Here is a 461373-nt window from a genome sequence, read left to right as displayed (position 1 = left end):
GCGTGGTGTGATGCTCAGGCTGGGCCACGCCCAGATAGGCCTCGATCACGGCGGCATCCTGGCGCACCTCGGCCGGTGCGCCATCGGCAATCTTGCTGCCATGCTGCAGCACCACCACGCGGTCGGAGAGTCCGAAGACCAGGCCGATGTCATGTTCGATCAGCAGAATGGCAGTCCCGAACTGATCGCGCGCGGCGCGCACGAAATGCGTCATCTCGCTTTTTTCGGTGACGGTCATGCCGGCCATCGGCTCATCCAGCAACAGCACCCGGGGTTGCGCCACCAGCGCGCGCGCCAGTTCCACGCGCTTCTGCAGGCCATAGGGCAAGCCACCCACCGGACGCTCCGCATGCGCGCGCAGGTCGAGGAAGTCCATCATCTGCGCGGCCAGTGCACGGGCCTCGTTGCGCTCGCGGCGGGCGCGGCCGAGACCGGCGATCTGTTCCACGAAACTGGACCGCATCGCATCGACGCGGCCCAGCACGATGTTGTCGCGCACGCTCAGGCCCTTGAACAGGGCCAGGTTCTGGAAGGTACGCGCCACGCCCAGCCGCGCCAGGCGTGCCGTGGGCACCTGCCGGAAACGCTTGCCGGCCAGGCTGACCGTGCCCTGCGTGGGCCGGTACAGTCCGCTCATGACGTTGACCAGCGAACTCTTGCCCGCGCCGTTGGGACCGATCACGGCCAGGATCTCGCGTTCATGCAGGGCCAGGTCGACATGACGCAAGGCCTGCACGCCACCGAAGGACAGGCTGATGCCCTCCAGTTGCAGGACCGGCGCGACGCTGGCCTGCACCGAGCGCTGCGCCGAAGTGCCGGCGTCAGCGTCCGCATGGGCGGGCAGCGCGAGCTCAAGCGTGCCGCTCATGCTCATGCCACCGCTTCCAGTGTCTGCGCCTGATGCGGGGCTGCCGTGGCCGTGGCCTGACGCGCTTCCAGTTCACGCACCAGCGGCAACACTTTCTGGCCGAAGTATTCGACTTCCTCGATGAAGTGCAGGAAGCCGGTCAACACCAGATCCACGCCGATGGCCTTGAGCGCGACGATGCGTTCGGCGATCTGTTGCGGTGTGCCGATCAGGTTGGTCTTGAAGCCGTCGTTGTATTGCACCAGGTCGTCGAAGGTGGACTTGGCCCAGTTGCCCTCGCCTTCGGGCGAAGCCTTGCCCGCCTGCTTGACCGCGTCGCCGAAGGCATGCACCGCCTCCACGTGGGCGTGGTCGATGATGTCCTGCAGGACGGCTTGCGCTTCTTCTTCGGTATCGCGGGCGATCACGAAGGCGTTCACGCCGATGCGCACCTTGTGGCCGTTCTGCGCGGCCTTGGCCTGGATGTCATCGATCTGTGCCTTGAGCCCCTCGACCGTATTGCCGTTGGTGAAGTACCAGTCCGAGACGCTGGCCGCGTTGTCGCGCGCGGCACGGGAGCTGCCGCCCTGGAAGATTTCCGGGTGCGGCTTCTGTACCGGCTTGGGACTGAGCGTGTAATTGTTGAAACGATAGAAATCGCCCTTGAAGGTGAAGTCATCCTGGGTCCAGATGCCCTTGAGTGCGCGGATGAATTCATTGGAGCGGCGATAGCGTTCGTCATGTTCCAGCCAGGGTTCGCCGATGGCCTGGAACTCGCCCTTGAACCAGCCGCTGACCACGTTGATGGCGATGCGGCCCTGCGAGATGTGGTCGATGGTGGCGATCTGCTTGGCCACCACGGCCGGATGCCACGGACCGGGCAGGATCGCGGCCAGCACCTTGAGCTTGGTGGTGGCGTGCAGCAGGGCCTGGCTGAAGGAGACCGACTCGTGCTGGTATTCGGCACCATAGCCGGCGGTGAAACGGATCTGGCTCAAGGCGTATTCGAAGCCGGCCTTTTCAGCGGCCACCGCCAGGCGCTGGTTGTACTCCAGGCTCCAGTCGGTGCGTTGCGGGATCGTGCTCACCACCAGGCCGCCGCTGACGTTGGGGACCCAATAGGCGAACTTGACGGCATCGGTGCGCGGGGTGGTGGAGGTCGTGGTAGCGGGGGCTTGGCTCATGAAAAAACTCCTGTGAAAAAGAGGATGATCGGGTGATCGAAAATGAAATGGCGCGCGGTGATCAGCGGGCGGCGCGGGACGGTGCCGCCGATGCGGCAAGGCCTTGCAAGACCGGCAGCGCCCGCTGCACGGTCAGGACAATGCGTTCCTGCAGGGCCGGGCTGATGATGGTTTCGTTGTCGAACTCCTGGGCATTGGCATACACACCCAGCGGCAGCGTGAGCGCCTGGAAGAAGGCGAACAGCGGACGCAACTGGTGATCGATGGCCAGCGCATGGCGATCGCTGCCGCCGGTGGCGGCCAGCAGCACGGGCTTGCCGAACAGCGACTCCTGCGGCACCAGGTCGAACAGATGCTTGAACAACCCCGAATAGGAGCCGCGATAGACGGGGCTGCCCGCCAGCAGTACATCGGCGTTTTCAATGGCGGCGATCTTCTGGCGCACGGCGTCGGGCAACTGCGCCAGTTCAGTGGCACTGAGCAACTGGCCGCTCAGGTCGGAAAGCGCCACCACTTCCGTCTGGATGGCGATGTGCTGGCCCAGCTGCGCTGCAATGGCATTGAGCAGGCCCAGCGTACGGGAGGGACGGCGGCCGCTTCCGGCGACGATGACGACTTGCAGGGGACGGCTCATGAAGAAGGCTCTCCTTGGATGACTGAAGGAAGGAAGGACGCAATCGCATCCGCCCTCCTCATTCAGCGAAGAACGTGCCACCCTGCGAAACCTTTCAAATCAAGGACTTGCAAAAATGCGGGCTACTGCTGCAGCAGCAATCTGCTCCCGCGCTGCTGCTGGAGCAGCAAGAATGCTGCGCCAGGCTTGCTCCGATGTGCCTCCTTATTTACTAAGTTTTCGAAGCTGTATGACAGCTTTGCATTCTCCTGCCGAAGCTGTCGCCAGACGGCGACGGATGATCGTCAGTTCCTTGTCAGACAAGCTTTTGCGGGCGATGACCCAACGTATACCGAGCATGCTTATGCTGAATTGGTCGTTAATGCGCTCTTTGCATATTGTTAGAATCAATTCACCTTCCCTTCCTGTCTCTCCCCCCGGAGCAGGAGATTCCACAAGCCCGGAGCCTGACATGCATGCCAGCCCTCGCTCTGCCCATCTGTATGCGCTGCCCTCTTCGCCGGAGGGTGATGGCGACCTTGCCGCGCGCACCGCATCGCCGCTGCTGACCTTGCCGCATGCGCGCAAGCTGGGCACGTCCATTCGCGCCACGGCGCAGGTGTTCCATGATCCGGTCTCGGTGGCCCTGCTGGAACGCGTACAGCGTGTGGCACCGAGCGATGCCAATGTGGTCATCATCGGTGCCACCGGTACCGGCAAGGAACTGATCGCGCGTCACGTGCATGCGTTGAGCCATCGCCGTGATGCGCCCTTCGTGGCCGTGAATTGCGGTGCGTTTTCGGAGAGCCTGGCCGAGAGCGAATTGTTCGGCCATGAGAAAGGCGCCTTCACCGGTGCCATCGCGCACAAGGTCGGCTGGTTCGAGGCGGCCAACGGCGGCACGCTGTTCCTCGATGAAATCGGCGACCTGCCGCTGGCCATCCAGGTCAAGCTGTTGCGGGTGCTGCAGGAACGCGAAGTGGTGCGGCTGGGATCACGGCGCAGCATTCCCATCGACGTGCGCGTCATTGCCGCCACCAACGTGCGCTTGCAAGATGCGGTGGCGGCCGGCCATTTCCGCCAGGATCTGTATTACCGGCTGCAGGTGGTGCAACTGGCCATTCCGCGTTTGCGCGAGCGGCCTGCGGATATCCTGCCGCTGGCCTATCACTTCCTCCATGAATATCGCCAGCGGCTGGGCTATGGCGCGCCCCGCATCGATGCCGAAGGCGAACGCAAACTGCGCGAGCACGACTGGCCGGGCAATATCCGCGAACTGGAAAACGCCATCCACCATGCGCTGCTGATCTGCCAGGAAGACAGCCTGCGCGCCGAGCACTTCCATCTCTCCCATGTGGAGCGGCGCCCGGTGTACGCCGCGCATGGCGGCATCGATTGCAGCAACGATCCCCTGCAAGCGCTGGAACAGGCCTTGCAGAACCTGTTCAATCAATCGCAGGCGGGCCTGTTTGAAAAAATCGAAGACACGGTATTTCGTACCGCCTTCGAGTTTTGCGAACGCAATCAGGTACAGGCCGCGCGCCTGCTCGACATCAGCCGCAACGTGCTGCGGGCGCGGCTGATCCGCAATGGGCAGATCTCGGCGTTGAAATGACGCTCATTGCAAAATAACAACTTGAACAGACTTTTCTTCACAACAAACTTACAATTTCCCAACAATTGTTAACGATTATCATTTATATTCATCGGCCCGATTATTTGCCTGGCTGTTTGAATACCGATGATGATGCACCGAGGATTTGCGACTTCCCTTCCCTGCCGCTGCGCCACCAGCGCCGCGTGGCTGCTGACCAGTCTGCTGGCGGTGGCGCCCCTGGCCTGGGCCGACGATGCGGCCACGGCCGCAGGCAGCAATGCAGCGGCCCTGCCCGAGATCAGCGTCTCTGCTGGCCGCGACAAGGCCAGCAGCAGTTACAACGCCACCAGCACCAGCGGTGCCACGCGCACTGATACGCCGTTGATGGAGCTGCCGCAGTCGGTACGCGTGATGACTACCCAGCAGATTGAGGACCTGGGTGCGGTGCGTCTGGCCGATACGGTCGATTACGTCAGCGGCATCAGCCGCCTCAACGACTTCGGCGGTACCTGGGACAACTTCGCCATTCGCGGCTTCAGCAGTACCGACATGGGTTTCCTGGTCAATGGCTTCCCCGGTTCGCGCGGCTACAATCCGCGCCGCGATACGGCCACCATCGAACGCATCGAATTCCTCAAGGGCCCGGCCGCAGCGCTCTATGGCAGCAGCGAGCCGGGCGGCACCATCAACATCGTCACCAAGAAGCCGCAATTCACGCGCAAGAACAGCGCCGAACTCAGTGCCGGCACCGGCGGCCTGCGCCGTGCCACGGTGGACAGCACCGGTCCCTTGAGCCAGAACCTGGCCTATCGCCTGATCGCCATGACCGAGGAAGGCGACAGCCGTTCCAGCCTGCTCAACAACCGCCGCTCGCTGGTGGCCCCGTCGCTGGCCTGGGTGATCGACAAGGACACCCTGCTGAACTACGAGGCCGAATTCCTGCAGGCCAGCACGCCGCTGGACCGCGGCCTCATCAACGTGCGCGGCGTGCTGGGCACGCTGCCGCGTGACCGCGTCCTGAACGAACCCTCGGATGGCAACATGGCCATGCGCAGCAATACGCATCAGCTGACGCTGGAGCGCACGCTGTCCGAGCAGTGGCGTGCCAGGCTTGGTGCCAGCTACAAGGAAAGCAGCTTCGATGGCTATTACACCGAAGCGGCCCTCTCCAATCCGCTGGCCGCTGACAACCGCACGCTCAACCGCACCCGCACCTGGCGGCAGCTTCCCTCGCGCGATACCTCCTTCCAGGCGGAGCTGCAGGGCAACTTCAACACCGGTGCCATCGGCCACACCCTCCTGATCGGTGCAGAAGCATCGACGCTGTGGATGAATACGGAAATCCTGCGCTCGGCCAATACCCCCATCGATATCTACAATCCGGTCTACGGCAGCCCGTTGCTGCCGCTGACCAACCGCACCAGCAGTTCGGACGAAAGACAGCGCGTGAAGGGCGTGTTCGTGCAGGACCAGATGAGCCTGTCGCCGCAATGGAAATTGCTGGCGGGTGTGCGCTGGGATCAATACAAGCAGAGCATCGAGAACCGCGTGGGCGGCGTCACCACCACCTCGCAACAACAGAGCGCCGTGTCGCCGCGCGCGGGCATCACCTATCTGCCGACGGCCTGGAGTTCGGTGTATGTGACGGCAGGCAAATCCTTCCGTGCCAACAGCGGCGTGGATGCCAGCGGCCGCGCCTTCGATCCGCAGCATTCGACCGCCTATGAAGCCGGCCTCAAGCTGCAGACCACGGATGAACGCCTGGGCGCCAACTTCGCGGTCTACGACATCACCAAGACCAATGTCCTTACCGCCAGCGATACGCCCGGCTTCCAGGTGGCGGCCGGCGAAGCCAAGAGCACCGGCTTCGAGGCCGATGCCTATGGCCAGATCGATGCGCACTGGCGTCTTTCGGCCAATTTCGCCTGGGACAATGCGCGCGTGACCAAGGACAAGACCCTGGCCGCCGGCACGCGCCTGGCCAACATTCCGGCCTACAGCGCAGGTCTTCTGGTCATGCGTGAGGATGCGACGGCCAACGGCGCGCGCTATGGACTGGGGGGCGGCGTGAACTACGTGGGCAACCGTTCGGGCAATACCGCCGACACCTATTCGTTGCCGGCGTATGCGACAGTCAAGCTCCTGAGCTACTGGCAGGTGAGCAAGAATGTGCGGCTGTCGCTGGACGTGCATAACCTCTTCAACCGCAACTACTATCCCGGTTCGTGGAACAACCTCTACGTGATGCCGGGGGCGGAACGCACTGTCGTGGCGCGCATGAAGATCGACCTGTAAATCGTTTCCACGACGCCGCAATGACAACGCCCCGATCCGCACTGCGCATCGGGGCGTTTTTCATGCATGAAGAAAAGTCATGCTTGCACGTGCATCCATTCCTCGTGTGCCTGCTTCAGGCGAGCCACGCCATCGATGATCTCCTGCGGCTGGGCATTGGCGAAAGAAAGTCGCCAATGGCCCGGATCGGATTGCGTGGCATAGAAGGCGCTGCCCGGCACGTACATCACGTTGTGGCGCACCGCGCTCTGCAACAGCGCCGTGGCATCGGTGCCATCCTTCCAGCTGGCCCAGATGAACATGCCGCCTTCCGGCGCAATCAGAGAGAGACGATCACCGAAGGCATCACGCAAGGACGACAGCATGATCGCGCAACGTTCGCGATAGGTGGCGATGATGTGCGGCAGATGGGCCTCCAGAAGCCCGGCCTGCAGATACTGCGCCGCCACCATCTGCATCCACGGCGCAGTGCACAGGTCGCCGGTCTGCTTGGCGATGACCGCACGGCGCTGGATTTCCGGTGGGCCGCACATCCAGCCGATGCGCAAACCCGGTGCCACGATCTTGGACAGACTCGACAGGTACACCAGCCAGTCACGCGCCCCCTCGATCTCCTGTGCCACCTGCAGCAGCGGCGGCTCGGCCTGCCCGGAAAAACGCAGCTGGCCGTAGGGATCATCCTCGATCACGATGAACTGGTAACGCACCGCCAGCGTGAGCAAATGACGGCGGCGTGCCAGCGGCAAGGTGGCGCCGGTCGGATTGGCGAAGCTCGGCACCAGGTACAGCAGCTTGGGCCGGGCACCCGCCAGCAGCAAGGCTTCCAGGGCATCGGTATCCATGCCTTGGGCGTCACCGGGAATTTCCAGCAGTTCGGCATGCGCCAGGCGCAAGGCCTGGATCGCCGCCGGATAGCAGGGCCGCTCGATGACAACGCCATCACCCGGCTCCAGCAGGATGCGCAACAGCAGTTCAAACCCCTGCTGTGAACCGGTGGTGACGATCAGCTCGCCCGGATCGGCACCACCGATGCGCGCACGCGTGACCTGCTTGAGCACTTGCGCAAGTTGCGCCGCGCCTTCGGTCGCCCCGTATTGCAGGCAGGCCGCCGCTGCACTGTCGAGCAGGGTGGCGGCGCTCTTTGCCAGCCCTTGCGTATCGAACAGCGCAGGCGCCGGATAGCCGCCGGCAAAGGAAATCATGCCGGGTTGCTGCGTGTACTTGAACAGCTCCCGGATGGGCGACCCCTGGGGCGACTGGAAGGCCGGATTGAAACGATAAGCTGCGGTCATGATCGATACAGGCTTATTGCTCGATCATGCGGTTCCAGCGGTTGTTCCACTCGGAGCGCTTCTCGTTGACGGTATCCCAGTCGACGGTGTTGAGGTTCTTGGTCAGCACTTCGCTCTTGCCCAGCTTGGCCTGCGCGGCATCCGACAGCGGCACGTTGCGGTTGACCGGAATCGAATTGGCCAGCGCCATGCTCTTGGCCTGCACCGCCGGGGTCAGCAGGAATTCCAGCAGCTTCTGCGCCAATTCCGGTTCGCTGTTGCCCTTGATGGGGCAAGCGCCGGTCATGAGCAGCACGCCGCCTTCCTTGGGGGTGGCGAATTCAGCGGGGATGCCCTTGTCCTTCAGGTTGGCGATGCCGGTCACGGTCAGCGGGAAGATGGCCGCTTCATTGGTCTGCACCATCTCGGAAATCTTGGCCGAGCTGGAGAGATATTCGACCACGTTGGGGCCGATGGTGCTGCCCCACTTCTTGAAGCCGGGGTCGACGTTCTTGTCGGTACCGCCCACCAGGCGGTTGAACATCATGAAGCCATACAGGCCGAAAGTACTGGCCGAGATCGACTGGAACACCACCTTCTGCTTGTACTTGGGATCAGCGAAATCCATCCACGAGGTCGGTGCCGGCCAGCCCTTCTCGGCGAACAGCTTCTTGTTGTAGCCGATGCCGAGCACGCCCATCTCGATGGCCACGGCCTGGTCGTTGGCCAGGCGCGCGAAGGGATAGACATCCTTGAGCACGGCGGCGTCCTTGACCTTTTCGCACAGGCTCATGTTGATGGCGCGGTACATGATGCCGTCATCGAGGAAGGCCACGTGCATCTGCGGCTTGTCGCGCTGGGCCTGCATCTTGGCGATGATGTCGGAGGAGGTGCCGGGCACCACCACCACCTTGACGTTGTTGGCCTTCTCGAAGTCGGGGAAGATCGAAGCGGTGTAGTTTTTCTCCATCGTGCCGCCGTTCATGCCGACGTAAATGGTCTTGGTCTGCGCCTGCGCGCCAGAGGCGATCAGGGTCGCAGCGATTGCACAGGTCACTGCCAGGGTCTTCATCTTCATTACTGCACTCCTTGCCGGTTTGCCGTTGTGGGTCCCGCTTGCGCGGGCGTGGGTCGTGGGATGCCATGCCGGATTCCCAGGTGGAGCAGGAATCCGGCAGCGGTGCTGCATTTTTGCTTGGGGTACTGCAGGTGGACGTGGCCGTCGCTCAGTCGATATCGAACTTCACCCCCTGCGCCAGCGGCAGGGTCTTGCTGTAGTTGATGGTGTTGGTGGCGCGGCGCATGTAGTTCTTCCAGGCGTCCGAACCGGATTCGCGGCCCCCGCCGGTTTCCTTTTCGCCGCCGAAGGCACCGCCGATTTCTGCCCCGCTGGTGCCGATGTTGACGTTGGCCAGGCCGCAGTCGCTGCCCACGGCCGAGACGAACAGCTCGGCTTCGCGCATGTCATTGGTGAAGATGGCCGAGGACAAGCCTTGCGGCACGGCGTTGTTCATGGCGATGGCATCGCCCAGTTCATCGTACTTGACGATGTAGAGGATGGGCGCGAAGGTCTCGTGATGCATGATCGCGGTCTGGCCGGGCATGGTCACCAGTGCCGGGCGCACGTACCAGGATTGCTGGCCCATCACGTCCACCCGTTCGCCGCCGGTGACTTCACCGCCCTGCGCACGCGCTTGCTTGAGTGCCGCCTGCATGGCATCGAAAGCAGCCTGGTCGATCAGCGGGCCGACCAGGGTATCGCCCTGCAGCGGATCACCGACCTTCACGCTGGCGTAGATGCGCTTGATCTGCGCCACTACCTGGTCATGAATGCTGCTGTGGACGAACAGGCGGCGCAGGCTGGTGCAGCGCTGGCCGGCGGTGCCCACGGCGGAGAAGGTGATGGCGCGCAGCGCCAGGTTCAGGTCGGCCGAGGGCGCGACGATCATGGCATTGTTGCCGCCCAGTTCCAGCAGGCTGCGGCCCAGGCGTTCGGCCACCACGGTGGCAACCTTGCGGCCCATACGCACGCTGCCGGTGGCGCTCACCAGCGGCACGGTGGCCGAACGCGAGAGGGTCTCGCCCAGGTCGGCACCGCCGATCAGCAGGCCGCACAGTTGCGCCGGCACCAGGTTCGGACGCTGTGCCGAGAAACGCGCCACGGCCTTGGCGAACAGGGCTTGCACGGCCAGTGCCGTGACCGGCGTTTTTTCGGAAGGCTTCCACACCACGGCATTGCCGCACACCAGCGCCAGCGCGGCGTTCCACGCCCACACGGCGACCGGGAAATTGAAGGCGGTGATCACGCCGACCACGCCCAGCGGATGCCAGGTTTCCATCATGCGGTGGCCGGGGCGCTCGGAGGCGATGGTCAGGCCATGCAGCTGGCGCGACAGGCCCACGGCGAAGTCGCAGATATCGATCATTTCCTGCACCTCGCCCAAACCTTCGGAGAGGATCTTGCCGGCTTCCTGGGTGACCAGGGCACCGAGTTCGTCGCGATGCTCGCGCAGCACTTCGCCCAGCACGCGCACCAGTTCGCCGCGCACCGGCGCCGGCACTTCGCGCCAGGCCAGGAAGGCCTGTTGCGCGCCGGCGATGGCCGCTTCGGCGTCGGCCGGCGACTGCGCCTTGAGTTGCGCGATGACCTCGCCATCACGCGGCGAACGGATCACCAGATCGTTGCCGGCGTAGGCCGAGAAGTCGGCACCCAGGGTGGAGAAGATGCGTGGAGAAGACATGGGGTTCCCTTGAAAAGTGGAGTGGGATGGGTCTGGAACGATGGAGTATAAGGACAGCCGCCCCACTTCTTAAAACCAAAAAATTTCACCACATCATGAGTTTTTGGAATGCACTGGCCTGGCGCGCGAGAATGCGCGAGGATGGGCGAGGATGGTGCAGCGCATCACTTCATATCGGCCGCAAGCCCCCGTGCCGTGGCGCTTCCAGCCGCGGTGCCGGGGCCGCGCCGGTGGCGGCTTGCAGCGCCCTCATGGCATGACACGAGATGCATCTGCACGCAGGAGAAAAATGCGCGGCCATGAGTTTTAGTCAGCCTGGAAAATCGCTGCACCGAATCGATGCAGCGCGATGGAAGCCCTCAGCCGCCCTGCGCTTCGCTCAGGATCCACTCGCGGAACTTGAGGATGGCCGCCTTGCCGGCGTTCTTTTCGGGATAGACGAGGTAATAGGATTGCGGGCTCTTGACCGCCAGCGGAAAGGGCACATGCAACTGCCCCAGGCTGATCTCGGTCTCGACCATGAACTTGGGCATGAGCGCCACGCCCATGCCGGCGACGGCGGCCTGGATGACCATGGCCAGTTGCTCGAAGCGCGGGCCCGACAAGGCATTGGGGCAATCCACGCCGACATGGCGGAACCAGTCCTGCCAGGCCTGCGGGCGCGTGGTGTGCTGGAGCAGCGTGACGTTGGCCAGGTCCTCCACCGAGCCCAGGCCTTCGGCCAATGCCTTGCTGCAGACCGGCACCACTTCCTCGCCCATCAACCGCACCATCACGGTATCGGGCCAGTCGGGTTCGCCGAAGTGGATGGCGGCATCGACCTGGCGCGTATTGAAATCGAAGGGCAGCACTTCCGTGCTCAGGTTCAGCAGCACATCGGGATAGGCGGCAGCGAACTTGGCCAGGCGCGGGATCAGCCACTTCACGCCGAAGGTCGGCAGGATCGCCAGGTTGAGCACGCTGGCCAGGCTGTTGTAGGTCATGACCTGGAAGGTCGCCATCTCGATCTGCTTCAGGATGGTGGAGACCTGGGCCGCATAATCGCGGCCGGCTTCGGTGAGGATCAGGCGGCGGTTGATGCGCTCGAACAGCTTGACGTTGAGGTACTCCTCCAGGATCGCCACCTGGCGGCTCACCGCACCCTGCGTCATGTGCAATTCATTGGCCGCCTTGGTGAACGACATGTGCCGGGCCGACGTATCGAAGGCGATCAGGCAGGACGTTGACGGGATGAAACGGCGCATGGGACGAAGACCGCTGGCTGAAGGCGGGGCAGAAGGTGAAGGAGCCCGCACTATAGCAAATGGCGTGCCCTCCCCTCCAGAGCGTCCCTGCACGCTGCCCGTCATGTGAAGCGCGTATTGCCCAGCAGGCAGTGCGGATCAAACACGTCTTGCACGCGGCCGGCCAGCGCGCGTTGTTCGGGCTGCGTGTAGCGCTGGTAGTAATGCTGGTTGAAGGGACCGATGCCGTGCTCGGCGCTGAAACTGCCTTGGTAACTTTTTGCAACCAAGTCGTACAGCGCGGTGCGCAGGGCCTCGATGCGCTCCGGCGGGAACTGCGGCTGCTGCGCCGGCGGGATGGCCAGGTTGAAATGCACGCCGCCATCGCCCCAATGGCCGAAGTCGAACACCTCGGCACCGGCGAAGTCCCGTTCCACCAGGGCCAGTGCCTCGGCGCGGAAGGCTGGCATGCGCGAGCGCGAGACGGAGATGTCGAAGGCGACGATCTTGCCCTCCTGCTTGACGCTGTCGCTGATGGCATGGCGCAGGCGCCACAGGGTCTCGGGCTTGTCGACCACGGCATCGACGATGGCATCGTCGAAATGACGTTCCAGCCAGGCCATGAAGAGCTGGTCGAGATCGAAGTGCTCGCTGGCCGCCGACGACGAACTCAGCTCCACCAGCAAGGCATAGTCCGGTAATGGATCAAAGGGGGCGCTCACCTGCGGCAGGTGGCGCAAGACCGATGCCAGCGCATTGCGCGAGATGCCTTCGAAGGCCGTGAGGAAATCGGCGAACTGCACCTGGGCATCCTGCAGCAGGCGCAAACCCGCTTCCAGCGAGGACGGCACGATCAAGGCGGTGGCGCGCTGGCGCGGCAGCGGATGCGCGCGCAGCACCGCTTGCGTGACGATGCCGTAGCTGCCGGCGGTACCGATGAAGAGCTGTTTCCAGTCCGGGCCGGTATTGTTCTTGTGCAGGCGGTTGCCCATCTCCAGCAGTTCGCCGGGCGGCTGCATCAGCAGCGCCTGCAGACCCAGCGTGTTGTGGCGCACGTCGCCATAGCGGATCAGGCGCGCGCCGCCGGTATTGGCGGCCAGCATGCCGCCTACCGAGGGATCGGCCCCCAGGTCGATGGGAAAGCACAGCCCATGCGGGGCCAGCGCCTGGTTCAGGTCCGACAGGCGGGTGCCGGCCCAGGCCTGGATCACGCCATCGACCGGATCGATATCGATCACGCCCTTGATGCGCTCCATGCTGAGGATAAGTTGCAAACCCGAACTATCAGGCGAAGCCGCACCGACCAGGCCGGTGTTGGCCCCCTGCGGGATCAGCCGGATATTTTCGGCGGCGCACAGGCGCATGAGCTCGGCGGCTTCGGCCACATTGGCCGGACGCGCCACGCACAGCGCCTGTCCGGCCCCATAGCGCGGGCCGTGCTCGTAGGGCTGGCGCTCGGGCGCGGAGGTAATCAGGCCGGCGCTGCCCAGCAGGTCCTGCAGACGCGCCAGCGTGGCCTCAGCAGACACTGGCCGCCTCGCCGCCGGCTGCGCCGGACGCCACCGCCTCGGTCATCTTGAAGATGCCTTGCGCGTTGCCGCTGTCGAAGGTCAGGTCCAGCTTGCGCTGGCCGGCCTCGTCGGCGAAGTAATCGCGCGAGATGAATTCGTAGAAGGAACCCGGCACGGTGACGGCGACCGGCTGGCCATCCTCGCCCTGCAGCTGGTAATCGACCTTGACGGCGCGGAAGGCGGTCTGGCGCACGCGGCCATTGCGTGAGACTTCGACCTGGTCCTTGATGGGACGTCCCAGCTGGCGCTGGCGTTCGGCGGTGGCGACCACGTCGGAGACCCGGTCGGTGGCGTGATTGAAGGCATTGCCTTCGGTGGAGATCCAGGCCATCTCGGCGGACTCGGCCTTGAGCGTTTCGTACTGCGCCAGGGTAGGCAGGTCGTGATGGCGGGCGAAGCACTTGAGCATGGCGGGCAGCAGGCGCTTGGCCTCGTCCATGTCCAGCTTGCCTTGTGCGGACAGCTTGGCCAGCAGGGTCAGCACCTCATCGGAGAGCGGATTGCGCGACGTGGCCAGCACGGCATCCACGGTCTGCTGGAATTGCGGCGAGAACTGTTCCGGATGCAGTTCGCTCACGAAGAACTGGGCGATCTGCTCGGCGTCGTCGATGTGGGTATAGACGCGGCCGGTCATCTTGATGCGCGCCAGCGGATAGGTACCGGTCTGCTGGTAGCCCAGCGGCAACAGCACGCTGGTGAAGAGGGTTTCGCCATCAGGGAAGCCGCTGTCGCGACCCAGGCGCACGGTGCGCACGGCGCCGTGGTCGAAGCAGATCTTGACGCCCTCGCGCTCGGCATCGGCCACGTAGTCACGGCCGGTGGCGACCTGTTGCAGCAGGCCTTCGAAGAGCAGCATGTTCAGGGCCTGCGCCAGTTCCAGGCGCGAGACCTCGGACGCGGCGGGGCGCAGGGTCGAGGCGGGGACTTCCAGGCGCGCGAACTGGCGCTGCACCAGGGCCTCGTCGCCGTAGTGGGAAAGCAGGAGTTGATGGAGATTGCTGTGCTGCGCGGAGATCGTCATTTGCGTGCCTTTGACCGGGTGACTATGAGATAGCCTCATGGTAAGGGCAGCGCGGGGGGCAAATAAAACGATAAATTCTGGGGCTTCGATGCCTTTTACTCATGCAAGGGCGGGAGCGGGGGGTGGAGCGCACAAGCCGGCTGACGGGGCAGGGGCAGCCCATGCGGTTGATATGCCAATGTCGATCACGATGCCGAGCAGATGCTGATCTGTCCATTGACGGTCGTCCCAGAGAGGAAAGGCGGGTGCATCCTGCGCTTGTCGGCATCGCCCTCTTCCCTCTACCGTGTTGCGCCACCGAAAACCCCCTCCGCGGTAACGCAACGCCGGCGCGAGCTTGCAGCCCGCAGTGCCCCCCGACACATGACCGGCAGGGAACGACAGGGGAACTGTATTACAAGCGCAGCGATTTGATTAGCCGTCGTTTTGCGAACGTACTCGTTAATCAAATTGAACAATGCAAGCGCCGCAACGCTTTACCGCGCAGCCGTTTCCTCGTCTTCAGGCGGATGACGGCGCGCGAAATAATCCTGGATCTGGGCGATGCAGGCCAGGATCTTGGCGGGCACGGCGTCGCGATGGCGGGTGGTGATGAAGGCGCAATAGCCCTCCAGCGACCAGTCCGGCAAGACTTCCACCAGGCGTCCCGACTTAAGATCATCTTGCACCTTACTGCGCAGGAAGCGGCCTATGCCATGTCCCTGCACGGCCAGCTGCCGGATCGAGCGGGCGTGGTTGGCGGTGATGCGCGGACCGAGGCGCAGTTGCGCGCATTGCCCGGCGCGATTGGTCAGGGTGAGATCGACCACGGCATCCGGACCATGCGGAGTGAAGAACAACATCTGATGCTGAAGCAGATCCTCGGGACGGCGGATGGCGGCCCTGGCCTGCAGGTAATCGGGGGACGCGCACAGCACGGCGCCCATGCGGGCCAGCGGGATATCGCCGGGGCCGGGAGTCTTGCCTACCCGCAAGGCCAGGTCGACGCTGTGGTCCATGAGGTCGACGTTGTGATCGCTGACGTGGATGCTGATGCGCAGCTGGGGATGGCTGCGGATGAAGTGGTCGAGGGCGGGCACCAGGTATTCGGGGGCCATGAAGCTGGAGGAGGCGATGCGCAGTTCGCCGACCAGTTCCTTGTGCAGGCTTTCGGTGGCATCGCGCGCTTCATTGGCCAGCGCGACGATGCGGGCGCAGTGGGCATAGAAGCCCTGGCCGGCTTCGGTCAGGCTGAGCTTGCGGGTGGTCCGGTGCAGCAGGGTCGTACCGAGGATGGCTTCGAGCGCACTGATGTGCTGGCTGACCGACGACGAGGTCAGCCCCAGTTCGCGAGCGGCCTTGGAAAAGGCTCCCAGCTCGACAACGCGGGAGAAGATCACCATGCGGGGCAGGTAATCCATGGCTTGGTTTTTCATCGTGGCATGCAGGAGGTCGATGGGGTCAGCGTCGACTATAGCGCGGGATGTTGTGTGATGAGCAGACGAGGTGAGGTGGAGATTGGGGCTTGTTTCCTGTTTGGTGGGAAGTGGCTGGGGACGGGTGAGATAGTCACATACGTTACTATTTCCGGGGAGAACTGTTGGGCTTGCTGTCGCTGGCTGGCATCTCGCACGCCTTGGCAGCCATGGATGCCCTATCCTGCAGCAGGCTGGAAGATGGGGTCGATCAACGACAAGAGACACGGCGGCGAGCCCTTCCAGAGTGCATCATAGAGATTACATTAAGTAGAATAAAGCAATATCTATGAGGCATTGAATTGCAAAAATCAGAACATAGATAATGCATTAAACCCTATAATGTCACATCTATGAACGGAGAAACGCATGCCCAAGAAACTCTCCACAGCCCAGGACTGGCCGACACTGGTACAAGAGCGCCTGACGACCTGGGGCAAATGTATTGCCACCCAGCGCCTGCGTCAGCGCATCACTGCCATTGATTTGTCTGCCCGGCTGGGAATCTCGCGGGTGACGCTGGCCAGATTGGAAAAGGGAGATCCTGGTGCCGGCGTGGGTGCTTATCTGACCGCGCTTCTGGCGCTGGGCATCTTCGACCACGCCGTACCGGCATTGCCTGCCGAACTTTGGCAAGGCGACTATGGCCAGCGTGTCAGACTCAATCGGGAGCAGAAGGGAGCTGGCGACGATGACTATTTCTAAACCGGTCTATGTCTATCTGCAGCGTCCTGACAATGGCGAGTGGCTCACCGTGGGCCGGTACAAGGCAGGCGATTCCGGAGAGGGATTTTTCAGGTATGCCCCGTCTTACATCGAGGCCGGGCATACCTGGGCCATTGATCCGCAGAACTTGAAATTTTTGCCCGAGACGGATTTCCGGGCACAACGATATCAAGGTCTGCATGACGTATTGCGGGATGCCTGCCCGGATGCCTGGGGACAAGCGCTGCTGCGTCGCGAACACAATCTTTCGGAAGATGCTCCGCCGCTGCAATATCTGCTCAAGGCCAGCAATCTGGACCGCTGGGGGGCGCTGGCCGTAGGAACAAGTGCGAAGCCGCCCGCTGCGCAAATGAACACACCTGGCCTGCCTCAACTCGATGAAGTGATTGAGGAACTGGCGGCGCTCGCGGAGCATCGTCCTGCTATCCGGGCCGGCATTCGCAAACGGCTGGTCCAGACCGCCAGCGTGGGCGGTGCGCGGCCCAAAGCGACGGTACGGGGCGACCACGGTCAGTTCTGGCTGATCAAGCCGGAGATTGCTACAGACGCCGGCCCTGTTCCGCTGCTTGAGCACGTGGGCCAGCAATGGGGGCTGGCCAGTGGATTGAATTTTGCTCAAACCGTTTATCACGCTGACGCAGGTGGCAGAAAGTCGGTACGCGTTCTCAGGTTTGACCGCACCGGACAACAACGCCACCTGTGTGTGAGCGCCGCATCCTTGCTGCAGGCTGAATATCCCGGGCGTCATGAGACGGACCGCTGGAGCTATCCACGTCTGGCCGAAGAACTCAGGCTGGCGGGCGCACCAAGTACTGACCGTATCGAACTTTTCGGTCGCATGGTCTTCAATGCCGTTTGCGGCAACGATGATGACCATGTACGCAATCATGCGATCGTCTATGCGGAGGAGGAACGCCGCTGGCGTCTCGCACCAGCGTTTGACGTGGTTCCGAATCCGGTGGACACGCCCGCTCGCCTGCACATGCAGCTATCACAGGGGCGCTTCGACATTTCGCGCGACGCAGTTTTGGCTGACGCACATCGTTTCGGATTTGCCAGTCAAGAGGAGGCGGCGGGGTGGCTCGACGCGCTGCTGGCGCGTATTACGGGCAGCTTTGATGCGGTGGCAAATTGCCTGGATCAGGAATGGCAAGCCATGTTGAGCGAACGCTTGTCTCACAACGTTGCGATCCTGCGCCGAGGGCGAGAGCGCGACAATAGTTAGTTGCGGTGCCTTCCATCTCCTCCCTGATGAGCCGGCGCATCATAAAAAACTCACTTATCCGGGCGCTACAAAATTCGTCTCAGGTCAGACCTTGATGACACGTTACGCCGTTTAAAAGCCTACGCTGATGCCGGGGCGGACTGCCTATATGCTCCAGGCATCAAAACAGCCGACCAAATAAAGGCAGTTGTCGAAGCAGTGGCGCCGAAGCCAGTTAATGTTCTCATTGGCTGGCCATCGGACCTGACGCTGCAAGATCTGGAGAATCTAGGGGTGCGACGTGTCAGTCTAGGCGGGGCGCTTGCTCGTGCAGCATGGGGATCTGCTCTACACGCTGCCCGTACCATATTGCAAGATGGAAAATTCAGTGAATTCGCAGGAGCACCATCTGGCTTGGAGCTTAATACCCTGTTGGGGCAGCAACATCCACGGGAATAAAAGCGCAAACAACATGGCGATGCCACTGGGTAGTCGCCGACTCTCGAGCGGCATGTTTTTAACACAGAATCAAGTGCCCGAAGTATTCAGAATACCTGGTACCACAACCGCAGGCTCCAAGTCGTTCTCGTATTGAATTGGGAAACCAGTCACCCCGGCTGAAGGGCATTAATTTGCACAACGATCTGCGACGTTGTCTATTTCCGTCAAGTTGATTGCCCCTCAGAAGCAAGCTGCAATGAACCGTCGTCGCTACATTGGACACAGCAAGCTTGTTCGTTGAATTCACGTGCAACGTCATCACTTGCGAATGCCCCGACTGCGTATGGAAAAGATCTTCCTCCCCGCCGGAATACCAGGAATCACATCAACATGGAGAAGCGATAACATGACTGACAGCCAAGCATCCGAGCCTCAAAAGCCTTCCCTCTACGAACGTCTGGGAGGCTACGACGCGATCTACAAGTTTGCAGGAGAAGTGCTGCGGACCTGTATGAAACACCCCGCCATAGGTCATATCTGGAGCCACATGTCGGAATCCACCTTCCAGAAGGAGCACATCAATTTTGTCGATTTCCTGTCAGTTCACTGGGGCGGAAATGCTCAATACAGAGGGCGTGACATGGTGACCGCACACCGTGGCATGGGCCTAACTGAAGTTCATTGGCAAGCAGTGATGGAATGCATGGACGAATGCTACGACAACTTCGCAGTGCCTGCAGATATACGGGAAGAAGTGACGGCCTTTCTGACAAAGTTCAAGCCCGCTGTCATCGGCAGCCCATCCTACCGCGACGTCGTGCTGGCCCATCCGGAAATGGATGTGGCCAAAGGAATGAAAAGCGTAGGCATCACTTGGCCAAAACCTTGAGCCTCGGAGTAGTACGGATCTTGATAAATTGGTGATCAATCCCCCCTTGATCACCAATTCTGGGCATGGATTTTTTCAGAATTGACCGATAGTGCGCGCCGGTGCAATCGATCGACAAGATGGGATCCTCAAAAGAGCATTTGCTCTACCGGAATTCCCCCATCTTCCCCCCTGCTGGACAAAACAGGGCACAAATTACACCGGTAGGTCAGCCGCCAACTTGAAGGTGGCAACGGCCTGCACGAGCTGCAGCGCCTGCTCCTTGAGGTTCTGTGCTGCAGCTGCACTCTCCTCGACCAGGGCAGCATTCTGCTGGGTGGCTCGGTCCATCATACCCACCGCATTGCCTACCTGAGATATTCCACTGGTCTGTTCGACGCTGGCCGAGGTAATCTCCGCCACGATACCGCTGACATGCCCGATCGAGGCTACGATCTCATCCATGGTCTTGCCAGCCTGATTAACTAACACAGTTCCCTGCTCGACCTGCTCTACGCTACGACTGATCAAGGCCTTTATCTCCTTGGCCGCTCCCGCGCTACGTTGCGCAAGATTGCGCACCTCGCTGGCCACCACCGCGAAGCCCCGTCCCCCTTCGCCGGCGCGAGCGGCTTCCACTGCCGCATTGAGAGCCAGGATATTGGTCTGGAAAGCGATGCCATCAATGACACCGATGATGTCACCGATCTTGCGACTGCTGTCGCTGATGCCCTGCATGGTACTAACTACCCGTCCCACGACTTCACCGCCTTGAGCCGCGACTGCCGAAGCGCCCTGAGCCAACTGATTAGCCTGTTCGGCACTGTCAGTATTGTTCCTTACCGTCGTGTTGAGTTGCTCCATCGTGGCGGCGGTCTGCTGCAATGCACTGGCCTGCTGTTCCGTGCGCCTGCTCAGGTCCTGATTACCCTGTGCGATTTCGGCTGAGGCAGTCGCCACGCTTTCCGACCCCTTGCGAACCGAAGACACAACACGCCCAAGCGATCTCTGCATATCGGACAAAGCCTGGAACAAGGGGCTGAACTCATCACGATCGTCGTCCCGAGCACTGACCATGAGATCTCCATCACGGATATGCTCTACTACTCGCTGTGCCTGTTCTGATCGACGACGCAGCACTCTCGCGCAATACCACGAAAACGCGACCAGGCCAGCAATTACGATAGCGGTCAGCCCTACCAGCAGATTACGCAAGGATTTGCTGCTTTCCTGGATTAGTGCGATTTGCTCCAGCAGGAGATCCGACTGCACCTTCTTTTCCCCTATCAAACCGTTGAGCCAGGTATTGAGCGCGGGCAGGGTCTTCTCATTAAGAAACGCAAAGGCCTCATCCTGACTGCCGGAAGCGATGCCTGCCTCAATGAGCTTGATATTGAATTCGGCAGCGTCCCAGAATCCAGTCTTGTAGGTGACAGCTCTGGCGAAAAATTCTTCTCCCTCCTTGGTATGGATTTCCTTTTTATACTCGACAAAAATTTCGCCCAGTTTCTTTTCGTCACTGCGCATGGCTGCCTGAATCTCGGCTATCGCCTGCGGCTGCCGGGCATTGAGCATGGTATGACGCAACTGTGCAGAGATACGCGTGATCATCAATTCCACATCTGCAATACGCTCCAGCTGCCTTACCCGCACACTGGCAGTGCGCTCGGCGATGGCAGAGACGTTGTTCAGTGAAATCCAGGCCATGCTACTGACACCCAGCAATCCCAGTGCCAACACAAAACTCACCAGATTCAAGCGAGACACGATACTCAGCTTCATAGTGATCCTTCAAGGTAGATTCAGACAGCATGGCTTGTTCGCCCCGCAGCTCGGCAGCCAAGCCGCGAACCATCGGAGCGATCAAGCATGCACAACGATGGATCCCCGCTCAATCAGAAAATCTGCAGCAGTCGCAGGTTCAGACGGAAGTTTTCTTTAAACCCATTGTCGACCGACAAGTCGCGACCGATACTGCCCATGATCTGCGTCTTGGCCGCCACGAAGGTACTGCCACCGAAGGAAATCTTCAACTGATTGGGTTGGTCGTGGCTGTCCACGCCATTGACGCTGGTTTCTCCGCCCCAGGTCCGCGACAGCCCCGCAGTGGCGTTGGTGGTGGCAGAAAACTGATAGCGCAGATAGGACTGCAATTGATAAAGCGGTGCTTGGCGCATACTGCCGCGACCGCTTCCATAATCGTTGTTCTTGCCATAGACCATCACATCCCCGGTCAGGTCGAGATACAAGGGACCGGATATCCGCTGAACCAGACCCGCTTGCAGGTCGAACTTCCATCGGTTCTCGCCAACGTTGAGCGCGCGACTGTCGGAATACGATCCAGTGGGCAGGTAGAGATAAGGGGCCACCGCAAAGAAGGTCGATTTTGAAGGATCGTTGACCAGCCACACAGGCGCGGCCAGGATCAGGTCACCCAGGGCGTTCTCACTGCCCAGCGCCTTGATGTCGCGGCCACTGCGCAGACTGGCGAAGGGCAGCAGCACCTGGGGACCCACCGTATAGCCGCCGATGTTCATGTAATGCACCAGGCGCAGGATGGTCACATCAGTGGTCAGCAAAGGATTGCCAGCACTGCGGGTACCACCGCTGTAGCTGGCGTCGCGTTCGGCATGCTGCTGATACAGCAGACCGGCGGTGGTCCCCGCAGGGGCCGGCACATAATCTGCCGGATCGACATCGATGGCGCAAGCGTCGGCCATCACGCCCATCGCCAGGGCAACGGCAATGGAGAATAAGACCGTTCGCAACGAGGCGAAACGGCGTCCTGCTTTCAAGTGCATGTTCATCTTGTCCTCTCTTTTCATATGGATGGAATCGCCGTGTTCCGAACAGGCGTCGTCACATGCCTGCACCGATCCGACGGTGATGAAAAGATAAAGAGGCAAGGCCCGCCTGACTCGTCAAATCAGGCCAAGGTACTTGCCATAACAAGACATTCTGAAAACTGATACTTTCCACGCCCGCCTTGACGTGGATTGCATGCCTGTCGTGCCTCTCCTGGTGTGCAGAACGCAAAGACGGAAATACGTAAACGATTTCCCATTTTTCCTCACGACACTGGCTGGCTTGTCCGCAAATGACAAACGAATGACCTGCACGGACAAGCATCGACAGTAATGCTCGCCAATGATAGCGATGCACGGTGGCCGCGACGAGCTTGCTGACCGCCGCTGCTGACCTTCCCATTGCAGTGCAATGCCCCATCACGGGGCATTCGAAATACAGGAGCGCGAATTTCATGCCTATCGTCCGACCCACCCCAGAGCAACTCAAGGAGCTCGCCAGTTCCCTGCACATCCAGCTCACCACGGAGCAGGCCAGTCAATACCTGGACTTGATGCAGGCAAGCTTCGATGCCTACGATGTCATCGATGGCTTGCCCGATGAAATTCCCGCCGTCAAGTATCCGCGCGCGGCTGCCGCCCGGCCGGCAACCAAGGACAATCCCCTCAATGCCTGGGCGTGCAAAAGCACCGTCAAGGGCGCCCCCCAGGGCAAGTTGGCGGGCCGCACCGTGGTGCTCAAAGACAATGTGGCCCTGGCAGGCGTGCCGATGATGAACGGCTCTTCCACACTGGAAGGTTTCGTGCCGAGCTACGACGCTACCATCGTGACCCGCCTGCTCGATGCCGGCGCCACCATTCTTGGCAAGGCCACCTGCGAGCATTTCTGCCTGTCGGGCGGCAGCCATACCTCCGACCCGGCTCCGGTTCACAATCCCCGCCGCCACGGCTATGGTTCGGGCGGCTCCTCGTCGGGCAGTGCGGCGCTGGTGGCGGCAGGCGAAGCGGAGATGGCCATCGGTGGCGACCAGGGCGGCTCGATCCGCATTCCCTCGGCCTTCTGCGGCACTTATGGCATGAAGGCCACGCATGGCCTGGTTCCTTATACCGGCGTCATGCCCATTGAAGCGACGGTCGATCATGTGGGGCCGATCACCGCCAACGTGCGCGACAACGCGCTGATGCTGGAAGTCATCGCCGGCGCCGACGGCCTCGATCCACGTCAATACGCGCCTCAGGTGCAGCCTTATACTGCAGCGCTTGACCGGGGCGTGCGTGGCCTGAAGATCGGCATCCTCACCGAAGGTTTTGCCCTGGGCAATATGGATCAGCGGGTGGCAGATAAGGTGCAGGATGCGATTGCCCAACTGGAAAAACTGGGAGCATCCGTAGCCCCCGTATCGGTCGAGGAACATGTGCTCGCCGGTGCGCTCTGGCAGCCCATCGGCTGCGAAGGCCTGACCATGCAGATGATGCATGGCAACGGCATGGGCTTCAACTGGAAGGGGCTCTACGACCTTGGCCTGCTGCAGCACCACGCCCATTGGCGTGAACATGCCGACGATCTGTCGGCCACGCTCAAGCTGTGCATGTTCGTCGGCCAATACGGGCTGACCCGGTATCAGGGCCGCTTCTACGCCAAGGCCCAGAACATCGCCCGCCGTGCGCGCGTCGGCTACGACAAGGCGCTGGCCGATTTCGATCTGCTGGTCATGCCCACCGTCCCCATCATCGCGCAGCCATTGCCGGCCGCAGGCTGCCCCCTGGCCGAGTACGTCGCGCGCGCCTTCGAGATGATTGGCAATACCGCACCGCTGGACATCACAGGTCACCCGGCCATGTCCATTCCCTGTGGCACGGTCGATGGCTTGCCCGTGGGATTGATGGTGGTCGGCAAACACTACGCCGAAGCCACGCTCTATCAGGCAGCGGCAGCCTTCGAGGCCAGCATGGATTGGCAGCAGCACTGATGTTTCTTTCGTGAAGTTCTTAGCGGCATTTTTTACCACCCCGCATTTTCAAGCCAGGAGTCAAAAAATCATGAGCAATCCATCCTCTTCCGCACAAACTTCCACCCCGGGTGAACGGGCGTGGGCGCTCTTCAAGGTTCTCAACGACAAAAAGCTGATTCCGGAAGGCTATATCGAAGGCCTGACCGATCTGCTGGCCAACAAATTCTCCCCGGCCAACGGTGCCCGCGTGGTGGCCAAGGCCTGGAGCGATCCGCAATACCGCGAACTGCTGCTGCGTGACGGCACGGCCGCCTGCGAAGAGTTCGGCTATACCGGCCCGCAGGGCGAATACATCGTGGCGCTGGAAGACACGCCCACACTCAAGAACGTCATCGTCTGCAGCCTCTGCTCCTGCACCAACTGGCCAGTACTGGGCCTGCCGCCGGAGTGGTACAAGGGCTTCGAATTCCGCGCCCGCCTGGTGCGCGAGGGACGCACGGTGCTCGCCGAACTCGGCACCGAACTGCCTAAGGACATGACGGTGAAAGTCTGGGACACCAGCGCCGAGACCCGTTACCTGGTGCTGCCGATGCGTCCGGCCGGCACCGAAGGATGGAGCGAAGAGGCGCTCAGCAAGCTCCTCACAAAGGACGTGCTCATCGGCGTGGCCCTGCCAAAGGTGGGTTGAGCGCCGGTCTGCTCCACCGCAGCTTGGCTTTTATTTCATATTCAATCACTGGAGATTCAAACATGGATGGCTTTCACGACCTCGGCGGTGTTCAGGGCTTCGGCCGGATTCCGCATACCATCAACAGCCTCGATTACAAGAAGGTCTTCAAGCAGGACTGGGAACACCTGGCCTATACCCTGATGTTCCTGGGTGCCGATCACATGAAGCTCTACAGCGTGGACGAAGTCCGTCACGCGGTGGAACGCATCGAGTTCCGCCAGCAGGCCAACACCCAGTACTACGAGCGCTATGTGATCGCCACCGCATCGCTGCTCGTGGAGCTAGGCGTGCTCACCCAGCAGGAGCTCGACGAGGCGCTGGGTTCCCACTTCCAGCTGGCCCGCCCCGCACAATCCCAGGGCCGCCCCGCCATCACCGGCCGCCCGCCCTTCGAAGTGGGCGACCGCGTCCTGGTACGCGACGAGCGTGTCACTGGCCACATCCGCTGCCCAGGCTATGTACGCGGCAAAGAGGGCGTGGTGCTGCACCGTACCACCGAACAATGGCCCTTCCCTGACACCATCGGCCACGGCGACAAGAGCGCCGTGATGCAGCCGACCTATCACGTCCAGTTCAGCAACCGCGATGTGTGGGGCGATGCCTGCGACGACGGCTTCGTGGTGGTCGACCTGTTCGAAGGCTATCTGGACAAAGTACCGCAACAAGGTGGACGCGCATGAACGAACCCGCGCCCGAGGTATTGCTGAATGCTCAGGCGCAGAGGATCCCGGTGACGGTGTTATCGGGATTTCTCGGATCTGGCAAGACCACCTTGCTCAACCATATCCTGCGCAACCGGGCGGGGATGAAAGTGGCGGTCATCGTCAATGACATGAGCGAAGTCAACATGGATGGCGACGATGTAAGGCGCAATACCGAACTCTACCGCGGCAATGATGAGCTGGTGGAGATGAGCAATGGCTGCATCTGCTGCACCTTGCGCGCTGATTTACTGGAGCAGGTCAGCGCATTGGCAAGGTCGGGCCGTTTCGATTATCTGCTGATCGAATCGACCGGCATTTCCGAGCCCATCCCGGTGGCGGAAACCTTTGCATTTCTCGACAGCGATGGTTTCAGCCTGAGCGAGCTGGCGCGACTGGACACGCTGGTCACGGTGGTCAACGGCGAAACGTTCCAACAGCAATTGGCTGACCACGTCACCATTGCCCAAGCCGATGGCGCCAGCACGCGCCCGCTTTCCGACCTGCTCATCGAGCAAGTCGAGTATGCCAACGTGATCCTGGTCAGCCGCATCGACCTGATCGACGCCAGCGCCTTCGCCGCGCTCAAGGCAGTGCTGCAGAAGCTCAATCCGACTGCACGGATTCTGCCGATGGCGCACGGCAAGGTCGATCTGGATCAGGTACTCGACACCAGACTGTTCGATCTGCCCAGCCTGGCCCGCATGCCAGGATGGATGCAGACCATGGATGGCGCCCACCCACCTTCGGAGGCCGACACCTACGGCATCTCTTCCAGCGTCTATCGCGCACGACTGCCCTTTCATCCCGGCCGGCTGCTGGATTGGCTCGGACGTCCTTGGCGCAACGGCCGCCTGCTGCGCTGCAAAGGCTATCTGTGGATGGCCAGCAGATATTCCGACATTGCCATGCTGGTCCAGACTGGCGGCCAGTTTCAGTGGGGCTTTGTGGGCCGCTGGTGGCGTTTCATCGAGCAGACCCAATGGCCGCAGGACAGCTATCGCCGGCAAGGCATCCAGGAAAAGTGGGACGCACTGGCGGGCGACTGCCGACAGGAACTGGTCTTCATTGGCCAAGGTATCGATTGGGACTTGCTGACCGAGGAGCTCGACGCCTGCCTGCTTACCACCACCGAAATCGAAGCCGGTCCGGACGCCTGGGCACAGCTATACGGTGCTGCCGCGTTCGACGAGCGCGCCAGTACCACTTTGCATTGATATTTTTCCCAGAAGGAGATCCCGCATGGAATCCGCAATCGACCAGCATCTCAAATGTCCTCGCACGCTCTCACGCCGGGTGGGCGACGATTACCAGCCGCCCTTCCCGATGTGGGTCGGCCGCGCTGACGAAAACCTGACGCAGGTAACGATGGCCTACCTGGGCATCCAGTTCAAGGAAGAAAAGCGGGCAGACGCGCTGCAGGCCATGCGCCACATCGTCTCCAGCTTCGCTCTGCCCGATGGCCCAGGCAACCATGACATGAGCTATCACCTCGACAACCAGGGCTATGGCAACTTCATCGTCGTCGGCTACTGGCGTGATGCGGGCCGCTATTGCCGCTGGATGCGCTCCCCCGACGTCGCCGGATGGTGGGACAGCGATGCCCGGCTCGCCGATGGCGTCGGCTACTTCAAGGAAGTCTTCTCGCCACGCGCCGAGCAGTTCGAGACCCTGTATGCCTTCAAGGAAGAGCTGCCAGGGGTGGGCGCTGTCATGGACCGCATCAGCGACGACATAGAAGAGCACGGATACTGGGGGTCGATGCGTGACCGTATTCCCGCTTCACAAGTGGACCGGATGCGCCCTTCAGGTCAGCTGGAAGTGATCTACGGCGAGCCCGCCAAAGGCGGCCGGGTGCGGCTCAAGGGGCATGACAACATCGCCCTGATCCGCTCCGGCCAGGATTGGGTCGATGCCGACCTGGAGGAGCGCGCGCTCTATTTCAACGAGATGCTGCCACCTCTGCAGGATGGCATGGACTTCCTGCGGGATCAGGGAAAGGAGATCGGCTGCTACAGCAACCGCTTCGTGCGCAATGTGGACCTGGAGGGCAATCTGCTCGACATTGCCTACGACATCGGCCACTGGCGCTCGCTGGATCTGCTGGAACGCTGGGCCGAATCACATCCCACCCACCTGCGCATCTTCACCACCTTCTTCAAGGTCGTCACCGGTTTGAAAAAACTCAGGCTTTATCACGAGGTATCAGTTTCCGATGGTGCTACGCAATGGCTGGAATACATCAACTGCCATCCGCAAACCGGCATGTTGCGCGACGCCAAGACTTCCTGAGCAGAAACGCCCGAGCCAGTCACCCGACAGGTCATCGGCAAGACCACTGGGCAATCCACCCAGTGGTTTTTTTTCGCCCTGAGCAACATCCTGGGCCCTGCCTGGAACGACGCCGCCTCACCAGCCAGCATTTGCTGCGCTGCGCTGAAAACGCTTTCCCCTGGCCGTTTTCCGGGCAATCGAGGGTCGTGAACTGCACGCAATCCATCAATCAAATTCCTCCTTCAGCGCAGCTTGTCCAGATATCCGAAGGCAGGCATAAATTTTGCACAAAATATGTAGCGCCATTGGCAGCGATGCATGAAATTCTATTGCCCTTGCGCGTTCATCTGGCGGATACTTTGCTACCGGGGATCGGTCCTCCAGCAGCCACAACGCTGCACGAAACCAGCCAGCCAAGCCCATTCGCCAGGCCGGTCATCAGCCAGCATATCTGCATCGACTCGATACATCAGGAGTGCCCCTTATGAAGGCTCAATACACCACTGAGATCGTCGAAGCGCCACGGCGCTTCGAGTATTGGAATGATGTCGTTTGTCGCCATTGCCTTCAGGCCGACAGCAAGCTGTTGGGCGCGCCAGTCTTCAACGGCGCCATGTCAGTGAGTTCCATCGGGATGCTCGATATGGCCATCATGAGCTCGCCCCTGCACCATTGGCGACGTGATGCGCACCATATTCGCTCAAATCCCGACGACGACCTGTGGCTTGCCTTCATGGTCTGCGGCGAAGCCTATCTGGCGCAGGACGGTCGCCAGACCCGTCTGCAATCGGGTGACATGGCCTTGTACGACGGCGCTCGGCCTTTCGAGTTCGCACTGGGTCCCGAGAAGATCTATCTGACCCGCTTGCCCCGCAAGTCATTGTTGAGCCGCTGTCCCGAAGCCGAACACCTGACCGCGCAGTTGATCGATGTCCGCCGGCCCGGTGTGATGGCGCTGCGCTCGATGCTGGAAGAAGCAGGCACTTGCGAATTCAACGACGCCGAGTCGGCGGTGCGCTACAGCGCTGCCTTGCTGGACGTGCTCGCCTTGAGCCTGGCCGCGCCCGGTTCCAGGGCAACTGCGGCAGAAAAGAATGATCTCTACAAACGTGTCCTCGCCTATCTGCGCGAGAACTATACCGACCCGCAACTCAACCTCCACGTCCTAGCCGCCGCTCACCACGTCTCTGAACGAACGCTGACACGCGCCTTTGCCCAGCACAACCAGACTCCCATGGACGTGCTGCGCCGGGTGCGACTGCAAGCCAGTTATCGCGCCCTCACCGAAGGCAATGCCGGCAATGTCACCACGGCGGCGCTGGACGCCGGGTTCTCCGATCTGTCCCACTTCAGCCGGGTATTCCGGGCCGCTTTTGGCTGTACCCCGCAGAGCCTGTTGTCGCACTAGGTCCCTGCTCCATAAAGAACAAAGAATAAAGGCTGCCGATTGGCAGCCTTTATTCTTTCGTTCGACCTACGTCACGTTTCACGAATGCGCTTGATCGCTGGTGATGGCTCGACCGATGACCAGGCGCTGGATATCATTGGCCCCTTCATAGATCTGGCAGATGCGCACGTCACGGTAAATGCGCTCGACCGGAAAGTCGCTGGTATAGCCGACGCCCCCATGGATCTGGATCGCATCGGAGGCAATTTTCTCGGCGGCCTCGGAAGCAAACATCTTGGCCATCGACGCCTCCTTGAGGCAAGGTCGTCCCTGATCCTTCAACTGGGCGGCGCGCCACACCATGAGCCTGGCGGCGTCCAGCAAGGTGTTCATGTCGGCCAGGCGGAAATTGACGGCCTGGTGCTCGATGATGGGGACTCCGAACGATTCCCGCTGCCGGGCATAGCTGACGGCGGCCTCGAAGGCGGCGCGCGCCATGCCCACGCTCTGCGCGGCAATGCCGATCCTGCCAGCTTCGAGATTGGACAAGGCGATGCGATATCCATCCCCTTCCTTGCCGAGCAAGGCTGCGACGGGAACACGGCAGTTGTCGAGCATGATCTGCACCGTATCGGAAGCATGCTGTCCCATCTTTTCTTCGCTGCGTCCGACCACGAAACCTGGGGTATCGCACGGCACCAGGAAGCAGGAGATGCCCTTCTTGCCTGCTGACCTGTCGGTGACGGCAAATACGATGGCCACCCCGGCGTGCTTGCCGCTGGTGATGAATTGCTTGGTCCCGTTGAGGATGAAATCGTCACCGTCTCGCTCGGCCTTGGTCTTGATGGCTGCCGCGTCCGATCCGGTGTGCGGCTCCGTCAGGCAGAAGCAGCCCAACATCTCGCCGCGTGCCAACGGCTTGAGCCACTGCTCTTTCTGGGCCGGGCTCCCGTACTTCTCGGTAATGCCACAGGCCAGGGAATTCTGGACCGAGACGATGGTTGAAGTCGCCCCGTCGCCTGCGGCAATCTCTTCCAGCGCCAGCACCAGGCTCATGTAATCCATTCCGGCGCCGCCCCACTGCTCCGGCACGCACATACCCATGGCGCCCAACTCGGCCAGTTCCTTCAGGGCCTCGGCGGGAAAGGTATGATTTCTGTCCCAGTCTGCGGCAAAAGGTAACAGGCGTTCTTGTGCAAACTGACGCATGGCGTCGCGAATCATCTCGTGCTCAGGGCTCAGCAACATCTCCATCTCTTTCTCCGTTTAAACGGCGTGCGACCGTCACGCCAGTGCCAGGGCGATGGCCGTCGCTTCGCCGCCGCCGATACACAGGCTTGCGATGCCGGTCTTGAGGCCGCGTGCCTTGAGTGCCCCCAACAAGCTCACAATGATGCGCGCACCGGAAGCACCGATAGGATGTCCCAATGCACAGGCCCCGCCATGGACATTGATCTTCTCCATGTCGATGTCCAGTTCCCGGCTGGCCGCCATGGGCACCACCGCAAACGCCTCGTTGATTTCAAACAGGTCGGTGCTGGCGGCATCCAACCCGGTCTTGGCGAAGATCTTGCGCAGCACGCCGATTGGCGCGGTGGGGAATTTCTCGGGCGCGCCGGCATACGAGGCATGACCCAGTATCCTGGCCAGGGGCGTCAAGCCCTGCTTCACTGCCTGCGATTCGCGCATCAGTACCAGGGCCGCCGCGCCGTCCGAGATGGAAGAGGAATTGGCCGCAGTGACGGTGCCATCGCTACGGAAGGCTGGCTTGAGGGTAGCGATGCGCTCCAGGTTCACCGCCATCGGTCCCTCATCGTGACGGATCACGAGGCTGCCCTTTTTGCCCGTCACATCGACGGGAACCACTTCCCAGTCGAAGCCGCCGTTGCTGATCGCCTCGCGCGCGCGCAAGGTGGACTGGACCGCGTAGGCGTCCTGCTGGTCGCGAGTGAAACCGAACTCACTGGCGCAATCCTCGGCGAAGCTTCCCATGAGTCGACCGCGATGCTGGTCCGAATACGCGTCTTCCAGTCCATCGAGGAACATGTGATCCAGCACCCTGTCGTGTCCCAGACGGTAACCCCGCCTCGCCTTGGGCAGCAGATAGGGCGCATTGGACATCGACTCCATGCCGCCTGCCACCACCATCGACGCGGAACCGGCCAGTATGCTGTCATGCGCCAGCATGACCGCTTGCATGGCCGAGCCGCAGACCTTGTTCAAGGTGGCACAGGCTACCGACTGCGGTAAGCCGGCGCGCAAGGCGGCCTGGCGTGCGGGGGACTGTCCCAGGCCTGCCTGCAGCACACAGCCCATCCATACCTGTCCGATCTGCGCAATCTGCTGCGCGGACAGGCGGGCACGTTGCAGGGCAGCCGACATCGCCACTGCCCCCAGTTGCGGGGCCGGCAGATCCGCCAGCGCGCCTTGGAAACTGCCCATCACCGTACGGGCAGCCGACACGATCACCACCGGGTCTGCGGACATGCTGGCTCCTTTTGCTTTTTCATTCATCTGTCTTTCTCTCGCTTGCTGACGTATCGGGCCTGGTGCCGCTACTTGGCGCTCATGCGAAGCGCACCATCCATCCGGATGACCTCGCCGTTCAGGTAGCGGTTTTCCAGGATGTACATGACCAGGCCGGCGAATTCGGAAGGTTTTCCGAGGCGAGGTGGAAAAGGTACGTTGCGGCTCAAGGATTCCAGCACCTCTTCCGGCATCCCCAGCATCATGGGCGTCTCGATGATGCCGGGCGCAATCGTCATGACCCGGATGCCATGACGCGCCAGCTCGCGTGCCATCGGCAAGGTCATCGATACCACCCCGCCCTTGGAGGCGGCATAGGCCACCTGCCCCATCTGTCCGTCGAAGGCGGCAATCGAGGCCGTATTGATGATGACGCCACGCTCGCCCTCTGCGTCAGCCTGGCCGCCGCTGATGTGCTGTGCCGCCAGCCGTGCCATGTTGAACGAGCCGACCAGGTTGATGTTCAGCGCGCGCATGAAGCTGTCCAATCGATGCACGCCGCTCTTGCCCAGCAGTTTTTCCCCCGGTGCAATGCCGGCGCAGTTGACCAGGCCGACCACCGGGCCCATGGTGGCGGCGACCGCAAAGACCTCTTGCGCACTGGACTCACTGGTGACGTCCGTCAACACGAATCGGGCATTGGCACCGAGTGTGGCCTGCATCTTTTCACCGGCCACCGGGTTGACGTCCGCCAGCACCACCTTCGCACCGGCCTTGATGAGCTGCTCGGCGGTCGCCGCACCCAGTCCGGAAGCTGCGCCGGTGACGACATAGACACCTTGTTTAATGGCCATGGTTATCCTCGATTATTCTTGATTGCATCAAACTCGATCATCATGCTTCAGGAATGGTCAGTCCGCCGATCCGCTTCCATCTGGCGCAGCATGAAGCGCTGCAGCTTGCCGCTGGGCGTCTTGGGCAGCGCCTCGAGAAACTCGATGGCACGCGGATAGGCATGGGCGGAGAGTCGCCGTTTGACGTGTTGTGCCAACTCCTCCGCCAATTTGTCATGGGCCTTGAACTTGTCCGACAGGACCACGAAGGCCTTGACGATCTCGGTGCGCTCCGGGTCGGGCAAGCCGATGACGGCCACATCGGCCACCGCAGGATGCTCCAGCAGCGCGCTTTCGACATCGAATGGCCCGATCCGGTAACCGGCTGAGGTAATCACGTCGTCGGAGCGACCAATGAAGCTGATGCTGCCGTTTTTCTCCAGCTCGACGTTGTCGCCGGTGGCGTAATAGCCGCCGGCAATGGCCGGGGTTTCCTGCTTCCAGTAACCGGAAAACCAGAACAGGGGCGAGCGCGCAATATCGATGGCCAGTTCGCCTGGCTGGTTCGCACCGAGCTCCTGCAGATTCTCGTCAAGCACCACCACGCGATACCCTGGCATGGCAAAACCGGCCGACCCGGGCACGGCCTCGTGCTGCAAGGCGTGATGGTTGTTGACCACCATCCCCAGCTCGGTCTGCCCGTAATGGTCATGGATGGGGACATCCAGAGCGCTGGCGAACCAGCGCACCACCTCGGCATTCAATGGTTCGCCGGCACTGCTGACGGTGCGTAGCTGGCCCTTGACGCTGGCTGCCGCTTCCTCGCCGGCGGCCATCATCATGCGATAGGCGGTGGGGGCGCCGGCCAGGCTGGTGATGCCCAGGCGGCGGATGATCTCGTAGGTTCCCTGGACGGTGAATGCGGCCTCATTGAAGGTAATGCCCTGACCGAGGGCCAAGGGACCGATGATGGCGTAATAGAGGCCATAGGCCCAACCCGGATCGGCCATATTCCAGAATCTGTCCTCCGGCAACAAGCCCACTGCCTGGCGCATGTAGAGCGCGAACGCCGGCAGGGCAGACAGCGGCACCGGTACCCCCTTGGCAGCGCCCGTGGTGCCCGAGGTGGACATCATGAGCATCAGGTCGCTGCCGGTTCGCATGACGGGGGCAAAGTCGTCGGACTGGGCGTCCACGGCCGCACGGAAATCGAGATCACCCGCGCGCACGGGCTCGCTGCTCTCCCTGATCGTGCAGACTTGCGGACAATTGGCGACCTCATCCAGCTTGGCCCGGTTGGCCGTATTGGTGACGATCAGGCTGGCACCGCTCAGTGCCAGCCGATGTTCTATGGCCTTGGGTCCGAAGGCCGTAAACAGAGGTTGATAGACCGCACCGGCGCGCAGCGTGCCGAGCACGGTGGCCAACAGTTCCGGCGTGCGCGGCAGCATGCCGGCCACGATCTGGCCCGGCTGTATCCCTTGCTGCCTGAGCAGATTGGCCACCCGCGCTGCCATCGAACGCAACTGGGCAAAACTGTACTGGCGATGCTCGCCTTGTGCGGACACAAAATCCAGGGCGATCTTGTCCCCGTCGACATGACGATCACAGCATTCGACACAGGCGTTGATGCCCGTCTCGAAATCTCCTTGGAACTGCTCTCGCAGCGCTTCGATGCGAAATGCCGCATAGGCGTCTGCATAGTCCGGCTTGCGCGGCTCGGGGGTAGGGTCAGGCATGGTGTCGTCTCCACTTTGTATTTTTGCGCTTACACTATGACTTCGATGTGTATGGCAATAGATACTAGGCGGGCAGAACATTGCAAGCAATGACAAATACCTGCTGATTCCTTGATCGGATTTACCATGTTGAAAAAGGTCAGCGAGACGCCTTCCATCCAGTTCTCGTTTGTTGAAGACGCCTTGCGCTGCCTGGTCAGGCAGGGATACGAGACTGCCCCGCTGCTAAAGGAGGCGGGACTGGACATGACGCAGGCGGGGCCTGTCACTGCAGAGCAATATGGGGCATTGTGGCTGGCGATTGCGCGGACTACGGACGATGAATTCTTCGGCCTTTCTGCGCGGCCGATGCGCCACGGAAGCTTCACCTTGCTGTGCCATGCCGTGCTGCATGCACAGTCGCTTGGGCAGGCCTTGCGGCGCGCGTTGCGTTTTCTGCGCATCGTGCTTGATGAGCCGTATGGAGAATTGCAGATTGATGGCGGCAAGGCCCACATCATCCTGATCAAGAACAGATCGCCCTATCCTGCCTTTGCCTATCGCACATTTTTGCTACTGGTGCTGGGACTGGCCTGCTGGCTGGTCGGCCGGCGCATTCCTTTGCAGTGCATCGACTTTTCTTGCTCGATTCCGGAAGGGCGGCCTGATTACCTGGAATTCTTCGGGGTGCCCGTCAACTTCAACAAAGCGCGCTGCGCCCTGAGCTTCGACGCCGTCTATCTCGACCTTCCGGTGATCCGCTCGGACATCGCCTTGAAGCCCTTCCTGCGCGATGTCCCCGCCAACCTGCTGGTGCGTTACCGTCACGATACCGGTTGGGTCACCAAGCTGCGAGCCCATCTGAAGCAATCCTCCCCCAGCGACTGGGCAGACTTCGATGCCATTGCAGAGCGCCTCGGCGTCTCGCCTGCGACCCTGCGACGTCGCCTGCGCGAAGAAGGACAAAGTTATGCATCGCTCAAGGACGAGATACGCAGCGGCATCGCCCAGACATTGCTCGCAGAAAATGAATTGAGCGTGGCTGCCATTGCTGTGCATCTTGGCTTTACTGAAGCCAGTGCGTTTCACCGGGCCTTCCGCAAGTGGACAGGGAAAAGCCCTGGGGCTTATCGGCGGGACTTGTTGCAGATCAGGGTGATGGATTCTCAGCGCTGAGGTTGAGGTCGCGTGCGAAGGTAGAGGGCGGGTTAAATCATGTCGGGAGCGGGGTGCTTCACGGATGGTGATTTGCTCGCGAGAGCTGACTGACCCTCGCGAATTGACCTGTTTTCCACTGCCTGCCAAAGGCAGCCACGCGGTCTTAGGGCTCGTCATAGCCTGTTCTTCAAACTCCGGCGGCAGGTCGGGCAAACGTCGGAAGTCAAAAAAAAAAAGGGCTTACGTTTTACCGTAAGCCCTTCTATATGGTGGCCCCCCCGTGAGTCGAACACGGCACCAACGGATTATGAGTCCGCTGCTCTAACCAAGCATGAGCTAGGGGGCCAAAAAATCAGCCGGCGATTTTAACATCTCGCCGGCCAATCCTGACTCACCCTTAAGATCAATTCCCTTCCAGGAAGCTCTTGAGCTTGTCCGAACGCGAAGGATGACGCAGCTTGCGCAATGCCTTGGCTTCGATCTGACGAATACGCTCGCGGGTCACGTCGAACTGCTTGCCCACTTCTTCCAGCGTATGGTCGGTCGACATCTCGATACCGAAACGCATGCGCAGCACCTTCGCTTCGCGCGGGGTCAGCGAATCCAGGATGTCCTTGACCACGTTGCGCATCGAGGCATGCAAGGCCGCATCGGCCGGCGCCAGCGTGTTGTTGTCTTCGATGAAGTCGCCCAGATGGGAGTCGTCGTCGTCACCGATCGGCGTTTCCATGGAGATCGGTTCCTTGGCGATCTTCATGATCTTGCGGATCTTGTCTTCCGGCATTTCCATCTTGATCGCCAGGGTCGCGGGATCCGGCTCGGCACCGGTTTCCTGCAGGATCTGACGCGAGATGCGGTTCATCTTGTTGATCGTTTCGATCATGTGCACCGGAATACGAATGGTGCGCGCCTGGTCAGCGATCGAGCGGGTGATGGCCTGACGGATCCACCAGGTCGCATAGGTCGAGAACTTGTAGCCGCGACGATATTCGAACTTGTCCACCGCCTTCATCAGACCGATGTTGCCTTCCTGGATCAGGTCCAGGAACTGCAGGCCACGGTTGGTGTACTTCTTGGCGATCGAGATCACCAGACGCAGGTTGGCCTCGGTCATCTCACGCTTGGCCATGCGCGCCTTCTTCTCGCCGGCGCCCATCTTCTTGTTGATCGCACGCAGGTCCGGCAGCGGCAGTACCACGCGCGCCTGCAGGTCGATCAGCTTCTGCTGCAGTTCCTTGATGGCCGGCACATTGCGGCTCAACACGGCGCTGTAGTCATGGTTGGCGGCGACTTCGCCATCCACCCAGTCCAGGTTCACTTCATTGCCCGGGAACACCTTGATGAAGTGCGCGCGCGGCATGTTGCACTTGTTGACGGCCACGTCCAGGATCTGGCGTTCCACGGTACGCACTTCGTCCACCTGCGCACGCAGGGTGTCGCACAGCTTCTCGACGATCTTGGCGGTGAAGCGGATGCCCAGCAGCTCGTTGGAAATGATTTCCTGTGCCTTGACGTAAGGCTTGGAGTTGTAGCCTTCCTTCTCGAAAGCCTTGCGCATGTTCTCGAACTGGGTGCCGATGACGGCGAACTTGCCCAGCGCGTCGCGCTTCAACTGTTCCAGCTGTTCGGCGGAGAAGCCGGCGGCACCAGAGCCGCTGCTCTCGTTTTCCTCTTCTTCTTCGTCTTCTTCCTCTTCTTCCTCTTCCTCGTCGTCCTCATCGGAGTCGGAAGAGGCCGCCTCGACCTGCTGTTCGCTCTCGTTGGGATCGACCAGGCCGTCGACAATTTCGTCGACCTTGATCTCATCCTTGGAGATGCGGTCAGCCGCAGCCAGGATCTCGGCGATCGTGGTCGGGCAGGCGGAGATGGCCTGGATCATGTCCTTCAGGCCATCTTCGATGCGCTTTGCGATTTCGATTTCGCCTTCGCGGGTCAGCAGTTCGACCGAACCCATTTCACGCATGTACATGCGCACCGGGTCGGTGGTACGGCCGAAATCGGAATCGACGGTCGACAGTGCAGCTTCGGCTGCGGCTTCGGCGTCATCATCGCTGGCCACGTTGGCCACGTTGTCCGACAGCAGCAGGGTTTCCGCATCAGGAGCGTGCTCGTAGACCGAGATGCCCATGTCGCTGAAGGTACCGATGATGCCTTCGATGGCTTCTGGATCGACGATGTTTTCCGGCAGGTGGTCGTTGATTTCCGAGAAGGTCAGGAAACCACGTTCCTTGCCCAGCTTGATCAGGGTCTTGAGCTTCTGGCGACGGCGCTCCAGCTCTTCTTCGCTGGCTTCGGTGTCGGAAGAGAAAGCGTCCTTCAGCAAGGCCTTTTCCTTGGCCTTGCGGTCCTTGGCCTTGGCCTTGTCGGCGGCCTTCAGTTCGGTACGCTCGATGGTGTTCAGTGCGGCAACTTCATCGCTCTCGGGCTGGAATTCCTTGGGCTTGCGGCCACGGCGGCCCGGCACCTTGACGCTCGGCAGCACATAGCCGGACGTGTCGATGGCTGCCAGGGCAGCGGCATCAGTGGTTTGGCTTACGCTCGACGCAGCAGTCGCGCTGACATCTTTGCCTTCCACCTGTGCGGCTTTGGTGGTCTTGGCGGTCTTGGTTTCGGGTTTCTTGGTGGTCACGGAAGTCTTCGTCGCTTTCACAGAAACCGCTTGTTCGGCGGCTTGAGGTAACTTGTTGGCTGGCGTTGCAGTCGCTTTGGGCGATGCGGCGCGGGCCGGCTTGGCGGCAGTTGTCTGGGCTGCCGTCTTTTTCGGCGTCGCTGCTGCTGCAGTCTTGGCCGTGGGTTTTACGGTAACAGCAGCCTTCGCCGTCCCCTTGACTGGCGATTTGGCGGCTACCGCCTGGGTGGTCTTGGCCGCAGCGGTCGATTTTACCGCCGCTGCCGTCTTGCTGCTCTTTGCCGACGCTGCTGGAGTTTTCGCGGGTTTCTTCATTGCATTTGCCATAGAATCAACTGCCAATTGAGAATTCACTCATTGCGCCAATCAAGTCATGCTAATGATGCAACTCCGGTACCGGTTGCCCGGTAGACTCCGGCTGCACGCGCAACGTTCCTTTTACCGGCGGGCCATCGATCGCGCGCAGCAGGCAGTCATGCCGCTTGCAATCCGGCAGCGATACCGCTGTCTGCCGTCCTCCCTCCCGATGCGCCGGGGTGAAGGCATGTCGCCGCAGGGTGGGGATGCAAGAGCCATCCGGCGGAACTAAAGCCCTCTATTATAGCACAGATGGGGCTCTTTTCCCTGGGATCAAGCCGCGATATTCGGCCATCCGCCAGCGATCCGGTGCGTAAAACACGACAATTTGCAGTGCTTTACCGCGTTTTCCACACCAGGCCGATTTCTGCTTCCCTAATCCTGCTCACTCTTCAGATCGGGTCACGCAAACATCACGCAAGACCCTCCCTGCCGATTCTTCCTTCAGCCCCCTCCCCGCTTCCACGGGAAAGCCGCCCGTCAACCTGCTGCGACCGCACCGCCGGTCTGGCGCTTGAGCCATTCCTTGCGCTGCATCAGCTCACGATAGCGATTGCGCTCTTCCTCGGTGCGCAGGTTGGAGGCCACCAGCATCTGCATCTCGTCATCGAGCGCGCGGATCCTGGCCTGGCGGATGGCACCGGCCATCTCGGCCCGCACCACATCAAATTCGGATTCCGACTCGGCCGCGATTTCCGCGATCATCGAGTCAAACTCGGGGCCGCCCTCGCGCAGGTGCTCGACCAGCGCGGCGAAATTGGCCTGCTCGCCCATGCCCTGGGCCACACCGACCAGATGCGCCAGTAGCTCGGCCTGGTCGGGCGCGATGCGGGCGATGGCTTCCAGCGCGGCGGCATCGAGGTCGGCCGAGAGTTGCGGATGCGCCACCAGCAGCCGCATGATCTGGCGCTCCAGCCCGACCGGGGCGGTGCGCTTGGTGCGCGGCGGGGCGCTGCGTACGCGCGCCACCGGCTTTTCCAGTTCAAACAGCACTTCCAGCTCGGCCGGCGTGGTCTGCGTGGCCTGGGCCACGCTGCGCACGATCTGCAGGCGCAGACCGGATGCCGGCAAGGCCTGCAGCAGCGGCTTGGCGGCAAACTGCGCATGAGCGCGGCCTTCGGGCGTACGCAAGTCGTTCTCGCCGATGATTTCCTTCAACAGGAACTGCGACAGCGGCATGGCTTCGCGGATCTGCTCTTCAAAGGCCGGCGCGCCCATCTCGCGCACATAACTGTCAGGGTCGTGTTCCTTGGGCAGGAACAGGAACTTGATGGTCTTGTTGTCCGAAGCATGCGGCAGGCAGGCCTCCAGCGCGCGGCGCGCGGCGCGGCGGCCGGCGTTGTCGCCGTCGAAGCTGAAGATCACTTCATCGGTCTGGCGCACCAGCTTTTGCACGTGGATGGGCGTACACGCCGTTCCCAATGTGGCCACGGCCTGCGGGAAACCCAGCTGGGCCAGCGCCACCACATCCATGTAGCCTTCGGTGACCAGCACATAACCCGCCTCGCGGATCGCCTGGCGCGCCTCGAACAGGCCATACAGCTCGCTGCCCTTCTGGAACAGCGGCGTTTCGGGCGAGTTCAGGTACTTCGGTTCACCACCGTCCATCACCCGGCCACCAAAGCCGATCACCTGGCCCTTGGTATTGCGGATGGGGAACATGATCCGGCCACGGAAGCGGTCATACCGCTTGCGATGGCCACCACCCTCTTCGCTCTTGTCGATGACGAGGCCGGACTCGACCAGCACTTCGTTCTCGTAGTCAGGGAAGACCTGGCGCAGGCTGTCCCACTCGTCCGGCGAATAGCCCAAGCCAAAGCGGGCAGCGACTTCGCCGGTCAGTCCGCGGCCCTTGAGATAGGCAATCGCGGGCTGGGCACTGCGCAGCTGATGACGATAAAAATCGTTGGCGCGCGTCATCACGTCCGACAGGGCCATGCTCTTGGCCTGCTTTTCCTGGCGCTGCGCCAGGGGGATGTTGTCTTCGCGCTCGGGCACCACCATGCCCACGTTCTGGGCCAGATCCTTCACCGCTTCCACGAATCCCATCCCCGAATACTCGATCAGGAAACTGATCGCCGTACCATGCGCGCCGCAGCCGAAGCAGTGATAGAACTGCTTGGTCGGGCTGACGGTGAAGCTGGGGGATTTCTCGTTGTGGAAGGGGCACAGGCCCATGAAGTTGGCGCCGCCCTTCTTCAGTTGCACATAACGACCGACCACGTCGACGATGTCGACGCGGTTGAGCAGGTCCTGGATGAACGACTGAGGAATCACCTGGGCAGCGGGGCGTTAGGCAACGAGGCGAAGGGGCTGCTTACGCAGCCAGCGCGGCCTTGACCAGGGCGGACACGGCCGTCATGTCGGCACGTCCGGCCAGCTTGGGCTTCAACACGCCCATGACCTTGCCCATGTCCTGGGGACCGGCAGCACCGGTGGCAGCCACGGCGGCCTGGACTTCAGCCTTGATCTCGTCATCCGACAGGCTGGCCGGCATGTAGGTGGCCAGCACGGCCAGTTCGGCCTTTTCAACGTCAGCCAGGTCCTGGCGACCGCCGGCTTCGAACTGGGAGATGGAATCCTTGCGCTGCTTGACCATCTTGTCGATGATGGCCAGCACGTGGGCGTCGGTCAGTTCGACGCGCTCATCGACTTCCTTCTGCTTCATCGCGGCGGTCAAGAGGCGGATAGTGCCCAGCTTGCCCATGTCCTTGGCGCGCATGGCGGCCTTCATGTCTTCCGTGATCTGCTCTTTCAAACCCATGGGGTACTCCGAAGATGAGGTGGATGAGTATTCTGCGATCTGGCGCCATCCCGCATCCAGTATTCCGGGCAGCAACAAAGCAAGGCCCGGTCTTGGCATCGTAGAACATGGATGGGCTTATCGCCAGCCCGAATTGGTGCTTTCCTTCCTATTTGGGGCTGCCAACAGGAAAAACCAGGCCAGCCAGGCACCCGGAGAAAACACCTCGACAAATCGGGAATAAATGCGAAAACCCGCTGCGGACCAACACCGGAGCGGGTTTACACATCGGCCGCACGAGTGCGCGGCGAGAAATTCTTAGTACAGCTTCTTCGGCAGCTGTTGGCTGCGGATACGCTTATAGTGACGCTTCACGGCAGCAGCCAGCTTGCGCTTGCGCTCAGCGGTCGGCTTTTCGTAGAACTCGCGTGCGCGCAGTTCGGTCAGCAGACCGGTCTTCTCGATGGTGCGCTTGAAGCGACGCATTGCAACTTCGAACGGCTCGTTCTCTTTAACGCGAATAGTGGTCATGTAAATTCAAACCAGAAAGGTTAGGTTGGATTAGCAAAGAAAGCGATTGTAGCAGCACTGGCACCCGATTGGAAGGCCAAACGTGGCATTTTTTCCACCACCGTGGTAAAAAACGGATAAGAATCAGGCACTTATCACAGTCAAGATGATCCTTCACCTGAAGTCAAGGGCGAATGAAGGAAAAAGTCCAACACCTGCCTTCCAGGCCGCCCTCACACCGCGGAACCCGCCGCCACGCCTGAGGCCCACGCCCACTGGAAATTGTAGCCGCCGAGCCAGCCGGTCACGTCCGTCGCTTCGCCGATGAAATGCAGTCCCGGCACCTTGTTGGCCATCATGGTCTGCTGCGACAACTCACGCGTATCCACGCCGCCCAGCGTGACCTCGGCCTTGCGATAACCTTCCGAGCCACTGGGCAGGATCACCCAGTGATTGAGCGAGTCACCCAGCTTCTTGAGCGACTTGTCGGGCATGTCGGCAATGCGCGCGTTGGCATCGAAGCCATTGATCTTGAGCCAGCCTTCGGCCAGGCGGTTGGGCAGCCACTGTGCCAGCAGATTGCCGAGATTCTTCTTCAGCGTGCCCTTGCCGTGGATCAGCAACTGCGCCACATCCAGTTCCGGCAAGAGATTGAGCCGCAGCGGCGTGCCCGGCCGCCAGAAACTGGAAATCTGCAGGATGGCCGGCCCGGACAGCCCGCGATGGGTGAACAGCAGGTCTTCAAGGAAATGTCCGCGCTCCTTCTTCTCGCCGGTCTCCACCGACACCTCCAGCGCGATGCCGGCCAGTTCGGTGAGCGACTGCCAGGCCTTGCCGTCGAAGGTCAGCGGCACCAGGCCGGGACGCGTCTCCACCAGCTTCAGGTCGAACTGGCGCGCGATGCGATAGGCGAAATCGGTGGCCCCGATCTTGGGAATGGACAAGCCGCCGGTCGCAATCACCAGACTGCTGGCCTGGATCTCGCCGGCACTGGTAGCGATGCGGAACTGTTCACCGCTCTTGCCGACCTCCTGCACCGTACAGGGCATGCGCCAGCTGACGTTGCCCGCCTCGCACTCGGCCTTGAGCATGGCGATGATGTCTTCGGCAGAGTCATCGCAGAAGAGCTGCCCCTTGTGCTTCTCATGAAAACCGATGCGATGGCGCTTGACCAGCCCGATGAAATCCTGCGGCGTATAACGCGACAAGGCGCTGCGGCAGAAATGCGGATTCTGCGAGAGATAGTGCTGCGGACCCGCCCCCACATTGGTGAAATTGCAGCGGCCACCGCCGGAGATGCGGATCTTCTCGGCCAGCTTGCCGGCATGGTCGATGAGCACCACGCGGCGGCCGCGCTGGCCGGCCACGGCGGCACACATCATGCCGGCCGCACCGGCGCCGATGATGGCGACATCAAATTGATTGGGATTGTTCTTGCTCATGCTTCCTCCGGCACGCATCTCGGTGCAGCCCGAGGCCGCTTCAAAGCCGTGATTGTCCGCGATCCCGCCCCGAAAACACAAGAGCCAGGAAACAACGTGCGCTCGGGAAGCCACAAAGACCAAGGGCCGGCATCTTGCGATACCGGCCCTTCGCCTTCTTCCTCCCATCATCCCGCGTGCTCTGCAAACACGCGGAATGCCAGGTGCCTCAACTTTGGTGCAACTTTATCCTAACCAGCAATTTAAATCATTTATATCGTTTACTGAAAATACGGCGGCGGCTCCACGCCCATCCACAATTCCGAGGACAAGCGCATCATGTCATTGAGCGAGCCCCGCTGCGCAAACATCTGGCGCAGCCAGCTGGCATCGGACAAGCGATCATGCGCGATGCGGCGCAGGCGCGTGATGGTCTGCTGCTCGGCCTCGTTGGCCACATAGGGTTCCAGCAACTGCAATTGCTGCAGCAGGTGTTCATAGATGGGCAGCTTGCGCGATTGCGAAGGCGTCGCGCCGTGCAGGGCCAGCTGGCCGTTGAGCCCGAAGCGGCTGGCCTCGAAGCGGTTGAACTGGTACAGCAGATAGAAATCATCGCCGACCACGAAAGGCCGCTCAGTGAGGATCCAGCGCGCCAGCAATTGCGCATAGGCACCCAGGTGCGCCGCATGCTCGATGGTCAGCGGCGTATCGCAGACGCGGATTTCCACGGTGCCGTATTCCGGCTTGGGACGGATATCCCAATAGAAATCCTTCATGCTGGCGATGATGCCCATTTGGTGCAGTTCATCGTAATACGTCTCGAACTCGGCCCACTTGGTATGCACCGGTGCCGTTCCCGACAGCGGAAACGCCCGCACCACGTTGCTGCGCGAGGAATCGAACTTGGTGTCCGCGCCCTGGTAGAAGGGCGACGCCGCCGACAGCGCGATGAAGTGCGGCACGTAACGCGAGAAGCCGTGCGTGAGATACAGCGCATCATCGCCGTTCTCCACACCGATGTGGATGTGCTGGCCGAAGACGGTAAAGGTCTTGGCCAGGTAGCCGTATTTCTCGTGCAGATAATGGAAGCGCTCGCTGGGCGTGATGCGCTGCTCGTTCCAGTGCTGGAAGGGATGCGCGCCACCGCCGGAGACATCGATGTTGAGATATTGCGCGCCACGGTTCAAGGCGCCGCGCAAGCCCTTCAGTTCTTCGATCAGTTCATCCACGCGGGTGTGGATGCCCGAGTTGAGCTCGATCATCCCCTGCGTCATTTCCAGCTTGATCTGTTTTTGCAGGTCACGCGGCTCAATCCAGTTCAGCAGATCGACCGCATCGCTGGCCAGGTTGTAGTTGCGGCGGTTGACCAGTTGCAGTTCCAGCTCGATGCCCATGGTGAAGGGCGTGGAGGAACCGAACGGCAGGATGCCGGCGCTGCCCTGCGGACCGGCCACATGGGCCTGGGTACCGGGGGCATCGTGTTCGTTGCGGATCAGTGTCTCGGTATTCATTCGCGTCCACTCTCTCCAGATTTGATCAGGGCAAACTGGGTTGCCACCGGCCCCAGGAATTCCAGGACCACCATGCTGCCCGCCAGCAGCGGCAAGACATTGGCCGTGGTGTGCGGATACAGCGACGAAACGGTTTGCATCAGGCCCACGCCGACTTCGGTCATGGGCAAGGTGCCCAGCGTGAGCAGGCCGGCCTGCCGCCAGTTCATGCGGGCAAAGCGGGCAAACAGGAACACGCCCAAGCCCATCGCCAGGAAACGCGCCGCGATCAGGATCAGCACCGAGAAGCCCAGCAGGCTCAAGTCCGACAGCTTCATCGATGCGCCCACGGTGACGAAGAGCATCACCACGAACAACTCGTTGGCGACACCAAACTCCAGCTCCATCAGATCGAACTGGCGATCCAGATTCTTGGAGAGGATGGCGAAGATCAGCATGGTCAGCATCACCGGCAGATGCAGCGCATGCGCCACGCCGATGGCCAGTGCAATCACCGAGATCACCAGCACGAACTGCGAGCTGTTCTCGCGGCCCAGCAGGCGCGCCAGCGGCATCATCAGCCAGTAGGTCAGATAGGCCAGGATGGCCGAGCCGACCAGCGAATACAGGGTGTGCTGGATCAGCGTCCAGACGGGCGTGCCGGCCTCATGCGCGATCACCGGCAAGAGCGCATAGGCGGCCAGTACGGCCACGAAGTTGTTGAGCGCGGTCATGGCCGCCAGGCGGCGCGTGACCTGGCCTTCCGCCTTGAGGTCGCGCAGCACCACCAGCACCACGGCCGGTGCGGTGGCAATGGCCATCACGCCACCCAAGAGCGCCATGACCGAATCGGTACCGAACCAGGTCAGGGCGATGCTGACGAAACCGAAGCACAGCACGGCCGAGACGGCCACCGTGATCATCAGCCATTTTTCGCGGCGCAGCCAGCCGATGTCGACGTAGCGTCCCAACTGGTACACCACCAGCGCCACGGCAATGTCGGCAAAGATGTTGGTGACCTTGAGGACTTCACCGGAAAGCAGATTGAACCCGCCGGCACCCAAGAGGAAACCGACCAGCAGATAACCCGTGATGCGAGGCACCCATGGGGACTTGGAAACTACGTAGCCCGCGATCAGCCCGAAGAGCAGCAGGCCGCCGAATACCAGCAGGGCATTCCATTGCAGCGTCTGTGCGAGGGTGAACGACGGAAGAGCCCACTCCATATCTCCTCCTGTAACGATGTGGTGTTGAACCGCAGCAGCACACTATCATTCGACGATGACATGCATGTTGCGGATCGCGTAAGCAACATGCCGGGCATGTGCGGCACGAGCAGCCCGACGAGATCGGGCCCGATTTTTCCAGGAAGATTTTTGAAGAAAAAATCTCTCATCAAAAAACCGGAGCACAGAAGATATCACTCTTGCTCTACGCGATGATCTTTTTTTTACCTACAACGGAAATCTGAATTTCCTGATTTGATATTTATTGAATTTCTGGAAGTTATCCGAAGCGCATTGAGAAGATGAATGTAGTTAGGGGAGCCTCAATGCTCCGTCAGGATGCCGTCAGCGGTAATCAGAGCAGACCTGATTCGTTTGTCAGAAAAGACTGACACGAGCGCACTACGATAGCGGGCCAGCTGCGCTGCGTAATCGGCACGCTCGCTGTCGAGCAGACGGCGCTTGTAATCGATGACCCAGACTTCGTCGTCGAACATGACCACGCGGTCCAGCCGCATGACGCCAGACGGGGCGACGATCTCCATTTCATTGCGCGCCCAGCGATGCAACGACGGATTGAAGAAGCGCTCCAGTTCCGGCTGTGCCAGCACCACGCGCGCCTGCGCATGCACTACCTGTGCCATCTCCGCAGAGATGCCCAGCCAGCGCACCAGAGCAGGCGGCGATGGCAAGTGCAACGGCCATGCGTTGCCGTGCGTGAGCCGCTCCAGCAGCGCGTGCAGGGCTACGCCTTCATCGATGGCTTCGGTGCTGACCAGCGTGCCATCGGCATCGACCTCGGGCAGCGCATCTTCCTCCTCCTGCGCTGCGCCGAAGAGCGACATCGGTACCGGCTTGGGATCGAACAGCGCCAGCGAGAATTGCTCCTCGATGGCGGCAACATCGGCACCGTGTACCGCTTCCTCGCTGATCTCGCGCACCGGAGCATCGCTGGCGAAGAGACGCTGATACCAGCTGCCATGCACCACCCCGCCCTCGCCCGCCCCGCGATTACCGGCCACGCCCGAGACCAGCAGCAACTGCTTGGCACGCGTGACGGCGACGTACAGCAGGTTCCAGTCTTCCTGGGTCTTCAGGCTTTCTTCTTCCTCGAACAGATCATCCCGCGCACAGCCGCGTTCGCTGCGCCGGCCAAAGGCCGAGAAGTGCGTGGGCGCATCCTGATCCTGCGGCCAGGCGCAGAGGATGCCGAGATTGTCTTCCACCGAATCGCTGTGATTGGCATCGAGGATGGCCACCACCGGGGCTTCCAGTCCCTTGGCACTGTGCACGGTGAGGATGCGCACGGCATCGGCGCTGGCATCCACGCTCGCCTCATCGGGGGCATCGCCGCCGGAGGTGCGTTGCAGAACACGCAGCGCGTCAATGAACTTGGGCAAGCTCGGATAACGCCCGGCATCCATGTTCAGCGACAACTCCACGAAGGCCGCAATGTTGCCCAAGGTCTGGCTGCGCGTGAGCGGCGAGGCATGCTGCGCATAGCGCGCCACCAGTTCGCCCTGATGCAGGATCATGTCCAGCAGGTCATGCACCGGCAGATGCGGTGCCGCCTGCAGCCAGCGCTGCAGCAGGGTCACGGCACGCACCAGAGCGGCCGAAGCACTGCCCTCCTCCTGCATGCCCTGCAGATGCTGCCACCAGTGTCCGCCCTCGGCTTGCGCCACGCGGCGCGCGATCTGCACCAGGTCCTCATCGGCCGCGCCGATGATCGGGCTCTTGAGGACGTGGGCCAGCGCACGTGTGTCGTTGGGCGTGATGAGGAAAGTCAGCAGCGCAATCAGGTCGGCGATTTCCAGCGATTCGAGCAGGCCGCCGCGCTTGTCGGAAATGAAGGGAATCCCTGCGGCGCGCAAGGCACTCTCATAGGCCGCCAGGTGCGTGCGCTTGCGGACCAGCAGCATGATGTCTCCCCAGCGCATGGGGCGCGTTCCCTTGCCGTCGGCTACCGGCACTTCGCGACAGGCTTTGAGCAAAGCCTGCGCCAGTGCCTGCCCTTCCAGCAGGCGGCGCGCATCATCTTCCTCGCCGCGCGGCGAGGTCAGGGGGTTGCGCCAGGGGATGATGTCCTCGGCGTTTTCCGTGGACTCGGGGGAAGCCGGTTCTTCGGGGGTTTCAGGCGAAATGACGTTTTCTGCATCCTCGTCCTGCCGCGCCAGCGGAAGCCGCCAGACCTCGCCACCAGCAAGGCCCAGCGTGGTCTGCTGCGCGAACAGCGGATTGCCGCCCATGACGAATGAACGATTCAGTACATCGACCACGGCCGAAGCATTGCGGCGCGTCTGGTTGGCGCGCAGGATGGCGGCCCCCTGCACGCGCAGCATCTCGCGCGCGGCCACGAACACGCGCGGCTCGGCGCGGCGGAAGCGATAGATGGATTGCTTGGGATCGCCCACCACGAAGACGCTGGGCTGGGCCGCATCGCCGCCATAGGCATCGAGCCAGCAGCGCACGATGCACCATTGCAGCGGGTTGGTGTCCTGGAATTCGTCCAGCAGGATGTGCTTGTAACGCGCATCCAGCCGGGTCTGCAGATAGGCGGCGCTGGCCTCGTTGCGCAGCAGGCGGTAAGCCTGCCATTCGAGGTCGGCGAAGTCCAGCACGCGCTGTTCGGATTTGACTTCCTGATAGCAGGCCAGGTAGGTGCGGCCAGCGGTGAAGAGGGCGCGGTTGAGTTGCAGGACCGCCTTTTCCTTGCTACGTCCCTGCAGCTTGCGCAGTGCGTTGCCGATGGCATTGAACTCTTCTTCAAAGGCCGTCAGCGCGGCTTCCTCGCTGCTGCCGAAGTGCTGCACCAGGGCGGCCAGCAGCGACTTGACCTTGCCGTTCTTGCGCGGCTTGTCCTTGTCATCGAAGAACTGGCTGTAGAGGGCGTCGAAATTCTCCAGCGCGGAACCCGCCGTCAAGGCCGACTCGATGGCCACCGCGCGCGTCTTGTTGGCGCTACCCCCCTGGCCCAGCAGGACCGCGATCTGGCTGGCACGCGCGACCAGTGCCGCATCGTCCCACAGCGACAGGCGCGCATCGCGCTGCGCATCCGGGCCGCACAGGTCTTCCAGCCAGCGCAGGGGCGATGGCATGTCGGCTGTCTCTTCGTCTTCCTCGCCATCGTCGTCCTGCGTGGCCGCCCACCATTCGGCGCGCTTGTCGATGAAGGCATCGAGCAACTGGCGCGCATTGAAGTCGCCTGCCAGTTCATAGAGTTCCAGCAGCGCCGCCTTGACGGGCGCGCCCTCGGGCTCGCGCAGTTTCTGCATGAAGCGGCGGTAGGCTTCATCGATCAGCTCGCCGTTCTTTTCGGTCAGGGTATAGCCGTGCGGCACGCCTGAGGCCAAAGGTGCAATCTGCAACAAACGCGCGAACCAGCTGTGGAAGGTGTCGATGGACAGGCTCTGTTCAGACGAGAGGATGCGCTCGTACAGTGCGCGCGCCACCGGCAGCAAGCGGGGCAGGTCGGGCTCGGCCACACCGCGTTCGCGCAACAGCGTGGCGGCCTGGGCATCGTCGGCCAGGGCCAGTTCGTGCAGCAGTTCGAGCAGGCGCTCGCGCATTTCCTGCGCGGCCTTGCGGGTGAAGGTGATGGCCAGCAGTTCCGGTGCCTGCGCCCCGGCCAGCAGCAAGCGCAACATGCGCGCCACCAGCAGCCAGGTCTTGCCGCTGCCAGCGCAGGCCTCGACCACCACCGAATGGCGCGGATCGCAGGCGGCACGCGTGAAGACGGCCGCCTCGACCGATTCGCCATTGACCTCATAAGCCGCCGGTTGCTTGTCGGCGGCGCTCACAGCCAGGCTCCCTTGCGGCACAGGCCGCGCATCTCGCAATACTGGCAGACGGATTCGATGCCGTTGGCCGGCAGCGCCGCGCCGTGGGCGACGGCTTGCATGGTGGTGGTGATCTGTTGCTGGAGCATCTTCTGTTGGCGTGCGAAATCGGGGGCGGCGGCGTCGCCGGTCTTCTTGTCAGGGCCCAGTTCGAGGGCGACGTAATGCGCGTGTTCCACCGCGCCACCGGCCAGCAGGCCATAGAAGGCCAGCTGGTGGTCATCCGCTTCCTTGACCTTCTTTCTGAGGTCGCCGGCGGTCCGGGTCTTGTAGTCGAGCACGGCGCGCTCGCCGTCGGCATTGCGGTCGACCCGGTCGAGGCGTCCATACAATTCGATGCCGCCATCCTGCCATTGCAGGGCGTGTGATTGCGACTCTTCGCCGAACGCGAATTGCCAGCCCTCGGCTTCGCGCTCGTTGGCCCACAGCAGATAGGCCGGCATCACCTTCTGCCAGCGCGCATGGAAGGCCAGCGCGGCCGGATGGCGCTGCATCTCGCGCTGGAACACTTCCTCGGAAAGCTGCGCCAGCAAGGGCGCGCGGGCTGGCAGCGGGGTGTCGTTGTCGCGCAGATGGGCATGATAGCGGTAAAGAATTTCGTGCAGCCAGCTGCCGTAGTCGCGCTTCTCGGGCATGTCCGACAATTCATCCATCACCGCCACGCGCAGCATGCGTTGCGCAAAGAACTGATATGGGCAGGCCAGGAAACTGCCGAAGCCGCTGGCCGACAGCGAGGCCGGCAAGAGATCCGGTGCGCTCGGCATCGGCATGGTGGAGAGCACCGCACGCAGTGGTTTCAGCGGCGGCGGCAGCGTCACGCGTTCCAGTGGCGCGGCACCCTGCTGCGCCAGCTTCAGTTCAAGGCGCTGGATCCACGGGCTCACGGGATTGGGCTCGCCATCCTGATGGGTCTGCCAGCACAGCACCACGTCCGGATTCACGCACAGCAATTCGGTGAGGTCGCGCAGCTGCTGGCGCTGACGCGTGGCGCGCGTGGCCAGGTTCAGTTCACGCCGCACGGCATTGGAGAAGAACAGGGTTTCCTGCGGCGGTGAAGGCAAGTGCGCCGCATCCGCACCAATCACCAGCACCGCCTCGAAACGCCGCAGCCGCGCGCCGTTCAGGGGCAGCATCACGACACGACGGTCCTTGATGGGCGGCATGAAGGAAGTGGCATCCAGACGCAAATTGAGCAGCGCGCGCCATTCCGCAAAACTGAAAGTATCGCTCAGCCCGCCCTGCTCGGCGGCGATCTCGTCGAGCATCAGCAGGCATTGCTCGCCCGCGCCATCGGCGCGCAGCGCAGCTTCCATGCCCAGCGCCTGGCACAGGCCGCGCTGCGTCTCGCACCATTGCGCCAGCGTCTTGCGGCCGCCGAAGCGTGCAGCCTGCTTGGCCAGCGTGATGATGCAAGCGAGATCATCGGCCTGCCCGGCTTCGGCGAAAGCCGATTGCAGTGCCTGCCAGTCGCCGGCGATATTGGTACGGCGCAGGCGGGCTTCGATGCGCATGACGCGGTCGCTGCGGTCGGCATCATCGGGGAAAACGAAGGGCGACTTCAGCAGGTCGAGCAGCGCATTGGTTTCACCGCGGGCCGAGACCAGGTCATTCCACGCGGCCAGCGCAGCGGCGGCGCGGGTGGTGGAGAGCTTCCAGCCGGTCTCATCGGCCACGGCCACTTCGGCGCGTTCCAGCAAGGCGCGCAGGCGACGTGCGGTGACGCGGTCCTGGGCCACGATGGCGATGTCGGTCTTGCCCTGCTGCAGCCAGCGCAGCACAATCTGCGCGCTTTGGATGGCGGCGTTTTCGAGGTCGCCGGCCGGACACAGGCGCGGCAGCGCGATGGGATGCGAGGGGGAGACCGCAGCCTGGTCCGCTTCCATCGGCAGACCATCATCGTCGCGCACCAGCTCTTCCCAAGCCGAGAGATACAGCGGATGCAGCGGTGCGATGACCGCGCGGCTCCAGTCCAGCGTGACGATGCGCACCGGCTGGCGCTGGGCGTAGGCCGACAGGAAGGCCGCGTCCAGCGGTTCCGGTTCGGTCGGGCTCACCCACACCAGCGGCAGGCTGGCTTGGTCCGCCAGCGCCAGCATCGCGTCGAAACGTTGCACGATGCGGTCATGGGCATCGAGCTGCGTCTTCCACACCTGCCACACCAGCGCCGCTTCGTCGGAGAGCATGCCGTGCGCAGAAGGTGCCAGCGGCTCCAGCAATTGCGCCAGGGCCTGGGTCCAGCGGCCAACGGCAGCCTCTTCTCCATCCGCATTGGCGCGGATCTCGGGCAGCAGCGCCAGGGTCAGCTCATCGGACAGGGACAGCAGCGTCTGCGCCAGCGGCAGCAGGTCGGCATTGCGGCGGGCGGAAAACATTTTCTTGAGCCAGCCATGTTCGCGCAGTTGCGCATAGAGCTGCATGAGCCGCTCGCTCTCGGAGGGCGGCTCACTCTCGCCCGGCGGCTGCATCGCCAGCAGGCCGGACAGCGTATTGATGCGCGGGGCGATGTAGGGCCGGCGCAGTTCGCGCGACAGCGCCGCCTTGAAATTCTGGGCGTGGGAAAACGCCGGCACCATCAATTGCACGCCCGAGAAATCCAGCGCCCCTTGCTGTTGCGCCTGCAGCGCCTGCCCCAGCGGCTGGCCCTCGCGCAGCAGCGCGCGCACGGCCTGTTGCCAGAAATCTGGAGTGGGCGGGATCGGTACGGTGGCAAGCAGCATGCGTTCTCTGGATTCAATGAGGGCTGGTGAGGATAGCGCGTATGGACACGGCCGAGGCGGCACAAGAGCGTCAGCGGACCGTGCAGCCATTGTATTTTTCTCTTGCTCCGACAGATTTTTTCAATCGCGCCGGAGCAGACGATGCTGCGCATTGTATGCCAGACGGCCCCCTGCCGGCCTTGCGGGCGCAACGGGCAAAGCCGCGCCGGTGCTCGCGCAGCGCTGCAATGAACAGGATGAGGACGGGTGACAACAGGCCACGGAGCGAGCGTCCACACTTTCCCTCAAAATGGGTTATGATTGCCCCTGTACCCCGCCGCTTACCTCTGCCGCGCTTCAATTACAACTTGAATCGGCGCGCAACGACTCCACGTAGACCTAGCAACTCCGGAAGCGTTGATGGCTCACGCCAGGCCTGATGGTATTTGTCCACGGCGCTGATTGACTAATTACACCACTGCCTCATACCGAGGAAATGCCATGAGCGAACATATCAAACATATTACTGACGCCTCTTTCGAAGCCGATGTGCTGAAGTCCGACAAGCCCGTGCTGGTTGATTTCTGGGCGGAATGGTGCGGTCCCTGCAAGGCCATCGCCCCAATCCTGGAAGAAGTCGCCAAGGAATACGACGGCAAGCTGCAGATCGCCAAGCTGGACGTGGATTCCAACCAGGCCATCCCGGCCAAGTTCGGCATCCGCGGCATCCCGACCCTGATCCTGTTCAAGAACGGCGCAGCCGCTGCCCAGAAGGTCGGCGCACTGGCCAAGGGCCAACTGGTCTCGTTCATCGACAGCAACATCTGATTCTGATGTAACATCCGACGGCGGCGCGCTCGCGCTGCCGTCCGCCCGGCACACGGTGCCCGGCTTTATCCTAGATCCACACCACGCAATTCCCTCCCCCACCTTTACTTATCCCGTCCCGGGACACTCATATGCACTTATCAGAACTAAAAGCGATGCACGTCTCTGCCTTGCTGGAAATGGCCATCAGCCTGGACATCGAGAATGCTGCGCGCCTGCGCAAACAGGAGCTGATGTTTGCCATCCTGAAGAAGCGCGCAAAATCAGGAGAACAGATTTTTGGCGATGGCGCCCTCGAAGTGTTGCCTGACGGCTTCGGCTTCCTGCGCTCGCCCGACGCCAGCTACATGGCGTCCACCGACGACATCTACATCTCGCCTTCGCAGATCCGCCGTTTCAACCTGCACACCGGCGACTCCATCGAAGGTGAAGTGCGCACGCCCAAGGACGGCGAGCGCTATTTCGCCCTGGTCAAGGTCGACAAGGTCAACGGCGAACCGCCGGAAGCCTCCAAGCACCGCATCCTGTTCGAAAACCTCACGCCGCTGCACCCCAACAAGCTCTTGCAGCTGGAGCGCGACATGCGCGGCGAGGAAAACATCACCGGCCGCATCATCGACCTGATCGCCCCGGTCGGACGCGGCCAGCGCGGCCTGCTGGTGGCCTCGCCCAAGTCGGGCAAGTCGGTGATGCTGCAACACATCGCCCACGCCATCACCACCAATCATCCGGACACCGTGATGATCGTGCTGCTGATCGACGAACGCCCGGAAGAAGTGACCGAAATGCAGCGCTCGGTGCGCGGCGAAGTGGTCGCCTCGACCTTCGACGAACCGGCCACGCGTCACGTGCAGGTCGCCGAAATGGTGCTGGAAAAGGCCAAGCGCCTGGTCGAAATGAAGAAGGACGTGGTCATCCTGCTGGACTCGATCACCCGTCTGGCACGCGCCTACAACACCGTGATCCCGGCCTCCGGCAAGGTGCTGACCGGCGGTGTGGACGCCAACGCGCTGCAACGCCCGAAGCGTTTCTTCGGTGCCGCCCGCAACGTCGAAGAAGGCGGTTCGCTGACCATCATCGCCACCGCCCTGATCGAAACCGGCTCGCGCATGGATGACGTGATCTACGAAGAATTCAAGGGTACCGGCAACATGGAAGTGCACCTCGAGCGCCGCCTGGCCGAGAAGCGCGTCTACCCCGCCATCAATCTCTCCAAGTCCGGCACCCGCCGCGAGGAGCTGCTGATCAAGCCGGACCAGCTGCAAAAGATCTGGGTACTGCGCAAGCTCATGTACGACATGGATGAAATCGAGGCGATGGAATTCATCCTCGACAAGATGAAGTCCACCAAGAACAACGCCGAGTTCTTCGACATGATGCGCCGGGGCAACTAAGTTCGCAAAAGCAACTAAGTCCGTCGCAGGTTCGGAAAACGGCATGTCCCTCAGCGGGCGTGCCGTTTTTTATTGCCCCCTGGGAAACAAGGGATGAGCATTTTCATCTGAAATACCACGCCGCGCCGGCCCGGCCGGTCGGCCGCCTTGACCCAAGCCCCTGATTCCACTGTATAATTTCGGACTTTTCCAAACCGGCAAGTGATCATCAATCGGGTCAAGAAGCAGGGCGACCGACGAAGTGGCGATTGGCTACCAAACTACTCTTGAGGCAATCATGAAAGAAGGCATCCACCCGGATTACCGCGAAGTCCTGTTCCACGACATGTCGAACGACTTCAAGTTCATCACCCGCTCCACCATCGGCACCCGCGAAACCGGCGAGTTCGAAGGCAAGCAATATCCCCTGGTGAAGATCGAAGTTTCCTCCGAATCGCACCCGTTCTACACCGGCAAGCACAAGATCGTCGACACCGCTGGCCGCGTCGAGAAGTTCCGCCAGAAGTTCGGTTCCGTCGGTTCGAAGACTGCTGTCTCGAAGGCGTAATCAGTACTTCCTCCAAAAAAGGCAGCTCCGGCTGCCTTTTTTGTTGGGCTCACCGGTGGGGCAGCATCAGGGGCTGCACCATCATGTAGCAGACAGAAACAACTATTTACCGGGTTTTCCTGCACAATAGGGCCTGCTAAAAAAACACCAGCCAAAAACACCAGCCGCCGACAACGGCGACCGCGCGGCCCAGGCCACCCCAGCCCGCGCATCACCCAACACGCAGCACAGAACAAGAGCAACAAGATCTTGATGAAGCCAGTCCGTCTTCCCGCCGCCGCGACCAATGCGCTTCCGCGCCTGGCCGTGCTTGCGCTCGCCCTCCTCTACATCCTGCCCGGCCTGATCGGCCGCGATCCATGGAAGAACGAGGATGCCACCAGCTTCGGCATCATGTGGACCATGGCCCATGGCAACCTGGCCGACTGGCTCACCCCCAACGTGGCCGGCCTGCCGCTGCCGGCGGAAAGTCCGCTGGCCTACTGGTTTGGTGCAATCTGCATCAAACTGTTCGGCTGGCTGCTGGGCGACCCGCTGGCGGCCCGCGTTTCCATCATCGGCTGCTTCCTGGTCGGCTCGCTGTCGATCTGGTACACCACCTACCTGCTGGGCCGCCGCGCCGAAGCGCAGCCGTTGAAGCTGGCCTTCGGCGGCCAGCCCGAACCCAAGGACTTCGGCCGCACCCTGGCCGATGGTGCCTTCCTGATCTATCTCGGTTTCCTCGGCCTGCTGCTGCACAGCCACGAGACCAGCCCCAAGACCCTGCAGATCGCCCTGGTGGCCTATGCCATGTTCGGCGCGGCGCGCGTGTTCGATGCCGGCAAGCTGCGCCATGGCATCTGGCTGGGCCTGGCGCTGGGCATGCTGGTGCTGACCTATGGCTGGCTGCTGCCGGTCGGCGTGATGATCGCGCTGGTCCTGCTGGCCGCCCTGCGCAAGGATGGCCGCGCCCTCGGCCTGCTGCTGTTGCTGGCACTGCCGATGGCGCTGTTGATCAGCGCCGCCTGGGTGGCCGCGCTGCACCGCCTGATCCCGGCTGAAGCGGCCAGCCAGTTCGAGCTGTGGATGAGCTGGAACATCTATCAGCTCAACCGCCCGACGCTGGCCACCCTGGCCTTCCTCGGCAAATACGGCGTGTGGTTCGCCTGGCCCGCCTGGCCCTTCGCCGGCTGGGCACTGTACGCCTGGCGCCGCCAGCTGGGCTCGCTGCACATCGCCTTGCCGCTGGCCTTCCTGATTCCCATCACGCTGCTGATCCTGGTCAACGTGCATCGCGAAGAAGGCATGCTGCTGCCGCTGCTGCCGGCGCTGGCGATCCTGGCCGCGTTCGGCCTGCCGACCATGAAGCGCGGTGCCATCAATGCGGTGGACTGGTTCTCGGTGATGACGCTGACCACCTCGGCGGCCTTCATCTGGATCGGCTGGATCGCCAAGGAAACCGGCTGGCCGGCCAAGATCGCACGCAATGCCTACAAGCTCGCGCCCGGCTTCAAGCCCGGCTTCGAATGGATCTCGCTGGCCATTGCGGTGGCCGCCACCATCGCCTGGATCCTGGTGGTGCACTGGCGCATCTCGCGCCGTCCCTCGGTGCTGTGGCGGGCCGTGGTGCTGTCGTCGGGTGGCGTGATCCTGTGCTGGGTGCTGCTGATGACGCTGTGGCTGCCCTGGGTCAACTACGGCAAGAGCTATGCCGGCGTGGCCGAACAGATAGAATCGAAACTGACTTCGGTCAAGCAGTGCGTGCAGAGCAATGTGGGACCGGCGCAGCGCGCCTCCTTCGCCTATTTCGGCAACGTGCGCTTTGCCGACGAGCGCGACCAGAGCTGCGACTACCTGCTGCTGCAGGATGACGTCAGCAATCAGGATGCCTCCATCATGCTGCGCCAGTACCCCGGCAACTGGCGCATGGTCTGGGAAGGCCGCCGCCCCTCCGACCGCGACGAGCGCTTCCGCCTGTACCGCCGTGCCGGTCGCTGATGCAAGGTTGGCTGCCGCGTGACGACTGAACTGCCTGCCCTCTCCTCCCGCCATCACGTCGGCCGCATCACGCGGCTGGCGTGGCCGCTGCTGATCGGGCAGCTGGCCATCATCGCCAATGGCGTCATCGATACCGCCATGGTCTCGCGCTTCTCGGCGCTGGACCTGGGCGCGCTGGCGCTGGGCGTGTCGATCTACGTGAGCGTGTTCGTCGGCCTGTCGGGTGTGCTGCAGGCACTGCAGCCGACCATCGGCCAGTTGTACGGTGCAGGCCGCGTGGGCGAGATCGGCAACGAGGTCAAGCAAGGCATGTGGCTGGCAGTGCTGCTGTCCATCGTGGGCTCGCTGATCCTGATGTTTTCACCGCTGTTCCTGGCGGTGGCCAAGGCCTCGCCGGAACTGGTGGAGAAGGCCACGCTGTACCTGCGCATCGAAGCGCTGGCGCTGCCGGCCACGCTGTTCTTCCGCGTCTATTCCTCGCTCAACACCGCCCTGGCACGGCCCAAGATGGTGATGGCGCTGCAGCTGGGCGGCCTGTTGCTGAAGCTGCCGCTGAACGCCCTGCTCATCTTCGGCGGGCTCGGCCTGCCGGCCTTCGGCGGCCCCGGCTGCGCCATTGCCACCACGCTGATCGCCTGGCTGACGATGATCGCCGCCTGGCTGCTGGTGGCGCGCCTGCCGCTGTATCGTCCGCTCAAGCTGTTCGGCAGCGGCTTCGTCGCGCCCTCGTGGAAGAGCCAGCGCACGCTGCTGCTGCTGGGTATTCCGATCGGCATGTCCTACTTCATCGAAGTGACCGCCTTCACGCTGATGGCCGTGTTCATCGCACGCCTCGGCGCGGTCCCGGTGGCAGGCCACCAGATCGCGGCCAACGTCGGCACGGTGCTGTACATGCTGCCGCTGTCCATTGCCAGCGCCACCAGCACCCTGGTCGCGCAAGCCATCGGCGGCGGCAACATGGCGGAGGCCAAGAAGATCGGCCGTGCCGGCATCCGCCTGGCCGTGTCGCTGTCGGTGGTGATCGGGGTAATCGTGTGGTTCCTGCGCGAACACATCATTCGCGCCTACACGCCCGATCCGGTGATCGTCGGTGCGGCGCTGCCGCTGTTCCTCTACATCGCCTTCTACCAGCTGTTCGATTCCATGCAGGTGACCACTGCCTTCGTGCTGCGCGCCTACAAGGTGGCGGTGGTGCCCACCGTCATCTACGCGGTCACGCTGTGGGGAGTGGGATTGGGCGGCGGCTATCTGCTGGGACTCGATCCGCTGGGCGTGGCACCGCCGGCGCTGCGCGGCCCGTCCGGGTTCTGGCTGGCCAACAGCCTGAGTCTGGGCTTGGTGGCCCTCGGCCTGCTGGCCTATCTGCGCGTGATCCAGCGCCGCGCGCAGCGCGGCGAACTCAGCGTTTGATCACGCCGCCGGCGGCAAACAGATCGTCATTGCTGGCGTCGACCAGACCGGGCACGCTGACCGCGTCGTCCGGCCGCCCCAGCAGGAAGCCCTGCACCTGATCACAATGCAGCAGCTGCAGTTCGCGCAGCTGCCCTTCGGTCTCCACGCCTTCGGCCACCACTTCCATCTGAAGGGCATGTGCCAGCGCAATGATGGCGGCCACGATGGCGCGTCCGGAGTGATCATCCAGATCCAGGCGCGAGGTGAAGAAACGGTCGATCTTGACCTGCCGGCAGTGGAACTGCGCCAGGTAGGCCAGGCTGGAATAGCCGGTGCCAAAGTCGTCGATGGCAATGTCGAAGCCCAGCGACTGCAGTTCGCGCACCACGCGCGTGGTGCGTTCCACATCCTTCATGGCGGCGGTCTCCGTAATCTCGAACATGAGCCGCTGCGGCGCGATGCCGGACGCACTGACCACCTTGATGATGCGCTCCACCAGATCGCTGCGCATCTGCAGCGGCGACAGGTTCAGCGCCACCTTGACCGGCTTCACGCCGGCCGCATCCCAGCACACGATCTGCCGGCACACCGCGTGCAATACCCAGTCGCCGATGCAGAGGATCTGCCCCGAGCGCTCGGCAATGGGAATGAATTCGGACGGAGCCATCTCGCCCAGCTCCGGATGATGCCAGCGCAGCAGCGCTTCCAGCCCGGTCAGTTCCTTGCCGGCACCGCGATACTTGGGCTGGAAATGCAGGCGGAACTGCTGCTGGTCAATCGCCTGCTGCAGCGCCTGCCGCACCTGCAGATGACGCATGGCGCTGGCATGCATGGCCGGCTCGAAGAAGCGATAGGTATTGCGTCCGCTCTGCTTGGCTTCGTACATGGCGGCATCGGCATTTTTCATCAGGGCATCGACCGACTCGCCGCTGTTGGGATAGACCGCGATGCCGATGCTGGAGGTCACGCGCAAGGTCGCATCCTCGATCTGGAAATCCAGGCGCAGTTCGGCCAGGATGTTCTCCGACAATTGCTCCACCACCTCGGGCGTGGACAGATTGCTCATCACCACCACGAACTCGTCGCCACCGATGCGCGCCACCATGTCCTCGCCACGGATGCAGGCGCGGATGCGCTGCGCCACCGCCACCAGCAAGCCATCGCCGACGGCGTGGCCGAGCGAATCATTGATGGCCTTGAAGCCATCGAGATCCATGAACAGCACCGCGAACGGTTTGCCGTTGCGACGCGCCACTTCCACCGCATGCTGGATGCGGTCCGCCAGCAAGGCGCGATTGGGCAGGCCGGTGAGCACATCATGGGTGGCGAAGTGCAGCAGCTTGTCATTGGTGCGGCCAACGATCTTCTTCAAGACCTGATTGCGCTGCACGCCGCTGACCACCCGCGCCATGGCCATCGCCAGAAACGCCAGGAACACCAGGCCATTGACCAGGTGTTCGCGCGTGATGCCTTCCCCGGCCAGGCTTTGCGCCTGCGGGTCGATCAGCAGTGCGCGCAGTCCGGCGGCCGCCGATGACACCAGCCCGGCCCCTACCAGCAGCGCCGCCAGCACGCGCCGCGCCTGCTGGGAATTGAGCGAACCGGTCATGGGCTTGCGTCCGTTGCTGGCGGAAAACAGCGTGACGATGAAGACCGCCACCACTTCCGACACCACCAGGGCCACGATCAGCAAGGGCGTGTGATACACCAGCGGCGGCACCAGCGTCATCGACTTGAGCGCGATATGGAAGGCGGCATTGAAGGCGGCACCGATGGCCAGCCCGCCAATGACCAGCCGGGCCGGTTGCGGACGCCGCATGCCCGTCAGATGCATCAGGTAGAAAGCGCTGGACAGGCACAGCAGCAGGGTGAGCACCACCATGCGCGCATCGAAGGCGATCGCCATGGGCGCGTCCAGCGACGCCACCGTCAGCAGCATCGCGCCCCACACGCCGAGACCGAATACCACCGCGCCGATGGCCAGCCACAAGCGCCGGTGCTGTGACTCCTGCAGCACGATGCGCTCGGAGACCTCCAGCGCCGCGTAGGCCGAGAGGCTGGCGACCAGCAAGGCAAAGGCCAACAGCAGGAAATGAAAGGAAGCTGACATTGTCGAACCTGGGCTCGGGTGCGCACCTTCCACGCGGGCGATCGCTGGGAGCCCGCAGGACAGGACGCCTGCTCGGTATCGCGGCCGTTCCGTCCTGGCGACGAGCGCGCTGGCAGCATGGCGCAGCGGGCCGCAGGACGTCAGTCGATCGCCGTTGCCGGGCAACGGGTCGCCGCGTTCCATCCCGGAAAGCGCCCGCACACCTCGTGCGCGGCAGGAAACCATGCCGCTGCCACGACGCGCGCCGACGTCATTCCGGGAACCTCAAAAAGTTACGTAACCAAAACGTACCACAGGGATGCTGCTGACTTCTTTGATTTATTCGATTCGTTGCAACCAGCGTGCTGCTTGTGTGACTCCCCGGCAAGACGCCGGACGGTGTCGCCCCCCAAAAGCTCGGGCCGGATTATCTAACAAAAACTCCATCCCGTGGAATGGGAAAGATATCGGCTATTCATTCACCGGATGCCCGGTGCGCTTTTCGATCTCCCGCTATTCTAGCGCGCTTCGGCCGCAAGATGCCGCGTCGCATCAGATCTGGAACGCCGTGTCTCGCTCCTTGCGGCGTGTCTCGCGGCGGACACAAACCTTAAAAAATTGCGCCCTGCCGATGCACAGGCAGGAGAGTTGGACCGACAATGCCTGCATCACAAGACCGGCATCGTCCCTCCTGCGTCAAGCATGCGATGCACCAGGCCAGTCCCTGCCATGCGCTCCGCGCGACGTACTTGCAGTGGCCTGATGACCTGACATCTGTGCACGGTGACCCGTGCCAAATGCGGCTGCTCGTTGCACCAAAGACTCTTTTGGAGACTTGCACATGGACGCTTTCCCATCGGCCGGAAATGCCTGTCGGCACTGCTTCGGCGCGATCACGCGCGGACCGCTGCAGGAGCGATGGCGCCCGTTTTCCGACCAGTGAGTATAAATCACGTTTGCGGCGTAACTCACCTCGGAAGCAAACGTACCCCGGAAAGCGCTACCTCAAAGTACCTTCGAAATCATGGAAACCGCCAATCAAAAATTCGCAAAGCGCCTGCGCGCAGCGATGGAAAAAGCAGGATACGAACCCAAGCCCGCCGTTCTGGAACGGGAATTCAATCTACGTTACTGGGGCAAGCCGATGACGCTGCACGGCGTACGCCGCTGGCTGCTGGGCGAGTCGATGCCCAAGCAGGACAAGCTGGAAACGCTGGCCGAATGGCTGATCGTGACGCCACAGCATCTGCGCTTCGGCGAGGAGATCAGCAAGCGCATCGACAAGCGCCGCGCGCGCTGGGAAGAAGCCATCGGCTACCGCGAGCGCGAAGCTTTCGAAGCCTTCATCAATCTGCCTGCGCCCCAGCGCAAGATCGTCAAGGAAGTGATCTTCGCCTTCTCGCAAGTCGCCATCCAGGCGTCAGAAAAAGCCGCTGCACCGACCAAGACCGCCACCACCCGCCGCCGCACCCGCACCTGAAGACGCGCTCCCGCAGCGTTCGCTGCGTGCTCCTCTCGTGTCGTTTCCCGAGATTTCTCCCCCTCCCGAATCACGATCCCGCTCCCCCCTGGGATCTTGCTTCCTTCCTTTCTTGTTCTTGTTCCGCCCGCGTGCGATCCGCCACCGGCATGTGCTGCTGCGCGCGTCCCGCCTGTCAATCTGTCAGCTTCCCGCGTGACGGGAGTGGCTGTGGCGAATCACCCACGCAGCAGTGCATCAATTTCCCACGCGTGCCGCCACGTCGACGCAGTGATCGACCTGCTCGGCGATGGCTTGCGGTACCGGGCGCTGCCCCGCCAATACCTCGTTGATCCAGGCGGCAGTGGCGGCGGCGTCCTGGCCTTCGGGCAGGTCGGGCGATTCCTCCGCCACGCTCTGCTTTTCCACCAGCACGGTGCGGGTGCCGCGGCTGAACCAGTCGATGCGCTGGGCGCGCCGCGCATTGGCCACGGTCTCGCCTTCGGTGCCGCGCATGAGGAAGGCGTCGCCGCGATCATGCGGGGCGGCGTGACTGAAGTAGTCGGTCAGCATCTTCAGGTATTCCGGATGGGTATACGACGTCAGACGCAAGGCGGGCTGCGCAAACGGTTGCATGATCTTGACCAGCGTATGCGTGGAGTTGCGCACGCCGAGGATGCGGCGCAGATCGAGCAGGCGCGACACGGCCGGGGCCAGCGCAGCAATCGGGATGAAGGCCGGCAGGCCGGCGGCCATGCGCGCTTCGGCCTCGGCGGCGGAGGCCGCATGCGGTACCCCCAGCGCAGTGAAAATCTCGGCGCTGGTCACGCGCTGCGGATCGTGGGTGACGCCGTGCATCAGCACGGGGACTCCGCGCCGCACCAGCAACAGGCACAGCAGCGGCGTCAGGTTGGCCATCTTGCGCGAGCCGTTGTAGCTGGGCAGCACCACCGGCGCATAGGGACCGGCCGGCGCATGCAGGGGCGTGAAGGAGGCCTCGGCGGCCGCCAGGAAACCGGCGATCTCCTCGACCGACTCGCCCTTGATGCGCATGGACAGCAGGATGCCGCCAAGTTCGAGATCACTCACGCGGCCATCGAGCATGGCGGCATACATCAGTTGCGCATCCTCGCGCGAAAGACTGCGGGCACCGTCCTTGCCGCGTCCGATTTCCTTGATGAAACGGGCGGCTGCGAACGGGGCCGGTGACGAGGCAGCGGCACTGGCGACAGGCTCGACGGCGGCAGCCGGAGCAGGAATGTGGGCATCGTTTTGCATGGCCGAAGGGTACACCAAAACCGCCGCCTGCCGCAGCCGGGGCGCTTGCCCGGTGGCTTTCCATTACAATAGCGCCTTTGCCGCATGGCCCCCACCGGGCTCTTTTTGCGGCGGCTTCATTGAGTCCATCCCCATGTTAGTTCTCGGCGTCGAATCTTCCTGTGACGAAACCGGCCTTGCTCTGTACGACACCGAGCGCGGCCTGCTGGCGCATGCCCTGCATTCGCAGATTGCCATGCACCAGGAATATGGCGGCGTAGTCCCCGAGCTGGCCTCGCGCGACCACATCCGCCGCGCCATTCCCCTGCTGCAGCAAACTCTGGCCGATGCGCAGGTGCAAGCCGCCGACATCGACGCCATCGCCTACACGCAAGGACCGGGACTGGCTGGGGCGCTGCTGGTCGGCGCATCGGTGGCCTGCGGACTGGGTCTGGCGCTGGACAAGCCGGTACTGGGCATCCATCACCTGGAAGGCCACCTGCTCTCGCCGCTGCTGGCGAGCAAGCCGCCGCGCTTTCCCTTCATCGCGCTGCTGGTCTCGGGCGGGCATACGCAACTGATGCGGGTCGATGGCGTGGGCCGCTATGAACTGCTGGGCGAGACGCTGGATGATGCCGCCGGGGAAGCTTTTGACAAGTCGGCCAAGTTGCTGGGACTGGGATATCCGGGCGGACCAGCGATCTCGCGCCTGGCCGAGTTCGGCGATCCAGGCGCATACCAGTTGCCGCGTCCGATGCTGCATTCCAAGAATCTGGATTTCAGTTTCTCGGGCTTGAAGACGGCAGTGCTGACCGTGGTCAAGCAGCACAGCGCCAACATCTGCGAACAGGACAAGGCCAACATCGCGCGTGGCTTCGTCGATGCGATCGTGGATGTACTGGTGGCCAAGTGCATGACGGCCCTGAAACAGACCAACCTGAAGCGTCTGGTCATCGCCGGCGGCGTCGGCGCCAATGCGCAGCTGCGCGCGGCCCTCAATGCGGCAGCGGCCAAGCGGCGTTATGAAGTGTTTTACCCGGAGCTGCAATTCTGCACCGACAACGGCGCCATGATCGCCTTCGCCGGTGCCATGCGCCTGCGCGAGGAGCCGGGTGCGGCGCGCAAGGAATACGGTTTTGGCGTGCGTCCGCGCTGGCCGCTGGATGAGTTGCGGCCGCCGCAGGCCGGGCAGTAGTCAATCGAAGGCCAACTCTCAGATTGACTGTGAACAAGCCCTAGTCTGAACCCAAGGTAAATCTGCCGATGGCATTGGACATTCCATCAATCTCATGTTTGAGCAATCCAGCCGACGCGCTTGCCTGCTCAACCAGATCAGCATTGCGCTGGGTGATGCCATCAAGCTGCACAATTGCCTGCGCGATCTGATCAATGCCAGCCGTCTGGCTGTCGCCGGCTTGCACGATCTCGCTCATCAAGTCGTTGACCCGGTTGGCTGCATCCACCATTTCCTTCATGGCATCGCCCGTCCCGGCGGCCAACTCATTGCTGGAGGCGATCTGACCGGTCGAGCTTTCAATGAGCTGCTTGATCTCGCGGGCAGCCGCCCCTGAGCGTTGCGCCAGTGAGCGCACCTCGGAAGCCACCACGGCGAACCCCCTTCCCTGTTCGCCTGCCCGCGCCGCCTCCACCGCTGCGTTGAGCGCAAGGATGTTGGTCTGGAAGGCGATGCCATCGATCACGCCAATGATGTCATTGATCTTGCCGGAGGATGTCTTGATGGCAGCGATGGCCATTACCACCTGTTGCACCATCGCGCCTCCCCGCTGCGCCAGTGCGCAGGCGCGGTCGGCAGCCAAGCGTGCCTCCTGCGCTGCTTCATAGTTGGATCGCACGGTGTGTGCCATGTCCTGCATCGAGGCAGCGGTCTGTTCCAGCGATGCCGCCTGCTCCTCGGTTCTCGCCGAAAGCGCCGAGTTGCCGGTGCTCAACTGTTCTATTCCTGCCGCGATCTGTTTCCCGTGAACCGTGACCTCCCTGATCATCTGCGACAAGCTGCGATTCATGGCGGACAGGGCCGCCATCATCCTGCCCGTTTCGTCGCGTGAGGCCACATGGATCCTGCTGGCCAGATCGCCTCGCGCCACCGCACTGGCGATTCCCACGGCTTCATTGAGCGGCTTGCTGACGCGGCGTGCGATCAACCAGGACAAGCCCAATCCGCACACCAGGGCCACTGCGAGCAAGGCAGCCACTCCCACACGGGCCTGGCCGAAGGTCGCATCGGCTTCCTGGCCGCTTGCATGGCTACCTTGCTCGACCGCAGCAAGGAGAGTGGACAAGGATTTCCCTACGGATTGGTCCAGGGCCGCACCCTGCTCCTGCGCCAGGGCCTTGGCTTCCTCGGTGCGCCCCTGATCCGACAGGCTCAACAGCTTTTCGTGCAGGACCAGGTAGCGCTTGATGGATTCCCCATACCCGCGCCAGACCTTTCGTTCATCCTCGGTCAGGGGCAACGCCTGGAATTGCTGCTCCAGCGCTTCCCGCCGACGCATGATCTGCTGCATCACCGTCTCGGCGGCCCGTGCCTCGCTGTTGCGCGTGGCCAGCATGTGGCGAAATTCTTCTATCCGAAACCGCGCAAACTCGCTGCGCAGATCCAGCAGAATATGCTGGGCAGGTGTCCAACGCACGATCAGATCGCCCGTCGCATCGTGCACCCGGCCGATCTGCATCAGCGAAAAGCCACCGAGAACAGCGGTGAGGGCCAATACAACAAGGAATGAGGCCATCAGTTTGACGGCCAAGGTGGGGTTGCGCAGCAATCTCATCGACATCGTCTCGCTCCCAATTTCAGAACGCGAGTTGTACCTTCATCTGGCTGCTACGGTCCCCTGCCACATTGAACGCATCTACCGCCTGGGTATAAGGGAAGCTCGCCGTGATAAGGGGTGCCACGTCGACCAGCCGCCGATTCATCATCTCCACCGCCATGGCGAATTCTTCATGGAAGCGGAAGGCACCGCGCCATTCCAGCTCCTTCGCCACCAGCAGATTGGCCGGGAAATTGACATCACCGCCCAATCCGACCTGCACGACTACACCGCCAGGACGCATCGTTTCCAGGCCAGCACGCAGTGCACGTTCGGTACCGCTGACCTCGAACAGCACATCGAAGCTGCCCTTTCCTTGCGCATAGGATTGCAGCACCTCGGCCTCGGTCGCCACGTTGATGATACGGTCGGCCCCGACGACACGGGCGGCTTCCAGTGCCTTGGGCGCAATGTCGGTAGCGACGATTTCCGCGGCCCCGGCACGCCGCGCAGCGATGATGACCAGTGCACCGATCGGCCCGCATCCCGTGACCAGGACCCGCTTGCCCACCAGTAAACCTGCCCGGCGCACGGCGTGCAGGGCCACCGAAAGTGGCTCGGCCATGGCCGCCACGCCATCGCTGACATGATCGGCCACCGGGTGTGCCTGATGGCGCTCGATCACGATCTCTTGGCGGAACGCGCCCTGAACATGGGGCATGCGCATGGCACTGCCGTAGAAACGCATGTCCAGGCAATGGTTCTGCTTGCCTTCCTGGCAGTAGCGGCACACGCCACACGGATGGCTCGGGCTCACCGCAATACGCGTGCCCGCAGCGATATCCTGCACCGCCTCGCCCACGGCACGAACGACGCCGGAGACTTCATGGCCCAGCACCATGGGCTGCTTGATGCGCACCGTCCCGAAGCCGCCGTGATGGTAGTAATGCAGGTCCGAGCCGCAAATGCCACCGGCCTTGATCTGTACCTTCAGTTGATGGGGGGCCAGTTCGGCCGTGGGAATTTCTTCGATGCGCAAATCATGGGGAGCATGAACGATGATGGCCTGCATGATGGTTCTCCTGAATGAGGTCGGGATTCAAAGGGTGGCGGTGACGCCGCCATCGACGTAGAGAATGTGACCGTTGACAAAATCAGAGGCTGGACTGGACAAGAAGACGGCCGCCCCCACCAGGTCTTCGACATCTCCCCAGCGTCGCGAGGGGGTGCGGTTGACCAGCCAGTCCGTGAACACCTGATCGCGCACCAGCGGTGCCGTCAGTTCGGTCTTGAAGTAGCCAGGCCCCAGGCCGTTGGCCTGGATGCCGTACTTGCCCCAATCGATCGCCATGCCCTTGGTCAGCATCTTCACCGCCCCTTTGGTAGCGGTGTAGGGCGCGATACCCGGACGGCCCAGTTCACTCTGGACCGAGCAGATGTTGATGATCTTGCCGTGACCTCGCTCGATCATGGCGCGCGCGACCGTCTGACCCACCAGGAACACGGAGTCGAGGTTGGTGCGGATCAGCGCATGCCAGTCCTCTTCGGAAAACTGTTCCAGTGGCGAGCGGCGCTGTATGCCCGCATTGTTGACCAGGATCTCGATGGGACCGACATCTTCCTCGATGCGCCGCACAGCCGCATTGACGGAAGCCGCCTCGGTGACATCGAAGGGCATCCCGGTGACGCGCCCCCCCTCTGTTGACAGCCGCTCCACGGCGACTGCAAGTTTTTCCATGTCTCGCCCATTGAGTACCACATGGGCACCAGCATGCGCGAGACCGCGCGCCAGGGCAAATCCGATGCCACTGGTAGAGCCGGTGATGAGCGCAATGCGGCCGGTGAGATTGAAGGCTGCTACGCCAGCAGGGAGGCTCGATCCAGTTTGCAAAGTCTTCTGGTCCATGATGTCTGCTCTCATCCTTCTGTCGCCTTGACCATATCTTCGATGACCTTCTTGGCATCGCCAAAGACCATCATGGTCTTGTCCATGTAGAACAGTTCATTGTCCAGACCTGCATAACCCGCTGCCATGGAGCGCTTGTTCACGATCACGGTCTTGGCCTTGTAGGCTTCCAGGATCGGCATGCCGGCAATGGGCGACTTGGGATCCTTGGCCGCCGGGTTGACCACGTCATTGGCCCCCAGCACCAGCACCACATCGGCCTGGGCGAATTCGCTGTTGATGTCTTCCATCTCGAACACCTGGTCATAGGGCACCTCGGCCTCAGCCAACAGCACGTTCATGTGGCCCGGCATGCGGCCTGCCACCGGGTGGATTGCGTATTTCACGGTCACGCCGTTGTGGGTCAGCTTTTCGGTCAGTTCCTTCAGTGCGTGCTGCGCGCGTGCGACGGCAAGCCCGTAACCCGGCACGATGATGACGGTTTCTGCATTTCCCATCAGGAACGCCGCATCGTCGGCCGATCCCGACTTGACGTTGCGCTGCTGCTGCGCCCCGCCACCGGCGGCCGCCGCTTCACCGCCAAAGCCGCCCAGGATCACGTTGAAGAAGGACCGGTTCATCGCCTTGCACATGATGTAGGAGAGGATCGCACCGGACGAACCGACCAGCGAACCCGCGATGATGAGCATGGAGTTGTTCAGCGAAAAACCGATGCCCGCCGCCGCCCAGCCGGAATAGCTGTTGAGCATCGAGACCACCACCGGCATGTCCGCCCCGCCAATCGGGATGATGATGAGCACGCCCAGCGCAAAGGCGATGGCGGCCATGATGATGAAGGGCAGCCAGTTTTGCGTCAGCACGAAGATGATGCCGAAGCCGATCATGGCCACCGCCAGCAGCAGGTTCAGGAAATGCTGGCCGGCGAAGTTGACCGGCGCACCCTGGAACAGGCGGAACTTGTACTTGCCCGATAGCTTGCCGAAGGCGATCACCGAACCCGAGAAGGTGATGGCCCCCACGAAGGTACCGATGAACAGTTCCACCCGGTTGCCCACCGGAATCAGTTGCCCGTGCGCCGAAATGCCCAGCGCCCACGGCTCGGCCACCGCCGCCACCGCGATACAGACCGCCGCCAGACCAATGAGCGAGTGCATCGCCGCCACCAGTTCGGGCATCTTGGTCATCTCGACGCTGCGCGCCAGATAAGCGCCGATGCCGCCACCGACGATCACGCCGCCAGCCACCAGCAGGTAGCCGATATCACCGGAAGGATTGGTACCCTCCCCCTTGATCTTGACGATCAGCGCCAGCGTGGTCAGCACGGCGATGACCATGCCGGCAATTCCGAAGCTGTTGCCACGGCGCGCCGTGGCCGGGTGCGAGAGACCCTTCAGGGCCTGGATGAAACAGATCGATGCGATCAGGTACAGCAGGGTCACCAGGTTCATGCTCATGCTCGTTCTCCCGACTTGGCCTTGGGCTCTTTCTTCTTGAACATTTCCAGCATGCGCTGGGTCACCATGAAGCCGCCGAACACGTTCACCGCCGCCAGCGCCACGGCCAGCGTGCCGGCAATGCGGCCGACCGTGCCTTCGGTGAGGCCCGCGGCCAGCATGGCGCCGATGATGATGATGGCCGAGATGGCATTGGTCACCGCCATCAGGGGCGTGTGCAAGGCCGGGGTCACCGTCCAGACCACGTGGTAGCCAACGTAGATGGCCAGCACGAAGATGATCAGGTTAATGATGGTGTGGCTGACTTCCATTACTTGTCTCCTTGTTTGCGCAGCACTTCACCACCTGAACAAAGCAGCGTGGCCGCGACAATATCGTCTTCCTTGTTGATGACCAGCTTGCCTTCGGCATCGATGATCAGTTTCAGGAAGTCGAGCACGTTGCGCGCGTACAGGGCCGAGGCATCGGCCGCCACCAGGGCCGCCAGGTTGCCTTCGCCGATGATGTGCACGCCGTGCTTGATGACGGTCTTGCCGGGTTCCGACAAGGGACAGTTGCCGCCCTGGTCGACCGCCATGTCCAGGATCACCGAACCGGGCTTCATGGCCTTGACGGTCTCCTCGCTGATCAGCACGGGGGCCTTGCGGCCGGGGATCAGGGCGGTGGTGATGATGATGTCGGCCTGTTTGGCGCGTTCGTGGACCAGTTCGGCCTGGCGCTTCATCCAGTCCGGCGGCATCGGGCGGGCATAGCCGCCCACACCCTGGGCGATTTCCTTTTCCTCCTCGGTCAGGAAGGGCACATCCAGGAATTTGGCCCCCAGCGATTCGATCTGCTCCTTGACCGCCGGACGCACGTCGGAGGCCTCAATCACCGCCCCCAGCCGCTTGGCCGTAGCAATAGCCTGCAGGCCGGCCACGCCGGCCCCCATGATGAGCATGCGCGCGGCCTTGACGGTACCGGCGGCGGTCATCAGCATGGGCATGAAGCGTTGACAGGTATTGGCGGCCATCAGCACGGCCTTGTAACCGGCGATGTTGGCCTGCGAGGACAGCACGTCCAGCGACTGCGCGCGGGTGGTGCGGGGCGCGGCTTCGAGGCCGAAGGCGGTGAGGCCGGCGGCGGCCATGGCGGCGATGTTGTCGGCATCGAAGGGGTTCAACATGCCGATGACCACGGTACCCGGTTGCAGGCGAGCGCGTTCGGCCTCATTGGGGGCGCGCACCTTGAGCAGGATCTCGGCGGTATAGACCGCTTCGGCGCTGCCGATGCTGGCGCCGACGGCCACATAGGCGTAGTCAGGAATGCTGGACCTGACGCCTGCACCGGACTGCACCCTGACTTCATGCCCGGCCGCGATGAATTTCTTGACTGTCTCCGGCGTGGCGGCCACGCGGGTTTCTCCATCCCGTGTCTCGACGGGGATGCCTATGATCATGAATTGCTCCTGCTGTTATCGTTCTTGTGACGCGGTCATGCGACGCGCAGGGGGACATCGCCGAGGATGTCCCCGGTACTGCATCAGAACTGGTGGCGAATGCCGGTGGTCACGCCCAGACGATTGCCGAACAGCGTGCCGGAGGTGGAGCCCAAGGTCTTCCATGCGTCGGTGAGCTTGGTGTAGTCCACCGTGAGATAGACATCGGTGCGCTTGCTGAAGGCATAGAGTACGGTCGGTGCGATGGTCAGGCGGTTGCCGCTGGTGCCGGCGTGCTTGAGGCGGTCGAAGTAGACCGCGTTCCACAAGCTCCACGGTCCGCTGATGTTCCATTTGAAACCGGCAGAGTAGGAACTGTTGCGATAGTCGGCGATATCGAGCTTGTTGTTGATGTAGCCTGCGTACCACTTCACCGGACCTGCGGTGTAGGTAGCGCCCAGTGACCAGGCCGTCTGCTTGCTGTTGGCGCTGATGGCCGAGCTGAAATAGGTAGTCGAATTATTCAACACCTGCCACGCACCGCCGATGTGCAGCGGACCGTCATCATAGGCCAGGCCGATGGCCCTGGATTCACCATTGTGGATGTCACCCGCCACTTCGCCGGCACTGTAGCCCAATGAGGCCGTCACACCCTTGTAGGTGCCGGCATAGCGCAAGCTGTTGTCCAGTCGCGCGCCCATGGTGTAGTTGCCGCCCTGGAAGCCGATGGTCTGGGTCACGTTGGAGAGAGCATAGACGTCATAGCTCACGACCATGTCATGGATCAGTGCATACTGACGCCCCACGGTCAGCTTGCCGAAGCCGCCTTGCAGCCCGACCAGAGACTCCCGGCCAAACAGCCGGGTGCCGGAAGCCGGTTGCTGTTGCAGCGCGCCGGTGTCGGTCCCGAATCCGGTCTCCAGCGAGAACAGCGCCGACAAGCCGCCGCCGAGATCCTCCGTCCCCTTGAAACCGATACGGCTGCCGGACAGCGGACCGCCGGCCAGTTGCACCTTGCTCCCGCCCGCGGCGTTCTCATTGGTGCTGTAGCGAACCGACGAATCGACGATACCGTAGATCGTGACACTGCTCTGCGCCTGGGCGCCACAGCTGATGATCCCCAGCGCTGCGGCCGACATGGCTATTTTTTTCATTGACGACTCCCTTTAGTGGTTGAATTGAATTGCACCCTCTACCTCAGACTCTTCGGGAGCCGGCGTGGCGCCGCCTCCCGGCAATGGCCGCCAGGATGTCAGTCATAACGGCCGTTGTTCTTGGGATCAGCGCAGTGCCGCGACCGCGCCGGCCATACGGCGGCAACCTTCTTCAATGGTTTCCACCGAAGTGGCGATGGACATGCGCATATAAGGCGAGAGGCCGTAGGCCGTCCCGGCCACCAGGGCGACGCCAGTGCTTTCGAGGAAATACATCACCACATCGATGTCGCTCTCGATCACCTTGCCTTCCGGCGTCTGGCGGCCCAGCAGGCCACTGCAGTTGATGAACAGGTAGAAGGCCCCCTCGGGCTTGCGGCAGCTCAGGCCATCAATGGCGTTGATCAGTTCAAGCCCGCGATCACGGCGGCGGCGGTAGGTATCGGCAAACTCGGCCACGAAACCCTGGTCGCCGGTCAGTGCGGCAAGAGCCGCCGCCTGGCTGACGGAACTGGGATTGCTGGTCGACTGCGATTGCAGGATATCCAGTGCGCCAATCAGATCGCTCGGACCGGCCGCATAGCCGATACGCCAACCGGTCATGGCATAGGTCTTGGAGACGCCATTGATGAGCAGGGTACGCTCGCGCAGATCGGGCGCTGCATTGAGCAGATGCGGCGTAGGCTGTCCATCGAATCGGATATGTTCGTAGATGTCGTCAGTCATCACCAGCACCTGCGGATGACGGCGCAGCACCTCGGCCAGTGCCTGCAGTTCTTCCAGGGTATAGGCTGCTCCGGTCGGGTTGCTGGGGGAATTGATGATGAGCCACTTGGTGCGTGCCGTGATGGCCGCATCGAGGACAGCAGGCGTCAGCTTGAAGCCGTCTTCCTCCACGCAGGGCACGACGACCGGTGTGCCATCACAAGCCAATACCATATCGGGATAGGACACCCAGTAAGGTGCCGGCACCAGTACTTCATCTCCGCTCTGCACCGTGATGGCCAAGGCATTGAAGATGGCGTGTTTGGCCCCGCAGGTAGCGATGATCTCTCGCGGCGCATAGGCCAGCTGGTTTTCGCGCGCCAGTTTTTCTGAAATGGCTTGGCGCAATGCAGGCGTACCCGCGGTTGGCGTATAGCGCGTCTGGCCGGACTCGATGGCCTCGGCGGCAGCGCGGCGGATGTGCGCGGGCGTATCGAAATCGGGCTCACCCACGACCAGGTTGACGATGTCCTTGCCCTGGCGGCGCAATTCGGCCGCACGCTCGGCAGCGGCACTGCTGGGGGACTGTTTGATACGACGGACGCGGTCAGCGATACGGGGGGAAGTCACACGGCTCTCCAAAAAACGATCAAGAGCGCTAACGGTAAGCGGCTGCCCATTTTTCCGATAAGACGACTTTCGTCTGGCAAAATAACCTCGCCTTATGGCTGCCCCGCAAACTGCTTTTAGCTTGGCTCTCGACGTTTCATGGAGCCATCCCGGACTCTGCTCGCAACCCCTGCAAACTCGGGCTTTCCGCCTGGCCAGCGGCATTTTTTAAGCGACTCGGCCAGTAAATAATTTCCATGCGACAGTGTGTTGATACCGCAACGCGAGCATCCATATAAAATTCTTCTGCCGTGATAGCGTTATCATTGGAGCCCTACCGATATCAACAAGCAGAAGACAAACTGCGCGCCGTATGTGGAGACAGTGGCGTGATTCTTGCATCACGGCTCGCAGCATGGGAGGAAAAGAATCGTGAATCTGCGTCGCCTTAAATATTTCGTCAAAATTGTCGACATCGGCAGCCTCACTCAGGCAGCCGAAATCCTGCACATCGCGCAACCCGCCTTGAGCCAGCAACTGGCCACGCTGGAAGGCGAGTGCCGGCAGCAGCTACTGGTACGGACCAAGCGTGGCGTGACGCCTACGGAAGCGGGCACGACCCTGTATCGCCATGCACAGATCATCCTGCGCCAGGTGGAGCAGGCCCAGAATGACGTCAAGAAATCGGGACAGGCGCTGTCGGGCCAGGTCTCGGTCGGTCTCTCGCCAGGGACGGCCGCCTCGGCATTGTCTCTGCCGCTGCTGCAGACGGTACGGGCGCGCCATCCTGGCGTACTGCTCTACATCAACGAGAACTTTGGCACGACGTTGAGTGAACTGATCATGAACGGGCGCATGGACATGGCCGTCCTGTATGGCGAGAAGTCCTTTCCCGGCCTGTCGTACAAGCCCTTGCTCAAGGAAGATCTTTATCTGGTCGCCCCCGCCTGTCTGCACTTCCCCGAACGCGAGATCAGCTTGCGCGAGCTGCGCGATGTGGAATTGCTGCTGCCACGGCCGTACAACTATGTGCGCAAGTACGTCAACGAGGCCTTCATGGGCGCACAGATGGTACCGCGCGTGGTGGCCGAAATCGAGTCGGCCGCCACCTTGTCGTCGGCTATCGGTGCCGGGCTGGGCGCGACCATCCTGCCGGTGTCAGCCGCGCGCGTGATCGCGTCCTCCGGCAACGCCACGCTCTCGCGTATTGTCGATCCGGTGATACTGGCTCCGTTGTCCCTCTGCGAGTCAGATCACCTTCCCCTGTCCGAACCCGCAAACGCGGTGCGCGAGATCCTGCTGGAGCTGGTGGATGACCTTGCCCGTGACAGCGGGCAGCCTCTCGTTCAGGAGCCGTGAACCAGCCTGGATGGGCGGCGGCAGTACCGCGCACCAATCCATAAGGTCGCCTTATCCCTTCAAAGCCAATCCGTCTTATCCCATTGCGAGCGGTCCGCGTATATTGAATTCCTGAATATCGATAGCGCCGCACAGGCAAGGAAAGCGATGGATCTCCCCAAGATAAAAGCACTGATCGACCTGCTCAACAGCTCCGGGCTGAGTGCACTTGAATTGGCCGAGGGCGAACACAGCGTGCGCCTGGAACGGCACGCAAATGCAACTGCGCATACGGTGGTGCCGGTGCCGACCGCTGCTCCCCTCTCTGCGCCTCCCCTGTTTTCTCCCGCCCCTGCTCCTGCTGAAGCAGCGTCCAGCACAGGGCGTGTGATCGCCGCCCCCATGCAAGGCATCTTCCATCTCACACCTGCTCCGGGCGAATCTCCGTTCGTGCAGATCGGCGACGAAGTGCAGTTGGAACAGGTGGTCTGCGTGATCGAAGCCATGAAGATGTTCAACACGGTCGAGTCCGACCAGTCCGGCCGCATTGCAGAGGTACTGGTGAGTTCGGGCAGCGAGGTCAAGGTCGGCCAGGCCCTGTTCCGCCTCGCCTGACCCCGGCCAGGATCGCCCTCGCTCATTCACCCCACACATTCATGCTCAAGAAAGTTCTCATCGCCAATCGTGGCGAAATCGCCCTGCGCATCCAGCGCGCCTGCCGCGAGCTGGGCATCGCTACCGTAGCGGTCTACTCCGAGGCCGACGCCGGTGCCCGTCACGTGCGCCTGGCCGATCAGGCACTGTGCATCGGACGTGCCCACCCCACCCACAGCTATCTCAACAAGCACGCCATCGTCCAGGCCGCACGCCTGTGCGGTGCCGATGCCGTCCATCCCGGTTACGGTTTCTTGTCCGAGAACGCCGAATTCGCGCAGTTGCTGGAGGATGCCGGGATTGTCTTCATCGGTCCGCTGGCAAAGTCCATCCGCGTCATGGGCGACAAGATCGCGGCCAAGCAGGCGATGCTCGCCGCGGGTGTGCCGTGCGTACCGGGCTCCGATGGCGCATTGCCCGCCGATATCGAGGCACTGAAGCAAATGGCCCGCGATATCGGTTATCCGGTCATCGTGAAGGCAGCGGGTGGAGGCGGTGGCAAGGGCATGCGCGTGGTCCAGCAGGAGAGCGAGCTGGCCGAGGCCGTTGCGTTGACGTGTGAAGAAGCGCGCCGCGCCTTCGGCAATCCGGAGCTGTACATGGAGAAATTCCTGCAGCATCCCCGCCACGTGGAAATCCAGGTCCTGTGCGACAACCACGGCAATGCCTTCTGGCTGGGCGCGCGTGATTGCTCGATGCAGCGCCGTCACCAGAAAGTCATGGAAGAAGCGCCAGCGCCCGGTATCGCCTCCGCATTGCTGGAGCAGGTGGGTCAGCGCTGCGTCGAAGCCTGCCGGCAGATCGACTACCGCGGTGCCGGCACATTTGAATTCCTCTTCGAAGATGGACGCTTCTACTTCATCGAAATGAACACGCGCTTGCAGGTCGAACACCCGGTCACCGAAATGACCAGCGGCATCGATATCGTGCAGGCCCAACTACGGGTGGCCAGCGGCGAGGTATTGCCCCTGCGGCAGCAGGATATCCAGTGCCATGGCCATGCCATCGAGTGCCGCATCAACGCAGAGGATCCCTATACCTTCGCGCCCTCGCCCGGCACCATCAGCACGTGGGAACTGCCCGGCGGCCACGGAGTACGAGTCGATTCCCATGCAGGCGTCGGTTATACGGTACCGCCCTACTATGACTCCATGATCGCCAAGCTGATCGTGCATGCGCCCACCCGCGAGGAGGCGCTGGCCCGCATGCGCGGTGCGCTGGCAGAGATGCGGGTGAGCGGTGTGAGCACCAACCTGGCGCTGCATGGCGACCTGATGACTGAACCCGGCTTTGCTGCAGGGGGCGTCAACATCCATCACCTTGAACACTGGCTCAAGCATCGGAACGCACCGTGAAACCATCGACCAAGCTCAGAGAAATCCCGCCGCCAACGCAACCGGGCAGCGATGCCCATGCCCTGAAGATCAGCCTGCTGGGCGCCAAGGCCGTCCTGTTCGAGGCGCCGGGCGCGATGGACCTGCCGCAGCAGCGCCGTATCTGGGACCTGGCCCAGCGCCTCGCAGACTGGCCCGAGGTGGCCGAAGTCGTCCCCGGCATGGCCAACCTGATGCTGGTACTGCGCCAGCCGCCGTCCGACATCGCCAGCGTGGAAGGCGCATTGCGCCAGGCATGGGAAGAATCGGTCGAATTGCACATCGAGGGCCGGCACATGGCGCTCGATGTGATCTATGGCGGGGAGGGTGGCCCGCACCTGGCCGACGTCGTGGCCCATACCGGGCTGTCCGTGGATGACATCGTGCAGATGCATGCGGCACCGCTGTACACCGTCTATGCCTTGGGCAGCCATCCTGGCTACTGTTACCTGGGCGGCATGGACCCTCGTATTGCTACCCCCCGGCGCAAGGTGCCGGTGGTACGACTGCCCGGCGGCTCAGTCTCCATCGGCGGCGAACAGACCGGCGTGTCGGCCTCGGATGGCCCCAGCGGCTGGAACACCATTGGCCACACGCAAATGCGTTTCTTCGATCCGCACCGGGAACCGCCAGCCATCCTGGCACCGGGCGATACGATCCGCTTCAACATTGCAAAGGTAATCAAATGATCGAGATCATGGCCACCGGTGCACTGAGCACCGTGCAAGACCTCGGCCGGTTCGGCGTATTGCGCTATGGCGTCGGCACCTCGGGAGCCATGGACGACCTAGCACTGGCCATCGGCAATATCCTGCTGGGCAATGACAGCAATGCTGCCGGGATCGAGGTCCCGATTCTGCCGTTTCGCGTTCGCTTCACCACCGATGCCGATTTTGCGCTGACCGGTGCCGACTGCGAAGCCACGCTGGATGGCCAGCCCGTTCCACCCTGGTGGTGCCGGCAGGCTCGCCAGGGGCAGGTATTGGCGCTGGGCGTACCGCGCAGCGGTGCGCGCGCTTACCTGAGCGTGGCCGGGGGAATCGATGTCGAGCCGGTACTGGGGTCGCGCAGCACGCAGATGCGCGGCAACTTCGGTGGTTTCGAAGGCCGCCCGCTGAAGAAGGGAGATGCCCTCAAGACAGCCTTCCGCCAAGGTGAGTTGACGCCGGTATCGGGCATTTCTTCCAGCGGCTTCGGCGTGCGTCCACCGCAACTGGGATTGCCGCTGACACTGTCGGGAAGCCAGGAGCAGATCCCCGTGCGCGTACTTCCGGCGGGCGAATATGAGGGCTATACGGCGCAATCGCTGGAGGCGTTCTGGCAGCAGCCTTGGCAGGTCACCCCGCAAAGCGATCGTTATGGCTACCGTCTCGAAGGACCGGGACTGCAGGCGGCGCGTCCCATGGAAATGCGCTCGCACGGGATCGTGCCCGGCGTGATCCAGGTCCCCCACAGCGGGCAGCCCATCATTCAGTTGCGCGATGCCCAGCCTTCGGGCGGCTACCCCAAGGTGGGCACCGTCATCGAAGCCGACCTGTGGCGTCTGGGGCAGGCGCGCATTGGCCAGTCACTGCGTTTCATTCGGGTGGACCATGCGCAGGCCAGCGCCGCGCTGGAAGAAAAGGCGCTCTATCTCGCGCAATTGCAACAAGCGGTGCAGATGCAACGCAAGATCTGGAACAGCTGAGGTGGCCATGGACATTGAAGAATTACAGGCGCTGGTCACACTGACGGAGCAGGGCCGGCTGGCGGTACTGGAACTGCGCCGCCCGGGAGAGCGCGTACGCCTGGAGGGACCGGCTCACCTGGATAGCCGGGTTGAGGCAGCGCTGCCGACAGTCTCGCAGGGCGACAAGACAACCCAGGTCATGGCACCTGGTTTCGGTCATCTCGTCACGCAACATCCGCTGCGCTCCGCTCCTTTCGTGACCAACGGCAGTGTGGTGAAACCGGGTGACATCCTCGCACTGATCCAGGCCGATGAACTGTACCTGCCGGTCACCAGCCAGGACGCTGGCTCGGTACGCAGCCTCACGGCAGCGCAAGGCCTGGTCGGCTACGGTACGCCGCTTTTTGAAATTGACGCCTGAGCGACAATCGCGTTGCATTCGGGAAACCAAGGATACACATGAAGATCGATCTCAATGCCGACATCGGCGAAGGCTACGGCCACTACCGCATGGGTGATGACGAAGCACTCATGGACATCATCACCTCGGCCAATATTGCTTGTGGCTTCCACGCTGGCGACCCGGTGATCATGGACCGCACCTTGCGCCAGGCTGCCGCTCGCGGCATCGATATCGGTGCCCACGTCGGGTTTCCCGACATGCTTGGCTTCGGCCGGCGAGTGATCCAAGCCGATCCGCAGGAACTGGCCAAATACGTGCTCTACCAGCTGGGCGCGCTCTCCGGCCTGGCACGGGCAGCCGGTTGCCGGGTAGGACACATGAGCTTCCACGGTGCACTGGGCAATATGGCGGCCGCCGATGATGCGCTGGCCGAACCGCTGCTCAGCGCGATCGCGCAATTCGACCCCGAGATCGTCATCAGCGTCTCGACCAATACGGCCATCGAACGCGCAGCCGTACGCCACGGCCTGCCGTGCGCCACGGCCTTCCTGGCCGACCGTGCCTACGACGACCAGGGGGCCCTGGTTTCGCGCAAGCTGCCCGGTGCCGTCATCGAGGACAAGCAAGCCGTACTGCAGCGTGTGGTGGAGCTCCTGCGTACCGGCAGCGTCGCCTCCATTACCGGGACGCCGCTGCCCATGCCGGTAAAGCAAATCCTGGTGCACGGCGATACGCCGGGTGCCGTGGCCCTGGCGCGCGCCATTCGCGGTGCCATCGAAGAGGCCGGGGGCAGCGTCACGCCGGTGAGCCAGCTACTGTAACGTATTGGCCTGGCTGGACATAAGCAGTGCTTATCCCCTCAAAGCCAATCCGTCTTAGTCCGAAGCGCGCCTGCGCGCTATATTCAACTCAGCGGGCCGCCCAAGTGGCGGCTCTCATACTGGAGATCTTCACATGCCTTTTTCTGATTACAAGACCGCACTGGTGACGGGTGCCTCCACCGGCATGGGCGCAGCCATCGTCGAACGTTTCTGCAAGGAAGGACTGGAGGTGCACGCACTGGCCCGCAGCGAAGGGGCACTCAAGGAACTTGCGGCACGTACCGGTTGCATCCCGCATGTGGCCGACGTCCGTGACCTGCCCGCATTGACTCGTCTGGCACAGCAATACCAGTTCGACGTCCTGGTCAACAATGCCGGCATTTCAACACCGGGTTCGATCCTCAATGCCAGCGAGAGTGACGTCGACGCGCAGGTCGAAATCAACCTGCAAGCGGTCCTGCACCTGGTCCGCCTGATCATGCCCGGCATGGTCGAACGTGATCGGGGCCACATCGTCAACATCAGCTCGATTGCCGCCATCTACAACTTCAACGGCAACTCCATCTATCACGCCACCAAGGCCGGCATCCACGCCCTCTCACGCCAGCTGCGGGTCGATGCCACCGGCAAGCGGGTGCGCGTCACCGAGATCTGCCCCGGCCGCGTGGCCACCGATATCTTCGGACATGTGCATGGCGATATCGAGGCCGCACGCAAACAATTCATCGACGGCTTCGAGCTTCCGCAGGCCTCGGACATTGCGGATGCCATCGCCTTTGCCGTCTCGGCCCCCATCGCCGTCAACATCAGCAACATCGAAATCCTCCCGACGCTGCAGGTACCGGGCGGCCTGACCACCATCAAGCCGCAGGACTGAGTCCGGCGGCCTTCATTTCCACCAGAGAGAGAATCCATATCATGGAACATATCGGCGCACGCAAGAATCCGTCTTCGCCGCAGGCCCCTGCGGCCATCATCGAGCAGCTCAAGAGCATCCCGTCGGCACTCATCAGCGATAACATGCGCCGCCTGGCGGGCACCTCCAACCTGCGTCCCATGTATCAGGGCGAGCAACTGGTCGGTACCGCCGTGACGGTACGCGTGCGCCCCGGGGATAATCTCGCCATCCATCGCGCTTTCGACTACTGCCGCCCGGGTGACGTGATGGTCATCGACGGTGGCGGTGATACGACCCAGGCGCTGATGGGCGAAATCATGACCACCTACGCCCGCACCATCGGCATTGCGGGACTCGTGATCGACGGTGCCATTCGCGACGTGGCAGGGATTCGTGAGATGGGCTATCCGGTATTTGCCCGTGGAGCGACGCATAAAGGTCCGTACAAATGCGGCCCCGGCGAAATCAATGTCCCGGTCAGCATCGACGGCCTGGTCATCAATCCGGGCGATATCATCGTGGCCGACGAAGACGGTATCGTCGCATTCGCCCAGTCCGAAGCCTCGTACCTGATCGAAAAGGCGCTGCAACAGATCCAGCGCGAACAAGACACCATGACCGCCATCCGCGAAGGCCGCTACGACCGTTCCTGGATTGACGCGCTCGAAGCCAACAGCGCCGGCTGACGTCATTTCTGCACGTGTAACACCACCTGCGCCAAATGGCGTTTGCGCGCAGGTGTCAATAAATAAAACGATATCGGAGACACACCAGATGAAAGCAGCCATCGCCGTTACCCGGGCGACCTTCCCGGACATCCTGGAGCGCCTGCAGACACGCTTCGACGTACTCGACAATCAACAGGACGTATTGTGGAGCCAGCCTGAGCTCATCGCACGCCTTCAAGGCAAGGTCTGCGCGGTGACCCATGGCAGCGACCGCATCGATGCCACATTGCTGGATGCCTGTCCGCAATTGCGCGCAGTGTGCAACGTCGGCGTGGGCTACAACAACATTGATGTAGAGGCCTGCAACCAGCGCGGCGTACTGGTCACCAATACCCCGGACGTGCTCACCGAGACCACGGCGGATTTCGGCTTCGCCTTGCTGATGGCCACCGCGCGCAGAATCGCCGAATCCGATCGCTACGTGCGCGCGCGGCAATGGAACAAGACGGGGATCTACGACATGCTGCTGGGAGCCGACGTCCACGGCAGTACCCTGGGCATCTTCGGCATGGGCCGCATCGGCCAGGCCATTGCACGGCGCGGCGCGCATGGTTTCGGCATGCGTGTGATTTATCACAACCGCAGTCGCCTGGATCCCTTGGTCGAACAATCCTGCAATGCGGCCTATGTGGATCGCCAGACGTTGCTGTCGCAAGCAGATCACCTGATCGTGGTGGTCCCCTACTCTGCCTCGTCCCATCATGCGATAGGTGCTGCGGAACTGGCGCTGATGAAGCCTACCGCCACCCTGGTCAATATCGCACGCGGCGGCGTCATCGACGATGCCGCCCTGGCCCAGGCGCTGCGCGCCGGCACGATCGCTGCAGCCGGACTGGATGTTTTCGAGGGTGAGCCCAATGTGCGGCCGGACCTGCTGGACATTCCCAATGTGGTCCTGACCCCGCACATCGGCAGTGCCTCCATTCAGACGCGACGCGCCATGGCACTGCTGGCAGTACGCAACCTGGAAGCCGTCTGTGCCGCACCGGTACCGGCGGTACCGACCCCGGTCAATCCGGAACTGCTCTCCAGTCCCTCTCGTTTGCGTCGCTGACGCGTTTGCTGATGCCGGTTGCCGCCATGCGCGTGATTCTTGCAATACGCCATGGCCGCGTACTTGCACGCGCCAGATCGTGACCGGCCGCGAGCTCGGACAGCCCCAAAATGGGGCTTGCTGCACCACCAGAGACGAAGGATGCACCACCATTTCAGAAACTTATCGGATCAGATGAAAAGCGTCTTTTCTTATCGTTTTTGAACCGCGTATTCTCTCTGCAAACGAGTTGTCATTGCCAACACGCATACCGTGGGCGCATCAGTAAAGGAGAAACGCCATTAACCTCAACCTCAATTTTGCAGCCGTCCTGCAAGGGCAATATGCCGACTTGCTGGTCAAGGGCCTGCTGCTTACCCTGGAGCTGACGGTTGCGTCCTGGCTCGTGGCGATGCTGCTGGGGACCTTGCTGGCCACCATGCGCATGAGCGGTCACCGGCTTGCCACGGGCATCGTATCGTGCTTCGTGGCCTACCACCGCAATGTACCGATGCTGGTGCAGATCATGATGTGGTATTTCGCGCTGCCCTCGTTGCTGCCTGACGAGGCCCAGATGTGGATCAACCAGTTCAACGGTGAATTCCTCTACTCCGTCATTGCCATCGGCTTGTGCATGGCCGCCTATGTATCGGAAGACATCCGCAGCGGCCTGCGGGCGATTCCGGCTGGCCAGTTCGAAGCCTCGCGGGCACTGGGTCTGAGCTATCTGCGCACCATGCGTTTCGTGATCCTGCCGCAGGCACTGCGCATTGCGGTGCCGCCCCTGATCAACCATACCGTGCTGCTGTTCAAGAACACCAGTCTGGCCATGGCCATTGGTGTGGCCGAGCTGACCTACGCCACGCGACAACTGGAGAACTACACGTTCCGCACCTTTGAAGCCTATCTCATCGCCAGTGTCGGCTACCTGGCCTTGTCCCTGGCACTGATGGCAGCAGGCGAGGCAATCTCGCGTCACTACAAGATTCCAGGAAGCCGCTAAATCATGTTCGATATCCTGCACAACTACTGGGAACTGCTGCTGCTCGGGCAATATCCGCACGGTGCGCTGGGCGGACTGGCCATCACCCTGATCCTTTCATTGCTGGGTCTGGGCCTTGCCTTTCCGGTCAGTATCCTGCTGGCCCTGGCCCGCATCAGTCCGATGGCCGTATTCCGTGTTCCGGCAACCATGCTGGTCTACACCATCCGCGGCATTCCACTGATCATGGTGATCTTCTGGGTGTATTTCTTCCTGCCCTTGCTGATCGGCCGGACCATCACCGGTTTCACCACCATGCTGTGTACCCTGGTGATCTACCAGAGCGCCTACCTCTGCGAGGTCATCCGCGCCGGTATCGAAGCGCTGCCCAAAGGACAGCTCGAAGCTTCGCGTGCACTGGGGCTGGGGTATTTCCGCACGCTGCGCTTCGTGATCCTGCCGCAGGCCTTGTACAACATGATGCCCAGCATGATCAGCCAGTTCGTCTCGACCATCAAGGAAACCTCGCTGGGTTACGTGATCAACGTGCCCGAGGTGACCTTCGCAGCCAATCAGGTCAACAACCAGTTGCTGACCAAACCGCTGGCGGTCTTTTCACTACTGGCCCTGATCTATTTCGTCCTGTGTTTCTCCTTTACGGAGCTGGCGGATTACATCGAGCGCCGCATTACCAACAAGCGCGCCGGCAAGGCACGCAAGAACAAGCCGGATGTTGGCAGCAAGCTGTCCATGACCGCGCTTCCCGCAGCAGCAAGCAAGGAGAATTCATGATTATCTTCACTGACGTCAACAAGTGGTACGGCAATTACCATGCCCTGGTCAACGTCAATGCCCAGGTCAAGCGTGGCGAGGTCGTGGTTGTCTGCGGCCCCTCGGGCTCCGGCAAGTCCACCCTGATCCGGACGGTCAACCGTCTCGAGGACATCCAGCAAGGACAGATTGCCTTCGATGGCCAGGACGTCAATGCCGCCGGACTTGACCTGAACAAGTTCCGTACCCGCGTGGGTTTCGTGTTCCAGCAATTCAACCTGTTTCCGCACCTGTCGGTGATGGACAACATCATCCTTTCGCCGACCCGGGTCAACGGTCTCAAGCGCCAGGCAGCGCGCGAAAAGGCAATGAGCTTGCTGGAGCGCGTGGGCCTGTCATCCAAGGCCGACTCCTTCCCGGGCCAGCTCTCCGGCGGCCAGCAGCAGCGTGTGGCCATCGCCCGAGCATTGGCCATGGACCCGCCGGCCATGCTCTTCGATGAACCCACCTCGGCGCTGGACCCCGAAATGGTGGGCGAAGTGCTCAACGTCATGAAGAGTCTGGCGCGCGATGGCATGACCATGATGTGCGTCACGCATGAAATGGGATTTGCCCGGGAAGTGGCCGACCAAGTCTGGTTCATGGATGCAGGGACCATCCTCGAGCGAGCTTCGCCCGAGAAGTTCTTCACCAGCCCGGAACATCCGCGCGCGCAGCGTTTCCTTTCCGACCTGCGCTCGCACTGAGCCGCGCGGTGCGACACCGACAACAAGTTGCAGTCCACGGAATTCGTCCTGATCAAGCGGATTCGACCCAAGGTCTCCTGCCGGCAGGCAGGGGCAATCATTCATCAAGACCTGTTCCAAGAAAAACTGAGGAGCCTTACATCATGAAATTGAATCGCATCGCTGGTGCCTTCCTGTTCTGTAGCGCGATCGGCATCATCCCGCAGGCCAACGCGGACCAGTTGCAAGAGGTCCAGGCACGCAAGGAGTTGATCTGCGGCGTCTATGCGGATGTCGTTCCGTTCTCGTATCCCGACCCCAAGACGCGCGCGCTGGTGGGGATGGATGTGGACCTGTGCAACGCACTGGCCAAGGAAATGGGCCTCAAGCCCACGCTCAAGCCCTTGTCGGTCGAGGCGCGCATTTCGGAAGTGAAGATGGGACGCGTCGATCTGGTCATCGCCAACCTGGCCTACACCAAGACCCGCGGCGAACAGATCGAGTTCAGCAATGCCTACTACATCACCAAGGAGGTATTGCTGGTCAAGAAGGCCGACGCCGGCAAGACTCTGGCTGATTTCGAAGGCAAGCGCATCAGTGCAGCCAAGGGATCGACCTCGGAACAGTCGATCTACATGTCGGTCAAGAATGGCCAGGCCGTGACCTTCCAGGATTCCGGATCGGCCTATCTGGCCCTGCAGCAGAACAAGGTGAACGGCTTCGTCACCAACATGATGACGGCCATCCAGTATGCCCAGGAGACCAAGGGCAGTCCTAACGAACTGGCGATCCTGCGCGAACCGATGGCGCTGGAACCGATCGGAGCCGGCATGCGCAAGGGCGAGCCTGCCTTTGCGGCGGCGGTCAACAAGGGCCTGATGGCATTGGAGAGTTCGGGTGAATTCAAGAAGATCTGGGACAAGTGGCTCGGTCCGGATACCCGCTATGGCATCACCCGTACTGAAAAAATCGCACCGCTGAGCGAATTGAAGTTCCAGCCCATGCCCTGAATGTTGTCTTTGCATCCCCTGGAAGTTGCTTGAGGCAGTGTCACCTGAGTGTGGTGACTTTTCGGGGATTGGCGGCAGTTGCCAATCCCCTTTTTCTTTCCGGTCTTCGCAGGTTGCCGTTGTCACGGTGGTCTATAGCCCCCCGTCTCGCTTTATTTCCCATCTCATGTCTCCCAAGGATCTTTTTGCTGTCCTCATCGCCATCGCGGTGTGGGCGGGCAACATCATCGCCGTCAAAGCCGGTGTCGCTGAACTGCCGCCCCTGTTGATGACGGCCATGCGGCTGGCCATGGTCGGTATCGTGTTGCTGCCCTTCGCGCCGCCGTGGCGCATCGCGCGGACACAATGGAAGTGGATCGTGATGCTGTCGGCCACGTTCTCGACCTTGCATTTTTCTCTGATGTTCATCGGGCTGGGCATGGCGGAGGCGGGCACCGGTGCCATCCTGCTGCAGATGGGAACGCCACTGGCGATCGTTCTGGGCGTGCTGCTGTTCGACGAAACGATGGCACGTCGTCATTGGGTCGGTCTGGCCGTCTCGCTGTTGGGCGTGGCCATCCTTACCTTCAGCCCCTCGATGCCCGGAGCACTCGCCTCATTTCTGCTGCTGGGCAGTGCACTCGCCTGGGCGGCCTCGAACATCATCGTCAAGCACGCCCGTATCCCCGATCTGATGGCGATGATGTGCTGGTCTTCCTTGCTGGGCGTACCGCAGGTACTGCTGGCATCGTGGATGTTTGAACACGGACAGGCTCATGCCGTCATGGAGGCCAGTTGGCATGCATGGCTGGCCACGGCCTATTGTGCGTTGGGTTCATCCGTACTCGGCTACTGGATCTGGTACCGCCAGCTGGAACGCTATCCGGTGAGCAAGCTGGCGCCCTTTTCGCTGCTGACGCCTGTATTGTCCACACTTCTTGGGGTATGGCTGCTCAAAGACAGCGCCAATCTCATCAAGATCATTGGTATCTCTACGGCAGTATTGGGTGTGGGCGTATTAAACAGCACGCGGGTTGAAGGGAAACAATAGGGTTGGCCGTGCTTGGCAAACATTGATTCTTGACATGCACGCAGAATTGCTCCTCTCCGTCTGCCCCACCTTCCCTTGCCGTCCGGAGGCTGCCACACGGTCGTACCACCCTCAGTATCCCGGTTCGTTCAGCTCCGCAAAGCTTATCCCTTATCCGGTCAACGGCCTGGTGCCGATCAATCGTGAGGACGAGAACGCGCCATCAACAAAAAGGGCCGCAATGCAAATTGCGGCCCTTCTTCTCATCCCGGTCGGCAGTCTTACTTGGCCGCCTTCTTCTTGTCGCCAATGCGGCTTTCCTTGCCCGCCAGCAGATTGCCGATGTTCTTGCGATGGCGATAGATCAGCAGTGCCGCCATGGCGACCACGGCCAGCAGGATGCCATCGGTAGTGCCGAACAGCAGGCCGTAATAGAACGGTGCAAACAGCGCTGCCACCAGCGCTGCCAGCGAGGAATAACGGAAAGCGAAGGCCACCACCAGCCAGGTCGCCAGCGTGGCCAGACCGAGCCACGGGTTCAGCGCCAGCAGGATGCCCAGTGCAGTAGCCACGCCCTTGCCGCCGACGAAGCGGAAGAACACCGGCCACAGGTGACCGAGGAAGACAGCCAGTGTCACCAGCGCGATGCCGGTATCGTCCACACCATAGTGCGGACCGAATTTCTGCGCCAGCCACACCGCCAGCCAGCCCTTGAAACCGTCGCCCAGCAAGGTGAGCACAGCCGCCTTCTTGTTGCCGCTGCGCAGGACATTGGTCGCGCCCGGATTCTTTGATCCATAGGTGCGCGGATCGGACAGGCCGAACAGCTTGGACACCAGCACCGCAAAGGACAGTGAACCGATCAGGTAGGCCGCGATGGCAAAGAGGATGTTGTACATGAGGTGGGGCTTTCTGCTTTTGCTTTCTGTTGTCTCTGTTATCGGGGAGCGGCGTCAGCGCGCGTCAAGTGTCGTCAAGTTTGAGCGTGACAGTTCACGCCGCATCGGCCAGCGCACACTGCACCGCCTTGGCCGGCAACACCTTCAGGATCACCGCCGGATCGATGCCGATCAGGAAACCGCGCCGTCCGCCGTTGATGTAAATCTTGTCCAGTTCGAGGATGGTCGACTCCACATAGACCGGCATGGTCTTGCGCGTGCCGAAGGGCGAAGTACCGCCGATCAGGAAGCCCGAGTGGCGGTTGGCTACCTCCGGCTTGCACGGCTCGACCGACTTGCAGCCTATCTGGCGCGCCAGGTTCTTGGTGGAGACCTTGCAGTCGCCATGCATGAGCACCAGCAGCGGCTTGGCGGCTTCGTCCTGCATCACCAGGGTCTTGATGACCGCATGCTCATCCACGCCCAGTTCGCGCGAGGACACCGAGGTGCCGCCGTGCTCCTCGTAGGCGTAGGGATGCTCGGTAAACGCCACGCCCTGCTTGCGCAGGAATTGCGTGGCGGGAGTTTCGGAGATGTGTTCTTTCTTGGCGCTCATCGGTCTCTTCCTGACGGTACACTGACCGGCCGCACAGGCCGGCCGGGCCGTCATGGGCGCACATTATGCCGCAAGATCAGCCGCGGGGGTGATGTGCGGCATGCAGTTGCTTGAGGCGTTCGCGTGCGACGTGGGTGTAAATCTGCGTCGTGGAAATATCGGCATGGCCCAGCAGCAGCTGCACCACGCGCAGGTCGGCCCCATGGTTGAGCAGGTGCGTTGCGAAGGCATGGCGCAGCGTGTGCGGCGACAGGCGCACCGTAATACCGGCCTGCAGCGCGTATTTCTTGATGAGGGTCCAGAACATCTGGCGCGTCATCGGCCCGCCGCGTGCGGTGACGAAGAGCGCATCATCGATCTGTCCCTGCAGGATCTGGCTGCGCGCCTCGGCCAGGTAGCGCGCCATCCACGCACCGGCTTCCTCGCCGAAGGGCACCAGGCGCGTCTTGCTGCCCTTGCCGGTCACGCGCAGCACGCCTTCGTTCATGCCGACCTCGATGCTCTTCAAGGTCACCAGTTCCGAGACCCGCAAGCCGCTGGCATACATCAGCTCGATCATGGCGCGATCACGCAGGCCCAGCGGCGTGGACACATCGGGCGCGGCCAGCAGCGCTTCCACCTGCCCCTCCGACATGGTCTTGGGCAGGCGCTGCGGCTGGCGCGCCGAGCGCAGCTTCAGGCAGGGATCGGCGGTGACGTGATGTTGGCGCAGGGCCAGCTGGAAGAAGCGTTTCAATACCGCCAGGCGGCGATTGGAGGAACTGGGCTTGGTCTCATCGTGGCGCGCCGCGAAATAGGCGTTGAGATCTTCGGCCTGCGTATCGTAAAGGGCCTTGGCGCGCTCCTGATACAGCCAGTGCGCGTACAGAGTCATGTCGCGCCGATAGGCTTCCAGCGTATTTTTGGACAGGCCATCTTCCAGCCACAGGCTGTCGCAGAATTCGTCGATGGCCTCGCGGCTCACGGACGGCGCTTCGATCTTTGGTGTGGTGCGTCCCATGCGTTTTCTTCAGTATCCCGCCACGCCTTCGTGGCGCAGCAGCCAGCGCTTGACCTCCAGGTGGAAGCCATCCTCATCGTCATGATGCGAGAAGCCGCCCAGGCCGCCCGCCGCCGTCACCCGATGACAGGGAATCACCAGCGGATACCAGTTGGCCCCGCAAGCCTGACCGACCGCGCGCGGTGCGGACTGGATGCGCTTGGCGACCTGGCCATAGGTCAGCACCTGACCACAGGGAATCTCGGCAATGGCATGCCAGACGCGCTGCTGGAAGGCGCTGCCCACGTTCAGCAGCGGCAGTTCGAAACGAAAAGCGGGGTCAGCCAGGTAACGCGTGATCTGCTGCACTGCCTGCGCGGCCACGGCATCGGTGGCGTCCTTCTCGGCGTAATGCGGCGGCAGGTAAACCATCTCGACCACGGCCCCGGCCTGGGTGCGCACCCCCATGCCGCCGAAGGGCGTATGCACTACGGCGGAGAACAGGGCGGTCAGTGGAGAATCTGCTGGGGTCATCGGGAGCCGTGGCGTGGACCTGGGGCAGCTATTGTAAGCAATTCACGCGCGGGCTTGATACCATCAGGCAAAACTTGATGGAGACCGCATGAGCACCGCCCCCTTGCATACCGATCCGGACCACCTGGTCATCACCGCCCCCACGCTCAAATCCGGCATGGCCTGGGTGGAACAGTGCCTGGGCGTGTCCATGGTGCCGCGCATCGGCGGCCAGCATGTGCGGCTGGGAACGCACAATGCACTGCTGTCGCTGGGCGAAGGCTTCTACCTCGAAGTCATCACCATCGACCCCAACGCCGATGCGCCCGAGCGGCCGCGCTGGTTCGGCATGGATCATCTGGGCAAGGACGCTGCGCCCCGCCTGGCGCACTGGGTGGCCCGCACCAGCGATATCGCGGCGGCCGTGGCGGCCAGCCCCGTTTCACCGGGCGTGATCGAACCCATGAGCCGCGGTGCACTGGACTGGCTCATCACCATCGCCGCCGATGGAACATTGGCCTGCGAGGGCGTGATGCCGTCGCTGATCCAGTGGCTTAGCCAGCCGCACCCGGCCAGCGCCCTGCCCGACCGCGGATGCCGTTTGCAGCAACTGGTTCTGGAACATCCCGCCGCGCAGGATCTGCAGGCCGCATGCCGGGCCATCGGACTGGACGATGCGCGTATCGTGTTGCAGGAAGGAAAGCAGGCCAGCCTGCGTGCTGTGGTGTCAACGCCACACGGGGAGCGGGTACTGGGCTGACGGCGGCGTGCGGGAGGTAAAACATATAAACCGTATAAACGATTTATACACATCATCAGCACCACGCGACACAAAGAAAAAAGGCGCATCCGCGGATGCGCCTTCAAAATACTCCAGATGCATTCCCGACCGTTTGAACGGTTTCAATCGAATGCACGTCTCCTCAGTTTCCCGGTATTGATACCGTTTGTTATGCACCACCCGCTTTGTATTCGGTGCTGCCTCGCCACGCCCGGACCGATGTGTCGGAGGGGTCGCCGCCAAGGCAAGTACATCAACAACTCACTAGAAAAACCTAAAACAAAACTCGATTGCCAGGGCGGCAAATACAAGGTGCCGATTCAGCAAAGCACGCACTTTAGCAGCACTTTGTGCCGTCTCAAAGCACTTTTTCAGGGCAAAACCAACATACTTTTCAGCAACTTGACAGACATCTGACGAAATCGGCACCGGCCTGGTGCAAGCCAGGTAACGGCGCCGATTTCATCGTCTCATGGCGTGGTTGCGGATCAGTTGTAGATCAGGTTCGGCAGCCACAGCGACAGGCCCGGCCAGTAGGTCACCAGCGCCAGGAAACCGAGCATGGTCAGCAGCCACGGCATGACCGCAATGGTCAGTTCGGTGATGCCCATCTTGGTAATGCCCGAGGCCACGTACAGGTTCAGCCCCACCGGCGGATGGCACATCCCCACTTCCATGTTGACCACGATGAGGATGCCGAAGTGCACCGGATCGATGCCCAGCTTCATCGCCACCGGGAACAGGATCGGTGCCAGGATCAGCACGATGGACGAAGGCTCCATCACGTTACCGGCCAGCAGCAGCAGGATGTTGACCACCAGCAGGAAGGTGATCGGTCCCAGTCCCGAATCGGTGATCCATGCCGCCATCGTCTGCGGAATGTTTTCACTGGTCACCAGGAAGGAGAACAGCACCGCATTGGTGATGATGTAGAGCAGCATGGCCGACATCGACGCCGAATCCAGCAGCACCTTGGGCACCTGCTTCAGGCTCAGGTCCTTGTAGACGAAGACCGCGATGAAGAAGGCGTACACCGCCGCCATGGCCGCTGCTTCCGTAGGCGTGAAGACACCGGTGTAGATGCCGCCCATGACGATGACGATCAGGAACAGACCCCAGCCGCTCTTGCGGAACGCGGCCAGGCGTTCGGCCCAGGTCGCCTTCTTCAGACGCGGATAATTGTTCTTGCGCGCCAGGAACCAGGTGGTCAGCCCCAGCAGGAAGGCCAGCAGCAAACCCGGCACCACGCCCGCCATGAACAGTTTGCCCACAGAGGTATTGGTGGAGACCGAATACATCACCATCACGATGGAAGGCGGGATCAGGATGCCCAATGCGCCGGAGGTCGTAATCACGCCTGCACCGAAACGATTCGGGAAACCCTGCTTGACCATCGCCGGCAGGATGATGGACCCGATCGCCACCACGGTCGCGGGCGACGACCCCGACACCGCTGCGAACAGCGCGCAGGCCAGCACCCCGGCCAGCGCCAGGCCGCCATGCCAGTGGCCGACCATGGAGGTGGCGAAGTTGATCATGCGCCGCGCCACACCGCCGTGAGTGAGGAAATTGCCAGCCAGGATGAAGAACGGGATGGCCATGATCTCGAACTTCTCGATGCCCGTGAACAGCTTCAGCGCCACCGACTGGATCGGCACGTCGGTCATCGTGAACAGGAAAGTCAGGACCGTCAGGCCGAGCGAGATCGAGATGGGCATCCCGGTCAGCATCAGCCCGAACAGCAAGACGAAAATGATCAGTGCATTCATGCTTTACCTCCGCTGGTTTCTTCGTCCAGACCTTCCACGTGGGCATGGTCATGCTTGGGCAATTCGCCGGTCCGATAAAAATTCCACGCGACCTGAAGGAAACGGAAGCACATCAGGTACGACCCCAGCGGCACGGCCAGGTAGACGATCCACATCGGCAGTTCCAGCACTTCAGAAGTACTGTCGTGCTGCGCGATGTCGTAGACGAACTCGGCACCGAAGGTCCCGACGATGCCGGTAAAGAGCGCGCCGGCAAAAAGACCGAAGAGCACGAACTTGTTGCGCCACGGGGTGTTCATGCGGTTGATGAGCACATCGACGCCGACGTGGATGCCGGTGCGCACGCCATAAGCGGCGCCGAACTTGGCCATCCACACGAACATGAAGATGCACAGCTCCTGGGCCCAGCTCATGTTGATCTGGATGAGCTGGTCCTGCAGCCAGGGAATATCCAGGCCCGAGGCGTAGCGGTGTACCACCGCCACGAAAATGATGAAGGTGGCCGCGGCCATGAGGAACGCGATCAGCCACTCTTCCAGGTGGTCGAGTAACTTCATGAAGTCTCCTTGCGCCAGCAGGCCGATACCACAGCGGTATCAGCCCATGACATTGCTTGTTCGGATTGTTCTTCTCTGCAATGCGCCCGCTTCATTGCGAAGGCGGGCGCCCGTTGGAGCCAACGGATTTACTTCTGGCCCAGCGCGGCCGATTCCTTGTTGACGGCGTCGATCAGGTCCTTGCCGATGCGGCTGGCCATCTGCTGCTGTACCGGCAGCAGCGCCTTGCGCCACTCCGCTTTCTGCGCGTCGGTCAGACGGTAGACGGTGGTCTTGCCGGTCTTTTCGACGGCGGCCAGAGCAGCATCGTTTTCCTGCTGGGCGATGGCATTGGCGTACTTGGTCGCATCCTTCATGGCGCCTTCGAGCTGGGTGCGCACGTCGGAGGGCAGGCCATCCCAGAACTTCTTGTTGACGATCACCGCATAGCCGAGGTAGCCGTGATTGGAGACGGTGACGTGCTTCTGCACTTCATGCATCTTCTGGGTGTACAGGTTCGAGGGCGGGTTCTCGGTGCCATCGACCACGCCGGTCTGCAGCGCCTGGTAGACCTCGGAGAAGGCCAGCACCTGCGGGTTGGCACCCAGTGCGCGCATCTGGGCATCAAGCACCTTGGAGGACTGGATGCGCATCTTCAGGCCACGGAAGTCCGAGGGCTGATGCAGCGGCTTGTTGGCCGACATCACCTTGAAACCGTTGTCCCAATAGGCCAGGCCGGTGATGCCCTTGGGCTCCAGCTTCTTGAACAGATCCTTGCCGATCGGACCTTCGGTCACGCGGTACAGCACGTCCTTGCTGGGGAAAATGTAAGGCAGGTCGAAGACTTCGAACTCCTTCACGCCCAGCGGCCCGAACTTGGCCAGCGACGGCGCCAGCATCTGCACGGCCCCCAGTTGCAGGGCTTCCAGTTCTTCCTTGTCCTTGTACAGGGTGCTGTTGGGATAGACCTCGACCTTCACGCGGCCCTTGGTGGCTTTCTCGGCCAGTTCCTTGAAACGCTCGGCCGCCTTGCCTTTGGGCGTGTCGTTGGCCACCACGTGACTGAACTTGATGATGATGGGCTGTTGCGCGAAGGCGCTGGCCACCAGGCCGGCATTGACGACAGTCGCCGCAGCCAGCGCAAAGACGATGGACTTCAGTTTCATGCTTGTCTCCCCAATGAGATGGAAATGATTTAGTTAGTAATTTTTATGGACTAAGGCCGGTCTTGGCGGGGACCGGATTGTGCTGGCGAATTTTGCGCGGCCTCACCAAAACGGAGCAAGTGTGGTTAACCACAATGTCCCTGCCGCCCACTTCCCGCCGCGCAGGAAGCTGGCGCAAGCTTTTGGGCGCGGCTACACTGGCGGCGTCATGAAAACCGTCCCGCCGCCCCCCATCGCTCCCCAGCCCGATGCCGCCTCGCAGCTGCAGGCCTCCGGCCGCAAGACCACCATGCGCTGGCTGATCCCTTTCCTGCTGGTGTGCCTGTTCCTGGCCACGCTGATCTGGCTGCCGCGCCAGGCGCAGCAGATGGAAGCCAGCGAACGGCTGGAGCAACTGATCGCCGATTCGCTGTGGGTGGAACAGGCGATCCGCTTCCAGCTCAGCCGCGATGACGAGAGCATGCGCATCATCGGCCGCGAGATCAGCAACGGCCGCCTGCATCAGGATCATTTCCGCAGCCGCCTGAACGCCCTGCTGCGCAACAACCGCGAGTTCTATCGCGTGACCTGGTTCAACGCCGAAGGCCATCCGGTTGCTTCAACCGATGATCTTCCGATCAGCCGCAAGGACCTCTCGCAACCCTCGCTGATGACGGCTGACCGCGCGCGCCAGATGCGCCGTCCGCTCTACAGCCCGCCGGCCATCCCGCCCGGCATCGCCGAACCGATGCTGATGGACTATCACGTGCCGCTGTTCCATGACAATCACTACATCGGCAGCCTGGTGGCCAGCTATGCGGTGGCACGCATCCTCAACGAGATGGTGCCGTGGTGGTTCGCCCAGGACAATGAAATCTCGCTCACCGATACCGATGACAACGTGGTGGCGCGCCGCACCTCGGGCGGACCGGGCCTGAACGTCTACACCCATCGGCGTGAACTGGAGCTGCCGGGCTTGACGCTGGTGCTGCATACCAACAGCACCAAGAGCGCGCCCAAGCTGCTGCCCAACCTGCTGGTGGGTTCGGTGATCGTGCTCTCGCTGGGTCTGCTGTGGAGCCTGTGGGCGCTGTGGCGCGACATCAACCGGCGCACCAAGGCCGAGAAGGCCCTGCTCAACGAAGCCGTGTTCCGTGCCGCGATGGAAAATTCACTGGTCACCGGCATGCGCGCCCGCGACCTGCAGGGCCGCATCACCTACGTCAATCCGGCCTTCTGCAAGATGGTCGGCTTCGCGGCCGAAGAACTGGTCGGCAAGATCCCCCCCATGCCTTACTGGGCGCCGGAAGCGATGGATGAATACCAGGAGCGTTTCTCCAACGTGCTGGCCGGGCGCGCCACGCCGCAATTCGAGACCATCTTCCAGCGCCGCGACGGCGAGCGCTTCCCGGTGCTGATCTTCGAATCGCCGCTGGTGGACCAGGATGGGAAGCAGACTGGCTGGATGGGTTCCATCCTCGACATTTCCGAACGCAAGCGCGCCGAAGACCTCAACCGCACCCAGGAAGAAAAGCTGCAGGCCAGCGCCCGCCTGGCCAGCATGGGCGAGATCGCCTCGACCCTGGCGCACGAACTGAACCAGCCGCTGGCGGCCATCTCCAGCTATACCACCGGGGCGCTGAACATGATGCAGCAGGGCCAGGCCGATCCCAAGGCGCTGCAGCCGGCGCTGGAAAAGATCCACACCCAGGCCCAGCGCGCCGGCCACGTGATCCGCAGCGTGCACCAGTTCGTCAAGAAGCGCGAACCGGCGCGCCAGCGTCTGCAGATCCGACAGTTGGTGGACAACGTGGCCCCGCTCATCGAATTGCAGGCCCAGCAGTTCTTCGTGGTGCTGCAATGGCAGGTGCCCAAGTCGCTGCCGCCGGTGCTGGGCGACCAGGTGCTGCTGGAGCAGGTGATCCTGAACCTGACCCGCAACGGCATCCAGGCCATGGCCGCCGTGCCCTCGGCGCGCCGCATCCTGCGCGTGACCGCCGAGCTGACCCGCAATGACGATGGTGCAGAATCGGTCACGGTCTCGGTGATCGACCAGGGGCACGGGATTGCCGAGGAAGTGGCGGCGCGCCTGTTTTCTCCCTTCTTCTCGACCAAGGCCGAGGGCATGGGCATGGGCTTGAACATCTGCCGCACCACCATCGAATTCCACGGCGGCACGCTCACTTACACCGATAACCCGGCAGGCGGTACAATCTTCCGGTTTTCGCTGCCCGCCCAAAGCGGGCAGCCACAATAACGAGACGCCCCTCCCACACTGGATTCCCGCCCCGCATACCGATGCTGCACATAGTCGACGACGAAGAAATCATCCGCGATTCGCTGACCTGGCTGGCGCGCTCGCGCAATATCGCCGCCATCGGCTATGAAAGCGGTGCCGCCGTGCTGGGTGCACTGGCCCATGCCAGCGGCATCGACGCCGAGGGCGAATGCCTGCTGCTGGACGTGCGCATGCCCGGCACCAGCGGCGTGGCGCTGTTCAATGAACTCAAGACCAAGGGCCTGCTGCACCGGCGTCCGGTGATCTTCCTCACCGGCCACGGCGATGTGCCGATGGCGGTGGACATGCTCAAGAACGGTGCCTTCGATTTCTTCGAAAAGCCCTTCAACGACAACCAGTTGATGGACCGCGTGCTGGAAGCGCTGGAAAGTTCGCGCGCCGGCGGTGCCGAGGATGCCGTGCAGAGCCGCCTGGCCGCGCTGTCCGCGCGCGAGCGCGAAGTGCTGGACCTGATCCTGGCCGGCAAGATGAACAAGGTCATTGCCGATGAACTGGGCATCAGCATGCGCACCGTGGAAGTTCATCGCGCCCACATCTTCGACAAGATGAACGTCAAGACTGCCGTCGAGCTGGCACGCCTGCTGAAGTAAGCACGTGGAGATCCTCAACCTCCTGCTGCCGGACTTCAGCCTCATTGCACTGGGCCTGCTGATCCATCGCATTTCCAACTGGGGCGAAGAATTCTGGGCCGGCATGGAGAAGCTGGTCTATTTCATCCTCTTCCCTGCGCTGCTGTTTTATTCGACGGCGCGCCTGAAGGTTGATCTCTCGGTCACCGGCGGCATGGTGCAGACGGGCGTTGCGGCGCTGCTGGTGGGCATCGCGCTGACCTGGCTGGGCAAACCCTTCCTGCGCGCCACGCCCATGACCTACGAGTCGGGCATGCAATGCGCCTTTCGCTTCAATTCCTATATCGCGCTGGCACTGGCCACCCGCATGGCGGGCGAAGAAGGCGCGGGCCTGATGGCCATCCTTCTTGGTTTTGGCGTGCCCCTCTGCAATATCGCAGCCGTCCATGCGCTGGCGGCAAAAAACAGCAACCTGCTGCGCGAGCTGGCCCGCAATCCCTTGCTGGTGGCGACTGCTGGCGGGTTGACGTTTTCTGCACTAGGGCTGCATTTGCCGGAAGTGGCCAGTGTGGTGCTCTCGCGGCTGGGCGCGGCTTCCATTGCGTTGGGCCTGCTGATGGTCGGGGCCGGACTGCGGCTGTCGGGCTTGAAAGAAAGCAAGCCGGTAGTGGCCTGGTTCATCGTCATCAAGCTGGTTGCGGTGCCGCTGGCCGCTTACCTGATCGGCATGCTGCTGCAGCTGCCACCGCTGCAGTGGCGCATCGTGGTGCTGTTCTGCAGCCTGCCCACCGCCTCCAGCGCCTACATCCTCGCCGCGCGCATGGGCGGCAACGGGCCCTTCACGGCCTTCCTCATTTCGTTCGGGACGCTGCTCTCGGCATTGAGCATTCCGGTCTGGCTGGCGCTGGTGCATTGATCCTGCCGCACCAGGCCAGCCCTGCTGTCTAGCGCACCGGCTGCACCACGATGCGGTGCTCGGTGACTTTCTCGATGGCCCCGCGTGAATACAGCAGCGGGAAATACTCGCCCTTCAACCACTTGTCTGCCAGATCGCGATAGTGCGGGCTGTCGGGGTCGCCCGACTGGCCCGGCGCATTGACGGCCCAGGAATTGTCCCAGCGGCCTACATCCACCACCACGCGGAAGGAAGGCCCGTTGGTCTGGCGAAAATCATTGACGCGATAAGTCGACTGATTGGGCGAATAGGCCCCGCCATGCTTGGGCATGGGTCCGACGTTGAGCTTCTTGCGGGTCGCCTCATCCACCACATCGGCCAGCGGATGCGCCATCAGGTTGTGGTGCAGCTTGCCCCATTGCCATTGCGACGGATCCGCGCCTTGCAGCTTGGCCAGTTCGGCCCAGGCAGCACCGAGGCTGGCGAGCAGCACCTGATCGCGCCGGACGCGCGCCTGCGCAGCATCGGCGCCGAAGGCGGGTACCGGGTTTTCCAGCGTATCGAGCAGCACTGCCGTATCCGGCGCCCCCATCGCATCGGCGGCCGCCTTGGGCAGCACGGCTTCCTTGAAGGCCTTGCCCAGATGGCGCGAGAGCCAGACTTCGTACAGCGCCGGCTGCGCGGATTCGCTGCGTTCGACGTAATCCCACTGGCCCAGCATGGCCAGCGCAGCGCGGGTGTTGGCGTCACCGGAGGACAAGGGCTTGAGCAAGGCGGCCAGGCGGCGTGCGGGGATGGCCAGGTCATCGTTCTGCAGCCGCATGGAATCCTGCAGCGAGACCTTGGGCAGGCTGGCCAGCACTTCGCTGATGCGGGTAAAGCGCGAATTGTTGGTCCACTCGAATCCGAGCTTGCGCTCGCGGTAGGGATAATCGGCAGGAAGATTCATCTGGTTGGCCGAGGCAAACCAGCCCTGCGCCGGATTGTAGGACGAGGGCAACTGGTCGCCGCGCCAGAAGCCGGACCATTCATATCGCCCGTCACCCGGCACCGGTAGCAGCCCGTCCCAGTTGGGCCGCTTCGGTGCCAGCCCGCCCGGCACCCAGCCGATGTTGCCTTTGGTGTCGGCATACACCTGGTTCTCGGTCGGCGCGCCCCAGTTCAGCATGGATTGCTTGAAGTCCTTGAAATTGCGCGTGCGCATGTAGGCGATGCTGCCGAAGTAAGGCGACATGCCCGGCTCCAGCCAGCCCGACCGTACCGCGTAGGCCAGGTGTTTGGCCTGATCGACGTAGATCACCGGACCATGGCGCGTGAAACTCAGATCGGCCACGGCGGGTGCGCCGTTCTTGATGCGCACCGGTTCATGCAATACGCGCATCGATTCCCACTGCCCCTGATAGCGGTATTGCTGCGGATTGTCGGGATTGAGCTGGTAGACGTAGAGGTCTTCCTGGTCGATGTTGAAGATGGTCAACCCGAAGGCGATGCTGCCGTTGTGGCCGATGGAGATGCCCGGCAAGGCCGGTTCGCCGGCCCCGATCACGTTCATGTCCGGTGCGCTCAGGTGGGCGATGTAGCGCAGCGACGGGGCCGAATAGGCGCGATGCGGATCGTTGGCCATGATGGCGCGGCCGGTGGCCGATTTCGACGGGGCGATGACCCAGTTGTTGCTGCCCTCCATGGTCTCTTCCGGATTGACGGCCGGCTCGATGCGCACCAGCTGGGGGTCGCCTGCAGTGGTGGCGGCGTTCAGGCTCTCCCTGGTAATCCGCACGCCCTGCGTGGCCAGCGTGAAGACCTGCAGCAGGTCCTTGGGCAGGCAAGGGTCCAGGCCCTCGGGCATCCCGGCGGTCCAGGGCGGAGTCAGGCCGGAGCGGATTTCATCGGATTTCAGATCGGCCGCGCACGCCACCTTGGCGCGCGCCACTTCGCTTTGCAGGTTGCGCGTGAGGCCGTGGCTGCGGATGCGCACCACATCCTCTGCCTGCCACTTGGCCGGCAGATAGCCCAGCTGGCGGAATTCGTAAGGCAGTTTTTCCTGATGCAGGGAGACGTAATCGATATACGCATTGATGCCTTCCACGAACGCCTCCGCCACGCTTTCCGCACCGGGACCATAGGCGGCCCATTCACGCCGCATGTCGCCACGGTAGAGGAACAGCCGGGTCGCACGGTCCTGAGGCAGATAAGCGGGACCGAACACTTCGGAAAGCTGGCCCAGCCCGCGCCGACGCCACAGGTCGATCTGGAACAGGCGGTCACGCGCGGCATTGAAACCCTGCATGAAGAAGGCATCGCGCTCGCTGGCGGCATAGATGTGGGGCACGCCCCAGCGGTCGATGAGGATCTCGGCGCGTTGCTGCAGGCCGGGGATGGCGATCTTTTCGGTCGATGCGGGCTGGGCACTGGCCGCCAGCGGCAGGCTCGCAGCCAGCGCGCTGGCCAGCAGGACGGCACGATTCAGTCTGGGCATGGGGTGTCTCCTCCTTATTGGGAGGGGTCACTCTACTCCATCTGCTCCTGCGACTCCATGGACTCCATGACGGGCCAGCGCCCAGGCTACATGCTCGGCTACCAGCGCTGACGGATGATCCAGGCGCGCCCGCAAAGCCGCCACGATCTCCGCATCGCCACGGTGCGAGGGTGCATCGGCCGCATTGCCCAGCCCGACGGCCAGGTTGCGCAGCCAGCGTTCGTGGCCGATGCGGCGGATCGCGCTGCCTTCGGTGTTCTTCAGGAAGACCTCTTCACTCCAGCCGAACAGCTCGACCAGGCTCGCCCGGTCGAGGCCATGGCGCGGATCGAAGTCCGGCAGGCTGGCACGCTGGGCGAACTTGTTCCATGGGCAGTAAAGCTGGCAATCGTCGCAGCCATAGATACGGTTGCCGATCAGCGGGCGCAGGTCTTCGGGGATGCTGCCCTTGAGTTCGATGGTGAGATAGGAAATGCAGCGCCGCGCATCCAGTTCATAGGGGGCCACGATGGCCCCAGTCGGGCAGGCCGTGATGCAGGCGCTGCACTGGCCGCAGTGCGAGGTGACCGGTTCATCCACCGGCAGCGGCAGGTCGGTCAGCATCTCGCCCAGGAAGAACATCGAGCCGGCCTCCCGATGCAGCAGCAGCGTATGCTTGCCGCGCCAGCCCAATCCGGCCTTCTCGGCCAGGGCCACTTCCATGACCGGGGCCGAATCGGTGAAGACGCGGTAGCCGAAGGAACCGATGCGGCCCTCGATGCGGGTGGCCAGCTGCTGCAGGCGGGCGCGCAGGACCTTGTGGTAATCGCGGCCGCGTGCGTAGATCGAGACCTGGGCGGCCGCCGGATCGGCGCTGCGCGCCTCTTCGCGGGCACGCCAGTCAGGTTGCTCGGGCTGATCCGGATCGGCGGCGGGCGGCAGGTAGGGCATGCGCACGCTCACCACGCGCACCGTGCCCGGCACCAGTTCGGCCGGCCGTGCCCGTTTCAGGCCGTGGCTTGCCATATAATCCATCTCGCCGTGATAACCCTTGTCCAGCCAGGCCTGGAAGCCCGCCTCGCGGTGCGACAGGTCGACATCGGCGATGCGCACCTCGGCAAACCCCAGCTCCCGGCCCCAGGCCTTGATGGCGGCCGCCAGCGCCGCCAGGCCGGCGGGATCGGCGATGGCAGTGCTCCCGATCGGATCGGCGGGCGTGGGGTGAATGGACATGAGCGCTTGAACCTTCAGACTAGAACCTTGTAACGAACCATCCCGGATGACCCAGAACAGCATGAGCATGCAGCGACTCCACCTCCACCTGCCCGACGAAGCGGCCACCGCCCGCCTCGGGGCCGACCTGGCCCAGGTGCTGGCGCCGGGCCTGGCGATCTACCTGCACGGCGACCTCGGGGCCGGCAAGACCGCGCTCACGCGCGCCCTGCTGCACGCGGCGGGCTACCAGGGGCGGGTCAAGAGCCCGACCTACACGCTGGCGGAGCCTTATGAAGTTTCCTTCGCAGGCCGCATGGTAACAGTCATCCACTTCGATCTGTACCGCATGGCCAGCCCGGAAGAATTTCTCGATGCCGGTTTTCGTGAACATTTCAACGAAAACTCCGTCTGTATCGTCGAATGGCCTGAAAAGGGCGATCCGGTGTTGCCGCCACCGGACATACACGTCAACCTGTCGCTTGCAGGGGACGGTCGTGATGTAGAATTGCGTGCGTTGTCCGACAAGGGTCATCAATGCCTCGCTCGACTGAAATTCGCTCCCAACCTGTGAAGTCCAAAACCCGCCGCACCATCCTCAAAGCCGGCGGCGCCCTGTTCGTCTCCGTCGTCACTCCCCTGCCCGCTCTGGCTTCGCAGATCCTGGCCGTGCGTGTCTGGCCGTCCGAGGACTACACCCGCGTCACGCTGGAAAACGACAGCGACCTCAAGGTCACCCACTTCGTGGTCAAGAACCCGGAGCGCCTGGTGGTGGACATCGAGGGCATCGACCTCAACAGCACCCTGAAGGACCTGGTCGCCAAGATCCAGCCCAACGACCCCTACATCAAGCAGGTACGCGTGGGCCAGAACCGGCCCAGCGTGGTGCGCCTGGTGTTCGACCTGAAGGACGAGATCAAGCCGCAGGTCTTCACCCTGGCCCCGGTGGGCGAATACAAATACCGCTTCGTCATCGACCTGTACCCGGCCGCGCCGCCCGATCCGATCGCCGCCCTCATCCAGAAGGGCGAGTGGAACAAGGAAAGCCCGGCCACCCCGCCGCTGGCGCAGGCACCGACCGCACCGCCCAAACCCGATCCGGCCCCGCTGGCCGAGATCAAGCCGCAGCCGGAAGACAAGTCCGAGCGCAACCCCAAGGTGGTGCCGGACGAGCCGCGCATGCAGCTGACCCGCATGATCACCATCGCGCTGGATCCCGGCCACGGTGGCGAAGACCCGGGTGCTACCGGCGCGCGCGGCAACCGCGAGAAGGACGTGGTGCTGTCCATCGCCAAGCGCCTCAAACGCAAGATCGAGCAATACCCCAACATGCGCGTCATGCTGACTCGCGACGCCGATTTCTTCGTGCCCCTGGGCCAGCGCGTGGTCAAGGCGCGCAAGGTGCAGGCCGACCTGTTCGTGTCGATCCATGCGGATGCCTTCGTGCAGCCGACGGCGCGCGGCTCTTCCGTGTTCGCCCTGTCGGAAAAGGGCGCCAGCTCCACCGCCGCACGCTGGCTGGCCAACAAGGAAAACTCGGCCGACCTGATCGGCGGGGTCAACATCAAGACCCATGACCGCCAGCTGGCCAGCGTGCTGCTGGACCTGTCGACCACGGCGCAGATCAACGACAGCCTGCGCGTGGGCAATGCGGTGCTGAAGGAAATCGGCGGCATCAACAAGCTGCACAAGGGCGCGGTGGAACAGGCCGGCTTTGCCGTGCTGAAGGCACCGGACATTCCCAGCATCCTGATCGAGACCGCCTTCATCTCCAACCCGGAAGAAGAAGCCAAGCTCACCGACGAGCGCTATCAGGAGCAAATGGCCGATGCCATCCTCACCGGCATCCGCAACTACTTCGCCAAGAACCCGCCGCTGGCCAAGAACCGGCTGACCTGAAGTAGCGTTTCAGGCGGCAGACAACAAAAAACCCGGTCCTGCTCTGGCAGACCGGGTTTTTTGTCGGGTGCGGCGTCGGTGCACCGGGGACGCGGCGCTCAGGCGTTGCTGACCTTGCGCTTGCCGCGCAATTTGCGCCACAGCTGCCACAGCGCCCCCAGCACGATGGGGATGACGGCACCGACCAGGCCGATCAGGACCAGGGTATTGAGGTTCTCCCGCACCACCGGAATATTGCCGAACAGGTAGCCCAGCACCACCAGGCTGACCACCCACAGGAAGGCACCCAGCACGTTGAACAGCTGGAAGCGCGCAAAGCTCATGGCCGAGACGCCGGCGATGAAGGGCGCAAAGGTGCGCACGATGGGGGTAAAACGGGCGATCACGATGGTCTTGCCACCGTGTTTCTCGTAGAAGCTGTGGGTCTTGCGCAGGGCGTCGGGGTTGAGCCAGCGGTAGTTGTGGGTATAGACGCGTTGCCCGACCCAGCCGCCGATCCAGTAATTGAGCGTGTTACCGGCCACCGCGGCGGCGATCAGCAGGCCCATCAGCAGCCAGATGTCCATGGCCCCCAGCGCACAGAAGGTACCGGCGATGAACAGCAGCGAATCCCCCGGCAGGAAGGGCAGGACCACCAGCCCGGTTTCACAGAAGACAATCAGGAACAACACCGCATAAATGAGCGGGCCGTACTGCTCGATCAGGACGCCCAGATATTTGTCCACGTGCACCAGCACGTCCAGCCACTGCAGATAATCCATAAAGCCCAATCTTTGGTGATTCATCAAGGCCGGGGCTCCCCATCGCCGCGCGGCCGGATATTTCCCTTCTGCAACTCCGTCGGGACCTATCGCACAGGCAAAGCGATCTCGCGCACCTGCGCAGGCATCATACAACACTCACCCCGCCGCAACTCAAGAAGCCCCGATACCGGCCGATAAAATCCTTGAGGAAACTTGCCGCAAGAAGATCCTCACACAAGCTCGCAGAGCGTTGTGTGGCGGCCCGGCGAGGCCGCTGCCCGCACGCACAACCGGAAGGATTTGGCATATGATCAAAGTCAGATTCGTTCAGTTTTGATGTGCCGAATATGCATCATCGAGCATGTTCTGCGCCTTTCCGCGGCGCGGTCGCTGGCGGTGAGGCAGACGGGACGGCGCTGACGGACGGGCAAATGGAAGCCACCGGGGGAAAACGGGGAACCCGGGCAATCGCAACTCCGCACTGCATGAGGCAAGACGCACGGGCGTCAATACCGGCCAGAGGGGGCGCTGTATGGGGAGCCAGGAGTCATTCGTGGGCCAGTTCGATCATCCGTCGCAGCCGCAGGGGGATCATCAGCGCCTGCGCGAGGAGGAACGCGAGGCGCTGCTGGGCGCGCTCTGGCGTTCCATGGCCATTCTCGAATTCGCTGCCGATGGCAGCATCCTCGATGCCAATGACAAATTCCTCGGCATGCTGGGCTACCAGCGGCATGAAGTGGTGGGCCAGCATCACCGCATGCTGTGTGACCCGCTCTCTGTCGAGACCGAGGATTACCAACGCTTCTGGCAACACCTGCGCCAGGGCGAGGTGATCGCCGGTACGCTGCAGCGGCGCAGAATCGACGGCACCATCGTCTGGCTGGAAGCCCTGTGCAGCCCGATCCTGGATGGCAGCGGCCAGCTGCGCAAGGTGATCTCGGTGGCGGCCGACATCAGTTCGCACATCGACGATTCGCATCACGGCAACAATGTGCTGAGCGCCCTGAACCGCTCGCTGGGCGTGGTCGAACTCTCGCCCCAGGGCGTGATCCTGGCGGCCAACCGCAACTACCTCAAAACCATGGAATACCTGGCCGACGACCTGATCGGCCAGCCGCACAGCGTGCTGTGTCCGCCCGGCTATGCCGACAGCGAGGAATACGCGATCTTCTGGCGCGACGTCTGCAGTGGCCGCTTCTTCTCCGGCCGCTTCCCGCGCCGCACGCGCAGTGGCCGCACGATCTGGTGGGAAGCCACCTACTCGCCCCTGCTCGATCCGCAAGGCCGGGCCGAGCGCGTGATCTGCATCGGCAACGACGTCACCTACCGCGTCACCCGCGAAAAGAGCGACCGCGAACACCTGCACCTGCTCTCGCTGGGCATCAACGAAACCGACAATGCCGTGCTCATCACCGACGAGCAGAACCGCATCGTCTTCCACAACACCGGGTTCACCCGCATGCTGGGCTTCCAGAGCCAGCAGACCATCGGCAAGCTGCCGCGCGAGCTGTTTGCCAATCACCCGAGTTTCGTCAAGTCGATCGAGCGCTGCCATGGCGAGCTGCTGCAGGGACACAGCTTCCACACCGAGGAACTGATCCACGACCTGCACGAACAGCCGGTCTGGATCTCGGCGGTGGTCAATCCCATCCTCGACGTGCAGGGCAAGCTCATCAATGCGGTTTGCGTGATGACCGACATCACCAATACCAAGGTCCATGAAGTCCTGCAGTACCGCGTCCTCAACGCCATGGCCCGCGATTCCTCGCTGGCCGAGCAGATGAACCTGCTGTGCGAGGAAGTCGAGCGCGTCGCGCCCGAGGTGATCGCCTCGGTGCTGCGCGTGGATGAACAGGGCCGCCTGCATACCCTGGCCGCGCCCAGCCTGCCGGAAGCCTACACACGCGCCATCGAGGGCATCCAGATCGGTCCGCTGGTGGGCTCCTGCGGCAGCGCCGCCTATACCGGCGAGAGCGTGATCTCGGAAGAGATCGCCACCGATCCGCATTGGGCCGACTACAAGGAAATCGCCTTGAGCCACGGCCTGCAGGCCTGCTGGTCGACCCCGATCAAGTCGGCCGATGGCAAGGTCATCGGCACTTTCGGTTTCTACTATCGCCAGCCGCGCGCGCCGAGCGCCTTCCACCACCTGCTGGTGGATGCCGGCCTGCATCTGTGCGCGCTGGCCATCGAACGCGAAGCTTCGCGGGCGCGCATCCACCAGCTGGCGTTCTATGATTCGCTGACCGGGCTGCCCAACCGCAGCCTGCTGCTGGTACAGGCCGGGCAGGCGATCGCGGCAGCCGAGCGCAACCGCAGTATGGTGGCGGTGATGTTCATCGACCTTGATCGCTTCAAGCAGGTCAACGATTCGCTGGGCCACCAGGCCGGCGATGAACTGCTGCGCACGGTGGCCACGCGGCTGCAATCACAGGCGCGCCGCTCGGACATCGTCGGCCGTCTTTCCGGCGACGAGTTCGTGGTGGTGCTGACCCAATACGACACCGACCACCTGACCGAAGTGGTCAAGCGCATCCAGGAACGGCTGGCCATGCCCTGCCACATCAACGGCACGCCGCTCAACCCCTCGGCCAGCATCGGCGTGGCGATCTTCCCCGACAACGGCCACGACATCGAGACCCTGCTGCATCGCGCCGACATCGCCATGTACCAGGCCAAGGCCGTGAACCGGGGACGTTTCAGCTTCTTCAGCGAGGAGATGAACAGCCTCGCCCAGGAACGCCTGGTGCTGGAAGGCGCGCTGCGGGATGCCTTGCGCGGCGGCAGCTTCGAGCTGCACTTCCAGCCGCAGATCAACCTGCACGACCTCAGCCTGCACGGCGTGGAAGCGCTGGCCCGCTGGCACGATCCGCAACTGGGGCAGATCTCGCCGGGCCGCTTCATCCCGATTGCCGAGGAATGCGGCCTGATCGGCGAACTGGGCAAGTGGGCGCTGGAAGAGGCCTGCTTCCAGCTGGCTGACTGGCGGCGGCGCGGGATCCAGGTGCCGTCGGTTTCGGTGAACCTGTCGGCCACCAATTTCCACGATCTCGACCTGCCGCAATTTCTCACTGGCCTGCTGCGCCGCTACAGCCTGGCACCGACCGACCTCACGCTGGAAATTACCGAGACCGTGCTGATGGATACCAACCCCAGCACCAACCAGACCATCGCCGCCGTGCATGCACTGGGCATTCCGCTGGCCATGGATGACTTCGGCACCGGTTATTCCAGCCTCGGCTACCTGCGCAAGCTGCCAGTCTCCGAACTCAAGCTGGACCAGAGCTTCGTGCGCGACATGGCCAAGGACGCGGCGGTGAGCGCCCTGACCAATGCGGTCATCCGCATCGGCGAAAGCCTCAAATTGACCGTGGTGGCCGAAGGTGTGGAAGATGCCGACCAGTACCGGCTGCTGATCAGCCAGGGCTGTGACGTGGCGCAGGGCTATTATTTTTCGCGGCCGATGTCGGCCGATCAGCTCGAAAGCTGGGTGCGGGATTACCGTGGCGAGAATGCCGCTCCGCCGGGGGCGACAGGACCGCGCGGCTGAACTTGGAGAGAAGTAAATACAAGCAGGCAAGAACAATCGAAAGTTCCATGCAAAAAAGGCACTTTCTCGCCGGAAAAACAACAGCACAGTTACATGTGGGCGCAAACATTCGAAGTATTTTGATGCAGCGCAAAATGCTGACGATATACTGACTCGCTTCCCCGCAAGTACCGTGATTTCAGCATGAACGTTGGGCCTCCCTGCAAGGAAGGCCCCTGACGTGAGTGACCGCGTTGCATTGCCGTTTCGGCAATCTGATGCAGCATGCCGCTCCTCCGGCCAAGCTGTCATCGGTGCGCAGGCACTGTGTTGCAGGACCTTCCGGAAGACGGAAAGAAGGAGGGCAAACGATGGCGAGATGAGCGCGTAGTCAGCGATCGCCATCGGTCCTCGGATGGTTTTGGTTCGGTATTTGTTTTTCCACACCCTTTGACTTCAAGAACAACAACAGCCATGGCTAATGCAATGTCTGATGCGCGCGGCGCATCTCTGTTTCATCGCTCGGTCGGTGCAAAACTGACTGCCATGACGGTAGCCCTGGTGGGCATCGTCTTCGTGATCGCACTGATGCTGATCACTTACTCCGCTTCACGCATGGTGGAATCGCGCTCCATCGAACAGATGGGCAACGACGCGCGCGGCGTGGCCAACATGGTGGGCATCTTCGACCGCTCGGTGAACAGCCAGGTGGACCGCTTCTCCACCATGTTCGACAAGGAATTCGGCAAGCTCACCCTGGACGAAAGCCGCACCGTGCAGATTGGCGACCGCGCCACGCCGGTGCTGTCCAATGATGGCCGCGAACTGAACCTGGATTTCTCCATCCCCGACCGCTTCACTGCCCACACCGGCGTGACCGCCACCATCTTCGCCAAGACCGGCGATGACTTCGTGCGCGTGTCAACTTCCGTCAAGAAAGAAAACGGCGAACGCGCCGTCGGCACCCTGCTTGACCGCGCCCATCCCGGCTATGCCGCCCTGAAGTCCGACAAGAGCTACAGCGGCCTGGCCACTCTGTTCGGCAAGCAGTACATCACCAAGTATGTGCCCTTCAAGAATGACGCTGGCCAGATCATCGCGGCGCTCTACGTGGGCATCGACATCTCGGCCGACGTGAAGGCGCTGAAGGACCAGATCAAGTCGCTCAAGATCGCCGAGACCGGCAACTTCTACGCGCTCAATGGCCGCGAAGGCAAGGACCAGGGCGTGATGATTGCCGGTGCCCCGCGCGAAGGCAAGGAAGAAGGCGGCAACCTGATCGAGGCCAAGGATGCCGGCGGCGACACCTACATCAAGACCCTGGTGCAGCAGAAGGAAGGCCAGCTGCGCTACACCGGCAGCGATGGCCGCCAGAAAATCGCGGTCTTCACTCACTATGCCCCGTGGAACTGGGTCATCGTCGGTGAAGCAGCAGTCGATGAGATCACGCGCGAAGTCAATTCCATGCGCAATCTCTACATCGGCCTGGGCCTGCTGTTCCTGGCGGTGCTCGGCGCGATCCTGACGGTGATGATCAACCGCATGATCACCCGTCCGCTCGATGCGGTGTGCAATGCCGCCGACCGCATCGCCGGCGGCGACCTCACCACCCGCCTGCACGTGCACAGCAGCGACGAGATCGGCCGCCTGATGGGCGCCTTCAACGGTATCAGCATGGGCCTGTCGGAAGTGGTCTCCAGCGTGCGTGCCGGGACTGAGGAAATCAACACCGCCGCCAGCGAGATCGCCGCCGGCAACCTCAATCTGTCCTCGCGTACCGAGCAGCAAGCGGGTGCCCTGGAAGAAACCGCCTCGGCCATGGAAGAGCTGACCTCGACCGTGAAGCAGAATGCCGCCAACGCGGTTCAAGCCGATGAACTGGCCGGTTCCGCTTCGGAAGTGGCCAGCCACGGCGGCGACGTCGTGGGTCAGGTGGTGCAGACCATGGATGCCATCAACAGCTCCTCGCAACGCATCGTCGACATCATCAGCGTGATCGATGGCATCGCCTTCCAGACCAACATCCTGGCCCTGAACGCGGCGGTGGAAGCGGCCCGCGCCGGTGAGCAGGGACGCGGCTTCGCCGTGGTCGCCACCGAAGTGCGCACGCTGGCCCAGCGCAGCGCCTCGGCCGCCAAGGAAATCAAGGAACTGATCGACGCCTCGGTGCAGACCGTGGCCGGTGGCGGCCAGCTGGTCTCCCAGGCCGGCAACACCATGAATGACGTGGTGGCCAGCGTGCAGCGCGTCTCCACCGTCATCAGCGAGATCACCACCGCCAGCCGCGAGCAGAGCGAAGGCATCGACCAGATCAACCGTGCCATCGCGCAAATGGATGAGAGCACCCAGCAGAATGCAGCGCTGGTGGAGCAGGCCGCAGCCGCCGCGCAATCGCTGCAGCAGCAGGCCGAGCGCCTGGCTGCCGCAGTGAGCACCTTCCGTGTGTAAATCGTTTATATCGTTTGCATGATTTTCTGCGCGGCGATCCGCGGATTGCCCTGCAGAAAACCCTGATCGCATCAGCTCCCAAGAAGCCGCCCCCGGGCGGCTTCGTCACATCCGGCCCCTGGCGTCGGCAGGTATAATCCCGCCATGAACGCACCGCACTCCTCCCCCGCTTCCGAACCGGCTGCCGCCCCGTCTCACCGCCCCATCCAGGCCCTGCCCGATCAGCTGATCTCGCAGATTGCTGCTGGCGAGGTGATCGAACGTCCTTCCGCCGTGGTCAAGGAATTGCTGGAGAACGCGCTCGATGCCGGCTCCACGCAAATCACCGTGCGCCTGGAGCAAGGCGGCGTCAAGCGCATCGCCATCACCGACAACGGACGCGGCATTCCACCGGAGCAATTGCCGCTGGCACTGGCGCGCCATGCCACCTCCAAGATTGCGTCGCTGACCGATCTGGAGAATGTCTCCACGCTCGGCTTCCGGGGCGAGGCGCTGGCCTCGATTGCCTCGGTGGCGCAGCTCACGGTAACCAGCCGCACCGCCGATGCCCCGCATGCATGGGAAATCACTGGCTCCCAATTTGGTACCGTGGCCCCGGCCTCAGGCGCACAGGGCACGACCATCGACGTGCAGGACCTGTATTTCAACACCCCGGCGCGACGCAAATTCCTCAAGTCCGAACAGACCGAATACGGCCACTGCGCCGAGGTCGTGCGGCGTATTGCGCTGGCGCGTCCGGATGTGAGTTTTTCGCTGTCGCATAACGGCAAGACGGTCGATCACTGGAACGTCGGTGAATTCGCCAAGCGCAGCGCCCACATCCTCGGCGACGAATTCGCCAACGCGCGCCTGCCGCTCGACGAGAGCGCGGGCCCCTTGCGCCTGCATGGATTCGTCGGCCTGCCGACGGCCTCGAAGGCACGCGCCGATGGCCAGTATTTCTACGTCAACGGCCGCTTCGTCCGTGACAAGCTGCTCACCCACGCCGTGCGCGCCGCCTACCAAGATGTGCTGCATGGCGACCGTTACCCGGCCTATGCGCTGTCGCTGACGCTGGACCCGGCGCTGGTGGATGTGAACGTGCACCCGTCCAAGATCGAAGTGCGTTTCCGCGACAGCCGTGCGGTGCACCAGTTCGTATTCCACGCGGTCTCGCGCGCGCTGGCGCAGACCTCGGCCGTATCCTTCGGCAATCTGCCGCAGCAACAGACCGAGAGCGCCGAGGGCGCGCCCGCTCCCGCCAGTGGCCCGAATGCCCCGCTGCCCTGGATGCGCGAACAGAAACAGCAGAGCTTCTCCGCCCAGTTCGCCGAACAACCGCGCCCGTTCTCCTTTGCCGGCAACGGCGGACCGGGCAGCGGCGGCTTCGGCGTACGCCAGGACCGCGCGGCCTACGGCAACATGTTCCGCAGCGAGCCTGCCGGGCAGAGCGACAGCGGCAATGCGGCGGCAGGCTTCAACAGCGCAGCCTTCCAGTCCGCTGCACAGCCCGCCGCCCCCCTGCCGGACGGCGACTTCCCGCTCGGCTTCGCGCTGGCGCAACTGCATGGCATCTACGTGCTGGCGCAGAACCAGGCCGGCCTGGTGGTGGTGGACATGCATGCCGCACATGAACGCATCCTTTACGAACAACTGAAGACCGCGCTCGATGGCAACGAGATGTTCGTGCAGCCGCTGCTGATTCCGGTCACCTTCTATGCCGATCCGGTGGAAGTGGGCACGGTGGAAGAACATCAGGAAACGCTGTCGGCCCTGGGCTTCGACATTGCCGTGATGTCCCCGACCACGCTGGCCGTGCGTGCCGTCCCGGCGCTGCTGAAGAACGCTGACGCCCAGACGCTGGCACGCGACGTCCTGCGCGATGTACGCGAGTACGGCGGTTCGCGTGTCTTGCTGGAGCGCCGCAACGAACTGCTCGGTACGCTGGCCTGCCATACGGCGGTGCGTGCCAATCGCAGCCTGACGCTGCCGGAGATGAATGCGCTGCTGCGCCAGATGGAAGCCACCGAACGTTCCGACCAGTGCAACCACGGCCGTCCGACCTGGACGCAGATGGGCCTGTCGGATCTGGACAAGCTCTTCCTGCGTGGCCAGTAAGGATCGTGCGATGACCCAGCAACTGCCTCTGGCGCTGGCCATCATGGGCCCCACTGCGTCCGGCAAGACTGCCGCTGCGCTGGAGATTGCCCGCCACCTGCCCTGCGAAATCATTTCCGTCGATTCGGCCCTGGTCTATCGCGAGATGGATATCGGCACCGCCAAGCCCAGCCCGGAAGAGCTGGCGGCCGTGCCGCACCACCTGATCGACATCATCGACCCGACCGAAGCTTACTCGGCCATGCAGTTCCGCCAGGATGCGCTGCGGCTCACGCTGGAGATTGCATCGCGCGGCAAGCTGCCTTTGCTGGTGGGCGGCACGATGCTGTATTTCAAGGTGCTGCGCGACGGGCTGGATGAGCTGCCGCAGGCCGATCCGGCATTGCGTGCGCAACTGGATGAGGAGGCGGCACGGATCGGCATGCCGGCCATGCATGCGCGCCTGGCGACGCTGGACCCGGTCACGGCTGCGCGACTGAAGCCGACTGACAGCCAGCGCATCCAGCGTGCGCTGGAGATCAGCTTGCTGACGGGGCAGCCGATGTCGTCCTTGCTGTCGCAGAAGCCGCCTGAGCCGCTGCCGTTCGAGATGCTGCCGCTGGCGCTGGAACCGGCGGATCGTGCGGTGCTGCATGAGCGCATTGCGCTGCGTTTTGATTTGATGCTGCGAGGTGGCGCGCTGGAACGTGAAGTCGCCGCTTTGCGTGCGCGGGGCGACCTGCATCTGGGGCTGCCGTCGATGCGTTGTGTGGGGTATCGCCAGATGTGGGAGTACCTGGACGGCAGCATCGATGCCACGGCCCTGCGCGAGAAAGGCATTGCCGCCACGCGCCAGCTGGCCAAGCGCCAGCTGACCTGGCTGCGTTCGATGCCGGAGCGCATCAGCATCGACTGCAACCGCCCGGAGGCCACCGCCGAGGTGCTGGCGCGGGTGCAGCAAGCCTTGGCGGAACGCCGCGCCGGATGAGCTGCCGGCGCCTGTGGATAAAATTAAGAGGGAAATGCGGAAAAAGTATTGACAGAAGGCGATTGGACCTCTATAGTCTCGGGCTTGCCTCCTGGTGATATAGCTCAGCTGGTTAGAGCACAGCACTCATAATGCTGGGGTCGGTGGTTCAAGTCCACCTATCACCACCAGATACCCGTCGCTGCATGTGCAATCATGCGTATGCGGCGCCGTCCGAAAAACCCGCCTCTTCGAAAGAAGGGCGGGTTTTTTGTTTGCACAACTTTAGACTCAGCTAAGGACCCGCCTTTGTCCGGCGGCTCGATGCAGGGAACAAACCTCTCCATCCCGGTTTCGCAGTTTAATGAATGCGTCGCCAGGTTTTTGTCAGTTTTATCCGCACCACTTCGCCGCAGCCATGTTCCACGAAGATGTCTGGGGATCGAACAACGCGTATCGAATATTCGCTTCGCCCAGCGCTGCGTGATATCTCAAACGTGTCATTCTCACGCGCCCTCATTTCCCTAAAGTACTTTGTCATATAGGTAATGCGATATTCGTTTCGCGTGCCCTTAGGGTCATGGAGCTTATTGTTGTAATAGACAAAGCGAAATTTTCTCTTCTCTCCGGCCTCGTCTACGCAATAAATCCATGCGTCGGGATTTTTAGTACCAGGGTCAAGATACGGTAAAAACTCCAGCAATTCAGCTTCGGATTTTGGTATCAGAATCCCGCCTTGATGCCCACCTGTTGCTCCAACGTCGTTGGCACTTAAAATTTTACTGAATGATTTCTTTGTCATATTTTTTGGGGTGAAATATCAAGAGCTCGTTTAGTGTCAACTTTATCCCTTATCGAAATAGGGATACTTTCATTTGCAAGATCATTCTTCCACATTGATCGTTCAACCATAACAGACTCCACTGTGTCCACGTAGAAGAGGCGATAAACAGTCACAGGTTGGGTCTGCCCCCTTCTATGAGCCCTAGCACTCGCTTGAGATTCAAGAGCAGGATTCCACACAGGAGTAAAGTGTATTACCACGGTTGCAGCCGTAATATTCAGACCAGCGCCCGCCGCCTTAGGATTTAAAACAAGACATCCCGGTCCGTCATATGCAGCAAACTCATCAATTATTTCTTGCCGACGTGACTGCGCAGTTGAACCGTTAATCGCGCCCCAATAAGCGAGGCCGCTTTTACAAGCCTCAAAAAGTAAGTCCCCTATCTTGTTGAACAGAGAAAATACAATAACTTTTTTCCCGTTTACAAACGCTTCACGGATAAGTTGTACTGCGCGCTCCATCTTTGAATTCATCAAAGGAAATTCTTTCAGAGGAGAAATCTCAGCATCCTCCCCTTCGGGATCACTTTGTACCGATGTGCGAAGCCAAGGATGCGCGCACACCAGTTGTAATTGAAGCGTCGCAACCAACGCACCAGCAACGGGATAACGAGCCATAGTTTCGGCCCTTACCTGCATGTAGTGCTCTACGAGTGCATTATCGAGCTCCAAAGGCACATCAACATCAATGCGATCCGGGAGATCTCCCGCAACATCAACCACCCTACGTTTAAGTATTATCGGATCACAAAGTTGGCCAATGATCCGAGCTGATTCCATGCTATCCGGATAATTCAACTCAAACTCCTGCCGGCTCCCCAGAAGACCGGGAATAGCAAAATCGACCAGAGACCATAAATCAAGGAGGCCGTTCTCAACAGGAGTGCCTGTCATGGGAATGGTACGGAGACGGGGTATACATGCAACAGCTTTGCGTCGACCTGAGTCAGGGTTCTTGATTGCTTGAGCCTCGTCGCAAATTACCCAAGACCATTCAAACGAAGAAAATATCGCGATATCGTTAACCATCGTGTCGTATGTTGTGACTACTACGCTCGAAGTCTGCAACCCACGATAAGTCCCCGTCCTTTCCGATCCACGATGGACAGCAACTGTCAAATCAGGAGCGAATCGGAGAAGCTCTCTCTGCCAATTTGCTATTAAACTGGTCGGGCAAATTATCAACGCCGGCGAAGCGCTTTCAGGCGGCTCCATCATTAACAACGCTATGATCTGAAGAGTTTTCCCAAGCCCCATTTCGTCAGCAAGAACCAAGCCGCCGGTGTGTGAAATTGTCTCCCACATCCAACGAACTCCTCGAGCCTGATATGGAAAAAGCTTCGCTTTTAGATTTGGTATATCACTCGTATCACTAAAGTCATCAGCCGCAACCTTTCCTGCTTTACGAAAATTCTCGCTTCCTAAAACCTCGATCTCCACCGGGGCCTGCCGCATCAATCGCACGGCGTCCGGATAACGCAAACTTTGCGGATCTAATCCATCGAAGATATCAGCAAAAATGGAAGTTGCATCACGTGGCAGAGGACGAATAGTCGTTCCGTCGAGAACCCATGAGTGGCGATTACTTGGCGCAAAATAAACTTGCCGCTCTCCCCTCAGCAGACGGGTGCCAGCAATCTTCGCGACGATATTTCTTCCGTCTTTGTCGAGAATAATTATCGGATCAACAATACGGGCTGAGATGGAAAATCCTGTCGGTACGCTCTTACATAGCTCGTCGAAATCTTCCGGGAAGCTAATGGAATCAAACATCGCAGGACCCCATGATCTCTGCCAGCTCTTCAAGACTGTATGGGATCGGCTTGCGAGTATGCACCGCACGATGACAAGCCGGACAAAGTGGAACCAGATCGATACGGGGATCGTATGGGCGCGGCTCAAGCAAATTCGACAGAGGTTCAAGATGATGGACCTCGATTATTGCACCTGCCTCGCGATACTTCCTCCGCGGCTCCAATCCGCAAGCGATGCATTTCTCACCATGTATCCGGAGACAGAGAAGGCGATTACGAGGATTCCTCTCTCGCCGTCTTACCACCGTTTTGAGGACCGCTCCCTCAAAAGCAGCCGCATCTGCATTGTCACGATCCTCAATGACGTCATATCCAATCAATTCAGCCATCGCAGCCATTAGGGGAACAATTACCTCATGACACGTCGACACCAGAGCTGCGTCATCGTGTGGCTGCTCCCGATCGCGTATGGTGGCCCGGATCCGAAATGAACCGTCAGAAACACTCCATTGCTCGAAGGACTGTCCCGGAATCTCAATGGCGATGTCGGCACGAATAGACGAAACCAACGCGCGTGCCAGCTGCACGTCTTCCGGCGCAGCTTTCAGAATCTGCGCAATAACGTCACCAGAGAAATTCCCGAAGAATAAGTTTATTTGATGCCCCTTCAAGCCGTACGGACGCAACTCAGCCACTGGCCCATGCCGCTCGTCCAAGTCTGCAAACCAGACTCGCAGCCCTCTTCGAAGCCCCCCATCGACTTCGGCTGCAGCGAACTCTGCTCCCGTCCCTTCTAAGAGCTCTTTGAGAATTAAATCGCGGCGATCCGCGATCAAATTACGCTTCGTCATCATCAGAAATTTCGCCAGGCTCCACGTCTGGAATATTCCGTAAAAGCTTTCTGAGGTTATTAGATATTTCGGACCGAATATCTTCGAAAATCGGCTCTAGTTCAGCGTTGGTATTATTTTGCTCGGCGACCGCAAAGGCCCATAACAGTATGTCCATTCCATCAACAGCATAACCATTTGCTGCGGCACGCTTGTATATCTTAAGATAAAAATCGTGATGCTTATTAAGCAGGACGCCCGGAACATATCCACTATCACCAGCGCTTCGCAAAGCCGGCTGCCAAAGCTCCCCCGTCCGAATGCTATCGACCGCTTCGACATAGACTGTCTCCTCGCTGACATTACTCTGAACAGGGGTCTTAATCTTAATTTTTGCCCCGAGATTATTGGATACCACTGCCGACTGTGTCTTCGGATCAACCGAATCTATCCGGGGAGCATCAGCACCACTAGTGTCTGCGATATTTTTGTTCGCACTAGTATGATCAATAGACTTCGTATTGACCTGCTCGCGGTTTTTCCTGCGGTAACGATGCCCGGCTTCCCGATAAATGGGCTGCAGCAACTCGTTTAGTACATCAGCGAGTTCCGGATGGAATAGAATCCTCGACTTCTTCACATCAATCCGAAATGCATCATCCAGCTTGTGCCCAAAATCGAATTCGATACGCAGCAGAGAGTAGTGGGGCTCCGGAACCCCAAACACGTCCATCCAACCACCGTCTTGAATCAATCGCCCCTCACGATAGACGTAAAAGCCCTGTGCTCGATTTGAGATACGTGCGTAGGCCTTCTCCTCATCCTTGGTCATGTCGCTACGGTGCGGAAGTATCCAAGCCTTTATTCGAGCCAGATCCGTCGATCCATCTGGCAGCTCGATTTCTAAGACTTGCTTTTGCTCTGCCAAAACTTGCTCCGAACGAGCCGGATAAAAAGGGTTCCATGGCTCAACAGGCACCCCATTTATAAAAATGCTGATATCTGACTCACGTTTATCGCCTTTATCCAAAAACCGATGAAACACAAGCGAGAAGTGCTTCGCCAAATTTTCGGCGAGCCTGTTGATCGCTGCCTTCTCTTGAGCGCCGCCAGGCTCATAATCCTTAGTCAAAATACGATCGCAGTTTTCCCATATAACCAAAGTACCTTTCGCTCCGCACAACTCGTCAAACGTTTCACGCTCATCTTCTGTGACAGGCTCATGAAGCATTTCCCAGCGCTCTTTGGTAGCAACGTGTTCCAAGTCCCAAGCGAGCTTGGCAAGCTCATCGCCTTCGTTTTTTCTTGAAACAAGTGTGTACTTGAGACATACCGAGCTGGAAGCTGTTTTTAGTCCAAGACCGAATTTCCCTAAGCTTTCTGGATTGTCTCGTTCTGGTGCTCCGTACCTCATAGCGCGCCATACACCGTCAGCATCCATCCCCCGGCCATTGTCACCAAAATAGACAATTTTTCGCCCATCAGGTCGCAATACAATATCCAGATTTATCTGGTCAGCCCCAGCCGCGATTGAGTTATCGACAATATCTGCCGCGGCTGTTCTAACGTTATAACCGGTATCGCGCAGACCAAAAATCAGCCGCTTAGCATCAGGTTCATTGACAAGATCATCGTTCATTCAACAGGTCCCCCGGGATGATAAAAGGAAGGAGGCAATACGTTGCCCCATAAAACTCCTATTATCTTATTGTCACGTAAATTAGTGAACTTGTCTGAGAGTGAAACTCTTTAAAAAAAGAAATTCGGCAGCAATACAAAGCTACATCCCTACTCTGGAAAGAATCTAGCCCCGCATATTCTTCGGATATCCACCACATCCGCCGACGTTGAATAAGATCGTTATAGGGGGCAAGAAATCATTTTCCATAGCGAATGTCATCTTCTAAGCTCCAATTCGCTTCTTTCACTAAGCAACCATTCTTCAAGCAGATCTACAGCTGTTTGGGCATTGCTCCCTCTTCCTTTGAGGGCACATTCCCAAACTACCGCGACCCTCCACCCACCTCCAAGTAATTCGGCCATAAATTTCAAGTCGTTAGCCTTATTACGCTCAATTTTACTAATCCAGAAATCTGTATTAGTGGCAGGAGTTTTGAACATTGGGCAGTTGTGTCCATGCCAAAAACAGCCGTGAATGAAAATTACTGAGCGATATTTCGGAAGAACTAAGTCGGGAGAGCCTGGCAGGTCACGAGCGTGCAACCGATAACGAAATCCGCGCGCATGGATGGCACGACGAACAATTAATTCCGGTCTTGTATCTTTAGGTCTGACAGCCCGCATGTTCTTCGAACGTATCTCGGGCTTATGAACGTCAACCATTTCTACGCCACTTTTTGGCTCGGCATAACAGCCTTACATTTTCCTTCGACGATTCTAGATCTCATCATCTTAGCTACCGCAGCAAAAACGGGAACAACCACGGAATTTCCGAATTGCCGATATGCTTGGGTATCCGAAACAGGGATGCGAAATGCAGCACCGTTTGGCTTGTCGTATCCCATCAAACGGGCACACTCTCTCGGCGTTAAGCGGCGCGGACGGTTCTTTTGATTTTCGGGCGCGCTTAAAGGCAACCTGGGATCAAACCCTCTATCTACAAGTATTTCCGATCCGTCTTTATGATATCTGGCAGAAAGAGTCCGTGTGATTGAAGACTTGTTGACGAGACCGTATCCAAAACCATTTCCCTTTTCCTTATGCTTAATGGAATAATTAAACAGATATTCCCAAAGCTTCGGAGTAAGAATATATTTTTCATCGACTTCAGGCTCGAGAATATCGCCGAGCGCTGTGCTCTTCTTCGGATAAAACTTCGAGATATCAGCAAGGCTAAACCCGTCATGTACTCCGAGATCTTTACGGAAGCCAACTAAAACAATGCGCTCTCTGTGTTGAGGAACGAAATATTTGCCATCAATAATCTTAGGGTCACTTGTACCCGAATGAGCAACATCTGAGATCCAATAGCCAAGCTCTTCCAAGGTTTCAATAATGACCTTAAACGTTCTACCCCGGTCGTGACTCTTCAAATTTTTGACGTTCTCAAGCACAAAAGCTACTGGCTTTTTCACTGCAATGATCCGAGCAACGTCAAAGAACAAAGTGCCTTGCGTTTTACACTCGAACCCATGTTTCAAACCTAACGAATTTTTCTTCGAAACACCGGCAATTGAGAAGGGCTGGCAAGGAAAACCGGCGAGCAGAACATCATGATCCGGAACTACCTTATCGATGTGTTTGTATGCGATCTCCTCCGAAACGTTCTCATGGTGGCTCAGAGTCAATTCCCGGATGTCTTCGTTAAAAACGTGCGTCTCCGGATCAGCGTAGTGATTAGCCTTATATGTCTGAACCGAGTATTTGTTCCATTCGCTCGTAAGTACACAACGGCCACCGATTTCGTCAAAGCCGCGCCTTATACCTCCGATTCCGGCAAAAAGATCGATGAAATCAAACTCATAATTCGAATCGACTGAGGGCGGCTTAGGGAGCAGCTTCTCGAGTTCATTAAATTCGTGATGGCTTAATTTCGGCGACGCTTTGCCTTTCAGCCAGCGATTAACTGTTTCCCGGCACCAAGCCTTTGGTGAAATGTGATTGAGGTACTCGGCAACATATTTCTGATCGTAAATTTCAAGAACTTTGCGGAGTAATAGCAGGTCTTCAGCGCGAGCATCCATGTGAGATCTTAAAAAAGGAATAATCTAGTGACATAATATCACTCAAATGACCCAGCGAAAGCTACTAGTATGCCAGGAGAGTTTGAATGAAATGCATCCGTTCAACTAAGAACGAGTTGAAAAGAGCAAACGTGGCTTTTCACAAGAAATAGAAAAACTGCCTTATTCAGCTGTTCCAACCATTAAGGTCATAGTAATCATCTTTGCCAAGTGCCCACCGCTACGTGGACGCTTCATGCGTATGCGGATCCCTACGAAAAGCCCGCCGCTGAACTGCACCCCAAAGTTGGACACAAATCTGACCTTGGGAGTCTTTTTTTCATCGCGCAGCGTGTCCGCCACGGATCCACACTACGGAGAACTTCCCCCGACCAAGCACGAGAAGTGGAGCGCCCACCTTGCCACAACACCGACGGAGGTCCACTTCGCGCTTACTCGAATCCCCAAGAAGCTAATGCGAAATCGTTTGTTGGGCCGCTGAAGGTGCCTGCCTATACTGGGCTCCCGCTTCTCACCCCTCTGACCTTTCTTGCAAACGGGCCCTCCATGACTGCTTTCCCCTCGATCACCAAACGCTGGATACCCAAACTCACCGCATTGCTGGCAGGCCTGACCGTCGCCAGCACCGTGCTGGCCGCACCGCTGAAGATCGGCGTAGTCCCCGGCGTCTTCGCCGACTCCGTGGAAGTCGCCGCCAAGGAAGCCAGAAAACAAGGCCTGGATGTGCAAGTCATCGAATTCAGCGACTGGGCCACACCCAACATCGCGCTGGATGCCGGCGACATCGACCTGAACTACTACCAGAACAGCAATTACCTGGCCAATGCCGTGCGCAGCAAGGGATTCAAGCTGACCAGCGTGCAGGCTGGCATCCTCTCCTACCTGGGCCTGTACTCCAGCAAATACAACTCCCTGGCCGATCTGCCCAACGGCGCCAAGGTGGCCATCGCCAGCGATCCCGTCAACGTCGGCCGCGGCCTGCGCCTGCTGCAGCACGCCGGCCTGATCACGCTACGCCCTGACACCGGGCTGCTCGGCACCCAGGCCGACATCGTCTCCAATCCCAAGAAGCTGCAGTTCGTCGAGGTCGAGGGACCGCAACTGGTCCGCGTGACGCCCGATGTGGATCTGGCGCAGGGCTTCCCCTATTTCATCATCGCCTCCAAAGCCTTCGATGCGCACAAGGGACTGGCCTATACCAGCTACGAGGATGATTCCTGGGCCATCCAGTTCGTGGCCCGCAGCGACAAGACAAACGATCCGCGCATTGCCCAGTTCCTCACCATCTACAAAAATTCGGAAGCAGTGCGCAGCAGTATCCAGGCGTTCTATCTCAACGACCAGAAACTCTATCGCCTGGCCTGGCTGAAGAAGTAAGCCATCCTACGCAGTATCGTTACCTTTCATGGAAACGAGCGCGCGGTTGATATTCATCCTGGCAGTTGCAACTCAAGTACGCGCGCAAGCCCGGCAAGCCGAACAGTCGTCATCACGGTGACGGCTGTTCATTTCCAGCGTACCCTGCGCCGCACAGTCAGCGCATCAAACCTGCGAAGGATCTCCGCTCATGCCGCAGGGCAACGGCGAGCGCACAATCCTCACCAACACTCCTGCCTTGGCGGCAATGATGCGAAGGAGATGGACAATTTGCTTACATTCAAGCAGCTTTCACCAACATCTCAGCAATACCTGACGTTAGAATTTACCCCGCACGTGACCAGCAATTAAGCGGCCCGCTAACGGCCCTCATCACATCCGCGGGAGGAGATTCAATGCGGCAGTTCCACGCCATGCCAAAGCAGCGCATCCGTAATAATGCGCGCTGGCCCATCGTGGCTACAACCATCGCCGCATTGCCTGCACACCACGCCATGACGCCACGCAGCGTCTCGCCATCGGTCGCCCGCACCCCTCGCGCTGGCACGATGTCTGCATACCGCATCTGCATTGCGTTGCACGCACGCGCGAACTCCTGAGCAAGGCAACCCGCCACGCAAGAACATGAATTTGCTCTCCAAGAATTCCCTGGCAGTCCATCTGCTGCGCATCATCTTCGGCAGTTACTTTCTGGTGACGCTGATCGTGACCTGCCTGCAACTTGGCGCTGAATATGAGCACACGCAATCCGGTGTGGACAACGAATTGCGGGCCATGGACCTGACCTTCGGTGCCAGCCTGGCCAGCTCCACCTGGCGCTTCCAGGGGGACGTGCAAAAGGCCACCCTGCGCGGCATCAGCAACCTGCCCGTGGTCACCGGCGTGAAGATCGAAGACCCGCAAGGCAAGCTGGTGATGGCCCTGGGCAATATCATCGATCACGATGGCAAACAGATCCACGTCGACGCCGACGGCGCGCGCAGTGCCGTCAAGCCGGGCTTCTTCAATGCCGCCACCAGCCATCGCTTCCCGATTCTCTATCGCGATGAACACGGCGTCACCCACGACATCGGTGCCTGGACCGTCTATTCCAGCCGCCAGGTGGTGATCCGCAAGGTGGCCTACGGCTTTACGCTGATCCTCATCAACTCGGTCATCAAGACGCTGGTGCTGTGGTTCATCTTCCTCTACGTCTTCCACCGCTGGCTCGGACGGCCCATCACCCGGCTGTCGGACTTCGTGCGCGGGCAGGATCTGAACCAGCCCGATCACCCCGACAATCCGCAACGCATCCGGCTGCGAGGACGCACGCGCCATGAGCTGCACTTCCTGGCCGATGCCATCAACGCGATGCTGTCCAGCCTGCGCAAGCAGTCAGGCCAGAACCGCGCGCTCTACGCGCAACTGGAACAGGAAAAGGAATCCCTGCGCGCCCTCAACAAATCGCTGGAGCTGCGCATCGCCGAACGCACGCGTGATCTGGCGCAGGCCAACGAACGTCTGCGTTCACTCAGCCTCACCGATGGCCTCACCGGCATCGCCAACCGCCGCAGCTTCGACGAGACACTGGATCACGAATGGCGACGCAGCCTGCGCCACGCCAAGCCGCTGACGGTGGCCTTCATCGACGTCGACTGGTTCAAGCCCTACAACGATCATTACGGCCACGTGGCCGGGGATGCGGTCTTGCGCCAGGTAGCGCAGACACTGCAGCACACCATCGGCCGCGCCGGTGAAACCGTAGCGCGCTATGGCGGCGAAGAATTCGCGGTGATCCTCGCCGAGACCGATGGCCTCCAGGGCCAGCACATCCTGCAGCGCATGTGCGATGCCATCCATGCGCTGAACCTGCCGCATGCCGGATCCGCTCTGGGCCGCATTACCATCAGCGCCGGGGTGGCCTGGTGCATTCCGGCCCATCCCGACGCGCGGCTGGAATCCTTGCTGCAAGCGGCCGACCGGGCGCTCTATCAAGCCAAGACCGATGGCCGCAATCGTGTGTTGCTGGCACCGGCGTTGCCGCCATCGTCTTCCGCTGCCCCCATCTGAAAAGGAAGTCGCGCATGCCCCATCGTCATTGGCTCAAACCCCTCGCCCACTTGGTGTGCTGCGCGTGCATGGCGGCCATGCTGCCCATCGCGATGGCAGCCGACCAGATCACCTGGGGCAAATACAATGTGCCGCCCTACATGATTCGCAGCGGCGAATTCGCGCATCAGGGCATCTTCGATCTCACCCTCAACGTGCTGAAAAAGGAAATGCCCGGCTACGAGCACGTCGAACTGGAGGCCCCCTTCCCGCGCATCAACAGCGAGATCCGCAAGGGCAGTCACTGGTGCTTCAACGGCATGCTCAAGACCCCGGAGCGCGAACATTACGGCTACCTCTCGCTGCCGATGTCGATCTTCCTGCCACTGCGCATCATCGTGCGGCGTGATCGCGTGGAGGAATTCAGGCACCGGACCTCGCTGACGGGCTTGCTGCAAGACCCACGACTGACTACATCGGTGATGCGTGACCGCTCCTACAGCCCGACGGTGGACAAGCTGCTGGCCACCTATCCGCCGCGTGAAAATTATTCCGAACAGATGGAAGCGATCGGCATGCTGCTGGCCGGCCGCCTTGACTACATGGTTGAGCTACCGCTGCTGGCCTTCGACCAGGCGCGCGCCATGGGCCATGCCGGCGAACTGGTGGCGCTGCCGATGCAGGAGGCCAATGAAGTCGTCTTCAATCGCGTGATGTGCCCCCATAACGAATGGGGCCGGCAAGTGGTGGCGCAGGTCAACAAGGTCCTGCTGGCCGAACGCGCCAAGCCATCGTATCGCGCCATCGTCGAGAAATGGCACGATCCGGAGTCGGTGGCGGAAATCCGCAAGATCTATGACAAGGTGTTCCTGAAGATTCCCTGAGCGTCTTGCTCACTCGCGCAGGCCGCCCGCTTCCATCACATCCCAGCACGCGCCCATGGTGTGATAGTCGACCTTGCCGGCGGGCGACTTGGTGTCTTCCAGCTTGCTGCCATCGGCGGCCAGAATGCGGAACCAGGCCCCGTGATGATGATCGACCAGATGCGCCCAGCTCCACGCCCAGATGGCGTGATACTGCTGGCGGAAACGTTCTTCCCCGGTCACGCGCCACAAACGCCATGCACTGGCGAAGGATTCGGCCTGGACCCAGAAATATTTGTCGGTGTCATACGGCCGCAGGTCCGGATCGAAGCCGTAGATCAAACCGCCATACAGGGCATCCCAGCCATGCTGCCACGCCGCGTCCTGCAATTCGGCAGCACGCGTCACGTAGGCCGGGCGCGGCTCCTGTGCATGAGCGATCAGCAGCAGCTTGGCCCACTCGGTCTGGTGGCCGGTCTGGAAGCCCCAGGGCTTGAAGATGTTGTCGCGGTTGCCGCGGTTGTAGTCGTGATCCAGGGACCAGTCCTGACGATAATGCTCCCACACCAGATCCTGTGATTGCCGTGCCAATCCAAACACGAAGCGCTCGATCAGCAACTGCGCACGTTCCAGGTAGACCGCGCGCCCGGTGGCGACATGCGCAGCCAGGCAGGCTTCGCACATGTGCATGTTGGCGTTCTGGCCGCGATACGGAATCAACTCGCCGGAGGGCGTGATCTCGTCCGCATACGCTTCATGCGCAGGCTCAAAGAAAGCGCTCTCCATGCGTTCATACGCCTGCGCCACCTGCTGCGCATCACACAGGCCGACGCGGTGTGCCTGCGCGAATGCCAGCAGCACGAAGGCCTGGCCATAGGCCATCACGGTGCCGTCCTCGATCTGGCCATCGCGCAGGGTCCAGGCATACAGGCCGGCCAACGGCCCCTCCGCATGACGGAAGCGCTGCAGATGCGCCAGTGCATGGCGCGTCTGTTCCAGATAGCGTGATTGCCCGGTATGCAGATACGCCATGGACTGCGTGAAGACCAGCCGCGTCGCGCTGACCAGATGCCGATGGCTGCGCTCATAGACGCTGCCATCGTCCTTCAGGTAGTGAAAGAATCCGCCCTCGGGATCGATGGCATGGCGGTCGTAAAAGGCCAGCGTATCGGCCACATGCGCCTGCAGGAAGGCGCGGCTTTCGAGATCGGGAAGGGACATGCCGGCTCCGGATGGGGAAGAGAGTGTCATTGCGCGGCATCCTTCTGACGCCATTTGTCGAGGATCACGGCCAGCACGATGACCGCGCCCTTGGCCACATATTGCCAGAACGAGGACAGGCCGAGGATGGTCAGCCCGTTGTTCATCACGCCGATGATCAGTGCCCCTACCACCGTCCCCCAGATCGTGCCCACGCCCCCCATGAGGCTGGTACCGCCCAGCACCACGGCGGCAATCGCGTCCAGTTCATAGCCGCTGCCCCAGTTGCCGTTGGCGCCATACAGGCGGCTGGCCGACATGGCGCCGGCCAGGCCGGCGAACAGGCCGCTGATCGAATACACGAACAGCAGCACCAGTCCCACGCGGATGCCGGTCAGGCGCGCCGCCTGCAGGTTGCCGCCGATGGCGTAGATGTGCATGCCCAGCACCGTCTTGCGCAGGATCACCCAGGACAGCAGCACCACCGCGACCGCCACCCAGATCAGCCAGGGGACGTGCAGGAAATCGCCATTGCCTATCCATTCGAAACTGGGAATGTCATTGTTCAGCACCGTAGTGCCATCGGCCAGCAGATAGGCCGCCCCGCGGAAGGCCGTCATCGTGCCCAGCGTCACCACGAAGGCATTGATGTTGAGGAAGGCCACCATGGCCCCGTTGACCATGCCCATCAACAGCCCCGACACGATGAACATGGGAATCGACCAGCCCGGCGCGGCACTGAGCGATATCTGCATGCCCAGCACCGCCGACACTGCCAGCACGGAGCCGACCGACAGGTCGATGCCGGCGGTAAGGATGACGAAGGTCATGCCGGCCGCCAGTACCAGGTTGATGGCGACCTGGCGCAGGATGTTCATGGTGTTTTCGGCGGTGGCGAAGTTGGAACTGCCGTCGCCGCTGAGATAGATGGTGAGCGCATAGAACAGCAGATACAGCACCACCAGTACCGGCAACATGCCCAGCCGGTGCAGCAGCCATTGCGACGCCGTGGAAGAGGAACGCGCCGCAGCCGCGTTCTTGTGCAGAGGAGTTGGATGAGCCATGACTAGAAGGAATGAGAGGAAGGAGAAGAAGGCAAGCCCGAATGCGCCATGCCGTAAGCCGGAGCGGCCTGTCCATGCGCACCATGCATGCCCCCCGCATCGGTGGCCAGATGCATGATGGCTTCCTGGGTGATGGCCGCGCCGGCCAGTTCACCGGTGATGCTGCCCTCGCGCATGACCAGCACGCGGTCGCAGATGCCGATCACTTCCGGCAGCTCGCTGGAAATGACGACAACGGCCACGCCCTGTTCGGCCAGCTTGTGGACAAGTTGATAGATCTCGCTCTTGGCATAGATATCCACACCCCGCGTAGGCTCGTCCAGGATCAGAACCTTGGGTGCAATCTCCAGCCAGCGCGCCAGCAGGACCTTCTGCTGGTTGCCGCCGGAGAGCTTGCCCACCGCCACGCCGGGATGCGCGACCTTGACGTTGAGGCGCTGGATGGCGTCGCGCGCCACGCCATCCAGCGCGCCGCTGCGTACCAGTCCCAGCGTGCTGTGGCGGCCCGCCACGTTCATGGTGGCGTTGGCTCCCACGGCCATCTGCAGGAACAGGCCCTGGCCTTTGCGGTCTTCCGGCACGTAGGCGATGCCGGCGCGCATGGCGGCGCGCGGTTCATCGATCTGCACCGCCTGGCCATCCAGCAGCACGTGGCCGCCGCTGCGGGCATCGGCACCGAAAAGCAGGCGCGCCAGTTCGGTACGCCCGGCACCGACCAGCCCGGCAAAACCGAGCACTTCGCCGGCACGCACCGCGAAGCTGGCCGGCCTGACCTTGCCACCCGCCAGATCCTGCACCTGCAACACCACCGGCAAGACCGCCGCGCGTTCCGGGGCCATGCGGGTGTGCTGGTAGAACTCGCCCAGCGAGCGGCCCACCATCATCTGCACGATGCGCTCGGAATCGATCTCCTCGCGTGCCAGTTCACCCACGAAGCTGCCATCGCGCAGCACCGTCACGCGATCCGCCAGGGCATACACCTCCGCCATGCGATGGCTGATGTAGATGATGGCCAGGCCCTCATCGCGCAGGCGTTTCACCACGCCGAAGAGATGCTCGGTCTCCCGTTCGGAGAGCGCCGCCGTCGGTTCATCCATGATGACGATGCGGCTGCGGTGTACCAGGGCACGGGCGATTTCGACCTGCTGCTGTTCGGCGATGGAAAGACGTCCGGCCCGGTCCGAGGCACGGAAGCTGGCGCCCAATTGGCGGAGGACGGCATCGGTGCGAGCGCGCATGGCGGCGTGATCGATCAGCCCCCAGCGCGTGCGCAGTTCGCTGCCCATGAAGACATTGGCGGCCACGCTGATGTTGGGCGCGACCGCCAGTTCCTGGTAGATCAGGTTGATGCCGGCGGCGCGGCTGGCACCGGGGTCGCGCAGCGAGACCGGCTTGCCGTCCAGCAGGATCTGGCCGTCATCAGGCGCATGGACGCCGGAAAGCACTTTCATGAGCGTGCTCTTGCCGGCACCGTTCTCGCCCATGAGGGCGTGGATCTCGCCGGGGCGGATGGTCAGGTGCATGTCCGACAGCGCGCGCGTGGCCCCGAAGGACTTGCTGATGCCGGTCATCTGCAGAATGGGAGTGGAAGTCATGGCAATCAAGGAAAGCAGCCGCGGGGCGGCAAGCGCGTCCTGCAGCCGGAAGATCTCCTGACTGCGGGCGCTGCGGATCGGGCTCGCTCACCTGTCAGGTGAGCTACCAGATGCGTGGCTTCAGTTGGCCGGGACCCAGCCCTTGTAATCCGCCACGTTGTCGCGCGTGATCAGCTTGACCGGCAGCAGCTTGACGGCCTTCTCGGGGGCGCGGCCATTCATGACCTGATAGCCGATGGCCACGCTTTCAGCAGCCATGCCATATGGGTCCTGCGCGGGCGAGGCGGCGAAGAGCGACTTGCTGTCCTTGAGCGCACGCTCGGCATCGGGTGCGCCATCGACACCGGTGATGACCTTGATGTCGCTGCGCTTGGCCTGGCGGATCGCCAGTTCAGCCCCGATGGCAGTCGGGTCGTTGATGGCGAAGACGCCATCGATCTTGCCTTGCGCGGCCAGCAGATTGGACATGGTGGTCATGCCGCCATCACGGCTGCCGCCGGCGTTCTGGTTGTCGGAGAGGATCTTGATGCCGGGCGATTTCTTGAACTCGGCCTTGCAGCCGGTGACGCGGTCCATCACGGCCGACACCGGCGGGCCATTGACGATGACCACATTGCCCTTGCCCTGCAGCTTGTCGGCGATGAACTTGCAGGACTCGGCGCCGGCCATGGTGTTGTCCGACATGACGGTGACGTCCGCACCTTCTGCGGCCACGTCCACGGCCACCACCACGATGCCGGCCTTCTTGGCTTTCTTCACGGCCGGGCCGATGCCCTTGGAATCGGCGGCGTTGAGCACGATCAGGTCAACCTTGTTGGCGATGAAGTTCTCGATCTGGCCGACCTGGGTGTTGAGGTCATACTTGGAAGAGACCACGGTGACCTTGGCGTCCGGATTGATCTTGTGGGCGCCGCTTTCAGCGCCCTTGGCGATGGCCACGAAGAAGGGATTGGCCAAATCGCCGAGGGTGACACCGACCGATTTGAGGGGCTTGTCCGCCGCCTGTGCAGTGGCCGTGGCGGCGCCCAGTGCAAGAGTGGCGCAGGCGATGGCGAGGGTTTTCTGGATCATGCTGGTCTCCGTTCTTGTTGGAAGTTCGAGGGGGATGGCTGGGGCCTGTCGCGGCCCTTTGCTGCTTGCTGCTTGCTGCATACAACACGCCGGAACGGTCAGTCCCGGCGAACAATCTGGTCGGCACGGCTGCGCGTCGTTTCGATCAGCGCTGCGTTGATTTCATCGCTGTGCATCACCCACGCCTCGGCCTCTTCCGGACTGCGGCCAAATTGCACGTGGCGCGCAATCAGCCGCTGCAGCCGCACGGCAGGATCGACATCGACATACCAGACCTCATCGAGCAAGGGCCGCACGCGCGACCAGTGGCCGCGGTCGAGCAGCAGGTAATTGCCTTCGGTGATGATGAGCCGGGTATCAGCAGGGATGGCGATGCTGCCGGCAATGGCTTCCTCGATCTCGCGCAGGAATTGCGGTGCGTAGATGACTTCATCGGCCTGCTGCTGGCGCAGCCGCGCCAGCAGGTGGACGTAACCGGCGCTGTCGAAGGTATCTTCCGCCCCTTTGCGCGTGGCGCGGCCCAGCCGTGCCAGCTCCGCATTGGCGAGGTGGTAGCCATCCATGGGCAGGATGACGGACTGCGTCAGTCCGTGCGCCTGTGCATGCGCCAGCAGCGCAGCGGCGAACGTGGACTTGCCGCTGCCGGGCGGACCGGCGATGCCGAGTATGGTGCGCTGGCCTCGGGCCAGCAGCGCTGCAAGCCGGTCGCTGAAGGGGGCCGGAATCATGGTCGACTCATTCCTTTTTCTAAGGACGGCCTGCCAGGCCATCCGTGCGCGCCGTGCGCGTTCTTTATTGAAATGCAGCACAACAGCAGCTTCTCCTGTTGTGCTTGCCTCGCCCATCTGCCGCATGGCAGGCGGCTGTCGTGCCAACCGGATGCGGACATGCGCGAATTACGGAAAGCCGACAAACTAAGCGATTCTGTCTCCTGAATTTCAGCACTCCTGAATATTCATGCGTTATTTCTAATTATTGCTAGTTCCTCGTCGTCAACGTGATGAAATTTTCTTTGAATTTTTTCGATATCGATCCCCTTATGAATAAGTCAGATCATTTTCAAGCTGCATGAAAAAAGGACGCTACCTCGGTGGTAGCGTCCTTGTGATTGTCTTTTTCGCGCAGTGCGAAAAAGCCGTCATGCAATGAGATCAGGCCCCGGCCAGCGCCGCCGCATCTGCCACCACGGTGGCATAGCGATCGGCCAGTTCGGTCAGCGCCACACGCTGGACCTCGGCCGCCTTGACCGGCGCACCGCCCAGGGGATCTGGCAGGTCGCGGGTAGCGCAGGCAGCCGCCACGACCGTGGAGGCATAGCCATGGTCCAGTGCCGAGCGCACGGTCGCGCTCACGCACATGTGGGTAGCAAAGCCGGTCACGATCAGGGACTTGCGGCCGGTCTTCATGATGGCCTCGTCCAGCGCGGTACCGGCGAAGGCATTGGGCAGGCCCTTGGGCAGCACCAGCTCGTCGCCCTGCGGCTGCACGCCGTCGATGATGGCCACGTGCGGACCTTGCGGATCGAACATGGCACTGCCCGGCTTGCTGTGGTGGACGACGTGGATCACCGGCGCACCGGCGGCACGGGCCTGGCGCAGCAACTCGGCGATCTGCCCGACGGCGGCATCGATGCCGGCCAGCGGGGCGCGGCCGGTGGTGTATTCGGTCTGGTGGTCGATGATGAGCAGGACGGCTTCCTGCCAGGTGGCGGCGCGGGCGCTGCCACCGGCGATCTGGATCAGGGTCTGGGGAGAGGACATGCGCGGTTCCTTGTTAAAAAATGTTCGAGAGAAGTCGATAAAACGCTGCAACTGAACGTCAATGCACAGTGACGGACCATCTTAGTCCGATAAAATTCGCACTGCCATTCACCAAAATCGCCAGCCCCCTGTGAAAAAATTAACAGCCCGCAGCAAGGCCGCGCCCTTGCCCTCACCGCAAGCCATGCATGCCACCCTGGATGCCGACTGGGAAAGCCTGCGCAGCTTCGTCGCTTTCGTCGAGGCCGGCAGCCTCTCCGGGGCGGCCCGCGCGCTGGGCGTCACGCATGCCACCATCGGCCGCCGCCTGCACCTGCTGGAAGAGGCCCTGCAGGGTCCGCTGTACCTGCGCCGCGCCGAGGATGTGGAACTGACCCGCCTGGGCGAGAGCGTGCTGACGGCTGCCCGCGCCATGCAGGAACAGACCCGGCAACTGGCGCGCACCCTGGCGGGCGGGGACCTGCGGCTGGAAGGCAAGCTGCGCCTGGCCTGCACCGATGCCATCGGGACCATGTTCATGGCCCCGCGCCTGCCCGCTCTGCTGGAACAATGGCCAGCGCTGGACGTGGAATTCGCGCTGGGCCACCAGACCCTGAGCCTGGCGCGGCGCGAAGCCGACCTGGCCCTGCGCTTCGGCAAGCCCCAAGATGGCGAACTGATTGCCCGGCCGCTGGGCGCGGTGCGTTTTTACCTTTGTGGCACGGCCGACAACGTCGCGCTCTGGCGACGGGCGCGCAAGACGGCGCCCTTCGTGGCCTATGACGATGGCGTGCCGGACATTCCGGAGACGCGCTGGATCGCCGACCATGCCGCCGGCAACCCGGTGCGTTTGCGCAGCACCAGCCTGGTGGCGCAGTGCATGGCCGCGCGCGCCGGGGTCGGGCTGGCCTTGCTGCCAAGCTATCTGCTGGCACCGGAACTGCAGACTGTGGAGTCCGCACCACAGCTGCAGCGCGAACTGTGGGCGGTATTCCATCGCGACCTCAAGACCCTGCCCCGGCTGCGCGCCGTGCTGGCATGGCTGCAGGACTGCTGCGCGCAACTCTGAGAATTGCCTCATGGACAGGCCCGCCCGGCGCTGGCGGCGGCTGCACGGGGCCTGCGGTGCTATAATCGCGAACCTCCGGGGATGGGCTCCACCACCGCTGCAGCAGCACATTCAAGCGGCCCGCCGCCCTCCTCCTCGCCGGCGCGCGCATGTTCCATGCGTCCTTCCTGCGCTCTTCGCCTGATAAAGATTTATGCAGAAAAAAGTATTCATCAAAACCTTCGGCTGCCAGATGAACGAGTACGACTCGGACAAGATGGCCGACGTGCTCCATCTCGCCGAAGGCCTCGTCAAGACCGATCGTCCGGAAGAGGCCGACGTGATCCTGCTGAACACCTGCTCGATTCGCGAGAAGGCGCAGGAGAAGGTGTTTTCCGACCTGGGCCGCCTGCGTGCGCTGAAGAAGGACAAACCCGACCTGCTCATCGGCGTGGGCGGCTGCGTGGCCTCGCAGGAAGGCGACGCCATCATCAAGCGCGCACCCTTCGTGGACATGGTGTTCGGCCCGCAGACCCTGCATCGCCTGCCGCAGATGATCTCCGAGCGGCGCTACAGCGGCCGTCCGCAGGTGGACATCAGCTTCCCCGAGATCGAGAAGTTCGACCACCTGCCGCCGGCCCGCGTGGAAGGGGCGACCGCCTATGTCTCCATCATGGAAGGCTGCAGCAAGTATTGCAGCTACTGCGTGGTGCCCTATACGCGCGGCGAGGAAGTCTCGCGCCGCTTTGAGGATGTGCTCACCGAAGTGGCCGGGCTGGCCGACCAGCGCGTGAAGGAAATCATGCTGCTGGGCCAGAACGTCAATGCCTATCGCGGCGTGATGGAAGATGGCGAGATCGCCGACTTCGCCCTGCTGATCGAATACATCGCCGAGCTGCCGGGCATCGAGCGCATCCGCTTCGTGACCAGCCATCCCAAGGAATTCTCGCAGCGCCTCATCGACACCTATGCCAAGGTGCCCAAGCTCTGCAATCACCTCTACCTGCCGGCGCAACACGGCTCGGACCGCACGCTGGCGGCGATGAAGCGCGGCTATACCGCGCTGGAATACAAGTCGGTGATCCGCCGCATGCGCAAGGTGCGTCCGGATATCACGGTGCAATCGGACTTCATCGTCGGCTTCCCCGGTGAGACCGAGGAAGATTTCGAAGCGCTCATGAAGCTGGTGGCCGATGTGGGCTTCGACAACAGTTTCTCCTTCATCTTCAGCCCGCGCCCCGGCACGCCCGCCGCCAGCCTGGCCGACGACACCCCGCAGGAAGTCAAGCTGGCCCGCCTGCAGCGCCTGCAGGCTGCGCTCAACGAGAACGCGGCAAAGATCAGTGCCGCGCAGGTCGGCACGGTGCAGAAGGTGCTGGTGGAAGGCATTTCCAAGCGCCGCGAGCATGAGCTGCAAGGCCGCACCGAGAGCAATCGCGTGGTCAACTTCGACGGTGGTCCGAACGGCCAGCGCCTGATCGGCGAGATCATCGAAGTCCGCGTGACCGAAGCCTTCCCCTTCTCGCTGCGTGGCGAGATCGTGACCCGTCATTGATGATTCAATCCCCTTAACCGGAATCGTGCATTGAAAAAAATCCCCAATCAGCCTCATCACTTCACGCCCCAGCCGCTGGACAACAAGCGCCTGGCCAACCTGTGCGGTGCGCTCGATGAAAACCTGCGCCAGATTTCCGCCGCGCTGGACGTGACCATCTTCCGCCGTGGCGACCGCTTCGTGGTTACCGGCACCAACGCCGAACGCGCCGTGGAAGTGCTGGAACGCTTCTACGAGAAGGCCGACCGTCCGGTGGCCGTGGACGATATCCAGCTGGCCCTGGTGGAGCAGCGCGCCAACGCCGCCGCCGACGAAGAAGCCGGCCTGCCGCCGCTGCCGGCGCGCCGTGGCAAGGCCGCTGCGGCAGCACCCGCTGCGACTGCCACCGATGACAAGGACAGCCAGGATCCGCTGCCCGAGAGCCCCATCCTGAAGACCCGCAAGCACGACCTGCGCGGACGCACGCCGCACCAGAGCCAGTATCTGAATGCCATCCTCGAACACGACATCACCTTCGGTGTCGGCCCGGCCGGTACCGGCAAGACTTACCTGGCCGTGGCCTGCGCGGTCGATGCGCTGGAACGCGATGCCGTGCAGCGTATCGTGCTCACGCGCCCGGCCGTGGAAGCGGGCGAGCGCCTGGGCTTCCTGCCGGGCGATCTGGCGCAGAAGGTCGACCCATATCTGCGCCCGCTGTATGACGCGCTGTATGACCTGCTGGGTTTTGACCGCACGCAGAAGCTCTTCGAGAAGCAGGCCATCGAGATCGCCCCGCTGGCCTACATGCGCGGCCGCACGCTCAATCACGCCTTCATCATTCTGGATGAGGCGCAGAACACCACGCCGGAACAGATGAAGATGTTCCTGACCCGCATCGGTTTCGGCAGCAAGGCCGTCATCACCGGCGACGTCACCCAGGTCGACCTGCATCACGGCCAGAAGAGCGGCCTGGTCGATGCGCTGTCGGTGCTGCATGACGTGCGCGGCATCGCCTTCTCGCGCTTCACCAGTGCCGACGTGGTCCGCCATCCGCTGGTGGCGCGCATCGTCGATGCCTATGATGCCGCCGGCAACCCGCGCCCGGATACCGCGCGCGCCACTGCCCGCACTGCCACCAATCTCCTGACCAAATCCGCCAAGCCGCGCCATGCCAAAACATAAACTCACGCTGTCGGTGCAATATGCCGACGACCGCCTCAAGGACAGCATCACCCGCCCTCTCCTGCGCCGCTGGGTGCAGGCCGCGCTGTTTGCGCCGGCCGAACTGACGCTGCGTTTCGTCGGTTCCGAAGAAGGCCGTGACCTCAACCGCGACTATCGCGGCAAGGACTACGCCACCAATGTGCTGACCTTCGCTTATACGGAAGATGAAGACAGCGAAGTTACCGAAGCCGACATCATCTTCTGTACCGACGTGCTGGAGAAGGAAGCCGCCGAGCAGAAGAAGACCGTGGAAGAACACACCGCTCACCTGGTGGTGCATGGCGTGCTGCATGCGCAGGGCTATGATCACGAGGACGATGAGGAAGCCAACGAGATGGAAGCGCTGGAAACCGAGATCCTGGCTACCCTGGGCTACGACAATCCCTACAAGTCACGCTGAAGCAGAGACTGCCTTGCCGCTTCGGCAACGCAATCTGATGTCGCAAACAACGGTCTGCTACTGCAGGCCGTTTTTTGTTTGCGACCCAGGTTTCATTTTTGTTGGTTTGCCTCAAGCGGTTGCCGGTTTATCACGCAAAAAAGTAATCGATTTTTCCGATGTGATCATCGATTTTTTCTGTTTCGTAATGGAGTGACAATTTGCCGGTGATTTTCCGCTGACATTTAACTAGGCAATTCAGGAAAAGCCCGATGGGAAGCGGACTCCGGCTGAACGAGAATGCTTCCACACCAATTAAACCCATCGGGGAGGATGTCATGAAGAACCTGAAGATCGGCCATCGTCTTGGCCTTGGCTTTGCCGCAGTACTGGTCCTGCTGGTGGCGGTTGCCACCTTCGGCCTGCAGCAAGTGTCGCGCCTGAACGATCGCATCATCTTCCTGACTTCCGTCGATGAGGGCAAGCTCGAAGCGCTTTCCAACGTGCAATTTGCCGTGGGCCTGCGCGCCATTGCGGCCCGCAACCTGACGCTGGTCAATGGGACTGCCGAACAGAAAGGCGATCTCGACCTGGTCGGCAGCGCCCAGAAAGATATCGATTCCGGCATGGCCGAGCTGACCCGCCTGATGCAAGATCCGGCGACCACGCCGCAGGAACGCGACATGCTGGAGCAACTGCGCAAGCTGGAGGCGCAATACCTGCCGGTGGCCGTCAACATCGTCAAGCTGGCGACCTCGCAACAGAACGAAGCGGCACGCACTTCGCTGGTCAAGGATTGCATGCCCATCCTCAATCGCGTGATTGCCCACGTGGAGCAATTCAACAAGCTGCTGCGCAAGAATTCCGAAGCCAATGTGGACGCAGCTGAAGCCGCCTACGCCATGGCCAAGTGGACCATGATGGGAGCCAGCATGGCGGCCCTGATCCTGGGTGGCCTGATCGCCTGGCTGCTGACCCGCTCGATCTCCCGTCCGCTGGCCCAGGCCGTGAGCGTGGCGCAGAGCGTGCAGTCGGGTGATCTGGGAAGCCGCATTGAAGTCACCAGCAAGGATGAGCTGGGCCAGCTGATGGCCGCGCTCAAGGGCATGAATGACAGCCTGGTGGCCATCGTTGGTGAAGTGCGCCATGGTACCGACACCATCGCTGTGGCCTCTGATGAAATCAAGCGCGGCAACATGGATCTGTCCCACCGCACCGAGCAGCAAGCCGGCTCGCTGCAGGAAACCGCCTCGGCGATGGAGCAGCTGACTGCCACCGTCAAGCAGACCTCCGACAATGCCCGCGAAGCCAAGCGCCTGGCCGACAATGCCTCGGACGTGGCCACCAAGGGCGGCGCCGCCGTGAACCGCGTGGTCGAAACCATGCACGCCATCAGCACCTCCTCGCACAAGATCGTGGACATCATCAGCGTGATTGACGGCATTGCCTTCCAGACCAACATCCTGGCCCTGAATGCTGCAGTGGAAGCGGCCCGTGCCGGTGAGCAAGGCCGCGGTTTCGCGGTGGTCGCCTCCGAAGTGCGCTCGCTGGCCCAGCGCTCGGCCGTTGCCGCCAAGGAAATCGAGGCGCTCATCAATGAATCGGTCGCCAAGGTCGCCACTGGTGAAAAGCAGGTCAGCGAAGCCGGGTCGACCATGGACGAAGTGGTCAGGAGCATCCAGAGCGTGACCCACATCGTGCAGGACATCAGCGCCGCCAGCACCGAGCAGACCGCCGGCCTGGAACAGATCAACACCGCCGTGGCCCGGATCGACGAAACCACCCAGCAGAACGCAGCCCTGGTGGAACAGGCTGCCGCGGCCGCCGCGTCCATGCAGCAACAGAGCGTGGCCCTGACCGATGTGGTGAGCATCTTCAAGCTCACGGCCGAGCAGGCTGGCCCGACCGCAGTGCGCGGCTCGCAGCAGGCCGCTGTGCAATATTCCCAGGACACGGCGATGCCGGCCCTGAGCTACGCCTGAGCACCAGGCAGAAAGTTTTTCCCTGAGGTAGTACTTGCCGGCATCGTGAATGCCGGCTTTTTTTTGCTCGGTGAAATGGCGTGAAGACATCGGAATTTCCAAGAGGCAAGCGGGACGGCGGCCCGCTGTGGCCGGGCCTTTAGTGGACTTGTCACATAATTGTTGTATCCTATGGCTCTTCGAAACTACGTCGGGCTCGCGCCTAACGCCATGCAAGATCACCCTAGTAGCGTCAAGTCTGACGCTAAACCCCATCGTTCCCTGTTTGAACGACTCACCGCACTGATTTCCCCCGAGCCCGAGAACCGGGCAGAACTGCTCGAAGTGTTGCACGACGCACACGAGCGCAATCTCATCGACGCCGATGCGCTGTCGATGATCGAAGGCGTGTTCCAGGTCTCCGACCTGGCCGTGCGCGACATCATGGTGCCGCGCTCGCAGATGGACACCATCGACATTTCCAAACCGATCGAAACCTGGATGCCCGAAGTGCTGGCCACCTCCCACTCGCGCTTCCCCGCCGTGGATGGCGAGCGCGACAAGGTGATCGGCATCCTGCTGGCCAAGGACCTGCTGCGTTACTACGCCGAGGAATCCTTCGACGTGCGCGACATGCTGCGTCCGGCCATCTTCATTCCCGAATCCAAGCGCCTGAACGTACTGCTGCGCGACTTCCGCGCCAACCGCAACCACATGGCCGTGGTGGTGGACGAATACGGCGGCGTGGCCGGCCTGATCACCATCGAGGACGTGCTGGAACAGATCGTCGGCGACATCGAGGACGAATACGATTTCGATGAAGCCGAAGACAATGTGCTGGCCCTCAAGGATGGCCCGCACGGCGCGCGCTGGCGCGTGAAAGCCCTGACCGAGATCGAGCAGTTCAACGCGGAAGTGGGCAGCCGCTTCTCCGACGAAGACGCCGACACCATCGGCGGACTGGTCGCCAATCACGTGGGCCGCGTGCCGCGCAAGGGCGACGAATTCGACATCGATGGCCTGCACTTCGAAGTGCTGCGCGCCGATGCGCGCCAGGTCCACGTGCTGCTGGTGTCCAAGCTGCCGCCGGCACCGCTGGACGACGAGTGAATCGCCTGATCTGCCTGCCGTTGCAACCGTGACTTCCCCCTCCTCCCAAGACCTGCCGCTGCCGCGCGGCGCGACCGCTGCGCGCGGCCGCCTCGGCACGGCGCTGGCCCTGCTGCTGCCGGTGGCAGCGGGTGCGGTCAACGTCTTCGCCTTCGCGCCCTTCAAGCTGTGGCCCTTGCAGATCCTGGCCCTGGCCTGGCTGTTCCATGGCGTGCTGGCGCAACCGCAAGCCTCCACCGGCCGCCACTTCCTGCGCGGCTGGCTGTACGGTTTCGGCTGGGCGTCGGCGGGCGTGCACTGGCTCTACATCAGCATGCATGACTACGGCGGCATGCCGGGCTGGATGGCGGCACTGGCCGTGGGCTTGCTGGCGCTCTATCTGGGCTTGTATGCGGGTGCGGCTACCGCGCTGGCAGGCTGGCTGCGCCATCGCTGGTCGTCCTCGCCGCTGGTACTGGCGCTGTTCATGCTGCCGGCGCTGTGGGCGCTATCGGAGTGGGCGCGCGGCTGGATCTTCACGGGATTCCCTTGGCTGATTTCGGGCTATGCGCATACGGTTGGCCCACTGGCCGGCTTCGCCCCGGTGGGCGGCGTCTATTTCGTCGGCTGGGTCGCAGCGCTCATCGCGGGCAGCCTGGCGCTGCTGTGGATGGGCCTCGCGCGCAAGGGCGTGGCTGGCACTGGCCAGCGCATCGTGCTGCCGCTGTGTGCCGCCGCCCTGCTGTGCGCGGGCGGCGTGGCCTTGCGGCTGGCGCACTGGACCACGCCACAAGGCCAGCCGATCACGGTGCGCCTGCTGCAGGGGAACATTCCGCAGGAAATGAAATTCTCCAACGATGCCCTGGTCTCCACCCTCGGCATGTACGAACAGATGATCAGCGCCGCGCCGGCCGACCTGATCGCCACCCCGGAAACCGCCATTCCGCTGCTGCCGCAGCAATTGCCGCCGGATTACCTGGAACGCATCGCGCGCTTCGCGCAAAAGAGCGGCAGCCATCTGGCGCTGGGCATTCCGCTCTCCGATGGTCCGCAACTGTATGCCAATTCGGTGCTGGGCTTCGGCCCGGGACTCGGATCGGCCTTGATGCCCTACCGCTACGACAAGCACCATCTGGTGCCCTTCGGTGAATTCATCCCGCCGGGCTTCCGCTGGTTCGTCGACCTGATGCACATCCCGCTGGGCGACATGACGCGCGGCGCACCGGTGCAGTCGCCCTTCGGCGTGAAGGACCAGTGGGTGCTGCCCAACATCTGCTACGAAGATCTGTTTGGCGAAGAAATCGCCGGCCAGCTGCGCGATGCCTACCGTGCCGGCCAGCCACAGGCCAGCCTGTTGCTGAACCTGTCCAACATTGCCTGGTTCGGCAATTCGATCGCCCTGCCCCAGCACCTGCAGATCTCGCAGATGCGCACGCTGGAAACCGGCCGCCCGATGCTGCGCGCCACCAATACCGGGGCCACGGCGGTGATCCTGCCGGGCGGCGCGGTCAGCGAACTGCCGCCCTACACGCGCGGCGTTCTCTCCGGCCAGGTGCAGGGCTATGGCGGCCAGACCCCCTACATTCTGCTGGGCAACAAGCTCATCGTCGGGCTGGCGCTGCTGATGCTGCTGCTGGCCTGGGGCCGCAACAAGGCCGCGCGCATTCGCCACTGATCTCCGATGCCAGGGGCCGGCAGTGCCGCGCCCCGGCAAAACCGGGTCAAACGCCCCAAAAGGCGCTAAAATTCAAGGTTTTCGCAATTCCTCCGCCGGTTCGCCAGGCCACCACATACGATGCTGACATTTCAACAAATCATCCTCAAGTTGCAAGAATATTGGGACGCCCAAGGCTGCGCACTGCTGCAACCCTACGACATGGAAGTCGGCGCGGGCACCTCGCACACGGCAACCTTCCTGCGCGCAATCGGCCCGGAACCGTGGCGCGCCGCCTATGTCCAGCCTTCGCGCCGTCCCAAGGATGGCCGCTATGGCGAAAACCCCAACCGCATGCAGCACTACTACCAGTACCAGGTGGTCCTGAAGCCGGCGCCGGAAAACATCCTGGACCTGTACCTGGGCTCGCTGGAGGCGCTGGGACTGGATCTGAAGCAAAACGACGTGCGCTTCGTCGAGGATGACTGGGAAAACCCCACCCTGGGCGCCTGGGGCCTGGGTTGGGAAGTCTGGCTCAATGGCATGGAAGTGACGCAATTCACCTATTTCCAGCAGGTCGGCGGCCTCGATTGCAAGCCGGTGCTGGGCGAGATCACCTACGGCATCGAGCGCCTGGCCATGTACCTGCAGGGCGTGGAAAACGTCTATGACCTGGTCTGGACCGAATGGACCGAGAACGGCGTCAAGAAGCACCTGACCTATGGCGACGTGTTCCACCAGAATGAAGTGGAACAATCCACCTTCAACTTCGAGTACTCGAACACCGACTTCCTGTTCTCGCTGTTCACCAACTACGAAGCCGAAGCCAAGCGCCTGATGGAAGTGCCGCTGGCCCTGCCCGCGTATGAACAGGTGCTCAAGGCCGCCCACACCTTCAACATGCTCGACGCCCGTGGCGCCATTTCGGTCACCGAGCGCGCCGCCTACATCGGCCGCATCCGCAATCTTTCGCGGGCCGTGGCACAGGCCTACTTCGAATCGCGCGAACGCCTGGGCTTCCCGATGCTGGGCCAGGCACCGGCACAAGCGGCCGCCTGAGACGCAGCGACATGACATGATGCGGCACCGGTTGACTTGACCGGTGTCCCGAGCAAGACAGCAAGACAGACAACATGAACCAGACACTCCTCGTAGAACTCGTCACCGAAGAACTCCCGCCGAAGGCGCTGGCCAAGCTGGGCGATGCCTTCGCCAATGGCATCTTCAATGGCCTGCAAAGCCGCGGCTATCTCGATGCCGGCGCTGCCGCCACCGCCTACGCGACGCCGCGCCGCCTGGCCGTCTCCATCACGCAAGTGCGCGCCGCCTCGCCGGACAAATCGATCCGCGAAAAAGTGCTGCCGGTGACCGTCGCATTGGACGCCGAAGGCCGCCCGTCGGCTCCGCTGGTGAAGAAGCTGGCCGCACTGGCCGCCTCCACCGGTGCCACCGTCATCACCCCGGACCAGCTGGAACGCGCCCAGGATGGCAAGGCCGAGAGCTTCTTCTACACCTATACCGCCAAGGGTTCGGCCCTGGCCGTGGGCCTGCAGGCTGCGCTCGACGAAAGCCTGTCCAAGCTGCCCATCCCCAAGGTCATGAGCTACCAGCGCCAGTTCGGCCGCGCGGCCGGCGAGACGGTGCACTTCGTGCGTCCCGCGCACTACCTGGTGGCGCTGCTGGGCAACGACGTGGTGCCGATCAATACGCTGGGCCTGGATGCCGGCCGTACCACGCTGGGCCATCGCTTCCTGTCCTCGGGTGTGCTGCAGATCGCCTCGCCCGATGCCTACGTCGAGGCACTGGCCACGCAAGGCAAGGTCATCGCCAGTTTCACCGAGCGCCGCGAAAAGATCCGCACAGCGCTGCTGGCCAAGGCCGGTGGCGATCAAGTGCTGATGCCGGATTCGCTGCTGGACGAAGTCACCGCACTGGTGGAATGGCCGGTGGTCTACGAATGCAAGTTCGAGGATGAATTCCTGGCCGTGCCGCAGGAATGCCTGATCCTGACCATGCAGACCAACCAGAAATATTTTGCGCTCACCGACGCCGATGGCAAGCTGCGTTCACGCTTCCTGATCGTTTCCAACCTGGAGACCGATCGCCCCGAACACATCATCGGCGGCAACGAGCGCGTGGTGCGTCCGCGCCTGTCGGATGCCAAGTTCTTCTTCGAGCAGGACAAGAAAAAATCCCTGGCCGATCGCGTGCCGCAACTGGCCAACGTGGTCTACCACAACAAGCTGGGCAACCAGTTGCAGCGCACCGAGCGCGTGCAGGCGCTGGCCGGCAAGATCGCCAGCCTGCTGGGCGGCGACGTCAAGCAAGCCGAGCGCGGCGCACTGCTGGCCAAGGCCGACCTGCTGACCGACATGGTCGGCGAGTTCCCCGAACTGCAAGGCATCATGGGCACGTACTACGCGCGTCATGACGGCGAGTCCGATGAAGTGGCACTGGCCGCTTCCGAACACTACCAGCCGCGCTTTGCCGGCGACGCCTTGCCTGCCACCGCCACCGGTACCGCCGTGGCCCTGGCCGACAAGCTGGAAACCCTGGTCGGCATCTGGGGCATCGGCCTGCAGCCGACCGGCGACAAGGATCCGTTCGCCCTGCGCCGCCATGCCCTGGGCGTGCTGCGCATGCTGGTCGAAAAACGCCTGCCGCTGTCGCTGACCGCCTTGCTGGATGCAGCAGCAGGACTGTTCGCCGGCAACGCCAATTTCAAGGATCCGCGCGCCGATGTGCAGGCCTTCATCTACGACCGCCTGCGCGGCCTGCTGCGCGAGCGCGGCTTTGCGCAGAACGAAGTGGAAGCCGTGGTGGCCCAGCAGCCTGACGTGCTGGACAACGTGGTGGAACGCCTGCAAGCCGTGCAAGCCTTCGCCGCCTTGCCGGAAGCCGAGGCCCTGGCCGCTGCCAACAAGCGCATCACCAACATCCTGAAGAAGATCGAAGGCGTGGCCATCGACGCCCACGGTGCCGTGCAGGAAAACCTGCTGCAGGAAGCCGCCGAGCAGGGCCTGTTCGCCGCCATGCAGACCACGCGTCCGCAGGTGCAGGCAGCCTACGCCGCGGGTGACTTCGCCGGTGCGCTCAAGGCCCTGGCACAGCTGCGCCAGAACGTCGATGCCTTCTTCAACGACGTGATGGTCAATGCCGAGGACGAACAGCTGCGCAAGAATCGCCAGGCCCTGCTGGCCTCGCTGCATGGCATGCTCAACCAGGTGGCTGACATTTCCAAGCTGGCCGCGTAATCCAACACGCTACCGGCTAGGGCCCACGCAACACCGATCCGCCGCGCACGGGCTTGTCCTGGCGCGGCGGTATTCATGAAGGAAAGCAGGAATGAAACTGATCATTCTCGACCGCGATGGCGTCATCAACCAGGATTCCGATGCCTTCATCAAGTCGCCCGACGAGTGGATCCCCATCAAGGGTTCGCTGGAAGCGATCGCGCGCCTGAACCAGGCCGGCTATCGCGTGGTGGTGGCCACCAACCAGTCCGGCGTGGCGCGCGGCTTGTTCGACATCAAGACCCTCAACGCCATCCACCAGAAGATGCACAATGCGGCCCAGCAGGCCGGTGCCGATATCGATGCGGTATTCTTCTGCCCGCACTCGGCCGATGACAATTGCGATTGCCGCAAACCCAAGCCGGGCATGTTCCACGAGATCGCCAAGCGCTTCAACATCAGCCTGCGCGGCGGTGTGGCGACCGTAGGCGATTCGCTGCGCGACTTGCAGGCGGGCTATGTGGCCGGCTGTGCGCCCTACCTGGTGCTGACCGGCAAGGGCGAGAAGACCCAGGCCAAGGGCGGCTTGCCGCCGGGCACGCTGGTTTTTCCGGATTTATCGGCAGTGGTTGATTTCATTCTGAAGTCGCCGGTCGGGGTCTCGGTATAGTGCCGTCACTGCGACCGCGCAGCCAACCCCATTCATTACAACAACATGCTTCGGCATGGGAGAAACGATTTTGCGCCTTGTCCTGATTCTGCGTTCGGTGGTCTTCATGGTCCTGATGGCCGTGGCCACCATCATCTGGTCCTTCGCCTGCCTGCTGTCGGCCCCCTTCCCTTACGCCCAGCGCTACTGGTGGACTTCGCGCTGGAACGTGTTCGTGATCTGGACCGCGCGCGTGATCTGCGGCATCCGCTACGAAATGCGCGGCACCGAGAACCTGCCCGATGCGCCGGTGATCCTGCTCTCCAAGCACCAATCGGCCTGGGAAACCATCTTCTACGTCATCAACATGCCGCGTCCGCTGGTGTTCGTGTTCAAGAAGGAACTGACCTACATTCCCTTCTTCGGCTGGGGCATCGGGCTCTTGCGCATGATTCCGATCGATCGCAAGAAAGGCCGCGACGCCTTTGCGCAAGTGCTGGAACATGGCCGCCGCCGCCTGCGCGATGGCCAGTGGATCATGATGTTCCCGGAAGGTACGCGCACCGCCGTGGGCTCGCAGGGCAAGTACAAGGCCGGTGGTTCGCGCCTGGCGGTGGAAACCAATACGCTGGTGGTGCCGGTGGCGGTGAACTCGGGCGAGTGCTGGCCCAAGGGCAGCTTCGTCAAGAAGCCGGGCGTCATCACGGTCTCGATCGGCAAGCCGATTTCGCCGGAAGGCCTGAATCCCCAGGAATTGAACGAGCGCGTCGAAAATTGGATAGAATCCGAGATGCGCGTGATTTCGCCGGACGTCTACAAAAACAGCGCGCCCCGGCCGGCCGCCACGACTGCATCGCAGTAATGCCGCGCGGCCAACTCCTTAGCCAACAGCAACACAGGACGCCGCGACTGCCTTGATACTGCTCCGCAAACCCAAACCCAATCCCGACCAGCTCTCGCTGCAACTGGATTTGTTTGGCGCGCCCGCCGCTGCGCCGGCAGCGGCGCCCGTCGATCCGGGTCCGGCGTTGCCTTCACCTACGGTGCAGCCGCCGCTCATCGTGACACCGCATCCGGTCGTCCATGCGGCTCCGCTGCCGCCGCCCCTGATTCCCGAATCACCCGCATCACCCTCACCTCCCAGCCCGCTGCTGGCCCCGCCGACCACGGCCCGTCCGGCCGATGGCAAGCGCCGCATCCAGCTGGGCGAGCACACCATCGATTTCGCACTGCTGCGTTCCAAGCGCCGCACCATCGGTTTCCTGGTCAGTGATGAAGGCCTGCGCGTGACCGCGCCCAAGTGGGTCACGCTGGCCGAGATCGACAACGCCATCCGCGAGAAGCAGCGCTGGATCCTCTCCAAGCTCAACGAGCGCCGCGAGCGTTCGGCGCGTCGCCTGCAACCGCAGATGCAATGGCGCGATGGCGCCACCCTGCCCTATCTGGGTGCCGAGATCACGCTGCGCATCCGCACCGGCCAGCGCCAGGCGGTGTTCCTCGACGAAGTCACGCGCGAACTCAACATCAGCCTGCCGGCCGACGCCGGCGAGCAGCAATTGAAGGATCGCGTGCAGGGCTGGCTACAGGCGCGCGCCGAAGAACTGTTCGGCAAGCGGCTCATGATTTATGCCGAGAAGCTGGGCGTGCAATATCGCTCCTACGCACTGTCCTCGGCCACCACGCAATGGGGCTCCTGCACGTCGGATGCACGCATCCGCCTGAACTGGCGGCTGATGCATTTCGCCCTGCCGCTGATCGATTACGTGATCGCGCATGAACTGGCGCACCTGCGCGAGATGAACCACAGCCCGCGCTTCTGGGCCACGGTGCAATCGATCTTCCCTGAGTTCGAATCGGCCAAGAAAGCCTTGCGCGACAGCGCAGCCGAGACCATGCCGATCTTCTGACCGGCCGGGTCCGGCCCTCCCTCACTCGCTCAGAAGCGCACGTTCACACCCACGTCCAGCGAGCGCCCATAGCCCGGCAAGGCTTGCAGGCTGCCGCTCTTGGTCTTGGCCAATCCCGACAGGTAGACCCCGCCCAGCGCATCCGCATAGTTGCGATTGAACAGATTGCTGATGCCTGCGCTGACGCTGATGGCCTGGTTGAACTGATAGCTGCTGCGCAGGTTGAAGACGGTATAGCTGGCGGTGACCGGCTCCAGGCGATTGCTGTCCACCAGCGTCTTGCGTGCGACGTAATTCACTTCAGCGCGGTTGGTCCACGCGCCTTGCTGCTGCTCCAGCGCGGCCAGCACGTTGAAGGGCATCATGTGATACAGGTTGCCGCCATCGACACGCTTGCCGCGCGTGAGGCCGGCCTTGCCGGTGAAGGCGATGTCCCCCAGTCCGGCGGTACGCAACAGCGGCCACTTCCACGAGGCGTTGATGCCATAGAGACGGGCATCGTGATTGGCGAATTGCAGCAGCGCACCCGAGGCAGTGCTGACGCTGTAGGGATTGAAGCGGCCGATGACATCGGCATCGATGTAGTTCTCGACGTAGCTGAAATACGGCGTCAGCTTGAAGAACCAGCGCGGTTCGTTGCCGTCCTTGTCGGCTGCATGCCAGTCAGCGGTGGCCGAGAGGGTATGCGCCACTTCCGGCTTGAGATCGATGTTGCCGACATAGCCGTTGCCATCGCCGAACCAGTTGGTCATGGTCATGGCCATGGTGCCGCGGCCCCAGGTGTAGCGCTCGTAGAGATTGGGCGAACGCGTCTTGCGGGCATAGCCCACCTCCCAGGTCTGCCCGGCGTCGGGCGTGAAGCGCGCCAGTGCGGTGAGGTCGATGTTGTTGTCGGTCTTCGCGTGGCCGCGGGCATTGAAGGCATTGGCCGCCGTCAGGTCAGCCATGTTCATCATGTTGGTGCCATAGGATTGCACGTTGCCGGCATCGGTCTTGACCAGCTCGTCGCGCACACCCACGATCGTGCTCCAACGTTCATTCAACTTGCCTTCCCACTCGGCGAAGAGGGCGTAACGATCGCGCTTGCCGTCGTTGATGTTCACATAGGTCCGTGGGCCCATCATCATCGAGCCAGGTACGGCCGGCCAGTCGTCATCCAGATGGAAGCTGTGGTACTCGTTGCCCACGCGCAGTACGCTGCGGCCCTCCGGCGCGAGGTCGATATCGGCGCGCAGCGTGTAACCGAGATCACGGCCCTGTGTCTGCATGGGCATGGTGCCGGTGCGTTCGGCGCTGAAAAATCCCATCTCATGCTCGGTGCGCTGCCAGTACACGCGGCCCAGCAGCTTGCCCCAGTCGAAGCGGTGCTCATAGCCCAGGTTGGCAAAGGTGGAGCGGTTGCCGGTCATGTCCATGTACTGGTTCGGGAAACCTTGGTAAGGGATGTATTGCTGCCCGGCCTTGAACATCAGTTGCTGTCCATCACCGCGTGCAGCCACTGTCACCGCGTGGTTGTTGCTCTCGAACTGGCTGCCCAGCACCTTGTCGCCACGGCCGTTGACGTAGCTCTCGGCCCGCGACTGGCTGGCTACGTAATGCACCGAGAGACTGTCACTGGCCACCGTCCCTTCCACTGACGCCGATACTTCCGAATTGACGCTGCGTGCGGCTACCGAGAAGCCCCCCTTGGTCAACAGCTCGCCGGGCTGTGCCGCGAACTGCGGTGCCGGCGACGCCAGTTCGATGGTGCCGCCGATGCTGTCGCCACCCACGCTGACCGGCGTGATGCCGGCCATCACGCGCGTGATCCCGACCTGCGCGGGCGGCATGTAGGACATGGGTGCGTTCATCTGGTTGCCACAGGCGGCGGTGACCTCCATGCCATCGAGGCGGATCTTGAGACGGTCGGCAGCGAAGCCATTGAGGACCGGCAGCGCCGAAACGCCGCCTGCTGCCGCGCTGGCGTAACCGGGTTGATCGGCCAGCAGCGCAGCGCTGTCGGCGTTGAGCGGAGCCGTTGCGGCAGGCTTGTCACCGCGCACGTTGACGGTCGGCAAGGGCGCATCGGCCGGATCAGAAGTGGTCTGGGCCAGGGCATGGCCGCAAGCGCTGAACGCCAGCGCGATGGCGCAGGCACAAGGAGTGAGTTGCATGGAAATCCCCAGGGGTTGTCGTTATCGGTCTGCCTGTCTGTGCAGGCAAGTACAGCGGGCGATTATGGCCAAGCAAAACGACGAGGGAGTGCGACATATTGTCGCGCGCGGCACGACAGAATGACGAACGCGGCGCGCAGCTGCCCGGGGAGCGGGTGTCGGCGGCTGCGTCAAATTGACGCAGCCTTTCGACGATGTGTAGCGTCAGTGTTTGAGATAACGTTCGGCCAGCGTTTCGTACAGCGGCGGTGCGAATACTTTGGAGACCGCCGAGGCGATCAGCGCGGTGGCCATCAGCGAGATCACCAGCGCATGGCCGTCGACCATTTCCATCACGATCACGAAGGCGGTGATCGGCGATTGCGTGACGGCCGCGAGGTAGCCCACCATGGCCAGCGCCACCAGCATCGGCAGCGAGGTGCCGCCGAAGAGCAGGTGCAGCAGGTTGCCGAAGCCGGCGCCGATGGACAGCGAAGGCGCGAAGATGCCGCCCGGCAGGCCCGGCAGGTAGGAGCCGATCATGGAAGCGAACTTGAGGAAGGGATAGAACACCGACAGCCCCTGCCCGTCGTTGAGCAGGCCATGCGCCTGTTCGTAGCCGCTGCCGAAGGTGGCCCCGCCGGCGGCCACGCCGATGACCGCGACGATGAAACCGCACAGCGCCGCGAACGCCACCGGACGTTCGGCGCGCAGCGTCACGACGGGGGCAGGAATCCAGCGGGTCGGATTGAGGATGAGCCAGCAGAAGAGTCCGCCGGCCACGCCCATCAGTACCGCGGTCACGATCACGGCAAGGATCAGGCGGCCGCTGGTTTCGCCAGGGAAGGCAATCGAGCCGAAATAGGTGTAGTTGCCATTGATCGACAGCGCCACCAGGCCGGCGAAGATGATGGTGGTGATGACCACGCCGCTGGCGCGCTGTTCGAAGCTGCGCGAGAGTTCCTCGATGGCGAAGACGATGCCGGCCAGCGGCGTGTTGAAGGCCGCCGCCAGGCCGGCGGCGGCACCGGCCAGGATCAGGCGGCGTTCCATGTGCTCGTATCCGGTCGGATACAGGCGGCGCAGGTTGTACATGATGGCCGCACCGATTTGCACCGTCGGTCCTTCGCGGCCGATGGTCATGCCGCCGGCGATGGCCACCACCGACAGCACGATCTTGCCGGCCAGCACGCGGATGGACAGCAGCACGCTGCCGCGTTCAGCGGTATCCCCATGCAGGGTGGCAATGGCCTGCGGGATGCCGCTGCCTTCCGAGCCGGGGAAGTAGCGGCGCGTGAGCCACACGCAGGCGGCACAGACAGCGGGCGTGAGCAGCAGCGGCAGCCAGGGCGACCTGTGTTCGATACTGCGGAAGACACCGAAGCCGAGTTCGATGGCCTGTGCATAAAGCACCGCAACCAGGCCGACGATGATGGCACCGCTCCAGAGGATGCCGTATTCGACCCATAGCCGGCGCAGATGACTTTTGGAGAGTTGGTAGAGGCTCAATTGGCGTTCCTGTTGTTGTTCTGTTGATGCAGAGATGCAAGATGCAGACATGCGTGGATGCAGCGATGCATCCTCATGGACACGGCCTGTGCTGCGAAAATCCCGCCGCATGGCCGCACCATGAAAAAAGCCCGCGTGAGCGGGCTGGCAGGCTGACAGCGACTTGCCTCAGTCGGCGGCGCTGTATTGTTCCTTCTTCTGGATGAACTCGATCTTGTAGCCATCCGGATCGGTGACGAAGGCAATCACGGTCTTGCCGTGCTTCATCGGACCGGCTTCGCGGGTAACCGCGCCGCCCTTGGCCTTGACCGCCTCACAGGCGGCGTAGGCATCGTCCACCTCGATGGCGATATGGCCGTAGCCGGTGCCCAGGTCATAGGATTCGGTATCCCAGTTGTGGGTCAGTTCGAGCACGGTGTGATCGCGTTCTTCGCCGTAACCGACGAAGGCCAGCGTGAACTTGCCGTCGGGGTAGTCATTCCTGCGCAGCAGTTTCATGCCCAGCACCTGGGTATAGAAATCGATGGAACGGTCCAGATTTCCCACGCGCAGCATCGTATGCAACATTCTCACTTGGCGACTCCTTTTCATGGCTAACGTGAAGCAAGCCGACATTATCCCCGATTTGCCGGGCGCTCGCCGAAGGCCCGCCATGCAAGTCCGCAGCATCGCGACCACTCAGTCCTGATCGGTCCCGCGCAGACGGTGGATCTGCTCTTCCAGCGCGCTGATCCGGTACTGCAAGCGGCGCTCCGTACTGATGTCGACGATCAGTCCGTACCAGCGCACGATGCGGCCCTCGCTGTCGCTGTGGGGCGAGGCACGGCTGCGCATCCAACGCCATTGGCCGTCCGGCCAGAGCACGCGGAATTCGGTGCGGAAGGGGCGCCCCGTGGGCAGGTTGGCCAGCCATTCCTGACGCACCCGCAAGCGGTCTTCCTCGGGCATGCGCGCCAGCCACTGCTGGTGGCGCTGGGCGGTAGTCAGCTCGGGCTGCCATTCGAAGGTCGGGCCAATGTAGTCGATCACGCCTTGCGCATCGGCGGCCCAAGGGATGTTGGGACTGAGGTCGATGGCCCGATGGAAATGTTCTTCACTGTCGCGCACGGTACGCTCGGCGGACACGCGCGCCGTGATGTCCACCGCCGAGCCGGAGATGCCCAACAATTCACCCAGGTCGCTGCGCACCACCTGGAAGGCCAGCAACGAGGTGCGGCCGGTGCGCGAATTGAAGAATTCCGTGGCGGCAGGAGACGCACCGTCGACCACCTCGGCCACCATCTGCAACAGCGGGCGATGTTCGCTGCGGTTCAGCAGGTCGATGACCGGGCTGCCCTCCAGCTCGGTGCCGGCATAGCCACCGAGCAGGTCGATCATCATGGCATTGGCGCTGACCACGCGCAGCAAGGGATCGAGGAAGCACAGGCCAACCGGCGCGCTGCGATAGAGCGAATCGAGCTGGTGCCAGCGCTGGAAGGGCGAGGTATCGATCCCGGCGCTGAGGCGCGACCACACGCCGCGCTCGCCGATCAGCCGTGCCGCATCGGCCAGCGGAGCAGGACGGCCGAGATGGAAGCCTTGCCCGAATTCGCAGCCCATGCGCTTGAGGAGATGGGCGTGGTGTTCAGTCTCGATGCCTTCGGCGACCACGTGCATCTTGAGACTCTGGCCCAGGCCCGCGACCGCCAGCACGATGCGGAAGCTGTCCGGGTTCTGGTCCATGGTGCGTACGAAACTGGCGTCGATCTTGATCTCGTCGAAGGGATAGGACTGCAGGCGCGTCAGGCTGGAATAGCCGGTGCCGAAATCATCCAGCGACAGGCTGGCCCCGGCCTGGCGTGCGGCCAGGATGGTCTGCAAGGTGCGCTCGTGGTCTTGCACCAGCACGGTCTCGGTGATCTCCAGCTGCAGGCGCGACATGGGCAGGCCATGCTGATGCATCACGGCGGCCAGACGATCCAGCAGGCTGCCGTCGAGGAACTGGCAGGGCGACAGGTTGATCGCCAGGCGCAGCTCCGGGGGCCAGTGGCGCAGGGTGGCGGCCACCGTGTCGAGCAACTTGAGCAGCAGGACATCCAGTACGCCGCCACGTTCGGCGATGTCGATGAAATCGATGGGGGAGACCACGCCGCGCTGCGGACAGGTCCAGCGCGCCAGCATTTCGAAACCGGCAATGCGGCCGCTGCGCAGATGCACCAGCGGCTGCAGCGCCGGCCAGAGGTGGCCGGCGTCTAGGGCGGTCCGGATGTCATCGGCGGCGATGGGGGCCATCATCGTGGGGGCATCTCCTTGCTGGTTGGCAATGCGCGCTGTTTCGTCATTCTGACGAAACGATCAACCTCATTATGCTGACAAAATGCCAATCGGCTCGTCATTATGTAGCGTTTTACTGACGCTTTGCTTGCCCACCACCGCTTTTCCGCGCCCCACGACAAAAAACGGGCAACCCGACAAGGTTGCCCGTTTTCCTCAAGATGGCTTGCGCCCGGATGTCCTGCCGAAGGACCGTGGTCCTCCGCCCTGCTCATCGGCCGTGATCAGCGGCCGTAGTAGGAGTAGTAGTCCGGACGGTCGTCGTAACGATAGGTACGTACCTCGGTCCGTTCCACGTAACGCACCGGACGCGGCGGCGGCGGGGCGTAGTAGCGCGGCTGCTCGTAGACTACCTGCTGCGGCGGCTGGTAATACACCGGCTGCGGGGCCTCATAGTAAACCTGCTGCGGCGGGGCCTGATAGACCGGTGCCGGCTGCGAGTTGGCGATCAGTGATCCGATGGCGACGGCACCGATGATACCGGCAGCAATCGCCACGCCGTTGCCGCCCCGGTCATGCGCCATCGCAGGCGTGCTGACGACGGCGGCCGAAGCCAGAAGAGTGGTGGCGATCAATACCGATGCGATTTTTTTGCTGGCCATGATTGGCTCCTGTCAAAGAAGTCCGCGATCTGTCGCGGCACGATTCCAATATAAGACAGGTTCAGCTTGAAACTACGGAATATGAAACTTCGTTACAGTTCTTACGGGTGGCGCCGCGGCTGTAATAAAGTGCAACAGCCGCATTGCACGCCCAGTACGGGCCTCAGGCCTGGCGCGCGGCCAGCAGGTTGGCCAGGGCCACGAACTGGTCCACCGGCACCGCTTCCGGACGCGCCTGCGGATCGACGCCGGCCTGGCGCAATTCGTCTTCCGTGAAAAGGCCCGCCACGCAGTTGCGAATCACCTTGCGGCGCTGTGAGAAGGCCTTGGTGACCACCTGCTCCAGCAAGGCCTGCTCGCAGGCCATGGGCTGCGCCAGCGGGATCATGCGCACGATGGCCGAATCCACCTGCGGCGGCGGATCGAAGGCGGTCGGCGGCACCACGAACAGCAACTCCATGTGATAGCGCCACTGCAGCATCACCGACAGGCGGCCATAGGCCTTGCCGCCCGGTTCGGCGACCATGCGTTCGACCACTTCCTTCTGCAGCATGAAATGCTGGTCCTGCACCTGCGGGGCGATCTCGGCCAGGTGGAACAGCAAGGGGCTGGAAATGTTGTAGGGCAGGTTGCCGACCACGCGCAGCTTGCGGCCTTCCGGCACCGGGATGCTGGCGAAGTCGAACTTGAGGGCGTCCGCTGAATGCACGGTCAGGCGCTCGGCGCTGAACCGTTTCTTGAGGCGCTCGACCAGGTCGCGGTCCAGTTCCACCACGTGCAGGTGGCGCAACTCTTCCAGCAGCAGCGCAGTCATGGCCGCCAGGCCCGGGCCGATCTCGACCATGGCATCGTCGGCGGCGGGCGCGATGGAGCGGATGATGTCGTGCAGCACCACGTCATCGGTGAGGAAGTTCTGGCCGAAGCGTTTGCGCGGGATGTGTTTCATGGTGGTTCCAGTGGGTTCTTGCAATATCAGGCGGCGGCCCGGCGGCGCGCCATGTCGGCAGCGGCACGGATGGCTACGCACAGGCTGCCATGGTCGGCGTGGCCGAGGCCGGCGGCGGCCAGGTCCAGGGCAGTGCCGTGATCGACCGAGGTGCGGATCAGGGGCAGGCCGAGGGTGATGTTGATGCCATGGCCGAAGCTGGCGAATTTCAGGACCGGCAGGCCTTGGTCGTGATACATGGCCAGGACGCAGTCGGCCTCTTCCAGGTACTTGGGCTGGAACAGCGTGTCGGCGGGATACGGTCCCCGGGCATCGATGCCGCGCGCACGGGCCGCTTCCAGGGCGGGCGTGATGACCTCGATTTCTTCGCGGCCCAGATAGCCGTTCTCGCCGGCATGCGGGTTCAGGCCCGTGACCAGGATGCGCGGATGGGCGATGCCGAACTTGTCGCGCAGGTCTGCTTGCAGAATGTCGAGCGTGCGTGCCAGGCTCTCGCCGGTGATCGCGGACGGCACATCCTTCAAGGCCAGGTGCGTGGTGGCCAAGGCGACGCGCAGGTGCGGCGCATCGCCGCCGGCCAGCATCATCACGACTTGCGGCGTGCCGGTGACTTCGGCCAGGTATTCGGTATGGCCGGTGAAGGCCACGCCGGCATCGTTGATGGTGCTCTTCTGCAGCGGCGCGGTGACGATGGCGGCGAAGGCGCCGGAGAGCGCGCCCTGCACGGCCAGGTCCAGCGTCTGCAACACGGCGCGACCATTGCGCGCATCCAGCACGCCGGCACGCACCGGTTCGGCCACCGGGCAATCGATGACGGTGAGGCAATCGACCGGAAAATCGGGCAGGCCGCTGTTGCGCCAGGCCTGGATGGAGAGCGCCGCAACCCGCATCTGCGGATCGATCTCATAGGCCGTCTGTGCCAGCAAGGCGGCGTCACCCAGCAGGATGCAGCGCGCTTCGTGGCGCAACTCCCAGGCGGCACGCAGGGAAATTTCCGGACCGATGCCTGCCGGTTCGCCGCAGGTCAGCGCGAGGATGGGTCGGTTCATGGCGGTGTCACTCATGGCCTGTATGGGAAAAAACGGGCTTCAAAAAGGCAAGGGCCGGCGACAAGGCCGGCCTCTCTTGCACGCATGGGGACAGCCCGCTGGCTGCCCCTGCCGGTGCGGCGATCAATCGTCGTTGCGATACTCGACGTAGGCGCGGTCGCGGATCTGGCGCATCCAGTCCTCGGTGGCTTCCTCGATCTTGCGCTCACGGATGGCCTGGCGCGCGGCCTGGCGGGTGCGCTCCTTGGAGGCATCGTCGGTCTTGCGCTCGACCACCTGGATCAGGTGATAGCCGAACGGGGTTTCGATGGGCTGGCTGACTTCGCCCGGCTTCAACTGGTCCATGGCGCGCTCGAACTCGGGCACGGTATCGCCCGGATAAATCCAGCCGAGGTCGCCGCCCTTGGAGGCGGACAGGTCATTGGAGTACAGCTTGGCCAGTTCCTCGAAGGTAGCCGAACCGTGGTCCAGGCGCTCCTTCAGTTCGGTCAGCTTGCGCTTGGCTTCGGCCGCGGTGACGACCTGGTTGACCTTGATCAGGATGTGGCGCACGTGGGTCTGCTGCACGGCGGGGGCGGCTGCCTGGGTGCCCCCGGCGGCGCGGCGGCCGACCAGCTTGAGGATGTGGAAGCCGTTGCCGCTCTTGAGCAGGCCGCTGACCTGGCCATCCTGCAGCTTGGCCACGCCATCCAGGAACAGTTGCGGCAGGCGGTCCGCCGGACGCCAGCCAAGGTCGCCGCCGGACAGGGCATCCGACGAATCGGAGTAAGCGGCAGCGGTCTTGGCGAAATCGGCACCTGTCTTCAACTGGCGCAGCACGTCTTCGGCACGTTCACGGCGGGCGGCCAGCTGTTCGGGGCTGGCGTTTTCCGGCACGCGGATCAGGATCTGGGCGATGTCCAGTTCCTGACGCTGGCCGCCGGCATTGGCTTCGGCGGCGAGGTAGTTGTCGATCTCGGACTCGGTGACCACCACCTTGTTGTCCACTTCACGCTCGCGCAGGCGCTGGCTCAGGATTTCGCGGCGAATCTCTTCGCGGAAGCTGGCGTAGTTCATGCCCTCGGCCTCCAGGCGGCTGCGGAATTCCGGCATGGACAGCTTGTTCTGCTCGGCGATGCGCTGCATGGCGCGGTCCAGCATGGCATCGTCGACCACGATGCCGTTTTCCTTGGCCATTTGCGCCTGGGCACGTTCGACGATCATGCGCTCGACCAGCTGGCGCACCAGTTGCTGGCGCGGGGGCAGCTGCACGTTCTGTGCGGCCATGCGCTTCTCGACGCTGGCCAGGCGCTCGGCGACTTCCTGGCGGGTGATGACCTCATTGTTGACCACCACCAGGATGGAATCCACCGGGCGCGGCTCATTGCGCGCGCTGGCTGCCGCCGGTGCGGGGGCAGCGGGCACCGCCGCAGGGGCGGCCGGCTTGCTGGCGGCGGGCTTGACGGCGGCCTTGGGCGAGCCCTTGGCTGGTGCCGACGGCGCGCTGCTGGTGGTTTCCGGCGGGGTTACCGGGATGATGGTGGTCGCGAACTGCGCATGCGCATTGCTGATCACGCCCAGCATGCACAGCAGCGCGGTCACTGTTTTGGTTGTTGCGAGGAGTGGTGTACGCATATTACGCATGGACTAATCGTTGGTTCGAAAAAGGTTAGAAGTTGTTGCCGGGCATGGTATCCGGCAGGTTCACGTTCTGGTAACCGGGCACGCTGCTCTTGATGGCATCCAGCGGGTTGGACCCGATCTTGGAGAGGCCATTGAGTTCGAGCTGAATGAAGAAGCCCGTCGATGCCTTGGTGGACGAGGTCGGGATGCGTTGCGCCACCACCCGGAAGACCCAGCAGTCGGCCTTGTACTCGAAGCCGGCCAGGCCTTCGGCCACGGTGCGGTCCGGAATCGAATAGTTCATGCGGCCGACGGCGTAGATGCGCTGGGTAATCGGCCACTGGCCGGACACGTCGATCTGCTTGAGCGGATCGAGCACGCCGGTGTAGGGGTTGATGTAGGTACGGTCCAGGCGGTATTGCAGGTTCAGCACGCGCTTGGGGGCCGGCTGCCAGCGGATGCCGAAGGTGGAACGCACCATCTGGCGCAGGGTCTCGCTGTACTGCACGGTGTTGTCGGTGGAGAACTCGCGGGTGATCTGCCCCCCCAAGGCCAGCAACAGATCGGATTTGCTGCCCAGCGTGGTGGTGGTGGTGCCGCTGATGCCGACCTTGGGATCGGCAAAGTAGTAGCGTTGGCCGATGGCCGCGCGCAGGCGCTCCAGGCCGTTTTCCTCGATCAGGCGCGAGGTGACGGCGGCGGTCAGCTGGTTGGCGTCGCTGATGCGGTCGTGGCCGACGAAGCGGTTCTCGGTGAAGATCTGGGCGAAGTTGAAGTCGGCCAGGCCGGAATCGAACACCGGATACTGCGACTGGTCGCGGTAAGGGGTACGGACGTAGAACAGGCGCGGTTCCAGCGTTTGGGTCACGCTGCGGCCGAACAGGTTGGCGTCTCGCTCGAAGATCAGGCCGGAGTCCAGCGATACCGTCGGCACCGTACGCGTCAGATTGGTCGGCTGACCCGCCGAGACATTGTTCAGGTTGTAGCTGGTCGCATCCAGGATCACCTTGGGCGTGATGAAATAGCCCGGGCGGATGATGGGATACGACACCGCTTGCGTGACGTAGGCGCGGTCGCCGCCGATCAGGTCGCCGCTGGAGAAGCGGGTGAAATCGGCGGTGGTACTGAAGTCGAATCCGCCGATGTCGTAGCGGTTACCCGTGAAAGTGATCTGCGGCACCCGGTCGTAGGGCTTGCCGATCGGCGCGTTGACGTCCTGCAGCAGCTGGTACTTTGACACCAGTCCGGTCACGCTCCAGTAGGTGCTGGCGTAGCTGAGGCTGACGTTACGCGGCAGCAGGCGCTGCGTACTGCCCGTGATTGAGTGCGCGAAGTCCGACGGATAGTCGTCGTCGGAGGCCTTGTTCAGGTTCCAGGCCAGCTGCAGGCCGGGTGCCAAGGTCTGATTGTGGATCGAGGACAGCGAATAGCGGCCGGTTCCGGTGACCTGATCCTGGATGCCTTCCACGTTGGTGACACCGCTATAGGTGTCGCCAATGTATCGGGTTTCCGCCCCCATCTGCAGCCCGCGGCGCGCGATGTACTTCGGCACCAGCGTCAGGTCATAGTTGGGTGCCAGGTTGAAGTAGTAAGGCACCGAGATCTCGGCACCACCGGTACTGGTCATGCCGATGGTGGGCGGCAGCACGCCCGACTTGCGCTCCCCCGACAGCGGGAACGTCATCCAGGGCGAACCCAGAATCGGTACATCCTTGAAATACAGCAGCCCGCCATGCATGGTGCCAATATCGCGACCGCTGTCGAGGTCCATGGTGTTGGCGCGCAGATACCAGTCGGGATCCGGTGCTTCGCAGGTGCTGTAGGTCCCCTGCGTCACCTTGGCCTGGTCGTCCGCCAGGAAGTCGATGCGCTCGGCCTTGCCGCGCCCGCCGTTCTTGCCGATCAGGTAAGTCGGATTGGTCACGTAGCCAGCGCCGGTGCCCATGTTCATCTCGGCGTAGTCGCCGGTGTACTGGTCCTGCAGGCGCTGCATCCAGACGTGGCCGGTGGCCTCGACTTCATCCTGGATGATGCGGTATTCGGCCTTGTCGGACTTGATGGTGGTCGCTGCCTTGACCAGCTCCACGTCGCGGTCCAGGTTGACCTGGCGGTCGGGACGGCCGGTCATCTGCTCGGCGCTGACATTGACCGGGGCGTCCTGGTCCTGTGCGGGCGGCGTGGCAGGCGCAGCGGTGGGCATGCTCATCTGGGCGTGCACCGACAGCGGCAGCAGGGCCGAGGCAGAAGCCACTACCATTGCCGAAGAGAACAGACGCGCCAGCCGCCAGTTGACAGTACGTTCAGTGAAAGACTTGGAAAACCGGATCATGAAAAGAGAGGCTAGATACCGTGCAGGCGGATTTTTTGGGTTTAATCCCTTATTATATGGGAACTCAACCTCGTCAAACGATTTCCTCAGATAGTTCATGTCTTCACCTGGTTCCACCCCCGATCTCCGCCTGTCCGAATTGCAAGCCTGGCTGGCCACCCTGGCCGATACCCCGGTGCTGTCCTCCACCCTGCGCCCGGCCTCGGCCGACGCCAGCTTCCGCCGTTATTTCCGGGTGGACACACCCGACGGCGGCAGTGCCATCGTGATGGATGCCCCGCCGCCGCAGGAGGACGTCCGTCCCTTCGTGAAGGTCGCCGGCCTCTTCGGCGAGACCGGGGTGACCGTGCCGAAGGTACTGGCGCAGGATACCGAGCGCGGCTTCCTGCTGCTCTCGGACCTGGGTTCCACGACCTACTTGTCGCAGCTCTCGGCCGACAGCGCGCACGCACTATACATGGATGCGATCGAGGCCCTGGTACTTTTACAAGCGCAAAGCAAGCCCGAGGCCCTGCCCGAATACGACCGCCCGCTGCTGCTGCGCGAGCTGGAACTGTTCCGCGAGTGGTATATCGGCAAGCACCTGGGGGTGACCCTCACCGACGAGCAGAACGCAGTGCTGGACAAGACCTTCGACGCCATCCTGGCCAACAACCTGGCCCAGCCCCAGGTCTACGTGCACCGCGACTATCACTCGCGCAACCTGATGGTGCTGCCCAAGGGCAACCCGGGCATCCTGGACTTCCAGGATGCGGTCTACGGTCCCATCACCTACGACCTGGTCTCGCTGCTGCGCGATGCCTACATCCAGTGGGATGAGGAAATGGTGCTGGACTGGGCCATCCGCTACTGGGAAAAGGCGCGCCGCGCCGGCCTGCCGGTCACGCCGGACATCGATACCTTCTACCGCGACTTCGAATGGATGGGCCTGCAGCGCCACCTGAAGGTGCTGGGGATCTTCGCGCGCCTGTGGCATCGCGACGGCAAAGATGGCTACCTGAAGGACATCCCGCTGGTCATGGAATACACCCTCAAGACCGCGCGCCGCTACGTGGCCTTCACGCCGCTGGTGCGCCTGATCGAGAAGCTCGAACAGGAACACGCGCCCAAGTTCGGCTACACCTTCTGAGGCGCCCTGCATGAAAGCCATGATCTTCGCAGCCGGCCGCGGCGAGCGCATGCGTCCGCTGACCGATACCTGCCCCAAGCCGCTCCTGAAAGTACGCGGCCGCCCGCTGATCGTCTGGCAGATCCTCTCGCTGGTACGCGCCGGCATCACCGAGATCGTCATCAATCACGCCCACCTGGGCCAGATGATCGAAGACACCCTCGGTGACGGCAGCCGTTATGGCGCAAAGCTCTTTTATTCACCCGAAAAGACCGCGCTGGAAACGGCAGGCGGTATCGCCCAGGCCCGCCACCTGCTGGGTGAAGAACCTTTCATAGCGGTCTCCGGCGACATCTGGTGCCCGCACTTCGACTACAGCGAACTGCTGACCGTGCTGGAAGACGAGGACCCGTGGGGCAATCCGCTGCCGCAAGACAAGCGTGACCTGGCCTGGCTGTTCCTGGTCAAGAACCCGCCCTTCCATCCCGAGGGCGACTTTGCGCTCAACAACTTCGCCATCGCCAACGAGGGCCAGCCCAAGCTGACCTTTGCCAACATCGGCGTGTATCGCCCGGAAATGTTCGACGGCATCGCGCCCGGCAGCCACGCCAAACTGGGGCCGCTGCTGCGCCAGTACGCCGACCAGGGCCGCATCGGCGGCGATGTGTATCGCGGCGACTGGCACAACGTCGGCACCATCGATCAACTGGAAGCACTGAACCTGCCACCGCAAGGAACCCGACCATGAGCTTCGACGCCACCCCCTTCGCCGCCCGCCGCGCGCGCCTCCTGGCCAGCCTGCAACAAGCCGGGGGCGGCGTGGCCATCATCCCGACCGCGCCCGAGGTGATGCGCAATCGGGATGCCGATTATCCGTATCGCCACGACAGCTACTTCTACTACCTGACCGGCTTCACCGAGCCCGAAGCCGTACTCGTACTGGTGGCCGGCAAGGAAAACCGCAGCATCCTGTTCTGCCGCGACAAGAACCTGGAACGCGAAATCTGGGACGGCTACCGCCACGGCCCGCAGGCCGCGCAGCAGCTCTTCGCGCTCGATGCAGCCCATCCGATCGAGGAGCTGGACAAGAACATGCCCGCCCTGCTCTCCGACGCCCGCGCCGTCTACTACGCGCTCGGCCAGGACGACCAGCGCGATGCCCAGTTGCAGCGCTGGCTGCAGGGCGTACGCGCACTGGCGCGCAGCGGCGTGTCCGCGCCCGGCGCGGTGGTCGATGTGAGCGTGCTGCTCGATGACATGCGCCTCTTCAAGGACGCCTACGAGATCGACGTGATGAAGCGCGCCGGCATCATTTCCGCCGAAGCACATTGCCGCGCCATGCGCATCTGCCGCCCCGGCCTGCGCGAATATCACCTGGAAGCCGAACTGCTGCACGAATTCCGCCGCAACGGTTCGCAGTATCCGGCCTATGGCTCCATCGTCGCCACCGGCGCCAACAGCTGCGTGCTGCACTATCGCGCGGGCGACGCCGAAATCAAGGACGGCGACCTGGTCCTGATCGACGCCGGCTGCGAACTGGACAGCTACGCCGCCGACATCACCCGCACCTTCCCGGCCAATGGCAAGTTCAGCGGGCCGCAGAAGGCGCTCTACGAGATCGTGCTGGCCGCGCAAGCCGCCGCCATCGCCGAGACCGCACCCGGCAAACGTTTCATGGATGGCCATGACGCCGCCGTGCGCGTGCTGGCGCAGGGCATGCTCGATACCGGCTTGCTGGACAAATCCAAGGTCGGCTCGCTGGAAGACGTGATCGAAAAAGGCGACTATCGCCAGTTCTACATGCATCGCACCGGCCACTGGCTGGGCATGGATGTGCATGACGTGGGCGACTATCGCGATCCCGCCACCGCCGATGGCAGCAAGCCCTGGCGCACGCTGCAGCCGGGCATGGTGCTGACCATCGAACCGGGCATCTACGTGCGTCCGGGCGAGGGCGTGCCGGAGCAGTTCTGGAACATCGGCATCCGCATCGAGGATGATGCGCACGTCACCCCCTCCGGCTGCGAATTGCTGACCACGGGCGTGCCCACCAAGGTCGATGACATTGAAGCGCTGATGCGCCAGGCTTAAGCGCCCGTCTCCCCAGGGCCGCGCATGCGCCGGATCAAGCCCGGCCGGCGCGGCTCCGCTACAATGAGGCCTTCCTGAATCTTCTGCAGAAGGCATTTCCCGGCATCATGGAATCCGTCGATTTCGACCTCATCATCTGCGGCGGTGGCCCGGTCGGCCAGAGCGTGGCCGGCCTCTTGGCGCGCCGCCAGTTGTCCGCCGCGCGCATCGCTCTGGTGGACATGAAGTCTCCTGAACAAGCCGCCGCTGACCCGCGCACCATTGCCCTTTCCTACGGCAGCCGCCAGATCCTCGATGAACTGGCTGCCTGGGACGACATCGGCCGCAGTGCCACCGCCATCGAACGGATCCACGTCTCGCGCCGTGGCCACTTCGGCCGCACCCTGCTGGACCGCAAGGATTACCACTTGCCCGCGCTGGGCTACGTGGCGCGCTATGGCGAGGTCAACCGCGCCCTTGCCTCGGCCATCGCACCGCTGGGACTGACCCAGATGCGCCCCGCCGAAGCACAGGAGATCACGGAAGAAGAAGACCACGTCGCCGTCACCCTCAAGGATGGACGCGTACTGCGAGCGCAACTGGTGATCCAGGCCGAGGGTGGCGTCTTCGGAGAACAGCAGCAAAAAAGCCTGCAGCGCGACTACCAGCAACTGGGCATCATCGCGCACGTACAGGCCGATGGCGTGATCGCCCATCGCGCCTTTGAACGCTTCACCGATGAAGGCCCGCTGGCCCTGCTGCCGCAGGATGATGGCTATGCGCTGGTGTGGTGCGTACGTCCTGCCACCGGCGAAGCATTGCTGGCACTGGACGATGCCGCCTTCCTCGCGTCCCTGCAGCGCACCTTCGGCGAGCGGGTGGGCCGATTCACCCGCATCAGCGTACGCCACGCCTTCCCGCTGGGCTTGAACGCCCGCCCCGGCCAGAGCCGGCGCGTGGTGGCCATCGGCAACGCTGCACAAACCCTGCATCCGGTCGCCGGCCAGGGCCTGAACCTGGGCTTGCGCGACGCCCGCGTGCTGGCCGATGTGCTGGCGCGCGAGGTCTCTCCCGAAGCCTTGCAGGCCTTCGAGCGCCAGCGCGGGCAGGATCGCGGCCTGACCATTCGCCTGACCGACCTGATGGCGCGCATCTTTGCCGGCTCGCCCCAGGGTTCGCCCCTGCAGGCGGCGCTGGGCCTGTCGCTGGGCGCGATCGACCTGCTGCCGGCAGCACGCGGCTTGCTGGCCGAACAGATGATGTTCGGTCGCCGATGAGGTGAACAATGCTGCAGTTGCGCGACGTCCCGGCGTCGCGCAGGCGGTCAGGAAATGCGACAATGCTGACTTGCGGCACCCGCCGCTCCACCCAGCAGATACGCATTTGCCATGAAACAAGACCCGCGCTTCAAGAACCTCTTCATCCTCGACCATCCGCTGATCCAGCACAAGCTGTCGCACATGCGCGACAAGCGCACCTCCACCCGCACCTTCCGCGACCTGCTGCGCGAGATCACGCTGCTGATGGGTTACGAAATCACGCGCGACCTGCCGCTGACCACCGAGCCCATCGAAACCCCGCTGGTGACCTATGAAGCGCCGGTAATCGCCGGCAAGAAGCTGGCCGTGGTGCCGGTGCTGCGTGCGGGCGTGGGCATGAGCGATGGCCTGCTGGAACTGATCCCCTCGGCGCGCGTGGGCCATATCGGCGTCTATCGCGACGAGAATCACCTGCCGGTGGAATACCTGGTGCGCCTGCCGGACCTGCAGGACCGCATCATGATCCTGTGCGACCCCATGGTTGCCACCGGCAATTCGGCCGTCTATGCGGTGGATGCCCTGAAGAAGCGCGGCGTGCCGGCTTCGCATATCGTCTTCGTGGCCCTGGTCGCGGCACCGGAAGGCGTGCAGGTGTTCGCTGATGCGCATCCGGATGTGAAGCTTTACGTCGCTTCCCTGGATTCCCACCTGGATGAGGATGCCTACATCGTGCCTGGGCTGGGCGATGCGGGAGACCGCATTTTCGGGACCAAGTAAGCAGCACCTTCCGACTGCACGGATCCAAGACAAAACGGGTTGCGCATCACTGCGCAACCCGTTTTTTCATTGAGGCCGGGGAAGATCAGTCCACCGCCTTGACCATATCTTCGATGACCTTCTTGGCATCGCCAAAGACCATCATGGTCTTGTCCATGTAGAACAGCTCATTGTCCAGACCTGCATAACCCGCTGCCATGGAGCGCTTGTTCACGATCACGGTCTTGGCCTTGTAGGCTTCCAGGATCGGCATGCCGGCAATGGGCGACTTGGGATCCTTGGCCGCCGGGTTGACCACGTCATTGGCCCCCAGTACCAGCACCACATCGGCCTGGGCGAATTCGCTGTTGATGTCTTCCATCTCGAACACCTGGTCATAGGGCACTTCGGCTTCGGCCAACAGCACGTTCATGTGGCCCGGCATGCGGCCGGCCACCGGGTGGATCGCGTATTTCACGGTCACGCCGTTGTGGGTCAGCTTTTCGGTCAGTTCCTTCAGTGCGTGCTGCGCGCGTGCGACGGCAAGCCCGTAACCCGGCACGATGATGACGGTTTCTGCATTTCCCATCAGGAACGCCGCATCATCGGCCGATCCCGACTTGACGTTGCGCTGCTGCTGCGCCCCGCCACCGGCGGCCGCCGCTTCACCGCCAAAGCCGCCCAGGATCACGTTGAAGAAGGACCGGTTCATCGCCTTGCACATGATGTAGGAGAGGATCGCACCGGACGAACCGACCAGCGAACCCGCGATGATGAGCATGGAGTTGTTCAGCGAAAAACCGATGCCCGCCGCCGCCCAGCCGGAATAGCTGTTGAGCATCGAGACCACCACCGGCATGTCCGCCCCGCCAATCGGGATGATGATGAGCACGCCCAGCGCAAAGGCGATGGCGGCCATGATGATGAAGGGCAGCCAGTTTTGCGTCAGCACGAAGATGATGCCGAAACCGATCATGGCCACCGCCAGCAGCAGGTTCAGGAAATGCTGGCCGGCGAAGTTGACCGGCGCACCCTGGAACAGGCGGAACTTGTACTTGCCCGAGAGCTTGCCGAAGGCGATCACCGAACCCGAGAAGGTGATGGCCCCCACGAAGGTACCGATGAACAGTTCCACCCGGTTGCCCACCGGAATCAGTTGCCCGTGCGCCGAAATGCCCAGCGCCCACGGCTCGGCCACCGCCGCCACCGCGATACAGACCGCCGCCAGACCAATGAGCGAGTGCATCGCCGCCACCAGTTCGGGCATCTTGGTCATCTCGACGCTGCGCGCCAGATAAGCGCCGATGCCGCCACCGACGATCACGCCGCCCGCCACCAGCAGGTAGCCGATGTCACCGGAAGGATCGGATCCCTCCCCCTTGATCTTGACGATCAGCGCCAGCGTGGTCAGCACGGCGATGACCATGCCGGCGATGCCGAAGCTGTTGCCGCGACGCGCCGTGGCCGGGTGCGAGAGACCCTTCAGGGCCTGGATGAAACAGATCGATGCGATCAGGTACAGCAGGGTCACCAGGTTCATGCTCATGCTCGTTCTCCCGACTTGGCCTTGGGCTCTTTCTTCTTGAACATTTCCAGCATGCGCTGGGTCACCATGAAGCCGCCGAACACGTTCACCGCCGCCAGCGCCACGGCCAGCGTGCCGGCAATGCGGCCGACCGTGCCTTCGGTGAGGCCCGCGGCCAGCATGGCACCGATGATGATGATGGCCGAGATGGCATTGGTCACCGCCATCAGGGGCGTGTGCAAGGCCGGGGTCACCGTCCAGACCACGTGGTAGCCAACGTAGATGGCCAGCACGAAGATGATCAGGTTGATGATGGTGTGGCTGACTTCCATGGTGTTCCTCCTTGTGAGGCAGCCCGCTGGTGAAACGGGCCGCATGGTTCTTGTCGAGGGTCAGATCGCCTTGAGGCTGGTGATGCGGTTCTTGTCGTCCACGAAGACCACCTTGGGCTTGTAGCTGGCGACTTCTTCATCGCTCATCGGGGCATAGGTACAGATGATGAGCAGGTCGCCCAGGTGCGCCAGGCGGGCCGCCGCGCCGTTCAACGAGATCTCGCCGCTGCCACGCTTGCCGCGAATGGCGTAGGTGGAGAAACGTTCACCGTTGTTGACGTTGTAGAGTTCGATCTTCTCGAACTCGCGGATGTCAGCGGCTTCCAGCAGGTCTTCGTCGATCCCGCAGGAACCTTCATAGTTCAGGTCGCACTGGGTGACCGAGGCGCGATGGATCTTCGCGCGCAGCATGATGCGTTGCATGTACTTCTTCCTTCTTGTTTCAAAAGTGATGGGCGTGAGGGGGACTGAAAACGCCCGGGTTTTCTGCCGACCCGGGCCGGCAGATTCATTTGCGCAGGATCTCGCCACCCTGGCAGAGCAGCGTGGCCGCGACGATATCGTCTTCCTTGTTGATGACCAGCTTGCCTTCGGCATCGATGATCAGTTTGAGGAAGTCCAGCACGTTGCGCGCGTACAGGGCCGAGGCATCGGCCGCCACCAGGGCCGCCAGGTTGCCTTCGCCGATGATGTGCACGCCGTGCTTGATGACGGTCTTGCCGGGTTCCGACAAAGGACAGTTGCCGCCCTGGTCGACCGCCATGTCCAGGATCACCGAACCGGGCTTCATGGCCTTGACGGTCTCCTCGCTGATCAGCACCGGAGCCTTGCGGCCGGGGATCAGGGCGGTGGTGATGATGATGTCGGCCTGTTTGGCGCGTTCGTGGACCAGCTCGGCCTGGCGCTTCATCCAGTCCGGCGGCATGGGACGTGCATAGCCGCCCACACCCTGGGCGATTTCCTTTTCTTCCTCGGTCAGGAAGGGCACGTCCAGGAATTTGGCCCCCAGCGATTCGATCTGCTCCTTGACCGCCGGACGCACGTCGGAGGCCTCGATCACCGCCCCCAGCCGCTTGGCGGTAGCAATGGCCTGCAGGCCGGCCACGCCGGCCCCCATGATGAGCATGCGCGCGGCCTTGACGGTACCGGCGGCGGTCATCAGCATGGGCATGAAGCGTTGATAGGTATTGGCGGCCATCAGCACGGCCTTGTAGCCGGCGATGTTGGCCTGCGAGGACAGCACGTCCAGCGACTGCGCACGGGTGGTGCGGGGCGCGGCTTCGAGGCCGAAGGCGGTCAGGCCGGCGGCGGCCATGGCGGCGATGTTGTCGGCATCGAAGGGGTTCAACATGCCGATGACCACGGTACCCGGTTGCAGGCGAGCGCGTTCGGCCTCATTGGGGGGGCGCACCTTGAGCAGGATCTCGGCGGTATAGACCGCTTCGGCACTGCCGATGCTGGCGCCGACGGCCACATAGGCCTCGTCAGGAATGCTGGATTTGACCCCGGCGCCGGACTCAACCATCACTTCGTGCCGGGCCGCCACCAGTTTCTTGACGGTTTCGGGGGTGGCGGCGACACGGGTTTCTCCGTCCCGGCTTTCGGCGGGGATCGCTATCCTCATTCCTGACTCCTTTTTTTGTGGATTCTTGGCCCAATCTTACACGACTCGCCTTGTCCGGCAAGAAATTGGCGGGCAGGCAAGAAAGCCCGGCGATCCCTCGCCGTGGCGGCTCGCGCGCTGAAGAGTCGGCCCTGACAGGGTAAAATGGCGGATTCACGAGGTCATCAATGTCTGAAGTCTGGAAACCCTCTGTCACCGTAGCCGCCATCATCGAGCGCGACGGCCGCTTCCTGATGGTGGAAGAGCACAGCGCCGGCGGACTGCGCATCAACCAGCCGGCCGGCCACCTGGAACCGGGCGAGTCCCTGATCGAGGCCGCCGTACGCGAGGCACTGGAAGAATCGGCGCATGTCTTCACACCGACGGCGCTGGTGGGGACTTATCTTTCACGCAACGTCTCGTCCTCGCGCGGCGGCCTGTCGGTCACCTACCTGCGCTTTGCCTTTGCGGGAACGGTCGGCGAAGCCCTGGACCGGCCGCTGGACGAGGGTATCGTGCGCGCCGTCTGGATGACACGCGACGAACTGGCCGCCTGCGCCGAACGGCATCGCAGCCCATTGGTGTTGCGTTGCGTGGACGATTACCTGGCCGGCCAGCGCGCACCGCTGGAACTGGTGCATACGGATCCCAGCGCCATCGGCGCCCTGCCCGGCTGAGGCGGGCGCATCACTTGGCGGACCTCTTTACGAGGGCCGCATTGAACGGAAACAACATGAGCAAGAAAAGAGTAGTCATCGGCATGTCGGGCGGCGTGGATTCGTCGGTTTCGGCATGGCTGCTGAAGGAGCAAGGCTATGAGGTCATCGGCCTGTTCATGAAGAATTGGGAAGACGACGACGATTCTGAATACTGTTCCACCCGGGAAGACTGGATCGACGCGGTCAGCGTGGCCGATGTGGTCGGGGTGGATATCGAGGCAGTGAATTTTGCTTCCGAATACAAGGATCGCGTCTTCGCCGAATTCCTGCGTGAATACCAGGCCGGGCGCACGCCCAATCCTGACGTGCTGTGCAATGCCGAGATCAAGTTCAAGGCCTTCCTCGACCACGCCATGAAGCTGGGTGCCGACCTGATCGCGACCGGTCACTACGCGCGCGTGCGCCAGGGGCCGCAGGGCGACTTCCAGTTGCTCAAGGCGCTCGACGCCAGCAAGGACCAGAGCTATTTCCTGCATCGCCTCAACCAGGAGCAGCTCTCGCGCACGGTGTTCCCCCTGGGCGAGATCCACAAGACCGAAGTGCGCAAGATCGCCGAGCAGCTGCAACTGCCAAACGCGAAGAAGAAGGACTCGACCGGCATCTGCTTCATCGGCGAGCGTCCTTTCCGTGAATTCCTGAACCGCTACCTTTCCTACAAGCCCGGCCCCATCAAGACCGCCGACGGCCAGACCGTGGGCGAGCACGTGGGCCTGTCCTTCTATACCCTGGGCCAGCGCAAGGGGATCGGCATCGGTGGCCTGAAGGCGCACCAGAATGCCGATGGCCATGGCGATGCCTGGTACGTGGCCCGCAAGGACGTGGAAAACAACACCCTCTACATCGTCCAAGGGCATGACCACCCCTGGCTGCTCTCGCCGACCCTCTCGGCCGGACAGATCAGCTGGGTGGCAGGCCATGCGCCGCAACTGCCGGCCTTGTCGGCCAAGACGCGCTATCGCCAGGCGGATGTTCCCTGTGGTTTTGCCGATGCCGGCAGCAGCTTCTCGCTGGCCTTCGACACCCCGCAATGGGCGGTCACGCCGGGCCAGTCGGCAGTGCTCTATGACGGCGACGTCTGCCTGGGGGGCGGCATCATCGAAAGCGGAGCCCTGCCGGATTAAGCTTTCATAGAGGCAACTATCGGATGCCCCGCGCGCGATCTTCGCGCCGGGGCATTTTCTTTTGGGCAAGGTTGAAAGCCTTGATAGGCTGGAAGTGTTTCCTGTACGACCCTAAATGATAAAAATTATCAATCACACCGATAAAAGGGCTTGCAATCCCGCCGCAAATCGCAAATAATCTAAATAAGAATTGTTCGCATTTAATAGGAGGTGATTGTAATGAGCCAACTGAACGACAACAGCATGGACCGTCGCAACAAGCCGGGCACGACCGCCAACGGAACGCCGATCACCCGCATCAAGAGTACGGACCTGTTCCGTCAGATGCGCGAGCTTGAGATTGATCACGGCGGTCGCATCTACAAATTGCGTCTGACCCAGCTGAACAAGCTGATCCTGACGGCGTAAGCCGGCAGTATCAAGACAAGGTGGATCCATAAACAGGCCAGCCAGCGTCGTTCGTCATGACGCACCGCCAGCCAAGCTAGCCCAGCGAGGAGAGTTTGATGGTCAACGAGAACATGACGTCCACGTTCGTGGAACCGAGCAACGCACCGGCCCAGCCTGAACTTCTGGTGTCCGCCGTGCTGCATCTGATGTCGCACTACACCGCCAACAACAGCCAGGAAACGCAGAGCTGCGTGAAGCTGGCCTCGGTGATCGAAAGACACCTCAAGGCCCTGGCGGACCTGCCCAACCTGGCACCGGTGCTGCGGGCCACCTGCCAGCAGCTGTCGGAACAATGGGCGCATGTAGTGGAACGCACGATGCCGCCGCAGGAAAAATTCAACTTCTTCTCGCGCATGGTTGCAGGAGCGAGAACTTAGCCATCGTCAAGTCAAGAGCCTGATGAAGCAGGCAGCAAGGCGTAAAATGATCGTATGTGTTTGTAACAACATCTCTGAAGGCAAGATCCATCAGGCGGTCGATGCAGGCGTGTCGTCCATGGCCGAGCTGCGCAAGCAGCTTGGCGTGGGCACCTGCTGCGGCAAGTGCCATTCCTGCGCCAAGAACGTCCTGCGCGAATGCCTCAGCAGTTCCCGTCAAACACAGCAAGGTGTGCGTCCGGTAGTATTCCATCCGTCACTGGCCGCTGCCTGAACCAGATCAATGAACGCCATTTCACCGTCTCTCATGAGTGTCAGCCCACCCAGCGCCCTGATGCGCCAGGCACGCAAGATCGGCCCGCTGGGCCTGATCATCCTGTTGCACATTGCCTTCTTCTGGGCGCTGCAAAGCGGCCTGGTCCACCAGGTCGCCAGCGCCGTTCCCAAGGAAGTCATCGCCACCTTCATCGTCCCCGAGAAGGCCCCTGAGCCCGCGCCGCCCAAGGCCGAGCCGGCCCCGCCCAAGCAGGTGAAGATCGTCAAGAAGGTGGTGGCACCGCCCAAGCCGGTTCCCGTCACCGAAACGCCGGCACCAACTGCCATCACTGCGCCGCCCCAGCCGCCGCAACCGGCCGCACCGGCTCCGCAGGTGGCTGCCGAACCGACGCCGGCCCCGGCCGCACCGCCTGGCCCGGTCCTGCCCAAGCAGATCACTTCCGGCATCGAATATATCGAGAAGCCGAACCCGACGTATCCCAGCGTCTCGCGCCGCATGGGTGAAGAAGGCGTGGTGGAATTCCGCGTGACCGTCAACACCAGCGGCCGTGCCGAAAAGGTCGAGATCACCAAGTCTTCCGGCTACTCGCGCCTGGATGATGCCGCCCGCAGCGCCGTGATGCGCGCCGTCTTCAAGCCTTACATCGAGAACGGCAAGGCCATCACCGTCAGCACGGTCGGCAGCCTGGCCTTCCGCCTGAACTGAGCAAAGCATCTCGCCTGGCCGGGTCTTGCCCGGCCAGGCAGTCATTTCGTTTCATCATTCCCCTCATCTGATAGCCAAAAATAGAAGGAAACATCATGGAAGTTAGTCCGTACGGATTGGAAAGCCTCTGGGCCCAAGGCGATTTCGTTACCAAGGGCGTCGCCGTCCTGTTGCTGGCCATGTCGATCGCGTCCTGGTACGTGATCTTCACCAAGGCCTTCCAGCTGCTGCGTTTCCGCAAGGCCTCGGCCGCCGCCGGTCACCAGTTCTGGGATACCACCAGCCTGCCCGAAGGCGTGGCCACCCTGGGCCATGACAATCCCTTCGCCGAAGTCGCCAAGGCCGGTGTCACTGCCATGAGCCACCACACCGCCCACAAGGGCCACCTGCACGATCAACTGTCGGTGAGCGACTGGGTCACCCTGTCGCTGCGCCAAGCCATCGATGAAGCCTCCGGCAAGCTGCAGACCGGCATGGCCGTGCTGGCCTCGGTCGGCTCGACCGCACCGTTCGTGGGCCTGTTCGGCACCGTCTGGGGCATCTACCACGCGCTGGTCTCCATCGGCACCACCGGCCAGGCCAGCATCGACAAGGTCGCCGGCCCGGTCGGCGAAGCCCTGATCATGACCGCACTGGGCCTGGCCGTGGCCATTCCCGCCACCTTCGGCTACAACGCCCTGGTGCGCGGCAACAAGACCACCATCGCCAAGCTCAACAAGTTCGGCTTCGACCTGCACGCCCTGTTCGTCACCGGTGCCCGCGCCGCCGGTGAAGACGGCCAGCCCAATGGCGGCAAGGCCAAGCTGACCGCAGTCGGGAGGGCATGATGGGTATGGGTTCCCTGTCCGATTCGGACGACGATTTCAATCCCGAGATCAACACCACGCCGCTGGTGGACGTGATGCTGGTCTTGCTGATCATCTTCATCATCACCATCCCGGTGATGAACCATGCGGTCAAGATCGACCTGCCCAAGGCCAGCAGCCAGCCGGACCAGGTCAAGCCGGAAAGCATCAACCTGTCCATCGATGCGGCTGGCAACGTGTTCTGGAATGAAGAAAAGATCGACAGCAGCGAACTGAGCGCCCGCATCGCCGTGGCCGCCCAGAAGCAGCCGCAACCGGAAATGCACCTGCGCGCCGAGCGCACCACCCAGTATGAAAAGGTGGCGCAGGTGATGTCGGCGGCGCAGTCTGGTGGGCTGACCAAGATCGGTTTCGTGACGGATCCTGACAAGAAATAAACTTCAGCAGTCGCTAAACCCAAGGGAGGTGCCACCCCGGCACTTCCCGGCAAGCCCTGCCGCACGGGCCTGCAACCGAAAACCTCCCTCGCCTGGCGACGGAGGTTTTTTGCTTTTTCCTTCATACGCCAACCAAAGTAAGAATGATTACCGATAATTCTTGCTGAACAATGCAGGCATCTGGACTATGATCCGTCGGTCCGCGGTCAGGCAGCTATACAGTCACCCATAATTAACGCGGTTTTCCTCTTACATCAATTTTTAAAGGTAATCCCCATGAAAGGCGATCCCGCAGTCATCAAGTTGCTCAATGCTCAACTGACCAATGAGCTCACGGCCATCAACCAGTACTTCCTGCATGCCCGCATGTACAAGCACTGGGGCCTGGACAAGATCGGTGCCAAGGAATACGCCGAATCCATCGGCGAAATGAAGCACGCTGACAAGCTGATCGACCGCATCCTGATGCTGGACGGCTTGCCCAACCTGCAGGCGCTGCACAAGCTGATGATCGGCGAGAACACCCAGGAAATGCTGCAGTGTGACCTGAAGCTGGAGCAGGCGGCCCACAAGACCGTCAAGGAAGGCATCGCCACCTGCGAACAGCATGGCGATTACGTCTCGCGCGAACTGTTCCAGATGATCCTGGACGACACCGAAGAACACATCGACTGGCTGGAAACCCAACTGGACCTGATCGACAAGGTCGGTATCCAGAATTACCTGCAAAGCCAGATGTCCCCGGCCAGCGAGTAATCGCAAGCAGTCCAAGGCAAACAAAAAGCGCGCTCCTCGGAGCGCGCTTTTTACGTCATCACCAAACTTGGTGAAAGACCGATGGCGAAGGGCCCATGGCCCTGCACCTCACAGATGCGGTACGGTTTCCTTGAAGCTGGCCCGTTCCGACACCTTGTCGAACAGCCGTGCCAGTTGCGGATAATCCTCGCGCCAGGCCAGGTCCGGGAAGCGGAACGCCAGCCACCCCAGCGCACAGCCCACGGCCACGTCTGCCAGGGTGTAATGGTTGCCCACGCAGAAGGGCTTTTCTCCCAGGCCATCGGCCATCGCCTTCAACGAAGCTTCCACCTTGCTCCACTGGCGCTTGATCCATTCCGGGCTCTGCTGCTTGGTCGGACGCAGGGTCTTTTCCAGGCGCACCAGCACGGCCGCATCCAGGGCGCCATCGGCCAGCGCTTCCCAGCACTTGATCTCGGCGCGCTCGCGGCCATTGGGCGGCAGCAGCTTGCCGACCGGCGTCAGGGTGTCGAGATATTCGACGATCACCCGCGAATCGAACATGGCACCGCCATCATCCATCAGCAGGCAGGGCACCTTGCCCAGCGGATTGCTTTCCTGGATGGTGGTCGATGCACTCCAGACATCTTCCAGGATGAATTCGTAATCGATCTTTTTTTCGGCCATCACGACGCGCACCTTGCGCACGAACGGACTGGCATTGGAGCCGATGAGTTTTAGCATAGCGTGTGGAGTAATAATCTCATTCGATTATAACATTCGCATTTCCTGACAAATTTATGAAGAATCGCGCCAGGAACGGAATGCAACGGTCCATCAGGACTGGGCCGGACGGGAAAATTGGGCCGGCCGGCGTGCCGATGGTAAAATGCCGGGCTCAGGCGATTCGGGTTTTGGCATAAAAGCCTGCCAAAACTCGCCAATCTTCAGTCAACGCATCTCTTCCGTTTCCATCGTTTCCATCATGTCCCTCTCTGCTCTCTCGGCCCTGTCCCCGCTGGACGGCCGCTACGCCTCCAAGACCGATCAACTGCGTCCGCTGCTGTCTGAAGCGGGCTTCATGCACCATCGCGTGAAGGTCGAGATTGCCTGGCTGCAAGCGCTGTCCGAAGCTGGTTTCGCCGAGATCAAGCCGTTCTCGCCTGAGGCCCGCGCGCTGCTGGAGAAGTTGGCTGCCGACTTCACCGAAGCCGACGCCGCCCGCATCAAGGAAATCGAAGCCGTCACCAACCACGACGTCAAGGCCGTGGAATACTGGCTCAAGGAACAAGTGAAGGATGTGCCCGAGCTGGTGGCCGCCTCCGAATTCATTCACTTCGCCTGCACCTCCGAAGACATCAACAACACCTCGCACGGCATGATGTTGAAGGCCGCGCGCGACACCGTGCTGCTGCCCTCGCTGCAAGCCGTGATCACCAAGCTGACCGCGCTGGCCCACGAACACGCGGCAGTGCCGATGCTCTCGCGCACCCACGGCCAGCCGGCCAGCCCCACCACCCTGGGCAAGGAAGTGGCCAACGTCGTGGCGCGCCTGCAACGTGCCGCCAAGCGCATCGCCAGCGTCGAGATCCAGGGCAAGATGAACGGTGCCGTCGGCAACTACAACGCCCACCTGTCGGCCTACCCGCAGACCGACTGGGCCGCTTTCTCCAAGGAAGTCGTGGAAAAGCGCCTGGGCCTGACCTTCAACCCCTACACCATCCAGATCGAGCCGCACGACTACATGGCCGAACTGTTCGATGCCGTGGCCCGCACCAACACCATCCTGCTGGACCTGAACCGCGACATCTGGGGCTACATCTCCCTGGGCTACTTCAAGCAGCGCACCAAGGCCGGCGAAATCGGTTCCTCGACCATGCCGCACAAGGTCAACCCGATCGATTTTGAAAACTCCGAAGGCAACCTGGGCATGGCCAACGCCGTGCTCAAGCACCTGGCCGAGAAGCTGCCGGTCTCGCGCTGGCAGCGTGACCTGACCGACTCCACCGTGCTGCGCAACATCGGCGTGGGCTTCGGCTACACCCTGCTGGCCTACGACAGCTGCCTGCGCGGCCTGAACAAGCTGGAAGTGAATCCGCAACGCCTGGCCGACGACCTCGACGCCACCTGGGAAGTGCTGGCCGAGCCGGTGCAGACCGTCATGCGCCGCTATGGCATCGAAAATCCGTATGAGCAGCTGAAGGAACTGACCCGCGGCAAGGGCATTTCCAAAGACGCGCTGCGCGACTTCATCAATGGCCTGGCCATCCCGCAAGAAGCCAAGGACCACCTCCTGGCCATGACCCCGGCCAACTACATCGGTACCGCCGTGGAACTGGCCAAGCAGATCTGATAGTTCATATCAACGATCAGCAAAATGCACGAATGGCGCACAGCAATGTGCGCCATTTTTCATTTGTGCGGCCACAATCCTGAATCATTGTTAGGATTACTCGCAAAAACGGATGGCTGAAGTGCCATTTCGGCGAGTAATGCGAGCAGCGAAAGCTCTTTATACTCAGCAGGGTCAAAAAGAGTGGCATGATCGCTTGCCGCCCGGAATCTTCGCGGATTTCGCGACGCCAGCCCGGCCTGCCCGCCCTGCAGAACCATTGCAGAGCCAGCCGCTCCAAACGCCACCCACGCTCGCCACATCCTATGGAACGCTACACCAAACCCGCCGTGCTGCTGCACTGGCTGATTGCCCTGTTGATCATCTCCGCCTTCGGCCTGGGGCTGACCATGGTCGACATTCCCGGCCTGACCCCAACCAAGCTGAAGTATTTTTCCTGGCACAAGTGGCTGGGGGTGACCGTACTGGCGCTGGTCTGCGTTCGCCTGCTGTGGCGCCTCACGCACAAGGCCCCGGCCTATCCGGCCAACATGCCGGGCTGGCAACAGTCGGCGGCACACGGGCTGCACCTGGGCCTGTACGTGCTGATGTTCGCCATTCCCGTCTCCGGCTATTTCTACAGCCTGGCCGCCGGCGTACCGGTGGTCTACCTGGGCGTAGTGCCGCTGCCGGTGCTGATTGCCCCGAATCCGGAGTGGAAGCCGCTGCTCAAGGCCACCCACTACTGGCTCAACATGACCCTGCTGGCCGCCTTTGCCCTGCACGTGCTGGCCGCGCTCAAGCATCAGTTCATCGATCGTGACAATATCTTCAAACGCATGCTGCCCTGATCCCCTGCTCGCCGCACGCTACGCAAGATCATTCATATTGCTCGTTTTTTTACGGAACCCGACATGACCTCCACTCGCTCCACCCGCTTCCTCAAACCCACTCTGCTGGCCTTGGCCGCTGCTGCCTTCACCCTCTCCGCCCAAGCAGCCCCGCTGAAGGTGGATGCCGCCAAGAGCAGCGTCACTGCCACCTTCAAGCAGCTCAACGTCCCGGTCGATGCCAAGTTCAAGAAATTCAACGCCGCCATCGACTTCGACGCGGCCAAGCCGGAACAAGGCAAGGCGTCGGTGGAGATCGACGTCGCCAGCTTCGACCTGGGTGAAGCCGAGTACAACAAGGAAGTGCAAAAGAAGGAATGGTTCAACGCCGCCCAATACCCCAAGGCCAGCTTCGTGGCCAGCAGCATCAAGGCCGCTGGCGCCGGCAAATATGACGTGGCCGGCAAGCTGACCATCAAGGGCAAGAGCACCGATGTCAGCTTCCCGCTGACCGTCAAGAAGGACGGAGCCACCCAGGTCTTCGACGGTGCCCTGCCCATCAAGCGCCTGACCTACAACGTCGGTGAAGGCGAGTGGAAGGATACCGGCATGGTGGCCGATGAAGTGACGATCAAGTTCCACATCGTGGCCCAGTAATTCGTAGCAACAGCATCAGCAGCCTCAACAACATCAATAAAAGTCGTTCCGCGCCATGACGCACCGCCCTGCAAGGGGCGGGCTCCCCTGCGGTTTTTTTCACTCAAGGAATCCAAACAAATGAAACTGAATCACCTCCTGCTCGCCCTGGTCGCCGCCGGTGCCGCCGTCTCCGCCAACGCTGCCGACACCTACAGCATCGACCCCAGCCACACCTACCCCAGCTTCGAAGCGGACCACATGGGCGTGTCCATCTGGCGCGGCAAGTTCGACAAGACCAGCGGCACCGTGACCCTGGATCGCGCCGCCAAGACCGGCACCGTCGACATCACCATCGATACCGCCTCCATCGACTTCGGCATGGCCAAGATGAACGATCACGCCAAGAGCGCCGACATGTTCGACGTCGCCAAGTACCCGACCGCCCAATACAAGGGCAACATCAAGTTCAACGGCGACAAGCCGGCCACCGTCGAAGGCGAACTGACCCTGCACGGCGTGACCAAGCCGGTCACCCTGACCCTGAACAAGTTCACCTGCATCCAGCACCCGATGCTCAAGCGTGAAGTGTGCGGCGGCGATGCGTCGGCCTCCTTCAACCGCGCCGACTTCGGTATCGACTACGGTGCCAAGTATGGTTTCTCGATGGAGACCAAGCTGGCCATCCAGGTCGAAGCCGTCAAGACCAACTGATCCTGCCCGCGCTTGCCTGAAGCGGCCGGACCTGGTCCGGCCCCGGCAAACCACGAAAGCCGATGCGATAATGCATCGGCTTTTTTATTGGCGCGCCTTGCTTGCGATCATGGAGCAAGCGGCCGCCAGGCCGCACAATGGCTCGCATTCGCCGTTTTGCTGCTCTGCAAAACATTTTGAAACGCGCTAATCTAGCGCCACTCCCCAAGGAGCAAGAAGCATGTCGTTAGCTGACCTACGTAAAGACTACAGCCGCGCCAGTTTGTCCGAACTCGACACTGCCACCGATCCCGTTGACCAGTTTGCAGTCTGGTTCGACGAAGCGACCAAGGCGCAGATCCCCGAGCCCAACGCCATGAGCGTGGCCACCGTGGGGGCTGATGGACGGCCGTCGTCGCGCATCGTGCTGATCAAGCAGTTCGATCAGCTGGGCTTTACCTGGTTTACCAATTACGACAGCCGCAAGGGCGTCGATGTGGCGGAGAATCCGTACGTGGCGCTGCTGTTCCATTGGGTCGAACTTGAACGCCAGGTCCGCATCGAAGGAAAGATCGAGCGCGTGACCAAGGAAGAGAGCGACGCGTACTTCTACAGTCGCCCCCTGGCCAGCCAGCTCGGCGCGATCGCCTCGCAGCAGAGCCGGACCGTGGCCAGCCGCGAGACGCTGGAACAGCAATATGAAGCAACCAAGCAGCAATTCGGGGACCACCCGACCCGCCCGGAACATTGGGGCGGCTACCGGGTGATTCCCGATCGCATCGAATTTTGGCAAGGCCGCCCCTCCCGCATGCACGACCGCGTGCTCTACACGCGCTCCGATGATGGCCAGTGGCAACGGCAGCGCCTGCAGCCCTGAGGACATCGCACGATGCCTGGCAGGGCCGATCAGCATTCATCACTGACGCGGAGGACATCGTGTTTTGGGAAAAGAAGCTAGACGCCTGGGTAGAAAACATTCGCAATGTGTCGGCCCTGCCACTGCGGCTGGAGCTGTGGAACGGACAGCATTACGACTTCAGCAGCGGTACGCCTGAAGTCACGCTCAAGGTTCCGCACGCTTCAGCCATCACTTCACTGCTCAAGCCGTCGCTGGCCAACCTGGGCGAGGCCTACGTCGAAGGCAAGATCGAGGTCGAGGGCAAGGTCAAGAGCATCATCCAGGTCGCCAACGGTCTGGCTTCCAACACCCTCAAGGCCGAGGGCCGGCTGGGCCGCATGGTGCGCAGCGTGACGCACACCAAAAAGCGGGACGCCGAAGCCATCCAGTATCACTACGACGTTTCCAACGATTTCTACAAGCTGTTCCTGGACGAGAACATGGTGTATTCCTGCGCCTACTTCGAGAACGGCGACGAGGATCTCGCCACGGCCCAGCTCAAGAAGATCGACCACATCCTGGAGAAGATCCAGCTCAAGCCCGGCCAGACATTGCTCGACATCGGCTGCGGCTGGGGTGCGCTGGTCTTGCGGGCGGCGCAGAAATTCGGTGCGCGCTGCGTGGGCGTGACGCTTTCCAAGAACCAGTACGCCCTGGCACGTGAGCGGGTGGAAGCGGCCGGACTCGGCGACCGCATCGAGATCCGCCTGCAGGACTACCGAGACGTCACCGGCACCTTCGACCGCATCACCTCCGTGGGCATGTTCGAGCATGTGGGCATCAAGAATTTGCCGACGTATTTTGCCCAGATCAGGAAGCTGCTGGCCGATGGCGGCATGGCCATGAACCACGGCATCACCAGCACCGACATCGAGAATGGCGAGTCGCCCTATGGGGCCGGTGAATTCATCGACAAGTACGTGTTCCCCGCCGGCGAACTGCCGCACATCAGCACGGTGCTGCGGACCATGCAGGAAGGCGGCCTGGAAGCGTTCGACGTCGAAAACCTGCGACGCCACTATGCCCGCACCTGCAGCCTGTGGGCCGACAATTTCGAAGCCAACGCCGACGCCATCCACCGCGTGACCGACGAGAAGCGCTACCGTATCTGGCGCGTTTACCTGGCCGGCAGCGCCTACGGTTTCGAACGCGACTGGATCTCGCTGTATCAGGTCATCTGCACCAAGGCCGGCCGCAGCGCACAGCAGCTGCCGTGGTCGCGCAAGTACATCTACGCACAACAATAAGCGTTCGCCAGCCCCATCAAGCAACGGGCCTGCCCTTTCTTGGGCAGGCCCGTTGTACGTTGTACGCCTTGTACGTGGAACCTCGTCACACGCAGCGGGAATTTATTCCGGCTTGCTCTTCTCCGCAAACACCTCACGCAGCTTGGCCACCTTGGGCGCCACCACGAAGGCGCAGTAGCCCTGGAAGGGATGCTGCACGAAGTAGTTCTGGTGATAGTCCTCGGCGCGATAGTAGGTCTGCGGCGACGACAGTTCGGTCACGATGGGCGCATCCCACACCAAGGCCATCTCGGCGATGATGTGCCTGGCCGTCTCGTGCTGGGTCTCGTCCTGATAGTAGATGACTGAACGATACTGCGTACCGACGTCATTGCCCTGGCGGTTCAGCGTGGTCGGGTCATGGATGGTGAAGAAAATTTCCAGAATCTCGCGGAAGCTGATCTGCTGCGGATCGAAGGCCAGCTTGACCACTTCCGCATGCCCGGTCTGGCCGCCGCACACCTGCTCGTAGCTGGGGTTGACCACACTGCCGCCGGTATAGCCGGACTCCACCGACTGCACGCCCTTGACCTGCTGGTACACCGCTTCCAGGCACCAGAAGCAGCCGCCGCCGAGTACTGCAATTTCCGTGGCCATGATGTTCTCCCGTTAAGTTGCTTGTTATAAAACTTTACTCCAATTCAGCACCTCAAGTGAGGCCGATGTGAAGCATTCTCAAGCCATCCAAGCCCAGCCCGCACGGCAAGACTGCGCGCGATCCGTTATCATGTGCATCTCCGCGCATTGACCGGCTGGCCGCAAGGTGCAGGCCGCAGCGCTTCGACCTCCAAGCAGACTCCCGATGCACACACGCTTTCCCCGCGCCGAAGCGCGTCAGTTCGACGCGGCGCATTTCCGCCAGGCCCTGTCGCAGTTCGCCACGGGCGTCACCGTCATCACCACGCGGCTGGCCGATGGCAGCCTCCTGGGACTGACCGCCAGCTCCTTCAATTCGGTTTCGCTGGATCCTCCACTCGTGCTGTGGAGCCTCGGCACACGCGCCAACAGCCTGCCGGTGTTCTCCGGCAATTCGCATTACGTGATCAACATCCTCAGCGCCGAGCAGGCGCATCTGGCGCAGCAATTCGCCAGCAAGATGGAAAACCGCTTCGAAGGCGTGGCCTACACGCTCTCGCGCACCGGCCAGCCGATTCTGGATGGGGCCTCGGCCTGGTTCGAATGCCACAACCGCAGCCAGTATCCGGAAGGCGACCACGTCATCTTCGTGGGCGAGGTGGAACATTGCGAAGTCGACCCGCAAGCCGCGCTGGTCTTCCACAATGGCCGGTTCACGAAGACTGAAGCTTTCTGAACAGCGCGTCTGCTGTGCTTTGAGGCAGCTGCCCAAAAGAAAATGGCACCCGGATTGCTCCGGGTGCCATTTTTTTCAGCAGCGTTCCGGTCTTAGAACTTGTAGCCCACCGACAGGAAGCTGACGATCGGGTTGATCGTCAGGCTGGTGCTCGAGTGCGTCGTGCCACCTGCTGCAGCGGGCAGCTCGGTGGTGATGTCGGCATTGGTCTTGAGTGGGATGTAGGACACGGACAAGCCCACGGACCAGTTCTTGTCGAAGTTGTAGTTGGCACCCACGGTCAGCACCGGGGCCCACGACGAGCTCAGGGCGGCACTGGACTTGGCGCTGGTGACGGCGCCATTGGTGTACTTGCTGGAGATGGTGCGCTGGAAGTTGTTGCTCAGTTCGATGTTGTCATACCAGACATAGGTCACGCCGGCACCAACGAAGGGGCGGAAGGTGCTGTTGGCATCACCGAAGTGATACTTGGCCACGATCGCCGGGCTCCACTGCTTGGCCTGCCCGATCTGACCCACACCGGCCAGCGTGCCGGTACCGTCGAGCTTGAAGGTCGGGGGAATGCCCAGGTCGGCGGTCAGCGAGAAGTTGTCCGTCAGGAAGTGAGTGAAAGCGATGCCCAGGGTATCGGCGCTATTGACGGTTGCGCCGGAACCGGGAATCGGACCAGCGCCCGGACCGTCGTTCTTGCGCAGGGTTTCGCTGGAATCCTGGGGTGCCAGATGGAACCAGCCGAGATTGATGATATTGCTGCCCGCGGTCTGCGCCATGGCCGGTGCAGCGCACGCTGCCATCACGGACAATGCGGCGAGTTTGGGCAGGAAGGAAAATTGTTTTTGCATTGCTGTCTCCAAGAGTTGCGGGCAGTGCCCGGATTTTTTATTCCCGATGTCTGGCGATAGACGGGATTGCTGTCACGGCTGGTTACCGTTTTTCATTATTCAACGTAATCCTGCGTAACTGGTCCGTACGTGGTTTTTACGCTGACGAAACAAAAAGAACGCGCGTGCTATTCGGTGGAGATACTATGCCAGCTTTGTCACATTTTGTATAGAACATGTGAAGAGCACGATAGTGCATGTCTGCTTTTGGCAACCGCGTACTGACTGGCGAGTCAGTACTGGCATAGCAGGATGGGCGATGGCGGGAAGCACAAGTCAGCAACGTCGCACCGACCGATCATTGGCGGAGTGCCAAATGACCGGCGTTGCGGACGATCAGACTTTGGTTGAGCCGCCGTTCAGTCCTGGATCAGGCGCGCCAGCAAACCCTGCGAATCGAAGGCCGCGCGGCGCAGGCGGTCGTTGACGCCTTGCCAGTCTGCACTGAGGGGCAGAGATTCCACCACGATGAGGTCTGCGCCGGCATGGTCCATGTCGCGCAGGGCGGCATAGAGATCGTGGGCATAAGCATCGGCAGTGAGCGGCATGGGCCGGATCACTGTGACGCCGGGCACACCATCACCCCGGAATTCACGCTGGATCAACGCGACCTTCTGACCGATGCCAGCCAACTTGCCCAGGAGCGCTGGCAGCTCGGCCGACGCAACCTGCACCACCGGCGTATGCGGTGCGTAGTGCGCATCGAGCGTACCTGATGCGCGCGGTGCAGTGGCGTCGGGCGTGGCCAGGGGCACACCGAGCACGGCAGCGATACGATCCGCGCTGATCTGGCCGGGGCGCAGCAGCACCGGGCCATGGGTCTCGATGCGGGACAGATCGACGATGGTGGACTCGATGCCCACTTCGCTCTGACCGCCATCAAGCACGTAAGCCACCGGGCTGTCGGCATCGCTGCCGAATTCCTCGCGCACGTGCTCGGCGGTGGTCGGACTGACGTGTCCGAACTTGTTGGCCGAGGGACCGGCGATGCCGCCCTTGCCGCCGCGGAATTCGCGCAGCAGCGCCTGCGCCACCGGATGCGAAGGGCAGCGCACGCCCACTGAATCCTGGCCACCGGCCACGGCATCGGGAATGTGCGCAGCGCGCTTGAGGATCAGCGTGAGCGGACCGGGCCAGAACGAGGCAATCAGGCGCCGCGCTTCCACCGGCACCGACGCGGCCCAATAGCCGATATCGGCTTCCGGTGAAACGTGCACGATCACCGGATGATTGGCAGGACGTCCCTTGGCCGCATAGATGGCAGCAATGGCGGCCGGGTTTTCGGCGTCACCGCCGAGGCCATAGACGGTCTCGGTCGGGAAGGCCACCAGTCCTCCCTGCTCCAGCTTGCGCGCGGCGTGCATGATGGCCGCGACATCGATGGGCACAGTGGAAGAAGCGCGCTTGTCGTTCATCGCCGGCCTCGCTTACAGCGTGATGCCGAGGATGGCGCAGGCGGCTGCCAGCTGGCGCTGTGCATCGGCCAGCGTGGCACCGGTGAAGGTGACATGGCCCATCTTGCGGCCACGACGTGCTTCCGCCTTGCCGTACAGGTGCAGGTGCGCACCGGGCAGGGCCAGCACCTGATCCCAGGCCGGCTCGCGCTGCGCGTCCGTGTCACCCTCGTACCAGACATCGCCGAGGATGTTCAGCATCACCGAGGGCGAATGCTGGCGCGTATCGCCCAGCGGCAGGCGCGCCATGGCGCGGGCTTGCTGTTCGAACTGGCTGGTGACGCAGGCATCGATGGTGTAATGGCCGCTGTTGTGCGGACGCGGGGCCATCTCGTTGACCACCAGCGCGCCATCGTCCAGCACGAAGAATTCGATGCAGAGCACACCGACGTAGTGCATCGCGCCGATGATCTGCAAAGCCGCCTGCTGCGCACGCGCAGCGGCATCGGCCTTGATGTTGGGACCGGGCACGGTGGTGGTGAAGAGGATGCCGTCACGATGCACGTTCTCGGCAATCGGATAGACCACGGCCTGGCCATCATGGCCGCGCGCCACCAGCACCGAGACTTCATAGGCCAGCGGCAGCATCTTCTCCAGCACGCAGGTCACGCCCTTCATGGCGGCGAAAGCGGCATGCACTTCGTCGATGGTGCGCACGCGCACCTGGCCCTTGCCGTCATAACCCATGCGGGCCGTCTTGAGGATGCCCGGCAGCAGGTTGGGATCTAGACCATCGATATCGGCGGCGCTGTTGATCACCAGGTGCGGGGCCGGCAGCACGCCGGACTGCGATCCACACTCGGTGAAGAAGGCTTTCTCGGCAGTACGGTCCTGCGCAATCGAGACGCCGGAAGCCGCCGGTGCCACGAAGGTCTGTGCCGCCAGCGTGGCCAGGCTCTTGGCCGAGACGTTCTCGAACTCGGTGGTGATGGCCGCACACAGCGCCCCCAGTTCGGCCAGCGCCGCACCGTCGTCGTAGGCGGCGTTGATGAGGCGGTCCGCCACCTGCCCGGCCGGGCAGTCGGCATCGGCTTCCAGCACGGCGACCTTGAAGCCCATGCTCTGCGCCGCGTGGGCGAACATGCGGCCGAGCTGGCCACCGCCCATCACGCCCAGCCAGGTGGCCGGAGTGGTCGAGGGAACGGCGGGACGAAGAGTGGAGGCGGACTGCTGGGTCATACAGGCAACTTCATGTCGAGGGCGACTTGCGTCTGGGTCTTGCGGAAGGCTTCCAGCTTTTCAGCCAGGGCCGCGTCGGTGGTGGCCAGCATGGCGATGGCCGACAGCGCCGCATTGGCGGCACCGGCTTCACCGATGGCATAGGTGGCCACCGGAATGCCCTTGGGCATCTGCACGATGGACAACAGCGAATCCTCGCCACGCAGATACTTCGAAGGCACCGGCACACCCAGCACCGGCACGATGGTCTTGGCGGCGATCATGCCCGGCAGGTGCGCGGCACCGCCGGCACCGGCGATGATGGCGCGCAGGCCGCGCGTGCGGGCGCTCTCGGCGTAGGCGAACATCTGGTCCGGCATGCGGTGCGCGGAGATCACCTGGGCTTCGAAGGGCACGCCAAAGTCCTTCAGGATGGCGACCGCATTCTGCATCACCTCCCAGTCGGAGGACGACCCCATGACCACGCCGATCAACGGTTTGACAGTATCGTTCATGTCCGGTCCTCGTCAGTCCTTGAGCTTCTCGCCAGTCAGGCGTTCCAGCGCCTCGCGGTACTTGGCACCGGTCTTTTCGATCACATCGGCCGGAAGCGCCGGTGCCGGCGGGGTCTTCTGCCAGCCCTCGACGGTTTCCAGGTAATCGCGCACGAACTGCTTGTCGAAGGACGGCGGCGAGATGCCGACCTGGTAGCTGTCCGCCGGCCAGAAGCGCGAAGAGTCTGCCGTCAGCACTTCATCCATCAGGTGCAGCACGCCGTTGTCATCCAGGCCGAATTCGAACTTGGTGTCGGCGATGATGATGCCGCGCGTGGCCGCATAGTCAGCGGCTTCCTTGTAGAGCTGGATGGCGACGTCGCGGATCTTGTGGGCCAGTTCGGTGCCGATGCGCTTTTCGGTTTCTTCGAAGCTGATGTTTTCGTCGTGTTCGCCCAGGTCGGCCTTGGCGGCCGGGGTGAAGATCGGCTGTTCCAGCTTGGAAGCCTGCTGCAGACCGGCCGGCAGCTGGATGCCGCAGATCGCACCGGTGGCCTGGTAATCCTTCCAGCCGGAACCGATGATGTAGCCGCGCACCACGGCTTCCACCAGGATGGGCTTCAAGCGCTTGGCCACCACGGCGCGTCCGCGCACCTGCTCCACTTCGGCCGGGCTCACCACGGACTCGGGATCGACGCCGGTCAGGTGATTGGGCACGATGTGGCCCAGCTTCTCGAACCAGAAATCGCTCATCTGGTTCAGGACCTTGCCCTTGCCGGGGATCGGTTCGTTCATGATGACATCGAAGGCCGAGAGGCGATCGGTGGTCACGATCAACAGCTTGTCGTCGCCGACGGCGTAGTTTTCGCGGACCTTGCCTGTGCCCAGCAGCGGCAGGGAAGTGATCGAGGATTTGTAGAGACTGCTCATGGTGGTCTTCTCGTAAAGTCAAAAACCGGAACCGCCATTTTCAGGGCGATTCCGGTCGGTGGGGCCTTGCGTCCGGCGTAGGCCGTTCAGCGGCTTGCGTGCTTACTGGACGATCTGTGCCAGTTCGCCGCTCTTGTACTTCTCGGCAATCTTTTCCAGCGAGACCGGCTTGATCTTGCCAGCCTGACCTTCGCAGCCGAAGGACAGGAAACGTGCCTTGCAGACCAGCTTGGCAGCTTCGCGGGCTGGCTTCAGGTAGTCGCGCGGGTCGAACTTGGACGGGTTCTCGAACAGGTAGCGGCGGATCGCACCGGTCATGGCCAGACGAATGTCGGTGTCGATGTTGATCTTGCGCACGCCGTGCTTGATGCCTTCCTGGATTTCTTCGACCGGCACGCCGTAGGTTTCCTTCATGTCACCGCCGAATTCGCGGATCTCGGCCAGCAGTTCCTGCGGCACCGACGAAGAACCGTGCATCACCAGGTGGGTGTTGGGGATGCGGGCGTGGATTTCCTTAATGCGATCGATCGCCAGGATGTCGCCGGTGGGCTTGCGCGAGAACTTGTAGGCGCCGTGCGAAGTACCGATGGCGATAGCCAGCGCGTCGCACTGGGTGGCCTTGACGAAGTCGGCCGCCTGGTTCACGTCGGTGAGCAGCTGTTCACGGGTCATGGTGCCGTCAGCACCGTGGCCGTCTTCCTTGTCGCCCTTCATGGTTTCCAGCGAACCCAGCACGCCCAGTTCGGCTTCGACCGTCACGCCGATGGCGTGCGAGAACTCGACCACCTTGCGCGAGACTTCGACGTTGTACTCGTAGCTGGCCACGGTCTTGCCGTCGGCTTCCAGCGAGCCATCCATCATCACGGAGGAGAAACCGGACTTGATGGCGGCCATGCAGACCGCCGGCGACTGGCCGTGATCCTGGTGCATCACCACGGGGATGTGCGGATAGGCTTCCACGGCCGCCGAGATCAGGTGGCGCAGGAAGGCTTCACCCGCGTACTTGCGGGCACCGGCGGAGGCTTGCATGATCACGGGCGCGCCGACTTCATTGGCGGCTTCCATGATGGCAGTGACCTGCTCCAGGTTGTTGACGTTGAACGCCGGCAGGCCGTAACCGTTTTCGGCGGCATGGTCCAGCAGTTGACGCATGGATACGAGAGGCATGATGAAAACTCCAGAACGATGAAAAATCAGTACTCGCCAACGCGCAGAATCTTCAGCGCATTGGTGCCGCCGACCTGGCCGATGGGCTCGCCCCAGGTCACGACGATCAGGTCACCCTTCTGCACCACGCCTTGCGCCAGCAGCAGATCCTGGGCGCCCTTCAACATGGCTTCGGTGTCGGGCGCCTGGGCCAGTTCCAGCGTATGCACGTTGCGGAACAGCGAAGCCTTGCGGCGCGTGGCGACATTGGGGGTGATCGCAAAGATCGGGATATCGATGTTGTGACGGCTCATCCACAGCGCCGTCGAACCGGATTCGGTGAGCGCGGCGATGGCCTTCACGCGCAGGTGGTGCGCGGTAAACAGCGCGCCATAGGCGATGGACTGGTCCACGCGGGTAAAGCGCAGGTTCAGGAAATCGGCGTCCAGCTGCACATTCTCGGAGCGCTCGGCTTCCAGGCAGATGGCCGACATGGCTTCCACGGTTTCCACCGGATACTTGCCGGAGGCGGTCTCGGCCGAGGTCATCACGGCATCGGTGCCATCCAGCACGGCGTTGGCCACGTCCGAGACTTCGGCGCGGGTCGGCACGGCGTTGACGATCATGGACTCCATCATCTGGGTCGCGGTGATGGTCAGCTTGTTGGAGGCGCGCGCCATCTTGATCATGCGCTTCTGCAACCCCGGCACGGCGGCATTGCCCACTTCCACGGCCAGGTCGCCACGGGCCACCATGATGCCGTCGGAGGCATCCAGGATTTCCTGCAGCAGCGGGATGGCTTCGGCGCGCTCGATCTTGGCGATCATCATCGGCTTGTGGCCGAAGGGCTCACCGGCCACGTTGGACAACTGGCGCGCCATTTCCATGTCGGTGGCGTTCTTGGGGAAGGACACGGCCACGTAATCGGCCTGGAAGCTCATGGCGGTCTTGATGTCGTCCATGTCCTTGGCGGTCAGCGCCGGTGCGGACAGGCCGCCGCCCTGGCGGTTGATGCCCTTGTTGTTGGACAGCTCGCCACCGATCTTGACCACGGTGTGGATCTCGTTGCCCATCACGCGTTCGACCTTCAGCACGATCAGGCCGTCATTCAACAGCAGCACGTCGTTGCCCTTCAGGTCACGCGGCAATGCCTTGTAGTCCAGACCCACGCGTTCCTGGTTGCCCATCTGGCAATCGGAATCGAGGATGAACTTGTCGCCGTTGGCCAGCATGATCTTGCCATTCTCGAACTTGCCCACGCGGATCTTGGGACCTTGCAGGTCGGCCATGATGGCGACCTTCTTGCCGCATTCGTCGGCCACTTCGCGCACCAGGGTGGCGCGGTCGATGTGGTCCTGCGGCTTGCCGTGGGAGAAATTGAGACGCACGACGTCAACGCCGGCGCGGATCATGCGGGTCAAAGTGTCACGGTCGCTGGAAGCGGGACCGATGGTGGCGACGATTTTTGTTGCTCTGGACATGAATACCTTCTGGTTGCGACTTGGTGATAGAAGCCCGCTGCCCGGCCCGATGCAGGGCCGATCAGGCGGAGAGCTTCCGCCCCGAACGCGCGTCTCGGACGCGTTCATCATTGGTGGTGCTACAGACTCAGAATTCGGATGGAACAGCCGGGCGCTGCGCCCGGCAACAGGGCGCAGCGCCGGTGACGCTTACTGCGCGCGTTGCAGCAGGATCTCGACAGCCGGCAGGGTCTTGCCTTCCAGGAATTCCAGGAAAGCGCCACCACCGGTGGAGATGTAGCCGACCTTGTCGGCAATGTTGTACTTGGCAATGGCGGCCAGGGTATCGCCGCCACCGGCGATCGAGAAGCCGGACGATGCCGCGATGGCCTTGGCCAGGGTTTCGGTGCCACGGCCGAACTGGTCGAACTCGAACACGCCCACCGGGCCGTTCCAGACGATGGTGCCGGCGCGGCCGAGCTGTTCAGCCAGGACGGCAGCGGTCTGGGGGCCGATGTCGAAGATCATGTCGTCGTCAGCCACATCGGCAGCCGCCTTCACGGTGGCTGCAGCGGTCGGGGAGAATTCCTTGCCCACCACGACGTCCGTGGGGATAGGTACCGAAGCGCCGCGCTTGGCCATCAACTCGATGATGGCCTTGGCGTCGTCCACCAGGTCCGGCTCGGCCAGGGACTTGCCGATCTTCAGGCCGGCCGCCAGCATGAAGGTATTGGCGATGCCGCCACCGACGATGAGGTTGTCGACCTTCTCGGCCAGGGTCTTCAGGATGGTCAGCTTGGTGGAGACTTTGGAACCGGCCACGATGGCCACCAGCGGACGGGCCGGCTGGTTCAGGGCCTTGCCCAGCGCATCCAGCTCAGCGGCCAGCAGCGGGCCGGCACAGGCGACGGGGGCAAACTTGGCCACGCCGTAGGTGGTGGCTTCGGCGCGGTGCGCGGTACCGAAGGCGTCATTGACGTAGATATCGCAGAGCTTGGCGATCTTTTGCGCCAGCTCGTCGCTGTTCTTCTTTTCGCCCTTGTTCAGACGGCAATTTTCCAGCAGCACGACCTGGCCGGGCTGCACGTCCACGCCATCGACCCAGTCGGCGACCAGCTTGACTTCACTTCCCAGCAGCTCGGAGAGGCGCTTGGCCACCGGGGCCAGCGAATCTTCGGGCTTGAACTCGCCTTCGGTCGGACGGCCCAGGTGGGAGGTCACCATCACTGCAGCGCCTGCCTGCTGGGCATCGCGAATGGCCGGGACCGAAGCGCGGATGCGGGTATCTTCGGTGATGTTGCCGGCATCATCCTGCGGGACGTTCAGATCGGCACGGATGAAGACGCGTTTGCCTTGCAATTGCTTGGCAGAAATCAAATCGCTCAGTCGGTTGAATTTCATAGGTAGGAATTCGAAGAAGGGGGCGAAAAACGCCGTATTTTACTCCAGCCTGACCCGCTCCTGACGGCTTTTTGGCAGCCTCAACAACATCCGGAGCGCATCCTGGCGCTCTGCGCGAAACTTCATAGCAACCAGCGCAGCAGTGTAAAGAGTGACATTCCTGCCACAATAGTTCCCAAAAGATGACGCGTTGCCGCAAAGAAAACGCCGGCACCGATGCCGGCCAGCAACTTCGGGTTGGCCAGGCTCATCTCGATGGCCCCGCCTGACGTCACCAGATCCGGGAAGATGATGGCCGCCATGGCCGCTGCCGGCGCATAGCTCAAGGCATGCTTGACGCGCGGCGGCAGCTTGACCGCATGGCCAAACAGGAAGAATCCGCTGCGGGTCACCACCGTGGAGATGGTCAGCAGCACGATGGCGCCCCAGACATACCAGTCGCTCATGCCGTCGCCTCTGCATCGCCGTCACTGCCGCTGCCGGGCAGCAGCTTGTCGGCCAGCATCGCCGCCGCCATGCCCAGCACCATGGCCAGCAGCAGGCCCAGCCGGTACGGCAGGTCCAGCGCCAGCACCGCCACCGTACCCGACACCACCACCCCGGCCAGAGCCGGCAGGCTGCTGGTCATGGGGATCATCACGGCGATCAGGGCCAGGGTGCCGGCAAAGCCGATATTCCAGCTTTCCGGAATCTGGCTGCCGAGGAGGATGCCGATGGTCGCGCCGAGCTGCCAGGCAACCCAGCCCGGATAGCAGATCGCCGCAAAATAACCGATCTTGCCGGCAGGTTGATGAAAAGTAGACGGAGGATAGCGCTGCGGAAAGAAGGCCATCGAGATATCGCCATTGAAGAAGCCGTACCAGACCCGGCGATACCAGGGCAGGTGTTCGAAATGCGGTGCCACGGCCGCCGAGAAGATCACGAAGCGCAGGTTGACGATCATGGCGGTGAAGAACACCACCAGCAGCGGCACTCCGGCCGCCAGCAGGGGCAGCGCCGCGAACTGGGCCGACCCGGCATAGACCAGCAAGCTCATGCCCAGCGACTGGTAGATCGTCAGCCCCGACTTGACCATGGCCATGCCCGAAACCATGCCCCAGGCCAGCACGGCGGGAATGGTCGAGGCACTGGCGCGCCAGCCTTCCTGGAAGGCTTCCTTCTCGATGCGGCGGGCAGCGTCAGGGTCGTGCGCGGGGGGATTGCTCCCGGCCCCTGATCGGTCCTCGCCTGTCTCCTTCTGCATTGGTCTTCCGTGGGCGATTGAAGAAGCGGCCGGCCGCAGAGGGTCGGCGCGCGTGATGGTGTGTGCATTTTCACTCAGGCCTTTCATTCTACAGATGAAAGTTTTTACTCGCGTGAATCCGCTAGAATGGTGCTCTTTGTTCAGTTCGATTTGTCAGAACGGAACAATCCATTTCGGGAAGTTTGCAATCACTGCACACAGGGAGACCACCATGTCCATGGCTGACCGCGACGGCAAGATCTGGAAGGACGGCGCGCTGATCGATTGGCGAGACGCCACCATTCACGTACTGACCCACACCCTGCACTACGGCATGGGTGTCTTCGAAGGCGTGCGCGCCTACAAGACCGCGGAAGGCACGGCCATTTTCCGCCTGAAGGAACATACCCAGCGCCTGTTCAACTCGGCCAAGATCTTCCAGATGGAAGTGCCGTTCGACCAGGCCACCCTGGCCGAGGCGCAGTGCCAGGTGGTGCGCGAGAACAAGCTGGAATCCTGCTACATCCGCCCGCTGATCTGGATCGGCTCGGAAAAGCTGGGCGTGTCCGCCAAGGGCAACCAGATCCACGTGGCCATCGCGGCCTGGCCGTGGGGGGCCTACCTGGGCGAAGACGGCATCAACAAGGGCATCCGCGTGAAGACCTCTTCCTTCACCCGCCACCATGTGAACGTCTCGCTGGTGCGCGCCAAGGCCAGCGGCTACTACATCAATTCCATCCTGGCCAATCAGGAAGCGCTGGCCGATGGCTACGACGAAGCGCTGCTGCTGGACACGGACGGTTATGTCTCCGAAGGTTCGGGTGAAAATGTCTTCATCGTCAAGAACGGCAAGATCTATACTCCCGACCTGGCCTCCTGCCTCGATGGCATCACCCGCGACGCCGTGCTGACCATGGCGCGCGACCTGGGCATCGAGGTCATCGAAAAACGCATCACCCGCGACGAGATGTATTGCGCCGATGAAGCTTTCTTCACCGGCACCGCCGCCGAGGTCACGCCGATCCGCGAACTGGATCGCCGCGTCATCGGCAACGGCGGCCGTGGCCCCATCACCGAGAAGCTGCAGACCCTGTTCTTCGACGTGGTCTCGGGGCGGGCACCACAGTACAAGCACTGGCTCACGCTGGTGTGAGGCGCGGGCGGATCAGCGCAGATTTTCACGTATCAACTTCAGTCAATTGCAAGCAACGGAGAACAAGATGAGCCAAGCTCAAGCATCGCAGGGCGTGATCCTGCTCGAAGGCAAGGACCTGCCGGCCCACTGCCCCAACCCCAGCATGTCGGCCTGGAACTCGCACCCGCGCGTGTTCCTGGAACTGGACGCGCACGGCGCGGCCAAATGTCCGTACTGCGGTACCCAGTACCAGCTCAAACCCGGTACCGTGGTCAAAGGCCACTAACATCGAGCTTTCGCACCAGACACGAGAGGGCCCACAAGGCCCTCTTTTCATCTGATCCGGAGATTGTCATGCCCCGCAACAAACTGATCCATGGTTCGCCCGATGAAATCGAAGCTGCCTACTACGACGCCCTGGCCCGTGCCGACCTGGACGCGCTGATGGACCTGTGGGCCGATGACGAGGAAATCGTCTGCATCCACCCCGGCGCACAACGCCTGGTCGGCCACGCGGACATCCGCGCCGTATGGGAAGACATCCTTTCCAACGGCGGCCTGCACATCCGCCCGCGCCAGTTGCACGCCACCCAGAACATGATGACCGCCGTGCACAGCGTGGTGGAAGACATCGACCACGGCGGCGACCCGCAGCAGGATGTGCACGTCATCGCCACCAACGTCTACCTCAAGACCGCCCTGGGCTGGCGCATGGTGATGCACCACGCCTCGGTCGCACCCGGCGCGGCACCGGTGGAACCGGTGATCAGCGGGGCCATGCTGCATTGACGGCGGCCTGATTTATCCACAGGCGCTTGCGCCATCCGATTCCGAGCAAGGCTGCACCATGCTTTACGTACCGCCCCGCTGGCTTCCCGGCGGCCATCTCCAGACCATCTATCCGTCCACCTTCCTGCCCAAGCCGAAGGTGGCGTTCCGGCGCGAGCGCTGGGAAGCGCCCGATGGCGACTTCATCGACATCGATTTCGTCGACGGCCAGCCGGGACGGCCGCTGCTGGTGCTGTTCCACGGGCTGGAAGGCTCTTCCGACAGCCACTACAGCCGCGCGCTCATGGCCGAGGTGCAGCGGCGTGGCTGGCATGGGGCGATTCCGCATTTTCGCGGCTGCTCGGGGGAGATCAACCTGGCGCCGCGCTTCTATCACTCGGGCGACACCGCCGAGCTGGACTGGATCATCCGCCGCCTCAAGCTGCGCCAGCAAGACCTGGCGGCCACGCACCTGTATGCCTGCGGCGTCTCGCTGGGTGCCAATGCCCTGCTGCGCTGGCTGGGCGAATCCCAGCACGAGGCCGAGATTGTCGACGCCGCCTGCGCGGTGTCGGCCCCGCTGGACCTGGCCGGGGGCGGTGCGGCGCTGGCCAGCGGCTTCAACCGGCTCTACACCTGGGTCTTCCTGCGCACCATGCGGCCCAAGTGCCTGGCCAAGCTGGACCAGTTCCCGGGCCTGTTCGACCGCGAGGCCCTGCTGTCGGCGCGCGATCTCTATGCCTTCGACAATGTGGTCACCGCGCCCCTGCACGGCTATCGCAATACCGACGATTATTGGGACCGCGCCAGCGCCAAGCACATCCTGCACGACATCAGCGTGCCCACGCTGGTATTGAATGCGCAGAACGATCCTTTCCTGCCGGCGCGCCACCTGCCGCGCTCGGCGGCACCGGAAGTGGTGCTGGAATATCCCGAACAGGGCGGCCATGTGGGCTTTGCCGCGGGTGGGCCGCCGGGCAGCCTGGCGTGGCTGCCGCAGCGGCTGCTGCATTTCCTGGAAGGCAAGGCGGAGAGCGCCTTCGTGGCGCACACGGAGCTGGCCCATGGATGAGATCGTCCGCCAGGCCATGGCCCGTTGGCCCAACGTGCCGTACTGCTTCGGCTGGCTGCGGCTGGATGCGCGCGGACAATGGCGCATGCGCGACGAACGGGCACAGCAACTGGAACTGCCCGGAGACCCCATCCGCCACCCTGCCCTGCTGGCCTTCATCGACCGCAACTACACCTGCGACGATAGCGGCTGCTGGTACTTCCAGAACGGGCCGCAGCGGGTATATGTGGATCTGGAGTGGGTGCCGCATATCCTGCGGACCCAGCCGGGCGCGGGTGCGCTTGTTCCCTCCCTCGTCCTGCATACCCAGGCCACGGTGGAGCATCTCGATGCCGCCTGGATGGATGAGAGCGGCCGACTCTACCTGCGCAGCGGCGAGATCATTGCCGGCGTCGATGACCGCGATCTGGCCACCTTGCTGCCCTGCCTGCATCACGCCGGGCAAGCAGATGAAGAGGCCCTGCTGCGCTGGCTGGAGGGCACTGAGGATTTGACACTTTCCTTCACCTGGAACGGGCAGGACCTGCCGCTGCAACGCATCGCCAGCGATCAACTGGAACAAACCTTCAGATTCGTCTGCAGCCCCCGTCCCGCCTGACTTTCCGGCGGGCAGGGGTCAGCGGTCTTTGAGCTCCTTCTGCTCATCCTTCCAGCGCGCCTTCCATTCGCGCTCGCGCGCATCGATCTGTGACTGGTCGTAGAAAGTCGCATCCGGTGCCTTGCGCGCAATCCCCAACTGATCGATGGCCGCCAGCAGGCTGCCGTTGAGTGCATAGGATTCGGCCAGCGCCAAATGCTGCAGGGCCTGCTTGCCCTGCGCGGCGTAGACCTTGGCCAGCAGCTGCTGCACCTGGGCATCCGAACGATACAGCTGCGCCTGGTCGCGCAGGTAGCCCACGGCCTGGTCGTAGCGGTTGGCGGCGATCAGGGCATCGGCGTACTGGCGCGCGACGCTGCGCGAGATCGGGTACTGCTGGCGCATGCTCTCCGCCACCTGCAGCGCCTGCTGGGTCTGCTTGCGGGCGATCTTGATGTCGATGTCGAGGCTGCCGAAGAAGATGCCGGTCTTCATCGGGATGGCCGCTTCCTGGGCCTCCTTCAATGCGGCCTCGGCCTGCTCGAAGCGGTTCTGGCGGTAGTAGGCGAAAGCCAGGCCATACTTGGCGGCGGCCGTCATCAGCTTGGTATTGCCTTTGGCCTGGTCGGTGAATTTGGCGACGTTGTCGCGCAGGCCCTGCACGCCGTCATTCTGCAAGACCTGGGTACGGGCGCGCGCCAGCTGGAATTCCGGGTTGTCCACGCGCTGCTTGTAGCGCTGGTCGCGGATGCGGGCCTGGATGTCGGCGATACGCTCGGTGGTCAGCGGGTGCGTCATCAGGTAAGGCGGCACGGCATCGCTGTAATTGCGCGAGGCCGTCTGCAAGCGGCCGAAGAAGGTCACCATGCCCGACGGATCGAAGCCGCCATCACGCATGATCTGCAGGCCGATGCGATCGGCCTCGCGTTCGGCATCGCGGCTGAAGTTGAGCTGGCGCTGCACGGCCAGGCCAGTGCCGCCCATCATGGTGGCCATGGCAGCATCGCCCCCGGCCTTGGACACCCCGGCCAGCGCACCCAGTACGATGGCCGCCAGCTGGATCATGGAATTCTGCTTCTGCTGGCCCAGCATGCGCGCAATGTGACGCTGGGCCACGTGGCCGATTTCGTGCGACATCACGCCGGCCAGTTCGGATTCCGACTGTGCCGCCAGCACCAGGCCGCTGTTGACCCCGATGAAGCCGCCCGGCAGCGCGAAAGCGTTCAGCATGGGATCGCGCACCATGAAGAACTGGAAATCGAAGCCAGCCTCGCCGCGTACCTCAGGATGAATGGAGACCAAATTCTGGCCGAAATTGTTGAGGTATTCCGAGATCGGGCCATCGTCGACATAATCGCGGTCGGTGCGGATGTCGCGCATGATTTCTTCGCCCAGCTTGCGCTCCATCAGCGGCGAGAGCCCTTCGCGTTCGGTATCGCCCAAGGTCGGCAGGCCTTGCGCCACGCCGGGATGCGGCAACAGCGTCAAGGGAGCGGCCGGCAGCAGCAGGAAGGTGGCACTGAGCGCACGCATGAGCAGACGGCGCAGGGGGCGGCGGGAAAGTTCAGGAACGGTTCGTTGCATGGACCCAGTCATCGATGGCAGACACATGGTGAAAGCAAGACAGCGGCAGCGGTGCAGGCGGTGCACAGCTCGGCGCTGGCGGCAAGCCGCAGGCTGCCTGCTATGATACCCGCTCCTTTCCCTTCATTTCATCATCAGCGAACCAGCATGAGCACATCCGGCGACTCCGCGCCCAACGGCGGCCTCACCCATTTCGACCAGGGCGGACAAGCGCACATGGTCGATGTCGGCGGCAAGAACGAGACCCATCGCGTGGCGCTGGCCACCGGCGTGATCCGCATGCAGCCGGCCACCTTGGCCATCATCGAATCGGGCACGGCCAAGAAGGGCGACGTGCTGGGCATCGCCCGCATCGCCGCCATCATGGCGGCCAAGCGCACGGGCGACCTGATTCCGCTGTGCCATCCGCTGGCCTTGACGCATGTGTCGGTGGAGTTCGAGACCGATGCGGCCAGTTCTTCCGTGCGCTGTACCGCGCGGGTGGAAACCTTCGGCAAGACCGGGGTGGAGATGGAAGCGCTGACGGCCGTGCAGGTCGGGCTGCTGACCGTCTACGACATGAGCAAGGCGGTCGACAAGACCATGGTCATGACCGATATCTGCGTGACCGAAAAGCGCGGGGGCAAGAGCGACATCAGCATGGCGCGCCCTTGAAGCAGCACGCTGCAGCAAATTCGCTGTGGACAAGACAAATCAAAAATGACAAACGCGCCCGAGGGCGCGTTTTTTCATGCTGCCTGCGCTGCTGCAAGCACAGATCAGCCGCGGCAGTTGGCCGGTGCAAACTTGGCCGGCAGCGTACCGGCGACGAAGCCGGTATTGGCGGTAGCGCCTTCGGGCGTGGCGGCCTGCTTCACATCCTTGGCGGCGCATTGCCACTGGATGGTGCCGGAGGCAATGGTGGGCGTCAGCGTGAGCGTGCCGCCGTCGCCCACGCGCGGGCTGTAAGTGATGGTGATGACACCGCCCACGCCGCGCTTTTCCATCGGCGAGACTTCGATCTTGCTGACGTTGTCGGTCGGGGTGAAGGCCGGCAGGCCCAGTTGCGCCACGGTGAAGACGCCGTTGTTGGAGCTGATCTGCTCGGTCACGGCCAGCTTGTAGGGTTCGGCCAGGTTGAAGCCTTCCGAGACGCGCGCGCGGGCGATGTAGTCCTGGTATTGCGAGGCGCCCAGCATCGCAAGAATGCCGACGATGGCCAGCGTGACCATCAGTTCGAGCAGGGTGAAGCCTTGTTGGGGGCGACGGGTGACGACGGGTTTCATGGGATCCTCGTAAAAATGAAAAGGGCGTTGCCAGTATCGGCAGCGCCGGTCATGCGTACCAGCGAAAAAATTGCAAAGCTATCAGGTTTGTCGTGCTGCGGCGCTGACCTGGCTCAAGCACGGCCGGGTATCGGGCGCCGCGGCACCGGTTCTGGTCTGCAGCGTGTCGGCCATCCCCATGGCCTGCACGCGCCTTTGCCGCTCAGGCGGCCGTTTTCTGGCGCTCCTGCTTCCGGCGCTTGAGTGTCAGGCCGGTCAGCACCACACCGAGCGCACCGACCAGGCCGGGCAGGCTCAGGTGCACCGCAGCGCCCGGCAACACGAATTCGGTGTCGCCGATGAAGCCCTTGATCCAGCCCTGTACCGCGACATCGCTGAAGATCATGCCACCGGCGATGTAGCCCAGCAAGGCTGCACCCAGGGTGACGATGACCGGGAATTTCTCCATCAGCTTCAACACCAGGGTACTGCCCCAGACGATGATGGGGATGCTGACCACGATGCCGAATACCACCAGCAGCAGCTGGTGCTCACCGGCCGCTTGCTCGGCGGCGCTGGCGATGGCGATCACGTTGTCCAGGCTCATCACCAGGTCCGCCACGATCACGGTCTTGACGGCGCCCCACAGGCGGTCGCTGCCGTTGATGTCGGTGTGCTCATCGTCTTCGTTGAGCAGCTTGATGCCAATCCACAGCAACAGGATGCCACCGATCAGCTTGAGGAATGGCAACTGCAGCATCGTCACGGCGAAGGCGATCAGGGCGATGCGGATACCGATCGCACCCACCGTGCCCCAGACGATGCCCTTCATGCGCAGCTTGTCGGGCAGATTGCGGCAGGCCAGGGCGATGACGATGGCATTGTCGCCACCGAGCAGGATATCGATCAGGATGATCTGCACCACGGCGACCCAGTTCAGGTTGGCCAGGAATTCCATGCATGTCCTCTTGGAAAAACAGCGCCTCGGATCGGGCGCATGGCTGGAAGACCGCGTTGTGCGCGGTTAGTGCCTCCCATCGGGACGGCTTGCCAGAAATGACATGGGGAGCCGGAGCTCCCCATGCTGGTCTTGCGGGTACTGCTTTACTGCCGTGGCTGAGTGAGTCAGCCCGTGGTCAATTACAGCACCGACTTCAGCAGACGGCCCATTTCGGACGGGTTGCGGGTGACCTTGATGCCGCACTCTTCCATGATGGCCAGCTTGGCTTCAGCGGTGTCAGCACCACCGGAGATCAGGGCACCTGCGTGGCCCATGCGCTTGCCCGGGGGCGCGGTCACGCCGGCGATGAAGCCAACCACCGGCTTCTTCATGTTGTCCTTGATCCAGCGTGCAGCGTTGGCTTCGTCAGGACCACCGATTTCACCGATCATGATGACGGCGTCGGTGTCCGGATCGTCGTTGAAGGCCTTCATGACGTCGATGTGCTTCAGACCGTTGATCGGGTCGCCACCGATACCGACGGCGGAGGACTGGCCCAGGCCCAGGGCGGTCAGCTGGCCCACGGCTTCATAGGTCAGGGTGCCCGAGCGGGAAACCACGCCGATGCGGCCCTTCTTGTGGATGTGGCCGGGCATGATGCCGATCTTGATTTCGTCCGGGGTGATCAGGCCGGGGCAGTTCGGGCCCAGCAGCAGGGTCTTGGAACCGGCCTTGGCCATGCGGTCCTTCAGGGCCAGCATGTCACGCACGGGGATGCCTTCGGTGATGCAGATGGCCAGGTCCAGCTCGGCTTCGACGGCTTCCCAGATGGCAGCAGCAGCGCCGGCGGGCGGCACGTAGATTACGGAAACGGTGGCGCCGGTGGCGTTCTTGGCTTCGGTGACGTTGGCATAGATGGGGATGCCTTCGAAGTCTTCACCGGCCTTCTTCGGGTTCACGCCTGCGACGAAGGCATTCTTGCCATTCGCGTAGTCGCGGCACATGCGGGTGTGGAACTGGCCGGTCTTGCCGGTGATACCTTGGGTGATGACCTTGGTGTCTTTGTTGATGAGGATCGACATTTCTCTTCCTTGACTGTGATGCCTGCGCCGCGGGCGGCGCCTGGGCTGCAATGGCTTGCAGCCGGCGGCTCGCGCCGCGCAGGCTTGCGTGTTGGGTTACTTACTTGGCAGCTGCCACGACCTTTTGGGCGGCTTCTTCCATGGAGTCGGCCGAGATGATCGGCAGACCGGAATCGGCCAACAGCTTCTTGCCCAGGTCTTCGTTGGTGCCCTTCATGCGGACCACCAGGGGCACCTTCAGCGAGACGGCCTTGGAAGCCGCGATCACGCCTTCGGCGATCACGTCACAGCGCATGATGCCGCCGAAGATGTTGACCAGGATGGCCTTCAGTTCGGGGTTCTTCAGCATGATCTTGAAGGCTTCGGTGACCTTCTCGGTGGTGGCGCCGCCGCCCACGTCCAGGAAGTTGGCCGGCTCGCCGCCGAACAGCTTGATGGTGTCCATGGTGGCCATGGCCAGGCCGGCACCGTTGACCAGACAGCCGATGTTGCCGTCCAGGGAGATGTAGGCCAGGTCGAACTTGGAGGCTTCGACTTCAGCCGGATCTTCTTCGTCCAGGTCGCGGTAGGCGACGATTTCCGGGTGACGGAACAGGGCGTTGGAGTCGAAGTTGAACTTGGCGTCCAGGGCGATGACCTTGCCGTCGCCGGTCAGGATCAGGGGGTTGATTTCAGCCAGGGAAGCGTCGGTTTCCCAGTAAGCCTTGTACAGGCCTTGCAGGTTCTGGCGAGCAGCCGGGATCGATTCAGCAGGCACGCCGATCTTGGCGGCCACGTCGTCGGCTTGCGCGTCGGTGAGGCCATCGATCGGGTCGATGATGACGTTGTGGATCTTTTCCGGGTTGCTGTGGGCAACTTCTTCGATGTCCATGCCGCCTTCGCTGGAGGCCATCAGGACGACCTTCTGCGAGACGCGGTCGGTGACCAGGGAAACGTACAGTTCCTTCTTGATGTCCGCGCCTTCTTCGATCAGCAGGCGACGCACCTTCTGGCCTTCAGCGCCGGTCTGGTGGGTGATCAGCTGCATGCCCATGATCTGGTTGGCGTATTCCTTGACCTGCTCGATGGACTTGGCCACCTTCACGCCACCGCCCTTGCCGCGGCCGCCTGCATGGATCTGGGCCTTGACGACCCACACCGGGCCGCCGAGCTTCTGGGCAGCCGCTTCGACTTCGTCGACCGACATGCAAGGAATGCCGCGCGGCACGGTTACGCCGAACTGGCGCAGGATTTCTTTACCCTGATACTCATGGATTTTCATGGGAGCTTCCCTTTAGACACTGAATGAATGAAACTTGCCGGATTGAAATTCGGAAGCCGGCATTGAGCCGGCCGACCAGAAAGCAGACTGCAACCCGCAGGCGGGGGTCGCATCCGTTGCCGGATGGAGTCGGGCGCAGGCGTGAGCTGCGCGGGTTGCGAGTGAATTCGTCGAATTGGGCATATGCATGCCGTCTGCTTTAGTTGGTCTGATAGTCGAAACGCACCAGCTTGCGCCGAAGCGTTCGCATTATCCATTCCTGCTCCTGACGTGGGCCTTGCACCGTTGCGCCGTTTTAACAAACCGGCAACACGCGGTATCTCCTCAGGCTTGCGCGCCGCAGCAAAAACTTCCGAATTCTAGCACACGACAAACGGCCTGTTGGCCGGTAGCGCTAACACCGGGCGCAATGCGCAGGAATTACCATCGGGCAGGACAAGGCCGCACGCCGGTGGGAGATTTCGAGGAAAACGCGGGAAAAATGTGCTTGGCCGGGCCGGCCCTGCTGGATGCAGCTTGGGTTCAGGCAGACTCTTCGTCGTCGGCCCAGGCGGTCTGGAAGGCTTCGCGGATGCTGCGATGGGAAAAACCGCGCTGCTGGAGGAAGCGCATCTGTTTGGCGCGGGTCTCGGCATCCTCGGGCGGTGCGGCGTACTTGCGCCGCAGCACCTGCGCGGCACGCTCGCCCTCCCCGGCGGCCAGATCGGCCTTCAGTTCGGCGATGGCTTCACCTTCAATGCCATGGCCGTGAAGTTCGGAGATGATGCGCTGATTGCCGTAGCGCGCCGAGCGGCGATGCACGAGCGATTCGGAAAAACGTTCCTGGGAAAGGAAACGGGACTGCTCCAGCCATTGCAGGAGCTCTTCGATGTCATCGCCCTCTTGCGCGTAAGGGGCAAGCTTACGCGCAAGTTCCTGGCGACTATGCTCACGTGAAGAGAGATATTTGAGCGCCCTTGCTTTCAGGCTGATCGGCGGTCTTGGCATGTTGCGAACTTGCTGTACTGCGGTATTACCTCCCCCTGAGACCGCCAACACAGCACGGCACCAGCGAGATAAACAAGCCACCATCACGACACCCAGGGCTCAGGCAAACCCTGTCGCCGCGATGGCGCTTGAATCCTTTAAGCGCGGATTCAGGAAGCCTTGGCTTCCGCTTCGCCACCGGCCAGTTCCGGCACGCCCAGGGCGACACGGACCTTGTTCTCGATCTCGCGAGCCAGCTCCGGATGTTCCTTCAGGTAGTTACGGGCATTGTCCTTGCCCTGGCCGATGCGCTCGCCGTTGTAGCTGTACCAGGCACCGGACTTCTCGACCACCTTGTGTTCCGAACCCAGGTCCAGGATCTCGCCTTCGCGGGAAGTGCCTTCGCCATACAGGATGTCGAAGTGGGCTTCGCGGAACGGGGGCGCAACCTTGTTCTTGACGACCTTGACCTTGGTTTCGCTGCCGATGACTTCATCACCCGACTTGATCGAACCGGTGCGGCGGATGTCCAGGCGCACGGAAGCGTAAAACTTCAGCGCGTTACCGCCGGTGGTGGTTTCCGGGTTGCCGAACATGACACCGATCTTCATGCGGATCTGGTTGATGAAGATCACGGTGGTGTTGGTGCGGTTGATGCTGCCGGTGAGCTTGCGCAGCGCCTGCGACATCAGGCGGGCTTGCAGGCCCGGCAGGGAATCGCCCATGTCGCCTTCGATTTCAGCCTTGGGGGTCAGCGCGGCCACGGAGTCGACCACGATCAGGTCCACCGCACCGGAGCGCACCAGGGCGTCGCAGATTTCCAGGGCTTGTTCGCCGGTGTCGGGCTGCGAGATCAGCAGGTCGTTCAGGTTCACGCCCAGCTTTTGCGCGTAGGTGACATCCAGCGCGTGCTCGGCGTCGATGAAGGCGCAGGTGCCGCCCAGCTTCTGCATTTCGGCAATCGATTGCAGGGTCAGGGTGGTCTTGCCCGAGGATTCCGGACCGTAGATTTCGATCACGCGGCCGCGCGGCAGGCCGCCGATGCCCAGGGCGATGTCCAGGCCCAGGGAGCCGGTGGACACGGACTGGATTTCCTCAGCGATGACGCCATCTTCCATGCGCATCACCGAGCCCTTGCCAAACTGCTTTTCAATCTGTGCCAACGCGGCGGCCAGCGCCTTGCTCTTTTCAGAGTTGTTCGCAGCTTTTTTGTCGTCCATAAATCTCTCTCGGCAAAATGTCGTGAAGACGGGTGTCAGGGGGAGTCTTGCTGATGTTGCTTGAATGTTGCTTGGATCTTGCTCGCGGTGGCTGGCCATCGCTGGCAGGCCGCGGGTGTTGCCCGGGGGGCAGTGGATGACCGCCCCGATAGAGCGATACTGTATAAAAAAACAGTGCTTAGTGCAAGCGTTTTTGTCGGCCCAAATTCCATCCGTGGGCGAAAACCACAATTATACGAGAGGCAGACCTTCCAAAAACTTCATAAATCGCAGAGGAATGATGCATGGAAGGAAAAAAAACGGCACACTCGCGAGTTGGGGGGAATAATTCGTCAGCAATGGCCAAATTGGTATCAATAGTCGTCATCTCGCACGATATTGCGCCGCGGCAATTATTCGGCCCACGGCATTCCGCAATCCCGAACAGATCGCCTTACAGATCGCTTTACAGACCGTTCTCATGAGTTTAGTGCCCTTCAGCCACATCAGCGCCCTGCGCTGCCTGGTCATCGACGACATGCCGACGATGCGCCAGAACATTCGCATGCACCTCGGGCAGCTCGGCGTGACCAAGGTCGACCAGGCTGCCACGCCCGATGAAGCCATCCGCTTCGTGCAGTCCGGCACCTATGACCTGATCATCTGCGACTACAACCTCAACAAGGAAAGCAACGGGCAGCAGCTGCTGGAGTTCTTCCGCACCCAGAACATGCTCTCGCCGACCTGCATGTTCATCATGGTGACGGCCGAGAGCGGCTACAACCTGGTGGCCAGCGCCGCCGAGTTCCAGCCCGACGCCTACATGTTGAAGCCGCTGACGGCCAGCCGCATCGCCGAACGCGTGGACCGCCTGCTGGAAAAGCAGCACGCCATGCTGCCGGTGACCGAGAAGATGAAGCGCAAGGACATCACCGGCGCCATCATCGAATGCGACAACGTGCTCAAGTCGGCGCCCAAGTGGATCGTCGAGATCATGAAGACCAAGGGCACGCTGCTGATCGAACAGCGCCGCATCGACGAAGCGCGCGAGGTCTACAAGCAGGCCCTGGCCATGCGCGACGACCTGGTGTGGGCCAAGATCGGCCTGGCCCGCTGCAACATCGTGGCCGGCCAGATGGATGATGCGCGCTTGATCGTGCAGGACGTACTGGCGCAGAACAAGCAGTTCATCGCCGCCTACGACCTTATGGCGCAGATCGACGAAGCCCAGGGCAACCAGGAAGGCGCGCTGGAGGCGCTGACCAAGTCTTCCGAGATCATCCCCTCGGCGCGCCGCAGCCGCCTGGTGGGCGACGTGGCCTACCGCAGCGGCCATCTCGACCAGGCGCGCGAGGCTTATGACAAGGTGCTGAAGCACACCAAGGGTTCGCTCACCGCGCAACCGACCGACCTGCTCTCGCTGGCCCAGGTGCACATCGACAGCGGCGACCCGGATGCCGCGCTGCGTTTGCTGGAAAGCGCGCCGCGCCGCTACGAGGAATCCAACCTCTTCGTCTCCGCGCAGGCCGCCGTGCAGGCCCAGGCCTACGTCCAGCTGGGCGACACCATCTCGGCCCAGCAAGCCTTCGAGACGGCCCGCCAGGCGGCCGGCAAGGAAGCCTCGGACACCGCCACCCTGGCCCTGGCCAAGGCGGCCTTCTCGATGGGCAAGGATGAGGAAGGCGCCAAGCTCATCGCCGAAGCCGTCAAGTCCGACCACGAGAACAAGACCCTGCAGATGCTGGCGCGCAAGGTGCTGGCCGATACCGGCCGCGCCAACCTGGCCGAAGAGCTCATCGACGGTGCCGTCAAGCACTGCATGAGCATCATCGCCGAAGCCAATGCCCTCATGCGCAGCGCCAAGCCCGACGAGTCGCTGGCGCGGCTGGAAGAGGCGCTGGCCAGCATGCCGGAGAACACCGGCGTGCTGCTGGCGGCCGCCCAGCTGCATCTGCTGTGGATGAGCCAGCGCGGCTGGAACGAAGAATACGTCAAGCGCGTGCGCCGCTACCTGGCCACCCTGGACCGCCTGATTCCCGGCAACGATAGAGTCGCGAAGATGCACAAATTCCTGCGCGACACCCTGACCAAAGTAGCCCCGAAGAGCTGACCATGGATCCCAAGCTTGCCGCGATCATCATTCACGACATCAAAAACTCCCTGGGCGTGCTGGAGGGGGAATTGCGCCGCCTGTCCGACGACGTGCCGCGCGTGCAGCAGGCCCATGTCACCTGCCTGGCCCTGCAGGAAAAGCTGATCGCCTTCCTGACCCTCTACAAGGCCGATTCCCAGGGCCTGCGCGCGCAGGTCGAGGCGGTCTCGCCGCTGGACTTCCTCGATGCCCTGGTGCGCGAGCACGGCGTCTCCCGCAGCAACGACATCGCCCTGCAGGTGGACGAAACCGACATGCCGGTGATCGGCTTCTTCGATGAACACCTGGTGGCGCTGGCGCTGGAAGCGGCGCTGCAGAATGCCAGCCGCTTTGCTCGCTCGCAGATCGCGCTGGGCTGCCGCAAGCATCCGGAAGGCGGCGTGATCTTCACGGTGCGCGACGATGGCCCCGGCATCGGCACCCAGGAAAAGAAGCCGTCCACCGGGTTGGGCATGGACCTGTGCAATGCCATTGCCACCGCCCACAACAAGGAGACCCGGCATGGCGAAGCGCGCCTGTCCAATCATCCGGATGGTGGTGCGCTGTTCGAACTGTGCCTGCCGTAAATCGATGAGGCGCGTACGGAGACGCATCTTCTCCGTGGCCTCATCGTCCTCCTCGTCCTCCTCTCTCTGCCTGGCCGGTCTGCCACTCCTGCAGAGGACTACATGACTGAAGGGCCGCATCCCGTCTCCTCTACACAACTGCATCTGTACATCTCTGCACCTCTGCATCTCTGCATGAGGACATGACGGCCATCGGCCGCCATGGAATGCCCCCCGTTCGAGCCTGCGGCCACATGCGCCGCCCGCATATGCAAGCGCGAAAATAGTCGTTCTTCCGCCAGAGCTTCGTCCTTAGAGTGTCGGTTTGTCCCGCCTGTGCGGCCGGCCATGGCCGTGCTGCGCCACCTCGTGCGGGGCGATCCAACCAAGGGAGAACCCATTCATGCAACGCAGAGACTTCCTGCGCCTGGCCCCCGCCGCGCTCGGCGCTACCGTACTGGGCAGCGCGCCCCTGCTGGCGCGTGCCGCACAGCCGCCCAAGACCATCCGCCTGGACTATGCCTACTACTCGCCGCCCAGCCTGGTGCTGCGCAAGTTCGGCTGGCTGGAGGAAGACCTCAAGGCGCAAGGCACGGAAGTCAAATGGGTCCTCAGCGCCGGCAGCAACCGCGCGCTCGAATATCTCAACAGCGACAGCGTGGACTTCGGCAGCACCGCCGGCCTGGCCGCCCTGCTGGCGCGGGCCAATGGCAATCCGGTCAAGGCGGTCTACATCTATTCGCGTCCGGAATGGACGGCGCTGGCGGTGGGCAAGGAGTCGACGGTGAAGTCCATCACCGAACTCAAGGGCAAGAAGATCGCCGCCACCAAGGGCACCGATCCGTATCTCTTCCTGCTGCGCGCACTGCATGAGAATGGCCTCAAGAAGAGCGACGTCGAAATCGTCCACCTGCAGCACGCCGATGGCCGCGCCGCACTGGAACAGGGGCGTGTGGCCGCGTGGGCCGGGCTCGATCCCCATCTGGCTGCCAGCGAACTGGAAGCCGGATCGCGCCTGATCTACCGCAACGTCAACTTCAACACCTACGGTTTCCTCAACGTCAGCGACACCTTCGCCGCCCGTCATCCGGACCAGGTCAAGCGCGTGCTCGCCGCCTATGAACGTGCGCGCACCTGGATCATCGCCCATCCCGACGAGACCGTGGCCCTGCTGTCGGAAGAGTCCAAGCTGTCGGCCCCGGTGGCGCGCCTGCAACTGAAGCGCAACGATTTTTCGCAACCGCAGATCGGCCGCGAACACATCGAAGCGCTGCGCGCAGCCTCGCCCATCCTGCTGGAAGAAGACCTGGTCAAGAGCGGCACCGACCTGCCGCGCACCATCAATGCCTTGATCGATCCCAGCTATGCGCAGGGCGTGGTGAAGGCCTGAGGCCATGGCTGATCCCATCCCGCTTCCGGCCACGCTGCAGGCCGCGCCCAAGCTGGACGCCGCCAAGCCGCCCGTGGCGCGCGCGGCCACCCCGCGCCGCCGGGGCTGGCCGCATGACGATGGCTATCGCCCGGGCCGCTTCACCGGCTGGATCCTGCCGTTGCTGTTCCTGCTGGCGGTAGAAGCCGGTGCGCGGCTGGATTGGATTCCTGCGCGCCTGCTGCCGCCGCCCAGCGAGCTGGCACACACCCTGTGGTCACTGGCGCAGCGCGGTGAATTGCTGCCGCATATCGCTGCCAGTCTCGCCCGTGTGGCTTCCGGCTTCGTGATCGGCAGCGTGCTGGCGGTTGCCCTGGGGCTACTGGTCGGCATCAGCCGCCGCGCCGAAGCCCTGCTGGAACCCAGTTTCCAGGCGCTGCGCGCCATCCCGAGCCTGGCCTGGATTCCGCTCCTGCTGCTGTGGCTGGGCATCGATGAAACGCCGAAGGTGGTGTTGATTGCCATCGGTGCGTTTTTCCCGGTGTACCTGAATCTGGTGGCCGGCATTCGCGACATCGACCACAAGCTGATCGAAGTCGGCACCAGCTCCGGCCTCAGCACCGGCGAACTGATCCGCCACATCCTGCTGCCAGCCTCCCTGCCCTACCTGTTTGCCGGCCTGCGCGGGGGACTGAGCCTGGCGTGGATGTTCCTGGTGGCGGCCGAACTGATCGCTGCCACCAAGGGCGTGGGCTACCTGCTCTCGGATGGGCGCGAAAGCAGCCGGCCGGACCTGGTGCTGTCCGCGATCCTGATCCTGGCCCTGCTGGGCAAAGTCAGCGACAGCCTGTTGCGCGCCGTCGAACAGAAAAGCCTGGGCTGGCGCGACGCGCGCCGGCAATCCAGCCAGCAGAAATCCTGACCTACTTTTGAGCTTATCCATGTCCCTTCACGACCACGCATCCAACCGCCGCCGCTTCCTCAAGACCGGCGCGGCACTGGGTCTGGGCGCACTGGCGCCGGCCAGCGTGCTGGCCCAGAGCAACCAGGCCATCCGCATCGGCTACCAGAAATCCTCGACCCTGCTGACCATCCTGAAAGCCAATGGCACCCTGGAAAAACTGCTGGCACCGAGCGGGGCCAAGATCAGCTGGCATGAATTCGCCAGTGGCCTGCCGCTGCTGGAGGCGCTCAATGTGGGCGGCGTCGACCTGAGTGCCGACGTGGCCGATACCGTACCCGTGTTCGCCCAAGCTGCCGGCGCCAAACTGGCTTACATCGCGCAGGAATCGCCCTCGCCCGCCGCACAGGCCATCGTGGTGCGGGCCGATTCGCCACTGCGCACGGCCAGCGATCTCAAGGGCAAGAAGATCGCCGTGACCAAGGCGGCCGGCGTGCATTACCTGCTGATCGCCACGCTGGAAAAAGCCGGATTGAAATTCAGCGATGTGCAGCCCGCCTACCTGTCGCCGGCGGATGGCCGCGCCGCCTTCGAACGCGGCAGCGTCGACGCCTGGGTCACCTGGGATCCCTTCCTGGCGGGCGTGCAGCGGCAGTCGCAGGTGCGCATCCTCTCCGACGGACGCGGCGTAGCCGATTACCAACGCTACTACCTGGCCTCGGCCAGCTTCGCGCAGGCACGTCCCGAGGTCTTGCGGGTGGTGTTCGATGAACTGAAGAAGACCGGCCTCTGGGTCAAGCAACAGCCGCGCGAGGCAGCCGCGTTCCTGGCCCCGCTCTGGGGACTGGATGCGGATACCATCGAACTGGCCAACAGCCGCCGCAGCTACGAGGTACGTGCGGTCAAGCGCGAGGCGTTGGGCGAGCAGCAACGCATCGCCGATACCTTCTTCGCCGCCGGCCTGTTGCCCAAGAAGGTCGACACGGCCGACGTCGCCATCTGGGCCGCCGACAAGGTGGCATGAGCATGGATGGACTGGACCAGATCACGCTGGTATTGCTGGTCATCCTGGTGGTGGTGGCGCTGCTGTTTCCCTTGTCGGACGGACGTCTTCCCCGACGCGACCGGGATCGGGAGCGCCCCGGCACTGCGCCGGACGAGCAATCTCAAAAGCGCCGCTGATGCGGTGCTTTTTTTATGGGACGCTGCGATACGAAGGATAAGGCCGGAACAGGAAAGATGATGCCCGCCACCTGGGCGGCTCCGGACCGAAATGAAGAAAACTTCAGGCGTGGAATGCAAAACAAAGCGAACAAAAAAAACCGCCGGCAAAAGCCGGCGGTAAAACGGACTGGCGACGCTCATCCACTAACCGCCGCCTTCCGCGCCAAACTGATACTTGCTACATGAACGTTCTTGCCAATTTGTCAGGGCCGGTGACTCAGCCCTGGACCGGATCGAGCTGCTGGATACCTGCCAGCACCCAGCCGCCCTGGCCGGCAGCCGGCTTGGACAGGTTCCAGATCTCGGCGAACTGGGCCGGCGAGGCGGTCGGATCTTCCTTGATGAAGCCGAAGAACTTCACGCTGGCCAGGTAATCATTGCCCACGGTTTCCACGCCCAGCACTTCCGCATCCAGCGAGACCACGTCGGTCTGGTTGGCAGCAGCACCGCGTTCTTGGATCTGCAGGCGCAGCTCGGCAAACATCTCGGGCGTCGTGAATTCGCGGATGTCGTTGATGTCAGCCTTGTCCCATGCCGCTTGCAGGCGGATGAAGTAGGTCTTGGCATTGCGCACGAAGCCCACGGTGTCGAAACCGGCCGGGATACCATAGGCAGGCGCTGCCTCGGCATTGCCGAAACCACCACCGAAACCGTTCTGGGTGGTCGAGGCGGCGGACTGGTCGGTCTTCAGCATGGAACCGATCTGCGGCGTGGACGATGCGTTGTCAGCCGCTTGCGGTGCAGCGCTGGCCCAGGCCGGAGCCGGTTGCGCGGACTGTGCCGATTCCGACTTGCGGCGGAACAGGCGGATCACGAACATGATCGCCAGGGCAATCAGGGCCACGGTCAGGATGGTGCTGATCATGCTGGCCAGTGCGCCACCCAGGCCGAAGTGCGACAGCAGCGCGCCCAGGCCCAGGCCCAGCAAGGCGCCACCCAGCAGGCCCTTCCACATGCTCGGCTTGGCGGCGGCTGCAGCCGGAGCGGCAGCAGGCGCGGCCGGCTTGGCAGCGGCGGCCTGGTTCTGCTGCATCGGGGCAGGGCTCTGCGCCTGACGGCTGGCGCTGGAAGACTGTTTGCCGATCGAACCGCCACCGCCAAGACGCTTGGCTTCGACGGCCGACATGCCAACAGACAGCGTCATGACCGCCACTATCAGCGCGACAAATGCTTTTTTCATGCTATCTCCTAAAGGATTCTGATGATGTGATGCGGTCACATCGGCCGTAATTCGGAATCACTGGAACAGGTGTGCCCTGGAGGATCAGCACCGGCGCGGGCAGGCCGACGCTGGCCGCGCACGCGCAGGGTCCTGCTGTCGCACGGCGCGAAGCCTCAATCCATCAGGGGCAGTTCAGCGGGCGCAGCAAAACCTGTCGCGCGTGGCGACGGGATCAGGCCCGGGGAGGACGTCCTGCGCGGGGCAGGAACGGGGGTTGCAGGGCGGCATCGCTACGCAGAGCGGGCGCCAGGCGGGAAGTTTGCGGCACCATGGCCAGGGATTGCATCAGCACGGGCTCGTCACCGATACCGGCGTGCGTGGAGAAATCTTCACCGCTGTCGGCGTAACCGGTGCTGTCGTCATCGCTGCCGGCGGCATCGGCCACCAAGGCGTGCGAATGGTCATCACTGAGTGAAGCGGCCTGGTCGGACAGGGAAACGGTCTTGGACACCAGATGCTGGGTCGCCACGGCGGCTTGCACCGGGGCCGGGACTGCGAAGTCGGTCGCGGCCATCGAGCTGGCGTACGTCAGCACCGCCGCAAATACTTGCACCGGGAGCAGACAGATCAGCAGCAGGACCCACAAACGTTTCATCAGATTTTCCAGCGGTTTTCCAGAAATGGATGCGAGAAATTATATCAACAAAAATTGCGCTGCCAGCAAGTAAATCTTGCTGACGCCTCCTACTATAAGGCCTAAGCTTCAGACTTCAATGCCCCAATCTGAATTGTTACACTTCAAACCCGCGACCTGACCTGTCTCAAGGACAGCGCTCATCAGGCAATCCCTGATTTGCATTGGGGGTTGAATTAGTGGAATATGAATGAAAAGGTATCACAATAATTCAACCATCCGAGACAATTCAGCCGGCCTAGCCTCGCTGACCGATTCTTATGCGCATCCTCCTTGCTGAAGACGACAGCGTACTGGCCGACGGGCTGACCCGTTCCCTGCGCCATTCCGGCTATGCCGCCGATTGCGTCAAGAACGGGGTGGAAGCCGATTCCGCCTTGTCCACCCAGGATTTCGACCTGCTGATCCTGGACCTGGGCCTGCCCAAGATGTCCGGCCTGGAGGTGCTGCGCCGCCTGCGCGCGCGCAATTCGCGCCTGCCGGTGCTGATCCTGACGGCCGCCGATTCGGTGGAACAGCGCGTGCAAGGCCTCGATCTCGGTGCCGACGACTACATGGCCAAGCCCTTTGCGCTCTCCGAACTGGAAGCGCGGGTGCGGGCGCTGACCCGGCGCGGTGCCGGCGGCGGGCCGACGGTCATCAAACATGGTCCGCTGTCCTTCGACCAGGTCGGCCGCATTGCCTACATCGGCGAACAGATGCTGGAACTGTCGGCGCGGGAACTGGGGCTGCTCGAAGTATTATTGCAACGCACCGGCCGCCTGGTCTCCAAGGAACAGCTGGTGGACCACCTGTGCGAATGGGGAGAGGAAGTCAGCAACAATGCCATCGAGGTCTATGTCCATCGTCTGCGCAAGAAAATCGAGGTCGGCGGCGTACGCATCGCCACCGTGCGCGGGCTCGGCTATTGCCTGGAGAAGCTGCCCGAGAACGGCGCTGCCCCGCTGGCGGCCTCCAACAGCGCGGCCTGAGGCCGCGTCCGCCTTCGCTTCACACTGGCACGCCGCGCGCTGATCCCCCATGACCGCGCGCGATCCTTCCCCCGCCGCTGCCTCCGCCCCGCCGCCCGAGGCCGCGCCGGAGTCCACTGCCGCTCCCGCTGCTCCCACGCCCCGCAAGAAGCGCCGCGCCGCCCTGGCGACGCAACCGGTGGAACGCATCCAGCGTTCACTGTTCGGCGAGATCCTTGACTGGATGCTGGCCCCGCTGCTGCTGCTGTGGCCGATGAGCATCGCCATCACTTACCTGATTGCGCAGTCGATTGCCAACCAGCCCTTCGACCGCGCGCTGGAAGACAGCGTGACCGTGCTCGCGCAGCAGGTCTCGGAAGTCAACGGCAAGGCGGTGGCGCGCCTGCCGGTATCGGCACGCGACCTGCTGCGCGCCGACGACATCGACAACATCTACTACAAGATCACCGGCCCCAATGGCGAATATGTCGAAGGCGACGTCGACATGCCGCAACCGCCAGCCGACGAAGATCGCATCACACTTGGCACGGTGCAATTCCGCAACGACATCCTGCACGGCAGTGATGTACGCATCGCCACCCTGCAGGTAGACCTGCGCCGCAGCGCCGCCCAGCGCGCTGCCCAGCGCGAGCCGCGCATTGCCACCGTGCAGGTCGGCGAGACCCTGGAAAAGCGCGCGCAACTGGCCAATGAAATCATCAAGGGCGTGATCCTGCCGCAGTTCGTGATCCTGCCGGTGGCGCTGGCGCTGGTGTGGTTCGCACTCTCGCGCGGCCTGTCTCCGCTGTCGGAATTGCAGCAGCGCATCCGTGCGCGCCGTCCCGACGATCTCTCGCCCATCGACTCCGGCCAGGTGCCGGAAGAGATTTCCCCGCTGGTGCGTTCGCTCAACGACATGCTGGCACGGCTATCGCAGACCATCGCCATCCAGAAGCGCTTCATTGCCGATGCCGCGCACCAGATGAAGACGCCCTTGGCCGGCATGCGCATGCAATCCGAACTGGCGCTGCGGCAAGATGACCAGGACGACGTGCGCCGCTCTCTGGAACAACTGGCCAAGAGTTCGGAAACCGCCACGCGCCTGGTCAATCAATTGCTGTCACTGGCGCGCGCCGAAAACCAGCAATCGCAATCCGGCGGCATGGTCCCGCTGGAGTTGAACGAACTGGCACGCAGCGTGGTGCAGGACTGGGTGCCGATGTCCTTCACCCAGCGCATCGACCTCGGCTTCGAGCAGCCGGATCACCCCATCCTCATCACCGGCAACCCGGTGATGCTGCGCGAACTGTTATCCAACCTGCTGGACAATGCCCTGCATTACACACCGCACGATGGCAATGGCCGCGTCACCGTACGGGCGCGCACCGATGAGGGCGGAGGCCTGGCCATCCTCGAAGTGGAAGACAACGGTCCCGGCATTCCGGTGGCCGAACGCACCAACGTGTTCGAACGTTTCTATCGCATCCTCGGCACGCCCAGCACCGGCAGCGGCCTGGGTCTGGCCATCGTGCGCGAGATCGCGCAGCAGCATGAGGCGATCGTCGAGATCACCCACAATCCGCGCAGCAGCGATCCCAAATATCCGGGCAGCCTCTTTCGCGTGAGCTTTCGCATGATGCCGCGCACGCCCTTCTTCGACGACATCACCTGACATGGACCACGGCACGCCTCCCCCGGACCCCGGCAACCAATGGCACCGCACCCGCCGCATGACGGCCTGGCTGCTGGCGCTGTGGTTCGCCGCCACGTTCTTCTTCATCTACTTCGCACGCGAACTGGACCGGGTACACCTGTTCGGCTGGCCGGTCTCCTTCTACATGGCCGCGCAGGGCATGATGCTGATCTACCTGGCCATCGTGGTCATCTACGTGCGCCGCATGCGCCGCATCGAACAACTGGTCCGACGTGAACAAGGCGAGCACTGGCATGGAGAGTAACAAGGACTTCTTCCGGCGGCTGTGCCGCTACTATGGTTTCTATACGCTGGGCTTCATCATCTTCCTGTGCGTGCTGGCCATCCTGGAGCGCGAGGGCATGCCGCGCTCGTGGATCGGCTACCTGTTCCTGTTCGTCACCATCGGCCTGTATGCCGGCATCGGCGTGGTCTGCCGTACCTCCGACGTGCCCGAATACTACGTCGCCGGACGGCGCGTGCCACCGCTCTTCAACGGCATGGCCACGGCCGCCGACTGGATCTCGGCGGCGACCTTCATCAGCCTGGCCGGCGGCCTCTACCTGCAGGGCTTCGACGGACTGGCCTACATCCTCGGCTGGACCGGCGGCTACGTCCTGGTGGCCCTGCTGATCGCGCCCTACCTGCGCAAGTTCGGGCAATACACCATCGCCGATTTCCTGGCCGCGCGCTATCCGGGCAGACCCGGCAGCCACGGGGTCAACGTGATCCGCATCCTGGCCGTGGCGGCCACCATCCTGATCTCCTTCACCTATGTGGTGGCGCAGATCTATGGCGTGGGGCTGATCACTTCGCGCTTCACCGGCATCGATTTTTCCATCGGCATCTTCCTCGGGCTGGCCAGCATTCTGGTGTGCTCCTTCCTGGGCGGCATGCGCGCCATCACCTGGACCCAGGTGGCGCAATACATCATCATCCTGTTCGCCTACCTGATCCCGGTGATCTGGCTCTCGGCCAAGCATGCGACGGTACCGGTGCCGCCGGTGGCCTATGGCGCGGTGCTGCCCAAGCTCTCGGCGCTGGAACACAAACTGGAAGACGACCCCAAGGAAAAGGAAGTGCGCAAGATCTTCCAGGCGCGCGCCGATGACTACGACCGCAAGCTCAAGGGCCTGCCGCAATCCTGGCTCGATGGACGTGTGGAGGCGCAAAATCAGGCCGACCAGGTACGGCGTGATAGCCACGCTTCGCTGGCCGACATCAAGGCCGCCAGCCGCGCGCTCTCGTCCTATCCCAAGTCCCCCCAGGAGGCAGAACGCAAATGGACCGAAGCACGCGCGGCCAATCTTGCACGCGCGCAGCCACCGGTCTCGCAGACCGAACCCTTCCCCGGTCGCGACGAGCAGAGCTCGGACATCAAACGCAACAATTTCCTGGCGCTGGTGTTCTGCCTGATGCTGGGTACGGCGGCGCTGCCGCACATCCTGATGCGCTACTACACCACGCCCACCGTGGCGGGGGCGCGCAGCTCGGTGTTCTGGACGCTGTTCTTCATCATGCTGATCTACCTCACCGTGCCGGCGCTCACCGTACTGGTGAAATACGACATCTACACCTCGCTGGTGGGCAGCAGCTACAGTCACTTGCCGGACTGGGTGTATTACTGGGCCAACATGGACAAGCTCAATCCACTGGTCTCCATCAACGATCTCAATCGCGATGGCCTGGTGCAGCTGGGCGAGATTTCCATGGATGGCGACATCATCGTGCTGGCCATGCCCGAGATCGCCGGCCTGCCGTATTTCGTCTCCGGACTGGTGGCGGCAGGCGGACTGGCGGCAGCACTCTCCACCGCGGATGGGCTGCTGCTGACCATCTCCAATGCGCTCTCGCATGACGTGTATTACAAGGTGGTCGACCCCAGCGCTTCCACGCAAAAACGCGTGACCATCTCCAAGCTGCTGTTGCTGGTAGTGGCGCTGCTGGCGGCCTATGCCGCCTCATTGAAACCGGGCGACATCCTCTCCATGGTCGGTGCGGCCTTCTCGCTGGCGGCCTCCACGCTGTTCCCGGCGCTGGTGCTGGGCGTGTTCTGGAAGCGTGCCAACCAGGCCGGCGCGATTGCCGGTATCATCTGCGGCTTCCTGATGTGCGTGTATTACATGCTGCACACCAACCCCGCCTTCGGCGGCAGTGCCGCCGGGCAATGGTTCCACATCGCGCCGATCTCGGCCGGCATCTTCGGCGTCCCGGTCGGGATGGCTGCCATGGTCATCGTCAGCCTGCTCACGCCGCCTCCCGATGAAGCCACCATCGCCCTGATCGATCATATCCGTACCCCCTGAGCAGAACCGCCCGACGCCAGCGCCCATGGCTGGTTTGGGTTTTCGGACAGTTTCCTTCAGCGTGCCTGTTCTACCCTGCCCGCTCAACGCCAGCGGACGGGGGCCTTTGCGCTTTCCTTCACAAAACACGATTGTGTTCGATCACCGCACATATGCGCACTGACCGAACACAATACTTCTGCATTGTTTTATACTTTTCGCACAAAAAATAAAACAGCCGTACCCCCCAACATCCAGAAGAGAGAGACATGAGACCAGACACCCCTGCCCTGGACGTCCAGGCGTTCATCAACCGCGAGCCCTTCTCGCGCTATCAATGGCTGATCTTCGCGCTGTGCTTCTTCGTCGTCCTGCTGGACGGCTTCGACACCGCCGCCATCGGCTTCATCGCCCCCTCGCTGCTCAAGGACTGGGGCATCGCCAAGCCGGACCTGGCTCCCGTGTTGAGCGCCGCGTTGTTCGGCCTGGCCGCCGGTGCGCTGACGTCGGGCCCCCTGGCCGACCGCTACGGCCGCCGCAAGATCCTGCTGCTGTCGGTGCTGGTGATGGGCGTGGCCTGCCTGGGCTCGGCCTTCGCCGGCAACCTGCAGGAACTGACCATCCTGCGCTTCCTGACCGGCCTGGGCCTGGGCGCGGCCATGCCCAATGCGGTCACGCTCACCAGCGAATACAGCCCGGCCGCGCGCCGCGCCATGCTGACCAATGCCATGTTCTGCGGCTTCCCGCTGGGCGCAGCGCTGGGTGGTTTCCTGGCGGCGTGGATGATTCCGCTGTGGGGCTGGCGCAGCGTGCTCATGCTGGGCGGTGCCGCCCCGCTGCTGCTGTTGCTGGTGATGCTGCCCAGCCTGCCGGAATCGGTGCGCCACATGGTGGCCAAGGGCTATGCGGCCGAGCGCATCGGCGCGGTCCTGCGCCGCATCTCTTCTTCAGCCGCCGCTTTCAATCGCTTCACCCTCACCGAGACCGGCCCGCAAGGCGAAGCCCCCACCGGCAAAAGCGGCATCGCCCTGCTGTTCGAACCGCGCTACCTGGTCGGCACCTGCATGCTGTGGCTGGCCTACTTCATGGGTCTGGTGATCTTCTATGCGCTGGTGAACTGGATGCCGGTGCTGTTCAAGGATGCCGGCCTGGCACCCAAGACCGCCACGCTCATTGCTGCGCTGTTCCCGCTGGGCGGCGTGGGAGCCATCCTGTTCGGCTGGCTGATGGACCGCTACAACGCCAACCGCGTCATCGCGATCGGCTTTGCCGCCACTGCGGTGGCGGTGTTTGCCATCGGGCAGGCGGCGGGCAATGTGGGCGTGCTCACCGTCGTGGTGTTCGTGGCCGGTACCTTGATGAATACCGCGCAATCTTCCCTGCCCGCGCTGGCCGCCGCCTACTATCCGACCCGTGGCCGCGCCACCGGCGTGGCCTGGATGCTGGGCGTGGGGCGCTTCGGCGGTATCGCCGGTTCCTTCCTGGTGGCCGAACTCACGCGCCGCCAGCTGGGCTTCAGCGAAGTCTTCGCCGTGGTGGCCGTGGCCGCGCTGGTGTCCACGGTGGCCTTGCTGGTCAAGCAGGCCTCGGACCGCAATCGTCCCGATGGCGGCAGGCCGCTGATGGTGGCGGACGCAGGCGCACACTGAGCGCAACCCTGAGCCTGGCGGAAAAACAAACATGGCCGCTATTCCCTCGAATAGTGGCCATCGTGTTTTGTGGCGACGCGGCGGCAACAATACAGAAAATTGCGCTCAGATCGACAGCTGCAAACCCTGCGCCTCTTCGCCCGGCAACACCGTCACTGCTACCTGCATGGTCTGCTGCCCGCCGCCGATGAGTACGCCGCGCAAGGGTGAGATGTCGAGGAAATCGCGTCCCCAGCCCAGCGTGATGTGACTGGTATCGGGGAAGACGCCATTGGTCGGATCGGCGTCGATCCACGTCCCTTCGCCGCCGTCCACGCCGGGGCAATACACCGAGACCCAGGCATGCGAGGCATCGGCCCCGATCAGGCGCGGCTGTCCCGGGGGCGGCTCGGTGAGCAGATAACCGCTCACATAGCGCGCCGCCAATCCGATGGAGCGCAGGCACGAGAGCATCAGGTGCGCGAAGTCCTGGCACACGCCGCGCCGGTTGACGAAGACTTCGGTCACCGGTGTGGACACAGTGGTGGCGGCCGGATCGAAGGCGAATTCCTCATGGATGCGCATCATCAACGCACGCACCCCCTCCACCACCGACAGGCCCGGGCTGAAGCACTCGGCCGCATAGCGGATGAACTCGCGCTTGATGCGCACGTGCGAGGATTCGAACAGGAAATTGGACGCCTCCAGCATGCCCGGTGCCATGATGCGGCCGCCGTGATAGGCCATCACCGTGGCCGCTTCCTCCCACTGCATGCCGGGCTGCGGCTGCGCACGCGGCGTGAGCGCGACCCAGGAATCCGCTTGCACGTCGAGACTGGTGTGGTCGGTATCGAGCGAGAAGGCCTTGATGACGTTGCCGAAATTGTCTTCGTAGCTGCGCACCAGTTGCGGCGACGGCAAGACGTTGACGGTGTGCGAGAGACATTGCTGCCACGGCAGTTCGCGCGGCGTCAGGTGCAGCACCTGGTGCGACAGCCGCACCGGCAGCGAATACTGGTAAGTGGTCTGGTGATGGATGCGGTAGACGGTGCGCTCGCTCATGTCATACCCCCTGGCTGACCGGTGCGGTCAGCGGCGTGAAGTAATGGCGCGAGAGATCATCCGAGAGCATGTAGCCGCCGCTGACGGCATCGCGCATCAATTGCGTCAGGCGCGCATTGGCCTCGGCGACGTTGGGATGATCGTGCGCAAACTCGGCCAGGTTCATCGCCTCCAGCTGGCTGGTCAGGTGCGCAGGAATGGTCATGCTCAGCAAGCCCAGCTGCTGGGCGATCTCGGCCATGTATTGCTGCAGCATGCGGAACTGGTAGGCCATGCCATGCGGATTGCTGACGTCGAACACCAGCAGGTGCAGCACCGGCAGCCACTCCGGCGTGCGGCGATAGCGCACGCGATAGGTGACGATGCTGCTGGCCGCCTCCAGCAGCCACGACAGTGCCGCCGTCTGGCGCTGCGGCGGCAGGCGCAGGAAGTTGTCGAAGAGCGCCGCCATGTTGGCCATGCGTTCGATGTGGCGGCCCACCATCAGGAACTGCCAGCCGGCATCGCGCGTCATGTCATCCAGCGCATGACCGGCCAGGCCCGAGCAGGCATCGATGACGTTGCCCAGCACATGCTGTGCAGCGGCTGGTGTGTTGATGCGTTCCTGCACCATGGCCGGCATCTTGGTCAGGGCGTGCCAGTTGTCCAGCGACAGATGTTCTCGCACCTGGTAGGCGGCATTGGCGAGCTGGCGCAACTGCGTGGCCACGCTCACCGGCGCCGAAGGATCGACCACGGCCGCCTGCAGGCTCTGCTGCAGGCCGGTGATGGTCGGACGCGGTTCGGATTTGGGCATCTGCACGCCGAGCTGGCTGCAGATCCACGAGACACTGCCCAGCATGCCACGGCTCTCGGTCTGGCCATCCATGGTGTATTGCAGGGTGGTGCGCAAGAGGCGCGAGAGATTTTTCACGCGCTCCGAATAGCGCCCCATCCAGAACAGGTTCTCGCCCGAGTGCGAGGACACATCCACCGTGCCCCTGATGACCGTGACGTTTTTTGCACCATGGCCGTCATCGGCCATGGCCGGGTCCGGGCGCTCCTCTTCACGCAGCACCCACACATCCTTGCTGGTACCGCCCTGCTGCATCGAGACCACGTCGCGCCGCTGGCGTGGCGCCACGCGTGTCAATCCACCCGGCATGACCTGATAGCCACCTTCGCCATCGGCCACCGCAAACACGCGCAGGCTGATGGTGCGGTTCATCAAACGATAGTCACCGCTGCGCGACATCACCGGCGCTTGCGACAGGCGCACCCATTCCTGGGCGGCGTAAGCGTGCGGCTGCAATTGCAGGCTTTCGATCAGGCGACGGCGCGCGGTGCCCGTGACGGTATGGCCAAACACCGGTTGCATGCGCATCGAAGAAAACGCCGGCACGATCACCAGTTCATCCAGATGCGCCAGTGTGTAATCGAGCGCCGGCTTTTCGCCGCACCACCACGACGCTACCGAAGGCAGCAGCAACGATTCGCCATACAGGCGCTCGTTGATGGCCGGCAGGAAGCCGTGCAGTGCAGTCGATTCCAGCACGCCGCTGCCCAGCGAATTGGCGATGACCACATTGCCCAGTCGCGCAGCCTGTGTCAGGCCCGGCACACCGAGGGCGGAATCGGCGCGCAGTTCCAGCGGATCGCAATAGTCATCGTCCATGCGGCGCAGGATGGCGTGCACGCGGCGCAGGCCGTTCAGGGTCTTCAGAAATACCTGGTCGCTGCGCACCGTCAGGTCCACCCCTTCCACCAGCGGGAAGCCCAGCGTGTGCGCCAGGAAGGCATGTTCGGAATAGGTTTCGTTGTAGGGGCCGGGCGTGAGCAGCACGATCAGCGGCACTTCACCCTGGGCCGGGGCCAGGCGCGTCAACATCGCGCGCAAGGTGTGGAAGTAGCGGTGCGGCGACTCCACGTGCATGTCGCGCAGCGCTTCCGGCATGGCGCGCGACATGATCTGGCGGTTCTGCAAGGCATACCCGGTACCGGACGGACCTTGCGTGCGGTCCGACACGACCCACCAGGTGCCGTCGGCCGAGCGCGCCAGGTCGATGGCATACGCATGCAGATGCACGCCACCGGGCGGCTGCCAGCCGTGGCAGGGCATCAGGTAGCCGTGCTGGCCGAACACCAGCGCGGGCGGCAGCAGACCTTCGGCAATCAGGTGCTGGGGGCCGTAGATGTCGGCGAGCAAGCCGTTCATCAGCCGTGCGCGCTGGGCCACGGCACGTTCCAGGAAATCCCATTGTTCGGAGGACACCAGGTGCGGCAGCAGGTCCAGTTCCCAGGGCCGGTTGGCCCCCTTGGGGTCGGCATAGACGTTGTAGGTCACACCATCGGAGGCGATGGCGTCACGTACCTCGTTGGCGCGCCGGCGCAGCATCTCCGGCGAGAGGTTTTCAAGCTGGTCGATCAGCGTTCGCCAGTGCGGGCGCAGGCGGCCGTCAGCCGCCAGCATCTCGTCGTAACGATCACTGGCGACGGGATAGCTTTCCAGGAGACGCTGGGGCATAAGTCATTGGCGGCCGGGTGGCGCACGCGCCGGGAGCAGGTCCCGTGCGGCGTGTCGCCTTGCAAGCGGCGCGGGGCCGCGCCCGGCTCAGTTTTAGAAGTAGCGTAAGTCTAACGTAAAAGGAAACTCGATAGACGCCCGCGCCGGGGTGACCTGCCATTTTCCCGGGGTATGGTTCATGCGGAAATAGCGCGCCAGGCGGCGGCTCTCCGCCTCGAAGGCATTGACCGGGAAGGTTTCGTAATTGCGGCCGCCCGGATGCACCACGTGATACTGGCAACCGCCCAGGCTGCGGCCATTCCAGGTATCGACCAGGTCGAAGGTCAGCGGCGAATCCACCGGAATGGTCGGATGCAGCGCCGAAGGCGGCTGCCAGGCCCGATAGCGGATGCCGGCCACGAACTGGCCGACGATGCCGGTGGGCTGCAGCGGCACCGAGACGCCGTTGCAGGTCAGCACGTATCGATCGGAGGCCATGCCGCTGATCTTGACCTGCAGCCGTTCCAGCGAGGAATCCACATAACGCGCCGTGCCGCCGCCGCTGTTCTCCTCGCCCAGCACGTGCCAGGGTTCGAGCGCGGTGCGCAATTCGACCTGCATGCCCTTGACCGCATAGTCGCCGATCTTGGGGCAACGGAATTCCATGTGCGGCGCGAACCATTCGGCACGCATCGGATAGCCGGCCTCGTTCATGTCGGCCATCACGTCGGCGAAATCCTGTTCGATGAAATGCGGCAGCAGGAAGCGGTCATGCAGTTCAGTCCCCCAGCGCACCAGGCGCGCCGGCTTGTAGGGCTCCTTCCAGAAACGCGCCACCAGGCCGCGCAGCAGCAGTTGCTGGGTCAGGCTCATGCGTGCGTGCGGCGGCATTTCGAAGGCGCGCAATTCCAGCAAGCCAAGACGGCCGGTGGCGCTGTCGGGCGAATACATCTTGTCGATGCAGAACTCGGCGCGGTGCGTATTGCCGGTGACGTCGATGAGCAGATTGCGCAGCAGGCGGTCCACCAGCCAGGGCGGGCAATCGCCCTTGGCGACCTGCTTGTCCATCTCGCTGAAGGCCAGTTCGATTTCCACTGTCGAATCATTGCGCGCCTCATCGATACGCGGTGCCTGCGAGGTCGGGCCGATGAACATGCCCGAGAACAGGTAGGACAGCGAAGGATGGTTGTGCCAGTACGAGATGAGGCTGCGCAGCAGATCGGGCCTGCGCAGGAAAGGTGAATCACTGGTCGTGATGCCGCCCAGCACCATGTGATTGCCGCCACCGGTGCCGGAGTGATGACCATCGAGCATGAACTTTTCGGTCGTCAGACGCGAGGCGCGTGCGGCGTCATACAGGTGCGTGGTCTGCTCGACCAGTTCGCTCCAGTTGTTGGCCGGCTGGATGTTGACCTCGATCACGCCGGGGTCGGGCGTGACGCTGAACTTGCGCAGACGCGGATCGTGCGGCGGCTCGTAGCCTTCCAGAAGTACCGGCTGCTTCAGTTCCTCGGCCACCGCTTCGATGGCGGCCACTAGTTCGAGGTAATGCTCCAGTTGCGACAAGGGCGGCATGAACAGGTAGAACACGCCATTGCGCACCTCGGCGCACAGGGCGGTACGGGTCAGCCAGTTGGCCGATTCAAACGGGGCCGGTATCGCCTGGGTTGCGCTGCTCGTGGTTGCGGCATTGGCAGCATTGGCCGTATCGCCCGCCGCCGCCTTGCCTTCACCGCCAATGGCAGCCGCGTTGCTGGCCGCCTTCTTCAGGAGCGCAGCAGGCTCCTGCGGACTGCCCAGCTGACGGCGGATTTCGGCGCTGCTGGGCAGCGGGCGGAAGGCCTGGGTCGGATCGGCCGGATAGACGGCCGGATACTCGCCCTCCTTGACCCAGGGCAGCGAATCCAGCGGCAGGCGATAGCCCAGCGGCGAATCGCCCGGATACAGGTAGCAGCGCTCGCTGCGCAGGAACCACGCCCCGCTCTGCCAGCCACGGCCATCGTCGCGGCGCGCCAGCGGCAGCACATGGCCGACCGCGCTTTGCAGGCCCTGCGTGAAGACCTTCATCAGGCGCTCGCGCTCCTGCTTGTCATCCACGCGCGAATCAAAGGGATCGACATTGCCCGGCAGGCGGCGCTCGCGCCACATGTAGTAGAACACGTCTTCATAGGCCGGGAAGACATTCTTGCCATCCACCTGCAGGCGCTGTGCCACGCGGTGCAGGAAGTGGCTGGTGACGATCTTGTCGCTGACGTTGGGCTTGGTCTCGTCGCCGATCAATTCAGGATTCAGCCAGATCGGTTCGCCATCGCGGCGCCAGTAGCAATTGAGCGCCCAGCGCGGCAGCTGCTCCCCGGGATACCACTTGCCCTGACCGAAATGCGGCAGGCCCTGGGCGGCATACTTGTCGCGCATGCGGTGATACAGCTCGGCGGCCAGCGGCTTCTTGGTCGCACCCAGGGCGGCGGTATTCCACTCCGGTTCGTCCGGATGGTCCAGCGACACGAAGGTCGGTTCGCCGCCCATGGTCAGGCGCACGTCATTGGCCTGCAGGTCGGCATCGATGGCATGGCCCAGCTTCTCGATGGCGGCCCACTGCTCTTCGGTGTAGGGCTTGGTCACGCGCGGCGCTTCCCAGATGCGCTTGACCGACATCAGGTGCTCGAACTCGACTTCGCAAGGATCGACCAGGCCGCTGACCGGCGCAGCCGAGGCCGGCTCCGGTGTGCAAGACAAGGGGATATGGCCTTCTCCGGCAAACAGGCCCGAGGTCGGATCCAGCCCGACCCAGCCGGCACCGGGCAGATAGACTTCGCACCAGGCGTGCAGGTCGGTGAAATCGGCCTCGGGACCGGAAGGGCCATCGAGCGACTTCTGGTCGGCGGTCAGTTGGATCAGGTAGCCCGACACGAAGCGCGCCGCCAGCCCCAGGTGGCGCAGCAACTGCACCAGCAGCCAGGAAGAATCGCGGCAGGAGCCGGATTTCAGTTCCAGCGTTTCTTCCGGCGTCTGCACGCCGGGTTCCATGCGGATGGTGTAGCCGATGTGGTCGGCCAGCTTCTGGTTCAGCGCCACCAGGAAATTGGCGCTGCCGATCTTCTCGCGCGGAATGCTCTTGAGGAATTTTTCAAACAGCGGCGACAGCGGCAGCTTCTGCCGGTAGGGCAGCAGTTCGTTCTGCAGGTCCTTGGCATACTCGAAGGGGAACTCCTCGGCATAGGGTTCGAGGAAGAAATCGAAGGGATTGATGACCGACATTTCGGCCACCAGATCGACCTCGATCTTGAATTCGGTGGTCTTCTCCGGGAACACCAGGCGCGCCAGGTAGTTCGATTCCGGGTCCTGCTGCCAGTTGATGAAGTGCGGCTCGGGCAGCACGCGCAGCGAATAGCTCAGGATGCGGGTACGGCTGTGCGGGGCGGGACGCAAGCGGATGACTTGCGGACCCAGGTTGATGGCACGGTCGTACTTGTAAGAGGTGACATGGTTCAGGGCCACGTGGATCGACATGGAATTCCTTTACGACAAGCAAATGGTCAAGCGCGGGGCTTGGTTGTTGGCGACATGCGGAGCAGATCTCCTGCATACCTTGTTTTTCTTACCGCCTGATTACTTTCCTGGTGACTTTCCGGTTGGGGCTGCCTCGTTGTGAGTGTATGTGAGAGTGTAAGTGCCGGGGGAAGAAAAACTTAATCTTTCGATCCTGAAAACTAAGTTTTTCACTCGCATTGGCAAGTACGCCGCAAGCTTACCTGTGATGCATGTTAATGAAATCCCGCAGGCGCGGATAGATCTCGTTGTCCCAGCGCCGTCCGTTGAAGACCCCGTAATGTCCCACGGCCGTCTGAACATGGTGCAGGCGCATGTAGGGCCGGATGTTGCTGCACATTTCCTGTGCGGCCACGGTCTGGCCGACCGCGCAGATATCGTCCTTCTCGCCCTCGATGGTAAAGAGCGCCGTGCGGCGGATGGCGCGCGGGTCGACCACGCGCTCGCGATAGGTCAGCTTGCCCAGCGGCAGCGCATGTTCCTGGAACACCGTGCGCACCGTTTCCAGGTAGAACTCGGCCGGCAGGTCGGCCATGGCGAAATACTCTTCGTAGAAATCCTTGATTTGCGCGGCCTGCGCCTCCTCGCCCTCGACCAGATGGTGATACAGCTTGCGGAAGGCGTCGACGTGGCGGTTCAGGTTCATGTTCATGAAGGCGCTCAACTGCACGAAGCCCGGATAGACCCGCCGCCCGGCCCCGGCATGGCGGGCCGGGACGGTGCTGATCATGTTCTTCTCGAACCAGCTGATCGGCTTGCTCTTGGCCAGCGCATTGACGGCCGTGGGATTGACGCGGGTGTCGAGGGGCCCGGCCATGAGCGTCATGGTGCGCGGCTGGGCCGGATGATTGTCCTCGGCCATCACGGAGGCGGCGGTCAGCGCCGCCACGGTCGGCTGGCACACCGCCAGCAGGTGCGCACCGGGGCCCAGCTCGGCGAGGAATCCGATCACGTGCGAAACGTATTCATCCAGGCCAAAACGGCCGTGCTCCAGGGCAACATCGCGGGCATTGCGCCAGTCGGTGATGTAGACGTCGTGATCGCGCAGCAGGGTCTTGACGGTGCCACGCAAGAGCGTGGCGAAGTGGCCCGACATGGGCGCCACCACCAGCACCTTGGGCTGCACGGCCGAGGTTTCCTTGCGGAAATGCAGCAGACCACAGAAGGGCGTGGCGCTGATTTCCTCCTCGTGCACCGCAATTGTGCGTCCGCCGTCGAGCACCTCGCCGATCTCGAAGGGCGGGCGCGCATGGGTCAATTGCGTCCGCGCAAAAACCTCGCAGGCCGAGGCCATCTTGCGCAACGCCGGATTGACCGGAACGCCAGGCCAGGTCGCCCCCAGCAGGGGTGCCATCATGCGGGCACAGGCCCGCAGCGGATCGGTGGCGTCGGCGTAGTTCTGGTAGAGCTGATAGGTATTGATCATGAAGCGCCGCCCTCGGTTGTCTCTTTTTGGTGTCCGCTCGCCATGGCGACGATGCAATTGTCGTGCCATTGATGGGCCGCCAGCCCGCCTGCGCGCAGCTTTTGGGAGTTTTCCAGCGGCTTTGGTGGCCGCGCGGAAATGCCGGCGGTGCGTGGCCTGCCGTTCCCGCGAGCTGGCACAAGCCTTGCAAGTAGTGGTACGCGGTCCGCTCCTGTGGCCCGTGTCCTTCCCGAGCGCAGACGGGGCGGACGATGAAGATGATGACCATGAACAAGACACCGCCGCTCACGCGGCCGCGTGCCCAAAGTCAACCTGCACAAAACAGATAAAGGACTGACATGCCTAAGACGACTTTGCGCATCACCAGCAAGAACTACTCCTCGTGGTCCCTGCGCGGCTGGCTCATGGCCAGGTTCGCCGGGCTCTCTTTCGAGGAAGACATCGTGCCGCCGGACGACCCGTCGGCACGGGCAGAGATCCTGCTGCTGTCTTCCTCCATCCTGGTACCCAGCCTCCACCATGGCGACGTACTGGTATGGGATACGCTGGCCATTGCCGAATATCTCAACGAAATCCGCCCCGGCGCCAAGCTGCTGCCGGCCGACCTCGCCGCCCGTGCGCATTGCCGCTCGGTGTGCGGCGAAATGCATTCGGGCTTCTCGGCCCTGCGCGCGGCGCTGCCGATGAACCTCAAGGGCCACTTCCCCAACTTCAAGGTGTGGTCCCGCGCCGAAGCCGACATCGTGCGCATCACCACCATCTGGAAGGAGTGTCTGGCCAAGTACGGCGGACCTTTCCTGTTCGGCGAACAGCGCACCATGGCCGATGCCATGTATGCGCCGGTGGTGACGCGCTTCATGACCTATGACGTCAAGCTTGATCCCATCTGCACCGCCTATGCCAAACGCATCATGGCCATGCCGGAGATGCAGGAATGGATCACCGCCGCCAAAAAGGAACCGGAGGACATCGACGAACTGGACGTGGAATTCTAGGGCGCGCGCAGCACCGGCAGGAAAAGTCGCGCCCGTTTTTGTCGCAGGCCCATGGCGGGAGACCGCAGAAAGGATGGATGTGATGAATACCGTAGCGGAGGCAAGCGTACTGGCGCAGAACAGCTTTTCGCATGTGAGCGAAGGCGACACGCCCTATGAAACGGGAGGGCTGCGCGACTTCTTCCTGTATCGCGACCTGGGCATTGCCGCGGCCACCGGCGGCCAGGTGGTGGCGCAGCTGGTCAAGGCCAACATGGCCCCGGAAACGGGCACCGGATGGCATCGGCACGAGGCCAACTTCCACATCGTCATCATGTTGAAAGGCTGGGCGCGCTTCATGTACGAGACCGAAGTCACGCTGGTCAAGGCCGGGGATTGCGTGCACCAGCGGCCGGGCATCGTGCACTTCCTGTTCGACTATTCGCCCGACATGGAGTATCTGGAAATCGTTAGTCCGGCCGACTTCAAGACCATCGACATGCCGGCTCCCTGCGAGGTTCCCGCACCCACGCCATGGAATAACTGAAGCCGCTGCGGGTCTGCGTTTGATGGCAGCAGACCCGCGCGGGCGAGGAGCAAAAGCATGCAATTTTCCTCTGTCAAAAAATTCAAGCCTCTGTTAGTCTTTCTTCATGCACGCTGGCGCTGGCGTGCAGCGGCAGTCCCCTAGCGCCATCGCATTACGCTGTACCCACGCTGTAGTTTTGCCGTACCCACCGCCTCTGTTTTCGTTACAACCTACTTAGAAAGATTCCCGCTCCCCACGGGAACACGAAGCAAATCTATGGCACATTTTTTTGATGAGATGTATTCAGGAGGCGCAGGCAGCGAAGCAGGTCAAGTGCGTCAGCACTATGCAGAATTCGCCAGCTGGCTTTCGGCGCAGTCGCCCGAAATCATCGCCCGCAAACGTGCCGAATCCGACCTGATCTTCCGCCGCGTCGGCATTACCTTCGCCGTCTATGGAAACGATGCCGGCACCGAGCGCCTGATCCCCTTCGACATCATCCCGCGCATCATCCACAAGGCCGAATGGGCCAAGCTGGAAGCGGGACTGGTCCAGCGCGTCAAAGCGCTCAACATGTTCATCCACGACATCTATCACGAACAGAAGATCGTCAAGGCCGGCATCATCCCGCCCGAGCAGATCTTCCAGAACGCCCAGTACCGGCGCGAGATGCAGGATGTGAACGTGGTCAACGACATCTACGCGCACATCGCCGGGGTCGACATCGTGCGGGCGGGCGAAGGTGAATTCTACGTCCTGGAAGACAACCTGCGCGTGCCCTCCGGCGTGTCCTACATGCTGGAGAACCGCAAGATGATGATGCGGCTCTTCCCGGACCTGTTCAAGCGCCACAAGATTGCGCCGGTCGATCACTATCCCGACCTGCTGCTGGACAACCTGCGTTCGGTGGCGCCGGCCGGCGTGACCGATCCGACGGTGGTGGTGATGACCCCGGGCATGTACAACTCGGCCTACTTCGAGCACGCCTTCCTGGCCCAGCAGATGGGCGTGGAACTGGTCGAGGGACAAGACCTCTTCGTCAAGGACAACGTGGTCTACATGCGTACCACGCGCGGCCCCAAGCGGGTCGACGTGATCTATCGCCGCATCGACGACGACTTCCTCGATCCGCTGGCTTTCCGTCCCGATTCGGCGCTGGGCGTGCCGGGCCTGCTGCAGGCCTATCGCGCCGGCAAGGTGACGCTGACCAATGCGATCGGTACCGGTGTGGCCGACGACAAGTCGATCTATCCGTATGTGCCGGACATGGTGCGCTTCTATCTGTCCGAGGATCCCATCCTCAACAACGTGCCCACTTACCAGTGCCGCAAGAAGGAAGATCTTTCCTACACCCTGGCCAACCTCGAAAAGCTGGTGGTCAAGGAAGTGCACGGTGCCGGCGGTTACGGCATGCTGGTCGGCCCGGCTTCCACCAAACAGGAGATCGAAGACTTCCGCGCACGCATCATTGCCAAGCCTGATGGCTACATCGCCCAGCCCACGCTGGCCCTCTCCGTGTGCCCGACCTATGTGGAATCGGGCATCGCCCCGCGCCACCTGGACCTGCGTCCGTTCGTGTTATCCGGCAAGCAGATCACCATGGTCAAGGGCGGCCTCACGCGCGTGGCCCTGAAGGAAGGCTCGCTGGTGGTGAACTCGTCGCAAGGCGGCGGCACCAAGGACACCTGGATTCTGGAGAAATAAGATGCTGAGCCGTACCGCCGATCACCTCTTCTGGATGGCCCGCTACACCGAGCGCGCCGAGAACACCGCCCGCATGCTCGACGTGCACGTGCAGACCGCCCTGCTGCCGCAATCGGTCGACGACGCCGAGCAAGGCTGGCGCGCCGTGCTGGGCATCTCGGAACTGCTCTATGGCTACAACCAGAAATACGACAAGCTCACGCAGAAGGACGTCATCGACTTCATGGTGCGGGACCCCAACAACCCGTCCTCGATTGCCTCCTGCCTGCGCCAGGCGCGCGAGAATGCGCGTGCCGTGCGCGGCGCGCTGACGACCGAAGCGTGGGAGATCCAGAACGCCACCTGGATCAAGATGCAGTCCTATCTGCAAACCAATGCGCTGGAGCAGAACCCGAGCGATTTCTTCGAATGGGTCAAGCATCGCTCGCACCTCTCGCGCGGCGTGACCATCGGCACCATGCTGGAGGATGAGGCTTTCCACTTCATCCGCCTGGGGACCTTCCTGGAACGTGCGGACAACACGGCGCGCATCATCGACGTCAAGTTCCACGGGGCCAAGGAAACGCAATCGCAGAAGCAGAATGGCCAGTCGCAATCTCAATCCCAATCGCAAAGCCAGTCGGCGCGCGATGAAGCGGGACAGCTGGACTTCTACTACTGGGCCGCGATCCTGCGTTCGGTGTCGGGCTTCGAGATCTACCGCAAGGTCTATCGCGACGTCATCACGCCCGAGCGCGTGGCCGAGCTGCTGATCCTGCGGGCCGACATGCCGCGTTCGCTGCTGGCCTGCATGGGCAACGTGATCTCCAATCTGCATCATGTGCGCAATGATGTCTCGGCCGATACCGAGCGCTTTGCGGGCAAGCTGCACGCCGACCTGAAGTTCGCCCGCATCGAGGAAATCCTGGAAGCCGGGCTGCACGATACGCTCACCGAATTTTTGGAGCGCATCTTCGAACTGGGCAATCGCATCAGCCGCGATTTTCTTGTTCCTTTGGCAGCGTAAGCCGCCCCGGCTGTGCTTCGCGCGCAAGAAAGAAGCACAGCCGCTGTCATCTTTTCGGGAAACAGGCCGTTACTGTAGGTACGTCACGACAGATGCCCCCGGCGCGCACGCTCTGGCACCGGGCCTTACGGTAAAATCCGGCTTTCCGTTTCCACGTATCACTTTTCCATCATGACCTACTGCGTAGCCATGCGCCTCAACAGCGGCCTGGTGTTCCTGTCCGATTCGCGCACCAACGCCGGAGTGGACCATATCGGCACCTTCCGCAAGATGAGTGTTTACGAGAATCCGGGCGACCGCGTGATGGTCATGATGACCGCCGGCAACCTGTCGATTTCGCAATCCATCCGCCAGATGCTGACCGACCGCACCAATGCGGAAGGCCGCAGCATCTGGACCGCCACCTCCATGTACGAAGCCGCCCAGATCCTGGGCGATGCCATCCGCGCCGTGCATGACCGCGAGGCCGCCGAGCTGAGCAAGTTCGGTATCGATTTCAACGTCAGCATCATCTTCGGCGGCCAGATCCGTGGCGAGCGCTGTAGATTGTTCCAGATGTATTCGGCCGGCAACTTCATCGAGTCGCACGACGAGAACACCTACTTCCAGATCGGCGAATCCAAGTACGGCAAGCCCATCATTGACCGTGTCGTCACGCCGCAGACCTCGCTGGACGAGGCCGCCAAGTGTGCGCTGATCTCCATGGATTCCACGCTCAAGTCCAACATCTCGGTGGGCTTGCCGCTGGACCTGCTGGTCTATGAAAGCGAAGACCTGGCCGTGACCCGCTTCGTGACCATCGACGAGCAGAACCAGTATTTCCAGATGATCCGCCGCAGCTGGGGCTCGCAATTGAAGCGCGTCTTCGAGGCCATCGATGATCCGGTCTGGGATGCCCCGCCGGAAGATACTCTGAACGTGCTCTCCACCGCTGCCGACATCAGCGAGCCGGTGCGCGTGCCGCCGCCCAATGGCGTGGCGCGTGGGCTGCAGGCCGTGCCGCGGCAGATCCTGGCGGAGCAGGATGGGGATGTCGGGCAGGCGAGCTGAACTCACTGTTAATTTTTTCTTGCTGGAAACTTAGTTTTTGTTTTAACAAAACTAAGTTTTCATCCGGCGAGAAATTCTCCGCCGGAAATAAAAAAGGCTGCATTCCTGAGAATGCAGCCTTTTACTTTATAAATCGTTAAAACGATTTACAGGGATCGATCAGCGCACGATGGTCTGTGCTTCGCCTTCGGCGCGGGCGCGGATGGTCCCGATACGGTAGACGGTTTCACCGGCGGCCTTCAGATGGGCTTCAGCGGCGTCGGCGTTTTCCTTGGAGACGATCACGGTCATGCCGATGCCGCAGTTGAAGACGCGGTGCATTTCCGCATCAGCCACGCCGCCATGCTGCTGCAGCCAGGTGAACAGCGGGGGCATGGTCCAGGACTTGGCGTCCAGTTCGGCCGTGAGGTGATCCTGCAGCACGCGCGGGATGTTCTCGACCAGGCCGCCACCGGTGATGTGGACCATGCCCTTGACTTCCAGCTTCTCCATCAGCGACAGCAGCGGCTTGACGTAGATGCGGGTCGGAGCCATCAGCACATCGGCCAGCTTGCGGCCGTGGAAGTCGGCTTCCAGGTCGGGCTTGGCCACGTCCAAGATCTTGCGCACCAGCGAGTAGCCGTTGGAGTGCGCGCCCGAGGAGGCCAGGCCCAGCACCACGTCGCCTGGGGCGATCTTGGTACCGTCGATGATCTTGGACTTTTCCACCGCGCCGACCGCGAAGCCGGCCAGGTCGTATTCACCGTCCGGGTACATGCTGGGCATTTCCGCGGTTTCACCGCCGATCAGGGCGCAGCCGGCCTGTTCACAACCGGCGGCGATGCCCTTGATGACATCGGTGGCCGAGGGCACGTCCAGCTTGCCGCAGGCAAAGTAATCCAGGAAGAACAGCGGCTCGGCACCCTGCACCAGGATGTCGTTGACGCTCATGGCCACCAGGTCGATACCGACCGTATCGTGGCGGTTCAGGTGGAAAGCCAGCTTGAGCTTGGTGCCCACGCCGTCGGTGCCGGACACCAGCACCGGTTCCTTGTACTTCTTGCTGATTTCGAACAGGGCACCGAAACCGCCAATGCCGCCCAGCACGCCTTCGCGGGTGGTGCGCTTGGCGAACGGCTTGATCGCTTCGACCAGGGCGTCACCGGCATCGATATCGACGCCAGCGTCACGGTAGGAGAGGGAGACATTGGAAGGTGAAGTCATGATGAAATATTGCCAGTGAAGACGGTAAAATAGGGGATTCAGGGCGGAAGTGCCCCTGCCAAGCCGTGATTTTAACAAAACCGCCACCCGCGAACTCCGAATCCATGCCTTTTTCTTTGTCCGAAGAGCAAAAACAGAACCTGGCGTGGCTGATTGTCGGCATTTTGCTGTTGGCGCTGCTGGTGGCGCTGGGCCCGATGCTCTCGCCCTTCGTCGCCGCCGGCATCATCGGTTATGCGCTCAACCCGGGCGTGGACTGGATCGCCAGCCGCCGCATCGGCCCGCTGCGGATCCCGCGTTTCGTGGGCGTGACCATCATGGTCTTGCTGCTGATCCTGGCCGGACTGGCGCTGGTGCTGATCGTGGTGCCTTTGGTACTGCGCCAGATCCCGCTGCTGCAGGCCCAGGTGCCGCCGCTGCTGGACAAGCTGAATGCCTTCCTCTCGCCGCGCCTGCACCAGCTGGGCATCGACGTGCGGCTGGACCTGGCGGGCATCAAGGCTTTGCTCACGCAACAGATCAGCACCAGCGGCGACGAGCTGTGGAGTTCGGTGCTGGCTTCGGCCAAGGTCGGGGGCACGGCGCTCTTGGCCTGGCTGGCCAACCTGCTGTTCGTGCCGATGGTGCTGTTCTACCTGCTGCAGGACTGGCATCCCTTCCTCAAGCGCCTGCAGATCATGATCCCGCGCCGCTGGGCCGGTCGCGTCAATACCATGGCGGCCGAGGTCGACAGCCTGCTGGGACAGTACTTGCGTGGACAATTGCTGGTGATGCTGGTGCTGGCGGTCTATTATTCGGTTGCGCTCACTGCCGCCGGATTTGACAGCGCCCTGCCGGTGGGCGTCCTGACGGGCCTGCTGGTGTTCATTCCCTATGTGGGCTTCGGCCTGGGGCTGGTGCTGGCGATCCTGGCGGCCATCCTGCAATTCGATGGCGCCATCGGCTTGCTGTGGGTGGCCCTGATTTATGGCGTGGGACAGGTGCTGGAAAGCTTCATCCTCACGCCCAAGCTGGTGGGCGAGCGTATCGGCCTGCACCCGCTGGTGGTGATTTTCGCGCTGCTGGCCTTTGGCCAGCTGTTCGGTTTTGTCGGCGTGCTGCTGGCGCTGCCGGCCTCGGCCATCGTCTCGGTGATCGCCATGCATGTGCGGCGCGAGTATCTGGCCAGCAATTTTTACAACCGTTGAAGAGTTTATGATTGATCACAGCCTCCCTGCCCTTGCAGGACGCTGCGCAGGCTCGGGCGCTTGGCGCCGTCCTGCATTAACTGGCCGCAAGCAGCTTGCGGCCCTCGTAGCTGATAGCCACCGATGAAACAGATTCCGCTCGATTTGAGCGCGGACCAGCCGCAAAGCTTCGACAGCTTCGTGACCGGCCGCAACGCAGAACTGCTGGAGCGCTTGAAGCTGCTGGCCACGGCCGGCGTGGACAAATCCATCCAGACCGGCAGTGCCAGCACCGACCGCTTCATCTACCTCTGGGCCGAAGCCGGTGCCGGCAAGACCCACCTGCTGCACGCCCTGGCCACCAAGGCCGGCCAGGAAGGCAACCGCGCCCGCCTCATCAGTGCCGACTCCCCCGAGTCGGCCTTCGACTACAGCCCGCAGACCAGCCATTATCTGCTCGACGACGTCGATCAACTGTTCGAGGAACAGCAGATCGCCGCCTTCAACCTGTTCAACCAGATCCGCGAACAGGGCGGCTGCATGGTCTGCACCGGCACCCTGCCCCCGACCCGCCTTGAGTTGCGCGAAGACCTGCGCACCCGGCTCGGCTGGGGCCTGATCTACCAGGTGCACGACCTGTCGGATGACGAGAAGATCGCCGCCCTGCTGCAGATCACCCTGGACCGCGGCCTGGAAATTCCCCCGGCCGTGATGATGTACATGCTCACCCACTACCGGCGCGACATGCCCTCGCTGTCGCGCATGCTCGACGCGCTGGACCGCTACTCGCTGGCCACCAAGCGCGCCATCACCCTGCCCTTGCTACGCGAACTGTTACAACAGGAATCCGGAGAACAATGAACCTCGCCCTTTTCGATCTCGACCATACCCTGCTGCCGCTCGACTCCGACCACGAGTGGGGCGAATTCATGGCGCGCATCGGCGCCGTGGATGCCGACAGCTTCCGCAAGGCCAATGACGAATGGTTCGCCCATTACCAGAACGGCACGCTCGATCCGGTGGCCTATCTGGAATTCGCGCTGGGCAACCTGTCGCGCTTCCCGCGCACGCAGCTCGACGAGATGCACCTGCAATTCATGGACGAAGTTGTCAAGCCCGCCATCCTGCCGCAAGCCGTGGCCCTGGTGAAGAAGCACCTGGATGCCGGTGACCTGGTAGCCATCGTCACCGCCACCAACCACTTCGTGACCAAGCCGATCGCCTCGCACTTCGGCGTGGAACACCTGATCGCCGCCCTGCCCGCGCTCGATGACGCCGGCAACCTCACCGGCAAGCTCGACGGCACGCCGACCTTCGGCCCGGGCAAGATCGTCCACACCGAAGCCTGGCTGGAGCGTCTGGGCTTCAAGCTGGACCAGTTCGAACGCAGCTATTTCTACAGCGATTCACAGAACGACATTCCGCTGCTGGAACGGGTGACCGATCCGATCGCCACCAACCCCAACGACAAGCTGCTGGCGCACGCCCAGGCGCGCGGCTGGCCGGTGCTGAACCTCTTCGCCGACGGCCACGCGCAATGATCAAGAAACTGATTCGCTCCATCCTCGGCCGCGGCAAGGCTGCCGCCGCCGAGAGTGCCGAGCCCGTGAAAAAATCGCGCGCCAAGGCCGCTGCCGCAGGCGGCAAGATCGAGCCCGATGTGCTCGGGCCCAAAGAGCATGGCATCGATCCGGCACTGGTCTCGCCCAATGCGGTGCGCGTGACGCAAACCCTGCAGGATGCCGGCTACAAGGCCTTCATCGTCGGCGGTGCAGTGCGCGACCTGCTGCTGGGCATCAAGCCCAAGGACTTCGACGTGGCCACCAATGCCACACCGGAACAGGTAAAGCAATTGTTCCGCCGCGCCTTCATCATCGGCCGCCGCTTCCAGATCGTGCACGTGATGTTTGGACAAGAGTTGATCGAAGTCACCACCTTCCGGGGTGCCTCGGCCGAAGCCGCGCCCAAGGACGAACATGGCCGCGTGCTGCGCGACAACACCTTCGGCGAGCAGCATGAAGATGCCACCCGCCGCGACTTCACCATCAACGCGATGTACTACGATCCGGCCAGCCAGGCCGTGCTCGATTACCACGGCGGCATCGCCGACATCCGCGACAAGAAGCTGCGCATCATCGGCGAACCCGAAGCGCGTTACCGCGAAGATCCGGTACGCATGCTGCGCGTGGTGCGCTTCGCGGCCAAGCTCAAGTTCACCATCGATCCCGCCAGCAGCGCGCCGATCCGCGTGATGGCACCGCTGATCGACAACGTGCCGGCCGCCCGCGTGTTCGATGAAATGCTGAAGCTCCTGATGAGCGGCCATGCGCTCGCCTGCCTGCAGCAGCTGCGCAAGGAAGGCCTGCATCACGGCCTGCTGCCGCTGCTGGACGTGGTGCTGGAACAGCCGCTGGGCGAGAAGTTCGTCAGCCTGGCGCTGGCCAATACCGACGCCCGCGTCAAGGAAGGCAAGGGCGTCTCGCCGGGCTTCCTGTTCGCTTCGCTGCTGTGGCACCAAGTGCTGGAAAAATGGCGCGCCTACCAGGCTGCCGGCGAGTATCCGATTCCCGCCCTGCATCTGGCCGCCGATGACGTGCTCGATGCCCAGACCGAGAAGCTGGCCCTGCAACGCAAGATCGCCTCCGACATGCGTGACATCTGGGCCATGCAGCCGCGCTTCGAGCGCCGCGTCGGCAAGGCTCCGTACAAATTGCTGGAACACCTGCGCCTGCGCGCCGGTTTCGATTTCCTGCTGCTGCGCTGCCAGTCCGGCGAACTCGATGCCGAACTCGGTGAATGGTGGGAAGCCTTCATCGCCGGCAACGGTGCCGAGCGCGAAGAACTGATCGCCCGCAAACCGGCCGATCCTGCCGGCAGCAATGCCGGTCCCAAGAAGCGCAAGCGCCGGGGTGGACGCAGCCGCAGCAAGTCGGCAGGGGACACCGTTGAGAGCAGCGACAGCGGCAGCGAGCAGGAAGCCGCTGCCCCTGCGCCGGTGCGCGCACGCGCCCCCAAAGAAGCGGCCGATACGCCGGATGCACAAGCTGATACCGGCACGGGTGAGGCCCCCAAGCGCCGTCGCCGCCGTCGCAGCAGCGGCAGTGCCGGTGCTGCCGGTGGGGACAGCGCGCCGGCAGGCGACGACTGATCAACGTGGAATCGTCCTCCACGCTGGCCTGGATTGGCATCGGTGGCAACCTGGGCGACGCCCGCGCCACCGTCGAAGAAGCCATCGCCCATCTGGCCCGGCTGCCCGAATCGCAACTGCTGCGGAGCTCTTCGCTCTATCGCACCGCGCCCATCGATTCCAGTGGCGACGACTACGTCAATGCCGTCGCACTGGTCTCCACGTCACTGACCGCACTGGAACTGCTGCATGCGTTGCAGGCCATCGAGCTGCAGCACGGACGCGAGCGGCCCTATCGCAACGCCCCGCGCACGCTGGATCTGGATGTATTGATGTATGGAGAGGCGCAGCTGGAGGATGAAGAACTGATCGTCCCGCATCCGCGCATGGCGCAGCGCGCCTTCGTATTGGTGCCCATGCTGGAGATCGATGCGCAGGTGCGCATTCCGGGACTGGGCGCGGCGCGTGATTTCCTGGATGCCATCAACGATCAGCCGATCAGCCGGCTGTGATCTGAACCAGGCAGCTCAAACCGAGCCGCCCGTGGCGGCCCCCTTGCCCAGCGGCCGCAATTCACTGAGGCGGCGATGATGTCCCTTCAGCCACAGCGGCAATTCATTGGCCGGCATGGGCTTGCCGATCAGGTAGCCCTGCCCCAGGCTGCAACCGAAGTCCTGCAGCAGACGCCAGTCTTCCATCGTTTCCACCCCTTCCGCCACGGTCACCAGTTCCAGCCGCTGGGCCATGTCCAGCGCCGATTGCAGGATCACGCGCAGGTTCTTGCGGTCATGCGCACCATGGACGAAGGAGCGGTCGATCTTCAGTTCGGTGAAGGGGATGCGCGCCAGTTGCTGCATCGACGAGAAACCGGTGCCGTAATCGTCAATCGACAGGCCGAAGCCCTTCAGGCGCAGCCGCGCCAGCATGCCCAGTGAATTGCCCTTGTGCGCCACCACCGAACTCTCGGTGATTTCCAGCACCACGTTCTCGGCCGGCAGCGCGTGCTTGTCCACCAGTTCCAGAATGCGATGCAGGAAGTCCGGCTGCTCCAGCGACAGCGGCGAGAGATTCACCGCCACCTTGATCGCCAGGCCCCGGCTATGCCAGACGGCCGCCTGCGCCATGGACTGGTCCATCATGCTGATGGTGAGATCGTGGATCAGGCCGCACTGCTCGGCCAGCGGAATGAAGCGGTCCGGCGGGATCATGCCGCGTTCGGGATGGATCCAGCGGGCCAGCGCTTCCACGCCCTTGAGGATGCCGGTCTGCACGTCCACCTTGGGCTGGAAATAGGGCAGTACCTGGCCGCCACCGATGGCGGTGCCGAGGTCGCTTTCACACATGGAAGGCTGGGGATCATCATCGGCGTGGGCACCGCCGCCACGCGGACGGAAGGATTGCAATGCGGCGCGCAGCTGGCCCTGGTTGAGCGGCTTTTGCAGCACCCCGATCAGGTTCATGCCCAGGGCCTGGATCATGGTCTCCACCGACAGCAGCAGCGAGGTCTCGCGGCTGGAGGCGACGATCAGGGGAATGTCGATGCCCTTCTGCTGCAATTGCTGGATCAGCTCGATGCCATCCATGCCCGGCATTTCCAGGTCGATCACCGCCAGTCCGGGCGGCAGCTTGAGCAGCGCCAGCAGATCCAGCGCCTCGTTGCCGTTGCCGGCCTCGTAGATCAGATCGACGCCCAGGTCCTGCAGCAGCGACACGCTGTGCTGGCGCTGCAGGGCACTGTCGTCGACGACCAGCGCGGATTCGATCAGCTCATTGAGATTCTCTAGAGGCATATTGTTCTATCACTGCGGAGATATGATCGAGCGGGAGGACGTCACCGACGCCGCCCATGTGTATCGCTTCTTTCGGCATGCCGAAGACCACGCTGCTGGCCTCGTCCTGGGCATAGGTGGCGGCGCCGCAATCGGCCATTTCCCGCATCCCCCTTGCGCCATCGTCCCCCATGCCGGTCATGATGATGCCCACTGCATTGCTGCCCGCGGCCTTGGCCGCCGAGCGGAACAGCACGTCCACCGAAGGCTTGTGCCGGCTCACCAGCGGGCCATCCAGCGTTTCCACATAGTACTGCTGGCCATCGCGCCGCAGGACCAGATGCCGGCCGCCGGGCGCGATCAGCACGCGCCCCGGCAAGACCAGATCGTGATGCTCGGCTTCCTTGACCTCGGCACCGGAAATGCGGTGCAGGCGTTCGGCAAAACTGCGCGTGAAACGCTGCGGCATATGCTGCACCACCACGATGCCCGGACAGCGGCCAGTCAAAGGCTTGAGCACCCGCTCCAGTGCCTGCGGCCCCCCGGTCGAAGCGCCGATGGCGACGATTCGCGCCGTCAGCGGACGATAGCCGTCCTCCGGCCCCGGCGCTGCCAATACCGCGTCGGCGGTATGACGCTGCAGCACCGCAGCCCAGCCGTCATCATGCAGCATTTCGCGAGCGGCTGCTTTGACCGGGCGCAGCTTGAGCACGGGCGATACAGGCCGTGCCGCAATGGCCGCCATCGCGCCCCTGCCGCCGGCCCCGGACAGCGCCGCGGCCCGGATGGCGCAAGCCAGTTCGTTGACCGCTTCATGCAGGAAATCACGCACGCCCAGTTGCGGACGGGCAATCACCGACACTGCACCGGCGGCCAGTGCTTCGGCCGTGATATCGCCGGCACCGCCGACCCGCGCACTGCACATGATGACCGGCGTGGGCCTGCTGGCCATGATCTGGCGCAGAAAGGTAATGCCATCCATGCGCGGCATCTCGATGTCGAGCAGGATCACGTCCGGCCACTCCTGCTGCATCTTGCGCAAGGCAAACACCGGATCGGGCGCGGTCCCGATGACGCGGATGTCAGCAGTCTGCGCCAGCAGCTGCTGTACCAGCTGGCGCACCACCGAGGAGTCATCGACCACCATGACGCGGATGGCTGATGGTGCGTTCATGGCGGCCTCCGGTAGATGGAAGGGGAATGCATCAGCAGATCGAGCTCCATGCCGTGCAGCGATTCCGAATGGCCGACCACCAGGTAGCCGCCCGGCCGCAGGCGCGCGATCACGTCGCGCAAGACCTGCAGCTTGGTCTCGCAATCGAAGTAGATGATGACGTTGCGCAGGAAGATCAGGTCATACAGGCCATCGTCGTGTTCGTCCAGCGCAGTCAGGTTGCGCTGGGCGAATTCGACCTTGGCGCGCAGGTCTGCCTGTACCAGGAAATGGCCTTCGTATTCGCCGGTGCCGAGCAGGCAATAACGGCGCAGATACAGGCGCGGAATGTTCTGCCCGCGCGCCATCGGATAGAGCGCGCGGCGCGCGAAGCGCAGCACGCGCGTGCTGATGTCGGAGCCGAATATCGACCAGCTGCCGGCGGGCCGGTGATGGTCCAGCAGCATGGCCAGTGAATAGGCTTCCTCGCCGGTGGCGCTGGCCGCGCTCCAGACGCGCAGATGCTGGCGGTCGCGCCAGCGTGGCAGGAGATCCTGCGTCAGGAAATCGAAATGGCCCTGTTCGCGGAAGAAATAGGTTTCGTTGGTGGTGATGAGATCGATGGCGCGCTGACGTTCCTCGGCCCCCTCGGCACTCGTGATGAGGCGGTGATACTGTGCCAGTCCGCGCAGGCCGAGTTCCTGCAGTCGATGGCTGAGGCGGCTCTGCAGCAGGGCCTTCTTGGACAAGGGCAAGTGCAGCCCGATATCCTGCTTGAACAATTTCTGGAACAGCAGCATGTCGTGATCGCTGACCTCGGGGTCGGCAGATCCGCTGGCCGGTGCGATGGCGGCCACCACCGGCGTCACCGGAATGACGGCAGCAGACGCCGCCTGAGCCCCACGCCCGGCATGCAGACCCGGCACGCTGCCAACAGCCGTGGCCACACCGGCACTGCTGCCGTGCGTGCTGTCGCTGCTGCCTGCCAGGTTGCCGGGTCGGGGCATGGGCCTACTCCCTTTCCATTTCTGCCGAAAGCACCGGCACACCGCCCAGCGCATCCTCGGCACTCATGCCCAGCAGGCTCGCCAGTTCATCGACCGACAGGACGCGCTGCACATCGAGCACCACGATGAAACGCTCATTGACGTTGATCATGCCCTCGATGAAATCGGCGCGGATGCCGGCACCGAATGACGGACGCGGCTCGATGTGATCGACACCGATGCTCAGCACCGCGCTGACTGCATCGACCATCACGCCCAGCAACAGCAGCTGCTCGTCCTGGACCAGTTCCATGATGATGATGCAGGTACGTTTGGCCTCCACCGTGGGGGCACGGCCGAAGCGCACCGACAGGTCGATCACCGGCACCACCGAGCCGCGCAGGTTGATCACGCCGCGCAAGAACTCAGGCATCAGCGGCACTTCGGTCAGGCCGCCAAATTCGATGATCTCGCGAATGCTGGCGATGGGCATGGCGAAGCTTTCCGTTCCGACCAGGAAAGTCAGGAACTGGCGGCTTTCGATGACCTCTTCCTGCTGCCGCTTGCGGACGGATTCGCCATTCAACGATACGCTGGGCATGGCCTGCTCTCCTTGCTGCCGCGCTGTGCGCGCGGCGGATTGATTCGGGACAAGTTCAACGCCATGGCACGCTCCTCAGAAACGCTTGAACGCGGATTCATCCACGCCCGGCGCGTCCTCATCCACATCCAGCATCGACAGGCGGCGCGTGCTCTCGCGCCCACCCTGCGCAGCGGAATGAGCGCGTCTGCCACGCCGCCCGCCGGATTCCGGTAGGCCACCGGCCGCACCGCGCACGCCGGGCTTCTGCAATTCATCCACGCGGAAGAAACGCATCAGGTCCTGCAGATGGATGGCCTGTGCGCTCATCTCTTCCGAGGTTGCCGACAATTCTTCGGAAGCCGAGGCCGTCATCTGCGTGGTCTGCGCCATCTGGTGCACGGCATTGTTGATCTGTTCCAGACCGGTCGACTGTTCCGCCGAGGCGGCGGCGATTTCCTGCACCAAGTCGGCCGTCTTGCGGATCGAGGGCACCATCTGGTTGAGCAGGCCGCCGGCCTTTTCGGCCAGACCGACACTGTTCTCGGCCACCGCGATGATTTCCTGGGCGGCGGTCTGCGAGCGTTCGGCCAGCTTGCGCACTTCGGCCGCGACCACCGCAAAGCCCTTGCCGTGCTCACCGGCGCGGGCCGCTTCAATGGCAGCGTTGAGCGCCAGCAGATTGGTCTGGTAGGCGATGTCATCAATGATGCCGATCTTGCTGGCGATCTGCTTCATCGCAGCCACGGTCTCGCGCACGGCGTCGCCGCCTTCGGTCGCCGCACTGGCCGAGAGGCTGGCGATGCCATCGGTGGTGCGGGCGTTGTCGGCATTCTGGGCGATGGTGGCGGTGATCTCTTCCACCGAGGCGCTGGTTTCCTCCACATTGGCAGCCTGTTGCGAAGCATTGTGCGAGAGCGCCTGCGAAGACGAGGAAATCTCTTCCGAGGCCGAGGCCAGCGCACTGGCTGTGCCGCTGACATCACCGATGACGTCGGTCCACTTGTTGACCATCTGCTGAGTGCTGTAGAGCACGCTGACCTTGTCGTTCTTGCGCAGTGGCACGGTGACTGTCAGATCGCCCTCGGCCACGCGGCGCAGGACGCTCATGGCATCGCGCGGCTCGCCGCCGATCTGCGAACGGATGGTGCGATAGGCAAACCCGAGGCAGGCGAACAGCACTACCACCGAGGCGGTCAGCAGCCAGAAGATCTTCTGTTCCAGTTCGGCATACTCGCGGCCGGCCCTGAGCACACGCGCCTGCGTGCGTTCGTCGACCTGGCGCAGGAAGTCATTGATCGGGGCCATCACGCGGCCGAACAGCGCACGGTAGGTCTGGTCGAAGACCAGCTCCTGCGCCATGGCCTGGTTGGGCGCACCGACCACGGTGAACTTGCCCTCGCCATCATCGAACTCGCCCTTGACCGCATGGAAGGCGGTGATCTCGATGCGCGAGAGCTGGTCTCCCAGCTTCAGGGCTTCCTGCATCTTGGCCAACTCCTGTTCAGTGAAACCGGCTTGCTTCATCAGCTCGCTCAGCGGCACCGTCTGGGCACCCGCCTCCACCGGCAGTTTGCGGGCACTGACCAGGTCCCAGTTGAAACGGTCGTAGTTGGAAGGCCGCGCGCGCTTGCCATTGCGGATGTCCAGGATCATGTAATAGCGATCCTCGTCATTGGGGTCGCCCGTGGTCACGTAGGCGCGCGCGAACTTGGTCATGTCCTCGGTGGTGCGGCGCAGTTCATTGGCCAGCGCGGCGGAGTCGTAGCGGGACTGATGCGCTTGCTCCAGCGCAGTATTGGCCTGGCGCAGCGTATCGGTAAGGCTGATCACCACCGCCACCAGGATGGACAGGACTACACCCAGCCAGATGAAGATCTGCTTGATGCTCATCCTGTTGGTCATCGATTCTTGCATGCTCGCTTCCCCTCGTGGTGCGGGTCCCTTGATCGGGCCCGTCATGGCGCCGACGCCACACTGCGTTCGGCGTAGGCCGCCGTATTGCCTTGTTCCTGTTGCTGGGTGTGCTGCACCAGGTGCGGAATATCCAGGATCAGCGCGACCCGGCCGTCACCCAGGATGGTCGATCCCGACAATCCCTTGACCTTGCCGAACAGCCGGCCCAGCGGTTTGATCACCGCCTGGCACTCGCCCAGCAGACCATCGACCAGCAGCCCGGCGCGCAATTGCCCGTACTGGACGATCACCAGACTCTTGCGCGCACGGGCCTGTTCCCGCGCAGGCAGGTCGAACAGCTCACGCAGCGGGACAAACGGCAAGGGCTCGCCACGGACCGCGACGATATGGCTGCCGTTCTGGCGCGGCGGCATGTCGATGCACTCCACCACCATGTCCAGCGGAATCACGAACACCGCATTGCCGACCACCACCTGGAAGCCCGAGATGATGGCCAGTGTCAGCGGCAGGCGGATGCGGACCACGGTGCCACGCCCGGGTTCGGTATCGATGGCCACCTCGCCCTGCAGGGCATCGATGTTGCGCTTGACCACATCCATGCCGACACCGCGTCCGGAAAGTTCGGTGACCTGCTCGGCGGTGGAAAAGCCGGGCTCGAAGACGAAGCGGTAGATCTCGGCATCGCTGAGTTCGGCCTCCGGCGTCGTCAGTCCTTGTGCGATGGCCTTTTCCAGAATGCGTGTGCGATCCATGCCCCGGCCATCGTCCATCACCTCCACCAGCACGCTGCCGGATTCATGCATGGCATTGAGCCGCAGCGAGGCCTTGGCCGGCTTGCCGACGGCAATGCGCTCGGCGGCAGGCTCGATGCCGTGGTCGATGGCATTGCGCACGATGTGCATCAGCGGATCGGCCAGGCGCTCCACCATCGATTTGTCCAGCTCGGTCTCGGAGCCGGTCATGGTGAGATCGATATCCTTGTCGAGATCGCGGGCGATGTCGCGTACGATGCGCGGGAAGCGCTGGAACACCTCATTGATCTGCACCATCCGCAACGTGAGCGCGGCATCGCGGATCTGTTCCATCAGGCTGTCGATGGCCTGGGTGGCCTCCTCGAACTGGCTGTCCTTGCGGCGTCGGGCAATCAGGCGCGCACTGGCACCGGCGATGACCAGCTCGCCCACCAGGTCGATCAGCTGGTCCAGCTTGGAGACCTCGATCTTGATGAACTTCTGTTCCTGCGCACGCCGCTCGTCCAGCGGGCGCGGCCGCGCACCGGCGCCGGGCGCGGCCGCCGGCACTGCGGGGGCGGCGGCGTCAGCGAGCGTGGCTGCGCCCAGGCAGCGCCATTGGGCTTCGGTGAACAAGTCCAGGCTGAGCCATTGAGCGGCCAGGCGCGCCGCATCGTCGGGGGCGAGCCGCTGCAGCACCGTCGCATACGCCGCCAGGGGACTCTGCGGCGGCAGGATATCGATGCGGCTGTCATCGCGTACGAATTCGAACACGTCTTCCAGCGTCTGCCGGGTGGAGTCGGAGGCCAGGCAGATTTCCACGCCCAGGTAGCAGCTCTCGGCATCCATGGCCGCCGCTTCGGGAATGTCTGCCTCCACCGGCAGGATGGCGACGATGCGGCCCAGCGAACGCAGGTAGTGCAGGAAAGACAGGGGATCGAGTCCATCACGCAGGACATTCTCATTGAACTGCAGCGACAGGTGCCAGTAGGGATAATCGGCCGTCGCCTGCAGGGCCTCGTCCCGGTGAGCATCGCCGCCGTGGGCCGCGTCCGCGGAGGCAGTGCCGGTGAGCCGCTGCAGCAGCCGTGCCGGCTCGCTGGCCGCCTCGCCCGGTGCGCTGGCCGACTGCGCGACCTCGGCCAGTGCAGCCAGCAGCGTGGCTCGGCGTTCGGCATTGGGTTCCTCGGCTTCCTGGTTGCGCTCGATGGCATCGACCAGGTCACTGACGTAATCGCCACACTGCAGCAGCAACGACATCATGGGCGCGTTCAGGGGCAGGCGTTCTTCACGAACCAGATCCAGCACATGCTCCACCTGGTGCGTGAACTGCACGATGCTGTCGAAGGCGAAGAGGCCGGCCGAACCCTTGATGGTATGGGCGGCGCGGAAGATGGCGTTGATGCTGTCTCGGCTCGGTCCTTCCATCTCGATCTGCAGCAAGGCCGCTTCCATGGCCACGAGCAGTTCGCGGGCTTCCTGGACGACGGCATCGCGGGCGGAGTCCTTTTTCATGCGGCCTCCACGGCAGGGCTGAAGCGCTCATGCAATTGCAGCAGGTCCAGCGTGGCCAGCACGGCCGGACTGTAGACACCGATCTCCAGCTGCCGTCCACCGGCGGCCAGCTCGCGCCGCAACAGCAGCAGCAGCTGGATGCCGGCCGTATCCAGCTCATCCACGCCGGACAGGTCGAGCACCACCTGCGTCTGCGGCAGCGTCAGGGCGTGCAGCAGCTCCGGCTTGCGCTCGGCCGCCTGGAAAATGGTCAGTCCGCCGCTCACGGTGAGCAGCAGCCTGTCCTCTTGCACGGAATACGTCAGCGGCATCGTCGGGTTCTCGGCATTCTCTTCAAGGGTCCGTGGTATGGCTCACGGCTGTACCAGCTTGGCTACGGCATCGAGCAGCACCGGCGGCAGGAAGGGCTTGTGCACCCAGGCGCGGATGCCGGCGGCCTTGCCTTCCTGCTTGCGCGCTTCGCTGCTTTCGGTAGTCAGCATGATGACGGGGGTGAATTTGTAGGCAGGCATCTGCTTCATCTCGCGCACGAAGGACAGGCCATCCAGATTGGGCATGTTGAGGTCGGAAATGACCAGATTGAACTTGCGGCCATCCAGTTTCTTCAGCGCTTCCAGGCCGTCAGCCGCTTCTTCGACCTGATAGCCGGCGCTCTTCAAGGCCGCCGTGATGGTCTGCCGCAGGCTGAAGGAATCGTCGACGATCAATATGCATTTTTCCATCTCGGTGCCTCGTGATCTCAGAAAAAATCCACCTGCGACGGTGGCGCGGGATGGCCCTGCTGGCCGGCATGCATCTGGCGTTGTTCCTGGGTGGTATAGGTCTTTTCAAGATCAGTCAGCCACTGCTGCGGCGAGGGCAGCGCCCGCGCCTCGGCGGCCGCGTTGCGCAGGCGCAGGATGTCCTGCTGCACGTGATCCAGGATCTGGCTGATGCGGTCCTGGAATTGCAGGTGGACCAGGATGTCGCACACTTCGCGGTCGACTTCGCGGCCTTCGTCTTCCAGCGTTTCCATGGTCGTGGTGAGCTTCATGGCGGAGTGGCGGAAGTCGGCGATGATCTGGTCGATCACGGCGCGCGAGTTTTCGGCGATGCCTTCGGTATCAGCCGCATCCCCGGTGGCACCGATGGCCGCCATGATCTGCTGGCGCGCGCTCTTGGCGCGGGCAGCGATCTGGCGGCTGTTCTCGGCCGAGCGCTCGGCCAGTTCCTGCCAGCTCTGCTCGTCGCTGAGCAGATCTGTCACGCCGGTCTGGCCGGCCAGTTGCTCGTTCTGCTGGGCCAGGCGGCGAATCTCGTCATTGGCCGCCATCAGGCTGTCGAACTTGGTCACCAGCACCTGGCGCGAGGCCAGCATGCCTTCCAGCGCCGAGGCAATCGCACCCAATTGTTCAGCAGCGTGCTGCACGGTCTGCAGGATCTCGCCGTTGGCGCTATGTCGGGCGGGGTCCAGTGCGCCGCCCAGGCGCTCGTGGATGCCGACGAAGCGGGCCGTCAAGCCGTCGATGGCCGATTGCGTCTGGGCCCGCGCCAGTTGCACATTGCCCTGCCACACCGGCAGCACTTCTCGGACCAGTTCGGCCAGTGGCGCGGTGCTCGCAACTGCGCCAGCCGGCTCGGCTGCCATCACCGGCTCTCTCTGCAGCCCGCCAGCAAGCGCTGCCGCAGGTGGCAAGGATGGCTGCGGCGCGGCCATGGCGGGCACCGCCGGGGCGGGCAGGCAAGTCAGGTAGAAGGCCCCGCCGATCAGCAGGCCGACCAGTGCCCCCAGCCACCAGTGCTGGGCCAGCATCATGAACAGCAGCAGATTCACCAGGCACAGCATCGGCAAGATATTGCGAAGCGATTTCACAGCCACGTTTTCCTGTTGGTTGTTGTCAGCTCGGGGCAAAGCGCACGGCCATGATCGCGATGCACACAGCCCGCCATTGACGGTGTTTACGGCAACTACGGGCGCTTCTTTGGCAAAACCGCCCGGTGCGCAGGCGAAGTTGGCGGCGACAAAGGCGATTCAGCACCCCTGCACCCACTGCCGCCCGGCACTAATGCAGCTTGCAGCGGGTCTATCCTGCGCGCACTGACCCTCAGCCTATTGTGCTGGCTGCCCGGGTCTCGCCTTGCGTGGAATAAAGGCCAAATTCCGGTTGAGTTGTCTGCACCAATGGACAATCATCGGAAAGTTGCCAAGAATTAACAAAAAGCCAGGTCGGCCATTCAGGCCGGCCGCAATGAAATCAACTACAATGCCGCACCCGGCGTGCCGGGGGAAAGACACCATGGAACTGGAAAGCTATCGCTATATCGCAATCGACGGCCCGATCGGGGCTGGCAAGACTTCGCTGGCCACGCGCCTGTCGGCGCTCTGGGGCGCACAGTCGGTGCTGGAGCAGCCGGAAGGCAATCCCTTCCTGGCCGAGTTTTACCGGGATGCTGCACGGCATGCCTTCCAGACCCAGGTTTTTTTCCTCCTGCAGCGCATGGGGCAGTTGCAGGCACCGCTGGATCCGGCGCAACTGGAGGGACGCTTCATTGCCGACTTCATGCTGGAAAAGAACATCCTGTTCGCCCAGTTGACGCTGGCCGGCGATGAACTGGCGCTTTATGACGCCTTGTATCGCCAGTTGCAGCCCAAGGCGCGGGTGCCGGACCTGGTGATCCACCTGCAGGCACCGGCCGATGTTCTGCAGACCCGCATCGCCGCGCGCGGGATCGCCATGGAGGAAGCCATCTCCCTGGATTACCTGCAACGTCTGTCGGAGTGCTACAGTCAATTTTTCTATCATTACCAAGACGCGCCGGTACTGACCGTCAACACCGAGCATCTGGATCCGGCCCACAGCGATGCCGATCTGGCCATCCTGCTGCAGCACATCCAGGAGATGCACGGGCCGCGCGCCTTTCTCAATCACGGAGGTTGAATCTTTCATGGCAGGCTATCTTCAGGAATCGGGCGCGGCACGCGCCAAGCCGGTGACCACCCACACCCTGCAGGCGATGCGCGCCAAGGGCGACAAGATCAGCATGCTGACCTGTTATGACGCCAGCTTCGCCACGCTCATGGAGCGCGCCGGGCTGGAAACGGTGCTGATCGGCGACTCCCTGGGCATGGTCTGCCAGGGCCATGATTCAACCCTGCCGGTGACGATCCAGGATGTGGCCTATCACACGGCGGCCGTCGCGCGCGGCACCCGCACCATGCTGATCATCGCCGACCTGCCCTTCGGCACCTACCCGACCCGCGAGGAAGCCTTCCGCAACGCCGCGCTGCTGATGCAGGCGGGCGCGCAGATGGTCAAGCTGGAAGGCGGCGTGTGGCTGGCCGATACCATCAAGTTCCTCACCGAGCGCGGCATCCCGGTGTGCGCGCACATTGGCCTGACGCCGCAGTCAGTGCACCAGCTGGGCGGCTTCAAGGTGCAGGGCAAGACCAGCGATGGCGCCACGCAGCTGCATGCGGATGCGCTGGCGGTACAGCAGGCGGGCGCTTCGCTGGTGGTCATCGAAGCGGTGCCGGCCACGCTGGGCAAGGAAGTGACCGACCGCCTGGCCATCCCCACCATCGGCATCGGTGCCGGTCCCGATTGCTCGGGCCAGGTGCTGGTGATGCATGACATGCTGGGCGTGTTCCCGGGCCACAAGAGCCGCTTCGTGCGCAACTTCATGGACGGGGCCAGCGGCATCGAGGAGGCGGTGCGCCACTATGTGGCGGCCGTGAAGGATGGCAGCTTCCCGGCACAGGAGCATTGCTTCTGAGGCCTTGATTCAGGCTGTGGACAAGAAAAAGGCCAGCGAGATCGCTGGCCTTTTGCTTTGCTGCTGGTGACGCCAATGCGGCTGTCGCAACCGCGGCTTACTCGAAGAATTCCTTGACCTTGTCCTTCCAGGTCTTGGTCTGCGGGCTGTGCTTGGCGCCGCCTTCGGTGGTGAGCTGCTCGAACTCGCGCAGCAGTTCCTTCTGGCGATCGGTCAGCTTGACCGGGGTCTCCACCACGACGTGGCAGAACAGGTCGCCCGCGTAACCGGAACGCACGCCCTTGATGCCCTTGCCGCGCAGGCGGAAGGTCTTGCCGCTCTGGGTGCCTTCGGGAATGGAGAAGGAGGCCTTGCCATTCAGGGTCGGCGCTTCGATCTCGCCACCCAGTGCCGCCTTGGCGAAAGAGATCGGCATCTCGCAATGCAGGTCGTCGCCATCACGCTGGAACACGTCGTGCGGCTTGATGTGAATTTCCACATACAGGTCGCCCGGGGGACCGCCATTGACGCCCGGCTCACCGTTGCCGGAGGAACGGATGCGCATGCCGTCGTCAATGCCTTCGGGGATCTTCACTTCCAGCGTCTTGTTGCGCTTGATGCGTCCGGCACCGGCGCAGGTGGTGCAGGGTTCCGGAATGATCTTGCCGCTGCCGTGGCACTTGGGGCAGGTCTGCTGGATGCTGAAGAAGCCCTGCTGCATGCGTACCTGGCCGTGACCGCCGCAGGTGGTGCAAGTGACCGGCGAGGTGCCGGGCTTGGCGCCGCTGCCGTGGCAGGTATCGCACTGGTCCCAGGACGGCACACGGATGGTGGTGTCGAAGCCGTGCGCAGCCTGCTCCAGCGTGATTTCCAGGTTGTAGCGCAGGTCGGCGCCGCGATAGACCTGCGGGCCGGAGCTGCGGCCGCGGCCACCGCCGCCGCCAAAGATATCGCCGAAGATGTCGCCGAAGGCATCGGCAAAGCCACCCGCGCCGGCACCGCCGCCGCCACCCATGTTGGGGTCGACGCCGGCATGGCCGTAGCGGTCGTAGGCCTCGCGCTTCTGCGGGTCCGACAGCATCTCGTAGGCTTCCTTGACCTCCTTGAACTTGTCTTCCGCACCCTTGCTGTCCGGGTTGCGGTCAGGATGGTACTTCATCGCCAGCTTGCGATAAGCCTTCTTGATTTCGTCGTCGCTGGCGTTCTTCGCCAGTCCGAGCACTTCGTAAAAATCGCGTTTTGCCATGTTGTATAACCCACCTTGTTATTGTGTTCCGTCGCTGCTGCGATGGCCTGCATCTGCGGCCGCGCAAGCACGACCGGAAACCAACAATGTGAAAAAGCCGAGTTCAGCTTTTGACTGCGGACTCGGCGTACCGGCCTGGCCGAAAAAACAACCCGGCCGGGTGGATGCTTCTCAAAAATCCGCCCGGGCTGCGGAAAAACCGCACCCGGGCGCGAGCGCTGACCTCCGATGAAACGAGGCGTCAGTCCCGGATTACTTCACTTCCTTGAAGTCGGCGTCGACCACGTTGTCGTCCTTCGGGGCTGCACCGGCGGCACCGGCCTGAGCACCTGCGGCGCCCGCAGCACCACCGGCGGCAGCGGCTTGCGCCTGCTGGTCGGCGTACATCTTCTCGCCCAGCTTCTGCGCCGCGGTCGACAGGGCTTCGGTCTTGGCATCGATGGTGGCCTTGTCGTCACCCTTCAGGGCTTCTTCCAGGTTCTTGATGGCGGCTTCGATGACTTCCTTCTCGCCGGCTTCCAGCTTGTCGCCGTATTCGCCCAGGGCCTTCTTGGTCGAGTGCACCAGCGCATCACCCTGGTTGCGGGTCTCGGCCAGTTCCTTCAGGCGCTTGTCTTCCTCGGCGTTGGCTTCGGCGTCGCGCACCATCTTTTCGATCTCTTCTTCATTCAGGCCGGAGTTGGCCTTGATGGTGATCTTGTTTTCCTTGCCGGTGGCCTTGTCCTTGGCGCCCACGTGCAGGATGCCGTTGGCGTCGATGTCGAAGGTCACTTCGATCTGCGGGGTGCCGCGCGGTGCCGGCGGGATGCCTTCCAGGTTGAATTCGCCCAGGGCCTTGTTGCCCACGGCCATTTCACGCTCGCCCTGGTAGACCTTGATGGTCACGGCCGGCTGGTTGTCGTCGGCAGTGGAGAACACCTGGCTGAACTTGGTCGGAATGGTGGTGTTCTTCTTGATCATCTTGGTCATGACGCCGCCCATGGTTTCGATACCCAGCGACAGCGGGGTCACGTCCAGCAGCAGCACGTCCTTGCGGTCGCCCGAGAGGACCGAACCCTGGATCGCGGCACCGACGGCCACGGCTTCGTCGGGGTTCACGTCACGGCGCGGATCCTTGCCGAAGAATTCCTTCACCTTCTCGATGACCTTGGGCATGCGGGTCATGCCGCCGACCAGGATCACGTCGTCGATGTCAGACACCTTCACACCGGCATCCTTGATGGCGGTACGGCAGGGTTCGATGGTCTTGGCGATCAGTTCCTCCACCAGGGACTCCAGCTTGGCGCGGGTGATCTTCAGGTTCAGGTGGACCGGTGCGCCATTGGCCATGGCGATGTAAGGCTCGTTGATCTCGGTCTGTTGCGAGGACGACAGCTCGATCTTGGCGCGTTCGGCCGAGGCCTTGATGCGCTGCAGGGCAATGGCGTCCTTGGACAGGTCCAGGCCGTTGATCTTCTTGAATTCCTCGATGATGTAGTCGATCAGGCGCTGGTCGAAGTCTTCGCCGCCCAGGAAGGTGTCACCGTTGGTGGACAGCACTTCGAACTGCTTTTCGCCATCGACGTCAGCGATTTCGATGATGGACACGTCGAAAGTACCGCCGCCCAGGTCATACACGGCGATCTTGCGGTCACCCTTTTCCGCCTTGTCCAGGCCGAACGCCAGTGCCGCTGCGGTCGGCTCGTTGATGATGCGCTTGACGTCCAGGCCGGCGATGCGGCCGGCGTCCTTGGTGGCCTGGCGCTGGGCGTCGTTGAAGTAGGCCGGCACCGTGATGACGGCTTCGGTGACTTCTTCGCCCAGGTAGTCTTCGGCGGTCTTCTTCATCTTGCGCAGGACTTCAGCGGAAATCTGCGGCGGGGCCAGCTTCTTGTCGCGCACGCCGATCCAGGCGTCGCCGTTGTCGGCGGCCACGATCTGGTAGGGCATCAGGTTGATGTCCTTCTGCACTTCCTTCTCGGTGAACTTGCGGCCGATCAGGCGCTTGGCGGCGTAGATGGTGTTCTTCGGGTTGGTGACGGCCTGGCGCTTGGCGGGAGCGCCGACCAGGATTTCGCCGTCTTCCTGATACGCAATGATGGAAGGCGTGGTACGCGCGCCTTCGGAGTTCTCGATCACCTTGGGCTGGTTGCCTTCCATGACGGAAACGCAAGAGTTGGTGGTGCCCAGGTCAATACCAATGATTTTTCCCATGATTTTTCCTTCGTTCTTTCAGCCCTGGATGTCGGGCTACAGGTGTTTTGAATGGTTTGAATATGTGGAGGAAAGACGGACTTTCAAGCGCCGGAACCACCGGATGAAGCAAAAATGATGCCGTTTGCCTCTTTCCCCTTCCGGCGCCGGTCCGCTTACTTTCCCTGGGCCACCGTCACCAGCGCCGGACGCAGCAGACGGTCGGAAATCATATAGCCTTTTTGCAGCACGGCAACCACCGTGTTGGCTTCCTGCTCGGCCGGCACGGCCGAGACGGCCTGGTGCTTCATGGGGTCGAGCTTCTCGCCGGCCTGCGGGCTGACTTCCTGCAGCTTGTTCTTCTCGAAGGCCGAGGAGAGTTGCTTCAAGGTCATGTCCACGCCTTCCTTGAGCGATTCCAGCGAGGCGTTTTCGATCTTCAGGGCCATTTCCAGGCTGTCCTTGACCGCCAGCAGCGACTCGGCGAAGCCCTCGATGGCGAACTTGTGGGCCTTGGCGATGTCTTCCTGAGCACGGCGGCGGATGTTCTCGCCTTCGGCACGGGCACGCAGGAAGGCGTCCTGCATCTCGGCAGCCTTGGCTTCGGCTGCGGCCAGCTTGTCTTCCAGTGTGGGCTCGGCAGCGGCGGCCGGAGCAGCCTGCTCGGCGGCAGTGGCAGCAGCGGCGTCAGCAGCCTGGTTGTCTTGCTGGACGGATGGGTTTTCCTGTTTTTCCATGTCTTGCATTCCTGAATTACCTCCAACAAATCAATGATTTACGTGCGTGCGGCAGCCTGATGTGAAGCGCCGTCCGCCAAGGGATGCGGCACAAGTAGGGCATGTCCCTGCTTTTTCAAGGGCTTTTTGGCACTTTCCGGCGACTTTTTGCCTGTTTATGCGATTTCAAGAAGAAAAATGTTACGCGCGCTTACAGAAATTACGGGGTCTGACTTCAAGTTAATTCGACCCCGACCTAAACTGAATTCGAGTTCCCGCCCTTTGGGGCAGGCTCGTTTGACGGCATTCCCACTTCCCCTCATCGCTTGTCGCGCCAACAAGGTGTCATCATGAAACTGCCACTGATTGCGGCCATTATCTTCGTTGCCCTGTACAGCCTGCTGGCTACCGCCTGGATCAGCTATACGCATCTGGTGAGCGAATACACGCTCTGAGCGCCGCTACCCCCCGGTTTTTTTCTTGTATGAACGATCTGGACGCTTCAGACCAGGCAAGATCATTGCCGGACAGACAATATCAGCGACAGTAAAGACGTTCAGCCTGCCATTTTAGCAGGCTGAAGGCTGCAGACCGCCCCGGGCCGGCGGTCGATATGAAGCTTTCTGAAAAATCAGCGATCCGCGCCGAGTGCCTTTGCCCGCTCTGCGGCGATCGCCTGCTGGCGCGCCATCTCTTCGCGGGCGGCGGCATTGCTCATGGTCGGCCAGCCGGCCAGGTGCTGCTCGACGATCTCCACCATGCCGTTGATCCAGGCCGGTGATTCATTCAGGCAGGGGATGAAGTGAAACTCCTTGCCGCCTGCGTGCAGGAAGTCTTCCTTCACTTCCATGGCGATTTCTTCCAGGGTTTCCAGGCAGTCGCTGGTGAAACCGGGACACATCACGTCGATGCGGCGCACGCCCTGCCGGCCCAGTTCCTGGGCGGTGGGCGCGGTGTAAGGCTGCAGCCACTCGGCCTTGCCGAAGCGCGACTGGAAGGTGACCTGGTACTGCTCATCGGTCAGCCCCAGCGATTGCGCCAGCAGGCGTGCGGTCTTGTAGCACTCGCAATGATAAGGATCGCCCAGCATCAGCGTGCGCTTGGGCACGCCGTGGAAGCTCATCAGCAGCTTGTCCGGCCGGCCGTGCAGGTCCCAGTGATCCAGCACCGACTGGCGCAGCGCCTGGATGTAGGCATCCTGGTCGTGATAGTTGCGGATCAGGCGCAGCTCGGGAATGTTGCGCACCTGGCGGTAATGGTCGAAGACGGCATCGAAGATGGAAGCAGTGGTCGTGCCCGAATACTGCGGATAGGCCGGCAGCACCAGGATGCGCGTGCAGCCCTGTTGCTTGAGCTGATCCAGCACTTCGGGCAGCGACGGCGTGCCGTAGCGCATGGCATACACCACCTGCAACTGATGATGGCCGCGCCCGGCCAGTTGCACCGCCAGCGCAGCGGCCTGGCGCTGTGTATGCACGCGCAGCGGCGAGCCTTCCTCGGTCCAGATGCTGGCGTATTTCTCGGCCGACTTGGAGGAGCGGAAGGGCAGGATGATGCCGTTGAGAATGAACCACCACACCGCACGCGGGATTTCCACTACACGCGGGTCCGACAGGAATTGCTTGAGGTAGCGTCGCAGCGCGCCTGCATTGGGCGCATCGGGCGTGCCGAGATTGACCAGCACCACGGCGGTGGAGGCCGGGCTGCCGTGGGTGTAGGGAGGTTCTTTGCGGAAGGGCATGGTCGTTGAGCTTGGGCTTCTTGATGTTCTTGGTGTGAGGGCGATCAGGAAGCCAGCAGCTCGCGCGCGTGCTTGCGCGTGGTGGCCGTGATTTCCAGTCCGCCCAGCATGCGGGCGATTTCTTCCACGCGCGCCTTGGGGTCCAGCCCGTCGATGTCGGAGAGGGTCTTGCCGCCCTCGCTGCGCTTCTTGACCTGGTAGTGCTGGTTGGCCTGGCTGGCCACCTGCGGCAAGTGCGTCACGCACAGCACTTGCCGTTCCTGGCCGAGACGCTTCAAGAGCCGTCCGACCACTTCGGCGACGGCACCGCCGATGCCGCTGTCGACTTCATCGAAGATCAGGGTCGGTACCGTGGTGGCGGCCGAGGCGATCACCGAGATGGCCAGCGAGATGCGCGCCAGTTCACCGCCCGAGGCCACCTTGGCCAGCGCGCGCGGCGCCACGCCGGCGTGACCGGCCACCAGGAATTCCACCTGTTCCAGCCCGTATGCGGCCGGCTCCACTTCATTGAGCGCGATCTCGAAGCGCCCACCGGCCATCGACAGATCCTGCATGGCGGCCGTGACCGCCTCGCCCAATGCGGCCGCGGCCTTGGCGCGCGCCTTGGAGAGTTTCTGCGCCTGCGCCAGATAGGCTTGCTTGAGCTTGTCTTCCTGCGCGCGCAGAGCATCGAGGTCGCTGGCATCGGCCAGTTGCTTCAATTCTTCGGAGAGCTTGCGATGCTCCTCGGGCAGCTCATCGGGCTGCACATGGAATTTGCGGGCGGTCGAATGGATGGCTTCCAGGCGCTCTTCCACTTCCTGCAGGCGCGCGGGATCGAGTTCAACGCGGCCGAGATAATCATTCAAGGCATAGACCGCTTCCTGCAGCTGGATCTGCGCCGGTTCCAGCGCGTCGAGCACCGGCTTCAAGGCAGTATCGACATCGACCAGCTTGCTCAGCTTCTGCGTGATCGAGGAGAGTTGCGAGAGGATCGGCGACTCCGATTCCGAGATCACGCCCAGCGCCTCCTGCGCGCCACCGATGAGCGCCGCGGCATGCGACAGGCGGCTGTGCTCGGTGCTGATGTCAGCCCATTCGCCGGGCTTGACGGCCAGCTTGTGCAGCTCGGCCACCTGCCACTCCAGGCGCTCGCGCTCCAGCAGCACATTGCGCGCATCCTGCTCGAACTGCTCACGCTGGCGGGCCAGGGCGCGCCAGGTCTTGTAGGCGGCAGCCACCTCGCGCGCAGGTTCCAGCAGACCGGCCTGGCTGTCCAGCAACTGGCGCTGGGCATCGGCCTTCATGAGCGACTGGTGCGCGTGCTGGCCGTGGATGTCCACCAGCATCTCGCCGACTTCGCGCAATTGCGCGGCGGTGGCGGCGCTGCCGTTGATGTAGGCCTTGCTGCGGCCGGCATTGTCGATCACCCGGCGCAGCAGCACGCCGTCGTGCTCGCCGGTGAATTCGTGTTCGTCCAGCCAGGCCATCACTTCCGGCGTGGCGGTGAAATCGGCGCTCACATCCGCCTTGGCCGCGCCCTCGCGCACCACGCTGGGATCGCCCCGTCCGCCCATGGCCAGCGCCAGGGCATCGATGAGGATGGATTTGCCGGCGCCGGTTTCGCCGGTGAAGACGGAGAATCCGCGCGCGAATTCGAGCTCGATGGCATCGACAATCACGAAGTCGCGAATCGTTAAGGTACGCAGCATGGTGGTCTCGCAGCGGGTTGGACGGACAGGCCAGTAGGCTCAAGCGAGCCGGCACGCGATGGCCGGGCTTGATGCGGGCTTATTGTAATCGGCCTTCTATGGAGGGGTATTCATTCCAGTGCAGCTTCTCGCGCAGGGTATCGAAATAACTCCAGCCCTCGGGATGCAGGAAAGTGATCTTGTGCGCCGAACGGCGGATCACGATGCGGTCGCCATGCAGCACGCTGGTCAAGGATTGCATGTCGAAGTTGGCGCTGACCTCGCGCCCGGCCACCACCTGGATCACGATCTCGCAGGAATCCGACAGCGTGATGGGCCGGTTGGACAGCGAATGCGGAGAAATCGGCACCATCACGATCCCGTGCAGGCTGGGATGCAGAATGGGGCCACCGGCCGACAGAGCATAGGCGGTGGAACCGGTGGGCGTGGCCACGATGAGACCATCGGAACGCTGGTTGTACATGAAGCGGCCATCGACCTCCACCCGCAGCTCGACCATGCCGGAGGTGGAGCCGCGCGCCACCACCACATCGTTCAGGGCCAGCGCCCGGAAGATCTCGCTGCCATCGCGGTAGACCCGCGCTTCCAGCAGCGAACGCGACTCGGCTTCGACCTTGCCTTCCAGCATGTCGGCCAGAGCCGGTATCATGCGGTCCTGGGCGATATCGGTGATGAAGCCCAGGCGGCCCTGGTTGATGCCGATCAGCGGCACGTTGTAGGGTGCCAGCTGGCGCGCGATGCCGAGCATGGTGCCGTCGCCGCCGACCACGATGGCCACGTCGGCGTGATGCCCGATCTGCTCGGGCGTCATGCTGTCATAGCCTTGCAGGGCGATGTTCTCGGCGGTCTCGGACTCGAAGACCACGGTGTGGCCATGCGACTCCAGGAACACCGCGATGTCCGACAAGATCTGCGCGATGCCGACGGCCTGGAACTTGCCGACGATGGCGACGGTTTTGGGTACGGCTGCCTGAACGGGTAATTTGATGGGCCACATGCTGCGGATTAGACCATAATTTGAGATGACATTGTAATGAAACCAAGCGCTTCCTCCCTGCCCTCCTCGCCCGCTCCCTCCCCCATCGAGGCGGTCCTGTTCGATCTCGACGATACCCTGTGGGCCATCGAACCGGTGCTGGTGCGCGCCGAAGGCCTGCTCTACGACTGGCTGCGCGAGCATGCGCCCGCGGTGGTGGCGGCCCATACGATTGCCAGCCTGCGCGAACGCCGCATGGCCCTGATGAAGACCGACCCGATGTATCGCATCGACCTCTGGAAGCTGCGCCACACGGCGCTCTCCGAGGTCTTCCGCGAGCATGACGTGGACCTGGCGCTGGTCGACCCGGCCATGGCCCTGTTCTCCGAAGCCCGCAGCACGGTGGCGCTGTTCGATGACGTCGAACCGGCGCTGCTGCGCATGAAGGGCCGGCTCACGCTGGGTTCGGTCTCCAACGGCTTTGCCGACCTGGAGCGCATCGGCCTGGCCGGGCACTTCGGGGTCTCGATTGCGGCGCATCGCTTCGGCCGCGCCAAACCGGATCCGGCCATCTTCCATGCCGCCTGCGAGGCCCTGCAGGTCGCCCCGGCGGCGACGGTCTATGTGGGGGACGATCCGCTGCTGGACGTACAAGGTGCGCAGCGGGCCGGTTTGCGGGCAGTATGGATGAACCGTTTCGACCGCACCCTGCCCGAGGGCATCACGCCCGACGCCATCTGCCGCGACCTGCATGAGCTGCACGACTGGCTGCAGGCGCAAGCCTGAACCTTTGTTCAATTTTTGGAAGAACTGACGCGGCCGTCACATTTACCGGATATGCCGCTAGAATATGCCCCATGCAACTCGATAACCGCGCCCGCACACTCCTGAAGGCCCTGGTCGAACGGTACATCGCCGACGGCCAGCCAGTGGGCTCGCGCGCCCTGTCGAAACTGTCGGGCCTGGAACTGTCGCCGGCGACCATCCGCAACATCATGGCCGATCTCGAAGAGATGGGCTTCGTCGCCAGCCCGCACACCTCGGCCGGCCGCGTGCCCACGCCGCGCGGCTATCGCATGTTCGTCGACACGCTGCTCACCGTCGAGGCCATCGACGAGAGCGCCCTCGAAGGCCGCCTGCAGGCACGCCTGCAGCACAGCGGTTCGCCGCAGAAGATCATCACCAATGCGGCCCAGGTGCTGTCCTCGCTGTCGCAGTTCGCCGGCGTGGTGATGACGCCCAAGCGCGAATCGATGTTCCAGCAGATCGAGTTCCTGCGGCTGTCGGAAAAGCGCATCCTGCTGGTCATCGTCGACCAGGGCGGCGACGTGCAGAACCGCATGCTCCTGACCGACGTCGACTACACCCCGAGCCAGCTGACCCAGGCCGCCAACTACATCAACCAGCATTACGCCGGCCAGTCCTTCGACCAGGTGCGCATCCACCTGCAAGGCGAACTGCGCCAGCTGCGCGACGACATGACCGCGCTCATGCAGGCCGCCGTCGAAGCCGGCAGTGACGCCATGAACGAAGAGGCCGACAACAACGTGGTCATCTCCGGCGAACGCAACCTGCTGTCGGTGACCGACCTCTCCTCCAACATGAATTCGCTGCGCCGCCTGTTCGACATGTTCGAGCAGAAGACCGGGCTCTTGCAGCTGCTGGATGTGTCCAGCAAGGCCACGGGCGTACAGATCTTCATCGGCGGAGAATCCCAGCTGGTGCCGATGGACGACATGAGCATCGTCACCGCCCCCTACGAGGTCAACGGCCGCATCGTCGGCACCCTGGGTGTGATCGGACCGACCCGCATGGCCTACGAACGCGTCATTCCCATCGTCGACATCACGGCCAAGCTGCTTTCCAGCGCCTTGAGCCAGCACTGATCCCGGCCAGCACAACCGTCGCGCCAGGACGCAAAAAAGCCATGTGAGACCTCACATGGCTTTTTTACATTTTTCTTCATGCAGCCTTGCCGGAATCAAGCCAGGCAAGCGAAAGCAAACTTACTTCTTCACTTTCTTGCAGTTTTTGCAATGACCGTAGAGGGCCAGGGCATGGTCGGCGATCTCGAAACCGTGCTCCTGGGCAATCTTGAGCTGGCGCTTCTCGATTTCGGCGTCGAAGAATTCCTCGACCTTGCCGCAATCCAGGCAGACCAGGTGGTCGTGGTGCGAGCCTTCGTTGAGTTCGAAGACGGCCTTGCCGGTCTCGAAGTGATTGCGCTGGAGCAGGCCGGCCTGTTCGAACTGGGTCAGCACGCGGTAGACGGTGGCCAGACCGACATCGAGGTTGTCAGAGAGCAATTGTTTGTAGACGTCTTCGGCGCTGAGATGGCGCACGGAGGTGTTCTGGAAGATTTCGAGGATCTTCAGGCGCGGCAGGGTCGCCTTCAGGCCGCTGGCCTTCAGTTCGGATGGATTGTTCGGCATGGTAGAGTGGGTTCCCGGGTTTTACTGGTCTCGAACAGGCGCGGCGGTCCACTGGGAAGACCTGGCGGACCGTTCCGGCGGGGCGGTGGGGAACGCCCTTTTACACCCGGAACGCACTCATGCCTATTTAAGAAGTAAGTTCTAGCTTATCATATAGCGCTTTAGGCTCATGGCTCAACCCGGTTGAAATCTTTATGCGCATGCTTTCCCGAATGAAGTCCCGTCATCACACCACCGCCATCGGCGTCCTGGCTGCACTGGCCGTCTCGCTGGCCGGCTGCTCCTCGACCAAGGCACCGGAACAGGCAGCACCCACCGATACTTCGGGCGTGAAGGTGACCGGCAAGAGCAACAGCCTGTTCGGCTTCTTCAAGCCCTACCGCATCGACATCCAGCAAGGCAACTTCGTCTCCAAGGAAATGGTGGCGCAACTGCGCCCCGGCCTGACCCGCGACCAGGTGCGCTTCGTGCTGGGCACGCCGCTGCTGACCGACATGTTCCACAGCAACCGCTGGGACTACGATTTCCGTCTGGCCAAGGGCAACGGCGAGATCATGACCAGCCGTGTCTCGGTGTTCTTCAAGGATGACCTGCTGGATCACGTCGAAGGCGGCCAGAACCTGCCCACCGAAAGCGAATACCTGACCCTGATCACTGACGCCAAGGTCGGTTCCAAGGCCGGCTTCAGCGACAAACCCAAGGACGACAGCGAGATCAAGCCCGCCTCGCCGGTGGCGCCTTCCTCGGCCACCAACAAGTAAGCCAGGCAAGCCCCGTCCTTCGCACTTCTTTCTTCCGAGTTTTACATGACTGCACTGAATATCGCGGTGACCGGCGCTTCCGGGCGCATGGGCCGCATGCTGATCGAAGCCATCCTCAACGCCGAGGGCCTGCACCTCTCCGGCGCCCTGGATACGCCCGCCTCGCCTGCCATCGGCACCGATGCCGGCCTGTTCCTGGGCAAGACCACCGGCGTGGTCATCGAATCCGAGCTGGCACGCGGCCTGGCCGGTGCTGACGTGCTGATCGATTTCACCCGTCCGGAAGGCACGCTCAAGCACCTGGAATACTGCGCCGCCCACGGCGTGAAGGTCGTCATCGGCACCACCGGTTTCGAGGCCGAAGGCAAAGCCGCCATCGCCGAATTCGCCAAGCGCACCGCCGTCATGGCCGCGCCCAACATGAGCGTGGGCGTCAACGTCACGTTGAAGCTGCTGGAACTGGCCGCCAAGAATTTCTCGCACGGCTACGACATCGAGATCATCGAAGCCCACCACCGCCACAAGGTCGACGCTCCCTCGGGCACTGCGCTGAAGATGGGCGAAGTCATCGCCGATGCGCTGGGCAAGAAGCTCGACGACGTCGCCGTCTACGCCCGCGAAGGCGTTACCGGTGAGCGCGATCCGTCCTCCATCGGTTTTGCCACCGTGCGCGGCGGCGACATCATCGGTGACCACACGGTCCTGTTTGCCGGCATCGGCGAGCGCATCGAGATTTCGCACAAGTCCTCCAGCCGCGTCTCGTACGCCATGGGCAGCCTGCGCGCTGCACGCTTCCTGGCCGACAAGGACACCGGCCTGTATGACATGCAGGATGTGCTGGGCTTCAAGTAAGCCGAGCCCGCAATCACAGGAAATGCCCGACGCTGCCGCGCCCCACCAGGTCCGGCAGCGAATTTTTTTGGGGTCCGCCGCTCCAAGCGACTCACCCCCATCCAACCGTCATTGACTCCCTGCCGCGTACGCGCGGCGTCTTTCCCGAAAGCACCTACCATGGAACAGAACGTTGGATTTGCCCACTACTGGGCCCAAGGCGATGCCGTTTCGCACTCGGTGGCCTATCTGCTGTTGCTGATGTCGATCGCCAGCTGGTTCTACATCCTCTCCAAGGCCTGGGCCGCCTGGCGCATCCGCCGTGGCAGCAATGCCCTCGAACAATTCTGGCAGGCCCCGACGCTGGCCGACGCCACCGCCGCCATGCAGCGCCTGGACAGCGAACAGATCTACACCCCCATGGCCGAACGCGCCGCCGAAGCGGCCGACATCGGCACCCGCCAGCAGGGCACACCCTCGCTCAACGCCGCGACCGATCCGGGCGAACTGATCACGCGCACCCTGCGCCGTGAAATCAACCGCGTCTCGGCGCGGCTGGAACGCGGCCTGACGCTGCTGGCCTCGGTCGGCTCGACCGCGCCCTTCGTGGGCCTGTTCGGTACCGTCTGGGGCATCTACCACGCGCTGGTGGCGGTCTCGGCCAGCGGCACGGTGCAGATCGACAAGGTCGCCGGTCCCGTGGGCGAGGCGCTGATCATGACCGCGCTGGGCCTGCTTGTGGCGATCCCTGCCGTGCTGGCCTACAACGCCTTCACCCGCATCAACCGCGTGGTGCTGGCCGAACTGGATGGCTTCGCACATGACCTGCATGCCTACCTGACCACCGGCGAGCGCGTCGGCGGCATGCGCAAATAATTTTTCGACACCCGAACCGAGAGGAGTCCCACATGAGTTTCGGCGGATTCAACGACAACCAGAACTCGGCCCCGATGGCCGACATCAACGTCACCCCGATGGTGGACGTGATGCTGGTCCTGCTGGTGATCTTCATCATCACCGCGCCCATGTTCACCCACGCCCTGAAGCTGGACCTGCCCACCGCGCAGTCCAACCCGGCCCCGGAAAAACCGGAGACCATCACCCTGGGCATCGATGCCGCCGGCAAGCTGTACTGGAACGACCAGCCGGTCAGCGAAGCGGACATGGATGCGCGCCTGGCCACGGCTGCGGCCAAGAAACCGCAGCCCGAGCTGCAACTGCGGGCCGACAAGTCGACCCGCTATGAAATGATCGCCGAAGTGATGTCGGCCGCGCAGGGTGCGGGGCTGACCAAGCTGGGCTTCGTCACCGACCCCAAGGGCGGCGGCAAGAGCAACAGACAAGCAAACTGAAAGAGAGCAGGCATGGCCACCGTACAACTGGCGGGCGACCGCATCACCGACTGGGACAGTTTCCATACCGAGAGCGCAGCCGCCTTCGGCTTCCCGGATTTCTATGGCCGCAACATGAATGCCTGGGTCGATTGCCTGTCCTACCTGCGCGATGACGCCGGCATGTGCAAGTTCAGGCTCAAGCCCAAGGAAGTGCTGACCATCGAGATCAGCCACAGCGCCGAGCTGCACCAGCGCCTGCCGGACCTGGTGGAAGACGTGGAATTCTGCTGCACGGCCATCAATGACCGCTGCGAGGATTATGGCGAGCCGCCGGTCATTGCGCTGGTGTGGAAGTGATATTGCCGTTTTCCATTCATCTCCCCCACCGCTGCGGCGGCCCTGATTGATCTCTCAAAGAGATCAGTCAAACAACCACTCGATCGATCAATCGATCAACTCATCCCCATCGTAAAACGGATACGGCCCATCGAATTGACCGATGAAGGCCGTATGGCTGACCAGGCTCTCTGCAGCCGCATCCCACCAGTGCAACTGGAATCCCGGCGGCTCCATCACGAAGCAGGAAGGTGCTTGCGGATCCAGATCCAGCTGCACCTGATGTGACACGCCCGGACAGGTCGTGGCCAGCGTCCCGCCAAAGCGCCGCTGGATGGAACGATGCAGGTGGCCGCACAGGATGCGTTCAACCTGCGGATGCTTGCGCACCACCGCCTCCAATGCCTGCGGATCGGCCAGCCCCATGTCATCCATGTGCCCGATGCCGGTGGTAAAGGGCGGATGATGCATGGCGATCACGGTCGGCCGTTCCGGCTGCTGGGCCAGCACCTCATCCAGCCACAACAGGCTGGAGGCGGCCAGTGCGCCGCCGCTGGCGCGCGGAATCACGGTATCGAGCGCGATGATGCGCACCGGATGATCCTCGATCACATACTCGATGCGCTCGCCGCCCTGCTGCAGATAGGTGTGTTCCGGGAAGGCCGCGCGCAGCGCATTGCGCTCGTCATGGTTGCCCGGCAACAGGTAGTACGGCATGGTCAGCGGTGCCAGCAGGTCACGCAGGCAGGCATATTCGGAGGGCTTGCCAAAGTCCACCAGGTCGCCTGTGATGACCAGCACGTCCGGCTTCTGCTTCAAGGCATTGACCTGCCGCACGCAGCGGCGCAGTGCTTCGGCGGTATCCACCACGCGATAGGATTTCTTGCCATCGGTCTTGATGTGCAGGTCGGAAATCTGTCCCAGGATCATGCGGTCTCCTTCTCGGCACGCGGTGCCAGTTTTACCAGTGCTTCGGCCGGCACGCGGATGGCGATCTGCTGGCCGGCTTCCCACCAGCCACGGCGGCTGGTCTCGGCAATGACCGGGCGTTCGGTGCCAATTTCGATTTCAAAACGGGTACGGTCGCCGAGGAAGAAAGTGTTGAGCAGCTTGCCGCGCACGCACTGCGCATCGGCTTCGGTGACATCCACCACCTCGACATCTTCGGGACGGAACAAGGCACAGGCCTGCTGCCCCTGCTGGGCCGCATCGAGCTTGTCGAGCAACGGCAGGCTCCCAGTCGGCAACAACAATCTATCTCCGGAAACGATACCTTGCACGCGATTCATCGCTCCGATGAAATCGGCCACGAAGTCATTGGCGGGATGATAGTAGATCTCGCGCGGGGTGCCGATCTGCGAAATCTTGCCACGTTCCATGACCACGATGCGGTCGCCCAGCGCCATGGCCTCGCCCTGGTCGTGGGTGACGTAGATGGCGGTGATGCCGAGGCTGCGCAGCAGCTTGTTGAGGTCACTGCGCACGGCTTCGCGCAGTTTGGCGTCGAGTGCCGTCAGCGGTTCGTCCAGCAACAGCACGCGCGGCTCCATCGCCAGTGCGCGCGCCAGGGCCACACGCTGCTTCTGGCCGCCCGAAAGCTGGTCCACGCGGCGATGCGAGAGGCCTTGCAGATGCACCATCTCCAGCAGGCGCTCGACGCGCTCGGCGCGTTCGCCAGCAGGGATCTTGCGGATCTTCATGCCATAGGCGATGTTCTCGCCCACGCTCATGTTGGGGAACAGCGCATAGTTCTGGAACACCATGCCCACGCCACGCTTTTCAATCGGCAGTGCGGTCACGTCTTCGTCGCCGAAGAACACGCGCCCGCCTTCATCCGGAAACTCCAGCCCGGCGATCATGCGCAGCGTGGTGGTCTTGCCGCAGCCCGAGGGACCGAGCAGGACCAGGGTTTCACCGGGATGGATATCGAGGTCCAGCGGCTGCAGCGCACGCGTGCCATTGGCGAAGGACTTGGCGCATTGCTGCAGGCGGATGGAAACGGCTTCTTGCTTGGGCTTCATAGACTGACTTTCTTGCGTGTTGCCTGGGTCGCCCACTGCATGCCGATCAGGAGCGGAATGATCATGAAAAAGAAGATCAGCGTATAGGCCGATCCCACCTCCAGCCGCATCGATGCATAGGCATCGGCCAGGCCCACCGGCAGGGTCTGGGTCAGCGGCGTGTGCAGCATCCAGGTGATGTTGAATTCGCCGATGGAAAGCGTGACCACCATCAGCGCCCCGGCCAGGATGCCCGAGGCGGCATTGGGAATGACGATGCCGAAGAAGCGGCGCATCCGCCCCGCCCCCAGGCTGGCGGCGGCTTCTTCCAGCTGGGCCAGCTGCGAGGACTGCATCACCGCCAGTACCGGGCGCACCATGAAGGGCAGCGTGAAGATCACGTGGCCGACCAGGATGAACAGGATGCTGGCGCGGAACCCGCGCAACTGGCCATAAGCCATGATCAGCGCCAGTGCGGTGGCCAGGCCCGGCACGGCCACAGGCATCATGAGCAACTCTTCGATGACGCGCGCCAGGCGGCTGTGGCCGCCGCGATAGCGCGCCAGCATGTAGGCCAGCGGCACGCCGGCCACCAGGGTCACCGCCAGGCAGGCCAGCGCGATGATGAGCGAGCGCCAGATGGTGGGCTGGTACATCTCCCACACCTGGGCCACCCAGCGCAGCGTCAGTCCGCTGGACAAGCCGACGAAGAAATTCTCGGTCACGCCGGCCAGCATCGACAGCACCACCGGCACCACCAGGAAGGCGCACACCAGCAGCGTGAATCCCAGCTGCACATAAAAACGGAAACGATTTTGCATGGCCCTTCCTTATGCCGCAGCGGCCACGCCGCTGCCGGTGAGCGAACGCGCCAGTGCCAGCACCGCCCAGGTGATCAGGCCCAGCACGATGGACAGCGAGGCGGCCGTGGCGAAGTTGGCGTAGCCGGTAAATTCGTTGTAGATGGTCATGGGCAGCACATCGATATTGGCCGCCAGCGTGAAGGCGGTCCCGAAGGCACCGACGCTGGTGGCAAAGCAGATCGCCCCCGATGAAATGAGCGCCGGCAGCAGTGCGGGCAGCACCACGTGCAGCAGCACCTGCCACGGCTTGGCACCGAGCGAGCGTGCCGCTTCTTCCAGCGAGGGATCGAGTTTTTCAGCGGCAGCCACGACAGTGAGGATCACGCGCGGAATCGAGAAATACAGGTAACCCAGGAACAGCCCCGCCAGCGAATACGCGAACACCAGCGATTCGCCAAAGAGCCAGTTGGTGAAGGCACCGATGAGCCCCTGGCGTCCGGCCAGCATGATGACCATGAAGCCGACCACCACGCCGGGAAATGCCAGCGGGAAGGTCAGCATGGCCAGCAACACCGACTGGCCAGGAAAACGATTGCGTTGCAGGAACAAGCCGACGAACACCGAGATGGCCAGCGTGGCGACCGTGACCACTGCCGACAGCGCCAGCGTGGACATCAGGCTGGTGAAGTAATGGCGGTTGGTCAGCACCGACAGGTAGGCCATCGCGCCGTCCGGTCCCGAGGCGCCCACGCCGACCAGCCGCACCATGGGCAGCAGCCAGAAGGCGCAGAACAGGGTCAGGCCGGGGACGGCGAACCACAGCCAGACACCGTTGCCGGCTGCGCGCGGACGCGCCGCCGGCGGCTGGCCGGCCAGCGGGGCCGGCGCGCCGGACGCCGGGGAAATCATGCTCTTCATGCTTGCTCCTGCGGTCTGCATTCAGCGTACTTCGGCCAGGTAGCGCTCGCCGAACTTGCGCTGGGCTTCGGCCATCTTGCCGTAGTCCACCGCCTTGGCACGGGCGTATTCCGAGGCCGGCAGGAAGCGCGCTTCGGCTTCCTTCGACATCGCCGCCGCACGCACCGGGCGCAGGTAGGCATTGGCCCAGATCGCCTGGCCCTGGTCGGACAGCAGGAAGTCCAGCACCTTCTTCGCTTCAGCCTGGTGCGGTCCGTTCTTCACCAGCGAGACCACGTAGGGCACGGTGACGGTGCCTTCCGAAGGAATCACGAAGGCGACGTTGGCGTGGTCCTTGTACTTGGCGCGATAGGCGTCGAAGTCATAGCCCAGCAGGATGGGAATTTCACCCGAGATCAGGCGTGCATAGGAAGTCTGCTTGGGCACGATGGGCTGGTTCTTCTGCAGGTTCTTGAAGAAGGTGATGGCCGGCGAGAAATCGTCCAGCGTGCCGCCCATGGCCTGGTTGATCGCCACCGCGCCGACATAGCCGACGAAGGCCGAGGCCGGGTCGAGATAGCCGATCAGGCCCTTGTACTCGGGCTTCTGCAGGTCGGCCCAGGACTTGGGCACGGGCTTGCCCTTCAAGGCATCGACGTTGACCATGATGCCCATGGTGCCGGAGTGGATGGTGACCCAGTAACCGTCAGGATCCTTCAGTCCGTTGGGGATGTCGTTCCAGTGGGCCGGCTTGTAGGCGGCCACCAGGTCCTTGTTCTTCGCTTCGATGCCGAAGGACACGCCCAGGTAGGTGAAATCAGCCACCGGGCTGGCCTTCTCGGCCGTCAGCTGGGCCAGGGCCTGGCCGCTGTTCTTGTTGTCGGGCGGCACGGTGATGCCGGTCTTGTCCTTGATGGCCTTGATCTGCGCAGCCCAGTCCGCCCACTCGGGCGGACAGTTGTAGCAGATCGCGGTCTGGGCCGAAGCGGCCAGGGAAGCCGACAGCAACAGCGCGCCGGCAGCAGTTTGAATAACACGTTTCAGGAACATGTCAGATCCTTTCCTAAGGGTTGAACAACGAGGGCACAACAAATTCTTGACGACATCAGCATCAGCATCAGCAAGAGGCCGGTGCAGGCGGTGCTACCGAGCCCCCTTCGCGCAGCGTATGCGGAAGGATATGGCGCACTCCGGCGATGACCGGCACCGGCGCCTCCTCGACCGCCGCAGCGGCGGCAGCCGCCGGCAGCGCACGCTCGATGGCATCGACCAGCGTACGCAGGGCGACGTCGCCGATCTGCTCGGAGGGCTGCACCACGCTGGCCAGCACCGGCTGCATGAGCGCTCCGACGGGGATACCGTCGAAGCCCATCACCGAGATGTCCTCCGGCACCTGCAAGCCCAGCGCGCGCAGATCGCGCATGGCGCTCAGGGCCAGCAGGTCGTTGGAACAGAACAGCGCCGTCGGGCGATGCAAGGGGTCGGCCATCATCTGCTGGTAATCGGTGGCGGCGGTGAGCGTGTGGCGCTCGACCTCGATGGCCGGCAGCGGCGCCAGTCCGGCCGCTTGCATGGCATCGAGATAACCGCAGTAGCGCTGCATGGCGCGGTCGGACGCATTGAAGCGCCCCGACAGCATCTGGATGCGGCGATGCCCCAGCCCGATCAGGTGGCTGACGGCATCGCAGGCGGCAGCGCGGTTGTCCACCGAGACCGAAGCGCGATGCGTGGCGCCCTCGGCATCCGCATCGGCTGCGGCAGCGGCCAGCTGGTTGTAGGCCAGCACGAAGGGAATGCGCTCGCGCTCCAGCAGGTCCAGCGTGGCATTGGCACCGGCATCGGCCACCGTCAGGATCACGCCATCGACGCGATGGCCCAGCAGCAACTCCACCGCCGCCGATTCATCTTCGGGCAGGTATTCGGTGGTGGTGAACATGACCGAGTAGTCCAGCGCGCGCGCGGCCAGCTCGATGCCTTGCAGGCACTGGGCGAACACCGTGTTGGACAGGGTCGGCACCACCACCCCGACCGTGCGCGAATTGCCGGCGCGCAAGTTGCGGCCGGTGAAATTGGGACGGAACCCCAGTTCGGCGATGCTGCGGTGGATCTTCTCGGCGGTTTCCGCACTGACCGACCCCGGCTTGTTGAGCAGGCGGGACACGGTGGCAATGGAGACGCCAGCCAGATGGGCAACTTGTTTGATGGACGGACGCACGGGGTTTCCGGGGCAAATGAAAACGATTTCATGATGCCGCCCGATTGTTACGCCCTCATGACCATCAAACCGTGTGGAATGTGAACGAAAACCTCACAAATGCTGGCTCACAGCGACTTTCCATCTCCCGTCAAACGAAGCAGCCAAATTCAAGCCAACCTCAATAAAAAATTGCTTTTTCACAATTTTTCGAGAATTAACAAGAAGTATTTCGAGAACACGCCACACCGCCGTTGCCGATGGTTTCATACGTCACGCCAGCCTTCATGCTGGTCAGCGCACCATCCCAGTCCGTCGCCCCCTCGCAGGCGGGAACCGTGTAGCTGCTATCCCTGCTGCCGCCCTGCTCAGGCACAGGGGTCTTGGCCCGCCTCTTCACCGAGGCGGGCTTTTTTTCGGGCGGGGCGGCGCGGGGGCCGCGCAAGGGCGGGCCGGAATGCCGCGCCGGGGCGGTGAGCCGGTATAATGCAGGGTTTCGAATTGCAGTCCCCTCCCAACCGAATTCCATCCGTATCAGCCCGTCATGCAAGATAAATACAGCCCAGCCGAAGTTGAACAGTCCGCACAGCAGCATTGGAACGCCATCGACGCCTACAAGACCGTCGAAAACGCCCGCGACAAGGAAGGCCGCGACAAGAAGAAGTTCTACGCCTGCTCGATGCTGCCCTACCCCTCCGGCAAGCTGCACATGGGCCACGTGCGCAACTACACCATCAACGATGTGATGTATCGCTACCTGCGCATGAACGGCTACAACGTCCTGATGCCCATGGGCTGGGATGCCTTCGGCATGCCCGCCGAAAACGCCGCCATGGCCAATGGCGTGCCGCCGGCGCAGTGGACTTATTCCAATATTGAATATATGAAGTCGCAGATGCAGTCGATGGGCCTGGCCATCGACTGGTCGCGCGAGATGACGGCCTGCCGTCCCGAGTACTACAAGTGGAACCAGTGGATGTTCCTGAAGATGCTGGAGAAGGGCATCATCTACAAGAAGACCGGGACCGTGAACTGGGATCCGATCGACCAGACCGTGCTGGCCAACGAGCAGGTCATCGACGGCCGTGGCTGGCGCTCGGGTGCCGTGATCGAAAAGCGAGAGATCCCGATGTACTACGCCAAGATCACCGACTACGCCGACGAACTGCTGGAACACGTCGAGACCAAGCTGCCCGGCTGGCCCGAGCGCGTGCGCCTGATGCAGGCCAACTGGATCGGCAAGTCCACCGGCGTGCGCTTCGCCTTCCCGCACCAGATCAAGGGCGCGGACGGCCAGCTGATCAACGACGGCAAGCTGTTCGTCTTCACCACCCGCGCCGACACCATCATGGGCGTGACCTTCTGCGCCGTGGCCCCGGAACACCCGCTGGCCACCCTCGCCGCAGAAAACAATCCGGCCCTGCAAGCCTTCATCGCCGAATGCAAGCAAGGCAGCGTGATCGAAGCCGACATGGCGACCATGGAAAAGAAGGGCATGCCGACCGGCCTGTTCGTCACCCATCCGCTGACCGGCGAGCAGGTCGAAGTCTGGGTTGGCAACTATGTGCTCATCACCTACGGCGACGGTGCCGTGATGGGCGTGCCGGCGCATGACGAGCGCGACTTCGCCTTCGCCCGCAAATACAAGCTGCCGATCAAGCAGGTCATCGCCGTGGAAGGCAAGACCTACTCCACCGAAGCCTGGGAAGAATGGTACGGCGACAAGGAAGCCGGCAAGACCATCGCGTCCGGCAAGTACGATGGGCTGGGCTATCAGGCCGCGGTCGACGCGGTCGCCGCCGACCTGGCCGCACAGGGCCTGGGCGAGAAGAAGGTGACCTTCCGCCTGCGCGACTGGGGCATCTCGCGCCAGCGTTACTGGGGCACCCCTATCCCCATCATCCACTGCCCGGATTGCGGCGACGTGCCGGTGCCCGAGAAGGACCTGCCGGTCGTGCTGCCGGAAGACTGCGTGCCGGACGGCAGCGGCAATCCGCTCAACAAGCATGAGCAATTCCTCAAGGTCGACTGCCCCTGCTGTGGCAAGCCGGCCCGCCGCGAAACCGACACCATGGACACCTTCGTGGATTCGTCCTGGTACTACATGCGCTATACCTCGCCGGGCAGCAACGAGGCGATGGTCGACTCCCGCAACGATTACTGGATGCCCATGGACCAGTACATCGGCGGCATCGAACACGCCGTGCTGCACCTGCTGTACGCGCGCTTCTGGACCAAGGTCATGCGTGACTTCGGCCTGGTCAAGTTCGACGAGCCCTTCACCAACCTGTTGACGCAAGGCATGGTCTTGAACGAGACCTACTATCGCGAAGACGCCGCCGGCAAGAAGACCTGGTACAACCCGGCTGACGTGGACCTGTCCTTCGACGACAAGGGCCGTCCGGTCTCGGCCGTGTTGAAGGAAGACGGCCAGCCGGTGATGATCGGCGGCACCGAGAAGATGTCCAAGTCCAAGAACAACGGCATCGACCCGCAAGCGCAGATCGACCAGTACGGTGCCGATACGGCCCGCCTGTTCACCATGTTCGCCTCGCCGCCGGAACAGACCCTGGAATGGTCCGGTGCCGGTGTGGAAGGCGCCAACCGCTTCCTGCGCCGCGTCTGGGCCTTCGGCTACAACAACGCCGCGCGCATTACCGCCGCCGGTGCACTCGATGCCGCCCAGCTCGATGATGGCCTGAAGACCCTGCGCCGCGAAGTGCACAAGGTCCTGCAGCAAGCCGACAACGACTTCAAGCGCATTCAGTACAACACCGTGGTCTCGGCCTGCATGAAGATGCTCAACACGCTGGAAGCGGCCAAGCCTGCGGCCGGTGCGGCCGGTGATGCAGTGATCGCCGAGTGCTTCTCGATCTTCCTGCGCGTGCTGAACCCGGTGGCTCCGCACATCACCCATGTGCTGTGGCAGCAGCTGGGCTATGCCCAGGCGCAGGGCGACATCCTCGACGCCGCCTGGCCGCAGGTCGATGCGGCCGCGTTGGAACAGAGCGAGCTGAAGCTGGTGGTGCAGGTCAACGGCAAGCTGCGCGGCGAAGTCACCGTGCCGAAGGATGCCGACAGGGCCGCCATCGAAGCCGCCGCACTGGCCAACGAAGACGTCAAGAAATTCCTGACCGGCGCACCGAAGAAGGTGATCGTGGTGCCGGGCAAGCTGGTCAACATCGTTGCCTGATCCGGCCCAACCTTAACGACGGAACTCCATGCACGCTCAAGTCCAAATCAAGCGTTTCTCGCAATGGCTGCTGCTGGTGGCGGCGGCCGTGATGCTCACGGCCTGCGGCTTCCATATGCGCGGCGCGGCTGACCTGCCCTTCAAGACCATCTACCTGGGCTTCGCGCCCAACTCGGCGGTCGGGGTGGAACTCAAGCGCAACATCGAGGCCAGCGGTGCCAAGGTGCTGTCCGAACCCAAGGAGGCCGAAGCCAACCTGAAGGTGCTGGCCGATTCCCGCGACCGCCAGGTGCTGACCCTGAACACCAACGGCCGCGTGCGTGAATACGCGCTGTTCCAGCGCTTCACCTTCTCCGTCACCGATGCCAAGGGCGTCATCCTGATCCCGCCGACGGCCATCACCCTGCGCCGCGTCATCACCTATGACGAGAACCAGGAACTGGCCAAGCAGGCCGAGGAAGTGCTGCTCTACCGCGACATGCAGTCCGACCTGGTGCAGCAGATCCTGCGTCGCCTGTCGGCCTCCAAGACCGCCATCAAGAACGAGAAGGCTGCGGCCGACTCGGACTCCTGAGCGGCACGCGGAATCAGCATGCAACTGCGCCACGACTCCCTGGACGCCCATCTCGGCAAATCGCTGGCCCCGCTTTACGTGATCGCCAGCGACGAGCACCTGCTGGCACTGGAAGCGGCGGACAAGATCCGCCGCAGTGCCCGCGCCAACGGCTATACCGAGCGCGAGGTATTGGTGGTGGAGCGCAGCTTCAAGTGGGGTGAGCTGCTGGCGGCCAACCAGTCGCAATCGTTGTTCGGCGACAAGAAACTGATCGAGCTGCGCATCCCCACCGGCAAGCCCGGCAAGGATGGCGGCCAGGCGCTGCAGGATTACGCCGCCAATCTCTCGCCCGACAATCTGACCATCATCAGCCTGCCCAAGCTGGACTGGGCCACGCAGAAAGCGGCCTGGGTCGGTGCCCTGCAGCAGGCGGCGGTCTACATCGACATTCCGCTGGTGGAACGCGCGCAGCTGCCGGCCTGGATCGGCAACCGCCTGGCGGCCCAGCAGCAGAGCGCCGACCGGGCCTGCCTGGATTTCATCGCGGATCGCGTGGAAGGCAACCTGCTGGCTGCGCACCAGGAGATCCAGAAGCTGGCCTTGCTGCATCCGCCCGGCAAGCTCAGTTTCGAACAGGTGCAGGACGCGGTGCTGAACGTGGCGCGTTATGACGTCTTCAAGCTCAACGAAGCCATGCTCTCGGGCGACATCGCGCGCCTGACGCGCATGATGGACGGCTTGAAGGGCGAAGGCGAGGCGCTGCCGCTGGTGCTGTGGGCGGTCACCGAAGAGATCCGCACCCTGCTCAAGCTCAAATCCGGCATGGCACAGGGCAAACCCGTGGGCGCGCTGCTGAAGGAATACCGCATCTGGGGCCCGCGCGAACGCCTGATGGAGCCGGCCCTGCGCCGCATCAGCCTGGCCGCGCTGGAACAGGCGCTGCAGGAAGCGGCCCTGGTGGACCGCATGGTCAAGGGCCTGCGTGCCCGCAGCTTTGCCGGCGACCCGTGGGACGCCTTGCTGCAACTGGGCCTGAAGCTGGCACGCGGACGCTGATCCGGCCGTACACCCGGCATATCGAATACCGAACATCGAACCCGACGCGCGCATCGCGCCCCGGAGAAAACAGCATGGAAAACATCGACCTCTACATGAACCGCATCGGCCAGCAGGCCCGTGCTGCCTCGCGCGCCATGGCGCGTGCCGATACCGCTGCCAAGAACCAGGCACTGCTGCTGATCGCGGCCGCCATCCGCCGCGACGCTGACGCCCTGCGTGCGGCCAATGCGCTGGACCTGGACGCTGCCCGCGCCAACGGTCTGGCCGAAGCCATGCTGGACCGCCTGACCTTGTCCGACAAGGCCATCGCCACCATGGCCGAAGGCCTGGAGCAGATCGCCTCCCTGCCCGATCCCATCGGCGAGATCAGCAACATGAAGTACCGCCCTACCGGCATCCAGGTCGGCCAGATGCGCGTGCCGCTGGGCGTGATCGGGATCATCTACGAAGCCCGTCCGAACGTGACGGTCGATGCCGCCGGCCTGTGCATCAAGAGCGGCAACGCCACCATCCTGCGCGGCGGCTCTGAAGCCATCCATTGCAATCAGGCGCTGGCCAAGCTGGTCAAGGAAGGACTGGCCGGTGCCGGTCTGCCGGAACAGGCGGTGCAGGTAGTCGAGACCACCGACCGTGCTGCCGTGGGTGCGCTCATCACCATGCAGGAATACGTGGACGTGATCGTCCCGCGCGGCGGCAAGGGCCTGATCGAGCGCCTCATGAAGGAAGCCAAGGTGCCGATGATCAAGCACCTCGACGGCATCTGCCACGTCTACATCGACGACAAGGCCGACACCCGCAAGGCACTCGATGTGGCCTTCAATGCCAAGTGCCATCGCTACGGCACCTGCAACACCATGGAAACCCTGCTGGTGTCGCGCAACATCGCCGCCGCCATCCTGCCGCCGCTGTCCGAACTGTATCGCGTCAAGGAAGTGGAACTGCGCTGCGATCCGGAAGCCGCCGAGATCCTGGCCGGCTACCCGCTGCTCAAGGCCGCCACCGAAGAGGATTGGGACACCGAATACCTGGCCCCCATCCTGGCCGTGAAAGTGGTGGCCGACATGGATGAGGCCATCGAGCACATCAATCGCCATTCTTCGCAGCACACCGACAGCATCATCACCGAGGACTACACGCGCGCCATGCGTTTCCTGCGCGAAGTCGATTCGGCCTCGGTCATGGTCAATGCCTCGACCCGCTTTGCCGATGGCTTCGAATACGGCCTGGGCGCGGAGATCGGCATCTCCAACGACAAGCTGCATGCACGCGGCCCGGTGGGACTGGAAGGACTGACCTCGCTGAAATACGTGGTGCTGGGCCAGGGACAGGTCCGCCAGTAAGACACACGCACGCCCCCCCCCCAAGCCATCACGCACGACAAGGATAGCCATGCTCTGGATCAAAGCCCTGCACATCGTCTTCATCGCCTCCTGGTTCGCCGGCCTGTTCTACCTGCCGCGCATCTTCGTGAACCTGGCGCAGGAGACCGACCTGGTCGCGCGCGAACGCCTGCTGGGCATGGCGCGCCGCCTGTACCGCTTCACCGGCATGATCTCGCTGGTGGCGCTGGTGCTGGGCGTGTGGCTGCTGGCCATCACCTGGTCGTTCTGGAAGGGTCCCGGCAATGGCTGGCTGCATGCCAAGCTGTTCCTGGTGGTGCTGGTGATCGGCTACCAGCACGCCTGCGGCTCGCTGCTCAAGAAATTCGAACACGGCAAGAACGTGCGCAGCCACGTCTGGTATCGCTGGTTCAACGAAGTGCCGGTGCTGCTGATGCTGGCCATCGTGATCCTGGTGGTGGTCAAGCCGTTCTGATCATTCTGCAACTATCCCAGCAGTCTTCGTCCGCTACATTCCACACTCATCCTTCCGGAGCCGGTCATGAGCAAAGTCTGTGAGTACTTCTTCGCGCCGCATTCACCCTTCGCCTACCTGGGCCACGATCGTTTCGTCGCCCTCGCCGAAAAATACCAGGTGCAGATCCTGCCCAAGCCCTTCGATCTGTCCAAGATCTTCGGTGTCTCCGGCGGCCTGCCGCTGGCCAAGCGCGCACCACAGCGCCAGGCCTATCGCCTCAAGGAACTGGCACGCTGGAGCGAATTCCTGGGCAAGCCCATGGTGCTGCAGCCGACCTATTTCCCGGTCAACAGCGACAATGCGGCGCGCCTGATCATCGCCACCCAGCTGGCCCACGGCACCGCCGCCGCACTGCGCCTGACCGGCGCCATCATGCGCGCCGTGTGGGAAGAACAACGCAACATCGCCGACCACGACACCCTGGTCGCCATCGCCAATGCCAATGACCACGATGGCGCGGCCCTGCTGAAGTCGGCTGAAACGGCCAGCGTGCAGGCCGAATTCGACCGCTTCACCGACGAGGCCAATGCCGCCAGCATCTTCGGTGCACCGTGGTACGTCTACGACGGCGAAGGCTACTGGGGCCAGGATCGCCTGGACTTCATCGAGCGTGCCTTCGCGAAAGGCTGAGCGGCCAGCGTACAATGACGCCGGACTGCGCAGCGACCCGCGCAGTCCGGCTTTTTTCATTTTTGTTACTTTGTTTTCCAACGGATAAAAGGTACTCCCATGCAAGCTCCCGACACCAATTACTCTTACTTCTGTCCCTGCCCGCGCGGCCTGGAAACGGCCCTGGCGGAAGAACTCAACGAGATCGCCCAGCACGCCGGCCCCGCCGCCAACCTCAAGGTGCACAACCAGGTGCCCGGTGGCGTGCACTGCTCCGGCACCCTGCTGGCGGCCTACCAGATGAACCTGCACTCGCGCATCGCCAGCCGCGTGCTGCTGCGCATGGGCCATGGTTCCTACAAGAACGAGAACGACATCTACGACCTCACCCTGGCGCAAGCCTGGGAAGACTGGTTCAAGGTCTCGCACACCATCCGCGTGGACCTGACCGCCGTGAAGTCGCCCCTGCGCAGCCTGGAGTTCAGCACCCTCAAGATCAAGGATGCGATCTGCGACCGCTTCCTCGACCAGTTCAAGCTGCGCCCATCGGTGAACACCCGCACGCCTGACATGCGCATCGCCGGTTTCGTCGATGCCCACAATTTCACGGTCTACCTGGATACCTCGGGCGAGGCACTGTTCAAGCGCGGCTGGCGCGAAGAAACCGGGGACGCGCCGCTGCGCGAGAACCTCGCTGCAGGCCTGCTGCGCACCGCCGGCTGGAAGCCGGGCGTACCGCTGTTCGACCCCATGTGCGGTTCCGGCACCATCCTGGCCGAGGCGGCGCAGATCATCGCTGGCGTACCGCCGGGCGCGCGCCGCCGCTTCGCCTTCGAGAAGTTCAGCAACTTCGATGCCGATGCCTGGTTCGCCATCAAGGGCGATTTCAAACCCAATCCGATTCCGACCACGCCCACGCTGTTCGGCAGCGACATCTCCGGCGACATGGTGGAACTGACTCGCAAGAACCTGGTGCGCGCCGGTGTGCATTTCGAAGTGCCGCTCAAGCAGATCGAAGCGCAGGAAATCAAGCCGCCGGTCGATGCCGAGGGCAAGCCGCTGGTGGGCATCATCCTTTCCAATCCGCCCTACGGTGAGCGTATCGGCGTGCGCGGCGACCGTGCCTTGCCGACCGAGGAATTGTTCACGCAGTTCTTCAGCGCCTTCTCCAGCACGCTCAAGCAGCGCTTTGCGGGGTGGAGCGTATTCCTGTTCTCGGCCGACCTCGGCCTGCCCAAGCTGATGCGCCTCAAGGAAGCCCGCAAGACCCCGTTCTTCAACGGCGCCCTGGAATGCCGCCTGTTCCGCTTCGACATGGTGGCCGGCTACAACCGCCGCGAGGAAGCCAAGCCGGTCTCGCGCGACAGCGAAGACTGATCCTCTCCGGCGCGGATGGATTGTCAACTCTCCGAGACAATCCATCCCGCCGCCACCGGTTTATCCGGCCTGCCTTCTTCCCTACAGTGTGGACTTGGCGACTGCCGTTGCGCATGCAAGAAAAAGCAAAAGCGCAACGCTCGCCATCCTTCATCCACTCCACACTTTTCCGGGATCACCATGACCACCGTTACCGTCAACACCCGTGCCGACTACGCCGCCTTCCTGCTGCGCGTCACCATGGGCATTTTCTTCCTGGTCCACGCCGGCCTGAAACTGTTCGTCTTCACACCCGCCGGGACCGTCGGCTTTTTCGCCTCGCTGGGCGTGCCGGGCTGGTTCGCCTATCCGGTCATGGCACTGGAAGTGGTGGGCGGCATCGCGCTGGTGCTGGGCTTCTACGGTCGCTGGCTGGCCCTGCCGCTGGCAGCGGACCTGCTGGGCGCGATCGTGCTGGTGCATGGCAAGGCCGGCTTCTTCTTCACCAATCCCAAGGGCGGCTGGGAATACCTGGCGCTCTGGATCGTCGGCCTGATTGCCGTGTTCCTGCTGGGTGATGGCGCATTTGCCCTGAAGCGTGAAGCGCAGCGCTGATGGCGCATTGATGGCATCATCAGCCATCTCTCGCAGGATCAGCGCCGGGCACGTGCCCGGCGCACGCCATCCGGCGACAAAGTTTCAAACCGCATCAAAGCAGTCAATGTTCCAAACGTTTTAAATGTTTTATATCGTTTATGGCGATTCACAAGGAAACCATCATGTCCACCGTGTCCACTCTCTCCAGCACCGTCGATAGCCTTCCCCTGCCCTCGCTGTTCGTCTCGCACGGCTCGCCCATGCTGGCCGTCGAACCGGGCCGCACCGGTCCGCTGCTGGCCAGCATCGGTGCGACGCTGCCGCGTCCGCGTGGCATCGTGATGGTGTCGCCGCACTGGGAGACTTTCACGCCGCGCGTGGGCAACCAGGCCAAGCCGCGCGTGATCCATGACTTCGGTGGTTTCCCGCAGGAACTCTATGAACTGGACTATCCCGCCCCCGGCGCACCGGCGCTGGCCGAGCACGTGGCGCAACGCCTGCGTGACGGCGGCCTGCCGGCCAATAGCGATGGCGGCTGGGGTCTCGATCACGGCGCCTGGGTGCCGCTGCGCTATCTCTATCCACAAGCCGATGTGCCGGTGATCCAGCTTTCGCTGCAATCGCAGCAGCCGCCTCAATACCACTATCAGGTTGGCCGTTTGCTGGCACCGCTGGCCAAGGAAGGCATCCTGCTGGTCGGCTCGGGCAGCTTCACGCACAACCTGCGCGAACTGCGCCGCAACGAGATCGAGGGCGGCGATGCGCCGCATACGCTGGAATTCCTGCGCTGGTTCCTCGACCGCATGCAGGCCGGCGACCTGCAGGCCCTGTTCGGCTACCGGACCACGGCCCCGCATGCAGTGCGCACGCATCCCAGCGACGAACACCTGCTGAGCCTGTTCTTCGCCATGGGTGCGGCCGATGACTGGACACAGCTGGTACACCTCGACAGCGGTTCGACGTATCATAGCCTGCGCATGGACGCCTTCGCCTTCGGCACCGGTGCCCGCCTGCTGGCACAACTTCCGGCAGCTGCCTGAGCCGCCGTCTGTTCCGGGGGGTGCCAGCGCAGCGCCCTCTCGGGGAAAACACGATTTGAACAAACTGCGTGAAATCGAATGCTTCATCGCCGTGGCCGACCTCGGCAGCTTCGTCAAGGCGGCCGATGCGCTGGGGATCTCCAAGGCCGCCGTCTCACGCACGGTACTGGAACTGGAAGCGCGCCTGGGTTCGCGCCTGATGCAGCGGACCACCCGGCGGCTCTCGCTGACCGAAGCCGGCAGCCTGTACCTGGAACGCTGCAAGCAGATAGTTGCGGCGCTGGAAGAAGCCGATGACCTGCTGCTGGCCGGCAGCGCCAAGCCCGCCGGCCTGCTGCGCATCAATGCTCCCGTGACCTTCGGCATCCTGCACCTGGCTCCGCTGTGGCCGATCTTCCTGGAACGCCATCCGGAAGTGGAACTGGACATCACCCTCTCGGACCGCATCGTCGACATCATCGACGAAGGCTATGACCTGGCGATCCGCATCGCCCGGCTGGCCGATTCCACGCTGATCCACCGCAAGCTCACCAGCACCAGCCTGCCCATCTGCGCCTCGCCCGCCTATCTGGAAGCGCATGGCACGCCGCGCCACCCGCACGAGCTGGCGCAGCACCAGATCATCAGCTACAGCTACAACCACGGCAAGGACGAGTGGCAGTTCAGCGGGCCGGAAGGTCCGGTGAGCGTGCGCGTCAATGCGCGCATGCACGTCAACAATGGCGACAGCTGCGTGCAGGCAGCGCTGGGCGGCATCGGCATCACGCGCCAGCCGACCTTCATGATCGACCAGTACCTGCGCAGCGGACAGCTGGTCCCGCTGCTCACCGACTACACCGTGCCGGACCTGGGCATCTACGCGGTCTACCCCAGCCGTGCGCATCTCCCGGCCAAGGTCAGGGCGATGCTGGACTTTCTGTCCGAAGCCTTCGCGCAGGTGCACTGGTCCGGACCGGCCGAGGCCTGATCGCCTGATCGCCTGATCCCACGGCGGCAGCAACGCAGCCGTTCTCGCAGCGCGCCCATGCTCTCCCGCAGGCTGGCTTGAACGGCAGCCATGCATAATTTTCATGCATCCTCACACAAGCTTGCAGGCTCGTCTTGCGGACGCTGCACGCGCGCGCAATTGCAGTGGAGCAGACCGGCGCATGCGATTCTGGCTCGCTTTCTGGCGGGCCTGTCCGGGCTGAAGCGCCATTGACACACCGTCTTCTATCGTCGACATTGACCATATGGCGAACGCTTTGTCCATATATTGAACAAAGTCCGGATTCAACAGAAGAACATCAGGAGACCCCACATGACAGCCACCGGCACCCCCATGCCCGCCGATCTGAAGATGAAGCCCTACCAGTTCCCCAACCCCAAGGAAGCGCCACTGGAGATCGTGGTCAATCCGGCGGTCCCGGAGGACGAACGCGTGTGGGTGCCGCAAGCCGAGAATGTCTGGTTCCGTCCGCTCTGCCTGAATGTCTCGCAGGGCTACTGGACCAACCTGCTGCGCGTGCGCAAGTCCGGCGTGCTGTCGCGCCACCGCCATCCGGCGCCGGTGCACGGCATGGTGCTCAAAGGCCGCTGGCGCTATCTCGAACATGACTGGATCGCCGAACAGGGCAGCTACGTCTTTGAACCGCCGGGCGAGACCCACACCCTCTACGTGCCCGAGGACGTGGAAGAGATGATCACCTACTTCCACATCACCGGCGTCATGTTCTATTGCGACCCCTGGGGCAAGTTCGAAGGCTACGAGGATGTCTTCACCAAGCTCGACATGTGCCGCAAGCACTATGAAGCGGTCGGCCTGGGCAGCGACTACGTCGATCGCTTCGTGCGCTGAGGATGCATGACATGACTTATTCCCGCGCATCCCATGACTTTGGCGGCTGCGTGGCCGTGGTCACCGGCGGCCATGGCGGCATCGGCACAGCCATCAGCGCACGCCTGGCCGCTGGCGGCGCGCAGGTGGTCGTCTGGGACCAGCAGCATGACGCGGCCTCGCCCTATCGGCAAGAAAGCCTCGACATCACCGACGCCGCTGCGGTCATGCAGGCCGCACAGCGATTGCTGGCCGACACCGGGCGCATCGATTTCCTCATCAACAACGCCGGTTACGCCGGTCCGACCGTGCCGCTGGACGAGTATGACGTGGGTGAGTGGCATCGCATCGTGCAGGTCAACCTGCTGGGCGTCTTCCATGCCTGCCGCAGCGTGACGCCGGCCATGCGCGCGGCCGGACGCGGACGCATCGTCAACATCGCCTCGCTGGCCGGCAAGGAAGGCACGCCCAATGCCTCGGCCTACAGCGCCGCCAAGGCGGGCGTACTGGCGCTGACCAAGTCCTTGGGCAAGGAGCTGGCCGAGACCGGCGTGCTGGTCAACGCCATTGCACCGGCCGCCGTGAAGACCGCGCTGCTGGAGCAGATGTCGCCGGCCCATGTGCAGACCATGATCGCCAAGAGCCCCATGCATCGCCTGGGCAGCGTCGATGAGGTCGCCGACATGTGCGCATGGCTGTGCTCCGGTTCCTGCAGCTTCAACACCGGCGCGGTGTTCGATCTTTCGGGCGGACGCGCAACTTACTGAGCGGCTTGCCGCTCGGCCACCAGAATCATCCGGGCAAGCAAGGATCGCATGCCGGGGCAGGCAGCCGCCGCCCGGGCAGCGCCGGACAAGCAACACGCAGGGACGGACTCCACACCGTCCTTGCGACTGCATCCTTGCATGACGCTTCGAACCTGTCCTCGACAGCGAGCTGCGCGACAGACGCAGCCGTTACGAAGCACGCCAATGGCAGCACATCATTCACACTGGAGACGCACACCATGGAAGTCCAAAAGGAAAAGAGCCCCCGGCTCAAACGCATACAGCTCGTGGCACTGAGCTTCCTGATGCTGGCCGGCATCGTCAACTACCTGGACCGCAGCACGCTGTCCATTGCCAATCATTCGGTGAGCCAGGAGCTCAACCTCTCGGCCTCGCAGATGGGCCTGTTGCTGTCGGCCTTCTCGCTGGCCTATGCCTTCTCGCAACTGCCCATCGGCGCCATGCTCGACAAGTTCGGCGCACGCGTGATGCTGGGCGCGGGCATGTTCGTCTGGTCGCTGGCGCAACTGGCGGGCGGCTTCGTCCATACGCTGCAGCAATTCCTGGTGGCGCGCGTGTTCCTCGGCCTGGGCGAAGCGCCGCAGTTCCCGGCGGGAGCCAAGGTGGTGTCCGAATGGTTCGCCATGCGCGAGCGCGGCGGGCCGACCGGCATCTTCGTGGCCTCCTCCACCATCGGCCCGGCACTGGCCCCGCCCATCCTCACGATCCTGATGCTGTCCTTCGGCTGGCGCATGATGTTCATCATCATGGGCCTGCTCGGCATCGCCGTCTCGGTGGGCTGGTACCTGTTTTACCGGAATCGCAACGAAGTCCAGCTCACGCCTTCCGAAGTGCTCTATCTCGCCGATGACCACGACCAGGATCCCAACGCCAATGCCAAGCTGAGCTGGGCCGAATGGAAGAGTCTGTTCACCTACCGCACCACCTGGGGCATGCTGTTCGGCTTCATGGGCGTGATCTACATGGTGTGGCTGTACCTCACCTGGCTGCCGGCCTATCTCGAACATGAACGCCATCTCTCCATCGCCCGCACCGGCTGGGTGGTGGTGATCCCCTACATCTTCGGCACGCTGGGCATGCTCTCCTCCGGCTATATCGCCGATGGCCTGATGAAGCGCGGCATGCCCGCCATCCGCAGCCGCAAGTGGCCGATCTGCGCGGGCCTCATCGGTGCCGGTGCCTTCACCATTCCGGCCGCCTACACACCCAGCACCACCATGGCCATCGTCTACATCTCGCTGGCCATGGCCTTCGTGAACATGGCGTCCGGCGGTGCCTGGGCGCTGGTGTCGGTGGCCATTCCGCGCCGCCTGGTGGCCTCGCTGGGCAGCATGCAGAACTTCGGCGGCTATCTCGGTGGCTCGCTGGCCCCGGTCATCACGGGCGTGGTGGTGGACCAGACGCACTCCTTCGTCAATGCCCTGCTGATCAGCGCCGCCGTAGCCTTTGCCGCTGCGCTGGTCTACATGTTCGTGGTGGACAAGCCGATCGAGGCGCACGCCGCATGACGCAATGCTTCATGCCCCAGTAGCCTGACCCGATGCCGCCGCCCGACGGGTAGCGGCATCCAGCCAGTCTCCTGCCACTCACCAGAAGGAATTTTCATGAGCTTCATTCCCGACCTGCTTCAGGGCAAGACCGCCCTCGTTACCGGCGGCACCCAAGGCATCGGCGCAGCCGTTGCACGCCAGCTCGCCGCACTGGGCGCACGCGTCATCGCTGCCGGCCTGCCGCCCTTTGCGCATGCGCCATTCGAGGGCAGCGGCATCACCCTGGCGGAGATGAATGTGGCCAGCGAAGACAGCGTACGCAATGTGCTGAGCGGTCTCACGCAACTCGATATCGTGGTCAACTGCGCCGGCATCATCAGGCGCGGCGAGGAACTGGAAACGGATGTCTTCGAGCAGGTCATCGCCGTAAACCTCACCGGCACCATGCGCGTCTGCGCTGCCAGCCGCGCATTGCTCAAGCAATCCGGAGGCTGCATCGTCAATACCGCGTCCATGCTCAGCTTCTTCGGCGGCGGACTGGTGCCAGGCTACAGCGCCAGCAAGGGCGGCGTAGCGCAGCTGACCAAGTCGCTGGCCATCGCCTATGCGGCTGACGGCATTCGCGTCAATGCGGTAGCCCCCGGCTGGATCGCCACGCCGCTGACCCAGGCCCTGCAGGATGACCCGGTGCGTGCCGGCCCCATCCTCGCGCGTACGCCGCTGGGCCGCTGGGGCAAGCCGGAAGACATCGGCAATGTCGTGGCCTTCCTGTGTTCGCCGGCGGCCTCCTTCATGACCGGTGCCATCGTGCCGGTCGATGGTGGCTATCTGGTGGCCTGAAGCGCCGCCGCAATGCTTTCACGTGCAATGCCATTTGCCCGCGCCGGCTCCAGACGGCGCGGGATTTTTTGCACATGGGCTCGGCTATAATCTGGCGCGAATTCGGTACAGAATTCTGTACGGATTTCCGTACTGAATCTTGTACGCAATCCTGCCCCTGTCCTTGATCCACTCCTGCCCCACGATCCCGCGCTCATGCCCGACCACGACAAACAAGCTGACGACAACAAGATCGCGGGCACTGCCGCCTTCTCCAAGTTCATGGCGGTGCTGCAGCTGATCGCCGATCAGGAGGCGCCGCTCTCCATTGCGCAACTGGCGGCGCTGTCGGGCTATCCGCGTCCGACGGTGTATCGCATCCTGGGCGCGCTGATGGCCGAGGGCATGGTAGTGGAAAACCCGCGCAGCAAGCAGTATGAAGTCGGCCCGCGCCTCATCCATCTGGCCAGCCGTGCCTGGGACCGCAGCGACATCCGCACCACCGCCATCGAATCGCTGCGCCAGCTGCGCGACATCACGCGCGAGACGGTGCACCTGGCCGTGCCCAGCGATCACAGCATGGTCTACATCGAGAAACTGGAGAGTCCCCAAGCCGTGCGCATGGATTCGCGCATCGGCACGCGCGTGACCTTGTATTCGAGTTCAGTGGGAAAAGCCTATCTGGCCGGGCTGGCGCAGGCGCAGCGCGAACGCCTGATGCGCACGCTGCACCTGGAAGCCTTCACATCCAACACACACACCACGCTGGAGGCGCTGCGCGCCGATGTCGAAGAGACCCACACGCGCGGCTACGCCGAAGATCGTGAAGAAAACGAAGCGCAGATTTTTTGTTACGGTGCCGCCATCGTCGGTGCCGATGGCGTGCCGGTAGCCTGCGTGAGCGTGAGCATTCCGCTCTATCGCCGCCTGCCCGATGCGCAGCAGGCGTATGTGACACCGCTGCTGCAAGCCTGCGCGAACATCTCGCGCAAGCTTGCCGGACCGGGCTGAGTCCGGTCCGATTCTGCCCGTACTCCCTGCAGGCGATCAGGCCTCGGGCGGCAATTCCACCTTGTAGATTTCCTTGCCGTCGGTGTTGTGCAGCGTGACGGTGAGGGTCTTGCTCCTGGCGTCGATCTTGCCGATGCCGAAGAACTGCAGCAGCTCGGCTGGCGAACGGTTCTGCTTCATGTCCGCCGGGATGCTGACGAAACGCACATCCGGACCAAAGGTGCGATCGATCTCGCCCGGTCCGAAGGTCCCCGCATTGATGGGGCCGCCGACGAATTCCCAGAAGGGCTTGAAGTCGGTGAACTGCGCACGCTCGGGCGCGTAGTGCGTGGCTGATGCGTAGTGCACATCGGCGGTCACCCACACCACGTTCTTGATGTCGTGCTGCTTGATGAAGCGCAGCAGTTCGGCCACTTCCAGTTCGCGCCCGGAGGGCTTGCCGTTGTCAGCATTGGCCCAGGCCTCAAAGGTTCCCTGGGGCACATCCGGGTTCAGGTCCGGCACCACGATGGAGAGCGGCATATCGCTGGCGATGAGCTTCCAGGTCGAGCGCGAACGCAGCAGCGCCTGCTTGATCCAGCGCATCTGTTCGGGGCCGAGGAAGTCGGCATCATGGCCGCCCTTCTGGCGATTGGGAGAATTGTGGCCACGATAGCTGCGCTCGTCCAGCATGAACACGTCCAGCAGCGGACCGTGGTGGAAGGCACGGTAGATGCGGAAGGGATCGGCGCTGTCGATGCGGAAGGGATTGTGTTCGAACATGGCCTGGCGCGCGCGGGCGGCGAGCACGTCGATGTTGCGTTCGTCGTAGCGCTTTTCGGCGGCACCGATCACCTGGCCGGGATACCAGTTGTTGCGGACTTCGTGGTCATCCCACTGCACCAGGAAGGGCACCTCGGCGGCGAAGCGGCGCTTGTTGGCGTCCAGCATGTTGTAGGCGAAGTTGCCGCGATAGTCGTCCAGGGTCTGCGCGACCTTGGACTTGGCTTCGGTCACCACGTTGCGCCACAGCGTTCCGTCCTCCAGCTTCACTTCGGCCTGGATGGGACCATCGGCATAGATCTGGTCGCCCGAGTGGATGAAGAAATCCGGACGGAAGCGGCGCATGCTTTCATATACGCGATAACCGCCCCACTGTTCGTTGATACCCCAGCCCTGGCCCGCTTCGTCGCCCGAGAAGGCGAAGGTGATGTCGCGCGCCTGGGCAGGCGTGGTGGCGGGCAGCATGAGGCTGCCGGTCAGCGGTTCGCTCAGTGCGGACTCATGCACCAGATCCTGGAAGCGCACGCGGTAGTAGAGACGCTGACCGGCCGGCAGGCCGCGCAGGTCGACGCGGGCAGTGTAGTCCTCGCGTGCCAGTGCGGTGGGACCGGCGATGCGCACCGGGTTGCTGAAATCCTCGCGGGTGGAATACTCGACCAGCATGCGCGCATTGCGGTCGGCGCGCGCCCAGATCATGGCGCTGTCGCGGGTGACATCGCCGCTCATGATGCCGCCGGGGAATTGCGGGCGCAGGCGCTCGGAGGTGACGATGGCGGGGGCGGCGGAAAAGGCGGCCGGTGCGGCCAAGGTGGTGGTGGCGGCAATCGTCGTGACTGCGCTGTCGCGCAGGAAGCGGCGGCGGCTGTGGTCGGCTGGCGGGTTGCGGTCTGGCATGGCGACTCCTGTGAGGGTGAGGGAAAGAGTGACGAAGACACGGGGGCTTGCAATCTAGCAACCGAATATGACCGTCCGATGAAACCCTGCTGACCAGTCCTGACCGCAGAAACATGCAGCGCTCTTCTCGTAAAAAATGCGGCCCTCGGGCCGCATGATCTCGCCTCTTCCCGATGGATAGTGTCGCGATCGATCCAGGCATCACACTATCTCAACGACATCGGACTCTCACGCAAGATCGTTCACCGGAAATCCGTTGATGCCGAGATCGTTTCCCATGCGTCGATTTCCTCGCCCATCCGCGCCAGCTTTTCGCGCACCAGCTTGACGGCATCACTGCCCAGCAGGAGATGGGCCGGCGCGTTGGCATCGCCGGCAATGTCGAGGATCACCTGCGCCGCCTTGGCCGGGTCGCCGAGCTGGTGGCCGCTCTTGGCCTGGCGTGCCGCACGGATCGGATCGATCACGGCATCGTAATCCGCGATGCTGCGGGGCGAGCGCACCATGGAGCGCCCTGCCCAGTCGGTACGGAAGGAACCGGGTGCCACGGCGGTGACTTTGATGCCGAACGCCGCCACTTCCTTGGCCAGGGTCTCGGAGATGCCTTCCAGGGCGAACTTGCTGCCGCAGTAGTAAGCAATGCCCGGCATGGTGATGAATCCCCCCATGGAGGTGATGTTGATGATGTGGCCGCTGCGTCTTGCACGCATGGTGGGCAGCACGGCCTTCATCATGGCCACGGCACCAAACACGTTGACATCGAACTGGTGCCGCATCTCTTCAAGCGAGGATTCTTCGAGCGCGCCTTCATGTCCATAGCCGGCGTTGTTGACCAGCACATCCACCGGAGCCAGGTGCTCGGCCACCGCAGCAATGGCGGGGAAATCGGTCACATCGAGAACGATGGCCGTCGCCCGTGCGGGATCAAGCTGCTCGAATTGCTCTTTGGCGGTCTGGCTGCGTACTGTGCCTGTTACTGAATGACCAGCCTTAAGAGCCGCATCCGCCAATGCACTGCCAAAGCCCGAGCTCACGCCCGTAATCAGGAAATGCAATGTCTTCGAATTTTTCATGGGAATCCTTGTAACTCCTTGATGGTGGCCTCTCCGGAAGGCCGAAGCAGCTTCCCGATGCAGAGGACGATGGGTGCCATCATAGGCAGGACTCCACAAATCCACCATGTCGGTTAGCATGTGGTGTTTGCCTAAAACTATGAGATTGCTCATGTCGGGAAGCACGAAGAAATCCGCGCAGAAAAAATCGAATGCGCATCAGCGCATGGTGCAGCTGCTCACCGAGCTCGCCCCTGACGAGGGCTACAACCTGTCGCTGCTGCCGGATGTGCGCTTCCTCAGGTCCAACCGTGCATTGAGTGAAACGCCGGTCCTCTATGAGCCGGGCATCGTCGTGGTCGTGCAGGGACGCAAGCGTGGATTCCTCGGCGGGCAAACCTATCTCTATGATGCCCGGCACTACCTGGCTGTTTCGGTACCCGTCCCGTTCACGATGGAAACCGACGCCACAGAGAAGACACCTTTGCTGGCGATCTATTTCCGGCTGGATTTTCAACTGCTGGCTGAAGTGCTGGTGCAGATGGACGATGCCGACCTCTCCGCCCATCCGCAGACCATGTTCGCGAGCCGGATGGATGCCAGCATGTCCGCCTCCGTGCTGCGTTTTCTGGAAGCGATGCGGGTGCCGATGGAAGCCAGGATCCTGGGCCGTTCACTGGTGAAGGAAATCTACCTGCGGGTACTCACGGGCCGGCAAGGTGCCTCCATGCGCGCCGCACTGCGCACTGACGGGCAGGTTGGAAAAGTGGCCAAGGCCATCAGGAAGATCCATGCCGCCTACGCGGACAAACTGGATGTGGAGCAGCTCGCGCACGAGGCCGGAATGAGTCCGCCTTCCTTCCATGCGCATTTCAAGGCGGTCACCGCCACCTCGCCGATGCAATACCTGAAATCGACGCGCCTGCATCAGGCGCGTCTGCTGATGCTGCGCAATGGCCTGACGGTGGCCGAAGCCAGCGCACGCGTCGGCTACGAGAGTGCATCCCAGTTCAGCCGCGAATTCAAACGCCTGTTCGCCCTGCCGCCGACGCAAGAGGTGGCGCGAATGAAGGATGCGTATGCGCTGCCCGATCCGGAACCGTCGGCGCTGTTCGTGTCATCGCACTAGCGCCTGTTCAAACCGGGTCTGCGAGGTACATGACCGCCAGGGGGCGCAGCGTCCTGGATTTCCCACGGCGGATGATCGCCGAAGTCCTCCGCAAGATAGTCGACGAAACGGCGGACCTTGAGCGGGATTCCTCGCGCGCTCGGATAGACGGCCTGGATGGCCAGTGCAGTGGCGCGGTAATCCGGGAGCAATGCAATCAACCGTCCCTGCCTGATGTGCTCACCGAAAACGAAGGCCGGCCCGTAAGCCACACCCGCGCCCGCCAGCACGCAAGCCAGAAGCATCTGCATGTTGTTGGCTGTCACACGGCAGGGTCCGTCGAGGCGATGTGCCTGTCCCGCCGCATCGATGAATGTCCAGTCTCCGGCAGACACCGCGTCACTGAAGGCCAGACGCGGCAGGCGCGACAAGGCTTCCGGCGTGGCAGGCAGGCCATGCTGCGCGATCAGGCCGGGGGAGGCGCAGGCAATCATGCTGCAGGGTGCCAACCGGCGCGTGACCAGCGCAGGATCGTCGAGCTTTCCGATGCGGATGGCCACATCCACGCCCGCATCGATCAGATCGACATAGCGGTCGCCGAGCACGACCTCGACGTTGACCTCCGGGTGATCCGCCAGATAGCGCGCAACGACCGGGCCCAGGTGCATCGCGCCGAAAGTCACCGGCACCGCCACCCGCAGCAGGCCGCGTGCGCTACATTGCACGGCAGTCGCTTCGCGGTTCGCCTCATCGAATGCCGCGAGGATCTGGCGGCAACGCTCGAAATACGTCCGGCCCACATCGGTGAGGCTCAGGCGGCGCGTAGTGCGCTGAAACAGACGCGCCCCCAGCTCCGCCTCGATCTGGCTGACGTGCTTGCCCGCCATCGCCGGCGACAGCGCGAAGCGACGCGCGGCCCCGGCAAAACTGCCCTCCTCCACTGCGGCCACGAAGACATTGAGGCTCATCAGTTTGTCCATGCAGCTCCCTATTCGATCATCTGAGTATCGACTGTGACTAATAATCTGCCAATTATAAATTTTTCGCATGGAATCTACCATTGACTCTCCCCCCATCACAAAGGAGCAGACACATGCATATCGAAACCAACGGAACGCGCATCCATGTTGCCCTGCAGGGCAGCGGCGAACTGGCGCTGGTGTTCCTGCATTACTACGGCGGCTCGTCGCGGACTTGGGATGCGGTAGCCGCGCGACTTGCGCACCGCGGCCGCATCGTTGCCACCGACCATCGCGGCTGGGGCCGCTCTGATGCGCCGGCCGAGGGCTACCGGATTGCCGACCTGGCCGCCGATGCCGAGGGTGTCATTGCCGCGCTGGGACTGCAGCGCTATGTCCTGGTCGGCCACTCCATGGGTGGCAAGGTGGCGCAGCTGATGGCCTCGCGCCGGCCGCACGGGATCGAAGGGCTGATCCTGGTGGCACCGTCCCCGCCTTCGCCCATGCTGCTCTCCGCTGAACAGCGCGCCATGCTGGTGGGTGCCTACCAGACGCGCGAATCGGTGGAGTTCGTGATCGATCATGTGCTGACGGCACAACCGCTGACGGCGGCCCGCCGTGCACAGGTCATCGAGGATAGCTTGCAGGCTGCGCCGCAGGCCAAGCACGCCTGGCCCAACGTGGCGATGGCGGAGGACATCACCGCGGAGGTGGCCCTCATCGACGTGCCCACGCTCGTCATCTCGGGCGAGCACGACCAGGTGGACCGGATCGCGACGCTGCAGGCAGAGCTTTTGCCGCGCATTCCGCAGGCGGCACTGCACATCTTGCCCGGCGTGGGCCACTTGTCACCATTGGAAGACCCGGAGGCGGTGGCGCAGCAGATCGCAGGCTTCATTGACGCGCTGACCAAACCGAAGCGGACATAAGCAGCGATAGGTAGACAGGGCCTGGCAGCCAACGCACCAAAATGCAGCCCACCCTCGCTACCCGGCACCGATATGCACGGAGTTCGTGCATATCGGTGCCTGACATCGTACAGGCGCACCGAAAAAATCTTTTCGAATCAAGGCACTGTGAATTTTTCACCAAAATGGAACGGAAATTGCTTTAGTCGTGGCTTTCAAGCATTTTCTTGCACACTTTTTGGGAGATTTTCTGGTGGACGATCACAAAAACGGCGCAGACGCCCTCTTCATTTTGCTGGGGGCGATCATGATCCTGGCCATGCATGCCGGCTTTGCCTTTCTGGAACTGGGGACGGTGCGCAAGAAGAACCAGGTCAATGCCCTGGTGAAAATCCTGGCCGACTTCGCGGTGTCGACCATCGTCTATTTCTTCATCGGCTATTACGTGGCTTACGGCGTGAGCTTCTTTGCCGGTGCCGAAACACTGGCCGAGCGCAGCGGTTTCGAGCTGGTGAAATTCTTCTTCCTGCTGACCTTCGCGGCGGCCATCCCGGCGATCATCTCGGGCGGCATTGCCGAGCGTTCCAAATTCAATCCGCAGCTGATCGCCACGGCGGTGCTGGTGGGACTGGTCTATCCCTTCTTCGAAGGTATCGCGTGGAACCAGCACCTGGGCGTGCAAGCCTGGCTGGCGGCCACCTTCGGTGCCGAGTTCCATGACTTCGCCGGGTCCATCGTGGTCCACGCGGTGGGTGGCTGGATCGCGCTGCCTGCGGTCCTGCTGCTGGGCGCACGCCGTGGCCGCTACAGCAAGGAAGGCGCGGTGGCGGCGCATCCGCCCTCCAACATTCCTTTCCTGGCCTTGGGTGCGTGGATTCTGACGGTGGGCTGGTTCGGCTTCAACGTGATGAGCGCGCAGACCTTGGACAAGATGAATGGCCTGGTCGCCATGAATTCGCTCATGGCCATGGCCGGCGGCACGCTGGTGGCGCTGCTGATGGGCCGCAACGATCCCGGCTTCGCCTACAACGGCCCGCTGGCCGGCCTGGTGGCGGTGTGCGCCGGCTCGGACCTGATGCATCCGCTGGGTGCACTGGTTACCGGCGGCATTGCGGGGGCGATTTTCGTGTGGATGTTCACCCGCACCCAGAACAAGTGGAAGATCGACGATGTGCTGGGCGTGTGGCCGCTGCATGGCTTGTGCGGACTGTGGGGCGGTCTTGCGGCGGGTATCTTCGGCTTGCAGGCGCTGGGCGGACGCGGTGGCGTGTCGTTCATGTCGCAGCTCATCGGCAGCATCATGGGAATCGCCATTGCGGCAGCGGGCGGATGGATCGTCTACGGCTTGCTGAAGAAGGCAGTGGGGATACGGCTGGATCCGGAGCAGGAATTTGAAGGGGCCGATCTGGCCATTCACAAGATTTCTTCTACGGCGGAGAGGGAGACCAGCTGGTGAGCCTGTGATTAGCACCAATGAAATCTGGCGAGCCCATTCGAATCGATCGGACTCCTCGGAACTGAAATAAAACTGCAATCACCAAAGCGTCGACGCTTTTGAAAAGGCCACCATTCGGTGGCCTTTTCATATGGAAAATCGATTGTAGCCAGGCCCCATCTGCCCCCTCTCAAGGAGTGGTCAGTGCACCGATCCGAATGAGAATGATCAGTCAGTGATTTGAAAGCCAGAGGCCGTATGATCGCTGCAGCTGTTTTGCCATCACAGCACTATCAATGCATTGACCGCATACATCTGCGCGACGCCAATTACACAACAACAACGACTTCACGAGGACACTCGATGATAAAAACCCGTCCCATCATCGGCTATCTTGCTGCCAGCGCATCCTTGCTGTGCGCTGGCGCCAGTTACGCCCAAACTGCCGATGCGCCATCGTTGCAGGAGGGTGATGCCTGGGTCTATCAAGCCACCGAAGAACAAAACACGGGCATACTCGGCTCTACCACCAGGAAATGGGACGTCGCCATTGTCCGCTCCGGCAGCAAGACCATGGTCATTTCCGCCAAGGCGGAAGACTCCAATCTGCCACCCAAGGAATTGTTGCGCAATGCCGACTGGGCCGTGGTGCAAAACATCAATGGCAAGAATACCGTTACCAATCGTCCCTATGATTTCCCGCTCAAACCGGGCAAGACCTGGAAAGTGGAATACGATACCGCCAACCCTGATGCACGCACGAAGGTGCAGCACATCACCAAAAATTACACGGTCTTGGGCTGGGTCGATATCAAAGTACCGGCTGGTACCTACCATGCAATCAAAGTGGAAATGGAAGGCGAATGGAGCAAGGAATTCAATCCGACTGCCGCCGTCGCCACTTCCACCGTCACCAGCACTCAGGCAGGTTCAGTGGCCATTTCCGCCAGCCGAAACGCCAGCACGCAACAGTCGGCCAGCGGCAGAATGTACGACGCATTCTGGTATGTTCCCGAACTCAAAACTCACGTCAAGTTGATTACCGAAAACTACCAGGCTGGCGGTGCCTTGAATAAACGCGTGACCGAAGAATTGGCAGCATCACCAATACATTGATCTGCTCGCGCAAATTTCAGGCCCCCAACTCCCTGCGCGCCATCTCCGTCCCCGCCCTCAACGCACTGAGCTTGCCGGAGATGAGTTCAATCAGATCCATCGGCGCGAGAGAACGCACGCAAACACGCACTGACCACTGCGGCTGCAGCTACCGCACACGCGGCCAACAAAGCGGTGGTCTCCCATCCGCCGCGCAGTGCGATGCTCCCCGCGATGGCCGTGCCCGCCGCGCCAGCGCCGTAATAGAAGAACAGATATACAGAATTCAGAACGCCAGAGCGCAAGGGATCAATGGCAACGACGCCAGCCTGATTGGCCACTTGCGCGGCAAAACATCCCGCGTCGAAAATGGCCAGCGCCACCAGCGTGGCCGGCACATGATCAAGAACGACGCCCAAGGCGCTCGCCGCAAGTGATGCACAAAGCAGACCGCAGACCATCACGCGGCAATTCCCGAACCGGTCTGCCAGCCCGCCGGCAATCCGCGTCATGGCAAGGCCCGTCAGTCCGGCGAGACTGTAGAGTCCGATGCTCGCGGCATTCAGATGATAGGGCGGCGCGGCCAGACGCACGACCAGGCCCACCCAGATCAGATTGAAAGCAAAAAACCATAGCATCCCGGCGCAGATGCGCAGCCGCAGTTCCCTCGATTGCCGCAGCAGGGATGGCAACGCACGCAACGTCGAAAAGTATCCGATGTGACCAACTGGCCGCTGTGCCGGCAGCAGCGAGAAAACGCAAAGACCGCACACGGCCGTCAAGGCCGCCAATACCAGCAGCGCACTGCGCCAGCCAAGCCACTGCACGAGCAAGCCGCCGATGAATCGGCTCAGCAATATCCCTGCGGAGATGCCAGCGGAAATCGCCGCCATGCTCAGTGCGCGGCGAGATGCATCGGCCAGCTTGCCGACAATGGCGCTGCTTTGCGCTGCCACCGTGGTGGTGGCACCGATCAGAACAAAACATCCAATCAGGGCATCCGGGCTCGCTGCCCACGCAGCAAGCGCCAGAGACAGTGCCAGCGCGAGGAACTGCCCGGGGATCAGGACGCGCGTACTCACCCTGTCCACCAATGGCACCAGCAGCACCAGGCCAATCAGATAGCCGGCAATGGCGCCGGATATCACCGTGGTCAGCGACGCCACCTCCACGCCGAAATCAGCGGCAATCTCAGGCAGCGCCGGTTGCATCGCGTAATTGCTCGCAATGGCGCTGCCCGCTGCGACCGCGAGCATGAAGAGCGCGCGCCCCGCAAGACGGCGATCCTGTCCGGCACACGTCGTCACTTGGCCGCCCTGACGGCGATGGCCTCCACCTCCACCAGAATCGCATCGTCGACGAACGGCAATGCATGCACCAGGGAGAACGCCGGCCGGATATCCCCGTAGACCTCGCCATGGGCACGGGCTGCATCTTGCCAGTGCTCAAAGTCCGCAACAACCAGCCGGCTCTGCGCCACATCCGACAGCGCAAAGCCGTGCTCAGTGAGCACCTTCTCGATGGTGGCGAGCGCCTCCTTCGTCTGCGTGTAGGCATCCGGGCCTTGTCCGGCCGTGCCTGAAATGAAGATCGTATCGTTCACGATCACCGCCCGGGAGTAGCCGACCTTGGACTCCCAGGGAGAACCGGTGCTGACAAGTTGACGCATGTGGACTTTCCTTTCATGTGATTTTTAACTACTTGAGTAGTAGTTATACGAATCGTATACTACTACGGTAGTTAGTCAATCCCGGAAAAGAGAAAAATGAGTCGCGCATGACTACAGAAAATGAATTGATCGCTTCCATGACCCGGCTGGGATTCACCCAGTACGAGGCCCAGGCTTATACCGCATTGGTGGGTCAGGCCGCGCTCACCGGAGCCGAGGTGAGCCGACGGGCGTCGATGCCGCCCTCCAAGGTTTACGAAACGCTGGCCCGCCTCGAAACAAGGGGCGCGGTACTGGTGAATCGATCCGAACCTGTGCGTTACAGTGCCGTGCCGCATGCGGCGTTGCTGGAAGAGCTGCGCACCCGCTTCGAGGCTGACCTGGAAGCGGCGGCATCGGCGCTGGATCAACTACCGGTGGAAGAAGAAGCCGGACTGGTCTGGTCGCTGAGCGGAAGGAAAGTGATCGTGCAGGCCTTTGCACGCGCGATTTCAGGCGCGCAACACACTCTGTTTGCGGGGATCTGGGATGAAGAGCTCGACGAGCTCGGACCGCTGCTGGAAGAAGCCAGTGCGCGCGGTATCGAGACCCATGTCGCGATTTATGGCGACCGCACGCTGGATGGCCCTCACACCTACGACCTGGCCGAATGCGGTGCGAGTGCCAGACTGCGGCTATCCGGCCGCCGCCTGGCCGTGGTGGTGGCCGATGACGCAGCGGCCGTAGTGGCGGAGCTGGGTGACTCCACCGCGGATCAGGCGACCCTGACTACCAATCCGGTCATCGCGCTGCTGGCCGTGGAATACATCAAAGCCGATGTCAGCGGTCGGCTGATGATCAATGCGATGTCGCCGGCGACCTACAAAAAATTGCTGGCCACGCCGGCGATGCGCGCCATGCTTGCACCTGTCGATCCAAGGGACTGAAACGGACGGCAGGCACGGAAACAGCAAGCGGCCTCAACCATGGGTCGGACTTCGCGACCTGGTTGAACGGCATCAGGCCCCCAACTCCCTGCGCACCATCTCAGCCCCAGCCCTCAACGCACTGAGTTTGCCGCGGGCCACTTCACGCGGCAAGGGTGCCATCCCGCAATTGGTACTCGGATACAGTTTGTCCGCCGCCACGAACTGCAAAGCCCGGCGCAAGGTCGCCGCCACTTCCTCCGGCGTCTCGATCACGTGATTGGCCACATCGATGGCACCGACCATCACCTTCTTGCCGCGTATCAGTTCGATCAGGTCCATCGGCACGCGCGCGTTGTGGCATTCCAGCGAGACGATGTCGATGTTCGATGCCTGCAGCTTGGGGAACGTTTCCTCATACTGCCGCCACTCCGACCCCAGCGTCTTCTTCCAGTCGGTATTGGCCTTGATCCCGTAGCCATAGCAGATGTGCACGGCAGTCTCGCACTTGAGTCCTTCGATGGCGCGCTCCAGCGCAGCTACGCCCCAGTCGTTGACCTCGTCGAAGAAGACATTGAAGGCCGGCTCATCGAACTGGATGATGTCCACCCCCGCCGCCTCCAGCTCACGCGCTTCCTGGTTGAGGATCGTGGCGAATTCCCACGCCAGTTTTTCGCGGCTCTTGTAGTGATTGTCGTAGAGCGTGTCGATCATCGTCATGGGGCCGGGCAGCGCCCACTTGATCGGCTGCTCGGTCTGGCTGCGCAGGAAGCGCGCATCTTCCACGAACACCGGCTTCTGGCGCGATACCGCACCCACCACCGTGGGCACGCTGGCGTCATAGCGATTGCGGATGCGTACCGTCTCGCGCTTTGCAAAATCCACGCCGTCGAGATGCTCGATGAAGGTGGTCACGAAATGCTGGCGCGTCTGCTCGCCATCACTGACGATGTCGATGCCGGCACGCTGCTGCTCCTGCAGCGACAGGCGCAGCGCATCGCGCTTGGCTTCCTGCAGTTCATCGCCCTGCAGTTTCCAGGGCGACCAGAGTTTCTCGGGCTCGGCCAGCCAGACGGGTTTCGGCAGGCTGCCGGCGGTGGAGGTGGGCAATAATTTTTTCACGATGGAGTACCTTGCAGGTGGAGAGTTCAATGAGCGCCGGCACGCGACCATTGTTCGAGTACGGCGCGATACGGCTTGATGAAATGTTCTTCGGCGAAGCGGCCCTGCTGGACCGCCAGACGGCTGCGCTCCTCGCGGTCATAGACGATGCGTGTGACGGAATAGTCCTCATGCTGCAGGCTGGGCCGGTAAGTCTTGCCGGCCGCGGAATTGGCGTTGTAGATCTCGGGGCGATAGATCTTCTGGAAGGTCTCCATCGTGCTGATGGTGCCGATCAGTTCCAGGTTCGTGTAGTCACGCAGCAGGTCGCCGCTGAAGTAGAAGGCCAGCGGCGCGGCGCTGTCGGGGGGCATGAAGTAGCGCACCGTCAGGCCCATCTTGGCGAAGTAGGCGTCGGTCAGCGAGCTTTCGTTTTGCAGGTACTCCACACCCAGCACCGGATGCAGGTTCTCCGTGCGTTCATAGGTCTTGCTGCTGGCCACGCTGAGGCAGATCACCGGTGGCTTGCTGAAGTGCTGGCGGTAGGCCGGAGAAGCGACGAAGCGCTTGAACAGGTTGCCATGCAGTTCGCCGAAATGATCGGGGACGCTGAAGGCGGACTGCTGCTTCGTGTGCTCCAGCAGCACCACGCTGAAATCGTAATCGCGCACATAGGAAGAAAAATTGTTGCCGACAATGCCCTCGATGCGCTCACCCGTGTGGTGATCCACGATGTTGGTCTTGAGCACCTCGATCAGCGGCAGCGCCTGTGCAGTGTCCTGTCCCGCCATCCCCATTTCCACGGAGATGATGTCCAGCTCCACTGCGTAGCGGTCGGCCTTGGGATTGTCCCAGTGCGCCAGCGCATTGAAGCGGTTGTTGATCATGCGGAAGGTATTGCGCAGGTTCTCCCGGCGCTGCGCGCCCCGCGCCAGGTTGGCGAAGTTGGTCGTAATGCGCGTGTTGTCGCCGGGACGATAGTCCTCGTCGAAACAGATGCTCTTGATGGCAAATGAGAAGTCGTTGCTCATGATGTGTCTGCGCCCCTTTGCGGAAATCGAATCTGCAAGGCGCGCGCCCATGTAGAAGGCGGGGTGCGCAGCAGACTCGATGCGGTCAATGTTCAGGGTGGATTCTATGTCGCCGCATCCATGAATAAAAATGATTTGATCTCATCGATCAATGAGATTCACTCATAGACCATTCTTCGCTGCGGCGCGCACAGGCAAAAAAAAGCCCCGCTCCTTGCGGAGCAGGGCTAACACCTTCTCGGGGGGATGAGAAGGCGGGACAGCGTTCCGGCACCGAAGGCGTGCCGGAGCAGTTGCGTTCTATGACTTGCCAGCCGTGGGCGACTGGCCGAAAAAGTCGGCCATGTTGCCTTCGGTCCAATCCTTCACCAGTTCGCCGTCGCACCACACCCGATAGGCATAGAGCCGATGCTCGTGAAGCCCGCCCAGCGTGCGGCTTTCAATCACGTAGGTCTGGTCGCCCACATTCATTTTCATCCGATGAGAAGCCGGGACTACCCCGTTTTGCTTGCCCATGATCCTTCCCGTCTCTTTCCAACGCTTTGCTACCATCCCTTCCCAACCGTCCTGCCAGCCCCCCAAGGCTTGACGCAGGTCAGCTTCCCGACAGAAGGCTGGCGCTTGTCCGACATCTTTTCGCAAGGGGCACTACAATGCCCGCTTGGCATGAACGTCACCCAAGATGACGCGGCGCAACACGTTCCCGCCATGCGAGAATGTCGCCACCACAAGGAACACGTAAGCTCCTCTGACTACAGTATGAATCTCTGTTTATTTCATATTTTGCACATAGCAGATCCCACAGAAAGTGAAAAATACTAAAGAATCTGTGATTCGTTGCATTTCTGCCATGCGCAAAAAATATTAAATATGTGAAATATACAAATCCTACACCTGCACAGCTATACTTTTACAAGGATCAATCAAATGGGTCGAGCAGTACCATCTGATGACAAGGAGATGCCTCCTGGCGACCCGGCGATGACTTCGAGAGAAGCGGCCCGTCTGCTGGGGGTATCGATCACGACCGCCCAGATGTGGATGGAAAGCGGCATGCTGGCCTCCTGGAAAACCCCGGGCGGCCATCGGCGTACCCGGCTGAGTTCGGTCATGACCCTGCTCGGCCATCGTGAAGTGAAACAACCCGAGCCCACTGCCGGTCACGCTGGGCCACAGATCGAGGTTCCTTATCCGGTCAGCCCGAACGAGCCAGAACGTGCGCGCTTTGTTGAACAGACAATGGAAGACACACATTCCGAGGCCCGCTTTCATCGCCTGACATGGCTCGCCAGCGAACTGCTGGACGTACCCATTGCCCTGGTCACCTTCCTGACCACGGAGCTGCAGATCTTCCGGGCGGCACATGGCCTGAACATCACGTCCACGCCGCGCTCGTGGGCCTTCTGCAATTACGCCGTGATGCAGGAAGACATCTTCACCGTCTCCGACGCCACCAAGGACGCGCGCTTCGTCAACAATCCCATGGTCACCGGTGCGCCCTACATCCGCTTCTATGCCGGTATCCGCCTGATGTACCAGGGACGCGCGTTTGGCTCGCTGTGCGTGATCGATACCGAACCACGCATCCTGCGCGCCCACGAACGACAGGCCCTGGAAGAACTGGCCGCGCTGGCCACCGACATCCTGTCGCTGCAACTGCTGGAAGCGAACCGGCAGTAATCCCCCGAGCAGCGCGCGGGCGTCAGCACACAAGTCCCGGCCCCAGGCGCTGCTCATTGCACCATTCCCAGCCACTCTTCCAGTTCCTCCGCCGGCATCGGCCGTGCGATCGCGTAACCCTGCGCGAAGTCACAGCCGAGGTGATGCAGGATCCGGGCGGTGCGCTCGCTCTCCACGCCTTCGGCCACCACGCTGAACCCCAGCTGGTGCGCCAGATGGATGATGGACGGCACGATCACCTGGTCGGCCTCATCCTCGGCCAGGCTGCGGATGAAGGAGCGGTCGATCTTCATGATGTCGGCCGGAATGCTCTTGAGGTAGGACAGGTTGCTGAAGCCGCTGCCGAAATCATCGATGGCGACCTGCACGCCCAGTTCACGAATGGCCTGCACGCGCTGGCGCACCACCTCGGGATTGCTGGCCATGGCGCTCTCGGTGAATTCGATCTCGATCAGGCCCGGCGGCACCGCATGCTGTTTCAGTTGCGACGCCAGCAGGCGCAAGAGCTCGTCGGACTCGAAATCGCGCGCCGAAGTATTGATCGCAATCGGCACCACCAGTCCGCGCGCATGCCATTGCGCCGCCTGTGCCACCGCATGGCGCACCACCCAGGCCGTGATCTGGCGAATCTGCGCCGTCTTCTCCGCCAGCGCGATGAACACCGCAGGAGAAATATGCCCCAGCACCGGGTGCTGCCAGCGGATCAGCGCCTCCATCCCGACGCAGCTGCCGTCGCGCAGGCGCACCTTGGGCTGGTAATGCAGGCTCAGTTCATCGGCGGCCGTGAAGGCCATCGGCAAGGCCGAGAGCAGCCAGAAGGCATTGCGCTGGTTTTCCGCATGCACCGATTCGAACTGGCGCGGACACACGCCTTCTTCACGGCCCACATCGATCACCGTCAGCAGCGAGCGCACCACGTCGCTGCCGGCAATCTCGTCCACCGCCGGCAGCACGCCGATGGCGATGTCGAGCTGATGCGGAATGCCGTGGATCTCCAGTGACTGCACGAACTGCTGACGCACGTTGGCGATATGTTCCTGCCGCTCTGCCGCGCTGCCGTCGTGAAGAAAGACGAAGGTGGTGGTCGTGACCCGATACACGGGCTGGCCGTCCAGCGCCTCGCACAGCGCACGGCTGACCTGCACCAGGAAGGACTCGGCATAATCCCAGCCGAGCGCCTTGACCATATCGAACAGATATTCACGCGAACAGATGTCGATTCCCAGCGCCGCACAGGGGGCGCCGCCAACGCCCTGTGCATGCGCCCGTGCGCGCAGTACCTCCATCAAGCGGGCGCGATTGGGCAAACTCGTCACATGGTCGGTATACCCGCGGTTGCGCAACTGTTCCAGCCGCTCCATGACCATGGCCGCGAGCTGCTCCAGCCGGTCCTGGTCGGTCGGACTGAAATACTGGCGCGGACGATGATCGATCAGGCACAGCGTGCCCAGCGCATGCCCCTGCGGCGACACCAGCGGCGCACCCGCATAGAAGCGGATGTGCGGCGCACCCGTCACCAGCGGATTGTCGCGAAAGCGCGGATCCCGACGGGCATCGAGCACCACCAGGCCATTGCGGGACAGGATGGCGTGGGCACAGAAGGACATCGAGCGCGGCGTCTCATGCGCCGGCAGGCCGGCACGCGACTTGAACCATTGCCGCTCTTCATCCACCAGCGATACCAGCGCAATCTCCACGCCGAAGAGCGTGCGGGCCAGTTCGGTGATCTGGTCACAGGATTTGTCGGGCAAGGTGTCGAGCACGCAATAGCCCTGCAGCGCCGCCAGGCGGGTGCTTTCGTCGTCCGGCAAGCGGGCCCGCACTGCGTAATCCGTATAGTCGGTAGGTTCAAAAAACACGAATCAGCCCATCACCCGTGCGGCCGGTGCCAGCCTGAAGGTCGAGACCAGGCGTGCCAGCGCACCTGCCTGCGAGGTGAGTGCCTCGGCCGCAGCGGCGGCCTGTTCCACCAGCGCCGAATTCTGCTGGGTGGCTTCATCCATGTGGCCGATCGCATCGTTGACCTGCTCGATGCCCTCGCTCTGCTCGCGGCTGGAGAGACTGATCTCGGCGATCACGTCGGTCACCTTGCGCACGCTGGCGACGATCTCGTCCATGGTCTGGCCCGCCCCCTTGACCCGCCCGCTGCCACTTTCGACCTTGGCCACGGAGGCCCCGATCAGTTCCTTGATTTCCTTGGCCGCCGCTGCGCTGCGCTGGGCCAGCGTCCGCACTTCCGAGGCCACCACCGCAAAGCCGCGTCCGCCTTCACCGGCACGTGCCGCCTCGACGGCCGCGTTGAGCGCCAGGATGTTGGTCTGGAACGCGATGCCATCGATGACGCTGATGATGTCCACGATCTTGACCGAGGATTGACGGATGTCTTCCATCGTCGCCACCACCTCGCCCATCATGTTGCCGCCCGTGACCGCAATCTCCGAGGCCGAGGCCGCCAGGGTATTGGCCTGCTCCGCATTGGCCGCACTCTGGCGTACGGCCGAGGTGATCTGTTCCATGGCGCTGGCGGTTTCTTCCAGCGAACTGGCCTGTCGTTCAGTGCGTCCGGACAGGTCCACATTGCCGGAGGCGATTTCGGTGGACGCGCGTTCGATGGCATCGGTCCCCTGCCGGACTTCGCCGACGATGGCGGCGAGGCTGTCGCGCATCATGCGCAAGGCGTGCAGCAGGCTGCTCTTATCGTTGGGGCGCGTGGCCACTTCCACCGCCAGGTCGCCATGCGCAATGCGCTGCGCGATCTCCATGGCATAGGCCGGCTCGCCACCGAGCTGGCGCAGCAGACCGCGCGTGATGAGGACGGCGACGGCCACCGCGATCAGGATCGCCACCACGGCCAGCGTGGCGATGAACTTCAGGGCATGGGTGGCGGAGCGCTCCGACTGCTCGCCCGCTGCCGTGCTCTGGCCAGCGATATCGGCGATGAGCTGGTTGATGTCGGCCACGATCTTGCGCCGCAAGGGGCTGCAATCATTGACCAGGAAACTGCGATAGGCCTCCATCGCTCCGCTCTCGCGATACTGGCGCGGACGCTTGAGTTCATCGGCCATCTGCAGCAGCCCTGTGCGTACCGGGGCGAAATGCGGGTTGCCGGCCAGTCGCGTTTCCAGCTTCTGCAGTTCGGCGAGATACAGCGCCTTTTGTTCATCGACGATCTTCAGTTCGGTCTGCGCATCGGCATCGCTGAGAAAGACATAGGCATTGCGCGCCGCGATGCCGGTCTGGTCCAGCGCTTCGCGCGCCACGTAGAGCGGCGCCAGGCTATCGTTCTGGACTTCATTGGCGCGCTCGACGGAGGAGCGCAATCCATTGATGCCGACCATGGCCACCCCAACCAGCACCAGCATCATCACCAGCAAACTGGCGAACCCCAAGCTCAGCTTTGCGCCGATCTTCATGTTTGACAAAACCTTCATCTGCTTCCCCGACTAGCGTCTGCGACGCAAATATAAAAAATATGCAAATAATCACGAAACATCCCGAACTTTCGGTCGCATATTTCATAATTTTTGCAGTATTTACGCACACAAAGGTCTTACCAGCAAATGAAAATTGCGGTATTGTCGTATTTACATCACGTCGTGAGTCATTTTGTTGTGTAAATGCGAGTTTGGGGCGGGGTAGAGCATGCCAGACGCTGGCCCGACGAGAAGGGATAGGCGGTGCAGGCGGAACGGGGCGTTCCGGATGGCACACGAGAGGTGAGGAGAAAAATGAGCTAAAGGAACCGGCCACGAAAAAAAGCGACCGGGCAACCCGGTCGCTCGCGATGATGCCACCGCGCTGATTCCATCACGCAGTAAGCACCACCTTGCGGCACTCCTCGCGCTTTTCATTGAAGATGCGATAGCCCTCGGCCGCCTCCTCCAAGGGCAGGCGATGCGTGATGATCGCCTCCGGACGGAGCCAGCCATCCTCGATGCTGGCCAGCAGTTCGGGCATGTAGTGCTGCACGTGGGTCTGGCCGGTCTTGATGGTCAAGCCCTTCTCGAAGATATCGCCGAACAGGAAACCGTGGATGAACCCGGCATACACGCCCGGCACGCTCAGCGTCCCGCCGCGCCGCACCGAGGCGATGCAATGGCGCAGCGCCTGGCCGCTGCTGCCTTCGAGCTTGAGGTTGGTCATTGCTGTCTCCAGCACGCTGCCCTTGGCCTCGAACCCGACGGCATCGATCACCGCATCCACACCCCGGCCTGCGGTGTTGGCGATGATGGTCTCGCCGGGATCGGTGTGGTCGAAATTGATCGGGATGGCCTTGTATTGCTCCGCTGCGAAGCGCAGCCGGTAATCGTGGTGATCGACGATGAAAATCTTTTCCGCCCCGAGCATGCGCGCACAGGCAGCCGCCATCTGGCCAACCGGACCCGCACCGTAGATGGCCACGCTGGAGCCCTCACGCACACCGGCGTTCTTCACCGCCTGATAGCCGGTCGGGAGAATGTCGCTCAGGAACAGTACCTGCTCATCGGCCAGCGGCGAGTCGATGCGGATGGGACCGACATCGGCCTTGGGCACCCGTACATACTCCGCCTGCCCGCCGGGCATGCCGCCATACAGGTGGCTGTAGCCGAACATGGCTGCGCCTGAACGGATGCCCTTGCCATTCATGATGGCACCGCGGTCAGGGTTGGTGGTTTCGCAGGCGGCATACAGGTGCTGATCGCAGAAGAAGCACTGGCCGCAGGCGATGACGAAGGGCACCACCACGCGGTCGCCCTTTTTGAGGCGCTTGACGCCGGGGCCGGTCTCGACCACCACGCCCATGAATTCATGGCCGAGGATGTCGCCGGCCTTGGTGGCGGGAATCTTGCCACGATACAGGTGCAGATCGGAGCCGCAGATGGCGGTGGCCGTGACTTTCAGGATGATGTCGTCGGCCTCCTGAATGATGGGATCGGGAACGGACTCGACCCGCACGTCATGGGCGGAATGGTAGAGCAGTGCGCGCATGGGTTTTCCTTGATGAGCTGGTCACGGGCGGCGCGGGACGCGCCGGGTAATCGACAACGCGGATGCGTCAGCGCGGCGCGCGGGCATCGTCCTGCACGATGTCGAACTCGGGCTTGGCGATTTCCTTGTTGGCGTTATCGGTACTCGTTTCACGCGCCTCGACGTGATCGCTGCGAGCGGGACGGTTGGTGGCCTCGCCACTGGATTGGGCGGGCGACGGATTTTCACGGGAAGGCAGTTTGGATTCGATGGCCATGCGGATCTCCTGGGTGGAAAGAAAAACGACGGAGAGATCACACTAACCACCCCCGCCCCGCACGACCATCAGCGCGCCACGCCTAGCCTTGTGGGTAGCGGCTGTCGGACGCGTCAGCGCGGCTTGATGAGCGCGCCCGCAGCCGGCAGAAACGAAGTCCCGGCTGCCGCACCTCCTGCATCGCTGTCAGCGAAGGTGGCCTGCACGCGCGGCACTGGCCGACATACACGGCGCGCTCTCCGCAGTAGCATCCTCAACGCCTTCCGTACTGCACCCGCCTCCCTGACGAGCGAGCGCGCAGTGCATCCATCCATGCACAAGGAGACCGCCATGACCGACGCACTGAACAAGCATACCCACCCCACCGATACCTCCGGCCCGCAAGACCTGCAGGCCAACAACCCGCGCAGCGGTACCAATGAGCGCGACATGCTGGACCGTGGCGAGCAGACCGCACCGGGCGACAGCGACAAGGCTGCCTCCCGCAACAAGCCGGAAGGCGACAATTATTCGGAGCAGGACATGCGGGAGAACAGCCCGCAGCTTTAAGAAGTGCCTCGTCTCTCTCCCCAAGGGAGGGAGATTGAGCCAGCCGACAGATCAATGAAGCTCATCTGATCGACACTAGGGCCTGTTCCCATTCAATCTGCGAGATGCGTTGCCCCCAGAAGGCGTGTTGGCAAGGCGCGCGTCAGGGCTGGTGGTGGTGCCACCAGCCCTGACGTGCAACGCGGCCAGCGCGCCTTCTGGGGGCAACCCTCCGGGAGAGGCCGCCAAGCGTCGCCTGCCGTTGTTGCAGCTCCTTGCCGTGGCACCACCACGGCGCGTCGCCGCGCCTAGGCAGTCAACGCTTGGCGACCTCTCGCACTCGCAGATTGAATGGGAGCAGGCCCTAGAGATCAATCCTCACGGTCGAACTCGGCCAGCACCATCTCCACCTGCAGGCACTGCAGTTTCAACTCCTTGATGGCCCGGCGATAGCGGCGGAAGTTGCGCCGCTCGGGTACACCCTCCCCACTCTTGCTGACCCGCACCACTTCATGCACGATGCCCTGCAGGATTGCTGCCGCCTGCTCGTGCGAGGCCTTGAGACGGTTCACTCCCTCGATCAGCGCTTGTTTCTTCTTCATGATGGAATCCTGTTTTTTGCCGGTATGGCAGAGCGTCCGACGGGCGACGTTCCAGCCCGGCCATGCACATGCGATGCATTGAACAAGCCATTGAGTGATTTGCCCCGTGTTGGTTCCGGGGCTCGCCTCCCCCGCCTCCAGGCACACGATGGCAGATTGATCGATGCAAGAGATGCGGCGGCATCCATTCATCGTTTCGATAGATAGGTGCGATACCTCTGCGTTCTCTGCTGCCGTGCTGCGAGCCGCCGCGCCAATGCCAGAGCAAAGGCTCTTCTTCAGTGATGCTGGCAAGACTGACAGCACGCACCGCCCCCTGATCGGGAAAGAGACCGATATCACGTCAAGGGCCGGCTGCCTAAGATGAGGACTCGTAGGGAAGACAAAGCCCTGCGGAATTTTCCACCCCTCATGACACAAGGAGATACATCATGGCAAACCAGAACCAAGGCTCGACCAGCAACCGCGGCTTCGCTTCGATGGACGAAAACAAGCAGCGCGAGATCGCCAGCCAGGGCGGCAAGGCCGCCCACGAAAAGGGCAGCGCGCACGAGTTCAGCTCTGAAGAAGCGCGTGAAGCCGGCCGCAAGGGCGGCCAGAACAGCCACGGCGGTGGCAATCAAGGCAACAACCGCTAAGCGGTGCGTTGCTGCAGACAGAGGGCCCTGCGGGGCCCTTTTTGCCATGCGGAGACGGGCCCGTCCTTCTTGAAGGGACCGGCCCGTTGTTCGCGTGACGACTACTTGACCGTGATGTTGATCCCGTGCGCCATCATGTGGCCATAGGAGCGGTGCTCGCCGTCGGCGAACTGGGCCGTCAGCTTGTACTTGCCGGGAGGAAGCGACACCATCGTTTCGGTCTGCCCGTCATCCAGGTGGATATGGGTCTCGTCGTGCGGAATGACTTCGCCCTTCCCCACGGCACCGTGATTGATGAGCAGGTGATGATGCCCGGTGCCCTCCACCACCTTGCCCGCCGGCCGGGTCGTCATGGAATGCGCCGCCAGACGAACGCGGAAGGGACTGGTCACGGTCTGCCCGGTCTTGGGTTCGAGGATGCTGAGCGTAGGCTCATCCGCACGGGCGGGTGCGGCCTGCAAGGCCAGCATCAGCAGGCTGCCGCAAGTGGCGGTCAAGAGGCTACGTCGGAAAACGGGGTTCAGCATGGTGGGCTCCTGGTGAGATGAAAGAAGAGGAATGACGTGCACATGGGGTGCATATGGCGTGAACAGCTCGCGGAAGCGGGTCGCAGCAATCCGGCTGCGCTCATCCTTTGCGCACGTCTTCAGATGGACAAGGGGCTGCGCTCCTCGGGCGGCAATCGCGCATGCAGCTTGGCCAGCAGGCTGCGCAACTGGGCGCGGTAATCGAGCACCACACTGCGCTCGCAATACGGGCTCCATGCCGGGTCGAGGGCCAGCTCGTCCGGGTCGCCTGCCATGGCGGAGAGCGAACGGCGCGCCGTCGATATGCCCGGCGGCGGCAGCCGTACCTGTGTTGCCTGGCCCAGGCTGTGACGCAGTTCCAGCAAGGTCAGCGCCACGGTGCGGTACTTGCGGGGTGGCTCCAGTTCCACGCCGCAGGCGGCGCAGATCAGCAGCAGCTTGCTCCGGGCGTCCTGCGTGCCATGCGCCTGCCGGCCTTCGTTCCAGCCGGCACCGAACAACAAGGGTCCAGCATGGTTGAGATAGGCTTCCAGGCAGAACGACAGCATCATCAGTACCGACAGATAGACCCAGCGCGAACCGGACTGCTCTTCGCCCGCTTTCCTGATGAGCACTTCGGCACCGCGCCAGAGTTCCACATAGGTGAGTGACCCAGGGGCGAAGTCCGGTTCGGCAACAGTGAGGTCGTTCATGATCGCATTCCTCATGACAAGGCCGTGTCCATCACCATCATCAGCACGAAGCCGATGATGAGGCAGCAGGTCGCCGCCAATGCATCGCGTCGCCGGTGCGGATCGGGAATCACCTCATGCGCCAGCACGAACAGCATGGCACCGGCCGCCCCACCCAGCGCCCACGGCAGCATCGCTGCCGACAGCGACACCAGCCCCGCACCTGCCACCGCAGCCAGCGGCTCAACCAGTCCGGAGAGGATGCCGCAGCCGATCGCATCGCCGCGGGAATAACCGATCCCGCGCAAGGCGGTGGCCACAATCATGCCTTCCGGGATGTCCTGCAACGCGATGCCGAAGGTCAGCACCGAGGCCTGCTCGGGTGCCACGCCGCCATACGCCACGCCAACGGCCAATCCTTCAGGCAGGTTGTGCAGCCCGACCGTCAGCACGAACAGCCAGACACGGCGCAAGGCTGCCTGGCGCGCGAGATCATCATGGCCCTGTCCGGCGCGCTGCAAGGCCAGTACCAGCAGCGCACCACACAGTACGCTGGCACCGGCGATGAGACTGGCCATCTGCTTGCCGGTCCCGGCTTCCTGCAGGCTGTGCAGGGCGGGCAGGATGAGCGAGAACACCGAGGCCGCCAGCATCACGCCGGCACCGAATCCGGTGCAGCAATCGGCCATGCGCGGCGAGAACCGACGCGAGAAGAACAGCGGCAGGGTGCCCGCTGCCGTCGCTGCGGCAGCGGCCATGCCGCCGCAATAGGCGCGCCAGATGCGTTCATCCTGCGCGCTCCACCAGCCGATGAGCGCCGCCAGCAGCAGCACGCCGCCGGCCACCATCGGCCAGCTCAAGCGGATCGCGGCAGGCTGCTCGGCCGCCCCTGCAACTTCGGTGGAAGAGGCAGAGGAGATGGCGGTGGCAGCGGCCGGCTCCAGCGGTGCCAGGTGCGTCAGTGTGGTCACGGAGGGCTCGACTTTCTTGAGCATGTTGTCCTTGCTTGCTTGTGTGCTGTGCTTGAGCCTGTCCTCCGTGCGGAATGATGACAGTCACGGAGGAGGATGAAAGTCTCCGAGTCTAGCGACGCTCCGCTGCGGCTTCCATCGGACTAACACTGAATGTCGGACCTGTGGTCGTCCGACGGCGGCTGCTGCCGCGCTAAGGATCTCCGACACGTTTCATCGTTACCGCGCACCGGAAGTTTTCCGCTCCCGCCGATGGTATGGCTGAGCACTCGCCTCCTAGCATGAAGGCTCTGTTGAACGTATCGCTTCAACGCCACGTGGCGAAGCGAATCGCGTCCGGCATCTTTCCCCGTTCAATCCCTCGACCTCAACAAGGAGTCCGACATGTTCGCTCACAACAAGCGCCTGCAATACACGGTACGCGTCGCCGGCCCCAATCCCGGGCTGGCCAATCTGATGCTGGAACAATTCGGCGGCCCGCAAGGCGAACTCGCTGCCGCCTGCCGCTACTTCACCCAGGCCATTGCCGAGGACGATCCCGGCCGCAAGGACATGCTGTTCGACATCGCCACCGAAGAACTGAGCCACTTGGAGGTGATCGGCAACATCGTCGTCATGCTCAACAAGGGGGCCAAGGGCAAGCTGGCCGAAGGCGTGGAAGAAGAAGGCATCCTCTACAAGGAAATCACCGGCGCCGGCAACGACAGCCACATCACGCAAGTGCTCTACGGGGCTGGCGCACCGCTGGTCAATTCGGCCGGCGTCCCGTGGAGTGCGGCCTATATCGACACCATCGGCGAGCCCACCGCCGACCTGCGTTCCAACATCGCCGCCGAGGCACGTGCCAAGATCGTCTACGAACGGCTCATCAACCTCACCGATGACCCGGGCGTGAAGGAAGCGCTGGGCTTCCTGATGACGCGCGAGATCGCGCACCAGAAGTCGTTTGAAAAGGCGCTCTATTCCATCCGCCCCAATTTCCCGCCGGGAAAGCTGCCTGGCGATCCGCGCTTCTCCAAGGTCTACGTCAATCTCTCACAAGGACTGGGTGAACAGACCGGACCGTGGAATGACGGCAAACAGTGGGAACGCCTGGACGGTGCCGACGCACTGACCCCGGTCGACGGCGGCGATGGCCAGGCCACGGTCGAGCTCAATGCAGAGGAACAGGCCATGCTGGACCAGATGGCGGCGCGTACCGCATCGGCCCAGGATGGCGAGCCGCTGACCGGCGCCGAGATTGGCTCGGCCGATCCAGAGATGAACCTCAAGGCCAAGAAGCCCTGAGCACCCTGATTGCCCTGACCCCGGGCGTATCCACGGTGGTGCCTTGTCATCGGCAAGGCACCACCTCGTCACCGAACCTGACAAGGAGAATGCCATGACCACCGACGTCAACGAAAATCTGCTCGCCTGGCTCAAGGATGCCCATGCGATGGAACAGCAGGCCGAGCACATGCTCAAGGCCCAGGCCAGCCGCATCGATCACTATCCCGAACTGAAGGCACGGCTGGAATCGCACCTGCAGGAAACGCTGGGCCAGCAGGCGCTGGTGGAGGGCTGCATCAAGCGGCTCAACGGCAGTGCCTCCGTCTTCAAGGACCTGGCCGGCCGCATGACCGCCTTCGCCCAGGCGGCCGGCGGCATGACTCAGCACGACGAAGTGGTCAAAGGGGCCATTGCCGGTTATGTCTTCGAGAACCTGGAGATCGCCTGCTACACCTCGCTGATTGCCGCTGCACGCGAGGCGGGGGACAGCGAAACCGAACGCGTCTGCGAAGGCATCCTGGAACAGGAAAAAGCCATGAGCACCTGGATGCTGAACCACCTGCCCACGGTCACGCACGACTTCCTCGTGCGCTCGGCCACACCGGGCCAGAAGGCCAAGGTGTAGTGCGTCGGATGCGGTCCATCCGCATCCGGAACTGCGACAGTATTGCGAGGAGATTTCGATGACGACGCAGGAACCGACCGTGGCAGCCTTTCCCTTCCCCACGCTGGACAGTGCCCAGCGCGCCTACGATGCCTTGCGCGAACGCGGGTTGACAGCGGAGCAACTGGAATTGCGCGTAATGGACGACGAGGCCGGTCCGTCCAGCGGCAACTTCATCCTGGAATACAAGGAAACCGATGTGCACTTCGACAGCAGCTGGATGGACATGCTGGGCAGCCGCGATGATCCCAACGTGGGAGCGGGCCGGCAAGATGTGTTCTGGTCCTGCGAAGCACTGCTGCTGGTGAGCACGCGCGACCCGCACGTGCTCAATGCCCTGCAGGAAGTCTATGGTGCCAGCAGCACGGCGTTCGATGCCACGCGTCAGCCGCGCAAGGGCAGGCCGGACTGAAGCACGGCCGTTTGCCGCGACTGCAGCCAGGGTTGGACCTGGTCCGCCGCCAGCGGCACCGCAAACAGGTAGCCCTGTCCATACATCGCCCCCAGGCCGCGCAAGCTCTGCAGATGCGCCGGCGTTTCCACCCCCTCCACCACACAGGCCAGTTGCATGTCATGCGTGAGTGCGAGCAGTGACTTCACGATCTTGTGGCTGACCGCATTGTGCTCAATGTCGGCGACGAAACTCTTGTCGATCTTGATGCGCGTCAGGGGCAAGGCGTGCAGGTGGCTCAGGCTGGCATAGCCGGTGCCGAAGTCATCGAGCGTGATGCCACAGCCCAGCTGACGCAAGGTCGTGACCAGCTGGCGCGATTTTTCCAGATCCTGCAGCACCGCCGTCTCCGTGATTTCCAGATCCAGCCGCGCGGGATTGAATCCGGACGAGCTGATGACCTGTACGATCTGCGCCATGCCTTCGCTGGTGTTGATGTCGTTGGCCGAGAGATTGAACGACAGCCGGAGCGAGGGCGGCCAGCTCGCCGCAGCCTGCAGCGCCTTCTTCAGCAGGATCACGCTCAACTGGTTGATGATGCCCATGCGTTCGGCAGCGGGAATGAATTCCATCGGCGCCACGCTGCCCTTGACGGCGCTGTGCCAGCGCGCCAGGGCTTCAAAGGCGATCGGCTGGCAATCATCCAGGCACACGATGGGCTGGAAGAACACCGACAGTTCGCGATCGAAGTCGGCCAGTCGCAGGGCCTGCTCGATGTTGGCATTGCGCTGGATCTGCGCCTTGTCCTGTTCCGAGAACAAGGTGACGGTACCGCGCCGTTCGCGCTTGCCCTGATACAAGGCATAGTCGGCATGCTCATAGAGCGAGCTGGCATCCACCGCCATGTCGGGGAAGGTGGCCACGCCTACCGAGGCAGCAATCTGCACCGTCGCCTTGTAGAGTACGAAAGGCCGGCGCAGCGCAGCGCAGATACGGTCGCCGAATTCGGTGAGAACCTCATTGCTGAGATCGGCATCGATGATGATGGAGAACTCGTCGCCGCCCAGGCGTGCCAGGTGGAAACGCTCGTCCAGGCACACGGCCGTCAATCGCTGTCCCACTTCCACCAGCAACTGGTCGCCATGGGTGTGGCCATACAGATCATTGACGGCCTTGAAGCCGTCGAGGTCGAGGATGGCCACGGCAAAGCGCTGTCCATTGCCGGTGGCGCGGGTACAGATCTCGTTGAGCTGGGCGAAGAACTTGCGGCGATTGGGAATTTGCGTGAGCGAGTCGAGGTTGGCCAGGCGCAGGTTCTCGTTGCCCAGCAGCGCCGTCTTGACCTGCGCTTCGATGAGCCGCGTGAAGTCGTTGTAGTGACTGTTGACGATGGCCAACATGCCGATGGTCACCAGCACCACGTTCATCGCTGCCGCCACGAAGGTCGGGATATGCGTATTGAGGAAGAAGACCGTGAAGATGCCGTTGACGATCAGCGCCACCGACAGCGCCGCCGAGCGCAGGTACATCAGGCAGAAGATGCAGCAGATGACGGTGATGCCCATGTAGAAGGCCACGTGGGCCTGGGCATAACTGTCGCCGTAGGGAAACAGCATCACCGACCACAGCGAGAAACTGAGCGCAATCGGGGTTGCCAGGAAATTGGTGCGCTTGAGCGCCGCCGCGGCCATGCCGGGCGTCGGGTCGACATGCCGTCCGCGCCACCAGAAGATCAGGCGCGTCACGCACAACACCGTCAGCATGGCCGGAAAGTACAGGCTCAGCCAGTGCGGTGCCAGCGGGTAATAGGTTTGTGCCAGTGCCCAGCTGTTGATCAGCAGGATCAGGTACATCATCGGCATCTTGCCGGAGAACGCACGGTACTGCGCGATCAGCAGCTCGGGCTGATCGTAGCCGACGCGCCAGTAGGCGCGCACCATGCTCATCAATGAAGAAGCAGACATCCTGTGCTCTGTGCCTTTTCTACTTGTATGCCGCAGCCAAAGGAGCCGCAAGGGTCGGCGTCAGCGATGCAACCATTTGTCGTCCGGGCTTCGATTATAGGCGGGAGCGGAACCCGGCAAACTCAGGAAAAGCCTGATGTAACCCCGCTTTCCGGCCGATGAGGCGACTTTGTCACGCATGCCGGAACGCTGCGTTCCGCGTGCAGCCATGGGTCAGCGCCAAGGAAGAGCGTGATCGCATTTTCGGAGCCAGCGGCCTGCAAGTCAGCCGCTTGTCCTACAGCATCCTCACAAAGGCTCATCTACAATCGGGCGACCACAGAAATCAAGGTCCGCCATGTCCGAGCATTTTTCTCGCGCTGATTCCTTGCCGCCTGCCGCCGGATCAGCCGTTGCCCTCCTCCCCGCCACGCCGCCGGCCCGCTACCCGGCCGCCTATCTTGCGCTCGATGCGCACTGGCGCGTGGTGTATGCGGACGACGCTGCGCGGGCGCTGCTGGGCTCATCGCCGGGGTCGGGCGAAGCGACGGCGGGTGCCGTGCTGTGGCAGGTCTGGCCGGCACTGGCGGGCAGCCTGCTGGAAGAGGCCCTGCGCGCCACCCTGGCCGATGGCCAGAGCCGCCAGTGCCTCTACACCCCCGCCGGGCAGACGCAATCGTATGAGGTAATCTGCACGCCGCAGGCGCAGGGCGTGGCGGTCAGCCTGCGGGCCGGACGGCGCGAGTCCCTGCAGGTCCACCAGCAACGCGCCGACCGCAAGCTGCACGAGAGCGAGACGCGCTTCCGCCTCATGACCGGCGCGATTCCCCAGATCGTCTGGATCACCAATGACGCAGGCGTGCTGGAATTCATCAATGACCAGTGGCACCAGTACACCGGAGAGGCGCTGCACGAAGGGCTGGCCAGCCTCGACACCATGATCGCGCGCCACATCCATCCCGAGGACCGGGCGGACACCATGGCGGCCTGGCAACACGCACGCAGCGCCGGCCTGGAAGTCGCCATCGAACACCGCATCGCCGATGCCCGCGGGCAATACCGCTGGTTCCTCACGCGCGGCAAACCGCAGCTGGAGGCCGGGAGCGGGCGGATCCTGCACTGGTACGGCACCTCCACCGACATCCATGTGCAGAAGGAAGCCATCGCCGAACTGGCCTGCCTCACGCGTGAGTCCGAACGACGACGGCGCTTCTATGAATCCTTCCTCTCCACCACGCCCGACCTGGCCTATGCGTGGGATCTCAATCACCGTTTCACCTACGCCAACCGCGTCTTGCTGCAGATGTGGGGCAAGACCTGGGATGAAGCCATCGGCAAGAACTGCCTGGAGCTCGGCTACGAGCCCTGGCACGCCGAGATGCACAGCCGCGAGATCGAACAGGTGCGTGCCACCAAGCGCCCGGTGCGGGGCGACGTCCCCTTCAACGGGACCTTCGGCCGCCGCATCTATGACTACATCATCTTCCCCGTGCTCGGGCCTGACGGCGAGGTCGAGGCCGTGGCCGGCACCACCCGCGACGTGACCGAACGCAAGAACAGCGAGGCGCGCCAGCACGCCCTGTTCCGGCTGGCCGAAGCGATTCGCTCGGCCGGCTCCCTGGGCGACATCGCCAGCGCCGCCGCCCAGATCATCGGCGATGCGCTGACCGCACGCTGGGTCAGCTACAAATCGCTGGGGCCTGCGCAGCAGGTCGAGGAACTGGGCCAATGGAGCTTCCATCAGGACGACAGCGCCGTCGCCTCCCTGGCCTTGCATGACGAGCGACGCGTCGCGCAGACCGTGCGCAGCGGCAGCGTGATGCTGGTCGCTGACGTCAGTACTGATGCGCGCACCGCCACGCTGCGGCAGGAGCATCTAGCCTGCGGAGTGGCGTCGTACATGGACGTGCCGCTGCTCGACCACGAAAAACTGGTCGGCATCGTTCATGTCAGCAGCAACGTGCCGCGCACCTGGACCGACAACGAGCTGGCCATCGTGCGCGAAGTCAGCGAACAGACCCGCGCCGCCTTCGAACGCATCCGCAACCAGCAGGCGCTGGCGGCCAGCGAAGCGCGCCTGCGCGAAATCAACGAGTCGCTGGAAGCGGAGGTCAGCGCCCGTACCAAAGAATTGATGGCTACCGAGGAGGCGCTGCGCCACTCCCAGAAGATCGAAGCCATCGGCCAGTTGACCGGCGGACTCGCGCATGACTTCAACAACCTGCTCGGCGGCATCACCGGCAGCCTCGACCTGATGCGCGTACGCCTGGTACAGGGACGAGGCGACGAGCTGTTCCGCTACATCGACCTGGCCGCGCGCAGCGCGCAACGGGCCGCCTCGCTCACGCAGCGGCTGCTGGCCTTTGCGCGGCGGCAGACGCTGGATCCGCGTCCCACCAACGTCAACGCCCTGATCGGCGGCATGGAAGAACTGATCCGCCGCACCATCGGCCCGGCCATCACGCTGGAGGTGGTCACGGCCGTTTCCCTGTGGCCGACCTTCGTCGATGGTCCGCAACTGGAAAGCGCGCTGCTCAACCTGTGCATCAATGCCCGTGATGCCATGCCCGACGGTGGACGCCTGACCATCGAGACCGCCAACAAGTGGCTGGATGACAAATGGGCGCAGGAGCGCGATTTGCCGGCGGGCCAGTATGTCTGCGTCTCGGTGACCGATAACGGCAGCGGCATGCCGCCGGATGTGCTGGCGCGCGCCTTCGATCCCTTCTTCACCACCAAGCCGATCGGTGAAGGCACCGGCCTGGGCCTGTCGATGGTCTATGGCTTCGCGCGCCAGTCCGGTGGCCAGGTGCGCCTGTATTCGGAAGTCGGACAAGGCAGCACGGTCTCGATCTACCTGCCCCGCCACCAGCAGAATGCGGACACCGAGGAAGCCGAACCGGCCCTGGCCCCGGCGGCCGCCGGCAGTGGCGAAGTGGTGCTGGTGGTGGACGACGAAGCCCCGATCCGCCTGCTGGTGGCCGAGGTGCTCAACGAGGCCGGCTACGTCACCCTGCAGGCGGAGGATGGCCCGTCGGCACTGCGCATCCTGCACTCGGCGGCGCGCATCGACCTGCTCATCACCGATGTCGGCCTGCCGGGCGGACTCAATGGCCGCCAGGTGGCCGATGCAGCGCGGGCGGCACGGCCCGGATTGCAGGTGCTCTTCATCACCGGCTATGCGGAAAACGCCGCCGTCGGCAATGGCCACCTGCCCGCCGGCATGCAGTTGATGACCAAGCCGTTCAAGATGGACATGCTGGCACGGAGGGTGCAGGACATCCTGGAAAGCCGCACCAAGGCCGAGCAATTACCAAATGATATAAATAATTATGAATGATTAATCGTTGCGATCGCTCTGGCCGTTCCCATCGTTCTCATCGTTCTCACCGCCCTGACCGCTCGCCTGCGGCGATGCTTGTGCAAACGCACCCAAGCGCCACGATACGTTATGCGCCGCCGCCCGTAGCAGGCGTGCCACCACGCCGTCGGCTGCGGTATCGAAACTGCCGCTGCTGCCCATGACGGCCATCACCAGCGCCAGTTGTCCGGCGTGATTGAAAACCGGCGCGGCCAGCGTATGGATGCCCGGCACCGGGCGGCCCAGTGCCTGGTCCAGGGACAGTGTGCGAATCTGCCGCAGGCGCTCGGCGTAGTCATGCCGCAGGCTGCCGTCTGGATGGCTGACGCTGTCGGGCTGGGCCCCTTCCATGCGGATCGGGTCCATCGCCAGCGCACCGGCCAGCATGTCCGGCGGCAAGTGCGCCGCGCACACGCGCCCGATGGCGGTGTGCACCATCGACAGCACCGTACCGATGCGCAGGCTCACATGCTGCGGCCGTGACGATTCCTCCAGCCGCACCACCGTCGGCCCCAGCGGACCAAACACCGCCAGCGCGACTGACAGGCCGGTGGCCTGCACCAGGGTAGCCACTTCGGCCTCGGCTTCGCGCAAGGGCGAGAGGCGCTGCAGCGCCGCCAATCCGAGGTCGAGCGCCAATGCCCCGGGAAAGAAATTGCCCTGCGCGTCGCGCGCCAGCATGCCGATCTTCTGCAGGCTCACCAGATGCGGAAAGGCCTTGGCCGCCGGCATCCCGGCCAGGCGGGCCAGATCGCCCAGCGGCAGCGGACGAGCGGTTTGCAGCAAGGCATCGAGCAAGGCACCGGTGCTGTCGAGCGACTGGATGCCACGCTGGCTGCGGGTGCCGTCCTGATCGTTGTCCTCCGGTTCGGCTGCGGAACGGGTGCGCTTCATGCCGCCTCCTCTGCGGCTGCCGAAGCCTCGGCCAGCGTGGCCGCGATGGCATCGATGCAGAGCCGCAACTGGCGCGCCACCGTGCCGCGCCAGCCGGCATCGATCACGCCGCTGGAACCGATCACGGTGACCAGCAGCAGCAACTGCTGCTGGCCATCCAGCAAGGGCATGCACAGACTGGTCACGCCCGGACTGGGCAGGTCGACGGCGCGCTCCATGGCCCGCTTGCGGATGCCATCGAGTTCTTCCTGAAATTGCCTGAAGCGGCTCTTCGGCTGGCCCGGATGCTGCACTTCCCACAACGCGTGCCAGTGCGCGGGCGCAACGAAGGCGCAATAGGTGCGTCCGGTGGCGGTTTCCGACAGGGCCATGACGGTTCCCACATGCAGGTTCACATGCAGCGGTTTGCCGGCATGGGCGTAATGCACGATGGTCGGGCCGGCCGGGGTAGGCAGCGTGATGGCCACGCTCAGGCCAGTCTCCTGGCTCAGCTGCTGCACCTGCGGCAAGGCCAGCCGATAGGCCGGCTCCTGCGCCAGCCGCGCCATGCCCAGGCGCAAGGCCAGCGGGCCGGGTTCGTAGTGGCCATCGCCGGGGGTGCGCTTGATCAGGCCCAGCCGCAGCAGGCTCACCAGATAGGTATGGGCTTGTGCCGAGGACAGCTCGGCGGCAGCTGCCAGCGCCACCAGCGGCAAGGGCTGGCGCGCTGCTGCCAGCGCCTGCAGCAGACGCCCGGCCACTTCCACGCTCTGGATGCCACGTTGTGTCTTGACGGGGGATGCACTCATCCGATGTTTCCAGGTTGACGATTTGCAATGCGGCCAATGTGGCACAACGGTCACGCCAGCGCGCTTCCTGCCCCATGGCACGGGAGCCTGGATTTTAATCCAACTCACGTGCAGCGCAGCACAAACAAGCCTTGGTGCAGAAAACGTCAATTAATCGTCAACAAGCATATTTGCCATTGACTAATCAAATGGCGCTAACTAAGATGCCATCACCCTGCTCACCACAGGCAACAACAACAAGATTTGACCTGCATTGATCCATGACGGGTTGGACGGAGACCTCCCTTGATGGCGCAAGCCATGTCCAGCCACGTCTCCAACCCATCGACACTGAACGAGGCAGACATGGCCAAGGCTTTTGCATCCCAGGCGGATCTCGACGCCAAGAAGATCACCTTTGAACGCATCTCGGAAAACGCCTACGCGTACACCGCCGAGGGCGATCCCAACTCCGGCGTCATCATCGGCGACGACAGCGTGATGGTCATCGACACCACCGCCACCCCCGCCATGGCGCAGGATCTGATCGCACGCATCCGCAGTATCACCGAGCTGCCCATCAAGTACGTGGTGCTGACGCACTACCACGCCGTGCGCGTGCTGGGCGCCTCGGCCTACTTCAAGGAGGGCGGCGAGCAGGTCATCGCCAGCCGCGGCACCTACGAGATGATCGTCGAGCGCGGCGAGGCCGACATGAAGTCCGAGATCGAACGCTTCCCGCGCCTGTTCGCGGGTGTAGAAACGGTGCCGGGCCTGACCTGGCCGACCATGGTGTTCGAGAAGGAAATGACGATCTTCATGGGCAGCCTCGAAGTGAAGATCGCCCATCTCGGGCCGGGCCACACCAAGGGCGACACGGTGGTGTGGATCCCCGGTCAGAAGGTGCTGTTCTCGGGTGACCTGGTGGAATACGACGCCGCCTGCTACTGCGGCGACGCCCAGCTCGAACCTTGGCCAGCCACGCTCGATGCGCTGGTCGCGCTGCAACCCGAAGCCCTGGTGCCGGGACGCGGACCGGCGCTGCGAGGGCGCGAACAGGTGGCGCAGGGCATCGCCTACACCAAGGATTTCGTGTCCACGCTGCTGCGTGCCGGGCGCGAAGCGGTGGCCGGGAAGATGGGCCTGAAGGAAGCCATGGCCCACACGCGCCAGCTGATGGATCCCAAATTCGGGCAAGTCTTCATCTATGAGCACTGCCTGCCCTTCGATGTCACGCGTGCCTATGACGAGGCGTCCGGCATCAGCCATCCGCGCATCTGGACTGCCGAACGCGACAAGGAAATGTGGGCCGCACTGCAGGCCTGACCCGATTTGCCCGCGCCAGAACACAGAAGAGAAAGGACAGCGAGGAGACATCATGCATTCCACCCCAGCCATCGATTACCAGCAGCAACGTTTCATGTACCAGCCCTGCCTCGAACAAACCCGTCCCGCCGATGCGGCCTTGCATCCGGTGGTGGTGATCGGGGCCGGTCCGGTCGGACTGGTGACCGCCATCGACCTGGCCCGCCAGGGCATCCGCGTGGTGCTGGTGGATGACGACGACACCCTCTCCACCGGCTCGCGTGCGATCTGCTTTGCCAAGCGAACGCTGGACATCTTTGACCGCATCGGCTGCGGCCAGCGCATGGTGGACAAGGGGGTGGGATGGAACCGGGGCAAGGTCTTCCTGCGCGAGGAGGCCATCTACGAGTTCGATCTCTTGCCCGAATGCGGCCATGCGCGCCCGGCCTTCATCAATCTGCAGCAGTACTACGTGGAAGGCTATCTGCTGGAGCAGGCGCGACAGCACAGCCTGATCGAGCTGCGCTGGAAGAGCCGGGTCAGCGCCATTGCCCATCATGCCGATCACGAGGCGCTGACGGTGGAGACTCCCGAAGGCAGCTATCTGCTCAAGGCGCGCTACGTGGTGGCCGCCGATGGCTCGCGCAGTCCGCTGCGCAAGATGATGGGGCTGGAGAGCGTGGGCCATACCTTCCGCGACCGCTTCCTCATCGCCGACGTCAAGATGGCGGCCCCCTTCCCGGCCGAGCGCTGGTTCTGGTTCGATCCGCCCTTCCATCCCAACCAGTCGGTACTGCTGCATCGCCAGCCCGATGATGTCTGGCGCATCGATTTCCAGCTCGGATGGGATGCCGATCCGGTGCTGGAGAGAACGCCCGAACGCGTGATCCCGCGCGTGCAGGCGCTGCTGGGCAAGGACGCTCAGTTCACGCTGGAATGGGTGAGCGTCTACACCTTCTCCTGCGTGCGCATGGACCGCTTCCGCCATGGCCGGGTGCTGTTCGTGGGCGATGCCGCGCATTGCGTCTCGCCGTTCGGCGCGCGCGGTGCCAACAGCGGCGTACAGGATGCCGAGAACCTGGCCTGGAAGCTGGCCTTCGTCCTGCAGGGCAAGGCCCCCGACAGCCTGCTGGACAGCTATGCCAGCGAGCGTGAATTCGCCGCTGACGAGAACCTGCTCAACTCCACCCGCTCCACTGACTTCATCACGCCCAAGAGTGCGGTCAGCCGCTGCTTCCGCGATGCCGTACTGGCGCTGGCGCGCGAGCATGCCTTCGCGCGCAGGCTGGTCAACAGCGGACGTCTCTCGTTGCCGGCCACGCTGCACGGCTCGCCCCTGAGCAGCGCCGACAGCGCGCCTTTCCACGGCGCGATGCAAGCCGGCGCCCCTTGCACCGATGCGCCGGTGCTGACCGACACCATACCCGGCTGGCTGCTGCCGCATCTGGGCGACCAGTTCGTGGCGATGATCTTTGCCCCGCCGGCCTCCCTCTCTGCCGCGCTGCTGCCGGCGCTGGTGCGGCTGACCGAAGGCAGCCTGCCGCTGCGCCTGCTGTTCGTCAGCGGCGCGCAGGCGAGTGCGGAAGACCACACCGTGCTCTCGGCACTGGGAGACGGTGCCGTGCAGGTACAGGACATCGAGGGCCTGGTGGCGCAACGCTACGACGGCCAGCCGCATACCTGCTACCTGATCCGCCCCGACCAGCACGTCTGCGCACGCTGGCGCACGGTCGATGCGGCGGCGCTGGCGCAGGCCCTGCAGCGCGCCACCGGCCACGCGCCCGCTGCGCAGCCGGCCACGGTGCTGGACGCGGCCTGATCCCTTTGCATGACCTGACAACACTTTCAACAAGGAGACGAGCATGAGCCTCAATACCGCCCCCAACCTGACGCGTCCGGACGACTTCTATGAAGCCCTGATCGAGATGCATCGCGGCCTGGACGACGCCACCAGCCAGGACGTCAATGCCCGCCTGATCCTGCTGCTGGCCAATCACATCGGCGGCCACGAGGTGCTGATCGAAGCCATGCAGCGCGCGCGTGCCGGGGTGGACCCGGCAGCATCGGCTGCGCTGGCCGAAGCAGCCTGAGCGACCCACCTCTTTCATCGACATCCACAAGAGCACCGCCACAGGTGCCTGTTCAACGGAGACTTTCATGATGACCCCATCCCCGGGTGCCGGCACGCTGGCCGCCCCTTCCGCAATCAAGCTGAGCGTGGCGGCCGAAGACGCGATCTATCGCAAGGTCTGGCTGCGCATCATTCCCTTTCTTTTCATCTGCTATGTGGTGTCCTTCCTGGACCGCATCAACATCGGCTTCGCCCAGTTGCAGATGAAGCAGGACCTTGGCTTCAGCGACGCCATGTATGGCCTCGGCGCGGCGGTTTTCTATGTCGGCTATGTCCTGTGCGAGGTGCCCAGCAACATGCTGCTGGCCCGCTTCGGCGCACGCCGCACCTTTTCGCGCATCATGGTGCTGTGGGGCCTGGCGTCGGTGGGCATGATGGCCGTCAGCGACGCGACGCATTTCTATGTCTTGCGCTTCCTGCTCGGCGTATTCGAGGCAGGATTCTTTCCCGGCATCGTGCTGTATCTCAGCTACTGGTTCCCGGCACGCCGCCGCGCGGCGGTGATGGCGATCTTCTTTGCCGGGGTGGCGGTAGCGGGCGTGTTGGGCGGACTGGTCTCGGGCTGGATCATGCGTGACATGGCGGGCGTGATGGGCCTCTATGGCTGGCAGTGGATGTTTGCCATCGAGGGCGCACCGGCGGTGGTACTGGGGGTGCTGGTGATCTTCCTGCTGGCCGACGGACCGGCGCAGGCCACCTGGCTCACGCCGGAAGAACGCAGCTTCCTGCAGAACCGCCAGAGCCAGGAAGCACTGCGCACGCATCACGTGAGCGCCCACTCGCTGACGGCGCTCAAGCAGGCGCTGTCGCATCGGCCGACCTACCTGTTCGCCTTCATCTACTTTGCGCTGACCTGCGGCTCGCTCACGCTGAACTTCTGGATGCCGCTGATGATCCGCGACTTCGGCATCAAGGATGTGGTGCAGGTCTCGCTCTACACCGTGATCCCCAACGCCATCGGCGCCATCGGCCTGATCCTGATCGCGCGCCGCTCGGATCGCCGCAATGAACGTCACGGCCACTTCCTGGTATGTACCACCGGCGGTGCGCTGGCACTGGCGGCGCTGACGCTGCATCCGTCGAGCTTTGCGGTGTCGCTGGGGCTGCTGTCGGTGGCGGCGGTGCTGATCTTTGCGGCCCTGCCGATCTTCTGGTCGCTGCCGCCGGGCCTGCTGCCGTCCCAGACCATCGCGCCCGGGATCGCCTTCATCTCCAGCGTGGGCATCACCAGCGGCATCGTCAGTCCCTGGCTGATCGGCCTGGTCAAGACGCGGACCGGCAATATCGATATCGCGCTGTATATCCTGGCGGGATTGCTGTTGCTCAGCGGCTTGACGATGTGGACGATGATCCCGCGAAAATCTGATAAACACTGAATTCAACGGTACCTACAGCCAGCGGCATGGAACTGAAGATGGAAGCGGCTCAAGCAAAAGCAAGAACCGCTTCCACCTCAGTCAAGTATTGCCTGCAGCCGTGCCAGCGCATCGTCGATGACGAAATCTGGAGCGGTTTCCACTTTCTTTGCGCCACGCGCCTCCAGATCCAGCATGCGAATCTGGTTGACCAGCGCAGCGCCCTGAGTCCTGGTCGCTGCTCCGCTCAAGGTGACGGCAAAACCAGCGTGACGCGCAAAATCTCCTCCCTGAGTAATCGGAGCAATCAGTGCCGTTCCCATGACGTTGAATACTGAGGTCGACAACACCAGAGCCGGTCGATGCTCACCTCTCTGCTCCCTCCCCTCAGTCGGCTCAAGGTTGACGACCACGATATCGCCGCGGTCAAACTTGACGCGCCTTACCATTTTTCCCGTCCCACTGGCTTCAACTTACGCCAAGCGCCCATGTCTTCGGGTTCGGCCGCATCCAGATCGCATTGAGCTACGAGCTCTTCCAGCGCATAGACGTGCCGCTTGGGCTTGAGCAACGCACCCTCTGGACGGATATCAACGGTCAGCTTGTCACCGAGCTTTACGTTCAGCAGGCTCAGGAATTCAGTCGACAGCCGAACAGCGGCGCTGTTGCCCCATTTCTGAATCGATAGTTCCATAATTTCTCTCCATGATGTAGATACATTGTATAAACCTCCCATTTCAAGTCAATGACCACGTATATACAAAGTATCTACTTTGCAACAACCTGATCGTGGTTCTTTACACGAATCCGGACCTCGATGACATGCTGGTCAAGAAACTGTCAGAATTCCTTGATACAGTGACGCGCCGGTCCCGGGGGCTGACGGATCGGTCATGAATGGATCGTGCACGACCGGTCTCGGCGCGCCTGACCATGCCTTGCCAAGCCAACACCGCCACAACCGCACTTACCGCCAACACCGCCATCCAGCCTCGCCGCCATGACAATGAAGACCACCTCGCCGCAACTGACGGCCTATGAAGAAGTCAAGCCTGGCTTCGGCTGGATCGATGCGCTGGTGCTGGCGGTGCTGTTCGGCCTGCTGTGGAGCGCCCTGCACTTCGGCAAGGGCATGCTGGTGCACTTCGATCCGTCCGACCAGCTCGAAGTCGACAGCTCGCCCGCCATGATCCCCTATTACGCCGGCCGCACGCTGCTGCGCATGTGGATCGCCTTCGCGTTTTCGTTATTCTTCGCCATCGGCACCGGCTACCTGGCCGCCAAGAGCCGCCGCGCGCGTGCCCTGATCCTGCCGGCGCTGGACATCCTGCAATCGGTGCCGGTGCTGGGCTTCCTCTCGGCCACCGTGGCCGGCTTCATGGCACTGTTCCCGGGCAGCCTGATGGGCGTGGAATGCGCGGCCATCTTCGCCATCTTCACCGGCCAGGTGTGGAACATGGCCTTCGGCTTCTATCACTCCATGGTCACCATCCCGACCGACATGCAGGAAGCCGCTTCCACCTACCGCCTCACCGCGTGGCAACGCTTTCGCACGGTCGAGCTGCCGGCTTCGGCGCACAGCCTGATCTGGAACTCGATGATGTCCTTCGGCGGCGGCTGGTTCTTCGTGGCGCAGAGCGAAGCCATCAGCGTCATGAACAAGGACCTGAAGCTGCCCGGCCTCGGTTCCTACATGGCACAGGCCATCGACCAGGGCGACCATACGGCGGCACTGTGGGCGGTCATCGCCATGCTGGCGCTGATCCTGGTGAGCGACCAGTTGGTCTGGCGGCCGCTGCTGGCCTGGGCCGACAAGTTCAAGATCGAACTGACCGAATCGACCTCGCCGCCGACCTCGTGGGTGTATGACCTGCTGCGCGGCTCCTACGTCTTTACCTGGCTTGATGAAAAACTGTGGCTGCCGCTGGGCGACTGGCTGGCGCGCCGTCGTCCGGCCACCTCGGCCGCGCCCACGCCGGCCCGCATCACCCGTGAGCGCTGGACCAAGCGCGTCATCACCGGCGCGATCTGCGGCCTGCTGATCTTCGAAGCCCTGCGCGGACTGGTGGCCGCCATCGATGCCTTGCACGGGGCCATGAGCTGGAGCCTGTTCGGCCACATCGTCTGGCTGGGTTTCCTGACCATGCTGCGGGTGCTGGCCATGACCGTGATTGCCACCCTGATCTGGACCCCGGTGGGCGTGTGGATCGGCTCCAAGCCGCACATCGCCCGCTTCGCCCAGCCGCTGGCGCAGATCGGCGCGTCCTTCCCGGTCAACATGACCTTCCCGCTGGTGGTGGGCTGGTTCGTGGCCGCCAACGTCAGCATGAACTGGGGCAGCATCCTGTTGATCGCCATGGGCACGCAGTGGTACATCCTCTTCAACGTCATCGCCGGTGCCATGGCCATTCCCAATGACCTGAAGGAAGCCGCCCGCATGTATGGCCTGTCGCGCTGGAATTTGTGGAAGACCCTGATCCTGCCGGCCATCTTCCCGTTCTGGGTGACCGGTGCCTGTACCGCCGCCGGTGGCGCATGGAATGCCTCCATCGTGGCCGAGCTGGCCAGCTGGGGCGATGTCTCGCTCAAGGCCGATGGCCTGGGTGCTTATATTTCGGCAGTCACCAAATCCGGTGACACGCCCCTCATCATCGCCAGCATCGGCGTGATGTCGATGTTCGTCGTGTTGATGAACAAGTTTGTCTGGCGTCGCCTGTATGCCTTCGCCGAACGCCGTTTCCGCCTCGATTGACCTTGAGCCACGCCATGACCATGACTTCTCCGCAACAACGTCCCGCCGTCGCTGAACTGTGCGCCGTCAGCAAATCCTACAACACCGCCGGCGGCCACGAGCTCAAGGTGCTGGACAACATCGACCTGGCCGTCCACGAAGGCGAACTGCTGGCCCTGCTGGGCCAGTCCGGCTCGGGCAAGTCCACCATCCTGCGCTGCCTGACCGGCCTGGTCGAACCCAGCTCGGGCCACACCATGGCCGCCGGCAAGCCGCTCTATGGCGTCAATCGCGATGCCTCGGTGGTGTTCCAGACCTTCGCGCTCTACCCGTGGCTGACGGTGGAACAGAACGTGGCCGTGGGCCTGATGTCGCACAACCCGACCCGCGAGGAACGTGATGCGGCAGTGGACCGCGCCATCGAACTGATCGGCCTGGGCAACTACCACAGCGCCTATCCGCGTGAGCTCTCGGGCGGCATGCGCCAGCGCGTGGGCATTGCGCGCGCGCTGGTGTCCAAGCCCAAACTGCTGTGCCTGGACGAAGCCTTCAGCGCGCTGGACGTGCTGACCGCAGAGAACCTGCGCCAGGAATTGATCAGCCTGTGGCGTGCCCCGGACAGCGGCCTGACCTCCATCTTCATGGTCACCCACAACATCGAGGAAGCGGTGGAAATGGCCACCCGCATCGTGGTGGTGTTCCCGCGTCCGGGCCGCCTGGGCCTGGTGCTGGAGAATCCGCTGCCCTATCCGCGCGACTCCAAGAGCCCGGAATTCCAGCGCCTGGTCAACATCATCCACGAAGCCATCACCACGCTCTCCCTGCCCGACCTGCCGCCGGAAGTACACGTGCCGGGCGAACCGATCTCGCGCGGACGCAAGCGCATGGAATCCATCCCGCTGATCCCGGTGGGCCAGATCCTGGGCCTGATGAGCCTGCTGCACGACGAGCCGGAACTGAACAACATCTACGACATCTCGGACGAGATCGGCAAGGAGTTCGGCGAGACCATCGGCACCGTGAAGGCCGCCGAAATCCTGGAACTGGTGGATACGCCCAAGCAGGAGGTCTACCTGACCGACCTCGGCCGCCGCTTCGTGGCCGCCGACCGCAAGGGACAGCGCGCCATCTTCGCCGAGCAGGTCTACAAGCTGCGCCTGTTCCACATCATCCTGGCGGTGCTGGGCGAAGCGGAAGAAATCGAGGCCGAGCGCGTCTTGAAGGACATCGGCAGCGCCCTGCCCTACGACAATCCCGAAAAGACTTTCGAGACCATGATCGCCTGGGGCCGCTATGCCGGTCTCATGGATTACAACGCCAAGACCGGCATGGTCTTCGTCCCCAAGGACGAAGACGAGGAAGACGGCGGCCAGGGCTGAGGCTCGCTGGGCCGGCAAGCGCCGGCCTGCAGCTGCTTCGCGCAGCCAGTCTCAGTGCAGGGCCGCCAGCGGCGCGCCCTGCAAGCCCGGTGCAGCAGGCGATGCATGGCCACTGCCGGGCATGGTCGAGGCATCCTGGCGGATCTTGAAGATCGACACCACCTTCAGCAAGCCACTGGCCTGTTGCGACAGTGACTGCGCTGCCGCACTGGCTTCTTCCACCAGCGCCGCATTCTGCTGGGTCACCTGATCCATCTGCACGATGGCCGTGTTGATCTGCTCGATGCCGCTGCCCTGTTCCTGGGTCGCGGTGGCGATCTCGTTCATGATCTCGCCGAAGCGCTGCACCGAGGCCACGATGCCGCTCATCTGCTGACCGGCGCTGGCCACCAGTTGCGAGCCAGCGCCAACATGCGCCATCGATTCCCCGATCAGGTCCTTGATCTCCTTGGACGCCACCGCACTGCGCTGCGCCAGCGAGCGCACTTCCGAGGCGACCACCGCAAAGCCGCGCCCCTGCTCACCGGCACGGGCCGCTTCCACCGCTGCGTTGAGGGCGAGGATATTGGTCTGGAAGGCGATGCCTTCAATCACGCCGATGATGTCGGCCATCTTGCCCGAGCTGGCCGAGATCTTGTCCATGGTCGAGACCACGCGATCGAAGGCTTCGCTGCCGGTGGCTGCCGTCTCGGCCGCACCACCCGACAGGCGCAGCGCCTCGGCGGCGTGGCTGGTGTTCTGGCGCACGGTGGTGGTCAGCTCTTCCATGCTGGCGGCGGTTTCTTCCAGCGAGGCGGCTTGTTCTTCGGTACGTTGCGAGAGGTCGAAGTTGCCCTGTGCGATCTGGCCGCTGGCCACCGAAATGGTCTCGGCCGCCGACTTGATGCCGTGTGCGATCACGTTCAACTGGTAACGCATCTGCTCGATGGAAGCCATCAGGCTGGAGCCGTCGCCGTCCCGCAGGCGCACCGTGGCGGTGAGATCGCCCGAGGCAATCTCGCGCGCGATGGCCTGCGCCTCCGACGGCTCGGCTCCCAGCTGGCGCAGGATGCTGCGCGCAATCAGAGCCGAGGCGGCAATACCCACCAGCAGCGCCAGCGCGACGGCGGTCAGCATCACCGTGCGCAGCCAGGCGTAGGTAGTACGTGCATCGGCGGCAGCTTCCTCATTGAGCTGGTCTTCAAAATCGGCCAGCTCGGTAAGCGAATTGATCCAGGCCAGTTGCTTGGGCCGCACTTCGGTGATGAGCACCTTCACGGCATCGGCCGGCTTGTTGTCCAGACCCAGTTGCAGCGCCTTGGCCATCAGCGGCACGGTGGCGGCTTCATCGGCCTTGATCTTCGACAGCAGCTGCTTCTCGCGCTCGGTGGTAGCGGCTTCCGTGCTGAACATCTTGTCGAGCGCAAGCAAGGCATCGGCGTAAATCTTTTCCTGGCGCGCCAGCGTCTGCGACTCCACGCGCATGCTTTCCTGATCTTCCAGCAAGGCAATATTGCGAATGGCGATGGCGCGCTGACTCAATGCGTTGCGCAAGACGGTAACCAACTTGGTTTCGGCATTATTGATGGCAGTGATGTCGGTGAGTGCATCATTGATGCGCGACATGCCTGCCATGCCCAGTACGGAGATGCCCAGCAGAAACACGAGAATCAGGCCGAAGCCCAACGCCAGCCTGGTCACGACTTTCAACTTGCCCATGGTATTGCCCCCTTTTGCGGTATCCCCCGGCCGATGGAAGGTGAGGCCGGAGAGAGTTTGACGGAGCTTGCCCGGGAAGGACTGCGGGACCTGAACGCTTGAGTGGGCGAGGAGGGGTGAAGCGGGACGCTGTTGTGATTGTGGTTCGCCCTGTTGCAGTCAGTCCGCCGGCAAGCAGAACCAGTCTATGCTCCTGCCTGCCGGGACAAAGCGAGAATCAGCGAGGATTTATCGGCTCACTAAAAAGTTACCAATTTAGGTACATTTCAGTCACTGATGAGCTCGGCGAGCGTTGACGTTTTCTGCACCATGGCCCGCCAGGCCAGATCAGGCGGGCGATTGCGCCTTGCGCCGAAGACGGCTGGCGCTGACCGCAGTCGCCAGCGCCGTGGCCAATACCGCGATCCACAGTGCGAGACGAATCGCCTCGCCATCCTGGGCCGCACTCATGCGCACTTCCCCTTGCGCGACGGCACCGGCGGTGTAAATCGCCAGGACCGTGCCCAGCAAGGCAGCGCCCAGGCACTGGCCGAAGGTGCGCATGATGGCCAGCACGCCGGAGGCATTGCAGCTGCGTTCGCGGGCAACGTTGGACAACATCTCGCGATTGTTGGGACTCTGGAAGAAACCGAAGCCCATGCCGCACACCAGCGCACGCCAGCCGATGTCCCAGGCCTGGGCATGATCGGGCAGCAGCGCCAGCAAAGCCAGGCCGACCGTAAAGAGCGCCAGGCCCAGGCTCGACAGCAGCGCGGGGGAATGGCGGTCCGCCAGTTTGCCCGCATGCGGCGCCACCAGCACGATGCCCAGCGGCCAGGGTGTGAACAGCGCCGCCGATTCAAACGCGGTATAGCCATAGCCGTTCTGGAACAGGAAGGGCAAGGCCACGAAGGCGATGCCCTGCCCCACGAAGGACGCCAGCGAGGTCAGTGCGGCCAGCGAGAAACGCGCATTGGCAAAGATGTCCAGCGGCAACAGCGGCTCCGGCACGCGGCGCTGCCCGCGCACGAAAGCGGTGCCGGCCAGCAGCGCCACCAGCGCGTAGGCTGCCGCCTCCAGCATGGCATGCGTGCCCTGCCCCGGTTCGGCAAAGCGCGCACAGGTATCGGCGGCCATGATGATGGCACCCATGGCCAGCGCCGACCACAGCGCACCGGCCACGTCGAAGGGTGACTGGGCCGGTTTGCGTGTTTCCGGAATGGCACTCCAGGACAGCAGCACGGCGACGATGCCCAGCGGCACGTTGATGAGGAAGATCCACTCCCAGCCCAGCGCGGCCAGCAAGGTGCCGCCCAGTACCGGACCGACGGCGGTGCTGGCGGCCACCAGCACGGCATTCAAGCCAAGGATGCGGCCCAGCAGGCGGTTGGGAAAGACGGTGCGATGGATGGCCGGCGCGATGCTCAGCATGGCCGCGCCGCCCAGCCCTTGTAGCACGCGCATGGCGATGAGCAGATCCACTGAGCGCGACAGGGCGCAGCCCAGCGACGCCAGCGTAAACACGGCGAGCCCGGCCGTGAACTGGGTACGAAAGCCCAGCCGTGAGGACAGGGCCGCAAACGCGGCCAGCGTCATCGCGGTGGCCAGCAGGTAGGCGTTGGCCACCCACACGGAAGCCGCCGCCGAAGTCTGCAGGGCCAGGCTGATCTGCGGCAGGGCGACGTTGATGATGGTGCCGTCGAACACGGCCATGGTGGTGGCCATCATGACAGCCAGCATGGCGCGGCGGCGCTGCACGCCCGGCAGGCCTTCGTCGCCGGGCAGGTCGGTAAAGAGTGACATGGGGATCGCTTGGGAAGATCGAATCAGGTCTTCAATATAGCCAGCCGCGAGACAAGGCGGAAGACGCATGGCTTGCATTGGATCATTGCACGGGACGCCATGTCAGCCCTCGCATGCTAGGATGCCCCCATGCCCGATACCGACCTCAACCTCCTGATCGCCCTGGATGCCCTCATCGCCGAAGCCAGCGTGGCCGGGGCAGCGCGCCGCCTGGGCCTGAGCGCCTCGGCCATGAGCCGCACCCTGACGCGCCTGCGCCAGGCGACCGGCGACCAGTTGCTGGTGCGGGCCGGGCGGCAGATGGTCCTGACACCCTGCGCGGAAGCGCTGCAGGAGCGTGTGCGCAACGTGGTCCATGAAGCGCGCTCGGTGTTGCGTCCGTCGGTACCGGAACTGGATGTGGCGCGGCTGGAGCGCGACTTCACCATCCGCGCCAACGAGGGCTTCATCGAAGCCTGTGGTGCCGCGCTCATCCGTGCCGTCACCCGCGAAGCGCCGCTGGTGCGCCTGCGCTTCGCGCCCAAGGTGGAGCGCAGTCCGCTGCCCCTGCGTGAAGGCAGTGCCGATCTCGAAATCGGCGTGGCCAGCGAGATGGGACCGGAGGTGCGCCTGCAGACCCTGTTCCGTGACCGCTTCGTGGGCGCAGTCCGGGTGGGGCATCCGCTGGCGGCCCTGCGGCGCGTGAGTGCCGAGCGCTATTGCGCCTATGAACACGTGAGCGCTTCGCCGCGCGGCGACCGCGCCAGTCCGCTCGATGCCGCGCTGGCCGAGCGCGGTCTGGTGCGCAAGGTGGTGGCGGTGGTGCCGAGCTTTCCCGGTGCGCTGTCGGTGGTGCGCAACTCCGACCTGGTGGCCATGGTGCCCCGCTCCTTCCTGACCACGGCCGGCGCACCGCGCAAGGATGGCAGCGCGTCCGGCATCCATCTGTTCGAATTGCCGATCGCGACCGCTCCCATCATCGTCTCGCTGATGTGGCATCCGCGCGTGGAGCTGGACCCGGCACATCGCTGGCTGCGCGACAAGGTGCGCGCGGTCTGTGCCGGGCTGGCACAGCACGGCGCGGGTGCCAAAGGCCGTCCCGGCTGAACCCTTTTCCTGAAAGCATTCCATGCAACTGCAAGGCATTCATCATGTGGCCGTCATCTGTTCCGACTATGCCGTCTCCAAGGCCTTCTATGTGGACCTGCTGGGTCTGCGCGTGATCGCCGAACATTACCGCCAGGCGCGCGATTCCTGGAAGCTGGACCTGGGCCTGCCCGATGGCAGCCAGATCGAGCTGTTTTCCTTCCCTGCACCGCCGCCCCGTCCTTCGCGCCCCGAGGCCTGCGGCCTGCGCCATCTCTCCTTTGCCGTGGCCGACGTGGCTGCCAGCAAGGCTGATCTGGAGGCCAGTGGCGTGGTGGTGGAAGACATCCGCGTGGATGAATACACGGGCCGGCGCTTCACCTTCTTCGCCGATCCGGATGGGCTGCCACTGGAACTGTATGAAGTGATCCGCTGAACTGGCCCGTCCGCAAGCCGCGCCACAGCTGAGCTTGCGCGGCATGGTGCAGAAAACGTCAAGCCGCCATGCGCGCACCGCAAGGGCAACGGCTATACTCGCGCTGCATTCCTGACCGGCCTGCCTTCCTGCCCACATCCACGCCATGCAAAACCTCAAGACTTCCGCCTTCTCGCGCCTGAGCTCCACTACCCTGCTGGGGGCTGCTGTGGTGCTGGGCATGCTCTACTTCGGCCGCGACATCCTGGCTCCGCTGGCCGTAGCCGGCATCGCCAGCCTGATCATCCTGCCGCTGGTGAGGAAACTCGATGCCCTGGGCCTGAACCGGGCGGCGGCGGCCATGGTCTCGGTGCTGCTGGTCGGTGGCTGCCTGGTGGCACTGGCGGTGGTGCTGACCTTCCAGCTGGTGAGCGTGACCAGCGACCTGCCGCAATATCGCGAAGGTATCCAGGACAAGGTGGAAAGCGTGCGCGCCATGGCCGAGCGCCCCTTCGCCAGGCTGGAAGCCGAACTGAGCGCGGTAATCCCGCAGCCGGTTCCGGAGAGCGCGCGCAGCGGCAAGAAAAACAGCCGGACCGCAGCCGCCGCCGCTGCAGCGGCGGCCACGCCCGAAGCCGATACCCGCATGTCGGTGCGCGGTGCCTTGCGGCGGCTGTTTGCGCTGGCCTGGGGGCCGATCGGCCAGGCCGGCATCGTGCTGGTGCTGCTGGTATTCATCCTGCTGGAACAGGAGTCCCTGCGCGAACGCCTGATCCGCCTGGCCGGGCTGACCGAGATGAGCCGCACCATGCAGGCGCTGGGCGATGCCGCCGAGGGCGTGTCGCGTTTCTTCTTTTCGCAGTTCGTGGTCAACCTGGTGTTCGGACTCATCATGGGCGCGGTGCTGGCCGCCGGCGGCGTGCCGCATGCGGTGCTGTGGGGGGCGCTGGCCGGGGTGCTGCGTTTCGTTCCTTACCTGGGCGCGCTGGCGTCCGGACTGATGATTTCGGTCTTCATCGCCGCCATTGATCCGGGCTGGTGGCTGGCGCTGTCCTTCCTGGCCTTCTACGTGGGGCTGGAAGTGATCGTGGCCAACTTCATCGAGCCGCGCGTGTATGGTCACAGCTCCGGTCTCTCTCCGCTGGCGGTGATCGTCTCGGCGCTGTTCTGGGGCACGCTGTGGGGCCCCATCGGCTTGCTGCTTTCCACCCCGTTGACGCTGTGCCTGGTGGTGGCCGGACGCCACGTGGCCGCACTCGAACCGATCACCATCCTGCTGGGCGAAGCGCCCGACATGACTCACGCGGAGCGCTTCTACCAGCGCGCCCTGGCCGGTGAATCCGAGGCCATCATCCGTGATGCACGCGGCCATCTTCAGAAGCAGAGCTTCGCCAAGTATTGCGACCAGATCCTGCTGCCGGGCCTGGCCTTGGCGGCATTGGACCTGCGCCATGGCCGCATCGAGGGTGCGCAGCAAGAACGGCTGCTGCATTCGGTGTCGCAACTCACCGAAGTGCTCACGCAGAGCCCGGGGGCGCCACGCAGCCTGCGTCGCCGGCGCGAAGTGCCGCTGCTCAACAGCGGCGTGGGCGCGCACCTGCGCGAACTGCGTCAGGCGCGGCTGGGCCGCTGGCAGGGGTCGCTGGATGTACCGCAGGGTTCGGTGGTGCTGTGCGGCGGCTTGCGCGGGGAGCGCGATGACCTGCTCTCCGAACTGCTGGTGCATGCACTGCGCGTGACCGGCATCGATGCCCGCAGCATCACGCTGGACCAGCCGGAGGAAGAACAGCCAGATACCAGCAAGGCGGAACTGGTATCCATCGTATTCCTGGTCTATCCGGTGCGCGAGAAGCTGGAGGCGTGGATGGCGGTGGTGCATGACCTGCGCGAGAACCTGCCGCATGCGCTGCTGGTCACCATCCGCCCCTCATTCTTCAATGAAGAGGTAGAGGCCACGACCGTGAAAGAACAGGTGGACATGGTGCTGTCGTCCTTCGAAGAAGGGCTGGCGTTTGCGTCTACGCATATGCGGCCGGCGATCAAGGCGTAAGCCCGCGCAACCTCAATGCGCAGGAGAAAAAAAACCGCCCGGCTCGCACCGGACGGTTTTGCTTTTGCAGCGTCGTTTCGTCGCGGTCAGTGAGGTCGCACGTATCAACGCTTCAACTGCGACAAATCACGCACGGCACCTCGATCAGCCGACGTGGTCAGCGCCGCATAAGCCTGCAGTGCCTGCGAGACCACGCGCTGGCGGTTGCCCGGCTGCCACGCGGCATCGCCACGGGCGTCCATCTCGCTACGGCGCTTGGCCAGTTCTTCACCGGAGATGCGCAGGTTGATGGTGCGGTTGGGGATGTCGATATCGATCATGTCGCCCTCTTCCACCAGGCCGATGGCACCGCCTTCGGCCGCTTCCGGCGACGCGTGGCCGATCACCAGGCCCGAGGAACCGCCGGAGAAGCGGCCATCGGTGAACAGCGCGCAGGCCTTGCCCAGACCCTTGGACTTGATGTACGAAGTCGGGTACAGCATTTCCTGCATGCCGGGGCCGCCCTTGGGGCCTTCATAGCGCACGATGACCACATCACCGGCCTTGACCTTGTCGCCCAGGATGCCTTCGACGGCCGCGTCCTGGCTCTCGAAGACGCGTGCGGTGCCGGAGAACTTCAGGATGCTTTCATCCACGCCAGCGGTCTTGACGATGCAACCCTTCTCGGCGATGTTGCCGTACAGGACCGCCAGGCCGCCGTCTTGCGAGTAAGCGTGTTCGCGATCGCGGATGCAGCCGTTGGCGCGGTCCAGGTCGCTGTCTTCAAAACGCTCTTCCTGCGAGAAGGCCGTCTGCGTGGGCACGCCACCGGGGGCGGCACGGAACAGCTTGTGCACGGCCGGATCGCTGGTGACGCGGATGTCGAATTTCTCGATGGCTTCGCCCAGGGTCTTGCTGTGCACGGTCGGACGCGAGGTGTCCAGCAGGCCGGCACGGGCCAGCTCACCCAGGATGGCGATGATGCCGCCGGCACGGTGCACGTCTTCGATGTGGTACTTGTTGGTCATCGGCGCGACCTTGCACAGGCAGGGGACCTTGCGCGAGATGCGGTCGATGTCGGCCATGGTGAATTCCACCTTGGCTTCGTGGGCTGCGGCCAGCAGGTGCAGCACGGTGTTGGTGGAGCCGCCCATGGAGACGTCCAGGGCCATGGCGTTTTCCCAGGTTTCCTTGGTGCAGATGTTGCGCGGCAGGATGCTGTAGTCGTCCTGTTCGTAGTGGCGCTTGGCCAGTTCGACGATCAGGCGGCCGGCGCGCAGGAACAGTTCCTTGCGGTCGGCGTGGGTCGCGAGAACGGTGCCATTGCCCGGCAGCGACAGGCCCAGCACTTCGGTCAGGCAGTTCATCGAGTTGGCGGTGAACATGCCTGAGCAGGAACCGCAGGTCGGACAGGCCGAACGTTCCACTTCGGCCACGTCGGCGTCGGAGATATTCTTGTCACCGGCCTGGATCATGGCGTCGACCAGGTCGAGCTTGATGACCTTCTTGTCGGTGTTGACGGTCTTGATGACCTTGCCGGCTTCCATCGGCCCGCCGGAGACGAAGACCACGGGGATGTTCAGGCGCATGGCGGCCATCAGCATGCCCGGGGTGATCTTGTCGCAGTTGGAGATGCAGACCATGGCGTCGGCACAGTGGGCGTTGACCATGTATTCCACCGAGTCGGCGATCAGGTCGCGCGAGGGCAGCGAATACAGCATGCCGTCGTGGCCCATGGCGATGCCGTCATCCACGGCGATGGTGTTGAATTCCTTGGCCACGCCGCCGGCCGCCTCGATCTCGCGCGCGACCAGCTGGCCCAGGTCCTTCAGGTGCACGTGGCCGGGCACGAACTGGGTGAAGGAGTTCACGACCGCAATGATGGGCTTGCTGAAATCGCCATCCTTCATGCCGGTGGCACGCCACAGCGCACGCGCGCCGGCCATGTTGCGGCCTTGGGTGGTGGTATAGGAACGGTAGGTCGGCATGATGGGTGTCTCCTCAGGGCTGCTTAGGGAAAAAGGGAGCACAAGAGTGCCTTCGGGGAGAGTGTTTGTCCAATATATAATTCGATGCCTATTAATATCCGTTGGATATTATTCCAAAACAACATGGATAGCCTCTTCAGGCAAGCAAAAGGCCCGCACCATGGCGGGCCCTCAGCGCTTTCACGGCTCAGATGAGACTCAGGCTTCCTCTTCGGCCTTCCTCACGGTAATCGGTTCTACCACGCTCAGCAGCAGCACCAGGCACAGCAGCGAGGTGCCGACCATGTAGAGGAAGACACTGGTCCAGTCATAGCGATCCAGCAGCATGCCCACCGCCAGGGGGGCGCAAGCCCCACCGATCTGCCCCAGCGAATTGACGATGCCGAACGCGGTCGGATAGGTGGACTTGGTCGCCAGCCCCATCGGATAGGCGGAATACCCGGCAAAGCCGATGCCCAGCATCAGGCCCGACAGCATCAGCATGGCCCCGAGATACAGCACGCTGTCCGGCGCTTCCACCAGCATCAGCGTCATCACGGCCGTGCCCAGCGCACCCAGCAGCATCATGGGCTTGCGGCGGCCACCGAGCAGGCGATCCGAGATGATCCCGCCCAGCATGTTGCCGGCCACCGCACCGATGAAGGGAGCCGAGGCCAGGAAACCCATCTTCACCGAGGCAAACCCCTTGACCGTCACAAGGTAGGTCGGGATCCATGACATGAAGATGTTGCTGATGCCGATCATGCAGCCATAGCCGATGGCCACGCCGATCACGTTCCAGGAGGTGAAGACCTGGCGCAGCGTTTCCAGACGCGGCACGCGGCGGGTGCGGTTGATGCCGTCCAGCCAGGGCATCGGTGTCACTTGCGCGCCTTGGGCCGGGCGTGCGCCGCTGCTGGCCGGACCGGCCGACAGGTCCTGCGTGATGTAGCGGCGTTCGGCCTCATTGCAGAAGCGATTCTCGGCCGGCGAATTGGTCACCAGAAAGAACCACAGAATCGCCAGGAAAATGCCCGGCACCGCAAATACGTAAAAGATTTCGCGCCAGCCCCAGAGCTGGATGACGATGATGCAGACCGTCGGCACGATCAGCGGGCCGAGCTTGGAGGCGGCAATCCAGAGCCCGGTGGCAGTGCCCTTTTCCTCGGGCGGGAACCAGCGGTTGATGACGTTGGTACAGCCGATGCCCAGCGGACCTTCCGACAAACCCAGGCCGACGCGGTAGAGCTGCAACAGCAGCACCGAGGAGGTCGTGCCCATGAGGCCGGTGAAGAGCGAGGTCAGCAGCATGAAGACCGAAAACAGAATGCCGGTGGTCTTTTCGCTCAGGCGCTTGTACATCAGCCCGACCGGAATCTGCACGATGCCGTAGGCAAACGAAAACAGGCTCACGATCAGCCCGGCTTCGGTATTGGAGATGCCGTATTCCTTCTTCATGTACGGCAGGGCGATGCCGAAATTGGCGCGATCGGCGCAGGCGATGGCCCAGATCATGAAGATCAGGCCCATCACCACCCAGCGATAGCGGGTCGGTTTCTGCTGGGCCAGCGGTGCGGACGCGCTGGCGGCCGGGGCTGCGGATGAGGCGGATGCGGCGGAACTGCGGCGGCCGACCGGGTCGGCGGCGTCGACGTGATTCATCGTCGGACTCCTTGGGCGTGTCTCGTGTTTATCGTTATGGATGGCGGCAATGGCGTGGCACTGCCGCGCTCAGGACGGCAGCGTGCGGCCGGTCCGGGGTGATCCCAGGTTCATGCTTGTCTCCTGTGCGGGTGGCGGGCTTTGTTGTGTGTCCCTTGAGGGATCTGTTGACGCCCGGCATTCTTTGCGGCCCCTGCGTGTCTCGGTGGCCGACGCTGGGAATCATGGCGGCGGCCCTGCATGGCGTCCAATCTTTTCTGGCTATCAGGTGATGTGCGGATTGAATCGATACTGATACCGAATCAGTCACCATTTCGTGAATCAATTGATAGCCTTTTCGGATTGGACGCCCTGCCCGAATGCCCGCATCATCCGCCGGCATTGCCACCGAACGAGAAGGAGTCCCCCCATGAAACGCCACGTGCTGCAGCTCAATCCCATCCTGGTCCCGGCCATCAACGACAAGCTGGAAAGCCTCTATCACATGCACCGCCTGTTCGAGCAGGACGACAAGGAGGCCTACATCGAGCGCCATGGTGCGGTGATCGAAGGCGTCATCACCGGCGGCCACACCGGCATCAGCAATGCGCTCATGGATCGCCTGCCGGCGTTGAAGGTGGTGGCGGTCAATGGTGTCGGGACCGATGCGGTGGACCTCAACCATGCGCGCAGCAAGGGCCTGCCGGTGACCGGCACCTTCGGCGCACTGACCGAAGATGTGGCTGACCTGGCCTTGGGGCTGATGCTGGCGGTGAGCCGGCAGATCTGTCCGGGCCATGCCTTCGTGCAGCGCGGTGACTGGGTGCGCCATCCTTCGCCGACGGCCATTCCACTGTCGCGCCGCCTGAGCGGCAAGCGCGTGGGCATCGTCGGCATGGGCAAGGTGGGCCGCGCCATCGCCCAGCGCGCAGCGGCCTTCGGCTGCCCGATCGCCTATACCGACCTGCGCGCCATGGAGGACCTTCCCTACACCTTCCAGGCCGAGCTGCTGCAACTGGCGCGCGAGAGCGATGTGCTGGTCCTGGCGGCCGCCGCCGACAAGGCGCAAGGCATCATCAACGCCGCCGTGCTCGATGCGCTCGGACGCGAAGGCGTCCTCATCAACATCGCGCGCGGCAAGCTGGTGGTTGAAGAGGATCTGGTGGATGCCCTGCAGCGCGGCGTGATCGCCGGTGCGGGTCTGGATGTGTTCGTGGATGAACCCAACGTACCGGCGGCCTTGTTGCAAATGGACCAGGTGGTTCTGCAAGCCCATCGCGCCAGCGCCACCGTGGAATCGCGTACGGCCATGGGCGAGATGGTGCTGGCCAGCCTGGCGCAAGGTCTGGCCGGACAGCGGCCGGAGGGCAGCCTCACCACCTGAACAGGATCATGGCCGTGGCCGGGAGCGTAACTGCCTATAATGCACGCTCCCCTTACCGGCGAATCCCCATGCTCGATCTGGCTCAAGTCCGTTGTTTCGTGGTCGCTGCGACCGAACTCAATTTCCGTCGTGCAGCGGCGCTGCTGAACATGACCCAGCCGCCCCTGTCGCGGCAGATCCATCTGCTGGAACACAGGCTGGGCGTGCAATTGTTTGAACGGGTCGGACGCACCGTGCGCCTGACCACCGAAGGCCGGGTGTTCCTGGCCGATGCTTCACGCCTGCTGCAATTGTCGGAACAGGCCGAGAGCACGGTGCGCCGCGCCAGCCAGGGCAAGACCGGGCGGGTGCGGGTCGGCTTTACTGGTGCGGCCGGCTATGAGCTGATTCCTGAGCTGCTGATGCAGGCGCGCAAGAGCCTGCCCGAGATCGACGTGGTGCTGTTCGAACTGATTTCGGTGTCGCAATTGGAAGCCTTCACCGCCAACACCATCGACATCGGCTTCCTGCGGCCGGTCTCATCACGCCAGCCGCTGGAGTTGCAACTGGTGGATGACGAGCCACTGGTGCTGGCCATGCCGCAAGGCCACGCGCTGGCCGCGCATGAGCGCATCGCCACGGCCCAGCTCGATGGCCAGCCCTTCATCATGCATTCGCCCACGCATGGAAAATATTTCTACGAACGCATCATGGCCATGCTGGGTGCGGCGGACGTCAAACCGGATTTCACGCAATACATCGACCAGAGCCACACCATCCTGTCGCTGGTGCGTGCCGGGCTGGGCGTAGGCATCCTGCCGGCCTCGGCCCAGCGCTTCCATTACGACCGGGTGGAATTCCGTCCGCTGGCAGGCGAAGTGCCGCGTGCCGAGATGAGCATGGCCTGGCGTGCGGACCAGGACAATCCGGCGGTCACGGCCTTCCGCCTGATGGCCGCCGACTACTGTGCCGAACGCGCAGCCAGGCTGCGTCCGGCGGCACCAGCCTGATATCAGCCGCCCGCGCGGCTCAGGTGTTCATAGAGGATCGCCGCACCCACGCCAATCAACACCACGCCACCGATGATCTCGGCACGCTTGCCGATCAGGTGGCCCAGCACGCGGCCGACCATCACGCCGATGGTGACCATGGTGGTGGTGGCCAGGCCGATCAACAGCGCGGCTTCGAGGATGTTGACGTCGATGAAGGCCAGGCCCACGCCCACGGCCATGGCGTCGATGCTGGTGGCCACCGCAGTGAGGGCCAGCATGACCACGGATTGCTTCTGCGGGGTAGCACTGGCCTCTTCTTCCTCATCATCGTCGCTCAAGCCTTCGCGGATCATGCGCGCACCCAGCACCAGCAGCAGCACGAAGGCGATCCAGTGATCCCATTCCGAGACCCACTTGGTGGCGACAGAACCGGCGAACCAGCCGATCAGCGGAGTGATGGCTTCGATCACGCCGAACAGCAGGCCGATGCGCAATGCCTGCAGGAAGCGAGGCTTCTGCATGGCGGCGCCCTTGCCGATGGCGGCCGCAAAGGCGTCCGTGGACATCGCCAGCGCGAGGAGAAGGAGAGCGGGGAAATTCATGAGCGGGGATTCCTTGGCCGGGCGAAAAGTCCATGGACGCGCCTGCGCGCCCAGCCTGGCCGCAGGATACGTCTATGGTCTCGCCTACCTGGATGGCTACCCGCGCCACGGCAGCGATGCTGCCGAGAATGTTGACACGGGCTCTTCCGGATGACCCGGAAGCTGGCTACTCCCCAAAGAGAAGCCCGGATTTTAAACGAAGACGGCCGAGCTAGACAAGTTGTCGTGCCGGGTTCGTCAGAATGCTGCGGCGTACGCTACACAATGTATTGCCACATGGACATTTTGATGAAATGTACGACGCGACTCGCACAAGCACGCGTACCAGATCGTGAATGGTTCAGTCCAGCAAAGGAATGCGCGCACGAATCCAATCGAAGCGTGAAGGCGGGATCGGGATGCGGATATCCGGCCCAAACGCATTGGGCGCAATGATCTCCTCATCGTCGAATTGCAAGGGCTCATGGAATGAAATACCGGCTTGCCAATTAACCGAATAATGCCGCCGCGCCAGTGTTTCCCCGTGCTCGTCCAGCACGCTGAGTTCGAGCTGGTCATTGTCACCATCCTGGGGGCGCGGATTGGAACCGCATATCCGGATCTCATAAGTAACGCCGTTGAAGTCCTTGCGGCCTGCATTGAGCGTAGTGGGAGAATTGTAGAACTCGCAGCGGCCATATTGCGGGCCGAACAAACTGGTAGCAGAGACGATCAGCCCATACGAAAGCAACAGAGCATACGCAACGGTCGCGGTCCGATATCCACGTCGCAGAGAGGGTGATGCCACGACGGACGTTTCCCTTGCGATCCACGCCAGGAAGCCTAAGAGCGCAATGATCAATGCACCCGCTTGACTGATCGCCATGAGATTCCAGCTTGCATCCTCGCTGAGGTGCCACATCAGGACGGGAGTCCTGACACCGAACAGCGGTGGGACGATGAAAAGCAAAATCAGGATCGCCGGTGGCACAGCAACCACGAAGAGTACCGTGCAAAGGGTACCTAGCAGCAAACGCCTCACATAGGTTCCGGGGCGCAACATAGCGTCTCCAGCTTGAATCGAATAGCTTGTTTCAGCTTCAGATACTTCGGTTTTGAATACACCATGAAATCGCCACCTTGCTCGTGCCGTTCTCGCCATTCGTTATACGTTCGGTTGAACACGGGAAAATAGATGTCTTTCGCGCGCTGCCTGCGTATCCACCCTTGCCGGGTATCAACCAGCATTTCGATTCCTTTATCGGTGAGATAGGGAGTGTGCAAACCGCTGCGATCTTGTTTGGCACTCCCTAAATCTGTTTGTACGTCCACATGAAGATTCCACGTAGGTGGAATCACTTGCGCCAGATATCTCCCATCGACCCGATCACTGAACATGCCACCCACGGTAACGATGACGCCGGTTTTATTCCAGTGGCCGAGATACTGTGACTTGACCTTGCCATCAGCGTCATTGAATGAATAGTTATCTTTGACATAGACGAAGACGTGGGTGATCTCCACGATGGGATCCATACAAAACGTCTTGGTTCTTCCTTTGTTGTCATATCGATGGTACCGCTCGCCGGTCACTGTGAAATTACCCACAGCAGCATAGATATTGAAGTTGGCCAAAGCACCAGTCAAATCCGACATGGCATTTCCATTTGCCGTATCGGAGGTCGACACCGCGACGAACTGGAATTGCCAGTCGTTGGCAAACTGTCTCAAGTCCTTGGTTTGATCGCCTGTGTTGAAGCTCATTGCGCTCATGCTCTTTTCTGCAAATGCCTCCCTTAGATAACGGCTGATTTTCTTGCGAAGTACCAGCAAACTGTTTTCGCTGTAAATCCCCGTGGAAAGCAACTCTTCATACCGCTGCCTGACCTTTCCAAATCCCAAGACCCAATCCAGGGTGACGGTCGTATCGTCGATGGGTTGTATCGAAGAACTGTCATCGTCATAGACATGTCGCTCCCGACCAAACCAGCTTCGTGCCAATGCAGCTGCGACGGGCCATCGTATGTTCTCCATCGCGATGGGGACATCCTGAAGATCAAACACGGGGGGCTTATCACAGGTCTCGATAGAGTCTTCTCGGCCTGATACCGCTTCAGGCAATACTTCGGAAGATTTCTTCCGGCTGCGGTCAGCCAGCTCTTTTTCTTGGCCTTTCGTCATTGGGGCCTGTTGTTTCTTTTGCTGCCCCTCTCGAGAGGAAGGCACCGAAGATTTCTTTTCGCGACCAGGAGGCAGGCGGTCCAGACTCACGCCCGAAGGGGAATCAAGGGGAACACATCCGCGCTCAGTGCGACGAAAGCGCAAAATATTTCCACCGGAACCGCGAGAGTAAGCATCGAGCTGGAAGTAAGGTAATTTTCTTGAACCCATGGAAATTCTCGAAAGAAGAGAATTTGCGATGGTATTTCTTGGCAGATAGCCAATTCAAGGTAGTTGAAGGTCGCCAGAAATGAACGTTTTGGGTAGCCCCCATTTGCCAGGTGTCATATCAGGCAACCTGATGCATGAGAAATTCATGGATCGGTTCAAGCGAAACGAAACAGATGCAGCGGTACCCCGTTCATGATTGTTCCACCGGATCCACATGCGTCATCACATCCAGCACAGGATGCGCTTCCAGCACCCGGCGCCGCGCGTCGATGGCAATGGCATGGCCTTCGGTGACGGTGAGCGTGCCATCGATTTCCAGATGCACGTCCACCAGCGTGAGATCGCCCATGCGCCGCGTGCGCAAGTCATGCACCCCCTGCACTCCGGGCGTGGCGAGGATGGTAGCGCGGATGGCCTCGCCTTCTTCAGCGGACACGGCGCGGTCCATCAGGTCATGCAGCGCGCTCCAGAAAAATCCCCAGCCGGTGCGCACCACCATCAAGCCCACCACCGCCGCGGCCACCGGATCCAGCAAGGTGAAGCCCGCCAGGCTGCCGACGATGCCCAGCGCCACCACCAAAGAGGAAGCCGCATCCGAACGCGCATGCCAGGCATTGGCCACCAGCATGCTGGAACGCACGCGCTCGGCGATGCGCAGCATGTAGCGGAACAGCAGTTCCTTGGCCAGCAAGGCCGCCAGCGCCACCCACAAGGCCGCCACATGGACCGGCGGCGTCTCGCCATAGTGCTGGATCTTCTGGGCCGCCGACACCAGCATGCCCAGGCCCACCGCCAGCAGCAATGCACCCAGCGCCAGCGAGGCCGCCGTTTCGTAACGCTGGTGACCATATTGGTGATCGTCGTCAGCCTGCTTGCGGCTGTGATGGCCCGCCAGCAGCACCACGAAATCGGAAATGAGATCGGACAGCGAATGAATGCCGTCCGCAATCAGGGCCTGCGATCCTGAGAACACGCCGGCCGTGACCTGCAGCATCACCAGCGCGATGTTGACCACGATGCTCACCAGCGTACTGGTGCGGCCAGCGCGATAACGGGCCGCACTCAATGCCTCATCGCGAGGATCGTCCCCCTTGAAGTCTTCTATTTGGGTACTTAACATAAAACCAACGATAAGAGCCTAATCTAGAGCCAAAATTGGCAAAACTTGTGCTATCGAACAAATTACTGGATCATCTTGCCACATTACAATGTCATCCGTATTGCGTCAGGGGGACTGCCGCCGCTTTTTTGCCGGTGCGGTCAGCAACGCGCCGGATCACGGCCCGCACCTCCATCGCACGACAAGACATCCCCGCGTACCTGGCTGGCGCCATGACACGCGAGCGATCCGAGACAGACCCGGTGCAGCCTTACATCGAGGAACAGCATGAACCAAGCAACTCCGCAACCGCTGTCGTTTGCGTTCGACAGGGCCAGCGGCGAACTGAGCGCCACCTGGCAACCCATACAGGGATTCCCGCCGCTGACGCTGGCCTTCCTGAAACAGGCCATGACCGATCATGGGCTGACCAAACTGTTTTTCCAGGATTCGGTCCTCAATGGCTTCGTGCGCAAGGCCGAGGATGCCAAGGAACCCGTCACCCAGGTCATCGCCGAACGGCGCGATGGCGAATTCTCGCTGGATGTGTCCGATGACCTGATGATGGCCTCGCTGACCCTGGTGCCGCCCTACGGTGGCCGCGCCAAGAGCGTGGAAGTGGTCAACGCCATCCGCGCCGCCGGCATCACTTACGGCATCCTGCACGAGCAGCTGCGCGGGGCGCTCTCGGCCGGCTTCTGCAACAAGCTGGTGGTGGCGCAAGGCCTCATGCCCACGCCTGCCGAGCCGGCCCGTTTCGAGAGCCTGCTGGAAGAGAAGGAAGAAGAGCTGGCCGACATCGACGAAGATGCCGTGGTCTCCTATGCCGACATGGGCCACATCCTGCTGGTCAAGGTCGGTGATCCGCTGATGCGCCGCACGCCACCGGTACCGGGCCAGGATGGCATCGACATCCGCGGCGGCAAGGTGCCGGCACGGCCGATTGCCGACGTTCCCTTCGCCAAGGAATGCATCGGTGCCGAACCGAGCGAGGAAGACCCCGACCTGCTGGTGGCCATCGTGCCGGGCCAGCCCACGGTCATCAAGAATGGCGTGAAGGTCAACCCGGTGCTGGATGTGGAAAACGTCGACCTCTCCACCGGCAACCTGAGCTTCGAAGGCACGGTGCGCGTCTCCGGTGACGTGCTTACCGGCATGAAGATGAATGTGGGCGGCGACGTGGTCATCAACGGCACCGTTGAAGCGGCCGAGATCGTGGCCGGCGGCAGCGTCACGGTCAAGGGCGGCGTGATCGGCCACAGCGAAGGCGTCACCGCCCAGGCCGGCACCACCGCCATTGCCTCGCGCATCAGTTCACAGAAATCGGTGCAGGTGATGTTTGCCGAGAGCGCCCACATCGAAGCTGCCGACGACATCCTGGTACTCGGCAACGCCCGTCACTGCGAGCTGCTGGCCGGCAACGAGATCACGGTCGGCAAGGGCAATCCGCGTACCGGCCACATCATCGGCGGCCGCGTGGAAGCGACCAACATCATCCGCGCCAACGTGATCGGTGCGTCCACCACCACGCATACGCGCGTCCAGGTCGGCCTCGATCCGTATCTGGAAGAGAAGATCGCCATCAAGGAACAGGAATACACCCGCAAGGTGGCCGAGCTCGATCGCACCATCAAGCAGCAGAGCTACTACAAGCTCAATCCCGAAAAGGCCACCCCCGAACTGCTGCATGAAACCAGCGACAAGCGCAAGGCGCTGGCCTACGAGGTCAAGGTGCTGCTGGAAGAAGTGAGCCAGATGAAGGAAGGCATGGTCGCTGCCGAGGACGCACGCATCATCGTCGCCAAGGCGGTCTACGAAGGTACGGAATTGCGCATCGGGCACGAAGTGTGGCCGGTGCAATCCGACCTGGGTGGCGGCACCGCACAGCTGTTCGAAGGCGATATCCGCTACAACCCGAAAAAGTAGTTTTCCAAGGTTTTTCTTGTTTTCCGCCAGCCTGTGGATAAATCGTTTATAGCATTTGCACTTCGGTTATCCACAGGCCGTTCCGCGCTCACGCACTGATAGCTCCCGCTCATGCAAGATCTGCTCCCCCATCCGGACCTGGCGCAACTGCGCGCCCTGGCAGCCGACAGTGCGGCCATCACTATCGATTGCAATTGCCGCGCGGCCGACAGCAGCGGCTGGATCAGCCTGCCGCTGTCGCTGCCGGAAACGCAACTGGTGGACGTGGCCACGCTCATTGCCGATCCCTACGACGAACCGACCTTCACCGAATACCATCCGCAGGGCACGCGCTACGCCTCGCCCGAGGCTCCCATCGCGCCGGCCTGGTATCCGTACAACCGCTGCAATATCGCGCGTTGCACGCAATGCGCACGCCACTACCTGCGCTACATGGAAGCCGGTGGTTATTTCGTGGATCGCCGCATCCGTTCACTGAATGCTCCGGCGCTGATCGTCGAGGCGGCCTGAAAACCGCTCCCGCTGTGCTGTTCAGCCCCGGCTCAAGCGGCTGGCCATCAGGATCTGGTACAGCGTATCCGCCGGCCGCGACAAGCGCCGCGCGGTGAGCGCCACATATTCCACATCCGGCAGGCGCGGCAGCGCCGCATGATTCAGCGGCACCACCAGGTCACGCGAGGCCAGATGCTGCGGCAACGCCGCCAGCCCCAGCCCGCCGCGTGCCGCCGCCATGCAGCCCGCATGACTGCCGCTGGTGCAGACGATGCGCCAGTGATGGCCTGACTTGCCCAGTGCCTGCAAGGTGGCCGCACGCGTGATGCTGGGCTCGGGCAGCAGGATCAGCGGCAAGGGTTCGGTGAGGTCAACCAAGGTATCGGGCCGCGTGAGCCACTGCATGGGCGTGGAGAACATGCTGTGCCCGCGCGATTCGCCGGCCCGCCGCTTGCCGACCAGCAAGTCCAGCTTGCCTTGGTCCAGCGAGGCATAGAGCTCGCTGGTGAGGCCGATGGTGATTTCCAGTTCGACTTCCGGATGCTGGCTGCGAAAGGCCGCCAGCATGTCCGGCAGCGGGCCCATGGCGAGGTCGTCGGAGGTGCCGAAGCGCACCCGGCCACGCAGGCGCGGGGCGCTGAACTGCGCTTCGGCGCGGGCATGCGCCTGCAGGATCAGGCGCGCATGGACCAGCAGGCTTTCGCCATCAGCGGTCAGTGCCAGCGAATGCGTATCGCGCACGAAGAGGCGGCGGCCCAGGCTCTCTTCCAGGCGGCGGATGTGGTCGCTCACCGTCGATTGCGTCAGCCCGAGCTGGCGCCCGGCCTCGGTGAAGCTGGACGAGGTCGCGGCAGTAGCGAAGGTCTGGAGCCAGAGCGGATTGAGCATGCGGCCATTATCATCGGAGTTTCCGATGACAGTCAACGTGATCAGAGGGGTTCCCGATGGCCGTGCGCTTTCCTATCATGAGGGCAAACCCGAATCGTCCCTTCATTTTTTCCGCGAGCGCGCCATGAACCGCTTTCTCCCCGACCGCTTCACCCAGTTGCTCATCGGCACCGTGCTGCTGGCCACCTTCTTCCCGGCCACCGGCAGCTTCGAGCACTTCATGCACATCGCCAGCAATGCGGCCATCTCGCTGCTGTTCTTCCTGCATGGCGCCAAGCTCTCGCGCGAGGCGGCGCTGTCCGGACTGAAGGAGCCGCGCCTGCACCTGCTGACGCTGGCCTCGACCTTCCTGCTGTTTCCCCTGCTGGGCCTGGCCTTGAAGAGCATCGTGCCGGATCTGCTGACGCCGCAACTGTGGATGGGCGTACTGTTCGTCTGTACGCTCTCCTCCACCGTGCAATCCTCGATCGGCTTTACCTCCATCGCGCGCGGCAACGTGCCGGCGGCGATCTGCGGTGCCACTGCATCGAACCTGCTGGGCATCGTCATCACGCCGCTGCTGGTGACCTTGCTGCTGCATCGTCATCACGAAGCCAACGGCATGTCGCAGGTGCTGAGCATCCTGCTGCAACTGCTGCTGCCCTTCGTGCTGGGCAACCTGATGCGTCCCTGGATCGGTGACTGGATCAATCGCCACAAGGTCATCGTCAATGTCGTCGATCGCGGCGGCATCCTGCTGTCGGTCTATGCCGCCTTCAGCGTGGCCGTGGCGCAGGGTGTGTGGCACCTGTTCCCGCCGGGGCAGCTGGCCTTGCTGGTGCTGGTCAATGCGGTGCTGCTGGGGACCGTGCTGCTGGCGACCACCTATGGCGCCCGCGCCCTGAAGATGCCGCGCGGCGATGAAATCGTACTGGTCTTCTGCGGCTCCAAGAAGTCGCTGGCCTCGGGCATCCCCATCGCTTCAGTGCTGTTTGCCGGCAGCGGGGCAGCGGTGGTGCTGCTGCCGATCATGCTGTTCCACCAGATGCAGCTGATGCTGTGCGCGGTACTGGCGCGGCGCTATGCGGCTCGCAAGGAAAGTGAACAAAGCGGCGAGCACCCGCAGCAGGAGGGCGTACCAGCGGCGGCGACGCGCTGATTGCTGACCGTTTCTTCCCGCGGGCGCGAGGGCTACTGACAGGACGGTGTCAGTAGCCCTCGCGCATGATGCGTTCCATGCCAGCCGGCATAGACAACGCTCCCCTCCCAAGAAAAGGAAGAACATCATGCAAACCCAAGTCAACTGGTTCGAGATCGCCACCAAGGACCTGCAGCGCGCCACCCGCTTCTACGAAGCCGTCTTTGCCACCAGGCTGCGCCAGGAGCAGCTGTCCGAGGAAGGCCCGATGGCCATCTTCGTGCGCGATGACGGCCAGTCCATCGGCTGCCTGACCGGCCCCGGCTGGCTGGAGCCGACCCGCCAGGGCACGCTGATCTACCTCGATGCCGGCCCCTCGATCCAGGCCGTGCTCGACCGCGTCAAGGCGGCCGGCGGTGAAGTGACCATGGAGCGCTTCCAGCTGCCCAACGATATCGGCTACATCGCCCAGTTCATCGACAGCGAAGGCAATCGCCTGGCCTTGCACGCGATGCATTGAACGGACCGGATCGGCTCGCCAGGCCAGCGCCATGCCCGCATCTTGCACAGCAGCATCGAAGTTCGTGGCGGGCCGGGAGCATGCGTGCCAGAATGGCGCGCATCATTTTTTCCTCTGCCTGTCATGCGTCGAGCCGACCGCCTGTTCCAGATCACCCAGTACCTGCGCGGACGCCGTCTCACCACGGCGCGCCAGCTGGCGCAATGGCTGTCGGTGTCGGAACGCACGGTCTATCGCGACATCCGCGATCTTTCGCTGTCGGGCGTGCCGGTGGATGGCGAAGCCGGGGTCGGCTACCGCATCAAGCCTGGCTATGACCTGCCGCCGCTGATGTTCAACGCCGATGAAATCGATGCGCTGGTGATCGGCATGCGGATGGTGCAAGCCTGGGGCGGCCCGCAGCTGGGCGCCTCGGCGGCCTCGGCACTGGCCAAGGTGGTGCTGGCCCTGCCCAAGGAAAAACGCGATTTCGTCGAGGCCACGCCGCTCTTTGCGCCGGCCATGCAGGACGACTGCGGCCAGGGCGAGCGGCTGGAAGCCATCCGCCAGGCCATCAACAGCCGTCACAAACTGCTGCTGCATTACACCGATGCCCAGCAACGCAGCAGCCAGCGGGTGGTGTGGCCGCTGGCGCTGGCCTTCTTCGGCGGCACCTGGCTCTTGGCCGCCTGGTGCGAAACGCGTGACGATTTCCGCTCCTTCCGCCTGGACCGCGTCCGGCAGATGAGCGAACAAGGCCATTATCCTGACCGCAATGGCCGCCGCCTGCCGGACTTCGTGCGGGCCATGCAGCGCCAGGTGCGCGCACAGCAATCCTCCGCGGCGGCTCCGGCAACACCACCGGCGCCTGCCGCCCCGCCGCCCGCTGCCTGACCGGGCGTGGCGCTGCGCCAACGCAAAGCGCATATGCTGCTGCAAATTGATTCGTTCGCAAGCCGGGGCACCGGGGTTAGGCTGGGACCGTCACTCACTTCCTGCGAGTCCCTTCATGCGTGCTGCTGCCTCTGCTTCCGCTTCGGCCTCCACGGCCGGCCCCATCGCCTTGTCCCTCGGTGACCGCTGTGTGCTCTGCGTCGGCGGCCTGACCGGTGCCCGCAATCACTACCGGGCCGAGATCGAAACCCGCGCCGGGCGCTTCCTGCATCACGATGGCGGACGCGAGGACAACCTGCACCGGCTCACGCCCATGCTGGCCGCCGCCGACATCGTCATCTGCGCCTCCGGCAACATCAGCCACAACGCCTACCACCTGGTCAAAAGCACCTGCAAGAAGCTGGGCAAGCCCTGCGTGCTGGTCAAGGGCACCGGCATCGCCTCTTTCCTCGATGGCCTGGGCCACCTGGCCGCCAGCGAAGCACCGCAGGAAGGACGCTCGGCCCGCGGCGACCGGGTGTTGCGCGGCAAGCGCTAGGTGATTCCTGCCGACAACAAAAATATCCTGCTGTTTGGAAAAAATCTCAAATCCCCCCTACAATCGACTCCCCGGCCCGCCCTGCGTGCCGTACCGACAACATGCCAAGACGGCAATTTCCGGGAGTTCGTTTGAAGATCGTATCTCGCCTGCGCACCTGCCTGCGCCCGCGCCTGTGCGCGCTGGTGCTGACGCTGGCCGGTGCCGTGGCCGGCGCACCGGCGGCGCAGGCCGCGCCACAACCCAGCTTCGGCATTGAGGTCGGCAATGCCTTGCTGTGCCTCAACCAGCTCAACAGCAAGTATTTCTTCGATTACCTGGTGGCCGCCTTCGGCCCGCCCTACAAGACCGAGGGCGGAGCCTACTGGTTCAAGGCCACCAATGTCACGCTGTGGGGCATGCAGGCCACCGATTTCCTGGTCAATGACAGCAGCAGCCAGGCCGACTTCATCGGCGCGTATTTCAACACCACGCCGGTCAAGCTGACCGATGCCATCAAGGGCGCACTGGGCATCCGCTTCACTCCCGAAGATGATTCAGCCTATCCGATGAGGCAGTCGCAGGCCGGCAGCAAGATCGTCTACAACGATACCAACGCCAAGATGTATTGCGCCAAGTCCAAGTTCCTGGTGCCGGGGCCCGAGCAGCCCTGAACGCGGAGCGTCGAAGAACCATGAAAAATGCGGCCCGGTGGGACACCACGGGCCGCATTTTTCATTGGGGCAGCGGGTAGCGGCTAGCGCTATGCAGCTCAAGCCTTGCGGAAATCGTCGGTGGTGCGGATGCAATCGCGCCCCGCTGCCTTTGCCAGGGCCAGCGCCTTTTCCGATTCGCGCAGCACGGTATCGGGTTCGTCGACCTGACGCTGCGGGGCCACGGCGGCGATGCCGATGCTGATGGTCACGCGGCCGGTCGGGCTGGCGCTGTGCTCGATGTTGAGCTGTTCGATCGACTTGCGGATGCGTTCGGCCACGATCAGTGCGCCGTCCAGGCGCGAACCCGGCAACAGCACGGCAATCTCCTGGGTACCGAAACGCGAGAGCAGATCTTCCGGACGCACGTTGGTATCGCGGATGGCGCTGCCGACCCGGCGCAAGACCTTGTCGCCGGCCATGCGGCCATAGCTGGCGTTGTATTCATCGAAGAGATCGATGTCGATCATGATGATGGCCAGCGACAGGTTGGTGCGCGCCGCGCGGTTGAATTCTTCCAGCAGGCCGCGCTCGAACTGGCGGCGGTTGGCCAGGCCGGTCAGCGCATCTTCCAGGCCGACGCGGGCCAGGGTCTTTTCCATTTCTTCCAGGTGGGTGCGGGCATCATCGCGTTGCTCCACCAGTTGCTTGTGCTCTTCCTGCAGCTGCTGCATGCCGGCCTCCAGACCGGACAGCGGTTGCAGCAGTTGCCGCGCCAGCACCCAGGACAGCAGGGCCGACACCAGCACCAGGACCACGGCAGCGACCGCCAGGCCCTGCGTGCTGCCATTCATGGCCATGGCGGTCAGCACGATGGCGGTGAGCAGCGCAGCGGCGGTGCCGGACAGGGTCAGGCGTGTTTGGAGTTGACGGGACAGGGACATAAGCTGAAAACCGACTTTCCTAAAAGAGAGGTTCGGCACCGGCAGGACAGGCGCGGCAGGCACGGCAGTGATGGGCGGCAATATGGCCACGCGAAATCGTACAGGCTAGTTCGCTGCGATGCAACGCGATTGCCGCCCTGCACGCAGGATAGGCGTGCTTGTCAGGGCGCTGTCATGAGGACGTCAGGCCGGGTGTGAGGAATTCACGACAAACGCGGCGGCAAGCTCATCCATGGCATCGGCACGCGCATCACGCCACCTGCAGCGCCCGCAGCAAGGGCAGCCTGGTACGCGCGAAGAGCCGCGCCTGCGTCGCCAGTTCAGCCAGGTTCTCGTCCTCGGCTTCCAGCCGCACGCCATCGCGCACCAGCCGCTTGCCCTGCGCAGCGATGTGCTGCCAGGCCTGGGCGGGCCAGGCTTCGACATCGTCGCCGCAGACATCGCGCGCCAGCAGGAACAACTGCTCGACCCGCTCCACCTTCACCCCGCCTCCGGTCAGCGGGCTGACCAGATGAGCGATGTCGCCCTCCTGGCTCTCCGGCAGCACCAGCGCTGCGCGCTGCAGGAGATAGGCATTGAGGTCGGCCGTGCGGCGCGCGATCTGGGCCTGGGTCGCGGCATCCAGCTCGGGAGGCAGCGGGGCCGCGTGGCCGGTGCCGATCAGCATCAGCGCCGAATCGATCACCTGCGACAGGTTCAGGTTGCGATGCGCCAGCGAGGCCGCCAGGTCCACCAGCGTGTGCGGCTGGTAGTCCGAGAGCGCCTGCAGGATCGGTTCGTAGATGAGCCGGTTGAGGGTGATCTCGGCGGCCACGTTCTGAATCGTCAGCGGCACCTTGTCCGGCTCGGTCAGCAGCACCACGCTTTGCAGCGCCAGCGCCTGCACGCGCTGGCGCTCATCCAGCACCTGCCCGCCGCGCACCCAGTAATCGCGGCGGAAGGTCTGGTTGACCATGAAATCGCGCGTGCTCTGGTACAGCACCGGGTCGTCGATCTCGGCCAGGCACTGGCGCTGCGCCGGGGTCAGGTTGGCCATGTCGAGGTGATCGATGTAGTGCGCCGGGCAGGCGAACTGCAGACCGGCTTGCGAGAAGCGGCGATGGATCTCGGCGAAGGGCTCGGCGTGCCAGTCGCGATTGAAATATTCGTGCGCGAGGTAGCTGCGCGACTGCTGCTGCAGCATTTTGAAGCGGTCGCGCATGAAGGGGTTGGCCTGGGCATAGACCGGGTCGGTCTCGAAGAGCCGTGTGGCAAAGGCCAGCGCGGCCTCGATGCGAGCGGCCGTGGGCAGGCCGCGTTCCTCGTTGCCGGCCAGTTGCGTGTGCTGCACCAGCAGGTCGCGCAGCGGCATGAAGGCCGACCAGCCCGGCTGGGTGTTGTAGCTCAGATAGAGCACGCCGCCCGGCTTGAGCTTGCGGTCGATGAAGTCGAGAATGATCTCGCGGTTGTCCTCGGAGACCCAGCTCCAGATGCCATGCAGGGCGATGAAATCGAAATCCGGCAGATCGTCGCGGCGGCAGAAATGCGAAAAGCTGGAATCCTCCAGCTGCGCGCCACTGCCACTGGCCGCCGCCAGTTCCTGGGCGAAGGCCGCCTGCAAGGGATTGAAATCATTGCCCCACCAGCGCGTGGTGGATGCCGCTGCGTGAAAATTGGTCGACAGGCCCTGCCCGAAACCCAGCTCGCAGGCGGTCTGGATGGCCGGTGCCTGCAGGCCGTGGAAGGCGAAGGCCAGCGGCAGGCGGGCCGGATTCATGCCGGGGTAATAGCCGTAGGTGTAGGCGATGTCGACGACGTAACCGTCATTCCAATTGGTCAAGGCGAGCTCCGGGCAGCGAACATGAGAGGGAGGAAAGCAAGGACAGCGCCAGCCTCAGCCGGCACCGGAGGCATCATCGCCGGCGTCGGTACCGGCAGCCGGCCCGGCCAGCGCGTTGTATTTGCGCGCATTGCCACGGGCCAATTCAACCGGATACTTGCGACGATTCAGTTCCATTTTTTCCAGCACGGCGCTGCGCAGGTCGACGCCGGTATGGTCGGCCAGCTGGATCAGATAGACCAGCACATCGGCCATCTCATGACGGATGCCTTCGCGCGCGGCGTCATCGAGTTCATGATCGGCACCCGTCGGCAGCCACTGGAAGTGCTCCATCAGCTCGGCCACCTCCACCGAGAGGGCCATGGCCAGGTTCTTGGGCGTATGGAAACGCAGCCAGTCGCGTTCGCTGGAAAAGCTACGGATGATCTCGCGCAATTCGTGCAGATCGGAGGGGGCAGCAGCGGGCTGGCCGGAGGGGGAAGCGGTCATGGGCTTGGCGTGGGTCTGGATGTTGTCGTCTTGGCCTTGTTGTCGGCAAGGTACTTTATCACCAACCCACACAAACCGGCCTCCACACTTGATCTGCGACAGCTTGTATCCCACAGGAATGATGCACAATGTAGCGCAACACACGACATTCTGACGAACATGCTGACACTTTTACGATCTCCGCTGCGTCTTCTGTCCTGCACCCTGCTGGCCACCACGCTGCTGGCGACCGGCTGCGACCGCCACATCGACCAGGAGCTGGCGGCCCACGAAGCCGCCCAGACCACGCTGGGCCTCACACCCAAGCAATTTGCCGATCGCTTCAACAACCGGCTGGCTGACGTGCTCAGGGACATGAAAGTGGAAGAGCCCGAGCACATGGCCCACCTCTACATGCTGGACGCGTCGCGCCTCCATCCGGGCAAATATGAATACGTGCTCGACACCCAGGTCGGCCCGGCCCGGACCACGCTCATCGGCACGCTCAACAAGAAGGGTGAGCTGCGCAACGTGGGCGTGATGATGACCAACAAGGTGCCCGGTGCCCGTGACGAATTCCTGATCTGCGCCTCCAGTGCCGCGCGCAGTTTCATCTCCGGCAGCGAGGACAAGCTGCTGCCCCTGATTACCCGCCTCACCACGGTCGCCCTGGACAATCCCGGCCAGCGCATGACCGAGGTGGTGGCCGACCAATTGCTCTCGGTAGAGCTGGTGCCGCAAGGCGTGCTGTTTCAGGTACAGCCGCGCCAATAAGCGACCACCGTAATGCCGATGACGATGATGAGCGGAAACAGTTTCCGTTCATCATTGCCCCTGCCCCGCCCGGCAGGAATGCTGCTCCCGTTTCTGGTTCACCCATGGAAAGTCCCGCCTTTTTGACCGATTGAAAGCGCGGTACAGCGTTTAGATTCTGGTCATCATGGTTTCCGTGTCGCGCCGCCCAAGCCGGATACAGGCTGGCGTCGCACATCTTTCGCGGAAATGCCATGGAACGCCATGACACCGACACGCAATTCCACACCAGGCCGCACGCGGCCCGGTATGAAAACGGGGTCGCCGCGCTTGGGGACGAAGCACGGCGGCTTTCTACAACAGCGGCAGGACCGTGACCCCGCAAGGTCAGCAACGGTCAGGGCAACGGGGGCAAGCATGCGCACGAATCTACCGATCACCACCACCGAGCGGTTGCTGGAGGATGGCAAGTCCATCGTCTCCAAGACCGACCTGCAGGGCAACATCACCTACGTCAATCCTTACTTCGTGGAAATCAGCGGTTTCGACGAAGCCGAACTGATCGGGGCCCCGCAGAACATCGTGCGCCATCCCGAGATGCCGCGCGAGGCCTTCGCCGACATGTGGGCCACGCTCAAGGAAGGCCTGCCCTGGAACGGGCTGGTCAAGAACCGCTGCAAGAATGGCGATTACTACTGGGTCCAGGCCAACGTCACGCCGGTGCGCGAGAACGGCCGCGCGGTCGGCTACATGTCCGTGCGCACGCGTCCTTCGCGGGAGCAGGTGCAGGCGGCCGACAGCGCCTATCGTGCCTTCGTCGGCGGGCAGGCACGCGGCCTGCGCATCCGTCGCGGCGCAGTGGCGCGCACCGGCTTCATCGGCTGGCTGCAGGGCCTGCGTGATCTGCCGTTGGCCAAGCGGCTGGGCTGGATGATGGGCGTGCTCACGCTCATGTTCATCCTCGGCGGTGCGGTCGCGGGCAGTGCCGTGCAGACGGCCGGAGGCAGCCCCTATGCGGTGTGGCTCGGCACGCTTGGTGGCGCTGCGCTGCTGCTGGGCTCGTGGGCGGTGCTGCATGCGAGCGTCGTGGCGCCCTTGCAGCGCGCCATCAAGTCCGTCCATGGCCTGGCCGGCGGCGATCTCGACCTGCATATCGATACCGATGCGCGCGGCGACATGGGCTTGCTGCTGCAAGCCCTGCAGCAGCTCAACGTCAACCTGCGCGCCATCATCGGCGACGTGCGCCGCAACGTGGAATCGATGACCATCTCCACCGGCGAGATCGCCAGCGGCAACATGGATCTCTCAAGCCGTACCGAATCGCAGGCCTCGGCACTGGAAGAAACGGCCTCCAGCGTCGAGCAGTTCGCCGCCACCGTGCGCCAGAATGCCGACTCGGCGGCCAACGCCGATCGCCAGGCGCAATCGGCCTCCTCCATTGCGCAGCGTGGCAGCCACTCGGTGCAGCGCATGGGCAAGACCATGGACGAGATCGACGCGGCGTCGCACAAGATCGTGGACATCATCGGGCTGATCGACGGCATCTCCTTCCAGACCAACATCCTGGCGCTCAACGCCGCCGTGGAAGCGGCGCGTGCCGGCGAGCAGGGACGCGGCTTTGCCGTGGTCGCCGCGGAAGTGCGCACGCTGGCGCAACGCTCGGCGGCCGCCGCCAAGGACATCAAAGGCCTCATCGACGACTCGCGCGCGAAAGTCGAGAGCGGCAACCAACTGGTCCGCGAAACCGCGCAAGCCATGGGCGACCTCGGGGGCGCGGTGGAAAACATGGCCGTCACGATGGCCGAGATCACGGTGGCCAGCAATGAGCAGAGCGGCGGCATCGAGCAATTGAATCAGGCCGTCAACGCCATCGACGAAACCACCCAGCAGAATGCCGCCCTGGTGGAACAGGCTGCCGCCGCTGCCGAGAACCTGCGCGACCAGTCGATCAAACTGAGCCAGGCCATGTCGGTGTTCAAGATCAGCTACAGCGGCCCGCGCTCACCGGCCTCTGCGAGCGCGAACACTGCCACGCGCCAGAAGGAAAACACGCTGGCACTGGCGCAGTAAGGCCCGCTGGCACGCCGTGCAAGCGGCATGCCTACACCGCTTTACAAGGCATTGCATTTCTTTACCCGATAAGGGGGTGTCCGCATCTTTGCACGGCCACCGCGCTTGCCTATGATGAACTCCTGTCCGCATCTTCCTCATCAGAGGGGGATGCTGGCTGCCTACCACTACAAGGGAGTTTCACATGAGCGTGTCTTCGGTCTCCTCCGGCAACAGCAGCTTCTACAACACCATCATCCAGCCCATCAAGAACGTCGCCTCCGAAGTCGGTGACGAGATTGAAAGCGCCTACGACACCACGGTCGATGCGGTTTCCTCGGCTGCGCATTCGGTGGCCGACAGCGTGACCTCGGGCGTCAAGGCCATCGGCAACATCATCGATACCTCCGCCTGATCTTGGGTGCCGCAGCATGGCGCCCGGACCGCGCCATGCAATAATTCGGGCTTCGCGACTACCGCCAGCCCGGACCCTGCCATGCTGCTGCATACCATCTACCTCATCGCCATCTGCGCCGAAGCCATCTCGGGCGCGCTCATGGGCATCCGCAAGGACATGGACATCTTCGGCATCTGCCTCATCGGCACCGTGGCGGCGCTGGGTGGCGGGACCGTGCGCGACATCCTGATCGGCCACTATCCGCTGGGCTGGGTGGCGCATCCCGAATATCTGGGCTTCACCATCTGCGCGGCGATCGTGGCAGCAGTCGCGGCGCGCGCCCTGCATCATTTCAAGTCCGCTTTCCTGGTAGTGGATGCACTGGGGCTGGTGGCTTTCACCATCATTGGCTGCGATATCGCGCGCAGCTTCGACAACTTCCACCCGGCCATCGTGGTGATGCTGGGCATGGTCACCGGTGTCTTCGGCGGCTTGCTGCGCGATGTGCTGTGCAACGAGATTCCGCTGGTCCTGCGACGCGAGATCTATGCCAGCGTGTCGCTGCTGACCGGCAGCCTGTATGTGCTGATCCTGCACTGGCAGATCGATGGCCGCATCGCCACCCTGAGCTCCCTGCTGCTGGGCTTTTCGGTGCGCCTGCTGGCGATCCGCTTTCACTGGGAATTGCCGCGCATGGACAAGGAGCGCGTACGCGGCTTCGACTGAAGCGAACGCCCTCCCTTGGCAAATGACATCCTTTGTTGCAATTGCCTGACTGCGCTTAGCAGACTCACGTAGTTCAATGCTGCCTCACTGCATCTCTTTCCATTTCTTTGCATGAGGTTGACCATGAAACGATTGACGACGCTGCTGGCTGCAGCGCTGCTGCTGACCACGCTGGGGGGCTGCGTCTGCGCGCCCTGGTTCTGCGGACCCGGCCCGGGCGGCGGCGGACCACGTGGAGGCTGGGGCGATGGCGGACCAGGCGGTGGTCCACGCTGAGATTTTTCCCCGGTGACAGACACGGAAGGCCGGAGCAAACTGACTCCGGCCTTCTCTTTTCCGCATTCTATATTTTGTATTCTGAATTACGTATTCCCTCTGCGGAGTTCTGATGCAGCTCCTCAGCCCAGTGTGCCGACGCTGGATTCCAGCAGCTTCCACGCCTCCTCGCCAAACCTGGCGCGCATGTCCTTGTAGAAATTGGCCTGTGCCAGCGCCTGCTTGAAGGACTCCTTGTCCGCATCGACGATCTGCAAACCCTTGCCGGCCAGGTCATTGCGGGCCATGCCGGAGAAGCTGGCGATGTCGGCGCGCTCATCGGTGGCGGCCTGATCGAGTTCGCGGCGGACGATCTCCTGGATGTCCTTGGGCAGCTTGTCGAAGGCGCGGCGGTTGCCGAGAATCCAGTAGGCGTCCCAGACGTGATTGGAGAGCGTGCAGAACTTCTGCACTTCGTAAAGCCGTGCGGTGCTGATGATGGCCAGCGGATTTTCCTGCCCTTCCACCAGCTTGGTCTGCAGCGACGAATAGACCTCGTTGAAATTGATCGGCGTGGGACTCGCGCCCAGTGCCGAAAACAGCGAGGTCAGCATCGGTGCTGCCGGCACGCGCAGCTTCAGGCCCTTGACGTCGGCGGCACTCCTGATCGCCTTGGTCGAGGTGGTGATCTGGCGGAAGCCGTTGTCCCATGGCTTGGACATGGTCAGCAGTCCCACCTTCTCGATCTGCGCGCGCACGTGCGCGCCCAGCGGGCCGTCCATGGCCTTCCACACGGCCGCGTAATCCTGGAAGGCAAAACCGGTATTGACGATACCGGCGGCCGGCACCAGCGTGGAGAGCACGGTATTGGCCTGGTTGAAGAATTCCACCCCGCCATTGCGGATCTGCGACATCAGGTCGGTATCGGAACCCAGCTGGTTGGCCGGAAACAGCTTGATCTCCATGCGCCCGTTGGTGGCGTTGCGGATGCGGTCGATGGCTTCCTGCGCGCGCTTGTTGACCGGGTGCGAAGGATCCTGGCCGGTGGCGAATTTATAAGTAAACTCGGCCGCATTGGCGGGCCGCGTGAGGATGGAAAACAGCGGCAGTGCAGCGCCGACAGCGCCTGCCTTCAGGATCTGGCGGCGGCTCAGCTTCTTTGATGCGATCTCGTCTTTCATCTTTTGTCTCCTGGCATTTTTTATGGTGGGAATCGATGAAACCGCGCCGGGCCACACGACCGAGCGGCGCGTGAACAACTCAATGGATCAGCATGCCGCCGTTGACATCCAGCGTGATGCCGGTGCAGTACTGCGACAGGTCGCTGGCCAGGAACACGCAGACGCCGCCCACGTCATCCGGCCCGCCCAGGCGGCCCAGGGGAATGGTCTGGGCGATCTCGGCTTTCTTCTCGGCACTGAGGATATCCTTGTTGATGTCGGTCGAGATGAGGCCGGGCGTGACGCAATTGACACGAATGCCGTCCGGTCCGAACTCGCGCGCCATGGCCCGCGCCAGACCCAGCACGCCGGCCTTGGCCGCCGAATAATGCGGACCGCCCAGGATGCCGCCACCGCGCTGGGCCGAGACCGAGGAGATGCAGACGATGGAACCGCCCTGCTGCGCGCGCATGGCCGGCAGCACTGCCTGCGACATGTAGAGCGTGCCGCGCAGGCTGACATCGAGGATGCGGTCATAGTCCTTGCCGCTGATGTCGAGGAATTTGGCGGGCTGGGTGATGCCGGCATTGTTGACCAGAATGTCGATGCGGCCGAACTGCTGCAGGATCGCTTGCGCTGCGGCCTCGCAGGAGGCCTTGTCGGTGACGTCGGCCACCAGGCCGAGATGGCCCTCGCCCAGACGGGCCGCAGCGGTGGAAGGCTCGGCGCGTTCAAGGTCGAGGATGACGACGCGCGCGCCTTGCGCAGCCATCAGGCGCGCGGTGGAAAATCCCAGGCCGTTGAGCCCGGCACCGCCGGTAATGACGGCAACTTTGTTCTTGAGCAGCATGGTGTGGTCTCCTGAAAGTGGCATGCGAATGAGCAACGGTGAAGACCTCCGCGCAGTCCTCCTGCGAGCGGATGCCGCGCCAGATAGCGCGCATGGACGGATGTCTCCCTGTTGTTCTGGCGGCGATCTTCGAACTTTCATCCGGCTGCGACAAGTGATGCTTTGTCATGAAAATGTGACGAAGCTTCATCTGCCGGATCGATGCGCTAAAATCGGCCGCGAGCCCGCGCCCGCGCATGCCGTAACGCAGCAGAAACGTTCACAAGACCAAAAACCGAGACACCATGATTCCTCCACTGACCTCTCTGATGGCCTTCGAAGCGATCGCACGCCGCAAGAGTTTCAATCTTGCGGCGGCTGAATTGCATCTCACGCCGTCGGCCATCAGCCACCAGGTGGCGCGTCTGGAAAAGCTGCTGGGGCTGCGCCTGTTCGAGCGTTCCACCAAGGGTGTGGAGCTCACGCCGGCAGGACAGAGCTATCTCAACCGCGTGGCCGGTGCGCTCGGGGCGATCAATTCGGCCACCGACGATTTGCGGCATGGCGTGGAAAATTCGCTGCAGATCCATTCCAGCCCCAGCTTCGCGAGCCTGTGGCTGATGCCGCGCATCGGACGCTTTACGCAGCGCTATCCGGAGATCGCCTTCGGCTTGTCGGCCTCGCCGGAAATTTCCGATTTCGAGATCGGGCAGGTGGATCTGGACATCCGCTGCGGCGTACCGCACTGGCCGGATCTGGAAATCGAACCGGTGTTGTCGGAGCAGGTGATCCCGATGGCCAGTCCCGATTTTCTCGCGCGCCATCGCATCGAGACCCCGGAAGACCTGGTGCTGGCCCCGCTGATCCAGTCGCGCGGCAGCCTGCTGCAATGGCCGGAATGGTTTGCCCGCTATGCGCCGGACCTGCGTCCGGAACGCATCGCCCTGCGCTTCGACCGCGCCATGATGAGCATCGAAGCAGCGGTACAGGGATTGGGCGTGGTCTTCGAGAGCGATGCCTTCGGTGCCGGGCATCTGGCCAGCGGACGGCTGCAGCCGGTGTTTGCGAATGGCATGGCGCTGGAGATCACGCAGCACTTTGCGGTTTGTCCGGCACGCAACAAGTCGCGGCCGGAGGTGGTGTTGTTCCTGCAGTGGTTGCGTGAAGAGAGCGGGAAACTTGCGTCTACTTGACGCCAATTCAGCCAAGCCTGAATTTTCATCGCTTGCCTGCACCCGTACCGACCGCCAAGAATAAGTCTCCACCATTACAACGGAGACTGACGCATCGCCCTGTTCTGCCGGGCAGATGCGTCTTGCTGTCATGACCCCACATCCCCTGCAGCCGCTGGCGCATGCCATCCGCTTTCTTTCCATCGACGCCATCGTGCGCGCCACTGAAGGCCATCAAGGCGTGCCGCTGGGCATGGCCGAGATCGCCACCGCCCTCTACGCCCGCCACCTGCGCTTTCATGCGGCCGATCCGACCTGGCCGGACCGCGACCGCGTGGTGCTCTCCAATGGCCATGGCTCGATGCTGCTCTACAGCCTGCTCTACCTCACCGGCTACGAACACATCACGCTGGAGCAGGTGCGCAACTTCCGTGAATTCGGTTCGCACTGTGCCGGCCATCCGGAATACGATCCGCAACTCGGCATCGAAGTGACCACCGGTCCGCTCGGCCAGGGCATCGCCAATGCCTTCGGCTTGGCCGTGGCCGAGGCTTACCTGAATGCGCGCTTCGGCGATGGCCTCGTCAATCATCGCACCTACGCCTTCGTCGGCGATGGCTGTCTGCAGGAAGGCATCGGACAGGAAATGATTTCCCTGGCCGGCCATCTGCGCCTCGCCAAACTGACCCTGCTGTGGGACGACAACCAGATCACCGATGACGGCGCCACCGAACTCTCCATCAGCGAGAACGTGCCCGAACGTTTCCGCGTGGCCGGCTGGCACGTGGTGGAGGTGGACGGGCATGACATCGAGGCAGTCTCGCGCGCACTCGATGCCGCACGCGCCTCGGACCGTCCCTCGATGATCGCCTGCCGCACCATCATCGGCCGCGGCATCCCGCGCGTGCAGGGCCAGCGCGGCGGCCACAGCGCACGGCTCCATGCGGAGGATGCACAAGCCGCACGCGATCTGCTGCAATGGCCGCATGCGCCCTTCGAGATCCCGCAGGACATCCTTGCGCCGTGGCGCAACTTCGGCCAACGCAATCGCGATGAACATGCTGCCTGGCATCAGCGCCTGCAGGCCCTGCCGCCCACGCAGCGCGCCGAATTCGAACGTGTCCTGCGGGGTGACTTGCCCGATGGATGGCAGGAGGTGTTGCTGCAATTCAAGCGTAGCGCGCACGAGCCTGCGCGGGCGCAGGGTGGCATCCTGATCTCGGCCGCGCTCAATCAGCTGCTGGCCGAGGTGATTCCGGAACGCATGGTGGGCTGCGCCGATCTTGAAGCGCCCACGGCGCACAAGGGTTCGCTCAAGGCCTTCACCGCCAGCGACCGCAGCGGTGCCTACGTGCACTGCGGTGTGCGCGAACACGTGATGGGTGCGATGGCCAATGGCATGGCCGCGCATGGCGGCGTGATTCCGCTGGCCGTGACCTATCTGGCTTTCTCGGACTATGAACGCCCGGCCATGCGCATGGCTGCGCTGATGGGCTTGCCGGTGAAATTCGTGTTCAGTCACGACTCCATCGGCATCGGCAAGAACGGGCCGACACACCAGCCGGTGGAAATCCTGGCCTCGCTGCGTGCCATGCCCAACATGCTGGTGATGCGTCCGGCCGATGCCAGCGAGGCGGTGGAATGCTGGGAAGTCGCCATGCAACACCGCAGCGGACCGGTCAGTCTGGTCTTCGCACGACAGAGCCTGCCGCCGGTGCGCAAGCGCTTCGAGGTGAGCAATCTCAGTGCGCGCGGGGGATATGTGCTGGAAGAGGCGCAATGCGGTCCGCGCCAGGTGAGCTTGCTGGCCACCGGTTCGGAGGTGGCCATCGCTTGTGCTGCGCGCGACCTGCTGGAAGCGCGGGGCGTGGCCACTGCCGTGGTATCGCTGCCGTGCTGGGAATTGTTCGACCAGCAGGACAGCCGCTATCGCGACGCCGTACTGGGCGAGGACACGGTCCGGGTGGGGGTGGAAGCGGCGGTGCGCTTTGGCTGGGATCGCTATCTGGGCGCGCGCGGCGGCTTCGTGGGCATGGCGGGCTTCGGTGCGCCGGGGCCAGCGGATGTGCTGTACCGGCATTTCGGGATCACGCCGGAGGCGGTGGTGGCGCAGGCTTTGCAGCTGCTGGACAGTCCGCACAGCCAGACGACATAAACCATTTATATGATTTATATCGGTGCCAGAACGCAAAAAGCCCATCTGAAACCAGATGGGCCGTTCATTGATTAACGCTGGATTCCCTCATGACCCTGGCGATCTGCCAGGTGCTGCGAAGGTGTCCTGCCCGGCCTATCTGGCCGGTGCTGGACTCAATCCAGGTGTTCGTGTTGTGGTCCGGAGGCCGCCGTTGGTGCGGGCCGGTGTCACGCTCTACGAGCGATTAATTAACTATTTGCTACACGGCTTGCGCCGTGACTGACGCGCTCCTGCCTTCGTGGTTCACCTGCCCGCGCTATCTGCACGGCCACAGCTGAGTCTCTGGCAGGAACGACGTCCTGCGCTGCCCTGACCTTCGGTACCGGCCCTCCCTGGCTATCTGCCAGGTGAGAGTCTGCGACAAAATCGCGCCGACATGAAAGGACTGCGGAGTCTGCCGGCCTGGCCTCTGGAGCGTATGGAATTCCGAAGGCGTTCAGGCGCGGTCAGCGAGGATGTTCTGCTTCGCTTGCGCGAAAATCTTGGTCTTAGATGACCTTGATGTTGGTGGCCTTTTCACCCTTGGGGCCGACACCGCGGTCGAAGGACACGCGCTGGTTTTCCGACAGGCTGCGGAAGCCGTTGGACTGGATGTCCTGGAAGTGCGCGAAGACGTCAGCGCCGCCAGCATCAGGAGTGATGAAGCCGAAGCCCTTGGCATCGTTGAACCATTTGACTACGCCGGTTTGAGTGCTCATGTTTGTTTCCTTTGGAAAAGTTTGGGACGAATGAAGGCAGATGCCTGAATAGGCACTTGAAACCAAGAACTGAAACCGAAGGAAAGAAAACAGAACGACCGAGGAGGGAACGACAGTCAGGCGGAATTGGAACCAACAAGAATACAACTTGATGCAAGTACAGGTCGTATTGTACACCACATGCGACATCTTGCAGGTATCTGTTGATAAATGTGTGGTTTTTCTGTAGGCATCGCCCGCTTGGCCGCCCCGGCAGGGCCGCTCCGCCCGACTACTGCGTCGCCACCGGCAAGGAGCGTCACGCGATCAAGACGCCCGGCATTGCCGCCGACAGCGACTTGACCGCTTTTTGCTGGCCCAACGTAATTCCGGTATATTGGCCCGAAGAAAAAAGAGGCCGTGTCCCGTTATGCGCCGGAGGTGGGCGGCGCTGATGGCATCGCGGGTTCCCTTGCATGTCACCCAGTCACTGCGTGCTCGATGCCCCTTCCCGAACGCCCCTTGTTTGATCCGTCCGACGACGATGCCACCGTGCCTGGCTTGCCGGTACGCTTCGGCATTTCCGCCCTGGTGATGGCGGGCATGGTTCTGCTGGCCGTGGTGCTGGTCTCGGTAGGCTGGTGGGGCGCGCGCCAAGTGCTGCTGGACATGGCCGAGCGCTCAGCCGAGGATGCCGGGCGCATCATGACCGAACGCTCGCGCCGCATCATCGATCCGGCCGTGGCTACGCTGCGCCAGCTGGCCTTCGATCCGATCACGCAAGCCACGCAACTTGATGAGCGTCTCACGCGCATCGCCGCCTTCTCCATCGACCTGGTCGCCAATCCGCTGGTGTCGGCAGTCTACGTGGGCTACCCCAATGGCGACTTCCTGCTGGTCCGCTCGCTGCGCGGTGCCGACCAGCGCGCCTTCTTCTCGGCACCGGCGGCATCGGCCTTCCTGGTACAAAGCATCGTGCGCGATGCCGATGGCACGCAGCACGGGCAATACCGTTTCTATGATGCCGAACTGAAACTGCTGGCCCTGCGCGATGAGGCGGACTATCTCTTCGATCCACGCACGCGCACCTGGTATGCCACGGCGGACCGCTCGCTCATCCCCTCCATCTCGGCCCCTTACGTCTTCTTCACCACGCGCCAGATCGGCATCAGCCTCTCGCAGCGTGCGCGCGACGGCGAGGCCGTGGTCGCCATCGACATGACGCTGGACGACCTCGCCGCCAGCCTCGGCAACCTGCGCCTGACGCCCAACAGCGAACTGGCACTGGTGGACGAACACCAGCGCGTGATCGCCTACAGCGACATGGCGCGCGTACTGGAACAGGAGGGCGAGAGTTTCCGTTTCCGCAGTCTCAAGGATCTGGAAGTCCCGAGCCTGTCACGTCTCTCCGCACGTGCGCTGGCCGGCGAGACCAGCGCACTCTACAGCGTGAACGGGCGTGAGTGGCTGGGCTTGTCGCTGCCCTTCGACGTCATCGATGGCCATGCACTGAGGCTGCTCATTGCCGCGCCCGGCGACGAACTGCTGGGCCAGCTCGACCGCAATCGCAAGACCCTGGTGCTGGTGGCCTTCCTGGTGGTGCTGGCGTTCCTGCCGCTGGGCTGGTGGGCCGGGCGCGCCATCGGACGCAGCATGGAGCGGCTGGCGGTGCGGGCCGGACGCATGTCGCGTTTCGACTTCCGCACGCAGGACCGTCGGCGCAGTACCCTGCGCGAAATCAACATGCTCACCGACATGGTGGACCACGTGAGCCTGACGGTGGAAGCCTTCCTCGACATCAGCGCCATCCTCAGTACCGAAACGCATGTCGAGGAGATGCTGCAGCAGGTGCTGGAGAAATTCGTGCAGGCCACGCGCTGCGACGGCGGTGCCGTCTATCTGTGGCAGCGCGAAGACGGCCAGATGCAGCGCGCGGCGGCCTACGGCCAGCAATGCGGATTGACTGACAGCATGGCGTATGACGCACAAGGCACAGGTACAGGCGCTGCCGACACCATCGCCGCACGCGCGACCGACGATGGCCGCATGCGCGTGGAACTGGATCTGCGCGGCCGCAACGGTTCACTCGAAGGTTTGCTGGTGCTGATGCATGCCCATGACAGCGTGCATGAGGATCCGCGCTTCCTGGCCTTTGCGCGGCGTCTGTCGGGCATGCTGGCGGTGGCCATCGAGACGCGCCAGCTGATCGCTGCGCAGAAGGCCCTGCTGGAATCCCTGATCCGCCTGATGGCCGACGCCATCGACGCCAAGAGTCCTTATACCGGCGGCCACTGCGAACGCGTACCGCACCTGGCCATCCAGCTGGTCGACCGCCTGGCGCAGGAAAGTGAAGGCCGCTACGCCGGCTTCACCCTCAACGAGGACCAGCGCTATGCCTTCCAGCTGGCGGCGCTGCTGCATGACTGCGGCAAGGTCACCAGTCCCGAACACATCGTCGACAAGGCGACCAAGCTGGAGGTGATCCACAACCGCATCCACGAAGTGCGCATGCGTTTTGAAGTGCTGTGGCGCGATGCCGAACTGGATCTGCTGCGCGAGCTCTACGCTACCTTGCCTGCAGCCCGGGCCGAATCCTGGCGCGCAGAGCTGGAGCGCCGCCGGCATCAGCTGCGCGAGGACTTTGCCTTTGTCGCGCAATGCAATGTCGGGGGCGAAGCCATGTCGGACGACGCCATCGCACGGCTGCGCCAGATCGCCATGCAGACCTGGCAGCGCCATTTCGATGACAGCCTGGGCCTGGCCGATGAAGAAAGCCGGCGGCTCGCCGCGGCGCGTGGTGGACAGATGCAGCAGGAACTGCCCTGCACCGAGACCTTGCTGGCCGACAAGCCGGAACACAAGGTCGCCTGGGAAGAAGGACACCGGCCGCCGGTTGAACGCGGCGACCCGCGCAATGTGCTGGGCTTCGACATGCAGCTGCCGCAGGTCCGGCAGAACATGGGCGAGCTGCACAACCTGACCGTGCGGCGCGGCACGCTGACCGAAGAAGACCGCTTCGCCATCAACAATCACATCGTGCAGACGCTGGTGATGTTGAAGAGCCTGCCGTGGCCGGATTCGCTCAAGAGCGTGCCCGATACCGCCGCCAATCACCACGAGAAAATGGATGGCACCGGCTATCCGCGCCGCCTGCACGCATCCGGGCTGCCCTTGCAGGACAGGGTGATGGCGCTGGCCGATGTGTTCGAAGCACTCACGGCGGCGGACCGTCCGTACAAGCCGGCCAAGACCTTGTCGGAATCGCTGCGCATCATGGCCAGGATGTGCCGGGAACAGCATCTGGATACGGAGTTGTTCCGCTACTTCCTGCACAGTGGCTTGTGGCGGACTTATGCGGATGAATTGCTGCGGCCGGGGCAGCGCGATGCGGTGGATATTGCGGCGATTGAAGACTTGCTGGAAGACAGGCCGCAGACAGCATGACGACAGTCACGATGGCCAACGCCTCTGGGGGAATTCACAGCCACAAGTGGCTGGCCCCCATGGGTTCACCGGCCAGTTCGGCCACCACCGCCGCCAGGCGCAGGGTGCTGTCCTGGTCGAAGCCCTTCAAACGCACCATCCGGAATCCCAGGGCCATGCTGTATTGCCAGTCCAGTTCCAGGATGCGATAGCTGCGGCCGGATCGTTCGTCATGCCATTGCACGGCGGGATCTTCCCAGGCAGCACCGAGGAAATCGACATGCGAACCGAAGGGGGACATCTCCTTGAGCAGCTCCTCGCTGCCCGGCACGCGGGGAATTTCCAGGTTTTCACCCACATGCACCATGGGATTGGGTCCATCGCAGGCTTCCAGGCTCAGGCTGAATCTGTACCTCTCGCGCTCGTAGTCGGACATGCAGTTGGCACTCAGCAGTGCCAGTGTGGCCGGACCGAGGCTATACATGGGACTGGACCAGGTGACTACTTTGTTCTCGTAAGGGTCTTTGATGACGATGCCATGCCTGGCCAGCAGCGCCAAGGTTTCGGCCATGGTCAGATCATCAGGCGTGGGGAAACCTGCAGGCAGGTCGGCCGATTCCACATAGCAACGCAAGACATCGCCCGTGGTGCGGATATTCTCTTTCCATTGAAATCCGCAATCGAGTGCTCTGCATAAAAGATGGAGCAAGTCCTGCAGCGCAGGGCCGGGCACGTCCTCACCGCGCGGTGGAATGATGAAACCCTGCGCGAGCAATGCCTGCTCCAGCGCAGGCCAGTCTGGCTGCGCCAGATGCGCCTGCAGCGGAAAAATATAATCTTCGTGCAATGACATGGGGAGTTCTCCTTGGATTGGGCTGCGCTAGGACGCAGCAGCCTGTAGACTGGGGATTGCTCACCGGGTTCAGCGTTCGGGACGTTACCAGCGTCGTATCTCGACGAATTGTTTCGCTTCATCCCGTCCTTTTTCCTGTCCTGTTCTCTGTCCTGTTTTTTCTTTTATCTGTACATCATGACGTACAAACTTTTCTGGTCCGCCCCCTATCAGACTGAACTCGACACGACCGTTACGGCAGTCGATGGTGATCAGGTACAAATCGCGCAGACCATCTTCTTCGCCTTCTCCGGTGGCCAGGAGAGCGATGCCGGCACGCTGGGCGGCCATCCCGTGCTGCAGGCCGAGAAGCGCGACCAGACCATCGTCTACACGCTGCCACCCGGACATGGCCTGCGGGTCGGTGATGCGGTTCACCTGCAGATTGACTGGGCACGCCGCTATCGCCTGATGCGCCTGCACTTCGCGGCCGAGATGGTGTTGCAGCTGGTCTATCAGATGCGGCCGGGGATCGAACGCATCGGCGCACACATCGCCATGGACAAGGCGCGCGTGGACTTCGCCAGCGACACCAGCCTGGCACCGCTGTTCCCCGCCATCGAGGCGGCGGCGCAGGAGCTGGTGGCGGCGGGATTACCCATCGTCACCGCATTCAGCGATGAAGCCGCCGGCCGGCGTTATTGGGAAGTGGAAGGATTTGCGCGCATGGCCTGCGGCGGCACGCATCCGCGCACCACCGCCGAAGTGGGAACACTGCGACTCAAACGCAAGAACACCGGACGCGGCAAGGAACGCATCGAGATCCTGCTCGATGCGCCCGCGTGATGCCGCTGAGCCTGGGGAATTTTTCGCCTCGCTTGAGGACGACGACTGAGCGGAAGGCTCAGGTCTTGTAGTCGTACTTCATCTGCTGCGCAATGAGGATATCCTTGCTGGTGCGTTCGCACAGGGTCACGTAATCGGTGAGCGGCTGCGGTGGCCGCATGCCCTCCTCGATCAGGCGCTGGTTGTCGAACAGCACTTCCTCCGCCGCAAAATAGCCATACGAACGAATCGCCTTCAACACGATGCGCTTGTTGCAGGGACCGATCAGGTCCTTGAAACGGTCCTGCATCTGCAGGAAGCTGTCGTAGTGGGTCTGGCGGTAGCGTGACATCTTTTCCTCACCGGTGCCGACGCTGATGGCTTCATCGATTTCGCCGAAGGTGCAGGCGTGACTGGGGCCGGACGAGATGTTGTAGGCCGCGTATTTCAGGGTCGGTTTTTCCAGCAGCAGGTGCAGGGCTTCGGCGCAATAGTCCACCGGGATCACGTCGATCTTCTGGTCCAGCTCGCAGGGGAAGGCCTGCAAGGCGCGCGCCAGGCGGAAGACCCAGTAGATGCTGCCCGAGGCGGCGCATCCGAGTTCGGTATGGCCGACCACGATGGACGGCCGCGCGATGACCAGCGGCAACTCGGGCAGTTCGGTGCGCAGGCGTTGTTCGGCCTGGTACTTGCTGGCGGTGTAGTCGAGGTAGTGCTCGACGTCATCGGCGGGAGAGTAGTCTTCCGACACCGGGCGCGGCGCATTGCGTCCGCAGGACATCCCTGTCCCGATCTGTATGAAGCGCCGCAGCGGGCGTCCGCGCGAGAGGCCGTGCGCCATGGCGAGCACGCCGTCGACGTTGGTGGGGAAGATGGAACGATGACTGCCGAAGGAGGCCAGAGCCGCCGAGTTCACCACATCGCTGACCTGCAGCAGGCGCGGATCATCGATCCAGCGCTCCACCCCGGTGAGGTCGCCGCACAGGATCTGGTCAGGCGACAGGCGCTGCAGTTCGTCCTCGCTCACGCCGTGCAGGCGCAGGTTGGCCGCCAGGCGCGCGCGCCCTTCGTTGCGATTGGCCGACCTGACCAGGAACAGCGAGCGCTCCCAGCGCGGCGTGCGGATGAGGCGAGCGGCCAGCGCGCCGCCGATGAATCCGGTACTTCCGGTGAGCAACAACATAGACGATGAGAGTTCCACAGATAAGGAAGCAAGGACCGGCAAGCCCCCATGCCGGCCGGTGAAATGAGGGCGCGAACCCGTGCCACTTCCCCTGAAAATGGGGCAAAAAATTATAAGTGAGACGATCACGAAATTGAACCAGTCCAAATGGACTGGGTGCGCTGGCGTACCGATTCCAGCAGTAAAAAATTTACATCCTGCATCAGGCATTTCAGTCCAAACGGACTGATTTCTTTTGCGAGTGAGGCCATTAGAATTCGATGGATGTTGCCCCGCCTGATTTCCCTCCCCCACCTGACCGCCACTTCATGGCAACGAGGAGTTTCCTCATGCCGCTTGCGCCCGCGCTTCTCCTTCCCAGGTCGTCGGCCGTGACGGAGCACGTCCATGTGCTCCCCATCCATCGCCGCGTGCGGCTGGGGATGGAAGGCGGCATCGTCGCTGCCAGCGTGCTGCTGCTGGTGGCCACGCTGGCGGCGCGTTCGCTGTCCACCTACACCGCCTGCACGACGTTGCTGACGGCGCTGCTCTGTGGCGGATGCTTTGCGCATCTGCGGGTGCGCGAGCGCCGCGGGTTCCCTGATTCGCCGCGGAAATCGACGATGCTGGCGACGCTGATCGTGTGCGTTTTCCTGGCGGCGTTGTCGGACACCGGAATGGTCCACGGTCAACGCGGGGATGCGCCGGGGGCGCTGGTGAGTGCCTTGCGCCATGGGGTGCTGCCGCTGGGCCTCTTCAGCTATTGGCTGGTGTTCTGCGGGCCCATGTCCTTGCGCTGGCGTGCGGTGCTGCCGTTTGTGCCGATGCTGGGATGGCTGTGCTTTGCGGCGATCCGCTCGGCGCAGGCCAGGCAGGTGCGCTGGCCGTGGGCCTCTCCGGGTCTGTCGGCGTGGGGCGAGGCGGCGGTGCTGGTGGCGTTGATGGTGATGCTGTTCGCGGCGGGGCTGGTGTTGTTGAAGCTGGTCAAGGCTTATCTGGTGGATGCGGGGATGCGGTCACGGGCGTTTGGGGATTGGGATGCGGGGGCGGTGTCAAGACAGCCTTTAGTAGCAGATGGTCATGGTGGTAGTTGAGCGATGACCCAGATGGACGGAAAAAATTTACTGGGGAGGGTGAATAAGCGCTCCCACCGTCCTCTTGAGTGTTTGAAGCTAACATAGCATTCGGCTGATCCACCATCATGATAAGAACAATGAAAATGAGTTGGTGGCGGAACGGCAGCTTCCTTTTATACCCGTTTCTACCGGTGTATATGAATTCGAGGCAATCGAAGAGCAGTTACCAACAGAGGCAAGTATCTACGTATTCGCCAGTGAGTTCACATCGACAGGATGCAAAGGGATAACATCCTTTTCACCTCGATCAATGCGCGTAAGGGCATACACGCATAGTTGAACACAGAGGGCGGTTTCTTAAGTCTTCCTTCGCGGCATTCCGTAATTTGGTGGAGCACGTTCTGGTTTACCCTTTCATGGTCTCAGCATGACATACTGAACCGCACTTGAAAGGGAGGATGCGGCATGAGTACTGGCAAGTTTTTCCTTGGAGCCGCCCTGCTGTTGTCCGCGGCCATGAGCGGCTGCTCTCAAGAAACGAAGTTACCTACGCACCTTGCCCAGATCCGTCTGGATCCAAGTCGCTATGGCGACCTGGTGGATGGGCTTGACTCGGCGATGAAAGCCAGTGGTCTGTCGCGATACGGTGCGGCGGGGGGATTGAAAGAGCTTAGAGGTCGAGATGTGTTGTACATCGGTTACCGGCAGCAGTCAGACAGATGGGCGTTCATCACTGCTACAGATATCATCGAGGCGGGTACCGTAGAGTTGCGTGTCTACTCCACGGTAATGACCGACGAGCATCTAAGAGAAGACGCGATGTCTCGCCTTGATCATGTCTTGGCCGAGTTCGGTTCAAAGCTCAAGGCGAAGTCCACCGAGCCAAACCTGAAGAACGCGAATTGACCGGTCCGCCGAGACGATCAGGCACCGATCGAAAGTTGACGATCGCTGCACGGAGAGATTGAATCTTGATTGCGGCGGCTCTGAGAGACGGTAACTCTTCCAATCACGTTGACGAAATTAACCTTGAGCTTACTCAGCGCGTTCTGGGTGCTCGCCAAAGAGTAACGATATGGCAGCGTAGTTGGTAAATACGATGAAGCTTAATTGCATCGACTTCATGAAAAGCCCGATGCGCCGACGGCGCCCATGCATCTGGTTTTTTCCTTCGAGCAAAGCGATGAACGCTATCAGCACAAGGCCCTGAAACTCCGTCCACGTCGCGTGTTTAGACAGGCTGCAGCCTCGATAAATTAACGATGTGAGGTAGACCGAATTACAGGGACAACGCCACATCGTATAATCGGTGCCGACGTATTTTTCTGCCGCTACTTTCCCGTCCCCCGTATTCCATCACCTGGAGTCACCGTGCGTGCGTTCCGTCTTCCGCTGCTGTTCGCTGCGACCTTTTCCGTTTTTTCTTCCTTCGTTGCCCTGCCCGCTTGTGCGGACGAACTCCGGGTGCTCGCCGCCGGTGCCATCGCGCCCATCGTGCGCACGGTGGCCGCCGACTTCGAGCGGCGCAGCGGCATCCACGTCACGGTAGACAACGCCACGGGCGGCGTCGTGGACAAGCGTGTGCGATCAGGGGCGGCAGCGGATGTGGTGGTGGCACCGGATGGCGTGTTGCGCGGACTGGGCAAGGACGGCTATCTGAATCTGGCCAGCGAGCGGCCGATTGCACGGGTGGGGATTGCCGTGGCGGTCAGGCAAGGCGCGCCCTCGCCTGCCATCGCCACTGTGGCGCAATTCAGGAAGGCCTTGCTGGACGCACCTTCCGTCGCAGTGATTGATCCCAAGGCCGGCGGGTCGAGCGGCATCTATCTGGAAAAATTGTTTGAACGGCTTGGCATCGCCAGTCAGATGCACGCCAAGGAAGTGCTGGTGCCTGGTGGACTAGTGGCGGAAAAACTGGTGGATGGAAGTGCGGCGCTGGCATTGCATCAGCAGAGCGAGATTCTGCTGGTCAAGGGGGCGAAGCTGGTGGGGCCGTTGCCGGCGGACATTCAGAATTACACGGTGTATGTGGGGGCAGTGGGGGCGCGCACTGCATCGGGTGCGACAGGGCGGGCGTTTCTGACCATGTTTGGAGAGGAAACGGCGCGCAGGGCGATGGTGGAGCATGGGTTGTTGCCTGAGGGGGACTGACGCATTTGTTCTTGCGAAGGACACCGGACCATCCCGGGAGTAAGATACCGCGAACAAACATCCCCCAGCAGGAGCCAGGCATCATGAGCGAACGTCGCGTCCCGCCCGTCAGTCCGATTCGTGGCATACAGCCGCTATCGGAGGTCAGCGTCAAACGGACTTATTTTCGGCAACTGAATCAATGGCGCAAGATGTCCGAGAAATATGCCAAGGAGAGGAAGGCGCGGGAGGCCAAAGAGCAGGATAAGTAAGCCGGAGACTGAATTTGCCGGGATGTGGCAACGCGCTGACAATATCCATCGCCCATCCCGGCTCCTCCTGTCCCAAAGGCCCGGTTTGCCGGAGCAGGACAATCCCGCGTAAAATACGCGGTCTCGCGGGTGTAGCTCAATGGTAGAGCAGAAGCTTCCCAAGCTTAAGACGAGGGTTCGATCCCCTTCACCCGCTCCAGATCGCTTCCCTGCGGCCCTGTTCGCCCGTCCCTGACCGGTGCGACTTTGCGGGCCGCGCCTCAATTGCTTCGAGTCATCCATGTCTGAAAACAAATCCGGCAAGCCGCTGTTCTATGATCCCAGCGAGCGCCGCATCCGCAGTTTCGTCACCCGCGCCGGGCGCGTGTCGGTCGCGCAAGGACGCGCGCTGGAAGAACTGGGTCCGCGCTTCCTGGTCCCCTACGACAAGGCCCCGCTGGACCTGGCTGTCACCTTCGGCCGCCAGGCTCCGACCATCCTCGAAATCGGCTTCGGCATGGGCGAAACCAGCGCCAAGATCTCGGCCCTCATGCCCGAGAAAAACTTCATCGGCGTCGAAGTCCATACCCCCGGCGTCGGCAGCTACCTCAAGCTGATCGGCGAAGGCAACCTGGACAACGTGCGCATCATCCAGCACGATGCCGTCGAAGTGCTCACCAACATGATCGCCCCCGATTCCCTGGCCGGCGTGCACGTGTTCTTCCCCGACCCCTGGCACAAGGCGCGCCACAACAAGCGCCGCCTGATCCAGTCGCCTCTGGTGCAACTGATCAGCACGCGCCTGGCCCCCGGCGGCTATCTCCACTGCGCCACCGACTGGGAAGAATATGCCATCCAGATGCTGGAAGTCCTGTCGGCCGAACCCACCCTGAAGAACACCGCCACCGATCCCTCCGGCTACGTGCCGCGTCCGGATTACCGCGATACCACCAAGTTCGAAAACCGTGGCCTGCGCCTCGGTCACGGCGTGTGGGATCTGGTGTTTGAAAAGCGCGCCTGAATACGCGCGCTGCATGCATGATTCAACGCGCAATCGTGCATGCGACAGGTGATGAATGAAAGCGATCACCCACGGTGATCACTTAAAGATCGCTCCGATGGCATGCTCCAAGGCATGCCATTGTCATTTCTGCGACGGCCTCACTGAAGCTTGAAGACCGCCACCGCGCGTGACAGCGATTCCGCCTGGAACTGCAGGCTCTCCGCCGCCGCAGCAGCTTCTTCCACCAGTGCCGCATTCTGCTGCGTGACGCTGTCCATCTGCACCACCGCCTTGTTGACTTCATCGATGCCCGCGCTCTGCTCGCGATTGGCGACGTTGATGTCATCCATGATCGCCGCCACTTTCTGGATGGCCGTGATGATGTCTTCCATGGTGCCGCCTGCGCCGCTGACCAGGGCCGAGCCGGCATTGATCTTGCCGACCGAATCGTCGATCAGCTCCTTGATCTCGCGCGCGGCCGTGGCGCTGCGCTGGGCCAGGCTGCGCACCTCCGAAGCCACCACCGCAAACCCGCGCCCCTGCTCGCCGGCGCGCGCGGCTTCCACCGCGGCATTGAGCGCAAGGATGTTGGTCTGGAAGGCAATGCCGTCGATGACGCTGATGATCTCGACGATGCGATGCGAACTCTCCTCGATGGCCTGCATGGTCTGCACCACCGCACCGACCATGTCGCCGCCCTTGCGCGCCACGCCCGATGCCTCATCGGCCAGTTGATGCGCCTGGTGCGTGTTCTCGGCGTTCTTCTGCACGGTGGAGGTGATCTCTTCCATCGAGGCGGCCGTCTCTTCGAGCGAACCGGCCTGCTCTTCGGTGCGCTCGGACAAGTCCCTGTTACCGCTGGCGATCTCGGTCGCCGCCACGGTAATCGCACCGGTGCCGCTGCGCACCTCAGAAACGATGCCGGCCAGGTTGTCGTTCATCTCTTTCAACGAGCGCAACAGTTGCGCCGTCTCATCCTTGCCGTGAATGACGACCTGTGAGCGCAGATCGCCCGCCGCTACCGTCTGTGCAATCTGCACCGCTTCGCCCAGCGGGCGCACGATGCTGCGCACCAGCGTCCAGGTGATGGCCAGGCCCACCAGCAGCGACAGGCCGATCGAGACCAGCAGCAGCACGCGCGCCTGCTGGTAGTCGAAGAGGCTGTCGGCATTGATGGCGTCACGCGTCTTGCGGCTGTGGTCCAGCACGGCGACGACGATGTCATCGATCATCTTGGTCGGCACGCGATCCACACCCTTGACCTGTTCATCCACCCGCACCACCGAGGCAGGATCGTCGGAGGCATAGAGCTTGAGCGCTTCCAGATAACGATTGAGCAGCTCGGCATGGGCCTGCTGCGCCTTGCGCGCAGGCTCGGCAGCCATGCCGATACGCGGCATCAGCGCCTCCAGGGTCTTGAGCTGCTTCTGGGTGGCGGCGCTTTCATCGATGAAGGCCTGGCGGTATTTGTTGAAGGCAGCGGGATCCTTGCCGCGCAGCAAGGTATTCTTCCACTCCTGCACCTGGATCTTGAATTGCACCTGCGCACTGCGGGCGGCATCGACCGATTGCTCGATGAGGGCTCCCGTCTCCATGCCCTGCGCCCCCTGGCCGTAGATTTCCCCGACCACCATCACGCCACGTATGCCGACAAAGGCGATGGCCGCCAGCAGCAGTGCCGACAGCATGCCCAGGCGCACGCCTATCTTCAGATCATTGAGTTTCATATCGCCCCCCGGCTCACCTTCGTTGGTGTTGAACCCGATTCCCCGCCGTTGATGATATCGCCAAGCGGGGCCAGCAAATCAGGGAAGAGGCCGGTAAAAGTGCCGTATGAATGAAAGTTGCGTTACGGCAGCAACGTCGGCCGCATACGCCCGCCCGGCGCTCTATCGCGCTGGTGCAGGTGGAGCAGGAAATGAAGAGATTTGACGAGAATCAAGGAGAATCCGCCGTCGTCCTCTCAGGCGTCGGCCGACTCCATGCCGGCGATCAGGTCGATGATCTGGGCACCATAGGTTTCCAGCTTCTTCTCGCCGACACCGGTGACGTGGCGCAGGTCGTCCAGCGATTGCGGCCGGGCCTTGGCGATCTCGCGCATGGTGGCATCGTGGAAGATGACGTAGGCCGGCACGTTGTGTGTGCGCGCGGTTTCCATCCGCCACCAGCGCAGCTTCTCGAAGAGTGCCTGCTCTTCGCTGCTGAGATCGGTCTCGACGAAGCTGGAGCGCTGCGAGCTGCGCTTGGCTTTTTCCGGCTTGCGATAGCGGCGCAGTTGCACCTGCTGTTCTCCCCGCAGCACCGGGCGCGCGGCCTCGGTAAGCTTGAGGGCGCTGTAGTTCTCGGCATCCACCGTCAGCAACCCCAGCGCGATCACCTGGCGCAGGATGGCACGCCATTCCGCCTCGCCGCGATCGCTGCCCACGCCAAACACGGAAAGCTGATCATGACGCCATTGCTTGACGCGCTCGCCATCGATGCCGCGCAAGACCTCGATCACGTGGCCGGGGGCAAAGCGCTGTTCGACGCGATAGACGGTGGAGAGCAGCTTCTGTACCTCGACCGTGGCATCGAAGGAGACCGGGGGCGTGAGGCAGGTATCGCAATTGCCGCAGGGGCTGGACTTCTCGCCGAAGTAATCCAGCAGGTGCACGCGCCGGCAGTGCAGCGTCTCGCACAGGGAGAGCATGGCATCGAGCTTGGTGCCGAGCACGCGTTTGAAGGTTTCGTCGGCTTCGGATTCGTCGATCATGCGGCGCTGCTGCACCACGTCCTGCAGGCCGTAGGCCATCCAGGCGTCGGCTGGCAGGCCGTCACGGCCGGCGCGGCCGGTTTCCTGGTAGTAGCCTTCCACGCTCTTGGGCAAATCGAGGTGGCAGACGAAGCGCACGTCGGGCTTGTCGATGCCCATGCCGAAGGCGATGGTGGCGACCATCACGATCTTGTCTTCGCGCAGGAAGCGCGCCTGGTTTTTGGTGCGCAGCGCGTAGTCCATGCCGGCGTGATAGGCCAGTGCATTGAGGCCTTCGCCGCGCAGGAACTCGGCGGTCTCTTCGACCTTCTTGCGCGAGAGGCAGTAGACGATGCCGGCGTCTTCCGGGTGTTCGTTCTTGATGAAGTCCAGCAACTGTTTGCGGCCATTGGCCTTTTCCACGATCTGGTAACGGATGTTGGGACGATCGAAGGAAGAGACGAACTGGCGCGCATCTTCCAGTTGCAGGCGGTGGATGATTTCTTCGCGGGTCTGCTGGTCGGCGGTGGCCGTCAGCGCAATGCGCGGGACCTGCGGGAAGCGCTCGTGCAGGATCGAGAGCTTGATGTATTCCGGACGGAAATCGTGGCCCCATTGCGAGACGCAATGCGCCTCATCGATGGCGAAGAGCGAGATGCGGGCGGACTCCAGCAGGTCCAGGCAGCGCGGCGTCATCAGGCGCTCGGGGGCGACGTAGAGCAGGTCCAGGTCGCCCTGGCGCAGGCGGCGCTCGATCTGCAGCGCTTCGTCGAAACTCTGGGTGGAATTGAGGAAGGCGGCCCGCACCCCGACTTCGGCCAGTGCATCGACCTGGTCCTGCATCAGCGCGATCAGCGGCGAGACCACCACGCCGGTGCCCTCGCGCAGCAGCGCCGGCACCTGGTAGCAGAGCGACTTGCCGCCGCCGGTGGGCATGAGGACAAGGGCATCCCCGCCACCGGCGACGTGCTGGACGATCTCGCCCTGATGACCGCGGAAGGACGAGTAGCCGAATACCGTTTCCAGCACGTGCAAAGCACGTTCTTGCTGGGTGGCACCGGGAGGCAGGGAATCGAAATCGACCATGGAAAAACCTGAAGCTGCTGCGTAGCGAAGGCGCTATTTTATTGCAGCCAGCCTCGCGACACCGCCAGCAGCAGGAAAACACCCAGTGCAGCTCGATAGACGATGAAGGGCCATGTCGAGAAACGCTCCAGGAATTTCATCAACCCCCAGATGGCGGCGAAGGCCGACACGCTCGCCACGGCCAGCCCGAACAGCAGCACGCCCCAGGCTTCCAGCGGGATATGGGCGTGCAGCAAGACCGCCAGTTCCTTCAGTCCGGCCAAGGCGATGGCAGGCAAGCCCAGCAGGAAGGAAAACCGCGCCGCTTCTTCACGGCGGAAGTTCAGGAACAGCGCCGCCGTGAGCGTGGAGCCGGAACGCGAGACGCCCGGGATCAGCGCACCGACCTGCGCCAGGCCGACGATGAGCGCATCGCGCAGGCGCATCTGGTCGACGCTGCGGCGATGGCGGCAGACCATTTCCGAGATCGCCAGCAGCACCGCCATGACGATGCAGGACCAGCCGATCACGGTCAGGCTGCGCAGCGGCGAGCCGCAGGCGTTCAGGACATGCGACAAGGCCAGCCCGGCAATGCCGATGGGGATGGTGGCCAGGATGATGGCCACGGCCAGCTTGAACATGGGATCGTTGAAATCGCGGCGACGCCAGGCCGCCAGGCTGCCGCCGGTGACGGCGCTCACGTCACGCCGGAAATAACTGATGACCGCGGCCAGGGCCGCCAGCTGCATGGCCGCGGAGAAGGCCGAGCCGGGATCATGCCAGCCGAGGAAGGCCGGTACCACGCGCATGTGGGCGGTCGAAGAAATGGGGAGCAGTTCGGTGATGCCCTGGACGATGCCGAGGAAACCGATCTGCGCGTAACTGAGGGAGGCAAAGCCGATATCAAGCCCGGCGCTGCAGACGTTGGCCATGGGGTGTGCTCTGAAGGGAGTTGGCGAAAAGGAAGTTGTAGACCGCCGCCGGCAGCGAGGCCGGCCACGGGTGCTGCAGTGTACCGCGCCCGCCAGGGCGCTGGCTGACAGGCGCCTGACGCCCGCACAGTCCATGCACGGGCATCAGGCAGGGGGGTTACTCCACCCAGGCAACGGCGCCCGTATAAGCGGTCACCAGGACAATGATGCCGAAGACGATGCGATACCAGGCGAAGATGGTGAAATCATGCGAGCTGATGTAGCGCAGCAACCAGCGCACGCACAGGAAGGCCGAGACGAAGGCAGCCACGGTGCCCACGGTGAACAGCGGGACGTCGGCGGCCGACAGCAGGGCGCGCTCCTTGTAGAGCGAATAGATGGTGGCAGCGAACAGGGTCGGGATGGCCAGGAAGAACGAGAATTCAGTGGCCGCCTTGCGCGACAGGCCGAACATCATGCCGCCGATGATGGTGGCACCCGAGCGGCTGGTGCCGGGGATCAGCGCGAAGGCCTGGGCGATGCCGACTTTCAGGGCATCCAGCGGGGTCATGTCATCCACCGTTTCGACGCGCGCCGAGGCCATGCTCATGCGGTCCTTGTTGCGGCGTTCCACCCACAGGATGATGAGGCCGCCGACGATGAAGGCGATGGCCACCGAGACCGGGTTGAACAGCACTTCCTTGATGCGGCGGCTGAACAGGAAGCCGAGAATGGCCGCCGGCAGGAAAGCCACGATCAGGTTGATCACCAGGCGCTGGGCCTTGCGGTCGGTGAACATGCCGGTCAGCACGGTGGCGATGCGGACCCGATACTCCCAGCACACCGCGAGGATGGCACCGGCCTGGATGACGATCTCGAAAACGTCGGCTTTCTCCTTGGAAAAATCGGGGCCGGTGAATTGCAGCAGGCTGTTGGCCAGGATCAGGTGGCCGGTGGAGGAAATGGGCAGGAATTCGGTCAGGCCTTCGACGATGCCCATGATGAGCGCCTTGAGCGCGAGGAGAGTATCCATACGGGTGCTGTGGGTGGCTGTTGATGTGGGGTTGACGGGAAATGAACGAAATGAAGGAAATGGCTGCTTTCAGGCCCGAAAGCCCGGCAATCCGGCCATCGGAACACAATAAGCCGCTACAACATGAAGCAAATGGCCTTTTTTCCGTCCCGGCCAGGGGCAAACCCTGCAAAAGTGGCAGCGAAGGTCCGTCCGGGATGGCTGGCGTCGCCATAAAGCGGCCTTTCGACCACACCCGGCAGCAAAAAGTGCACTCGGTGCGCTGCAACAAAATCGGATTTTACCTTAGCAGGGTGACAAAACTTACATTTTGCTGTCAGGAATCCGCGCTAACATGGCTTTTTATTCCCTTCCTCGCCTGACGATATGAGCAAGAACACCGGCATCACGATCTATCACAACCCCAAGTGCGGTACCTCACGCAATGTCCTGCAAGGGCTGCGCGACGGCGGCGTCGAGCCAACCATCATTGAATATCTGAAGAATCCGCCCGACCGCGCCACGCTCGAAGGCCTCATCAAGGCCATGGGCGTGCCGGTGCGCGAGGTGGTGCGCAGCAAGGAAGCGCTGTTCCAGGAACTGGGGCTGGATGCGGATGGCGTGACCGACGCCCAACTGATCGATGCGATGCTGGAACACCCCGTCCTGATCAACCGCCCGATCGTGGTGGCACCGAAAGGCACGATGCTGGTGCGTCCCAGCGAGCGGCTGGCGGAGATTTTCCCGTAAGCACCGAAACGGGGCGTATCGGGCTGGCATCCGCTGTCATTTGATGCCAAACTCGCCAGATGCGCCCGATCCGTGGTACAAAGGCAGAGTTCCTCCCTCCCCTTATCGACTCAGGAGCAGCGGTGCATCATCGACACGAAGAAAGTACTGCCGATCTGAAGGAGCTGACCACCATCGCTCCCATCAGCCGTGAAGCCCATGCCGCACACCTCAAGGAAAAGGTGGATACCCGCCGGCTCATCGAGGATATCCGCGAAGAAGCCCGACGGCGGCGCGAGGAAGCCTTCTAGACAGGCTTCCCAGCTTCAGACGCTCTCCCCTCGCCGGCCAGCTTGGCTGCCCGGCGCTGTCAGCGTCTCCAGTTCGCAGAGCCAGGCGATGGCCTGACCGCGGTGCTCTCCACACATCTCCACTGAAGGCTGCAAGCCGGCACAGAAATCCGGACGTTCGGGCTGGCCGAAGATCTTGCAGCGCATGTCCTCGCCCAGTTGTACGCACGGCACGCCGGCCGGCTTGCCGTCGGGCATGCCGGGGATCGGGCTGGTGATGGAAGGGGCAATGCAGCAAGCGCCGCATGCGTCTCGGCAGTTCATGGACTTTCCTGATGGCGGTTGGCGCGGAGGGACTGCATTGTAGTGCATCGGGCGGCACGCAGTGCCGGCGGCTTGATCTGGCCGCTTGACGCCGGCGCGGCTTGCCACTTACAGTGCCCCGTCCCGGTAATCTTGTTTCTCATGTCTGCATCGGCCAAAGAACCGCGTTGGGAACGACGCAAACAAGACCGCCCCCAGGAATTGCTGGCGGCGGCACTGGAATTGTTCGTCGAGCGCGGTTACGCCGCGACCCGGCTGGAAGACGTGGCCACCCGCGCGGGTGTCTCCAAGGGCACCCTTTATCTCTACTTCGATGGCAAGGAAAGCCTGTTCAAGTCGGTGGTACGCGCCAATGTGCTGCCCCTGCTGGACCAGGCCGAAGCCCGCATCGAAGGCCACGCCGGCAGCAGCGCCGAACTGCTGCGTGATCTCATCCTGCACTGGTGGCAGTCCGCCTCGCACTCCGGCGTGGTCGGCATTGCCAAGCTGATGGTGGCCGAATCCGGCAATTTCCCTGAACTTGCACGCTTTTACCATGATGAAGTGACCGCGCGCGGTGATGCGACGATAGTGCGCGTGCTCGAACGCGGCATGGCACGCGGGGAATTCCGCCGCATTAACGCCGACGCCATGAAGAAAGTCATCGTCGCCCCCCTCATCATGCTGATGCTGTGGGAGCAGTCACTCGCACCCTGCGCGGCGACACCCATCGATCCGCTGGCCTATCTGGAGAGCATGATCGACCTTTGCCTGAACGGGCTCAAAGCCTGACGCCAGCCTGTCGCGCTCGCATTGCATTGAGGAAAACCCGCAACAGAAGCGCCTCCAGCGGCTTTTTCGGCGCATAGATGGGCTGATTAGCCGGGCGGTGTTTGCTAAAATGCTGCCTTTCCGTCGCTATTAGATTAGATCGAGCCACCGCCATGAATATCGAACAAGCCCGCTTCAACATGATCGAGCAGCAAATCCGCCCCTGGAACGTGCTGGCGCAAGACGTGCTGGACCTGCTGATGGTCGTCAAGCGTGAAGAATTCGTCCCGGCCGCCTATCGCAGCCTGGCCTTCTTCGACACCGAGATCCCGCTGCCGGGTGATGAAAACATGCTGGCTCCGAAGATCGAAGCGCGCATCCTGCAGGAAGCCAATGTGAAGAAGCACGAATACGTGCTGGAAATCGGCGCAGGTTCGGGCTACATGGCAGCCCTGCTGGCGCACAAGGCGCGCCACGTGACGACCGTGGAAATCTCGCCGGAACTGAAGGCCCTGGCCGAACAGAACCTGTCGGACTACGGCGTGGCCAACGTCGACGTGCAACTGGGCAATGGCGCGCAAGGCTGGACCGGTGCCGATGGCAAGGCTGGCGAATACGACGTCATCGTCATCTCGGGCTCGCTGCCGCTGCTGCCGGAATCCTTCGGCAAGCAACTCAAGATCGGCGGCCGCCTGCTGGCCATCGTCGGTTCGGCCCCGGTGATGGAACTGCAACTGATCACCCGCACCTCGGAACACGCCTTCGAGACCGTCAACATCGTGGAAACCCTGGCCAAGCCGCTGCACGCAGCGATCACGCCGTCCCACTTCACGTTCTGAGCCTCAGGGCCGAGACAGGAAAAGCATCATGGAGCACATCTCTGCCCCGGAACTGGCGGCCTGGATCAACGATCCGGACCGCCCCACGCCCCTGCTGCTGGATGTGCGTGAACCTTGGGAACATCAGACCTGCCACATCGCCGGCTCGCAGCTGGTGCCGATGAACACCATTCCCGGCCGCTTCGCGGAACTGGACGAGGAACAGCCGGTGGTCTGCATCTGCCATCACGGCGGCCGCAGCATGCAGGTGGCCGCCTTCCTGGAGCGCCAGGGCTTTACCAAGGTCATCAACCTGAGCGGCGGCGTGCACGCTTGGGCGGCCCAGGTGGATCCTTCGATGCCGACCTATTGAGCCTGGTCTTTTGGTTTATTGATTCATATCGCATTCTGGCCGGCGGGCGTCATGCACATGGCGCAGGCCGGTCAGGCGGGGGCCGGGTTCTCCGGCCTGCCTGAATTCCCTTCCGTTTTATCCTGATCCTTCATATCGCCTGAAAACCACCCGGGTTTCGAGGCTTATTAGTCCGGCTGCGTCTTCTGCAGCGACGGCGCGGTCTTGAGCGCGTAGAGCGAGGCCGCCAGGATGCGCTCGCCATCCTTGACCAGGTCGAAACTGTCGGGGGAAAAGAACCAGTCCGTCAGCAAGCCGCTGAAGGTCGCATGCGCCGCCAGACAGGCCAGGCGGATATCGAGCGTGGCCGGAAGCTGGCCGCGTGCCACCGCATTGAGCAGGATCTGCTCCAGCCGCAACAATCCATCGACGTGGCATTCGCGCTGGCGAATCAGGATGGGGTCCTGCGCGTCGGCGAATTCGCATTTGTTGAAGATGATGTCGAACACGCGCCGGCAGCGCTCATCGGTCGCCGCCATGGTCAGCACATAGATGCCGCTGCGCAGGAACTGGCCCAGCGGATCTTCCACCTGCGGGCTGGCGTTTTCTTCCAGCACCGCTTCCATGGGCAGGCGCACGCGCTCGCACATGGCGTCGAACAGATCGCTCTTGTTCTTGAAGTGCCAGTAAATGGCCCCGCGCGTGACTTCAGCGGCCTTGGCCACGTCAGCCAGCGAGGTCTGCGAGACGCCGCGCTCATGGAACACCTGCTCGGCCGCATCGAGGATGCGGGCACGCGTTTCCAGCGCTTCTTCCTTGGTCGAACGGGCCATGTCAACAGACTCCCGGGCAAATGGCCATGGCGCAGCCCCTCAGGCGCGCCACTGGGCGGCCGTGTTGCGGATGCACATCACCCGCAACCGGCAGAGTTTCGTCAAAGGCTTCATGTGCGCAATGATCGTCATGAAGAAGTAAGTGAGTTTCGTGCACAATATCAGGGCGTCAAATTCGTCTTCCCAGCAGCTCGGCCTATCGCCCGAAGGCATGGAAGAGCTCGGATTCAGACCAGCGGAAACGGCATCAGAGTAGCTTTCGAATCAAAATGCAAGGAATCGCTCATATTTTGCTACGCCGTTTCGAACAAGTTTGTTAAATTAATGTGATGTTTGGAAGAAATACATACATTCATGGATGTATGTATAATAGCATCCGCTTCAAGTCCCTGCCGTTCATCATCTGCAAAAAAATTCATCACCCTGGCATGAAGGGGTGGGGACTTTTTTGCATTGCAACAATCTGTAGCCCGGCTCATCCATCCCCTCCATCACCGGATGACAGGCACAGCATCATCGTCGTGACCGGTTCTACCGAATTCGTTTCATCGCCGCCCCTGGCGGCTTCAACTTTACTTTCGTGCGAGATATCTATGAGCTCAGTCAGTCGTTTCACGCGCCTCACCATGACCGTCGCCGTTGCCGCCGCGCTGGTTGCCTGCGGACAGAAACCCGCCGCGCAAGGCGGCCAGATGCCGCCGGCCGAGGTGTCGGTGGTGACCATTGCCCCGCAGCGCGTGGCCATCACCAATGAACTGCCGGGCCGCGTGGAAGCCTTCCGCGTGGCGCAGGTGCGTGCACGGGTGGCAGGCATCGTGCAAAAGCGCGTCTTCAAGGAAGGCAGCGAGGTCAAGGAGGGCCAGGTGCTCTTCAAGATCGATCCGGCCCAGTACAAGGCCAGCCTGGAAAGCGCCCAAGCCACGCTGGCGCGCGCCCAGGCCAACCTGACGCAAACCTCGCTGACCGCGCAGCGCTACAAGCCGCTGGTGGAAGTCAACGCGGTCTCCAAGCAGGAATACGACAACGCCGTGGCCGCCCAGAAGCAGGCTGAAGCCGATGTCGCCGCCGGCAAGGCCGCGGTGCAGACGGCCAACCTGAACCTGGGTTATGCCACCGTGACCTCGCCCATCTCCGGCCGCATCGGCCGCGCGCTGGTGACCGAAGGTGCGCTGGTCGGCCAGGGGGATGCCACCCAGCTGGCCCTGGTGCAGCAGCTCGATCCGGTCTACGTCAACGTGACCCAGTCCAGCGCCGACCTGTTGAAGTTGCAGCAGGCGATGGCCGCCGGCCAGTTGAAGAGCGTGGGCGACAACAAGGCCAGCGTGACCCTGGTGCTGGAAAACGGCCAGGCTTACGAACAGCCGGGCAAGCTGCTGTTCTCCGACATCAGCGTGGATGAAAGCACCGGTTCGGTCTCGCTGCGTGCCGAATTCCCCAACCCCAAGCGCCTGCTGCTGCCGGGTACCTACGTGCGGACCAAGATCGAGCAAGCCGTGGACGAGCAGGCCCTGCTGGTGCCGCAACAAGCCGTGGTGCGTGATGCCGGCGGCTCCTCGGTGATGGTGGTCAATGCCGAGAACAAGGTCGAGGCGCGTCCGGTCAAGACCGGCGGCGCACGCGGCAACAACTGGCAGGTCATCGATGGCTTGAAGGAAGGTGATCGCGTCATCGTGGAAGGCCTGCAGAAGGTCCGCCCGGGTGCCGCCGTCAAGCCGGTCCAATGGAATCCCGCGGGCGCTCCCGCACAAGCTGCTGGCCAGCCGGCCAAGCAAGAGGCGAGCGCCCAACCGAAAGCTAACTAAGAGGCTGCCAGATGGGAAAGTTCTTTATTGATCGCCCCGTATTTGCGTGGGTGCTAGCGATCTTCATCATGCTGGGCGGTGCGCTGGCCATTACCGGCTTGCCGGTAGCCCAGTACCCCAGCATCGCGCCGCCGACCATCGTGGTCACGGCGACCTATCCGGGTGCGACCGCGCAGACCCTGGACGATTCGGTGACCAGCCTGATCGAACAGGAAATGAACGGCGCCGATGGCCTGCAATACATCGAGTCGCAAAGCCAGGCCAACGGCCAGGTGCAGATCACCATCACCTTCTCGCCGGAAACCAATCCGGACCTGGCGGCGGTGGATGTGCAGAACCGCCTGAAGCGCGTCGAGGCCCGCCTGCCGGCAGCCGTGACGCAACAGGGCGTGCAGGTGACCAAGTCGCGTTCCAACTTCCTGCTCTTCATCGGTCTGTCTTCCACCGATGGCAAGCTCGATCCGGTGGCGCTGGGTGACTATCTGTCGCGTAACGTCTTGAACGAAATCAAGCGCGTGCCCGGTGTGGGCCAGGCGCAGCTGTTCGGTACCGAACGCGCCATGCGCATCTGGATCGATCCGAACAAGCTGATCGGCCTGAGCCTGACCCCGGCTGACGTGACGGCCGCGATCCAGGCGCAAAACGCGCTGGTGGCCGGTGGTACGCTGGGTGCCCTGCCCAGCCCCGGCAGCCAGCAGATCGCCGCTACCGTGGTGGTCAACGGTCAGCTGACCTCGCCCGAGCAGTTCGGCAACATCGTGCTGCGTGCCAATACCAACGGTTCGAGCGTGCGCCTGCGCGACGTCGCCCGCATCGAAGTGGGTGGCCAGAGCTATGACACCTCCGGCCGTCTGGATGGCAAGCCTTCGTCCTTCATCGGCGTGCAGCTGTCGCCGACCGCCAACGCGCTGGGTACCGCCACCGCCGTGCACAAGAAGATGGAAGAGCTGGCCAAGTATTTCCCGGCCGGTGTGAAGTACACCATCCCTTACGACACCTCCAAGTTCGTCAAGATCTCGATCGAGGAAGTGGTCAAGACCCTGATCGAAGCCATCGTGCTGGTGTTCCTGGTGATGTTCCTGTTCCTGCAGAACATCCGCTACACCATCATCCCGACCATCGTGGTGCCGGTGGCGCTGCTGGGTACCTTTGCCACGCTGCTGCTGTTTGGCTTCTCGATCAACGTGCTGACCATGTTCGGCATGGTGCTGGCCATCGGTATCCTGGTCGACGATGCGATCGTGGTGGTGGAAAACGTCGAACGCATCATGAGCGAGGAAGGTCTCTCGCCGGCTGATGCGACCCGCAAGGCCATGGGCCAGATCAGCGGCGCGCTGATCGGTATCACGCTGGTGCTCATCGCCGTGTTCATCCCGATGGCCTTCTTCGGCGGCGCGGTGGGTGCGATCTATCGCCAGTTCTCGCTGTCGATGGTGGCTTCCATGGTGTTCTCGGTGCTGATGGCCTTCACCCTCACGCCGGCATTGTGCGCGACCATCCTCAAGCCTGTTGAGAAGGGTCACCACCACGAGAAGAAGGGTTTCTTCGGCTGGTTCAACCGCAAGTTCAACACCACCGCCAATGCCTATCAGGGCGTGATCGGCAAGATGCTCAGCAAGGCCGGCCGCTACATGATCGTCTACGTGGTGATCGTAGCCTGCGTGGGCTTGCTGTACGTGCGCCTGCCGGCCTCGTTCCTGCCGAACGAAGACCAGGGCTACATCATCACCAACGTCCAGCTGCCGCCTGGCGCAAGCACGGCGCGTACTACCGAGGTGGTCAAGAAGATCGAGGAGTACTACCTTAAGGATCCGGCGGTGGAACACGCCATTGCGGTGCTGGGCTTCTCGTTCTCGGGTAACGGCCAGAACGCGGCGCTGGTGTTCACCCCGCTGAAGGACTGGTCCGAGCGCGACAAGTCGCAGTCGGCCGATGCGATTGCCGGCAAGGCCTTCGGTGCCTTCTCGCAGATCAAGGATGCGATCGTCTTCCCGCTGAACCCGCCGCCGATTCCGGAACTGGGTAATGCAACGGGCTTCACCTTCCGTCTGCAGGACCGTGCCGGCCTGGGTCACGCGGCGCTGGTGCAGGCACGCAACCAGATCCTGGGCATGGCCTCGCAGAGCAAGGTGCTGGCCGGTGTGCGTCCGGAAGGCCTGGAAGATGCGCCGCAGCTGCAACTGGACATCGACCGCGACAAGGCCAATGCGCTGGGCGTGCCGTTCTCGACGATCAACAGTGTGCTGTCCACGGCGCTGGGTTCGTCCTATGTGAACGACTTCCCCAACCAGGGCCGCCAGCAGCGCGTGATCGTGCAGGCCGATGCCAACCGTCGCCTGCAACCTGAAGATCTGACCAGCCTGTACGCCCGCAACGCCAATGGCGGCATGGTGCCGTTCTCGGCCTTCGTGACGGCCAAGTGGATCAACGGCCCCGTGCAGCTGATCCGCTACAACGGCTATCCGGCCATGAAGATCGCCGGTGGCGCAGCGCCTGGCCGCAGTACCGGTGAAGCCATGGCCGAGATGGAATCCTATGTGGCCAAGCTGCCGCCGGGCTTCGGTTTCGAGTGGACTGGCCAGTCGCTGGAAGAAAAGACCTCCGGCAACCAGGCTCCTGCGCTGTATGCCCTGTCGCTGATCGCCGTGTTCCTGGTGCTGGCCGCACTGTATGAAAGCACCTCGATCCCGCTGGCGGTGATGCTGGTGGTGCCGCTGGGTATCCTCGGTGCACTGCTGGGGGTGACGCTGCGCGCCATGCCCAACGACGTGTACTTCAAGGTGGGGATGATTGCGGTGGTGGGTCTGTCGGCCAAGAACGCGATTCTGATTATCGAGTTCGCCAAGGATCTGCAGGCGCAGGGCAAGGGCCTGATTGAAGCGACGCTGGAGGCGGTGCACCTGCGCTTCCGTCCGATCATCATGACCTCGCTGGCCTTCATCCTCGGCGTGCTGCCGCTGGCCATCGCTTCGGGTGCCGGTTCGGCCAGCCAGCGCGCCATCGGTACCGGCGTGATGGGCGGCATGATCACTGCCACCGTGCTGGCGGTGTTCCTGGTGCCGATCTTCTTCGTGGTCGTGCGCAAGATTTTCAAGGGCAGCGAGCGTCAGCGCAAGTTTGACGCCGACCACTCGCCCAAGATCAATAGTGGAGAATGACAATGGCTAATCTGTCGTTGCCGCGCTCGCCTCGCCTGCTGCAATTGTGCGCAGCGCTGATGGTGGCCGGCGTACTGGGGGGCTGCTCGCTGGCTCCCACCTATGACCGTCCGCAAGCCCCGGTGGAGACGGCCTACCCGGCCGATGCCGCCGGCCGTGCCGAGCTGCAGGCGGTCAACCTCGGCTGGCGCCAGTTCTTCCCGGACCAGCGCCTGCAGCAGCTGATCGCGGCTGCCCTGGAAAACAACCGTGACCTGCGCACGGCCGTCCTCAACATCGAGGAAGCCCGCGCGCAATACCAGATCGCGCGTGCCGATCTGCTGCCCAACCTGAACGTCAATGGCAGCGCCGCCCGCACGCGGACTGCGGCCAGCCAGTCGCTGACCGGCCAGCCGTTCATCAGCAACAGCTATCAGGTCGGCCTGGCGGTTCCCGCCTACGAGCTGGACTTCTTCGGCCGCGTGCGTAACCTGAAGGATGCGGCACTGGCGAGCTACCTCTCCACCGAAGAAGCGCAGAAGTCGGCGCAGATCAGCCTGATCGCGCAGGTGGCGCAGGCTTATCTGTCAGAGCGCTCCTATGCGGAACAGCTGCAGCTGGCCAACGACACGCTGAAGTCGCGCGAATCCAATCTGGATCTGGCGCAGAAGCGCTTTGACGTGGGCGCCAGTTCGGCGCTGGATTTCCGCCTGACGCAGACGCTGGTGGAGTCGGCTCGTGTATCGAAGTCCCAGCTGGAACGCCAGCGTGCCCAAGCCGAGAATGCACTGACGCTGCTGGTCGGCAAGAAGGTCGGCGACCTGCCGCCGGCACAGCTGCTGTCGGATGAAAAGATCGTGACCGATATTCCGGCGGGCTTGCCTTCCGATCTGCTGACCAATCGTCCGGACATCCGCTCGGCCGAGCAGAGCCTGCTGGCGGCCAATGCCAACATCGGCGCGGCACGGGCGGCGTTCTTCCCGCGCATCTCGCTGACCGGCAGCTACGGCAGTGCCAGCAGCACGCTGGGCGGATTGTTCGAGTCGGGTTCGGGTGCGTGGAGCTTTGGTCCTTCGCTGTCCTTGCCGATCTTCGACTTCGGCCGCAACAGCGCCAATCTGGATCTGGCGGAAGTGCGCAAGAACAAGGCCGTGGTGACCTACGAAAAGACCATCCAGACCGCCTTCCGCGAAGTGGCCGATGCCCTGGTGGCACGCGGCACGCTGGATGATCAGGTCAAGGCGCAGGAAGCTTTCCTGGCGGCCCAGCAGGAACGCCTGAAGCTGACCGACCTGCGATTCAAGAACGGGATTGCCTCTTCGCTGGATCAGCTTGATGCGCAGCGAGACTTGTTCTCGGCGCAGCAGGCCTTGATTCAGGCACGGCAACTGCGCTTGAACAATGCGATTGATCTGTACAAGGCGTTGGGTGGTGGCCTCAACGAAAATACGGTGAGCGTGGCGGCCAAGCAGTAAGCGACAAACCAACTGCCAATTCATCGTTCGGACGTCGAAAACGCCGAAGCAAAAAGAGCAGACCCGAGGGTCTGCTCTTTTTTTTCCTTCAGATCCAGTTCTGCTGGCGCTACTTGCTGGCCGCCTGTTCCAGGCGGGCCAACTCCCAGCCCGCCGCCTGGTACTCGAGATAGACGCTCACGCCCGGCTTGCGCGCATTCTCGAATGCCTCCCGTGCGGCCGGGACATTGCCGCTGGCCAGGCGCATCTGGCCGATGAAGAACCAGGCTTCGGTCAGTGCCATGTCCTTGTCATCGCCCTGCTTGCGCTGTGCTGCCTGAAGCACGCCGTCCTCGCCAAGGCTGCCGGCTACCAGCGCCAGCAGCGGGTTCGGCCAGACATCGTCGCTGCCCTTGCCGCGCGCCGCCTGCAGCAGCTCTGCACTGGGTGGCTGACCGGTTCGCCGGGCCGCCAGACCTTGCCATAGCAGCACGTAATGGCGGGACTCGGCGTCATCCTTGGAAATCAGAACCGACTGCGTGAAATCGGCCAGGGCCTCCTGGTACTTGCCCATGAAGAAGCGCGAGATCCCGCGCGACTGGTACAGCGAGCCTTCATTGCCGCCCAGGGTCAGTGCCCGTGTGTAATCGGGAATGCTGCGTGCAAAATCACGGCTGTCACGCGCGACGTGGCCGCGGCACTCCCAGGCACGGGGATTGGACGGTCCCTGGCGCACGGCCTCTTCGGCGTCGGTCATCCCTTTGGCCGGCTCGTCCATCTCGGCGCGCACTTCGGCGCGGCGGCACAAGGCCTCGACCAGGTCATTGCCACGCAGGCGGCCAGCCGCGATGACGCGGTCGTAGGCGGCCAGTTCCTCCTGCAGGCGACGGCGCACGGTGTCCTTGAGCGTGCTGCTGCCCATGCCCAGGAAACCGCTCGTCTTGATCGCCTCGCGCTCCACGAACTCGCCTTGCGCCGTGATCGAATCCAGCTGCTGGAGCGCGCTGTTGAGTGCCAGCAGCTCGTCGGGAGTGACCGTGTCCTTGAGCACTTCCAGGCTGCGTTCGACCTGCAGCACGTTACCTCGGAAGACCCGCTTGGTCGAATACGTGAAGAACTCGTTGCGCAGGTTGCGCTCCAGCGGATCGCGCATCATCGAGACATTGGAGGGCCAGACCATGCGCAAGGTGTAACGCAGGCGGTAAGGGGCACGCGAGACCTTGGCCGGGTAGCTGCGCTTGAAGTTGCGCGGCAGATCATAGATGCCCTGCATGATGCTGGCCCCGTACTTGACTACCCACCCATCCGGATAGGCCTTGGCCGGCTTGGGCAGCTTGAAGCGGGCACGCGCGATGACGCGGTTGTTGGCGGCATCGTCCTCCAGCACCGGCACGGCCATCAGGTCGATACCGGGATAGCGGCGCTCGTAGCCACCGAGTGCGAACTTGCGCAAGCGCTCTTCCGGCAGGCTGCGGGAGACTACGCGCATGGTTTCGGCATCACTGCCGACCCAGGTCCAGGTCGCGCTGAGCGTGCCATCGGCATCCAGGGCGGGAATCTCGATCACTTCATCCAGGATGGCGGTATTGCGCGCCACGGCATCAGTCCAGTGCATGCTCTCCAGGGCAGTCGTCTCCGGTGCCACCGCCAGTATCGCTGCGCCTTCGACACCGCTGCCCTGCTTGCTCAGCGAGCCGGACTGTCCCTGCATGGTCGGGTCCAGGTAGTAATCCGCACCATCGAGCCGCAGGCGCACCAGCACATGGTCGAAGACCAGGGGACTGGGCAGATAACGCGCAACGGTGCGCGGCTCGGCCAGCGAAGTCAGGATGGGAACGGCGTTCATCCCCATGGCGCGCAGCAGCGTCACCAGCAGATAGGTCTTGTCCTTGCAGTCACCGTAGCGGTCACGGACCACGTCGGCGGGCGGGTGCGGACGATGCGAGCTTTCTCCCATGGAGACGGAGAAGTAGCGGATCTCGTCCTGCACCCAACGCAGGGCCGCCACGGCCCGCTGCTCATCGGTGGGTAGTTTCTTCCATTGCTCCAGACGGGCTTGCAGCGCGGCCGGCACCGGCGCGGGCGGGAACAGGCCATCGGCCCAGCGGGCGACGCTGTTCCAGCTATCCCAACTGGTGAACTGCAAACGACGCAGGCTGAAGTCGGCCGGGACCCAGCGATCGGGTTCCTCGATCCGGATGCCGCGCTCGGTGAAGCGAAGCTTGCGCCAGCCGGCGGCCTGGCTGATGTCGGGACGGATATCGGTGTTGCCGATCTCGCCCACCATTTTCCAGTCCACGCGCTGGCCGACAGGATGGCTCAGGATGACACTGCGCAACTCGACCGGAATGGGCCAGTCCCACCCTGCCTCATTCGCGTAGGTGCTACCGAAGACCGGATTGGTGCCTTCGACCGAATACGCGTATTGCACCGTATCGCCCACGCGCAGGTCCGGCACCAGCATGACTGCCTGGACCGAGCCGCTGAAGACGCCGTTTTCCATGCCCAGTTCGCGCTGCAGGAAGCGCACCTGCACCCGGCTGGTGTGATCCAGCACTTCTTTGCCGCGCAACACGCGCAGGCTGTGCAGATGCATTTTCTGATACTGCGGCACGAAGTCGATGATCAACTGCCCGGCCGAGGCCAGGGCGCTGCTGTCATTGATCTGTGCTGCGCGATTGACGTAGAAGACCGGCTGGCTGTCGGCGCGGAACTGTGTGTCCCACAGGCGCATGACGATGGCCTCGGTACGCCGCGTCGCGGGCACCTCGATGGGTTCCACCCAGGAAGGAATCTTGTCGCCGCGCGTGAAGGCTTCGGAGGCGACCTGGATCTCGCGCACGGGCAACGACGGGGCTTCCGTGGATTCCGTCGCTGCCGCGCCGGGAGCGGCTGGCAACTGGGCATGGACGACGAAGGACAGACTGCACAGGAGGGTGGCGAGCAGCCCTCTCGGCGACACGAATCGCATGAATTTTCCCCTGATGATTTGCCGACGCATCGGGTGCCAACGGCCGGCTTGATTTTGGTGCTGAGATTGTACGATGGCCACCGGGCTTTTGTGCAGGCATGACGCAACTGCCCAACGGGGCCGGACGATGGCGTCCGGCCGTGAGGTGTTTCCGGATCATTGCGAGCCGGATCGGATGTTAGTATGGAGCCCCTTCTGGCCATCACGATCCCGCACTCCTTCATGCGTATCCTCGTTACCGGCGCTTCCGGCTTTGTCGGCAGCGCACTGCTGCGGCACCTCGCTCCCCGTCCCGATCTCGCTCTGCGTGCGGCCCTGCGCACCGCGGCGTCCGGCGGCTTGTTGCCTGCTGGTGTGGAGGTGGTGGAGACCGGCGACCTCGGACCGCAGACAAACTGGCACGCGGCGCTGACCGGCGTTGACACGGTAGTGCATTGTGCTGCGCGCGTTCACGTGATGAACGAGACCGTCGGCGATCCGTTGAGCTTGTTCCGCCGGGTCAATGTGGAGGGCAGTCTTGCGCTGGCAAGACAGGCCAGGGACGCGGGCGTCAAGCGACTGGTGTTTCTCAGCTCGATCAAGGTCAATGGCGAGCAGACTGCGCCGGGACACCCGTTCACCGCCGACGATACGCCGGCCCCCGTCGATGCGTATGGCATTTCCAAAATGGAGGCCGAGCAGGCACTGATGGCTCTGGCTGCCGAGGGTGGCATGGAAGTAGTGGTGATCCGGCCGGTGCTGGTCTACGGGCCGGGCGTGAAGGCCAATTTCAGGAGCATGATGCGATGGCTGCAAAAGGGGATCCCGCTCCCGCTCGGTGCCATCACCGGTAACCGCCGCAGCCTGGTCGCCCTGGACAACCTGGTCGACCTGATGACGCTGTGCATGCATCACCCGGCGGCAGCCAATGAAATCTTTCTGGTCAGTGATGGGGAGGATCTGTCGACCACCGAGCTGTTGCGCCGCATGGGCCAGGCCTTGGGCCGGCCGGCCAGGCTGATCCCCGTGCCTGCGCCGGTGCTCGAATGGGGGGCAAGGTTGTTGGGGAAGGGAGCGGTGGCGCAGAGATTGTGCGGGTCGTTGCAGGTGGATATCGGGAAGACCAGATCAGTACTTGACTGGTCACCGCCCGTGTCCACCGACGTCGCGCTGCGCCGCGCGGCCTCGGCGGTGTATGCCGATGCGGAACGACGTTAAGAGCGCGATGCCTTCAGGGTACTGGTCAGGATATCGATGACCTTGTCCTGCTGTTGAACGGTCAGCCCCGCCCATAGTGGCAGACGAATCAGACGTTCGGATTGCTGATCGGTGACGTCCAATGCACCGCTGACGCGGCCGTAGCGCAGACCTGCGGGCGACGAATGCAGCGGCACGTAATGGAAGACTGCGCCAATCCCTTCCTGCTTCAACGCATCCAGGACCTGCTGACGCTGCCCAGCTTGCGGCACAATCACGTAATACATGTGCGCATTGTGGACGCATCCGTCGGGCACGACAGGACGACGCAAGAGACCGTCCTGTTCCGCCTGGGCCAGTTGTTCATCATAGCGATGCCACGCCGCCAGGCGCGCGTCGGTAATGGCGTCCGCACCTTCAAGCTGGGCCCACAGGAACGCCGCTATCAGTTCACCTGGCAAGAAGGATGAACCTACTTCCTGCCAGGTGTATTTGTCGACTTCGCCCCGGAAGAAGCGACTGCGGTCGGTCCCCTTTTCCCGGATGATCTCGGCACGCTGCGCGAGCGCCGGCTGGTTGACCAGCAATGCGCCGCCTTCGCCGGAAATGACATTCTTGGTTTCGTGAAAACTGTAGGCACCGAGATCACCGATGGCACCCAGCGCCCTGCCCTTGTAGGTCGACATCACGCCCTGGGCGGCATCCTCGACGACGTGCAGGCCATGTTGTCGGGCGATGGCAAGGATGGCGTCCATCTCGCAGGCCACACCCGCGTAATGGACCGGGACGATCGCTCGCGTGCGCGATGTGATCGCCTGCTCAATCAGCCGCTCATCCAAGTTGAGCGTGTCCTCCCTGATATCGACGAACACCGGAATACCCCCCCGCAATACGAAGGCATTCGCGGTGGAGACGAACGTATAGGAGGGCATGATGATTTCATCGCCCGGCTGGATGTCCAGCAGCAGCGCCGCCATCTCCAGGGCTGCGGTGCACGAATGGGTCAACAGGACCTTGTGACTGGCTGTCCGCTCCTGCAGCCAGGCATGGCATTTGGCAGTGTACGGACCGTCGCCGGCCAGCTTGCCATTGAAATGCGCCTCGGCAATGTAATACAGCTCCTTGCCGGTCATGTGGGGCCAGTTAAAGGGGATATTTTTCCCTTTCATCGCTTCTCTCTCAGAAAGCGCGCCTAGCGGCGCAACAGCATGTAGTGATTGATTTCCATGACGGGCTTGTAGCCGGCGGCCCACACCTTGTCCGTCACGCATTGCCGGGCCTTCAAATGGCCCTCCGGGGATCCCACCACACCAACGGGATCAAACATTATCCCGCCGTCGGCCTTCTTTTCAAAGGTCACCAGAAGATATTCGCTGACCCCGGTACCGACCGGGAAAATCTGAATGGAATTGTGGTTCCTGAACAGTTTCCAGACGTTGAACGGCGGCATGAACGTCACCGATGCCCCGGCTGGTATGGCCGCAACCAGACGATCAGCGCGATCAGTCTCGTAGCGATTGGAGGAAAACTTGGGGTCGATCACATAAAGGTCATTCACCGGCCGCCACAAGCCTTCCTTGATGAACGCGGTTCGCCATGACAGGTCGGGGCCATAGGGATTGAGAAAACTGACGACAGCCCCGATCAGGGACAACATGACGACGGCCGCCAAGCTCCTCGGCCACCGGCCTTGAGTGCCAGCATCGTACTGATCGCGCCGGGCAGCAAGCAAGCCGGTCAGGCCAACGGCACCCGCATAGATGACGAACGGGAAATAGAAGCTGTGATAGTGGGTGATCCAGCCGTCCTTTTCCGCTCCGCCAATCGACACGATGACATTGGGGAAAATCGTGATGCCGGCAATCAGCGCGGCACGCCAGTTGAACAGGGCTGCCAGCAAGATGAAAGGTAGATTGAATGCGATCAGCTTGACCAGGCCCGGACGAAAAACGTTGTTCAGGAACCGGGGAAGATCGAAAAAGCTCTTGTAGACCTCGGCATTGTCGACGTTGTGCTGAAGGACGCTGTAGACGGCGAGATAAGCCATCAGCGCCGCTGACACGGCCAGCACGAACAGAACGTTGCGGCGAGGTGCGGACCGGTAAAGTATCACATGGCCGAGCGCGACTACCAGCATGAGCAAGGCACCGCGTTCGTGAATCATCGCGCCAATAGCGGCAATCACGACGACCAGGATCATGCGCGAGCGTCCCATCACCTCCTTGTTGGTGAACGCGTCATGCATCAGGAATGCAAACACCAGCGCGAAGGGCATGAACAGACGATCAAAGTAGATCCAGCCTTCCGTCGCGATACGCCAGGCCGGATGCAGACAGACGATCACGGAAAAGAACAGGCACAGGAAGGCAGGCACGTTGCGCCGACGCAGGAACAGATACGAAATGGCGGGCAAGGCAACAAAGGCTGACGCGGTAGAGATCGCGGCGACACGCTCAGCGCCCAGCCACTGCGCCAGTGCACTCAAGGGATAGACGATGAGATTGGCATGGCCAAGCAGAATGTTGGCAGGAATGGTGGAGAACTGCGTCTGATCGATCGCACAAAACTTGTCCGGATCCATCAGGATGAATGGGTACACATTCAGAAACGCACGCACCGCCGATGTCGTGGGTAACCCGAGGTGCCAGGTATTTTCCAGGACATCAAGGAAAAATGCAGTATCCGTATCACCGATGCCGTGATGCGCCTTCCAGAAGGTATAGGCGTACAGCAGCCCCAGCATGCCCAGCAGGAACAGACACATCGCCACGTCGATGACACGGCCCGACAGCGGGGCGCGCACGCTTTTCGAATTGCCTGGTTTGAGCGAGAACATTTGCATTGATAGTGATGCAGTGGGCGCCTGGATCAGCCGCGGGCGGCCACGACGGTGCCGATGATGATGAGTGAAATCCCGAACAGCTTGGGCATCGTCAACCCCTCATTGAGCAGCCAGACGCTCAGGATCAGGACGATGGCGAAATTGAGGCTCATGAAAGGATAGGCATGGCTGAGCTCGAATTTCGTCATCGCTGCCATCCACGCCAGCGACGCCAGAAACGCGGAAAAGAAACCCGAAAAGATGAGGGGATCAAACAACAGGCCCAACAGAAACTTGAGCTTGTCGGCACCGCCCAAGGGCAACGCGCCAAAATGGCCGATCCGCCACTTCAGAATCAGCTGGCCATACACCGTGAATACGATCGTGGCCAGGATGTAGAGGTAATCAAAGAGACGATTCATGTGATCCGCCTGCTCAGCCTTCCAGCACGGCGATGCCAAAACCCGTCTTGCCGTATCCGTTGCCGTTGTAGAGCATGAAACGCTGTCCCTTGTGATCAAAGACGAAAGGATATTCGACCATCTCGCTGTCCCAGCCCTCAGCGGAGACGTCGATGCCTGCCGCATCATCCATGCGGCGCCATTGCTTGGCATCGTCCGACTCGGCATAGCCGATCCGGTAACGATCGCCCCGATACGAATACCACATCTTCCAGACGCCACCATCGCACAGGACAGAGGGACGGGAAATGGCATATTCACCTTCATCGGCATAATCGATGGCGACGATACCTTGCCGGTCCCAGGTGATGCCGTCGGCGGACTCCGCGTATTTGATGTGATAGCGATGTTGCGGCTTGCCCTCGCTGATACGCCAGCCGGTGCAGGATAGGTACCACATGCGCCACAGATCCTCGCCAGGCATCACGCTGCAGCTGGCGCAGAAGTGCGGTTCCTTCATGGAGCGATCCACGATGGGACCATCAGCGTAGCGTTCAAAACGGCCTGAGCCTTGCCCCATGGCCAGGCCGATCGAATTGCGGAACGGCACGGTCACACCCAGATTCCATCCGATGTAATACATGTATTGCTGGCCGCGGTAGGTCGTCAGCCAAGTCGCCATGGTGCCGCTGTCATCGAACTCGCCCAAGGCACCGGGTGCCAGCACGGGTTGATCCGACAATTCCAGGATCTCCTGCGGACGGGCAAGATCAATCACCACGTAGCCTGTATGACTGCGGTTTTCTGCATCACGCGAGCTGAAATAGATGCGATACACGTCATCCCGGACGTGCTCCGCGATCGGGACCGCAGCATGAGTATGCAGCCATGGCCGCTCGCCAGCGGGACTATAGATGAGCCCCAGTTTTTTCCACTTTTGCGTCATATTCCTCTCAACCTGTTGCTTGGAACCCTGGAACGTTCCGTTGCCGTGCCGACGTACACGCCATTGGGCTCAGCATCTGCCAGGAGCAACGCCCCCGCACCGATCACGCATTGTGCCCCGATCTTGATCCTGTCCCGCAAGGTGGCATTGACGCCGATAAAACATTGCTCTCCGATCTCGACACCACCCGAGATGACCGCATGGGAAGCGATGAAGCAGTGATCGCCGATCAGGCTGTGATGGCCAATGTGATTGCCGCTCCACAAGGTCACGTTGTTGCCGATCCTGACGAAGGGCTGGATCGTATTGTCTTCGAAGATGAAGCAGTTCTCACCGATGTTTCCCTGGTTGCGGATAGTCGCATCCGGGCTCAGGTAACTGGCCAGCCGGTAGCCTTTGGCCTTGGCCGCCAGGTACTTTTCCTTGCGCACCGCGTTCAGCCTGGAGTAGCCCAGGGCGATGAACATCGCATGCTGCTGCGGCCCATGCGTACGCTCAAGCTCCTCGAATGGGACCACCGGCAAGCCGCAGAAAGTGGACTCCTTGATGTAATCGCCATCGAGAGTGAACGCCACGATCTCATATTGCCCGTCCAGTCCGAAATAGAAATGGGCGAGCTGGGCAAAGTCGCCTACGCCGAATATCACAAGGGGCGTTTTCATCGGGTCATGCTCCGGTAGTGTCATGTCGGGTATCTGCCTGGCGATCCGTACCATCGGCGGCCACATGTACGGGCATACGCCGGTAGACATGGCGCACGATCGTGTACGGCCGCTGCTTCACCTCGGAAAATATTCTGGAGAGGTAGAGACCCACCACTCCGATGAACGAGATGATCATGCCGCCCAACAGCCAGACGGAGGCCATCAATGAGGTCCATCCGCTGACATGGCGCGCAATGAGCAGCCATTGTCCCACGATATAGGCGATGCATAGCATTGCCAGTACGGAGATGCTGACACCGATATAGAAAATGCCGATCAGCGGGGCGTTGCTGAAGGACGTCACCGAATTGACGAATTGAGACATCTTCTTGCGGAAGGTATACGTTGTCTCGCTGGTACTGTGCTTTTTGACCAGCATCGGCTGCTGATCAAAACCGGTGATATGCCACAACCCGGCAATGAACACCTCACGCTCGGTGTGCAGCAAAAGCGCATTGACATAGCGACGCGACATCAATCGCGCCGTCACCACGTTCTGGGGCAATGCGATACCGGTCCACGAGCGGAAGGATCTGTAAAACAATTCCCCGCTCCAGCGTTCGAACCATCCACCCTTGCGCTGCTCCTGAACGCCATACACCACGTCGCAATCGCTGCCGTTCATTTTCTCGGAAAAAGGCAGGAGAAACTCGGGATCTTCTTCCAGGTCGGCATCAATCAGGAACACACGCTCTCCCTGCGCGTGGGCCAGCCCGGTCATCATTGCCTTGTGGTGACCAAAATTGCGCGAGAGATCGACGACCACGACATGGGGATCGCTTTCACCGAGCCTGATGGTCAAGCCCAGGCTGTCATCAGGAGAACCATCGTTGACGAAGACGATCTCGTAGTCGTCACCGACCAATGCCTGGGCGCAACGGCTGCAACGCTGGTAGAACTCCTCGATGTAGGGTGCCGACTGGTAGAGCGTGGCAACAATGGAAAGCTTCATGACGGGATGTTCCTGAGAAATTGACCTGCATCGCTTCCGCAGTTGAACAAGAGATCCAATATCGTAACGGTTGGCAGAAAGTCGCCCCACTGCTGCGGGTAGTCCTTGAAGCCTGCGTAATCAAACCATTCGAGGGTGATTCCCGCGCGGAGGAATTGCTCCTCCTCCACATACCCTTTTGCAGAAGGGCCGGAAATGTAATGTGTTGCACCCGCCTGCAGACACAGATCGACCAGGCGTTCCGTCTTGCCATCGACCAGTTCGTAATCCCAGGAATTGGTGATCCTGGTCTTGATATGCAGGAAGCCACAGATGGCCTCGATGAAGCCGCGATTCAGTTCGGACAGGTGCGTATGCTGGCAATCTTGGTACAGCGGATGCAACCACTCGGCTACCTGATCGAAGTGGGCAGCCCGCCGATAGTTCTGCTGCAAGGATTTCCAGTGTTCAGCGGCCCAGGCAGTCCCTTCAATTTCCGTCTCGCGGATCTTCTGCAGATACTTGCCCTTGACGCGAACGGGCACGGTCAGCCACTGCAAACCCTGTGGCGTCTTGATCTGGTTGCGGTTCCGCCAGTCACGCCGGGTATATTGCATGTCGTCGTAGAGAATGAATTCATCCACGGCAGCGATCATGTCGAAGTAACCGCGCCAAGGGATGTAGTTGGACTGCAGGATTGCGATTTTCTTCATTTCTCTTGGGTCTGTCTATGGTCACGCACGACGGCGCAGGTCGGCATCATTCCGGCCTCTTCGCGGTGTTCCTGACTCCAACGCAATGGCCGGGAACGTGCGCGATCTCGTGAAAAGTAAAGCCAAACTGCTGTTCCAGAACGGTGGAGACCGGCTTTCCGGCAACCCAGTTGGCATCATCGGGAAGCTTGCCGTCCAGTTCCCCGCAGTCGATGTAGACATAGTCAGCTTTGCGCAGACCGAGGGGATAAACACCCACCTTGACCCGTTGATGCAGCATGGCCATTCCGGCTTCATTGGTAACGACGAGACTGCCGGCGGCAAACTCGGCGTTGATCAGACGTCTGGTGTCATAGCCGGTGGGCGTTCCCCGCCGGTTTGCCTGATACATCGCAACAAACTCCCTCATGACGCTGGAGGGGACTGCGATCATGTTCCAATTCAGTTTTTCTTGGGTGTACCACACGAAGGCGGAAGCCAAAGCAAATCCGGCAATCAACGCACCCTTGAATGTTGCCCGCGAGCAAAGAAGATAGAGGTTGCAAACACCGGAGGCTGCCGCGAAGCAGAGCACCGGGAAGTAGTAGGAATGATAGTGGGACAGCCATCCCACCTTCTCCGCTCCACCGATGGAGCCGACCAAATTCGGCAATAGCACCACCAATGCGATGAGAAGGTAACGCGGCGCGAACACCGCCAACATCAGAAGCAATGCGTTGTTCTTGAGATTGATGAAAAGATTGTCGGCAAAGCCCGGAATCTGGGTATAGCGATAGACAAGATCATCCCAGCTGACGGGCAAAAATGTGTCGTAATACAGATTGGTCAGCACCAGTTTCTTGATCAGAAAAGCATATGCGACGAGCAACCCGGCGACGGCCAATTGCGTGAGCAAGCGCTTGCGCTGGTGCCAGCCGAACAAGATCGCATGCATTCCGACCAGCAGGCCACTGATCAGTGCAGCACGCTCGTTGACGAGGGCCAGCAAAAGCGCCACCAATGCCACATACCTCCACCGCAACTGGAAGTGCAGGCAACACAAGAGGATGAAGCCGAGAGGTACGAACAGCCGATCAGGATAGAACTGGCCCGCCAAGCCGAGGAACACCTGGGGACTGAAGAAAACGAGTCCGCAAGACAGAACGGATAGCACCACGCTTCGAGTACGCACCATCACGTAAGCCGCGGTTGCCCACACCAGCAGCGCATAAGCCGTGGTCTGCAGCACGACCAGCGCCATGGAAGACGACATCATCCACATCAGCCAGGAGATGGGATAAAGAATGTAATAGGCGTGGAAACCCAGCATCGAACGTTCGTCAGCTGCAGGATGGACCAGCATGCCCTGCAGTTCCCGAGAAAGCAGCTCGGTGTTGGGAATTCCGATGTAACGGTGGTCGATGAAGTTCTGCGTATTGGCAAACACGTTGGAGACGGCACCTTTACCCGCATGGATGTTTTCGATGAGCTGCTCGAAGAGAGCAGCATCACCCATACGGTTCGTCTGCATGGCGTCCTTGCCGATGCAAAGGATGCAGGCGGCGATTGCGATGAGCAGCGCCAGCAAGCCCAAGGTCAAGCGTTGCCGCGTCATTGCTTGGACTTCCCCAGCAATCCGACGACATGCCGTCCAATCTTGCGCCCTTCACGCACCGCATAATTGGTACCGCGATCTTCCGGATAAATCTGCGCCATGGAGGCAATGTGCAGTCCCGGCAGAGGTCCTTCGGCCGACGGAATCAGGCGGCTGTAGTGCTTCTCCACCACGGGCTGCGACCAGCGCGACTTCCATACCTTGTGGTCGAGGATCCAGCTCTCGTCGAAGCGCGGGAACATGCGTTTGAGGTGCGGCATGGCATAGGCCAGGACTTCATCGGCACTCATGGAATACAGCGCCTCGTCGACCGGCAGATACTTGGACAGATAGACGATGTGACGTCCGCCATACGTGTCGGTGGACTCGAAGTTGGTGTGCTCGATCACCCCCACGAACGGGAAAGTCGGATCGTTGACGTTGAGCCAGTAGGTACTGGAGAGACTGTTGTTCAGTTCCAGCACCAGGCAGACGTTGCCCAGGTATTCGATGCGACGCAGCTGCTGCAGGTAGTCGGGGCTGGCCCATTCCTTCACCATATCGGCGATCAGTGGCAGCGCCGGCGTGGCAATCACATGATCGGCGACGATGACACCCTTGGGCGTCTGCACTTGCCATAGTCCATCGTCGCGACGGAAGCTCTGCACCGGTGCCCGCGTGATGACGTGGCCGCCGGCCTGCGTGATGCGCTCGGCCAGGCGGGTCGCAATCGAGACAAAGCCGCCCTTCAGATAGGCCAGGCGCTCTTCCCCACCCTTGCCGCGGCTGCCGCCGCGCAGCTTCAGCTTGTTCCAGAACCACACGGCCGAGACCTTGCGGGCGGCCGCCTCACCGAACTTGCCCTTGAGCAGCGGTTCCCACACCACGCGGAAGACCGATTCGCCGCCCAGTTCCTTGAGCCATTGTTCTGCGGTCTTGTCTTCCAGCTCCATCCAGTTCTTGACGCGGCGCGCGCGCAAGGCCAGCAGGCCCAGGCGAACGCGGTCAAAGAAACCCAGCGGCGTGAAGCGCAGCAGATCCATCGGCGTGGAGAGCTTGAAGAACTGGTTGGCATAGTACATGCCGGTATTGGTCGGGTTGATGGTGACCTTGTCGGACAGGCCGATCTCATCGATCAGGTGCATCACTTCGAGGTCATTGGTAAACCAGTGATGGTAGAAGCGATCCAGCTTTTCGCCTTCCACATCGAAGGCAGCAGCCAGGCCACCCAGCTCTTCTTCAGCTTCCAGCACGGCCACGGAGGCACCGGCCTTGGCCAACTCATAGGCTGCGCTGAGCCCGGTAAAACCGCCACCGATGACGGCAACGCTGACGCGGATCTGTTCACTCATGTTCCAGCACTTTCTTGGGGCGCAGCGAGCGCACCAGCAGGTAAAGACCACCGCTCAGGGTCGGCGGCAGCCACAAAAGAAGATGGACCAGCAGCGCATAGGCCGTCGAGGCAGCCATATCGTTGCCGCCAATGGCAAGGGTCTTCGCGGTAAAGAAATCAAAGGTGCCGACGTAGCCGGGCGTGCTGGGGATCAGCGTGGCCAGGGTACCGACCGGCAGCGCCAGCCAGGCACTGGCAGGCTCGCTGACGGCGGGCAGTGAAAGCGCCGCCAGCCAGAACAGCATGCCTTCGCACAGCCAGGCCAGCAGCGACCATCCCACCAGCACCAGCATGGTCGGGCCACGCGACATCGACTCCAGCGTGTCGAATGCCTTGCCGATTTCATCGCCAAGGCGCTTGGCCAGCCCCGGCAACACCTTGGCCAGCAAGGCCAGGAAGAAGCGCGCCAGCGGACGCATGGCGTGCGGAAACAGCAGCACCGCCATGATCGCCAGCGCCATCAGCAGCAAGGCACCGGCACCCAGATCGACATAGCTGTGCAGGCGCGCGCCCACCAGCAGGACCGCTGCACCCAGCATGACGATGACCATCAGCAGGTCCAGCAATCGTTCCACGAACAAAGTGGCCACCACCGTCGCCGCCGAGGTGCCCAGCTGCTGATTGAAGGCGACCATGCGCATCAGATCGCCGGCCCGGAAAGGCAGGACGTTGTTGGCGGCGAAACTGGCGAGGAAGGGGCCTGCACAATCGGACCAGTGCAAGGCCGGTCGCGACACGCGCAGCATGGAGGTCCAGCGCGCGATGCGGCAGGCGTAACCGACCGCGAAGATCAGCAAACCAAGCAGGATCAGGCTCTTGTTGGCGGCCAGCAGCGTCGTGCTGAGCTGATTCCAGTCGGTGTGGCGCAAGGCCAGCCAGCCGAAGACCAGCGCAACGCCTACGCCGACGGCAAGGCGGATCAGCTGTTTGGCGGAAAATCGATTCATCAAGGGGGCATCCCGCTCAGGCCGATGCATCGACGACCGCCACCACCGGGCTGCGCGAGCCCTCGATGCGGGCCTCGGGTGCATATCCGATGTATTCCGACACCACGTACAGGGGCCGACGCTTGATCTCGCTGTAGATGCGGCCGATGTATTCGCCCAGGATGCCGATCGACACCAGTTGCACGCCGCCGATGAACAGGACCGCAATCATGAGCGCGGTCCAGCCCTCGACCCAGACCTGGGTGAAGATGCGCAGGAACAGGGCATAGAGGATGCCGAGAAATGCCAGGCCCGCAGCGCTCATGCCCAGTCCGATGGACATCTGCAGCGGCTTGCTGGAGAAGGACAGGATGCCGTCGGTGGCGAACTTGAGCATCTTCTTGAGGGGATACTTGGTCACGCCGGCCACCCGGCGTGCGCGCGCGTACGGCAGGGCCATCTGCTTGAAGCCGACCCAGCTCACCATGCCGCGCACGAAGCGGTCGCGCTCCGGCATGGCGCACAAGGTGTCGACCACACGGCGGCTCATCAGACGGAAATCGCCGGTATCCAGGGGAATGTCGACTTCCGACATCTTGTTGAGCAAGCGATAGAAAGCACGGGCAGTGGCAATCTTGAAGGCTGACTCGCCTTCGCGTTCGCTCCGCACGGCGTAGACGACGTCATAGCCTTCGCGCCAATGGGCCACCATCTGATGTACCACGGCCGGCGGGTCTTGCAGGTCGGCATCCATGAGCACCACGGCGTCCCCGCGCGCAGCGTCGACGCCAGCCGTCACGGCGATCTGGTGACCGAAGTTGCGCGACAGGCAGACCACGCGCACCCGGGCATCTTCACGGGCGATGGCCTTGAGTTTTTCCAGCGTACGATCACGGCTGCCATCGTTGACGAAGATGAGTTCGGCATCGAGGCCGTCCAGCTCATCCATGAGCTTGAACAACTCCAGCTTGGTGAAGTCGATCACCTCTTCTTCGTTGTAGCATGGCACAACAATTGACAACAACATTTACTCCCCCCCTTGTGGGCTCCCGCCCTCTTCCAGCCATGCATCCCGCCCGGTATCCATGCGCAGATGCCTATCTTTTTGCAGAGTTTTCCCGCAAAACCCAGTATTTTAACCACGCCGGGTGAGAATTCCGAAAAATTCACGGCAAAAATGTCCCGCCGCACCGCTCTTTGCAACTGCGTGCAGAGAAGACCCGCCAGAAGCGCGTCGGAAGAGCTTTTCAACGAGTACGCTGTTGCCGCAAGGAACGATAGGCCGGGGAAGTGAAAAAGCGAATGACGCTGCTGATATGCCAGCGCAGGTAGCGCAGCTTGCGGTGACTGTCGCGCTGGGCGTTATGTTCGACCGGTACGGCGCGCGCCACGCGTACTTCGTGCCCGGCCAGCCTGGCGCGCGCGCACAGATCCACATCCTCGTAGTACATGCGATAACGCTCGTCTAGCCCGCCCAACTGCTCCATCATGGTTTTGGGCAGCATCATGAACATGCCTGCCACCCAGTCCGGATAGGCCACCTGACCACGCGTGGGAATACTGTCATTGGCAAGGTGGACGCCAAACAGCCGGGCGAGATAGCGTTTGAACGGTTGCAAGGGAGAGGGAAAGTGACGCGCACTGTCTTCTTCCTGTCCTTCTGCATTGACGATCAGCGGTGCGACGATGGCAGCCGGCACCATGCGCGAGACCTCCAGCAGGGCGTCAAAGGGATCGTCATGAAAGCGGATATCCGGATTGAGGATGACGAACCATTGCCCGCTTGCATGCGCCACGGCCGCATTCTGATTGGCCGCAAAACCCTTGGGTTCAGGATTGTTGACCACGACCACCGGGAACGGGAGGTCCGCCAGCAAGTCGTCGAAGGATTCCGGCAAATTGACCGTCAGGATCACTTCGATATCCGTACGCCCCAATCGCGCCAGATCGGCCAGCAGCAAGGCAATGTGCGCGCGGTGACCGTGACTGACGACTGACAGGGAAATGAGAGCTGGGGACATGGAGCGGTCTCGCGGACGGGCAAGGAGTGAAGGCGCAGACGCTCAGCGCATCAGCACGTCGCGCAACGCACTGAGCGGACCGCGGCCGAAACGACGGTAATCACTGGTAGACACGGCATGCCTGAGGACAGCCAGAATGCGCAACGGCAGATACCGCGACAGGCCGGCACGAAAACGGGCAAAGCGCAGCCAGTCAGCAAGCATCGCGGCCAGGTCCGGGGTCAGGCGGCCCTCGCGTTCGAGGCGTGCCTTGAGCTGTTCAACACGGGTCAGCCGCAGCAACTGGAACTTGCTTTCGGGGAGCGCCATCACGAACCTGAAGCGCTTGACCAATCTGGCCAGGCCTGGTGCTTCCATGCCGATGGCATTGCGTCCATGCTGACGATATTGGACCGTGCTGCTTGGTTCGGAGCGCATCTTGCCTGTGGCAGCTGCGAGAATGGCCAGCCATTCATCGTGCACCCAATCCGGCGAAAACGGCAGGGCCAGGGGCAGCAGATCGCGGCGGAACACAGCCGCCGCTCCGGTGACGATATTGCGCCGGCACAGCACGTCCAGTGCGCGGCCTTGCGCCACCCAGCCGCGCTCTTCCTCACTCAGACCGAGCGACTGGAACAGCGAAGCCTGCATGTCGACGCCTTGCGCATCGACCAGCCGGGCGTCGCTGTGCAGAAGGGTCAGCGCCGGATCCTGCTCGAATTGCTCGCTGAGCAGACTGATCTTGAACGGCAGCCACACGTCATCCTGATCACACAGGAAGATCAGGTCCGTCTGCAGCGACTGCACTGCAGCCTCAAAATTCTTGACCACCCCAAGGCGGGGCTCGTTCCTGACCAGCTTCACGTCAATGCGCTGGCGCGCAGCCCATTGCTGCAGGTATTCCCAGCTGCCGTCATCGGAGGCATCGTCATGAATGGCAATCTGATCGGGCAAGCGGTCCTGCTGAAGCAGGCTGTCGAGCTGCTGCGGCAGGTAGGGCATGCCGTTGCAGGTGCACATGGCAATTCCGCACGTCAGCCTTGCCGGACCTGCCAAGGACTTCGCCACCATCAATGCGCCACCGGGCTGGTGTCCAACATCCATTGCAGCGTCGCGCGCAGGCCAGGATGATGCAGGGGGCCTATGGCCTGTTCCAGCAAAGCCGGGCTGCCGCACAGCGTGCGCACCTCGGAGGCACGGACGAAGGCCGGATTGACGCGCACTTCCAGACTATGTCCCGTGATTTCTTGCAGCAAGGCGATGACGGCGCGCAACGTCACGGGCTGGCCCGAGCAGACGTTGTAGCACTGCCCTGGCGCGCCCTTGTCGAGCAGAGCCAGATAGGCGTCGCATACCGTACGCACATCATTGAATTCGCGCTCGACATCGAGGTTGCCCAGTTCCACCACGCTGGCCCGGCGGGCAAAGTGGTCGACCAGCTTGGGAATGACGAAGGACGCGTGCTGCCCTGCCCCGGTGTAATTGAAGGGACGCGCGAACACGATCGGCAAGCGGTCGAGGTAGTTGCGCGCCATGTATTCCATGGCCAGCTTGCTCATGGCGTAATGATTCGCAGGAGCCGGGGGCTGGCTCTCGCCAATCGGCGATACATCGCAATTGCCATAGATGTTGGCGCTGCTGGCCAGCAGCACTGCCGCCGGACGCTTCGGCACGCGCGCCAGAGCATCCAGCAGATTCATCGTGCCCAGCACGTTGACATCGTAAAACGCACCGGCATCCGCGTGGCCAACGAACGCAATGGCCGCCAGGTGGACCACCGCATCCGCCTGCGCTTGCGCAAGCTGATGCTCCAGTCCCGCCTTGTCATCCAGTTGCCCGGTCAGGGCGATCACTTCATGTCCGCGCGCAATGGCACTGGCAGTGAAATGCCTGCCAGTGAATCCATCACTCCCGGTAAGGAATATCTTCAAAACGAAGTCCCCGCCTGATTGCGACGCACATCGGCTTCCACCATCAGCGCGCACAGCTGCTCCAGCGTGGTCTGCGGCTGCCAGCCGAGGATTTCGCGGGCGCGGGTGGGGTCACCGATCAGCAGCTCGACTTCGGCCGGACGGTAGAACTTCGGATTGATGCGCATGACGGTCTTGCCGGTGGCCACGTCCACTGCAGTCTCCTGCTCGGCGGCACCGCGGAACTCAAGATTGATGCCCACACCCTTGAAGGCCATCTGCACGAAGTCGCGTACGGTCTCGGTACGGTTGGTGGCCAGCACGAAGGTATCGGGCTCGTCCACCTGCAGCATGCGCCACATGCCTTCCACGTATTCCTTGGCAAAGCCCCAGTCGCGCTTGGCGTCCAGGTTGCCCAGTTCCAGGCAGTCCAGCTGGCCCAGCTTGATCTTCGCCACCGAGTCAGTGATCTTGCGGGTCACGAATTCGCGGCCGCGCAGCGGGCTTTCATGGTTGAACAAAATGCCGCTGGTACCGAAGATGTTGTAGCTCTCACGATAGTTGATCGTCATCCAGTGCGCGTACAGCTTGGCCACGCCATACGGGCTACGCGGATAGAAAGGCGTGCTTTCGCGCTGGGGAATCTCCTGGACCTTGCCGAACATTTCCGACGTCGAGGCCTGGTAGAAGCGGATGCGCGGATTGACCAGGCGAATCGCTTCCAGAATGTTGAGCGCACCCAGACCGGTGATGTGGGCGGTGGTGGTCGGCTGTTCGAAGCTGACGCCGACGAAACTCTGGGCGGCCAGGTTGTAGATTTCGTCAGGCTGCACCTTTTGCACCAGGGACAGCGTGGTGCCCAGGTCGGTCAGGTCGAATTCCACCAGATGCAGGTTCGGATGATCCTGAATGCCCAGCTCGTTGATGCGCCAGAAGTTGACCGAACTGGTGCGTCGATAGGTGCCATAGACTACGTAGTTCTTTTCAAGCAGAAGTTGCGCCAGGTAAGCGCCGTCTTGTCCTGAGATGCCGGTAATGATTGCGGTTTTCATAGTCTGAGGGATAGCTGAGTCTGGATTGATAAAGGATTTATGAGGGGGTCTTGAAGGAGATCTCGCCTACGGTCACGGGACGCTCATCGTGCGAACTGCCGAACACGATGCCCTGAACCGTCCCGGCAGGAATCGCCACAGCGCGGTCAATTATAGTGTTTTCACCGTGACAAGAATGCACTTCGATGTCGGTGCTGCTCATTTCACCGCGGGAATTGATCCAGTTAACCTGGGATCGGAACTGTGTTCCCTCAGGGCAAGATACCTTCACGTGCAACAGGCCACGGCGCTGTCCTTTCACGTCGATGGTCTGATAGACCGGATGCGTGACGGTAGCGGTCACGCCGCCTTTGACCACGGCATTCCCGTTGAGATCCCACTTGGGACCAGGTTGATCGAGCACCGGTCCTGCGACGCGCTCGACCCGGAACAGGCCATCGGTCTTGACCAGACCGACGCGCATGCCATTGAGACGGAACAGCTCGGTGGTCACCGACATGATATCGGCCTCATGCGATTCGTTTTGCCCCACCGGGTGCACGATGACCTCGATGTCGAAATCGCGCAGCAATTTCTTGAAATTGGTGTCGCGCTCGGGCGAGGAGAAGAACGGCCACGAATGCCAAGAAAACGCGATGGTGCCTGCCGGGTAATGACTGTAGACCGGATCGGTGCCAACGATGAGAATCTGCTTGCTGCGGATACTGTCCATCTGCTGCAGGATGTCGCCGATGATCACCGCGGGCTTGCTGCGCTCGAGCATTGCACGATGGGCATCACGATCCACCAGCAAACGCGGAGAGAACTGCATCAGCGGCCAGTAGACCACCGGATAGCGCGCCAAGCTGACCAGGCACAGCAGCAGCACCAGCGCGGATGCCGTCAGCGCAGCCTTGGACAGGCGTGCCAGAGCCCAGGCACCGAACACGATGAACCACGGAAGCATCTGGTACACATAGCGCAAATAGGCCTGCGTCTGGAACACCAGCGCGCAATAGAAGGTGGTGGCCAGCAAGCCGCCCAGGACCCACCAGTGACGCGTCAGGATGGTGGTGAGCAAGGCGAGCGGGATGAGCACCAGGAAAACGATGCCGATGGCACCATCCGCACCAAACTCGCCGTACCCCATGGACTTGATGCTCGCATCCCAGAACATGCCCAGTCCCAGCGGGTGCAAATAGAGCGGATTGGCAAACGCCTGCTCGTTCTTGAAGACGCTGCCGATGGTGAAGAACGGCGATTTGAAAATATTGTTGTAGAAGGGGAAGAGCGGATTGCCCGTCTTCAGATAGGCCACCACATAGGGCTGGCAGCTGACAAGCAGGAACACGGCGACCGCCGCCGCCACCACCAGCAAGGTCGGCCGCTGGAACTTGCCCTGGCGTGCCAGCAGGCACACTGCCAGCAGCAGGATCGGCAGCAGCGGCGCGCCCAGCAGCTTGGAAGCACACAGGTAACCGGCAATGGCCCCCAGATACAGCCAGGCACCATGCGGCTTCTCGCTGGTGCCGGTCAGCTCGGCCAGACACAGCAGGAACAGGAAACCGATGACGGGCTCCACGAACATCGAGCCGGACACCAGCATGCTCAGCGGCAAGGTCAGCATCAGGGCCGGTGCGGCCAGCGCGGCGACCCCGCCAATGCGAGGGGCCAGGATGCGGAACGACAGCCAGGCCGTCGCCAGCACGAAGGAGGTATCCATCAACTTCGCCGCCTGTTGGCCATCCAGGAAGAAGGGCGGCAACGTCAACCAATTGGCACCGAACGGCATCACCGACCAGATGTACTGGGTCACATCAAAGTCCCAGCGCCTGGCCGCCAAAATACGTACCGGCAAGTTCAGGTGCATGGCCAGCGCATCGTGTCCCAGCTCGGGCAGCATGGTCACGAACAGCACCAGCGAAATGCCGGCCAGCACCAGGGACAGCAGCAGGGATTCCTGGAGACTACGCCGCCGGCGGACCAGCAGGTCGCGCAGGGGCGAGGGCCGGCCGGCGGTGCGCCACACGCCGAGACGCCAGCTGGCCAGCAGGGCCCAGCCGCTGAAGAGCAACAGATAGAGCGTCGGTGTATTGATCGGGAAATGCGCCATGAGACCGATGAGACTGCCGGTGATCACGAATCCGAAGCCGCTGTTGCGAACGCTCCAGACGGTGGCCGAATCATCCTTCCACCACGACAAGGTCCAGGCACCGATCAGGGTGGCGCAAGTCCAATACCAGATCACGGCGACGAAGGGTCCGAGTCCCGCCAGTGCCACGAACAGCGACGCACATGCGCCCAGCAGAAGCAGGAATGGCAAGCCTGCGGCCAGGCCCGCAAAGCACAGCACCAGCAGCGTGCCGACGGTGTTGTAGAAAGAAACACCAACGGCGGGGGAGACCCAGATCTTCTGCTGCCACCAGCCTTGGGAGAGCGTTCCCCAGAGTGCCACGGCCGCCAGAATGAATGCGACGATGGTCAGCAGCACGGGTTGTGCGACGCCCGGGAATCCCGGTTTGCGATCAGGAAGAGAGGGGTTCATGACGTTCATGCGAAGTGAAGACGCTGCAATGCGGCCCGGGCGATACGATCGGCGTTGGCCATGATGGTCAGCGTATGGGATTTTTCTGTCAGGTTGGGCAGGCTTGCGCCGTCGACCACGAACAGTCCGTCGAGCCCGGCGAGTTCCCCGATGGCCGAGGTCTCACCGGCTTGCGGCCGCTCACGCATCGGCAAGGTACCCGCGTAGTGAATGTCGCCGCCCGGCTGTCCGGCCGTGAAACTCATCGGCAACATGTAGGCCCCCAGGCGCGCGTAGGCGCGGCGCAGGCTTGCCGCGGCCTGCTTCAACAGGGTCGGAACATCTTCATGGTAAGCGCCCCGGATGTGCAGGCGTCCGTCTGGCGTGAGATGTGCCTGGTTCGCGGAGAGATGCCCGGGAAGGAACATGTTGCCCACCACGCAGGAACTCATCAGCGAACGCAAGACGTCCACCGCCAGCCTGCGACGCAGCGGCAGATGGCGCGCGAACTCGGTCATGGGCAGGCCGACGGTCGAGAAGGTCGAACCGAGTGCGGTCACATCCTCCCGCAGGGTCTGGACAAATGCCAGCTGCCCGTAGCCGAAGGCGTCGGCGCGTGGCTTGCCCAGGAAAGACGGCATCCAGAGAATGAAGGCGGCCGTGGGGCAGGACAGCAGCCGCACCGGTGCCTCGTGCTTCAGGGCAGACAATGCCAGCCGGGTGGTGGCGACAGTGCCCGCAGCCAGGTGCACCTGACGCGCGCTGAAAGTCTTGCGCTGACGGTCCTGCGGATCCTCCCCGTACACCTGCCAGCCCTGCCCTGCATCCTGCCGGAGCGACTCCACCTGCAAGCGTGCATGGCGGAAGTTGGGGAATTGACGCAACGTCGCCAGATCTTCACTGGCGGAATACAGCGAGCGACGCTCACAACCAAACAGGCAGTTCCCGCTGCGATTGCATCCCTTGCGCGCACCACGGTCCTGGCTCAGCACGGCCACGGGAAAACGCCCGAGCCTGAAACCCTGCTGCAGCAGATCAGCACCATGTCCGCGATACTTCTGGTCCAGTGCCGTATGCAGCTTGTCGAGCGCGATCTCGGGCTGTGCTTCGCCCTGCATGCCGAAATAGTCAGTGAGTTCATCCTGTTGCGAACGGCTCACGCCAATGCGTTCCACCACGGTGCGATAGGAATCGTGCATGGCATCGCTCGGGCAGGGAAACGCCGCCAGCTCCTGGGGAGACAGTTGCGCCACACCGCAGCCCCAGGCATTGGACAAGCCGCCCGGAGCCAGCGACCCCAATGCAATGAATCCCTGTGAATCCACTCGATTGACCTGCGCAAAGTCTGCAAAGACGTGCGCATGGGTCGGCACGCGCAACTTGGGAGAGATGGCCTCGCGCATGCCGAGGGCATGGAAGCGCTCGCCGACCATCCACTCCCACTGCCGCGGATCGGTCGCACGTTCTTCCAGAAAGCTGCGTGTCGGACGCCGCACGTCTTCCTGGCGTCCGCCATCGACCATCAGCACTTTCACGCCTGCCTCGACCAGCGGAAACGCCGCCGATACGCCGGCCGGGCCACTTCCCACGATGATGACGTCAAACTCCGGGCTCACGGGAAACTCCTGTTGATGGCGTCACGCAAGAACAGCGGCATGCTCACCGGGCGGGCAATCCGCCAGAACACTTCCGATGCGACAGCACACGCCAGGCCAAGACCATAGCGCAGCATTCCCGCCGGTTGCCGGATGCCGATGAAACGCTCTGCACCCGCCTGCGTTGCCTCTGCCAGCAAGGTGGCCGCGTCCAGTCGCCATGCCAGTTCCTGCCCACGTTCGCTGGCCAGGAAGGCGCGATCATCGAGCAAGGCCAGCAGCGCCGGATGACGCAGCGTAAAGCCGGGCAGACCCAGAGCGCGCCCTTCCCGGAAGCGCCCGATGGCAGCGATGTAGCGTTCGACGAGATCACTGTCGGGACGGCGATTGAGTACGTAGCACAGCATTGCCGCGGCTTCGGCGGCGAGCTGGTCGCCGGGCGCGGCGGGCTGCATGCCGCTCTCCAGCGAACGCAGTTGCAAGCCGAGCAGCGCCAGGCTGCCACGGGTATCCATGACCGGTAGGGCAAACAGGGAATCCAGACGAGACAGACCGAGCCGATTGCTGCGCTCAGCGCCCAGCAGTCGCACGGCCAATCGGACCAGTGCGGTCGGCACTGGCACGAAAAATCGCGTCTTGCGCACATGGCTGGCGGCAATCGCGCGCAGGAAAGTTGTGAAACTCAGCGCTTGCGACTGCGCGATCAGATGCACTTCGGGTGTCGCATCCGGCAGCTGCGCGATGCGCAACAGCGCCAACGCGAGATCATCGACATGGACCGGTTGTATCAATGGCGCAGGCAGAAATGCGGGCAACATCGGGAGCCGGTCCACCAGATTGACCAGCAACCCGAACAGTCCCATCGCGGCGCCGCCGTACACCTGGCCGGGACGCACCACGCTGCCGCCACGCTGCAGCACGAGCTGCTCGATACGCCACTTGGTGCGTCCATAGGCGGTAGGCGCATCCTCGCGCGCCGTCTGGCTGGAAACGAACACGAAGCGCGCACCCACGGCGGCAGCGGCGTCGAGCAGGCGCAGGGCGGCCACCATCTCGGCGTCGCCATCGGCTTCGGTCGCCACGCGCGGATTGAAGGCGAGATGCACCACGGCCTGCACATCGCCCGGCAGGGTCAGGGCGTCCGTATCAAAAAGATCGTAACGAAGCCATGCGCCGGCATCGGCCGCCGGTGCGGTCCGTGTCAGCAGCAGCGGATGATGCCCTTGATGCAAGGCCAGAGCCGCCAGCTGCCGACCGATGTAGCCTGTGGCTCCGGTGATGGCGATCTTCATGGCCGCAGCTCCTTCACATGGCCAATGCTGGACGCGATGAAAGGGCGGGCCGCACGGAAAAAGTCTTCCTGACTGCAGAATCCGCGACGCTCATACAGGGGGGGCCCGTCATGTGCTGCCTCGTGGATGCGCGCGAGCGAACAGGGCTGCAGCAGCTGCGTACCACGGACCACATAATGAAGGAACAAAAATGGAAAAAGTCCCACCCAGGTCTTCGCCTGCGAGGGATACAGGAAACAGTAGCGCATGAAGCGCAGGCGCTCGGTCCACGACATGCGCCGCGCCATGACCTCGCCGTTGGCGGCCAAGGGCGCAAACAGCTTGAACCAGGGTCCGCTCAGACCGGCCCCGGTGTAGAGCGTGAACTGGCGGGTCTGCGGCAGGCAATGCGAGGACTTTGCGAGCGCCAGGCCAATCAGATGGGCGGCGTCATGATCCTGATGACCGCCTTCCCAGGCCAGCAGGTAAAGCAGCTCCGGCTGGCCAATGCGATGGCACAGCGCAGCCAGCTCGGCCAGTACGGCCGGCATGTGCTCGACCAGTTTGCTGTCCGGCACGCCCAGCTTCTCTCCGATGAAATGCACGCTGCTGGCCGCTACGCCCAAGCGTCCGAGCACATCGAGGCTTTCGGCATTGCGATCGGGACGCGGCCCACCGTCGAGCGCACCTGAGGTCAGATAGACGACCGAGACGCGATCGCCGGCCGCCAGCAGTCTCGCGATTTCGGCGAAGACACCGAACTCGTCGTCCTGATGCGCGAACAGGAAAAGGGCGTGCTTAGAAGGCATCGAAGTCCAGGAACGTGATGTAACACTTGTCCAGGGACAGCTTGTCGGTATTGTCCACCAGATTCTTGTAGATCAGATTCAGCGGTGACGGCTTGAGACGCTCGGGGATAGGCTGGAAATTGACACCGAAGCGGTACCCCGGAATGTTGCCCACGAACACCTTGGCCGAGAGCAGCCCGGCACCCAGTCCATTGGGCTGGACCTTCTCGTGGGCCGCCGGCGGCAGCACCGCCAGCGCCGTCATGCCTGGCTTTCCTGCCGAGGCAAACACGCGCAACTGGCCATCGGCACCGCGCTGGAGCGCGACCGGATTGACCGGGCTCTTGCTGCGCCATTGCAGGGCGGCTTCGCCCCACTCCTGAAACAGGTCCGCCTGGGCCAGCCCTTCTTCGCAGGCTCGCGCGTTGAGCGCACCTAGTCCCACCCGGGCCTGCAGCGGGCCCACCAACTGGAAGCCCATCTGCCGCACCCAGCCTGGCGTCGCCGCCGCATTGGCCACACCGATGACAAACTCGAATCCGCGCAAGGCGCCGAATTCGCACATCTTCAGTCCCAATCGCTTGAACAGGTGCTTGCCCTGGAAATCCGGATGGACCGCAACGTTGACCGCCACCAGCCCGCGCACCTGCCTGCCACGTAGACGATAGCGGCCCGGCAGCGCAATCACCTGTCCGATCACCTTGCCATCGCAGACGGCATCGGCACCCAGTGCCCGGCCTTCCGGGTTATCGATGTAGAGCCAGTTCAGATACTGGCGGCGCAGCTTGTCTGCTTGCGGAAAACAGGCCTGGTACAGCGCGATGTAATCATCCATGCGCGCGGTATCGGATTCGATCAGTTCAATTTCCATGGTGTCTCGGGTTCAGTTCTTCTCGTTGGCATCGACACTGCCAACGGCGGCCGCAGCGCCGGATTTCTTGCGGGTAAAGGTAAAACTTGACGTCACCCAGAAGGTCACGATGAACAGCAGCACGTCAGCAATTGCTTTGGCATAGACCGGATGCGGAATGACCAGCATCAGAAGGTACAACACCACCGACGAGATCGGGGTATAGAGCAGCGCCAGCCCGAAATACTTGGTCGCATGGGCCATCTGTCCGTCGGCTTCCTTGATCTGGTAGGTAAAGCGGCGATGCATGAAGAAACCGCAGATGGCCGCCAGGATCTTGACTGCCACGTTGGCCCAGATAGGATCGACGCCCATCTTCAGCAGCACATAGTAGCCGCCCATGTCGATCACGTAGGCCAGCACTGCCACGATCAGGTATCGCACCAGGGTGCTCATGCTGCATCCCTCTTGCGCAGCATGCGTGCGGGCGCGCCGACCATGACTGCATATTCTTCCGTATCCTTGGTTACTACGGCATTGGCACCGATCACGGTGCCCCTGGCAATGGTGACTCCGGGCATAATGACGGCACCGGCACCGATCCAGACATCGTCACCGATGACGATCTTCTTCGGAATGCTCTGGCGGGCAAACACCGGCGGCAGTGCACCTTCAATCGGATGCTGTCCCGAGGAGATGGTCACGTTGCTGCCGATCAGTACATAGGAACCGAATTCGATACCACCCACCCCGTTGATGTAACTACCCGAATTGACGCCGAAGTTGCTGCCCATGGTGATGCGGTCGGCATGCACGATGGTCACGCGCGGCTGAATCCAGGCAAAGCCGGCGCAGCGCTTGAAGAAGACCTTGCTCACCAGGGCGCGCAGGATCACGCCACCGGTGGTGGGTACCAGCGAAAAGATGCCGAAGAAGAGCGACTCGAACTCCAGCCTGAGCATGGTGCCGAGTGAATATCCCTTGGCTTTTTCTTTCAGGAATCGCAGGTATTTCATGAGATCACTGCTCCGTCGCCGGGAGCTTGTCCTTGGCCGGCTTGCGCAGTCGTTTCAGACGCCCAAGGTGGCGCGCACGCTTGGGCACCGTCGAGATGTCGTGGCCAAGGAATGCCAGCAGCAACTGCAAGCCGGTCAGGATGGGCAGCGCGGCCATCATCACCACGCCGGCCGGCGTGGCGGTTCCGGAACCGGCCGCAACCAGCCAGTGATAACCGCCATAGATTACGCCGAAGCCGAGCAGCAGCAGGCCGATGGGCAATTCCAGCGAGGCCAGCGTCAGGTCGCGCAGGTAATAGTTGTAGAAGATGCGTTTGCCGAAGTTGCGTGCATGCTTGACGAGGAATTCGCCGACGATCTTTGAAATCTTGAGGCCACTGACCTCATCCCCATACTTGGCCGCCATGGGAATATCGATGACGGCCGCGCGCAGCGTATTGAGGCGGAACAGAATGTCGGTCTCAAAGAAGTAGCGCCGGCTGATCTTGTCATAAGGCAGATGGCGCGCCACATCCGCATGGATGGCAGTGAATCCGTTGGTGGGATCGAACAAGTCCCAGTAGCCGGTGGAGAATTTGGCCATGAGCGACAGCACCGTATTGCCAAACAGGCGCATCGGCGGCATCGCGCCGATCTCTTCGAGATCGTAGAAACGATTGCCCTTGGTGTAGTCGGCAATGCCATCGACGATGGGCTGGACGAAGTAGGGAATCAGCTCCGGATCCATCTGGCCATCACCATCAACCTTGACGATGACATCGGCCCCGCCCTCGACCGCAGCCTGGTAGCCGGTCATCACCGCACCGCCCACGCCCTGGTTCACTTCATGCCGCAGGATCCGCACGCGCGGGTCAGTGCAGTGCTGGGCGACGAAGTCACCTGAGCCGTCGGGGCACTTGTCGTCCACCACGTAGATCTGGGCGACATCCGGACCCATCGCCTCGATCACGCCCAGGATGTGGCGCGTCACACGGTAACTGGGAATGACGACGGCAACGACGGCATCGAAGCGGGCACCGTCACCGGCTTCGGTCACGGGTGTCACATCGCGCACGGTGGCTTGAACTTCGGTCATGCTTGTTTCATCCTTTCAATACGTTTCTTCTTCAAGCCCGCCAGGGGCCGATCGACCAGACGGATCACCAGCCAAGACACCAGCAGGGTGATCACGAAGGCTACGCAGAAGAAGGGGAACGAACGCATCTGCATGCCTGCGGCCACCAGCCAGATGGCGGCGGTGGTATGAAACAGGTAGACCGGATAGGAGAGGTCACCGAGGAACTGATCCAGCCATCCCGGCTTGCTGGGTGCCAGCGACAGGACCACCCACGCCGACAGCAGCAGGGATACATACAGGCCATAAGTCCACGGCCAATAAGGGAAACGCAGCCAGACCAGGCAATGCAGCCCCCAGGCCAGCAGGCTCAGCCAGGGCGCACGCAGGCGCGACAAGGGTTCACGATACTGCGACAACAAGGTGCCTGCGGCAAAGGCCATGAAACAGGTCAGGAAGCCCGAGTAGCGATCCCCGAAGGTCTCCAGGCCAAATCCGTATTTCACGTTCAGCGCAGCACTCAGAATGAATGCCAGCCAGGCTGCGGAACGGTTCATGGCCATCAGGGGCATCAAGACATAGGCCCCGATCTCCACCGCCAGCGCGCCAGCCACCGGCACGAACAGGCCCGGCGTCGGAATGGGCAGCAGGAAGGCGTTGGACAGCCACTCCAGCGCGCCATGCGGGCGCACGAACTGCGGGTTCAGCGCCGAGGGCAGCACGCCGATGCGCGGCAGAATGTAGAGCGTGGCCGCACCGGCCACCACCGCAACCGCATAGGCCGGATAGATGCGCAGAAAGCGGTTGAACGCATAGTCGCGCAGGCCGCCTTCTTCATGGCCGTACTTGAAGCACAGCACATGCGTCATCAGATAGCCGCTCAGGATGAAGAAACCCCATACCGCATAGGCGGCAGGACCGTGAATCATCCCTTCCCACAAGTGGGAGATGGCCACCAGCACGGCCAGCAAAAACCTCCAGGTACCCAGTCCGACTTTCACGTATTTCCCCTATCCGCTTTTTATCAGTTTGATGTCGGACGCCACAGCGACAGCGGCCGCTTGCTCTGGCGGACCGGCAGATCGACGCTGTCGAGGATCTTCTCGAAGGCCTTCCATGCCGCGCGCGCTCCCCATGCCTGATCAGCGAAACTGATACCGGCTGCGCTCATGGCGGTCCACAGGGCCTCATCGGTGTAAAGCTGGCAGACCTGATCCGCCAGCGCCTGTGCATCATCAGCGACCAGGACGTCGCGGCCGGACACCAGGCCCATGCCTTCGGTGGCGATGGTGGTGGCCACGCTGGGCAGGCCGACGGCCATGGCACTGCCGATCTTGCCCTTGATGCCGGCACCGTAGCGCAAAGGCGCAACGTTGACACGCATGCGGTCCTGCAGGGGCTGCAGATCGTCAACAAATCCCGTGATGATCACGCGCTCGCTGGCCAGTGCCTCAATGCTGGCAGGCACGTTGCTGCCGACCACATGCAGGCGCACGTCGGGCAACTTCTGGTGAATCAGCGGCAGCACCTCGGCCACGAAGTACTCGACGGCGTCCACGTTGGGCGTGTGCTGGTAGCCGCCCACGAAGATGATGTCCTGGCGCTCGGCAAAGCCGACGCGGGTACCCGGCACATCCATGATCAGGGGCAGCACGTGCACCGGTGCTTGCGGCAACTCCTGCTTGAGCAGCGCCTGCTCGGCCGTACTCACGACGATGCTGGCATCGGCGCGGCGAATGGCATCATGCTCGATGAGCTTCATCTGCTCGACGTCGCGCTTGTTGTCGATGCCGGCAACGGCGGCCTCGCGCTGCATGCGCAGGTAATGCAGGTCCACGGTGTGATAGATCAGCTTGGCATGCGGGCAATGGCGGCGCACGGTTTCCAGATGCTTCTCGATGACGCCCGGGCGAATCAGCAGCGCCAGGTCATAGCGGTAACCGCACTGCTTGACGTGCGCCTCCACCGACGGGCAGTAAGGTTCATAAAGCACCTCGACACCATAGGCCTGCAGCTCATCGGTGTATCCGGGCAGATACAGATGATTGTCCTCGGCCACGAAGGTGACCTGGAAGCCCATCTCGCGCATCAGCAGCATGAGATTGAAGATGATCACCGATCCCGCATCGCGGTCGGGCGTCGGCGTGCAATGATCCACCACCAGTACGCGGCGCGTGGCCGTGCGGTCCTTGGCACGGTCGACGTCCACGCCGTTGTCCTGGTAGGTCGCCAGCAAGTCCTTCCAGCGCTCGTATTGCTTGCGCATGTTCTCGACCTGATAGGCCTTGACGCCAGAGTTGAGGTCGGTGCCGTTGCTTACGCCTTCATAGTGGACGATCACGGACTGCGGCTGGTAGATCACCCGATAGCCGCGGCTGCGGATGCGCAATGCCAGATCGGAATCCTCGCAGTAGGCCGGCAAGTACAACTCGTCAAAACCGCCCAGCTCGGCATACAGCGCGGCCGGCACCACGATCGAAGCGCCCGAGCAGTAGTCGGTTTCGCGGGCGTAGCAATAGACGGGGTCGAGCTGGTCCTTGTAGCGGCCGAAATTCCAGGCGCTGCCATCCTTCCAGATGATGCCCCCGGCCTCTTGCAGCACGCCGTCAGGGTAGACCAGCTTGGAACCGACCAGGCCGGTCCCCGGGAACTGGTCGAAGGTGGCGATCAGGGTATCGAGCCAGCCTGGCGTGACTTCGGTATCGTTGTTGAGGAAATACAGGTACTGCCCGCGGGCCTGCTTGGCACCGAGGTTGCAGGAGCGCAGGAATCCCTGGTTGGTCTCGTTGAGGACCAGGCGAATGCCCTTGACCTTCGCCAGGATGTCACGCGATTCGTCAGGCGAGCAGTCGTCCACCACGATCACCTCGAACGGCAGGGCCGGCAGATGGCGCTGGATCGACGCCAGGCAGCGCAGGGTGTAGTTGTGCTTGCCGTAGATGGGCACGATGACCGATACCACCGGCTGCGCGTGCTGCGGCAACTCGATGGTGGTGGTCTGCCACGGGAACTCGGTATAGGGCGTTCCCTTGATGGCGCGTGCCTGGTTGCCGACACGGCCGCGATCGACACGGGTCAGCAGACGCCAAAGCGCCGGCAGATACTTTTGCACGAAGCGGCGATGTCCCACCCGCGCTTGCGCCGAGAACGGAATGCTGCGATAGATCCAGCGCGCCCCGCCAAAACCATACCCGCTGTAACGGCGAATCTGGGCGCCGGGTGTCATCACCCATCGGCGAGCTTCGCGCAAGGGCAAGGAGGCCTTCCAGGAAATACTGGTGGTCACCGTAGTGAAGGCTTCCTGCGCGGCCTCCAGCTCGGCATTGAGGCGCTTGATGTGTTCGGCGCGTTCCTCCAGCTGATGGGCACGCTCATTGAGGATGCGATCCCGGTCCTTGACGGCGGCTTTCCACTGGCGCAGCAGTTCGGATCTGAGTGGATCCTGCTCGAACAAGCCGGTCGACAGCGCCGGCAGCTCCACATCCGAAGCCAGCGCAACCCAGTAGAGCGGACGCGGCAGTCCAGTGCTGGGACGGATCTCGCGATCCTGCATTTCGTAGTGGATCGACTCCGACGCCCCGGCCTCCGGGAAGATCGCCGAACCGTACACCAGCCGTTGTCCAAAGTAGCGGGTGTTCTTGTACCAGCCCGAGAGCAGCTGCTTGAACTCCTGTTCGTAGAGCTCCTTGACGTGGTACGGGTTGCTGTAGTTCGGCACTTCCGAATAGAAATGCTTGTCGGGATTGGAAATCAGCAACAGGCCATCGGGACGCAGCACGCGCTTGAACTCGCGCATCATTTCTTCGTGCTGCTCGTGATGTTCGATGGTCTCGAAGCTGACGATCAGGTCGACGCTGTGATCGGGCAGCGGAATGGCCGCACAATTGCCCTCCAGATAGCGCAGGTTGGGACGCTGGTAGCGTGCGCTGGCATGGGCCACGGCTTCGGGGGCGATATCGACGCCCGTCACCTGGCGCGCCACTTCCGAGATCAGGGCGGAACCATAGCCTTCGCCGCTGGCGATATCCAGCACATCCTTGCCGACGGCCAGTTCGCGCGCCTGCAGATAGCGGTGCCAATGTTCGAGCTCGATATTGCCATGCTCTTCCGGGACAAAGCGTTCGCCCGTGAATTCCAGGCCCGATTGCTGCGGCGTGCCGGACTGGCTGTCATTTCTGGATTGCACGTTCATTATTGATCATTTCGGCTACGGCCAATTGCAACGGGATGGCCATGGTTTGAAGAAAGGGATGCGGTATTGCGCAGGAGGGCTGCGGCGCGCATGGTCAGGCCGGCTCCAGCACGATGGCCTGCATGGGTATGCCCACCAGTCCGCTGGAAACACTGCTGGACTCGGACTTGAAGATCAGGGCGTCATGAATCCAGTGCAATTGTACATGCTCGTCCTGCGTGCCCTCGGCCACGGCGACGTTGATCGAATACTGGCCATTGGGCAAGATCGGCATGCGAAACTCGAAGCGCGCCTGCAGCTGCTCACCCGCCGCGCACGGTACCGGGTCGGACTCATAGCTGAGATAGGTGTTTTCCCCAAACAGCGTCTGTCCCAGCTTGTCCTTGACGAAGAAACCGACGATCGGCGAGCGCAAGGAATCGACAGCCGTGATGCTGATGGCGAGCGTCACCGCCTCGCCGCCCACCACCCAGTTCAGACGCTCGCCATCCTCACCGACGAAACTCACATCGGTAATGGCGGCACCGCCGCTGCCCAGGGCTGCGGCCTCCGGATCGAAGGTGAAGACCTGCAGGTCATTGCGCAGGTTGCTGGCATTGATCTTGTCACGCCGCACATCCACGCTCGGACCTTCAGCGCGAATGCTGGACCGCGCCACCTTGGCGACGGCGCTCTTGCCCTGCTGGGCCTCATAGAATTCCTGCAGGTACAGATCGCAGACATGGCGTGGCTCTCCTGCCGAGCGCATGTGACCGCGGTCGATCCAGACGGCATGCGTGCACAGGTTCTTGATCGAGGCGGTGTCATGGCTGACGAACAGCACCGTACCGGTCTTCATGAAACCGCGCAGGAAGCGCATGCATTTCTGGGTGAAGAAGGCATCGCCTACAGCCAGCGCTTCATCGATCACGAGGATGTCGGCATCGACGTGGGCGATCACGGCAAAGGCCAGGCGCACATACATGCCGCTGGAATAGGCCTTGACCGGCTGGTCCATGAAATCGCCGATATCGGCAAACGCCTCGATGTCCTTGAAGCGGGCTTCGATCTGCTGGCGCGTGAGTCCCAGCAGCTGTCCGTTCATGAAGACATTTTCGCGTCCGCTGTATTCCGGATTGAAACCGGACCCCAGCTCCAGCAAGGCTGCCACGCGCCCCGTGACCTCGACCGATCCGGCGCTCGGATTGAGCGTGCCGCAGATGATCTGCAGCAGGGTACTCTTGCCCGAGCCGTTGCGGCCGATGATGCCGACCGTTTCGCCCTTGCGAATTTCCAGCGAGATATCGGACAGCGCATGGTGCTTGCGCGCCAGCTGATGCGCACGCTGGCCCAGGCGTTGCCGCAAGCCCGGCACCGGCACGATTCTGGCCAGGCCCGCCAGTACCGCCTGGGTGAGCCGATCGGCAGGACGCTCGTAGGTGTTGAAGCTCTTGCTGACACCGGAGACGCGGATCGCAATATCAGAGGACATCCGCGAAACCCTTTCTGGCCTTTTGAAAACAGAAATAACCGAACCAGGCCGTCACTGCGGCGACGGCCGCATACACCAGCCATTCGCGCCAGTCGGGCGCATGGCCGTAGATCAGCACCTGGCGCGCTTGCTCGATGGGAATCGCCAGCGGATTCAGCCGCGCCAGCGAACGCCACTGCTCCGGCAATGCAGAGGTCGGAAAGAAGATCGGCGACAGGAACATCAGGCCGGTGAGGAAGATGCCGATGGTCTGGCCAATGTCACGCAGATAGACGCCGGTGGCCGCCAGCAGCCAGCTTGCCCCGGCAATCAGCATGGCCAGGGGCAGCAGCACCAGCGGTATGTACAGCGCCGTCACCGGCACATGGCCCGCCACAGTCCATTCGAAACCGACCAGGACCAGCAGGCTGACTGCTGCATGAAACAGCGCCGACAGGAGATTGACGCAAGGCAGGATCTCCAGCGGGAACACCACTTTCTTGACGAAGTTGACGTTGTTGAGCACCAGGCTGGGCGCCTTGCCGATGCATTCCGAAAAGAAATTGAAGACGATCAGCCCGGCAAACAGCACGATGGCGAATTGCGATTGCGACTCGTCGCCGGTCCCGCCCCACTTCGCTTTGAAGACATGGCTGAACACCAGCGTGTAGATGGTCAACATGAACAAGGGCGTCACGAGACTCCAGAAGACGCCCAGCAAGGAACCCTTGTAGCGGCCGATGGCCTCGCGACGCGCCAGTTCCAGCATCAGGACGCGATGGTTCCACAGTCCGGACAACATCGAGAGGGGCGTGCTCTTATGCTTGATCATGGTGCGCAAACAATTCTGCCAGGCAGCGATCGACGTCATCCTGCCAGGCAGCGATGGGCAGGCCGAAGGTCTGCGTGAATTTTTCCAGCGACAGGCAGGAATTGGACGGGCGCGGTGCCGGTACCGGATAAGCCGCTGCAGGGATGGCCTCGATGTCGGCTGCCTTGATGTTCAAGGGCTGCCCGGCTTCGGCTGCACGCTCGATGACGTATTGAGCGTAGCCATGCCAGTTGGTCCGGCCTCCGCCGGTGAAATGGTAAATGCCCGCCGTATCGGCCACGCGCGCGGGCGTGCCGGCGTTGTCGCCTGCCATCAAGGCATCGCGGGTAGCTTCAGCAATTGCGCGGGCGAAGGTCGGCGCACCGAACTGGTCCGCCACGACACGCAGGCTGGTGCGCTCGCTGGCAAGACGCAGCATGGTCTTGAGGAAGTTTCCGCCGTGCACGCCATAGACCCAGCTGGTCCGCCAGATCCAGAACTTGTCGGTAGCCGCGGCGATGGCCTGCTCGCCCGCCAGCTTGGTCTTGCCGTAGACGCTCTGCGGATCGGTCGGATCGGTTTCGAGGTATGGCCCGGCCTTGCGTCCGTCGAAGACGTAGTCGGTGGAATAATGAATCAGTGCCGCCCCCAGAGCGCTGGCCTCTTCGGCCATGACGGCAGGTGCCTGCGCATTGATCGCGTGCGCTGCCGCCTGCTCGGTCTCGGCGCGATCCACTGCGGTGTAGGCCGCGGCATTGATGATCACATCGGGGGCTTGCGCGCGAATCAGACTGCGCAACTGCCCGATATCGGCCAGGTCCAGCGTCTGACGATCAAACGCCGCGACCTCGGCCACGCCACGAAACGCACGGACCAGTTCACTGCCAAGCTGACCGTTCTTGCCGGTCACCAGAATCTTCATTCAAATACCTCCGCATCGGCCAGCAATGCGCCGACCGCGTCCTTCGCCGACAACACGGGCTCGCTATCCAGCGGCCAGTCGATCCCCAGCGCCGGATCATCCCAGCGAATGCAGCGCTCATGCTGGGGCGCCCAGTAATCGGTGGTCTTGTAGAGGAATTCAGCGTAGTCGGTGGTGACCACGAAACCATGGGCAAAGCCCGGCGGAATCCACAGCTGGCGGCGGTTTTCGGCAGACAGCCGCACGGCGGTCCAGCGTCCGAAATGCGGCGAACTCTTGCGGATGTCCACGGCGACGTCATACACCTCGCCCATGATCACGCGCACCAGCTTGCCCTGCGCCTGCTGGATCTGATAGTGCAGCCCGCGCAGGACATTGCGTGCCGAGCGCGAATGATTGTCTTGCACGAAGTTGACGCGCTGACCAGTCGCTTCTGCGAAGCGCTGCTCATTGAAGCTTTCATAGAAAAACCCGCGGTCATCGCCAAACACCTTGGGTTCGATGATCACTACTCCGGGCAGGTCTGTCGTCTGGATTTGCATGCTGCGTCAATGGGCTAGGGAAAAATCAAAACGGACCCCATCGGGATCCGCATGGCTGATGTCCGATGGGCGTGGACTAGACGATATCTCCGCGCAACAGTCTGAACAGATACTGTCCGTAGGCGTTCTTCTTGAGAACCTCGGCCTGGCGCTCAAGCATTTCGGCGTCGATGTAGCCCTTGCGGAAAGCGATTTCCTCCGGGCAGGCCACCTTCAGTCCCTGGCGGTGTTCGAGGGTGGCGATGAATTGCCCGGCCTCAAGCAAGGAATCCTGCGTACCGGTATCGAGCCATGCCATGCCGCGCCCCATCAGTTCCACATTCAGGGTACCTGCTTCAAGGTAGGCACGGTTGACGTCGGTAATTTCCAGCTCGCCGCGGGCGGAGGGCTTGATCGATGCCGCGATGTCACACACCTGCTTGTCGTAGAAATACAGCCCGGTCACGGCGTAGTTGGAACGCGGTGCGGCCGGCTTTTCTTCGATGCTGACCGCGCGCCGCTGAGCGTCGAACTCGACCACGCCATAACGCTCGGGATCATTGACATGATAGGCGAAGACGGTCGCACCACTCTCGCGCGCCGCAGCGTGCTTGAGGTTGCGCTCGAAATCCTCGCCGTGATAGATGTTGTCACCCAGAATCAGTGCCGAGTTCTCGCCGTTGATGAAGTCACGGCCGATGATGAAGGCTTGTGCCAGGCCATCCGGTGTAGGCTGCACCGCGTAGTTCAGCGACAGGCCCCACTTGCTGCCGTCACCGAGCAGGTCGCGGAAACGCGGCAGGTCCTGCGGTGTCGAGATGATGAGGATGTCGCGAATCCCCGCCAGCATCAGCGTGCTCAGCGGGTAATAGATCATGGGCTTGTCATAGACCGGCAGCAGCTGCTTGGACACCACCGTGGTGACGGGGTACAGGCGCGTGCCCGAGCCTCCCGCGAGAATGATGCCCTTCTTGGTGCTTGCCGATTGGGTAGCTGTGCTCATTATTGTGCTCCGGCGATTTGCTCACGGCCATGGTAATTGCCTTCGATCCACTTGCGGTATTCGCCCGAACGCACGTTGGCTACCCAGTCCTGATTGGCCAGATACCACTCGACCGTCTTGCGCATGCCGGTCTCGAAGGTCTCGGCCGGGGTCCAGCCCAGTTCGCCGGCGATCTTGGCGGCGTTGATGGCGTAGCGACGGTCATGGCCGGGACGATCTGCCACGAACACGGCCTGATCAAAATACTTGCCGCTAGCCTTGGGCGAAAGCTCATCCAGCAGGCCGCACAAGACCTTGACCACGTCCAGGTTGGCCTTTTCATTGTTGCCGCCGACGTTGTATTCCTGCCCGGGACGACCGGCCTCCAGCACGCGGCGGATGGCCGCGCAGTGATCAGTCACGTACAGCCAGTCTCGCACTTGCATGCCGTCACCGTAGATGGGCAGCGACTGCCCCGCCAGGGCATTGGAAATGACCAGGGGAATCAGCTTCTCGGGGAAGTGATAAGGACCGTAATTGTTGGAGCAATTGGTCACCAGGGTCGGCAAACCGTAGGTGTGATGATACGAGCGCACCAGGTGGTCAGAAGCTGCCTTCGAGGCCGAATAAGGGCTGTTGGGCGCATACGGCGTGGTCTCGGTGAAGGCCGGATCCTCAGGGCTGAGCGAGCCGTAGACTTCATCGGTGGACACGTGCAGGAAACGGAAATCGGATTTTTCCTGTCCGTCCAGCCCGCTCCAGTAGGCACGGGCTGCCTCCAGCAGGGAGAAGGTACCGTTGATGTTGGTGCGAATGAACTCGCCCGGACCATGGATGGAACGATCCACATGGCTTTCGGCGGCGAAGTGCAGGATGGCGCGCGGACGGTACTGCAGGAACAACGCCTGCACCTGATCCTGATCGCAGATGTCACCTTGGACGAAAATATGGCGGGGATCATCCCCCAGGCTCTTGAGATTTTCAAGATTGCCTGCATATGTCAGCTTGTCGAAATTGACGACAGACTCGTCATTGGACTTCAGCCATTCCAACACGAAATTGGAACCGATAAAGCCCGCCCCCCCGGTGACAAAAATCATTTCACGACCCTGATAAATTTACGGCAAATAGCAATGGACTCGTTAAGTTGCATTTAAGACAACTCCAAAAGCCAACGACCGAGAATTATCTCAGAACTGGTGACCAATTGCGAGATTGGCCGCTTGACAGGCGTTCCCGAAAGCAACAACCCCTTGCGCCTCGTAAAGTTACGAGTTCTGAAACGGACTTCACGCGCTCATCTTGCCAACAGGGGTGCCAGCAGTTCTGTTGTTTTATGCGAGGCGCCCTGATGCGCGCCGGCGAAGCCATGCGCCGCATGCGTCATGGCAGCGATCCGATCCGGATCGGCAAACAGCGCGCTCGCCATGTCCCACAATTGTTCAGCTGAAGAGATGCGACAAGCCGCACCGGCCTTGATGGCCTGGTCCGTGATACTGAGGAAATTGAAGGTGTGCTCGCCGACCAGCACCGGCTTGCCCAGCGCCAGCGCCTCAATCAGGTTCTGCCCCCCCAGCGGCAACAGACTGCCGCCAATGAAGGCCACATCACACAAGGCGTAATAGGCGAACATTTCGCCCATGGAATCGCCCAACACGACATCCACCTGATCCCAGTCAACGCCCTGCCCCAGGGCGGCACGCCGGCGCAAGCGCAAACCCTGTGCCTGTACCATTCCGGCCACCTCATCGAAACGCTGCGGGTGGCGCGGCACGATCACCGTCAGCCAGCCGGTCCTCCCCAGCTTGGCCAGCGCATCCAGAATCAAGGCTTCCTCGCCCTCGCGCGTGCTGGCACAGAGCAGGATCTTGCGCTCCCCGATGGCGCGCTTCCATGCAAGACCGCGATCGACCATCTCGGCCGGCGGCTGCACGTCGAACTTGAGGCTGCCGGTCACTTCGACGTGCCGCGCCCCGAAGGCACGCAGGCGCTCAGCGTCGGCCGGCGACTGGGCCGCGACCACATCGATCGCCTCGGCCGCCGGACGCAGCAGCGCGGCAAAACGCTGGCCGCGCCGCAGTGAACGCTCCGACAGGCGGGCATTGGCCAGCATCACCGGCACCTGGTGCCGGCGGCATTGCCTGATCAGGTTGGGCCAGACTTCGGTCTCCATCAGCACGCACACCACAGGCCGGAAGTGGCGCAGGAAACGCGCGCACATCCATCCCGTGTCGTACGGCAGGAAGCTCTGCACCACGCGCGCACCGTGCTTGCCATAGACCTGAGTTCCCGTCTCGCGGCCGGTGGCGGTCATGCAGGTGAGCAGAATGGAATGCTGCGGATATTGCTGCAACAAGGCGTCGATGAGCGGCTCGGCGGCACGGGTCTCGCCAACCGAGACGGCATGCACCCAGATGAAACGCGCCTGTGGGCCAGACAGGCGCGCCTCTTGCGAATAGAAGCCCAGGCGTTCGCCCACATGCGCCCGGTAGCCCGGTTCCTTGCGGCCGCGCCGCCACAGGCGCAGCAGTACCAACGGCAGCACCAGCCACCAGACGAGTGAATACAGCAGCCGCATCTCAGACCAGGGGATGGCCGACCAGGCGCGTCAGAATGGCCAGCGGACTGGATTGCGGATCATATTGCTGGTCCGGTGCCAGGTGCAGGGTCTGTTCCATCATGTACTGGCCCGACATGACCGCGTGCGAGGCCTGGTCCGAGAAGCAGATCCAGACGGAGCCGGCGGCAAAGGGCATGGTGACCTGCTGAGCATCCTGCTGGTACTGCATGTCGCCCTTCATGCCGTCATGCAATTGCAGCATGAGGTGATCGTATTCGCTGCGGAAGGACTTGGTCACATGCAGCGCCTTGAGCACGCTGGCCTGCCAGCGCACATAAGGTTTGGCACGCGGCAAAAAGCGCTGCGCCACAGTCTCGAAAGGCTCGCCCACGCGCCAGACGCGCGGCACGCCATCGGGATTCACATTGGTAAAGACGCGCAGGATGCGTTCGCCGTAATTGGGCCGCGAAGGAAAAGCGTCCACGTGCATGCGGCGGTCATCGGCACGCCACGACTGGGCCCGCGTCTCCACCTGCATCGGGCGGTAGCTGGTCGGGGCAATGCGCAAGGCATCGCGGTATTTGGGCAACAAGGTATGCACCAGCGACAACGCCTGCTCGCGGAAGCGGCCAATCATCGCGGCCAGCGCCAGCTGCTGCTCGGTGGCGCCGGCGGCACCCTTGATGTGTCCGCGTGCATCCAGGCTGATGTTGCGCGACTTGGGCGCGCGCACGGCCGGATCCAGCAGCTTGCGCTCGGAGTCCATCAACTGGAAAGCCAGCTGCGGGAAGTACAGCACCTTGCCGGCTTCCAGCGCAGTGATCCAGTCCTGATTGGGATACTCGACCTGCCATTCGGTCAGGCCAATCTCGATAATTTGCGATTCCATGGCGCGTATTATGCCCGCAAGCGCTCTGCCCGTGTGGCCAACCCGGTGGCCCTGGCACGCCTGCAAGGCAGGCCGGATGCGGCTTGTCACGCAAAGTTGATGCTTTGAACAGGGCGTTTGATCTGCTTCAACGCATACCCAAGTCCGCCCCAAGGGACAATCAAACTCAGGCCAGCAAGCGCAGCGCGGCCGTCAACACATCCTCTTCGGACGGCGGCGCGCCCAGATCGCCCAGGTTGATGATCGCCGGCGACCAGTTGCCCTCGGTCTTCCAGCGCGGCGAGTCACAGTAGAGTTCGATGGTCGGCTTGCCATAGGCGGCGGCGATGTGGGTCAGGCCGGTGTCGAGTCCGACCACCAGCCGCGCCTGCTGCACCAGGGCCACAGCCTGCATCATCGGCAGCGCCGGCAGCACGGTGGCACCGGGAATGCCGGCCGCCAACTGGCGTGCCGCCTCCTGCTCGCGGGCACTGCCCCAGGGCAGCAGGATCTGCAATCCGCGCGCGGCCAGGGCCTGGCCCAGCTTGATCCACTGCGCCTGCGGCCACTGCTTGGCAGCACGGGCGGTACCATGGAAGAAAACGACATACGGCTGCTCCGGCATCCAGGCCCAGCGCGCAGGCTCCGGCGGCTGCAGGGCAAAGTCGGGCTGCCCGTCCAACTGATAGCCCAGCGCAGCCGCCGCGACCAGCCTGGCGCGCGTGACGGCGTGCGTGCGCAGGCCGACCGGGATGCTCTGGTCATGGAAAATGCGGGAGATTGGTTCATATCCCGAGCCTTCGGTCGCATTGGCCAGGCCGATGCGGCGGCCCTGCGGTGCCAGGCGCGCCATGCGCATCACGACGCTGGTCTTGAGCAGGCCCTGAGTATCGAACACGAGGTCATAGCGCTCGGCCTGCAGCTCCCGCCGGAATGCCCCGATCTCGGCGCGCGTGGCCGCCGAGAACAGGGTCTTGCGCCAGCGCCGCAGGGCGATCGGGATGATCTTGCGGACGTGGGGATTGAGGCCGACCAGACTGGTGTAGCCCTCTTCGACCGCCCAGTCGATCTGGGCCGCGGGGAAATGACGATGGATGTCCGCCACCATCGGCATGTTGTGGACGACGTCTCCCAGCGAGGAGACACGGACGATAAGAATGTTCAAGGCTGACCCACGTTGGCGTGACTTTATTGGTGGGCCAGCATCTTACCTCATCGGCGCATCAGAACGGCAGTGTCACATCAGGACGCGCGGCCAGGATGACCTTGCGGAATTCGCCCTGGATGCGCTCCAGTGCCTCGGGCGTCTCGGCCTCGAAACGCAGCACCACCACCGGCGTGGTGTTGGAGGAACGGGCCAGGCCGAAGCCGTCGGCGTACTCCACGCGCAGGCCGTCGATGGTGATGATGTCCTGGGCACCGTCGAACCTGGCATCGCTTTGCAGCTTGCCGATGAGCGCGAAGTTCTCGCCTTCCTGCAGCTTCAGCTGCAGTTCCGGGGTGCTGACCGATTGCGGCAGGGCGTTGAGCACGGCCGACGGATCGCTCTGGCGGGCCATCAGTTCCAGCATGCGCACGCCGGCGTAGAGGCCGTCGTCGAAACCGAACCAGCGGTCCTTGAAGAAGATGTGGCCGCTCATCTCGCCGCCCAGCGGCGCACCGGTTTCGCGCAGCTTGGCCTTGACCAGCGAGTGGCCGGTCTTCCACATCAGCGGCTGGCCGCCGCGTGCGGTGATCCAGGGCGCCAGGTGGCGGGTGCACTTGACGTCGTACAGGATTTCCTTGCCCGGGTTGCGGGTCAGCACGTCTTCGGCGAAGAGCATCAGCTGGCGGTCCGGGTAGATGATCTGGCCATCCTTGGTCACCAGGCCGAGGCGGTCACCGTCGCCATCGAAGGCCAGGCCGAGTTCGTTGTCGGTTTCCTGCAGGCAGCGGATCAGGTCCTGCAGGTTTTCCGGATGAGCCGGGTCGGGGTGGTGGTTGGGGAAATTGCCATCCACTTCGCAGAACAGCTCGGTGACTTCACAGCCCAGCGCGCGATAGATTTCACCGGCAAAGGCACCGGCCACGCCGTTGCCGCAGTCCACGGCGATCTTCAGGGGACGGGCCAGCTTGACGTCCGAAATCATGCGGGCGATGTAGGCGGCCTTGATGTCATGCGTGCTGTAGTTGCCGGCACCCTGCGGGAATTCGCCCTTGACGATGGCCTGGTACAGGCCCTGGATGGTCTCGCCGTGGATGGCTTCACCGGCCAGCACCATCTTGAAACCGTTGTAGTCCGGCGGATTGTGGCTGCCGGTGACCATGATGCCGGACTGCGTGTCCAGCACGTGGGTGCCGAAATAGACCATCGGCGTGGCGACCATGCCGAGATCGATCACATCCACCCCGACCGCCTGCAAACCCTTGGCCAGCGCGGCCGACAGCGAGGGGCCCGAGAGCCGGCCATCGCGCCCGATCACGACCTTCTTCTGCCCCTTGGCCAGGGCGGCGGCACCGAAGGCCTGGCCGATCTGGAAGGCGACCTGGTCGTCCAGGGTTTTGTCGATGATGCCGCGGATGTCGTAGGCTTTGAAAATGGAATTGGAGATCATGGAAATCAGGTCCTCAAGTACGGATACGGGTTGGAGGGAATACGGATTCAGAGCGAGCCATCATGATTTGCTGACCACCTCAAGACGCGGGCTCTCCAGTCGCTGCGCGGCCTGGCGGCGCTTCTCGACAAAGGCCCAGTCAACGATCTCGGCTGCCGGCTGGTAGCCGCTGACCAGCTTGTGCAGCAGCGCGCGGATGGCCCCGATGTCATTGGCCTGCAGCGCGTCATGGAGATGGCGCAGTTCCTCGGCCAGACGGTCCCACGGGATGAAATCTTCATGCGCGGTCATGATGCGCGGATGCGCGGTCGGCGCCGGCTGTTCGCCGATGAGCAATTCTTCATACAGCTTCTCACCCGGGCGCAGTCCGACCGTCTGGATTTCGATGTCGCCGTCCGGATTGTGCTCATCGCGTACCGACAAGCCGGACAACTCCACCATGCGACGCGCCAGATCGAGGATGCGGACCGGCTCGCCCATGTCGAGCACGAACACGTCACCGCCTTCGGTCATCGCGCCGGCCTGGAGGACCAGTTGCACGGCCTCCGGAATGAGCATGAAGTAGCGCGTCACATCGGGATCGGTGAGCGTGATCGGACCGCCGGCCTTGATCTGCTCGCGGAACAGCGGCACCACCGAGCCGGAAGAGCCCAGCACATTGCCGAAACGCACCATCGAAAAACGCGTCAGGTTGCGCGTCCCGGTGCCATTGGCTTCCTGCCCGAGGAAACGCGGCACCACCTCGACATCGGAGAGCGACTGCAAGACCATTTCCGCCATGCGCTTGCTGGCCCCCATGATGTTGGTCGGGCGCACCGCCTTGTCGGTGCTGATGAGCACATAGTCGCTGACCTGGTTTTCAATCGCTGCCCGCGCCACGCAATAGGTCCCGAAGACGTTGTTGGTCACGCCCTCGACCGGGTTGTGCTCAACCAGCGGCACGTGCTTGTAGGCCGCGGCGTGGTAGATCGTGCGCGGTTGCCAGGTACGGCAGACCTGGCTGATGCGATCGAAGTGGCAGACGTCGCCCAGCAGCGGGATCAGTTCAGTGCCGGGCGAGACGCTGGCCTGCCGCTGCTGCAGATCGCGGTGAATCGTGTAGAGGTTGTATTCATTCTGCTCAAACAGCAGCAGCTTGGAGGGCCGCGAGCTGAGGATCTGGCGGCACAGCTCACTGCCGATGCTGCCGCCGGCCCCGGTGACCAGCACCACCTTGTTGGTGACGTTGCGGCCTACCAGCGCGGGATTGGGCAGCACCGGCTCGCGTCCCAGCAAATCGAGGATATCCAGTTCATGGGCATCGGTGATGGCCACTTTTCCTTGCGCCAGGTCTGCCAGATCGGGGACCGAGCGGATATGCACATGGAACGGCCGCAACTTCTCGATGATTTCCTTGCGCCGGGCCCGGCTGATGGAGGGCAGCGCGAGCAGGATATCGGTGATCGCAAAGGTCTCGATCAGACGCTCCGCCTCGCTGGCGGGATAGACGCGGCGGCCGTTGATGGTCTTGCCATAGAGTTCGCGGTTGTCTTCCAGGAAACCGAACAGCACCAGCTGGTGCTGCCGCTCCATGGCTTCGGCAATCTGCGCGCCCACCTGGCCGGCACCGTAGACCAGCAGACGCGACTGGCGCAGATGCTTGCGCTTGGAATCGACCTGGCTCAGCCACAGCCGGGCAAAGGCGCGGCTTCCGCCCACCATCACCAGCAGCAGCAGCGGCTGCAGGACGCCGAGCGAACGCGGAACGCCCGGCAAGGCCAGCCACACCAGCAAGGTGAACAGCAACAGTCCATAGAGAGCGACGGCCTTGGCGATGGTCACGATCGCGGCAATCCCGGTGTAGCGGAACACCGAGCGGTACAGGCCCATGCGCACGAAGATGGGCAACATCAGTACCGGAGCAATCTGGTAGACATGCCACTGGTAACCCTGCGGCCAGTGCAAGCTGTCCAGGCGCAGGGAAAAGGCGATCCAGGTCGCCAGCAAGGAGATCAGGACATCGATGGTGGCAACGATGGCTTGCTTGTTCAACCGCGGCAAATCCAGCACATGGCGTCTCATGACTGCCAATCCTTCATTTTTATTGGTTCCTTGCAAGATGTTCAGTGAGAAATACCATCCCGTCCGAGCACTTTGGCCACCGTCATCCAGAGGATGCGCAGGTCGAAGAAGAAGGACTGCTGTCTCAGGTATTGCTCGTCGAACTGGACCTTGACGGGAATCGGCAGTTCATCGCGCCCATTCACCTGTGCCCAGCCCGTCAGGCCCGGCTTGAGCCTGTGTACCCCGCGTTCACTGCGCAACGCGATGAGATCATGCTGATTGTAAAGCGCCGGCCGGGGACCGACCAGCGACATGTCGCCTCGCACGATGCTCCACAGTTGCGGCAGCTCATCCAGGCTGGTCTTGCGCAGCAGGCCGCCGATGGGCGTCAGGTGTGAACCGGAATCGGTCAACAGATGCGTCGCCACCGCCGGGGTTCCCGTTTTCATCGACCGGAATTTGGGCATGCTGAAGATCCGGTTATCCTGCCCTACCCGATCCGACCAGTACAGGACCGGTCCGCGCGAGGTCAGCTTGACCAGGATGGCCACCAGCAACATCGGTAGTGCCAGCACCAGGCAGGCCGCCACAGCAACAAAAATGTCAAAGAAACGTTTCATGATCAAAATAGGCACAACCGTGCAAATGCCGTCGTATGATAACTTTTATGTATGACAGCCGCTAACATTTCCTTGCCCATTCTTGCAGGCACAGCAAGCTTTTTACTTCATATGCATTCTTCTTCCCCTATCTATGCGATCGGCGACCTGCAGGGTTGTGCCGGTTCCCTGGAACAGTTGCTGGCCAGCCTCCCGGACACCACCCCTTCACTGATCTTCGCCGGCGACCTCATCAACCGCGGCCCCCAATCCCTTCACACCCTGCGCACCGTGATGCAGATGGGCGAGCGCGCCCAATCGGTGCTGGGCAACCATGACCTGCACCTGCTGGCCGTGGCCTGCGGCATCCGCCCGGCGCACCGCGACGACACCCTCGACGATATCCTCAACGCCCCCGACCGCGACGAGCTCATCGACTGGCTGCGCCACCGCCCCATGGCCATCCACGAACAAGGCCACCTGATCGTGCATGCCGGCGTGCTGCCCCAATGGGACCTGCAACAAGCCCTGGCGCTGGCCAACGAGGTGGAAACCATGCTGCGCAGCAACCAGTGGATGGACTTCCTGCGCCACATGTACGGCAACCAGCCCGACCGCTGGAGCGACGACCTGGCCGGCCATGATCGCCTGCGCTGCATCATCAATGCCTTCACCCGCCTGCGCTTTTGCCAGGCGGACGGGACGATGGACTTTGCGGTGAAGGAAGGCGCGGCAGCGGCGCCGGAAGGTCTGATGCCCTGGTTCGAGGTGCCAGGGCGAAGGACCGAAGACGTGACCGTGGTCTTCGGTCACTGGTCCACACTGGGACTGGTGATGCGCCCCAACCTGATCGCCCTCGACACGGGATGTGTCTGGGGCGGCAAGCTCAGTGCGGTGCGACTTGAGGATCGGGCGCTGTTCCAGGTGCAGTGTCCGCAGGCGCGGCGGCCGGGCTGAGCGATTCCGGCGAGTATCCCAGTCCGGTGGCAATGACTTCACGCGCGGTGCGCGCGAGGTCGCGGCGATGCGCGCCGTCCGTGCTGATCAGGGGCAATTGCTTCAGTTCGGCCGTCATCCCCTTGGACTTGAGGATGCTCATGATGCTCTCGGCGATGGACATGTCCCCGATGAAATCAGCCGCCGCATGCAGCCGGCCCTCGCCATCCACATAACGCAGCGCATACGGCTGCACCGGTGCCTTGGCATCGATGGCAGCCTCGAACAGGTTGGCGTGGAAAGGCAGCAGCGTGCCCTGCGCGGCCGTCGTGCCTTCAGGAAAGAAGGCGACGTGCTCGTCCTTCTCGATGCTTTCCACCAGGCCTTTGAAAATGCGCCGCACGTCGCTGGCCTTGCCGCGCGAAATGAAGATGGTGCCGGTCTTGGCGCACAGCCAGCCGATCAGGGGCCAGCTGCGGATTTCCGACTTGGCCACGAAACGGCAGGGCTGCAGCGAGTTGACCACGAAGATGTCCAGCCAGCTCACGTGATTGGACACCAGCAACGAACGCGGAATCGGCAGCGGGCTGTCGATCTTGATGGCGATGCCGCAGATGCGCAGCAGCTTGCGCGACCAGCGCCGGATGTGCGCCTCCCGCCCCTTCTCGGAGGTGAACGGGAACAGGAAGGCACAGACCGCCATGCCCTTGAAGAGATGCGCGATCAGGCGCAGCAAACGGAAAACGAACATGGCGTATTCGGGTCTTGATGAGGTCGTGATCGAATCGTCGTGACGAAAAACGGCTTGATCGAAATTCAAGATCGAAGTTGCCCGCAGTCAACCATCGATCAAGAAAAAATCAAACTGAAAATCAAGCGACAGGTTTTCAGCGCTCGAAGGCAATATGCCCCGAGACGATGGTCGCCTTGACCACGCCCGGCAGCTCATAGCCTAGGAACGGGGTGTGCTTGCCCTGGCTGGCCAGTGCCGAGCCCTGCACCTTCCACAAGGTGTTGGGATCAAACAGGCACAGGTCGGCCACGCTGCCCACGGCCAGGTTGCCGGCCTTCAGGCCCGCCACCTTGGCGGCGCGATGGGTCACCTTGGAGATGGCCTTGGACAGTACTTCCTTGCCCTCGCCTTCAGTCTCCAGCGCCCACTTCAGCGACAGCGACAGCAGCAGTTCCAGGCCGGTTGCGCCCGGCGAGGCTTCGCCGAAGGGCAGCAGCTTCTCATCGTCATCGACCGGGGTGTGATCCGAGCAGACGGCATCGATGGTGCCATCCAGCAAGGCCGTGCGGATCGCTTCACGGTCGCGCTGCGAGCGCAGCGGCGGCGTCATGCGGGCATTGGAATCGAAGAAGCCGATGTCCAGGTCGCACAGATGGATGTGGTGTACACCCACATCGCAGGTCACCGGCAGGCCTTCGCTCTTGGCCTGGCGCACCAGCTCCAGACCGGCGGCCGAGGACATGCGGCACAGGTGGACGCGGGCACCGGTGGCGCGCATCAGTTCGAACAGGGTATAGAGCGCAATGGTCTCCGACATCACCGGCACGCCCGACAAACCCAGGCGCGAAGCGGCCGGGCCGCTGTGGGCGATGCCGGTGCGGCCCAGGTGCGGGTCCTGCGGGCGCAGCCAGACGGTGTAGTTGAAGGTCTTGGCGTATTGCAGGGCCGACAGCAGCACGGTGGTATCGGTGATCGGCTCTTCGGCTTGCGAAAAGCCGATGCAGCCGGCTTCGGTCAGCTCGGCCATTTCGGTCAGCGCTTTTCCTTTGAGGCCGGCGGTGAGCGCGCCCAGCGGATAGACGTGGGCCTGATTCAGCGAACGGGCTCGGTGCTTGAGCATTTCCACCAGGCCAGGTTCGTCCAGCACCGGGTCGGTATCCGGCGGGCAGACCAGGCTGGTCACGCCGCCCTGGATGGCGGCCTGCATTTCGGATTCCAGCGTGGCCTTGTATTCGTAGCCGGGCTCGCGCAAGCGGGCCGACAGGTCCACCAGGCCGGGAGCCACGATCAGGCCGGTAGCGTCGATGGTCTTGTTGGCCACGAAGTCAGCCGGGGCCTGGCCGACGCCGACGATCTTGCCGGCGGCCACATACACATCCTGCTGGGCATCGATGCCGTTGGCCGGGTCGATCAGGCGGCCGTTCTTGATATGCAGTTTCATCAGTTCTTGTCTTCTTAACGGATCGTTCAAAACGTCGCGGTGACGGTCGTCGTCACCCGGGTTCAATTGCCAGCCACGATGCTCATGACTGCCATGCGCACCGCAATGCCGAAGGTCACCTGCGGCAGGATCACGGCCTGTGCGCCATCGGCCACGGCGGAATCGATTTCCACGCCGCGGTTCATCGGGCCGGGGTGCATGACGATGGCGTCCGGCTTGGCCAGGGCCAGGCGTTCCGGGGTCAGGCCGTAGCTCTTGAAGAACTCCTGCGCCGACGGCAGCAAGGCACCGCTCATGCGCTCGTTCTGCAGGCGCAGCATGATGATGACGTCCACATCCTTCAAGCCCTCTTCCATGTTGTGGAAGACCCGCACGCCCATCTGCTCCAGGCCGCTGGGCAGCAAGGTGCGCGGACCGATGGCGCGCACTTCAGGCACGCCCAGGGTGGTCAGCGCGTGAATGTCCGAGCGCGCCACGCGGCTGTGCAGGATGTCGCCGACGATGGCCACACGCAGGTTGGTGAAGTCTTTCTTGTAGTGACGGATGGTGTACATGTCCAAGAGACCCTGGGTCGGGTGCGCGTGGCGGCCGTCACCGGCGTTGACCACGTGGACGTGCGACTGCTTCGTATCGATCAGGTGCTTGGCGATCAGGAAGGGCGCGCCCGATTGCGCATGGCGCACCACGAACATGTCGGCGTGCATGGCCGCCAGGTTGTCGATGGTGTCCAGCAGCGACTCGCCCTTGCTGGTACTGGAGGCCTGGATATTCAGGTTGATCACGTCCGCCGAGAGGCGCTTGGAGGCGATCTCGAAGGTGGTGCGGGTGCGCGTGGAGTTCTCGAAGAACAGGTTGAAGACGCTCTTGCCGCGCATCAGCGGCACCTTCTTGACTTCGCGGTCGCCGATGCTGACGAAGGACGAGGCAGTATCGAGGATGTGCGTCAGGATCGAGCGCGGCAGGCCCTCGATGGTCAGCAGGTGTTGCAGTTCGCCGTTTTTGTTGAGTTGGGGATTAAGCATGGACCACCGTAAGGGAGAAGCGGCCGTCGTCGGCGCGTTGCAGTTGCAGGTTTTCTTGTTTGCTGAGTTCGACCGAGGCCGCGACGAAATCGGCGGCAATGGGCAGCTCGCGGCCACCGCGGTCCACCAGCGCCGCCAGCAGCACGCGCGCCGGACGGCCATAGTCGAACAGTTCGTTGATGGCGGCCCGTGTAGTGCGGCCGGTGTAGAGCACGTCGTCGACCAGCAGGATGGTGGCGCCCTCGACATCGAAGGGAATTTGGCTGGGCTTCACGTCAGCGCGCAGGCCCTTCTCGGAAAAATCGTCACGGTAAAAGGACACGTCGACGAAGCCCAGGCGCTCGGCCAGGCCCAGTTCGGTAGCCAGGCGTTCAGCCAGCCAGGCACCGCCGGAGTGGATGCCCACCAGCGCAACCTCGGTTGCGCCCTGCAGGCCGGCTTTGATCTGCTGTACCAAGGTTTGGTACAGCGCTTCTGCATCAAGCTGGGAAGGTGTTGTGCTCATGAATGTGCGTCGTCAAAGTATTGCTGCAAAATGATGGCGGCCGCCTGGTCGTCGATCTGTTCGCCGCGCTGGTGCTGGATGACCGCCGAACTGTAGCGTTCATCCACCAGCGTGACCTCGAGCCCGTAGCGGCCGTGCAACTGGTTGGCAAAGCGGCGGCAGCGCACGCTCATCTCGTGCTCGGCACCGTCCGGATGCAAGGGCAGGCCGACCACGCAGCGAGCCGGTTGCCACTCCGCAATCAGGCGCGCAATCGCCGCGAACTTGCCGTCGTTGGTCGCTTCGCTGATCACCGCCAGCGGCTGCGCCTGCTTCAGGCCGGTATTGCCCACGGCCACGCCGATGCGCTTCAAGCCGAAGTCGAAGGCCAGGATGGTATCCAAACGTCCCCGCTCCCTCAGGCCCGGCCGGCGTCGCCGGACAGCATCACCGGATCGATGCCCAAGAGGGCCAGCGCCGCCGTGAAGCGTTGCTCCACCGGCAACTCAAAAATGATGGCAGGGTCAGCCTTGACCGTCAGCCAGCCATTGCGGCCGATCTCGCCTTCGAGCTGGCCCGGGCTCCAGCCCGAGCAACCCAGGGTGACCAGCACGCGCTCGGGGCCATCACCGTGGGCCACCGCTTCGAGCACGTCCTTGGAGGTGGTCAGCGCGACCTCATCGGTAACCTGCAGGGTCGAGGAATATTTTTCCGAGGTCGAATGCAGCACGAAGCCGCGCTCCACCTGCACCGGGCCGCCGAACATGACCGGGCGGCGATACAGCTCGGGCATGGCATCGGGGGTGTCGGGCCGGATCTCCAGCTTGAGGTTGATGCGGTCGAACAGCACATCCATGGTCATGTCGGTGGGCTTGTTGATGACCACGCCCAGCGCGCCGTTGTGGTTGTGCTCGCAAAGATAGACCACGGTGCCGCCGAAGATCGGGTCCAGCATGGACGGCATGGCGATCAGGAAATGATTGGTCAGGTCCAGTTCCAGCGGGGGACGGACCTCGTCAGCGGCATCGTCGCCCTCGGCCTGGCCGCTGGCATCGGAGCCGGCAGCGTGGCGGGAAGGGGCGTCGGAATGGAATGGGTCGAAAGCGCCAAAGGAATCCACGGATTCGTCGAAATCCTCGGCTGAGAAACTGAAGGGAGAATTGCGTCTCTTGATCATCCCGGCATTTTAGCAGTTTTGGCCGGGATCCCATGTGGCTCGTGGGGCAGCGCGCGCAAAGCCGGCCGCATGCAGCCGGCTTTGCCAGCCTCAATTGCCTTCGAGCATCTTTTTGACAGCCTGCCTCGCCTGCGCACCGAGTTCGGCCAGATCCACGCCGGGGATGGCGTCATCGCGGACCACGGCGCGGCCACCGACCCACATTGCCTTCAGGAAAGGCCGGCCACCCGAGGCCACGGGGCCGATGGCCGGATCATGCAAGCCAAAGTAGCGCGGATCATCCAGCCGGTACAAGGCAATGTCAGCTTGCTGACCCACCTGCAGGCCCTGCAGTCCGTCCAGGCCAAGCACCCGGGCGCCACCGGTCGTACCCCAGCGCACCACATCCTCCACCGTCGCTTCATCGGCACCGCCTTCGAAGGCCCCGCCCCGGAATGTGGGGGTGGCTTCCTGGCCGCGCCGGGCGCGCTGCATCAGCCACGCGGCGTGCGTTTCCGAAATCATGTCGGCCGCCTCGTTGGAGGCTGCGCCATCCACACCGATGGACACCGGTACGCCCGCCGCCTCCAACGCGCGGATCGGGGCGATGCCACTGCCCAGGCGACCGTTGCTTTGCGGGCAATGGGCGATGCCCGTTCCGGTACTTCCCAGCAAGGCAATTTCTTCGGCATCGAGCTTCACCAGATGCGCAAACCACACGTCCGGCCCCAGCCAGCCGATGCGCTCGCAGAATTCCACCGGGCGGCAGCCATGCATGGCGTGTGCGCTGTCCTGGTAGCCGACGGTCTCCGAGAGATGGCTGTGCAGCCGCACCCCCGACTCCCGCGCGGCATCGGCGATGGTGCGCAGTTCCTCCGGGGCCGCCGAATAGAGCGGCGTGGTCGGTGCCATCACCACGCGCCGCATCGAAGCGGGCGCAGGATCATGGAAGCGCCTGGCCAGGCGCTGCATGTCGGTCAGGAAAGCATCGAGCGTCTCCGGACGCAATGCACTGGGCAACTCCGCCTCCAGCTGCCGCGTGCGGGTGGCGGTGCCCCGGCACAGGACGAAACGCAGGCCCAGCTTTTCCGCTTCCTCGAACAGGATCTCCGAAGTATCGAACGGCATGCCGGGGTAATACAGGTAGTTGTGATCGGCAATCGTGCCGCAGCCCGAGCGCATCAGTTCGACCATGCCGATGCGCGCAGCCAGGCGGAACAGCTCGGCATCGAATTTGGCGCGATAGCGATAAGGGGTGGCCGCCAGCCAGGGCGTGAGCGTGGCATTGATGCCCAGCGGATCCCCCTTCAACAGCGACTGGAACAGGTGATGATGGGTATTGACCCAGGCCGGATAGGCCACGCAATCGCTGGCATCGATCACGTTCTCACCGGGCAGTGCGTCGAGCTTTCCGATGGCGGCAATCACCCCATCGGCCACGCGGATGTCGGGACCGGCGTGGCGCGCGGCCTCGCCGGGCAGGCCGGTCAGGATGGCCTGCAGGTTGCGGATCAAAAAAGTGTTCATGACAGGTCGGCTCCTTGGACAGTCGTCATCATGCCATCTCGCTCTCATGCCAGCCGGCCAGCATGGCGCGCGACAGCGCACTCATCAGCCAGAACAGCAGGATGCCGGTCAGCGTGATGAGCAGCAGGGCCGCAAACAGACGCGGAATGTTGAGCTGGAAACCCGCCTGCAGGATCTGGTAGGCCAGTCCCGATCCGGTGCCACCGGTGCCCGCCACGAACTCGGCCACCACCGCCCCGATCAGCGCCAGCCCGCTTGAAATACGCAGGCCGCCAAAGAAATACGGCAAGGCACTGGGAATGCGCAGGCGGCGCAAGGTCTGCCAGCGCGTGGCCTTGTTGAGCCGGAACAGGTTGAGCAGGCCCGGATTGACGCTGCGCAGTCCCAGCGTGGTGTTGGAGATGATGGGGAACAGCGCCATGATGGTGGCGCATACCGTCAGCGCGGCCGTGGTGTCTTTGACCCAGATGATGATGAGCGGAGCGATGGCGACGATGGGCGTGACCTGCAGGATGATCGCGTAAGGGAAGAGACTGACCTCGATGAAGCGGCTCTGCACGAACACGAAAGCGATGGACACCCCCAGGATCACCGCCAGCACGAAGGCCAGGAAGGTGATCTTCAGCGTGACCAGCAGCGACTCCATCAGCATGCCCCAATCGGCCACCAGGGTCTTGGCAATCAGCGCGGGCGTGGGTACCAGGTAAGGCGGCACCTCCAGCAGCGTGCAGACGATCTGCCACATCAGCAGCAGGGCGATGCCAATGGACAGCGGCGCGACCACGCGCCAGAACCCGGGACGATTGACCAGCGGATCAGTGTTGGGCTTCATGGCCGTCTCCTTGCTGGTTGGCCAGCGTGAGGTAATCGGAAAGCGTCTTGCAGTACTGCATGAAGGGGGCCGAAATACGGAAAGCTTCATCGCGCGGACCGTCCACCTCGATGGCCACATCCGCAATCACCCGCCCGGGGCGGGCTGCCATCACGATCACGCGCGAGGACAGGAACACCGCTTCATAGATGCTGTGGGTGACGAAGACCACGGTCAGGTCCTGCTTGCTCCAGATGTCGCGCAGGTCGGCATCGAGCTTGTTGCGGGTGAATTCATCGAGGGCACCGAAGGGCTCATCCATGAGCAGCAGATTGGGTGAGGTGGCCAGAGCACGCGCAATGGAGGCACGCATCTGCATGCCGCCCGAGAGTTCGCGCGGCAGCACCTTGTGGAATTTTTCCAGGCCCACCAGTTTCAATGCCTCGGCCACCCGCGCATCGGCCTGCGCGCGCGGCACGTGGCGCAGCTCCAGCGGCAGCCTTGCATTCTGCTCCACCGTGGCCCAGGGCATCAGGGTGGCTTCCTGGAACACCATGGCCAACGTGCGTTCAGGCGTGCCTACCGTGGCCAGGTTGCCGCCCCACCAGCGGATGTGGCCGTGGGAGGGTTCTTCCAGCCCGGCAAACATCTTCAGCAAGGTGCTCTTGCCACAGCCCGACGGCCCCAGCAGCGAGACGAACTCGCCGCGCCCGATATCGAGTTTCACCTCGTCCAGCGCGCGCGTGCCGTTGCGATAGGTCTTCTCCACCCGCTGTGCCGACAGCACCGGCGGCGTACCCGCCTCGGCAGCCGCTGCGGCCTCCCTCTCCTGCTCCCATGCCGCGGCCTGCGACATGGCGAATTCATCTCTGTCCATGGGATCTCCTGGCGGCTTCATGCAGCGGGGTGGATGCGGAACACTTCGGATTCGCCGTGCTCTTCCAGCAATTGCAGCAGCATGCGGCGCATGATGAGACCGGGCCGATCCGAGGCCATGTGAAATTCCTGGCGGCGGCGCACGTCGATGCAGGCATCGGGGTCAGTGGCTTCCAGGATCTCGCGGTCTTCCACCAGGATGGGGGCATCCCAGGCGATCAGCTCGGCTTCGGAACACTCTTCTTCGGTATCGTTGCGATAGAGCCATTGCGACAGCATGATGGCACCATCATCGATGGGCGTGGCGCAGTTGTAGATGATGTGATGGCGGCCGCTCTCCGGATAGGTGCAGCCGAAGCGGCGCACGAAGGGCAGGTACCAGCGGTTGAACATGTGGCGCACCGTGGTGTCGGCGGTGCTGCCGGTGACGCGATGGCTGGCCGGGACGTTCTTGATGGGCACGCGGGTTTCGGCTTCGAAGCCGTAGTCGGTTTCCTCGATCTCGTATTTCTCCGGCTTGGGCTGGTCATACAAGCCGAAGGTGGCACGATGCACGTAACTGAAGTGCGAATTGTCGAAGGAGTTTTCCATCATGCGCAGGGCACTGGTCTCCCAGCGCTCGTAGAACTGGAAGATGCGCCGGTAGCCGGGCGCGCCATCCTCGGGAAACTCAGGGATATCGCGCAGCGGTTCTTCCAGCGCCACCCACACATATCCGTAGCGCTCCTTGCAGAAATACGACTTCACGCAGGCGCCTGACGGCACGCTGCCATCCACGCTCTGCGGCACGCGCACGCAGGCGCCCTCGCCGTTGAAGGTCCAGCCGTGATAGCCGCAGACGATGTTGCCGTTTTCCACGAAGCCCTTGGACAACCTGGCCGTGCGATGGCAGCAGCGGTCCTGCAAGGCGGCGGGTGAGCCGTCCTCCTTGAGCCACACCACCAGCTTCTCACCCAGGAGCGTAAAGGGCTGCGGACCGTCCTTCAATTGCGTGACGGGCATGAGCGCGTACCAGAACTTGCGCAAGACTTTTTGTTGAGTTACCAGCATGAGGCTGCTCCTTCTGCTTGGACTGCGACCGCCATGGTTCGCAGTGGTCCGGCCGGCGTGCCAACACGGTCGCCTTCGCCGAAATACATTGGCTTCGAGGTGTCATGCGGCAGCTCAGGCCGCCGCCACCGCCCCGAAGGTCTGCTTCACTTTCATTTCCAGGTAGTCACCGATGGTGCAGGGTGCGTAGCGCGCCGGGCGTTCATCGCTGCAGCAACTGGGCAGGCAGGCCACCACGGCCGCCTGGTCGCCATCCTGGAAGAACGGCAGGGAATAGCGCGGTGCACTGCCCGCATTGAGCACGCGATGCGCATTGCTGTGATACAGGTCATTGCTCCAGCGCTGCAGCAAGTCGCCGATGTTGACTACGAAACTTTCCGCGATGGGCGGCGCGCTCACCCATTGGCCATCGGCATTGCAGATTTCCAGACCGCCGATGTCGTCCTGCGCGAGGATGGTGACCAGTCCCCAATCGGTATGGGCCCCGGCACCGATCTGGTTGTGGCGGGCACCGTCAGGCTGCGGCGGATAGTGCAGCATGCGCTGGGTGGCGATGGGTGCCTGCAGCACCGGCTCGAAGAAATCCTCGGGCATCTCCAGCGACAGTGCGATCACGCCCAGCAGGCGATGCGACAGGGCGCGCACGGCGTCGTAATACAGCCGTGAGTGCTCTTCGAAACCCGGCAGATCCTGCGGCCACAGGTGGTGGCCATAGCGCAGCAGGCCGCGTTGTACATACGGATGATCGGGCGCGATGTCAAAGCCGAACTGGAAGCCTTCCTTCAAATCGGCGGGCGATCCTTCATCGAGGGCCTGCGCGCCCATGCGCTCGTATCCGTAGCCGGACGGAGAATGCCGCATGTCGATGGCCGATTTGCTGGCCTGGGGCAAGGCAAAGAAACGCCGCGCCCAATCGAATTGCTGCTCGACCAGGGAGGGCGCGACACCGTGATTGACGAGGTAGAAGAACCCCACGTCGCGCGAGATCTTGTGAATCTCCCAGGCCAGCGCCTCGCGGCGGGCCAGTTCGGGCGAAAACGCATCGGCGAAATCGATCACCGGAATGCGGCGCGCGGTCATGGGTACTGTGTAGGGAATCATGGCGTCCTCACGCGAAGGGGATCGCTGCTGCGGACAGCACAAGGCAGCAGCGATCGGCGGGTCACAACATCAGGGCATGACCTTCATGTCCTTGACGAACTGGGTGGTGTAGGCCTTGTGATAATCGGTCCCCGCCTTGAGCAGGCCGGTGGCGACCATGACGTCATAGGTTTGTTTCCAGCGCTCATCGGTCATCACGCCGATGCCCAGCTTGGCCGCATCCCCCCCGGTGACGACCTTGAGTTCCTTGAGCTTGCCCAGGGCATAGGCCAGTTGCTCATCCCCCATGTTCTTGTTGTCGGCCTTGATGAGGGCATTGGCCGGTGCCGGGTCTTCCAGGTAGCTCTTCCAGCCTTCGGCGGTGGCCTTGACGAAGCGCTGCACCAGGTCAGGCTTGGTAGCCACTGTCTTCTGGAGCGTAACGATGGTGGTGCCATAGGGCGGATAGCCTTCGCTGGCGAAGAGGAAGAACTTGCTCTTCACGCCGGCCTTGTCGGCCTGGAACAGTTCGGACGAGGGATAAGCCTGCTGCGCGATGTTGGGATCGGCAAAGAAGGGCTGCAGGTTGAAGGTGTAGGCCTTGGACTGCGCATCGGTGTAGCCGTACTTGGACTTGAGCCACGGCCACCAGCTCGACTGGCCCGAGCCCGCGACCAGGATGGTCTTGCTCTTGAGACCACCCAAGCTGCTGACATCATCATGCGTCATCATGCCCTGCAGGTCGGACTGGAAGGACGTACCGACGGTCACCAGCGGCAGCCCCTGCTCGATCCCCTTCATCACCGTGAAGTCATAGCCCATGCTGAAGTCAGCCTGCCCGGCCACCAGGATCTGCATGTTGTTGACCTGCGGCCCACCCATCTTGATGGTCACATCCATCCCATATTTTTTATAAATACCTTTGGCCACCGCCTGGTAGAAGCCGCCGTGCTCGGCCTGCGCATACCAGTTCGACAGCAGCGTGACCTTGTCCTCGGCGTGGGCCAGGCCCGTCGCCGACAGGGCAGCCGCGCCCAGCCACAGCGCGGCCAGGTGCCGCAGGAATGTCCGCTTTTGCATCGATTGCTTCTTCATAGCCTTCCTCTCCAGGTGGGTTGAACTTGCTTTGCGTGCTAACCAATTACAGATCCAGAACCAATCGCGTGCCGGCACAGCGCGATACGCAGGGCAGGATGCGGCGGCCGCTCGCGCGTTCGGCGTCAGAGAGCACGCTGTCGCGATGCAGGGGCTGGCCTTCCAGCACGGTGCTCTCGCAACTGCCGCAGAAGCCTTCGCCGCAAGAGGTGCCGATGACCACGCCCACTTGCGCGGCGGCAGCGACGATGCTCTGGCCGGGCTGCACCTCGCAGCGCAAGCCGGAACGCTGCAGGACCAGTTCGAATACACGTTCTTCGGCATGAGCCTGCGCAGCAGATTGCGGCTCGGCATTCGCCATCAGAGGCGCAGCGAACCATTCGAAATGAATGTCCTGCTCGCGCCAGCCCGCCAGTTGCGCATGCCGGCGCGCGGCATCGATGAAAGGTGCAGGTCCGCACACATAGAGCGGCGACGAAGACGGCACGGCGGCAAGTGCCGCTGCAATGGCACGCTCGGTCTCGATACCGTCCAATCCCAGATGCAGCGACATGCCTTGCGAACAGGCGGCCAGTTCATGGAAAAATGCAGCGTGTGCCAGGCTGCGCGCGAAGTAATGCAGGCGATGACGCCGGCCCTGCGCAGCCATCTCGGCGGCCATCGCATGCAGCGGCGTGATGCCGATACCAGCGGCCAGCAGCAAGGGCGCGCGGGTGTCGGCGATGAGGGGAAAGGCATTGACGGGAGACGATGCGCTGATCGCCATACCCGCCTGCACCTGTTCATGCAGGAAGGCGGATCCACCGCGCGAATCGCTCTCGCGCTTGACGGCAATCACGTAGCAGTCGCGCTGTTGCGGCGTATTGCAGAGGGAATAGGCACGCACCAGACCGTCTTGCAAATGCAGGCGCAGGTGCGCGCCCGGCGTCCAGGGCGGCAACGCGGCACCCTCCTGCGCCACCAGTTCAAAGAGACGAATCCCTTCGGCCGCGTGGCGCACTGCCCTCACCCGCAAAGGCAGTGTGGTGTCGGCACTACCATTGAAACGATCGGTGACAGCGTTCATCGCCCACCTCGGATGGCATTGCCGGAAAGGGAATCGATCAGGGGGAGTATTGCGAAAAACGGCAACGCAGAATGAGAAGGCGCTCGGGCAATGTGCATGGTCTCGTGTCCTGTCAAAAGAGAGGGACCACCGGAAGGCTCCGATGGCGTCACGAGCAATGCCCCGCAAGAAGGTAAGTGTCTTCGTTACCGACTGCTAGCCGCTTCTACTCAATCGCTTCTTTAGCAAACGGCGTGCCAAGGCCGGAAGCGCCGTAAACCCATGTGTTCTTTCTGCGGTTCAATGAAAAAGGGACGGAGAATTCCGTCCCTTTGCCTGCGCGCTGCACATCTTGGTGCGCCCTGCCTTGATCTGCATCAGAAGCGCACCAACAAGAAGCTCGCCAAATTATTGCATCAGCATCAGGCTACGCCATGCTGCTTGAAGAAGGCCACGACCTTGCTCCATGCATCCTTGGCATCCGCCTCCACATAGCTGGGACGGTAGTCGGCGTTGAAGGCGTGGCCCGAATTGGCGTACACATGGAATTCGGATTTGTTGCCCGCCTTCTGCAGGGCTTCCTTCATCTGCTCCACGGTGGAAACCGGGATGCCCTGGTCCTTTCCGCCGTAGAGGCCGATGACCGGCGTCTTCAGTGTCGGCGCGATATCGATGGGCTGCTGCGGGAACAGCGCGGTCTTGTCGCCCACCAGGCGGCCATACCAGGCGGCCCCGGCCTTGACCTGCGGATTGTGGGCGCTGTAGAGCCACACGATGCGGCCGCCCCAGCAGAAGCCGTTGATACCCAGGCGCTTGATGTCGCCGCCGTTCTCGCCGGCCCATTTCACGTAGGCATCAATGTCGCCCATGACCTGCGCATCGGGCACCTTGGAAATGATTTCCTTCTGCAGCTCGGCAATGGAGGTATAGGCCATGGGATTGCCCTGGCGCACGAAGAAGTCCGGTGCGATGGCCAGGTAGCCCAACTTGGCGAAACGGCGCGCGATGTCGGCGATGTGCTCATGCACGCCGAAGATCTCGGAGACCACGATGATGACCGGCAGTCCGGTCTTGCCCTCGGGCTGGGCGCGATAGGCCGGTACGCGCTGGCCGTTGACGTCGATGGATACCTCGCCTGCGGTCAGGCCCTGGGTATCGGTCTTGATCATGGTCTGCGCGCACACCGGCAGCACGGCGGCGGCAAAGCCGGTGCCCAGCGCGGTCTTGAGGAAGGTGCGGCGATCAGCGTTGCCGGACAGGTTGCTCTGGCCCAGCAGGCTGTTGAAATCATTGCGAAGGTCGTTCATCGGGTTCTCCATCTTGGTGGCACTTGGCCTCGTTGTGGTGGAAGTGATGGTGATGCGGGGGAGCGCCAACATGAAAAAGCGGTCCTTGCAGACCGCTTTCATGGCACCGGACAAGCTGGCATTTTTCGCACTCAGGCTTCATCCCCTGCCGGAGTCTAACCGCAATCGGCAGAACGTGTTGAGCGCGGCTTGACCAGGTTTTGACCCTGCTTCATCCCTGCACCGCCAGTGCCGCTTTGCCGCCCGGCAGCTCCGGCGCACCGGGCGTGACGTCGATGACGCGCTCAGCCGAAGCCGGTTGTGCATAAGTTGCAGAAGTGGACGAAGTCACGCGCGCCTGTGCCGCATCGATGCGGAACACGCTCACCAGTTGCTGCAAACCGGCCGCCTGTTCCTGCAGCTGGCGCGCTGCGGCCGCTGCCTGTTCGACCAGGGCGGCGTTCTGCTGGGTCATGTCGTCGATCTGGATGATGGCCTCGTTGACTTGTTCGATGCCGCTGCTCTGCTCGCGGTTGGCGTGGGTGATCTCGGTCATCACGTCGGTGACGCGGCGGATGCTGGTGACGATCTCGGTCATGGTGCTGCCGGCCTGCTCGACCAGCTTGCTGCCATTTTCCACCTTGCCCACCGAGTCGCCGATGAGCACCTTGATTTCCTTGGCGGCCGAGGCCGAGCGCTGCGCCAGCGAACGCACTTCGGACGCCACCACCGCAAAGCCGCGCCCCTGCTCGCCCGCACGCGCCGCTTCCACCGCCGCATTGAGCGCGAGGATATTGGTCTGGAAGGCGATGCCATCGATCACGCTGACGATATCGGCCACCTTCTGCGAGGAGGCATTGATGGACTGCATGGTCTCCACCACCTGCGAGACGATGCTGCCACCCTGCACCGCCACGTCGGAGGCGGCCAGCGCCAGGTCGTTGGCCTGGTGGGCGTTCTCGGCATTCTGCTTGACGGTGGAATTGAGCTGCTCCATGGAGGAGGCGGTCTCTTCCAGCGCGCCAGCCTGCTGCTCGGTGCGGCCGGAGAGGTCCAGGTTGCCGCGTGCGATTTCGGTCGAGGCGGTAGTGATGGTTTCAGAACCGCGTCGCACTTCCGAGACGATCGCCGCGAGCTTGTCGCGCATCACGCGCATGGCCGCCAGCAGGCTGTCGTTGTCACCGGCGTGGGTATCAATCACGACAGCCAGGTCGCCTTCGGCAATCTGGCCGGCGATCTGCACGGCGTAGTCCGGTTCGCCACCCAGCTTGCGCAGGATCTGGCGCGTGATCCAGATGGCCGCGAGGATCGCGGTGACCACGCCGATGGCGCTGATGAGCAGCATCAGCAGGCGCGCACGGGCATAGGCGGCGGCGCTGCTGTCGGCGGCTTCGCGGTTGAGTTTGTCTTCCAGTGCGGCCAGCGCCTTCAGTTCGACCTGCCAGGACTTCTGCACCGGCAGGTATTGCTCCTTCAGGAATTGCGCCAGTTCATAGGCTTCGCGGCGCTTGCCGAATTCGACGGCTTCGTTGATGAGCTTCTCGGCGGTAGCGGCCTGCGCCTGGATCTTGGGCAGGGCCGCCTTCTCTTCCTCGGAAGTGTCGGCGGAGTCGGCAAAGAGCTGTTGCAGCTTCTGCGCGGCGACCTTGTATTTCTGGGTCTGGCCTTCGATGTATTGCGCCTCGATGTCCACATCTTCAGGCGCGGCGGGCAGCATGAGGTTGCGCAACGAGATGGAGCGCTCGCCCACCGTTTCCAGCATCTCCTTGACCAGTGCGCTCTCGGGATTCTTGACCTCCACCACATGCGTGAAGCGTCCCTGCACCTGGTGCATGTTGTAGATGCCGAAGCCGGTCACCAGCACCAGCAGCAAGACCACCCACGCAAACCCCAACCCCAGGCGCGTACCTACCTTCATTCCTGACTTCATGACGTCTCCTCCCATGTGTTCATCGGAGGCCGGACGGAAAGACGGAGATGATGACGGCCACGGACCGCATGCGGTCATGGCCGGTGATGAATGTGCTTGTCCCCTGCTTCCCTGCCTCAGCCTCGGTTGCCCGGACCCCGTCCGGTACCACCCAGGGCGTCATCCCGTCTTTGTTCGTCTGCGGTTGCGACGCCGGTCTGCTTGTCTTGTCATTCAGGTGCTGGCTCGGTCGGGGGCACTGACGGCTGCTGACCACTGGGGTCACGTCACGGCGTCAGCTTGCCTTCCTGCCAATCTTGCTTTTTTGCCTAATCGTTCACGCCCCTGCACTATCGCACAGCGGAAAGCCGCGTTTTCCTGCCAGGGGGTGAAGATTAATGCGCTTCGTCCCAATTCTTACCGATTCCGACCTCGGCAAGCAAGGGAACTTTCAGCTCCGCAACATTTTTCATCAATTCAGGCAGCTTTTCACGCACCACCGCCAGCTCCTCCTGGGGCACTTCCAGCACCAGTTCATCGTGGACCTGCATGATCATGCGGCTCTTCATGCCAGTCGACTCCAGCCAGTCCTGCACGGCAATCATGGCCAGCTTGATGAGGTCGGCCGCGGTGCCCTGCATGGGCGCATTGATCGCCGCACGCTCGGCGCCTTGCCGGCGCGGACCGTTGGGCGAGTTGATCTCGGGCAGCCACAGGCGGCGGCCGAAGACCGTTTCCACGTACCCGCGCGCCTTGGCCTGCAGGCGCGTTTCATCCATGTAGCGCTTCACGCCCGAGAAGCGCATGAAGTATTTGTCGATGTACATCTGCGCGGCAGAGCGTTCGATGCCCAGGTTGCCGGCCAGGCCAAAGGCGCTCATGCCATAGATCAGGCCGAAGTTGATGACTTTGGCATAGCGGCGCTGCTCGGACTCAACCTGCTCGGGCGCGATGCCGAAGATTTCGGCGGCGGTGGCCTTGTGGATGTCTTCGTTGTTGGCGAAGGCCTTCAACATGTTCTCGTCTTCGGAGATGTGCGCCATGATGCGCAGCTCGATCTGCGAATAGTCGGCCGAGACGATCACGCAGCCTTCGGGTGCGACGAAGGCTTCGCGGATGCGGCGTCCTTCGGGCGTGCGGATCGGGATGTTCTGCAGGTTCGGTTCGTTGGAAGACAGGCGACCAGTGACTGCCACCGCCTGTGCATAGTTGGTATGCACGCGGCCGGTGGCCGGGTTGATCATCTTGGGCAGCTTGTCGGTATAGGTGGACTTGAGCTTGGCCAGGCCGCGATAGTCCAGCAGGACCTTGGGCAGCGGATAATCCTCGGCCAGTTTCTGCAGCACTTCTTCATCGGTGGACGGTGCGCCCGAGGCGGTCTTCTTGACCACCGGCAGCTCCAGCTTGCCGAACAGGATCTCGCCCAGCTGCTTGGGCGAATTCAGGTTGAAAGGCTGGCCGGCCAGGTCGTAGGCCTGCTGTTCGATTTCGAGCATGCGTTTGCCGAGATCGTGCGATTGCTGGCCCAGGCGCTCGCTGTCGATCAGCACGCCATTGCGTTCGATTTTCTGCAGCACCACCGAGGTCGGGACTTCGATCTTCTCGTAGATGAAGCGCAGCTTGTCATCATGCTCGATCTGCGGCCACATGGCGTGATGCAGGGCCAGTGTGACTTCTGCATCCTCGGCGGCGTATTCGGTGGCGCGTTCGATGGCCACTTCATTGAAGCCGATCTGCGACGCACCTTTGCCGCATACCTCGGCATAGGTGATGGTCTTGCGCTCCAGATGACGTGCAGCCAGGCTGTCCATGTCATGCGGACGATGTGATTCGAAGACGTAGGATTCCAGCAGCGTGTCGTGCTTCACGCCGGCCAGACGAACGCCGTAGTTGGCGAAGATGTGGCTGTCGTATTTCAGGTGCTGGCCGAGCTTGGCCTTGCTGGCGTCTTCCAGCCACGGCTTCAGTTTGGCGAGCACGTGCTCGCGCGACAATTGTTCGGGTGCATCCTGGTAGTTGTGCGCCACCGGAATGTAAGCAGCACGGCCCGGCTCGCAGCACAGCGAGATGCCGACCAGCTCGGCCTGCATCGCATCCAGCGAGGTGGTCTCGGTATCGACGGCCGTCAGTTCGGCGGCGTTGATGGTGGCGATCCACTGATCCAGTTGCGCATCGGTGAGCACGGTCTCGTACTCGACCTTGGGCGCAGGAGCAAAGAGGCCACCCTGGGCCGGCGCTTCCAGTGCTGCAGCGGCGCTGGCACCGACCAGCGGGGTCTTGGCACCCGCCGGCTCGCTACCCTCGCCCAGTTCGCGCAGCCAGGTGCGGAAGTTGTAGCGGGTGAAGAGATCCTTGAGCACTTCCTTGTCGACCGGCTGCATGGTCAGCGATTCAAGGATGGACTTCATGTGCTCCGACAGATCGCAATCGGTCTTGACCGTGACCAGCACGCGGCCTTGCGGCAGCCAGTCCAGGGCCTTGCGCAGATTCTCGCCGACCACGCCGGTGATCTTGTCGGCGTTGGCCATGACGCCGTCGAGCGAGCCATAGGCGGAGAGCCACTTCACGGCGGTCTTGGGGCCGCACTTTTCGACGCCGGGTACGTTGTCGACGGTGTCGCCGATGAGGCTCAGGTAATCGACGATGCGCTCGGGCGGCACGCCGAATTTTGCAGTCACGCCGGCAATGTCGAGAACTTCATTGCTCATCGTGTTGACCAAGGTAACGTGTTCGTTGACCAGTTGGGCCATGTCCTTGTCGCCGGTGGAGACGATGGTGTCCAGTCCGGCAGCGGTGGCTTGTACCGAGAGCGTGCCGATGACGTCATCGGCTTCGATGCCCTCGACCATCAGGATCGGCCAGCCCAGGGCGCGCACGGCGGCGTGGATCGGTTCAATCTGCAATGCCAGGTCTTCCGGCATGGATTTGCGGGTGGCCTTGTAGTCGGGATAGAGATCATCACGGAAAGTCTTGCCCTTGGCGTCGAACACACAGGCAACGTAACTTGCGGGATAATCGTTGCGCAGTCGGCGCAGCATATTGATGATGCCGTACAGCGCACCGGTGGGCGCGCCTTCCGCGTTACGCATATCGGGCAGTGCATGGAAGGCCCGATAGAGGTAACTGGAACCATCAACTAACAACAAGGTTTTTTGCATATGGAACAGAGAGGAAAAAATGTCCCGCGTCTGCGGGAGGTGGGGGACATCGAACGCGCGACGGCCAAGAAGGCGCGCGAGTCGTGGCATGTACTCACGATTATGGCAGAATTCATCGAATCGACCGAACGTCTCTCCGAGCTGCGTCCTGCCGTTTCCATCTTCGGTTCTGCCCGGATCAAGCCCGACAATCCCCATTATCAACTGTGTGTGGAGATCGCCCGCCTGATCTCCGACGCCGGCTATGCCGTCATCTCCGGCGGCGGCCCCGGCATCATGGAGGCTGCCAACAAGGGTGCCTACGAAGGTGCTTCGCCCTCGGTGGGCCTGAACATCGAACTGCCGCACGAACAGCACGGCAATGCCTGGCAGGACATCTCGCTGTCCTTCCGCCACTTCTTTGCGCGCAAGGTGGCCTTCGTGAAATATGCGGATGCCTACGTGGTGCTGCCGGGCGGCTTCGGCACGCTCGATGAGCTGACCGAAGCACTGACCCTCATGCAGACCGGCAAGTCGCGCATGATGCCGGTGATCCTGGTGGGCAGCGAGTTCTGGGCCGGCCTGGTGGACTGGATCAAGACCCGCCTGGTGGACGACGGCATGATCTCGCCCAAGGACGTGAACCTGCTGCAGGTCATCGATGAACCTGCCGACGTGCTGGCAGCCATCCAGAAATTCCACGCCGAGAAGTCCAAGCCGGCGGAAACCCAGCAGGAGGCAGAACGCCAGAGCGGGATGTATCTGTAACGCCGCACTTCATGAGCACGACGAGGCCGGACCGCAGCGATGCCGTCCGGCCTTCTCTTTTTACCGGACCAGAACCGGCATGGCATCAGCGATAGATGCAAGAAAGTTCACTTCCCCTCACCAACGTACGATTTGAAACAACAACGCAAGAATTCATGATGCAGGGCAACTTCATGAAGATTCATCCCACTTTCTTGCACCTTCTCTCTCATGCCGGTCGCCCGCGCCTATTTCACGCAACTCTTCCTGGGCACGCTGTACGCGGCGCTGTTCCTGTGCCTGATACCGATGGCGACCGGTGCGGCCATGCTGTTTCTTCCCGCCCCACAGTGGCAGCCATGGCACCCCGACCGGTGGCAAGACAGCCTGCACGCGCACCGTGAAACCCTGTACTGGCTGGCGGCCCTGCTCATGGCCGCCACCCTGGCCTGGTTCTGCTGGGGCATGGGCCGCGTCATCGGCCAGGCCCAGCCGCGCTGGCAGCCAGCCTACTGGACCACCACCTTGCTCTACATGCTGGTGATGAGCTATGGCGTGGCCATTGCCGTGGTCACCAGCACCCGGCCCCACTACCAGCAATGCCAGATGTACACCGAAAAGCTCAACGGCGGCCTGCGCCACTATCGGGGCGAAGACTTCCTGGTCGAACTGTGCGGCACCGGCAGCGGCGACAACCGGCACGACCAGATCCGCCTGCGCATCTTCGATGAGCAGGGCCAGTGGCGCGCGGTACGTTACTTCACCGTGCAATGGGGCGGGCACTATCCCCTGCTGATCGACTATGCCCGCGACCACCTCGCCTACTTCGATGCCAGCAAAGGCGAAGATGAAGAATTCGTCAAAGTGGTGGCCATGCCCCCTACCCTGGCCGACTGGCTGAGCACCCGCATCCCGCTGCTGGACTAGCCCCGGCGATGGATCCGGCTCAACACGGCCACGCGCGCTCGCATTTGCCTGTTGTCTTATTGATCATTCCCATGAAGAAACGCGACGGCCAGACCTTGATGGTTTGCTACAATGAAGAAAACAACACCCCTTTTTCTTCATAAGATCATGAAACCATCCCAACTCCGGTTCAAAGAGTCCCTGGCAGCGCTGCTGCTGTGCGCATCGGCTGGCCTGGCCGCGCCGCTGGCGCTGGCCCAAACGCCGCCCGCAGGCCTGGCTGCCCAGCCCGCTCCGCCGCCGCCCGAACTGGAGAAGCTGGAAGAAGGCGAACCACCGGCCGTGACCATCCGCAAGCCGGGCGAAGACAGCCGCACGCAGGGCAACAGCATCAAGGAACGCCGCGACCATGGCCAGACCAAGGAAATCGAAGTCAAGTCCGGTCCCAGCACCTACTACGTGCGTCCCAATCCGCAACTGGGCGGTTCCACCCCCGGCGATGCACAAAGCCCGCCGCCTAGCTCGGCTCAGTGGAAGGTCGGCGAGTTCGACTGGGGTGTCAAGAAGCCTCAGGAAGGCGACACCGACGGCACCGCCAAGAAGTGATTCCGCTGATCGCGCGCGTCGCCAGACGGTGATGGCGCGCGATCGACAGCGATCAACCGCATCACCCGGCCGCATTGCGCAGCCGGTTCAGGAACGGGAAGGATGGCGCATCTGCCCTCCCCCTCGCGCAGCCGCCGGATTTGGCGGCAGCGCGCCCCAGCCAGCATCCTCTTTTCATTTTCGTCATGGCAGTCTTTACACCGGTCAGTCTGGAACAACTCTCGGACTGGATTGAACAATTCCCGCTCGGCCGCGCCACCTCGATCAAAGGCATCTCCTCGGGCATCGAAAACAGCAACTTCTTCATCGGCACGGAGCAAGGCGAATACGTGCTGACGCTGTTCGAGAAGCTGCACATCGAACAGTTGCCCTTCTATCTCGAACTGATGCGCCACCTGGCGCAGCGCGGCATCCCGGTGCCGGCGCCGGTGCCCAACGACAAGGGCGCCATCGTCAACCTGCTCAACGACAAGCCGGCAGCCATCGTCAGCAAGCTCGAAGGCCAGTCGCAGCTGGATCCACAGCCGGTGCACTGCGCCGCGCTGGGCGACATGCTGGCGCGCATGCACCTGGCGGCCAAGGATTTCAAGATCCTCCAGCCCAACCTGCGCGGCCTGGCCTGGTGGCTGGAAACCACCCCGGCGGTGCTGCCCTTCCTGCCGGCCGAACTGGGCCAGCTGCTCGCCAGCGAAGTGCAGTACCAGAAGGACTTTGCCGCCACCGCCGACTACCGCGCCCTGCCGCGCGGACCGGTGCATGCCGACCTGTTCCGCAATAACGCGATGTTCGTGGGCGAGCAGCTGTCGGGCATCTTCGATTTCTATTTCGCCGGTTGCGATACCTGGTTGTTCGACCTGGCCGTGACCGTCAACGACTGGTGCGTGGACCTGGATACGGGCGTGCTCGACACTGCCCGCAGCGAAGCCATGCTGGCCGCCTATCGTGCCGTGCGTCCGTTCTCGGACGCCGAACGCGTGGCGTGGCAGCCGATGCTGCGCGCTGCCGCGCTGCGCTTCTGGCTGTCGCGCCTGTACGATTTCTATCTGCCGCGCGAAGCCGAAATGCTCACGCCGCATGATCCCACGCACTTCGAACGCATCCTGCGCCTGCGCATCCAGGATGCGCCACCGACGCTGTAAGCACTGGAGCCATGGAAAAGATCCCCGCACACACCGGCTGGTCCTGGGTCAAACAGGGCTTCGCCCTGTTCAGAAAGCAACCGGCCGAAATCTCCACGCTGTTCTTCGCCTACATGTTCCTGATGCTGGCGCTGGGCATCATCCCGGTGCTCGGCCAGATGCTGCCGCTGATCCTGATCCCGCTGTTCTCGATGTCGTTCATGCAGGCCTGCGCGCAGATCGAGCGCGGTGAACGGGTGTTCCCCAATCTGCTGTTGATCGGTTTCCGCAGCCCGGCGCGCAATACGCTGTTGAAGCTCGGCCTGCTCTATCTGCTGGTGGCCACGCTGGTGGTGGCGGCTTCGGCGCTGGCCGACGGCGGCACCTTCTGGAAAGCCATGATGGGTGGCGGCCTGTCGACCGAGGAACTGCAAAGCGCCGCTGGCAGCATGCGCATTGCCATGCTGGTGGCGGCCGCCCTCTACGTGCCGGCGGCCATGGCGTTCTGGTATGCCGCCCCCCTGATCATGTGGCAGCAGATGCCGCTGGGGAAGGCACTGTTCTACAGCTTCTTCGCGGTGCGCCGCGCCGGGCGTGCATTCCTGGTCTTCGGCCTGGCCTGGATCGTGATCGCCATCGTGGTGCCCACGGTCATCAGCATGGCCATCACGCTGCTGACCGGCAGCATTACGGCGGTGTTCTTCATCCTGCTGCCCATCTCGATAATATTGACGGTCATCATGTACTGTTCGTTCTATCCGACCTACACTAGCGTCTTCGGAAAGCCCCGCAGAGGGTCCGACAGCCCGCACAACGGAGACAATCCCATCGTCTGACGCGTCATTCCCGTCAGACAGGACCTTGCGCCAGGCTGTCGCTGCCTGGCGCGCCCGGTCCGATGTGTTCGCAAGGGAGAGGCGAACAGCATCCGCTCCACCGCCCGCCCCCGCCAGCTGGACTTTCCATCACCACAGCTTCTTACACGGGGGTATCAGATGCGCATGAACATGCCGGTCACGGGGCAGGAACGCCTGCTCATCGATGGCAAGGCCATCGTTTCCAAGACCGATCTCCAGGGCAATATCACCTACGTCAATCCTTACTTCATCGAGATCAGCGGTTTCGAGGAAGAGGAATTGCTGGGCGCGCCGCAGAACCTGATCCGCCATCCCGACATGCCGCCCGAGGCCTTCGCCGACATGTGGGCCACCATCAAGGGCGGCACACCCTG

General features: G+C 62.6%; 411 protein-coding genes, 3 tRNA genes, 1 pseudogene and 1 riboswitch (2 of these 416 cut by a window edge). Of the genes and pseudogenes, 197 read left to right on the top strand and 218 right to left on the bottom strand.

Annotated features, from left to right (window positions below; all coding sequences use genetic code 11):
- From JOD78_RS12150 to msuE, 3 genes are all read right to left on the bottom strand, one after another.
- A protein-coding gene (locus JOD78_RS12150) for an ABC transporter ATP-binding protein (protein ID WP_209567913.1) crosses the window boundary here: on the bottom strand, positions 1-874 show its 5' portion. The gene continues 14 nt to the left of window position 1, outside the view; 874 of the gene's 888 nt are visible here — the first part of the coding sequence; the start codon lies at positions 872-874; its stop codon lies off the left edge, out of view.
- A complete protein-coding gene (gene sfnG / locus JOD78_RS12145) occupies positions 871-2031 on the bottom strand; it encodes a dimethylsulfone monooxygenase SfnG (RefSeq protein ID WP_209567915.1) in 1161 nt (386 codons plus the stop codon). The genes JOD78_RS12150 and sfnG overlap by 4 nt, the downstream gene beginning before the upstream one ends.
- A gap of 61 nt (positions 2032-2092) precedes the next feature.
- Positions 2093-2665, bottom strand: coding sequence for an FMN reductase (msuE, locus tag JOD78_RS12140; RefSeq protein WP_209567917.1), 573 nt, complete (start codon positions 2663-2665; stop codon positions 2093-2095).
- 451 nt (positions 2666-3116) lie between these two features.
- On the opposite strand from msuE, the gene JOD78_RS12135 reads away from it, so the two are divergent.
- Entirely contained in the window at positions 3117-4259 is a 1143-nt protein-coding gene (locus JOD78_RS12135; RefSeq protein ID WP_209567919.1) for a sigma-54 dependent transcriptional regulator, read from the top strand.
- Between the two features lie 126 nt (positions 4260-4385).
- A complete protein-coding gene (locus JOD78_RS12130; RefSeq protein WP_245202096.1) occupies positions 4386-6536 on the top strand; it encodes a TonB-dependent receptor in 2151 nt (716 codons plus the stop codon).
- 77 nt (positions 6537-6613) lie between these two features.
- Here JOD78_RS12130 and JOD78_RS12125 read toward each other — a convergent pair whose 3' ends face one another.
- From JOD78_RS12125 to JOD78_RS12095, 7 genes are all read right to left on the bottom strand, one after another.
- Complete coding sequence (locus JOD78_RS12125; RefSeq protein ID WP_209567921.1) at positions 6614-7828, bottom strand: PLP-dependent aminotransferase family protein; 1215 nt, start codon at positions 7826-7828, stop codon at positions 6614-6616.
- Positions 7829-7841: 13 nt separating this feature from the next.
- Positions 7842-8885 carry an ABC transporter substrate-binding protein gene (locus JOD78_RS12120; protein ID WP_121044632.1) on the bottom strand — a complete coding sequence of 348 codons (1044 nt, stop codon included), beginning with the start codon at positions 8883-8885 and terminating at the stop codon, positions 7842-7844.
- A 148-nt stretch (positions 8886-9033) separates the two neighbouring features.
- Positions 9034-10548 carry an aldehyde dehydrogenase family protein gene (locus JOD78_RS12115; protein WP_209567923.1) on the bottom strand — a complete coding sequence of 505 codons (1515 nt, stop codon included), beginning with the start codon at positions 10546-10548 and terminating at the stop codon, positions 9034-9036.
- Positions 10549-10907: 359 nt separating this feature from the next.
- A complete protein-coding gene (gcvA, locus tag JOD78_RS12110; RefSeq protein ID WP_209567925.1) occupies positions 10908-11792 on the bottom strand; it encodes a transcriptional regulator GcvA in 885 nt (294 codons plus the stop codon).
- Positions 11793-11893: 101 nt separating this feature from the next.
- The gene (locus JOD78_RS12105; protein ID WP_209567927.1) at positions 11894-13300 is read right to left on the bottom strand and encodes an FAD-binding oxidoreductase; all 1407 of its coding nucleotides are present in this window, start codon (positions 13298-13300) and stop codon (positions 11894-11896) included.
- Complete coding sequence (locus JOD78_RS12100) at positions 13290-14363, bottom strand: DUF1338 domain-containing protein (protein WP_121044644.1); 1074 nt, start codon at positions 14361-14363, stop codon at positions 13290-13292. The genes JOD78_RS12105 and JOD78_RS12100 overlap by 11 nt, the downstream gene beginning before the upstream one ends.
- A 476-nt stretch (positions 14364-14839) precedes the next feature.
- Positions 14840-15778, bottom strand: a complete 939-nt coding sequence (locus tag JOD78_RS12095; RefSeq protein WP_245202095.1) for a LysR family transcriptional regulator — start codon at positions 15776-15778, stop codon at positions 14840-14842.
- Positions 15779-16186: 408 nt separating this feature from the next.
- Between JOD78_RS12095 and JOD78_RS12090 the strand changes: the two genes are divergently transcribed.
- The 4 genes and pseudogenes from JOD78_RS12090 to JOD78_RS12075 all read left to right on the top strand — a co-directional run bounded on the left by JOD78_RS12090 (position 16187) and on the right by JOD78_RS12075 (position 19077).
- Positions 16187-16522, top strand: a complete 336-nt coding sequence (locus JOD78_RS12090) for a helix-turn-helix transcriptional regulator (protein ID WP_209567928.1) — start codon at positions 16187-16189, stop codon at positions 16520-16522.
- Positions 16509-17768, top strand: coding sequence for a HipA domain-containing protein (locus JOD78_RS12085; protein WP_209567929.1), 1260 nt, complete (start codon positions 16509-16511; stop codon positions 17766-17768). Before JOD78_RS12090 ends, JOD78_RS12085 begins: the two co-directional genes overlap by 14 nt.
- A gap of 87 nt (positions 17769-17855) precedes the next feature.
- Positions 17856-18206, top strand: a pseudogene (locus tag JOD78_RS12080) (isocitrate lyase/phosphoenolpyruvate mutase family protein); the annotation flags it as partial.
- 388 nt (positions 18207-18594) lie between these two features.
- Positions 18595-19077 carry a group 1 truncated hemoglobin gene (locus tag JOD78_RS12075; protein ID WP_209567931.1) on the top strand — a complete coding sequence of 161 codons (483 nt, stop codon included), beginning with the start codon at positions 18595-18597 and terminating at the stop codon, positions 19075-19077.
- A 195-nt stretch (positions 19078-19272) separates the two neighbouring features.
- On the opposite strand, the gene JOD78_RS28240 is transcribed toward JOD78_RS12075, so the two are convergent.
- From JOD78_RS28240 to JOD78_RS12060, 3 genes are all read right to left on the bottom strand, one after another.
- Positions 19273-20838: a methyl-accepting chemotaxis protein gene (locus JOD78_RS28240; protein ID WP_209567933.1), complete on the bottom strand. Its 1566-nt coding sequence runs from the start codon at positions 20836-20838 to the stop codon at positions 19273-19275.
- A gap of 113 nt (positions 20839-20951) precedes the next feature.
- Positions 20952-21857, bottom strand: a complete 906-nt coding sequence (locus tag JOD78_RS12065; protein ID WP_245202094.1) for a transporter — start codon at positions 21855-21857, stop codon at positions 20952-20954.
- A gap of 58 nt (positions 21858-21915) precedes the next feature.
- Complete coding sequence (locus JOD78_RS12060; RefSeq protein WP_209567936.1) at positions 21916-22317, bottom strand: hypothetical protein; 402 nt, start codon at positions 22315-22317, stop codon at positions 21916-21918.
- On the opposite strand from JOD78_RS12060, the gene JOD78_RS12055 reads away from it, so the two are divergent.
- The 6 genes from JOD78_RS12055 to JOD78_RS12030 all read left to right on the top strand — a co-directional run bounded on the left by JOD78_RS12055 (position 22316) and on the right by JOD78_RS12030 (position 28925).
- Positions 22316-23830 carry an amidase gene (locus JOD78_RS12055; protein WP_209567938.1) on the top strand — a complete coding sequence of 505 codons (1515 nt, stop codon included), beginning with the start codon at positions 22316-22318 and terminating at the stop codon, positions 23828-23830. The genes JOD78_RS12060 and JOD78_RS12055 overlap by 2 nt on opposite strands.
- A gap of 70 nt (positions 23831-23900) precedes the next feature.
- Positions 23901-24500 carry a nitrile hydratase subunit alpha gene (gene nthA / locus JOD78_RS12050; protein ID WP_209567940.1) on the top strand — a complete coding sequence of 200 codons (600 nt, stop codon included), beginning with the start codon at positions 23901-23903 and terminating at the stop codon, positions 24498-24500.
- 62 nt (positions 24501-24562) lie between these two features.
- Positions 24563-25222: a nitrile hydratase subunit beta gene (gene nthB, locus JOD78_RS12045; protein WP_209567942.1), complete on the top strand. Its 660-nt coding sequence runs from the start codon at positions 24563-24565 to the stop codon at positions 25220-25222.
- On the top strand, positions 25219-26460 hold the full coding sequence (locus tag JOD78_RS12040; protein WP_209567944.1) for a GTP-binding protein: 1242 nt from the start codon (positions 25219-25221) through the stop codon (positions 26458-26460). The genes nthB and JOD78_RS12040 overlap by 4 nt, the downstream gene beginning before the upstream one ends.
- A gap of 25 nt (positions 26461-26485) precedes the next feature.
- Positions 26486-27535, top strand: coding sequence for a phenylacetaldoxime dehydratase family protein (locus JOD78_RS12035; protein WP_209567947.1), 1050 nt, complete (start codon positions 26486-26488; stop codon positions 27533-27535).
- Between the two features lie 466 nt (positions 27536-28001).
- On the top strand, positions 28002-28925 hold the full coding sequence (locus JOD78_RS12030; protein ID WP_209567948.1) for a helix-turn-helix domain-containing protein: 924 nt from the start codon (positions 28002-28004) through the stop codon (positions 28923-28925).
- Between the two features lie 78 nt (positions 28926-29003).
- Here JOD78_RS12030 and JOD78_RS12025 read toward each other — a convergent pair whose 3' ends face one another.
- The 4 genes from JOD78_RS12025 to JOD78_RS12010 all read right to left on the bottom strand — a co-directional run bounded on the left by JOD78_RS12025 (position 29004) and on the right by JOD78_RS12010 (position 33942).
- Complete coding sequence (locus tag JOD78_RS12025; RefSeq protein ID WP_209567950.1) at positions 29004-30152, bottom strand: acyl-CoA dehydrogenase; 1149 nt, start codon at positions 30150-30152, stop codon at positions 29004-29006.
- Positions 30153-30188: 36 nt separating this feature from the next.
- Entirely contained in the window at positions 30189-31391 is a 1203-nt protein-coding gene (locus JOD78_RS12020; protein ID WP_209567952.1) for an acetyl-CoA C-acyltransferase, read from the bottom strand.
- Between the two features lie 68 nt (positions 31392-31459).
- Positions 31460-32224 (bottom strand): SDR family NAD(P)-dependent oxidoreductase, encoded by a 765-nt coding sequence (locus tag JOD78_RS12015; protein WP_209567954.1) that lies wholly within the window; start codon positions 32222-32224, stop codon positions 31460-31462.
- A gap of 47 nt (positions 32225-32271) precedes the next feature.
- Complete coding sequence (locus JOD78_RS12010; protein WP_209567956.1) at positions 32272-33942, bottom strand: AMP-binding protein; 1671 nt, start codon at positions 33940-33942, stop codon at positions 32272-32274.
- Positions 33943-34068: 126 nt separating this feature from the next.
- Between JOD78_RS12010 and JOD78_RS12005 the strand changes: the two genes are divergently transcribed.
- Positions 34069-35097 carry an AraC family transcriptional regulator gene (locus JOD78_RS12005; RefSeq protein WP_209567958.1) on the top strand — a complete coding sequence of 343 codons (1029 nt, stop codon included), beginning with the start codon at positions 34069-34071 and terminating at the stop codon, positions 35095-35097.
- Between the two features lie 249 nt (positions 35098-35346).
- Here the strand turns inward: JOD78_RS12005 and JOD78_RS12000 are convergent.
- Together JOD78_RS12000 and rpoD are read right to left on the bottom strand one after the other, a co-directional pair.
- Positions 35347-35425: transfer RNA gene (locus JOD78_RS12000), tRNA-Ile, on the bottom strand.
- 57 nt (positions 35426-35482) lie between these two features.
- Positions 35483-37708 (bottom strand): RNA polymerase sigma factor RpoD, encoded by a 2226-nt coding sequence (gene rpoD / locus JOD78_RS11995; RefSeq protein ID WP_008325811.1) that lies wholly within the window; start codon positions 37706-37708, stop codon positions 35483-35485.
- Positions 37709-37760: 52 nt separating this feature from the next.
- Between rpoD and JOD78_RS28300 the strand changes: the two genes are divergently transcribed.
- Positions 37761-38054, top strand: a complete 294-nt coding sequence (locus tag JOD78_RS28300) for a hypothetical protein (RefSeq protein WP_227022640.1) — start codon at positions 37761-37763, stop codon at positions 38052-38054.
- A 491-nt stretch (positions 38055-38545) separates the two neighbouring features.
- On the opposite strand, the gene dnaG is transcribed toward JOD78_RS28300, so the two are convergent.
- The 8 genes from dnaG to JOD78_RS11955 all read right to left on the bottom strand — a co-directional run bounded on the left by dnaG (position 38546) and on the right by JOD78_RS11955 (position 52011).
- Positions 38546-40342 carry a DNA primase gene (gene dnaG, locus JOD78_RS11990; protein ID WP_039790070.1) on the bottom strand — a complete coding sequence of 599 codons (1797 nt, stop codon included), beginning with the start codon at positions 40340-40342 and terminating at the stop codon, positions 38546-38548.
- 40 nt (positions 40343-40382) lie between these two features.
- The gene (locus tag JOD78_RS11985) at positions 40383-40829 is read right to left on the bottom strand and encodes a GatB/YqeY domain-containing protein (RefSeq protein ID WP_121044756.1); all 447 of its coding nucleotides are present in this window, start codon (positions 40827-40829) and stop codon (positions 40383-40385) included.
- Positions 40830-41126: 297 nt separating this feature from the next.
- Positions 41127-41339 carry a 30S ribosomal protein S21 gene (gene rpsU, locus JOD78_RS11980; protein WP_006462949.1) on the bottom strand — a complete coding sequence of 71 codons (213 nt, stop codon included), beginning with the start codon at positions 41337-41339 and terminating at the stop codon, positions 41127-41129.
- Positions 41340-41551: 212 nt separating this feature from the next.
- The gene (locus JOD78_RS11975) at positions 41552-42760 is read right to left on the bottom strand and encodes an NAD(P)/FAD-dependent oxidoreductase (protein WP_209532435.1); all 1209 of its coding nucleotides are present in this window, start codon (positions 42758-42760) and stop codon (positions 41552-41554) included.
- Between the two features lie 260 nt (positions 42761-43020).
- Positions 43021-44250, bottom strand: coding sequence for a YbdK family carboxylate-amine ligase (locus JOD78_RS11970; protein ID WP_227022641.1), 1230 nt, complete (start codon positions 44248-44250; stop codon positions 43021-43023).
- Positions 44247-45455 carry a cation:proton antiporter gene (locus JOD78_RS11965; RefSeq protein WP_034331088.1) on the bottom strand — a complete coding sequence of 403 codons (1209 nt, stop codon included), beginning with the start codon at positions 45453-45455 and terminating at the stop codon, positions 44247-44249. The genes JOD78_RS11970 and JOD78_RS11965 overlap by 4 nt, the downstream gene beginning before the upstream one ends.
- Before the next feature lie 323 nt (positions 45456-45778).
- Positions 45779-49255, bottom strand: a complete 3477-nt coding sequence (locus tag JOD78_RS11960; protein ID WP_348534264.1) for a UvrD-helicase domain-containing protein — start codon at positions 49253-49255, stop codon at positions 45779-45781.
- Complete coding sequence (locus JOD78_RS11955; protein ID WP_209567962.1) at positions 49252-52011, bottom strand: PD-(D/E)XK nuclease family protein; 2760 nt, start codon at positions 52009-52011, stop codon at positions 49252-49254. The genes JOD78_RS11960 and JOD78_RS11955 overlap by 4 nt, the downstream gene beginning before the upstream one ends.
- A gap of 480 nt (positions 52012-52491) precedes the next feature.
- Between JOD78_RS11955 and trxA the strand changes: the two genes are divergently transcribed.
- The 5 genes from trxA to JOD78_RS11930 all read left to right on the top strand — a co-directional run bounded on the left by trxA (position 52492) and on the right by JOD78_RS11930 (position 58146).
- Positions 52492-52818 (top strand): thioredoxin TrxA, encoded by a 327-nt coding sequence (gene trxA / locus JOD78_RS11950; protein WP_006462943.1) that lies wholly within the window; start codon positions 52492-52494, stop codon positions 52816-52818.
- A gap of 131 nt (positions 52819-52949) precedes the next feature.
- Positions 52950-54212, top strand: a complete 1263-nt coding sequence (rho, locus tag JOD78_RS11945) for a transcription termination factor Rho (RefSeq protein WP_008325783.1) — start codon at positions 52950-52952, stop codon at positions 54210-54212.
- Positions 54213-54489: 277 nt separating this feature from the next.
- Complete coding sequence (locus tag JOD78_RS11940) at positions 54490-54759, top strand: type B 50S ribosomal protein L31 (protein ID WP_034331092.1); 270 nt, start codon at positions 54490-54492, stop codon at positions 54757-54759.
- Positions 54760-55011: 252 nt separating this feature from the next.
- Positions 55012-56736: a glycosyltransferase gene (locus JOD78_RS11935; protein WP_121044764.1), complete on the top strand. Its 1725-nt coding sequence runs from the start codon at positions 55012-55014 to the stop codon at positions 56734-56736.
- 18 nt (positions 56737-56754) lie between these two features.
- Positions 56755-58146, top strand: coding sequence for an MATE family efflux transporter (locus JOD78_RS11930; protein WP_209567964.1), 1392 nt, complete (start codon positions 56755-56757; stop codon positions 58144-58146).
- Here the strand turns inward: JOD78_RS11930 and JOD78_RS11925 are convergent.
- Positions 58136-60238 carry an EAL domain-containing protein gene (locus JOD78_RS11925; protein WP_209567965.1) on the bottom strand — a complete coding sequence of 701 codons (2103 nt, stop codon included), beginning with the start codon at positions 60236-60238 and terminating at the stop codon, positions 58136-58138. The two genes, JOD78_RS11930 and JOD78_RS11925, sit on opposite strands and share 11 nt — an antisense overlap.
- A gap of 1003 nt (positions 60239-61241) precedes the next feature.
- Here JOD78_RS11925 and JOD78_RS11920 point away from each other — a divergent pair.
- Complete coding sequence (locus JOD78_RS11920; RefSeq protein ID WP_034334286.1) at positions 61242-61697, top strand: hypothetical protein; 456 nt, start codon at positions 61242-61244, stop codon at positions 61695-61697.
- A 237-nt stretch (positions 61698-61934) separates the two neighbouring features.
- Here the strand turns inward: JOD78_RS11920 and ybiB are convergent, their stop codons facing one another.
- Positions 61935-62954, bottom strand: a complete 1020-nt coding sequence (ybiB, locus tag JOD78_RS11915; protein WP_209567966.1) for a DNA-binding protein YbiB — start codon at positions 62952-62954, stop codon at positions 61935-61937.
- Positions 62955-63087: 133 nt separating this feature from the next.
- On the opposite strand from ybiB, the gene tsaD reads away from it, so the two are divergent.
- Positions 63088-64128, top strand: coding sequence for a tRNA (adenosine(37)-N6)-threonylcarbamoyltransferase complex transferase subunit TsaD (gene tsaD / locus JOD78_RS11910; RefSeq protein ID WP_121044770.1), 1041 nt, complete (start codon positions 63088-63090; stop codon positions 64126-64128).
- A 40-nt stretch (positions 64129-64168) separates the two neighbouring features.
- Here the strand turns inward: tsaD and JOD78_RS11905 are convergent, their stop codons facing one another.
- From JOD78_RS11905 to JOD78_RS11870, 8 genes are all read right to left on the bottom strand, one after another.
- Positions 64169-65698, bottom strand: coding sequence for a methyl-accepting chemotaxis protein (locus JOD78_RS11905; protein WP_209570820.1), 1530 nt, complete (start codon positions 65696-65698; stop codon positions 64169-64171).
- Positions 65699-65744: 46 nt separating this feature from the next.
- Positions 65745-66776: an L-idonate 5-dehydrogenase gene (locus JOD78_RS11900; RefSeq protein WP_209567968.1), complete on the bottom strand. Its 1032-nt coding sequence runs from the start codon at positions 66774-66776 to the stop codon at positions 65745-65747.
- Positions 66777-66803: 27 nt separating this feature from the next.
- Positions 66804-67610: an SDR family oxidoreductase gene (locus tag JOD78_RS11895; protein ID WP_209567969.1), complete on the bottom strand. Its 807-nt coding sequence runs from the start codon at positions 67608-67610 to the stop codon at positions 66804-66806.
- A gap of 11 nt (positions 67611-67621) precedes the next feature.
- Positions 67622-69064, bottom strand: coding sequence for an NAD(P)(+) transhydrogenase (Re/Si-specific) subunit beta (locus tag JOD78_RS11890; protein WP_209567970.1), 1443 nt, complete (start codon positions 69062-69064; stop codon positions 67622-67624).
- The gene (locus JOD78_RS11885; protein ID WP_034335569.1) at positions 69061-69375 is read right to left on the bottom strand and encodes an NAD(P) transhydrogenase subunit alpha; all 315 of its coding nucleotides are present in this window, start codon (positions 69373-69375) and stop codon (positions 69061-69063) included. Before JOD78_RS11885 ends, JOD78_RS11890 begins: the two co-directional genes overlap by 4 nt.
- Positions 69375-70502 (bottom strand): Re/Si-specific NAD(P)(+) transhydrogenase subunit alpha, encoded by a 1128-nt coding sequence (locus JOD78_RS11880; protein ID WP_209567971.1) that lies wholly within the window; start codon positions 70500-70502, stop codon positions 69375-69377. The genes JOD78_RS11885 and JOD78_RS11880 overlap by 1 nt, the downstream gene beginning before the upstream one ends.
- Before the next feature lie 83 nt (positions 70503-70585).
- Positions 70586-71635, bottom strand: a complete 1050-nt coding sequence (locus JOD78_RS11875; RefSeq protein ID WP_121037543.1) for a porin — start codon at positions 71633-71635, stop codon at positions 70586-70588.
- A 126-nt stretch (positions 71636-71761) separates the two neighbouring features.
- Entirely contained in the window at positions 71762-72970 is a 1209-nt protein-coding gene (locus JOD78_RS11870; RefSeq protein WP_121037546.1) for an aspartate transaminase, read from the bottom strand.
- Positions 72971-73381: 411 nt separating this feature from the next.
- On the opposite strand from JOD78_RS11870, the gene nac reads away from it, so the two are divergent.
- From nac to JOD78_RS11795, 15 genes are all read left to right on the top strand, one after another.
- Positions 73382-74308 carry a nitrogen assimilation transcriptional regulator NAC gene (gene nac / locus JOD78_RS11865; RefSeq protein WP_121037549.1) on the top strand — a complete coding sequence of 309 codons (927 nt, stop codon included), beginning with the start codon at positions 73382-73384 and terminating at the stop codon, positions 74306-74308.
- A 147-nt stretch (positions 74309-74455) separates the two neighbouring features.
- The gene (gene accB, locus JOD78_RS11860) at positions 74456-74902 is read left to right on the top strand and encodes an acetyl-CoA carboxylase biotin carboxyl carrier protein (protein WP_121037552.1); all 447 of its coding nucleotides are present in this window, start codon (positions 74456-74458) and stop codon (positions 74900-74902) included.
- A gap of 41 nt (positions 74903-74943) precedes the next feature.
- The gene (gene accC / locus JOD78_RS11855; protein ID WP_209567973.1) at positions 74944-76296 is read left to right on the top strand and encodes an acetyl-CoA carboxylase biotin carboxylase subunit; all 1353 of its coding nucleotides are present in this window, start codon (positions 74944-74946) and stop codon (positions 76294-76296) included.
- A 62-nt stretch (positions 76297-76358) separates the two neighbouring features.
- Positions 76359-77003 (top strand): 5-oxoprolinase subunit PxpB, encoded by a 645-nt coding sequence (pxpB, locus tag JOD78_RS11850; RefSeq protein WP_166675767.1) that lies wholly within the window; start codon positions 76359-76361, stop codon positions 77001-77003.
- Positions 77000-78001 carry a biotin-dependent carboxyltransferase family protein gene (locus JOD78_RS11845; RefSeq protein WP_121037558.1) on the top strand — a complete coding sequence of 334 codons (1002 nt, stop codon included), beginning with the start codon at positions 77000-77002 and terminating at the stop codon, positions 77999-78001. The genes pxpB and JOD78_RS11845 overlap by 4 nt, the downstream gene beginning before the upstream one ends.
- 7 nt (positions 78002-78008) lie before the next feature.
- Positions 78009-78404, top strand: coding sequence for a biotin/lipoyl-containing protein (locus JOD78_RS11840; protein WP_209567975.1), 396 nt, complete (start codon positions 78009-78011; stop codon positions 78402-78404).
- A gap of 38 nt (positions 78405-78442) precedes the next feature.
- Positions 78443-79207 carry a 5-oxoprolinase subunit PxpA gene (locus JOD78_RS11835; RefSeq protein WP_209567977.1) on the top strand — a complete coding sequence of 255 codons (765 nt, stop codon included), beginning with the start codon at positions 78443-78445 and terminating at the stop codon, positions 79205-79207.
- Between the two features lie 133 nt (positions 79208-79340).
- Entirely contained in the window at positions 79341-80084 is a 744-nt protein-coding gene (locus tag JOD78_RS11830; protein ID WP_121037567.1) for an SDR family oxidoreductase, read from the top strand.
- Between the two features lie 41 nt (positions 80085-80125).
- The gene (locus tag JOD78_RS11825) at positions 80126-80791 is read left to right on the top strand and encodes an RraA family protein (RefSeq protein WP_121037570.1); all 666 of its coding nucleotides are present in this window, start codon (positions 80126-80128) and stop codon (positions 80789-80791) included.
- 88 nt (positions 80792-80879) lie between these two features.
- Positions 80880-81887, top strand: a complete 1008-nt coding sequence (locus tag JOD78_RS11820) for a D-glycerate dehydrogenase (RefSeq protein WP_209567979.1) — start codon at positions 80880-80882, stop codon at positions 81885-81887.
- 280 nt (positions 81888-82167) lie between these two features.
- Entirely contained in the window at positions 82168-82869 is a 702-nt protein-coding gene (locus tag JOD78_RS11815; RefSeq protein ID WP_121037577.1) for an amino acid ABC transporter permease, read from the top strand.
- Positions 82870-82872: 3 nt separating this feature from the next.
- On the top strand, positions 82873-83640 hold the full coding sequence (locus tag JOD78_RS11810) for an amino acid ABC transporter permease (protein ID WP_121037580.1): 768 nt from the start codon (positions 82873-82875) through the stop codon (positions 83638-83640).
- Positions 83637-84365 carry an amino acid ABC transporter ATP-binding protein gene (locus tag JOD78_RS11805; protein ID WP_121037583.1) on the top strand — a complete coding sequence of 243 codons (729 nt, stop codon included), beginning with the start codon at positions 83637-83639 and terminating at the stop codon, positions 84363-84365. The genes JOD78_RS11810 and JOD78_RS11805 overlap by 4 nt, the downstream gene beginning before the upstream one ends.
- 143 nt (positions 84366-84508) lie before the next feature.
- Positions 84509-85354: an ABC transporter substrate-binding protein gene (locus tag JOD78_RS11800; protein WP_121037586.1), complete on the top strand. Its 846-nt coding sequence runs from the start codon at positions 84509-84511 to the stop codon at positions 85352-85354.
- A gap of 166 nt (positions 85355-85520) precedes the next feature.
- Positions 85521-86384 (top strand): EamA family transporter, encoded by an 864-nt coding sequence (locus JOD78_RS11795; RefSeq protein WP_209567981.1) that lies wholly within the window; start codon positions 85521-85523, stop codon positions 86382-86384.
- Between the two features lie 260 nt (positions 86385-86644).
- Here JOD78_RS11795 and plsY read toward each other — a convergent pair whose 3' ends face one another.
- The 4 genes from plsY to JOD78_RS11775 all read right to left on the bottom strand — a co-directional run bounded on the left by plsY (position 86645) and on the right by JOD78_RS11775 (position 89370).
- Positions 86645-87262: a glycerol-3-phosphate 1-O-acyltransferase PlsY gene (gene plsY, locus JOD78_RS11790; RefSeq protein ID WP_039790087.1), complete on the bottom strand. Its 618-nt coding sequence runs from the start codon at positions 87260-87262 to the stop codon at positions 86645-86647.
- A gap of 94 nt (positions 87263-87356) precedes the next feature.
- Positions 87357-87857 carry an aminoacyl-tRNA deacylase gene (locus JOD78_RS11785; RefSeq protein WP_039790088.1) on the bottom strand — a complete coding sequence of 167 codons (501 nt, stop codon included), beginning with the start codon at positions 87855-87857 and terminating at the stop codon, positions 87357-87359.
- A gap of 76 nt (positions 87858-87933) precedes the next feature.
- Complete coding sequence (xerD, locus tag JOD78_RS11780; protein WP_121037594.1) at positions 87934-88857, bottom strand: site-specific tyrosine recombinase XerD; 924 nt, start codon at positions 88855-88857, stop codon at positions 87934-87936.
- Positions 88858-88866: 9 nt separating this feature from the next.
- A complete protein-coding gene (locus tag JOD78_RS11775; RefSeq protein ID WP_034334295.1) occupies positions 88867-89370 on the bottom strand; it encodes a methylated-DNA--[protein]-cysteine S-methyltransferase in 504 nt (167 codons plus the stop codon).
- 88 nt (positions 89371-89458) lie between these two features.
- On the opposite strand from JOD78_RS11775, the gene JOD78_RS11770 reads away from it, so the two are divergent.
- The gene (locus tag JOD78_RS11770; RefSeq protein ID WP_121037597.1) at positions 89459-90109 is read left to right on the top strand and encodes a VOC family protein; all 651 of its coding nucleotides are present in this window, start codon (positions 89459-89461) and stop codon (positions 90107-90109) included.
- A gap of 509 nt (positions 90110-90618) precedes the next feature.
- Here the strand turns inward: JOD78_RS11770 and JOD78_RS11765 are convergent.
- The 3 genes from JOD78_RS11765 to JOD78_RS11755 form a co-directional block, all read right to left on the bottom strand.
- Positions 90619-91899, bottom strand: coding sequence for a TRAP transporter large permease subunit (locus tag JOD78_RS11765; protein WP_209567983.1), 1281 nt, complete (start codon positions 91897-91899; stop codon positions 90619-90621).
- A complete protein-coding gene (locus tag JOD78_RS11760; RefSeq protein WP_121037603.1) occupies positions 91896-92456 on the bottom strand; it encodes a TRAP transporter small permease in 561 nt (186 codons plus the stop codon). Before JOD78_RS11760 ends, JOD78_RS11765 begins: the two co-directional genes overlap by 4 nt.
- Before the next feature lie 128 nt (positions 92457-92584).
- Positions 92585-93601 (bottom strand): TRAP transporter substrate-binding protein, encoded by a 1017-nt coding sequence (locus JOD78_RS11755; protein ID WP_121037606.1) that lies wholly within the window; start codon positions 93599-93601, stop codon positions 92585-92587.
- Positions 93602-93809: 208 nt separating this feature from the next.
- Here JOD78_RS11755 and JOD78_RS11750 point away from each other — a divergent pair, with 208 nt between their 5' ends.
- Genes JOD78_RS11750 through JOD78_RS11740 form a run of 3 tightly spaced genes read left to right on the top strand, consistent with a single transcriptional unit; the run spans position 93810 to position 97364 of the window.
- Entirely contained in the window at positions 93810-95837 is a 2028-nt protein-coding gene (locus tag JOD78_RS11750) for a PAS domain S-box protein (RefSeq protein ID WP_039790098.1), read from the top strand.
- Between the two features lie 41 nt (positions 95838-95878).
- The gene (locus JOD78_RS11745) at positions 95879-96469 is read left to right on the top strand and encodes a response regulator (RefSeq protein ID WP_034334304.1); all 591 of its coding nucleotides are present in this window, start codon (positions 95879-95881) and stop codon (positions 96467-96469) included.
- A gap of 4 nt (positions 96470-96473) precedes the next feature.
- On the top strand, positions 96474-97364 hold the full coding sequence (locus JOD78_RS11740; RefSeq protein WP_034334306.1) for an AEC family transporter: 891 nt from the start codon (positions 96474-96476) through the stop codon (positions 97362-97364).
- Between the two features lie 28 nt (positions 97365-97392).
- Here JOD78_RS11740 and JOD78_RS11735 read toward each other — a convergent pair whose 3' ends face one another.
- Both JOD78_RS11735 and queG read right to left on the bottom strand, forming a co-directional pair.
- Positions 97393-99819 (bottom strand): penicillin acylase family protein, encoded by a 2427-nt coding sequence (locus JOD78_RS11735; RefSeq protein ID WP_209567985.1) that lies wholly within the window; start codon positions 99817-99819, stop codon positions 97393-97395.
- 27 nt (positions 99820-99846) lie between these two features.
- Positions 99847-101031, bottom strand: a complete 1185-nt coding sequence (gene queG, locus JOD78_RS11730; RefSeq protein ID WP_245202091.1) for a tRNA epoxyqueuosine(34) reductase QueG — start codon at positions 101029-101031, stop codon at positions 99847-99849.
- A gap of 67 nt (positions 101032-101098) precedes the next feature.
- Between queG and tsaE the strand changes: the two genes are divergently transcribed.
- On the top strand, positions 101099-101584 hold the full coding sequence (tsaE, locus tag JOD78_RS11725) for a tRNA (adenosine(37)-N6)-threonylcarbamoyltransferase complex ATPase subunit type 1 TsaE (protein ID WP_039790104.1): 486 nt from the start codon (positions 101099-101101) through the stop codon (positions 101582-101584).
- Positions 101548-102909, top strand: a complete 1362-nt coding sequence (locus JOD78_RS11720; protein ID WP_209567987.1) for an N-acetylmuramoyl-L-alanine amidase — start codon at positions 101548-101550, stop codon at positions 102907-102909. Before tsaE ends, JOD78_RS11720 begins: the two co-directional genes overlap by 37 nt.
- 98 nt (positions 102910-103007) lie before the next feature.
- Here the strand turns inward: JOD78_RS11720 and JOD78_RS11715 are convergent, their stop codons facing one another.
- Positions 103008-103670: a VTT domain-containing protein gene (locus JOD78_RS11715; protein ID WP_209567989.1), complete on the bottom strand. Its 663-nt coding sequence runs from the start codon at positions 103668-103670 to the stop codon at positions 103008-103010.
- 514 nt (positions 103671-104184) lie between these two features.
- On the opposite strand from JOD78_RS11715, the gene JOD78_RS11710 reads away from it, so the two are divergent.
- From JOD78_RS11710 to JOD78_RS11690, 5 genes are all read left to right on the top strand, one after another.
- On the top strand, positions 104185-107202 hold the full coding sequence (locus JOD78_RS11710; RefSeq protein WP_209567991.1) for an EAL domain-containing protein: 3018 nt from the start codon (positions 104185-104187) through the stop codon (positions 107200-107202).
- Between the two features lie 453 nt (positions 107203-107655).
- Positions 107656-109629: a methyl-accepting chemotaxis protein gene (locus tag JOD78_RS11705; RefSeq protein WP_134135389.1), complete on the top strand. Its 1974-nt coding sequence runs from the start codon at positions 107656-107658 to the stop codon at positions 109627-109629.
- Between the two features lie 144 nt (positions 109630-109773).
- Positions 109774-111726 carry a DNA mismatch repair endonuclease MutL gene (mutL, locus tag JOD78_RS11700; RefSeq protein ID WP_209567993.1) on the top strand — a complete coding sequence of 651 codons (1953 nt, stop codon included), beginning with the start codon at positions 109774-109776 and terminating at the stop codon, positions 111724-111726.
- 10 nt (positions 111727-111736) lie between these two features.
- Positions 111737-112693 (top strand): tRNA (adenosine(37)-N6)-dimethylallyltransferase MiaA, encoded by a 957-nt coding sequence (miaA, locus tag JOD78_RS11695; RefSeq protein ID WP_209567995.1) that lies wholly within the window; start codon positions 111737-111739, stop codon positions 112691-112693.
- Between the two features lie 93 nt (positions 112694-112786).
- Positions 112787-112863, top strand: a tRNA-Met gene (locus JOD78_RS11690).
- A gap of 170 nt (positions 112864-113033) precedes the next feature.
- On the opposite strand, the gene JOD78_RS11685 is transcribed toward JOD78_RS11690, so the two are convergent.
- The 6 genes from JOD78_RS11685 to dcm form a co-directional block, all read right to left on the bottom strand.
- A complete protein-coding gene (locus JOD78_RS11685) occupies positions 113034-113474 on the bottom strand; it encodes an EcoRII N-terminal effector-binding domain-containing protein (RefSeq protein ID WP_209567996.1) in 441 nt (146 codons plus the stop codon).
- The gene (locus tag JOD78_RS11680) at positions 113471-115288 is read right to left on the bottom strand and encodes a DEAD/DEAH box helicase (RefSeq protein ID WP_209567998.1); all 1818 of its coding nucleotides are present in this window, start codon (positions 115286-115288) and stop codon (positions 113471-113473) included. Before JOD78_RS11680 ends, JOD78_RS11685 begins: the two co-directional genes overlap by 4 nt.
- Positions 115281-116123, bottom strand: coding sequence for an HNH endonuclease (locus JOD78_RS11675; protein ID WP_209568001.1), 843 nt, complete (start codon positions 116121-116123; stop codon positions 115281-115283). Before JOD78_RS11675 ends, JOD78_RS11680 begins: the two co-directional genes overlap by 8 nt.
- On the bottom strand, positions 116107-117738 hold the full coding sequence (locus JOD78_RS11670; RefSeq protein WP_209568002.1) for an ATP-binding protein: 1632 nt from the start codon (positions 117736-117738) through the stop codon (positions 116107-116109). Before JOD78_RS11670 ends, JOD78_RS11675 begins: the two co-directional genes overlap by 17 nt.
- Positions 117739-117995: 257 nt before the next feature.
- Entirely contained in the window at positions 117996-118442 is a 447-nt protein-coding gene (gene vsr / locus JOD78_RS11665) for a DNA mismatch endonuclease Vsr (protein WP_209568004.1), read from the bottom strand.
- 2 nt (positions 118443-118444) lie between these two features.
- Entirely contained in the window at positions 118445-119803 is a 1359-nt protein-coding gene (gene dcm / locus JOD78_RS11660) for a DNA (cytosine-5-)-methyltransferase (protein ID WP_209568006.1), read from the bottom strand.
- 546 nt (positions 119804-120349) lie between these two features.
- Here dcm and JOD78_RS11655 point away from each other — a divergent pair.
- The 3 genes from JOD78_RS11655 (at position 120350) to JOD78_RS11645 (ending at position 124092) form a co-directional block, all read left to right on the top strand.
- Positions 120350-121180 (top strand): MetQ/NlpA family ABC transporter substrate-binding protein, encoded by an 831-nt coding sequence (locus JOD78_RS11655; protein ID WP_209568008.1) that lies wholly within the window; start codon positions 120350-120352, stop codon positions 121178-121180.
- A gap of 624 nt (positions 121181-121804) precedes the next feature.
- Positions 121805-123229 (top strand): diguanylate cyclase, encoded by a 1425-nt coding sequence (locus tag JOD78_RS11650; RefSeq protein WP_209568010.1) that lies wholly within the window; start codon positions 121805-121807, stop codon positions 123227-123229.
- 68 nt (positions 123230-123297) lie between these two features.
- Positions 123298-124092 carry a TIGR02285 family protein gene (locus tag JOD78_RS11645; RefSeq protein ID WP_245202123.1) on the top strand — a complete coding sequence of 265 codons (795 nt, stop codon included), beginning with the start codon at positions 123298-123300 and terminating at the stop codon, positions 124090-124092.
- A 9-nt stretch (positions 124093-124101) separates the two neighbouring features.
- On the opposite strand, the gene JOD78_RS11640 is transcribed toward JOD78_RS11645, so the two are convergent.
- The 6 genes from JOD78_RS11640 to JOD78_RS11615 all read right to left on the bottom strand — a co-directional run bounded on the left by JOD78_RS11640 (position 124102) and on the right by JOD78_RS11615 (position 130761).
- Positions 124102-125292, bottom strand: a complete 1191-nt coding sequence (locus tag JOD78_RS11640) for an AGE family epimerase/isomerase (RefSeq protein ID WP_209568014.1) — start codon at positions 125290-125292, stop codon at positions 124102-124104.
- Positions 125293-125318: 26 nt separating this feature from the next.
- Complete coding sequence (locus tag JOD78_RS11635) at positions 125319-126335, bottom strand: ribose ABC transporter permease (RefSeq protein ID WP_034332147.1); 1017 nt, start codon at positions 126333-126335, stop codon at positions 125319-125321.
- A gap of 2 nt (positions 126336-126337) precedes the next feature.
- Entirely contained in the window at positions 126338-127930 is a 1593-nt protein-coding gene (locus JOD78_RS11630; protein WP_121037659.1) for a sugar ABC transporter ATP-binding protein, read from the bottom strand.
- A gap of 120 nt (positions 127931-128050) precedes the next feature.
- The gene (locus tag JOD78_RS11625; protein WP_209568015.1) at positions 128051-129001 is read right to left on the bottom strand and encodes an ABC transporter substrate-binding protein; all 951 of its coding nucleotides are present in this window, start codon (positions 128999-129001) and stop codon (positions 128051-128053) included.
- Between the two features lie 98 nt (positions 129002-129099).
- Entirely contained in the window at positions 129100-129729 is a 630-nt protein-coding gene (locus JOD78_RS11620; RefSeq protein ID WP_121037665.1) for a nucleoside/nucleotide kinase family protein, read from the bottom strand.
- A gap of 423 nt (positions 129730-130152) precedes the next feature.
- On the bottom strand, positions 130153-130761 hold the full coding sequence (locus JOD78_RS11615) for a cysteine hydrolase family protein (RefSeq protein ID WP_209568017.1): 609 nt from the start codon (positions 130759-130761) through the stop codon (positions 130153-130155).
- Between the two features lie 130 nt (positions 130762-130891).
- On the opposite strand from JOD78_RS11615, the gene JOD78_RS11610 reads away from it, so the two are divergent.
- The 12 genes from JOD78_RS11610 to JOD78_RS11555 all read left to right on the top strand — a co-directional run bounded on the left by JOD78_RS11610 (position 130892) and on the right by JOD78_RS11555 (position 145418).
- Positions 130892-131809, top strand: coding sequence for a LysR family transcriptional regulator (locus tag JOD78_RS11610; protein WP_348534263.1), 918 nt, complete (start codon positions 130892-130894; stop codon positions 131807-131809).
- Between the two features lie 193 nt (positions 131810-132002).
- Entirely contained in the window at positions 132003-133343 is a 1341-nt protein-coding gene (miaB, locus tag JOD78_RS11605) for a tRNA (N6-isopentenyl adenosine(37)-C2)-methylthiotransferase MiaB (RefSeq protein ID WP_209568019.1), read from the top strand.
- A gap of 30 nt (positions 133344-133373) precedes the next feature.
- Entirely contained in the window at positions 133374-134504 is a 1131-nt protein-coding gene (locus JOD78_RS11600; protein WP_134135427.1) for a PhoH family protein, read from the top strand.
- Positions 134491-134946 (top strand): rRNA maturation RNase YbeY, encoded by a 456-nt coding sequence (ybeY, locus tag JOD78_RS11595; RefSeq protein WP_008325707.1) that lies wholly within the window; start codon positions 134491-134493, stop codon positions 134944-134946. The genes JOD78_RS11600 and ybeY overlap by 14 nt, the downstream gene beginning before the upstream one ends.
- A 317-nt stretch (positions 134947-135263) precedes the next feature.
- A complete protein-coding gene (locus tag JOD78_RS11590) occupies positions 135264-136907 on the top strand; it encodes a methyl-accepting chemotaxis protein (protein ID WP_280920979.1) in 1644 nt (547 codons plus the stop codon).
- 210 nt (positions 136908-137117) lie between these two features.
- The gene (locus tag JOD78_RS11585) at positions 137118-137996 is read left to right on the top strand and encodes a transporter associated domain-containing protein (RefSeq protein ID WP_034332131.1); all 879 of its coding nucleotides are present in this window, start codon (positions 137118-137120) and stop codon (positions 137994-137996) included.
- Positions 137997-138024: 28 nt separating this feature from the next.
- Positions 138025-139650 carry an apolipoprotein N-acyltransferase gene (lnt, locus tag JOD78_RS11580; protein WP_134135433.1) on the top strand — a complete coding sequence of 542 codons (1626 nt, stop codon included), beginning with the start codon at positions 138025-138027 and terminating at the stop codon, positions 139648-139650.
- Positions 139651-139770: 120 nt separating this feature from the next.
- Positions 139771-140688 carry a glycine--tRNA ligase subunit alpha gene (glyQ, locus tag JOD78_RS11575; RefSeq protein ID WP_039790129.1) on the top strand — a complete coding sequence of 306 codons (918 nt, stop codon included), beginning with the start codon at positions 139771-139773 and terminating at the stop codon, positions 140686-140688.
- Between the two features lie 74 nt (positions 140689-140762).
- Entirely contained in the window at positions 140763-142883 is a 2121-nt protein-coding gene (glyS, locus tag JOD78_RS11570; protein ID WP_121037682.1) for a glycine--tRNA ligase subunit beta, read from the top strand.
- A 91-nt stretch (positions 142884-142974) separates the two neighbouring features.
- Positions 142975-143532 carry a D-glycero-beta-D-manno-heptose 1,7-bisphosphate 7-phosphatase gene (gene gmhB, locus JOD78_RS11565; protein ID WP_017451462.1) on the top strand — a complete coding sequence of 186 codons (558 nt, stop codon included), beginning with the start codon at positions 142975-142977 and terminating at the stop codon, positions 143530-143532.
- A 55-nt stretch (positions 143533-143587) separates the two neighbouring features.
- A complete protein-coding gene (locus tag JOD78_RS11560; protein WP_121037685.1) occupies positions 143588-144373 on the top strand; it encodes a lysophospholipid acyltransferase family protein in 786 nt (261 codons plus the stop codon).
- A 52-nt stretch (positions 144374-144425) separates the two neighbouring features.
- Positions 144426-145418, top strand: coding sequence for a SprT family zinc-dependent metalloprotease (locus JOD78_RS11555; RefSeq protein ID WP_121037688.1), 993 nt, complete (start codon positions 144426-144428; stop codon positions 145416-145418).
- Between the two features lie 29 nt (positions 145419-145447).
- Here JOD78_RS11555 and JOD78_RS11550 read toward each other — a convergent pair whose 3' ends face one another.
- From JOD78_RS11550 to JOD78_RS11510, 9 genes are all read right to left on the bottom strand, one after another.
- Positions 145448-147571 carry a TonB-dependent receptor gene (locus JOD78_RS11550; RefSeq protein ID WP_121037691.1) on the bottom strand — a complete coding sequence of 708 codons (2124 nt, stop codon included), beginning with the start codon at positions 147569-147571 and terminating at the stop codon, positions 145448-145450.
- A 204-nt stretch (positions 147572-147775) separates the two neighbouring features.
- On the bottom strand, positions 147776-149059 hold the full coding sequence (locus tag JOD78_RS11545) for a chloride channel protein (protein ID WP_209533528.1): 1284 nt from the start codon (positions 149057-149059) through the stop codon (positions 147776-147778).
- 168 nt (positions 149060-149227) lie between these two features.
- Positions 149228-149632: a lactoylglutathione lyase gene (gene gloA, locus JOD78_RS11540; RefSeq protein ID WP_039790136.1), complete on the bottom strand. Its 405-nt coding sequence runs from the start codon at positions 149630-149632 to the stop codon at positions 149228-149230.
- A gap of 105 nt (positions 149633-149737) precedes the next feature.
- A complete protein-coding gene (locus tag JOD78_RS11535) occupies positions 149738-151333 on the bottom strand; it encodes an EAL domain-containing protein (protein ID WP_209568022.1) in 1596 nt (531 codons plus the stop codon).
- 263 nt (positions 151334-151596) lie between these two features.
- On the bottom strand, positions 151597-151974 hold the full coding sequence (locus JOD78_RS11530; RefSeq protein WP_034335597.1) for a hypothetical protein: 378 nt from the start codon (positions 151972-151974) through the stop codon (positions 151597-151599).
- Positions 151975-152137: 163 nt separating this feature from the next.
- A complete protein-coding gene (gene rsmA / locus JOD78_RS11525; RefSeq protein ID WP_121037700.1) occupies positions 152138-152920 on the bottom strand; it encodes a 16S rRNA (adenine(1518)-N(6)/adenine(1519)-N(6))-dimethyltransferase RsmA in 783 nt (260 codons plus the stop codon).
- Between the two features lie 26 nt (positions 152921-152946).
- Positions 152947-153969: a 4-hydroxythreonine-4-phosphate dehydrogenase PdxA gene (pdxA, locus tag JOD78_RS11520; RefSeq protein ID WP_121037703.1), complete on the bottom strand. Its 1023-nt coding sequence runs from the start codon at positions 153967-153969 to the stop codon at positions 152947-152949.
- A gap of 123 nt (positions 153970-154092) precedes the next feature.
- Positions 154093-155592, bottom strand: coding sequence for a peptidylprolyl isomerase (locus JOD78_RS11515; RefSeq protein WP_121037705.1), 1500 nt, complete (start codon positions 155590-155592; stop codon positions 154093-154095).
- Positions 155593-155617: 25 nt separating this feature from the next.
- On the bottom strand, positions 155618-157900 hold the full coding sequence (locus JOD78_RS11510) for an LPS-assembly protein LptD (RefSeq protein ID WP_134135449.1): 2283 nt from the start codon (positions 157898-157900) through the stop codon (positions 155618-155620).
- A gap of 97 nt (positions 157901-157997) precedes the next feature.
- Between JOD78_RS11510 and JOD78_RS11505 the strand changes: the two genes are divergently transcribed.
- From JOD78_RS11505 to upp, 5 genes are all read left to right on the top strand, one after another.
- Positions 157998-159029 carry a phosphotransferase gene (locus JOD78_RS11505; protein WP_088754622.1) on the top strand — a complete coding sequence of 344 codons (1032 nt, stop codon included), beginning with the start codon at positions 157998-158000 and terminating at the stop codon, positions 159027-159029.
- A 10-nt stretch (positions 159030-159039) separates the two neighbouring features.
- Positions 159040-159756: an N-acetylmuramate alpha-1-phosphate uridylyltransferase MurU gene (murU, locus tag JOD78_RS11500; RefSeq protein ID WP_204726049.1), complete on the top strand. Its 717-nt coding sequence runs from the start codon at positions 159040-159042 to the stop codon at positions 159754-159756.
- Complete coding sequence (gene pepP / locus JOD78_RS11495; protein WP_121037713.1) at positions 159753-161099, top strand: Xaa-Pro aminopeptidase; 1347 nt, start codon at positions 159753-159755, stop codon at positions 161097-161099. The genes murU and pepP overlap by 4 nt, the downstream gene beginning before the upstream one ends.
- A 107-nt stretch (positions 161100-161206) precedes the next feature.
- Entirely contained in the window at positions 161207-162355 is a 1149-nt protein-coding gene (locus JOD78_RS11490) for an FAD-dependent monooxygenase (RefSeq protein ID WP_209568024.1), read from the top strand.
- A 111-nt stretch (positions 162356-162466) separates the two neighbouring features.
- On the top strand, positions 162467-163114 hold the full coding sequence (upp, locus tag JOD78_RS11485; protein WP_209568026.1) for a uracil phosphoribosyltransferase: 648 nt from the start codon (positions 162467-162469) through the stop codon (positions 163112-163114).
- Positions 163115-163199: 85 nt separating this feature from the next.
- On the opposite strand, the gene JOD78_RS11480 is transcribed toward upp, so the two are convergent.
- From JOD78_RS11480 to JOD78_RS11465, 4 genes are all read right to left on the bottom strand, one after another.
- Positions 163200-164639, bottom strand: a complete 1440-nt coding sequence (locus JOD78_RS11480) for an NAD(P)(+) transhydrogenase (Re/Si-specific) subunit beta (protein ID WP_209568028.1) — start codon at positions 164637-164639, stop codon at positions 163200-163202.
- Positions 164636-164950, bottom strand: coding sequence for an NAD(P) transhydrogenase subunit alpha (locus tag JOD78_RS11475; RefSeq protein ID WP_034335569.1), 315 nt, complete (start codon positions 164948-164950; stop codon positions 164636-164638). Before JOD78_RS11475 ends, JOD78_RS11480 begins: the two co-directional genes overlap by 4 nt.
- A 60-nt stretch (positions 164951-165010) precedes the next feature.
- Positions 165011-165373 (bottom strand): aspartate 1-decarboxylase, encoded by a 363-nt coding sequence (gene panD, locus JOD78_RS11470; protein ID WP_008325650.1) that lies wholly within the window; start codon positions 165371-165373, stop codon positions 165011-165013.
- Positions 165374-165458: 85 nt separating this feature from the next.
- Positions 165459-166574: a Re/Si-specific NAD(P)(+) transhydrogenase subunit alpha gene (locus tag JOD78_RS11465; RefSeq protein WP_209568030.1), complete on the bottom strand. Its 1116-nt coding sequence runs from the start codon at positions 166572-166574 to the stop codon at positions 165459-165461.
- A gap of 167 nt (positions 166575-166741) precedes the next feature.
- Between JOD78_RS11465 and JOD78_RS11460 the strand changes: the two genes are divergently transcribed.
- From JOD78_RS11460 to bfr, 9 genes are all read left to right on the top strand, one after another.
- Positions 166742-167230 (top strand): NUDIX hydrolase, encoded by a 489-nt coding sequence (locus JOD78_RS11460; protein WP_039785925.1) that lies wholly within the window; start codon positions 166742-166744, stop codon positions 167228-167230.
- A gap of 56 nt (positions 167231-167286) precedes the next feature.
- Positions 167287-168393: a tRNA 2-thiouridine(34) synthase MnmA gene (gene mnmA, locus JOD78_RS11455; RefSeq protein WP_039785924.1), complete on the top strand. Its 1107-nt coding sequence runs from the start codon at positions 167287-167289 to the stop codon at positions 168391-168393.
- Between the two features lie 219 nt (positions 168394-168612).
- The gene (locus JOD78_RS11450; protein WP_008325641.1) at positions 168613-168801 is read left to right on the top strand and encodes a hemin uptake protein HemP; all 189 of its coding nucleotides are present in this window, start codon (positions 168613-168615) and stop codon (positions 168799-168801) included.
- A 98-nt stretch (positions 168802-168899) separates the two neighbouring features.
- Positions 168900-169220, top strand: a complete 321-nt coding sequence (locus JOD78_RS11445) for a hypothetical protein (RefSeq protein WP_088754613.1) — start codon at positions 168900-168902, stop codon at positions 169218-169220.
- A gap of 46 nt (positions 169221-169266) precedes the next feature.
- Positions 169267-169494 carry a (2Fe-2S)-binding protein gene (locus JOD78_RS11440; protein WP_034332014.1) on the top strand — a complete coding sequence of 76 codons (228 nt, stop codon included), beginning with the start codon at positions 169267-169269 and terminating at the stop codon, positions 169492-169494.
- 9 nt (positions 169495-169503) lie between these two features.
- Positions 169504-170202, top strand: a complete 699-nt coding sequence (locus JOD78_RS11435; RefSeq protein ID WP_121043053.1) for an energy transducer TonB — start codon at positions 169504-169506, stop codon at positions 170200-170202.
- A 95-nt stretch (positions 170203-170297) separates the two neighbouring features.
- On the top strand, positions 170298-171029 hold the full coding sequence (locus JOD78_RS11430; protein ID WP_039786252.1) for a MotA/TolQ/ExbB proton channel family protein: 732 nt from the start codon (positions 170298-170300) through the stop codon (positions 171027-171029).
- The gene (locus JOD78_RS11425) at positions 171029-171445 is read left to right on the top strand and encodes a biopolymer transporter ExbD (protein ID WP_034332017.1); all 417 of its coding nucleotides are present in this window, start codon (positions 171029-171031) and stop codon (positions 171443-171445) included. Before JOD78_RS11430 ends, JOD78_RS11425 begins: the two co-directional genes overlap by 1 nt.
- A 276-nt stretch (positions 171446-171721) precedes the next feature.
- Positions 171722-172201, top strand: a complete 480-nt coding sequence (bfr, locus tag JOD78_RS11420) for a bacterioferritin (protein ID WP_008325625.1) — start codon at positions 171722-171724, stop codon at positions 172199-172201.
- 108 nt (positions 172202-172309) lie between these two features.
- On the opposite strand, the gene JOD78_RS11415 is transcribed toward bfr, so the two are convergent.
- Positions 172310-172924, bottom strand: coding sequence for a glutathione S-transferase N-terminal domain-containing protein (locus JOD78_RS11415; protein ID WP_034332019.1), 615 nt, complete (start codon positions 172922-172924; stop codon positions 172310-172312).
- A 241-nt stretch (positions 172925-173165) separates the two neighbouring features.
- Between JOD78_RS11415 and purB the strand changes: the two genes are divergently transcribed.
- The 6 genes from purB to JOD78_RS11385 all read left to right on the top strand — a co-directional run bounded on the left by purB (position 173166) and on the right by JOD78_RS11385 (position 178816).
- Entirely contained in the window at positions 173166-174533 is a 1368-nt protein-coding gene (gene purB / locus JOD78_RS11410) for an adenylosuccinate lyase (RefSeq protein ID WP_209568031.1), read from the top strand.
- A 305-nt stretch (positions 174534-174838) separates the two neighbouring features.
- Positions 174839-175363 (top strand): cytochrome b, encoded by a 525-nt coding sequence (locus tag JOD78_RS11405; RefSeq protein WP_039786260.1) that lies wholly within the window; start codon positions 174839-174841, stop codon positions 175361-175363.
- Between the two features lie 63 nt (positions 175364-175426).
- A complete protein-coding gene (locus JOD78_RS11400) occupies positions 175427-175999 on the top strand; it encodes a YceI family protein (protein WP_121043049.1) in 573 nt (190 codons plus the stop codon).
- 120 nt (positions 176000-176119) lie between these two features.
- A complete protein-coding gene (locus JOD78_RS11395) occupies positions 176120-176692 on the top strand; it encodes a YceI family protein (protein ID WP_034332026.1) in 573 nt (190 codons plus the stop codon).
- Positions 176693-176912: 220 nt separating this feature from the next.
- Positions 176913-177548 carry a pyridoxamine 5'-phosphate oxidase gene (gene pdxH / locus JOD78_RS11390; RefSeq protein WP_209568033.1) on the top strand — a complete coding sequence of 212 codons (636 nt, stop codon included), beginning with the start codon at positions 176913-176915 and terminating at the stop codon, positions 177546-177548.
- A gap of 59 nt (positions 177549-177607) precedes the next feature.
- Complete coding sequence (locus JOD78_RS11385) at positions 177608-178816, top strand: cyclopropane-fatty-acyl-phospholipid synthase family protein (RefSeq protein ID WP_209568035.1); 1209 nt, start codon at positions 177608-177610, stop codon at positions 178814-178816.
- 102 nt (positions 178817-178918) lie between these two features.
- Here JOD78_RS11385 and msrA read toward each other — a convergent pair whose 3' ends face one another.
- Positions 178919-179452 carry a peptide-methionine (S)-S-oxide reductase MsrA gene (gene msrA / locus JOD78_RS11380; protein ID WP_209568036.1) on the bottom strand — a complete coding sequence of 178 codons (534 nt, stop codon included), beginning with the start codon at positions 179450-179452 and terminating at the stop codon, positions 178919-178921.
- Positions 179453-179657: 205 nt separating this feature from the next.
- Between msrA and JOD78_RS11375 the strand changes: the two genes are divergently transcribed.
- Positions 179658-180167, top strand: a complete 510-nt coding sequence (locus tag JOD78_RS11375; protein ID WP_034339252.1) for a flavin reductase family protein — start codon at positions 179658-179660, stop codon at positions 180165-180167.
- Between the two features lie 92 nt (positions 180168-180259).
- Here the strand turns inward: JOD78_RS11375 and JOD78_RS11370 are convergent, their stop codons facing one another.
- From JOD78_RS11370 to JOD78_RS11325, 10 genes are all read right to left on the bottom strand, one after another.
- Positions 180260-181009 (bottom strand): OmpW family outer membrane protein, encoded by a 750-nt coding sequence (locus JOD78_RS11370; protein ID WP_209568038.1) that lies wholly within the window; start codon positions 181007-181009, stop codon positions 180260-180262.
- Positions 181010-181407: 398 nt separating this feature from the next.
- Complete coding sequence (locus JOD78_RS11365) at positions 181408-182463, bottom strand: L-threonylcarbamoyladenylate synthase (protein WP_209568040.1); 1056 nt, start codon at positions 182461-182463, stop codon at positions 181408-181410.
- A 12-nt stretch (positions 182464-182475) separates the two neighbouring features.
- Positions 182476-183681 carry a 5-(carboxyamino)imidazole ribonucleotide synthase gene (locus JOD78_RS11360; RefSeq protein WP_209568042.1) on the bottom strand — a complete coding sequence of 402 codons (1206 nt, stop codon included), beginning with the start codon at positions 183679-183681 and terminating at the stop codon, positions 182476-182478.
- Positions 183678-184175: a 5-(carboxyamino)imidazole ribonucleotide mutase gene (gene purE / locus JOD78_RS11355; RefSeq protein WP_034331809.1), complete on the bottom strand. Its 498-nt coding sequence runs from the start codon at positions 184173-184175 to the stop codon at positions 183678-183680. The genes JOD78_RS11360 and purE overlap by 4 nt, the downstream gene beginning before the upstream one ends.
- A gap of 12 nt (positions 184176-184187) precedes the next feature.
- A complete protein-coding gene (locus JOD78_RS11350; RefSeq protein WP_209533541.1) occupies positions 184188-185084 on the bottom strand; it encodes a phosphoribosylaminoimidazolesuccinocarboxamide synthase in 897 nt (298 codons plus the stop codon).
- Positions 185085-185186: 102 nt separating this feature from the next.
- Positions 185187-186251, bottom strand: coding sequence for a class II fructose-bisphosphate aldolase (fba, locus tag JOD78_RS11345; protein ID WP_006461735.1), 1065 nt, complete (start codon positions 186249-186251; stop codon positions 185187-185189).
- A gap of 26 nt (positions 186252-186277) precedes the next feature.
- Positions 186278-187711 carry a pyruvate kinase gene (gene pyk / locus JOD78_RS11340; RefSeq protein ID WP_034331813.1) on the bottom strand — a complete coding sequence of 478 codons (1434 nt, stop codon included), beginning with the start codon at positions 187709-187711 and terminating at the stop codon, positions 186278-186280.
- A 189-nt stretch (positions 187712-187900) separates the two neighbouring features.
- Positions 187901-189091: a phosphoglycerate kinase gene (locus tag JOD78_RS11335; RefSeq protein ID WP_034331814.1), complete on the bottom strand. Its 1191-nt coding sequence runs from the start codon at positions 189089-189091 to the stop codon at positions 187901-187903.
- 122 nt (positions 189092-189213) lie between these two features.
- Positions 189214-189537, bottom strand: coding sequence for an AzlD domain-containing protein (locus tag JOD78_RS11330; RefSeq protein WP_039789151.1), 324 nt, complete (start codon positions 189535-189537; stop codon positions 189214-189216).
- Complete coding sequence (locus JOD78_RS11325; RefSeq protein WP_121043033.1) at positions 189534-190334, bottom strand: AzlC family ABC transporter permease; 801 nt, start codon at positions 190332-190334, stop codon at positions 189534-189536. The genes JOD78_RS11330 and JOD78_RS11325 overlap by 4 nt, the downstream gene beginning before the upstream one ends.
- 211 nt (positions 190335-190545) lie before the next feature.
- Between JOD78_RS11325 and JOD78_RS11320 the strand changes: the two genes are divergently transcribed.
- From JOD78_RS11320 to JOD78_RS11300, 5 genes are all read left to right on the top strand, one after another.
- Positions 190546-191466 carry a branched-chain amino acid transaminase gene (locus JOD78_RS11320; RefSeq protein WP_121043031.1) on the top strand — a complete coding sequence of 307 codons (921 nt, stop codon included), beginning with the start codon at positions 190546-190548 and terminating at the stop codon, positions 191464-191466.
- Positions 191467-191533: 67 nt separating this feature from the next.
- Positions 191534-191734, top strand: coding sequence for a zinc-finger domain-containing protein (locus tag JOD78_RS11315; protein ID WP_008325571.1), 201 nt, complete (start codon positions 191534-191536; stop codon positions 191732-191734).
- 68 nt (positions 191735-191802) lie between these two features.
- Entirely contained in the window at positions 191803-192237 is a 435-nt protein-coding gene (locus JOD78_RS11310; protein ID WP_121043029.1) for a nuclear transport factor 2 family protein, read from the top strand.
- Between the two features lie 58 nt (positions 192238-192295).
- A complete protein-coding gene (locus JOD78_RS11305) occupies positions 192296-193288 on the top strand; it encodes an alpha/beta fold hydrolase (protein WP_121043027.1) in 993 nt (330 codons plus the stop codon).
- Positions 193281-193886 carry a DUF2946 family protein gene (locus tag JOD78_RS11300; RefSeq protein ID WP_209568044.1) on the top strand — a complete coding sequence of 202 codons (606 nt, stop codon included), beginning with the start codon at positions 193281-193283 and terminating at the stop codon, positions 193884-193886. The genes JOD78_RS11305 and JOD78_RS11300 overlap by 8 nt, the downstream gene beginning before the upstream one ends.
- Positions 193887-193904: 18 nt before the next feature.
- Here the strand turns inward: JOD78_RS11300 and JOD78_RS11295 are convergent, their stop codons facing one another.
- Positions 193905-195449 (bottom strand): M48 family metalloprotease, encoded by a 1545-nt coding sequence (locus JOD78_RS11295; protein WP_134135467.1) that lies wholly within the window; start codon positions 195447-195449, stop codon positions 193905-193907.
- 147 nt (positions 195450-195596) lie between these two features.
- On the opposite strand from JOD78_RS11295, the gene moaC reads away from it, so the two are divergent.
- On the top strand, positions 195597-196103 hold the full coding sequence (gene moaC, locus JOD78_RS11290) for a cyclic pyranopterin monophosphate synthase MoaC (RefSeq protein ID WP_121043022.1): 507 nt from the start codon (positions 195597-195599) through the stop codon (positions 196101-196103).
- 104 nt (positions 196104-196207) lie between these two features.
- On the opposite strand, the gene JOD78_RS11285 is transcribed toward moaC, so the two are convergent.
- From JOD78_RS11285 to recA, 6 genes are all read right to left on the bottom strand, one after another.
- Complete coding sequence (locus JOD78_RS11285) at positions 196208-196714, bottom strand: pilin (protein WP_121043020.1); 507 nt, start codon at positions 196712-196714, stop codon at positions 196208-196210.
- 202 nt (positions 196715-196916) lie between these two features.
- Positions 196917-197651, bottom strand: a complete 735-nt coding sequence (locus tag JOD78_RS11280; protein WP_209568046.1) for a TerC family protein — start codon at positions 197649-197651, stop codon at positions 196917-196919.
- Positions 197652-197833: 182 nt separating this feature from the next.
- Positions 197834-198715: a succinate--CoA ligase subunit alpha gene (sucD, locus tag JOD78_RS11275; protein WP_013232695.1), complete on the bottom strand. Its 882-nt coding sequence runs from the start codon at positions 198713-198715 to the stop codon at positions 197834-197836.
- A gap of 100 nt (positions 198716-198815) precedes the next feature.
- Complete coding sequence (sucC, locus tag JOD78_RS11270; RefSeq protein WP_034341272.1) at positions 198816-199976, bottom strand: ADP-forming succinate--CoA ligase subunit beta; 1161 nt, start codon at positions 199974-199976, stop codon at positions 198816-198818.
- A gap of 522 nt (positions 199977-200498) precedes the next feature.
- Entirely contained in the window at positions 200499-200963 is a 465-nt protein-coding gene (gene recX / locus JOD78_RS11265; protein ID WP_121043014.1) for a recombination regulator RecX, read from the bottom strand.
- A 149-nt stretch (positions 200964-201112) separates the two neighbouring features.
- Complete coding sequence (gene recA / locus JOD78_RS11260) at positions 201113-202162, bottom strand: recombinase RecA (RefSeq protein ID WP_034341268.1); 1050 nt, start codon at positions 202160-202162, stop codon at positions 201113-201115.
- A 460-nt stretch (positions 202163-202622) separates the two neighbouring features.
- Here recA and JOD78_RS11255 point away from each other — a divergent pair, with 460 nt between their 5' ends.
- The 7 genes from JOD78_RS11255 to JOD78_RS11225 all read left to right on the top strand — a co-directional run bounded on the left by JOD78_RS11255 (position 202623) and on the right by JOD78_RS11225 (position 208518).
- Positions 202623-204251 carry a response regulator gene (locus JOD78_RS11255; RefSeq protein WP_209568047.1) on the top strand — a complete coding sequence of 543 codons (1629 nt, stop codon included), beginning with the start codon at positions 202623-202625 and terminating at the stop codon, positions 204249-204251.
- Between the two features lie 2 nt (positions 204252-204253).
- On the top strand, positions 204254-204859 hold the full coding sequence (locus JOD78_RS11250) for an ATP-binding protein (RefSeq protein WP_039789179.1): 606 nt from the start codon (positions 204254-204256) through the stop codon (positions 204857-204859).
- 382 nt (positions 204860-205241) lie between these two features.
- A complete protein-coding gene (locus JOD78_RS11245) occupies positions 205242-206228 on the top strand; it encodes an aliphatic sulfonate ABC transporter substrate-binding protein (RefSeq protein WP_121043010.1) in 987 nt (328 codons plus the stop codon).
- Between the two features lie 4 nt (positions 206229-206232).
- The gene (locus JOD78_RS11240) at positions 206233-207129 is read left to right on the top strand and encodes an ABC transporter permease (protein ID WP_245202088.1); all 897 of its coding nucleotides are present in this window, start codon (positions 206233-206235) and stop codon (positions 207127-207129) included.
- A gap of 19 nt (positions 207130-207148) precedes the next feature.
- Positions 207149-208132 (top strand): aliphatic sulfonate ABC transporter substrate-binding protein, encoded by a 984-nt coding sequence (locus JOD78_RS11235; RefSeq protein WP_121043006.1) that lies wholly within the window; start codon positions 207149-207151, stop codon positions 208130-208132.
- Positions 208133-208134: 2 nt separating this feature from the next.
- The gene (locus tag JOD78_RS11230; RefSeq protein ID WP_166675783.1) at positions 208135-208290 is read left to right on the top strand and encodes a hypothetical protein; all 156 of its coding nucleotides are present in this window, start codon (positions 208135-208137) and stop codon (positions 208288-208290) included.
- 57 nt (positions 208291-208347) lie between these two features.
- Positions 208348-208518, top strand: coding sequence for a hypothetical protein (locus JOD78_RS11225; protein ID WP_209568049.1), 171 nt, complete (start codon positions 208348-208350; stop codon positions 208516-208518).
- Positions 208519-208549: 31 nt separating this feature from the next.
- Here the strand turns inward: JOD78_RS11225 and JOD78_RS11220 are convergent, their stop codons facing one another.
- The gene (locus JOD78_RS11220) at positions 208550-209512 is read right to left on the bottom strand and encodes a Tim44-like domain-containing protein (protein WP_134221371.1); all 963 of its coding nucleotides are present in this window, start codon (positions 209510-209512) and stop codon (positions 208550-208552) included.
- Between the two features lie 214 nt (positions 209513-209726).
- Positions 209727-210149 carry a hypothetical protein gene (locus tag JOD78_RS11215; RefSeq protein WP_209568051.1) on the bottom strand — a complete coding sequence of 141 codons (423 nt, stop codon included), beginning with the start codon at positions 210147-210149 and terminating at the stop codon, positions 209727-209729.
- A gap of 299 nt (positions 210150-210448) precedes the next feature.
- Between JOD78_RS11215 and JOD78_RS11210 the strand changes: the two genes are divergently transcribed.
- The 5 genes from JOD78_RS11210 to JOD78_RS11190 all read left to right on the top strand — a co-directional run bounded on the left by JOD78_RS11210 (position 210449) and on the right by JOD78_RS11190 (position 216765).
- A complete protein-coding gene (locus tag JOD78_RS11210) occupies positions 210449-211159 on the top strand; it encodes a response regulator transcription factor (RefSeq protein ID WP_039789191.1) in 711 nt (236 codons plus the stop codon).
- Positions 211160-211208: 49 nt separating this feature from the next.
- Complete coding sequence (locus JOD78_RS11205) at positions 211209-212810, top strand: sensor histidine kinase (RefSeq protein WP_209568053.1); 1602 nt, start codon at positions 211209-211211, stop codon at positions 212808-212810.
- A gap of 1 nt (position 212811) precedes the next feature.
- On the top strand, positions 212812-213096 hold the full coding sequence (locus tag JOD78_RS11200) for a DUF4212 domain-containing protein (protein WP_121042998.1): 285 nt from the start codon (positions 212812-212814) through the stop codon (positions 213094-213096).
- Complete coding sequence (locus JOD78_RS11195; protein ID WP_209568055.1) at positions 213086-215137, top strand: sodium:solute symporter family protein; 2052 nt, start codon at positions 213086-213088, stop codon at positions 215135-215137. The genes JOD78_RS11200 and JOD78_RS11195 overlap by 11 nt, the downstream gene beginning before the upstream one ends.
- Before the next feature lie 248 nt (positions 215138-215385).
- Positions 215386-216765, top strand: a complete 1380-nt coding sequence (locus tag JOD78_RS11190) for an MFS transporter (protein WP_209568057.1) — start codon at positions 215386-215388, stop codon at positions 216763-216765.
- Between the two features lie 105 nt (positions 216766-216870).
- On the opposite strand, the gene JOD78_RS11185 is transcribed toward JOD78_RS11190, so the two are convergent.
- From JOD78_RS11185 to phaZ, 4 genes are all read right to left on the bottom strand, one after another.
- Positions 216871-217806, bottom strand: a complete 936-nt coding sequence (locus JOD78_RS11185) for a transglutaminase family protein (protein ID WP_209568059.1) — start codon at positions 217804-217806, stop codon at positions 216871-216873.
- Position 217807: 1 nt separating this feature from the next.
- Positions 217808-220309 carry a circularly permuted type 2 ATP-grasp protein gene (locus JOD78_RS11180; protein WP_209568061.1) on the bottom strand — a complete coding sequence of 834 codons (2502 nt, stop codon included), beginning with the start codon at positions 220307-220309 and terminating at the stop codon, positions 217808-217810.
- A 93-nt stretch (positions 220310-220402) separates the two neighbouring features.
- Positions 220403-223798: a transglutaminase family protein gene (locus JOD78_RS11175; RefSeq protein WP_209568063.1), complete on the bottom strand. Its 3396-nt coding sequence runs from the start codon at positions 223796-223798 to the stop codon at positions 220403-220405.
- Positions 223799-224036: 238 nt separating this feature from the next.
- Positions 224037-225263 (bottom strand): polyhydroxyalkanoate depolymerase, encoded by a 1227-nt coding sequence (phaZ, locus tag JOD78_RS11170; RefSeq protein WP_121042986.1) that lies wholly within the window; start codon positions 225261-225263, stop codon positions 224037-224039.
- A gap of 338 nt (positions 225264-225601) precedes the next feature.
- Here phaZ and JOD78_RS11165 point away from each other — a divergent pair, with 338 nt between their 5' ends.
- The 5 genes from JOD78_RS11165 to JOD78_RS11145 all read left to right on the top strand — a co-directional run bounded on the left by JOD78_RS11165 (position 225602) and on the right by JOD78_RS11145 (position 230526).
- A complete protein-coding gene (locus JOD78_RS11165) occupies positions 225602-226258 on the top strand; it encodes a glutathione S-transferase family protein (protein WP_034338352.1) in 657 nt (218 codons plus the stop codon).
- An 82-nt stretch (positions 226259-226340) separates the two neighbouring features.
- A complete protein-coding gene (locus JOD78_RS11160; protein ID WP_121043100.1) occupies positions 226341-226784 on the top strand; it encodes a cupin domain-containing protein in 444 nt (147 codons plus the stop codon).
- Positions 226785-227042: 258 nt separating this feature from the next.
- Positions 227043-228470 (top strand): circularly permuted type 2 ATP-grasp protein, encoded by a 1428-nt coding sequence (locus JOD78_RS11155; protein WP_034338355.1) that lies wholly within the window; start codon positions 227043-227045, stop codon positions 228468-228470.
- Position 228471: 1 nt separating this feature from the next.
- Positions 228472-229476: an alpha-E domain-containing protein gene (locus JOD78_RS11150; RefSeq protein WP_034338357.1), complete on the top strand. Its 1005-nt coding sequence runs from the start codon at positions 228472-228474 to the stop codon at positions 229474-229476.
- Positions 229477-229647: 171 nt separating this feature from the next.
- Entirely contained in the window at positions 229648-230526 is an 879-nt protein-coding gene (locus tag JOD78_RS11145) for a peptidase (RefSeq protein WP_088754567.1), read from the top strand.
- 159 nt (positions 230527-230685) lie between these two features.
- Here JOD78_RS11145 and purM read toward each other — a convergent pair whose 3' ends face one another.
- Complete coding sequence (gene purM / locus JOD78_RS11140) at positions 230686-231729, bottom strand: phosphoribosylformylglycinamidine cyclo-ligase (protein ID WP_121042984.1); 1044 nt, start codon at positions 231727-231729, stop codon at positions 230686-230688.
- Positions 231730-231833: 104 nt separating this feature from the next.
- Between purM and JOD78_RS11135 the strand changes: the two genes are divergently transcribed.
- The 5 genes from JOD78_RS11135 to folK all read left to right on the top strand — a co-directional run bounded on the left by JOD78_RS11135 (position 231834) and on the right by folK (position 236534).
- A complete protein-coding gene (locus JOD78_RS11135) occupies positions 231834-232916 on the top strand; it encodes an AI-2E family transporter (RefSeq protein WP_034338366.1) in 1083 nt (360 codons plus the stop codon).
- A 123-nt stretch (positions 232917-233039) separates the two neighbouring features.
- A complete protein-coding gene (gene hda, locus JOD78_RS11130) occupies positions 233040-233756 on the top strand; it encodes a DnaA regulatory inactivator Hda (RefSeq protein ID WP_034338369.1) in 717 nt (238 codons plus the stop codon).
- On the top strand, positions 233753-234436 hold the full coding sequence (locus JOD78_RS11125) for an HAD-IB family hydrolase (protein ID WP_034338372.1): 684 nt from the start codon (positions 233753-233755) through the stop codon (positions 234434-234436). The genes hda and JOD78_RS11125 overlap by 4 nt, the downstream gene beginning before the upstream one ends.
- Complete coding sequence (pcnB, locus tag JOD78_RS11120) at positions 234433-236043, top strand: polynucleotide adenylyltransferase PcnB (RefSeq protein ID WP_134135487.1); 1611 nt, start codon at positions 234433-234435, stop codon at positions 236041-236043. The genes JOD78_RS11125 and pcnB overlap by 4 nt, the downstream gene beginning before the upstream one ends.
- 5 nt (positions 236044-236048) lie before the next feature.
- Positions 236049-236534, top strand: a complete 486-nt coding sequence (folK, locus tag JOD78_RS11115) for a 2-amino-4-hydroxy-6-hydroxymethyldihydropteridine diphosphokinase (protein ID WP_134135489.1) — start codon at positions 236049-236051, stop codon at positions 236532-236534.
- A 15-nt stretch (positions 236535-236549) separates the two neighbouring features.
- Here folK and JOD78_RS11110 read toward each other — a convergent pair whose 3' ends face one another.
- From JOD78_RS11110 to JOD78_RS11070, 9 genes are all read right to left on the bottom strand, one after another.
- Positions 236550-237812: an EAL domain-containing response regulator gene (locus tag JOD78_RS11110; protein WP_034338381.1), complete on the bottom strand. Its 1263-nt coding sequence runs from the start codon at positions 237810-237812 to the stop codon at positions 236550-236552.
- The gene (locus tag JOD78_RS11105) at positions 237790-238965 is read right to left on the bottom strand and encodes a chemotaxis response regulator protein-glutamate methylesterase (RefSeq protein WP_134135491.1); all 1176 of its coding nucleotides are present in this window, start codon (positions 238963-238965) and stop codon (positions 237790-237792) included. Before JOD78_RS11105 ends, JOD78_RS11110 begins: the two co-directional genes overlap by 23 nt.
- Positions 238962-239744 (bottom strand): CheR family methyltransferase, encoded by a 783-nt coding sequence (locus tag JOD78_RS11100; protein WP_134135773.1) that lies wholly within the window; start codon positions 239742-239744, stop codon positions 238962-238964. The genes JOD78_RS11105 and JOD78_RS11100 overlap by 4 nt, the downstream gene beginning before the upstream one ends.
- 211 nt (positions 239745-239955) lie before the next feature.
- Positions 239956-240531 carry a chemotaxis protein CheW gene (locus JOD78_RS11095; protein WP_134135493.1) on the bottom strand — a complete coding sequence of 192 codons (576 nt, stop codon included), beginning with the start codon at positions 240529-240531 and terminating at the stop codon, positions 239956-239958.
- Positions 240532-240606: 75 nt separating this feature from the next.
- A complete protein-coding gene (locus JOD78_RS11090) occupies positions 240607-242427 on the bottom strand; it encodes a methyl-accepting chemotaxis protein (RefSeq protein WP_134135496.1) in 1821 nt (606 codons plus the stop codon).
- 41 nt (positions 242428-242468) lie between these two features.
- On the bottom strand, positions 242469-244673 hold the full coding sequence (locus tag JOD78_RS11085) for a chemotaxis protein CheA (RefSeq protein ID WP_209568065.1): 2205 nt from the start codon (positions 244671-244673) through the stop codon (positions 242469-242471).
- Complete coding sequence (locus JOD78_RS11080; RefSeq protein WP_039785201.1) at positions 244670-244984, bottom strand: STAS domain-containing protein; 315 nt, start codon at positions 244982-244984, stop codon at positions 244670-244672. Before JOD78_RS11080 ends, JOD78_RS11085 begins: the two co-directional genes overlap by 4 nt.
- Positions 244985-245026: 42 nt before the next feature.
- A complete protein-coding gene (locus tag JOD78_RS11075) occupies positions 245027-245395 on the bottom strand; it encodes a response regulator (protein ID WP_039785198.1) in 369 nt (122 codons plus the stop codon).
- A 17-nt stretch (positions 245396-245412) separates the two neighbouring features.
- Positions 245413-246525: a chemotaxis protein gene (locus JOD78_RS11070; protein ID WP_134135500.1), complete on the bottom strand. Its 1113-nt coding sequence runs from the start codon at positions 246523-246525 to the stop codon at positions 245413-245415.
- Between the two features lie 424 nt (positions 246526-246949).
- Here JOD78_RS11070 and JOD78_RS11065 point away from each other — a divergent pair, with 424 nt between their 5' ends.
- Together JOD78_RS11065 and panB are read left to right on the top strand one after the other, a co-directional pair.
- Entirely contained in the window at positions 246950-247591 is a 642-nt protein-coding gene (locus JOD78_RS11065) for a deoxynucleoside kinase (RefSeq protein ID WP_209568067.1), read from the top strand.
- Between the two features lie 7 nt (positions 247592-247598).
- Complete coding sequence (gene panB / locus JOD78_RS11060; RefSeq protein ID WP_134135504.1) at positions 247599-248426, top strand: 3-methyl-2-oxobutanoate hydroxymethyltransferase; 828 nt, start codon at positions 247599-247601, stop codon at positions 248424-248426.
- A gap of 97 nt (positions 248427-248523) precedes the next feature.
- Here panB and dnaJ read toward each other — a convergent pair whose 3' ends face one another.
- The 6 genes from dnaJ to JOD78_RS11030 form a co-directional block, all read right to left on the bottom strand.
- On the bottom strand, positions 248524-249651 hold the full coding sequence (gene dnaJ, locus JOD78_RS11055) for a molecular chaperone DnaJ (RefSeq protein ID WP_121042964.1): 1128 nt from the start codon (positions 249649-249651) through the stop codon (positions 248524-248526).
- 252 nt (positions 249652-249903) lie between these two features.
- Positions 249904-251844, bottom strand: a complete 1941-nt coding sequence (dnaK, locus tag JOD78_RS11050) for a molecular chaperone DnaK (RefSeq protein ID WP_121042962.1) — start codon at positions 251842-251844, stop codon at positions 249904-249906.
- A 155-nt stretch (positions 251845-251999) separates the two neighbouring features.
- The gene (gene grpE / locus JOD78_RS11045; protein WP_039785190.1) at positions 252000-252569 is read right to left on the bottom strand and encodes a nucleotide exchange factor GrpE; all 570 of its coding nucleotides are present in this window, start codon (positions 252567-252569) and stop codon (positions 252000-252002) included.
- Between the two features lie 601 nt (positions 252570-253170).
- Entirely contained in the window at positions 253171-254280 is a 1110-nt protein-coding gene (gene hemH / locus JOD78_RS11040; protein WP_034341062.1) for a ferrochelatase, read from the bottom strand.
- Positions 254281-254324: 44 nt separating this feature from the next.
- Positions 254325-255971 carry a DNA repair protein RecN gene (gene recN, locus JOD78_RS11035; RefSeq protein ID WP_209568069.1) on the bottom strand — a complete coding sequence of 549 codons (1647 nt, stop codon included), beginning with the start codon at positions 255969-255971 and terminating at the stop codon, positions 254325-254327.
- Between the two features lie 79 nt (positions 255972-256050).
- Complete coding sequence (locus tag JOD78_RS11030; RefSeq protein WP_209568071.1) at positions 256051-256968, bottom strand: NAD kinase; 918 nt, start codon at positions 256966-256968, stop codon at positions 256051-256053.
- Positions 256969-257004: 36 nt separating this feature from the next.
- On the opposite strand from JOD78_RS11030, the gene JOD78_RS11025 reads away from it, so the two are divergent.
- Together JOD78_RS11025 and hrcA are read left to right on the top strand one after the other, a co-directional pair.
- On the top strand, positions 257005-257733 hold the full coding sequence (locus JOD78_RS11025) for an HAD family hydrolase (protein WP_121042957.1): 729 nt from the start codon (positions 257005-257007) through the stop codon (positions 257731-257733).
- Positions 257734-257804: 71 nt separating this feature from the next.
- Entirely contained in the window at positions 257805-258833 is a 1029-nt protein-coding gene (hrcA, locus tag JOD78_RS11020) for a heat-inducible transcriptional repressor HrcA (protein ID WP_034341051.1), read from the top strand.
- A gap of 120 nt (positions 258834-258953) precedes the next feature.
- Here hrcA and fur read toward each other — a convergent pair whose 3' ends face one another.
- The gene (fur, locus tag JOD78_RS11015; RefSeq protein ID WP_034341048.1) at positions 258954-259379 is read right to left on the bottom strand and encodes a ferric iron uptake transcriptional regulator; all 426 of its coding nucleotides are present in this window, start codon (positions 259377-259379) and stop codon (positions 258954-258956) included.
- Positions 259380-259591: 212 nt separating this feature from the next.
- On the opposite strand from fur, the gene JOD78_RS11010 reads away from it, so the two are divergent.
- The 5 genes from JOD78_RS11010 to JOD78_RS10990 all read left to right on the top strand — a co-directional run bounded on the left by JOD78_RS11010 (position 259592) and on the right by JOD78_RS10990 (position 262662).
- A complete protein-coding gene (locus JOD78_RS11010; protein ID WP_039786794.1) occupies positions 259592-260140 on the top strand; it encodes an outer membrane protein assembly factor BamE in 549 nt (182 codons plus the stop codon).
- 45 nt (positions 260141-260185) lie between these two features.
- Complete coding sequence (dapB, locus tag JOD78_RS11005) at positions 260186-260992, top strand: 4-hydroxy-tetrahydrodipicolinate reductase (RefSeq protein WP_209568073.1); 807 nt, start codon at positions 260186-260188, stop codon at positions 260990-260992.
- 159 nt (positions 260993-261151) lie between these two features.
- Positions 261152-261847, top strand: coding sequence for a MotA/TolQ/ExbB proton channel family protein (locus JOD78_RS11000; RefSeq protein WP_034341031.1), 696 nt, complete (start codon positions 261152-261154; stop codon positions 261845-261847).
- 32 nt (positions 261848-261879) lie between these two features.
- The gene (locus JOD78_RS10995; RefSeq protein WP_034341028.1) at positions 261880-262323 is read left to right on the top strand and encodes a biopolymer transporter ExbD; all 444 of its coding nucleotides are present in this window, start codon (positions 261880-261882) and stop codon (positions 262321-262323) included.
- 12 nt (positions 262324-262335) lie between these two features.
- Positions 262336-262662 carry a barstar family protein gene (locus JOD78_RS10990; RefSeq protein WP_121042953.1) on the top strand — a complete coding sequence of 109 codons (327 nt, stop codon included), beginning with the start codon at positions 262336-262338 and terminating at the stop codon, positions 262660-262662.
- An 87-nt stretch (positions 262663-262749) separates the two neighbouring features.
- Here JOD78_RS10990 and JOD78_RS10985 read toward each other — a convergent pair whose 3' ends face one another.
- The 6 genes from JOD78_RS10985 to JOD78_RS10960 form a co-directional block, all read right to left on the bottom strand.
- Positions 262750-263571 (bottom strand): phosphodiesterase, encoded by an 822-nt coding sequence (locus JOD78_RS10985; RefSeq protein WP_209568075.1) that lies wholly within the window; start codon positions 263569-263571, stop codon positions 262750-262752.
- Complete coding sequence (locus tag JOD78_RS10980; RefSeq protein WP_034341014.1) at positions 263568-264662, bottom strand: ABC transporter ATP-binding protein; 1095 nt, start codon at positions 264660-264662, stop codon at positions 263568-263570. The genes JOD78_RS10985 and JOD78_RS10980 overlap by 4 nt, the downstream gene beginning before the upstream one ends.
- On the bottom strand, positions 264659-265462 hold the full coding sequence (locus tag JOD78_RS10975) for an ABC transporter permease subunit (RefSeq protein ID WP_121042949.1): 804 nt from the start codon (positions 265460-265462) through the stop codon (positions 264659-264661). The genes JOD78_RS10980 and JOD78_RS10975 overlap by 4 nt, the downstream gene beginning before the upstream one ends.
- Positions 265463-265471: 9 nt before the next feature.
- Positions 265472-266362 carry an ABC transporter permease gene (locus JOD78_RS10970; RefSeq protein WP_121042947.1) on the bottom strand — a complete coding sequence of 297 codons (891 nt, stop codon included), beginning with the start codon at positions 266360-266362 and terminating at the stop codon, positions 265472-265474.
- A 21-nt stretch (positions 266363-266383) separates the two neighbouring features.
- Positions 266384-267391: an ABC transporter substrate-binding protein gene (locus JOD78_RS10965; protein WP_034338144.1), complete on the bottom strand. Its 1008-nt coding sequence runs from the start codon at positions 267389-267391 to the stop codon at positions 266384-266386.
- A gap of 67 nt (positions 267392-267458) precedes the next feature.
- Positions 267459-268556 (bottom strand): LacI family DNA-binding transcriptional regulator, encoded by a 1098-nt coding sequence (locus JOD78_RS10960; protein WP_121042945.1) that lies wholly within the window; start codon positions 268554-268556, stop codon positions 267459-267461.
- 523 nt (positions 268557-269079) lie between these two features.
- Between JOD78_RS10960 and leuS the strand changes: the two genes are divergently transcribed.
- The 15 genes from leuS (at position 269080) to JOD78_RS10885 (ending at position 284726) form a co-directional block, all read left to right on the top strand.
- Positions 269080-271728, top strand: coding sequence for a leucine--tRNA ligase (gene leuS / locus JOD78_RS10955; protein WP_121042943.1), 2649 nt, complete (start codon positions 269080-269082; stop codon positions 271726-271728).
- 28 nt (positions 271729-271756) lie between these two features.
- Positions 271757-272302, top strand: coding sequence for an LPS assembly lipoprotein LptE (gene lptE, locus JOD78_RS10950; RefSeq protein WP_051057643.1), 546 nt, complete (start codon positions 271757-271759; stop codon positions 272300-272302).
- Between the two features lie 18 nt (positions 272303-272320).
- The gene (gene holA / locus JOD78_RS10945; protein WP_121042941.1) at positions 272321-273340 is read left to right on the top strand and encodes a DNA polymerase III subunit delta; all 1020 of its coding nucleotides are present in this window, start codon (positions 272321-272323) and stop codon (positions 273338-273340) included.
- A 74-nt stretch (positions 273341-273414) separates the two neighbouring features.
- Positions 273415-274683, top strand: a complete 1269-nt coding sequence (locus JOD78_RS10940; RefSeq protein ID WP_034340111.1) for a glutamate-5-semialdehyde dehydrogenase — start codon at positions 273415-273417, stop codon at positions 274681-274683.
- Between the two features lie 49 nt (positions 274684-274732).
- A complete protein-coding gene (locus JOD78_RS10935) occupies positions 274733-275158 on the top strand; it encodes a CopD family protein (RefSeq protein ID WP_008325441.1) in 426 nt (141 codons plus the stop codon).
- Positions 275159-275224: 66 nt separating this feature from the next.
- Positions 275225-275830: a 2-hydroxychromene-2-carboxylate isomerase gene (locus tag JOD78_RS10930; RefSeq protein WP_121042939.1), complete on the top strand. Its 606-nt coding sequence runs from the start codon at positions 275225-275227 to the stop codon at positions 275828-275830.
- Positions 275831-275929: 99 nt separating this feature from the next.
- On the top strand, positions 275930-277186 hold the full coding sequence (locus tag JOD78_RS10925; RefSeq protein ID WP_121042938.1) for a class I SAM-dependent RNA methyltransferase: 1257 nt from the start codon (positions 275930-275932) through the stop codon (positions 277184-277186).
- Positions 277187-277366: 180 nt separating this feature from the next.
- On the top strand, positions 277367-277780 hold the full coding sequence (locus JOD78_RS10920; protein ID WP_121042936.1) for a DoxX family protein: 414 nt from the start codon (positions 277367-277369) through the stop codon (positions 277778-277780).
- A 164-nt stretch (positions 277781-277944) separates the two neighbouring features.
- Positions 277945-278802 (top strand): class III extradiol ring-cleavage dioxygenase, encoded by an 858-nt coding sequence (locus tag JOD78_RS10915; protein ID WP_121042934.1) that lies wholly within the window; start codon positions 277945-277947, stop codon positions 278800-278802.
- Positions 278803-278857: 55 nt separating this feature from the next.
- Positions 278858-279769 carry a LysR family transcriptional regulator gene (locus JOD78_RS10910; RefSeq protein ID WP_121042932.1) on the top strand — a complete coding sequence of 304 codons (912 nt, stop codon included), beginning with the start codon at positions 278858-278860 and terminating at the stop codon, positions 279767-279769.
- Between the two features lie 333 nt (positions 279770-280102).
- A complete protein-coding gene (locus JOD78_RS10905) occupies positions 280103-280639 on the top strand; it encodes a 2,4'-dihydroxyacetophenone dioxygenase family protein (RefSeq protein ID WP_121042930.1) in 537 nt (178 codons plus the stop codon).
- An 11-nt stretch (positions 280640-280650) separates the two neighbouring features.
- Entirely contained in the window at positions 280651-281385 is a 735-nt protein-coding gene (locus JOD78_RS10900) for an SDR family NAD(P)-dependent oxidoreductase (RefSeq protein WP_039789935.1), read from the top strand.
- Positions 281386-281624: 239 nt separating this feature from the next.
- Complete coding sequence (locus JOD78_RS10895) at positions 281625-282914, top strand: MFS transporter (RefSeq protein ID WP_121042928.1); 1290 nt, start codon at positions 281625-281627, stop codon at positions 282912-282914.
- A 96-nt stretch (positions 282915-283010) separates the two neighbouring features.
- Positions 283011-283736, top strand: coding sequence for an SDR family oxidoreductase (locus tag JOD78_RS10890; protein WP_134135531.1), 726 nt, complete (start codon positions 283011-283013; stop codon positions 283734-283736).
- A 195-nt stretch (positions 283737-283931) separates the two neighbouring features.
- Positions 283932-284726 carry an IclR family transcriptional regulator gene (locus JOD78_RS10885; RefSeq protein WP_034340063.1) on the top strand — a complete coding sequence of 265 codons (795 nt, stop codon included), beginning with the start codon at positions 283932-283934 and terminating at the stop codon, positions 284724-284726.
- Between the two features lie 36 nt (positions 284727-284762).
- Here the strand turns inward: JOD78_RS10885 and JOD78_RS10880 are convergent, their stop codons facing one another.
- Positions 284763-286382 carry an alkaline phosphatase D family protein gene (locus JOD78_RS10880; RefSeq protein ID WP_209568077.1) on the bottom strand — a complete coding sequence of 540 codons (1620 nt, stop codon included), beginning with the start codon at positions 286380-286382 and terminating at the stop codon, positions 284763-284765.
- A gap of 242 nt (positions 286383-286624) precedes the next feature.
- Complete coding sequence (locus tag JOD78_RS10875; RefSeq protein WP_209568080.1) at positions 286625-287455, bottom strand: oxidoreductase; 831 nt, start codon at positions 287453-287455, stop codon at positions 286625-286627.
- A gap of 205 nt (positions 287456-287660) precedes the next feature.
- Here JOD78_RS10875 and JOD78_RS10870 point away from each other — a divergent pair, with 205 nt between their 5' ends.
- Positions 287661-288563 carry an AraC family transcriptional regulator gene (locus JOD78_RS10870; protein ID WP_209568083.1) on the top strand — a complete coding sequence of 301 codons (903 nt, stop codon included), beginning with the start codon at positions 287661-287663 and terminating at the stop codon, positions 288561-288563.
- On the opposite strand, the gene JOD78_RS10865 is transcribed toward JOD78_RS10870, so the two are convergent.
- Positions 288560-289522 carry a LysR family transcriptional regulator gene (locus JOD78_RS10865; protein ID WP_121042918.1) on the bottom strand — a complete coding sequence of 321 codons (963 nt, stop codon included), beginning with the start codon at positions 289520-289522 and terminating at the stop codon, positions 288560-288562. The genes JOD78_RS10870 and JOD78_RS10865 overlap by 4 nt on opposite strands.
- Positions 289523-289635: 113 nt before the next feature.
- On the opposite strand from JOD78_RS10865, the gene JOD78_RS10860 reads away from it, so the two are divergent.
- From JOD78_RS10860 to JOD78_RS10850, 3 genes are all read left to right on the top strand, one after another.
- Positions 289636-290430 carry an alpha/beta hydrolase gene (locus JOD78_RS10860; protein ID WP_121042916.1) on the top strand — a complete coding sequence of 265 codons (795 nt, stop codon included), beginning with the start codon at positions 289636-289638 and terminating at the stop codon, positions 290428-290430.
- A 232-nt stretch (positions 290431-290662) separates the two neighbouring features.
- On the top strand, positions 290663-291865 hold the full coding sequence (locus tag JOD78_RS10855; RefSeq protein WP_039789938.1) for an ammonium transporter: 1203 nt from the start codon (positions 290663-290665) through the stop codon (positions 291863-291865).
- Between the two features lie 237 nt (positions 291866-292102).
- Positions 292103-292960, top strand: coding sequence for a hypothetical protein (locus JOD78_RS10850; RefSeq protein ID WP_209568085.1), 858 nt, complete (start codon positions 292103-292105; stop codon positions 292958-292960).
- Positions 292961-293046: 86 nt separating this feature from the next.
- Here the strand turns inward: JOD78_RS10850 and JOD78_RS10845 are convergent, their stop codons facing one another.
- Both JOD78_RS10845 and JOD78_RS10840 read right to left on the bottom strand, forming a co-directional pair.
- On the bottom strand, positions 293047-294195 hold the full coding sequence (locus JOD78_RS10845) for an MFS transporter (protein ID WP_209568087.1): 1149 nt from the start codon (positions 294193-294195) through the stop codon (positions 293047-293049).
- Between the two features lie 47 nt (positions 294196-294242).
- Entirely contained in the window at positions 294243-294608 is a 366-nt protein-coding gene (locus tag JOD78_RS10840; protein WP_039789514.1) for a RidA family protein, read from the bottom strand.
- 107 nt (positions 294609-294715) lie between these two features.
- On the opposite strand from JOD78_RS10840, the gene JOD78_RS10835 reads away from it, so the two are divergent.
- A complete protein-coding gene (locus JOD78_RS10835) occupies positions 294716-295534 on the top strand; it encodes a helix-turn-helix domain-containing protein (RefSeq protein ID WP_121042909.1) in 819 nt (272 codons plus the stop codon).
- 72 nt (positions 295535-295606) lie between these two features.
- On the opposite strand, the gene JOD78_RS10830 is transcribed toward JOD78_RS10835, so the two are convergent.
- From JOD78_RS10830 to JOD78_RS10820, 3 genes are all read right to left on the bottom strand, one after another.
- On the bottom strand, positions 295607-296635 hold the full coding sequence (locus tag JOD78_RS10830) for a methionine synthase (RefSeq protein ID WP_209568089.1): 1029 nt from the start codon (positions 296633-296635) through the stop codon (positions 295607-295609).
- Between the two features lie 26 nt (positions 296636-296661).
- Positions 296662-297645: a DUF1852 domain-containing protein gene (locus JOD78_RS10825; protein WP_134135544.1), complete on the bottom strand. Its 984-nt coding sequence runs from the start codon at positions 297643-297645 to the stop codon at positions 296662-296664.
- Positions 297646-297945: 300 nt separating this feature from the next.
- On the bottom strand, positions 297946-298161 hold the full coding sequence (locus JOD78_RS10820) for a hypothetical protein (protein WP_204726092.1): 216 nt from the start codon (positions 298159-298161) through the stop codon (positions 297946-297948).
- A gap of 444 nt (positions 298162-298605) precedes the next feature.
- On the opposite strand from JOD78_RS10820, the gene JOD78_RS10815 reads away from it, so the two are divergent.
- Positions 298606-299325, top strand: coding sequence for a GAF domain-containing protein (locus JOD78_RS10815; RefSeq protein ID WP_034329191.1), 720 nt, complete (start codon positions 298606-298608; stop codon positions 299323-299325).
- 53 nt (positions 299326-299378) lie between these two features.
- Here JOD78_RS10815 and JOD78_RS10810 read toward each other — a convergent pair whose 3' ends face one another.
- The 4 genes from JOD78_RS10810 to JOD78_RS10795 all read right to left on the bottom strand — a co-directional run bounded on the left by JOD78_RS10810 (position 299379) and on the right by JOD78_RS10795 (position 304549).
- Positions 299379-301184: a GGDEF and EAL domain-containing protein gene (locus JOD78_RS10810; protein WP_348534262.1), complete on the bottom strand. Its 1806-nt coding sequence runs from the start codon at positions 301182-301184 to the stop codon at positions 299379-299381.
- A gap of 3 nt (positions 301185-301187) precedes the next feature.
- Positions 301188-302756: a methyl-accepting chemotaxis protein gene (locus JOD78_RS10805; protein ID WP_121042901.1), complete on the bottom strand. Its 1569-nt coding sequence runs from the start codon at positions 302754-302756 to the stop codon at positions 301188-301190.
- 376 nt (positions 302757-303132) lie between these two features.
- Positions 303133-304293, bottom strand: a complete 1161-nt coding sequence (locus JOD78_RS10800) for a zinc-dependent alcohol dehydrogenase (RefSeq protein ID WP_121042899.1) — start codon at positions 304291-304293, stop codon at positions 303133-303135.
- Positions 304294-304360: 67 nt separating this feature from the next.
- Positions 304361-304549, bottom strand: coding sequence for a hypothetical protein (locus JOD78_RS10795; RefSeq protein WP_121042897.1), 189 nt, complete (start codon positions 304547-304549; stop codon positions 304361-304363).
- Positions 304550-304879: 330 nt separating this feature from the next.
- On the opposite strand from JOD78_RS10795, the gene JOD78_RS10790 reads away from it, so the two are divergent.
- Complete coding sequence (locus JOD78_RS10790; RefSeq protein WP_209568091.1) at positions 304880-305098, top strand: hypothetical protein; 219 nt, start codon at positions 304880-304882, stop codon at positions 305096-305098.
- Positions 305099-305448: 350 nt separating this feature from the next.
- Here the strand turns inward: JOD78_RS10790 and JOD78_RS10785 are convergent, their stop codons facing one another.
- Positions 305449-305679 carry a hypothetical protein gene (locus JOD78_RS10785; protein WP_121042893.1) on the bottom strand — a complete coding sequence of 77 codons (231 nt, stop codon included), beginning with the start codon at positions 305677-305679 and terminating at the stop codon, positions 305449-305451.
- A gap of 431 nt (positions 305680-306110) precedes the next feature.
- Here JOD78_RS10785 and JOD78_RS10780 point away from each other — a divergent pair, with 431 nt between their 5' ends.
- Positions 306111-306317 (top strand): KGG domain-containing protein, encoded by a 207-nt coding sequence (locus tag JOD78_RS10780; protein WP_088756453.1) that lies wholly within the window; start codon positions 306111-306113, stop codon positions 306315-306317.
- 101 nt (positions 306318-306418) lie between these two features.
- Here JOD78_RS10780 and JOD78_RS10775 read toward each other — a convergent pair whose 3' ends face one another.
- The 3 genes from JOD78_RS10775 to JOD78_RS10765 all read right to left on the bottom strand — a co-directional run bounded on the left by JOD78_RS10775 (position 306419) and on the right by JOD78_RS10765 (position 308510).
- Positions 306419-306844: a DUF4399 domain-containing protein gene (locus JOD78_RS10775; protein WP_209568093.1), complete on the bottom strand. Its 426-nt coding sequence runs from the start codon at positions 306842-306844 to the stop codon at positions 306419-306421.
- A gap of 119 nt (positions 306845-306963) precedes the next feature.
- Complete coding sequence (locus tag JOD78_RS10770; RefSeq protein WP_134135554.1) at positions 306964-307536, bottom strand: hypothetical protein; 573 nt, start codon at positions 307534-307536, stop codon at positions 306964-306966.
- Between the two features lie 11 nt (positions 307537-307547).
- Positions 307548-308510 (bottom strand): ZIP family metal transporter, encoded by a 963-nt coding sequence (locus JOD78_RS10765; protein WP_209568095.1) that lies wholly within the window; start codon positions 308508-308510, stop codon positions 307548-307550.
- Between the two features lie 360 nt (positions 308511-308870).
- Here JOD78_RS10765 and JOD78_RS10760 point away from each other — a divergent pair, with 360 nt between their 5' ends.
- From JOD78_RS10760 to JOD78_RS10750, 3 genes are all read left to right on the top strand, one after another.
- The gene (locus JOD78_RS10760; protein WP_034337736.1) at positions 308871-309773 is read left to right on the top strand and encodes a manganese catalase family protein; all 903 of its coding nucleotides are present in this window, start codon (positions 308871-308873) and stop codon (positions 309771-309773) included.
- A 94-nt stretch (positions 309774-309867) separates the two neighbouring features.
- Entirely contained in the window at positions 309868-310380 is a 513-nt protein-coding gene (locus tag JOD78_RS10755) for a DUF892 family protein (RefSeq protein WP_039789493.1), read from the top strand.
- 58 nt (positions 310381-310438) lie between these two features.
- Positions 310439-310831 carry a hypothetical protein gene (locus JOD78_RS10750; RefSeq protein ID WP_209568098.1) on the top strand — a complete coding sequence of 131 codons (393 nt, stop codon included), beginning with the start codon at positions 310439-310441 and terminating at the stop codon, positions 310829-310831.
- Here the strand turns inward: JOD78_RS10750 and JOD78_RS10745 are convergent.
- Positions 310804-312774, bottom strand: coding sequence for an EAL domain-containing protein (locus JOD78_RS10745; RefSeq protein ID WP_209568100.1), 1971 nt, complete (start codon positions 312772-312774; stop codon positions 310804-310806). The genes JOD78_RS10750 and JOD78_RS10745 overlap by 28 nt on opposite strands.
- A gap of 337 nt (positions 312775-313111) precedes the next feature.
- Here JOD78_RS10745 and JOD78_RS10740 point away from each other — a divergent pair, with 337 nt between their 5' ends.
- Entirely contained in the window at positions 313112-316093 is a 2982-nt protein-coding gene (locus JOD78_RS10740; RefSeq protein ID WP_209568102.1) for a PAS domain-containing protein, read from the top strand.
- On the opposite strand, the gene JOD78_RS10735 is transcribed toward JOD78_RS10740, so the two are convergent.
- Together JOD78_RS10735 and JOD78_RS10730 are read right to left on the bottom strand one after the other, a co-directional pair.
- The gene (locus JOD78_RS10735) at positions 316094-317008 is read right to left on the bottom strand and encodes an IclR family transcriptional regulator (RefSeq protein ID WP_209568104.1); all 915 of its coding nucleotides are present in this window, start codon (positions 317006-317008) and stop codon (positions 316094-316096) included.
- Entirely contained in the window at positions 317005-317796 is a 792-nt protein-coding gene (locus JOD78_RS10730; RefSeq protein WP_121042875.1) for a helix-turn-helix domain-containing protein, read from the bottom strand. Before JOD78_RS10730 ends, JOD78_RS10735 begins: the two co-directional genes overlap by 4 nt.
- Before the next feature lie 345 nt (positions 317797-318141).
- Between JOD78_RS10730 and JOD78_RS10725 the strand changes: the two genes are divergently transcribed.
- The 4 genes from JOD78_RS10725 to JOD78_RS10710 all read left to right on the top strand — a co-directional run bounded on the left by JOD78_RS10725 (position 318142) and on the right by JOD78_RS10710 (position 322587).
- Positions 318142-319101: an MBL fold metallo-hydrolase gene (locus JOD78_RS10725; RefSeq protein WP_121043092.1), complete on the top strand. Its 960-nt coding sequence runs from the start codon at positions 318142-318144 to the stop codon at positions 319099-319101.
- 52 nt (positions 319102-319153) lie between these two features.
- Positions 319154-320899 (top strand): FAD-dependent oxidoreductase, encoded by a 1746-nt coding sequence (locus JOD78_RS10720; RefSeq protein WP_121042873.1) that lies wholly within the window; start codon positions 319154-319156, stop codon positions 320897-320899.
- A 43-nt stretch (positions 320900-320942) separates the two neighbouring features.
- Positions 320943-321170: a DUF2783 domain-containing protein gene (locus tag JOD78_RS10715; protein ID WP_121042872.1), complete on the top strand. Its 228-nt coding sequence runs from the start codon at positions 320943-320945 to the stop codon at positions 321168-321170.
- Positions 321171-321237: 67 nt separating this feature from the next.
- Entirely contained in the window at positions 321238-322587 is a 1350-nt protein-coding gene (locus JOD78_RS10710) for an MFS transporter (protein WP_204726102.1), read from the top strand.
- A 77-nt stretch (positions 322588-322664) separates the two neighbouring features.
- Here the strand turns inward: JOD78_RS10710 and JOD78_RS10705 are convergent, their stop codons facing one another.
- Positions 322665-323015 (bottom strand): type II toxin-antitoxin system ChpB family toxin, encoded by a 351-nt coding sequence (locus tag JOD78_RS10705; protein WP_204726103.1) that lies wholly within the window; start codon positions 323013-323015, stop codon positions 322665-322667.
- The gene (locus JOD78_RS10700) at positions 323009-323260 is read right to left on the bottom strand and encodes a PbsX family transcriptional regulator (RefSeq protein ID WP_204726104.1); all 252 of its coding nucleotides are present in this window, start codon (positions 323258-323260) and stop codon (positions 323009-323011) included. The genes JOD78_RS10705 and JOD78_RS10700 overlap by 7 nt, the downstream gene beginning before the upstream one ends.
- A gap of 306 nt (positions 323261-323566) precedes the next feature.
- Between JOD78_RS10700 and JOD78_RS10695 the strand changes: the two genes are divergently transcribed.
- Both JOD78_RS10695 and JOD78_RS10690 read left to right on the top strand, forming a co-directional pair.
- Complete coding sequence (locus JOD78_RS10695; RefSeq protein ID WP_232729764.1) at positions 323567-325318, top strand: ABC transporter permease subunit; 1752 nt, start codon at positions 323567-323569, stop codon at positions 325316-325318.
- Between the two features lie 14 nt (positions 325319-325332).
- Positions 325333-326676: a nitrate/sulfonate/bicarbonate ABC transporter ATP-binding protein gene (locus tag JOD78_RS10690; protein ID WP_121042868.1), complete on the top strand. Its 1344-nt coding sequence runs from the start codon at positions 325333-325335 to the stop codon at positions 326674-326676.
- A gap of 51 nt (positions 326677-326727) precedes the next feature.
- Here the strand turns inward: JOD78_RS10690 and JOD78_RS10685 are convergent, their stop codons facing one another.
- Positions 326728-328374, bottom strand: coding sequence for a methyl-accepting chemotaxis protein (locus JOD78_RS10685; RefSeq protein WP_121042866.1), 1647 nt, complete (start codon positions 328372-328374; stop codon positions 326728-326730).
- Positions 328375-328701: 327 nt separating this feature from the next.
- On the bottom strand, positions 328702-330156 hold the full coding sequence (locus JOD78_RS10680) for an MFS transporter (protein WP_204726106.1): 1455 nt from the start codon (positions 330154-330156) through the stop codon (positions 328702-328704).
- A 129-nt stretch (positions 330157-330285) separates the two neighbouring features.
- On the opposite strand from JOD78_RS10680, the gene JOD78_RS10675 reads away from it, so the two are divergent.
- From JOD78_RS10675 to JOD78_RS10665, 3 genes are all read left to right on the top strand, one after another.
- Positions 330286-331242, top strand: coding sequence for a LysR family transcriptional regulator (locus tag JOD78_RS10675; protein WP_134135565.1), 957 nt, complete (start codon positions 330286-330288; stop codon positions 331240-331242).
- Positions 331243-331264: 22 nt separating this feature from the next.
- Positions 331265-331657, top strand: a complete 393-nt coding sequence (locus JOD78_RS10670) for a VOC family protein (RefSeq protein WP_121042860.1) — start codon at positions 331265-331267, stop codon at positions 331655-331657.
- 145 nt (positions 331658-331802) lie between these two features.
- Positions 331803-333686, top strand: coding sequence for an AI-2E family transporter (locus JOD78_RS10665; protein WP_121042858.1), 1884 nt, complete (start codon positions 331803-331805; stop codon positions 333684-333686).
- A 104-nt stretch (positions 333687-333790) separates the two neighbouring features.
- Here JOD78_RS10665 and ilvD read toward each other — a convergent pair whose 3' ends face one another.
- Together ilvD and JOD78_RS10655 are read right to left on the bottom strand one after the other, a co-directional pair.
- Positions 333791-335653 (bottom strand): dihydroxy-acid dehydratase, encoded by a 1863-nt coding sequence (gene ilvD, locus JOD78_RS10660; protein ID WP_121042856.1) that lies wholly within the window; start codon positions 335651-335653, stop codon positions 333791-333793.
- Between the two features lie 198 nt (positions 335654-335851).
- Positions 335852-337294, bottom strand: a complete 1443-nt coding sequence (locus JOD78_RS10655; protein WP_209568106.1) for an MFS transporter — start codon at positions 337292-337294, stop codon at positions 335852-335854.
- A gap of 409 nt (positions 337295-337703) precedes the next feature.
- Between JOD78_RS10655 and JOD78_RS10650 the strand changes: the two genes are divergently transcribed.
- Together JOD78_RS10650 and JOD78_RS10645 are read left to right on the top strand one after the other, a co-directional pair.
- Positions 337704-338657: a 2-hydroxyacid dehydrogenase gene (locus tag JOD78_RS10650; protein ID WP_121042854.1), complete on the top strand. Its 954-nt coding sequence runs from the start codon at positions 337704-337706 to the stop codon at positions 338655-338657.
- A 68-nt stretch (positions 338658-338725) separates the two neighbouring features.
- Entirely contained in the window at positions 338726-339646 is a 921-nt protein-coding gene (locus tag JOD78_RS10645; protein ID WP_121042852.1) for a LysR family transcriptional regulator, read from the top strand.
- Between the two features lie 2 nt (positions 339647-339648).
- Here JOD78_RS10645 and mntP read toward each other — a convergent pair whose 3' ends face one another.
- From mntP to JOD78_RS10620, 4 genes are all read right to left on the bottom strand, one after another.
- Positions 339649-340230 carry a manganese efflux pump MntP gene (gene mntP / locus JOD78_RS10640; RefSeq protein WP_121042850.1) on the bottom strand — a complete coding sequence of 194 codons (582 nt, stop codon included), beginning with the start codon at positions 340228-340230 and terminating at the stop codon, positions 339649-339651.
- Positions 340231-340238: 8 nt separating this feature from the next.
- A riboswitch (yybP-ykoY riboswitch) is annotated at positions 340239-340419 on the bottom strand.
- Positions 340420-340570: 151 nt separating this feature from the next.
- Complete coding sequence (locus JOD78_RS10630; protein ID WP_121042848.1) at positions 340571-341272, bottom strand: hypothetical protein; 702 nt, start codon at positions 341270-341272, stop codon at positions 340571-340573.
- A complete protein-coding gene (locus JOD78_RS10625) occupies positions 341248-342600 on the bottom strand; it encodes a DUF6402 family protein (RefSeq protein WP_134040273.1) in 1353 nt (450 codons plus the stop codon). The genes JOD78_RS10630 and JOD78_RS10625 overlap by 25 nt, the downstream gene beginning before the upstream one ends.
- 190 nt (positions 342601-342790) lie before the next feature.
- The gene (locus tag JOD78_RS10620; RefSeq protein ID WP_209568108.1) at positions 342791-343720 is read right to left on the bottom strand and encodes a cation diffusion facilitator family transporter; all 930 of its coding nucleotides are present in this window, start codon (positions 343718-343720) and stop codon (positions 342791-342793) included.
- A 267-nt stretch (positions 343721-343987) separates the two neighbouring features.
- Between JOD78_RS10620 and JOD78_RS10615 the strand changes: the two genes are divergently transcribed.
- Together JOD78_RS10615 and JOD78_RS10610 are read left to right on the top strand one after the other, a co-directional pair.
- Positions 343988-345625 (top strand): FapA family protein, encoded by a 1638-nt coding sequence (locus JOD78_RS10615; RefSeq protein WP_121042842.1) that lies wholly within the window; start codon positions 343988-343990, stop codon positions 345623-345625.
- Positions 345626-345736: 111 nt separating this feature from the next.
- Positions 345737-346135, top strand: coding sequence for a hypothetical protein (locus JOD78_RS10610; protein ID WP_121042840.1), 399 nt, complete (start codon positions 345737-345739; stop codon positions 346133-346135).
- A 21-nt stretch (positions 346136-346156) separates the two neighbouring features.
- Here JOD78_RS10610 and JOD78_RS10605 read toward each other — a convergent pair whose 3' ends face one another.
- Positions 346157-347005 (bottom strand): LysR family transcriptional regulator, encoded by an 849-nt coding sequence (locus JOD78_RS10605; RefSeq protein WP_034331884.1) that lies wholly within the window; start codon positions 347003-347005, stop codon positions 346157-346159.
- A gap of 124 nt (positions 347006-347129) precedes the next feature.
- On the opposite strand from JOD78_RS10605, the gene JOD78_RS10600 reads away from it, so the two are divergent.
- The 5 genes from JOD78_RS10600 to JOD78_RS10580 all read left to right on the top strand — a co-directional run bounded on the left by JOD78_RS10600 (position 347130) and on the right by JOD78_RS10580 (position 350706).
- Positions 347130-348143, top strand: coding sequence for a bile acid:sodium symporter family protein (locus tag JOD78_RS10600; protein ID WP_209568110.1), 1014 nt, complete (start codon positions 347130-347132; stop codon positions 348141-348143).
- A 127-nt stretch (positions 348144-348270) separates the two neighbouring features.
- Positions 348271-348642 carry a VOC family protein gene (locus JOD78_RS10595; RefSeq protein ID WP_121042838.1) on the top strand — a complete coding sequence of 124 codons (372 nt, stop codon included), beginning with the start codon at positions 348271-348273 and terminating at the stop codon, positions 348640-348642.
- Between the two features lie 123 nt (positions 348643-348765).
- Positions 348766-349515, top strand: coding sequence for a YafY family protein (locus tag JOD78_RS10590; protein ID WP_166675034.1), 750 nt, complete (start codon positions 348766-348768; stop codon positions 349513-349515).
- Between the two features lie 115 nt (positions 349516-349630).
- Positions 349631-350053, top strand: a complete 423-nt coding sequence (locus JOD78_RS10585) for a DUF2325 domain-containing protein (RefSeq protein ID WP_034331887.1) — start codon at positions 349631-349633, stop codon at positions 350051-350053.
- A 131-nt stretch (positions 350054-350184) separates the two neighbouring features.
- The gene (locus JOD78_RS10580; protein WP_034331888.1) at positions 350185-350706 is read left to right on the top strand and encodes a hypothetical protein; all 522 of its coding nucleotides are present in this window, start codon (positions 350185-350187) and stop codon (positions 350704-350706) included.
- A gap of 98 nt (positions 350707-350804) precedes the next feature.
- Here the strand turns inward: JOD78_RS10580 and JOD78_RS10575 are convergent, their stop codons facing one another.
- From JOD78_RS10575 to JOD78_RS10565, 3 genes are all read right to left on the bottom strand, one after another.
- Complete coding sequence (locus JOD78_RS10575; RefSeq protein ID WP_121042834.1) at positions 350805-351629, bottom strand: diguanylate cyclase; 825 nt, start codon at positions 351627-351629, stop codon at positions 350805-350807.
- 250 nt (positions 351630-351879) lie between these two features.
- Positions 351880-353448: a methyltransferase regulatory domain-containing protein gene (locus JOD78_RS10570; protein ID WP_209568112.1), complete on the bottom strand. Its 1569-nt coding sequence runs from the start codon at positions 353446-353448 to the stop codon at positions 351880-351882.
- Positions 353449-353502: 54 nt separating this feature from the next.
- Positions 353503-353937 (bottom strand): nucleotide pyrophosphohydrolase, encoded by a 435-nt coding sequence (locus tag JOD78_RS10565; protein WP_121042830.1) that lies wholly within the window; start codon positions 353935-353937, stop codon positions 353503-353505.
- Positions 353938-354096: 159 nt separating this feature from the next.
- Here JOD78_RS10565 and JOD78_RS10560 point away from each other — a divergent pair, with 159 nt between their 5' ends.
- The 5 genes from JOD78_RS10560 to JOD78_RS10540 all read left to right on the top strand — a co-directional run bounded on the left by JOD78_RS10560 (position 354097) and on the right by JOD78_RS10540 (position 358117).
- Entirely contained in the window at positions 354097-354690 is a 594-nt protein-coding gene (locus JOD78_RS10560; protein ID WP_134135580.1) for an attG domain containing protein, read from the top strand.
- Positions 354691-355086: 396 nt separating this feature from the next.
- Positions 355087-356739, top strand: a complete 1653-nt coding sequence (locus JOD78_RS10555; protein WP_121042826.1) for a PAS domain-containing methyl-accepting chemotaxis protein — start codon at positions 355087-355089, stop codon at positions 356737-356739.
- 184 nt (positions 356740-356923) lie between these two features.
- Positions 356924-357133, top strand: a complete 210-nt coding sequence (locus JOD78_RS10550) for a hypothetical protein (RefSeq protein WP_034331894.1) — start codon at positions 356924-356926, stop codon at positions 357131-357133.
- A gap of 81 nt (positions 357134-357214) precedes the next feature.
- Positions 357215-357841, top strand: a complete 627-nt coding sequence (locus tag JOD78_RS10545; protein WP_034331895.1) for a trimeric intracellular cation channel family protein — start codon at positions 357215-357217, stop codon at positions 357839-357841.
- A gap of 123 nt (positions 357842-357964) precedes the next feature.
- The gene (locus tag JOD78_RS10540; RefSeq protein ID WP_166675556.1) at positions 357965-358117 is read left to right on the top strand and encodes a hypothetical protein; all 153 of its coding nucleotides are present in this window, start codon (positions 357965-357967) and stop codon (positions 358115-358117) included.
- Between the two features lie 122 nt (positions 358118-358239).
- Here the strand turns inward: JOD78_RS10540 and JOD78_RS10535 are convergent, their stop codons facing one another.
- Positions 358240-359277 (bottom strand): TRAP transporter substrate-binding protein, encoded by a 1038-nt coding sequence (locus JOD78_RS10535; RefSeq protein ID WP_209568114.1) that lies wholly within the window; start codon positions 359275-359277, stop codon positions 358240-358242.
- A 79-nt stretch (positions 359278-359356) separates the two neighbouring features.
- On the bottom strand, positions 359357-360106 hold the full coding sequence (locus tag JOD78_RS10530; protein WP_034331897.1) for an SDR family NAD(P)-dependent oxidoreductase: 750 nt from the start codon (positions 360104-360106) through the stop codon (positions 359357-359359).
- A 284-nt stretch (positions 360107-360390) separates the two neighbouring features.
- Between JOD78_RS10530 and JOD78_RS10525 the strand changes: the two genes are divergently transcribed.
- Positions 360391-361278 carry a LysR substrate-binding domain-containing protein gene (locus JOD78_RS10525; RefSeq protein ID WP_121042822.1) on the top strand — a complete coding sequence of 296 codons (888 nt, stop codon included), beginning with the start codon at positions 360391-360393 and terminating at the stop codon, positions 361276-361278.
- 130 nt (positions 361279-361408) lie between these two features.
- A complete protein-coding gene (locus JOD78_RS10520; protein ID WP_209568116.1) occupies positions 361409-363412 on the top strand; it encodes a transketolase in 2004 nt (667 codons plus the stop codon).
- 530 nt (positions 363413-363942) lie between these two features.
- Here JOD78_RS10520 and JOD78_RS10515 read toward each other — a convergent pair.
- Positions 363943-364152, bottom strand: a complete 210-nt coding sequence (locus JOD78_RS10515) for a cold-shock protein (protein WP_006461922.1) — start codon at positions 364150-364152, stop codon at positions 363943-363945.
- A gap of 480 nt (positions 364153-364632) precedes the next feature.
- Here JOD78_RS10515 and JOD78_RS10510 point away from each other — a divergent pair, with 480 nt between their 5' ends.
- Entirely contained in the window at positions 364633-367575 is a 2943-nt protein-coding gene (locus JOD78_RS10510) for an HD domain-containing phosphohydrolase (protein WP_209568118.1), read from the top strand.
- 34 nt (positions 367576-367609) lie between these two features.
- Here JOD78_RS10510 and JOD78_RS10505 read toward each other — a convergent pair whose 3' ends face one another.
- Complete coding sequence (locus JOD78_RS10505; protein WP_121042816.1) at positions 367610-368407, bottom strand: hypothetical protein; 798 nt, start codon at positions 368405-368407, stop codon at positions 367610-367612.
- 177 nt (positions 368408-368584) lie between these two features.
- Between JOD78_RS10505 and JOD78_RS10500 the strand changes: the two genes are divergently transcribed.
- On the top strand, positions 368585-369232 hold the full coding sequence (locus JOD78_RS10500) for an alanyl-tRNA editing protein (RefSeq protein ID WP_121043086.1): 648 nt from the start codon (positions 368585-368587) through the stop codon (positions 369230-369232).
- Between the two features lie 58 nt (positions 369233-369290).
- Here JOD78_RS10500 and JOD78_RS10495 read toward each other — a convergent pair whose 3' ends face one another.
- Positions 369291-370394: an SDR family oxidoreductase gene (locus JOD78_RS10495; RefSeq protein ID WP_121042814.1), complete on the bottom strand. Its 1104-nt coding sequence runs from the start codon at positions 370392-370394 to the stop codon at positions 369291-369293.
- A 329-nt stretch (positions 370395-370723) separates the two neighbouring features.
- Between JOD78_RS10495 and JOD78_RS10490 the strand changes: the two genes are divergently transcribed.
- The 6 genes from JOD78_RS10490 to trmB all read left to right on the top strand — a co-directional run bounded on the left by JOD78_RS10490 (position 370724) and on the right by trmB (position 374851).
- Positions 370724-371467 (top strand): hypothetical protein, encoded by a 744-nt coding sequence (locus tag JOD78_RS10490; RefSeq protein WP_134135585.1) that lies wholly within the window; start codon positions 370724-370726, stop codon positions 371465-371467.
- A gap of 447 nt (positions 371468-371914) precedes the next feature.
- Positions 371915-372355 carry a hypothetical protein gene (locus JOD78_RS10485; RefSeq protein WP_121042810.1) on the top strand — a complete coding sequence of 147 codons (441 nt, stop codon included), beginning with the start codon at positions 371915-371917 and terminating at the stop codon, positions 372353-372355.
- Positions 372356-372820: 465 nt separating this feature from the next.
- Positions 372821-373600 carry a substrate-binding domain-containing protein gene (locus JOD78_RS10480; protein ID WP_227022648.1) on the top strand — a complete coding sequence of 260 codons (780 nt, stop codon included), beginning with the start codon at positions 372821-372823 and terminating at the stop codon, positions 373598-373600.
- A gap of 83 nt (positions 373601-373683) precedes the next feature.
- Positions 373684-373851: a hypothetical protein gene (locus JOD78_RS10475; RefSeq protein ID WP_166675557.1), complete on the top strand. Its 168-nt coding sequence runs from the start codon at positions 373684-373686 to the stop codon at positions 373849-373851.
- Positions 373852-373976: 125 nt separating this feature from the next.
- Positions 373977-374050 (top strand) — tRNA-Gly (locus tag JOD78_RS10470).
- Between the two features lie 81 nt (positions 374051-374131).
- Complete coding sequence (gene trmB / locus JOD78_RS10465; RefSeq protein ID WP_199725090.1) at positions 374132-374851, top strand: tRNA (guanosine(46)-N7)-methyltransferase TrmB; 720 nt, start codon at positions 374132-374134, stop codon at positions 374849-374851.
- Between the two features lie 140 nt (positions 374852-374991).
- On the opposite strand, the gene JOD78_RS10460 is transcribed toward trmB, so the two are convergent.
- The 4 genes from JOD78_RS10460 to JOD78_RS10445 form a co-directional block, all read right to left on the bottom strand.
- Positions 374992-376560: a methyl-accepting chemotaxis protein gene (locus tag JOD78_RS10460; RefSeq protein ID WP_209568120.1), complete on the bottom strand. Its 1569-nt coding sequence runs from the start codon at positions 376558-376560 to the stop codon at positions 374992-374994.
- Positions 376561-376796: 236 nt separating this feature from the next.
- A complete protein-coding gene (recQ, locus tag JOD78_RS10455; protein WP_034338828.1) occupies positions 376797-378650 on the bottom strand; it encodes a DNA helicase RecQ in 1854 nt (617 codons plus the stop codon).
- Positions 378651-378688: 38 nt separating this feature from the next.
- Entirely contained in the window at positions 378689-379561 is an 873-nt protein-coding gene (locus tag JOD78_RS10450; protein ID WP_039789393.1) for an undecaprenyl-diphosphate phosphatase, read from the bottom strand.
- A 157-nt stretch (positions 379562-379718) separates the two neighbouring features.
- Complete coding sequence (locus JOD78_RS10445) at positions 379719-380573, bottom strand: undecaprenyl-diphosphate phosphatase (RefSeq protein WP_039789391.1); 855 nt, start codon at positions 380571-380573, stop codon at positions 379719-379721.
- A 41-nt stretch (positions 380574-380614) separates the two neighbouring features.
- Here JOD78_RS10445 and JOD78_RS10440 point away from each other — a divergent pair, with 41 nt between their 5' ends.
- From JOD78_RS10440 to JOD78_RS10430, 3 genes are all read left to right on the top strand, one after another.
- On the top strand, positions 380615-380935 hold the full coding sequence (locus JOD78_RS10440) for a hypothetical protein (protein WP_209568121.1): 321 nt from the start codon (positions 380615-380617) through the stop codon (positions 380933-380935).
- Between the two features lie 4 nt (positions 380936-380939).
- Positions 380940-381302, top strand: a complete 363-nt coding sequence (gene arsC, locus JOD78_RS10435; RefSeq protein WP_034338820.1) for an arsenate reductase (glutaredoxin) — start codon at positions 380940-380942, stop codon at positions 381300-381302.
- A 122-nt stretch (positions 381303-381424) separates the two neighbouring features.
- A complete protein-coding gene (locus tag JOD78_RS10430) occupies positions 381425-381592 on the top strand; it encodes a hypothetical protein (protein ID WP_008325257.1) in 168 nt (55 codons plus the stop codon).
- A gap of 15 nt (positions 381593-381607) precedes the next feature.
- On the opposite strand, the gene JOD78_RS10425 is transcribed toward JOD78_RS10430, so the two are convergent.
- Positions 381608-381895 (bottom strand): YkgJ family cysteine cluster protein, encoded by a 288-nt coding sequence (locus tag JOD78_RS10425; protein ID WP_209568123.1) that lies wholly within the window; start codon positions 381893-381895, stop codon positions 381608-381610.
- Between the two features lie 141 nt (positions 381896-382036).
- Here JOD78_RS10425 and JOD78_RS10420 point away from each other — a divergent pair, with 141 nt between their 5' ends.
- The 3 genes from JOD78_RS10420 (at position 382037) to JOD78_RS10410 (ending at position 383836) form a co-directional block, all read left to right on the top strand.
- The gene (locus tag JOD78_RS10420) at positions 382037-382666 is read left to right on the top strand and encodes a TetR/AcrR family transcriptional regulator (protein ID WP_039789386.1); all 630 of its coding nucleotides are present in this window, start codon (positions 382037-382039) and stop codon (positions 382664-382666) included.
- A gap of 152 nt (positions 382667-382818) precedes the next feature.
- The gene (locus JOD78_RS10415) at positions 382819-383484 is read left to right on the top strand and encodes a protein-L-isoaspartate O-methyltransferase (protein WP_209568125.1); all 666 of its coding nucleotides are present in this window, start codon (positions 382819-382821) and stop codon (positions 383482-383484) included.
- Between the two features lie 28 nt (positions 383485-383512).
- A complete protein-coding gene (locus JOD78_RS10410) occupies positions 383513-383836 on the top strand; it encodes a rhodanese-like domain-containing protein (RefSeq protein ID WP_034338809.1) in 324 nt (107 codons plus the stop codon).
- A gap of 167 nt (positions 383837-384003) precedes the next feature.
- Here the strand turns inward: JOD78_RS10410 and JOD78_RS10405 are convergent, their stop codons facing one another.
- Positions 384004-384648, bottom strand: coding sequence for a TetR family transcriptional regulator (locus tag JOD78_RS10405; RefSeq protein ID WP_204726132.1), 645 nt, complete (start codon positions 384646-384648; stop codon positions 384004-384006).
- Positions 384649-385241: 593 nt separating this feature from the next.
- On the opposite strand from JOD78_RS10405, the gene JOD78_RS10400 reads away from it, so the two are divergent.
- The 3 genes from JOD78_RS10400 to adeC are packed head-to-tail and all read left to right on the top strand — an operon-like array spanning position 385242 to position 391062.
- Complete coding sequence (locus tag JOD78_RS10400; protein WP_209568127.1) at positions 385242-386450, top strand: efflux RND transporter periplasmic adaptor subunit; 1209 nt, start codon at positions 385242-385244, stop codon at positions 386448-386450.
- A gap of 11 nt (positions 386451-386461) precedes the next feature.
- A complete protein-coding gene (locus JOD78_RS10395) occupies positions 386462-389608 on the top strand; it encodes an efflux RND transporter permease subunit (protein WP_209568130.1) in 3147 nt (1048 codons plus the stop codon).
- A 2-nt stretch (positions 389609-389610) separates the two neighbouring features.
- A complete protein-coding gene (gene adeC, locus JOD78_RS10390; protein ID WP_121042795.1) occupies positions 389611-391062 on the top strand; it encodes an AdeC/AdeK/OprM family multidrug efflux complex outer membrane factor in 1452 nt (483 codons plus the stop codon).
- A 109-nt stretch (positions 391063-391171) separates the two neighbouring features.
- On the opposite strand, the gene JOD78_RS10385 is transcribed toward adeC, so the two are convergent.
- Positions 391172-394012 (bottom strand): DUF3857 domain-containing protein, encoded by a 2841-nt coding sequence (locus JOD78_RS10385; protein WP_209568132.1) that lies wholly within the window; start codon positions 394010-394012, stop codon positions 391172-391174.
- 222 nt (positions 394013-394234) lie between these two features.
- Between JOD78_RS10385 and JOD78_RS10380 the strand changes: the two genes are divergently transcribed.
- Complete coding sequence (locus JOD78_RS10380; protein WP_209568285.1) at positions 394235-395209, top strand: SDR family oxidoreductase; 975 nt, start codon at positions 394235-394237, stop codon at positions 395207-395209.
- Here the strand turns inward: JOD78_RS10380 and rffA are convergent.
- From rffA to JOD78_RS10195, 37 genes are all read right to left on the bottom strand, one after another.
- The gene (rffA, locus tag JOD78_RS10375) at positions 395206-396357 is read right to left on the bottom strand and encodes a dTDP-4-amino-4,6-dideoxygalactose transaminase (RefSeq protein ID WP_121042791.1); all 1152 of its coding nucleotides are present in this window, start codon (positions 396355-396357) and stop codon (positions 395206-395208) included. The genes JOD78_RS10380 and rffA overlap by 4 nt on opposite strands.
- A gap of 23 nt (positions 396358-396380) precedes the next feature.
- Positions 396381-398024: a hypothetical protein gene (locus JOD78_RS10370; RefSeq protein ID WP_121042789.1), complete on the bottom strand. Its 1644-nt coding sequence runs from the start codon at positions 398022-398024 to the stop codon at positions 396381-396383.
- 32 nt (positions 398025-398056) lie between these two features.
- Positions 398057-398431, bottom strand: coding sequence for an EamA family transporter (locus JOD78_RS10365; protein WP_039789368.1), 375 nt, complete (start codon positions 398429-398431; stop codon positions 398057-398059).
- A gap of 13 nt (positions 398432-398444) precedes the next feature.
- Positions 398445-399248 (bottom strand): hypothetical protein, encoded by an 804-nt coding sequence (locus tag JOD78_RS10360; protein ID WP_348534261.1) that lies wholly within the window; start codon positions 399246-399248, stop codon positions 398445-398447.
- Positions 399249-399352: 104 nt separating this feature from the next.
- On the bottom strand, positions 399353-400018 hold the full coding sequence (locus tag JOD78_RS10355; RefSeq protein ID WP_121042785.1) for an acetyltransferase: 666 nt from the start codon (positions 400016-400018) through the stop codon (positions 399353-399355).
- 4 nt (positions 400019-400022) lie between these two features.
- Positions 400023-401012 (bottom strand): glycosyltransferase family 2 protein, encoded by a 990-nt coding sequence (locus JOD78_RS10350; RefSeq protein ID WP_121042783.1) that lies wholly within the window; start codon positions 401010-401012, stop codon positions 400023-400025.
- Positions 401009-401704 carry a WbqC family protein gene (locus JOD78_RS10345; protein ID WP_039789364.1) on the bottom strand — a complete coding sequence of 232 codons (696 nt, stop codon included), beginning with the start codon at positions 401702-401704 and terminating at the stop codon, positions 401009-401011. Before JOD78_RS10345 ends, JOD78_RS10350 begins: the two co-directional genes overlap by 4 nt.
- A 46-nt stretch (positions 401705-401750) precedes the next feature.
- Complete coding sequence (locus tag JOD78_RS10340) at positions 401751-403298, bottom strand: DUF2079 domain-containing protein (protein ID WP_121042781.1); 1548 nt, start codon at positions 403296-403298, stop codon at positions 401751-401753.
- Positions 403295-404629, bottom strand: coding sequence for an NAD(P)/FAD-dependent oxidoreductase (locus JOD78_RS10335; RefSeq protein ID WP_134135598.1), 1335 nt, complete (start codon positions 404627-404629; stop codon positions 403295-403297). Before JOD78_RS10335 ends, JOD78_RS10340 begins: the two co-directional genes overlap by 4 nt.
- Positions 404622-405617 (bottom strand): lysylphosphatidylglycerol synthase transmembrane domain-containing protein, encoded by a 996-nt coding sequence (locus JOD78_RS10330; RefSeq protein ID WP_121042777.1) that lies wholly within the window; start codon positions 405615-405617, stop codon positions 404622-404624. The genes JOD78_RS10335 and JOD78_RS10330 overlap by 8 nt, the downstream gene beginning before the upstream one ends.
- 16 nt (positions 405618-405633) lie before the next feature.
- Positions 405634-406623 carry a glycosyltransferase family 2 protein gene (locus tag JOD78_RS10325; protein WP_121042775.1) on the bottom strand — a complete coding sequence of 330 codons (990 nt, stop codon included), beginning with the start codon at positions 406621-406623 and terminating at the stop codon, positions 405634-405636.
- 220 nt (positions 406624-406843) lie between these two features.
- Positions 406844-407617 (bottom strand): glycosyltransferase, encoded by a 774-nt coding sequence (locus JOD78_RS10320; protein ID WP_121042773.1) that lies wholly within the window; start codon positions 407615-407617, stop codon positions 406844-406846.
- Positions 407618-407659: 42 nt separating this feature from the next.
- Complete coding sequence (locus JOD78_RS10315; protein ID WP_204726137.1) at positions 407660-408667, bottom strand: glycosyltransferase family 2 protein; 1008 nt, start codon at positions 408665-408667, stop codon at positions 407660-407662.
- The gene (locus JOD78_RS10310) at positions 408667-409527 is read right to left on the bottom strand and encodes an NAD-dependent epimerase/dehydratase family protein (RefSeq protein WP_121042769.1); all 861 of its coding nucleotides are present in this window, start codon (positions 409525-409527) and stop codon (positions 408667-408669) included. The genes JOD78_RS10315 and JOD78_RS10310 overlap by 1 nt, the downstream gene beginning before the upstream one ends.
- A complete protein-coding gene (gmd, locus tag JOD78_RS10305) occupies positions 409524-410558 on the bottom strand; it encodes a GDP-mannose 4,6-dehydratase (RefSeq protein WP_039789353.1) in 1035 nt (344 codons plus the stop codon). The genes JOD78_RS10310 and gmd overlap by 4 nt, the downstream gene beginning before the upstream one ends.
- 37 nt (positions 410559-410595) lie before the next feature.
- Positions 410596-413082: a hypothetical protein gene (locus JOD78_RS10300; protein ID WP_134040278.1), complete on the bottom strand. Its 2487-nt coding sequence runs from the start codon at positions 413080-413082 to the stop codon at positions 410596-410598.
- 5 nt (positions 413083-413087) lie between these two features.
- Positions 413088-414677 (bottom strand): FAD-dependent oxidoreductase, encoded by a 1590-nt coding sequence (locus tag JOD78_RS10295; protein WP_209568133.1) that lies wholly within the window; start codon positions 414675-414677, stop codon positions 413088-413090.
- Positions 414674-415948 (bottom strand): NAD-dependent epimerase/dehydratase family protein, encoded by a 1275-nt coding sequence (locus JOD78_RS10290; RefSeq protein ID WP_121042763.1) that lies wholly within the window; start codon positions 415946-415948, stop codon positions 414674-414676. The genes JOD78_RS10295 and JOD78_RS10290 overlap by 4 nt, the downstream gene beginning before the upstream one ends.
- Positions 415945-416736, bottom strand: a complete 792-nt coding sequence (locus JOD78_RS10285; RefSeq protein WP_121042761.1) for a PIG-L family deacetylase — start codon at positions 416734-416736, stop codon at positions 415945-415947. Before JOD78_RS10285 ends, JOD78_RS10290 begins: the two co-directional genes overlap by 4 nt.
- Complete coding sequence (locus JOD78_RS10280; RefSeq protein ID WP_121042759.1) at positions 416726-417586, bottom strand: GNAT family N-acetyltransferase; 861 nt, start codon at positions 417584-417586, stop codon at positions 416726-416728. Before JOD78_RS10280 ends, JOD78_RS10285 begins: the two co-directional genes overlap by 11 nt.
- A gap of 12 nt (positions 417587-417598) precedes the next feature.
- A complete protein-coding gene (locus tag JOD78_RS10275; RefSeq protein ID WP_134135605.1) occupies positions 417599-418021 on the bottom strand; it encodes a GtrA family protein in 423 nt (140 codons plus the stop codon).
- The gene (locus tag JOD78_RS28235; RefSeq protein ID WP_121042755.1) at positions 418018-418581 is read right to left on the bottom strand and encodes an acyltransferase; all 564 of its coding nucleotides are present in this window, start codon (positions 418579-418581) and stop codon (positions 418018-418020) included. Before JOD78_RS28235 ends, JOD78_RS10275 begins: the two co-directional genes overlap by 4 nt.
- 4 nt (positions 418582-418585) lie before the next feature.
- Positions 418586-419656: a glycosyltransferase family 2 protein gene (locus JOD78_RS10265; RefSeq protein WP_121042753.1), complete on the bottom strand. Its 1071-nt coding sequence runs from the start codon at positions 419654-419656 to the stop codon at positions 418586-418588.
- The gene (locus JOD78_RS10260; protein WP_039789341.1) at positions 419653-420636 is read right to left on the bottom strand and encodes an acyltransferase; all 984 of its coding nucleotides are present in this window, start codon (positions 420634-420636) and stop codon (positions 419653-419655) included. Before JOD78_RS10260 ends, JOD78_RS10265 begins: the two co-directional genes overlap by 4 nt.
- A 23-nt stretch (positions 420637-420659) precedes the next feature.
- A complete protein-coding gene (locus JOD78_RS10255; RefSeq protein ID WP_134135606.1) occupies positions 420660-423827 on the bottom strand; it encodes a glycosyltransferase in 3168 nt (1055 codons plus the stop codon).
- Between the two features lie 94 nt (positions 423828-423921).
- On the bottom strand, positions 423922-425298 hold the full coding sequence (locus tag JOD78_RS10250) for an ABC transporter ATP-binding protein (RefSeq protein ID WP_134135608.1): 1377 nt from the start codon (positions 425296-425298) through the stop codon (positions 423922-423924).
- A complete protein-coding gene (locus tag JOD78_RS10245) occupies positions 425288-426109 on the bottom strand; it encodes an ABC transporter permease (RefSeq protein ID WP_121043076.1) in 822 nt (273 codons plus the stop codon). The genes JOD78_RS10250 and JOD78_RS10245 overlap by 11 nt, the downstream gene beginning before the upstream one ends.
- Positions 426096-427010 carry a dTDP-4-dehydrorhamnose reductase gene (gene rfbD / locus JOD78_RS10240; protein WP_134135610.1) on the bottom strand — a complete coding sequence of 305 codons (915 nt, stop codon included), beginning with the start codon at positions 427008-427010 and terminating at the stop codon, positions 426096-426098. The genes JOD78_RS10245 and rfbD overlap by 14 nt, the downstream gene beginning before the upstream one ends.
- Entirely contained in the window at positions 427007-427552 is a 546-nt protein-coding gene (gene rfbC, locus JOD78_RS10235; RefSeq protein ID WP_121042745.1) for a dTDP-4-dehydrorhamnose 3,5-epimerase, read from the bottom strand. Before rfbC ends, rfbD begins: the two co-directional genes overlap by 4 nt.
- Before the next feature lie 76 nt (positions 427553-427628).
- Complete coding sequence (gene rfbA, locus JOD78_RS10230) at positions 427629-428534, bottom strand: glucose-1-phosphate thymidylyltransferase RfbA (protein WP_039789334.1); 906 nt, start codon at positions 428532-428534, stop codon at positions 427629-427631.
- Positions 428534-429613 (bottom strand): dTDP-glucose 4,6-dehydratase, encoded by a 1080-nt coding sequence (rfbB, locus tag JOD78_RS10225; RefSeq protein WP_121042743.1) that lies wholly within the window; start codon positions 429611-429613, stop codon positions 428534-428536. The genes rfbA and rfbB overlap by 1 nt, the downstream gene beginning before the upstream one ends.
- Positions 429614-429810: 197 nt before the next feature.
- A complete protein-coding gene (gene waaA / locus JOD78_RS10220; RefSeq protein WP_209568135.1) occupies positions 429811-431091 on the bottom strand; it encodes a lipid IV(A) 3-deoxy-D-manno-octulosonic acid transferase in 1281 nt (426 codons plus the stop codon).
- Position 431092: 1 nt separating this feature from the next.
- Positions 431093-431962 carry a Kdo hydroxylase family protein gene (locus JOD78_RS10215; RefSeq protein ID WP_134135615.1) on the bottom strand — a complete coding sequence of 290 codons (870 nt, stop codon included), beginning with the start codon at positions 431960-431962 and terminating at the stop codon, positions 431093-431095.
- Between the two features lie 166 nt (positions 431963-432128).
- Positions 432129-433106, bottom strand: a complete 978-nt coding sequence (gene waaC, locus JOD78_RS10210; protein ID WP_121042739.1) for a lipopolysaccharide heptosyltransferase I — start codon at positions 433104-433106, stop codon at positions 432129-432131.
- A gap of 58 nt (positions 433107-433164) precedes the next feature.
- The gene (locus JOD78_RS10205; RefSeq protein WP_310162089.1) at positions 433165-434541 is read right to left on the bottom strand and encodes a phosphomannomutase/phosphoglucomutase; all 1377 of its coding nucleotides are present in this window, start codon (positions 434539-434541) and stop codon (positions 433165-433167) included.
- Positions 434542-434595: 54 nt separating this feature from the next.
- The gene (locus JOD78_RS10200; protein WP_134135619.1) at positions 434596-436596 is read right to left on the bottom strand and encodes a nucleoside-diphosphate sugar epimerase/dehydratase; all 2001 of its coding nucleotides are present in this window, start codon (positions 436594-436596) and stop codon (positions 434596-434598) included.
- Between the two features lie 41 nt (positions 436597-436637).
- A complete protein-coding gene (locus JOD78_RS10195) occupies positions 436638-437198 on the bottom strand; it encodes a sugar transferase (RefSeq protein ID WP_039789887.1) in 561 nt (186 codons plus the stop codon).
- A 111-nt stretch (positions 437199-437309) separates the two neighbouring features.
- Here JOD78_RS10195 and JOD78_RS10190 point away from each other — a divergent pair, with 111 nt between their 5' ends.
- A complete protein-coding gene (locus JOD78_RS10190; RefSeq protein WP_209568140.1) occupies positions 437310-438134 on the top strand; it encodes a symmetrical bis(5'-nucleosyl)-tetraphosphatase in 825 nt (274 codons plus the stop codon).
- Here JOD78_RS10190 and JOD78_RS10185 read toward each other — a convergent pair.
- The 16 genes from JOD78_RS10185 to polA form a co-directional block, all read right to left on the bottom strand.
- Positions 438064-438864, bottom strand: a complete 801-nt coding sequence (locus tag JOD78_RS10185) for a lysophospholipid acyltransferase family protein (protein WP_134135622.1) — start codon at positions 438862-438864, stop codon at positions 438064-438066. The two genes, JOD78_RS10190 and JOD78_RS10185, sit on opposite strands and share 71 nt — an antisense overlap.
- 136 nt (positions 438865-439000) lie before the next feature.
- Positions 439001-440287, bottom strand: coding sequence for a dihydroorotase (locus tag JOD78_RS10180; protein ID WP_039789323.1), 1287 nt, complete (start codon positions 440285-440287; stop codon positions 439001-439003).
- Positions 440288-440349: 62 nt separating this feature from the next.
- The gene (locus tag JOD78_RS10175; protein WP_008334861.1) at positions 440350-441309 is read right to left on the bottom strand and encodes an aspartate carbamoyltransferase catalytic subunit; all 960 of its coding nucleotides are present in this window, start codon (positions 441307-441309) and stop codon (positions 440350-440352) included.
- Entirely contained in the window at positions 441302-441814 is a 513-nt protein-coding gene (gene pyrR, locus JOD78_RS10170; RefSeq protein ID WP_204726144.1) for a bifunctional pyr operon transcriptional regulator/uracil phosphoribosyltransferase PyrR, read from the bottom strand. The genes JOD78_RS10175 and pyrR overlap by 8 nt, the downstream gene beginning before the upstream one ends.
- Positions 441811-442197, bottom strand: coding sequence for a Holliday junction resolvase RuvX (gene ruvX, locus JOD78_RS10165; protein WP_008334858.1), 387 nt, complete (start codon positions 442195-442197; stop codon positions 441811-441813). The genes pyrR and ruvX overlap by 4 nt, the downstream gene beginning before the upstream one ends.
- A gap of 14 nt (positions 442198-442211) precedes the next feature.
- Positions 442212-442970, bottom strand: a complete 759-nt coding sequence (locus tag JOD78_RS10160; RefSeq protein ID WP_198516533.1) for a YqgE/AlgH family protein — start codon at positions 442968-442970, stop codon at positions 442212-442214.
- A 90-nt stretch (positions 442971-443060) separates the two neighbouring features.
- Positions 443061-444476: an amidohydrolase family protein gene (locus JOD78_RS10155; protein WP_209568142.1), complete on the bottom strand. Its 1416-nt coding sequence runs from the start codon at positions 444474-444476 to the stop codon at positions 443061-443063.
- Positions 444477-444504: 28 nt separating this feature from the next.
- Positions 444505-445308, bottom strand: coding sequence for an ABC transporter permease (locus tag JOD78_RS10150; protein ID WP_039789316.1), 804 nt, complete (start codon positions 445306-445308; stop codon positions 444505-444507).
- The gene (locus tag JOD78_RS10145) at positions 445292-446164 is read right to left on the bottom strand and encodes an ABC transporter ATP-binding protein (protein ID WP_204726146.1); all 873 of its coding nucleotides are present in this window, start codon (positions 446162-446164) and stop codon (positions 445292-445294) included. Before JOD78_RS10145 ends, JOD78_RS10150 begins: the two co-directional genes overlap by 17 nt.
- A 17-nt stretch (positions 446165-446181) precedes the next feature.
- A complete protein-coding gene (locus JOD78_RS10140) occupies positions 446182-447213 on the bottom strand; it encodes an aromatic ring-hydroxylating dioxygenase subunit alpha (protein ID WP_039789311.1) in 1032 nt (343 codons plus the stop codon).
- A 114-nt stretch (positions 447214-447327) separates the two neighbouring features.
- Positions 447328-448314, bottom strand: coding sequence for a 2-oxoglutarate and iron-dependent oxygenase domain-containing protein (locus JOD78_RS10135; RefSeq protein ID WP_209533657.1), 987 nt, complete (start codon positions 448312-448314; stop codon positions 447328-447330).
- 69 nt (positions 448315-448383) lie between these two features.
- Positions 448384-449373 (bottom strand): ABC transporter substrate-binding protein, encoded by a 990-nt coding sequence (locus JOD78_RS10130; RefSeq protein WP_245202086.1) that lies wholly within the window; start codon positions 449371-449373, stop codon positions 448384-448386.
- 61 nt (positions 449374-449434) lie between these two features.
- Positions 449435-450454, bottom strand: a complete 1020-nt coding sequence (locus tag JOD78_RS10125; protein WP_209568146.1) for a PDR/VanB family oxidoreductase — start codon at positions 450452-450454, stop codon at positions 449435-449437.
- Positions 450455-450855: 401 nt separating this feature from the next.
- Positions 450856-451740, bottom strand: a complete 885-nt coding sequence (locus JOD78_RS10120) for a dienelactone hydrolase family protein (RefSeq protein ID WP_134135630.1) — start codon at positions 451738-451740, stop codon at positions 450856-450858.
- A gap of 211 nt (positions 451741-451951) precedes the next feature.
- The gene (locus tag JOD78_RS10115) at positions 451952-453649 is read right to left on the bottom strand and encodes a methyl-accepting chemotaxis protein (RefSeq protein WP_209568148.1); all 1698 of its coding nucleotides are present in this window, start codon (positions 453647-453649) and stop codon (positions 451952-451954) included.
- Between the two features lie 374 nt (positions 453650-454023).
- On the bottom strand, positions 454024-456786 hold the full coding sequence (gene polA / locus JOD78_RS10110) for a DNA polymerase I (RefSeq protein WP_209568150.1): 2763 nt from the start codon (positions 456784-456786) through the stop codon (positions 454024-454026).
- Here polA and JOD78_RS10105 point away from each other — a divergent pair, their 5' ends adjacent.
- The 6 genes from JOD78_RS10105 to JOD78_RS10080 all read left to right on the top strand — a co-directional run.
- Positions 456787-457533 (top strand): TIGR00730 family Rossman fold protein, encoded by a 747-nt coding sequence (locus tag JOD78_RS10105; protein WP_121042707.1) that lies wholly within the window; start codon positions 456787-456789, stop codon positions 457531-457533.
- Positions 457534-457743: 210 nt separating this feature from the next.
- Positions 457744-458439 (top strand): hypothetical protein, encoded by a 696-nt coding sequence (locus JOD78_RS10100; RefSeq protein ID WP_121042705.1) that lies wholly within the window; start codon positions 457744-457746, stop codon positions 458437-458439.
- 147 nt (positions 458440-458586) lie between these two features.
- On the top strand, positions 458587-459024 hold the full coding sequence (locus tag JOD78_RS10095) for a hypothetical protein (RefSeq protein WP_034330903.1): 438 nt from the start codon (positions 458587-458589) through the stop codon (positions 459022-459024).
- Between the two features lie 185 nt (positions 459025-459209).
- Positions 459210-460163, top strand: coding sequence for a homoserine kinase (locus JOD78_RS10090; RefSeq protein ID WP_034330901.1), 954 nt, complete (start codon positions 459210-459212; stop codon positions 460161-460163).
- A gap of 11 nt (positions 460164-460174) precedes the next feature.
- On the top strand, positions 460175-460978 hold the full coding sequence (locus tag JOD78_RS10085; RefSeq protein WP_121042703.1) for a BPSS1780 family membrane protein: 804 nt from the start codon (positions 460175-460177) through the stop codon (positions 460976-460978).
- A 159-nt stretch (positions 460979-461137) separates the two neighbouring features.
- A protein-coding gene (locus tag JOD78_RS10080) for a PAS domain-containing methyl-accepting chemotaxis protein (RefSeq protein ID WP_121042701.1) crosses the window boundary here: on the top strand, positions 461138-461373 show its start. It continues 1327 nt past the right edge of the window; the window shows 236 of its 1563 coding nt (coding positions 1-236); its start codon is at positions 461138-461140; the stop codon falls past the right edge of the window.

Origin of the sequence: Herbaspirillum sp. 1130 (genome assembly GCF_017833835.1) — a bacterium.
Classification (GTDB): Bacteria; Pseudomonadota; Gammaproteobacteria; order Burkholderiales; family Burkholderiaceae_D; genus Herbaspirillum; species Herbaspirillum huttiense.
Note: the sequence above shows the minus strand (reverse complement) of the source record. Positions and strands in the feature narration are given on the sequence as shown.

Coding starts and splice junctions, on each gene's coding strand:
- sfnG (WP_209567915.1), bottom strand. CDS start 2,031: ATGAGCCAAGCCCCCGCTACCACGACCTCCACCACCCCGCGCACCGAT.
- msuE (WP_209567917.1), bottom strand. CDS start 2,665: ATGAGCCGTCCCCTGCAAGTCGTCATCGTCGCCGGAAGCGGCCGCCGT.
- JOD78_RS12135 (WP_209567919.1), top strand. CDS start 3,117: ATGCATGCCAGCCCTCGCTCTGCCCATCTGTATGCGCTGCCCTCTTCG.
- JOD78_RS12130 (WP_245202096.1), top strand. CDS start 4,386: ATGATGATGCACCGAGGATTTGCGACTTCCCTTCCCTGCCGCTGCGCC.
- JOD78_RS12125 (WP_209567921.1), bottom strand. CDS start 7,828: ATGACCGCAGCTTATCGTTTCAATCCGGCCTTCCAGTCGCCCCAGGGG.
- JOD78_RS12120 (WP_121044632.1), bottom strand. CDS start 8,885: ATGAAGATGAAGACCCTGGCAGTGACCTGTGCAATCGCTGCGACCCTG.
- JOD78_RS12115 (WP_209567923.1), bottom strand. CDS start 10,548: ATGTCTTCTCCACGCATCTTCTCCACCCTGGGTGCCGACTTCTCGGCC.
- gcvA (WP_209567925.1), bottom strand. CDS start 11,792: ATGCGCCGTTTCATCCCGTCAACGTCCTGCCTGATCGCCTTCGATACG.
- JOD78_RS12100 (WP_121044644.1), bottom strand. CDS start 14,363: ATGACGATCTCCGCGCAGCACAGCAATCTCCATCAACTCCTGCTTTCC.
- JOD78_RS12095 (WP_245202095.1), bottom strand. CDS start 15,778: ATGAAAAACCAAGCCATGGATTACCTGCCCCGCATGGTGATCTTCTCC.
- JOD78_RS12090 (WP_209567928.1), top strand. CDS start 16,187: ATGCCCAAGAAACTCTCCACAGCCCAGGACTGGCCGACACTGGTACAA.
- JOD78_RS12085 (WP_209567929.1), top strand. CDS start 16,509: ATGACTATTTCTAAACCGGTCTATGTCTATCTGCAGCGTCCTGACAAT.
- JOD78_RS12075 (WP_209567931.1), top strand. CDS start 18,595: ATGACTGACAGCCAAGCATCCGAGCCTCAAAAGCCTTCCCTCTACGAA.
- JOD78_RS28240 (WP_209567933.1), bottom strand. CDS start 20,838: ATGAAGCTGAGTATCGTGTCTCGCTTGAATCTGGTGAGTTTTGTGTTG.
- JOD78_RS12065 (WP_245202094.1), bottom strand. CDS start 21,857: ATGCACTTGAAAGCAGGACGCCGTTTCGCCTCGTTGCGAACGGTCTTA.
- JOD78_RS12055 (WP_209567938.1), top strand. CDS start 22,316: ATGCCTATCGTCCGACCCACCCCAGAGCAACTCAAGGAGCTCGCCAGT.
- JOD78_RS12060 (WP_209567936.1), bottom strand. CDS start 22,317: ATGAAATTCGCGCTCCTGTATTTCGAATGCCCCGTGATGGGGCATTGC.
- nthA (WP_209567940.1), top strand. CDS start 23,901: ATGAGCAATCCATCCTCTTCCGCACAAACTTCCACCCCGGGTGAACGG.
- nthB (WP_209567942.1), top strand. CDS start 24,563: ATGGATGGCTTTCACGACCTCGGCGGTGTTCAGGGCTTCGGCCGGATT.
- JOD78_RS12040 (WP_209567944.1), top strand. CDS start 25,219: ATGAACGAACCCGCGCCCGAGGTATTGCTGAATGCTCAGGCGCAGAGG.
- JOD78_RS12035 (WP_209567947.1), top strand. CDS start 26,486: ATGGAATCCGCAATCGACCAGCATCTCAAATGTCCTCGCACGCTCTCA.
- JOD78_RS12030 (WP_209567948.1), top strand. CDS start 28,002: ATGAAGGCTCAATACACCACTGAGATCGTCGAAGCGCCACGGCGCTTC.
- JOD78_RS12025 (WP_209567950.1), bottom strand. CDS start 30,152: ATGTTGCTGAGCCCTGAGCACGAGATGATTCGCGACGCCATGCGTCAG.
- JOD78_RS12020 (WP_209567952.1), bottom strand. CDS start 31,391: ATGTCCGCAGACCCGGTGGTGATCGTGTCGGCTGCCCGTACGGTGATG.
- JOD78_RS12015 (WP_209567954.1), bottom strand. CDS start 32,224: ATGGCCATTAAACAAGGTGTCTATGTCGTCACCGGCGCAGCTTCCGGA.
- JOD78_RS12010 (WP_209567956.1), bottom strand. CDS start 33,942: ATGCCTGACCCTACCCCCGAGCCGCGCAAGCCGGACTATGCAGACGCC.
- JOD78_RS12005 (WP_209567958.1), top strand. CDS start 34,069: ATGTTGAAAAAGGTCAGCGAGACGCCTTCCATCCAGTTCTCGTTTGTT.
- JOD78_RS11985 (WP_121044756.1), bottom strand. CDS start 40,829: ATGGGTTTGAAAGAGCAGATCACGGAAGACATGAAGGCCGCCATGCGC.
- rpsU (WP_006462949.1), bottom strand. CDS start 41,339: ATGACCACTATTCGCGTTAAAGAGAACGAGCCGTTCGAAGTTGCAATG.
- JOD78_RS11975 (WP_209532435.1), bottom strand. CDS start 42,760: ATGAGCAAGAACAATCCCAATCAATTTGATGTCGCCATCATCGGCGCC.
- JOD78_RS11970 (WP_227022641.1), bottom strand. CDS start 44,250: ATGAATACCGAGACACTGATCCGCAACGAACACGATGCCCCCGGTACC.
- JOD78_RS11965 (WP_034331088.1), bottom strand. CDS start 45,455: ATGGAGTGGGCTCTTCCGTCGTTCACCCTCGCACAGACGCTGCAATGG.
- JOD78_RS11955 (WP_209567962.1), bottom strand. CDS start 52,011: ATGCTGCTTGCCACCGTACCGATCCCGCCCACTCCAGATTTCTGGCAA.
- trxA (WP_006462943.1), top strand. CDS start 52,492: ATGAGCGAACATATCAAACATATTACTGACGCCTCTTTCGAAGCCGAT.
- rho (WP_008325783.1), top strand. CDS start 52,950: ATGCACTTATCAGAACTAAAAGCGATGCACGTCTCTGCCTTGCTGGAA.
- JOD78_RS11940 (WP_034331092.1), top strand. CDS start 54,490: ATGAAAGAAGGCATCCACCCGGATTACCGCGAAGTCCTGTTCCACGAC.
- JOD78_RS11935 (WP_121044764.1), top strand. CDS start 55,012: ATGAAGCCAGTCCGTCTTCCCGCCGCCGCGACCAATGCGCTTCCGCGC.
- JOD78_RS11925 (WP_209567965.1), bottom strand. CDS start 60,238: ATGTCAGCTTCCTTTCATTTCCTGCTGTTGGCCTTTGCCTTGCTGGTC.
- JOD78_RS11920 (WP_034334286.1), top strand. CDS start 61,242: ATGGAAACCGCCAATCAAAAATTCGCAAAGCGCCTGCGCGCAGCGATG.
- ybiB (WP_209567966.1), bottom strand. CDS start 62,954: ATGCAAAACGATGCCCACATTCCTGCTCCGGCTGCCGCCGTCGAGCCT.
- tsaD (WP_121044770.1), top strand. CDS start 63,088: ATGTTAGTTCTCGGCGTCGAATCTTCCTGTGACGAAACCGGCCTTGCT.
- JOD78_RS11900 (WP_209567968.1), bottom strand. CDS start 66,776: ATGCAGGCCATCATCGTTCATGCTCCCCATGATTTGCGCATCGAAGAA.
- JOD78_RS11895 (WP_209567969.1), bottom strand. CDS start 67,610: ATGGACCAGAAGACTTTGCAAACTGGATCGAGCCTCCCTGCTGGCGTA.
- JOD78_RS11890 (WP_209567970.1), bottom strand. CDS start 69,064: ATGAGCATGAACCTGGTGACCCTGCTGTACCTGATCGCATCGATCTGT.
- JOD78_RS11885 (WP_034335569.1), bottom strand. CDS start 69,375: ATGGAAGTCAGCCACACCATCATTAACCTGATCATCTTCGTGCTGGCC.
- JOD78_RS11880 (WP_209567971.1), bottom strand. CDS start 70,502: ATGATCATAGGCATCCCCGTCGAGACACGGGATGGAGAAACCCGCGTG.
- JOD78_RS11875 (WP_121037543.1), bottom strand. CDS start 71,635: ATGAAAAAAATAGCCATGTCGGCCGCAGCGCTGGGGATCATCAGCTGT.
- accB (WP_121037552.1), top strand. CDS start 74,456: ATGGATCTCCCCAAGATAAAAGCACTGATCGACCTGCTCAACAGCTCC.
- accC (WP_209567973.1), top strand. CDS start 74,944: ATGCTCAAGAAAGTTCTCATCGCCAATCGTGGCGAAATCGCCCTGCGC.
- JOD78_RS11845 (WP_121037558.1), top strand. CDS start 77,000: ATGATCGAGATCATGGCCACCGGTGCACTGAGCACCGTGCAAGACCTC.
- JOD78_RS11840 (WP_209567975.1), top strand. CDS start 78,009: ATGGACATTGAAGAATTACAGGCGCTGGTCACACTGACGGAGCAGGGC.
- JOD78_RS11835 (WP_209567977.1), top strand. CDS start 78,443: ATGAAGATCGATCTCAATGCCGACATCGGCGAAGGCTACGGCCACTAC.
- JOD78_RS11830 (WP_121037567.1), top strand. CDS start 79,341: ATGCCTTTTTCTGATTACAAGACCGCACTGGTGACGGGTGCCTCCACC.
- JOD78_RS11825 (WP_121037570.1), top strand. CDS start 80,126: ATGGAACATATCGGCGCACGCAAGAATCCGTCTTCGCCGCAGGCCCCT.
- JOD78_RS11820 (WP_209567979.1), top strand. CDS start 80,880: ATGAAAGCAGCCATCGCCGTTACCCGGGCGACCTTCCCGGACATCCTG.
- JOD78_RS11810 (WP_121037580.1), top strand. CDS start 82,873: ATGTTCGATATCCTGCACAACTACTGGGAACTGCTGCTGCTCGGGCAA.
- JOD78_RS11805 (WP_121037583.1), top strand. CDS start 83,637: ATGATTATCTTCACTGACGTCAACAAGTGGTACGGCAATTACCATGCC.
- JOD78_RS11800 (WP_121037586.1), top strand. CDS start 84,509: ATGAAATTGAATCGCATCGCTGGTGCCTTCCTGTTCTGTAGCGCGATC.
- JOD78_RS11795 (WP_209567981.1), top strand. CDS start 85,521: ATGTCTCCCAAGGATCTTTTTGCTGTCCTCATCGCCATCGCGGTGTGG.
- plsY (WP_039790087.1), bottom strand. CDS start 87,262: ATGTACAACATCCTCTTTGCCATCGCGGCCTACCTGATCGGTTCACTG.
- JOD78_RS11785 (WP_039790088.1), bottom strand. CDS start 87,857: ATGAGCGCCAAGAAAGAACACATCTCCGAAACTCCCGCCACGCAATTC.
- xerD (WP_121037594.1), bottom strand. CDS start 88,857: ATGGGACGCACCACACCAAAGATCGAAGCGCCGTCCGTGAGCCGCGAG.
- JOD78_RS11775 (WP_034334295.1), bottom strand. CDS start 89,370: ATGACCCCAGCAGATTCTCCACTGACCGCCCTGTTCTCCGCCGTAGTG.
- JOD78_RS11770 (WP_121037597.1), top strand. CDS start 89,459: ATGAGCACCGCCCCCTTGCATACCGATCCGGACCACCTGGTCATCACC.
- JOD78_RS11765 (WP_209567983.1), bottom strand. CDS start 91,899: ATGAATGCACTGATCATTTTCGTCTTGCTGTTCGGGCTGATGCTGACC.
- JOD78_RS11760 (WP_121037603.1), bottom strand. CDS start 92,456: ATGAAGTTACTCGACCACCTGGAAGAGTGGCTGATCGCGTTCCTCATG.
- JOD78_RS11755 (WP_121037606.1), bottom strand. CDS start 93,601: ATGAAACTGAAGTCCATCGTCTTTGCGCTGGCTGCGGCGACTGTCGTC.
- JOD78_RS11750 (WP_039790098.1), top strand. CDS start 93,810: ATGAAAACCGTCCCGCCGCCCCCCATCGCTCCCCAGCCCGATGCCGCC.
- JOD78_RS11745 (WP_034334304.1), top strand. CDS start 95,879: ATGCTGCACATAGTCGACGACGAAGAAATCATCCGCGATTCGCTGACC.
- JOD78_RS11735 (WP_209567985.1), bottom strand. CDS start 99,819: ATGCCCAGACTGAATCGTGCCGTCCTGCTGGCCAGCGCGCTGGCTGCG.
- queG (WP_245202091.1), bottom strand. CDS start 101,031: ATGTCCATTCACCCCACGCCCGCCGATCCGATCGGGAGCACTGCCATC.
- tsaE (WP_039790104.1), top strand. CDS start 101,099: ATGCAGCGACTCCACCTCCACCTGCCCGACGAAGCGGCCACCGCCCGC.
- JOD78_RS11720 (WP_209567987.1), top strand. CDS start 101,548: ATGCCTCGCTCGACTGAAATTCGCTCCCAACCTGTGAAGTCCAAAACC.
- JOD78_RS11715 (WP_209567989.1), bottom strand. CDS start 103,670: ATGGATTATCTGCAGTGGCTGGACGTGCTGGTGCACGTGGACAAATAT.
- JOD78_RS11710 (WP_209567991.1), top strand. CDS start 104,185: ATGGGGAGCCAGGAGTCATTCGTGGGCCAGTTCGATCATCCGTCGCAG.
- JOD78_RS11705 (WP_134135389.1), top strand. CDS start 107,656: ATGGCTAATGCAATGTCTGATGCGCGCGGCGCATCTCTGTTTCATCGC.
- mutL (WP_209567993.1), top strand. CDS start 109,774: ATGAACGCACCGCACTCCTCCCCCGCTTCCGAACCGGCTGCCGCCCCG.
- miaA (WP_209567995.1), top strand. CDS start 111,737: ATGACCCAGCAACTGCCTCTGGCGCTGGCCATCATGGGCCCCACTGCG.
- JOD78_RS11685 (WP_209567996.1), bottom strand. CDS start 113,474: ATGACAAAGAAATCATTCAGTAAAATTTTAAGTGCCAACGACGTTGGA.
- JOD78_RS11680 (WP_209567998.1), bottom strand. CDS start 115,288: ATGTTTGATTCCATTAGCTTCCCGGAAGATTTCGACGAGCTATGTAAG.
- JOD78_RS11675 (WP_209568001.1), bottom strand. CDS start 116,123: ATGATGACGAAGCGTAATTTGATCGCGGATCGCCGCGATTTAATTCTC.
- JOD78_RS11670 (WP_209568002.1), bottom strand. CDS start 117,738: ATGAACGATGATCTTGTCAATGAACCTGATGCTAAGCGGCTGATTTTT.
- vsr (WP_209568004.1), bottom strand. CDS start 118,442: ATGGTTGACGTTCATAAGCCCGAGATACGTTCGAAGAACATGCGGGCT.
- dcm (WP_209568006.1), bottom strand. CDS start 119,803: ATGGATGCTCGCGCTGAAGACCTGCTATTACTCCGCAAAGTTCTTGAA.
- JOD78_RS11655 (WP_209568008.1), top strand. CDS start 120,350: ATGACTGCTTTCCCCTCGATCACCAAACGCTGGATACCCAAACTCACC.
- JOD78_RS11650 (WP_209568010.1), top strand. CDS start 121,805: ATGAATTTGCTCTCCAAGAATTCCCTGGCAGTCCATCTGCTGCGCATC.
- JOD78_RS11645 (WP_245202123.1), top strand. CDS start 123,298: ATGGCGGCCATGCTGCCCATCGCGATGGCAGCCGACCAGATCACCTGG.
- JOD78_RS11640 (WP_209568014.1), bottom strand. CDS start 125,292: ATGTCCCTTCCCGATCTCGAAAGCCGCGCCTTCCTGCAGGCGCATGTG.
- JOD78_RS11635 (WP_034332147.1), bottom strand. CDS start 126,335: ATGGCTCATCCAACTCCTCTGCACAAGAACGCGGCTGCGGCGCGTTCC.
- JOD78_RS11630 (WP_121037659.1), bottom strand. CDS start 127,930: ATGACTTCCACTCCCATTCTGCAGATGACCGGCATCAGCAAGTCCTTC.
- JOD78_RS11625 (WP_209568015.1), bottom strand. CDS start 129,001: ATGATCCAGAAAACCCTCGCCATCGCCTGCGCCACTCTTGCACTGGGC.
- JOD78_RS11620 (WP_121037665.1), bottom strand. CDS start 129,729: ATGATTCCGGCCCCCTTCAGCGACCGGCTTGCAGCGCTGCTGGCCCGA.
- JOD78_RS11615 (WP_209568017.1), bottom strand. CDS start 130,761: ATGTCCTCTCCCCAGACCCTGATCCAGATCGCCGGTGGCAGCGCCCGC.
- miaB (WP_209568019.1), top strand. CDS start 132,003: ATGCAGAAAAAAGTATTCATCAAAACCTTCGGCTGCCAGATGAACGAG.
- ybeY (WP_008325707.1), top strand. CDS start 134,491: ATGCCAAAACATAAACTCACGCTGTCGGTGCAATATGCCGACGACCGC.
- JOD78_RS11590 (WP_280920979.1), top strand. CDS start 135,264: ATGAAGAACCTGAAGATCGGCCATCGTCTTGGCCTTGGCTTTGCCGCA.
- JOD78_RS11585 (WP_034332131.1), top strand. CDS start 137,118: ATGCAAGATCACCCTAGTAGCGTCAAGTCTGACGCTAAACCCCATCGT.
- glyQ (WP_039790129.1), top strand. CDS start 139,771: ATGCTGACATTTCAACAAATCATCCTCAAGTTGCAAGAATATTGGGAC.
- glyS (WP_121037682.1), top strand. CDS start 140,763: ATGAACCAGACACTCCTCGTAGAACTCGTCACCGAAGAACTCCCGCCG.
- gmhB (WP_017451462.1), top strand. CDS start 142,975: ATGAAACTGATCATTCTCGACCGCGATGGCGTCATCAACCAGGATTCC.
- JOD78_RS11560 (WP_121037685.1), top strand. CDS start 143,588: ATGGGAGAAACGATTTTGCGCCTTGTCCTGATTCTGCGTTCGGTGGTC.
- JOD78_RS11550 (WP_121037691.1), bottom strand. CDS start 147,571: ATGCAACTCACTCCTTGTGCCTGCGCCATCGCGCTGGCGTTCAGCGCT.
- JOD78_RS11535 (WP_209568022.1), bottom strand. CDS start 151,333: ATGATGGCCCCCATCGCCGCCGATGACATCCGGACCGCCCTAGACGCC.
- JOD78_RS11530 (WP_034335597.1), bottom strand. CDS start 151,974: ATGGCCAGCAAAAAAATCGCATCGGTATTGATCGCCACCACTCTTCTG.
- rsmA (WP_121037700.1), bottom strand. CDS start 152,920: ATGAAACACATCCCGCGCAAACGCTTCGGCCAGAACTTCCTCACCGAT.
- pdxA (WP_121037703.1), bottom strand. CDS start 153,969: ATGAACCGACCCATCCTCGCGCTGACCTGCGGCGAACCGGCAGGCATC.
- JOD78_RS11515 (WP_121037705.1), bottom strand. CDS start 155,592: ATGCGTAATATGCGTACACCACTCCTCGCAACAACCAAAACAGTGACC.
- JOD78_RS11510 (WP_134135449.1), bottom strand. CDS start 157,900: ATGATCCGGTTTTCCAAGTCTTTCACTGAACGTACTGTCAACTGGCGG.
- JOD78_RS11505 (WP_088754622.1), top strand. CDS start 157,998: ATGTCTTCACCTGGTTCCACCCCCGATCTCCGCCTGTCCGAATTGCAA.
- murU (WP_204726049.1), top strand. CDS start 159,040: ATGAAAGCCATGATCTTCGCAGCCGGCCGCGGCGAGCGCATGCGTCCG.
- pepP (WP_121037713.1), top strand. CDS start 159,753: ATGAGCTTCGACGCCACCCCCTTCGCCGCCCGCCGCGCGCGCCTCCTG.
- JOD78_RS11490 (WP_209568024.1), top strand. CDS start 161,207: ATGGAATCCGTCGATTTCGACCTCATCATCTGCGGCGGTGGCCCGGTC.
- upp (WP_209568026.1), top strand. CDS start 162,467: ATGAAACAAGACCCGCGCTTCAAGAACCTCTTCATCCTCGACCATCCG.
- JOD78_RS11480 (WP_209568028.1), bottom strand. CDS start 164,639: ATGAGCATGAACCTGGTGACCCTGCTGTACCTGATCGCATCGATCTGT.
- JOD78_RS11475 (WP_034335569.1), bottom strand. CDS start 164,950: ATGGAAGTCAGCCACACCATCATCAACCTGATCATCTTCGTGCTGGCC.
- panD (WP_008325650.1), bottom strand. CDS start 165,373: ATGCAACGCATCATGCTGCGCGCGAAGATCCATCGCGCCTCGGTCACC.
- JOD78_RS11465 (WP_209568030.1), bottom strand. CDS start 166,574: ATGAGGATAGCGATCCCCGCCGAAAGCCGGGACGGAGAAACCCGTGTC.
- JOD78_RS11460 (WP_039785925.1), top strand. CDS start 166,742: ATGTCTGAAGTCTGGAAACCCTCTGTCACCGTAGCCGCCATCATCGAG.
- mnmA (WP_039785924.1), top strand. CDS start 167,287: ATGAGCAAGAAAAGAGTAGTCATCGGCATGTCGGGCGGCGTGGATTCG.
- JOD78_RS11450 (WP_008325641.1), top strand. CDS start 168,613: ATGAGCCAACTGAACGACAACAGCATGGACCGTCGCAACAAGCCGGGC.
- JOD78_RS11445 (WP_088754613.1), top strand. CDS start 168,900: ATGGTCAACGAGAACATGACGTCCACGTTCGTGGAACCGAGCAACGCA.
- JOD78_RS11440 (WP_034332014.1), top strand. CDS start 169,267: ATGATCGTATGTGTTTGTAACAACATCTCTGAAGGCAAGATCCATCAG.
- JOD78_RS11435 (WP_121043053.1), top strand. CDS start 169,504: ATGAACGCCATTTCACCGTCTCTCATGAGTGTCAGCCCACCCAGCGCC.
- JOD78_RS11430 (WP_039786252.1), top strand. CDS start 170,298: ATGGAAGTTAGTCCGTACGGATTGGAAAGCCTCTGGGCCCAAGGCGAT.
- JOD78_RS11425 (WP_034332017.1), top strand. CDS start 171,029: ATGGGTATGGGTTCCCTGTCCGATTCGGACGACGATTTCAATCCCGAG.
- bfr (WP_008325625.1), top strand. CDS start 171,722: ATGAAAGGCGATCCCGCAGTCATCAAGTTGCTCAATGCTCAACTGACC.
- JOD78_RS11415 (WP_034332019.1), bottom strand. CDS start 172,924: ATGCTAAAACTCATCGGCTCCAATGCCAGTCCGTTCGTGCGCAAGGTG.
- purB (WP_209568031.1), top strand. CDS start 173,166: ATGTCCCTCTCTGCTCTCTCGGCCCTGTCCCCGCTGGACGGCCGCTAC.
- JOD78_RS11405 (WP_039786260.1), top strand. CDS start 174,839: ATGGAACGCTACACCAAACCCGCCGTGCTGCTGCACTGGCTGATTGCC.
- JOD78_RS11400 (WP_121043049.1), top strand. CDS start 175,427: ATGACCTCCACTCGCTCCACCCGCTTCCTCAAACCCACTCTGCTGGCC.
- JOD78_RS11395 (WP_034332026.1), top strand. CDS start 176,120: ATGAAACTGAATCACCTCCTGCTCGCCCTGGTCGCCGCCGGTGCCGCC.
- pdxH (WP_209568033.1), top strand. CDS start 176,913: ATGTCGTTAGCTGACCTACGTAAAGACTACAGCCGCGCCAGTTTGTCC.
- msrA (WP_209568036.1), bottom strand. CDS start 179,452: ATGGCCACGGAAATTGCAGTACTCGGCGGCGGCTGCTTCTGGTGCCTG.
- JOD78_RS11375 (WP_034339252.1), top strand. CDS start 179,658: ATGCACACACGCTTTCCCCGCGCCGAAGCGCGTCAGTTCGACGCGGCG.
- JOD78_RS11370 (WP_209568038.1), bottom strand. CDS start 181,009: ATGCAAAAACAATTTTCCTTCCTGCCCAAACTCGCCGCATTGTCCGTG.
- JOD78_RS11365 (WP_209568040.1), bottom strand. CDS start 182,463: ATGAACGACAAGCGCGCTTCTTCCACTGTGCCCATCGATGTCGCGGCC.
- JOD78_RS11360 (WP_209568042.1), bottom strand. CDS start 183,681: ATGACCCAGCAGTCCGCCTCCACTCTTCGTCCCGCCGTTCCCTCGACC.
- purE (WP_034331809.1), bottom strand. CDS start 184,175: ATGAACGATACTGTCAAACCGTTGATCGGCGTGGTCATGGGGTCGTCC.
- JOD78_RS11350 (WP_209533541.1), bottom strand. CDS start 185,084: ATGAGCAGTCTCTACAAATCCTCGATCACTTCCCTGCCGCTGCTGGGC.
- fba (WP_006461735.1), bottom strand. CDS start 186,251: ATGCCTCTCGTATCCATGCGTCAACTGCTGGACCATGCCGCCGAAAAC.
- pyk (WP_034331813.1), bottom strand. CDS start 187,711: ATGTCCAGAGCAACAAAAATCGTCGCCACCATCGGTCCCGCTTCCAGC.
- JOD78_RS11335 (WP_034331814.1), bottom strand. CDS start 189,091: ATGAAATTCAACCGACTGAGCGATTTGATTTCTGCCAAGCAATTGCAA.
- JOD78_RS11330 (WP_039789151.1), bottom strand. CDS start 189,537: ATGAGCGACTGGTATGTCTGGGGCGCCATCGTGCTGCTGACCATCTCC.
- JOD78_RS11325 (WP_121043033.1), bottom strand. CDS start 190,334: ATGCAGAAGGAGACAGGCGAGGACCGATCAGGGGCCGGGAGCAATCCC.
- JOD78_RS11320 (WP_121043031.1), top strand. CDS start 190,546: ATGTCCATGGCTGACCGCGACGGCAAGATCTGGAAGGACGGCGCGCTG.
- JOD78_RS11315 (WP_008325571.1), top strand. CDS start 191,534: ATGAGCCAAGCTCAAGCATCGCAGGGCGTGATCCTGCTCGAAGGCAAG.
- JOD78_RS11310 (WP_121043029.1), top strand. CDS start 191,803: ATGCCCCGCAACAAACTGATCCATGGTTCGCCCGATGAAATCGAAGCT.
- JOD78_RS11305 (WP_121043027.1), top strand. CDS start 192,296: ATGCTTTACGTACCGCCCCGCTGGCTTCCCGGCGGCCATCTCCAGACC.
- JOD78_RS11300 (WP_209568044.1), top strand. CDS start 193,281: ATGGATGAGATCGTCCGCCAGGCCATGGCCCGTTGGCCCAACGTGCCG.
- JOD78_RS11295 (WP_134135467.1), bottom strand. CDS start 195,449: ATGCAACGAACCGTTCCTGAACTTTCCCGCCGCCCCCTGCGCCGTCTG.
- moaC (WP_121043022.1), top strand. CDS start 195,597: ATGAGCACATCCGGCGACTCCGCGCCCAACGGCGGCCTCACCCATTTC.
- JOD78_RS11285 (WP_121043020.1), bottom strand. CDS start 196,714: ATGAAACCCGTCGTCACCCGTCGCCCCCAACAAGGCTTCACCCTGCTC.
- JOD78_RS11280 (WP_209568046.1), bottom strand. CDS start 197,651: ATGGAATTCCTGGCCAACCTGAACTGGGTCGCCGTGGTGCAGATCATC.
- sucD (WP_013232695.1), bottom strand. CDS start 198,715: ATGTCGATCCTCATCAACAAAGACACCAAGGTCATCACCCAAGGTATC.
- sucC (WP_034341272.1), bottom strand. CDS start 199,976: ATGAAAATCCATGAGTATCAGGGTAAAGAAATCCTGCGCCAGTTCGGC.
- recX (WP_121043014.1), bottom strand. CDS start 200,963: ATGCCAAGACCGCCGATCAGCCTGAAAGCAAGGGCGCTCAAATATCTC.
- recA (WP_034341268.1), bottom strand. CDS start 202,162: ATGGACGACAAAAAAGCTGCGAACAACTCTGAAAAGAGCAAGGCGCTG.
- JOD78_RS11255 (WP_209568047.1), top strand. CDS start 202,623: ATGAGTTTAGTGCCCTTCAGCCACATCAGCGCCCTGCGCTGCCTGGTC.
- JOD78_RS11250 (WP_039789179.1), top strand. CDS start 204,254: ATGGATCCCAAGCTTGCCGCGATCATCATTCACGACATCAAAAACTCC.
- JOD78_RS11245 (WP_121043010.1), top strand. CDS start 205,242: ATGCAACGCAGAGACTTCCTGCGCCTGGCCCCCGCCGCGCTCGGCGCT.
- JOD78_RS11240 (WP_245202088.1), top strand. CDS start 206,233: ATGGCTGATCCCATCCCGCTTCCGGCCACGCTGCAGGCCGCGCCCAAG.
- JOD78_RS11235 (WP_121043006.1), top strand. CDS start 207,149: ATGTCCCTTCACGACCACGCATCCAACCGCCGCCGCTTCCTCAAGACC.
- JOD78_RS11230 (WP_166675783.1), top strand. CDS start 208,135: ATGGATGGACTGGACCAGATCACGCTGGTATTGCTGGTCATCCTGGTG.
- JOD78_RS11225 (WP_209568049.1), top strand. CDS start 208,348: ATGATGCCCGCCACCTGGGCGGCTCCGGACCGAAATGAAGAAAACTTC.
- JOD78_RS11220 (WP_134221371.1), bottom strand. CDS start 209,512: ATGAAAAAAGCATTTGTCGCGCTGATAGTGGCGGTCATGACGCTGTCT.
- JOD78_RS11215 (WP_209568051.1), bottom strand. CDS start 210,149: ATGAAACGTTTGTGGGTCCTGCTGCTGATCTGTCTGCTCCCGGTGCAA.
- JOD78_RS11210 (WP_039789191.1), top strand. CDS start 210,449: ATGCGCATCCTCCTTGCTGAAGACGACAGCGTACTGGCCGACGGGCTG.
- JOD78_RS11205 (WP_209568053.1), top strand. CDS start 211,209: ATGACCGCGCGCGATCCTTCCCCCGCCGCTGCCTCCGCCCCGCCGCCC.
- JOD78_RS11200 (WP_121042998.1), top strand. CDS start 212,812: ATGGACCACGGCACGCCTCCCCCGGACCCCGGCAACCAATGGCACCGC.
- JOD78_RS11195 (WP_209568055.1), top strand. CDS start 213,086: ATGGAGAGTAACAAGGACTTCTTCCGGCGGCTGTGCCGCTACTATGGT.
- JOD78_RS11190 (WP_209568057.1), top strand. CDS start 215,386: ATGAGACCAGACACCCCTGCCCTGGACGTCCAGGCGTTCATCAACCGC.
- JOD78_RS11185 (WP_209568059.1), bottom strand. CDS start 217,806: ATGAGCGAGCGCACCGTCTACCGCATCCATCACCAGACCACTTACCAG.
- JOD78_RS11180 (WP_209568061.1), bottom strand. CDS start 220,309: ATGCCCCAGCGTCTCCTGGAAAGCTATCCCGTCGCCAGTGATCGTTAC.
- JOD78_RS11175 (WP_209568063.1), bottom strand. CDS start 223,798: ATGTCGATCCACGTGGCCCTGAACCATGTCACCTCTTACAAGTACGAC.
- phaZ (WP_121042986.1), bottom strand. CDS start 225,263: ATGATCAATACCTATCAGCTCTACCAGAACTACGCCGACGCCACCGAT.
- JOD78_RS11165 (WP_034338352.1), top strand. CDS start 225,602: ATGCCTAAGACGACTTTGCGCATCACCAGCAAGAACTACTCCTCGTGG.
- JOD78_RS11160 (WP_121043100.1), top strand. CDS start 226,341: ATGAATACCGTAGCGGAGGCAAGCGTACTGGCGCAGAACAGCTTTTCG.
- JOD78_RS11155 (WP_034338355.1), top strand. CDS start 227,043: ATGGCACATTTTTTTGATGAGATGTATTCAGGAGGCGCAGGCAGCGAA.
- JOD78_RS11150 (WP_034338357.1), top strand. CDS start 228,472: ATGCTGAGCCGTACCGCCGATCACCTCTTCTGGATGGCCCGCTACACC.
- JOD78_RS11145 (WP_088754567.1), top strand. CDS start 229,648: ATGACCTACTGCGTAGCCATGCGCCTCAACAGCGGCCTGGTGTTCCTG.
- purM (WP_121042984.1), bottom strand. CDS start 231,729: ATGACTTCACCTTCCAATGTCTCCCTCTCCTACCGTGACGCTGGCGTC.
- JOD78_RS11135 (WP_034338366.1), top strand. CDS start 231,834: ATGCCTTTTTCTTTGTCCGAAGAGCAAAAACAGAACCTGGCGTGGCTG.
- hda (WP_034338369.1), top strand. CDS start 233,040: ATGAAACAGATTCCGCTCGATTTGAGCGCGGACCAGCCGCAAAGCTTC.
- JOD78_RS11125 (WP_034338372.1), top strand. CDS start 233,753: ATGAACCTCGCCCTTTTCGATCTCGACCATACCCTGCTGCCGCTCGAC.
- pcnB (WP_134135487.1), top strand. CDS start 234,433: ATGATCAAGAAACTGATTCGCTCCATCCTCGGCCGCGGCAAGGCTGCC.
- JOD78_RS11110 (WP_034338381.1), bottom strand. CDS start 237,812: ATGCCTCTAGAGAATCTCAATGAGCTGATCGAATCCGCGCTGGTCGTC.
- JOD78_RS11105 (WP_134135491.1), bottom strand. CDS start 238,965: ATGAACGCACCATCAGCCATCCGCGTCATGGTGGTCGATGACTCCTCG.
- JOD78_RS11100 (WP_134135773.1), bottom strand. CDS start 239,744: ATGCTGCTGTTCCAGAAATTGTTCAAGCAGGATATCGGGCTGCACTTG.
- JOD78_RS11095 (WP_134135493.1), bottom strand. CDS start 240,531: ATGCCCAGCGTATCGTTGAATGGCGAATCCGTCCGCAAGCGGCAGCAG.
- JOD78_RS11090 (WP_134135496.1), bottom strand. CDS start 242,427: ATGCAAGAATCGATGACCAACAGGATGAGCATCAAGCAGATCTTCATC.
- JOD78_RS11085 (WP_209568065.1), bottom strand. CDS start 244,673: ATGAAAAAGGACTCCGCCCGCGATGCCGTCGTCCAGGAAGCCCGCGAA.
- JOD78_RS11080 (WP_039785201.1), bottom strand. CDS start 244,984: ATGCCGCTGACGTATTCCGTGCAAGAGGACAGGCTGCTGCTCACCGTG.
- JOD78_RS11075 (WP_039785198.1), bottom strand. CDS start 245,395: ATGGAAAAATGCATATTGATCGTCGACGATTCCTTCAGCCTGCGGCAG.
- JOD78_RS11065 (WP_209568067.1), top strand. CDS start 246,950: ATGGAACTGGAAAGCTATCGCTATATCGCAATCGACGGCCCGATCGGG.
- panB (WP_134135504.1), top strand. CDS start 247,599: ATGGCAGGCTATCTTCAGGAATCGGGCGCGGCACGCGCCAAGCCGGTG.
- dnaJ (WP_121042964.1), bottom strand. CDS start 249,651: ATGGCAAAACGCGATTTTTACGAAGTGCTCGGACTGGCGAAGAACGCC.
- dnaK (WP_121042962.1), bottom strand. CDS start 251,844: ATGGGAAAAATCATTGGTATTGACCTGGGCACCACCAACTCTTGCGTT.
- grpE (WP_039785190.1), bottom strand. CDS start 252,569: ATGCAAGACATGGAAAAACAGGAAAACCCATCCGTCCAGCAAGACAAC.
- hemH (WP_034341062.1), bottom strand. CDS start 254,280: ATGCCCTTCCGCAAAGAACCTCCCTACACCCACGGCAGCCCGGCCTCC.
- recN (WP_209568069.1), bottom strand. CDS start 255,971: ATGCTGCGTACCTTAACGATTCGCGACTTCGTGATTGTCGATGCCATC.
- JOD78_RS11030 (WP_209568071.1), bottom strand. CDS start 256,968: ATGTGGCCCATCAAATTACCCGTTCAGGCAGCCGTACCCAAAACCGTC.
- JOD78_RS11025 (WP_121042957.1), top strand. CDS start 257,005: ATGAAACCAAGCGCTTCCTCCCTGCCCTCCTCGCCCGCTCCCTCCCCC.
- hrcA (WP_034341051.1), top strand. CDS start 257,805: ATGCAACTCGATAACCGCGCCCGCACACTCCTGAAGGCCCTGGTCGAA.
- fur (WP_034341048.1), bottom strand. CDS start 259,379: ATGCCGAACAATCCATCCGAACTGAAGGCCAGCGGCCTGAAGGCGACC.
- JOD78_RS11010 (WP_039786794.1), top strand. CDS start 259,592: ATGAAGTCCCGTCATCACACCACCGCCATCGGCGTCCTGGCTGCACTG.
- dapB (WP_209568073.1), top strand. CDS start 260,186: ATGACTGCACTGAATATCGCGGTGACCGGCGCTTCCGGGCGCATGGGC.
- JOD78_RS11000 (WP_034341031.1), top strand. CDS start 261,152: ATGGAACAGAACGTTGGATTTGCCCACTACTGGGCCCAAGGCGATGCC.
- JOD78_RS10995 (WP_034341028.1), top strand. CDS start 261,880: ATGAGTTTCGGCGGATTCAACGACAACCAGAACTCGGCCCCGATGGCC.
- JOD78_RS10990 (WP_121042953.1), top strand. CDS start 262,336: ATGGCCACCGTACAACTGGCGGGCGACCGCATCACCGACTGGGACAGT.
- JOD78_RS10985 (WP_209568075.1), bottom strand. CDS start 263,571: ATGATCCTGGGACAGATTTCCGACCTGCACATCAAGACCGATGGCAAG.
- JOD78_RS10980 (WP_034341014.1), bottom strand. CDS start 264,662: ATGAAGCCCAAGCAAGAAGCCGTTTCCATCCGCCTGCAGCAATGCGCC.
- JOD78_RS10975 (WP_121042949.1), bottom strand. CDS start 265,462: ATGCAAAATCGTTTCCGTTTTTATGTGCAGCTGGGATTCACGCTGCTG.
- JOD78_RS10970 (WP_121042947.1), bottom strand. CDS start 266,362: ATGAAGAGCATGATTTCCCCGGCGTCCGGCGCGCCGGCCCCGCTGGCC.
- JOD78_RS10965 (WP_034338144.1), bottom strand. CDS start 267,391: ATGTTCCTGAAACGTGTTATTCAAACTGCTGCCGGCGCGCTGTTGCTG.
- leuS (WP_121042943.1), top strand. CDS start 269,080: ATGCAAGATAAATACAGCCCAGCCGAAGTTGAACAGTCCGCACAGCAG.
- lptE (WP_051057643.1), top strand. CDS start 271,757: ATGCACGCTCAAGTCCAAATCAAGCGTTTCTCGCAATGGCTGCTGCTG.
- holA (WP_121042941.1), top strand. CDS start 272,321: ATGCAACTGCGCCACGACTCCCTGGACGCCCATCTCGGCAAATCGCTG.
- JOD78_RS10940 (WP_034340111.1), top strand. CDS start 273,415: ATGGAAAACATCGACCTCTACATGAACCGCATCGGCCAGCAGGCCCGT.
- JOD78_RS10935 (WP_008325441.1), top strand. CDS start 274,733: ATGCTCTGGATCAAAGCCCTGCACATCGTCTTCATCGCCTCCTGGTTC.
- JOD78_RS10930 (WP_121042939.1), top strand. CDS start 275,225: ATGAGCAAAGTCTGTGAGTACTTCTTCGCGCCGCATTCACCCTTCGCC.
- JOD78_RS10925 (WP_121042938.1), top strand. CDS start 275,930: ATGCAAGCTCCCGACACCAATTACTCTTACTTCTGTCCCTGCCCGCGC.
- JOD78_RS10920 (WP_121042936.1), top strand. CDS start 277,367: ATGACCACCGTTACCGTCAACACCCGTGCCGACTACGCCGCCTTCCTG.
- JOD78_RS10915 (WP_121042934.1), top strand. CDS start 277,945: ATGTCCACCGTGTCCACTCTCTCCAGCACCGTCGATAGCCTTCCCCTG.
- JOD78_RS10905 (WP_121042930.1), top strand. CDS start 280,103: ATGACAGCCACCGGCACCCCCATGCCCGCCGATCTGAAGATGAAGCCC.
- JOD78_RS10900 (WP_039789935.1), top strand. CDS start 280,651: ATGACTTATTCCCGCGCATCCCATGACTTTGGCGGCTGCGTGGCCGTG.
- JOD78_RS10895 (WP_121042928.1), top strand. CDS start 281,625: ATGGAAGTCCAAAAGGAAAAGAGCCCCCGGCTCAAACGCATACAGCTC.
- JOD78_RS10890 (WP_134135531.1), top strand. CDS start 283,011: ATGAGCTTCATTCCCGACCTGCTTCAGGGCAAGACCGCCCTCGTTACC.
- JOD78_RS10885 (WP_034340063.1), top strand. CDS start 283,932: ATGCCCGACCACGACAAACAAGCTGACGACAACAAGATCGCGGGCACT.
- JOD78_RS10880 (WP_209568077.1), bottom strand. CDS start 286,382: ATGCCAGACCGCAACCCGCCAGCCGACCACAGCCGCCGCCGCTTCCTG.
- JOD78_RS10875 (WP_209568080.1), bottom strand. CDS start 287,455: ATGAAAAATTCGAAGACATTGCATTTCCTGATTACGGGCGTGAGCTCG.
- JOD78_RS10870 (WP_209568083.1), top strand. CDS start 287,661: ATGGTGCAGCTGCTCACCGAGCTCGCCCCTGACGAGGGCTACAACCTG.
- JOD78_RS10865 (WP_121042918.1), bottom strand. CDS start 289,522: ATGGACAAACTGATGAGCCTCAATGTCTTCGTGGCCGCAGTGGAGGAG.
- JOD78_RS10860 (WP_121042916.1), top strand. CDS start 289,636: ATGCATATCGAAACCAACGGAACGCGCATCCATGTTGCCCTGCAGGGC.
- JOD78_RS10850 (WP_209568085.1), top strand. CDS start 292,103: ATGATCGCTGCAGCTGTTTTGCCATCACAGCACTATCAATGCATTGAC.
- JOD78_RS10845 (WP_209568087.1), bottom strand. CDS start 294,195: ATGCTCGCGGTCGCAGCGGGCAGCGCCATTGCGAGCAATTACGCGATG.
- JOD78_RS10840 (WP_039789514.1), bottom strand. CDS start 294,608: ATGCGTCAACTTGTCAGCACCGGTTCTCCCTGGGAGTCCAAGGTCGGC.
- JOD78_RS10835 (WP_121042909.1), top strand. CDS start 294,716: ATGACTACAGAAAATGAATTGATCGCTTCCATGACCCGGCTGGGATTC.
- JOD78_RS10825 (WP_134135544.1), bottom strand. CDS start 297,645: ATGAGCAACGACTTCTCATTTGCCATCAAGAGCATCTGTTTCGACGAG.
- JOD78_RS10820 (WP_204726092.1), bottom strand. CDS start 298,161: ATGGGCAAGCAAAACGGGGTAGTCCCGGCTTCTCATCGGATGAAAATG.
- JOD78_RS10815 (WP_034329191.1), top strand. CDS start 298,606: ATGCCTCCTGGCGACCCGGCGATGACTTCGAGAGAAGCGGCCCGTCTG.
- JOD78_RS10805 (WP_121042901.1), bottom strand. CDS start 302,756: ATGAAGGTTTTGTCAAACATGAAGATCGGCGCAAAGCTGAGCTTGGGG.
- JOD78_RS10800 (WP_121042899.1), bottom strand. CDS start 304,293: ATGCGCGCACTGCTCTACCATTCCGCCCATGACGTGCGGGTCGAGTCC.
- JOD78_RS10795 (WP_121042897.1), bottom strand. CDS start 304,549: ATGGCCATCGAATCCAAACTGCCTTCCCGTGAAAATCCGTCGCCCGCC.
- JOD78_RS10790 (WP_209568091.1), top strand. CDS start 304,880: ATGACCGACGCACTGAACAAGCATACCCACCCCACCGATACCTCCGGC.
- JOD78_RS10785 (WP_121042893.1), bottom strand. CDS start 305,679: ATGAAGAAGAAACAAGCGCTGATCGAGGGAGTGAACCGTCTCAAGGCC.
- JOD78_RS10780 (WP_088756453.1), top strand. CDS start 306,111: ATGGCAAACCAGAACCAAGGCTCGACCAGCAACCGCGGCTTCGCTTCG.
- JOD78_RS10775 (WP_209568093.1), bottom strand. CDS start 306,844: ATGCTGAACCCCGTTTTCCGACGTAGCCTCTTGACCGCCACTTGCGGC.
- JOD78_RS10770 (WP_134135554.1), bottom strand. CDS start 307,536: ATGAACGACCTCACTGTTGCCGAACCGGACTTCGCCCCTGGGTCACTC.
- JOD78_RS10765 (WP_209568095.1), bottom strand. CDS start 308,510: ATGCTCAAGAAAGTCGAGCCCTCCGTGACCACACTGACGCACCTGGCA.
- JOD78_RS10760 (WP_034337736.1), top strand. CDS start 308,871: ATGTTCGCTCACAACAAGCGCCTGCAATACACGGTACGCGTCGCCGGC.
- JOD78_RS10755 (WP_039789493.1), top strand. CDS start 309,868: ATGACCACCGACGTCAACGAAAATCTGCTCGCCTGGCTCAAGGATGCC.
- JOD78_RS10750 (WP_209568098.1), top strand. CDS start 310,439: ATGACGACGCAGGAACCGACCGTGGCAGCCTTTCCCTTCCCCACGCTG.
- JOD78_RS10745 (WP_209568100.1), bottom strand. CDS start 312,774: ATGTCTGCTTCTTCATTGATGAGCATGGTGCGCGCCTACTGGCGCGTC.
- JOD78_RS10740 (WP_209568102.1), top strand. CDS start 313,112: ATGTCCGAGCATTTTTCTCGCGCTGATTCCTTGCCGCCTGCCGCCGGA.
- JOD78_RS10735 (WP_209568104.1), bottom strand. CDS start 317,008: ATGAAGCGCACCCGTTCCGCAGCCGAACCGGAGGACAACGATCAGGAC.
- JOD78_RS10730 (WP_121042875.1), bottom strand. CDS start 317,796: ATGAGTGCATCCCCCGTCAAGACACAACGTGGCATCCAGAGCGTGGAA.
- JOD78_RS10725 (WP_121043092.1), top strand. CDS start 318,142: ATGGCCAAGGCTTTTGCATCCCAGGCGGATCTCGACGCCAAGAAGATC.
- JOD78_RS10720 (WP_121042873.1), top strand. CDS start 319,154: ATGCATTCCACCCCAGCCATCGATTACCAGCAGCAACGTTTCATGTAC.
- JOD78_RS10715 (WP_121042872.1), top strand. CDS start 320,943: ATGAGCCTCAATACCGCCCCCAACCTGACGCGTCCGGACGACTTCTAT.
- JOD78_RS10710 (WP_204726102.1), top strand. CDS start 321,238: ATGATGACCCCATCCCCGGGTGCCGGCACGCTGGCCGCCCCTTCCGCA.
- JOD78_RS10705 (WP_204726103.1), bottom strand. CDS start 323,015: ATGGTAAGGCGCGTCAAGTTTGACCGCGGCGATATCGTGGTCGTCAAC.
- JOD78_RS10700 (WP_204726104.1), bottom strand. CDS start 323,260: ATGGAACTATCGATTCAGAAATGGGGCAACAGCGCCGCTGTTCGGCTG.
- JOD78_RS10695 (WP_232729764.1), top strand. CDS start 323,567: ATGACAATGAAGACCACCTCGCCGCAACTGACGGCCTATGAAGAAGTC.
- JOD78_RS10690 (WP_121042868.1), top strand. CDS start 325,333: ATGACCATGACTTCTCCGCAACAACGTCCCGCCGTCGCTGAACTGTGC.
- JOD78_RS10685 (WP_121042866.1), bottom strand. CDS start 328,374: ATGGGCAAGTTGAAAGTCGTGACCAGGCTGGCGTTGGGCTTCGGCCTG.
- JOD78_RS10680 (WP_204726106.1), bottom strand. CDS start 330,156: ATGTCACTCTTTACCGACCTGCCCGGCGACGAAGGCCTGCCGGGCGTG.
- JOD78_RS10675 (WP_134135565.1), top strand. CDS start 330,286: ATGCCCGATACCGACCTCAACCTCCTGATCGCCCTGGATGCCCTCATC.
- JOD78_RS10670 (WP_121042860.1), top strand. CDS start 331,265: ATGCAACTGCAAGGCATTCATCATGTGGCCGTCATCTGTTCCGACTAT.
- JOD78_RS10665 (WP_121042858.1), top strand. CDS start 331,803: ATGCAAAACCTCAAGACTTCCGCCTTCTCGCGCCTGAGCTCCACTACC.
- ilvD (WP_121042856.1), bottom strand. CDS start 335,653: ATGCCGACCTACCGTTCCTATACCACCACCCAAGGCCGCAACATGGCC.
- JOD78_RS10655 (WP_209568106.1), bottom strand. CDS start 337,294: ATGAATCACGTCGACGCCGCCGACCCGGTCGGCCGCCGCAGTTCCGCC.
- JOD78_RS10650 (WP_121042854.1), top strand. CDS start 337,704: ATGAAACGCCACGTGCTGCAGCTCAATCCCATCCTGGTCCCGGCCATC.
- JOD78_RS10645 (WP_121042852.1), top strand. CDS start 338,726: ATGCTCGATCTGGCTCAAGTCCGTTGTTTCGTGGTCGCTGCGACCGAA.
- mntP (WP_121042850.1), bottom strand. CDS start 340,230: ATGAATTTCCCCGCTCTCCTTCTCCTCGCGCTGGCGATGTCCACGGAC.
- JOD78_RS10630 (WP_121042848.1), bottom strand. CDS start 341,272: ATGTTGCGCCCCGGAACCTATGTGAGGCGTTTGCTGCTAGGTACCCTT.
- JOD78_RS10625 (WP_134040273.1), bottom strand. CDS start 342,600: ATGGGTTCAAGAAAATTACCTTACTTCCAGCTCGATGCTTACTCTCGC.
- JOD78_RS10620 (WP_209568108.1), bottom strand. CDS start 343,720: ATGTTAAGTACCCAAATAGAAGACTTCAAGGGGGACGATCCTCGCGAT.
- JOD78_RS10615 (WP_121042842.1), top strand. CDS start 343,988: ATGAACCAAGCAACTCCGCAACCGCTGTCGTTTGCGTTCGACAGGGCC.
- JOD78_RS10610 (WP_121042840.1), top strand. CDS start 345,737: ATGCAAGATCTGCTCCCCCATCCGGACCTGGCGCAACTGCGCGCCCTG.
- JOD78_RS10605 (WP_034331884.1), bottom strand. CDS start 347,005: ATGCTCAATCCGCTCTGGCTCCAGACCTTCGCTACTGCCGCGACCTCG.
- JOD78_RS10600 (WP_209568110.1), top strand. CDS start 347,130: ATGAACCGCTTTCTCCCCGACCGCTTCACCCAGTTGCTCATCGGCACC.
- JOD78_RS10595 (WP_121042838.1), top strand. CDS start 348,271: ATGCAAACCCAAGTCAACTGGTTCGAGATCGCCACCAAGGACCTGCAG.
- JOD78_RS10590 (WP_166675034.1), top strand. CDS start 348,766: ATGCGTCGAGCCGACCGCCTGTTCCAGATCACCCAGTACCTGCGCGGA.
- JOD78_RS10585 (WP_034331887.1), top strand. CDS start 349,631: ATGCGTGCTGCTGCCTCTGCTTCCGCTTCGGCCTCCACGGCCGGCCCC.
- JOD78_RS10575 (WP_121042834.1), bottom strand. CDS start 351,629: ATGTCCCTGTCCCGTCAACTCCAAACACGCCTGACCCTGTCCGGCACC.
- JOD78_RS10565 (WP_121042830.1), bottom strand. CDS start 353,937: ATGACCGCTTCCCCCTCCGGCCAGCCCGCTGCTGCCCCCTCCGATCTG.
- JOD78_RS10560 (WP_134135580.1), top strand. CDS start 354,097: ATGCTGACACTTTTACGATCTCCGCTGCGTCTTCTGTCCTGCACCCTG.
- JOD78_RS10555 (WP_121042826.1), top strand. CDS start 355,087: ATGCGCACGAATCTACCGATCACCACCACCGAGCGGTTGCTGGAGGAT.
- JOD78_RS10550 (WP_034331894.1), top strand. CDS start 356,924: ATGAGCGTGTCTTCGGTCTCCTCCGGCAACAGCAGCTTCTACAACACC.
- JOD78_RS10545 (WP_034331895.1), top strand. CDS start 357,215: ATGCTGCTGCATACCATCTACCTCATCGCCATCTGCGCCGAAGCCATC.
- JOD78_RS10540 (WP_166675556.1), top strand. CDS start 357,965: ATGAAACGATTGACGACGCTGCTGGCTGCAGCGCTGCTGCTGACCACG.
- JOD78_RS10535 (WP_209568114.1), bottom strand. CDS start 359,277: ATGAAAGACGAGATCGCATCAAAGAAGCTGAGCCGCCGCCAGATCCTG.
- JOD78_RS10530 (WP_034331897.1), bottom strand. CDS start 360,106: ATGCTGCTCAAGAACAAAGTTGCCGTCATTACCGGCGGTGCCGGGCTC.
- JOD78_RS10525 (WP_121042822.1), top strand. CDS start 360,391: ATGATTCCTCCACTGACCTCTCTGATGGCCTTCGAAGCGATCGCACGC.
- JOD78_RS10520 (WP_209568116.1), top strand. CDS start 361,409: ATGACCCCACATCCCCTGCAGCCGCTGGCGCATGCCATCCGCTTTCTT.
- JOD78_RS10515 (WP_006461922.1), bottom strand. CDS start 364,152: ATGAGCACTCAAACCGGCGTAGTCAAATGGTTCAACGATGCCAAGGGC.
- JOD78_RS10510 (WP_209568118.1), top strand. CDS start 364,633: ATGCCCCTTCCCGAACGCCCCTTGTTTGATCCGTCCGACGACGATGCC.
- JOD78_RS10505 (WP_121042816.1), bottom strand. CDS start 368,407: ATGTCATTGCACGAAGATTATATTTTTCCGCTGCAGGCGCATCTGGCG.
- JOD78_RS10500 (WP_121043086.1), top strand. CDS start 368,585: ATGACGTACAAACTTTTCTGGTCCGCCCCCTATCAGACTGAACTCGAC.
- JOD78_RS10495 (WP_121042814.1), bottom strand. CDS start 370,394: ATGTTGTTGCTCACCGGAAGTACCGGATTCATCGGCGGCGCGCTGGCC.
- JOD78_RS10490 (WP_134135585.1), top strand. CDS start 370,724: ATGCCGCTTGCGCCCGCGCTTCTCCTTCCCAGGTCGTCGGCCGTGACG.
- JOD78_RS10485 (WP_121042810.1), top strand. CDS start 371,915: ATGAGTACTGGCAAGTTTTTCCTTGGAGCCGCCCTGCTGTTGTCCGCG.
- JOD78_RS10475 (WP_166675557.1), top strand. CDS start 373,684: ATGAGCGAACGTCGCGTCCCGCCCGTCAGTCCGATTCGTGGCATACAG.
- trmB (WP_199725090.1), top strand. CDS start 374,132: ATGTCTGAAAACAAATCCGGCAAGCCGCTGTTCTATGATCCCAGCGAG.
- JOD78_RS10460 (WP_209568120.1), bottom strand. CDS start 376,560: ATGAAACTCAATGATCTGAAGATAGGCGTGCGCCTGGGCATGCTGTCG.
- recQ (WP_034338828.1), bottom strand. CDS start 378,650: ATGGTCGATTTCGATTCCCTGCCTCCCGGTGCCACCCAGCAAGAACGT.
- JOD78_RS10450 (WP_039789393.1), bottom strand. CDS start 379,561: ATGGCCAACGTCTGCAGCGCCGGGCTTGATATCGGCTTTGCCTCCCTC.
- JOD78_RS10445 (WP_039789391.1), bottom strand. CDS start 380,573: ATGGATACTCTCCTCGCGCTCAAGGCGCTCATCATGGGCATCGTCGAA.
- JOD78_RS10440 (WP_209568121.1), top strand. CDS start 380,615: ATGAACGAAATGAAGGAAATGGCTGCTTTCAGGCCCGAAAGCCCGGCA.
- arsC (WP_034338820.1), top strand. CDS start 380,940: ATGAGCAAGAACACCGGCATCACGATCTATCACAACCCCAAGTGCGGT.
- JOD78_RS10425 (WP_209568123.1), bottom strand. CDS start 381,895: ATGAACTGCCGAGACGCATGCGGCGCTTGCTGCATTGCCCCTTCCATC.
- JOD78_RS10420 (WP_039789386.1), top strand. CDS start 382,037: ATGTCTGCATCGGCCAAAGAACCGCGTTGGGAACGACGCAAACAAGAC.
- JOD78_RS10415 (WP_209568125.1), top strand. CDS start 382,819: ATGAATATCGAACAAGCCCGCTTCAACATGATCGAGCAGCAAATCCGC.
- JOD78_RS10410 (WP_034338809.1), top strand. CDS start 383,513: ATGGAGCACATCTCTGCCCCGGAACTGGCGGCCTGGATCAACGATCCG.
- JOD78_RS10405 (WP_204726132.1), bottom strand. CDS start 384,648: ATGGCCCGTTCGACCAAGGAAGAAGCGCTGGAAACGCGTGCCCGCATC.
- JOD78_RS10400 (WP_209568127.1), top strand. CDS start 385,242: ATGAGCTCAGTCAGTCGTTTCACGCGCCTCACCATGACCGTCGCCGTT.
- JOD78_RS10395 (WP_209568130.1), top strand. CDS start 386,462: ATGGGAAAGTTCTTTATTGATCGCCCCGTATTTGCGTGGGTGCTAGCG.
- adeC (WP_121042795.1), top strand. CDS start 389,611: ATGGCTAATCTGTCGTTGCCGCGCTCGCCTCGCCTGCTGCAATTGTGC.
- JOD78_RS10385 (WP_209568132.1), bottom strand. CDS start 394,012: ATGCGATTCGTGTCGCCGAGAGGGCTGCTCGCCACCCTCCTGTGCAGT.
- JOD78_RS10380 (WP_209568285.1), top strand. CDS start 394,235: ATGCGTATCCTCGTTACCGGCGCTTCCGGCTTTGTCGGCAGCGCACTG.
- rffA (WP_121042791.1), bottom strand. CDS start 396,357: ATGAAAGGGAAAAATATCCCCTTTAACTGGCCCCACATGACCGGCAAG.
- JOD78_RS10370 (WP_121042789.1), bottom strand. CDS start 398,024: ATGTTCTCGCTCAAACCAGGCAATTCGAAAAGCGTGCGCGCCCCGCTG.
- JOD78_RS10365 (WP_039789368.1), bottom strand. CDS start 398,431: ATGAATCGTCTCTTTGATTACCTCTACATCCTGGCCACGATCGTATTC.
- JOD78_RS10355 (WP_121042785.1), bottom strand. CDS start 400,018: ATGAAAACGCCCCTTGTGATATTCGGCGTAGGCGACTTTGCCCAGCTC.
- JOD78_RS10350 (WP_121042783.1), bottom strand. CDS start 401,012: ATGAAGCTTTCCATTGTTGCCACGCTCTACCAGTCGGCACCCTACATC.
- JOD78_RS10345 (WP_039789364.1), bottom strand. CDS start 401,704: ATGAAGAAAATCGCAATCCTGCAGTCCAACTACATCCCTTGGCGCGGT.
- JOD78_RS10340 (WP_121042781.1), bottom strand. CDS start 403,298: ATGACGCGGCAACGCTTGACCTTGGGCTTGCTGGCGCTGCTCATCGCA.
- JOD78_RS10335 (WP_134135598.1), bottom strand. CDS start 404,629: ATGAGTGAACAGATCCGCGTCAGCGTTGCCGTCATCGGTGGCGGTTTT.
- JOD78_RS10330 (WP_121042777.1), bottom strand. CDS start 405,617: ATGAATCGATTTTCCGCCAAACAGCTGATCCGCCTTGCCGTCGGCGTA.
- JOD78_RS10325 (WP_121042775.1), bottom strand. CDS start 406,623: ATGTTGTTGTCAATTGTTGTGCCATGCTACAACGAAGAAGAGGTGATC.
- JOD78_RS10320 (WP_121042773.1), bottom strand. CDS start 407,617: ATGTCCCCAGCTCTCATTTCCCTGTCAGTCGTCAGTCACGGTCACCGC.
- JOD78_RS10315 (WP_204726137.1), bottom strand. CDS start 408,667: ATGGTGGCGAAGTCCTTGGCAGGTCCGGCAAGGCTGACGTGCGGAATT.
- gmd (WP_039789353.1), bottom strand. CDS start 410,558: ATGAAAACCGCAATCATTACCGGCATCTCAGGACAAGACGGCGCTTAC.
- JOD78_RS10300 (WP_134040278.1), bottom strand. CDS start 413,082: ATGAACCCCTCTCTTCCTGATCGCAAACCGGGATTCCCGGGCGTCGCA.
- JOD78_RS10290 (WP_121042763.1), bottom strand. CDS start 415,948: ATGAAGATCGCCATCACCGGAGCCACAGGCTACATCGGTCGGCAGCTG.
- JOD78_RS10285 (WP_121042761.1), bottom strand. CDS start 416,736: ATGCCTTCTAAGCACGCCCTTTTCCTGTTCGCGCATCAGGACGACGAG.
- JOD78_RS10280 (WP_121042759.1), bottom strand. CDS start 417,586: ATGGAAATTGAACTGATCGAATCCGATACCGCGCGCATGGATGATTAC.
- JOD78_RS10275 (WP_134135605.1), bottom strand. CDS start 418,021: ATGAGCACCCTGGTGCGATACCTGATCGTGGCAGTGCTGGCCTACGTG.
- JOD78_RS28235 (WP_121042755.1), bottom strand. CDS start 418,581: ATGAAATACCTGCGATTCCTGAAAGAAAAAGCCAAGGGATATTCACTC.
- JOD78_RS10265 (WP_121042753.1), bottom strand. CDS start 419,656: ATGACCGAAGTTCAAGCCACCGTGCGCGATGTGACACCCGTGACCGAA.
- JOD78_RS10255 (WP_134135606.1), bottom strand. CDS start 423,827: ATGAACGTGCAATCCAGAAATGACAGCCAGTCCGGCACGCCGCAGCAA.
- JOD78_RS10250 (WP_134135608.1), bottom strand. CDS start 425,298: ATGTCCTCTGATATTGCGATCCGCGTCTCCGGTGTCAGCAAGAGCTTC.
- JOD78_RS10245 (WP_121043076.1), bottom strand. CDS start 426,109: ATGATCAAGCATAAGAGCACGCCCCTCTCGATGTTGTCCGGACTGTGG.
- rfbD (WP_134135610.1), bottom strand. CDS start 427,010: ATGAAGATTCTGGTGACCGGCAAGAACGGTCAGCTTGGCAGTGAACTG.
- rfbC (WP_121042745.1), bottom strand. CDS start 427,552: ATGCAAATCCAGACGACAGACCTGCCCGGAGTAGTGATCATCGAACCC.
- rfbA (WP_039789334.1), bottom strand. CDS start 428,534: ATGAGCACAGCTACCCAATCGGCAAGCACCAAGAAGGGCATCATTCTC.
- rfbB (WP_121042743.1), bottom strand. CDS start 429,613: ATGATTTTTGTCACCGGGGGGGCGGGCTTTATCGGTTCCAATTTCGTG.
- waaA (WP_209568135.1), bottom strand. CDS start 431,091: ATGCGGCTGCTGTATTCACTCGTCTGGTGGCTGGTGCTGCCGTTGGTA.
- JOD78_RS10215 (WP_134135615.1), bottom strand. CDS start 431,962: ATGGAATCGCAAATTATCGAGATTGGCCTGACCGAATGGCAGGTCGAG.
- JOD78_RS10200 (WP_134135619.1), bottom strand. CDS start 436,596: ATGAGACGCCATGTGCTGGATTTGCCGCGGTTGAACAAGCAAGCCATC.
- JOD78_RS10195 (WP_039789887.1), bottom strand. CDS start 437,198: ATGAAACGTTTCTTTGACATTTTTGTTGCTGTGGCGGCCTGCCTGGTG.
- JOD78_RS10190 (WP_209568140.1), top strand. CDS start 437,310: ATGCATTCTTCTTCCCCTATCTATGCGATCGGCGACCTGCAGGGTTGT.
- JOD78_RS10185 (WP_134135622.1), bottom strand. CDS start 438,864: ATGTTCGTTTTCCGTTTGCTGCGCCTGATCGCGCATCTCTTCAAGGGC.
- JOD78_RS10180 (WP_039789323.1), bottom strand. CDS start 440,287: ATGAAACTGCATATCAAGAACGGCCGCCTGATCGACCCGGCCAACGGC.
- JOD78_RS10175 (WP_008334861.1), bottom strand. CDS start 441,309: ATGCTTAATCCCCAACTCAACAAAAACGGCGAACTGCAACACCTGCTG.
- pyrR (WP_204726144.1), bottom strand. CDS start 441,814: ATGAGCACAACACCTTCCCAGCTTGATGCAGAAGCGCTGTACCAAACC.
- JOD78_RS10160 (WP_198516533.1), bottom strand. CDS start 442,970: ATGATCAAGAGACGCAATTCTCCCTTCAGTTTCTCAGCCGAGGATTTC.
- JOD78_RS10155 (WP_209568142.1), bottom strand. CDS start 444,476: ATGAACACTTTTTTGATCCGCAACCTGCAGGCCATCCTGACCGGCCTG.
- JOD78_RS10150 (WP_039789316.1), bottom strand. CDS start 445,308: ATGAAGCCCAACACTGATCCGCTGGTCAATCGTCCCGGGTTCTGGCGC.
- JOD78_RS10145 (WP_204726146.1), bottom strand. CDS start 446,164: ATGGACAGAGATGAATTCGCCATGTCGCAGGCCGCGGCATGGGAGCAG.
- JOD78_RS10140 (WP_039789311.1), bottom strand. CDS start 447,213: ATGCTGGTAACTCAACAAAAAGTCTTGCGCAAGTTCTGGTACGCGCTC.
- JOD78_RS10135 (WP_209533657.1), bottom strand. CDS start 448,314: ATGATTCCCTACACAGTACCCATGACCGCGCGCCGCATTCCGGTGATC.
- JOD78_RS10130 (WP_245202086.1), bottom strand. CDS start 449,373: ATGCAAAAGCGGACATTCCTGCGGCACCTGGCCGCGCTGTGGCTGGGC.
- JOD78_RS10125 (WP_209568146.1), bottom strand. CDS start 450,454: ATGAACGCTGTCACCGATCGTTTCAATGGTAGTGCCGACACCACACTG.
- JOD78_RS10120 (WP_134135630.1), bottom strand. CDS start 451,740: ATGAACGACCTTCGCAATGATTTCAACAGCCTGCTGGGCCAGAGCAAC.
- JOD78_RS10115 (WP_209568148.1), bottom strand. CDS start 453,649: ATGAAGTCAGGAATGAAGGTAGGTACGCGCCTGGGGTTGGGGTTTGCG.
- polA (WP_209568150.1), bottom strand. CDS start 456,786: ATGCAAAAAACCTTGTTGTTAGTTGATGGTTCCAGTTACCTCTATCGG.
- JOD78_RS10105 (WP_121042707.1), top strand. CDS start 456,787: ATGGAACAGAGAGGAAAAAATGTCCCGCGTCTGCGGGAGGTGGGGGAC.
- JOD78_RS10100 (WP_121042705.1), top strand. CDS start 457,744: ATGCCGGTCGCCCGCGCCTATTTCACGCAACTCTTCCTGGGCACGCTG.
- JOD78_RS10095 (WP_034330903.1), top strand. CDS start 458,587: ATGAAACCATCCCAACTCCGGTTCAAAGAGTCCCTGGCAGCGCTGCTG.
- JOD78_RS10090 (WP_034330901.1), top strand. CDS start 459,210: ATGGCAGTCTTTACACCGGTCAGTCTGGAACAACTCTCGGACTGGATT.
- JOD78_RS10085 (WP_121042703.1), top strand. CDS start 460,175: ATGGAAAAGATCCCCGCACACACCGGCTGGTCCTGGGTCAAACAGGGC.